Origin of the sequence: Streptomyces sp. KPB2 (assembly GCF_003950055.1) — a bacterium.
Lineage (GTDB): Bacteria > Actinomycetota > Actinomycetes > Streptomycetales > Streptomycetaceae > Streptomyces > Streptomyces salinarius.
In genome coordinates this window covers 564,095-1,025,467 of record NZ_CP034353.1, presented here as the reverse complement: position 1 = coordinate 1,025,467, position 461,373 = coordinate 564,095, and the positions used below count along the sequence as shown (strand labels likewise).

The 461,373-nt window shown below is 72.4% G+C and carries 385 protein-coding genes, 3 tRNA genes, 6 pseudogenes and 1 riboswitch (2 of these 395 only partly in view); of the genes and pseudogenes, 230 read left to right on the top strand and 164 right to left on the bottom strand.

The annotated features are described in order from the left end of the window. From D1J63_RS04560 to D1J63_RS04490, 15 genes are all read left to right on the top strand, one after another. On the top strand, window positions 1–127 hold the end of the coding sequence (locus D1J63_RS04560) for an ABC transporter permease (protein ID WP_125627832.1). It extends 803 nt beyond the left edge of the window; the window shows 127 of its 930 coding nt (coding positions 804–930); its start codon lies beyond the left edge, outside the window; it ends in the stop codon at window positions 125–127. Beyond that, window positions 120–899 carry an ABC transporter ATP-binding protein gene (locus D1J63_RS04555; protein WP_164712717.1) on the top strand — a complete coding sequence of 260 codons (780 nt, stop codon included), beginning with the start codon at window positions 120–122 and terminating at the stop codon, window positions 897–899. The genes D1J63_RS04560 and D1J63_RS04555 overlap by 8 nt, the downstream gene beginning before the upstream one ends. Before the next feature lie 359 nt (window positions 900–1,258). After that, window positions 1,259–2,161 (top strand): squalene synthase HpnC, encoded by a 903-nt coding sequence (hpnC, locus tag D1J63_RS04550; protein WP_102931726.1) that lies wholly within the window; start codon window positions 1,259–1,261, stop codon window positions 2,159–2,161. A gap of 26 nt (window positions 2,162–2,187) precedes the next feature. Beyond that, the gene (hpnD, locus tag D1J63_RS04545; protein ID WP_164713149.1) at window positions 2,188–3,108 is read left to right on the top strand and encodes a presqualene diphosphate synthase HpnD; all 921 of its coding nucleotides are present in this window, start codon (window positions 2,188–2,190) and stop codon (window positions 3,106–3,108) included. Next, on the top strand, window positions 3,108–3,266 hold the full coding sequence (locus tag D1J63_RS37045; RefSeq protein WP_102931725.1) for a DUF6380 family protein: 159 nt from the start codon (window positions 3,108–3,110) through the stop codon (window positions 3,264–3,266). Before hpnD ends, D1J63_RS37045 begins: the two co-directional genes overlap by 1 nt. After that, a complete protein-coding gene (gene hpnE, locus D1J63_RS04535) occupies window positions 3,263–4,699 on the top strand; it encodes a hydroxysqualene dehydroxylase HpnE (RefSeq protein WP_125627830.1) in 1,437 nt (478 codons plus the stop codon). The genes D1J63_RS37045 and hpnE overlap by 4 nt, the downstream gene beginning before the upstream one ends. 68 nt (window positions 4,700–4,767) lie before the next feature. Beyond that, on the top strand, window positions 4,768–5,832 hold the full coding sequence (locus D1J63_RS04530) for a polyprenyl synthetase family protein (protein ID WP_164418156.1): 1,065 nt from the start codon (window positions 4,768–4,770) through the stop codon (window positions 5,830–5,832). Window positions 5,833–5,948: 116 nt separating this feature from the next. Beyond that, window positions 5,949–7,991 (top strand): squalene--hopene cyclase, encoded by a 2,043-nt coding sequence (shc, locus tag D1J63_RS04525; RefSeq protein WP_125627829.1) that lies wholly within the window; start codon window positions 5,949–5,951, stop codon window positions 7,989–7,991. Beyond that, window positions 7,991–8,632 carry a 1-hydroxy-2-methyl-2-butenyl 4-diphosphate reductase gene (locus tag D1J63_RS04520; RefSeq protein ID WP_125627828.1) on the top strand — a complete coding sequence of 214 codons (642 nt, stop codon included), beginning with the start codon at window positions 7,991–7,993 and terminating at the stop codon, window positions 8,630–8,632. The genes shc and D1J63_RS04520 overlap by 1 nt, the downstream gene beginning before the upstream one ends. A 6-nt stretch (window positions 8,633–8,638) precedes the next feature. Then, the gene (hpnH, locus tag D1J63_RS04515; protein ID WP_007389113.1) at window positions 8,639–9,661 is read left to right on the top strand and encodes an adenosyl-hopene transferase HpnH; all 1,023 of its coding nucleotides are present in this window, start codon (window positions 8,639–8,641) and stop codon (window positions 9,659–9,661) included. A 4-nt stretch (window positions 9,662–9,665) separates the two neighbouring features. Then, complete coding sequence (gene ispG, locus D1J63_RS04510) at window positions 9,666–10,820, top strand: flavodoxin-dependent (E)-4-hydroxy-3-methylbut-2-enyl-diphosphate synthase (protein WP_125627827.1); 1,155 nt, start codon at window positions 9,666–9,668, stop codon at window positions 10,818–10,820. A gap of 25 nt (window positions 10,821–10,845) precedes the next feature. Further along, complete coding sequence (dxs, locus tag D1J63_RS04505) at window positions 10,846–12,816, top strand: 1-deoxy-D-xylulose-5-phosphate synthase (RefSeq protein ID WP_125627826.1); 1,971 nt, start codon at window positions 10,846–10,848, stop codon at window positions 12,814–12,816. After that, window positions 12,817–14,202, top strand: a complete 1,386-nt coding sequence (locus D1J63_RS04500; protein ID WP_125627825.1) for an aspartate aminotransferase family protein — start codon at window positions 12,817–12,819, stop codon at window positions 14,200–14,202. A 64-nt stretch (window positions 14,203–14,266) separates the two neighbouring features. Continuing rightward, window positions 14,267–14,881 (top strand): XRE family transcriptional regulator, encoded by a 615-nt coding sequence (locus tag D1J63_RS04495; protein WP_125627824.1) that lies wholly within the window; start codon window positions 14,267–14,269, stop codon window positions 14,879–14,881. Beyond that, a complete protein-coding gene (locus tag D1J63_RS04490) occupies window positions 14,878–14,997 on the top strand; it encodes a DUF6126 family protein (RefSeq protein WP_007389118.1) in 120 nt (39 codons plus the stop codon). Before D1J63_RS04495 ends, D1J63_RS04490 begins: the two co-directional genes overlap by 4 nt. 20 nt (window positions 14,998–15,017) lie before the next feature. Here the strand turns inward: D1J63_RS04490 and D1J63_RS04485 are convergent, their stop codons facing one another. Then, a complete protein-coding gene (locus tag D1J63_RS04485; RefSeq protein ID WP_125627823.1) occupies window positions 15,018–15,815 on the bottom strand; it encodes a tyrosine-protein phosphatase in 798 nt (265 codons plus the stop codon). 425 nt (window positions 15,816–16,240) lie between these two features. Further along, a riboswitch (cyclic di-AMP (ydaO/yuaA leader) is annotated at window positions 16,241–16,398 on the top strand. Between the two features lie 4 nt (window positions 16,399–16,402). On the opposite strand from D1J63_RS04485, the gene D1J63_RS04480 reads away from it, so the two are divergent. Both D1J63_RS04480 and D1J63_RS04475 read left to right on the top strand, forming a co-directional pair. Continuing rightward, window positions 16,403–17,320 (top strand): M23 family metallopeptidase, encoded by a 918-nt coding sequence (locus D1J63_RS04480; RefSeq protein ID WP_125627822.1) that lies wholly within the window; start codon window positions 16,403–16,405, stop codon window positions 17,318–17,320. A gap of 251 nt (window positions 17,321–17,571) precedes the next feature. Beyond that, window positions 17,572–18,357, top strand: coding sequence for an SGNH/GDSL hydrolase family protein (locus tag D1J63_RS04475; RefSeq protein WP_125635191.1), 786 nt, complete (start codon window positions 17,572–17,574; stop codon window positions 18,355–18,357). 36 nt (window positions 18,358–18,393) lie between these two features. On the opposite strand, the gene D1J63_RS04470 is transcribed toward D1J63_RS04475, so the two are convergent. Continuing rightward, window positions 18,394–19,008 carry a TetR/AcrR family transcriptional regulator gene (locus D1J63_RS04470; RefSeq protein ID WP_125627821.1) on the bottom strand — a complete coding sequence of 205 codons (615 nt, stop codon included), beginning with the start codon at window positions 19,006–19,008 and terminating at the stop codon, window positions 18,394–18,396. Window positions 19,009–19,157: 149 nt separating this feature from the next. On the opposite strand from D1J63_RS04470, the gene D1J63_RS04465 reads away from it, so the two are divergent. Continuing rightward, on the top strand, window positions 19,158–20,348 hold the full coding sequence (locus tag D1J63_RS04465; RefSeq protein WP_164712716.1) for an MBL fold metallo-hydrolase: 1,191 nt from the start codon (window positions 19,158–19,160) through the stop codon (window positions 20,346–20,348). A gap of 165 nt (window positions 20,349–20,513) precedes the next feature. On the opposite strand, the gene D1J63_RS04460 is transcribed toward D1J63_RS04465, so the two are convergent. Next, window positions 20,514–20,885 (bottom strand): cupin domain-containing protein, encoded by a 372-nt coding sequence (locus D1J63_RS04460; RefSeq protein WP_125627820.1) that lies wholly within the window; start codon window positions 20,883–20,885, stop codon window positions 20,514–20,516. 109 nt (window positions 20,886–20,994) lie between these two features. Here D1J63_RS04460 and D1J63_RS04455 point away from each other — a divergent pair, with 109 nt between their 5' ends. Continuing rightward, window positions 20,995–21,693, top strand: coding sequence for an AraC family ligand binding domain-containing protein (locus tag D1J63_RS04455; RefSeq protein WP_125627819.1), 699 nt, complete (start codon window positions 20,995–20,997; stop codon window positions 21,691–21,693). On the opposite strand, the gene D1J63_RS04450 is transcribed toward D1J63_RS04455, so the two are convergent. Genes D1J63_RS04450 through D1J63_RS04420 form a run of 7 tightly spaced genes read right to left on the bottom strand, consistent with a single transcriptional unit; the run spans window position 21,653 to window position 28,440 of the window. Further along, on the bottom strand, window positions 21,653–22,405 hold the full coding sequence (locus D1J63_RS04450; protein WP_125627818.1) for an SDR family oxidoreductase: 753 nt from the start codon (window positions 22,403–22,405) through the stop codon (window positions 21,653–21,655). The genes D1J63_RS04455 and D1J63_RS04450 overlap by 41 nt on opposite strands. Further along, window positions 22,402–23,373 carry a fumarylacetoacetate hydrolase family protein gene (locus tag D1J63_RS04445; protein ID WP_125627817.1) on the bottom strand — a complete coding sequence of 324 codons (972 nt, stop codon included), beginning with the start codon at window positions 23,371–23,373 and terminating at the stop codon, window positions 22,402–22,404. Before D1J63_RS04445 ends, D1J63_RS04450 begins: the two co-directional genes overlap by 4 nt. A gap of 11 nt (window positions 23,374–23,384) precedes the next feature. After that, the gene (locus D1J63_RS04440) at window positions 23,385–24,317 is read right to left on the bottom strand and encodes a VOC family protein (RefSeq protein ID WP_125627816.1); all 933 of its coding nucleotides are present in this window, start codon (window positions 24,315–24,317) and stop codon (window positions 23,385–23,387) included. A gap of 4 nt (window positions 24,318–24,321) precedes the next feature. Continuing rightward, window positions 24,322–25,320 carry an amidohydrolase family protein gene (locus tag D1J63_RS04435; protein WP_164713148.1) on the bottom strand — a complete coding sequence of 333 codons (999 nt, stop codon included), beginning with the start codon at window positions 25,318–25,320 and terminating at the stop codon, window positions 24,322–24,324. Window positions 25,321–25,325: 5 nt separating this feature from the next. Next, window positions 25,326–26,456, bottom strand: a complete 1,131-nt coding sequence (locus D1J63_RS04430; protein WP_125627814.1) for an FAD-dependent oxidoreductase — start codon at window positions 26,454–26,456, stop codon at window positions 25,326–25,328. A 23-nt stretch (window positions 26,457–26,479) separates the two neighbouring features. After that, entirely contained in the window at window positions 26,480–27,442 is a 963-nt protein-coding gene (locus D1J63_RS04425; RefSeq protein ID WP_125627813.1) for a cyclase family protein, read from the bottom strand. Then, a complete protein-coding gene (locus D1J63_RS04420; protein WP_125627812.1) occupies window positions 27,439–28,440 on the bottom strand; it encodes a fumarylacetoacetate hydrolase family protein in 1,002 nt (333 codons plus the stop codon). The genes D1J63_RS04425 and D1J63_RS04420 overlap by 4 nt, the downstream gene beginning before the upstream one ends. Before the next feature lie 126 nt (window positions 28,441–28,566). Here D1J63_RS04420 and D1J63_RS04415 point away from each other — a divergent pair, with 126 nt between their 5' ends. The 20 genes from D1J63_RS04415 (at window position 28,567) to mnhG (ending at window position 47,165) form a co-directional block, all read left to right on the top strand. Next, window positions 28,567–29,544, top strand: a complete 978-nt coding sequence (locus D1J63_RS04415) for a LysR family transcriptional regulator (protein ID WP_241235507.1) — start codon at window positions 28,567–28,569, stop codon at window positions 29,542–29,544. Between the two features lie 215 nt (window positions 29,545–29,759). Further along, window positions 29,760–31,646, top strand: a complete 1,887-nt coding sequence (locus D1J63_RS04410) for an ATP-binding protein (protein WP_125627811.1) — start codon at window positions 29,760–29,762, stop codon at window positions 31,644–31,646. Between the two features lie 122 nt (window positions 31,647–31,768). Further along, window positions 31,769–32,206: a roadblock/LC7 domain-containing protein gene (locus tag D1J63_RS04405; RefSeq protein ID WP_102931661.1), complete on the top strand. Its 438-nt coding sequence runs from the start codon at window positions 31,769–31,771 to the stop codon at window positions 32,204–32,206. A gap of 2 nt (window positions 32,207–32,208) precedes the next feature. Beyond that, entirely contained in the window at window positions 32,209–32,583 is a 375-nt protein-coding gene (locus D1J63_RS04400) for a DUF742 domain-containing protein (protein ID WP_125627810.1), read from the top strand. Further along, on the top strand, window positions 32,561–33,190 hold the full coding sequence (locus tag D1J63_RS04395) for an ATP/GTP-binding protein (RefSeq protein ID WP_164712715.1): 630 nt from the start codon (window positions 32,561–32,563) through the stop codon (window positions 33,188–33,190). The genes D1J63_RS04400 and D1J63_RS04395 overlap by 23 nt, the downstream gene beginning before the upstream one ends. Next, on the top strand, window positions 33,187–33,762 hold the full coding sequence (locus D1J63_RS04390) for a GAF domain-containing protein (protein ID WP_125627809.1): 576 nt from the start codon (window positions 33,187–33,189) through the stop codon (window positions 33,760–33,762). Before D1J63_RS04395 ends, D1J63_RS04390 begins: the two co-directional genes overlap by 4 nt. 188 nt (window positions 33,763–33,950) lie before the next feature. Beyond that, window positions 33,951–34,979, top strand: coding sequence for an L-threonine 3-dehydrogenase (gene tdh / locus D1J63_RS04385; protein WP_125627808.1), 1,029 nt, complete (start codon window positions 33,951–33,953; stop codon window positions 34,977–34,979). Between the two features lie 40 nt (window positions 34,980–35,019). After that, window positions 35,020–36,213 (top strand): glycine C-acetyltransferase, encoded by a 1,194-nt coding sequence (locus D1J63_RS04380; protein ID WP_125627807.1) that lies wholly within the window; start codon window positions 35,020–35,022, stop codon window positions 36,211–36,213. Window positions 36,214–36,243: 30 nt separating this feature from the next. Continuing rightward, the gene (locus D1J63_RS04375) at window positions 36,244–37,146 is read left to right on the top strand and encodes a LysR family transcriptional regulator (RefSeq protein ID WP_125627806.1); all 903 of its coding nucleotides are present in this window, start codon (window positions 36,244–36,246) and stop codon (window positions 37,144–37,146) included. A 60-nt stretch (window positions 37,147–37,206) separates the two neighbouring features. Next, a complete protein-coding gene (locus D1J63_RS04370) occupies window positions 37,207–37,785 on the top strand; it encodes an XRE family transcriptional regulator (RefSeq protein ID WP_125627805.1) in 579 nt (192 codons plus the stop codon). After that, window positions 37,782–38,351 (top strand): GNAT family N-acetyltransferase, encoded by a 570-nt coding sequence (locus D1J63_RS04365; protein WP_125627804.1) that lies wholly within the window; start codon window positions 37,782–37,784, stop codon window positions 38,349–38,351. The genes D1J63_RS04370 and D1J63_RS04365 overlap by 4 nt, the downstream gene beginning before the upstream one ends. A 30-nt stretch (window positions 38,352–38,381) precedes the next feature. Then, window positions 38,382–38,741, top strand: coding sequence for an MmcQ/YjbR family DNA-binding protein (locus D1J63_RS04360; RefSeq protein WP_007389074.1), 360 nt, complete (start codon window positions 38,382–38,384; stop codon window positions 38,739–38,741). 160 nt (window positions 38,742–38,901) lie between these two features. Then, window positions 38,902–40,236 (top strand): MFS transporter, encoded by a 1,335-nt coding sequence (locus D1J63_RS04355; protein ID WP_125627803.1) that lies wholly within the window; start codon window positions 38,902–38,904, stop codon window positions 40,234–40,236. 105 nt (window positions 40,237–40,341) lie between these two features. After that, window positions 40,342–40,415: transfer RNA gene (locus D1J63_RS04350), tRNA-Pro, on the top strand. Window positions 40,416–40,531: 116 nt separating this feature from the next. After that, entirely contained in the window at window positions 40,532–43,435 is a 2,904-nt protein-coding gene (locus D1J63_RS04345; RefSeq protein WP_125627802.1) for a Na+/H+ antiporter subunit A, read from the top strand. Then, the gene (locus D1J63_RS04340; protein WP_102931263.1) at window positions 43,432–44,196 is read left to right on the top strand and encodes a Na(+)/H(+) antiporter subunit C; all 765 of its coding nucleotides are present in this window, start codon (window positions 43,432–43,434) and stop codon (window positions 44,194–44,196) included. Before D1J63_RS04345 ends, D1J63_RS04340 begins: the two co-directional genes overlap by 4 nt. Continuing rightward, complete coding sequence (locus D1J63_RS04335) at window positions 44,193–45,893, top strand: Na+/H+ antiporter subunit D (RefSeq protein WP_125627801.1); 1,701 nt, start codon at window positions 44,193–44,195, stop codon at window positions 45,891–45,893. Before D1J63_RS04340 ends, D1J63_RS04335 begins: the two co-directional genes overlap by 4 nt. After that, complete coding sequence (locus D1J63_RS04330; protein ID WP_125627800.1) at window positions 45,890–46,489, top strand: Na+/H+ antiporter subunit E; 600 nt, start codon at window positions 45,890–45,892, stop codon at window positions 46,487–46,489. The genes D1J63_RS04335 and D1J63_RS04330 overlap by 4 nt, the downstream gene beginning before the upstream one ends. Beyond that, on the top strand, window positions 46,486–46,803 hold the full coding sequence (locus D1J63_RS04325; RefSeq protein WP_125627799.1) for a monovalent cation/H+ antiporter complex subunit F: 318 nt from the start codon (window positions 46,486–46,488) through the stop codon (window positions 46,801–46,803). Before D1J63_RS04330 ends, D1J63_RS04325 begins: the two co-directional genes overlap by 4 nt. Further along, window positions 46,800–47,165: a monovalent cation/H(+) antiporter subunit G gene (mnhG, locus tag D1J63_RS04320; RefSeq protein WP_102931267.1), complete on the top strand. Its 366-nt coding sequence runs from the start codon at window positions 46,800–46,802 to the stop codon at window positions 47,163–47,165. Before D1J63_RS04325 ends, mnhG begins: the two co-directional genes overlap by 4 nt. Window positions 47,166–47,175: 10 nt before the next feature. Here mnhG and D1J63_RS04315 read toward each other — a convergent pair whose 3' ends face one another. From D1J63_RS04315 to D1J63_RS04280, 8 genes are all read right to left on the bottom strand, one after another. After that, the gene (locus D1J63_RS04315; protein WP_164713147.1) at window positions 47,176–47,703 is read right to left on the bottom strand and encodes an NUDIX hydrolase family protein; all 528 of its coding nucleotides are present in this window, start codon (window positions 47,701–47,703) and stop codon (window positions 47,176–47,178) included. Between the two features lie 80 nt (window positions 47,704–47,783). Then, complete coding sequence (locus tag D1J63_RS04310) at window positions 47,784–48,932, bottom strand: amidohydrolase family protein (protein WP_125627797.1); 1,149 nt, start codon at window positions 48,930–48,932, stop codon at window positions 47,784–47,786. A 1-nt stretch (window position 48,933) separates the two neighbouring features. After that, a complete protein-coding gene (locus tag D1J63_RS04305; protein WP_125627796.1) occupies window positions 48,934–50,334 on the bottom strand; it encodes a glutamine synthetase family protein in 1,401 nt (466 codons plus the stop codon). 126 nt (window positions 50,335–50,460) lie between these two features. Next, entirely contained in the window at window positions 50,461–51,333 is an 873-nt protein-coding gene (locus D1J63_RS04300; protein ID WP_125627795.1) for a hypothetical protein, read from the bottom strand. A gap of 104 nt (window positions 51,334–51,437) precedes the next feature. Then, window positions 51,438–52,088, bottom strand: a complete 651-nt coding sequence (locus tag D1J63_RS04295) for an endonuclease (protein ID WP_125627794.1) — start codon at window positions 52,086–52,088, stop codon at window positions 51,438–51,440. 2 nt (window positions 52,089–52,090) lie between these two features. Then, complete coding sequence (locus tag D1J63_RS04290; RefSeq protein WP_125627793.1) at window positions 52,091–52,423, bottom strand: DUF3140 domain-containing protein; 333 nt, start codon at window positions 52,421–52,423, stop codon at window positions 52,091–52,093. Beyond that, window positions 52,369–52,689 carry a WhiB family transcriptional regulator gene (locus D1J63_RS04285; RefSeq protein ID WP_232249250.1) on the bottom strand — a complete coding sequence of 107 codons (321 nt, stop codon included), beginning with the start codon at window positions 52,687–52,689 and terminating at the stop codon, window positions 52,369–52,371. Before D1J63_RS04285 ends, D1J63_RS04290 begins: the two co-directional genes overlap by 55 nt. Window positions 52,690–52,757: 68 nt before the next feature. Then, a complete protein-coding gene (locus tag D1J63_RS04280) occupies window positions 52,758–53,567 on the bottom strand; it encodes an alpha/beta hydrolase (RefSeq protein WP_125627792.1) in 810 nt (269 codons plus the stop codon). Between the two features lie 213 nt (window positions 53,568–53,780). Here D1J63_RS04280 and D1J63_RS04275 point away from each other — a divergent pair, with 213 nt between their 5' ends. The 3 genes from D1J63_RS04275 (at window position 53,781) to D1J63_RS04265 (ending at window position 57,386) form a co-directional block, all read left to right on the top strand. Next, a complete protein-coding gene (locus D1J63_RS04275) occupies window positions 53,781–54,968 on the top strand; it encodes a thiolase family protein (RefSeq protein ID WP_125627791.1) in 1,188 nt (395 codons plus the stop codon). 59 nt (window positions 54,969–55,027) lie between these two features. After that, entirely contained in the window at window positions 55,028–56,551 is a 1,524-nt protein-coding gene (locus D1J63_RS04270) for a long-chain fatty acid--CoA ligase (protein ID WP_125627790.1), read from the top strand. A 61-nt stretch (window positions 56,552–56,612) separates the two neighbouring features. Then, a complete protein-coding gene (locus D1J63_RS04265; RefSeq protein ID WP_125627789.1) occupies window positions 56,613–57,386 on the top strand; it encodes a sulfite exporter TauE/SafE family protein in 774 nt (257 codons plus the stop codon). On the opposite strand, the gene D1J63_RS04260 is transcribed toward D1J63_RS04265, so the two are convergent. From D1J63_RS04260 to D1J63_RS04250, 3 genes are all read right to left on the bottom strand, one after another. Continuing rightward, window positions 57,313–59,433, bottom strand: coding sequence for an MDR family MFS transporter (locus D1J63_RS04260; protein WP_164712714.1), 2,121 nt, complete (start codon window positions 59,431–59,433; stop codon window positions 57,313–57,315). The two genes, D1J63_RS04265 and D1J63_RS04260, sit on opposite strands and share 74 nt — an antisense overlap. A gap of 69 nt (window positions 59,434–59,502) precedes the next feature. Further along, entirely contained in the window at window positions 59,503–60,276 is a 774-nt protein-coding gene (gene cobF / locus D1J63_RS04255) for a precorrin-6A synthase (deacetylating) (protein WP_125627787.1), read from the bottom strand. A 66-nt stretch (window positions 60,277–60,342) separates the two neighbouring features. Further along, window positions 60,343–60,882 carry a DUF309 domain-containing protein gene (locus D1J63_RS04250; protein WP_125627786.1) on the bottom strand — a complete coding sequence of 180 codons (540 nt, stop codon included), beginning with the start codon at window positions 60,880–60,882 and terminating at the stop codon, window positions 60,343–60,345. A 100-nt stretch (window positions 60,883–60,982) separates the two neighbouring features. On the opposite strand from D1J63_RS04250, the gene D1J63_RS04245 reads away from it, so the two are divergent. The 3 genes from D1J63_RS04245 (at window position 60,983) to D1J63_RS04235 (ending at window position 63,579) form a co-directional block, all read left to right on the top strand. Beyond that, a tRNA-Pro gene (locus tag D1J63_RS04245) sits at window positions 60,983–61,056 on the top strand. Between the two features lie 214 nt (window positions 61,057–61,270). After that, window positions 61,271–63,007, top strand: coding sequence for a SpoIIE family protein phosphatase (locus D1J63_RS04240; RefSeq protein WP_125627785.1), 1,737 nt, complete (start codon window positions 61,271–61,273; stop codon window positions 63,005–63,007). Between the two features lie 122 nt (window positions 63,008–63,129). After that, a complete protein-coding gene (locus D1J63_RS04235; RefSeq protein ID WP_102931977.1) occupies window positions 63,130–63,579 on the top strand; it encodes a spore-associated protein in 450 nt (149 codons plus the stop codon). 81 nt (window positions 63,580–63,660) lie between these two features. On the opposite strand, the gene D1J63_RS04230 is transcribed toward D1J63_RS04235, so the two are convergent. Continuing rightward, window positions 63,661–64,083 (bottom strand): ankyrin repeat domain-containing protein, encoded by a 423-nt coding sequence (locus D1J63_RS04230; protein ID WP_125627784.1) that lies wholly within the window; start codon window positions 64,081–64,083, stop codon window positions 63,661–63,663. Between the two features lie 97 nt (window positions 64,084–64,180). On the opposite strand from D1J63_RS04230, the gene D1J63_RS04225 reads away from it, so the two are divergent. Next, the gene (locus D1J63_RS04225) at window positions 64,181–65,167 is read left to right on the top strand and encodes an aldo/keto reductase (protein WP_125627783.1); all 987 of its coding nucleotides are present in this window, start codon (window positions 64,181–64,183) and stop codon (window positions 65,165–65,167) included. Window positions 65,168–65,185: 18 nt separating this feature from the next. Here D1J63_RS04225 and D1J63_RS04220 read toward each other — a convergent pair whose 3' ends face one another. Genes D1J63_RS04220 through iolC form a run of 5 tightly spaced genes read right to left on the bottom strand, consistent with a single transcriptional unit; the run spans window position 65,186 to window position 70,702 of the window. Beyond that, window positions 65,186–65,971, bottom strand: a complete 786-nt coding sequence (locus D1J63_RS04220; RefSeq protein WP_125627782.1) for a GntR family transcriptional regulator — start codon at window positions 65,969–65,971, stop codon at window positions 65,186–65,188. A gap of 56 nt (window positions 65,972–66,027) precedes the next feature. Further along, the gene (gene iolD, locus D1J63_RS04215; protein ID WP_125627781.1) at window positions 66,028–67,902 is read right to left on the bottom strand and encodes a 3D-(3,5/4)-trihydroxycyclohexane-1,2-dione acylhydrolase (decyclizing); all 1,875 of its coding nucleotides are present in this window, start codon (window positions 67,900–67,902) and stop codon (window positions 66,028–66,030) included. Continuing rightward, window positions 67,899–68,795, bottom strand: coding sequence for a 5-deoxy-glucuronate isomerase (gene iolB, locus D1J63_RS04210; RefSeq protein ID WP_125627780.1), 897 nt, complete (start codon window positions 68,793–68,795; stop codon window positions 67,899–67,901). The genes iolD and iolB overlap by 4 nt, the downstream gene beginning before the upstream one ends. 34 nt (window positions 68,796–68,829) lie before the next feature. Then, on the bottom strand, window positions 68,830–69,726 hold the full coding sequence (locus D1J63_RS04205; RefSeq protein WP_125627779.1) for a deoxyribose-phosphate aldolase: 897 nt from the start codon (window positions 69,724–69,726) through the stop codon (window positions 68,830–68,832). A 13-nt stretch (window positions 69,727–69,739) separates the two neighbouring features. After that, window positions 69,740–70,702 carry a 5-dehydro-2-deoxygluconokinase gene (iolC, locus tag D1J63_RS04200; RefSeq protein WP_125627778.1) on the bottom strand — a complete coding sequence of 321 codons (963 nt, stop codon included), beginning with the start codon at window positions 70,700–70,702 and terminating at the stop codon, window positions 69,740–69,742. Window positions 70,703–70,954: 252 nt separating this feature from the next. Here iolC and D1J63_RS04195 point away from each other — a divergent pair, with 252 nt between their 5' ends. From D1J63_RS04195 to D1J63_RS04175, 5 genes are all read left to right on the top strand, one after another. Beyond that, a complete protein-coding gene (locus D1J63_RS04195) occupies window positions 70,955–71,977 on the top strand; it encodes a sugar ABC transporter substrate-binding protein (protein ID WP_125627777.1) in 1,023 nt (340 codons plus the stop codon). Continuing rightward, a complete protein-coding gene (locus tag D1J63_RS04190) occupies window positions 71,977–73,053 on the top strand; it encodes an ABC transporter permease (protein ID WP_164712713.1) in 1,077 nt (358 codons plus the stop codon). The genes D1J63_RS04195 and D1J63_RS04190 overlap by 1 nt, the downstream gene beginning before the upstream one ends. Window positions 73,054–73,058: 5 nt before the next feature. After that, window positions 73,059–74,051 (top strand): ATP-binding cassette domain-containing protein, encoded by a 993-nt coding sequence (locus tag D1J63_RS04185; protein WP_125627775.1) that lies wholly within the window; start codon window positions 73,059–73,061, stop codon window positions 74,049–74,051. 2 nt (window positions 74,052–74,053) lie between these two features. Next, window positions 74,054–74,956 carry a sugar phosphate isomerase/epimerase gene (locus tag D1J63_RS04180; RefSeq protein WP_125627774.1) on the top strand — a complete coding sequence of 301 codons (903 nt, stop codon included), beginning with the start codon at window positions 74,054–74,056 and terminating at the stop codon, window positions 74,954–74,956. A 118-nt stretch (window positions 74,957–75,074) separates the two neighbouring features. After that, the gene (locus D1J63_RS04175) at window positions 75,075–75,488 is read left to right on the top strand and encodes a VOC family protein (RefSeq protein ID WP_061441149.1); all 414 of its coding nucleotides are present in this window, start codon (window positions 75,075–75,077) and stop codon (window positions 75,486–75,488) included. Between the two features lie 37 nt (window positions 75,489–75,525). Here D1J63_RS04175 and D1J63_RS04170 read toward each other — a convergent pair whose 3' ends face one another. Both D1J63_RS04170 and D1J63_RS04165 read right to left on the bottom strand, forming a co-directional pair. Further along, window positions 75,526–76,530, bottom strand: coding sequence for a Gfo/Idh/MocA family oxidoreductase (locus D1J63_RS04170; RefSeq protein ID WP_164712712.1), 1,005 nt, complete (start codon window positions 76,528–76,530; stop codon window positions 75,526–75,528). A gap of 71 nt (window positions 76,531–76,601) precedes the next feature. Then, window positions 76,602–77,765, bottom strand: a complete 1,164-nt coding sequence (locus D1J63_RS04165; protein WP_125627772.1) for a phytanoyl-CoA dioxygenase family protein — start codon at window positions 77,763–77,765, stop codon at window positions 76,602–76,604. A 130-nt stretch (window positions 77,766–77,895) separates the two neighbouring features. Here D1J63_RS04165 and D1J63_RS04160 point away from each other — a divergent pair, with 130 nt between their 5' ends. Continuing rightward, window positions 77,896–78,942: a LacI family DNA-binding transcriptional regulator gene (locus D1J63_RS04160; RefSeq protein WP_125627771.1), complete on the top strand. Its 1,047-nt coding sequence runs from the start codon at window positions 77,896–77,898 to the stop codon at window positions 78,940–78,942. A 39-nt stretch (window positions 78,943–78,981) separates the two neighbouring features. Here D1J63_RS04160 and D1J63_RS04155 read toward each other — a convergent pair whose 3' ends face one another. Then, window positions 78,982–79,590 (bottom strand): TetR family transcriptional regulator, encoded by a 609-nt coding sequence (locus D1J63_RS04155; protein WP_125627770.1) that lies wholly within the window; start codon window positions 79,588–79,590, stop codon window positions 78,982–78,984. Window positions 79,591–79,674: 84 nt separating this feature from the next. On the opposite strand from D1J63_RS04155, the gene D1J63_RS04150 reads away from it, so the two are divergent. Then, window positions 79,675–80,100 (top strand): nuclear transport factor 2 family protein, encoded by a 426-nt coding sequence (locus D1J63_RS04150; protein WP_125627769.1) that lies wholly within the window; start codon window positions 79,675–79,677, stop codon window positions 80,098–80,100. Then, entirely contained in the window at window positions 80,097–80,942 is an 846-nt protein-coding gene (locus D1J63_RS04145; RefSeq protein ID WP_125627768.1) for an NmrA family NAD(P)-binding protein, read from the top strand. Before D1J63_RS04150 ends, D1J63_RS04145 begins: the two co-directional genes overlap by 4 nt. A 59-nt stretch (window positions 80,943–81,001) precedes the next feature. Here the strand turns inward: D1J63_RS04145 and D1J63_RS04140 are convergent, their stop codons facing one another. Both D1J63_RS04140 and D1J63_RS04135 read right to left on the bottom strand, forming a co-directional pair. Then, window positions 81,002–82,165, bottom strand: a complete 1,164-nt coding sequence (locus tag D1J63_RS04140) for a Gfo/Idh/MocA family oxidoreductase (RefSeq protein WP_125627767.1) — start codon at window positions 82,163–82,165, stop codon at window positions 81,002–81,004. A 366-nt stretch (window positions 82,166–82,531) separates the two neighbouring features. After that, on the bottom strand, window positions 82,532–83,509 hold the full coding sequence (locus tag D1J63_RS04135; protein ID WP_125627766.1) for a bile acid:sodium symporter family protein: 978 nt from the start codon (window positions 83,507–83,509) through the stop codon (window positions 82,532–82,534). 109 nt (window positions 83,510–83,618) lie between these two features. Between D1J63_RS04135 and D1J63_RS04130 the strand changes: the two genes are divergently transcribed. Continuing rightward, window positions 83,619–83,692, top strand: a tRNA-Pro gene (locus tag D1J63_RS04130). 228 nt (window positions 83,693–83,920) lie between these two features. On the opposite strand, the gene D1J63_RS04125 is transcribed toward D1J63_RS04130, so the two are convergent. Further along, window positions 83,921–85,000, bottom strand: coding sequence for a hypothetical protein (locus D1J63_RS04125; protein WP_125627765.1), 1,080 nt, complete (start codon window positions 84,998–85,000; stop codon window positions 83,921–83,923). 72 nt (window positions 85,001–85,072) lie between these two features. Here D1J63_RS04125 and D1J63_RS04120 point away from each other — a divergent pair, with 72 nt between their 5' ends. After that, window positions 85,073–86,920 (top strand): LuxR family transcriptional regulator, encoded by a 1,848-nt coding sequence (locus D1J63_RS04120; protein WP_125627764.1) that lies wholly within the window; start codon window positions 85,073–85,075, stop codon window positions 86,918–86,920. Between the two features lie 17 nt (window positions 86,921–86,937). On the opposite strand, the gene D1J63_RS04115 is transcribed toward D1J63_RS04120, so the two are convergent. Next, entirely contained in the window at window positions 86,938–90,135 is a 3,198-nt protein-coding gene (locus tag D1J63_RS04115; RefSeq protein WP_232249256.1) for a CHAT domain-containing protein, read from the bottom strand. Between the two features lie 205 nt (window positions 90,136–90,340). Between D1J63_RS04115 and D1J63_RS04110 the strand changes: the two genes are divergently transcribed. From D1J63_RS04110 to D1J63_RS04100, 3 genes are all read left to right on the top strand, one after another. Beyond that, window positions 90,341–91,774, top strand: a complete 1,434-nt coding sequence (locus D1J63_RS04110; protein ID WP_125627763.1) for a S8/S53 family peptidase — start codon at window positions 90,341–90,343, stop codon at window positions 91,772–91,774. A gap of 71 nt (window positions 91,775–91,845) precedes the next feature. Beyond that, window positions 91,846–92,421, top strand: a complete 576-nt coding sequence (locus D1J63_RS04105; protein ID WP_102931992.1) for a sigma-70 family RNA polymerase sigma factor — start codon at window positions 91,846–91,848, stop codon at window positions 92,419–92,421. Then, window positions 92,418–92,909, top strand: coding sequence for a hypothetical protein (locus D1J63_RS04100; protein WP_125627762.1), 492 nt, complete (start codon window positions 92,418–92,420; stop codon window positions 92,907–92,909). The genes D1J63_RS04105 and D1J63_RS04100 overlap by 4 nt, the downstream gene beginning before the upstream one ends. 16 nt (window positions 92,910–92,925) lie before the next feature. On the opposite strand, the gene D1J63_RS04095 is transcribed toward D1J63_RS04100, so the two are convergent. Both D1J63_RS04095 and D1J63_RS04090 read right to left on the bottom strand, forming a co-directional pair. Continuing rightward, on the bottom strand, window positions 92,926–94,149 hold the full coding sequence (locus tag D1J63_RS04095; RefSeq protein WP_125627761.1) for a cytochrome P450: 1,224 nt from the start codon (window positions 94,147–94,149) through the stop codon (window positions 92,926–92,928). An 83-nt stretch (window positions 94,150–94,232) separates the two neighbouring features. After that, complete coding sequence (locus D1J63_RS04090) at window positions 94,233–95,030, bottom strand: N-formylglutamate amidohydrolase (RefSeq protein ID WP_125627760.1); 798 nt, start codon at window positions 95,028–95,030, stop codon at window positions 94,233–94,235. Window positions 95,031–95,109: 79 nt separating this feature from the next. Between D1J63_RS04090 and D1J63_RS04085 the strand changes: the two genes are divergently transcribed. Further along, entirely contained in the window at window positions 95,110–95,451 is a 342-nt protein-coding gene (locus D1J63_RS04085) for a DUF5713 family protein (RefSeq protein WP_125627759.1), read from the top strand. A gap of 85 nt (window positions 95,452–95,536) precedes the next feature. Here D1J63_RS04085 and D1J63_RS04080 read toward each other — a convergent pair whose 3' ends face one another. The 4 genes from D1J63_RS04080 to D1J63_RS04065 form a co-directional block, all read right to left on the bottom strand. Then, window positions 95,537–97,756, bottom strand: a complete 2,220-nt coding sequence (locus tag D1J63_RS04080) for an NADP-dependent isocitrate dehydrogenase (RefSeq protein WP_125627758.1) — start codon at window positions 97,754–97,756, stop codon at window positions 95,537–95,539. 102 nt (window positions 97,757–97,858) lie between these two features. Further along, the gene (locus D1J63_RS04075) at window positions 97,859–98,938 is read right to left on the bottom strand and encodes a mechanosensitive ion channel family protein (protein ID WP_164712711.1); all 1,080 of its coding nucleotides are present in this window, start codon (window positions 98,936–98,938) and stop codon (window positions 97,859–97,861) included. 154 nt (window positions 98,939–99,092) lie between these two features. After that, the gene (locus D1J63_RS04070) at window positions 99,093–100,607 is read right to left on the bottom strand and encodes an amino acid permease (protein WP_125627757.1); all 1,515 of its coding nucleotides are present in this window, start codon (window positions 100,605–100,607) and stop codon (window positions 99,093–99,095) included. 29 nt (window positions 100,608–100,636) lie between these two features. Further along, on the bottom strand, window positions 100,637–101,683 hold the full coding sequence (locus D1J63_RS04065) for a hypothetical protein (RefSeq protein ID WP_125635185.1): 1,047 nt from the start codon (window positions 101,681–101,683) through the stop codon (window positions 100,637–100,639). A gap of 273 nt (window positions 101,684–101,956) precedes the next feature. Between D1J63_RS04065 and D1J63_RS04060 the strand changes: the two genes are divergently transcribed. The 3 genes from D1J63_RS04060 to D1J63_RS04050 are packed head-to-tail and all read left to right on the top strand — an operon-like array spanning window position 101,957 to window position 106,034. Continuing rightward, the gene (locus tag D1J63_RS04060; RefSeq protein ID WP_125635183.1) at window positions 101,957–103,396 is read left to right on the top strand and encodes an FGGY family carbohydrate kinase; all 1,440 of its coding nucleotides are present in this window, start codon (window positions 101,957–101,959) and stop codon (window positions 103,394–103,396) included. Continuing rightward, window positions 103,393–104,796 carry an NAD(P)/FAD-dependent oxidoreductase gene (locus D1J63_RS04055; protein ID WP_125627756.1) on the top strand — a complete coding sequence of 468 codons (1,404 nt, stop codon included), beginning with the start codon at window positions 103,393–103,395 and terminating at the stop codon, window positions 104,794–104,796. Before D1J63_RS04060 ends, D1J63_RS04055 begins: the two co-directional genes overlap by 4 nt. Continuing rightward, a complete protein-coding gene (locus D1J63_RS04050; protein ID WP_125627755.1) occupies window positions 104,793–106,034 on the top strand; it encodes an NAD(P)/FAD-dependent oxidoreductase in 1,242 nt (413 codons plus the stop codon). Before D1J63_RS04055 ends, D1J63_RS04050 begins: the two co-directional genes overlap by 4 nt. Before the next feature lie 39 nt (window positions 106,035–106,073). Here the strand turns inward: D1J63_RS04050 and D1J63_RS04045 are convergent, their stop codons facing one another. Further along, window positions 106,074–106,973 (bottom strand): lysylphosphatidylglycerol synthase domain-containing protein, encoded by a 900-nt coding sequence (locus D1J63_RS04045; protein WP_125635181.1) that lies wholly within the window; start codon window positions 106,971–106,973, stop codon window positions 106,074–106,076. A gap of 195 nt (window positions 106,974–107,168) precedes the next feature. Between D1J63_RS04045 and D1J63_RS04040 the strand changes: the two genes are divergently transcribed. Continuing rightward, entirely contained in the window at window positions 107,169–109,043 is a 1,875-nt protein-coding gene (locus D1J63_RS04040) for an ABC transporter ATP-binding protein (protein WP_125635179.1), read from the top strand. Window positions 109,044–109,059: 16 nt separating this feature from the next. Here the strand turns inward: D1J63_RS04040 and D1J63_RS04035 are convergent, their stop codons facing one another. From D1J63_RS04035 to D1J63_RS03990, 10 genes are all read right to left on the bottom strand, one after another. Further along, complete coding sequence (locus D1J63_RS04035) at window positions 109,060–110,841, bottom strand: SpoIIE family protein phosphatase (protein ID WP_125627754.1); 1,782 nt, start codon at window positions 110,839–110,841, stop codon at window positions 109,060–109,062. Window positions 110,842–110,958: 117 nt separating this feature from the next. Then, a complete protein-coding gene (locus tag D1J63_RS04030; RefSeq protein WP_125627753.1) occupies window positions 110,959–112,563 on the bottom strand; it encodes a glycoside hydrolase family 13 protein in 1,605 nt (534 codons plus the stop codon). A 149-nt stretch (window positions 112,564–112,712) separates the two neighbouring features. After that, window positions 112,713–113,588 carry a carbohydrate ABC transporter permease gene (locus D1J63_RS04025; protein ID WP_102932459.1) on the bottom strand — a complete coding sequence of 292 codons (876 nt, stop codon included), beginning with the start codon at window positions 113,586–113,588 and terminating at the stop codon, window positions 112,713–112,715. An 18-nt stretch (window positions 113,589–113,606) separates the two neighbouring features. Beyond that, window positions 113,607–114,569 (bottom strand): sugar ABC transporter permease, encoded by a 963-nt coding sequence (locus D1J63_RS04020; RefSeq protein ID WP_125627752.1) that lies wholly within the window; start codon window positions 114,567–114,569, stop codon window positions 113,607–113,609. A gap of 67 nt (window positions 114,570–114,636) precedes the next feature. Continuing rightward, window positions 114,637–116,052, bottom strand: a complete 1,416-nt coding sequence (locus D1J63_RS04015) for an extracellular solute-binding protein (RefSeq protein ID WP_125627751.1) — start codon at window positions 116,050–116,052, stop codon at window positions 114,637–114,639. 151 nt (window positions 116,053–116,203) lie between these two features. Further along, the gene (locus D1J63_RS04010; RefSeq protein ID WP_125627750.1) at window positions 116,204–117,217 is read right to left on the bottom strand and encodes a LacI family DNA-binding transcriptional regulator; all 1,014 of its coding nucleotides are present in this window, start codon (window positions 117,215–117,217) and stop codon (window positions 116,204–116,206) included. A 59-nt stretch (window positions 117,218–117,276) separates the two neighbouring features. Continuing rightward, window positions 117,277–121,569 (bottom strand): discoidin domain-containing protein, encoded by a 4,293-nt coding sequence (locus D1J63_RS04005; RefSeq protein ID WP_164712709.1) that lies wholly within the window; start codon window positions 121,567–121,569, stop codon window positions 117,277–117,279. Window positions 121,570–121,834: 265 nt separating this feature from the next. After that, window positions 121,835–122,845: a LacI family DNA-binding transcriptional regulator gene (locus D1J63_RS04000; RefSeq protein WP_125627748.1), complete on the bottom strand. Its 1,011-nt coding sequence runs from the start codon at window positions 122,843–122,845 to the stop codon at window positions 121,835–121,837. Between the two features lie 38 nt (window positions 122,846–122,883). Further along, complete coding sequence (locus tag D1J63_RS03995; RefSeq protein WP_164712708.1) at window positions 122,884–123,828, bottom strand: endonuclease/exonuclease/phosphatase family protein; 945 nt, start codon at window positions 123,826–123,828, stop codon at window positions 122,884–122,886. A gap of 85 nt (window positions 123,829–123,913) precedes the next feature. Next, window positions 123,914–126,916, bottom strand: a complete 3,003-nt coding sequence (locus D1J63_RS03990) for a carbohydrate binding domain-containing protein (RefSeq protein WP_241235506.1) — start codon at window positions 126,914–126,916, stop codon at window positions 123,914–123,916. Window positions 126,917–127,235: 319 nt separating this feature from the next. On the opposite strand from D1J63_RS03990, the gene D1J63_RS03985 reads away from it, so the two are divergent. The 4 genes from D1J63_RS03985 to D1J63_RS03970 all read left to right on the top strand — a co-directional run bounded on the left by D1J63_RS03985 (window position 127,236) and on the right by D1J63_RS03970 (window position 131,889). Next, entirely contained in the window at window positions 127,236–128,960 is a 1,725-nt protein-coding gene (locus D1J63_RS03985; protein WP_125627747.1) for a carbohydrate-binding module family 20 domain-containing protein, read from the top strand. A 177-nt stretch (window positions 128,961–129,137) separates the two neighbouring features. Next, entirely contained in the window at window positions 129,138–130,259 is a 1,122-nt protein-coding gene (locus D1J63_RS03980) for a C40 family peptidase (protein ID WP_125627746.1), read from the top strand. Between the two features lie 4 nt (window positions 130,260–130,263). Next, window positions 130,264–131,199 carry a hypothetical protein gene (locus D1J63_RS03975; RefSeq protein WP_125627745.1) on the top strand — a complete coding sequence of 312 codons (936 nt, stop codon included), beginning with the start codon at window positions 130,264–130,266 and terminating at the stop codon, window positions 131,197–131,199. Between the two features lie 96 nt (window positions 131,200–131,295). Continuing rightward, window positions 131,296–131,889: a GNAT family N-acetyltransferase gene (locus tag D1J63_RS03970; RefSeq protein ID WP_125627744.1), complete on the top strand. Its 594-nt coding sequence runs from the start codon at window positions 131,296–131,298 to the stop codon at window positions 131,887–131,889. 175 nt (window positions 131,890–132,064) lie between these two features. On the opposite strand, the gene D1J63_RS03965 is transcribed toward D1J63_RS03970, so the two are convergent. Both D1J63_RS03965 and D1J63_RS03960 read right to left on the bottom strand, forming a co-directional pair. Then, a complete protein-coding gene (locus tag D1J63_RS03965; protein WP_125627743.1) occupies window positions 132,065–133,579 on the bottom strand; it encodes an SAV_2336 N-terminal domain-related protein in 1,515 nt (504 codons plus the stop codon). Further along, the gene (locus tag D1J63_RS03960) at window positions 133,576–135,066 is read right to left on the bottom strand and encodes a hypothetical protein (protein WP_125627742.1); all 1,491 of its coding nucleotides are present in this window, start codon (window positions 135,064–135,066) and stop codon (window positions 133,576–133,578) included. The genes D1J63_RS03965 and D1J63_RS03960 overlap by 4 nt, the downstream gene beginning before the upstream one ends. Before the next feature lie 185 nt (window positions 135,067–135,251). On the opposite strand from D1J63_RS03960, the gene D1J63_RS03955 reads away from it, so the two are divergent. Beyond that, window positions 135,252–135,671: a hypothetical protein gene (locus D1J63_RS03955; RefSeq protein WP_125627741.1), complete on the top strand. Its 420-nt coding sequence runs from the start codon at window positions 135,252–135,254 to the stop codon at window positions 135,669–135,671. Between the two features lie 22 nt (window positions 135,672–135,693). On the opposite strand, the gene D1J63_RS03950 is transcribed toward D1J63_RS03955, so the two are convergent. Beyond that, the gene (locus tag D1J63_RS03950; protein ID WP_125627740.1) at window positions 135,694–140,541 is read right to left on the bottom strand and encodes a hypothetical protein; all 4,848 of its coding nucleotides are present in this window, start codon (window positions 140,539–140,541) and stop codon (window positions 135,694–135,696) included. 585 nt (window positions 140,542–141,126) lie between these two features. Here D1J63_RS03950 and D1J63_RS03945 point away from each other — a divergent pair. Genes D1J63_RS03945 through D1J63_RS03935 form a run of 3 tightly spaced genes read left to right on the top strand, consistent with a single transcriptional unit; the run spans window position 141,127 to window position 144,838 of the window. Then, on the top strand, window positions 141,127–142,644 hold the full coding sequence (locus tag D1J63_RS03945) for a uracil-xanthine permease family protein (protein WP_240798776.1): 1,518 nt from the start codon (window positions 141,127–141,129) through the stop codon (window positions 142,642–142,644). After that, the gene (locus tag D1J63_RS03940; protein WP_240798777.1) at window positions 142,641–144,131 is read left to right on the top strand and encodes an amidohydrolase family protein; all 1,491 of its coding nucleotides are present in this window, start codon (window positions 142,641–142,643) and stop codon (window positions 144,129–144,131) included. Before D1J63_RS03945 ends, D1J63_RS03940 begins: the two co-directional genes overlap by 4 nt. After that, complete coding sequence (locus D1J63_RS03935; RefSeq protein WP_125627739.1) at window positions 144,128–144,838, top strand: sulfite exporter TauE/SafE family protein; 711 nt, start codon at window positions 144,128–144,130, stop codon at window positions 144,836–144,838. Before D1J63_RS03940 ends, D1J63_RS03935 begins: the two co-directional genes overlap by 4 nt. A 41-nt stretch (window positions 144,839–144,879) precedes the next feature. Here the strand turns inward: D1J63_RS03935 and D1J63_RS03930 are convergent, their stop codons facing one another. Then, window positions 144,880–145,920 (bottom strand): LacI family DNA-binding transcriptional regulator, encoded by a 1,041-nt coding sequence (locus tag D1J63_RS03930; protein ID WP_125627738.1) that lies wholly within the window; start codon window positions 145,918–145,920, stop codon window positions 144,880–144,882. Between the two features lie 290 nt (window positions 145,921–146,210). On the opposite strand from D1J63_RS03930, the gene D1J63_RS03925 reads away from it, so the two are divergent. Beyond that, the gene (locus tag D1J63_RS03925) at window positions 146,211–147,650 is read left to right on the top strand and encodes an MFS transporter (RefSeq protein ID WP_125627737.1); all 1,440 of its coding nucleotides are present in this window, start codon (window positions 146,211–146,213) and stop codon (window positions 147,648–147,650) included. A gap of 130 nt (window positions 147,651–147,780) precedes the next feature. Next, a complete protein-coding gene (locus tag D1J63_RS37530; protein WP_269671209.1) occupies window positions 147,781–147,912 on the top strand; it encodes a hypothetical protein in 132 nt (43 codons plus the stop codon). A 36-nt stretch (window positions 147,913–147,948) separates the two neighbouring features. Here the strand turns inward: D1J63_RS37530 and aztA are convergent, their stop codons facing one another. After that, a complete protein-coding gene (gene aztA, locus D1J63_RS03920; protein WP_164712707.1) occupies window positions 147,949–148,692 on the bottom strand; it encodes a zinc ABC transporter ATP-binding protein AztA in 744 nt (247 codons plus the stop codon). Between the two features lie 14 nt (window positions 148,693–148,706). Between aztA and aztB the strand changes: the two genes are divergently transcribed. The 8 genes from aztB to D1J63_RS37525 all read left to right on the top strand — a co-directional run bounded on the left by aztB (window position 148,707) and on the right by D1J63_RS37525 (window position 158,347). After that, window positions 148,707–149,591, top strand: a complete 885-nt coding sequence (gene aztB / locus D1J63_RS03915; RefSeq protein ID WP_125627735.1) for a zinc ABC transporter permease AztB — start codon at window positions 148,707–148,709, stop codon at window positions 149,589–149,591. Window positions 149,592–149,600: 9 nt separating this feature from the next. Then, on the top strand, window positions 149,601–150,842 hold the full coding sequence (locus tag D1J63_RS03910; protein WP_125627734.1) for a hypothetical protein: 1,242 nt from the start codon (window positions 149,601–149,603) through the stop codon (window positions 150,840–150,842). After that, on the top strand, window positions 150,839–151,804 hold the full coding sequence (gene aztC / locus D1J63_RS03905; protein ID WP_125627733.1) for a zinc ABC transporter substrate-binding protein AztC: 966 nt from the start codon (window positions 150,839–150,841) through the stop codon (window positions 151,802–151,804). Before D1J63_RS03910 ends, aztC begins: the two co-directional genes overlap by 4 nt. An 87-nt stretch (window positions 151,805–151,891) precedes the next feature. Beyond that, the gene (aztD, locus tag D1J63_RS03900; RefSeq protein WP_125627732.1) at window positions 151,892–153,094 is read left to right on the top strand and encodes a zinc metallochaperone AztD; all 1,203 of its coding nucleotides are present in this window, start codon (window positions 151,892–151,894) and stop codon (window positions 153,092–153,094) included. Between the two features lie 282 nt (window positions 153,095–153,376). Further along, window positions 153,377–154,963: an ABC transporter substrate-binding protein gene (locus D1J63_RS03895; protein WP_125627731.1), complete on the top strand. Its 1,587-nt coding sequence runs from the start codon at window positions 153,377–153,379 to the stop codon at window positions 154,961–154,963. Beyond that, entirely contained in the window at window positions 154,960–155,910 is a 951-nt protein-coding gene (locus tag D1J63_RS03890; RefSeq protein ID WP_125627730.1) for an ABC transporter permease, read from the top strand. Before D1J63_RS03895 ends, D1J63_RS03890 begins: the two co-directional genes overlap by 4 nt. Next, the gene (locus D1J63_RS03885; protein ID WP_125627729.1) at window positions 155,907–156,767 is read left to right on the top strand and encodes an ABC transporter permease subunit; all 861 of its coding nucleotides are present in this window, start codon (window positions 155,907–155,909) and stop codon (window positions 156,765–156,767) included. The genes D1J63_RS03890 and D1J63_RS03885 overlap by 4 nt, the downstream gene beginning before the upstream one ends. Next, a complete protein-coding gene (locus D1J63_RS37525; RefSeq protein ID WP_125627728.1) occupies window positions 156,764–158,347 on the top strand; it encodes an ATP-binding cassette domain-containing protein in 1,584 nt (527 codons plus the stop codon). Before D1J63_RS03885 ends, D1J63_RS37525 begins: the two co-directional genes overlap by 4 nt. Before the next feature lie 84 nt (window positions 158,348–158,431). Here the strand turns inward: D1J63_RS37525 and D1J63_RS03875 are convergent, their stop codons facing one another. Then, entirely contained in the window at window positions 158,432–160,084 is a 1,653-nt protein-coding gene (locus D1J63_RS03875) for a (2,3-dihydroxybenzoyl)adenylate synthase (protein ID WP_125627727.1), read from the bottom strand. Window positions 160,085–160,286: 202 nt separating this feature from the next. On the opposite strand from D1J63_RS03875, the gene D1J63_RS03870 reads away from it, so the two are divergent. The 10 genes from D1J63_RS03870 to D1J63_RS03825 all read left to right on the top strand — a co-directional run bounded on the left by D1J63_RS03870 (window position 160,287) and on the right by D1J63_RS03825 (window position 183,838). Beyond that, entirely contained in the window at window positions 160,287–166,910 is a 6,624-nt protein-coding gene (locus D1J63_RS03870; protein ID WP_241235679.1) for a non-ribosomal peptide synthetase, read from the top strand. Beyond that, complete coding sequence (locus D1J63_RS03865) at window positions 166,907–172,477, top strand: non-ribosomal peptide synthetase (RefSeq protein ID WP_125627725.1); 5,571 nt, start codon at window positions 166,907–166,909, stop codon at window positions 172,475–172,477. The genes D1J63_RS03870 and D1J63_RS03865 overlap by 4 nt, the downstream gene beginning before the upstream one ends. Further along, window positions 172,474–173,625 carry a saccharopine dehydrogenase NADP-binding domain-containing protein gene (locus tag D1J63_RS03860; RefSeq protein ID WP_125627724.1) on the top strand — a complete coding sequence of 384 codons (1,152 nt, stop codon included), beginning with the start codon at window positions 172,474–172,476 and terminating at the stop codon, window positions 173,623–173,625. Before D1J63_RS03865 ends, D1J63_RS03860 begins: the two co-directional genes overlap by 4 nt. Then, a complete protein-coding gene (locus tag D1J63_RS03855; protein ID WP_125627723.1) occupies window positions 173,622–175,694 on the top strand; it encodes a Gfo/Idh/MocA family oxidoreductase in 2,073 nt (690 codons plus the stop codon). Before D1J63_RS03860 ends, D1J63_RS03855 begins: the two co-directional genes overlap by 4 nt. Before the next feature lie 8 nt (window positions 175,695–175,702). Beyond that, window positions 175,703–176,971, top strand: coding sequence for a cytochrome P450 (locus D1J63_RS03850; RefSeq protein WP_125627722.1), 1,269 nt, complete (start codon window positions 175,703–175,705; stop codon window positions 176,969–176,971). Next, a complete protein-coding gene (locus D1J63_RS03845) occupies window positions 176,968–177,828 on the top strand; it encodes an alpha/beta fold hydrolase (protein WP_125627721.1) in 861 nt (286 codons plus the stop codon). The genes D1J63_RS03850 and D1J63_RS03845 overlap by 4 nt, the downstream gene beginning before the upstream one ends. 80 nt (window positions 177,829–177,908) lie before the next feature. Further along, the gene (locus tag D1J63_RS03840) at window positions 177,909–178,637 is read left to right on the top strand and encodes a class I SAM-dependent methyltransferase (RefSeq protein ID WP_125627720.1); all 729 of its coding nucleotides are present in this window, start codon (window positions 177,909–177,911) and stop codon (window positions 178,635–178,637) included. Then, complete coding sequence (locus D1J63_RS03835; protein WP_125627719.1) at window positions 178,634–180,550, top strand: ABC transporter ATP-binding protein; 1,917 nt, start codon at window positions 178,634–178,636, stop codon at window positions 180,548–180,550. Before D1J63_RS03840 ends, D1J63_RS03835 begins: the two co-directional genes overlap by 4 nt. Further along, window positions 180,547–182,304 carry an ABC transporter ATP-binding protein gene (locus D1J63_RS03830; RefSeq protein WP_125627718.1) on the top strand — a complete coding sequence of 586 codons (1,758 nt, stop codon included), beginning with the start codon at window positions 180,547–180,549 and terminating at the stop codon, window positions 182,302–182,304. The genes D1J63_RS03835 and D1J63_RS03830 overlap by 4 nt, the downstream gene beginning before the upstream one ends. A gap of 82 nt (window positions 182,305–182,386) precedes the next feature. Then, on the top strand, window positions 182,387–183,838 hold the full coding sequence (locus D1J63_RS03825) for a salicylate synthase (RefSeq protein WP_125627717.1): 1,452 nt from the start codon (window positions 182,387–182,389) through the stop codon (window positions 183,836–183,838). Window positions 183,839–183,897: 59 nt separating this feature from the next. Here the strand turns inward: D1J63_RS03825 and D1J63_RS03820 are convergent, their stop codons facing one another. Together D1J63_RS03820 and D1J63_RS03815 are read right to left on the bottom strand one after the other, a co-directional pair. Then, entirely contained in the window at window positions 183,898–186,201 is a 2,304-nt protein-coding gene (locus D1J63_RS03820) for an FdhF/YdeP family oxidoreductase (protein ID WP_125627716.1), read from the bottom strand. A gap of 32 nt (window positions 186,202–186,233) precedes the next feature. Continuing rightward, window positions 186,234–186,746 carry an SRPBCC family protein gene (locus D1J63_RS03815; RefSeq protein WP_125627715.1) on the bottom strand — a complete coding sequence of 171 codons (513 nt, stop codon included), beginning with the start codon at window positions 186,744–186,746 and terminating at the stop codon, window positions 186,234–186,236. Between the two features lie 374 nt (window positions 186,747–187,120). Here D1J63_RS03815 and D1J63_RS03810 point away from each other — a divergent pair, with 374 nt between their 5' ends. Further along, the gene (locus D1J63_RS03810) at window positions 187,121–187,522 is read left to right on the top strand and encodes a TM2 domain-containing protein (protein ID WP_206436752.1); all 402 of its coding nucleotides are present in this window, start codon (window positions 187,121–187,123) and stop codon (window positions 187,520–187,522) included. 13 nt (window positions 187,523–187,535) lie between these two features. On the opposite strand, the gene D1J63_RS03805 is transcribed toward D1J63_RS03810, so the two are convergent. Beyond that, on the bottom strand, window positions 187,536–188,078 hold the full coding sequence (locus D1J63_RS03805) for a DUF1707 domain-containing protein (RefSeq protein ID WP_125627713.1): 543 nt from the start codon (window positions 188,076–188,078) through the stop codon (window positions 187,536–187,538). A 491-nt stretch (window positions 188,079–188,569) separates the two neighbouring features. Between D1J63_RS03805 and D1J63_RS03800 the strand changes: the two genes are divergently transcribed. From D1J63_RS03800 to D1J63_RS03780, 5 genes are all read left to right on the top strand, one after another. Next, window positions 188,570–190,336 carry a fatty acyl-AMP ligase gene (locus tag D1J63_RS03800; RefSeq protein WP_125627712.1) on the top strand — a complete coding sequence of 589 codons (1,767 nt, stop codon included), beginning with the start codon at window positions 188,570–188,572 and terminating at the stop codon, window positions 190,334–190,336. Further along, window positions 190,333–192,018 carry an acyl-CoA dehydrogenase gene (locus tag D1J63_RS03795; RefSeq protein ID WP_125627711.1) on the top strand — a complete coding sequence of 562 codons (1,686 nt, stop codon included), beginning with the start codon at window positions 190,333–190,335 and terminating at the stop codon, window positions 192,016–192,018. Before D1J63_RS03800 ends, D1J63_RS03795 begins: the two co-directional genes overlap by 4 nt. Continuing rightward, window positions 192,015–193,700, top strand: coding sequence for an acyl-CoA dehydrogenase (locus D1J63_RS03790; protein ID WP_125627710.1), 1,686 nt, complete (start codon window positions 192,015–192,017; stop codon window positions 193,698–193,700). The genes D1J63_RS03795 and D1J63_RS03790 overlap by 4 nt, the downstream gene beginning before the upstream one ends. Window positions 193,701–193,764: 64 nt before the next feature. After that, the gene (locus tag D1J63_RS03785; protein WP_125627709.1) at window positions 193,765–194,043 is read left to right on the top strand and encodes an acyl carrier protein; all 279 of its coding nucleotides are present in this window, start codon (window positions 193,765–193,767) and stop codon (window positions 194,041–194,043) included. Between the two features lie 69 nt (window positions 194,044–194,112). Beyond that, window positions 194,113–195,642: an aldehyde dehydrogenase family protein gene (locus D1J63_RS03780; RefSeq protein WP_206436751.1), complete on the top strand. Its 1,530-nt coding sequence runs from the start codon at window positions 194,113–194,115 to the stop codon at window positions 195,640–195,642. 72 nt (window positions 195,643–195,714) lie between these two features. Here the strand turns inward: D1J63_RS03780 and D1J63_RS03775 are convergent, their stop codons facing one another. From D1J63_RS03775 to D1J63_RS03765, 3 genes are all read right to left on the bottom strand, one after another. Further along, a complete protein-coding gene (locus D1J63_RS03775) occupies window positions 195,715–196,473 on the bottom strand; it encodes a DUF4097 family beta strand repeat-containing protein (RefSeq protein ID WP_164712706.1) in 759 nt (252 codons plus the stop codon). Window positions 196,474–196,561: 88 nt separating this feature from the next. Then, window positions 196,562–197,239: a response regulator transcription factor gene (locus tag D1J63_RS03770; protein WP_197924934.1), complete on the bottom strand. Its 678-nt coding sequence runs from the start codon at window positions 197,237–197,239 to the stop codon at window positions 196,562–196,564. Between the two features lie 5 nt (window positions 197,240–197,244). After that, window positions 197,245–198,519 (bottom strand): histidine kinase, encoded by a 1,275-nt coding sequence (locus tag D1J63_RS03765; RefSeq protein WP_125627707.1) that lies wholly within the window; start codon window positions 198,517–198,519, stop codon window positions 197,245–197,247. 180 nt (window positions 198,520–198,699) lie between these two features. On the opposite strand from D1J63_RS03765, the gene D1J63_RS03760 reads away from it, so the two are divergent. Together D1J63_RS03760 and D1J63_RS03755 are read left to right on the top strand one after the other, a co-directional pair. Next, complete coding sequence (locus tag D1J63_RS03760) at window positions 198,700–200,925, top strand: MMPL family transporter (protein WP_197924932.1); 2,226 nt, start codon at window positions 198,700–198,702, stop codon at window positions 200,923–200,925. Between the two features lie 87 nt (window positions 200,926–201,012). Then, window positions 201,013–201,753, top strand: coding sequence for a 4'-phosphopantetheinyl transferase superfamily protein (locus D1J63_RS03755; protein WP_125627706.1), 741 nt, complete (start codon window positions 201,013–201,015; stop codon window positions 201,751–201,753). Window positions 201,754–201,862: 109 nt separating this feature from the next. Here D1J63_RS03755 and D1J63_RS03750 read toward each other — a convergent pair whose 3' ends face one another. Beyond that, window positions 201,863–203,128, bottom strand: coding sequence for a helix-turn-helix transcriptional regulator (locus tag D1J63_RS03750; RefSeq protein WP_164712705.1), 1,266 nt, complete (start codon window positions 203,126–203,128; stop codon window positions 201,863–201,865). A gap of 333 nt (window positions 203,129–203,461) precedes the next feature. On the opposite strand from D1J63_RS03750, the gene D1J63_RS03745 reads away from it, so the two are divergent. The 12 genes from D1J63_RS03745 (at window position 203,462) to D1J63_RS03690 (ending at window position 231,099) form a co-directional block, all read left to right on the top strand. After that, window positions 203,462–212,740: a non-ribosomal peptide synthetase gene (locus tag D1J63_RS03745; protein WP_125627704.1), complete on the top strand. Its 9,279-nt coding sequence runs from the start codon at window positions 203,462–203,464 to the stop codon at window positions 212,738–212,740. 156 nt (window positions 212,741–212,896) lie between these two features. Beyond that, the gene (locus tag D1J63_RS03740; RefSeq protein ID WP_125627703.1) at window positions 212,897–213,976 is read left to right on the top strand and encodes a TauD/TfdA family dioxygenase; all 1,080 of its coding nucleotides are present in this window, start codon (window positions 212,897–212,899) and stop codon (window positions 213,974–213,976) included. Window positions 213,977–214,107: 131 nt separating this feature from the next. Then, window positions 214,108–217,119, top strand: a complete 3,012-nt coding sequence (locus tag D1J63_RS03735; protein ID WP_125627702.1) for an amino acid adenylation domain-containing protein — start codon at window positions 214,108–214,110, stop codon at window positions 217,117–217,119. Continuing rightward, window positions 217,116–223,637 carry a non-ribosomal peptide synthetase gene (locus D1J63_RS03730; RefSeq protein ID WP_125627701.1) on the top strand — a complete coding sequence of 2,174 codons (6,522 nt, stop codon included), beginning with the start codon at window positions 217,116–217,118 and terminating at the stop codon, window positions 223,635–223,637. The genes D1J63_RS03735 and D1J63_RS03730 overlap by 4 nt, the downstream gene beginning before the upstream one ends. Next, entirely contained in the window at window positions 223,634–225,262 is a 1,629-nt protein-coding gene (locus D1J63_RS03725) for a cyclic peptide export ABC transporter (protein WP_125627700.1), read from the top strand. The genes D1J63_RS03730 and D1J63_RS03725 overlap by 4 nt, the downstream gene beginning before the upstream one ends. A gap of 69 nt (window positions 225,263–225,331) precedes the next feature. Then, window positions 225,332–225,532, top strand: coding sequence for an MbtH family NRPS accessory protein (locus D1J63_RS03720; RefSeq protein WP_125627699.1), 201 nt, complete (start codon window positions 225,332–225,334; stop codon window positions 225,530–225,532). 35 nt (window positions 225,533–225,567) lie between these two features. Next, a complete protein-coding gene (gene lat, locus D1J63_RS03715) occupies window positions 225,568–226,896 on the top strand; it encodes an L-lysine 6-transaminase (protein ID WP_206210394.1) in 1,329 nt (442 codons plus the stop codon). Next, window positions 226,893–227,639, top strand: a complete 747-nt coding sequence (locus tag D1J63_RS03710) for an alpha/beta fold hydrolase (RefSeq protein ID WP_164712703.1) — start codon at window positions 226,893–226,895, stop codon at window positions 227,637–227,639. The genes lat and D1J63_RS03710 overlap by 4 nt, the downstream gene beginning before the upstream one ends. Continuing rightward, window positions 227,639–228,808, top strand: coding sequence for an FAD-binding oxidoreductase (locus tag D1J63_RS03705; RefSeq protein WP_125627696.1), 1,170 nt, complete (start codon window positions 227,639–227,641; stop codon window positions 228,806–228,808). The genes D1J63_RS03710 and D1J63_RS03705 overlap by 1 nt, the downstream gene beginning before the upstream one ends. 49 nt (window positions 228,809–228,857) lie before the next feature. Continuing rightward, window positions 228,858–229,811, top strand: coding sequence for a trypsin-like peptidase domain-containing protein (locus D1J63_RS03700; RefSeq protein ID WP_125627695.1), 954 nt, complete (start codon window positions 228,858–228,860; stop codon window positions 229,809–229,811). A gap of 27 nt (window positions 229,812–229,838) precedes the next feature. Then, window positions 229,839–230,450, top strand: coding sequence for a hypothetical protein (locus D1J63_RS03695; protein WP_125627694.1), 612 nt, complete (start codon window positions 229,839–229,841; stop codon window positions 230,448–230,450). 163 nt (window positions 230,451–230,613) lie between these two features. Further along, window positions 230,614–231,099: a phospholipase gene (locus D1J63_RS03690; protein ID WP_125627693.1), complete on the top strand. Its 486-nt coding sequence runs from the start codon at window positions 230,614–230,616 to the stop codon at window positions 231,097–231,099. Between the two features lie 149 nt (window positions 231,100–231,248). Here the strand turns inward: D1J63_RS03690 and D1J63_RS03685 are convergent, their stop codons facing one another. Further along, on the bottom strand, window positions 231,249–231,848 hold the full coding sequence (locus D1J63_RS03685; protein WP_241235505.1) for a DUF4097 family beta strand repeat-containing protein: 600 nt from the start codon (window positions 231,846–231,848) through the stop codon (window positions 231,249–231,251). 418 nt (window positions 231,849–232,266) lie between these two features. Here D1J63_RS03685 and D1J63_RS03680 point away from each other — a divergent pair, with 418 nt between their 5' ends. Both D1J63_RS03680 and D1J63_RS03675 read left to right on the top strand, forming a co-directional pair. After that, window positions 232,267–232,896: a hypothetical protein gene (locus D1J63_RS03680; protein ID WP_125627692.1), complete on the top strand. Its 630-nt coding sequence runs from the start codon at window positions 232,267–232,269 to the stop codon at window positions 232,894–232,896. A 118-nt stretch (window positions 232,897–233,014) separates the two neighbouring features. Further along, window positions 233,015–233,287 carry a DUF4190 domain-containing protein gene (locus D1J63_RS03675; RefSeq protein WP_102931645.1) on the top strand — a complete coding sequence of 91 codons (273 nt, stop codon included), beginning with the start codon at window positions 233,015–233,017 and terminating at the stop codon, window positions 233,285–233,287. Window positions 233,288–233,356: 69 nt separating this feature from the next. On the opposite strand, the gene D1J63_RS03670 is transcribed toward D1J63_RS03675, so the two are convergent. Continuing rightward, complete coding sequence (locus D1J63_RS03670; protein ID WP_125627691.1) at window positions 233,357–233,785, bottom strand: VOC family protein; 429 nt, start codon at window positions 233,783–233,785, stop codon at window positions 233,357–233,359. Between the two features lie 82 nt (window positions 233,786–233,867). Between D1J63_RS03670 and D1J63_RS03665 the strand changes: the two genes are divergently transcribed. After that, window positions 233,868–234,739, top strand: a protein-coding gene (locus D1J63_RS03665; protein WP_241235487.1) for an IS5 family transposase whose coding sequence is annotated in 2 segments (ribosomal slippage) — window positions 233,868–234,228 and window positions 234,228–234,739 — 873 coding nt in all. Because the reading frame shifts where the segments join, the coding sequence is not laid out codon by codon here. A gap of 15 nt (window positions 234,740–234,754) precedes the next feature. Here the strand turns inward: D1J63_RS03665 and D1J63_RS03660 are convergent. Next, window positions 234,755–235,138, bottom strand: coding sequence for an ATP-binding protein (locus D1J63_RS03660; protein ID WP_176152950.1), 384 nt, complete (start codon window positions 235,136–235,138; stop codon window positions 234,755–234,757). Window positions 235,139–235,375: 237 nt separating this feature from the next. Here D1J63_RS03660 and D1J63_RS03655 point away from each other — a divergent pair, with 237 nt between their 5' ends. Then, entirely contained in the window at window positions 235,376–236,665 is a 1,290-nt protein-coding gene (locus tag D1J63_RS03655; RefSeq protein WP_241235504.1) for a phospholipase D-like domain-containing protein, read from the top strand. Between the two features lie 54 nt (window positions 236,666–236,719). On the opposite strand, the gene D1J63_RS03650 is transcribed toward D1J63_RS03655, so the two are convergent. Next, window positions 236,720–237,028, bottom strand: a complete 309-nt coding sequence (locus D1J63_RS03650; protein WP_164712702.1) for a helix-turn-helix domain-containing protein — start codon at window positions 237,026–237,028, stop codon at window positions 236,720–236,722. 143 nt (window positions 237,029–237,171) lie between these two features. Here D1J63_RS03650 and D1J63_RS03645 point away from each other — a divergent pair, with 143 nt between their 5' ends. Beyond that, on the top strand, window positions 237,172–237,510 hold the full coding sequence (locus D1J63_RS03645) for an STAS domain-containing protein (RefSeq protein WP_125627688.1): 339 nt from the start codon (window positions 237,172–237,174) through the stop codon (window positions 237,508–237,510). Between the two features lie 59 nt (window positions 237,511–237,569). Here D1J63_RS03645 and D1J63_RS03640 read toward each other — a convergent pair whose 3' ends face one another. From D1J63_RS03640 to D1J63_RS03625, 4 genes are all read right to left on the bottom strand, one after another. Beyond that, window positions 237,570–237,911, bottom strand: a complete 342-nt coding sequence (locus D1J63_RS03640) for an STAS domain-containing protein (RefSeq protein ID WP_240467412.1) — start codon at window positions 237,909–237,911, stop codon at window positions 237,570–237,572. Window positions 237,912–237,933: 22 nt separating this feature from the next. Further along, window positions 237,934–239,040 carry a cobalamin B12-binding domain-containing protein gene (locus D1J63_RS03635; protein ID WP_125627686.1) on the bottom strand — a complete coding sequence of 369 codons (1,107 nt, stop codon included), beginning with the start codon at window positions 239,038–239,040 and terminating at the stop codon, window positions 237,934–237,936. After that, on the bottom strand, window positions 239,037–240,650 hold the full coding sequence (locus D1J63_RS03630; protein ID WP_125627685.1) for a PP2C family protein-serine/threonine phosphatase: 1,614 nt from the start codon (window positions 240,648–240,650) through the stop codon (window positions 239,037–239,039). The genes D1J63_RS03635 and D1J63_RS03630 overlap by 4 nt, the downstream gene beginning before the upstream one ends. Before the next feature lie 241 nt (window positions 240,651–240,891). Then, on the bottom strand, window positions 240,892–242,070 hold the full coding sequence (locus tag D1J63_RS03625; protein ID WP_176152945.1) for a PP2C family protein-serine/threonine phosphatase: 1,179 nt from the start codon (window positions 242,068–242,070) through the stop codon (window positions 240,892–240,894). A gap of 128 nt (window positions 242,071–242,198) precedes the next feature. On the opposite strand from D1J63_RS03625, the gene D1J63_RS03620 reads away from it, so the two are divergent. Beyond that, window positions 242,199–242,675 (top strand): MarR family transcriptional regulator, encoded by a 477-nt coding sequence (locus D1J63_RS03620; protein ID WP_176152944.1) that lies wholly within the window; start codon window positions 242,199–242,201, stop codon window positions 242,673–242,675. Between the two features lie 277 nt (window positions 242,676–242,952). Here D1J63_RS03620 and D1J63_RS03615 read toward each other — a convergent pair. From D1J63_RS03615 to D1J63_RS03605, 3 genes and pseudogenes are all read right to left on the bottom strand, one after another. Further along, window positions 242,953–243,134: pseudogene (locus tag D1J63_RS03615) on the bottom strand (transposase); the annotation flags it as partial. Window positions 243,135–243,606: 472 nt separating this feature from the next. Continuing rightward, complete coding sequence (locus tag D1J63_RS03610; protein ID WP_164712701.1) at window positions 243,607–244,140, bottom strand: TerD family protein; 534 nt, start codon at window positions 244,138–244,140, stop codon at window positions 243,607–243,609. A 148-nt stretch (window positions 244,141–244,288) separates the two neighbouring features. Continuing rightward, window positions 244,289–244,678, bottom strand: a complete 390-nt coding sequence (locus D1J63_RS03605) for a CBS domain-containing protein (RefSeq protein ID WP_347141232.1) — start codon at window positions 244,676–244,678, stop codon at window positions 244,289–244,291. Window positions 244,679–244,759: 81 nt separating this feature from the next. On the opposite strand from D1J63_RS03605, the gene D1J63_RS03600 reads away from it, so the two are divergent. After that, entirely contained in the window at window positions 244,760–245,104 is a 345-nt protein-coding gene (locus D1J63_RS03600) for a hypothetical protein (RefSeq protein ID WP_125627682.1), read from the top strand. Between the two features lie 389 nt (window positions 245,105–245,493). On the opposite strand, the gene D1J63_RS03590 is transcribed toward D1J63_RS03600, so the two are convergent. Then, the gene (locus D1J63_RS03590) at window positions 245,494–246,012 is read right to left on the bottom strand and encodes a nitroreductase family deazaflavin-dependent oxidoreductase (protein WP_164712700.1); all 519 of its coding nucleotides are present in this window, start codon (window positions 246,010–246,012) and stop codon (window positions 245,494–245,496) included. A gap of 121 nt (window positions 246,013–246,133) precedes the next feature. Here D1J63_RS03590 and D1J63_RS03585 point away from each other — a divergent pair, with 121 nt between their 5' ends. Beyond that, on the top strand, window positions 246,134–246,640 hold the full coding sequence (locus D1J63_RS03585) for a MarR family transcriptional regulator (protein ID WP_164416792.1): 507 nt from the start codon (window positions 246,134–246,136) through the stop codon (window positions 246,638–246,640). A 253-nt stretch (window positions 246,641–246,893) separates the two neighbouring features. After that, entirely contained in the window at window positions 246,894–247,073 is a 180-nt protein-coding gene (locus D1J63_RS03580) for a hypothetical protein (protein WP_125627680.1), read from the top strand. Between the two features lie 98 nt (window positions 247,074–247,171). Here the strand turns inward: D1J63_RS03580 and D1J63_RS03575 are convergent, their stop codons facing one another. From D1J63_RS03575 to D1J63_RS03560, 4 genes and pseudogenes are all read right to left on the bottom strand, one after another. After that, the gene (locus D1J63_RS03575; RefSeq protein ID WP_125627679.1) at window positions 247,172–247,885 is read right to left on the bottom strand and encodes a TrkA family potassium uptake protein; all 714 of its coding nucleotides are present in this window, start codon (window positions 247,883–247,885) and stop codon (window positions 247,172–247,174) included. Next, window positions 247,878–249,251: a potassium transporter TrkG gene (locus D1J63_RS03570; protein WP_241235678.1), complete on the bottom strand. Its 1,374-nt coding sequence runs from the start codon at window positions 249,249–249,251 to the stop codon at window positions 247,878–247,880. Before D1J63_RS03570 ends, D1J63_RS03575 begins: the two co-directional genes overlap by 8 nt. Before the next feature lie 207 nt (window positions 249,252–249,458). Continuing rightward, window positions 249,459–249,647 (bottom strand): annotated as a pseudogene (locus D1J63_RS37025) (two pore domain potassium channel family protein); the annotation flags it as partial. A gap of 300 nt (window positions 249,648–249,947) precedes the next feature. Further along, complete coding sequence (locus D1J63_RS03560) at window positions 249,948–250,607, bottom strand: ScbR family autoregulator-binding transcription factor (RefSeq protein ID WP_125627678.1); 660 nt, start codon at window positions 250,605–250,607, stop codon at window positions 249,948–249,950. Between the two features lie 381 nt (window positions 250,608–250,988). Here D1J63_RS03560 and D1J63_RS03555 point away from each other — a divergent pair, with 381 nt between their 5' ends. Next, complete coding sequence (locus D1J63_RS03555) at window positions 250,989–251,699, top strand: HAD family phosphatase (RefSeq protein WP_125627677.1); 711 nt, start codon at window positions 250,989–250,991, stop codon at window positions 251,697–251,699. Window positions 251,700–252,380: 681 nt separating this feature from the next. Here D1J63_RS03555 and D1J63_RS36645 read toward each other — a convergent pair. After that, window positions 252,381–252,533, bottom strand: a complete 153-nt coding sequence (locus D1J63_RS36645; protein WP_164712655.1) for a hypothetical protein — start codon at window positions 252,531–252,533, stop codon at window positions 252,381–252,383. A 106-nt stretch (window positions 252,534–252,639) separates the two neighbouring features. Next, window positions 252,640–253,248: a sigma-70 family RNA polymerase sigma factor gene (locus D1J63_RS03545; protein ID WP_125627676.1), complete on the bottom strand. Its 609-nt coding sequence runs from the start codon at window positions 253,246–253,248 to the stop codon at window positions 252,640–252,642. 161 nt (window positions 253,249–253,409) lie between these two features. Between D1J63_RS03545 and D1J63_RS03540 the strand changes: the two genes are divergently transcribed. The 5 genes from D1J63_RS03540 (at window position 253,410) to D1J63_RS03520 (ending at window position 259,673) form a co-directional block, all read left to right on the top strand. Continuing rightward, on the top strand, window positions 253,410–254,417 hold the full coding sequence (locus D1J63_RS03540; RefSeq protein ID WP_125627675.1) for a MerR family transcriptional regulator: 1,008 nt from the start codon (window positions 253,410–253,412) through the stop codon (window positions 254,415–254,417). Between the two features lie 237 nt (window positions 254,418–254,654). After that, a complete protein-coding gene (locus D1J63_RS03535) occupies window positions 254,655–255,914 on the top strand; it encodes an NAD(P)/FAD-dependent oxidoreductase (RefSeq protein ID WP_125627674.1) in 1,260 nt (419 codons plus the stop codon). 239 nt (window positions 255,915–256,153) lie between these two features. After that, entirely contained in the window at window positions 256,154–257,371 is a 1,218-nt protein-coding gene (locus D1J63_RS03530) for a lycopene cyclase family protein (protein WP_125635155.1), read from the top strand. Beyond that, entirely contained in the window at window positions 257,368–258,108 is a 741-nt protein-coding gene (locus D1J63_RS03525) for a methyltransferase domain-containing protein (RefSeq protein ID WP_125627673.1), read from the top strand. Before D1J63_RS03530 ends, D1J63_RS03525 begins: the two co-directional genes overlap by 4 nt. Next, complete coding sequence (locus D1J63_RS03520) at window positions 258,105–259,673, top strand: FAD-dependent oxidoreductase (RefSeq protein WP_125627672.1); 1,569 nt, start codon at window positions 258,105–258,107, stop codon at window positions 259,671–259,673. The genes D1J63_RS03525 and D1J63_RS03520 overlap by 4 nt, the downstream gene beginning before the upstream one ends. Before the next feature lie 13 nt (window positions 259,674–259,686). On the opposite strand, the gene D1J63_RS03515 is transcribed toward D1J63_RS03520, so the two are convergent. The 8 genes and pseudogenes from D1J63_RS03515 to D1J63_RS03480 all read right to left on the bottom strand — a co-directional run bounded on the left by D1J63_RS03515 (window position 259,687) and on the right by D1J63_RS03480 (window position 268,726). Beyond that, window positions 259,687–260,697 (bottom strand): DUF5914 domain-containing protein, encoded by a 1,011-nt coding sequence (locus tag D1J63_RS03515; RefSeq protein ID WP_125627671.1) that lies wholly within the window; start codon window positions 260,695–260,697, stop codon window positions 259,687–259,689. Beyond that, window positions 260,694–261,689 carry a phytoene/squalene synthase family protein gene (locus D1J63_RS03510; RefSeq protein WP_125627670.1) on the bottom strand — a complete coding sequence of 332 codons (996 nt, stop codon included), beginning with the start codon at window positions 261,687–261,689 and terminating at the stop codon, window positions 260,694–260,696. The genes D1J63_RS03515 and D1J63_RS03510 overlap by 4 nt, the downstream gene beginning before the upstream one ends. Next, a complete protein-coding gene (gene crtI / locus D1J63_RS03505; RefSeq protein ID WP_125627669.1) occupies window positions 261,676–263,247 on the bottom strand; it encodes a phytoene desaturase family protein in 1,572 nt (523 codons plus the stop codon). Before crtI ends, D1J63_RS03510 begins: the two co-directional genes overlap by 14 nt. Next, entirely contained in the window at window positions 263,244–264,386 is a 1,143-nt protein-coding gene (locus tag D1J63_RS03500; RefSeq protein ID WP_164712698.1) for a polyprenyl synthetase family protein, read from the bottom strand. Before D1J63_RS03500 ends, crtI begins: the two co-directional genes overlap by 4 nt. Window positions 264,387–264,718: 332 nt before the next feature. Then, window positions 264,719–264,910: pseudogene (locus tag D1J63_RS03495) on the bottom strand (cryptochrome/photolyase family protein); the annotation flags it as partial. A gap of 11 nt (window positions 264,911–264,921) precedes the next feature. Next, window positions 264,922–266,295, bottom strand: a complete 1,374-nt coding sequence (locus D1J63_RS03490) for a deoxyribodipyrimidine photo-lyase (protein ID WP_125627667.1) — start codon at window positions 266,293–266,295, stop codon at window positions 264,922–264,924. 48 nt (window positions 266,296–266,343) lie between these two features. Continuing rightward, window positions 266,344–267,915: an SDR family oxidoreductase gene (locus D1J63_RS03485; RefSeq protein ID WP_125627666.1), complete on the bottom strand. Its 1,572-nt coding sequence runs from the start codon at window positions 267,913–267,915 to the stop codon at window positions 266,344–266,346. Window positions 267,916–267,979: 64 nt separating this feature from the next. Beyond that, window positions 267,980–268,726: a hypothetical protein gene (locus D1J63_RS03480; protein WP_241235503.1), complete on the bottom strand. Its 747-nt coding sequence runs from the start codon at window positions 268,724–268,726 to the stop codon at window positions 267,980–267,982. 165 nt (window positions 268,727–268,891) lie between these two features. Between D1J63_RS03480 and D1J63_RS03475 the strand changes: the two genes are divergently transcribed. Next, the gene (locus D1J63_RS03475) at window positions 268,892–269,494 is read left to right on the top strand and encodes a DUF4383 domain-containing protein (protein ID WP_125627665.1); all 603 of its coding nucleotides are present in this window, start codon (window positions 268,892–268,894) and stop codon (window positions 269,492–269,494) included. A 39-nt stretch (window positions 269,495–269,533) separates the two neighbouring features. Here D1J63_RS03475 and D1J63_RS03470 read toward each other — a convergent pair whose 3' ends face one another. The 3 genes from D1J63_RS03470 to D1J63_RS03460 all read right to left on the bottom strand — a co-directional run bounded on the left by D1J63_RS03470 (window position 269,534) and on the right by D1J63_RS03460 (window position 272,031). Further along, the gene (locus D1J63_RS03470; RefSeq protein WP_241235502.1) at window positions 269,534–269,758 is read right to left on the bottom strand and encodes a hypothetical protein; all 225 of its coding nucleotides are present in this window, start codon (window positions 269,756–269,758) and stop codon (window positions 269,534–269,536) included. A 78-nt stretch (window positions 269,759–269,836) separates the two neighbouring features. Continuing rightward, complete coding sequence (locus D1J63_RS03465; protein WP_125627664.1) at window positions 269,837–271,303, bottom strand: HAMP domain-containing sensor histidine kinase; 1,467 nt, start codon at window positions 271,301–271,303, stop codon at window positions 269,837–269,839. Next, complete coding sequence (locus D1J63_RS03460) at window positions 271,300–272,031, bottom strand: response regulator transcription factor (protein ID WP_061441025.1); 732 nt, start codon at window positions 272,029–272,031, stop codon at window positions 271,300–271,302. Before D1J63_RS03460 ends, D1J63_RS03465 begins: the two co-directional genes overlap by 4 nt. A 145-nt stretch (window positions 272,032–272,176) precedes the next feature. Between D1J63_RS03460 and D1J63_RS03455 the strand changes: the two genes are divergently transcribed. From D1J63_RS03455 to D1J63_RS03415, 9 genes and pseudogenes are all read left to right on the top strand, one after another. Continuing rightward, window positions 272,177–273,547, top strand: a complete 1,371-nt coding sequence (locus D1J63_RS03455; protein ID WP_125627663.1) for a ferredoxin reductase family protein — start codon at window positions 272,177–272,179, stop codon at window positions 273,545–273,547. A gap of 8 nt (window positions 273,548–273,555) precedes the next feature. After that, entirely contained in the window at window positions 273,556–273,999 is a 444-nt protein-coding gene (locus D1J63_RS03450) for an FMN-binding protein (RefSeq protein WP_125627662.1), read from the top strand. 28 nt (window positions 274,000–274,027) lie between these two features. Beyond that, a complete protein-coding gene (locus D1J63_RS03445) occupies window positions 274,028–274,729 on the top strand; it encodes an FAD:protein FMN transferase (protein ID WP_125635153.1) in 702 nt (233 codons plus the stop codon). Window positions 274,730–274,872: 143 nt separating this feature from the next. Further along, window positions 274,873–275,562, top strand: coding sequence for a response regulator transcription factor (locus D1J63_RS03440; RefSeq protein ID WP_125627661.1), 690 nt, complete (start codon window positions 274,873–274,875; stop codon window positions 275,560–275,562). A gap of 160 nt (window positions 275,563–275,722) precedes the next feature. Next, window positions 275,723–276,628 (top strand): universal stress protein, encoded by a 906-nt coding sequence (locus D1J63_RS03435; RefSeq protein WP_125627660.1) that lies wholly within the window; start codon window positions 275,723–275,725, stop codon window positions 276,626–276,628. 27 nt (window positions 276,629–276,655) lie between these two features. Further along, the gene (locus D1J63_RS03430) at window positions 276,656–277,513 is read left to right on the top strand and encodes a universal stress protein (protein ID WP_125627659.1); all 858 of its coding nucleotides are present in this window, start codon (window positions 276,656–276,658) and stop codon (window positions 277,511–277,513) included. 92 nt (window positions 277,514–277,605) lie between these two features. After that, a pseudogene (locus D1J63_RS37020) lies at window positions 277,606–277,969 on the top strand (GNAT family N-acetyltransferase); the annotation flags it as partial. A gap of 404 nt (window positions 277,970–278,373) precedes the next feature. Next, the gene (locus D1J63_RS03420) at window positions 278,374–279,444 is read left to right on the top strand and encodes a zinc-dependent alcohol dehydrogenase family protein (protein ID WP_125627658.1); all 1,071 of its coding nucleotides are present in this window, start codon (window positions 278,374–278,376) and stop codon (window positions 279,442–279,444) included. A 181-nt stretch (window positions 279,445–279,625) separates the two neighbouring features. After that, on the top strand, window positions 279,626–280,066 hold the full coding sequence (locus D1J63_RS03415; RefSeq protein ID WP_125627657.1) for a pyridoxamine 5'-phosphate oxidase family protein: 441 nt from the start codon (window positions 279,626–279,628) through the stop codon (window positions 280,064–280,066). 175 nt (window positions 280,067–280,241) lie between these two features. Here the strand turns inward: D1J63_RS03415 and ppdK are convergent, their stop codons facing one another. Together ppdK and D1J63_RS03405 are read right to left on the bottom strand one after the other, a co-directional pair. Next, window positions 280,242–282,947, bottom strand: coding sequence for a pyruvate, phosphate dikinase (gene ppdK, locus D1J63_RS03410; protein ID WP_125627656.1), 2,706 nt, complete (start codon window positions 282,945–282,947; stop codon window positions 280,242–280,244). 96 nt (window positions 282,948–283,043) lie between these two features. Beyond that, window positions 283,044–283,508, bottom strand: coding sequence for an SHOCT domain-containing protein (locus tag D1J63_RS03405; RefSeq protein ID WP_125627655.1), 465 nt, complete (start codon window positions 283,506–283,508; stop codon window positions 283,044–283,046). Window positions 283,509–283,771: 263 nt separating this feature from the next. Between D1J63_RS03405 and D1J63_RS03400 the strand changes: the two genes are divergently transcribed. Further along, window positions 283,772–285,529 (top strand): GAF domain-containing sensor histidine kinase, encoded by a 1,758-nt coding sequence (locus tag D1J63_RS03400; protein ID WP_125635151.1) that lies wholly within the window; start codon window positions 283,772–283,774, stop codon window positions 285,527–285,529. 216 nt (window positions 285,530–285,745) lie between these two features. On the opposite strand, the gene D1J63_RS03395 is transcribed toward D1J63_RS03400, so the two are convergent. From D1J63_RS03395 to D1J63_RS03370, 4 genes are all read right to left on the bottom strand, one after another. Continuing rightward, a complete protein-coding gene (locus D1J63_RS03395) occupies window positions 285,746–286,327 on the bottom strand; it encodes a hypothetical protein (protein WP_125627654.1) in 582 nt (193 codons plus the stop codon). 30 nt (window positions 286,328–286,357) lie between these two features. Continuing rightward, complete coding sequence (locus D1J63_RS36875; RefSeq protein ID WP_206436750.1) at window positions 286,358–287,161, bottom strand: CBS domain-containing protein; 804 nt, start codon at window positions 287,159–287,161, stop codon at window positions 286,358–286,360. A gap of 327 nt (window positions 287,162–287,488) precedes the next feature. Next, complete coding sequence (locus D1J63_RS03375) at window positions 287,489–287,962, bottom strand: universal stress protein (RefSeq protein ID WP_241235501.1); 474 nt, start codon at window positions 287,960–287,962, stop codon at window positions 287,489–287,491. 99 nt (window positions 287,963–288,061) lie between these two features. Further along, entirely contained in the window at window positions 288,062–289,381 is a 1,320-nt protein-coding gene (locus D1J63_RS03370) for a nicotinate phosphoribosyltransferase (protein WP_125627653.1), read from the bottom strand. Window positions 289,382–289,558: 177 nt separating this feature from the next. Between D1J63_RS03370 and D1J63_RS03365 the strand changes: the two genes are divergently transcribed. Together D1J63_RS03365 and D1J63_RS03360 are read left to right on the top strand one after the other, a co-directional pair. Beyond that, the gene (locus D1J63_RS03365; protein WP_206436749.1) at window positions 289,559–290,299 is read left to right on the top strand and encodes a CBS domain-containing protein; all 741 of its coding nucleotides are present in this window, start codon (window positions 289,559–289,561) and stop codon (window positions 290,297–290,299) included. 316 nt (window positions 290,300–290,615) lie between these two features. Then, on the top strand, window positions 290,616–291,266 hold the full coding sequence (locus D1J63_RS03360; protein ID WP_125627652.1) for a hypothetical protein: 651 nt from the start codon (window positions 290,616–290,618) through the stop codon (window positions 291,264–291,266). A gap of 17 nt (window positions 291,267–291,283) precedes the next feature. On the opposite strand, the gene D1J63_RS03355 is transcribed toward D1J63_RS03360, so the two are convergent. Beyond that, window positions 291,284–292,333 carry a hypothetical protein gene (locus D1J63_RS03355; protein ID WP_164712697.1) on the bottom strand — a complete coding sequence of 350 codons (1,050 nt, stop codon included), beginning with the start codon at window positions 292,331–292,333 and terminating at the stop codon, window positions 291,284–291,286. A gap of 156 nt (window positions 292,334–292,489) precedes the next feature. Between D1J63_RS03355 and D1J63_RS03350 the strand changes: the two genes are divergently transcribed. Continuing rightward, the gene (locus D1J63_RS03350) at window positions 292,490–296,125 is read left to right on the top strand and encodes a hydantoinase B/oxoprolinase family protein (RefSeq protein ID WP_125627650.1); all 3,636 of its coding nucleotides are present in this window, start codon (window positions 292,490–292,492) and stop codon (window positions 296,123–296,125) included. A 20-nt stretch (window positions 296,126–296,145) separates the two neighbouring features. On the opposite strand, the gene D1J63_RS03345 is transcribed toward D1J63_RS03350, so the two are convergent. Next, window positions 296,146–296,808 (bottom strand): CBS domain-containing protein, encoded by a 663-nt coding sequence (locus D1J63_RS03345; RefSeq protein ID WP_164712696.1) that lies wholly within the window; start codon window positions 296,806–296,808, stop codon window positions 296,146–296,148. Beyond that, complete coding sequence (locus D1J63_RS03340) at window positions 296,780–297,163, bottom strand: cyclic nucleotide-binding domain-containing protein (RefSeq protein ID WP_125627648.1); 384 nt, start codon at window positions 297,161–297,163, stop codon at window positions 296,780–296,782. Before D1J63_RS03340 ends, D1J63_RS03345 begins: the two co-directional genes overlap by 29 nt. Window positions 297,164–297,720: 557 nt before the next feature. Between D1J63_RS03340 and D1J63_RS03335 the strand changes: the two genes are divergently transcribed. Further along, window positions 297,721–298,599 (top strand): universal stress protein, encoded by an 879-nt coding sequence (locus D1J63_RS03335; RefSeq protein ID WP_241235500.1) that lies wholly within the window; start codon window positions 297,721–297,723, stop codon window positions 298,597–298,599. A 48-nt stretch (window positions 298,600–298,647) separates the two neighbouring features. Here the strand turns inward: D1J63_RS03335 and D1J63_RS03330 are convergent. Continuing rightward, window positions 298,648–299,219, bottom strand: a pseudogene (locus D1J63_RS03330) (polyphosphate kinase 2); the annotation flags it as partial. Between the two features lie 334 nt (window positions 299,220–299,553). On the opposite strand from D1J63_RS03330, the gene D1J63_RS03325 reads away from it, so the two are divergent. Continuing rightward, window positions 299,554–299,952 (top strand): DUF302 domain-containing protein, encoded by a 399-nt coding sequence (locus D1J63_RS03325; protein WP_125627647.1) that lies wholly within the window; start codon window positions 299,554–299,556, stop codon window positions 299,950–299,952. 487 nt (window positions 299,953–300,439) lie between these two features. Here the strand turns inward: D1J63_RS03325 and D1J63_RS03320 are convergent, their stop codons facing one another. The 3 genes from D1J63_RS03320 to D1J63_RS03310 all read right to left on the bottom strand — a co-directional run bounded on the left by D1J63_RS03320 (window position 300,440) and on the right by D1J63_RS03310 (window position 305,592). After that, on the bottom strand, window positions 300,440–302,770 hold the full coding sequence (locus tag D1J63_RS03320) for a heavy metal translocating P-type ATPase (RefSeq protein ID WP_125627646.1): 2,331 nt from the start codon (window positions 302,768–302,770) through the stop codon (window positions 300,440–300,442). Window positions 302,771–302,888: 118 nt separating this feature from the next. After that, window positions 302,889–304,415, bottom strand: a complete 1,527-nt coding sequence (locus tag D1J63_RS03315) for a bifunctional aminoglycoside phosphotransferase/ATP-binding protein (RefSeq protein ID WP_125627645.1) — start codon at window positions 304,413–304,415, stop codon at window positions 302,889–302,891. A 184-nt stretch (window positions 304,416–304,599) separates the two neighbouring features. Next, entirely contained in the window at window positions 304,600–305,592 is a 993-nt protein-coding gene (locus D1J63_RS03310; protein ID WP_125627644.1) for a nitroreductase, read from the bottom strand. Window positions 305,593–306,023: 431 nt separating this feature from the next. Between D1J63_RS03310 and D1J63_RS03300 the strand changes: the two genes are divergently transcribed. The 4 genes from D1J63_RS03300 to D1J63_RS03285 all read left to right on the top strand — a co-directional run bounded on the left by D1J63_RS03300 (window position 306,024) and on the right by D1J63_RS03285 (window position 308,350). After that, window positions 306,024–306,665: a pyridoxamine 5'-phosphate oxidase family protein gene (locus tag D1J63_RS03300; protein ID WP_232249377.1), complete on the top strand. Its 642-nt coding sequence runs from the start codon at window positions 306,024–306,026 to the stop codon at window positions 306,663–306,665. 168 nt (window positions 306,666–306,833) lie between these two features. Next, window positions 306,834–307,253 carry an aspartate 1-decarboxylase gene (gene panD / locus D1J63_RS03295; protein ID WP_125627642.1) on the top strand — a complete coding sequence of 140 codons (420 nt, stop codon included), beginning with the start codon at window positions 306,834–306,836 and terminating at the stop codon, window positions 307,251–307,253. Between the two features lie 33 nt (window positions 307,254–307,286). Beyond that, window positions 307,287–307,631 carry a GNAT family N-acetyltransferase gene (locus D1J63_RS03290; protein ID WP_164416901.1) on the top strand — a complete coding sequence of 115 codons (345 nt, stop codon included), beginning with the start codon at window positions 307,287–307,289 and terminating at the stop codon, window positions 307,629–307,631. A 32-nt stretch (window positions 307,632–307,663) separates the two neighbouring features. Next, on the top strand, window positions 307,664–308,350 hold the full coding sequence (locus D1J63_RS03285) for an aspartate/glutamate racemase family protein (protein ID WP_125627641.1): 687 nt from the start codon (window positions 307,664–307,666) through the stop codon (window positions 308,348–308,350). A gap of 785 nt (window positions 308,351–309,135) precedes the next feature. On the opposite strand, the gene gndA is transcribed toward D1J63_RS03285, so the two are convergent. After that, window positions 309,136–310,578 carry an NADP-dependent phosphogluconate dehydrogenase gene (gndA, locus tag D1J63_RS03270; RefSeq protein ID WP_125627640.1) on the bottom strand — a complete coding sequence of 481 codons (1,443 nt, stop codon included), beginning with the start codon at window positions 310,576–310,578 and terminating at the stop codon, window positions 309,136–309,138. A 288-nt stretch (window positions 310,579–310,866) separates the two neighbouring features. Between gndA and D1J63_RS03265 the strand changes: the two genes are divergently transcribed. After that, window positions 310,867–312,144 carry a transglycosylase family protein gene (locus D1J63_RS03265; RefSeq protein ID WP_125627639.1) on the top strand — a complete coding sequence of 426 codons (1,278 nt, stop codon included), beginning with the start codon at window positions 310,867–310,869 and terminating at the stop codon, window positions 312,142–312,144. Here D1J63_RS03265 and D1J63_RS03260 read toward each other — a convergent pair. Further along, window positions 312,134–313,354: a DMT family transporter gene (locus D1J63_RS03260; protein WP_125627638.1), complete on the bottom strand. Its 1,221-nt coding sequence runs from the start codon at window positions 313,352–313,354 to the stop codon at window positions 312,134–312,136. The two genes, D1J63_RS03265 and D1J63_RS03260, sit on opposite strands and share 11 nt — an antisense overlap. Window positions 313,355–313,582: 228 nt before the next feature. Here D1J63_RS03260 and D1J63_RS03255 point away from each other — a divergent pair, with 228 nt between their 5' ends. The 7 genes from D1J63_RS03255 to D1J63_RS03225 all read left to right on the top strand — a co-directional run bounded on the left by D1J63_RS03255 (window position 313,583) and on the right by D1J63_RS03225 (window position 325,198). Next, window positions 313,583–314,443 carry a (2Fe-2S)-binding protein gene (locus D1J63_RS03255; protein WP_241235499.1) on the top strand — a complete coding sequence of 287 codons (861 nt, stop codon included), beginning with the start codon at window positions 313,583–313,585 and terminating at the stop codon, window positions 314,441–314,443. 37 nt (window positions 314,444–314,480) lie between these two features. Further along, window positions 314,481–315,644, top strand: a complete 1,164-nt coding sequence (gene glgA, locus D1J63_RS03250) for a glycogen synthase (RefSeq protein WP_125627637.1) — start codon at window positions 314,481–314,483, stop codon at window positions 315,642–315,644. Window positions 315,645–315,694: 50 nt separating this feature from the next. Beyond that, window positions 315,695–316,915, top strand: coding sequence for a glucose-1-phosphate adenylyltransferase (gene glgC / locus D1J63_RS03245; protein WP_102927469.1), 1,221 nt, complete (start codon window positions 315,695–315,697; stop codon window positions 316,913–316,915). Between the two features lie 154 nt (window positions 316,916–317,069). Continuing rightward, a complete protein-coding gene (locus tag D1J63_RS03240) occupies window positions 317,070–319,682 on the top strand; it encodes a PA14 domain-containing protein (RefSeq protein WP_125627636.1) in 2,613 nt (870 codons plus the stop codon). A 63-nt stretch (window positions 319,683–319,745) separates the two neighbouring features. Further along, window positions 319,746–322,064, top strand: a complete 2,319-nt coding sequence (locus D1J63_RS03235; protein ID WP_125627635.1) for a GH92 family glycosyl hydrolase — start codon at window positions 319,746–319,748, stop codon at window positions 322,062–322,064. A 187-nt stretch (window positions 322,065–322,251) separates the two neighbouring features. Further along, window positions 322,252–323,592, top strand: a complete 1,341-nt coding sequence (locus tag D1J63_RS03230) for a wax ester/triacylglycerol synthase family O-acyltransferase (RefSeq protein WP_125627634.1) — start codon at window positions 322,252–322,254, stop codon at window positions 323,590–323,592. A gap of 103 nt (window positions 323,593–323,695) precedes the next feature. Continuing rightward, window positions 323,696–325,198, top strand: a complete 1,503-nt coding sequence (locus D1J63_RS03225) for an SDR family NAD(P)-dependent oxidoreductase (RefSeq protein ID WP_125627633.1) — start codon at window positions 323,696–323,698, stop codon at window positions 325,196–325,198. A 7-nt stretch (window positions 325,199–325,205) separates the two neighbouring features. On the opposite strand, the gene D1J63_RS03220 is transcribed toward D1J63_RS03225, so the two are convergent. Continuing rightward, window positions 325,206–325,649, bottom strand: a complete 444-nt coding sequence (locus tag D1J63_RS03220; RefSeq protein ID WP_125627632.1) for a hypothetical protein — start codon at window positions 325,647–325,649, stop codon at window positions 325,206–325,208. A 474-nt stretch (window positions 325,650–326,123) separates the two neighbouring features. Between D1J63_RS03220 and D1J63_RS03215 the strand changes: the two genes are divergently transcribed. Further along, the gene (locus tag D1J63_RS03215; protein WP_102930085.1) at window positions 326,124–326,297 is read left to right on the top strand and encodes a hypothetical protein; all 174 of its coding nucleotides are present in this window, start codon (window positions 326,124–326,126) and stop codon (window positions 326,295–326,297) included. 55 nt (window positions 326,298–326,352) lie between these two features. Beyond that, on the top strand, window positions 326,353–326,835 hold the full coding sequence (locus D1J63_RS03210) for a GNAT family N-acetyltransferase (RefSeq protein WP_125627631.1): 483 nt from the start codon (window positions 326,353–326,355) through the stop codon (window positions 326,833–326,835). A 6-nt stretch (window positions 326,836–326,841) separates the two neighbouring features. Here D1J63_RS03210 and D1J63_RS03205 read toward each other — a convergent pair whose 3' ends face one another. Both D1J63_RS03205 and D1J63_RS03200 read right to left on the bottom strand, forming a co-directional pair. Beyond that, a complete protein-coding gene (locus tag D1J63_RS03205; protein ID WP_125627630.1) occupies window positions 326,842–328,185 on the bottom strand; it encodes an amidase family protein in 1,344 nt (447 codons plus the stop codon). Between the two features lie 147 nt (window positions 328,186–328,332). Continuing rightward, on the bottom strand, window positions 328,333–329,379 hold the full coding sequence (locus tag D1J63_RS03200) for a LacI family DNA-binding transcriptional regulator (protein WP_125627629.1): 1,047 nt from the start codon (window positions 329,377–329,379) through the stop codon (window positions 328,333–328,335). Window positions 329,380–329,604: 225 nt separating this feature from the next. Between D1J63_RS03200 and D1J63_RS03195 the strand changes: the two genes are divergently transcribed. From D1J63_RS03195 to D1J63_RS03175, 5 genes are all read left to right on the top strand, one after another. After that, a complete protein-coding gene (locus tag D1J63_RS03195) occupies window positions 329,605–330,897 on the top strand; it encodes a sugar ABC transporter substrate-binding protein (protein ID WP_125627628.1) in 1,293 nt (430 codons plus the stop codon). Window positions 330,898–330,900: 3 nt separating this feature from the next. Beyond that, window positions 330,901–331,833 carry a sugar ABC transporter permease gene (locus D1J63_RS03190; protein WP_125627627.1) on the top strand — a complete coding sequence of 311 codons (933 nt, stop codon included), beginning with the start codon at window positions 330,901–330,903 and terminating at the stop codon, window positions 331,831–331,833. Further along, on the top strand, window positions 331,830–332,750 hold the full coding sequence (locus tag D1J63_RS03185; protein WP_125627626.1) for a carbohydrate ABC transporter permease: 921 nt from the start codon (window positions 331,830–331,832) through the stop codon (window positions 332,748–332,750). Before D1J63_RS03190 ends, D1J63_RS03185 begins: the two co-directional genes overlap by 4 nt. A 49-nt stretch (window positions 332,751–332,799) precedes the next feature. Continuing rightward, window positions 332,800–334,092, top strand: a complete 1,293-nt coding sequence (locus D1J63_RS03180) for a cellulase family glycosylhydrolase (protein ID WP_125627625.1) — start codon at window positions 332,800–332,802, stop codon at window positions 334,090–334,092. Window positions 334,093–334,154: 62 nt separating this feature from the next. Continuing rightward, complete coding sequence (locus D1J63_RS03175) at window positions 334,155–337,178, top strand: glycoside hydrolase family 38 C-terminal domain-containing protein (protein ID WP_125627624.1); 3,024 nt, start codon at window positions 334,155–334,157, stop codon at window positions 337,176–337,178. Between the two features lie 57 nt (window positions 337,179–337,235). On the opposite strand, the gene D1J63_RS03170 is transcribed toward D1J63_RS03175, so the two are convergent. Further along, window positions 337,236–338,657 carry a lipase maturation factor family protein gene (locus D1J63_RS03170; protein WP_125627623.1) on the bottom strand — a complete coding sequence of 474 codons (1,422 nt, stop codon included), beginning with the start codon at window positions 338,655–338,657 and terminating at the stop codon, window positions 337,236–337,238. A 118-nt stretch (window positions 338,658–338,775) separates the two neighbouring features. Here D1J63_RS03170 and D1J63_RS03165 point away from each other — a divergent pair, with 118 nt between their 5' ends. Then, the gene (locus tag D1J63_RS03165) at window positions 338,776–340,866 is read left to right on the top strand and encodes a SpoIIE family protein phosphatase (RefSeq protein ID WP_125627622.1); all 2,091 of its coding nucleotides are present in this window, start codon (window positions 338,776–338,778) and stop codon (window positions 340,864–340,866) included. Window positions 340,867–340,906: 40 nt separating this feature from the next. Next, window positions 340,907–341,770, top strand: a complete 864-nt coding sequence (locus tag D1J63_RS03160; RefSeq protein WP_125627621.1) for a DNA-formamidopyrimidine glycosylase family protein — start codon at window positions 340,907–340,909, stop codon at window positions 341,768–341,770. A 40-nt stretch (window positions 341,771–341,810) separates the two neighbouring features. On the opposite strand, the gene D1J63_RS03155 is transcribed toward D1J63_RS03160, so the two are convergent. The 3 genes from D1J63_RS03155 to D1J63_RS03145 form a co-directional block, all read right to left on the bottom strand. Next, the gene (locus D1J63_RS03155) at window positions 341,811–342,461 is read right to left on the bottom strand and encodes a zf-HC2 domain-containing protein (RefSeq protein WP_125627620.1); all 651 of its coding nucleotides are present in this window, start codon (window positions 342,459–342,461) and stop codon (window positions 341,811–341,813) included. A gap of 183 nt (window positions 342,462–342,644) precedes the next feature. Beyond that, window positions 342,645–343,160 (bottom strand): hypothetical protein, encoded by a 516-nt coding sequence (locus D1J63_RS03150; RefSeq protein ID WP_102930431.1) that lies wholly within the window; start codon window positions 343,158–343,160, stop codon window positions 342,645–342,647. Between the two features lie 140 nt (window positions 343,161–343,300). Further along, window positions 343,301–343,855 (bottom strand): sigma-70 family RNA polymerase sigma factor, encoded by a 555-nt coding sequence (locus tag D1J63_RS03145; protein ID WP_125627619.1) that lies wholly within the window; start codon window positions 343,853–343,855, stop codon window positions 343,301–343,303. 252 nt (window positions 343,856–344,107) lie between these two features. On the opposite strand from D1J63_RS03145, the gene D1J63_RS03140 reads away from it, so the two are divergent. After that, entirely contained in the window at window positions 344,108–345,262 is a 1,155-nt protein-coding gene (locus D1J63_RS03140) for a CapA family protein (RefSeq protein ID WP_125627618.1), read from the top strand. Between the two features lie 10 nt (window positions 345,263–345,272). Here the strand turns inward: D1J63_RS03140 and D1J63_RS03135 are convergent, their stop codons facing one another. After that, entirely contained in the window at window positions 345,273–345,761 is a 489-nt protein-coding gene (locus D1J63_RS03135; RefSeq protein WP_176152910.1) for a MarR family transcriptional regulator, read from the bottom strand. Between the two features lie 58 nt (window positions 345,762–345,819). Between D1J63_RS03135 and D1J63_RS03130 the strand changes: the two genes are divergently transcribed. Beyond that, on the top strand, window positions 345,820–346,635 hold the full coding sequence (locus tag D1J63_RS03130; protein ID WP_125627617.1) for an alpha/beta fold hydrolase: 816 nt from the start codon (window positions 345,820–345,822) through the stop codon (window positions 346,633–346,635). Here D1J63_RS03130 and D1J63_RS03125 read toward each other — a convergent pair. Then, window positions 346,632–348,038 carry an amino acid permease gene (locus tag D1J63_RS03125; RefSeq protein WP_125627616.1) on the bottom strand — a complete coding sequence of 469 codons (1,407 nt, stop codon included), beginning with the start codon at window positions 348,036–348,038 and terminating at the stop codon, window positions 346,632–346,634. The genes D1J63_RS03130 and D1J63_RS03125 overlap by 4 nt on opposite strands. A gap of 122 nt (window positions 348,039–348,160) precedes the next feature. Then, window positions 348,161–348,622: a universal stress protein gene (locus D1J63_RS03120; RefSeq protein WP_007389268.1), complete on the bottom strand. Its 462-nt coding sequence runs from the start codon at window positions 348,620–348,622 to the stop codon at window positions 348,161–348,163. Between the two features lie 110 nt (window positions 348,623–348,732). Between D1J63_RS03120 and D1J63_RS03115 the strand changes: the two genes are divergently transcribed. Beyond that, window positions 348,733–349,572, top strand: coding sequence for a polysaccharide deacetylase family protein (locus D1J63_RS03115; protein WP_125627615.1), 840 nt, complete (start codon window positions 348,733–348,735; stop codon window positions 349,570–349,572). Between the two features lie 33 nt (window positions 349,573–349,605). Here the strand turns inward: D1J63_RS03115 and D1J63_RS03110 are convergent, their stop codons facing one another. Next, a complete protein-coding gene (locus D1J63_RS03110; protein ID WP_102930426.1) occupies window positions 349,606–350,271 on the bottom strand; it encodes a class F sortase in 666 nt (221 codons plus the stop codon). Window positions 350,272–350,601: 330 nt separating this feature from the next. Between D1J63_RS03110 and D1J63_RS03105 the strand changes: the two genes are divergently transcribed. Further along, complete coding sequence (locus D1J63_RS03105) at window positions 350,602–351,096, top strand: hypothetical protein (protein ID WP_061440977.1); 495 nt, start codon at window positions 350,602–350,604, stop codon at window positions 351,094–351,096. A gap of 83 nt (window positions 351,097–351,179) precedes the next feature. On the opposite strand, the gene D1J63_RS03100 is transcribed toward D1J63_RS03105, so the two are convergent. From D1J63_RS03100 to D1J63_RS03090, 3 genes are all read right to left on the bottom strand, one after another. After that, the gene (locus D1J63_RS03100; RefSeq protein WP_125627614.1) at window positions 351,180–351,698 is read right to left on the bottom strand and encodes a hypothetical protein; all 519 of its coding nucleotides are present in this window, start codon (window positions 351,696–351,698) and stop codon (window positions 351,180–351,182) included. A gap of 200 nt (window positions 351,699–351,898) precedes the next feature. Beyond that, the gene (locus D1J63_RS03095) at window positions 351,899–352,663 is read right to left on the bottom strand and encodes a DUF4239 domain-containing protein (RefSeq protein WP_102930424.1); all 765 of its coding nucleotides are present in this window, start codon (window positions 352,661–352,663) and stop codon (window positions 351,899–351,901) included. A gap of 16 nt (window positions 352,664–352,679) precedes the next feature. Next, the gene (locus D1J63_RS03090) at window positions 352,680–353,285 is read right to left on the bottom strand and encodes a hypothetical protein (RefSeq protein ID WP_125627613.1); all 606 of its coding nucleotides are present in this window, start codon (window positions 353,283–353,285) and stop codon (window positions 352,680–352,682) included. A 266-nt stretch (window positions 353,286–353,551) separates the two neighbouring features. Between D1J63_RS03090 and D1J63_RS03085 the strand changes: the two genes are divergently transcribed. From D1J63_RS03085 to rmdA, 3 genes are all read left to right on the top strand, one after another. After that, the gene (locus D1J63_RS03085; protein WP_125635139.1) at window positions 353,552–354,499 is read left to right on the top strand and encodes an SCO0930 family lipoprotein; all 948 of its coding nucleotides are present in this window, start codon (window positions 353,552–353,554) and stop codon (window positions 354,497–354,499) included. A 227-nt stretch (window positions 354,500–354,726) separates the two neighbouring features. Beyond that, on the top strand, window positions 354,727–355,539 hold the full coding sequence (locus D1J63_RS03080; RefSeq protein WP_102928200.1) for an SAM-dependent methyltransferase: 813 nt from the start codon (window positions 354,727–354,729) through the stop codon (window positions 355,537–355,539). Continuing rightward, window positions 355,536–357,680 carry a cyclic Di-GMP phosphodiesterase RmdA gene (gene rmdA, locus D1J63_RS03075; protein WP_102928199.1) on the top strand — a complete coding sequence of 715 codons (2,145 nt, stop codon included), beginning with the start codon at window positions 355,536–355,538 and terminating at the stop codon, window positions 357,678–357,680. The genes D1J63_RS03080 and rmdA overlap by 4 nt, the downstream gene beginning before the upstream one ends. Before the next feature lie 377 nt (window positions 357,681–358,057). Here the strand turns inward: rmdA and D1J63_RS03070 are convergent, their stop codons facing one another. Beyond that, entirely contained in the window at window positions 358,058–358,894 is an 837-nt protein-coding gene (locus tag D1J63_RS03070; protein WP_125627612.1) for a LysR family transcriptional regulator, read from the bottom strand. A 183-nt stretch (window positions 358,895–359,077) separates the two neighbouring features. On the opposite strand from D1J63_RS03070, the gene D1J63_RS03065 reads away from it, so the two are divergent. Next, window positions 359,078–359,977, top strand: coding sequence for an NAD(P)H-binding protein (locus D1J63_RS03065; protein WP_125627611.1), 900 nt, complete (start codon window positions 359,078–359,080; stop codon window positions 359,975–359,977). A 22-nt stretch (window positions 359,978–359,999) separates the two neighbouring features. On the opposite strand, the gene D1J63_RS03060 is transcribed toward D1J63_RS03065, so the two are convergent. After that, a complete protein-coding gene (locus tag D1J63_RS03060) occupies window positions 360,000–360,884 on the bottom strand; it encodes a LysR substrate-binding domain-containing protein (RefSeq protein ID WP_102928197.1) in 885 nt (294 codons plus the stop codon). Between the two features lie 131 nt (window positions 360,885–361,015). Here D1J63_RS03060 and D1J63_RS03055 point away from each other — a divergent pair, with 131 nt between their 5' ends. The 6 genes from D1J63_RS03055 to D1J63_RS03030 all read left to right on the top strand — a co-directional run bounded on the left by D1J63_RS03055 (window position 361,016) and on the right by D1J63_RS03030 (window position 367,169). Next, entirely contained in the window at window positions 361,016–361,687 is a 672-nt protein-coding gene (locus D1J63_RS03055) for a succinate dehydrogenase (RefSeq protein ID WP_125635137.1), read from the top strand. 1 nt (window position 361,688) lies between these two features. Further along, entirely contained in the window at window positions 361,689–363,638 is a 1,950-nt protein-coding gene (locus D1J63_RS03050) for a fumarate reductase/succinate dehydrogenase flavoprotein subunit (RefSeq protein WP_125627610.1), read from the top strand. Then, a complete protein-coding gene (locus D1J63_RS03045; protein ID WP_125627609.1) occupies window positions 363,635–364,384 on the top strand; it encodes a succinate dehydrogenase/fumarate reductase iron-sulfur subunit in 750 nt (249 codons plus the stop codon). The genes D1J63_RS03050 and D1J63_RS03045 overlap by 4 nt, the downstream gene beginning before the upstream one ends. A gap of 203 nt (window positions 364,385–364,587) precedes the next feature. Next, the gene (locus tag D1J63_RS03040) at window positions 364,588–365,361 is read left to right on the top strand and encodes a GNAT family N-acyltransferase (protein ID WP_125627608.1); all 774 of its coding nucleotides are present in this window, start codon (window positions 364,588–364,590) and stop codon (window positions 365,359–365,361) included. After that, window positions 365,358–366,185 (top strand): lysophospholipid acyltransferase family protein, encoded by an 828-nt coding sequence (locus tag D1J63_RS03035; protein WP_125627607.1) that lies wholly within the window; start codon window positions 365,358–365,360, stop codon window positions 366,183–366,185. Before D1J63_RS03040 ends, D1J63_RS03035 begins: the two co-directional genes overlap by 4 nt. A gap of 72 nt (window positions 366,186–366,257) precedes the next feature. Beyond that, window positions 366,258–367,169, top strand: a complete 912-nt coding sequence (locus tag D1J63_RS03030; protein ID WP_125627606.1) for a PRC and DUF2382 domain-containing protein — start codon at window positions 366,258–366,260, stop codon at window positions 367,167–367,169. 45 nt (window positions 367,170–367,214) lie between these two features. Here the strand turns inward: D1J63_RS03030 and D1J63_RS03025 are convergent, their stop codons facing one another. Together D1J63_RS03025 and D1J63_RS03020 are read right to left on the bottom strand one after the other, a co-directional pair. Then, window positions 367,215–369,560 (bottom strand): excinuclease ABC subunit UvrA, encoded by a 2,346-nt coding sequence (locus tag D1J63_RS03025; RefSeq protein ID WP_125627605.1) that lies wholly within the window; start codon window positions 369,558–369,560, stop codon window positions 367,215–367,217. Between the two features lie 41 nt (window positions 369,561–369,601). Next, the gene (locus D1J63_RS03020; protein ID WP_125627604.1) at window positions 369,602–370,621 is read right to left on the bottom strand and encodes an LLM class flavin-dependent oxidoreductase; all 1,020 of its coding nucleotides are present in this window, start codon (window positions 370,619–370,621) and stop codon (window positions 369,602–369,604) included. 99 nt (window positions 370,622–370,720) lie between these two features. Here D1J63_RS03020 and D1J63_RS03015 point away from each other — a divergent pair, with 99 nt between their 5' ends. Then, entirely contained in the window at window positions 370,721–371,212 is a 492-nt protein-coding gene (locus tag D1J63_RS03015) for a hypothetical protein (protein ID WP_102930372.1), read from the top strand. A gap of 1 nt (window position 371,213) precedes the next feature. On the opposite strand, the gene D1J63_RS03010 is transcribed toward D1J63_RS03015, so the two are convergent. Further along, window positions 371,214–371,429, bottom strand: coding sequence for a dodecin (locus D1J63_RS03010; RefSeq protein WP_030399431.1), 216 nt, complete (start codon window positions 371,427–371,429; stop codon window positions 371,214–371,216). A gap of 250 nt (window positions 371,430–371,679) precedes the next feature. On the opposite strand from D1J63_RS03010, the gene D1J63_RS03005 reads away from it, so the two are divergent. Continuing rightward, window positions 371,680–372,948 carry an extracellular solute-binding protein gene (locus D1J63_RS03005; RefSeq protein ID WP_125627603.1) on the top strand — a complete coding sequence of 423 codons (1,269 nt, stop codon included), beginning with the start codon at window positions 371,680–371,682 and terminating at the stop codon, window positions 372,946–372,948. Between the two features lie 45 nt (window positions 372,949–372,993). On the opposite strand, the gene egtD is transcribed toward D1J63_RS03005, so the two are convergent. The 5 genes from egtD to D1J63_RS02975 form a co-directional block, all read right to left on the bottom strand. Further along, window positions 372,994–373,965, bottom strand: a complete 972-nt coding sequence (gene egtD, locus D1J63_RS03000) for an L-histidine N(alpha)-methyltransferase (protein WP_125627602.1) — start codon at window positions 373,963–373,965, stop codon at window positions 372,994–372,996. Next, window positions 373,962–374,762: an ergothioneine biosynthesis protein EgtC gene (egtC, locus tag D1J63_RS02995; protein ID WP_125627601.1), complete on the bottom strand. Its 801-nt coding sequence runs from the start codon at window positions 374,760–374,762 to the stop codon at window positions 373,962–373,964. Before egtC ends, egtD begins: the two co-directional genes overlap by 4 nt. Further along, window positions 374,762–376,096: an ergothioneine biosynthesis protein EgtB gene (gene egtB / locus D1J63_RS02990; RefSeq protein ID WP_125627600.1), complete on the bottom strand. Its 1,335-nt coding sequence runs from the start codon at window positions 376,094–376,096 to the stop codon at window positions 374,762–374,764. Before egtB ends, egtC begins: the two co-directional genes overlap by 1 nt. Then, complete coding sequence (gene egtA / locus D1J63_RS02985) at window positions 376,093–377,394, bottom strand: ergothioneine biosynthesis glutamate--cysteine ligase EgtA (RefSeq protein WP_125627599.1); 1,302 nt, start codon at window positions 377,392–377,394, stop codon at window positions 376,093–376,095. Before egtA ends, egtB begins: the two co-directional genes overlap by 4 nt. A gap of 520 nt (window positions 377,395–377,914) precedes the next feature. Beyond that, window positions 377,915–378,379, bottom strand: coding sequence for a type II toxin-antitoxin system PemK/MazF family toxin (locus D1J63_RS02975; protein ID WP_125627598.1), 465 nt, complete (start codon window positions 378,377–378,379; stop codon window positions 377,915–377,917). A 100-nt stretch (window positions 378,380–378,479) separates the two neighbouring features. Between D1J63_RS02975 and D1J63_RS02970 the strand changes: the two genes are divergently transcribed. The 3 genes from D1J63_RS02970 (at window position 378,480) to D1J63_RS02960 (ending at window position 380,459) form a co-directional block, all read left to right on the top strand. After that, entirely contained in the window at window positions 378,480–379,379 is a 900-nt protein-coding gene (locus D1J63_RS02970) for an NAD(P)-dependent oxidoreductase (RefSeq protein ID WP_125627597.1), read from the top strand. 86 nt (window positions 379,380–379,465) lie between these two features. Next, entirely contained in the window at window positions 379,466–379,888 is a 423-nt protein-coding gene (locus D1J63_RS02965) for a PPOX class F420-dependent oxidoreductase (protein WP_125627596.1), read from the top strand. Between the two features lie 142 nt (window positions 379,889–380,030). After that, window positions 380,031–380,459, top strand: a complete 429-nt coding sequence (locus D1J63_RS02960; protein WP_125627595.1) for a VOC family protein — start codon at window positions 380,031–380,033, stop codon at window positions 380,457–380,459. Between the two features lie 36 nt (window positions 380,460–380,495). Here D1J63_RS02960 and D1J63_RS02955 read toward each other — a convergent pair whose 3' ends face one another. After that, window positions 380,496–381,779 carry an MFS transporter gene (locus D1J63_RS02955; protein WP_125627594.1) on the bottom strand — a complete coding sequence of 428 codons (1,284 nt, stop codon included), beginning with the start codon at window positions 381,777–381,779 and terminating at the stop codon, window positions 380,496–380,498. A gap of 84 nt (window positions 381,780–381,863) precedes the next feature. Beyond that, window positions 381,864–382,742 (bottom strand): alpha/beta hydrolase, encoded by an 879-nt coding sequence (locus D1J63_RS02950; RefSeq protein WP_125627593.1) that lies wholly within the window; start codon window positions 382,740–382,742, stop codon window positions 381,864–381,866. Window positions 382,743–382,996: 254 nt separating this feature from the next. Between D1J63_RS02950 and D1J63_RS02945 the strand changes: the two genes are divergently transcribed. From D1J63_RS02945 to D1J63_RS02925, 5 genes are all read left to right on the top strand, one after another. After that, window positions 382,997–385,009, top strand: a complete 2,013-nt coding sequence (locus D1J63_RS02945; protein ID WP_125627592.1) for a BTAD domain-containing putative transcriptional regulator — start codon at window positions 382,997–382,999, stop codon at window positions 385,007–385,009. Between the two features lie 83 nt (window positions 385,010–385,092). After that, window positions 385,093–385,527, top strand: coding sequence for a PPC domain-containing DNA-binding protein (locus D1J63_RS02940; protein WP_125627591.1), 435 nt, complete (start codon window positions 385,093–385,095; stop codon window positions 385,525–385,527). Between the two features lie 87 nt (window positions 385,528–385,614). After that, window positions 385,615–386,040 carry a CBS domain-containing protein gene (locus D1J63_RS02935; RefSeq protein WP_102927675.1) on the top strand — a complete coding sequence of 142 codons (426 nt, stop codon included), beginning with the start codon at window positions 385,615–385,617 and terminating at the stop codon, window positions 386,038–386,040. A gap of 69 nt (window positions 386,041–386,109) precedes the next feature. Beyond that, complete coding sequence (locus D1J63_RS02930) at window positions 386,110–386,454, top strand: DUF6343 family protein (RefSeq protein ID WP_197923669.1); 345 nt, start codon at window positions 386,110–386,112, stop codon at window positions 386,452–386,454. Window positions 386,455–386,495: 41 nt separating this feature from the next. Then, window positions 386,496–387,515 carry a sigma-70 family RNA polymerase sigma factor gene (locus tag D1J63_RS02925; RefSeq protein WP_125627590.1) on the top strand — a complete coding sequence of 340 codons (1,020 nt, stop codon included), beginning with the start codon at window positions 386,496–386,498 and terminating at the stop codon, window positions 387,513–387,515. Between the two features lie 29 nt (window positions 387,516–387,544). Here D1J63_RS02925 and D1J63_RS02920 read toward each other — a convergent pair whose 3' ends face one another. Next, entirely contained in the window at window positions 387,545–388,981 is a 1,437-nt protein-coding gene (locus tag D1J63_RS02920) for an FAD-dependent oxidoreductase (RefSeq protein WP_125627589.1), read from the bottom strand. A gap of 536 nt (window positions 388,982–389,517) precedes the next feature. After that, window positions 389,518–390,666, bottom strand: a pseudogene (locus D1J63_RS02915) (polysaccharide pyruvyl transferase family protein); the annotation flags it as partial. Between the two features lie 153 nt (window positions 390,667–390,819). Here D1J63_RS02915 and D1J63_RS02910 point away from each other — a divergent pair. After that, window positions 390,820–391,773, top strand: a complete 954-nt coding sequence (locus tag D1J63_RS02910; RefSeq protein WP_125627588.1) for a TerC family protein — start codon at window positions 390,820–390,822, stop codon at window positions 391,771–391,773. Window positions 391,774–391,842: 69 nt separating this feature from the next. Here D1J63_RS02910 and D1J63_RS02905 read toward each other — a convergent pair whose 3' ends face one another. Continuing rightward, entirely contained in the window at window positions 391,843–392,046 is a 204-nt protein-coding gene (locus D1J63_RS02905) for a hypothetical protein (RefSeq protein WP_102928489.1), read from the bottom strand. A 140-nt stretch (window positions 392,047–392,186) separates the two neighbouring features. Between D1J63_RS02905 and D1J63_RS02900 the strand changes: the two genes are divergently transcribed. Beyond that, window positions 392,187–393,092: a LysR family transcriptional regulator gene (locus tag D1J63_RS02900; RefSeq protein ID WP_102928490.1), complete on the top strand. Its 906-nt coding sequence runs from the start codon at window positions 392,187–392,189 to the stop codon at window positions 393,090–393,092. A 60-nt stretch (window positions 393,093–393,152) separates the two neighbouring features. Here D1J63_RS02900 and D1J63_RS02895 read toward each other — a convergent pair whose 3' ends face one another. Further along, window positions 393,153–393,716, bottom strand: a complete 564-nt coding sequence (locus D1J63_RS02895) for an NAD(P)H-dependent oxidoreductase (RefSeq protein WP_125627587.1) — start codon at window positions 393,714–393,716, stop codon at window positions 393,153–393,155. A 141-nt stretch (window positions 393,717–393,857) separates the two neighbouring features. Here D1J63_RS02895 and D1J63_RS02890 point away from each other — a divergent pair, with 141 nt between their 5' ends. Both D1J63_RS02890 and D1J63_RS02885 read left to right on the top strand, forming a co-directional pair. After that, on the top strand, window positions 393,858–394,562 hold the full coding sequence (locus D1J63_RS02890; protein WP_125627586.1) for a TetR/AcrR family transcriptional regulator: 705 nt from the start codon (window positions 393,858–393,860) through the stop codon (window positions 394,560–394,562). A gap of 72 nt (window positions 394,563–394,634) precedes the next feature. Further along, on the top strand, window positions 394,635–395,669 hold the full coding sequence (locus tag D1J63_RS02885; RefSeq protein WP_125627585.1) for a LacI family DNA-binding transcriptional regulator: 1,035 nt from the start codon (window positions 394,635–394,637) through the stop codon (window positions 395,667–395,669). A 19-nt stretch (window positions 395,670–395,688) separates the two neighbouring features. Here the strand turns inward: D1J63_RS02885 and trxA are convergent, their stop codons facing one another. Beyond that, entirely contained in the window at window positions 395,689–396,084 is a 396-nt protein-coding gene (trxA, locus tag D1J63_RS02880) for a thioredoxin (protein WP_102931195.1), read from the bottom strand. A gap of 120 nt (window positions 396,085–396,204) precedes the next feature. On the opposite strand from trxA, the gene D1J63_RS02875 reads away from it, so the two are divergent. Then, window positions 396,205–397,638, top strand: a complete 1,434-nt coding sequence (locus tag D1J63_RS02875) for an NAD(P)/FAD-dependent oxidoreductase (RefSeq protein WP_125627584.1) — start codon at window positions 396,205–396,207, stop codon at window positions 397,636–397,638. Window positions 397,639–397,683: 45 nt separating this feature from the next. On the opposite strand, the gene D1J63_RS02870 is transcribed toward D1J63_RS02875, so the two are convergent. Beyond that, window positions 397,684–398,340, bottom strand: coding sequence for a peptide deformylase (locus tag D1J63_RS02870; protein ID WP_125635135.1), 657 nt, complete (start codon window positions 398,338–398,340; stop codon window positions 397,684–397,686). Window positions 398,341–398,428: 88 nt separating this feature from the next. Then, complete coding sequence (locus D1J63_RS02865; RefSeq protein WP_102931192.1) at window positions 398,429–398,776, bottom strand: tetratricopeptide repeat protein; 348 nt, start codon at window positions 398,774–398,776, stop codon at window positions 398,429–398,431. Between the two features lie 176 nt (window positions 398,777–398,952). Here D1J63_RS02865 and D1J63_RS02860 point away from each other — a divergent pair, with 176 nt between their 5' ends. The 3 genes from D1J63_RS02860 to D1J63_RS02850 all read left to right on the top strand — a co-directional run bounded on the left by D1J63_RS02860 (window position 398,953) and on the right by D1J63_RS02850 (window position 404,172). Continuing rightward, window positions 398,953–399,918: a pirin family protein gene (locus tag D1J63_RS02860; RefSeq protein ID WP_125627583.1), complete on the top strand. Its 966-nt coding sequence runs from the start codon at window positions 398,953–398,955 to the stop codon at window positions 399,916–399,918. A 118-nt stretch (window positions 399,919–400,036) separates the two neighbouring features. Next, window positions 400,037–401,065 carry an alpha/beta hydrolase gene (locus D1J63_RS02855; RefSeq protein WP_125627582.1) on the top strand — a complete coding sequence of 343 codons (1,029 nt, stop codon included), beginning with the start codon at window positions 400,037–400,039 and terminating at the stop codon, window positions 401,063–401,065. A 143-nt stretch (window positions 401,066–401,208) separates the two neighbouring features. Beyond that, complete coding sequence (locus tag D1J63_RS02850) at window positions 401,209–404,172, top strand: GH59 galactosidase (protein ID WP_125627581.1); 2,964 nt, start codon at window positions 401,209–401,211, stop codon at window positions 404,170–404,172. 161 nt (window positions 404,173–404,333) lie between these two features. Here D1J63_RS02850 and D1J63_RS02845 read toward each other — a convergent pair whose 3' ends face one another. After that, window positions 404,334–405,239: a helix-turn-helix transcriptional regulator gene (locus D1J63_RS02845; RefSeq protein ID WP_125627580.1), complete on the bottom strand. Its 906-nt coding sequence runs from the start codon at window positions 405,237–405,239 to the stop codon at window positions 404,334–404,336. Window positions 405,240–405,443: 204 nt separating this feature from the next. On the opposite strand from D1J63_RS02845, the gene D1J63_RS02840 reads away from it, so the two are divergent. Continuing rightward, the gene (locus tag D1J63_RS02840; RefSeq protein WP_125627579.1) at window positions 405,444–406,004 is read left to right on the top strand and encodes a quercetin 2,3-dioxygenase; all 561 of its coding nucleotides are present in this window, start codon (window positions 405,444–405,446) and stop codon (window positions 406,002–406,004) included. 81 nt (window positions 406,005–406,085) lie between these two features. Continuing rightward, entirely contained in the window at window positions 406,086–407,006 is a 921-nt protein-coding gene (locus D1J63_RS02835; RefSeq protein ID WP_125627578.1) for an alpha/beta hydrolase, read from the top strand. Between the two features lie 43 nt (window positions 407,007–407,049). On the opposite strand, the gene D1J63_RS02830 is transcribed toward D1J63_RS02835, so the two are convergent. Both D1J63_RS02830 and D1J63_RS02825 read right to left on the bottom strand, forming a co-directional pair. Then, entirely contained in the window at window positions 407,050–407,544 is a 495-nt protein-coding gene (locus D1J63_RS02830) for a GNAT family N-acetyltransferase (protein ID WP_125627577.1), read from the bottom strand. Window positions 407,545–407,666: 122 nt separating this feature from the next. Then, window positions 407,667–408,068 carry a hypothetical protein gene (locus D1J63_RS02825; protein WP_102932359.1) on the bottom strand — a complete coding sequence of 134 codons (402 nt, stop codon included), beginning with the start codon at window positions 408,066–408,068 and terminating at the stop codon, window positions 407,667–407,669. A 392-nt stretch (window positions 408,069–408,460) separates the two neighbouring features. Here D1J63_RS02825 and D1J63_RS02820 point away from each other — a divergent pair, with 392 nt between their 5' ends. Continuing rightward, window positions 408,461–409,093, top strand: coding sequence for a bifunctional 4-hydroxy-2-oxoglutarate aldolase/2-dehydro-3-deoxy-phosphogluconate aldolase (locus D1J63_RS02820; RefSeq protein WP_125627576.1), 633 nt, complete (start codon window positions 408,461–408,463; stop codon window positions 409,091–409,093). Continuing rightward, a complete protein-coding gene (locus D1J63_RS02815; RefSeq protein ID WP_125627575.1) occupies window positions 409,090–410,160 on the top strand; it encodes a sugar kinase in 1,071 nt (356 codons plus the stop codon). Before D1J63_RS02820 ends, D1J63_RS02815 begins: the two co-directional genes overlap by 4 nt. Window positions 410,161–410,173: 13 nt before the next feature. Here the strand turns inward: D1J63_RS02815 and D1J63_RS02810 are convergent, their stop codons facing one another. Further along, window positions 410,174–410,599 (bottom strand): hypothetical protein, encoded by a 426-nt coding sequence (locus D1J63_RS02810; RefSeq protein WP_125627574.1) that lies wholly within the window; start codon window positions 410,597–410,599, stop codon window positions 410,174–410,176. A gap of 191 nt (window positions 410,600–410,790) precedes the next feature. On the opposite strand from D1J63_RS02810, the gene D1J63_RS02805 reads away from it, so the two are divergent. Both D1J63_RS02805 and D1J63_RS02800 read left to right on the top strand, forming a co-directional pair. Then, the gene (locus tag D1J63_RS02805) at window positions 410,791–411,327 is read left to right on the top strand and encodes a DUF2269 domain-containing protein (RefSeq protein ID WP_125627573.1); all 537 of its coding nucleotides are present in this window, start codon (window positions 410,791–410,793) and stop codon (window positions 411,325–411,327) included. Window positions 411,328–411,358: 31 nt separating this feature from the next. Then, window positions 411,359–412,402, top strand: a complete 1,044-nt coding sequence (locus D1J63_RS02800; protein WP_233644900.1) for a LacI family DNA-binding transcriptional regulator — start codon at window positions 411,359–411,361, stop codon at window positions 412,400–412,402. A 73-nt stretch (window positions 412,403–412,475) separates the two neighbouring features. Here D1J63_RS02800 and D1J63_RS02795 read toward each other — a convergent pair whose 3' ends face one another. The 4 genes from D1J63_RS02795 to D1J63_RS02780 form a co-directional block, all read right to left on the bottom strand. Next, window positions 412,476–413,372 carry a carbohydrate ABC transporter permease gene (locus D1J63_RS02795; protein WP_232249361.1) on the bottom strand — a complete coding sequence of 299 codons (897 nt, stop codon included), beginning with the start codon at window positions 413,370–413,372 and terminating at the stop codon, window positions 412,476–412,478. Next, the gene (locus D1J63_RS02790) at window positions 413,362–414,324 is read right to left on the bottom strand and encodes a sugar ABC transporter permease (protein ID WP_125627572.1); all 963 of its coding nucleotides are present in this window, start codon (window positions 414,322–414,324) and stop codon (window positions 413,362–413,364) included. The genes D1J63_RS02795 and D1J63_RS02790 overlap by 11 nt, the downstream gene beginning before the upstream one ends. Further along, window positions 414,321–415,706, bottom strand: coding sequence for a sugar ABC transporter substrate-binding protein (locus D1J63_RS02785; RefSeq protein ID WP_125627571.1), 1,386 nt, complete (start codon window positions 415,704–415,706; stop codon window positions 414,321–414,323). Before D1J63_RS02785 ends, D1J63_RS02790 begins: the two co-directional genes overlap by 4 nt. A 68-nt stretch (window positions 415,707–415,774) precedes the next feature. Continuing rightward, window positions 415,775–416,866 carry a glycoside hydrolase family 172 protein gene (locus D1J63_RS02780; RefSeq protein ID WP_061440913.1) on the bottom strand — a complete coding sequence of 364 codons (1,092 nt, stop codon included), beginning with the start codon at window positions 416,864–416,866 and terminating at the stop codon, window positions 415,775–415,777. A gap of 283 nt (window positions 416,867–417,149) precedes the next feature. Between D1J63_RS02780 and D1J63_RS02775 the strand changes: the two genes are divergently transcribed. The 5 genes from D1J63_RS02775 (at window position 417,150) to D1J63_RS02755 (ending at window position 423,917) form a co-directional block, all read left to right on the top strand. After that, window positions 417,150–418,628 carry an FGGY-family carbohydrate kinase gene (locus tag D1J63_RS02775; RefSeq protein ID WP_125627570.1) on the top strand — a complete coding sequence of 493 codons (1,479 nt, stop codon included), beginning with the start codon at window positions 417,150–417,152 and terminating at the stop codon, window positions 418,626–418,628. Between the two features lie 105 nt (window positions 418,629–418,733). Next, window positions 418,734–420,368 (top strand): fucose isomerase, encoded by a 1,635-nt coding sequence (locus D1J63_RS02770; protein ID WP_125627569.1) that lies wholly within the window; start codon window positions 418,734–418,736, stop codon window positions 420,366–420,368. Window positions 420,369–420,629: 261 nt separating this feature from the next. Next, a complete protein-coding gene (locus tag D1J63_RS02765; protein WP_125627568.1) occupies window positions 420,630–422,324 on the top strand; it encodes a hypothetical protein in 1,695 nt (564 codons plus the stop codon). 53 nt (window positions 422,325–422,377) lie between these two features. Then, the gene (locus D1J63_RS02760; protein WP_125627567.1) at window positions 422,378–423,379 is read left to right on the top strand and encodes an NADPH:quinone reductase; all 1,002 of its coding nucleotides are present in this window, start codon (window positions 422,378–422,380) and stop codon (window positions 423,377–423,379) included. 79 nt (window positions 423,380–423,458) lie between these two features. Further along, window positions 423,459–423,917, top strand: coding sequence for a VOC family protein (locus D1J63_RS02755; RefSeq protein ID WP_125627566.1), 459 nt, complete (start codon window positions 423,459–423,461; stop codon window positions 423,915–423,917). A 25-nt stretch (window positions 423,918–423,942) separates the two neighbouring features. Here D1J63_RS02755 and D1J63_RS02750 read toward each other — a convergent pair whose 3' ends face one another. Then, window positions 423,943–424,746, bottom strand: coding sequence for a thioesterase family protein (locus tag D1J63_RS02750; protein WP_125627565.1), 804 nt, complete (start codon window positions 424,744–424,746; stop codon window positions 423,943–423,945). A gap of 178 nt (window positions 424,747–424,924) precedes the next feature. Between D1J63_RS02750 and D1J63_RS02745 the strand changes: the two genes are divergently transcribed. The 3 genes from D1J63_RS02745 to D1J63_RS02735 are packed head-to-tail and all read left to right on the top strand — an operon-like array spanning window position 424,925 to window position 425,943. Next, the gene (locus D1J63_RS02745) at window positions 424,925–425,152 is read left to right on the top strand and encodes a DUF2945 domain-containing protein (RefSeq protein ID WP_125627564.1); all 228 of its coding nucleotides are present in this window, start codon (window positions 424,925–424,927) and stop codon (window positions 425,150–425,152) included. A gap of 16 nt (window positions 425,153–425,168) precedes the next feature. Beyond that, window positions 425,169–425,510 (top strand): DUF3140 domain-containing protein, encoded by a 342-nt coding sequence (locus D1J63_RS02740; protein ID WP_102927973.1) that lies wholly within the window; start codon window positions 425,169–425,171, stop codon window positions 425,508–425,510. Then, a complete protein-coding gene (locus D1J63_RS02735; RefSeq protein WP_125627563.1) occupies window positions 425,503–425,943 on the top strand; it encodes a hypothetical protein in 441 nt (146 codons plus the stop codon). The genes D1J63_RS02740 and D1J63_RS02735 overlap by 8 nt, the downstream gene beginning before the upstream one ends. A gap of 76 nt (window positions 425,944–426,019) precedes the next feature. Here the strand turns inward: D1J63_RS02735 and D1J63_RS02730 are convergent, their stop codons facing one another. Beyond that, window positions 426,020–427,582, bottom strand: coding sequence for an SDR family oxidoreductase (locus D1J63_RS02730; RefSeq protein ID WP_125627562.1), 1,563 nt, complete (start codon window positions 427,580–427,582; stop codon window positions 426,020–426,022). A gap of 104 nt (window positions 427,583–427,686) precedes the next feature. On the opposite strand from D1J63_RS02730, the gene D1J63_RS02725 reads away from it, so the two are divergent. Beyond that, window positions 427,687–428,193: a MarR family winged helix-turn-helix transcriptional regulator gene (locus tag D1J63_RS02725; RefSeq protein WP_125627561.1), complete on the top strand. Its 507-nt coding sequence runs from the start codon at window positions 427,687–427,689 to the stop codon at window positions 428,191–428,193. Window positions 428,194–428,335: 142 nt separating this feature from the next. After that, window positions 428,336–430,453: an MMPL family transporter gene (locus D1J63_RS02720; RefSeq protein ID WP_125627560.1), complete on the top strand. Its 2,118-nt coding sequence runs from the start codon at window positions 428,336–428,338 to the stop codon at window positions 430,451–430,453. 24 nt (window positions 430,454–430,477) lie between these two features. Here the strand turns inward: D1J63_RS02720 and D1J63_RS02715 are convergent, their stop codons facing one another. Further along, complete coding sequence (locus tag D1J63_RS02715; RefSeq protein ID WP_125627559.1) at window positions 430,478–430,903, bottom strand: TIGR03618 family F420-dependent PPOX class oxidoreductase; 426 nt, start codon at window positions 430,901–430,903, stop codon at window positions 430,478–430,480. 101 nt (window positions 430,904–431,004) lie between these two features. Beyond that, window positions 431,005–431,217, bottom strand: a complete 213-nt coding sequence (locus tag D1J63_RS02710; protein WP_125627558.1) for a hypothetical protein — start codon at window positions 431,215–431,217, stop codon at window positions 431,005–431,007. Window positions 431,218–431,358: 141 nt separating this feature from the next. Between D1J63_RS02710 and D1J63_RS02705 the strand changes: the two genes are divergently transcribed. The 7 genes from D1J63_RS02705 (at window position 431,359) to D1J63_RS02675 (ending at window position 437,177) form a co-directional block, all read left to right on the top strand. Beyond that, window positions 431,359–432,360: a mechanosensitive ion channel family protein gene (locus D1J63_RS02705; protein ID WP_125627557.1), complete on the top strand. Its 1,002-nt coding sequence runs from the start codon at window positions 431,359–431,361 to the stop codon at window positions 432,358–432,360. Window positions 432,361–432,502: 142 nt separating this feature from the next. Then, entirely contained in the window at window positions 432,503–433,150 is a 648-nt protein-coding gene (locus D1J63_RS02700; RefSeq protein ID WP_125627556.1) for a class I SAM-dependent methyltransferase, read from the top strand. Between the two features lie 98 nt (window positions 433,151–433,248). Next, window positions 433,249–433,437 carry a hypothetical protein gene (locus D1J63_RS02695; RefSeq protein ID WP_030399561.1) on the top strand — a complete coding sequence of 63 codons (189 nt, stop codon included), beginning with the start codon at window positions 433,249–433,251 and terminating at the stop codon, window positions 433,435–433,437. A 20-nt stretch (window positions 433,438–433,457) separates the two neighbouring features. Continuing rightward, window positions 433,458–434,165, top strand: a complete 708-nt coding sequence (locus D1J63_RS02690; protein ID WP_125627555.1) for a hypothetical protein — start codon at window positions 433,458–433,460, stop codon at window positions 434,163–434,165. A 26-nt stretch (window positions 434,166–434,191) separates the two neighbouring features. Next, a complete protein-coding gene (locus tag D1J63_RS02685; RefSeq protein ID WP_125635132.1) occupies window positions 434,192–435,169 on the top strand; it encodes a hypothetical protein in 978 nt (325 codons plus the stop codon). After that, window positions 435,166–436,086, top strand: a complete 921-nt coding sequence (locus tag D1J63_RS02680) for a hypothetical protein (RefSeq protein WP_125627554.1) — start codon at window positions 435,166–435,168, stop codon at window positions 436,084–436,086. The genes D1J63_RS02685 and D1J63_RS02680 overlap by 4 nt, the downstream gene beginning before the upstream one ends. Continuing rightward, a complete protein-coding gene (locus D1J63_RS02675) occupies window positions 436,083–437,177 on the top strand; it encodes a serine hydrolase domain-containing protein (protein WP_125627553.1) in 1,095 nt (364 codons plus the stop codon). Before D1J63_RS02680 ends, D1J63_RS02675 begins: the two co-directional genes overlap by 4 nt. A gap of 87 nt (window positions 437,178–437,264) precedes the next feature. Here D1J63_RS02675 and D1J63_RS02670 read toward each other — a convergent pair whose 3' ends face one another. Together D1J63_RS02670 and D1J63_RS02665 are read right to left on the bottom strand one after the other, a co-directional pair. Further along, window positions 437,265–438,641 (bottom strand): alpha-lytic protease prodomain-containing protein, encoded by a 1,377-nt coding sequence (locus D1J63_RS02670; RefSeq protein WP_125627552.1) that lies wholly within the window; start codon window positions 438,639–438,641, stop codon window positions 437,265–437,267. Window positions 438,642–438,844: 203 nt separating this feature from the next. Then, window positions 438,845–440,506, bottom strand: a complete 1,662-nt coding sequence (locus D1J63_RS02665; protein WP_125627551.1) for an alkaline phosphatase D family protein — start codon at window positions 440,504–440,506, stop codon at window positions 438,845–438,847. 149 nt (window positions 440,507–440,655) lie between these two features. On the opposite strand from D1J63_RS02665, the gene D1J63_RS02660 reads away from it, so the two are divergent. Next, a complete protein-coding gene (locus D1J63_RS02660; RefSeq protein WP_164712694.1) occupies window positions 440,656–440,961 on the top strand; it encodes a hypothetical protein in 306 nt (101 codons plus the stop codon). A gap of 49 nt (window positions 440,962–441,010) precedes the next feature. Here the strand turns inward: D1J63_RS02660 and D1J63_RS02655 are convergent, their stop codons facing one another. Continuing rightward, on the bottom strand, window positions 441,011–441,811 hold the full coding sequence (locus D1J63_RS02655; RefSeq protein ID WP_125627549.1) for a class I SAM-dependent methyltransferase: 801 nt from the start codon (window positions 441,809–441,811) through the stop codon (window positions 441,011–441,013). Between the two features lie 211 nt (window positions 441,812–442,022). Here D1J63_RS02655 and D1J63_RS02650 point away from each other — a divergent pair, with 211 nt between their 5' ends. From D1J63_RS02650 to D1J63_RS02640, 3 genes are all read left to right on the top strand, one after another. Further along, window positions 442,023–442,703: a PAS domain-containing protein gene (locus D1J63_RS02650; RefSeq protein WP_102932406.1), complete on the top strand. Its 681-nt coding sequence runs from the start codon at window positions 442,023–442,025 to the stop codon at window positions 442,701–442,703. 8 nt (window positions 442,704–442,711) lie between these two features. Further along, entirely contained in the window at window positions 442,712–443,689 is a 978-nt protein-coding gene (locus D1J63_RS02645; RefSeq protein ID WP_125627548.1) for a pyridoxal-phosphate dependent enzyme, read from the top strand. Between the two features lie 79 nt (window positions 443,690–443,768). After that, window positions 443,769–444,128, top strand: a complete 360-nt coding sequence (locus tag D1J63_RS02640) for a cupin domain-containing protein (protein WP_102932390.1) — start codon at window positions 443,769–443,771, stop codon at window positions 444,126–444,128. 77 nt (window positions 444,129–444,205) lie between these two features. Here the strand turns inward: D1J63_RS02640 and D1J63_RS02635 are convergent, their stop codons facing one another. The 8 genes from D1J63_RS02635 to rhaI form a co-directional block, all read right to left on the bottom strand. Beyond that, the gene (locus D1J63_RS02635; protein WP_125627547.1) at window positions 444,206–445,516 is read right to left on the bottom strand and encodes an FtsX-like permease family protein; all 1,311 of its coding nucleotides are present in this window, start codon (window positions 445,514–445,516) and stop codon (window positions 444,206–444,208) included. 3 nt (window positions 445,517–445,519) lie between these two features. Beyond that, window positions 445,520–446,305, bottom strand: a complete 786-nt coding sequence (locus D1J63_RS02630) for an ABC transporter ATP-binding protein (RefSeq protein ID WP_176152869.1) — start codon at window positions 446,303–446,305, stop codon at window positions 445,520–445,522. Window positions 446,306–446,431: 126 nt separating this feature from the next. After that, the gene (locus tag D1J63_RS02625; protein ID WP_125627546.1) at window positions 446,432–447,079 is read right to left on the bottom strand and encodes an LUD domain-containing protein; all 648 of its coding nucleotides are present in this window, start codon (window positions 447,077–447,079) and stop codon (window positions 446,432–446,434) included. Beyond that, window positions 447,076–448,569 (bottom strand): LutB/LldF family L-lactate oxidation iron-sulfur protein, encoded by a 1,494-nt coding sequence (locus D1J63_RS02620; protein WP_125627545.1) that lies wholly within the window; start codon window positions 448,567–448,569, stop codon window positions 447,076–447,078. Before D1J63_RS02620 ends, D1J63_RS02625 begins: the two co-directional genes overlap by 4 nt. Continuing rightward, window positions 448,566–449,321: a (Fe-S)-binding protein gene (locus tag D1J63_RS02615; RefSeq protein ID WP_125627544.1), complete on the bottom strand. Its 756-nt coding sequence runs from the start codon at window positions 449,319–449,321 to the stop codon at window positions 448,566–448,568. The genes D1J63_RS02620 and D1J63_RS02615 overlap by 4 nt, the downstream gene beginning before the upstream one ends. Window positions 449,322–449,400: 79 nt before the next feature. Then, window positions 449,401–450,855, bottom strand: a complete 1,455-nt coding sequence (locus tag D1J63_RS02610) for a rhamnulokinase family protein (protein ID WP_125627543.1) — start codon at window positions 450,853–450,855, stop codon at window positions 449,401–449,403. Beyond that, entirely contained in the window at window positions 450,852–452,891 is a 2,040-nt protein-coding gene (locus tag D1J63_RS02605) for a bifunctional aldolase/short-chain dehydrogenase (protein ID WP_125627542.1), read from the bottom strand. The genes D1J63_RS02610 and D1J63_RS02605 overlap by 4 nt, the downstream gene beginning before the upstream one ends. Before the next feature lie 119 nt (window positions 452,892–453,010). Next, complete coding sequence (gene rhaI, locus D1J63_RS02600; protein ID WP_125627541.1) at window positions 453,011–454,171, bottom strand: L-rhamnose isomerase; 1,161 nt, start codon at window positions 454,169–454,171, stop codon at window positions 453,011–453,013. A gap of 277 nt (window positions 454,172–454,448) precedes the next feature. Between rhaI and D1J63_RS02595 the strand changes: the two genes are divergently transcribed. The 7 genes from D1J63_RS02595 to D1J63_RS02565 all read left to right on the top strand — a co-directional run. Further along, window positions 454,449–455,966 carry a sugar ABC transporter ATP-binding protein gene (locus D1J63_RS02595; protein ID WP_125627540.1) on the top strand — a complete coding sequence of 506 codons (1,518 nt, stop codon included), beginning with the start codon at window positions 454,449–454,451 and terminating at the stop codon, window positions 455,964–455,966. Further along, window positions 455,963–457,003: an ABC transporter permease gene (locus D1J63_RS02590; protein ID WP_125627539.1), complete on the top strand. Its 1,041-nt coding sequence runs from the start codon at window positions 455,963–455,965 to the stop codon at window positions 457,001–457,003. Before D1J63_RS02595 ends, D1J63_RS02590 begins: the two co-directional genes overlap by 4 nt. Further along, on the top strand, window positions 456,996–458,009 hold the full coding sequence (locus D1J63_RS02585; RefSeq protein ID WP_125627538.1) for an ABC transporter permease: 1,014 nt from the start codon (window positions 456,996–456,998) through the stop codon (window positions 458,007–458,009). The genes D1J63_RS02590 and D1J63_RS02585 overlap by 8 nt, the downstream gene beginning before the upstream one ends. 40 nt (window positions 458,010–458,049) lie before the next feature. Continuing rightward, a complete protein-coding gene (rhaS, locus tag D1J63_RS02580; protein ID WP_125627537.1) occupies window positions 458,050–459,132 on the top strand; it encodes a rhamnose ABC transporter substrate-binding protein in 1,083 nt (360 codons plus the stop codon). A 38-nt stretch (window positions 459,133–459,170) separates the two neighbouring features. Then, window positions 459,171–459,491 (top strand): L-rhamnose mutarotase, encoded by a 321-nt coding sequence (locus D1J63_RS02575; RefSeq protein WP_102932403.1) that lies wholly within the window; start codon window positions 459,171–459,173, stop codon window positions 459,489–459,491. Window positions 459,492–459,578: 87 nt separating this feature from the next. After that, window positions 459,579–460,604 (top strand): LacI family DNA-binding transcriptional regulator, encoded by a 1,026-nt coding sequence (locus D1J63_RS02570; protein ID WP_125627536.1) that lies wholly within the window; start codon window positions 459,579–459,581, stop codon window positions 460,602–460,604. Window positions 460,605–460,731: 127 nt separating this feature from the next. After that, window positions 460,732–461,373, top strand: partial view of an alpha/beta fold hydrolase gene (locus tag D1J63_RS02565; protein ID WP_125627535.1) — the 5' end (the start) only. The gene runs 660 nt beyond the window's last position; 642 of the gene's 1,302 nt are visible here — the first part of the coding sequence; its start codon is at window positions 460,732–460,734; its stop codon lies beyond the right edge, outside the window.

Below are 461,373 nucleotides of genomic sequence, written 5' to 3'. Positions count from 1 at the left end.
CGACGGGTACGGCTCCGAGAACCTGCCGCCGCACGTGTGGGCGGTCGGGCTCGGCTGGGCCGTGGTCCTCGCCGCGGGCGGCTTCGTGTACTTCTGGAAGGCGGAGGAGAGGTACGGCCGTGGCTGAGCAGCAGCAGGACCAGCGGGTGCCGACGGTCATCGCGGACGAACTGCACATCGTCTACCGCGTCAACGGCGCCAGGACCGGCAAGGGCAGCGCCACCGCCGCCCTGAGCCGCATCCTGAAGCGCGGCGAGGAACGGGGTGTGCGCAAGGTGCACGCCGTGCGCGGCGTCTCCTTCACCGCCTACCGGGGTGAGGCCATCGGCCTGATCGGCTCCAACGGCTCCGGCAAGTCGACGCTGCTGCGGGCCATCGCGGGCCTGCTGCCGGCCGAGCGCGGCAAGGTCTACACCGACGGCCAGCCCTCCCTGCTCGGCGTGAACGCCGCCCTGATGAACGACCTGACCGGCGAGCGGAACGTCATCCTCGGCGGCCTGGCCATGGGCATGTCCCGCGAGCAGATCAAGGAGCGGTACCAGGAGATCGTCGACTTCTCCGGCATCAACGAGAAGGGCGACTTCATCACCCTGCCGATGCGCACCTACTCCTCCGGCATGGCGGCCCGGCTGCGGTTCTCCATCGCCGCCGCCAAGGACCACGACGTCCTGATGATCGACGAGGCGCTGGCCACCGGCGACCGCAAGTTCCAGACCCGCTCCGAGGAGCGCATCCGGGAACTGAAGAAGAAGGCCGGCACCATCTTCCTGGTCAGCCACAACAACAAGTCCATCCGCGACACCTGCAACCGGGTCCTGTGGCTGGAGCGCGGCGAGCTGCGCATGGACGGCCCGACCGACGAGGTGCTCAAGGAGTACGAGAAGTTCACGGGCAAGTAGCCCGACACGCCGGGGCCCCGCCGCAACTGTTCCGGCGGGGCCCCGCGTCTGCAAAGGAAACGTCAACTCCTCGCGTTCTCAGGAATCTTGAAGCCAATCGGTGTGTTGTTGTGATGCGCTGTGCACCCCGACGGACGCCCGTGAGTTGTACAACGTAAGCTGTACCGGTCCCGAAACGCGGCACATGGGGCGATAATGCCCGACACCCTCACGCGGGCCTGCCGCGCGGGTGGCAGGGCGGCGTGTCCGAAATAGTGTGTATTGGGTCGGCAGTGTAGAACGGGAGATGTGACGGCAATGGCTACGGAAACTCCCAGGCTCCCCGAGGCGTGCGCCGTCCCCGCCCAGGGCAGCCCGCGATGACGGCCACCGGGACGGGGCACGCCGTCGACCCTGCGCACGGCACCCTCGCCAAGGCCGCCGACGAGAACTTCCCCGTCGCCCCCTTCTTCCTGCCGCGTGCCTGGCGCACCGACCTCATGGCCGTGTACGGTTTCGCCCGCCTCGTCGACGACATCGGCGACGGCGACCTAGCCCCCGGCGGCGCCGACGCCCGCCTCCTCGGCGTCCCCGAGGACCGTGCCGACGACCGGCTGCTGATGCTGGACGCCTTCGAGGAGGACCTGCACCGGGTCTTCGACGGCAGCCCGCGCCACCCGCTGCTGCGCCGCCTGGTCCCCACCGTGCGCCGCCGCGCGCTGACCCCCGAGCCCTTCCTCGGCCTGATCGCCGCCAACCGCCAGGACCAGCTGGTCGCACGGTACGAGACCTACGACGACCTGCTCGCCTACTGCGAGCTGTCCGCCAACCCGGTCGGCCGGCTCGTCCTCGCCGTCACCGGCACCTCGACCCCCGAACGGATCCGCCGCTCCGACGAGATCTGCACCGCCCTGCAGATCGTCGAGCACCTCCAGGACGTCGCCGAGGACCTCGGCCGGGACCGGATCTACCTGCCCGCCGAGGACATGAAACGTTTCCACGTCCAGGAGAGCGACCTCGCCGCCCCCACCGCCAACGCGTCCGTGCGGGCACTGATCGCCTACGAGGCCGCCCGCGCCCGCGACCTGCTGAATGAAGGAGCCCCCCTCGTGGGTAGCGTCCACGGCAGGCTGCGGCTGCTCCTCGCGGGGTTCGTGGCGGGCGGAAGGGCGGCGCTGCGCGCGATCGCCGCGGCGGACCACGACGTACTTCCCGGCCCGCCCAAGTCAGGCAAGGTCCCCTTGCTGCGCGAGGCGGGCGTGGTTCTGCGAGGAGAGGGGTGATCGGGTCCGTGGAGTCGTCAGCGAACATGCCGGCGCCGGTGCTCGCCGCCTACAGCTACTGCGAGGCCGTCACCGGTCAGCAGGCGCGCAACTTCGCCTACGGCATCCGGCTGCTGCCCACGCCCAAGCGGCGGGCGATGTCCGCGCTGTACGCGTTCTCGCGCCGCGTCGACGACATCGGCGACGGAGTGCTGGCGGACGACGTCAAGGCCGCCCGGCTGGACGAGACCCGGGCCGTGCTCGCCCGGATCCAGGACGGCGCGGTCGACGAGGACGACACCGACCCGGTCGCGGTCGCCCTGGCCGACGCGGCCAGGCGTTTCCCGATCCCGCTCGGCGGCCTCGACGAGCTGATCGACGGCGTCCAGATGGACCTGCGCGGCGAGACCTACGAGACCTGGGACGACCTGAAGGTCTACTGCCGCTGCGTGGCGGGCGCCATCGGACGGCTCTCGCTCGGCGTCTTCGGCACCGAACCGGGGGCGCGCGGCACCGAGCGCGCGCCCGAGTACGCCGACACGCTCGGGCTCGCCCTGCAGCTCACCAACATCCTGCGCGACGTCCGGGAGGACGCCGAGGGCGGGCGCGTCTACCTGCCCGCCGACGACCTCGCCAAGTTCGGCTGCTCGGCCGGGTTCGACGGGCCGACACCGCCCGAGGGCTCCGACTTCGCGGGGCTCGTGCACTTCGAGGTGCGCCGGGCCCGTGCCCTCTTCGCCGAGGGCTACCGGCTGCTGCCCATGCTCGACCGGCGCAGCGGCGCCTGCGTGGCCGCCATGGCCGGCATCTACCGCCGTCTCCTCGACCGCATCGAGCGCGACCCGGAGGCCGTGCTGCGCGGCCGGGTCTCCCTGCCCGGACGCGAGAAGGCGTACGTCGCCGTGCGCGGCCTGTCCGGCCTCGACGCCCGGAACGTCACCCGGCGGGCCGTCAGGAGGCGCGCCTGATGGACACACCGGGCACACTCGACACCCGGGACCCGCACAAAGCGGGCGGCGGGCAGCAGCGGGCAACCCTCCGGTGGCGGTCGGCGTCCCTGACTGAGACGGTCGGCCGTACGCCGTTCAAACACCACGGCGGCCGGACAGGGAAGGGCGCACCATGACGCAGGGCAACGGCACGCGCGACGGCGGAGTGCTCGCGGACGTCCCGGCCTCCGGGCCCGGCCGGCATGCCGTCGTGGTCGGCGGCGGACTGGCGGGGGTCACCACCGCGCTCGCGCTCGCCGACGCCGGCGTGCGCGTCACCCTGCTCGAAGGGCGCCCCCGGCTCGGCGGGCTCGCCTTCTCCTTCCAGCGCGGCGACCTCACCGTCGACAACGGCCAGCACGTGTACCTGCGCTGCTGCACCGCCTACCGGTGGTTCCTCGACCGGATCGGCGGAGCGGCGCTCGCACCGGTGCAGGAACGTCTCGACGTGCCCGTGGTCGACCTGGCCAGGGCCGAGGGCAACCGGCTCGGCAGACTGCGGCGCGACGCGCTGCCCGTGCCCCTGCACCTGGGACGCAGCCTGGCGACCTACCCGCACCTCTCCCTCGCCGAACGCGCCTCGGTGGGGCGTGCCGCGCTCGCGCTCAAGGGGCTCGACCCCGCCGACCCCGCCCTGGACACCCAGGACTTCGGCAGCTGGCTGACCGCGCACGGTCAGTCGGCGCGTGCCGTCGAGGCCCTGTGGGACCTGGTCGGGGTCGCCACCCTCAACGCGGTCGCGGGCGACGCCTCCCTGGGGCTCGCCGCGATGGTGTTCAAGACCGGTCTGCTGTCCGACCCGGGAGCGGCCGACATCGGGTGGGCCCGCGTCCCGCTGGGCGAACTGCACGACCGGCTGGCCCGCAAGGCGCTCGACTCCGCGGGCGTCCGTACCGAGGTCCGTACACGCGTCACCTCCGTCTCTGTAAACGGGAACGGCGGCTGGAGCGTTCAGGTTCCCGGCGAGACGCTCGAAGCGGACGCCGTCGTCCTCGCCGTACCCCAGCGCGAGGCCCACGACCTGCTGCCGGACGGCGCGCTCGACGCCCCGGAAAATCTTCTGCGGATCGGCACCGCCCCGATCCTCAACGTCCACGTGATCTACGACCGCAAGGTGCTCGCCACACCGTTCCTCACGGCGCTCGGCACCCCCGTGCAGTGGGTGTTCGACCGCACCGGGGCCTCCGGACTGAAGGAGGGTCAGTACCTGGCGCTGTCCCAGTCGACGGCGCAGAACGAGATCGACGAGCCCGTGGCCGCGCTGCGCGAGCGGTACCTGCCCGAACTGGAGCGGCTGCTGCCGCGCACCCGGGGCGCCGAGGTGAAGGACTTCTTCGTGACCAGGGAGCGCACCGCGACGTTCGCCCCCGCCCCCGGCGTCGGCCGCCTCAGGCCCGGCGCCCGCACCAAGGCACCCGGCCTCTACCTGGCCGGAGCGTGGACCGCCACCGGGTGGCCCGCGACCATGGAGAGTGCGGTTCGCAGCGGTGTCGGGGCGGCGGCCGCCGCGCTCGGCGCCCTGGGCCGGTCCCGCGGCCTCCTTCCCGATTTCTTCGAGGAGGCGGCGTGAAAGCCGATCCGCGCGGGACCGACTCCCGCACTCCCGGCACCGCAACTGGAGGAAAGACTGTGCCCACTGTGCCCCCGGCCCCGACGGCCGATCGACGGACCACGGTGGACGTGACCGCGCTTCTGGAGCGCGGCCGGACCCTGGCCACGCCGGTCCTGCGGGCGGCGGTCGACCGCCTGGCCCCTCCCATGGACACCGTCGCCGCCTACCACTTCGGCTGGATCGACGCCCAGGGCAACCCCGCGGACGGCGACGGCGGCAAGGCCGTGCGGCCGGCGCTCGCCGTGCTCTCCGCCGAGGTCACCGGCGCCGCGCCCGAGGTGGGCGTGCCCGGTGCGGTGGCCGTGGAACTGGTGCACAACTTCTCCCTCCTGCACGACGACCTGATGGACGGCGACGAACAGCGCCGCCACCGCGACACCGTCTGGAAGGTGCACGGCCCCGCCCAGGCCATCCTGGTCGGCGACGCCCTGTTCGCGCTGGCCAACGAGGTGCTCCTGGAGCTGGGCACCGTCGAGGCCGGCCGCGCCACCCGCCGCCTGACCAAGGCCAGCCGCTCCCTGATCGACGGGCAGGCCCAGGACATCTCCTACGAGCACCGCGACCGCGTCAGCGTCGAGGAGTGCCTGGAGATGGAGGGCAACAAGACCGGCGCCCTGCTTGCCTGCGCCAGCTCCGTCGGCGCGGTGCTCGGCGGAGCCGACGAGCGCACCGCCGACACCCTCGAGAAGTACGGTTACCACCTGGGCCTCGCCTTCCAGGCCGTCGACGACCTGCTCGGCATCTGGGGCGACCCGGACGCCACCGGCAAGCAGACCTGGAGCGATCTGCGCCAGCGCAAGAAGTCGCTGCCGGTCGTGGCCGCCCTCGCGGCCGGCGGGCCCGCCTCCGAGCGGCTCGGCGAGATCCTCGCCGCCGACGCCAAGGCCAGTGACTTCGCGAACTTCTCCGAGGAGGAGTTCGCGGCCCGCGCCGCCCTCATCGAGGAAGCGGGCGGGCGGGAGTGGACCGCCGACGAGGCGCGTCGCCAGCACACCATCGCCATCGAAGCCCTCGACGCCGTCGACATGCCCGACCGGGTGCGGGAGATGTTCACGGCCCTCGCGGACTTCGTCGTCGTACGAAAGAGATGATCATTATCGGTCGAATAGCCCTCGCGTAGTCGCCGGCCGGTGTCGTGGAGACACGAACACCGGCCGACGGCGGACCCAGCAGACGCACCACATGCACACTGCACGAAGGGGAAGCCATGACAGCGACGACCGACGGAAGCACCGGGGCCGCCCTGCGGCCCCTGGCAGCCTCGGCCAGCGACACCGACAGCACGATCCCCGCCTCGGCGGCCGGGGTACCCGAAGCCGCCGCCCGCGCCACCCGGCGCGCCACCGACTTCCTGCTCTCCAAGCAGGACGCCCAGGGCTGGTGGAAGGGCGACCTCGAGACGAACGTCACGATGGACGCCGAGGACCTGCTCCTGCGTCAGTTCCTCGGCATCCAGGACGAGGAGACCACCCGCGCCGCCGCGCTGTTCATCCGCGGCGAGCAGCGGGAGGACGGCACCTGGGCCACCTTCTACGGCGGCCCCGGCGAACTGTCCACCACGATCGAGGCCTACGTCGCCCTCCGCCTGGCCGGCGACTCGCCCGACGCGCCCCACATGGCGCGGGCCTCGGAGTGGATCCGTTCCCGCGGCGGCATCGCCGCGTCGCGCGTCTTCACCCGCATCTGGCTGGCGCTGTTCGGCTGGTGGAAGTGGGACGACCTGCCCGAACTCCCGCCGGAGCTCATCTACTTCCCGACCTGGGTCCCGCTCAACATCTACGACTTCGGCTGCTGGGCCCGGCAGACCATCGTGCCGCTCACCATCGTCTCCGCGAAGCGGCCGGTGCGTCCCGCGCCGTTCTCGCTGGACGAACTGCACACCGACCCGGCCCGCCCCAACCCGCCGCGCCCCCTGGCACCGGCGGCGAGCTGGGACGGCGCCTTCCAGCGCATCGACAAGGCCCTGCACGCCTACCGCAAGGTCGCCCCGCGCCGGCTGCGCAGGGCCGCGATGAACAGCGCCGCCCGCTGGATCATCGAGCGGCAGGAGAACGACGGCTGCTGGGGCGGCATCCAGCCCCCGGCCGTCTACTCGGTCATCGCCCTCTACCTGCTCGGCTACGACCTCGAACACCCCGTGATGCGCGCGGGCCTGGAGTCGCTGGACCGGTTCGCCGTGTGGCGCGAGGACGGCGCCCGGATGATCGAGGCCTGCCAGTCCCCGGTGTGGGACACCTGCCTCGCCACCATCGCGCTCGCCGACGCGGGCGTCCCCGAGGACCACCCCCAGCTGGTGAAGGCCTCGGACTGGATGCTCGGCGAACAGATCGTGCGCCCCGGCGACTGGTCGGTGAAGCGCCCCGGACTGCCGCCCGGCGGCTGGGCGTTCGAGTTCCACAACGACAACTACCCCGACATCGACGACACCGCCGAGGTGGTCCTCGCCCTGCGCCGGGTCAGGCACCACGACCCGGAGCGGGTGGAGAAGGCCATCGGCCGCGGGGTGCGCTGGAACCTCGGCATGCAGTCGAAGAACGGCGCCTGGGGTGCCTTCGACGTCGACAACACCAGCGCCTTCCCCAACCGGCTGCCGTTCTGCGACTTCGGCGAGGTCATCGATCCGCCGTCCGCCGACGTCACCGCGCACGTCGTCGAGATGCTGGCCGTCGAGGGCCTCGCCCACGACCCGCGCACCCGCCGCGGCATCCAGTGGCTCCTGGACGCGCAGGAGGCGGACGGCTCCTGGTTCGGCCGTTGGGGCGTCAACTACGTCTACGGCACCGGGTCCGTGATCCCCGCGCTGACCGCCGCCGGGCTGCCCACCTCGCACCCGGCCATCCGGCGCGCGGTGCGCTGGCTGGAGTCCGTCCAGAACGAGGACGGCGGCTGGGGCGAGGACCTGCGCTCCTACCGCTACGTCCGGGAGTGGAGCGGCCGGGGCGCCTCGACCGCCTCGCAGACCGGCTGGGCGCTGATGGCCCTGCTGGCGGCGGGGGAGCGGGAGTCCAAGGCCGTGGAGCGCGGCGTCGCGTGGCTCGCGGCCACCCAGCGCGAGGACGGCTCCTGGGACGAGCCGTACTTCACGGGTACCGGTTTCCCGTGGGACTTCTCCATCAACTACCACCTCTACCGCCAGGTCTTCCCGCTCACCGCACTCGGCCGGTACGTCCACGGGGAGCCCTTCGCCAAGAAGTCCCCCGCGGCCGAGGCACCCACCGCGTCCGTCGTGGCCGAGGTGAAGGGCAGCTGATGACCCCGCAGACCGGCCCGTCCCCGCTGCTGATCGCCTGCGCGCTCGGCATCGAGCACCTCGCCCTGCGCACCGGCGACCGCGCCGGCGCCGGCGGGCCGGTCACCGTCCTGCGCACCGGTATGGGCCCGAGGGCGGCCGAGCGCTCGGTCGCCCGGGTCCTCGCCGACCCGGCGCTCGACGCCGCCGCCGTCCTCGCCACCGGCTTCTGCGCGGGACTCGCCCCCGGCATGCACCCCGGCGACCTGGTCGTCGCCGAGGAGACCCGGGACCCCCGCTCCACCGTCCCCTGCGTCGCGACCGACCGGCTCGTCAAGGAACTCGCGCGAGCCGTCCCCGGGCGCACCGTCCACACCGGGCCGTTGACCGGCTCGGACCACGTCGTCCGCGGCCCCGAACGCGCCGACCTGCTCGCCACCGGCGCGATCGCCGTGGACATGGAGTCCGCGGCCACGCTCCTGAGCGCCGTCCGCACGGGCCCGCGCCCGGTTGCGGCCGTCCGGGTGGTCGTGGACGCTCCAGAGCACGAACTCGTCCGGATCGGCACCGTGCGCGGTGGAATATCGGCTTTCCGCGTTCTTCGATCCGTTCTTCCCGCATTTTTCGAATGGCACCGTTCTTTGTTGCTCCCCCGGAGGTGAGCCCAGATGGCCATGCCGCTGCGCCAGTCCATCAAGGTCGCTACATACCTGGCCGAACAGAAGATTCGCCGACGGGACAAGTTCCCGCTCATCGTGGAGCTGGAGCCGCTCTTCGCCTGCAACCTGGCGTGCGAGGGGTGCGGCAAGATCCAGCACCCCGCCGGCGTGCTCAAGCAGCGCATGCCGGTCGCGCAGGCCGTGGGAGCGGTGCTCGAATCGGGCGCGCCGATGGTCTCCATCGCCGGCGGCGAGCCCCTGATGCACCCGCAGATCGACGAGATCGTGCGCCAGTTGGTGGCCAAGCGGAAGTACGTCTTCCTGTGCACCAACGCCATGCTCATGCGCAAGAAGATGGACAAGTTCAAGCCCTCGCCGTACTTCGCCTTCGCCGTGCACATCGACGGGCTGCGCGAGCGGCACGACGAATCCGTGGCCAAGGAGGGCGTGTTCGACGAGGCCGTGGAGGCCATCAAGGAGGCCAAGCGCCGCGGCTTCCGGGTGACCACCAACTCGACCTTCTTCAACACCGACACCCCGCAGACCATCGTCGAGGTGCTCAACTTCCTCAACGACGACCTCAAGGTCGACGAGATGATGATCTCGCCCGCCTACGCCTACGAGAAGGCGCCCGACCAGGAGCACTTCCTGGGCGTGGAGCAGACCCGGGAGCTGTTCAAGAAGGCCTTCGCGGGCGGCAACCGGGCCCGCTGGCGGCTCAACCACTCCCCGCTGTTCCTCGACTTCCTCGAGGGCAAGGTCGACTTCCCCTGCACCGCCTGGGCGATCCCCAACTACTCCCTCTTCGGCTGGCAGCGCCCCTGCTACCTGATGAGCGACGGATACGTCCCGACCTACCGGGAGCTGATCGAGGAAACCGACTGGGACAAGTACGGCCGAGGCAAGGACCCGCGCTGCGACAACTGCATGGCGCACTGCGGCTACGAGCCCACCGCCGTCCTGGCCACCATGGGCTCGCTCAAGGAGTCCCTGCGCGCCATGCGCGAGACCGTCTCCTCGAACCGGGAGTGACGTCATGACCGCCATTCCCTTGGGGCTCCCCGAGGTACCGGTCCGGCCGATCGCCGAGCGACGCGTGTCGCGGCGGATCCAGGTCGGGCCGGTGGCGGTCGGGGGCGGGGCCCCGGTGTCGGTGCAGTCGATGACGACCACCCGCACCTCCGACATCGGTGCCACGCTCCAGCAGATCGCCGAACTGACGGCCGCCGGCTGCGAGATCGTGCGCGTGGCCTGCCCCACCCAGGACGACGCCGACGCGCTGCCCGTCATCGCCAGGAAGTCGCAGATCCCGGTGATCGCGGACATCCACTTCCAGCCCAAGTACGTCTTCGCCGCGATCGAGGCCGGCTGCGCGGCGGTGCGCGTGAACCCGGGCAACATCAAGAAGTTCGACGACCAGGTCAAGGAGATCGCGAAGGCGGCCCGCGACCACGGAACCCCGATCCGCATCGGGGTCAACGCGGGCTCGCTGGACCGCAGGCTGCTGCAGAAGTACGGCAGGGCGACCCCGGAGGCGCTGGCGGAGTCCGCGCTGTGGGAGGCGTCGCTCTTCGAGGAGCACGACTTCCGGGACATCAAGATCTCGGTCAAGCACAACGACCCGGTCGTGATGGTCGAGGCCTACCGGCAGCTCGCCGCCCGGTGCGACTACCCGCTGCACCTGGGGGTGACGGAGGCCGGCCCGGCGTTCCAGGGCACCATCAAGTCCGCCGTCGCCTTCGGCGCGCTGCTCTCCCAGGGCATCGGCGACACCATCCGCGTGTCGCTCAGCGCTCCGCCGGTCGAGGAGATCAAGGTCGGCATCCAGATCCTCCAGTCGCTGGGGCTCAGGGAACGCCGGCTGGAGATCGTCTCCTGCCCGTCCTGCGGCCGGGCCCAGGTCGACGTCTACAAGCTGGCCGAGGAGGTCACCGCCGGCTTGGAGGGCATGGAGATCCCGCTGCGCGTCGCCGTCATGGGCTGCGTGGTGAACGGCCCCGGCGAGGCCAGGGAGGCCGACCTCGGTGTCGCCTCCGGCAACGGCAAGGGGCAGATCTTCGTCAGGGGCGAGGTCGTCAGGACCGTCCCCGAGTCGAAGATCGTGGAGACCCTCATCGAGGAGGCGATGAGGATCGCGGAGCAGATGGAGAAGGACGGCGCCTCGGGGGCGCCGGCCGTCACCGTGAGCTGAAACGCGGACCGAAGGGGGCCCGAGCGTGACGATTCTGGAGAACATCCGGGGACCACGCGACCTGAAGGCGCTGTCCGAGGCGGAACTCGGTGAACTGTCCGACGAGATACGTGACTTCCTGGTGCACGCGGTCGCCCGCACCGGCGGTCACCTCGGACCCAACCTCGGCGTGGTGGAGCTCACCGTCGCCCTGCACCGGGTCTTCGAGTCGCCGGACGACCGCATCCTGTGGGACACCGGCCATCAGAGCTACGTGCACAAACTCCTGACCGGCCGTCAGGACTTCTCCAAGCTGCGCAGCAAGGGCGGCCTGTCCGGCTACCCCTCGCGCGAGGAGTCCGAGCACGACGTCATCGAGAACAGCCACGCCTCCACCGTCCTCGGCTGGGCCGACGGCCTCGCCAAGGCCCGCCAGGTGCAGGGGGAACGCGACCACGTCGTCGCCGTCATCGGTGACGGCGCGCTCACCGGCGGCATGGCCTGGGAGGCGCTGAACAACATCGCGGCGGCCAGGGACCGGCCGCTGATCATCGTCGTCAACGACAACGAACGCTCGTACGCCCCCACCATCGGCGGCCTCGCCAACCACCTGGCGACCCTGCGCACCACCGACGGCTACGAGCGGGCCCTGGCCTGGGGCAAGGACGTGCTCCAGCGCACGCCCGTGGTCGGCCACACCGTGTACGAGGCGCTGCACGGCGCCAAGAAGGGCTTCAAGGACGCCTTCGCCCCACAGGGGCTCTTCGAGGACCTGGGGCTCAAGTACCTCGGCCCGATCGACGGCCACGACATCCGCGCCGTCGAGTCGGCGCTGCGCCGCGCCAAGCGCTTCCACGGCCCGGTGCTGGTCCACTGCCTCACCGAGAAGGGCCGAGGTTACGAACCCGCCCTGCGCGACGAGGAGGACCACTTCCACACCGTCGGTGTGATGGACCCGCTCACCTGCGAACCGCTCGGCCCGGCCGGGGGACCGTCCTGGACCTCGGTGTTCGGCGAGGAGATCGTCCGGATCGGCGAGGAGCGCGAGGACGTGGTCGCGATCACCGCGGCCATGCTGCACCCGGTCGGTCTGGCACCCTTCGCCGCGCGCTTCCCCGACCGGGTCTGGGACGTCGGCATCGCCGAGCAGCACGCCGCCGTGTCCGCCGCCGGCCTCGCCACCGGCGGACTGCACCCGGTCGTCGCCGTGTACGCCACCTTCCTCAACCGCGCCTTCGACCAGCTCCTGATGGACGTGGCGCTGCACCGCTGCGGCGTCACCTTCGTCCTGGACCGGGCCGGTGTCACCGGCGTCGACGGGGCCTCGCACAACGGAATGTGGGACATGTCCGTCCTCCAGGTCGTCCCCGGGCTGCGCATCGCCGCACCGCGCGACGCCGACCAGCTGCGCGCCCAGCTGCGCGAGGCGGTCGCGGTGGACGACGCGCCGACGCTGCTGCGCTTTCCCAAGGAGTCCGTCGGTCCCGCCGTACCCGCCGTGGACCGCATCGGCGGCCTGGACGTACTGCACGCCGCCGACCGGCCCGAGGTGCTGCTCGTGGCCGTCGGCGTGATGGCGCCCGTCTGCCTCGGCGCCGCCGAACTCCTGGAGGCCCGCGGCATCGGCTGCACCGTCGTCGACCCCCGCTGGGTCAAGCCCGTCGACCCGGCGCTCGCGCCCCTCGCCGCCGAGCACCGACTGGTGGCCGTCGTCGAGGACAACAGCCGCGCCGCCGGGGTCGGCTCCGCGGTGGCCCTGGCGCTCGGCGACGCCGAGGTCGACGTCCCCGTACGCCGCTTCGGCATCCCCGAGCAGTTCCTCGCGCACGCCAAGCGCGCCGAGGTGCTCGCGGACATCGGCCTCACCCCGGTCGACGTCGCCGGCCGGATCGCCGCGAGCCTGGCCCTCGCCGAACCGGCCGGAGAACGGGCCGGGGAACCGGCGGTGGAACAGCCCGGCGACGGGCGGATGTCCGGCGACGGACGGATCGTCATGCCAGCCCAAGGAGAGAACTGAATGACCAAGGAGTTCGACCTCGCCGCGCTCTTGGCCGAGCGCGGGGCCGAGCGGTACGAGCTGCACGCCAAGTACCTCAACCACCAGCAGCCGCGCATGCTGCGCACCATCGGCTTCGACAAGGTCTACGAGCGGGCCGAGGGCGCGCACTTCTGGGACGCGGACGGCAACGACTACCTGGACATGCTCGCCGGGTTCGCCGTCATGGGCCTGGGCCGCCACCACCCCGTCGTCCGCAAGGCGCTGCACGACGTCCTCGACGCCTCGCTCGCCGACCTGACCCGCTTCGACTGCCCGCCGCTGCCCGGCCTGCTGGCGGAGAAGCTGCTCTCCTACAGCCCCCACCTGGACCGCGTCTTCTTCGGCAACAGCGGCACCGAGGCCGTCGAGACCGCGTTGAAGTTCGCCCGGTACGCGACCGGCAGGCAGCGGATCCTGTACTGCTCCCACGCCTTCCACGGACTGACCACCGGCTCCCTCTCCGTCAATGGAGAGGACTCGTTCCGCAAGGGCTTCGCGCCGCTGCTGCCCGACACCGCCGTCCCGCTCGGCGACCTGGACGCCCTGGCCCGGGAGCTGAAGAAGGGCGACGTGGCCGCGCTGATCGTGGAGCCGGTCCAGGGCAAGGGCGTGCACGAGGCACCGCCCGGCTACCTGCGCGCCGCACAGGATCTGCTGCACCGGCACAAGGCGCTGCTGATCGCCGACGAGGTGCAGACCGGCCTCGGCCGTACCGGCAAGTTCTACGCCTACCAGCACGACGACGGCGTCGAACCCGACCTGGTCTGCGTCGCCAAGGCGCTGTCCGGCGGATACGTGCCGGTGGGAGCCACCCTGGGCAAGGACTGGATCTTCCAGAAGGTCTACTCCTCGATGGACCGCGTGCAGGTCCACTCGGCCAGCTTCGGGTCCAACGCGCAGGCCATGGCCGCCGGCCTCGCCGTGCTGTCGGTGATGGAGAACGAGGAGATCGTCGCGAACGCCGCCGCGGTGGGGGACCGGCTGAAGACCCGGCTGGCCGCGCTGGTGGACCGCTACGAACTGCTCGCCGACGTCCGGGGCCGCGGACTGATGATCGGCATCGAGTTCGGCCGGCCCAGCTCCCTGAAACTGCGCAGCCGCTGGACGATGCTGCAGGCCGCGCGGAAGGGACTGTTCGCGCAGATGGTGGTCGTGCCGCTGCTGCAGCGGCACCGCATCCTGACCCAGGTGTCCGGCGACCACCTGGAGGTGATCAAGCTGATCCCGCCGCTGATCATCGACACCGACGACGCCGACCGGTTCGTCGACGCCTTCACGGAGGTGATGGAGGACGCGCACAATGGCGGTGGACTGATGTGGGACTTCGGGAAGACCCTGGTCAAGCAGGCGGTGGCCAACCGCTGACCGTCTCTTTTGCCTGTGAGGCAAGAAATTTGCCTGTGGGGCAAGAGTCGGGCTGAATGGAGGCATGAGCTCCTCCGAGACCGGCCCCGCCGAGGGTACGGTCGCCGCCGTCGCACCGCAGCTGCGCGAGCTGCGGCGGCGGGCCGCCCTCACCCTGGAGGCCGCGGCCCGCGCCGCGGGGCTGTCGCCCGCCCACCTCTCCCGCCTGGAGACCGGGCAGCGCCAGCCCTCACTGCCGATGCTGCTCGCCCTCGCCCGCATCTACGGGACGACCGTCGCCGAGCTGTTGGGCGAGACCGCGGCCGACCGGGACGCCGTCGTGCGCGCCGCCGACATGGAGGCCACGAGCGCGGGCGGCTGGACGTACTACCAGGCCGGAGCGCCGGGCCGGGGCATGCAGGCCCTGCGCGTCGAGGTGCCGTACGGCTCGCAGGGCGACGTCGTGCGGGTGCACCCCGGGGAGGAGTGGCTCCACGTCCTCAGGGGCCGGCTGCGGCTGCGCCTCGGGGACACCGAGCACCGGCTCACCGCCGGGGACAGTGCCCACTTCGACTCCATGACCCCGCACCGGATCGCGGCGCGGGACCCCGACGGGGTCGAGCTGCTCTTCGTCCACACCCTGCTGCAGAGCCCGACGGCCGCGCTGTGCCTCGGCCCGACCCCTGGAGAGACGCCATGAGTGCCATCGAGGACAAGTTCCCGCGCGCCCTGTGGGTGCGCCTGGTCATCTACATCGCCCTGGGGCACGTCTTCGGCGGCTTCCTCTACCTGCTGTTCGAGGTGGGCGCCAAGTAGCCCGTCCGCGAGCGGGTGGCTCAGTCCACCATCCGCTCGCGCAGCCGCTCCCGGGTCCCGGCGCCGAGCCCCAGCCCCTTCTCCAGATAGGCGTCGACTCCGCCCCACGTCTCCTCGATCGTCTCGAAGGCCGCCGCCAGGTACTCGGCGCGCGCGTCGAACAGCGGGCTGAGCAGCTCCATGACCTCGGGGGAGTAGGCGGAGGCGGCGGTGCTGCTGCGGCGCACCTTGTAGCGGCGGTGCGCGGCGTTCGACTTCAGGTAGTCCTCGACGACGGCCTCGCGCTCGACGCCCAGGGCGAGCAGGGTGATCGCGATCGACAGACCGGCGCGGTCCTTGCCGGCCGCGCAGTGCATCAGCGCCGGGACGCTGTCCTCGGCGAGCGCGTGCAGGATCCGGGAGTGCTCCGAGGTGCGCTCCGTGACCATCGCGCGGTAGGAGGAGATCATGCGCCGGGCGCCCTTGCCGTCGCCGAGGATCCCGTGCAGCTGGTCGAGGTCTCCGTCCCGGACCATCTTCCAGAACTCGGCGCCGTCGGCCGGATCGCTCAGCGGCAGGTTCACATTGCGCACGCCCGGCAGCTCGACGTCCGCGCCGTCGAGCTTCTGGTCGGCCGCGTTGCGGAAGTCGAAGATCGTGTGCAGGCCCAGCGAGGCGAGGAACGCGGCGTCCTCCCCGGTGGCATGAGCCAGGTGGCCGCTGCGGAACAGCACCCCCTGCCGCACCCGCCGGCCGTCCACGGTCGGCAGTCCGCCCACGTCCCGGAAGTTGCGCACACCGGTCAGCTCGGGTTCGGTCGACGGGACCTGCTGCGTCACGGGGGCTCCTCCCACTCCGCCCCGCCGCCGCTGCTCGCCGGCGGGCGCCATTCGACGATACGGCATGGCCGGTGCGCGAAAGCCGTTCCGGCAGGGGTATTGCGGACCGGAAAGGGCCTTCTGTCCGAATTGGAGGATTGGTGATAACTGGCCCTGAAATGGCGGAAGGTGGGTAAGGGGCGCGTGAGCAGCGTCATATCCGTGACCGAGCGTTGCCCGTCATGTTCACGTAATCCGGCCCGTTCTCAAGGGAATTCAGGAAAAGCGGTGCGAGGGAAATCGACGCAGGGTTACCGGGTTTTCCCGTAATGGATCAATAGAAACAGCTGTCGCCGGAACCTCTCGCTTGTCCCTGTGCGTCTTGGTCCCTTACGTTCACCACCGATCCGGACGGACGCCTAATCCTGCCGCCGACCGGAGCCCGCACTCATCCACCACCCGTACACGGCAGGAGCGGGGGACCCACAGGTAGAACTGCCTGTTCCGGTTCCCGGAACGGCTTGGGGTAAAGCCGCGTTTCGGCGCGGCCGGGCATCTCCAGCCCGCACCCGACAGCTCACCTCGCAGGCGCCGGAGAGGAATTCGCCATGCCCGCGAAGGGTAAGCACCGCCGTACCAGGGCCATGCGCCTGACCCGCACCATCGCCGTCGCCGGAACCGGTGGCGCCGCGCTCGCGCTCCCGCTGATGGGTGCCGCCTCCGCCAATGCCGCCCCGGCGCACTCCGTTTCCGGGCAGGCCGTGCAGTCCGTTCCGGCGTCGGCCAAGAAGGCCGCCGCGAACGGCTCCGACAAGAACGCGGAATCCCGCACGTACACCGTGAAGAGCGGTGACTACCTTTCGAAGATCGCCGACGAGCAGCACGTCGACGGCGGCTGGAAGAAGCTCTACGCGGACAACCGCGAGGCCGTCGGCTCCGACCCGTCGCTGATCCACCCGGGCCTCGAGCTCTCGATCGCCGGCCAGGCCGCCAAGTCCTCGGCGCCGTCCTCCGCGCAGTCGCAGAAGCCGGCCCAGAAGTCGGCGGACACCGCGAAGACCGCTGCCACGGAGTCCACGGAGTCCTCGGACACCGGGACCCAGTCCGCGGGCACCACCAGCGGTTACACCTCCCCCGTCGCGGGCGGCACCGTCGGCACCCCCTACCACCAGTCCGGCAGCATGTGGTCCAGCGGCTACCACACCGGTACCGACTTCGTCGTTCCGACCGGCACCTCGCTGAAGGCCGTCGGCGCGGGCACCGTCGTCTCCGCCGGCTGGGGCGGCGCGTACGGCAACCAGGTCGTCATCAAGCTCGACGAGGGCCACTACGCCCAGTACGCCCACCTCTCCTCGCTCTCCGTCTCCGCCGGTCAGACGGTGACGACGGGTCAGCAGGTCGGCCTCTCCGGCGCCACCGGCAACGTGACCGGCCCGCACCTGCACTTCGAGATCCGCACCACGCCGGACTACGGCTCGGACATCGACCCGCTCGCGTTCCTGCGCTCGCACGGCGTCTCCGTCTGACGACCGGTTCCGCGCGGCCTCCGCACCCCGAAGGCCGGACCCCGATCCCCGGGTCCGGCCTTCGGCGTGTCCGGACTTCGGGGTGTCCGGACCTCGATGTGTCCGGACCTCGGCGTATTCCGGAATTGACGAACACTTTAGGCGTGGCCTTTCTCACCGCCCGTCAACCCCTTCCTACGGTCGCGTAGGTCACATTCCAAGGTGAATCATGGGCCGACGTGGCAGACGATTCGAAGAGTGACAGCAGAGCAGTGATCGGGTCGTACGTGGCGGTGGGGGACAGCTTCACCGAGGGCGTCGGCGATCCCGGCCCCGACGGGGCGTTCGTCGGCTGGGCCGACCGACTGGCCGTACTGCTCGCGGACCGGCGCCCCGAGGGCGACTTCACGTACACGAACCTCGCCGTGCGCGGCAGGCTCCTCGACCAGATCGTGGCGGAACAGGTCCCCAGGGTCGTCGCCCTCGCGCCGGACCTGGTCTCCTTCGCGGCGGGCGGCAACGACATCATCCGGCCCGGCACCGACCCCGACGAGGTCGCCGAGCGGTTCGAACTGGCGGTGGCCGCGCTGACCGCCGCGGCCGGCACCGTCCTGGTGACCACCGGGTTCGACACCCGCGGGGTGCCCGTCCTCAAGCACCTGCGGGGCAAGATCGCCACGTACAACGGGCACGTGCGCGCCATCGCCGACCGCTACGGCTGCCCGGTGCTCGACCTGTGGTCGCTCCGCAGCGTCCAGGACCGCAGGGCGTGGGACGCCGACCGGCTGCACCTGTCGCCGGAGGGCCACACCCGCGTGGCGCTGCGCGCCGGACAGGCCCTCGGCCTGCGCGTCCCGGCCGACCCCGACCAGCCCTGGCCGCCCCTGCCGCCCCGCGGCACGCTCGACGTGCGGCGCGACGACGTGCACTGGGCGCGCGAGTACCTGGTCCCGTGGATCGGACGCCGGCTGCGCGGCGAGTCGTCGGGCGACCACGTGACGGCCAAGGGAACGCTGTCGCCGGACGACATCAAGACGCGGATCGCCTCGGTGGCCTGAGGCGGGACCGGGCGCCCGGTGCCCGTACGACAGCCCCTAACGTCGTGCGGGCATCAGGGCCGCCCGCTCCAGGCCCAGCTCCCGGGCCAGCGCCTCGTCCACCCACTCCTGTGCCCGGGCCCGCGACACCGTGCCCGTGTACGACGTGAGCTGCACCGCCAGCCCGTCCAGCAACGCCGTCAGCCGCAGCGCGGCGGCATCCGGCTCGGGGCAGGAGAACTCGCCGGCGGCCACGCCCTCGGCGATGACCTCGGCGAGCGCCGCCTTCCACTGCCGGTCCAGCTCGCGCGTGACCTCCCGCAGCGCGGGCTCGCGCGGCGCCGCCGCCCAGCCCTCGATCCACAGCCGCCAGCCTTTGGCCTGACCGGTCGGCGCGTACCACCGCACGGCCGTCCGCAGGCGGCGCAGCGCCGTCGTGCGACGGGCGAGCAGCTTGTGCAGATGGGCGAGATCGGCCTCGGCGGCATGCGTGAACGCGGCGGCGACCAGCCGTTCCTTGGTGGAGAAGTGATAGAGCACCAGGGCGTTGCTGACACCGAGCGCGGCGGCCACGTCGGCGATCCGCAGCGCCGCCACGCCCCGGGCCGATATCTGCTCGACGGCAGCGCGCAGCAGCTCCTCGCGGCGCTCAACCGGACTCTCCCCACGCACGTCACCCTATACAGGCCCCCGACGTGCCGTGACGCCCTGCCGGTTCGCAGGGGACCGGGAACACGGATGTGGCGTCCGTCGTTCGAGGTGACGTAGGACGAGACGAAGACGAACAAGACGAGAGCCTGACCGCTCCACCTGGAGGTACCGTGGCCGCTTTCCGTTCCCCGAGTCCCGGGTTCAGCGTGCCGCGGCCCGCGGCCTTCGGCGCGGACCCGGGTGGCGAGCGGATGGCGCGCATCCGCAGGTCCCCGCACTTCCGCGACGGCGTCTTCCAGAACCCCGGCGGCCCCGCCCGGACCCGGCCGTCCGGCTCGGCCACCGAATTCGCCAAGATCTACTTCGACAAGCAGGCGCGGCTGGGCCGGTCCCCGCGGGGCTCCGTCCCGGTGCACGCCACCACCCTGGCCGACATCGCCAAGCCGCCCGCCACCGGACTCCGGCTGACCTGGATGGGCCACTCCAGTGTGCTCGCCGAGATCGACGGGCAGCGCGTGCTCTTCGACCCCGTGTGGGGAGAGCGCTGCTCCCCGGTCCCCTTCGCCGGCCCCAAGCGCCTGCACCCGGTCCCGCTGCCGCTGGCCGCCCTCGGCCCCGTCGACGTCGTCGTCATCTCCCACGACCACTACGACCACCTGGACATGCCGACCATCAAGGCGCTGGCCCGCACGGACACCGTGTTCGCCGTGCCGCTCGGCGTCGGCGCCCACCTCGAACACTGGGGTGTCTCCCCCGGTCGGCTGCGTGAGCTGGACTGGCACGAGTCGACGCGCGTCGGCGGCCTCACCCTCACCGCCACCCCGGCCCGGCACTTCTGCGGGCGCGGGCTGCGCAACACCCAGCACACCCTCTGGGCGTCCTGGGTCGTCGCCGGGGAGGAGCACCGCGTCTACCACAGCGGCGACACCGGCTACTTCGACGGATTCCACGACGTCGGTGCCGCGCACGGCCCGTTCGACGCCACGATGATCCAGCTCGGGGCGTACGCCGAGTTCTGGCCGGACATCCACATGACCCCCGAGGAAGGCGTCCGCGCCCACCTCGACCTCCAGGGCGGCCGCCCGCACGGCACCCTGCTGCCGATCCACTGGGGCACCTTCAACCTGGCGCCGCACGCGTGGGCGGAGCCGGGGGAGTGGACGAGGGACGCGGCCGGGGAGGCGGGCCAGGCGGTGGCGTTCCCCAGGCCGGGGGAACCGTTCGAGCCCGCCGGGACGCTGCCGCTGGAGCCCTGGTGGCGGACGGTGTCCCAGCCGATCGCGCATCCGTGGCGACGTCCCCGGATCGCCGAGGGAGTGGCCGGGACCAGCAGGGGGGATCTGGACCTCGCGGGCGGGTGAGCGGTGATGTCGGTCGGGGACGAGCCGGGGGAGACGCTGCGGATGCTGGAGCGTCTCCCTGGTGACGAACGGGATCCGGATACCACCGTCGCCGCGTGACGTTCGCTGCTGCTGCGCCACCGGAACGCCCGCCGCCCCGACATGCCCGGCCCCATGCGCCACGCGTCAGTCGAGGATCTCGGCCGGCTTGGTCATCGGTCCGCCTGTGTCACCGGTGTTGAGTGTTCCTGTCGGTTCGAACAGCAGGATGGCGGTCTCCTCGTCCGCCACGGGGCAGTGCTCGACCCCGCGGGGAACCACGAACAACTCGCCGGGTTCCAGGACCACTTCGGCGTCCCTGAGCTGGATCCTGAGCCGTCCGCTGATGACCAGGAACAGTTCGTCGGTGTCCTCGTGTGTGTGCCAGACGAACTCCCCCTTCAGTTTGGCCACCTTGACCTCGTAGTCGTTGAGTACAGCCACCCGCTTCTGCGACCACAGCTCGCTGAACCGCGCCAGCTTGTCGGCGAGGTTGACGGGGACGACGGACCTGGGCATGGGGAATCCCTCCTCGAGGCCGGTCAACCGGGGCGACTCCTCGGGCGCCCTTCGGCCGGCTTCACGAGCCTGCCGCGCTCGGACGGTGCCGGTCTTGTACGTTCCTGGCATGACCGGCGACCGATCCCGCGCGTCCATCAGCGCCTGGAAGCCCCGGGTCCCAGGCATTTCCGAGGTCTTCCACGCGCACTTCACCGACCACGCGTACCCGGCCCACACCCACGACACGTGGGACCTGATGATCCTCGACGACGGGTCTGTCGACTTCGCACTCGACCGCCGCCGTCATGGGGCGACCGGCGACTCCTGCGTCCTCCTGTTGCCGCCCGGCGTCCCCCACGACGGCCGGACCGTCACCGCATCCGGTTTCCGCAAGCGCAACCTCTACCTCGACGTCTCCGTACTCCCTCAACGGCTGGCCGGCCGCGCTGTGGACACCCCGGTTCTCAAAGACCGGCTGCTTCGTCACCGGATACACCAGTTGCACGCCGCTCTTGCATATGGGGGAGGCGAGTTGGAGGCCGAGTCCCGCCTGTCGTTCATACAGGAACGGCTCCACTTCCATCTCGCCGCGCTCCGCCCCGGCGGACCGGGGCGTGCGGCACACCGGCCCGCCACCGAGTCGCGGGACGTACTGGACTCCCGGACACGCGTCGGCATGTCCCTGCGCGAAGCCGCCGCCGTCCTGCACGCCCACCCCGCCCACCCCACCCACCTCACCGGCAAGCGCATCGACCAGGCACGAAAGCTTCTCCCCTCCGGCCACCTCAAGGCGTTCCCTCGCGCAGGGCGTCCGAGACGGACTTGACGCCGCCGTGTGCGGTCATGCCGCCGTCGACCGGGATCTCCGCGCCGGTGATGAAGGACGCGTCGTCGGACAGCAGGAACACGACCAGGGGCGCCACCTCCCCGACGGTCCCCGTACGGCCGAGCGGCGTTTCCCGGATGTTGGCCTCGCGGAAGGCGGGCGCGGCGGAGGCGGTCATCCCGGTCTCGATGTAGCCCGGGTGGATCGTGTTGACGCGGATGCCGCGCGGGCCCAGCTCCAGGGCCGCCGCCTTCGACAGGCCGCGCAGCGCCCACTTGCTGGCCGTGTAGGCGACCGGGTAGTGCGCCGTGAGGGCCGCCGAGGAGCCGACGTTGACGACGGAGGAGCCCGGCGGCATGAGCGGGGCGAGGTGCTGGATGCCGAGCAGCGGGCCGGTGACGTTGACCGCGTGGACGCGGGCCATGTCCTCGGGGCGCACCTCGCCGACGCGGGCCCGCCAGGTGATGCCCGCGTTGTTGACCAGGCCGTGCACCTGTCCGTACGACTCCCGCAGCTCGGCGGCCAGTTCCGTCCAGTCCGCCTCGTCGGTGACGTCCAGGCGTCGGCAGCCGGGCGCCTCGGTGGCGTCCGTGGCGACGACGCGCGCCCCCTCCCGGGCGAGGGCCTCGGCCTCGGCGGCGCCCTGCCCGCGGGCCGCGCCGGTGACGACGACGACTTTGCCGAGCAGCCTCTTGCCGTGCGGGTCGCTCACGGCCGCTCCCGGGACCGGCGTCGGCCCGTGGGCAGGGGGACGGGCTCGGCGCCGGGGACCACGGTGTTGGTCAGCGTGCCGATGCCCTCGACCGTGAGGGTGACGGTGTCGCCGGGCTTCAGCGGCGGCGGGTTCCGCTCGCCGCGCCGGCCCCACAGTTCGGCGAGGCAGCCGCCGTTGCCACAGGTGCCGGAGCCGAGGACGTCGCCGGGGACGACGCGGGTGCCGCGGGAGGCGTAGGCGGTCATCTCCTCGAAGGTCCAGCTCATGTTGGACAGCAGGTCCTCGCCGACCCGCTCGCCGTTGACCTCGGCGGTCAGGGCCAGGCGCAGGAAGCCGTCGGCGTCCCGGTGCGGTTCCAGCGCGTCGGCGGTGACGAGGTACGGGCCGAGGGTGGTGGCGGTGTCCTTGCCCTTGCAGGGGCCGAGGCCGACCTTCATCTCCGCGCCCTGCAGATCGCGCGCGGACCAGTCGTTGAAGACGGTGTAGCCCACGATGTGGTCCCGCGCCCGCTCCGGGGTGAGGTCGCGGCCTTCCCGGCCGATCACGGCGCCCACCTCCAGCTCGAAGTCCAGGACGGCCGACCCGGGCGGGACCGGTATCTCGTCGCGGTGCCCGTAGATCGCGTGGGGGTTGGCGAAGTAGAACGTCGGAGCCGCGTACCACTGCTCGGGGACGCCGCCGGTGCCCTCCACCGACCGGCGCACCCCCTCCACGTGCTCCTCGAAGGTCACGAAGTCCCGCACCGACACCGGCTGGAGCGGCGGCAGCAGCCGGACCTGGGAGACGTGCGGACCGGCGGGCCCGGCGAGGGCCGTCGAGCCGGCGGCGAGCAGTCCGGGGAGTCCCGAGGTCTGCCGGATCAGTGCGGTGAGCGAGGTGACGCCGGGCAGGGGGAAGAGGGTGCCGTCCTCTTCCACCACCGCTGCCCGGCGGCGCTCTTGGTGTTCGTAGGCGGCGAAACGCATTTCCGGCCCCCCTACACCGGCGGGGCGACGAAGACGCCGCGATCGGGGTCGTTGAAGGACTCCTGGGCGACGAGTTCGTTCATGGGGTTGGCGGTGCCCCACTGGTCGGTGACCTCGGGCCTGGAGAAGTCGTAGACGTGGGGGTGCCAGGTGTCCTCGTCGAGGCACTCCAACTCGGTGGTGTATTCGACGGTGTTGCCGTGCGGGTCGAGGAAGTAGGTGAAGGTGTTGTCGCCCGCCATGTGCCGGCCCGGCCCCCAGATCTTCTTGAAGCCCGCCCGCATGACCCGGCCCGAGCCCCGCATGTACTCGTCGAGGCCGCGCATCTCGAAGGAGACGTGGTGCAGGGCGGTGTGCGGGCCCTTGGCGATGGCCATCGAGTGGTGCTGGTTGCTGATCCGCATGAAGTGCATGACGTCGCCCATGTGCGGCGAGCCGAGCGTGTCGGAGAGTGCGAAGCCCAGGTGGCGCTCGTACCACTCCCGCGTGCGGTTCAGGTCGGGGGAGTTGAGGACGACGTGGGAGAGCTTGACCGGGATCGACTCCTTCTCCTCGATCCTGCGGTGCTGCCTGACCTCGACGTCGGCGGAGACCTCGATGGTGCGGCCGTCGACGTCGAAGAACCGGAAGCCGTAGCCGCCGCCGGGGGTGTCGACCCTGCCCGGGCGGGAGATCAGCCGCACGCCGCCCGCGAGGAGTCGCTCGGCGAGGGTGTCGACGTCGGCCGCGGACGCGGCGCCGTAGGAGACGAGGTCGAGGCGCTTCTCGTCGGCCTTGCGCAGCCGTACGACGTACTGCTCGGGGGAGCCCTCGGCGGCCAGGAAGGAGATGCCGGAGTCCTCGGCGACCTTGGTCAGGCCCCAGACACCGGAGTAGAAGTCGAGCTGTTTGTCGTAGTCGGGCACGGCGAGGTCGACGTGCCGCAGGTGGGTGAGCAGACGCATGGTGTCAGTCCTTCCGGAGGAGGGCGGCGGCGTTGCCGCCCCGGACGGCGTGGAAGTCGGCCTCGGGCAGTCGCGCGGCGCGCAGGGCGCCGACCGGGTCCTCGGTGCCCATGTCGAAGGGGAAGTCGGAGCCGAGCAGCACCCGGTCGGCACCGGCGACGCGGACCAGTTCGCGCAGCACGCCCGGGTCGTGGACGAGGGAGTCGAAGTACAGGCGCTTCAGATAGCTGCTGGGCGGGTGGGCGCAGCCGGCGCCCGCGTCGGAGCGGGCCGACCAGGCGTGGTCGGAGCGGCCGATGTGGGTAGGCAGGTAGCCGCCGCCGTGTGCGGCGATCAGCCGCAGACCGGGGTGCCGGTCGAGCACGCCGGAGAAGATCAGGTGGGAGAGGGCTACGGCGTTCTCGGTGGGCTGGCCGACGGTGTTGGACAGGTACCACCGGTCCAGGCGCTCGCCGAGGGTGCAGCCGAAGGGGTGCAGGAAGAGCAGCGCGCCCGTCTCCTCGGCCCGGGACCAGAAGGGTTCGTATGCCGCGTCGGAGAATTCGCGTCCGGGGGCGTGGCTGGAGACCTCCACGCCGAGCAGCCCCTGGGCGAGGGCGTGGTCCAGGGCGCGGACCGCCTGCTGCGGGTGCTGGAGCGGGACCAGCCCGAGTCCGCGCAGCCGCTGGGGGGCGGCCGAACAGTGCGCGGCGGTGGCCTCGTTGGCGAGCCGGTACACCTTCTCGGCGGTCTCCTCGTCGGCCCAGTAGTGGTAGTGCGAGGGGGAGGGGCTGACCAGTTGTACGTCCACGCCCTGGGCGTCCATCGCTGCCAGGCGCACGGTCACGTCCGTCAGGCGGGGGAAGCGCTCGCGCACCATGGGGCCGCTGACGGCGAGGGCGGCGGGACCGTTGCGCCGGGCGTCCAGCGCCTTGGCCTCGGCGTGTCCGGGCAGACCGGCGACGAGGGCGTCGACCTCGGGCAGCAGGACATGGGCGTGCACGTCCACGGTGGGCGGGGACACGGGGGTCACGGCAGCTCCCGGAGCATGGTCATGGTGCGGCCCATCAGGCCCGGTACATCGGCGTCGCGCACCCCGTCGAGCTGCCACTGCCCGATCTGCACGGACGCCTCCACCACGGGCCGGACACGGGCGATGCGCCGCTCGTAGTACGCCTGGAGCAGGGCGTCGTCCCATCTGTCGGACCCGGTCAGCATCTGCGCGAGCACCCAGGCGTCTTCGAGCGACAGGGCGGCCCCCTGGGCGAGGGTGGGCGGGCAGCAGTGCGCGGCGTCACCGACCAGCACGACCCGGCCGCGGTGCCAGGCACCCTCCACCAGCATCCGGTCGAACCACGTGTAGTTGACCTCGGCCGGGTCGGTGATGTGTGCGGTGATCTCCGGCCAGAAGCCGCCGTAGGCGGAGGCGAGGTGCCGCATCTCGTCGGCGTACGACTCGGGCGGTATGGAGGCGCGGTCGCGGTTGGCCTCGACGACGTACGCGTAGAGCGTCGTCTCGCTGGTGGGGCAGTAGCCGGCGATGTACGCCGGCCCGCCGTAGGCGAGGTCGGTGCGGGTCAGGGCGGCCGGTCGCGGGGCGGCGATGCGCCAGATGGCCATGCCGGTGGGCTCCGGCCTGTCGGCGATGCCGATCGCGGCGCGGGTGGCGGAACCGACGCCGTCGGCGGCGATCACCAGGTCGTAGCGGGCCTCGGTGCCGTCGCCGAGGCGTACGGTGACACCGTCGGCGTCGTTGTCCAGGATGTCGGCGGTGGTGCCGAGGCGGACGGTGGCGCCGCTGGCGCGCACGGCGTCGATGAGGATCCGCTGGAGCCGCGGGCGTTGCATGCCGACGGTCGCGGGCAGGTCGTCGCCGCCGGTGCGCAGGTCGTCCTGGGCGTGCAGGACGGTGCCGTCGGGGGCGGTGATGCCGACCGAGCCGAAGCCGAATCCGGACGCCTCCACCTGCTCCCACACGCCGAGTTCGCGCAGCACCCGCAGGGCGTTGCCCTGGAGGGTGATGCCCGAGCCGGCGGTGGCGTTCCAGTCGTCCTTGGCCTCGACCAGGTCCACGCCGAGACCGGCACGGCGCAGCAGGACGGTCACGGCGTTGCCGGCCGCGCCGCCGCCGACGACGAGGACCGTGCGGGGCTGGGTCATGAAGAACTCCTTCGTTCCCCGGTCTACTTGACCGCGATCGGATTGACGGGCGAGCCGACCGCCCCGGTGATGGGCAGCGGCGCCGCGGTGAGCCAGAAGTCGTACCGTCCGTCGGCCGCGCAGTCCTCGGCAAGGGCGTCCAGGTCCCACATCTCGCCGATCAGCAGGCCGATGTGGGGGATGGCGACCTGGTGCAGCGGCTGGAAGGCGTGCTCGAACTCGTTCGGGCGGACCTCGAAGCCCCAGGTGTCGGTGGCGATCGCCGCGATCTCGCTGCCGTGCAGCCAGCCCGCCGTGGTGAACGACAGCCCGGGCGCGGGGCCGCCCGCGTAGTCGCCCCAGCCCTCCCGGCGGGCGCGGGCCAGCTGCCCGGTGCGCACCAGCACGATGTCCCCGCGCCCCACGGTCGCGCCCTGGGCCTCGGCGGTCGCCGTCAGGTGCTCCTCGGTGATCGGGAAGCCGTCGGGCAGTTCCCCGTCCCGGCCGGCGGCGCGGCCGACGTCGAGCAGGACACCGCGCCCGGCGACGTGCGGGGCCATGTGCTCGATGCCGGTGACCAGGTCGCCGTCGGAGGTGACGACCTTCTCGGCCGGACGCCCGTTCCACGCCCTGCCGTGGTCGAAGACGTGCCCGAGCCCGTCCCACTGGGTGGAGCACTGCAACGGCATCGCGACGACGTCGTCGGCGCCGCCGATGCCGTGCGGGAAGCCCTGGTTGCCGAGGGCGGCGTCGGTGCCGGTGTCGAGCATGGTGTGCACCGGGTTGGTGCGCCGCCGCCAGCCCTTCTGCGGGCCGTTCATGTCGAAGCGCTGGGACAGCGAGAAGCTGACCCCGCGCCGGATCAGCGCCGCGCCCTCCCGGCGCTTCGCCGCGTCGAGGAAGTTGAGGGTGCCCAGGACGTCGTCCTCGCCCCAGCGGCCCCAGTTGGAGTACGCCTTCGTGGCGCGCGCTATCGAGCCCTCGGGGTCGGTGCGGTCCGGCGTCACCGGGTCGCCTCCGCCACGCAGCGGGTGCGCTGGGCCCCGAGCCCGGTGATGGCGGCGTCCATGACGTCGCCGTCGCGCAGCAGCCGGCCCCAGTGCATGCCGTTGCCGGCCGGGGAGCCGGTGAGCACCAGGTCGCCGGGCAGCAACCGGGCGGTCTGCGAGGCGTAGGACACCATCCGTGCCACGTCGAAGATCATGTCCCGGGTCGACTCGTCCTGCATGGTCTCGCCGTTCAGTTTCAGCGTCAGACGCAGGTCGCCCGGGTCCCCGACCGATCCCGCCGGCACGATCCAGGGGCCGAGCGGCGTGAACCCGGGCGCGTTCTTGCTGCGCAGCCAGTCGGTCCCGATCTGCGGCATGTCCCGGCGGAAGACGGTCGCGCGGTCGGTGAGGTCGTTGGCGATCGTGTATCCGGCGACGTGGTCGAGGGCCTCCTCGACGGACACGCGGTGGGCGGGGCGGCCGACGACCGCCGCCAGCTCCAGTTCCCAGTCGGGCTTCCCGGCCCAGGCGGGCAGCACGACGTCGTCGTAGGGGCCGGTGATCGCGCTCGGCAGGCCGAGGAACACGTACGGCAGATCCTCGGCGGCCCGCCGGTCCATGATCTCCGCGGCCTCCGCGCGCCGCTCCTCCTCCGGCCGGTCGTCGCCCGGGACCCGGTGGGCGACGTGCAGGTCGATCACGTGTTGCCGGTAGTTGGCCCCCGACTGGAAGACCTGCCGCGGCTCCACCGGCGCGTGCACCCGGAAGGCCGCGAGCGGCCGACGCGCCGGACCGGCGTCGTCGGCCAGCGCCCGCAGCCGCGGCAGTGCCGTCTCCCAGCTCTCCAGCAGAGTCCGGACGGTCGGGTGTTCGTCGCCGAACGCGGCACGCAGATCGAGCACTTGGGCGTCTGCGGTGACGAGGGCGGGGAAGGCGGGGCCCTCGGGAGCGGAAAGGGTGGCCAGGGCGAAGGGTCCGGCGAAGGGGGCGGACGCGGCTTCAGGTTTCACGGACAGGTCCTCCTGATTGCGATGGCACTAATCTGGACCCGCCCCTCACGATCACGGAAATCGATTCTGTGGATGGCCGTCATCCACGGGCCGAATTCCCGCAGGTCGGCGCCGGACAGCTAGGGAACCGCCGTGAATCTCAGTCGCCTGGACCTCAACCTCGTGGTCGCCCTGCGCGCCCTCCTCGAGGAACGCAACGTCACCCGCGCCGGACAGCGCGTCGGCCTCAGCCAGCCCGCCATGAGCGCCGCCCTGGCCCGGCTGCGCCGCCACTTCGACGACGACCTCCTCGCCCGCGTCGGTGGCCACTACGAGCTCACCGCCCTCGGCCAGGTCCTCCTGGACCGCACCGCCACGGCGTACGACGTGCTGGAACGCCTCTTCGCCAGCCAGGCGGACTTCGACCCCGCCGAGGAGCACCGGGAGTTCAAACTGATCGCCTCCGACTACGCGGTCGCGGTCTTCGGCACCGAGCTCGCCCGGGTCGTGCACGAGGAGGCGCCCGGCATCCGGCTGCGCTTCGCGCAGACCCCGCCCACGGTGGTGGACGCCACGGACGCACTGCTCAGCACGTCCGACGGCCTGCTGATGCCGCACGGGGTCATCAGCGACTTCCCCGCCACCGACCTGTACGGGGACCGCTGGGTCTTCCTGGTCGCCGACGACCATCCCGGTGTCGACGACCGCCTCACCCGCGAGGACCTGGCCCGGCTGCCCTGGGTCACCTACCAGCGCACCTACGACGCCCCGGCCGTGCGCCAGCTCGGCATGCTGGGCATCGAGCCCCGGGTCGAGGTCTCCGTGGACGGCTTCCAGCTCATCCCGCTGCTGGTGGCCGGCACCCGGCGCATCGCTCTCGTGCAGGCCCGCCTCGCCCGGCTCCTGGCGCCGCTCGCCGCCGTGCGCGTGGTGGAGCCGCCGTACGAGGCCGTACCGCTGCGGGAGGCGATGTGGTGGCATCCCGTGCACACCCACGACGCCGCCCACATCTGGCTGCGCGAGACCGCCGCCCGCGTCGGCAGACGCATGGCCCACGAGCCCGAAGGGGAACAGGCCGGTCCTGGTGAGCGCGAGTTCGGGGAAGGCCCTCGCCCCGATCACGGACAGTGAACGTTTTTGATCGGGAGGGACCGTTCTCGACCCCTCCGGAACGACTGCTTCACCGGCTTATCGGTCTGTCGTACGAGGCCTCATACCAGAGCGGGACGTTGTCCGGGGGACTTTGGCAACTGCCCACCGCACATGAGGGTGGGGCGACTACTGTCAGTGTCCGTCGGGCGACGTAGGGCCGACCAACCAGTACACGGACCAGTACGAGGACACCGATGTCTCACCTCCGCGCACCGGCCGCGCGCGCAGACCGCCGCGAGGGCGGGCGGCACGGCCGGCCGGCCCCGCGTACCACCGCCGCACCGACCGAGACCCACATACGGCCCCAACTCCTGCGGCTCGCCGTCCTGCCGCCGGTGGCGGTCGCCCTCAGCGCCTGCGCGGTCGTCCTGTTCACCGTCCGGTCCACCGGCGCGCGGCCCGGACCCGTCCTGTGGGGCGTACTCGCGGGGGCGGTCTCGGTGACCGTCGCGGCCGTCGTCATCGCCGCGGTCGCCGCCGACCGCGCCGCGCGGTCCGTGCACGACCGGGTCGGCGCCCTGCGCCGCAGCACCGCGCGCCGGGAGGGCGATCTGCGCGCCGTCGTGGAGGCGTTGCGCCGCGGCGAGGCGCCGTCCCCGCGCACACCGCGCGGCGCACCGCAGGCCGGCGCCGACGACTTCGATCTGCTCGCCGCCGATCTCACCCGCGCCCACGACGGCGCCGTCACCGCCGTCGTCCGCGCCGCCCAGCTCTCCAGCCAGGCGGGCAGCGAACAGAAGCTGGAGGTCTTCGTCAACCTCGCCCGGCGCCTGCAGTCCCTGGTGCACCGGGAGATCTCCATCCTGGACGAGCTGGAGAACGAGATCGAGGACCCCGACCTCCTCAAGGGCCTCTTCCACGTCGACCACCTCGCCACCCGCATCCGCCGCCACGCCGAGAACCTCGCCGTGCTCGGCGGCGCCGTCTCCCGCCGTCAGTGGAGCAACCCGGTCGACATGACCGAGGTGCTGCGCTCGGCCATCGCCGAGGTCGAGCAGTACTCCCGGGTCCGGCTGGTCCCGCCGGTCGACGGCACCCTGCGCGGTCACGCCGTCGCCGACGTCATCCACCTGCTGGCCGAACTCGTCGAGAACGCCACCCTGTTCTCCGCGCCGCAGACCCAGGTGCTGATGCGCGCCAGCCTCGTCACCTCGGGTCTCGCCGTCGAGGTCGAGGACCGCGGACTCGGCATGCCCGTCGGTGAACAGGACCGGATGAACGCCCTGCTCGCCGACCCCGACCAGGTCAACGTCGCCCGGCTGCTCGCGGACGGCCGCATCGGGCTGTTCGTCGTCTCCCAGCTCGCCAAGCGGCACGGGATCACCGTCCGGCTGCAGACCAACATCTACGGCGGTGTCCAGGCCGTACTCGTCGTGCCCCAGGCGCTGTTGGGCACGGAGCCCGGTGCGCTGCCCGGCGGCGCGGCCCGGCCGGCGCAGGCCATCGGTGCCGAGCCGGTGCCCGTGACGCCGCCCCGGCAGCAGTTGCGGGCCGTGCCTCCCGCAGTGCCGCAGGCCCCGGGCCCGTCCACCCTGCCGCAGGTACCGGCGCCGCCGGGCCAGCCGCCCCACGACGCACCCGCTCCGACCGCGCCGACGCCGCCGCCGGGACCGCCTTCCGCCGTACCCGCGCCCGCGCCCGTTGCCGCCCCTGCTCCCGAGGCGCCGGAGGCGTCCGGTCCGGTCGTGGTGCACCGGGCCGACGGCGCACCCGTGCCGCTGCCCGTGCGCGGCACGCACCGGAACCGGCCCACCCCGGCCGCCGCCGTGCCCGGTGTGCGGCCGGACGACCGGGGCGTCCTCGCCGAACACGCGGCCACCCCGCCCGTCCCGCGGCACAGCGCCGTGCGCGGCACCATGGGCAAGCCCCAACTGCCGCGCCGTCGCGCCCAGGAACACATCGCACCGCAACTGCGCGGCGGTCCCGCGCCCCGCCAGGAGCCCGAGCAGTACACCGGGCACGACCCGGGCCTGATGGCGGCCTTCCAGCGCGGCATCGGCCTCGCCGAGGCCCAGCAGCACGCCGAACCGGCGGCGCCCCTGACACCGACCCACGGCGACCCTGGTGCGTCGGCCGAATGACCGACCGTACGACCCGGCCCCCCTTCCCCTCCGCCCCCACGACCACCCCCACCTCCACGCCCTTGATCACCCTCACGACCAGCGCTCCCGCAGACCTTCGTACCCCAAGGAGTCGATCCACCATGGCGAGCGATGCGCCGACGACCGGCCAAGTGTCCGACCTCGACTGGCTGATGAGCGGCCTCGTCCAGCGCGTGCCGCACACGAGCAGCGCGGTGCTCCTGTCCGCCGACGGACTGGTGAAGTCCGTCCACGGCCTCGACCACGACAGCGCCGACCACATGGCGGCCCTGGCCTCCGGCCTGTACTCCCTCGGCCGCAGCGCCGGTGTCCGCTTCGGCGACGGCGGGGACGTGCGGCAGGTCGTCGTCGAACTCGACTCGACGTTGCTCTTCGTCACCACCGCCGGCTCCGGCACCTGCCTCGCCGTGCTGGCCGGCCGCGAGGCCGACGCGGCCGTGCTCGGCTACGAGATGGCGATGCTGGTCAAGAGCGTCCGCCCCTACCTGGTCACCGCGCCCCGGCAGCAGGCCGTCGAACCCCCGGCGATGAGGCCTTGACGGTGGCCGCGGCCGGCGACGGGCCCTGGCTCGACGACGCGGCCGGACGGCTGGTGCGCCCCTTCACCGTCAGCAACGGCCGTACCCGGCCCACCGTCGCGCTCGACCTGATGTCCCAGGTCATGGCCACCGGGGCGACCCCCCTCGGCTACCTCGGACCCGAGCACACGCAGGCACTCGACCTGTGCCGGGCGCCCCTCCCGGTCGCCGAACTCGCCGGCCGCCTGCGGCTTCCGGTGGCGGTCACCAAGGTGCTGCTCTCGGACCTCGTCGACTGCGGCGCGCTGACCACCAAACCCCCCGCCGCGTTCCACCACCATCCCACGGACCGGGCCCTTCTGGAGGCAGTGCTCGATGGACTACGACGACAGCTCTGACCACGCACACGGCGAAGGCGCCGACCCGTTCCCCACCGCCCTGAAGATCCTCGTGGCGGGCGGATTCGGCGTCGGCAAGACGACCTTCGTCGGCGCGGTCAGCGAGATCGCGCCGCTGAGCACGGAGGAACTGCTCACCACGGTCAGCGCCGCGACCGACAACCTCGACGGAATCGAGAACAAACTCGAAACGACCGTGGCCATGGACTTCGGCCGCCTCACCCTGGACGCCGAACACGTCCTGTACCTCTTCGGCACACCCGGCCAGGAACGCTTCTGGTTCATGTGGGACGAACTGTGCGAAGGCGCGCTCGGGGCGGTGATCCTCGCCGACACCCGCCGCCTGGAGGAGTCCTTCGCGGCGGTCGACTTCTTCGAGGAGCGCGGCCTCGGCTTCGTCGTCGCGATCAACGAGTTCGACGGCTCCTACCGCTACGACCCCGAGGAGGTGCGCGCGGCCATGGACCTCCACCCCGAGATCCCGATCGTGCGCTGCGACGCCCGGATCTCCAGCTCCGGCGTCCAGACACTGCTCACCCTGGTACGCCACCTCATCGCCCACACCCCGGCCACCGCCTCCGGGTTCGGCGCCGGGGTCCGCCCATGAGCTACGACCCGCCGCGCCCGGCCGGACGTCTGCTGCTCACCCCGGAGGACCGGGAGGCCCCCGAGCGGGTACGACGCCTGCGCCGGCTCGGTCTCGCGGAACGCGCCGACCCGGCCCTCGACGCCTTCGCCGCGCATCTCGCCGGTCTCGCCGAGGCGCCGTACGCGATGGTCAACTTCCTGGTGGAGGGCGGGCAGTTCTTCGCCGGGCTGTGGGTGCCGGAGGTCCCGCCGGTGACGCGCGGCGACGGGACCAGCCCCGAGTTCGGCCGGGTCCAGCCCCGCGACCACGGCTTCTGCCCCCACGTGGTGGTCCGGCGCAAGGCGCTGGTCCTGGAGGACGTGCGCGACTACCCGCGCTTCGCGGGCAACCCAGTAGTCGACGCCTTCGGTATCCGCTCCTACCTCGGCGCCCCGCTCATCGACGGCACGGGGACGGTGCTCGGCACCGTGTCCGCCGCCGACGTGCGCCCCCGCACCTGGGGCACCGCGGGCCTGGCGACGATCAAGTCGGCCGCGGCCGACCTCGTACGGCGCATCGAGCGCAGCGCGGAGGACGGGCTCCCGCTGTGAGTCCCGGGGCGATCGGCCGCCCGGGGCGTGCGGCGTGAAGGAAAGCTGCGGCCGGGCTTAAGAAAGGCTCGATGGACCGGGGGCGGTGTCGTACGGCAGATTGCTGTGCGATTCCCCTCCCCCTTCCCGGACGCGGGCCGCCTCGGCATGCCCACCGCCGGGACCTCACCCCGTCAGGAGCCGTAGCGTTGAAGGCGCTGGTCAAGGAGAAGGCGGAGCCCGGGCTGTGGCTCGCGGACGTGCCCGAGCCCGTCGTCGGACCCGGTGACGTGCTCATCAAGGTGCTGCGCACCGGCATCTGCGGCACCGACCTGCACATCCGGGCCTGGGACGGCTGGGCGCAGCAGGCCATCCGCACCCCGCTCGTCGTCGGCCACGAGTTCGTCGGCGAGGTCGTCGACACCGGCCGCGACGTCACCGACATCAAGGCCGGCGACCGGGTCAGCGGCGAGGGCCACCTGGTCTGCGGCAAGTGCCGCAACTGCCTGGCCGGCCGGCGCCACCTGTGCCGCGCCACCGTCGGCCTCGGCGTCGGCCGCGACGGGGCGTTCGCCGAGTACGTCGCCCTGCCCGCGTCCAACGTCTGGGTGCACCGCGTCCCCGTCGACCTCGACGTCGCGGCGATCTTCGACCCGTTCGGCAACGCCGTGCACACCGCCCTGTCCTTCCCGCTGGTCGGCGAGGACGTCCTCATCACCGGCGCCGGACCGATCGGCCTGATGGCCGCCGCCGTGGCCCGGCACGCGGGCGCCCGCAACGTCGTGATCACCGACGTGAGCGAGGAGCGGCTGGACCTGGCCCGCAAGGTCGGCGTCAGCCTCGGCCTGAACGTCTCGAACGCGACCATCGCCGACGGACAGCGCGAGCTGGGCCTGCGCGAGGGCTTCGACATCGGCCTGGAGATGTCCGGCCGCCCCGAGGCCATGCGCGACATGATCGCCAACATGACGCACGGCGGCCGGATCGCCATGCTCGGCCTGCCCGCCGAGGAGTTCCCGGTCGACTGGGCCCGCATCGTCACCTCCATGATCACCGTCAAGGGCATCTACGGCCGCGAGATGTTCGAGACCTGGTACGCCATGTCCGTGCTGCTCGAAGGCGGCCTCGACCTGGCCCCGGTGATCACCGGCCGGTACTCCCACCGCGACTTCGAGGCCGCGTTCGCCGACGCCGCGAGCGGCCGCGGCGGCAAGGTCATCCTCGACTGGACCGCGTAAGACACCGCGTCAGACGTACGTACTCCTAGGAGCTTCCAAGATGTTCGACTCCGTGCGCGACGACCTGCGCGCCACCCTCGACGAGATCCGCGCCGCCGGCCTGCACAAGCCCGAGCGCGTCATCGGCACCCCGCAGTCCGCGACCGTGAACGTCACCGCCGGTGGCCGCCCCGGCGAGGTCCTCAACTTCTGCGCCAACAACTACCTCGGTCTCGCCGACCACCCCGACGTCGTGGCCGCCGCCCACGAGGCGCTGGACCGCTGGGGCTACGGCATGGCCTCCGTGCGCTTCATCTGCGGCACCCAGGAGGTGCACAAGGAACTGGAGGCCCGGCTCTCCGCGTTCCTCGGCCAGGAGGACACGATCCTCTACTCCTCCTGCTTCGACGCCAACGGCGGCGTCTTCGAGACCCTCCTGGGCCCCGAGGACGCGGTGATCTCCGACGCCCTCAACCACGCCTCGATCATCGACGGCATCCGGCTGTCCAAGGCCAAGCGGCTGCGCTACGCCAACCGCGACATGGCCGACCTGGAGGCGCAGCTCAAGGCCGCCGGCGAGGCCCGCCGCAAGCTCATCGTCACCGACGGCGTCTTCTCCATGGACGGCTACGTCGCCCCGCTCGACGAGATCTGCGACCTCGCCGAGCGCTACGACGCCATGGTCATGGTCGACGACTCGCACGCCGTCGGCTTCGTCGGCCCCGGCGGCCGTGGCACCCCCGAGCTGCACGGCGTCATGGACCGCGTCGACATCATCACCGGCACTCTCGGCAAGGCGCTCGGCGGAGCCTCCGGCGGCTACGTCGCGGCCCGCGCCGAGATCGTCGCCCTGCTGCGCCAGCGGTCCAGGCCGTACCTCTTCTCCAACACCCTCGCCCCGGTGATCGCCGCCGCCTCCCTCAAGGTGCTCGACCTGCTCGAGGCCGCCGACGACCTGCGCGTACGGCTCGCCGAGAACACCGCGCTGTTCCGCCGCCGGATGACCGAGGAGGGCTTCGACATCCTCCCCGGCGACCACCCCATCGCGCCCGTCATGATCGGCGATGCGACGAAGGCGGGCCGTATGGCCGAGCTGCTCCTGGAGCGCGGGGTGTACGTGATCGGGTTCTCCTACCCGGTCGTCCCGCAGGACAAGGCCCGCATCCGCGTGCAACTGTCCGCCGCCCACTCCACGGACGACGTGAACCGCGCGGTGGACGCCTTCGTCGCGGCCCGGGAGCAGCTCGCGGCCTGAAAGCCCCGGTGACCTGAGAGAATCGATCCCATGATCGAGGCGCGGCGGCTGCACATCCTGCGAGCGGTGGCGGACCACCGCACCGTGACGGCGGCGGCCGCCGCGCTCTACCTCACCCCGTCGGCGGTCTCCCAGCAGCTCGCCGCCCTGGAGCAGGAGACCGGGCACCGCCTGGTCGAGCGCGGCGCCAAGGGCGTACGGCTGACCCCGGCCGGGGAGATCCTGCTCAGCCACACCAACGCCGTCCTCGCCCAGCTGGAGCGGGCCGAGGCGGAGCTGGCCGCCTACGGCTCGGGCGAGGCCGGCACGGTCACGGTCGCCTCCTTCGCGACCGGCATCGCCCTCGTCGTCGCGCCCGCCCTGGCCCGCCTCGCCGCCTCCGCGCCCGGGATCCGCGTCCGCGTCCAGGACGCCGAGGGCGACGCCAGCCTGCCGATGGTCCTCGACCGGCAACTCGACGTCGCCGTGGCGGTCGAGTACCGGGGTGCGCCGGCCGCCGACGACCCGCGCCTGACCCACGTCCCGCTGTACGCCGAGCCCTTCGACGCGGTCGTCCCGGTCGCCCACCGCCTCGCCGACGCCGCGGAGGTCCCGCTCGCCGAGCTGGCCAAGGACACCTGGATCGGCCCCTACCCGGGCAACCCGTGCCACGACGTGGTCGTGCTGGCCTGCGAGAACGCGGGCTTCCAGCCGCGCCTCGAACACTCCTCGGACGACTTCCGCGCCGTGGTCTCCCTCGCCGCCGCCGACGCCGGGGTGGCCCTCGTCCCGCGCTCGGCGCTGCACGGCACCGACCTCACCGGCGTGGTCGTCCGCCCGGTCGACGGGGTCGCGCCCACCCGCCGCGTCTTCGCTGCCGTACGCCGGGGGGCGGAGGAACACCCGCTGATCCGCCCGGTGCTGGACGCACTCGGCGAGGTGGCGCGGGCGTGAGGCTTCCGGCGTGAGGCTTCCGTAACCCGGCCGTCTCATTTCCGGGATAGCTTCCCGAATATGAAACGAGACGACGAGTGCGCGGATCCGGTCGACGCCCGCCTCGCCGCGCGGCTGGCCGAACTGAGGGCCGAACGCGGTTGGTCGCTGGGCGAGCTGGCGGAGCGCAGCGGGGTCAGCCGCTCCACCCTGTCCAGGGCCGAGCGGGCCGAGACCAGTCCCACCGCCGCCGTGCTGAATCGCCTGTGCGCGGTCTACGGGCGGACCATGTCCCGGCTGCTCGGCGAGGTCGAGGGCGAACCCGCGCCGCTGGTGCGGGCGGCCGAGCAGTCAGTGTGGGAGGACCGCACGGGCGGATTCGTGCGCCGCTCGGTGTCCCCGCCGCACGCCGGACTGCGCGGCGAACTCGTCGAGGGGCGGCTCGCCGCGGGCGCCGACATCGCCTACGACCGGCCACCCGTGCCCGGTCTGGAACAGCACGTCTGGCTCCTGGAAGGGGCCCTGGAGATCACGACGGGGGACGTGCGGCACGCCCTCGCCGCCGGGGACTGCCTGCGGATGCGGGTGTGGGGGCCGACACGGTTCCGGTGCGCCGGATCCGGGACCGCGCGCTACGTGCTGGCGGTGGTCCTGCCGTGATCGTGGACCGTGTCGACGAGCACGGGGTGACGGCGCTGCTGGACGGCCTGGCCGGGCTGCTGACCGACACCGTCGCGGGCGGTGCCTCCGTCGGCTTCCTCGCCCCGCTCGGTCACGCGGAGGCCGCGGACTGGTGGCGGGGACGGACCGCCGCGGTGGCCGCCGGCCGGCTCGCCCTCTGGGTGGCGCGGGAGGAGGGCCGGGTGGCCGGGACCGTGAGCCTCGCCCTGCCGGACAGACCGAACAGCCGCCACCGCGCGGAACTGGTCAAGCTCATGGTGTCCCGCGAGGCCCGCGGCCGGGGACTGGGCCGCCGGCTGCTGACCACCGCCGAGGAGGCCGCTGCGGCGGCCGGCATCACCCTGCTCCACCTGGACACCGAGACCGGGAGCCCCGCCGAGCACCTCTACCGGTCCGCCGGATGGACGCGGGCCGGCACGATCCCCGACTACGCGACGGACCCGCGCGGGGAACTGCGGCCGACGACGCTGTACTTCAAGCAGGTCGGCGGGCGGGACGGCGGGCGGGACAGCCGCCGGACGGGCACAGCGGCCGTCGCCGGGTGATTGTCGGTGCCGGCGGATACCGTGCCTGTCATGCCGGACGCAGAAGACGTACGCCGTATCGCCCTGTCCCTGCCGGACACGACGGAGAAGATCGCCTGGAGCATGCCCACCTTCCGGGTCGCGGGAAAGATGTTCGCGACGCTCCCCGAGGAGGAGACCTCCCTCGCGGTGCGCTGCCCGAAGGAGGAGCGCGACGAACTGGTGCTGGCGGAGCCGGAGAAGTTCTGGATCGCCGGCCACGAGGCCCAGTTCGCCTGGGTACGGGCCCGGCTCGCCGCCCTGGAGGGCGAGGACGAGCTGCGCGACATCCTCGCCGACTCCTGGCGTCAGGCGGCCCCGACCCGGCTGCTGGAGGCCCACCCCCGGCTGGGGCTGCCCGCAGGCGGCTGAAAACCCCTCGGGCGTTGTCAGTGCCCCGTGGCATGATCCGAAGACGTGCGTGACGGCCGGGACCGGAGGGGGGTCCCGGCCGTCGGACGCACGGTGCGCGGGACCGGGGGTGCAGGGGCGATTCGCCGGCGGGGACCGGCAGGGGAGGGGAGAGAGCGGGATGGCCGGTACGTCGTCACGGGCCGGGCGCGAGGGCGCGCCCGCGGGCGTGCAGCGGGTCGCGGCGCGAGCCGTCTGGTCGCGGGACTTCGCCCTGTTCTTCGCCGCCCGGGCCGTGGCCCGCCTCGGCGACACCATGCTGCCCGTCGCCCTCGCCGCCGGCCTGCTCCAGCACGGGTACGGGGCGGGCGCGGTCGGACTCGCCATGGCCGCCACCGCCGCCGCCTTCGCCGGTCTGGTCGTCTTCGGCGGAGTCCTCGCCGACCGCTTCAGCACCCGCAAACTGATGATCGGCGCCGACCTGGTGCGGCTCGGCACCCAGGCCCTGGCCGCCGCCCTGTTCTTCTCCGGACACGTCGTGCTCTGGCAGATCTGCGCCATCGGGTTCGCCAACGGCGTCGCGGGCGCCGTCTTCCAGCCCGGCGTCGCCAGCACCGTGCCCCGGCTCGCCTCCGACGTCCAGGGCGCCAACGGCGCGATACGCGTGGCCGAGTCCGCCGCCCAGCTCGCCGGCCCCGCCGTGGCGGGTCTCCTGGTCGGCTTCGCCTCGCCCGGCGGGGTCTTCGCCGCCCACGCCACCACGTACGCGATCAGCGCCCTGTGCCTGCTGCTGCTCCGGCTGCCGCCGCTCCCGCCGGGCAGCCGGGCGGTGTCCGGCCGCGGGGGCAGGGCCTTCCGCGCCGACCTGGTCCAGGGGTGGCGGGAGTTCCTCGCCCGCCGGTGGCTGTGGAGCGTCATAGCCGTCTGGTGCGTCTACATGATCGCCGTGTGGGGTCCGACCGTGCCCCTGGTCGCCACCGAGGTGGTGCGGGAGCACGGCCCGCGCGCCTACGGACTGGTCAACTCCGCCCTGGGCGCGGGGACCGTAGTGGGCGGTCTGCTCGCCCTGCGGCTCAGGCCGCTGCGCATGCTCCGGGCCGGCGCGATCGCCCTCGTCGGCTTCGCCGCCTTCCCCGCGAGCGTCGGTGCCGGGCTCGGCGTACCCGCCATGGCGGCCGGAGCAGCCGTCGCCGGGGCCGGCATGTCCTTCTGGGGCGTGATGTGGGCGACCAGCGTGCAGACCCAGGTCCCGCCGGACGTCCTCAACCGCATCCACGCCTACGACGTCGCGGGCTCGCTGGCGATGATGCCGGTGGGCCAGGCACTCGCGGGCCCGGCCGCAGCCGCCCTCGGCGCCGACCACGTCCTGCTCGTCGCGGGTGCGACCAGCTTCGCCGTGTGCGCCGCCCTGCTGCTGATACCGGCGGTGCGCGGGCTGGTCCGGGTCGAGGCGACCGCGGCGGGCTCGGCCGGCACCCCGGCCGTGACCGAGCCGTCCCGCACGCAGAAGTGCTGACGCCGCCGGAGACCGCGACGGAAAAGCCGTGCGCGACCACCGGCCCGAGTGCGGTATGGTTTTCCTGCACGTTCGGCCGGGGGAAACCCCAGGTCAGGCGGGTAACGGGACGTGGCGCAGCTTGGTAGCGCACTTGACTGGGGGTCAAGGGGTCGCAGGTTCAAATCCTGTCGTCCCGACTGGAGACAGTCGTTGATCGAGGGGCGGTTCCGGAGAGATCCGGAACCGCCCCTCGATTGTTCTCCCTGCGGCGTGCCTGGGCGCTCAGGTGAGATGCCCGATATATCACTGTCGGGTGTCCGCGCTCATCCTCTGCCACTTCGCGCTCGCGCTGTTCGCCGCGCCGCTGGTGAGACGGTGCGGAACCCGTGCCTTTCTCGTACTGGCCCTGCCGCCCGCCGCGGCGACCGTCTGGGCCGCCACCCGGTGGAGCACGACGGCCGCGGGCGGCGCCGACACCGTCGTATGGCGCTGGCTGCCGGCCTACCAGGTGGACTGGGCGCTGAGACTGGACGCCCTCGCGGAACTGATGGTGTTGCTCGCCGCGGGAGTGGGCACCCTCGTCCTGGTCTACTGCGCCTCGTACTTCGACGACCGCTCGCGGCAGCTCGGCAGGTTCGCCGGCAACCTGCTCGCCTTCGCCGGGGCGATGCTCGGGCTCGTCCTCGCCGACGACCTGGTGCTGCTCTACATCTTCTGGGAACTGACGACCGTCTTCTCCTACCTGCTGATCGGCCAGACCAGCGACCACAAGCGCAACCGGCGCAGCGCCCTGCAGGCCCTGACGGTCACCGCACTCGGCGGACTGACCATGCTCGTCGGCCTGCTGTTCCTCGGCCACGAGGCGGGCACCTACCGCGTCTCGGCGATCCTGGCCGATCCGCCGCCCCCGTCGGCGGCACTGTCCACGGCGATCGTGCTGATCCTCGTCGGCGCCCTCTCCAAGTCCGCGATCTGGCCCTTCAGCCTCTGGCTGCCCAACGCCATGGCCGCCCCCACCCCGGTCAGCGCCTATCTGCACGCCGCCGCGATGGTCAAGGCCGGCGTCTACCTCATCGCCCGGCTGGCCCCCGCCTTCGCCGACGTCACGCCCTGGCGCCCGCTCCTGCTGGTGGCCGGCTCGGTGACGATGCTGCTGGCCGGGTGGCGGGCACTGCGGATGAACGACCTGAAACTCGTCCTCGCGTACGGCACCGTCAGCCAGCTCGGCTTCCTCACCGTCCTCACCGGAGCCGGCCGCCACGACACCGGCCTCGCCGCCACCGCCATGATCCTCGGGCACGCCCTGTTCAAGGCGCCGCTCTTCCTGGTCACCGGCATCGTCGACCACGCCACCGGCACCCGGGACCTGCGCAAGCTCTCGGGGCTCGGACGCCGGCTGCCCGCCGTGTGCGCCGTCGCCGTGACCGCCGGGGCGTCCATGGCCGCCGTACCGCCCCTGCTCGGCTTCACCGCCAAGGAGGCCGCCTTCCAGACGCTCCTGGACGGGAGCACCGGCGACCGCTGGGCGCTCGCCGCGACCGTCCTCGGCTCGGCCCTCACCACCGCCTACACCCTGCGCTACCTGTGGGGCGCCTTCGCCCGCAAGCCCGGCCTGCCCGACACCGACGCGCACCGCGTGCCGCCGGCCTTCCTCGCACCGCCCGCCGTGCTCGCCCTGGCCTGCCTCGTCCTCGGACCCGGGGTGACCTGGCTCCAGGGCCTGCTGGGCACCTACGCCGGGCAGTTCCCCGCGCCCGCCCACCCCTACCACCTCGCGCTGTGGCACGGAGCGGGCCCGGCCCTCGGCCTGTCCGGCGCGGCGTGGGCGGGCGGCGTCCTGCTGTTCCTCGCCGCGAGCCCCGTCGCGCGGGTCGGCCGGAAGCTCGCCTGGCGCTCCGCCGACCTCGTCTTCGGACGGATGCTGCTCGCCCTGGAACGCACCGCCCTGCAGTGCACCGGACTCGTGCAGCGCGGCTCACTGTCGGTGTACCTGGTGACGACCATGAGCGTGGTCCTCGCGGGGCAGCTCGCCGTGCTCGTCGTCGACGAACCCTGGACCGGGGTGCCCGCCCCGAGGCTCTGGGACCACCCGGCCCAGGCCGGTGTCGCCCTGCTGACCTGTGCCGCGGCCCTGCTGTGCCTGCGCGTGCGGCGCCGGATGAAGGCCGTCGTCTTCGCCGGCCTCACCGGCTACGGCACCGCGCTGCTCTTCGTCGCCCAGGGCGCGCCCGACCTCGCGCTCACCCAGTTCTGCGTGGAGACCGTCTCCATGATCGTCTTCGTGCTGGTGCTGCGCCGCATGCCGGTGCGGTTCGAGGAGACGTTCAGCCGGTGGCGGCGCCTGCTGCGGATGCCGGTGGCGCTCGCGGGCGGCGCCGCCGTCGCCGTGGTCGTGTGGATCGCGGCGGGACACCGCCGGGCCGACAGCGCGGGCGCCGCGATGGTCGAGGAGACCGCGCACCACGGCCTGAAGGACGTGGTCGCCACCATCCTCGTCGACCTGCGGGCCTGGGACACGATGGGGGAGTCCGCGGTGCTCGCCGCCGCCGCGATCGGCGTCACCAGCCTCATCTACCTGCACCGCCGCGCCGACGGGGCCGAGCAGCCCGTACTGCCGCTACCCGGCGACCACCCGCACGCCGGACTGCGCACCGCCTGGCGGGCGAGCGGGTACGAGTCGGCGGGGCTGCCCAGCGGCGACGAAGGGGCACCGGAGCGGACCTGGCTCGCCGCCAGCGCCACCCTCGCCCCCGAGCGCCGCTCGCTCGTCCTGGAAGTGGTCGCCCGCCTCATCTTCCACCCTGTCCTCGTCCTCTCCGTCTACCTGCTGCTGTGCGCGGAGAACCTGCCGGGCGGCGGCTTCGTCGCGGGCCTGACCGCCGGCGTCGCCTTCATCGCCCGCTATCTCGCCGGCGGACGGCACGAACTCGCCGACGCCGTGCCCTTCAAACCGGGCCTGTTCACCGGCCTCGGTCTCTTCCTGTCCACCGGCATCGCACTGGGCGGCCTCGGCGAGGGGACGGTGCTGCACGGCTGGACCTGGCACGGCCACCTGCCCGTGTGGGGCGACGCCCACCTGTCCACCGCCGTCCTCTTCGACTGCGGCGTCTACCTCCTCGTCCTCGGCGTGGTCCAGGACATCGTGCGGGCCCTCGGCGCCCGGATCGACCGCCAGATCGAACGGGCCGCCCCCCGCCCCGAGGCGGGCCGCGCATGACCGTCAGCCTCTCCCTGCTGGTGGCCGCCGCCGTCCTCAACGCCGTAGGCGCCACCCTGCTGCTGACCCGGTCGCTCACCCGGATCCTGCTCGGCGCCGTCGTCCTCGGCAACGGCGTCAACCTGCTGGTCCTCGCCTCCACCGGCAGCGCGGGCGAGGCACCGCTGCTCTACCCGCACATCATCCGCAACCGCGTCACCGACCCCCTGCCCCAGGCCATCGCCCTCACCGCGATCGTCATCACCCTCGCCACCACCGCGTTCCTGCTCTCCATGGCCTACCGCAGCCACCAGGTGACCGGCTCCGACGAGATCAGCGACGACACCGAGGACCGGCTGGTCGCCCTGCGCGCCGAGTTCCTCGACCGGCGCGGCGAACTCCGCGACCGCTACCGCGAGGCCCGCGCCGGGGACGGCGGCGCCGACGCCGAGCAGCGCGCCCGCTACCGCGCCGCCCGCAAACGGCTCCGCCGCCGGGTCCGCGAGGAACGCGCCTACCAGGCCCGCGCCAACGACGTCTCCGGCAACCTCTGGAACGACATCCTCGGCGCCGACCCCGAGGACTACCGGGAAGGCCGCGAGCTGGGCTCCACCGACGCCGCGGGCCGCCCCGGACCGGCGCCCGCCCGCATCGCCGGACCCTCCAACGACCCCGAGGAGACCGGCCGCGAGCCCGACTCCCGCCCCGGCGAGGACTCCGGCCACCCGCAGCCCGACCAGCCCGACGACCCGGGCGGCGCCGGCACGGAAGGAACCAGGTGAACGCGCTCGTCCCGCTCCCCGTCCTGCTGCCCCTGTGCGTCACCGGCCTCAAGCTGGCCATCGGGCCCCGGCTGCACCGGCTCCAGCGCTTCATCAGCATCGCGGTGCTCGGCGCGGTCCTGGTGCTCTCCGTGGTGCTCATGGTGGCCGCCGACCGCCACGGCCCGCTCAGCGTTCACCTCGGCGACTTCGCGCCACCGGTCGGCATCACCCTCGTCGCGGACCGGCTGGCGGGGCTGATGCTCACCGTCTCCAGCGCCGTCACCCTGCTCGTCCTCGTGTACTCCCTCGGCCAGGGCATGGCCGACCGCGACGACCAGGCGCCGGTCGGGGTCTTCCACCCCGCCTACCTCATCCTCGTGGCGGGCGTCTCCTGCACGTTCCTCGCCGGTGACCTCGTCAACCTCTACGTCGGCTTCGAGATCATGCTCGTCGCCAGCTTCGTCCTGCTCACCATCGGCGGCACCGCGACCCGGATCCGCGCCGGATCGACGTACGTGATCATCTCGCTGTTCTCCTCCGTGCTCTTCCTGATCGCCATCGCCATGACCTACGCGGTCGCCGGGACCGTGAACCTCGCCCAGCTCTCCCTGCGGCTCCAGGAGGTGCCGCTCGGGGTGCGCACCCTGCTGGAGGCCATGCTGCTGACGGTCTTCGCCATCAAGGCGGCCGTGTTCCCGCTCGCGGCCTGGCTGCCCGACTCCTACCCGACCGCGCCCGCACCGGTCACCGCGGTCTTCGCCGGGCTGCTGACCAAGGTCGGCGTGTACTCGATGCTGCGCACCCAGACCCTGCTCTTCCCCGGCCACCGCCTGGGCGACCTGCTGATGCTCGCCGCCCTCGCCTCCATGGTCGTGGGCATCCTCGGCGCCGTGGCCCAGACCGACCTGAAGCGGGTGCTGTCCTTCACCCTCATCAGCCACATCGGCTACATGGTCTTCGGCATCGCGCTCGCCGGGCACGGCTCGATCAGCGGCGCGATCGTGTACGTAGCCCACCACATCACCGTGCAGACCACCCTGTTCCTCGTCGCCGGGCTCATCGAGCGGCGCGACGGCACCACGGAACTCACCCGCCTCGGCGGCCTGGCGAAGGCGGCTCCGCTGCTCGCCGTGCTGTTCTTCGTGCCCGCCATGAACCTCGCGGGCATCCCGCCGCTGTCCGGGTTCATCGGCAAGCTCGGTCTGATGCGGGCCGGTATCGACGCGGGCGGCGGCTGGGCCTGGGCGCTCGTCGCCGGGTCCGCGGCGACCAGCCTGCTCACCCTCTACGTCATGGCGAAGGTCTGGAACCTCGCGTTCTGGCGCGACGCGCCACCGGGAGCCGAGGAGGAGGGCGTGGTGCTGGAGTCCGCCGAGGACGACGAACCCGGCGACGACGAGGACGACGAGGACGACAGGGAGGAGGAGCGGGCGAGCGGCCCGGGCAGAGGCACCGGCCGGGGAGGGGACGCCGGTGCCGGGACCGGGGGCGGACTGCCGGTGCCGGCGGGCGCCGTGGTCTCCGAGGGCTTCCTGGGGCAGTCCATCACCACCACCAAACGGCTGCCCTGGCCCATGACGGCGGCGACCGGCGCCGCCGTCGCCCTCGGCCTGTCGTACACGGTGCTCGGCGGCCCCCTCACCACCTTCACCCAGGCCGCCGCCACCGAACTCCTCGCCCGTACCCCCTACATCGAGGCGGTGCTCGGCCGGTGAGCAACCTCTTCCGCGACCGTTCCCCCTACAGCTGGTCCTTCCGCGTGGGCCGCGGCCGGCGCGTGCTCGACCTGCCGCTCGTCGGCTGGCTCACCGTCATCTGGATCCTGCTGTGGGGCACCCCGTCCTGGGCCAACCTCGTCAACGGCGTCCTCGTCGCCGTCTGCCTGTGCCTGGCCTTCCCGCTGCCCGCCGTGGACATCGGCCTCAGGCTGCGCCCGCTGGGCATCCTGCGCCTCGCCGTCTACCTGCTGTACGACATGTTCTCCTCCAGCGTCGAGGTCACCCGGCAGATCTTCGCCAAGGGCCCCTACCACGCCGCGGTCGTGGCCGTCCCGCTGCGGGTGCGCAGCGACCTCATGCTCACGGCCACCGCGGTCGCCGTCTCCAACGTCCCCGGCGGCTCCGTGATCGAGGTGCGCCGGTCCACGGCCACCCTGTTCCTGCACGTCCTCGACGCGGGCAACCCCGGCGAGATCGAGGGCGCCCAGCGGCAGGTGTGGCGCATGGAGGAACTCGTCGCCCGAGCCTTCGGCACCGCCGAGGACATCGCCGACGCCGCCCGCCCCGTACCGGAAGGTGACCCCTCGTCGTGACCACCCTGCACGCCGTCGAAGACGCCCTGCTCGTCGCCTCGCTCGCGATGATCCTCGTCGCCGGCGCCCTGCTGCTGTACCGGATCTGGTACGGCCCCTCGATGCTGGACCGCGCCGTCGCCCTCGACGTGATCGCGGCGCTCATCATCGCCGGCATCGGCGTCAAGGCCGCCCACGACCGCGACTCCTTCTACTTCCCCGTGATGCTGGTGCTCGCCTTCCTCGGCTTCAGCGGTTCGGTGGGCATCGCCCGCTTCATCGCCGTACGCGACCGGCCCTCGGTGCGGCCGGACGGCAGGCAGGACCACCGGTGAACGCCTGGGCCGAGGCCGCCGACCTGGCCGGGACCGTGCTGCTGCTCCTCGGCTGCCTGCAGTGCCTGCTCGGGGTGATCGGGATGCTCCGCTTTCCCGACGTGCTCTCCCGCAGCCACGCGGCGACCAAGCCGCAGACGCTCGGCATGCTCCTCGTCCTCGCCGGAGTGGGACTGCGGCTGCGCCACGGCACCGACGTGGGCACGCTCGCGCTCATCGTCTTCTTCCAGTTCCTCACCAGCCCGGTCGCCTCCCACCTGGTGGCCCGCTCCGCCTACCGCACCGGGCAGACGGGCTCCCGGGGACTGCTCCGGGACGACCTGGACCCGCAGTTGAGCGACGAGGGCCGGCACGAGGAGTAGCCCGGCGCGGTCAGCCCACGCAGCCCACGTGCGCCAGTGCCTGCTTCAGCAGCACCCCGTGCCCGCCCGGCATCTCGCTCCGCACCGCCTCGGACAGGGCCTCGCGCGGATCGAACCAGACCAGGTCGAGGGCGTCCTGGCGCGGCCGGCAGTCGCCGGTCACCGGCACCACGTAGGCGAGCGAGACCGCGTGCTGCCGGGGGTCGTGGTACGGGGTGACACCGTGCGTCGGGAAGTACTCGGCCACCGTGAACGGCTGGAGCGAGGACGGCACCCGGGGCAGCGCCACCGGGCCGAGGTCCTTCTCCAGGTGGCGCAGCAGGGCGTCCCGCACCCGTTCGTGGTGCAGCACCCGGCCGGAGACCAGCGTCCGGCTGACCGTTCCGTCCGGCCCGATGCGCAGGAGCAGGCCGACGCTGGTGACTTCGCCGCTGTCGTCCACGCGTACGGGCACGGCCTCGACGTACAGGATCGGCATGCGGGCGCGTGCCATCTCCAGCTCGTCCGTCGTCAGCCAGCCCGGCGTGGTCTCGGTCATGTCAGACATCGCTTGATCATACTTTCAGCCGTTCGAGAGTCCCGGGCGGCGCTCCGGGACTGTGACCCGTCCCACGCCGCTCAGCCGTCGTCCGCCGGACCTCCGGGAAGCCCGTAGACCCGGCGGGCGTTGTCGCGCCCGGCCCAGCGGGCGAGGCGCAGCGCGTCCGGCAGGGACAGCTCGTCGGCGTCCACCCGCTCCTGCAGCAGCCCGGCCAGCCCCTGGCGGAAGGCGAGCGCCCCCAGGTGGTGGAACTCGGCCGCCCCGTAGGCGTCGGAGCTGTACAGCAGCTTGCGGAACGGGGTGATCTCCAGCGCCTCCGCGAGGATCGCGCCCGCCCGGGCGGGGCCGACGTGGTGCAGGGTGAGCCCCACGTCGAGGTGCACCCGCTCGAAGACCGCCGACAGATAGGCCGCCTGGCGCTGATAGGGCCAGCAGTGCAGCAGCAGGACCGGGATCGTGCCGGCGGTCAGGTGCAGCCAGTCGGTCAGCAGGGTGGGGTCGACCCGGTGCATGCGGATGTCGGCGTCCCCGAACCCCGTGTGCAGTTGCAGCGGCCGCCCCACGTCCACGGCGGTCCACAGCAACTCCCGCACCAGCACCGGGTCGTCGAGCCGGCCGCCGCCGCGCGCCAGCCAGCGCCCGGCGGCCCGGGTGACCTCGGCGGGCGAGGGACGGGCCGGGTCCAGGTCGAAGCCGGTGCGGTAGGCCGCGACCGACTTGACGCCCACCACGCCCGGCCGCCCGACCGCCGCCCACACGGCCGTACGGAACGCCTCCGCATACGCGTCCGGCTCGACGCCGCCCGCCGCGACGGCCTCCGCGACGCCCTCCAGCCGGACCACCTCGTACGCCGTCGCACCGGCCGCAGCGGCCAGCTCGGCCGGACCCGTCACCGGGTGCGGGGCGAACCCCGTGTCCACGCAGAACACGCCGGCGCCCGCGGCCCGCAGGAACCGCCGGTTGACCTCGGCCGCACCCAGTTCCGCGCGCCGGGCCACGTACACGTCGGCGGGGGCGTGGCGCGGCAGGTCCAGCAGGGGTGCGCAGTGCCGGCGTACGGCGATGCCGACGGGACTGTCGAAGGGGGAGACGCCGGGCCACGCCTCGCCCTCGGTGAGCAGAGCCTCCAACCCGGCGCGGTCCGCGTCGTCGGTCACCGCGCCGTGGCAGTGGTGGTCCACCAGGTCCAGCGCGGCGAGCCGCTCGTGCACGGGCCCGGCTGCCATCTCAGTACTTCCAGCGGTAGGCCGCCGCCACACCGTCGTCGTCCAGTCCCTCGGCCGCCGCGGCCTCGCCCAGCCGTACGGCGATCACCGCGTCGGCCAGCACCGGCCCCAGCGCGGTCCTGAGCACGTCGTCCGCACGGAAGGCCGCCACCGACTCCGCGAGCGTCACCGGCAGCCGCCGCACGCCCCGGGCGGCCGCCTCGGCGGGGTCGAGCCGGGCCGGGTCGCCGGTGGTCTCCTCCGGCAGCGGCGCGGACGAGGCGAGCCCGTCGAGGCCGGCGGCGATCACCGAGGCGAGGGCGAGGTAGGGGTTGGCGGCGAGGTCGACCGGCTTGACCTCCAGATTGGCCGCGCGGTCGTGGATCCCGGCGGTGCCGGTGACGATCCGCAGCGCGGCCTCGCGGGTCTCCCGGCCCCAGGCGGTGAACACGCCCGCCCACTGCGAGGGGCGTAACCGCAGCCGGCTGGCGGGGCTGGGCGCGGTCATCGCCGTGAGCGCCGGGAGCCGGCCGAGGATGCCGGCCACGAAGGACTCGGCCTCGGCGGTCATGCCGTAGCGGCCCGTGCCGCCCGCGTGCAGGTTCGCCCCGTCGCGCCAGGCGGAGAGGTGGAGGTGCCCGCCGTTGCCGACGCCCTGCCCGAGGACCGCCGGAGCGAAGGAGACGCGCAGCCCGTGCCGCCGGGACACCGCGCGGATCGTCTGCCGCACCAGCACGCTGTGGTCGGCCGCCGCCACCGGGTCGAGCGCGCCCACCGACAGCTCGAACTGTCCCGCCGCGTACTCGGGGTGGAACTGCTCCACGTCCACGCCCTGCGCCGCGAGCGCCGCCAGCAGGTCGGCGGCGCAGTCGCTCAGCTCGATCTGCCGGATGGCGCCGTACGCGGGTCCGCGGACCGCGGGGACGAACGCGTCGCCCTCCGCGTCGCCCCGGCCCACGGCCCACTCGACCTCCACGGCGGCCTTGAAGGTGACGCCGTGCCGCTCGGCCGCCTCGGCCACCGTGCGGCGCAGCACGGTGCGCCCGCACGCCGGATGCGGTGCGCCCTCCTGCGTGATCCGGTCGACCGGGGCCCACGCCCAGCCGGGCTGCGCCGCCAGCACGGTCAGCCGGTCGAGGTCGGGGTAGAGGCGCAGGTCGCCGTCGGGGGAGCCGAGGACGTCCGTGGTGACGATCGAGTCGTCGGCGAGGAAGGTGTCGAACACCGGGGACATGCCAACGCCCCAGGCCGCGGCGGGAGCGAGCTTCGCGGTGGGCACGGTCTTCACCCGGGCGATCCCGGCCGTGTCGACGTACGCCAGGACCACGCCGTGCACGCCCTGCCCGGTCAGCTCGCCGCTCAGCGCGGTGGCCCGCTCCACTTCACCGGGGCGCCCGCCGGGCACGGGGTCGCTCTCGCTCACGTCTCGGCTCCTTCGCGCGTGCGCCGTCCGTCGCGGACCATTGTGCCGTCCGGTGATCACGCTGTCCGGGTTTCGCCGGATGTGCGCACGACGCGGTGAGGGCCGTCCGGGATGCCCCGGTGGAGGTCAGTCCAGGTTGGTGGGCTGCGGCGAGGGCGTCCCGCCGTCCAGGACGGTCTGCAGGCGCTCGGTGCCCTGGCGTACGCCGCGCTCGACGGAGGACGCCTGCCCGCCGTCCAGACCGCCGGCGGTGACGGTGAGGGCGGAGGTGCCGACGCGTACGGCGGCGATGTCCAGAGTGAGCGTGACCGGGGTGGCGTCGGCGCTTCCCTGCACGGTCACGTGCACGCCCTCGCGGGCGTCGCCGACGTCGGGCACCGAGGCCTCGGTCACCTGGACCGTGCGCTTGTTGCCGTCGGAGTCGGTCGCGGTGAACTCGTCGCAGGTCTGCGGCAGGGAGTCCAGCCACTTCATGCGGTCGTCGAGACCGGCGCGGTCGTACCCGGCGACCTGCTCCAGGAGGCGGGAGTCGCCCTGCTCGAAGCCGGTGAGCGCGGACGGGCCCGAGGGCTCGCCCAGAAGGTTGTCGCGGTAGAGCCCGTCGAGCAGCTGCTGACAGTCCGCGTCGGCGTCGGTCTTGGCGGTGAGGAAGGCGGCCACGTCGACCTCGCCGACGAGCAGCCGGTCGCGCCACTTGTCCGCGTCCTGGACCTGGTTCCAGTCGTCCTCCAGGTCGGCCTCGGTGAGCAGCGCGGCCTTGGCGCCGGCCTCGGTGAGGGTGCCCGGGGAGGCGCTGGGCGACCCGGTCGGGGAGCTCGTGGGGGAGCCGCTCGGGGTCTGCTTCGCCGCGTTCCGCTCGGCGACGCCGGCCTGTTCGGCGGCGGTGTCCGAGGCGCTCTGCGAGCCGGTGCCGTCCGAGCAGGCCGCGGTGGTCAGCAGCGCGCCCGCCGCCAGGGCGGAGGCCAGGAGACGGACGGGGTGGGACGGACGACGGCTCATCGCGGGATGCCCTCCTGGGACGGGAAACGGTGTCCTCAGGGCATCACCGGGGCCGGGGGCGCACCAGCGCACGGTGCTGTTCGGGTGAGGGGCCGCCCGGCCGCTCAGGCCGCGTGGTGGAGGGCGTCCTCGGCCACGTCCTTGTCCACCGCCGCCCGCACCAGCGCCGCCGCGAGGACGGCCGGTTCCGTCTTCCCGGCCAGGGAGAGGAGCCGGTCCGCGTCGTCGGGCAGACCGAGGCGCCTGGCGCCCTGGAGGGCCTTGCGGTCCAGGTAGGGGGCGGCCTCCGGCCAGACCAGCTGGGCCTCCCGCAGGAAGATGTCCGCGCCGGTCGGTCCCACTCCGGGGAACTCCTGGAGCAGCCGCCGCTCCTGCGACACGTCGCCGTCCGCCTCGTCGCGCAGCTTGCGCAGGTCTCCGCCCCACCGCTCGGTCAGCAGTTCGGCGCCCTCGCCGAGCTGGGTGGCGGTGCGCTCGTCGTAGCGCCGGTAGCCGCCCCGGCCGAGAGCGTCCACCCGTTCCTGCCACTCGGCGCCGGCCATGCGGCGCGGGTCGCGCAGCCCCGCCTCGCTCAGGGCGCGGGCGGCGGCGACCGCGACGGACGCGCTGATGCGGGCGCTGAGCAGGTGCGCGAGGACCAGCAGCCGGTACAGCGGCTGCGGCGTGTCCTTCAGCCGGATGCCCGCCTCGTCGGCGTACGTCTGCCCGTGCGCGCCGACGAGGTCGCCGACGATCCGTCGTTCGTCGCGGCCCACGGCTACGGCTTGAGCGGGTCGTGACCGACCGTCATGAGCCGGTGCCGCAGGCGGGTGTCCTCGGCCTCGGGCTCGTTCTCCAGGTCGGTCTGGGAGGTGACGGTGTCCACGACCTTGCGCATCGCCCGCAGGTCGTCCTCCGTCAGGTCGGTGCGCCGCTTCTGCAGGATCGCCAGGACGTGCTGCCCGAGCGGCGGCCCGGCGTCGTCCGGCAGCGGCTCGGTCAGCTCGCCCGAGTCGCGCACCCGGAGCCAGTCCGCGAGTTCCGCGGAGGTCATGTTCACCACGCGGTGGAAGTCCTCCCACAGCGCGTCGAGTTCGACGGCGTCGGCCATGAGGTGTCCCTCATTTCGTCGTGCGTACGTGCGTGCGGCGTGGTCAGCCGGAGCAGCGCGGCGCGCTCCGCCTCGTCGGTGCCGCCCCACACGCCCGACGTCTGCCCCGACTCCAGCGCGAACGTCAGGCACTCGGGGGTCACCGGGCATCTGGCGCAGACCCGCTTGGCGGCCTCCGTGTCCCGCAGGGCGGGCCCGGCGGTGCCCACCGGGAAGAACAGATCGGGGTCCTCATCCACGCAGGCGGCGCGGCGCAACCACTCCATGCCGGCGCGGGTGCCCAAGGGGCGCACGGGCAAACGCCGGGCGCGCTCCGGGCGGGCGCCGCGCCGGATCAGCGGGCGAGCGCGTCGTCCAGGAAGCGCGTGAGGTCCGTGAACACCTCGTCCCGGTTGGTCTCGTTGAAGAGCTCGTGCCGCGCGCCCGGGTAGATCCGCTCGGTGAGGTCGCCGCCGCTCAGCGGCTCGACGCCGACGCGGCTGCCGGGCAGCGGCACCAGCCGGTCGTCGTCCCCGTGCACCCACAGCAGCGGCAGCCCGCCGACGTCGCCGCCCTTGGCCACCGCCTCAAGCGTCCGCACGAACGCCTCCAGGGTCGGTCGCTTCATCGGCCCGTGCCAGACCAGCGGATCCGCCGTGTACGCCGCCCCCACCGCCGGGTCGCGGGAGAGCGAGGCCGGGCTGATCGGGGTGTCGGGGATCTCGTCCAGGGCGAGCAGCCGGCCCGGCAGCTCCCAGTCGCCGATGACCGGCCCCGAGAGCACCAGTGCCGTCAGCTCCCCGGGGTGGCGCTGGGCGTACCGGGAGGCGATGAGGCCGCCCATGGAGTGTCCGACCATGACGACCGGCAGGTCCGGGTGGGCGGCCCGGGCGAGCTCGGCCACGGCGTGCACGTCGGTGACCACGTCCTCGAAGTCCTCCACCACCACCCGCTCGCCCTCCGAGCGCCCGTGCCCCACGTGGTCCGGGGCGTAGACGGCGGCGCCGTGGCCGGTGAGGACGCCGGCCACCTCTTCGTAGCGGCCGGAGTGCTCGCCGTACCCGTGGACCAGCAGGGCGGCATAGCGCGGCCGGCCGGCGGACCACTCGCGGACGGTGATCCGTCCCCGCGTTCCGGTCAGGATGTGCTCGCGGGTCTCGGCCATGTCTCCTCCGGCTGCGTCGGTGACGGTCGTCCGTTGTCCGTCGTCCGTTGTCCGTCGTCCGTTGTCAGGGGGATCTTCCCAGGAGGCCGTCCGGCGGTCTATAGTCCAAAACTAGCAGTGCTAATTAAGGGTAGTGCTCATCAAGGTTCGCGGTGGTCGACGCGGCGGCGGTGCGCCGTCCGGAGGCCGCGCGACGACGGTCAGGAGTCCCACGTGCGTCCCGTCCACTTCGCGGCCGCCCGCCGCACCCCGATCGGCAAGCTGCGGGGTTCCCTGTCGGCCGTACGGCCCGACGACCTCGCCGCCGCGGTGATCCGGGGCCTGGTCGCCGACGTGCCCGCGCTCGACCCCGCCCGGATCGACGACGTGTACTGGGGCGCCGCCAACCAGGCCGGCGAGGACAACCGCAACGTCGCCCGGATGGCCGCCCTGCTCGCGGGCCTGCCCGAGACCGTGCCCGGCGCCACCGTCAACCGGCTCTGCGCCTCGGGCCTCGAAGCCGTCACCGCCGCCGCCCGCACCATCGCCGCCGGCGAGGCCGACATCGTGCTCGCGGGCGGCTCCGAGTCCATGAGCCGCGCCCCCTTCGTGCTGCCCCGTCCCGACGAGGCGCTGCCCCACCGCATCGAGACCGCCGACACCCGGCTCGGCTGGCGCCTGGTCAACCCGGCGATGAAGGACCTGCACGGACTGCTCGCCATGGGCGAGACGGCCGAGGAGGTCGCCGAGCGGTACGGCGTCCCGCGCGAGCGCCAGGACGCGTTCGCCCTGCGCAGCCACCGCCTCGCCGCCGAGGCCCGCAAGAACGGTCACTTCGACGACGAGATCCTCCCCGTCGAGCGCCCGGACGGCGTGGTCGTCGACACCGACGAGTGCGTCCGCGAGGACACCTCCCTGGAGAAGCTGAGGCGCCTGAAGCCGGTCTTCCGCCCCGGCGGCACGGTCACCGCGGGCAACGCCTCCCCGATGAACGACGGCGCCGCCGGCCTCCTCCTGGTCAGCGAGGAGGCCCTGAACGACCTCGGCCTGGAGTCGCTGGGCCGCTACGTCGCCGGCGGCTCGGCCGGTGTCCACCCCGACGTCATGGGCATCGGACCGGTCCCCGCCACCCGCAAGGTCCTCGCCCGGGCCGGCTGGAGCGTCGGCGACCTCGCGGAGGCCGAGTTCAACGAGGCGTTCGCCGCCCAGGCCCTCGCCTGCGTGGACCGGCTCGGCATCGACCCCGACCTGGTCAACCCGACCGGCGGCGCCATCGCGCTGGGCCACCCGCTCGGCTGCTCCGGCGCCCGCATCCTCACCACCCTGCTCCACCGCATGCGTCGCACGGGGGCCGGCCGCGGGCTGGCCACGATGTGCGTGGGCGTGGGGCAGGGCAGCGCGGTCCTCGTCGAACGCCACTAGGTCCTGTCGTAGAGCCACCCCCTCTGCGGAGCCGCAGCAAGGAAACGGAGCAACACCCCATGGCAACCCTCTCCGTCGCCGCCGTCCTCGCCGAGAACGCCCGGCGCCGTCCCGACAAGCAGGCGCTGGTCGAGGGCGACCTGCGCCTGACCTTCGCCGAGGTGTGGCGGCGGGCCCGCGCCCAGGCCGGCGCCCTCGTCGGCCTGGACGTCCGGCCGGGGGACCGGGTGGCGCTGATGGCGCCCAACACCGCCGACTTCCCGCAGGCGTACTACGCCGTCGCCGCGGCCGGCGCCGTCGTCGTCCCCGTGCACCTGCTGCTGTCGGCCGCCGAGGTCGAGCACGTCCTGCGCGACAGCGGCGCCACCCTGCTGCTCTGCCACCCGGCGCAGGCGGAGACCGGGGCCGCCGCCGCACGGGCGACCGGCGTACGGATGATCACGCTCGGCGAGGAGTTCGGCAAGCTCGCCGCGGACGCCGAGCCCCTGCCCTCGTACGTCACCCGCAACGCCGACGACCCGGCCGTCGTCTTCTACACCAGCGGCACCACCGGCGTCCCCAAGGGCGCCGTGCTCAGCCACTTCAACCTGGTGATGAACGCGACGGTCAACGCCTTCGACGCCAACGACATCCGCCCCGACGACGTCGCGCTCGGCGCACTGCCCCTCTTCCACGCCTTCGGCCAGACCGTCTCCCTGAACTCCACCTGGCGGGCCGGCGCGACCCTCGTCCTGCTGCCGCGCTTCGACGCGGCCCGCGCGATCGAGCTGATGGTGAAGGAGAAGGTCAACACCTTCCACGGGGTGCCGACCATGTTCGTCGCCCTCGCCGCCGCGGCGGCCGGCGCCGAGGCCCTGCCCGAGCTGCGGGTGTGCGTCTCCGGCGGCGCCTCGCTCCCGGTGGCCGTCCTGGAGCGGTTCGAGGCGGCGTTCGGGGCGAAGATCTACGAGGGGTACGGGCTCTCGGAGACCTCGCCGGCGGCGGCCGTGAACCAGCCGGTGTTCGGCGCCCGGCCCGGCACCATCGGCCACCCGCTGTGGGGCGTGGACGTGGAGATCGCCCGCGCGGAGGTCGAGGACGCCGTCGAGCTGCTGCCGGCCGGCGAACTGGGCGAGGTCGTCGTGCGCGGCCACAACGTCTTCTCCGGCTACCTCGGCCGCCCCGAGGCCACCGCCGAGGCGCTCGTCGACGGCTGGTTCCGCACCGGGGACCTCGGCACCAAGGACGAGGACGGGTTCCTGAGAATCGTCGACCGGAAGAAGGACGTGATCATCCGGGGCGGCTACAACGTCTATCCGCGGGAGGTCGAGGAGGTGCTGATGCGCCACCCCGGCATCGCCCAGGTCGCCGTCATCGGGCTCCCCGACGAGCTGCACGGCGAGGAGGTCTGCGCCGTCGTCGTGCGCGCCCCGGGCACCTGGGCCGGGGCGGCGCCCGACGCCGGCGGGATCACCGACTGGTCCAAGGAACACCTCGGCCGCCACAAGTACCCGCGCCGGGTGGAGTTCGCGGACGAACTGCCGCTCGGGCCGAGCATGAAGGTGCTCAAGCGGGAGCTGAGGGCGCGGTACACCGGCCGCTGAGGATCAAGGGGCGAGACGGTGCTTACGGCGCCGGTGGGGTGCGCATAGCATCGGTGCCCGCATGGACACCATCACGCTGTGGCACCTCACCGGCTGGGAGTTCGCCGCCCTCGCCTTCGCGGCACTGCTCGTCGGCTTCTCCAAGACAGCGGTGAGCGGGGCCAACACGGTCAGCCTCGCCATCTTCGCGGCGGTCCTGCCGGCCCGCGCCTCCACCGGCATCCTGCTGCCGGTGCTGATCGCCGGGGACGTCCTCGCCGTCCTCACCTACCGGCGCCACGCGCACTGGCCCACCCTGTGGCGGCTGTTCCCGGCGGTCGGCGTCGGCGTGGTCGTCGGCACCCTGTTCCTGGTGTGGGCGGACGACGCGGTCGTGCGTACGTCGATCGGTGTGATCCTGCTGTTCATGGCCGGGGTGACCGTGTGGCGCCGGCGGCAGGCCGACGCCGCCGGGCGGCCGGACGAGGTCGCCTCGCGCACCGGCCGCGCGAAGGCCCGTTCGTACGGCGTCCTGGGCGGGTTCACCACCATGGTCGCCAACGCGGGCGGCCCGGTGATGTCGATGTACCTGCTCTCCGCGGGGTTCAGGAAACTCGGTTTCCTGGGCACCTCGGCGTTCTTCTTCCTGATCGTCAACGTCTCCAAGCTGCCGTTCAGCGCGGGCCTCGGCCTGATCGACGGCCACTCGCTGCTGCTCGACGCCGTGCTGGTCGTCTTCGTGGTGCCCGGCGCGCTTCTCGGCAAATGGGCCGTGAACCGGATCAACCAACGCCTGTTCGAGCGTCTGGTGATCGCGGCGACGGTTGTGGGCGGTCTGCAGCTCCTGCTTGCCTGACCCGCTGCGGCAGACCGTTGCTGAGGTCCTCCACCAGCAGGCGCTTGGCGATGGCGTCGACGGCGGCGCGCAGTTCCGTGTCCGTCGGCCGCCCGATGTCCCGCTCCACCCGGTCCTCCAGCCAGGCCGCCCAGGCCCGGCCGATCACGAGGGCCTCGCGGGCGCCCGCGTCGGTGTGCGAGAGCAGGGAGCCGTGCCGGGTGAGGAACCCCTCCTCCACCATCCGGTCGAAGACCGGCAGCAGCACCTCCGGCGGCAGCCGGCGGCGGGCCGCGATCAGACCGAGGCTCGCGTGCCCGACCAGCCGCGTGAACAGCTCGACCTGCATCACGGCCCAGGCCCCCGCGACGTCCAGCCGCGTGTCGCTGTCCGCGATGATCCGGCGCGCGGTGTCCAGCTCCGTACCGCCGATGACCTTCCCGACGGACGCCTCCAGGGCCCGCCTGCTGCTCGCGTCGTGCGGGGAGGCGAAGCCCTCGCCCATGTCCGTGGACCCCGCCCGGGCACTGTCGCGCAACTGCACCTGTTTGAGGAACAGGGCGACGACGAAGCCCAGGACCGCGACCGGCACCGTCCACAGGAACACGGTCTGGATCGTGTCCGCGTACGCGGCGACGATCGGAGCCGACGCCGGGGGCGGCAGCCGGTGCACGCCCTCCGGACTGGTCGCCGCACCGGCGATCACCGACGGGTCGGCGGCCCCGGTGCGGGCCGCCGCGCCGACGCCGTCCCGCAGGTTGGGCCCCAGCGCGTTGGCGTAGATCGTGCCGAACACGGCGGTGCCGAAGGAACTGCCCAGCGTGCGGAAGAAGGTGACGCCGGAGGTCGCGGTGCCGAGGTCGGAGTACTCGACCGTGTTCTGCACGGCGATGGTCAGCACCTGCATGGACAGCCCGATGCCCGTGCCCAGCACGAACATGTACAGCGACTCCAGCCCCGCGCCGGTGTCCGGACCCATCAGCGACATCAGATACAGGCCGACGCCCATCACCAGCGTGCCCGCGATCGGGAACAGCCGGTAGCGCCCCGTCTTGCTGACCACGTTGCCGCTGAACACCGAGGCGATCAGCAGCCCCGCCACCATCGGCAGCGTCCGCACCCCGGAGACGGTGGCCGAGTCGCCGTCCACGTACTGCAGATAGGTCGGCAGATACGTCAGCGCCCCCAGCATCGCGAACCCGACGATGAAGCTGAGGATCGAGCAGACCGTGAACACCGGGTTGGAGAACAGCCGCATCGGCAGCATCGGTTCGGCCGCCCGGGTCTCGGCCCAGCAGAACAGTCCCAGCGCGATCAACCCGCCCGCGAACAGGCCGATGATCACCGCCGAGCCCCACGCGTACTCGTTGCCGCCCCAGCTCGTCGCCAGGATCAGCGCGCTCGCCCCGACCGCGACCAGCGCGATGCCCAGGTAGTCGATGACCGGACGGGCCGCCGACTTCACCACCGGGATGGTGCGGGCGGCGGCGACCACGACGACGACCGCGATGGGCACGTTGACGTAGAACGCCCAGCGCCAGGACAGATGGTCGGTGAACAGCCCGCCGAGCAGCGGCCCGATGACCGTCGCGACGCCGAACACCGCGCCGATCGCGCCCTGGTACTTGCCCCGCTCCCGCAGCGGGATGACGTCCGCGATCAACGCCATCGACGTCACCATCAGGCCGCCCGCGCCGACGCCCTGCACCGCCCGCCAGAGGATCAGCAGCGGCATGTCGGTCGCCAGCCCGCACAGGAACGAGCCGGTGATGAACACGACCGCGGACACCTGGAAGACCACCTTGCGGCCGAACAGGTCGCCGAACTTGCCGACCAGCACCGTCGCCACGGTCTCCGCGAGCAGGTACGAGGTGACCACCCACGACATGTGTTCGGCGCCGCCCAGGTCCGACACGATGGTGGGCAGCGCGGTGCCGACGATCGTCTGGTCCAGGGCCGCGAGCAGCATGCCGAGCATGATCGTGACGAAGACGACGTTGCGGCGCCGCCGGTCCAGCACGGGCGGCTGGGCGGCGGCCGTCCGCGGCGATTCCTCGGCGACTGTCACGCGGCCACGATCACACCGGTGCACCGGCCACGCATGCGGGGCGGGGCCGCCCGGGTACGCCGGGTGCGGTCAGCGGTCGCCGGGGTTGCGCCGCAGCAGGTAGGTGTCCATGATCCAGCCCTTGCGCTCGCGCGCCTCCGCCCGCAGCCGCTCGATGCGGGGCGCGGCCTCGGCGATCGGACCGGAGGCCAGGATCTCGTCCGGGGTGCCCAGGTAGGCGCCCCAGTAGATGTCGATGTCCTGGTCCGCGTACTGCCGGAAGGCCTGGTGGGCGTCCAGCATCACGACGACGTCGTCCGTGTCCTCGGGGAAGCCCTCGGCCAGCCGCCGTCCCGTGGTGATCTGCACCGGCCGCGCCACCCGGTTCAGCCCGGTCCGGTGCCGGGCGACCAGTGAGGAGACGCTGCTGATGCCGGGCACCACGTCGTACTCGAACGCCACCGACCCGCGCTCCAGGATCTCCTCCAGGATGCCCAGCGTGCTGTCGTACAGCGCGGGGTCGCCCCACACCAGGAACGCGCCGCTCTGGTCCTCGTCCAGCTCCTCGGCGATCAGCCGCTCGTAGATGCCGGCGCGGGCACTGCGCCAGTCCCCGACGGCCGGGGAGTACGCCGCGCCGCCCGCGCTCCGGTCCCGCTCGGGATCGCGCGCCTCGACGATCCGGTACGTCCCCTCCGGTACGTGCGTCTCCAGCATCTCCCGGCGCAGCCGCACCAGGTCGGCCTTGGCCTCGCCCTTGTCCAGGACGAAGAACACGTCCGTGCTCCGCAGCGCCCCGACCGCCTGGAGGGTGAGCTGTTCGGGGTCGCCCGCGCCGATTCCGATCACATGAATTGTCCGCACGCCACGAGTCTGCCGTACGGCCCCGGCAACGCCCCGGCCGGGCTGCCCCGGCGGGCCGCGGACCGGTCAGCCGCGCAGCCGGGGTGCCCGCGCCGCCGCGTCCACGGACGCGCCGCCCTCCACCTCACCGGCCAGCTCCCGGGCCCACGCCGCCACCGAGCCGAGGTCCATCCCGTACGGCCGCTCCCGCCCGGCCTCCGACGCCACCCACTCCGTGACGGCACCGGCCCCGCGCCGCAGCAGCCTGGCCCCGCCGGTGGCGTTGCCGCGCGCCGCGTGCGTGAGCCCGACGGCGAGCTGGGCCATCCCGCGCCACAGCTCCCGCTCCTGCGCGGGCCCCGACTTCCAGGCGTCCTCGAAGACCTCGTGGGCGTGGAACGGCTTCCCGTCGTCCAGCAGCCGCTGCGCCTCGGCGACGGTCTCGCCCGGGGCCCGTACGACCCCCTCGGGCTGGCGCGCCACGCCGTCGGCGCCGTACGGCAACGGCCGCCCGAGCCCGTCCCGCGGCCGTGCGTTGCGGGCCCGCCCCTCCTCGTCACGGTCCCGGCCGCCCACCGGGCGGTCGGAGGCGGCGTCGTCCACGGGGCTGTCGGCACGGCTGTCCATGGGACCGATTGTGCCTCGCCGACGCCCGCTTAGGCGTCGCCCGGTGTGTGGGGTAAAGTGCTGTCCGCGTGATCGCGCGGTGCACCGTGCGTGAGCACACCGGGACGTGGCGCAGCTTGGTAGCGCACTTGACTGGGGGTCAAGGGGTCGCAGGTTCAAATCCTGTCGTCCCGACTGGAGACAGTCGCAGGTCAGGGCCGGTTTCAGAGGTATCTGAAACCGGCCCTTGATCATTTTCGGGGGCCGTTCGGGGACCACGCCGTCCCCGGCCCGTCCGCCGCCGAGGTGAGACTTGTGTGCCGCCGCGGGAACATCGAAGTGCAGACGCCACGGGACGACCTGAGCAAGAGTGGGACCGAGGCGGCACACGGTCAGGAGGAGCCCCGACATGGCAGGCGCGGCGGACACGGAGAGCGGTGGGCAGCGGCGCCGGGACGACGCGCCCGGCCCGCGGCTGACCGAAGCCCTTGAGGCCATCGGGGCCGGGGCGTACGTGGTCGACGAGCAGGGGCGCATCCTCGCCGTCAACAGCCGGGCCGAGGAACTGCTGGGCCGCCGGGGCGAGGACATGGCCGGCCAGGACGCCCACGATCTCCTGCACCGGGGGCCCGAGGGGCAGCAACTGCCCGCCACCCAGTGCGGGATGCGGCAGGCGTTCCACGCCGGACGCCCGGGACAGGCCGCGCTCGACCACTTCGCCCGCGCCGACGGCTCCCTGCTGTCCGTCTCCTGGCTCATCACCCCCTACTCCGGGCACGATCGGGACGCCCACACCCTCGTCATCTTTCATCCGCGCGAGCAGGCGCGCTCCGCCGAACCGTCCCCGGAGCGGTCCGTGCGGCCCCTGAGCGAACTCGAACGACTGGCCCTGCTGGCCGAGACCACGACCCGGCTGACCTCCACGCTCAACGTCGACGAGACGCTGCGCAGACTGGTGGCCCTGGTCCTGCCGCGGCTGGCCGACTGGGCCGTCATCGATCTGATCACCGAGCACGATGAGGTGTGGCGCACCGCCGTGGTCCATGCCGAGGGGGACCGCCTGGTCCACCGGGAGGATCTCGAGGGGCCGATGCCGCCGGTGCCCGAGGAGTCGCTCATGCCGCTCTCCCGAGCCCTGCGCGGCGTCGCCTCCGCGCTGGCCGAGCCCGACACCTATCAGCGCACCCCCGACTCCGGCATCGCCGTCGAGCAGCGCCGGATGTTCGACGCCACCGGCATCCGCTCCGCCGCCATCGTCCCCATCCGGGGAACCCGGGAGGTCCTGGGAGCCCTCACGCTGGGACGGGCCGACGCACCGGGGGACTTCTCCACCCCCGACCTGCCCCTGTTCGAGGACATCGCCCGGCGTGCCGGCCTCGCCCTGGACAACGCCCGCCTCTACCAGCGCCAGCGTGCCGTCGCCGAGACCATGCAGAAGCACCTGCTGCCCCAGATGCCGCGCGTCCCCGGGCTGCAGATGGCCGTCCGCTACCTGCCCGCCCCCGACGCCTCCCAGGTCGGCGGGGACTGGTACGACGCCTTCTCCCTGTCCGACGGAGCGACCGCGCTGGCCGTCGGGGACGTCGTGGGCCACGACCTGGAGGCCGCGGCCGGTATGGCCCAGTTGCGCAACATGCTCCGTGCCTACGCCTGGTCGCAGCAGGAGCCGCCCAGCCGCGTCGTGGAACGGCTGGACGAGGCGATCATGCCCATCACCGACGTCTCCATGGCCACGCTCGTCTTCGGCCGCGTCAGCAGGACGGACGACGGACTCTGGCGGCTCTCCTGGACCAACGCCGGTCATCCGCCGCCCCTGCTCGTCACCCGCGAGGGCCTGACCGACTACCTCACCGACGGACACAGCCTCCTGCTCGGCACGGGCCTCGGCACCTCCCGTCCCGACGCCACCGTCCTGCTGCCACCGGGCTGCACGCTCCTGCTGTACACCGACGGCCTCATCGAAGTGCCCGGCCACACCCTCGACGAGGGCCTGGACCTGCTGCGCCAGCACGCCGCCGCGCTCGCCCACCGGCCCCTGCCGGCCTTCGCCGACCAGCTCCTGCACCGGGTCCGGCCACCCGGCCTCGACGACGTCGCCCTCCTCGCGCTGCGCACACCCGGAAGCGCCCCGCACGGGCACGGGTGACGGAGAGCCGGGGGACCGCCGGCCCACGGACGGAAAAGGCGCATCCGGAGCACAACCAATCCCCGCCGCCCGTAGTCACACCAGACAGGAGTAAACGACTCCTACGACCGCAAGGGGGAAATATGCGCATTGCACGCTCCGCCCTGTCCGTCACCGCTGTGGCGGCCCTGTCCCTGGGCACCGCGACGGCGCTCGCCGCACCCGCCTCCGCCGCTCCCAACACCACGCCCGGCAAGGTCTGCGGCAGCGGCTACAAGACCGTCAACTCGGCCGCCGTCGGCTCGCGCGGCACCGTCTACCTCACCTACAACGCCACCAACGGCAAGAACTGCGTCGCGACCATCCGCAACACCCCGGGCACCGCGACGGACATGTCCGCCTGGATCTACGTGCCCGACACCCAGGCGTACGACGAGGACTACGGGACGTACACCTCGTACGCCGGCCCCACCTACGTCTACGGCAAGGCCCACTGCGTGGACTGGGGCGGCAGCATCGGCAACGTCAGCGTCCAGATCACCGGCTCCAACTGCGCCGCCCTCGCCGAACACCGGGTCACCACCGTCCGGTGACCGGCCTGTGGTGACGGCCGCCGCCGCGGGTGGCGTGCCGTCACCGTCCGCGGCCGCGGGTGGCGTTGTCCGGCCCCGTCGTCACTCCCGGGGCCGGGCCCCCGCGGCCACGAGCAGGTCCATCGTCTCCCGGTGCGGGCCGTTCGACGCCCAGTCCAATGGCGTCCGGCCGGTGCCGTGGTCCTCGCGCAGATTCGGGTCCGCTCCATGATCGAGGAGGGTGCGGATGGTCTCCGTGTGGCCCCAGCAGGCCGCCCCGCACAGGGGCGTGCCCTCCGAGCCGGTCCCGCTCTCCGTGTCGGGCCGGGCTCCCGCCGCGAGCAGCACGCGGACGATGCCGACGTCCCCGTTCACGGACGCGAGGTACAGCGGAGTGCTCCCCGCCGTGTCCGCCGTCTCGGCCGGCGCTCCGGCCCGCAGTGCCGCCCGTACCCGCGACACGTCGCCGACCAGCGCGGCGTCGACGAGACGCCGGGACAGTTTCTTGTGCTTTCGCCTGTTCACGCGAGCCGAGACTACTGAGTGCTTGACTTGAAGCGCACTTCAAATTGAAGACTCCCTGCCGTGCCCGGACGACCGGACACGCATGGGGAGGAACATCATGAAGTACCGCACCATCGGCACCGACCCCGCCCACCGCCGGGAGGTGAGTGTGCTGGCGCTCGGCGCCATGCTCTTCGGGTCACTGACCGACGAGAAGACCTCGTTCGCCGTCCTCGACCGCTATGTGGAGGCCGGCGGGAACTTCGTCGACACGTCCGACAACTACGCCTTCTGGACCGACGGCGGCCAGGGCGGCCAGAGCGAGGAGCTCCTCGGCCGCTGGCGGCGCAGCCGCGGGATCGGCGACGAGGTCGTCATCGCCACCAAGCTCGGCGCGCGTCCACTGGCGCCCGGCACCGGCTACACCGACAACCCGGAGGGCCTGTCGGCCGAGGTGATCCGCGAGGCCGCCGAGCGCAGCCGGGACCGGCTCGGGGTGGACAGGCTCGACCTGTTGTACGCGCACATCGACGATTACACGGTGGAGCAGCGCGAGACCGTCGAAGGGTTCGGCGCACTGGTCGCGGAGGGCACCGTGGGGCTGCTCGGCGTCAGCAACCAGGCGATGTGGCGCGTCGAGCGGGCCCGCGCCCTGGCCGCCGCGGCCGGGCTGCCCGGCTACGAGGTGCTGCAGTACCAGCACAGCCACCTGCGGCCCCGCTTCGACGTGCCCAGCGAGTTCTCCCCGTACGGCAGCCTCGGTCACGCCGGCGCCGAACTCCTCGGCTATCTGCGGGCCGAGCCGGACCTGACCCTGGTCGCCTACTCGCCGCTGCTGGCCGGCGCCTACGTCCGCGAGGACAAGCCGCTGCCCCCGGACTACGACCACCCGGGCACCCCGGCCCGGCTCGCCGTGCTCCGCGAGGTCGCCCGGGAGACCGGGGCCACGGTCAACCAGGTCGTCCTCGCCTGGCAGATCGGCGCGGACCTGCCGATCGTGCCGCTGGCCGGGGCCTCGTCGCTCGCCCAGCTCGAGGAGAACCTCGCCGCCGTGGACCTGGAACTGACGGCGGACCAGCGGGCCCGCCTGGACGGCGTCCACTGAGGCCGGCCGGTCGTCCGGTCAGTTCCTGACCAGCAGCTGGAAGTCGAACGCGTACCGGGACGCGCGGTAGACGTGCGTCCCGTACTCGACCGCCCGCCCCGTGTCGTCGTAGGCGGTGCGCTGCATGGTGAGCAGCGCGGCGCCCTCCCGCTCGCCGAGGCGCTCGGCCTCCTCGCGGGAGGCGATGCGGGCGCCGACGGTCTGCCGGGCGCTGTGCAGGGTGATGCCGGACGCGCGCATCATCCGGTACAGGCCGGTCGACTCCAGCCGGACGTCGTCGAGTTCCAGCAGGTCCGCCGGAAGGTGGTTGCACAGCATCGCCACCGGCTGGCCGTGGGTGAGGCGCAGCCGCTCCAGGACGGTGACCTCGGTGCCCTCCGCGACACCGAGGGCCGCCGCGACCTCGGCGGCGGCCGGAACGCGCTCGTTGCGCACCACCCGGGTGCCGGGACCCTGCCCGGCCGCCTCCAGGTCGTCGTAGAGACTGCTCAGTTCCAGCGGGCGCTTGACCTGGCTGTGCACCACCTGGGTGCCGACCCCGCGCCGCCGCACCAGCAGCCCCTTGTCGACCAGGGACTGGATGGCCTGGCGGACGGTCGGCCGGGACAGGCCGAGACGGACGGAGAGATCGACCTCGTTGCCCAGCAGGTTCCCCGGCGCGAGCACGCCGTGCTCGATCGCCGCCTCCAGCTGCTGGGCCAGCTGGTAGTAGAGCGGCACCGGACTGCTCCGGTCCAGGGCGAAGTCCAGGGTGCCGGTCGCGGGGACGGTCACGGCACGTGCGGGGTCGCCGGAATTCGCCATGGACGTACCTCCCTCGGGTGGGTGACTGGCTGTCGGGGGGCGGGATGCGGAGGCAGTCAGAGGTGGTGGCGGCGGTCGGCGAGCGCACGCTCGTAGGCCTTGCGCGCGTCGGTGGCCGCCTCGCGGGCGGACACCTCGGCCACCGGCACGTCCCACCAGGCCTCCGCCGGGAGGGCGGCCGACGGGGGCGCCGTCTCGACGTACACGCACGTCGGGCGGGTCGCCGCCCGGGCCGTGGCCAGCGCCTCGCGCAGCTCCCGCACCGTCTTGGCGCGCAGGACGTCCATGCCGAGGCTGGCCGCGTTGGCGGCGAGGTCGACGGGGAGCGGGGCGCCGGTGAAGGAGCCGTCGGCGACGCGGTGGCGGTAGTCGGTGCCGAAGCGTTCGGCGCCCACCGACTCGGACAGGCCGCCGATGGAGGCGTAGCCGTGGTTCTGGACCAGGACCAGCTTCACCGGCAGGTTCTCCTGCACGGCCGTCACGATCTCCGTCGGGTTCATCAGGTACGTGCCGTCGCCCACCAGAGCCCACACGGGGGTGCCGGGCGCGGCCTGCTGGACGCCGAGCGCGGCCGGGATCTCGTAGCCCATGCAGGAGTAGCCGTACTCCAGGTGGTACTGGCGCGGGGAGCGGGCCCGCCACAGCTTGTGCAGGTCGCCGGGGAGCGAGCCGGCCGCGTTGATCACCACGTCCTCGTCGCCGACCACCGCGTCGAGCGCGCCCAGCACCTGCGTCTGGGTCGGCACCGCGCCGTCGTCGTCGGCCCGGAAGGCGGCCTCGACGCTCTCCTCCCAACGGACCTTGCCCGCCCGGTACTCCGACTCGTACGCCGCGTCCACGCGGTGGCCGGACAGCGCCTGTGCGAGCGCCGTGAGCCCGGCCCGCGCGTCGCACACCAGGGTGCCGGCGGCGAGCTTGTGGGCGTCGAAGGCGGTGATGTTGAGGTTCAGGAAACGGACGTCCGGGTGCTGGAAGAGGGTGCCGGAGGCGGTGGTGAAGTCCGAGTGGCGGGTGCCGACGCCGATCACCAGGTCGGCGGTGCGGGCGAGTTCGTCGCTCACCGCGGTGCCGGTGTGGCCGATGCCGCCGAGGTCGGCCGGGTGGTCGTGGCGCAGGGCGCCCTTGCCGGCCTGGGTGGAGGCGACCGGGATGCCGGTGGCGTCCACCAGCGCCCGCAGCGCGTCCTCGGCCTCGCTGTGGTGGACGCCGCCGCCCGCGACGATCAGCGGGCGCGCGGCGGCGCGGACCACCCGTACGGCATCGGCCAGTTCCGCCGGGTCGGGCGCGGGGCGGCGCACCCGCCAGACGCGGTCGGCGAAGAACTCCTCCGGCCAGTCGTACGCCTCCGCCTGCACGTCCTGCGGCAGCGCCAGGGTGACCGCGCCGGTCTCCGCCGGGTCGGCCAGCACGCGCACGGCCTTCAGCGCGGAGGCCAGGAGCGCCTCGGGACGGGTGATCCGGTCGAAGTAGCGGGACACCGGCCGCAGGGCGTCGTTGACGGACGCGTCGGCCTCGACGGGGTGCTCCAGCTGCTGGAGCAGCGGGTCGGCGGCGTGCGAGGCGAAGTAGTCGCCGGGGAGGAGCAGGACCGGCAGGCGGTTGATCGTGGCGAGGGCGGCGCCGGTGACCAGGTTGGTGGCGCCGGGGCCGATGGAGGTCGTCACCGCCTGCGCGGACAGGCGGTTGGTCTGCCGGGCGTGTCCGACGGCCGCGTGCACCATGGCCTGTTCGTTGCGGCCCTGGTGGTACGGCATCGCCTCGCGGTACTCGACGAGCGCCTGGCCGAGGCCGGCCACGTTGCCGTGGCCGAAGATGCCCCAGGTGCCCGTGATCAGCCGGCGCCGCACCCCGTCGCGTTCGGTGTACTGCGCGGCCAGGAAGCGCACCAGGGCCTGGGCGGTGGTCAGTCGGCGGGTGGCGGCGGCGCTCATGCGGACCTCTCCGGTGCGGTGTAGAGGGGAAGCCGGGGGTCGACCGGCTGCTCGGGCCAGGTGTCGCGGATCCAGGCGTGGTCGGGGTGGTCGCGGATCAGCCAGGCGCGCTCGGCCTCCGGCCCCGCCATGACGTTGAGGTAGTACATGTGGTGGCCGGGGACCGCCATCGACGGTCCGTGCCAGCCGTCGGGGATCAGCACGACGTCCCCGTCGCGCACCTCGGCGAGCACGTCCGTGCCCCGCCCCTGCCCGGAGGGGGAGACCCGCTGGTAGCCGAGGCCCGGGGTGCCGTCGTGGTCCGCGAACTCGAAGTAGTAGATCTCCTCCAGCACCGACTCCTCGCCGGGGCGGTGCTCGTCGTGCTTGTGGGGCGGGAAGGAGGACCAGTTGCCGCCCGGGGTGACGACCTCGACCGCGATCAGCCTGTCGCACTCGAACGTCCCCGCCGCGGCGAAGTTGTTGACCTGCCGCGAGCAGTTCCCGGTGCCCCGCAGCTCCACCGGCACCGACGACGCCGGGCCGTAGCGGGCGGGCAGGCGTCGGGTGCAGCGGGCGCCGGTCAGCGCGAACCGGCCGCCGCCGGAGGACGTGAGGGTGGTGCGGGCGTCGCGCGGCACGTACGCGAAGTCGGTGACGCCGGTGAACACGCCGTCCCGGCCGGTCAGTTCGAAGCTGTCCCGGCCGAAGTCGTCGGCGGTCGCGACCGTGCAGCCGCCGCTCAGCGGCAGGACGGTCCACTCGCTGTCGCCGCTGTCGAAGGTGTGGCTGCCGCCGGGGGGCAGGTGCACGACGCGCAGGCTGCTGTAGCCCCAGCCGGCGCTCCCGGGCGTCACGTCCACGGCGTACGGGCCGTCCCCCGCGGCCTTGCCCGCGGGCAGGTGATACGTCATCGTCCGCTCCTCCGCCTCTTCCGACCCTCCCGGGTCACAGCAGTCCGACGGCCGTGTCCACCGCCTGTTCCACGCTGCCCCCGGCCGGGTAGAGCAGCGAGCGGCCGACCACCATGCCCTGCACGGTGGGCAGCCTCAGGGCCTTGCGCCAGCGTTCGTAGGCCGCGGTCTGGTCCGCGGGGGAGCCGCCTATGTCGCCGCCGAGCAGGACGGCGGGCAGCGTGGACGTCTCCAGGACCTCGGCCATGTCGCCGGGGTCCCGGGTGACGGGCAGTTTCAGCCAGGTGTAGGCGGAGGTGCCGCCGAGGCCGGAGGCGATGGCGATGGAGCGGGTGACGGCCTCGGCGGACAGGTCGTTGCGGACCCGCCCGTCGATCCGGCGGGAGACGAACGGCTCTATGAACAGCGGCAGTTCGTGTGCGGCCATGGCGTCCACCGCGCGGGCGCTCGCCTCCATCGTGGTCAGCGAGCCGGGGTCGTCGTAGTCGATGCGCAGCAGCAGCTTGCCCGCGTCGAAGCGCAGGCGGGCGATGTCCTCGGCGCGGTGGCCGGTGAAACGGTCGTCCATCTCGAAGGCGGCGCCCGCGAGGCCGCCGCGGTTCATCGAACCCATGACGACCTTGTTCTCCAGCACGCCGAGCAGCAGCAGGTCCTCCAGCACGTCGGCGGTGGCGAGCACGCCGTCGACGCCGGGCCGGGACAGTGCCGTGCACAGGCGTTCCAGCAGGTCGGCCCGGTTCGCCATGGCGAGCCGGCGGTCGCCGACGCCGAGCGCGCCGCGCGCCGGATGGTCGGCGGCCACGATCATCAGGCGGCCGGAGTCGCCGATCAGCGGCCGGCGCACCCGGCGCGCGGCGGCCTCGGCGATCGCCTCCGGGTGCCGGGCGCGGACCGCGGTGAGGTCCGGGATGCTGGAGATGCTGGGGGACAAGACGTAGCTCCGTTCAGGGAGTGGCTCGCGCGAGGAGGTCGTCGACCTCCGCCTCGGTGGGCATCGCGGAGGAGCAGGCGAGACGGGAGGCGACGAGGGCGCCGGCCGCGTTGGCGTACTGCATGATCCGTTCCAGCTCCCAGCCGGAGAGCAGACCGTGGCACAGGGAGCCGCCGAACGCGTCGCCCGCGCCGAGTCCGTTGACGACCTCGACCGGGACCGGCGGCACCTCGGCGGACCGGCCGTCGCGGTGCACGGCGAGGACGCCCTTCGGGCCCTGCTTGACGACCGCCAGTTCCACTCCGGCCGCCAGCAACGCCTCGGCGCAGGCGCGGGGTTCGCGCACGCCGGTGGCGATCTCGCACTCGTCCAGGTTGCCGACCGCGACGGTCGCGTGCGCGAGCGCCTCGGCGTAGTACGGGCGGGCTTGGTCCGGATCGGTCCAGAACATGGGGCGCCAGTCCAGGTCGAAGACCGTGGTGCCGGACTTCGCGCGGTGGGCGAGGGCGGCCAGCGTCGCCGTGCGGCTCGGTTCCTCGCTCAGTCCGGTGCCGGTCATCCAGAAGATCGAGGCCGCGCGGATCGCGTCCAGGTCCAGCTCCTCCGGATGGATCTCCAGGTCCGGTGCCTTGGGGCGGCGGTAGAAGTACAGCGGGAAGTCGTCCGGCGGGAAGATCTCGCAGAAGGTCACCGGGGTCGGGTACGCGGCGACCGGGGTGACCCAGCGGTCGTCGACGCCGAACTCCTTCAACGCGCCGTGCAGATAGCCGCCGAAGGGGTCGTCGCCCGTGCGGGTGATGACGGCCGTGGTACGGCCGAGCCGGGCGGCCGCGACCGCGACGTTGGAGGCCGAACCGCCGAGAAACTTACCGAAGGTCTCAACCTCCGCCAGGGGTACGCCCGTCTGCAGAGGATAGAGATCGACCCCGATGCGGCCCATCGTGATCAGATCGAAACGCGGGACTGACTCGGCCATGTGCGACGCTCCTCGGGCTGGGCGGGGGCCTGCCGCCTCCCAGGTGTATGACTCCTGGACGACGCTGTCAAGACTTTGTACTTACATTCGGACCTGTGAGTGAAATGATGTCTTGACAAAGTATTGACAGTGGGCGTCTCAAGGACTTGTATCCGGTCCCAGCGCAGCAACAGCCATTCTTCTCGGGTCTGGCACTCGGGTCAGGCACACGGCTCTCCCGTCGCACAGTCGCACAGTGAGGTGCAGGAAAAGATGGACCGCTCTTCGCACGCCCGCTCCCGCAGATTCGCCCCCGCCGTGGCCCTCGCCGCCGCCGCGGCCCTGACCCTCGCCGGCTGCTCCAGCAGCTCGGGCGGGAAGAAGGCCGACGAGGAGAGCGACTCGGGCGCCTCCGCGGGCAAGGCGAACACCCCCCGCATGACCGTCGCCCTGGTCACCCACCAGGCGCCCGGCGACACCTTCTGGGACATCGTCCGCAAGGGCGCCCAGGCCGCCGCCGACAAGGACAACGTCAAGCTCGTCTACTCCGCCGACCCGAACGCGGGCAACCAGGCCAACCTGGTGCAGAACGCGATCGACCAGAAGGTCGACGGCATCGCCGTCACGCTCGCCAAGCCCGACGCCCTGCGCGGCGTCCTCGCCAAGGCGGAGAAGGCCGGCATACCCGTGGTCGGGCTCAACTCCGGTCTGGCGGACTGGAAGAAGCTCGGCCTGATGGAGTTCTTCGGCCAGGACGAGAGCGTGGCCGGCGAGGCGCTCGGCAAGCGGCTCAACGAGGACGGAGCCAAGAAGGCCGTCTGCGTGATCCACGAGCAGGGCAACGTCGGTCTCACCCAGCGCTGCGACGGCGTGAAGAAGACCTTCGAGGGGTCCATCGAGAACCTCTACGTCAACGGCACCGACATGCCCTCGGTGAAGTCGACCATCACCGCCAAGCTCAAGCAGAGCAGCGACATCGACCACCTCGTCACGCTCGGCGCCCCCTTCGCCATGACCGCCGTGCAGTCGGTGGACGAGTCCGGCAGCAAGGCCAAGGTCGCCACCTTCGACCTCAACAAGGAACTGACCGGCGCCATCGAGAAGGGCGACATCGAGTTCGCCGTCGACCAGCAGCCCTACCTCCAGGGCTACCTGGCGGTCGACGGACTGTGGCTCTACAAGAACAACGGCAACTACAGCGGCGGCGGTGAGCAGCCGGTGCTGACCGGCCCGGCCTTCGTCGACAAGTCCAACGTCAAGGCCGTCGCCGAGTTCGCCTCGAAGGGCACCCGGTGATGAGCATGGCCGGCCAGGCCGAGCCGGCGGTGACCACACCGCCGGCCCCCGGCCCCAAGGAGACCGACGGGCGGACCCGTGAGCGCCACGTGGCGCTGCGGCTGCTCGCCCGGCCCGAGGTCGGGGTCTTCCTCGGCGCCGTCGCCGTGTTCGTGTTCTTCCTGATCGCCGCGCCCACGCTGCGCGACGGCGGCTCCATGGCGACGGTGCTGTACCAGTCGTCCACCATCGGCATCATGGCGCTGCCCGTCGCCCTGCTGATGATCGGCGGCGAGTTCGACCTGTCGGCCGGTGTCGCCGTGGTCACCTCGGCGCTCACCGCCGGCATGCTCAGCTACCAGCTGACCGTGAACGTCTGGATGGGCGTGATCGTCGCGCTGGTGGCCTCGCTGGCCGTCGGCGCCTTCAACGGCTGGGTGCTGGTGAAGACCGGCCTGCCGAGCTTCCTGGTGACGCTGGCCACCTTCCTGATCCTTCAGGGCGTCAACCTCGCCGTCACCAAGCTCGTCACCGGCAACGTCGCCACCGACGACATCAGCGACATGGACGGCTTCGACCAGGCCAAGGCCCTGTTCGCCTCGTCCTTCGACCTCGGCGGCGTCGAGGTGAAGATCACGGTCGTGTGGTGGCTGGTCTTCGCCGCCCTGGCCACCTGGGTGCTGCTGCGCACCAAGTACGGCAACTGGATCTTCGCCGTGGGCGGCAGCCAGGAGTCCGCCCGCGCGGTCGGCGTGCCGGTCACCTTCACCAAGATCACGCTGTTCATGCTGGTCGGCTTCGGCGCCTGGTTCGTCGGCATGCACCAGCTGTTCTCCTTCAACACCGTGCAGTCCGGCGAGGGCGTCGGCCAGGAGCTGATCTACATCGCGGCGGCCGTCATCGGCGGCTGTCTGCTCACCGGCGGCTACGGCTCCGCCATCGGCCCGGTCTTCGGCGCCTTCATGTTCGGCATGGTGAACCAGGGCATCGTCTTCGCGGGCTGGAACCCCGACTGGTTCAAGGCCTTCCTCGGCGCGATGCTCCTCGGCGCCGTCCTCATCAACCTGTACGTCCGCCGCGCCGCGACCAGGAGGTGACCGCAATGACCGGCAAGACCCCCGGGACCGCCCGGACCCCCGGTACCCACGGCGCCGTTCTCGCCGACCCCGCACCCGAGCACGGCCGTCCGCTCGTCGAGCTGCGCGGCGCCGGCAAGTCCTACGGCAACATCCGCGCCCTGCACGGTGTCGACCTCGCCGTCCACCCCGGCAGGGTGACCTGCGTGCTCGGTGACAACGGGGCCGGCAAGTCCACCCTCATCAAGATCATCTCCGGGCTGCACCAGCACACCGAGGGCGAGTTCCTCGTCGACGGCGAGGCGGTGCGCTTCGCCAGCCCGCGCGACGCCCTCGACCGGGGCATCGCCACGGTCTACCAGGACCTCGCGACCGTCCCGCTGATGCCGGTGTGGCGCAACTTCTTCCTCGGCTCCGAGATCACCAAGGGCCCCTGGCCCGTGCGCCGCCTCGACATCGCCCGCATGAAGCGGACCGCCGACGAGGAACTGCGCAACATGGGCATCGTCCTGGACGACCTCGAACAGCCCATCGGTACCCTCTCCGGCGGCCAGCGCCAGTCCGTCGCCATCGCCCGCGCCGTCTATTTCGGAGCCCGCGTCCTCATCCTCGACGAGCCCACCGCCGCCCTCGGCGTCAAGCAGTCCGGCGTGGTCCTCAAGTACATCGCGGCCGCCCGCGAGCGCGGCCTGGGCGTCGTCTTCATCACCCACAACCCCCACCACGCCTACATGGTCGGCGACCACTTCAGCGTGCTGCGCCTGGGCACCCTCGAACTGAGCGCCGCCCGCGCCGACATCACGCTGGAGGAACTCACCAACCACATGGCGGGCGGGGCGGAACTCGCCGCCCTCAAGCACGAACTGGCCCAGGTCGGCGGCGTCGACGTGGACGCCCTCCCGGACGACGCTCCGGATGCGGCGGAGGCATCCGCGCCGGACAGTGCCGACAGGACCGACAAGACCGTGAGCGCCGCATCCGACAGCACCGCATCCGGCACCGCCGAAGGGAAGGCCTGAGCATGCCCTCTGCCCTCGACCGCATCCGCGTCGGCTCGGCCCCCGACTCCTGGGGCGTCTGGTTCCCCGACGACCCCCGGCAGGTGCCCTGGGAACGGTTCCTGGACGAGGTCACCGAGGCCGGCTACGACTGGATCGAGCTGGGCCCCTACGGCTACCTCCCCACCGACCCGGCCCGGCTCACCGACGAGGTGACCCGGCGCGGCCTCAAGGTCTCCGCGGGCACCATCTTCTGCGGGCTGCACCGCGGCCCCTCCGAATGGGACGCCACCTGGGAGCAGGTCGGCCGCGTCGCCGCCCTGACCCGGGCCATGGACGCCAAGCACCTCGTCGTCATCCCGTCCTTCTGGCGCGACGACAAGACCGCCGAGATCCTGGAGCCGCCGGAGCTGACCGGCGAGCAGTGGACCCACCTCACCCGGGGCATGGAACGCCTGGGCCGCGAGGTGCGGGACACCTACGGCCTGGACATCGTCGTCCACCCGCACGCCGACACCCACATCGACACCGAGGAGCACGTGGAGCGCTTCCTCGACGCCACCGACTCCGACCTCGTCAACCTCTGCCTGGACACCGGCCACTACGCCTACTGCGGCGGGGACAGCGTCAAGCTGATCGAGACGTACGGCGAGCGCATCGGCTACCTCCACCTCAAGCAGGTCGACCCGGAGATCCTCGCCGGCGTGCGGGAGGGCGGGGTGCCGTTCGGACCGGCCGTACAGCGCGGCGTGATGTGCGAGCCGCCGGGCGGCGTGCCGGAGCTGGGCCCGGTGCTCACGGCGGCCCAGGAACTCGGCGTGGACCTGTTCGCCATCGTCGAGCAGGACATGTACCCCTGCGAGCCGGACAAGCCGCTGCCCATCGCGGTGCGCACCCGGAAGTTCCTGCGGTCCTGCGGCGCCTGAAGCGGCCCCACCGGCGGGCAGGGTACCGCCGGTGCACCGCTCGGCGGGCCGTTGTCAGTGCCGCGCGCTAGCGTGCGAGCACCGACAACCGCACCTCGTCCCGTTCCGGGAGGCAGTCATGACCTCGCGTCTCAACCCGTACCTCAGCTTCGACGGCGACGCCCGACAGGCGATGGAGTTCTACGAGCAGGTGTTCGGCGGCAGCCTGGCGCTGAACACCTTCGGCGAGTCCGGCATGCCGGACCCCGCGTACGCCGACAAGGTCATGCACGCCATGCTGGAGACCCCGGGCGGCTTCACCCTGATGGCCTCCGACACCCCGCCCGGGATGGAGTACAGGCCGGGCAGCAACTTCTCGGTGAGCCTCAGCGGCGACGACGCGGCCGAGCTGCGCGGCTACTGGGAGAAGCTGTCCGCCGGCGGTTCCGTCGCCGTGCCCCTGGAGAAGCAGATGTGGGGCGACGTCTTCGGCATGTGCACGGACCGGTTCGGCGTCCCCTGGATGGTGAACATCAGCGAGCCGGCGAGCTGACCGGGCAGCCCGCCGGCCCGCAGGGGCCCGCGCCCCCTCAGCCCCGCCGCACCTCCGCGATCGTCACCGGACGGTGCTCGTGCAGCGACAGGGTGCACGCCTCGGCGATCCAGCCCGCCTCCAGCGCGTCCTCGATCGTGCAGGGGGAGGTGCGCGCACCGGCGACGACCTCGGTGAACGCGGTCAGCTCGGCCCGGTAGGCGGTGGCGAAGCGGTCCATGAAGAAGTCGTGCGGCGGGCCGGCCGGGAAGGTCGTGCCCGGCTCCACCGAGCGCAGCGGCAGCTTGTCCTCCAGGCCGACGGCGATCGAGTCGTCGAAGCCGTGGATCTCCATGCGGACGTCGTAACCGCGGGCGTTGTGGCGGCTGTTGGAGACCACGGCGATGGTGCCGTCGTCCAGGGTGAGGATGGCGCCCGTGGTGTCCGCGTCGCCCGCCGCCCGGATGAAGTCGGCGCCACGGTTGCCGCCGACGGCGTACACCTCGCTCACCTCACGCCCGGTCACCCAGCGGATGATGTCGAAGTCGTGCACCGAGCAGTCCCGGAAGATGCCCCCGGAGGCGGCGACGTACGCGGCGGGCGGCGGCGCCGGGTCCAGCGTGGTCGACCGTACGGTGTGCAGCGTGCCCAGCTCACCGCCGAGCACGGCCGCCCGCGCGGCGGCGAACCCGGCGTCGAAGCGGCGGTTGTAGCCGATCTGGACCGGCACGTCCCGGCCCGCGAGCGCCTTGAGCACCTCGACGCCCTCCGTCATGGTGCGGGCGACGGGCTTCTCGCAGAAGACCGGCACGCCGGCCTCCGCGGCGGCGAGGATCAGACCCGGATGGGCGTCGGTCGCCGCCGCGATCACCACACCGTCCACCCCCGCGGCCAGCACCGCCTCGGGGGAGTCCGCGACCTCGGCGCCGAACCGCTCGGCGGCGGCCCGCGCGGCGTCCGCGAACGGGTCGGCGACGACCAGCGAGTCGACGGCGTCGAGTCCGGCGAGGGTCTCGGCGTGGAAGGCACCGATGCGGCCGAGGCCGAGGATTCCGATACGCATGTGCTCCGTTGCTCCTTGCGTGGGGTGGTGGTGGGTGTCCGCGCCGGGGTCCGTGCCCCCCGCGGTCCCGTTCACCGGCTCTCTCGTCGTTCGCGGCCCGCCCGCAACTGCGCGCGCAGCGCCTCGGGTGTCCACTCCTCGCGCAGCGCCCGCCGTACGAGGTCCGCCTGGGAGGGCGGGGCCAGTCCGTCGACCGGCGGGTCCCGGTCGAGGTTCGTGGGGAAGGGGTATCCCTCCGCGCTCGCGGCGACCACCTGCTCCAGCCACCGCTCGCCCGCGCCCTCGGCCTTCCGCCTCAGCAGCACCGGGTAGACGGCGTTCACCACCGCCTCCCGGTCCACGGTCTCCATGGCGCGGCCGAACGCCGAGGAGATCTGCAGCAGGTTGGCCATGCGACGGATGCCCGACGACCGGTTGGCGCCCGCCGCGTGGAACAGGGCCGGGTTGAAGAAGACCGCGTCGCCCTTGGCGAGGGGCAGCTGCACGTGGTGCGCCTCGAAGTACGCCCGGAACTCCGGCAGCCGCCAGGCCAGGTAGCCCGGCTCGTACTTCTGCGAGTGCGGCAGGTACAACGTGGGCCCCGACTCCACGGGCATGTCGCAGTGCGCGACCGCGCCCTGGAGCGTGAGCACGGGGGAGAGGCGGTGCACGTGCGCCGGGTAGGCCGCCGCGGCCCCGGCGGACAGGAAACCGAGGTGGTAGTCCCGGTGCACGGTCTGGGCGGCGCCGCCCGGGTTGACCACGTTGATCTGGGAGGTGACCTGGTGGCCGGGGCCGAGCCAGGCCCGGGCGACCAGGGACAGGGCGTCGTTGGCGTAGTACTCGGCGAACGCCTCGGGGTCGTGCAGGGCCGCCTTCTCCAGGGCGTTCCACACCCGGTCGTTGACCCCCGGCGCGGCGAAGTGGTCCCCGGCGGCGGCACCCGAGGCGCGCTGCTCGTCGATCAGCGTGTCGAACACCGCGGTGGCCCGGTCGACCACCGCCGGGTCCGGAAAGGCGCCCTTGAGGACCACGATGCCGGGACCGTCGGCGAGGGCGTGGACGAGTTCGGCCGCCGTCCCCGCGTCGTCGCGCAGCCCTCCGGCGTCGTACAGGAGGACGTTCCGCTCCACGGCGGCGGCCCTCGGGTACACGGCCGGGTCGGTCGGCTGCTCGACGAGGGCGCGGAAGGCACCGAGATCGCAGTCGCGTTCGGACAGAGGGGCACGGTGGGCGGCGACGGGCGCTGCGGACATCGTCGTCCTTTCGCTGACAGGGGCGACCCGGTGCTGTCATTCTTGTCCTGACAAACGTGTCGAACAACCAGCAGGCGGCCATCAAAAACCCCTCAGGACGTGCCGCGCCGACGCAGCCGAGGAGCCGGTCATGGGGCACCCCTTCCCGATCCGGGAGATCGCACGTCAGGCGGGCCTGAGCGAGGCCACCGTCGACCGGGTGCTCAACGGCCGCGGCGGAGTGCGCGAGAGCACCGCGTACGAGGTGCGCCGGGCCATCGCCGACCTGGACCGCCAGCGCACCCAGGTCCGGCTGGTCGGCCGCACGTTCATGTGCGACATCGTGATGCAGGCGCCGGAACGCTTCTCCACCGCCGTACGGACCGCGCTGGAGGCCGAACTGCCCGCCCTGCACCCCGCCGTGGTGCGCTGCCGCTTCCATTTTCGCGAGACGGGCCCGGCCGGTGAGCTGACCGACACCCTGGACCGGATCGCCCGGCGCGGCTCCCAGGGGGTGATCCTCAAGGCCCCGGACGTCCCCGAGGTGGTGGCCGCCGTGAGCCGGCTGACCGACGCGGGCGTCCCCGTCGTCACCCTGGCCACCGACCTGCCCGCCAGCACCCGGGTGGCCTACGTCGGCATCGACGACCGGGCGGCGGGCGCGACCGCCGCCTACCTCATGGGTCAGTGGCTCGGCGACCGTCCCGGCAACGTCCTCACCAGCCTCAGCAGCGGCTTCTTCCGCAACGAGGAGGAGCGCGAGATGGGCTTCCGCGGCGTCATGCGGGCCCGCCACCCGGCGCGGGCCCTCGTGGAGATCGCCGAGGGGCAGGGCCTGGACGCCACCCAGTACGACCTGGTCCGCGCCGCGCTGGAACGCGATCCCGGCATCCGGGCGGTCTACTCGATGGGCGGCGGCAACATCGCCACCCTGCGCGCCTTCGCGGATCTCGGCCGCCCCTGCGACGTGTTCGTCGCCCACGACCTCGACCAGGACAACACCCGGCTGCTGCGCGAGCGGCGGCTGTCCGTCGTCCTCCACCACGACCTGCGCCAGGATCTGCGCGAGGCCTGCCGCCACGTGATGCGGGCCCACGGCGCCCTGCCGCCCGCCGGTCCGGCGCGGCCGTCGGCGATCCAGGTCGTCACCCCGCACAACATGCCGCTCGGAGCGTGCCCGGACGGAAGTCACCGGTAGCGGCGCGGCCTTCCGCCCGGACGGGAGGCTCCCGGTCGGTCACTCCCCGGCGGTGCGCCCTCGCGGTGGGCCGGAGGCCAGGACGCCGGTGACGAAGTTCGCCAACTGCGACCGCAGCCTTTCCCGCGGCACGCCCTCCGCTCCGGCCAGGTGCTCGACGAGATCGGCCCGTGTGGCGGCGAGCAGGGCGTGGGCGGTGAAGTCGCTGTCGGTCAGGCCGGGGATCTGCTCCAGCACGGCTCGGAGCAGGCCGTGCCACCGTTCGTAGTGCTCCGCCCGGTACGGGCTGCTGCTCCCGTCCTCCTCCAGGGCCAGCGCGAGGCGCCGGTTGTCGAGTTTGAAGCACAGGACGGCATCGAGCAGGGCGGGTACGCGCTCCCGCGGCGGGGTCGCCGGGCCCAGGGGCGGGGGGCCGGTCTCGGCGGCCTGCCTGACCGGTTCGAGCCGTGCCTCGTACAGCGCGCGGAGCAGCCCGGCGCGATCGCCGAAGCCCCGGAAGAGCGTGCCCTTGCCGACGCCGGCCGCCGCGGCGATACCGGCCATGGTGACGTCCTCGGGGCTCTCGCAGCGCGCGAAGAGCGCGTCGGCGGCCGCGAGCACGGCCTCCCGGTTGCGGGCGGCGTCCTTGCGAGGCGTGCGCTCGGGCATGCCACCTCCGTTTGCAAAGCGGACCCACGGTCCGTATCGTCAAAGCGGACCAGAGGTCCGGATTTTCCGAGAGACAGGATACCCATGTCCGCACCGACTTCCCCGGCGGACCTGTACCGCCACAGCCTGAGACTGCTGCTCGACAAGGACATCCCCGCGTGGGTCGCCCTGTGGGCCGAGGACGGACTCATGGAGTTCCCCTTCGCCCCCGAAGGCCGGCCGAGGCGCCTGGAGGGCCGGGAGGCCGTCGCCGCCTACATGCGCCACTATCCCGACCACATCGACCTGCACGACTTCCCCGATCTGCGAATCCACGAGACCACCGATCCACAGACCATCGTGGTCGAGATGCGCGGCGTCGGCCGACTGGTGGAGAGCGGCGCTCCCTTCGACATGACCTACATCGCCGTCGTGACCGTCCGGGACGGGCGCATCACCTCCTACCGCGACTACTGGAACCCCCTCGCCGCCCAGCAGCCCGGCGCCGACTTCACCGGGAGCGGCCGATGACCGCCGGCGGCACCACACTGGTCATCGGTGCCACCGGCACCACGGGCAGCCGCAGCGCCGCACAACTGACGGCCGCGGGCCACCGCGTCAGGGCCGCAAGCCGCCGGGCCGTCCCGGTCGCCGGCGCCGAGCCGGTCCGCTTCGACTGGTACGACCCCGCCACCCACGCGGCCGCCCTCGACGGCGTCGACCGCGTCTACCTCGTACCGCCCGTGGGCGACTCCGACCCCGCGGCGACCATGCTGCCGTTCCTCCGCCGGGCCCGCACCGCCGGCGTGCGGCGTGCGGTCCTGCTGAGTTCCTCGGCCATCCCGGAGGGCGGCCCGGCGGTCGGAACGGTGCACCGGGCCCTGCCCGGACTCTTCGGGCAGTGGGCGGTCCTGCGGCCCTCGTGGTTCATGCAGAACTTCACCGGCACGCACGCGCACGCGCGCGGCATCCGCGACGACGGCGTCATCCGGACCGCCACCGCGAGCGGTCGGGTCGGCTTCGTCGACGCCGAGGACATCGCGGCCGTCGCCGTCCGCGCCCTGACCGACGAGCAGGCCCCCAACACCGATCTCGTCCTCACCGGCCCCGAGGCGCTCAGCCACGACGACATCGCCGCGGTCGTCACCGAGGTCACCGGTCGGTCGGTGACCCACTGCCGTCTGTCCTACGAGCAGATGCGCGATCGCCTCGCGGCAGAGGTGCCGAGGGAGTTCGCCGCGATGCTGGCCGGCCTTGACCGGGCCATCGCCGACGGCGCGGAGGACCGTGTCACCGACACGGTCCAGCGCGTCACCGGCCGGCCCCCGGGCACCTTCCGAGCCCTCCTCGAGAGGGAGACGCGGAGGGGGTGACGGCGGGACACTCGTGAAATTCCGGCCCGGCGCGGCGCGGGCCGGCCCGCGCCGCGCCGTCACCCGGCCAGCTCGGGACCGACCCAGGTGCCGCGCTCCGCCGAGCGCGCCATCGCGTCCAGGACGGCCGCGCTGCGCACGGCGTCCGTCAGGGTGGCGCCGTACGGGGTGCCCTCCGCGATCGAGCGCAGGAAGCGGTGGGCCTCCACCACCTTCAGGTCGTCGTACCCCATGGCGTTGGCCGCGCCCGGCTGGAAGGCAGCGAACTCGCCGTGCCCGGGGCCGACGTAGACCGTGCTGACCGGCTGGTCCTGGTACGCCGTGCCGCGGCTGACGCCCAGTTCGTTCATGCGCCGGAAGTCCCAGTACACGGCGCCCGTGGTGCCGTGCACCTCGAAGCCGTAGTTGTTCTGCTCGCCGACCGAGACCCGGCAGGCCTCCAGGACCCCGCGGGCGCCGGAGGCGAAGCGCAGCAGGCAGCCGACGTAATCCTCGTTCTCGACCGGTCCCGGCTCGCCGCCCGCCGCCCGGGAGTGACCGGCCGTGGCCGCGGTCGGGCGGGCCCGCTCGGGCAGGAAGACGGCCGTGTCCGCGGCCAGGGACGAGATCTCGCCGAGCAGGAACCGGGCCAGGTCGGCACCGTGCGAGGCCAGGTCCCCGAGCACCCCGGAGCCGCCGCGCTCCCGCTCGAACCGCCAGGTCAGAGCGCCCTCGGGGTGGGCGGCATAGTCGCTGAAGAGCCGGATGCGGACGTGGGTGACGGTGCCGATCTCCCCGGCGGCGATCAGGTCGCGGGCCGCTTCGACGGCGGGCGCGTTGCGGTAGTTGAAGCCGACCGCGCCCTGCACCCCCGCCCTGGCCACCGCGTCCGCCACCGCGCGGGCGTCCCCGGCGGTCAGCCCCACCGGCTTCTCGATCCAGATGTGCTTGCCCGCCTCGGCCATCGCCACGGCGATCTCGCGGTGCAGGAAGTTCGGCGCCGTGATGCTGACCGCCCGGACGCGCGGGTCCGCGGCCACCTCGCGCCAGTCGCGGGTGGTCGAGGCGAATCCGAACTGCGCGGCGGCCTCCTCGGCCCGTCCCGGCACCTCCTCGGCGACCGTCACCAGCTCGGGGCGCAGCGCGAGGTGCGGGTAGTGGTGCCGCACGCGGGCGTACGCCTGGGTGTGCACCCGTCCCATCCAGCCGAAACCGACGACCGCGACACCGAGCGCGTCCACCATGCGAGCACCTCTTCGGATCCGTCCGTGATCTGTCCAGCGTGGTCTGTCCATGTGCTGTCCACGTGATCTGTCCCGGCAACCCTGGGCGGGCGCCCGCATCATGTCAACCGTTTGACAGGACAAACATCACCGTCCTTACGGCCGTCCGTCGTCGTCGTCCTCCTCGTCGCCGGCTTCTCGTCCATGGTCTTCATCGGCGCAGCGACCCTGCGCACGAGGGCCACCGGCCCCACTGAAGCGCCCTGGAAGAGGCGCCGGGCTGTGACAACCTGCGGCTCCGCCGCGCGAGCGCGACCAGCCACAACGCACCCGCGCCCGGCCACCGCCCCCGGCGAAACGGCGCTCCCCCGCTCAGCCGACCGCAGGTCACCGCCCCCGCCGCGACAGCCACGCGGCGACCACCGCGCCGGAGACGTTGTGCCAGACGGAGAAGACCGCGGCCGGCAGGGCGGCGAGGGGACTGAAGTGCGCGGTGGCCAGCGACGCGGCGAGGCCGGAGTTCTGCATGCCGACCTCGAAGGCCATCGCGCGGCTGCCGGGCTCGCCCAGCCGGCCCAGGCGCCCCGCGCCGTAACCGAGGGCGAGTCCGAGGCCGTTGTGCAGCACGACCGCGACGAAGACCAGCCCGGCCGCCGACTTGATGGCGTCCGCGCTGCCCGCCACGACCACCGCCACGATCACGGCGATGGTCAGCGCGGACAGCCAGGGCAGCGCCGGCAGCGCCCGCTGCACGTACCGTCCCGCGAGGAGCCGTACGACGACGCCCGCGAGCACCGGCAGCAGCACTGTCTTGAGGATGTCCGTGACCATGGACCCCGCGTCCACCGGGAGGTACTCGCCGGCCAGCAGCAGCGTCAGCGGCGGGGTGACCAGCGGGGCGACCAGCGTGGAGACGGTGGCCACCGAGACTGACAGGGCGACGTCGCCGCGGGCGAGGTAGGTCACCACGTTGGACGCCGTACCGCTGGGCGCGCAGCCCACCAGGATCACGCCGGCGGCGAGCTGCGGGGGCAGGTCGAGCAGGTGGGCCACGGCCCAGCCGAGCCCCGGCATGATGACGTAGTGCGCGACCAGCCCCAGCGCCACCGCCCAGGGACGCCGCACGACCCCGCGGAAGTCCTCCGGGGTCATGGTGATGCCCATGCAGAACATCACGACACCCAGCAGGTACGGCACTGCCTCCCCCCACCCGGTGAAACTCCCGGGCAGCAGCAGGCCGAGGGCGCCGGCCAGGAGGACCAGGACCGGGAAGACGGTGACGGCACGCCGCGCGGAGCGGTCGCCGCTCACGTCGTCGCCGAGGGGTTCGTTTCGATCTGTTCGCTGAGTTCTTTCGGTACGCACCGTGCGAGGTAACGCCCGGTGGGCGAGGCGGCGCAAAGCCGTCTCGTCATGTGATCACCGGATGGGGTAGGCTTGACCAGCGCGATCACGGAGAACACGGATCGCGCACCGGGACGTGGCGCAGCTTGGTAGCGCACTTGACTGGGGGTCAAGGGGTCGCAGGTTCAAATCCTGTCGTCCCGACGGTGTGCGAAGGGTCTTCGCGGGCGGAAGCTCGCGGAGGCCCTTTTCACTTGGGGCAGCGGTTCCGTCCGGCGAGTCCCCGCTAACGCATGGCCGTGTCCGCCGCCCCCCAGCGGCGGACACGGCGTGGGCCGCGGAACGTCCGCCCTCCCCCGAAGGAGACGTTCCGCGGCCGGCCCCCGGCGCCGGTTCACGGCCACGGCGCCCGGGCGTCTGCGAGCCGTGCGGTCACCAGTACATGACCGCCGTCTCGCCCGCACCCCACGAGGAGTACAGGCGCACCCGGACGACATAGCGGCGGCCCTTGACGAGACGGGCCCTGATCGTGGCGTTGCGGGGGCTTCCCCCGTCGTCCTGTCCGGCGAAGTAGCGGGGCACGCCGTCCCGCTCCTCGAAGACGACGACGACGGCGTCGCTGTCGCCGAAGGTGCCCACGGTGTACTCGCGGGTCTCCGGCGGATCCACCCGGAAGTCGGCCTGCTCACCGGGACCGAGACCCAGCGGCACCGAGCGGAAGGGCACCAGCGGACCGGGCCGGCCGGTGGGCGGGTACCAGCGCAGGGCGAACTCCTTGTCGGCGGCGGAGAGGACACCGGGCGGGTGCAGGCCGGAACGGTAGTGCTCGGGCTCCAGTATCAGACCCGACGAGAAGGGGTACTCCATGATCGACTGCGGGTCCCAGACCGGGCCGTTGGCCTCGTCGCCGTCGAGCTTGCGCAGAATGTTGTGGAAGGTCCGCTCCCGGCTCCAGTGGTTGGGCGGGCCCGCCAGCTCGGCGTAGACGGCCTCGTCGTCCCAGAGGATGCCGGCGAACGGGCTCTGGTGCTCGTGCAGCATCCCGAGCGCGTGCCCGATCTGGTGCAGGGCCGTCGCACGCTCGCCCGGGGCGGTCAGGTCCCAGCCGAAATTCATCGTACGGTCGTTGAGACCGACCCGGAGCGCGTCCTTGCCCACCGCCGACCAGGACCCGTCGCCCGGCTCGAAGCCGATGCGCAGCTCCGCCTCCGACCGGTCGCGGACCTCGGTGAGGTCGAGCCCGATGCCGAGGTCCCGCCACTCCCGGAAGCAGTCGCGCACCACGTTCCGCTGCTCCTCGGTCCCGATCCACGAACCCCGCCGGGGCCGGCCGGCGCCCGGCATCGGCACCACCGAGGTGTCGACGTCGCCCCCGAGGAAGCAGTAGTGCAGCACGGTTCCGTTGACCCACATCCGCTGCCCGCCGACGAGCGCGGCGACGCGCTCGGCCGCCAGCCCCGGTGCGAGCACGGGGGCGGGCTGCCGCGGCAGCGAGCAGTAGCGTGCGGTCATGGCCGTCATGGTGCCGTCCGGCCCGCCACCGGCGCCTGAGTCGAGGGGTACTCAAGTCACCCTGTATCAGGGATGAGTAGGCCGACTCATGTTCCCGTGACGACTGTGACGACTTCTCCGCCGGACGCGACGGCACCCGACGCCCCCTGGCCGTTCACCGGGCGGGCGGACGAACTGGAGCTGGTACGCAGGTCCGTGGCGGCCGGACGGGGCGGCCTCGTGGTGACCGGACCGGCCGGATCGGGCAAGACCAGGCTCGTGACGGAGGCCGTGCGCGGCACGGACCACGCCCGGGCCGCCGGGACACCCGAGACCCGGGACATCCCCTTCGCCGCCTTCGCCCACCTGCTCCCGGAGACCGTCACCCTGCACCGCGCGGTCCACCTCCTGTCCGGCGTACGGCTGCTGCTGGTCGACGACGCACACCTGCTCGACGACTCCTCCGCCGCCCTCCTGCACCAGCTCGCCGTGCACGGGCGCACCCGCCTCCTGGTCGTCGCGACCGACGGCGCCCCCGTACCGGACGCGGTGGCCCGGCTGTGGTCCGGGGAACTGCTGCCGCGCCTCGCCCTGGAACCGCTGCCCCGCGAGGAGACCGCGGAACTCCTCACGGCCGGCGCCGGCATCGGCCTGGAACCGCTCACCGTCGACCGCCTGCACCGGCTGAGCCGGGGGGACCTGCGACTGCTGCGCGAACTCCTGACCGCCGTGCGCGAGGAGGGACTGCTGGTGCCGGTGCCGGGCACGGACCGGCGCGCCTGGCGGGGGCCCGTGCCGGTCACCCGGGCGGTCCGCGAGCGCACCGCCCGGGTCCTCGACCGCGTCCGCGACCGTGCGGAGGAGCGGGAGACCCTCGACCGCCTCGCCTTCGCCGAACCGCTGCCCCTGGACCTGGGCCGGGACGACATCGACCTGCGGGCCCTGGAGAACCTGGAGGCCGAGGGCCTGGTCACCGTCGACGACCACGGCGCCGCCCGTCTCGCGCACCCGCTGCACGGCCCGGTCCTGCGCGCCGCCGCGGGCCGGCTGCGGGCCCGGCGCCTGGCCCGCACCCCCGACCGGACCGGGCCCGCCCTGGAGGCGGAGCGGGCCGTCCTCGCCCTGCGCATCGAGCAGGCGGACGTACGGCCCGTCGAGACACCGGTGGGGGACTGGCTGGCCGCCGAGGGAGCGCCGCTGCCGGCCCCGTACGCGGCGCTGCGGGCCCGGTACGCACGGCTGCGCGGTCGGTTGCGCGACGCGGCGGCCTGGGCCCGCGAGGGGCTGCGGGCCGGGGACGACGACGCGGCCTGCCGCAGCGAACTCGCCCTGGCCGTCGCACAGTCGGGCGCCGAGCCGGCGGTCGGCAGTGGTACGGCGGGTGCCTGCGCGGCCTGGGCCGCCGCCGCACGCGGCGACCTCGACGAGGCGGTCCGGGCGGCCGCCGCGGAAGACCCGTACGACGCCGTCCGGTTCGGCGCGCCCGAGTGGGCGACCGGCCGGCTGACCGGTGTCTTCGCCGCCCACGCCGACGCCCTCGCGCGCCGGGACGGGCCGGCGCTCGACCGGGCCGCCGGGGAACTGGAGAGGCGCGGCTTCCTGCTCTTCGCGGCCGAGGCCAACGCCCAGGCGGTACGCGCCCACCGCGACCCCCGGGCCGCCCGCACCGCCCGGACCCGTGCCGCCGCTCTCGCCCGGCGCTGCCAGGGCGCCCGCACCCCCGCGCTGTCCGGCCTGGTGCTCGGCGAACTCACCGCCCGTCAGCGGCAGATCGTCACCCTCGCCGCCGCGGGACTGAGCAACCGCCAGATCGCGGAGCGGCTCACCCTGTCCGTCCGTACCGTCGGCAACCACCTCTACGGCGCCTACACGCGTCTGGGCGCGGGCGACCGCGGCGCCCTGCCCTGGCTGATGGAACTGCCCGAGCCGCTGACCGCCTGACCGGGCGGTTGTCGGTCTCAGGCCGCCCCGAACGCGGTGAAGGCCCACCCCGTCGCCTGGTGCACCGCGTCGCCCGGCAGCGAGGCGCGCGCGTCGCGCAACGCCTCCGCCAAGGACAGCCCGGCGTCCAGGCCCTTGTGCAGCGCGAGCATCAGGGGCACCGCGGCGGCGTCGTTGACCGGAGCGGTGCACGCCACCACACCGGCCGTGCCCAGCGGCAGCAGCGCGGTGACGAGGCCGAGCAGTTCGTCGGCGCCGACCGACGCGAAGCGCGCGGTGTCGCAGCAGGGCAGGATGATCCGGTACGGGCTGCGGTCCAGGCGCTCGAAGTCGTGCACGATGAGCGGCCCGTCCGCCATCCGCAGCGAGGAGAACAAGGGGCTGTCCGCCCGGAAGGTCCCGTGCGCCGCGATGTGCGCCAGCGCGGCCCCGTCCAGCTCCCGCAGCACCCTCGGCACCCGCGCCTCGTCCCCCTCCAGCACGGTGGGCCCACCGCGCGGCGCCGGGCCGCCGGGGGACTGCGCCGCACGGGCCGGCGGGAGACGACCGTCCGCCCCCTCCGCTGCCACCCGTGCTCCAGGCCCCCGGACCTCGTCGCCACCCACTGCGCCCGCGCTCCCCGGGCCGCCCGTCGCAAGCGGGGCCCCATCACCTGCCGCCGGGGTGGCGATTCCGCCGCCCGGCGCCGGGGGCCGGGCCTCGCGGTCGGTCTTCCCGGGTTGGGTCTCGGGCTCGGACGCCCCCGGCCGGGTGTGGTCGTCGGGGAGTCGGGGCGGGGTCGCTCGGGTGGGAGCCGTGGTTCGGCTTCCGGGGCCGGTCGTCCCGGGCCGGGGGCCGTCGTCAGCCGTCTCCGTCCGGGAACCGGTGTCGGGCAGCCCGGACCGGTCCCCCCGGTCGGTCGCCCCGGCGTGGATGCCGGTGTCGGACGCCCGGGTCTCCGGGACGCCGGCGGCTGCCCCGGGAGGGAGACCGTGCCCGCGCCCGGGCGGGTCGCTGTACCCGCGTCCGGGCGGAAGCCCGTGCCCGGGCGGGGCGCCGGCGACCGACCCGGGCGGGATGCCGTACCCGCGTCCGGGCGGCCGGTGCCGCCCCGCGCCGTCATGCGCTGTCCGCGCCGCCCCGTACCGTTCCGCGAGTTCCGGGATCTCGGCGCCGCCGCTCGCCAGGCCGGGGCCGCGGACCAGGACCTGGCGGCCGCCGGGCGGGGCGGCGGTGTCCCGCGCGCGCAGCCAACTGCTCGCCGACGGCGACACGCTCAGGACCCGTTCGCGCAGGACGGGCAGCAGGGACCACGGCACGCGATGCAGACGGCCCGGCGGGACCACGACGACCGGACCCGACCCGAGGTGCGCCGCGGCCGGCCCCAGCAGCAGGTGCTGCAGCCGGGCGCCGGCCGCCTCCACCAGCGGCAGCCGCGCCTCGGCGCCGGGATGGGCCAGCCGTCGCAGCCCCGCCTGCACGTGCTCCGCCTCCGCCTCCGCCTCGGCCAGCAGCCCGGCCTCGAACCGCCGCACCCGCCCCTGCCCGCACAGCAGCACGTGCACGCGCCCGTCGAGCACCGCCAGCTCCACCAGCCGCACCTCGTCGCCCAGCCGGCGCAGCAGCCGTCCCACGTCGAACCGGTCACCGTCGCCGGGCGCCTCGCCCCGCATGTGCAGGGTGCGGGAGCGGATCTCCCGCTCCAGGCGCCGCTGTTCGCGCTCCAGCGCGGGCGCCGGACGGCCGCCGTCCGAGCGGGTCTCCTCCGCGCGGGCGGCCAGCTCCCGGAACGCCGTCATGGCGGTCAGCAGCACCGGATCGGCCGGCGGCCGGGTCGGCGGCGCCGACAGCACCGTCGCCCGCCAGCGCTCGCTCCAGCCCAGCAGCCGCCGCGGCCCGCCCGAGACCAGCGACGCCCGCTGCGCCAGCGCCGCCAGTTCCGCGCCCTGCGCCGTGGCCCGGGCCCGCAGCTCCGAGGCGCCCAGCGTCATCCGGTGGTCGTCGAGGACGTCGAGACCCCGCCGGCAGGCCTCCAGCACACCCCGCGCCGACCCCGCCGCCCGCGCCCGCAGCGCCTGTGCCGCCCAGCCCGTCATCCGCGCCAGCGGCGGCCCGCTGTGCCGGCTGCGCGCGGCCACCGCGAGATGCCGTTCCGCGTCGGCCGTCCAGCCGAGGTCCAGCGCGATCCGGCCCGCGAGGAGCGAGGCCTCCGGCGCGGCGGGCGCACCGAACGCCGCCAGCCGCTCCGCCACCGTCGCCGCGTCCGCGACCAGCCGGCCCGACACCCGCCCCGTGGCGACCCGCGCCTCGATCAGCACCAGCCGGGCGTGCGTCTCGTACCAGGTGCGCCGCTGCCCGGCGAACAGCCGCACGGCGACCGCCGCGCGCGCGAGCGACGTCTGCGGCTCGCCCGCCAGCCGGGCCGCCCGCGCGGCCACCAGCAGCAGCTCGGCCCTGCGGGTGGACTGCCCGCCGATCCCCTCCAGCACCGCGATCGCCCCGTCCGCCTCCGCCAGCGCCTCCGTCGCGAGCCCCGCAGCCATCAGCACCTCGCAACGCCGGATGGTCAGCATGAACGTCGGCGTGCCCAGCTTCGCGTACCGCTCCTCCGCCTCGTCGAGGAGACGCAGCGCCGCCGGCACGTCGCCCGACCGGAACGCCGCGAGGCCCCGGCTCTCCACCGCGTCGGCCTTGTCGTGCTCCTGGCCCGTGGTGTCCCACAGCGCCTCCGCCGCGGTGAAGTCGGCGTCCGCCCGCTCCACCGAGCCCAGCGCCAGGTGCACGGTCGCCCGCAGCGTCAGCGCCCGCGCCGTCCAGATCACGTCGTCGGCCTGCCGCAGCACCGGGATCGCCCGCCGCACATCCTCCAGCGCCTCGCCGTGCCGGCCCAGCACCCACCACACGTACGCCCGCCGGTACAGCACTCGCGCGCGCGTATGACCGCTCCCGCGCGCGACCCCCTGCTCGAACGCGGCCAGCCCCGCCCGCGTACGCCCGGCGTGCACCAGCGCGACCCCGAGCGTGGCCAGGACGTCCGCCTCCCGCTCGGCCGAGTCCGCACGGGCGGCCAGGTCGCGGGCGCGCCGCAGATGCGCCAGGGCCCGCCGGGTGTCGCCGAAGTCCCGCTGCCAGATGCCGATCACCTGATGAGCGACCGAGGCGTGCAGCGGCGAGGGATCGGCGCCCAGCAACTCCTCCGCCCGCGCCAGCGCTTCGCCCGGGGCGGCGAACACCATCGGCAGCAGTTCGAGAACCGAGTCGTTTCGCGCTGTCACCCCACGGATGGTAGTGCTCCGGAACCACGCCACACAGGTTCGAGTCTGTATCAATCGGCCGCCCCGGGACTCTGATTGACGACCGCTGCCACCACCGTGGTCACGTTCGCGGTCACGACCGCGGCTTCGAACGTCGTCACCGCCACCGACCCAGTGGAGGACAAGCATGGCACCACAGCGATTCCGCGAGCAGTTCGACCAGATCCAGCGCTCGATGCCCGACGTCCCGCTGGCGATGGGGCCCGACGACTCCGCCGAGTTCTTCTACGAGAAGGGCGTCGTCCTCGCCCGCGACGGCGAGGAGGCCCGCCTCGTCGAGGACACCGTGCGCGACCACTTCACCGCCATGTCCGGCCTGACGCCCGACCACGTGCGCCGGGCGAGCCCCGAGACCAACCGCACCGGCATCACCCGCATCCAGGTCGCCGACCCCGGCCAGGGCGCGGGTGAGGGCGACCCCACCGTCGCCCACGCCCTGCGCTCCCTCAGGACCACGGAGGGCCGTGCGGGCCGCCGGCTGATCAGCCGCAACCACGTCGTCTCCATCGCCGTCAACGCCTGCCCCGGCGACGAACCGGTGCCCGTCCCGCTGAGCGAGCCGCCCAACCCGGCCCCCGACGGAACGCCGTACGACGCCGGGACCGCCGTCGGCGTCCTCGTCATCGACACCGGCCTCATGCACGACTACCGGTCCTACCCGCTGCTGGCCCACACCGACGGCGACGCCCAGATCAGGGAGTGCGACGACGACGGCGTCCTGTGCCAGTACGTCGGACACGGCACCTTCATCGCCGGGCTCGTCGCCGCCGTCGCGCCCAACACCGACGTGACCGTCCGCAACACCCTCAACGACGCGGGCGCGATCCTGGAGTCCGAACTCGGCGAGAAGCTCTTCGAGGCCGTCGACCGTGACGGCTGGCCCGAAGTCCTCAGCCTCTCCGCCGGCACCTCAAACGGCCGCACCGACGGACTGCTCGGCGTGCACGGCTTCATGGAGGAACTCCGCGATCAGCGCACCCTGCTGGTCGCCGCCGCGGGCAACAACGCCAGCGCGACGCCCTTCTGGCCCGCCGCCTACGCCACCCTGCCCGGCTGGGAGGACTCGGTGCTGTCGATCGGGGCACTGCGCTCCGACGGCGAGTTCGGCGCCTGCTTCAGCAACCACGGCGGCTGGGTGCGGGCCTACGCCCCCGGCGAGCGCCTCACCGGCCCCCTGACCGGCTTCGCCTCACCCGTGCCGTACGTCTACCAGCACTCCACCTACGACGCCTGCCGGTTCGGTTTCCGCTACGCCTGCACCTGCCAGTCCCCCCGGCACAACGGGGTGCTGAGCGAGCCGGGGGAGGCGCCCGCCAAGCCGGACCAGGTGATGTTCGAGGGGCACGCGCAGTGGAGCGGCACCTCCTTCGCCACCCCCGTGGTCGCGGGCCTGGTCGCCTCCCACATGACGGCGCACAAGGAGACCGACCCCCGCGCGGCGGGCCGGCAACTCCTCGCGGCCACCACCGAGTACGCGGAAGTGCGCGGGGCGCACGTGCCGGCGCTGCTGCCGCCCACGTGGCACCCGGTTCCCGTCGACCCGTCGGCCGGCGGGTCGTGAACGGCCTGCTGCCGGTCGGAACCACCTGCTCCACGGCGTACGATGGCACGTCGTACACGAGGGGTGGGACCGTGGACCGTGCAGATGTCGGGGCGCTCGTCCAGTCGGCGGCCGACGGGGACGCGGCGGCCTGGAAGTCACTGGTGGACGGGCTCGGCCCGCTCGTCTGGTCCGTCGCGCGCTCGCACGGACTGTCCGACGCCGACGCCCACGAGGTGTACCAGACCGCCTGGTTCCGCTTCGCCCAGCACCTGGGGCGGATCCGGGAACCGGAGAAGACCGGCTCCTGGCTGGCGAGCACGGCACGCAACGAGTGCCTGAAGCTGCTGAAGGCGTCGAAGCGATGGACGCCGACCGACGATCCGCAGCTGCTCGACCGGCCGAGCGAGGACCGTACGCCGGAGGAGTCGCTGCTCGACTCCGAGGAGGCCGCCGCGCAGACCGAGCGCGTACGGCTGCTGTGGCAGGAGTTCGAGGAACTGGGCGAGCGGTGCCGTCAGTTGCTGCGGGTACTGATCTCCTCGCCACCGCCCAGTTATCAGGAGGTGTCCGCCGCGCTGGGGATCGCGGTGGGCAGCATCGGGCCGATGCGCCAGCGCTGTCTGCGCCGGCTGCGGACCCGGCTGGAGGCACGGGGGACGAAATGAGCGATCTGAACGACGAGTACGACGAGCGCGAGGGATACGACGAGCGCGACGCGGAGCCGCACGACGCTCTGCTGGAGGAGGAACTGCGGCAGGCCGCCGCGATCCTGGACCCGGTCCCGGCCGAGCTGCGGCGCGTAGCCGTCGACGCCTTCGCCCTGCACGACCTGGACGCCCGCGTCGCCGAGCTGACCTTCGACTCGCTGCTGGACGGCATCCCCGTCAGGGGGGTGGCGGACCCGCCGCGGATGCTGACCTTCAGCACGGACGGGCTGACCGTCGACGTCGAGGTGACCGCGGACGGCCTGATCGGCCAGCTGCTGCCGCCGGGTCCGGCCGGCATCGAGGTGCTGAGCGGCCCCCGGGCCCATGCGCGGCTGACGGCCGACGACATGGGCCGGTTCACCGGCGACGCCCCGCCCGCCGGACCGTTCGCGCTGCGGTTGCGGACCGGCCGGGAGGTGGTCGTCACGGAGTGGCTGCGGGCCTGAGCGCGCGACGGCGGCGCTACCAGGTGCAGGGCAGCGTGCGCGGTCCCCTGATCATGGTCTTGCGGCGCCAGGCCACCTGGTCGGCGGGGACCGCGAGCCGCAGCCCCGGCAGCCGCTCCAGGAGCGTGTCGACCAGCAGCTCGGTCTGCATCCGGGCGAGCACGGCCCCCGTGCAGAAGTGGTGCCCGTTGCCGTACGCCAGGTGCGGGTTGGGATCGCGGTCCAGGTCGATGCGGTCCGGGTCGGGGAAGACGTCCGGGTCGCGGTTGGCGGCCAGGTAGGAGACGTACACCGGGTCACCGGCGGCGATGCGCACCCCGTGCACCTCGACGTCCTCCAGGGCGATGCGGGCCAGGCCCACCGAGGTGCGGTGCGAGATCCAGCGCAGCAGCTCGTCCAGTGCCGTGCCCCGCGCCTCGGGCCGCTCGCGCATCCGCGTCATCAGCTCGGGACGGGTCAGCAGCAGGTACAGCATCTGGCCGACGTTGTGGGTGACGGCCTCGCCGCCGATCTGCAGCGGCCCGGCCAGCCCCACGGCCTCCGTCTCGCCGACCTCGCCGCGGCCCACGGCGGCGCCGAGCAGGGAGTACACGTCGTCGCCGTCGCTCTCCGCCCGGGCGCGGACGGTCTCGGTGATCCACCCGTACAGGCCCTGCTTCGCGCGCTCGGCGGCCTCGGCGCCGCCGGAGGTGGAGATGATCTGCCGGGTCCAGGAGTGCACGCGCTCCCGGTCGGCGGCCGGCACGCCCATCACCTCGCTGACGACCGTGATCGGGAAGGGTTCGAGGACCCGCTCGACCAGGTCCGCGGGCGGCCCCTCGGCGAGGACGCCGTCGACCAGACCGTCGAGGATCTCCTGCGCCCGGGGCCGCAGCCGCTTCGCCGTGCCCACGGTGAACGCTCCGGCGACCGCCCGCCGCAGCCGGTTGTGGTCGGGCTGGTCGGCGAAGGCGAGCGAGCCGGGGCGCGGCTTGAAGTGCGGGGCGAGGCGGGTGACCTGTCGTTTGGTCACCTCGGCCCGCCCGAAGCGCGGATCGTTCGTGATCGCCTTCACGTCGTCGTACCGCGTGGCCAGCCAGGCCCAGCCCTCGCCGTGCGGGAGCCGGACGCGGGTCAGCGGCCCCTCGCGCATCAGGTCGGCGAGGACCGGGTCGAACTCCGGGCCGTCCAGGTCGAGGGCGGGCCAGTCCCGTACCGGGGGCGGCGACTGGCCGGTGAGGGTGGTGGTCTCCTGCGTCATCCCCCCACCCTCGCCGCGCCCCGCCCGGCTGTCGCGCGGGAGTGCTCCAGCCGGTGGTGGCCGGACCGGCGGTCCGGCCCTCCTCAGCCCGACACGGCGTCGACGAGCGCCGCGAGCGACTCGGCGAGCCGGGACAACCCGGGCCCGGCGGGACCGCCCGGCTCCGTCATGTAGGTGTCCCGGCGGATCTCCACCATCAGCGCGTTGACCTCGGCCCGCTCGCCGTAGAAGTCCAGGGGCACGTACGTCCCGCTGAACGGGCTGTCCAGCCCCGTCTCCCCGCACGCGGCGAACGCGTCCCGGGCGGCGGCGAGCAGCCCGGACGGCGTGTGGAAGTCGTCGGTGCCCAGGCAGACCGGCGGGCGGGGGCCCTCGCCGTGCAGTTCGTAGGGGAGCGGCTCGGCCGGGTAGGAGTGCACGTCGACGATCACGGCCCGGCCGGTGACCGCGAGCCGGTCGGCCACCGCCTCGGTCATGGCCCGCGCGTACGGCCGGAAGTACCGCTCGATCAGCGGCTCGGGGTCGGTGCCGTCCGGGCGCAGCACCGCACGGTGCGAGGTCCGCGTGTACACGGCGCCCATCCCGACGGCCGTCATCTCCTCCCGCTCGTCCGGGAACCGCTCCGGGTCCACCACCAGCCGCGAGGCCCGGTTCACGAACCGCCACGGCGTGAGACCGGCCAGTGCGGCGGCCCGCCCGGCGATCTCGGCCGTGTGCGAGTCGGTCATGTGGTCCAGCTCCCGCTCCAGCTCCGCGTCGGACAGGACGATGCCGGGCCGGACGTCGGCGGGGACCGCGCGGGAGGAGTGCGGCACGTGGAGGATCACGGGGGAGTGCGGGGCACCCGGCAGCAGTTCGAAGGCGGGCGGGGCGTCGGTCACGGGGCGGCTCCGAGGGCGTTGTCAGTGGGGCGCGGCAGGATCACGGGGACGGTACCGGGCAGCGAGGACAGGGGACTTCATGCCGATCACCAATCAGCGGGTGGCCGCACACCGGTTTCTGGCCGGACTGTACGGGGACGACTACTTCCCTGACCGGGTGGTGGACCGGGGCCGCGACATCCTGCTCCGGCTGTGCGCCCGCGTGGAGGCGGACCGGCCGGGCGACCTGGCGGCGCTCTATGCGCTGACCCACGCGGCCACCGAGGAGTTCAACGAACTGGAGGCGGCCTTCGAGGAGGCGGGCAGCGAGATCGAGACCACGGCCCGGGAGGAGATCGGCGAGGCCTTCCGGTTCGTCGCCGAGGCCTACGGTTTCGCGGACGCGGACCCGGAGGAGCTGATCGCGCCACGGGAGTGGTGAAGCGGCGGCACCCCGCCTGAGCGGCGGCACCCCGCCTCCGAGGGACGGAGACGGGGTGCCGGGGTCCGTGCGGGCCCGGGGAGGATCAGGCGAGGGACGCCAGTGCCTCGTTCCAGGTGGCCGACGGGCGCATGACCTTGGCGGCCTTGGCCGGGTCGGGCTGGTAGTAGCCGCCGATCTCGGCCGGCTTGCCCTGGACGGCGTTCAGCTCCTCGACGATCTTCTGCTCGCTCGCGGCGAGCGTCTCGGCGAGCGGGGCGAAGGCCTTGGCCAGGTCCGCGTCGTCGGTCTGCCTGGCCAGCTCCTGCGCCCAGTACAGGGACAGGTAGAAGTGGCTGCCGCGGTTGTCGATGCCGCCGACGCGACGGGTCGGGGACTTGTCCTCGTTGAGGAAGGTCGCCGTGGCGCGGTCGAGGGTGTCGGCGAGGACCTTGGCCTTGGTGTTGCCGGTGGTCTCGGCGTACTGCTCCAGGGACGGCACCAGGGCGAAGAACTCACCGAGGGAGTCCCAGCGCAGGTAGTCCTCCTTGACCAGCTGCTGCACGTGCTTGGGGGCCGAGCCGCCGGCACCGGTCTCGAACAGGCCGCCGCCCGCCATCAGCGGGACGACCGACAGCATCTTGGCGCTGGTGCCCAGCTCCAGGATCGGGAACAGGTCGGTCAGGTAGTCGCGCAGCACGTTGCCGGTGACCGAGATGGTGTTCTCGCCGCGGCGGATGCGCTCCACCGACAGCTTGGTCGCCTCGACCGGGTCGAGGATCCGGATGTCCAGGCCCTCGGTGTCGTGCTCCGGCAGGTAGGCCTTCACCTTGGCGATCAGGTTGGCGTCGTGCGCGCGGCCCTCGTCCAGCCAGAACACGGCCGGGTCGCCGGTGGCGCGGGCGCGGGTGACGGCCAGCTTCACCCAGTCGCGGATCGGCGCGTCCTTGGTCTGGCAGGCGCGGAAGATGTCACCGGCGGAGACCGTCTGCTCCAGCACCGCGTTGCCCGCGGCGTCCACCAGGCGGACCGTGCCCGTGGTGGGGATCTCGAAGGTCTTGTCGTGGCTGCCGTACTCCTCGGCCTTCTGCGCCATCAGGCCGACGTTCGGGACCGAACCCATGGTGGAGGGGTCGTAGGCGCCGTTGGCGCGGCAGTCCTCGATGACGGCCTGGTACACGCCGGCGTAGGAGGAGTCCGGGAGGACGGCGAGCGTGTCGTGCTCCTGGCCGTCCGCGCCCCACATGTGGCCGGAAGTGCGGATCATGGCCGGCATCGAGGCGTCGACGATGACGTCCGAGGGCACGTGCAGGTTGGTGATGCCCTTGTCGGAGTCGACCATGGCCAGCTCCGGGCCCTCGGCCAGCTCCGCGTCGAAGGACGCCTTGATCTCGGCGCCCTCGGGCAGGGACTCCAGGCCCTTGTAGATGCCGCCCAGACCGTCGTTCGGGGTGAGGCCGGCCTTGGCGAGGACGTCGCCGTACTGGGCGAAGGTCTTCGGGAAGAAGGCGCGGACCACGTGGCCGAAGATGATCGGGTCGGAGACCTTCATCATCGTGGCCTTCAGGTGCACCGAGAACAGGACGCCCTCGGCCTTGGCGCGGGCGACCTGCGCGGTGAGGAACTCGCGCAGCGCGGCGACGCGCAGCACGGAGGCGTCGACGACCTCGTCCTTCTTCACCGGTACCGACTCGCGCAGCACCGTCGTGGTGCCGTCGTCGCCGACCAGCTCGATCCGCAGGGCGCCGTCCTCGGCGATCACCACGGACTTCTCGGTGGAACGGAAGTCGTTCTCACCCATGGTCGCGACGTTGGTCTTCGACTCGCCGGTCCAGGCGCCCATGCGGTGCGGGTGGGTCTTGGCGTAGTTCTTCACGGACGCCGGGGCGCGGCGGTCGGAGTTGCCCTCGCGCAGGACCGGGTTGACCGCGGAGCCCTTGACCTTGTCGTAGCGGGCGCGGACGTCGCGCTCCTCGTCGGTCTTCGGGTCGTCCGGGTAGGCCGGCAGCGCGTAGCCCTGGCCCTGCAGCTCGGCGATGGCGGCCTTGAGCTGCGGAATGGACGCCGAGATGTTCGGCAGCTTGATGATGTTGGCGGCGGGCGTCTTGGCCAGCTCGCCGAGCTCCGCGAGGGCGTCCGGGATGCGCTGGTCCTCGGTGAGGTACTCCGGGAACAGGGCGATGATGCGGCCGGCCAGCGAGATGTCGCGGGTCTCGACCGCGACACCCGCCTGCGAGGCGTACGCCCGGACCACCGGCAGGAACGAATACGTCGCCAGGGCCGGGGCCTCGTCAGTGTGTGTATAGATGATGGTCGAGTCAGTCACCGGGTGCTCCGCTCCACGTCTGCAACATTGCTCGACATCAAGATATCTCGTGATCGACCCCGGCTCGACAGGGGTGGCCGGGAGATTCCGGCCACCTCCGGTTCAGCCGAGCGGTACGGAGTCCTCCCCCGTCCGCTGCTGCGGCAGGACCACGGCACCCTGCTGGAGCGCCACCGTCCGCGCGGGCGACGGGATCCGGATGCCCTCCGCGCGGTAGCGCTTGTGCAGGCGCTTGATGAACTCGTGCTTGATCCGGTACTGGTCGCTGAACTCGCCCACGCCCAGGATCACGGTGAAGCCGATCCGCGAGTCGCCGAAGGTGTGGAACCGGATCGCCGGCTCGTGGTCCGGCACCGCGCCGCCGACCTCGGTCATCACCTCGGCGATCACCTCGGTCGTCACGCGCTCCACGTGCTCCAGGTCACTGTCGTAGGACACCCCGACCTGGACCAGGACCGTGAGCCGCTGCTCGGGACGCATGAAGTTGGTCATGTTCGACTTCGCGAGCTGGCCGTTCGGGATCACGACCAGGTTGTTGGACAGCTCGCGGACGGTGGTCTGGCGCCAGTTGATGTCCTCGACGTAGCCCTCCTCCCCGCTGCTGAGCTGGATGTAGTCGCCCGGCTGCACGGTCTTCGAGGCGAGGATGTGGATGCCGGCGAAGAGGTTGGCCAGCGTGTCCTGGAGGGCCAGCGCGACCGCCAGACCGCCCACGCCGAGGGCGGTGAGCATCGGCGCGATGGAGACGCCCAGCGTCTGCAGCATCACCAGGAAGCCGATGGCCAGCACCAGGATCCGGGTGATGTTGACGAAGATCGTGGCCGACCCTGCGACCCCGGAGCGCGACGTCGTCACCGTGCGTACCAGACCGGCGACGACCCGGGCCGCCGTCACCGTCGCCACGAAGATCAGCAGCACCTGCAGCACCTGGTTGACGCTGTGCTGCACCGTCCGGGTCAGCGGCAGCGCCGCCGCGGCACCGGCCACCCCGCCCGCGACCGCCGCCCACGGTGCCACCGTGCGCAGCGCGGCCACGATCACGTCGTCGCCGCTCCAGCGGGTGCGGTCGGCGTGACCCGCCAGCCAGCGCAGCAGCAGGCGCAGCAGGAACGCGCCCAGCAGGCCCGCGCCCAGCGCGATGCCGGCGGGCAGCAGATGGTCCACGGTCAGGTCCTCGGTCACCGGCCGCCTCCAACGGAATGTCTACGGAATGCCCACGGGATGTCGGGGATGCGCGATCCGGTGGAACCGCAAGGCAGTTCGACCGGCGCGAGGGCTCATCCTGCCGTATCCCGGGGGGTGCTCCGTACCGCGCCGGGGAGCGGACCGGGGCGTTTCAGACGATGCCCTCGGCCAGTTCCTCCTGCTCACGGTCGTCGCCGTAGGCCGCAGTCGTCGGGGTGCCGTACGACCGGCGGGCGACGAACCACCACACCGTGGCCAATACCAGTACGACGACCAGGGCCACGACGGCGTAGTTCATCGTGTCGACCGTCACCGGGGACGACTGGGGGAGACAGAACAGCACGGTGACCAACGCCACCCACACCACCGCGACCCATCCGACCGGCCTGCTCCACCGGCCCAGGTTCCACGGACCCGGCGTGAACCGGTCGCCGGCCCGCAGCCGCAGCAGCACCGGGATCGCGTACGCCGGGGTGATGCCGATGACGTTGATGGCGGTCACCGCGCCGTACGCCGTCGCCGAGTACAGGGACGGCAGCGCCAGCAGGCAGGCCACCGCCACCGACAGCCACACCGCGGCCACCGGGGTCTGGGTGCGGGCGGAGACCTTGCGCCACAGCGACGAGCCGGGCAGGGCGCCGTCCCGGCTGAACGCGAACACCATCCGGCTGGCGGCCGCCACCTCGGCGTTGCCGCAGAACAACTGCGCCACGATCACGACCAGGAGCAGCGCGCTCGCGCCGTCCGTGCCCAGCCCGTCGAGGAGGATCTGCGCGGGCGGCACCCCGGTCGCAGTGTCGCGGGTCGCGTCGTAGTCCTGGATGGCGAAGGTCAGCCCGGCCAGCAGCACGAAACCCGCCAGCCACGACACCCAGATGGCCCGCACGATGCCGCGCGCCGCCGACACCGAGGCGTTCGAGGTCTCCTCGGAGAGATGGGCGGAGGCGTCGTAGCCGGAGAAGGTGTACTGCGCGAGCAGCAGGCCGATCGCGGCCACGTACAGCGGGTTCTCCCAGCCGGTGTCGTTGACGAACTCGGTGAAGACGAAGGACGGCGACTGGTGGTGGTCGGGGACGATCACCAGCGCGCCGACGATCAGTGCCACACCGGCCAGGTGCCACCACACGCTGATCGAGTTGAGCACGCTGACCAGCCGTACGCCGAAGAGGTTGAGGGTGGCGTGCAGGAGCAGGATCACGACGAAGATCAGCATCGTCTTCTCCGGCGTCGGCTCGAAGCCCCACTGGAGGTTCAGGAACGCGCCGGTGAACAGCGCCGCCCCGTAGTCGATCCCGGCGATCGCGCCGAGCAGCCCCAGCAGGTTCAGCCAGCCGGTGTACCAGCCCCAGCGCCGCCCGCCGAGCCGGTCGGCCATGTAGTACAGCGCGCCCGACGTCGGATACGCGCTGGTGACCTCCGCCAGCGCCATCCCGACGCACAGCACGAACAGGCCGACGCCCGCCCAGCCCCACAGCATCACGGCGGGCCCGCCGGTGCCCAGGCCGAAGCCGTACAGGGTCATGCAGCCGGACAGGATCGAGATCACCGAGAAGCTGATCGCGAAGTTGCCGAAGCCGCCCATGCGGCGGGCCAGCACCGGCCGGTACCCGAGTTCGCGCAGGCGGTGTTCCTCGTCGGTGGCGGACGGTTCGGAAGAGCGGGACATGACGGCCTCCGGGGACGGAAGGGTGGGGGTCAGGGTTGCCGGCGGTCACGGTCACGGGCGTGGCCGCGTCTCTGGCCGCGGCCACGCCCCCGGCCGCCGGCGGCCGAGCGGCTGCGGGTGCGGGCCTGGAGGAAGACCTCCACCGCCCGCCTGGCCGAACCGTCGCCCGGGGTCCGGCAGGCCCAGGGCAGCGGCGTCCAATACGGGCCGAGCGCGTCGAACACCTGGTTCGCCTCCCGGAACCGGAGGGCGCCCCACAGGGCGTGGGCCAGGTGGTTCAGGTCCGGCAGGGAACGCTCGTCCCGTGGGCAGAGCGTGAACCAGGAGTCGAACGCCTGCCCCGCCTCACGGGTGGCGTCCTCCGCCACCCAGTGCAGATCCAGCGCCGCCTCCCGCGCGCTCGAGCGGCGGTAGCGCTCCACCCGTACGTACAACGGCAGCATGTGCAGCGCCGAGCCGGGCGGCGCCGAGCCCGCCGCCCAGTGCGCGAAGCCGGCCGCCTGGGCCAGGCGTTCGGAGTCGCCGCGCGGATACAGGAACTGCAGCATGCGGTGGTACGCCTCGCGGTTGTACGGGTCCCGCTTGCCGGCCTCGGCGAGCAGGCCCCACGGCCCCGGCGGCAGCATCGGCTCGGGCGGCGCCAGCCGGTGCTCCTCCCAGCGCTGCCCCTCGTCCAGCCGGGCCAGCGCCAGCAGGCACACCCACGGCACCGGGTCGTGGGGCGCGGCCCGCGTCGCCGCGTCGCAGGCGTGCCAGGCCTGCAGCCACAGTTCGCGCGTGCGCCGATGGTCCTCGCGGTGGGCCCGCAGCGCGCGCTCCACGACCACCCGGGCGTGCATCACCGCGGCGGCCACACTGCGCGGCTCCTCCGCGAGCCAGGCCCGCACCACGTCCGTACCGGCCGCCGAGGCGGCCAGCACCTGGGTGCGCCGCGTCCACTGCGACCACGAACCGGTCTGCTCCAGCAGGATGCGCATCGACATCCAGCGCCCGGCCCGCACCTCCTGCAGGGCGGAACGCAGCGCCGTGTCGTGGCCGGCGGGGTCGTAGGCGGGCTGTGCTCCGTCTCTGGCCATCACCAGCCCGCTGTCGGAAGCGGAACGGGCCGGACGGCAGCATGGCGTAACAAACAGCCCTCCCCGGGGGCGGTGGTGCGATGGTCGAGCGGTCGGCGCACACTATAGAGGCGGAGGTTCCGCCTCTGTTCAGTTTTGACCGGCCGACGCAAATCCGTTGCCACCAGGGAGAGCTGACTGCCAGTCAGTCACACTTGACGCAGTGTGCTCACGGGGGCAGGCTGGCGCGCAGTGATCGCCGAGACCGTCGGCGGCGGAGCCGGGAGGTGCGCGATGCCGGACCCGGTGCTCGCCGTCGACCAGGGCACGTCCGGCACCAAGGCCCTGGTGATCTGCCCCGAACGCGGCGTGATCGGCACCGGATTCGCCGAGGTCCGCCCCCGGTACCTGACCGGCGGTCTGGTGGAGGTGGACCCGGAGGAGCTGTACGGCTCGGTGGTCGACGCCGGGCGTCGGGCGCTCGCCGACGCGGACGAGCCGGTCGGCGCGCTCGGTCTGGCCAACCAGGGCGAGACGGTCCTCGCCTGGGACCCGGGCACCGGCCGCCCGCTCACCGACGCGCTGGTGTGGCAGGACCGCCGGGCGGAACCACTCTGCGCCGAACTGGACGACCACTCGGCCGAGTTGCGGCACCTGACCGGTCTGCCGCTGGACCCGTACTTCGCCGCACCGAAAATGGCCTGGATCCGACGGCACCTCACCCGCGCCGGTCATGTCACCACCTCCGACACCTGGCTGGTCCACCGCCTCACCGGCGCCCATGTCACCGACGCCGCGACCGCCTCCCGCACCCAGCTCCTCGACCTCGACCGCGCGGTGTGGTCGCAGCGCGCCCTGGAGCTGTACGGGCTGACCGGCGAACGGCTCCCGCGCATCGTGGACAACGCCGCCCACGTCGGCACGACGAGGGCCTTCGGACCCGAACTCCCGCTCACCGGCCTCGCCGTCGACCAGCAGGCGGCGCTGCTCGCCCAGCGCGTCACCGAACCCGGCACCGCCAAGTGCACCTACGGCACCGGCGCGTTCCTCCTCGCCCACACCGGCGGCACACCACGCCGGGGCGCCTCGGGCCTCGCCGCCTGCGTCGCCTGGCGGCTCGGCGGGCACACCGACCACTGCCTGGACGGCCAGGTGTACACGGCCGCCTCCGCCGTGCGCTGGCTCACCGACCTCGGCGTCATCACCGGCGCCGCCGACCTCGACCCCGTGGGCGCCGCCGTCCCCGACACCGGCGGCGTCACCTTCGTCCCGGCGCTGGCCGGGCTCGCCGCCCCCTGGTGGCGCGGGGACCTGCGCGGCTCGCTCACCGGTCTCGGCCTGGACACCACCCCCGGGCACCTGGTGCGCGCCCTGTGCGAGGGCCTCGCCGCCCAGGTCGCCGAACTCGCCGACGCCGCGGCGGCCGACCTCGGGGGCCCGCTGACCGCACTGCGCGTCGACGGCGGCCTGACCCGCTCCGCCCTCCTCATGCAGACCCAGGCCGACCTGCTGCAACGCCCGGTCGAGGTGTCCGCTCTGCCGGACGCCACCGCGCTCGGCGTCGGCGCGCTCGCCCGGCTCGGCGCGGACCCGTCCCTCACCCTCGCCGAGGCACTCCCCGACACCGGACCGACCACCGTGTACGAGCCCCGCATCACCTCCGACGAGGCCGGCGAGCGCCGCGGCCACTTCCGCACGGCGGTCGCCGCGCTGCTTGCCGGGGGCCCGGCATGACCGTCACCGAGTCGGGCACCCTGCCCGTCGAGCCCTACGACGTGGCGGTCGTCGGCGCCGGAGTCGTCGGGTGCGCGGTCGCCCGGCGGCTCGCGCACCACCCGGGGCTGCGGATCGCCCTCGTCGAGGCGCAGGACGACGTCGGGCAGGGCACCTCCAAGGCCAACACCGCCATCCTGCACACCGGCTTCGACGCCGTGCCCGGCTCGCTGGAGGCCCGGCTCGTGCGCGAGGGCGCCCGCGAACTCGCCGCGTACGCCGCCGAGTCGGGCATCCCCGTCGAACGCGTCGGCGCCCTGCTCGTCGCCTGGGACGAGGAGCAGCTCGCCGCCCTGCCCCGCCTCGCCGAGAAGGCCGTGCGCAACGAGTGCCACGACACCCGCCTCCTCGGCCCCGCCGACCTCTACGCCCGCGAACCCCACCTCGGCCCCGGCGCGCTCGGCGCCCTGCACGTGCCCGGCGAGAGCATCATCTGCCCGTGGACGACGACCCTGGCGTACGCCGTCCAGGCGGTCCGCGCCGGAGCCGACCTGCACCTCAACGCGCCCGTCGCGCACGCCGGTCACCCGGACGGCGTCCACCGGCTCGACACCCCGCGCGGACCGCTGCACGCCCGCCGGCTCGTCAACGCCGCCGGGCTGCACGCCGACACCCTCGACCGGAGCCTCGGCCACGACGACTTCACCGTCACCCCGCGCCGGGGTCAGCTCGTCGTCCACGACAAGTTCGCCCGCACCCTCGTCCGGCACATCCTCCTGCCCGTCCCCACCGCCCTCGGCAAGGGCGTCCTGGTCGCCCCCACCGTCTACGGCAACGTCCTGCTCGGCCCCACCGCCGAGGACCTCGACGACAAGCACGCCACCGGCTCCACCGCCGAAGGACTGCGCAGGCTGCGGGAACAGGGCCGCCGCATCCTCCCCGCCCTGCTGGAGGAGGAGGTCACCGCCGTCTACGCGGGCCTGCGCGCGGCCACCGAGCACGACGACTACCGGATCGCCGCCCACCCCGCTCAGGGCTATGTCACCGTCGGCGGCATCCGCTCCACCGGCCTCACCGCCTCCCTCGCCATCGCCGAGCACGTCACCGGTCTCCTCGCGGACACCGGCCTCGCCCTCGGCCCCCGGCGCCCGCTCGAACCGGTCCGCATGCCCAACCTCGGCGAGGCCTTCCCCCGTCCCCACCAGCAGCCGGACCGCGTCGCCGCCGACCCCGAGTACGGCACCCTGGTCTGTCACTGCGAACGGGTCTCCCGCGGCGAGATCCGCGACGCCCTCGCCGGCCCGATCCCGCCCCGCTCGCTCGACGGACTGCGCCGCCGCACCCGGGCCCGCGCGGGCCGCTGCCAGGGCTTCTACTGCGGCGCGGCGGTACGGGCGTTGTTCGAGGAGGCACAGCGGTGACAAGCCGACAGGTCGACGTCCTGGTGGTGGGAGCAGGTCCCGCCGGACTCGCGACCGCGTCCCTGCTCGCGACGGCCGGCGCCCGCGTCGAGGTCCTGGAGCGGGAGCAGGCGCCCGGCGGAGTGCCCCGGCACTGCGCGCACCGAGGCTTCGGCGCCTGGCCGCACGCGCTGACCGGCCCGGCCCACGCCCGTCTCCTCGCCGTCTCGGCCGAGCGCGCCGGAGCCGACGTGCGCACCGGCGTCACCGCCCTCGACTGGGCGGGCCCGCGCACCCTCACCACCGTCGGCCCCCGGGGCGCCGAGACCCTCGCCGCCCGCGCCGTCGTCCTGGCCACCGGCGCCCGCGAACGCCCCCGCGCCGCCCGCCTCGTCCCCGGCACCCGGCCCGCCGGCGTCTACACCACCGGCGAACTCCAGCAGGCGGTCCACCTGTACGGGCAGCACATCGGCGCGCGTGCGGTGATCGTCGGCGCCGAGGCCGTCTCCCACGCCGCCGCCGGCACCGTACGGGCCGCCGGAGCGGAGGTCGTCGCGCTGGTCACGGAGGCACCCCGGGCCCCCGCCATCCGCGCGCGGACCCTCGACGCCCGACTGCGGCACCGCACCCCCGTCCTCACCGGCACCACCGTCACCGAACTCCTCGGCCGCGGCCGCCTGTCGGGCGTACGCGTACGCCATCGCGACGGCCGTACGGCCACGCTGTCCTGCGACACCGTCGTGTTCACCGGCGACTTCGTACCCGACCACGAACTCGCCCGGCGCGGCGGGCTGGCCCTGGACCCCGGCACCCGCGGGCCCGCCGTGGACGGCGCCCTGCGCACCTCGCGGCCCGGCGTCTTCGCGGTCGGCAGCGTGCTGCACGCCGTCGAGAGCGCGGCCACGGCGGCCCGCGAGGGCGCGCACGCCGCGACCGCGGTACTCGACTGGCTCACGGACGGCACCGGGCCCGGCCCGCAGGGCCGCCACTGGCCCACCGGCGTGCCCCTCGTCACCGATCCGCCCCTGCGCCGCATCGCCCCGAACCGCGTCACCCCGGGCGACCGCTTCCCGTACCTCCTGCGCACGCGGCTCCCACTGCCCCGCCCCGTCCTGCACGTCACCCAGGACGGCCGCCCCCTGCACCGCGAGCGGTTCCCCCTCACCGCGGCCGTCCCGCACCGCCCGCTGACGCTGACGGCACGCTGGACGCACCGGGTCGATCCCGGCGGCGGCCCGGTGCACGTCACCGTCGCCTGACCCGTCCGGCCTCCCGGCGTCCAGGCCGTCTCGGGACCCTCAGATCACCCGCATCCGCACCAGCGCCGCCAGCGTCAGCGCCCCCGGCAGCAGCGGCAGCCACACCGTCAGCAGCCGGAACGCCAGCACCACCGCCGTGGCCACGGCCGCCGGGCCGCCCGCCGCCACCAGCGCCACGACCAGCGCCGCCTCGACCGAGCCGATGCCGCCCGGCGTGGGCACCAGTGCCACCGCCACCGTCGCCGCCAGATACGCCACCGCCATGTGTCCGGCCGGCACGTCGAGACCCAGCGCCCGCCCCACCAGCACCAGCACCGACGCCTGCAACGCGGGGAAGGCCAGCGCGCCGCCCCACAGCGCCAGCGCCCGTGCCGGGCGGGCGTGAACCGACCGGGCCTCGCCCAGCGCCGTCCGCAGGAAGGAGGCCAGTGCCCCGCGCAGCCGGGGCAGCAGCGCCAGCGCCACCGCCGCCACGACCGGGACCGCGCCCGCGACGGCCAGCAGCGGCCCCACGGCCGCGTCGGGCAGCAGCGCCCCGAGCCGCAGCGCACCGGGGAACGCGATCAGCAGGGCGCCCAGCAGGGCGAGGCGGCCGACGCTCTCCGCCAGCAGATACAGCGCGAGCGCGGCCGAGGAACGGGCCAGCGGCAGCCCGCACACCGTCATGAACCGCAGGTTCACCGCGCTCGCGCCCAGCCCGGTCGGCAGCAGGTGGTTGGCCGCGCCCGCCGCGAACTGCGTGGCCAGCAGCCGCCGCCGGGGCAGCCGCTCCACCACCGCGCCCTGCCGGGTGCAGGCGGCGGCCACCCAGGTCAGACAGGTCGCCCCGGCCGCCGCCAGCAGCCAGGGCCAGCGGGCCGTGGCGAGATGGCCGAACCCCTCGGCCAGCACGGACCGGTGCCGCACGGCCACCACGCCCACCAGGAGCAGCGGAAGCACACACAGCACCCGGCGGACCGGGACGCGGTGCAGCAGTGGCTTCTCGGAGACTCGAACCGCTGTCGTCACACCACAAGACATTCCCCCAGCCGCGCCAACTACGGATGGCCGACGCGCGGACAAGGATTTACGGACCGGGGGAGGTGTCTCCTTGACCTCAAGGTTGGTCGAGGTTCTACGGTCACCCGCATGAGTATGGAGACCACGGCGTGGACGCAGCTGTACAGCGTCATGCACGCCAAAGACGAGCGCCGCCCCTTCGCCCGCGCCACGCTGCGCCGCATCGGCGCGTTCGCCCGCCCGCACCGCCGCCGCATCGTCCGGTTCCTGCTGCTCGGGGTGGCGACCGCACTGCTCGCCGTCGCCACCCCCGTCCTCGCCGGAAAGGTCGTCGACGCGATCGTGTCGGACGGCGACGAGAGCACGGTCGTGCGCCTCGCCCTGCTCATCGCGGTCATCGCCGTCGCCGAGGCGGTGCTCGGCATCCTCTCCCGCAGGCTCTCGGCGACGCTCGGGGAGGGACTCATCCTCGATCTGCGCACGGCCGTGTTCGATCATGTGCAGCGCATGCCGGTCGCGTTCTTCACACGCACTCGTACGGGAGCGCTCGTCTCCCGTCTCAACAACGACGTCATCGGCGCCCAACGCGCCTTCAGCAACACCCTGTCCGGCGTCGTCAGCAACGTGGTCACCCTGCTGCTCACCCTCGCGGTCATGCTGACCCTGTCCTGGCAGATCACCCTGCTCGCGCTGGTGCTGCTCCCGGTGTTCGTGCTCCCCGCCCGGCGGATGGGCCGCCGCATGGCCCGGATGCAGCGCGAGGCCGCCGCCCTCAACGCCGCCATGGGCACCCGCATGACCGAGCGCTTCTCGGCGCCCGGAGCCACCCTGATCAAGCTGTTCGGGCGCCCGGAGGAGGAGTCCGCCGAGTTCGCCGACCGCGCCCGCCGCGTCGCCGACATCGGCGTGCGCACCGCCACCGCCCAGGCCGCCTTCATCACCGCGCTCACCCTGGTCTCCGCCCTCGCCCTCGCCCTCGTCTACGGCCTCGGCGGCTTCTTCGCCCTGCGCGGCACCCTGGACCCCGGCGCCGTCGTGGCCCTGGCCCTGCTGCTGACCCGGCTGTACGCGCCGCTGACCGCGCTCGCCGGGGCCCGCGTGGAGGTCATGAGCGCCCTCGTCAGCTTCGAGCGGGTCTTCGAGGTCCTCGACCTGGCCCCGCTCATCGACGAGAAGCCCGACGCCCGCCCGGTCCCCGACGGGCCCGTGGCCGTCGAGTTCGACGACGTCCGCTTCGGCTACCCGTCCGCCGACAAGGTCTCCCTCGCCTCCCTCGAAGAGGTCGCCACCCTGGACACCCGCGGCGGCGAAGAGGTCCTGCACGGCCTCTCCTTCCGCGCCGAACCCGGCCAGACGATCGCCCTCGTCGGCTCGTCCGGCGCCGGCAAGTCCACCATCGCCCAGCTCCTGCCGCGCCTGTACGACACCGACGCCGGCACCGTCCGCGTCGGCGGCGTCGACGTGCGTGAACTGAGCGCCCGGTCGCTGCGCGACACCGTCGGCATGGTCACCCAGGACGGCCACCTCTTCCACGACACGGTCCGGGCCAACCTGCTCCTCGCCCGGCCGGGCGCCGGCGAGGACGAGCTGTGGGAGGCGCTGCGCCGCGCCCGCCTGGCCGACCTCGTACGGTCCCTGCCGGACGGGCTGGACACCGTCGTCGGCGAGCGCGGCTACCGGCTCTCCGGCGGCGAACGCCAGCGCATGACCATCGCCCGGCTGCTGCTGGCCCGCCAGCGCGTCGTCATCCTCGACGAGGCCACCGCCCACCTCGACAACACCTCCGAGGCGGCCGTCCAGGAGGCTCTCACCGAGGCCCTGCAGGGCAGGACGGCCGTCGTCATCGCGCACCGGCTGTCCACCGTCAGGGCGGCCGACCGGATCCTGGTGGTCGAGGCCGGCCGCATCGTGGAGAGAGGCACCCACGAGGAACTCCTCACGGCCGACGGCCGCTACGCACAGCTGCACCGCACCCAGTTCGAACGCCCGCCCCTGGAGAAGGCCGCATAGGCGGCCCCCGGGGGCGCTACTGCGGGCCGGGCGTCCCGGCCCGCACCGGCAGGTCCTGCTCCGCCCACACGACCTTCCCGCCGGGCGTGCGGCACGAGCCCCAGCGCCGGCACATCATGTTGATCAACTGCAGACCGCGCCCGCTCTCGTCGCTCACGTCCGCGTGCTGGATCTGCGGCAGGTCGGGCCCCGAGTCCGAGACCTCCACGGACAGCCGCTCGTGCCGCAGCAGCCGCAGCTCCCCGGGGGCGTTGCCGTACCGCAGGGCGTTGCCGACCAGCTCGCTCACCACCAGCTCCGTGGTGTCGACGAGTTCTTCCAGGCCCCAGCGTTCCAACTGCTCGCGCACCGCCGTACGGGCCTGCCCGGCGGCCTTGCCGTCCGGCGGCAGCGCCCGTACGTACACGTCGCAGTCCGGGCCGAGCGGCCGGGCGAGGGCGGCCAGCACGATCGCGTCGTCCGACCGGTCGCCGCCGACCCGCTCGGCCACCGCGCGGCACTCGGTGCCGTCCTCGGGCACCCCGTCGCGGACCGTCTCGCGCAGCCGCTCCAACTGCGTGCCCAGGTCGGCCGTGCGCGACCTGACCAGCCCGTCCGTGTACAGCGTCAGCCGGCTCCGCTCGGGCACCTGCCGCTCGACCGGGTCGTACGGGATCACCCCCGTCCCCAGCGGCGCCCCCGCGGGCACCTCCAGGAACGAGACGGCACCGTCGGGCCCGGTCAGCAGCGGCGGCGGATGCCCGGCGCTGGCGATGCGGAAGGTGCTGCCGTACGGGTCGTAGACCGCGCACAGACACGTGGCGACCTGGTCCTCCTCCAGATCGCGGGCGGCCAGGTCGAGCCGGGCCAGCAGCCGCTCGGGCGCGATGTCCAGCGCCATCAGGGTCCGGGCCACCGTGCGCAGCCGCCCCATGGTCGCGGCGGCCGCCAGGCCGCGCCCCATCACGTCGCCCACCATCAGCGCCGTACGGCCGCTGGGCAGCGCGACCACGTCGAACCAGTCACCGCCCACGGCGGCCGGATCGGCGGCCGGGTCGTAGCACGAGGACACGTCCAGGCCCGGGGTGCTCGGGCTGGAGCGGGGGAGCAGCGCGCGCTGGAGGGTGACCACGTGGTCGCGCTCGCGCCCGTAGAGCCGGGCGTTGTCGATGTACACGGCGGCCTTGGAGGCCAGCTCCATGGCCAGCGCCACGTCGGTCCGGTTGAACGGCGCCCGGTGCCCGGCCCGGACGAAGTCGGCGAGCCCCAGCAGCACCCCGCGCGCGATCAGCGGCACCGCCAGGTAGGAATGGACACCCGCCCGGCGCATGATGTCCGAGGACTCGCGCGAGGGCGCGATCACCGCGAAGTCCGCCCGCGTCATCCGGGACACCAGCACCGGCCGGCGGGTGGTGAGGCACCGCTGCCCCAGGCGGTCGGCGGTGTGCACCGACAGCTCGCCCACGGGATCGGGCGCCAGGTTCAGACCCTCGACCTCCGACACCGCCATGGCCCTGAGCCGGGGCGCGTCCCCGCCGCCGGCCCGGTCGCCCTCCTGGAACCGCAGCACCGAGTCGAGGAGGTCCACCGCGGCGCCGTCGGCCAGCTCCGGCACGGTGAAGTCGGCCAGCTCCTCCGCCGTCCGCCGTACGTCGAGCGTGGTGCCGATGCTCAGGTCCGCCGCGTTCAGCCAGGCCAGCCGCCGTCGTGCGCCCAGTGCCTCCGACACCGACCGCAGTGCGCCCCGCGCCGCCCGCTGCCCGCTCACGAGGGGATTCGGAGGGCGGCGCAGCCCGCCCAGCCACGGTCGTTCCCGCACGCGTCCGCCTCCTCCCACGGCCTCCTGTCCTGATTCTGCCCTGCCGCGGGACGACCGGCGACGGCGGCACCCCCCGTCGGAGCCCGCTCCGCGCGGAAGGTGCCGTTCCGGTGTGGCTCAGGCGCCGAGCCACACCGCCGTGTCGGACGGCAGCCGGCCGGCCCCGTCCAGGGGCCCGCTGGCGAGCAGGACGGCGCCGTGCGCGGGCAGCTCGACCGGCGCGGCGGACAGGTTGACCACGCACACGGTGCCGCCCGCGCGCCGGAAGGCGAGAACGCCGTCCGGCGCGGGCAGCCAGTCCAGCGGACCGTCGCCGAACCCCTCGGTGGAGCGCCGCAGGCGCAGGGCCTCGCGGTACAGCGAGAGCATCGATCCCGGGTCCGCGCTCTGGCGGTTTGCCGCGTACGCCGACCAGCCCTCCGGCTGCGGCAGCCAGGGCTCGGTCTCCGAGCCGAACCCGCAGTACGGCGCGTCGGCGTCCCAGGGGAGGGGAACGCGGCACCCGTCCCGCCCCGGGTCGACGCCCCCGGAACGGAAGTACATCGGATCCTGGATCCGCTCGCGGGGGATGTCGGCCTCGGGCAGGCCCAGCTCCTCGCCCTGGTACAGGTAGACGGACCCGGGCAGGGCCAGCGTCAGCAGCGCGGCGGCCCGCGCGCGCCGGGTGCCCAGGGCCAGGTCGGTCGGGGTGCCGAAGGCCTTCTTCGCGAAGTCGAAGCCGGTGTCCTCGCGGCCGTACCGGGTCACCGTGCGGGTCACGTCGTGGTTGCAGAGCACCCAGGTGGCCGGGGCGCCGACGGGGGCGTGCTCGGCCAGGGTGTCGTCGATGGTGCGGCGCAGCCGGTCCGCCTCCCAGGGACAGGACAGGAAGTTGAAGTTGAACGCCGTGTGCAGCTCGTCGGGGCGCAGATAGCGGGCGAAGCGCTCGGCGTCGGGCAGCCACACCTCGCCGACGAAGACGCCCCCGTACGCGTCGGCCACCCTGCGCCAGGAACGGTAGATGTCGTGCAGCTCGTCCTGGTCGATGTACGGGTGCGGATCGACGCCCTCCACGAAGTCCGCGAGCGCCGGGTCCTTCGCGAGCAGGGCCGCGGAGTCGATGCGTACGCCCGCCACCCCGCGCTCGAACCAGAAGCGCAGCACGTCCTCGTGCTCCCGGCGCACCTCGGGGTGGGCCCAGTTCAGGTCGGGCTGCTCCGGGGTGAACAGGTGCAGGTACCACTCGCCGTCCGGGACCCGGGTCCAGGTGCGGCCGGAGAACTGCGAGGGCCAGTCGTTGGGCGGCAGCTCGCCGTGCTCGCCGCGGCCGGGACGGAAGTGGAACCGCTCCCGCTCCGCGCTGCCCGGCCCGGCCTCCAGCGCCGCCCGGAACCAGGCGTGCTGGTCGGAGACGTGGTTGGGGACGATGTCCACGATGGTGCGGATGCCCAGCTCCCGCGCCTCGGCGATCAGCTTCTCGGCCTCGCCCAGGGTGCCGAAGGCCGGGTCGATGGTGCGGTAGTCGGCGACGTCGTAGCCGCCGTCGACGAGCGGGGAGACGTACCAGGGGGTGAACCAGACGGCGTCCACGCCGAGTTCGGCGAGGTGGGGCAGTCTCGCCCGCACGCCCGCGAGGTCACCGGTGCCGTCGCCGTCGCCGTCGGCGAAACTGCGGGGGTACACCTGGTAGATGACGGCGTCGCGCCACCAGTCGTCGGTGCGGTGCGAGTTGGGGGCTGCCACGTGACGGTCCTTTCGGGCAGGGTGGATCTTCGCCGCCGGCCCGGACGGAGCGGGGCGTCGGACGGGCCGGCGGCGAAGGTTGACGGGACGTGCTGCCGGGAGGCGGGGAGAGAGCGGGAGGAGGCGACGAGCGCCTCGGCCCTTGGTCCTCAGCCCTTGAGTCCTCCGGCGGTGAGTCCGCTCATGATGTTGCGCTGGAAGATCAGGAAGATGACGAGCGTCGGCAGGGAGGCCATGGTGAGCGCGGCGATCAGCACGTTCATGGGCACCCCGTTGGACAGGGAGTAGATCCCGACGTTCAGGGTCTGCTTGGCGGGGTCCGGCAGGGTCAGCATGGGCCAGAGGAAGTCCTTCCAGACGCCCACGATCGCGAAGATGGACACCACGCCGAGGATCGGCCGGGAGATCGGCAGCACGATCGACCACAGCGTGCGCATCGGAGAGGCGCCGTCCATGGAGGCGGCGTCGAGCAGCTCCCGGGGGATCGAGTCGAAGAACCGCTTCAGCAGGAAGATGTTGAAGGCGTTGGTCACCGACGGCAGCCAGATCGCCCACGGCGTGTTCAGCAGGTTGCGCTCGAAGATCGGGACGTCGAGCACCGTCAGGTACTGCGGCACGACCAGCACGGTCGCCGGGATCATCAGCGTGGCCAGCATCAGGCCGAGGATGGCCTTGCCGAGAACCGGCCGGAGCTTGGACAACGAGTAGGCCGCCGCCACGTCGAACACCAGTTGGAAGGCGAGCGCTCCGAACGCGTAGAACAGGGTGTTCCCCAACAGGCTCGCCAGGTCCATCACGGTCCAGGCCTGCGAGTAGTTGTCGGGCTGGAAGGACTCGGGGAAGAGCGTCGGCGGGGTCTGCACGGCCTCCTGGGTGTTCTTGAATCCGCTGGAGACCATCCAGTACATCGGGCCGAGGAAGACCACGGTGAACAGGGCGACGACGAGGCCGAACACCACCCAGTACAGCGCCTTGCCGCGCGGGCGGGCGAGCTGGGCCGGTGAGACGAGTGTGCGTGTGGACATCTGTGGTTTCCCCCGGCTCTACTCGTCCTCGGCGCGGCTGAGCTTCACGTACGCCGCCGAGAACCCGGCCAGCAGTACGAGGAGCAGCAGGCCGAGGGCCGCCGCGGCACCGTAGTTGTTGAAGTTGAAGGCGTACTGGTAGATGAGGTAGACGACCGTGGTCGTCGAGCCCTCGGGGCCGGCGCCGCCGGTGAGCAGGAAGGGCTCCACGAAGACCTGCATGGTGGCGATGATCTGCATCAGCAGCATCAGCGACAGGATGAGCCGCGTCTGCGGGATCGTCACGTGCCAGATCTTGCGCAGCAGCCCGGCTCCGTCCAGCTCCGCCGCCTCGTACAGCTCGCCGGGGATGCCCTGGAGCGCGGCCAGGTAGATGAGGGCCGCGCCGCCCATGTTCATCCACGTCGACGCGATGACCACCGAGAGCATGGAGAGGCCGGGGTCCTGCAGCCACTGCTGCTCGGGCAGCCCGAAGAAGCCGAACACCTCGTTGAGCAGCCCGTAACCGGGGTCGTACAGGTACTTGAACAGCAGCACCGAGGCGACCGGGGGCAGCATCACCGGCAGGTAGACGAGCAGCCGCAAGTACCCCTTGCCGTGCCTGAGTTCGTTGATGACGATGGCGACGACGAACGGCACGGCGAAGCCGAGGACCAGGGCCAGCACGGTGAACAGCGCGGTGTTGCGCCAGGCCTGCCAGAAGGCCGGGTCGTTGAAGACCGTCTCCAGGTTGTCCAGGCCGACCCAGGAGACCTCGCCGTGGTCCGTCTTCTGGAAGGCGAGGAAGAACTCCCGGACCATCGGGTACCAGGAGAAGAACGCGAAGCAGAGGACCGCTCCGATCAGGAAGCCGTGCGCGGTGAGGTTGCGCTTCAGGCTCCTGGCGAACGCCCCGCCGCGCTGGGGCGGGCCGCCGTCCACCGGCGGCTGGGCGTGGCGTGCGCTCGGCGCCTTGCTCGGGGTCAGGCTGGGGGCCGACATCGTCGCTCCTTGGGGCTGGTCTCATGGGCCCCGGGGGGCGGTGCGGCCCGCCCCCCGAGGGAGCCGGTCACTGCGTGGCCAGAACCTGGTCGACCTGCTGCTCCGCGGTGGAGAGCAGCTTGTCGACGTCGGCGTCCTCGTTGGTGAGGAGGCCGGACATCACGTTGTCCAGGACCTTGTAGACCTCCTGCGCCTTCGGCGGCTCGGCCAGGCCCGGGACCGGGTTGTCCATGAACGACTTGAAGTTCTCGACCGGCATGGTGGCGTGCTCGAGGCGGGCCGCGTCGTCCTTCTTCTTCGACTCGTTCAGCCAGAAGTTGGGCTGCGGGAGCCCCACCGGCAGGTCGTCCTTCTTCTTGCGGGCCCAGTCGAACTGCCCCTTGCCGACGGTCAGGTTCTCGAAGTTCAGCCAGGCGACGGCCGCCTTGATCTTGTCGGAGGAGATCCCCTTCTTGATCATGTAGCTGTTGCCGCCGGCGAGGGTGTTCTTCGCACCCGGTATCGGGCCCATGCCAAAGTTCTCGTAGTCGGCGCCGAGTTGCTGGACCATGTACGTGATGTCGTCCGGCGCCGCGAGGAACATGCCGAGCTTGTCGGTGGCGATCTGCTTCTGGAGGTCGCCCCACTTGAGCAGCTGGGTCTTGCCCATGCTCTCGTCCTCCCAGCGCATGGCGTGGAGGTTCTCGGCGACCTCCTTGCCCACCTCGTTGTTGAAGGCCGCCTTCTTGCCGCTCTCGTCCACGACTTCGGCGCCGCGGCTGTACATCTGGGCGGTGAAGTGCCAGCCGCCGGTGTTGCCCGCGCTGTACTCGCCGAAGCCGGCGATGCCGTCGCCCAGGCCGGCGATCTTCTTGGCGGCGGTGCGGACCTCGTCCCAGGTGCGCGGCGGGGTGTCCGGGTCGAGGCCGGCCTTCTCGAAGAGCTTGCGGTTGATCAGCAGACCCATCGTGTAGTTGCTGGTGGGCAGGCCGTAGAGCTTGTTCTCGTGCTTCAGCGAGCCGAGGACGTTCGGGTCGATGTCCTTCAGGGCCGGGACGGTCCTGTCGTTGACGTAGGCCGTGATGTCCTCGGCGCCGTCGTTGTCCAGCACCTGGGGCAGGTCGGTGAAGTAGGTGTAGAAGACGTCGGGCTGCGACTTGGCCTTCAGCATGGCCGTGAAGCGCGGCGGCTCCAGACACTGGCCCGGGGTGGACCGCCCCTCGATGGTGACGTTGGGGTAGGTCTTGTTGAACTCCTTGACGTCCTCCTGCCACTCCTTGTGTTCGGCCTCCTTCACCTTCGGCGGCATGCAGTCGATGGTGATCGTCACCTTGGTCTTCGGGTCCAGCGGGGCAGCCGGGTCGGACGACCCGCTGCCGCCTTCGGAACCGCCGCCGTCGTCGCTGCTGCTCGTGCCGCAGGCGGCGAGAGCGGTCAGGGTGAGAGCGGAGACGAGCGTGATGGCGCCGGCACGGCGAGTACGGCGGAACCGAGCACTTCTCATGGGTGGTCCCCTTCGGGCATGAACGTGGAAGGCGCCCCACCGCCGATGCGTTGTGGGGCGCCGCTCACTCAACCACCGTGAACAAGTGAACGCAATATCTCGCGCTGATTTCGTAATTGTTTGACAGACGGTCGTAGAAGTTGAGGTTCCGCTACCGGGTGGAAACCTGTGCCGTGGAGCCGCGGACGACGAGTTCGGGTTCGAAGAGCAGCTCGCTGTGCGGGACTTCGGTGCCTTGGATTTGTGCGCAGAGGAGGTCGACGGCGGCGCGTCCCATGGCTTCGATGGGTTGGCGGACGGTGGTGAGGGGTGGTTCGGTGCAGGTCATGAAGGCGCTGTCGTCGTAGCCGACGACGGAGACGTCGTGGGGGACGTGGTGGCCGCGGCGGCGTGCGGCGCGGACGGCGCCGAGGGCGAGGGGGTCGCTGGCGCAGATGATGCCGGTGACGCCGCGGTTCAGGAGGCGGGTGGCGGCTGCCTGGCCGCCTTCCAGGGAGAACATGGCCCGCTCCACGTACCCGTCGGGCAGGGTGCCGCCGGCCGCCGCCGCGGCCTCCTGGGCTGCGGCCAGCTTGCGGCGGGAGGGGATGTGGTCGGACGGGCCGAGCACGAGCCCGATGCGCTCGTGCCCCAACGACGCCAGATGCCGCCAGGACTGTCCCACGGCCACCGCGTCGTCGCAGGCGATGCAGGGGAAACCGAGGTCCGCTATGGAGGCGTTGACCAGCACCACGGGGATGTTGCGCTCGGCCAGCAGCCGGTAGTGGTCGTGCGGGGCGTCGGCCTGCGCGAACAGGCCGCCGCCGGCGAAGACGACGCCGGAGACCTGCTGCTGGAGGAGCAGCTCGACGTAGTCGGCCTCGGAGACGCCGCCCTTGGTCTGGGTGCACAGCACCGGGGTCAGCCCCTGCTGGGCCAGCGCGCCGCCGATGACCTCGGCGAACGCGGGGAAGATGGGGTTCTGCAGCTCGGGCAGGACCAGCCCGACCAGTCGGGCGCGCTCGCCCCGCAGCTGGGTGGGCCGCTCGTAACCGAGCACGTCCAGCGCGCTGAGTACGGACTGCCGGGTCGCCGCCGAGACCCCCGGTTTGCCGTTGAGCACCCGGCTGACCGTGGCCTCGCTGACCCCAACCTTCTTCGCCACCTGAGCAAGTCGTCGCGTCACGAACGCAAGACTAGCGCAAGTCTCCGCAAGAGACTTGCGCCAGTCAGTGTCCTGCGAGACTACGGATTGCGAATGATCTTGAAGGTGGACGTCGTGTCCCGGATGTCCACGGCGTTGTCACTGAGCTTCAGCCCGTTGAAGGTGACCTCGCCGACCGCCGGTCCCTGCCCGCTCTCGGGCATCTCGTTGGCCCACAGGCCGAAGCCGGACTTGGCGTCGAACGCGTCACCGCTCTTGTGCGCGCCCGTGACGGAGACATCGGTGAAGACCGTGTCCTTGATCGGGTACTGCGGCTGACCTCCCACGTAGTTCGTCTGGAACATGATGCCGCTGTAGGTCGGGTCGACGATGTCGACGTTGTTCACCCTGATCCCCTGGAACACCTTGGACGCCGAGAAGACCCAGATGCCGGGGAAGGTTTGCCCGCCCCAGAAGTGCCCGCCGGCCCGGACGATCGACACGTTCTCGAAGGTCGTCGGATCGGTGCCGAAGCCGTTCATCGGGTAACCGAAGTCCAGCGAGCTGATCGTGATGCCCGAGTAGACCAGGGTGTCCGCGATGTGGATGTTCCGGAAGGTGTTGTTGTAACCGCCGTAGACGGCCAGACCCGCGGCACGCCAGGTCAGCGTCGTCGTGAGGTTCTCGTACAGGTTGTTCTTCATGTCCGCGCCGCCCGCGTCGATTGCCGAGAAGAGCGCGAAGCTGTCGTCACCGGTCGCCCGGGCGTCGTTGTTGGACACCAGGTTGTCCGTCGAGCCGTTGGTCATGTTGATGCCGTCGGCGAACATGTTGCGGATCCGGGAGTTCCTGATCGTCGTCCGGTCGGTGTTGGCGCCCCAGTACAGGCACACCATGTGCTCGTTCCAGATGTTGTCGATCACGATGTCCGAGGTGTTGGAGAAGTCGAACACCTTGCCCGGCCCGTCGATGCGGGACGTGTAGTTGCCGAAGTAGGCGAAGTTCGCGAACGTCGAGCCCTTCGCGCTCGCCTCGGCACGGAACCCGATGTCGGTGTTGTCCTGCGTCGTCGGCGCGTGGAACTGGGTGAACCACGGACCGGCGCCGACCACCTTCACCGCCTTGCCGTACACCTGGAACTTGCTCGACGTCTGGTAGTCGCCGGGCGGCAGGTACACACCGACCAGCTTGCCCGAGGTGTCCATGCGGACCTTGTCGAGCGCGTTCTGCACGTCCTGGTGCGAGAACCCGGCCGGCACCGCGTACGCCGCCGGGTCGGGGTTCGGCACCGCGGAGACCTGCTCCAGGTTGACGAAGTCGATCGCGTAGTCGGAGGTGTTCGCCGCGTCCTTCTGGAGCCGGATCCTGCTGCCCGCCGGGACGGTCTCGCCCAGCATGAGGTGCGCCTCGTCGTAGATGTGCCGCGGGGCGCCCGCGCCCGGGGAGTTGCCCGGCGAGGCCTCGGCGCCGTACAGCCAGGCGTACTTCGACGTCAGCGGCAGCGCCTTCTTCATGACGCCGTCGACGTACACGTTCAGCGTGGCGTCGATGCCGCCGCCGCCCGGCGCGTCCGGGATCGAGAAGCGGGTCACCAGGGTGTTGGTGTCCGCTTTCGTGGTGAACTCGACGTACTCGCCGGTCCTGTCCAGGTGGACGGCCCTGCGGCCGGACGCCTCGCCCGCGATGTCGCCGATGGTGCGGTTGGGCCCGACCACGGTGGCGCCGCCGCCGACCGTGCCGTCCTCCGCCTCGTACATGTCGTACGGCATGTTCGCGCCGCGCCCCACGAACAGCGGCTGCGTGGAGGTGTTGTTCTCCCGCTTGACCGGCAGCTCGTTCGCGTCGTCGGCGACCGTGACCTTGAGGGAGTACGAGCCGTTGGCCGCCTTCCAGGTGCCGAGGTTCACGGCGGGGGCGGTCCTGCCCGCGGCGATGACGCCGGAGTACGCGCCGGTGAGGGTCTTGACCGTGTCGCCCTTGGCGTCGAGCAGGGCGAGCGTCACCGCGTGGCTGCCGTCCGCCGAGTCCTGGGTTCCCTGGTTCTTCAGCGCGACCTCGAAGGTCACGTCGTCACCGGCGGCCGGACTGGACGGCGAGGTGGTGACGGCGGCGGCGACCAGGTCAGAGCTCTGCACCGGCTTGACGACCAGCGGGTCGGGCCGGGTGTAGGTGTTGTTGGTCTCGTTCTGCTCGATGATCTCGTTCGCCTCGTCGGCGACCGCGCTCAGTTCGTACGAACCGGCGTCGCGGGCTCCGACGGACGCGCTGACGGTGGTCTGCGCACCCGCCGCGAGGGCGGGGACGTCGGCGGTGGCGACCTTGGTGTCGCCCAGCCGGACGGCGACCCGGCCGGCGGGGGCGTCGGCCGCGCCACTGTTGCGGACCGTCGCGGCCACCGTGATCTCGTCCGACTCGACGGGGGAGTCCGGGGACGTGGTCAGCTTCGTCACCTCGAGGTCCGGGTTGGGCGCCGGGGTGCCGACGACCTGGAACTCGGCGACCTGCCCGGCCGTCGCCCCGCTGTTGGCGGTGAACCTCAGCTGGACGTCGGCGGCCCGCTCACCGACGGGTATGGACACGCTGTTGCCGCCGCTCGCCGGGTCGAAGACGTAGTCCTTCGCGTCCACCAGGGAGGTGAAGCCGGACGCGTCCTGGTCCCGGCCGAGCACCTGGATGTTCTGGGTGCGCTTCGACCAGCTGTTGTCCGGGTTGAGCTTGAGGACGACACGGTCGACGTCCGCGTTCGCGCCCAGCTTCAGGGTCAGCGTGTTCGGGTAGCTGCCCGCCGCGCCCTCCCAGTAGGTCGACGTGCTGTTGTCGTTGGCGTTCTCGGCGACATAGGTGTGGATGTGGGACGAGGCGCTGATCGGTTTGCCGACGGCCAGGTTCGAACCGCCGCCGCCGGTGCCGGTGCGGGTCACGGAGTTGCTGTCGCCCGACTGGTTGCCGGCCGCGTCCTCGGCCCGCACGAAGTAGGTGACGTTCGCCGACGCCGGCTGGGTGTCGGTGTAGGTGGTGACGTCGCCGCCGACGCTCTTGCGGAGCTGGTTGTTGGCGTAGACGTCGTACCCGGTGACGCCCTTGTCGTCGGTCGAGGGGGTCCAGGTCAGCTTGATCTGCCCGGCGGTCGGCTCGGTCAGGGCCAGGTTCGCGGGCGCGGTGGGTGCCTGTGTGTCGCCGGTGTCGGCCCGGCGGGTGACCGTGTTGCTGTTGCCGGACTGGTTGCCGGCCGCGTCCCGGGCGCGCACGTAGTAGGTGACCGTCGTGCCGGCCGGCCTGGTGTCCGTGTAGGTGGTGACGTCACCCGCGACCGAGGTCAGCAGCTCGCCATTGGCGTAGACGTCGTACCCCGTGACGGCCGTGTCGTCCGAGGACTCGTTCCAGGTGAGTCTGATCTGCCCGGTGGCCGGCTCGGTGAACGCCAGGCCGGCGGGGGTGGTGGGGGCCTGTGTGTCGCCGGTCTCGGGACCGTAGACCTCCAGCTCGGAGACCTGCGCGGCGGGCTGACCGGTGTTGGCCGTCACCAGGACCCGGACGTAGCGCGCGGTGGCCGCGTCGAAGGTGATCGTGGCCGACTGACCGCCCGCCGCGTCGAAGGCGTAGGCCCTGGCCGCGGTCAGGTCGGTGAAGTCCGAGCCGTTCTCACTGGCCTGGATCTTCAGCGTCTGGCTGCGGTTCGGCCACCCGTCCGGCAGCCGCAGGACGACACGGTCGACCCGGCGCGAAGAGCCGAGGTCGGCCTGGAGCCACTGCGGCAGGGCGTTGTTGGCGCTCTCCCAGTAGGTCGCCTTGTTGCCGTCGTTGCCGTTGCCCGGGGTGTACTCGCCCGTGGAACTGCTCGCCGTCAGTCGCCGGCCGGCGGCGAGGTTGATCGACGACTCCCCGGCCGCGTGCACCTCCAGCTCGGAGAGCTGGGCCGCCTGCCAGCCGGTGTTGGCGGTGATGTTCACCCGCACGAACCGGGTCTGCGTGGCGGGGAAGGACACGGTGACCGTGTTGCCCGCGCCCGGGTCGAAGGCGTAGGTGGCGGACGTCTTGAGGGTGCTGAACCCCGTGCCGTCGGCACTGCCCTGCACGGAGAGGGTCTGCCTGCGGCTCTCCCAGCCGGCGGGCAGTCTCAGCACCACCTCGTCGATGCGCTCGGTGGCGCCGAGGTCGGTCTGGACCCACTGGGGCAGGCTGCTGCCGGCGCTCTGCCAGTACGAACTCTGGTTGCCGTCGGTGATGTTGGCGGCGCCGTACTCGGCGTGCGAACTGCTCGCCGCCGTGGCGTCTCCCACGGCGATGTCGGGACCGCCGACTGCCGTGGCCGACAGCAGTGGTCCTCCCAGCGCCAGGAGACTGGTCGCGACCACCGTGCACAGGGCACGTGATCTCCAGTTCCGGTTTCTCATCTGTCCCCACATCAGGTAGACACGCGAATGTTCTCTGCCATTTACGTTGAGCGATCGCAGAGTTGCAGAGAAATGTTGAGTCGTCTACAGGACGGACAGCGTGAAGTCGCCGTACGGCAGGGCACGGTGGGGTTGCTGAGGGCCGGGCAGGCGTCTGGGCATGCCTCGGATCAGCGGCTTTCACGGGACGTGTCGAGTAGCCGCAAGCCGCTGTCATTTCCCGCAAGGAACTTGCGGTGAAAGGGGTGGTGCGAGGAGGACTCTGCTAGCCGGCGGCCGGCTGTGCCGTGGAGCCGCGGACGACGAGTTCGGGTTCGAAGAGCAGCTCGCCGTGGGGGACTTCGGTGCCCTGGATTTGTGCGCAGAGGAGGTCGACGGCGGCGCGTCCCATGGCTTCGATGGGTTGGCGGACGGTGGTGAGGGGTGGTTCGGTGCAGGTCATGAAGGCGCTGTCGTCGTAGCCGACGACGGAGACGTCGTGGGGGACGTGGTGTCCGCGGCGGCGTGCGGCGCGGACGGCGCCGAGGGCGAGGGGGTCGCTGGCGCAGATGATGCCGGTGACGCCGCGGTCCAGGAGGCGGGTGGCGGCTGCCTGGCCGCCTTCCAGGGAGAACATGGCCCGCTCCACGAACTCGTCGGGCAGTTCCGCGTTCGCGGCCCGGGCGGCCTCCTGGGCGGCGGCCAGCTTGCGGCGGGAGGGGATGTGGTCGGAAGGCCCGAGCACGAGCCCGATGCGCTCGTGTCCGAGGGATGTCAGGTGCCGCCAGGACTGCTCGACGGCCACCGCGTCGTCACAGGCGATGCACGGGAAGTCGAGGTTCTCGATCGACGCGTTGATCAGCACCACGGGGATGTTGCGCTCGGCCAGCAGCCGGTAGTGGTCGTGCGGGGCGTCCGCCTGCGCGAACAGCCCGCCCGCGAAGACCACCCCGGAGACCTGCTGTTGCAGCAGCAGCTCGACGTAGTCGGCCTCGGAGACGCCGCCCTTGGTCTGGGTGCACAGCACCGGCGTGAGTCCCTGCTGGGCCAGCGCGCCGCCGATGACCTCGGCGAACGCGGGGAAGATGGGGTTCTGCAACTCGGGCAGGACCAGCCCGACCAGGCGGGCGCGCTCGCCCCGCAGCTGAGTGGGCCGCTCGTAGCCCAGCACGTCCAGCGCGCTCAGCACGGACTGCCGGGTCGCCTCGGAAACCCCCGGCTTGCCATTGAGCACCCGGCTGACCGTGGCCTCGCTGACCCCAACCTTCTTCGCCACCTGAGCAAGTCGTCGCGTCACAGACGAAAGGCTAACGCAAACACCGCAAGCGGCTTGCTTCAGTGCCAGATGACGCGGGCCAGCACCGGAAGGTGATCGCTGCCGGTGGCGGGCAGGGTGCGGAGGGCGCCGACGGTCCCGGCGCGGGCCATCACCTGATCGATCCGGGCCAGCGGAAGGCCGGCCGGAAAGCTGAGGGCGAGGCCCCGCTCGGCCACGTTCAGTTGGGTGGTCAGGGGATCCAGCGCCCGGTCGTCCACCGTGCCGTTGAGGTCGCCCAGCAGCACCACCCTGCCCTGCTCCTCCGCGGCCAGGGCGTCGCCCAGCAGACCGGCGCTCTCGTCCCGCCACGACGACGCGAGCCCGCTCGCCCCCACCCGCACCGACGGCAGGTGCGCGACATGGACGGCCACGTCGCCGCGCGGGGTGTGCGCCACGGTCCGCAGCCCGCGCTGCCACTCCTCCTCGATGCCGCGCGGCTTGATGTCGAGGGGACGGGAGCCGGAGAGCGGATACTTCGACCAGAGCCCCACGGTGCCCCGGACCACCCGGTACGGATAGTCGGCGGCGAGGGTCTCCGCGTACACCTCCCGTGCCGGCGGCACCAGCTCCTCCAGCGCGACGAGGTCGGGCTCGGCGCGGGCCAGGGCGCGGGCCGTGCCGGCGGGGTCGGTGTTCTCGTCGCTGACGTTGTGCTGGACCACGACCAGGTCGTGGGCGCCGGGGTCCGGCGCGGGCAGGAACAGCCCGCCGAAGTGGTACGTCCAGGCGGCCGCCGGCAGCAACAGGGCCACCAGGGCGAACGCCGAGCGGCGCACCACCGCCAGGACGAACAGCACCGCGACGACCGCGCCGAGCCACGGCAGGAAGGACTCCAGCAGACTCCCCAGCCCGCCCACACGGTTGGGCACCGCCCCGTGGAACGACAGCAGGAGGGCGGTGACCACCGCAGCCCCGGCGAGCACCCGCCCCCGCCCGCCCGTCCAGGCCGCCCAGTCGGTCATCCCACCCCGTACCCTCGTCCTCGCCGGCAGTCTCACCAGTCAGGACGAGGGAACGGCACGGGGAGTTCCGGAGGCTTCCGACGGCCTACTTCAGGTACGGACCGTCCGCTCCGATCTTCCCGGTGCCGTTCAGGACGTACACCCGCAGATTGCCCTTGCCGGGGGCGGCGACGGTGAGGCGGCCGTCGGTGACGGTCCGGGTGTCGCCGGTGACCGCGTCCCGGTAGGTGCCGTTGGGGATGCCGGTGTAGGTGGCGCCCCCCGAGACGGTGACGAGGGCGAAGCTGTCCGTGCCGCCGTCGGTGTAGCGCCGTTTGAACGCCATGTCGCCGGTGATGCCCTCCGTGGAGTACTGGCCCATCTGCAGGGCGGGTACGGCCCGGCGGATCCGGTTGAGCCGCTGTACGTGCTTGACCAGGGGTTGCGCCAGCGTCGTGGCGACGGCGCCGGTGGCCGAGTCCACCTCGGAGAAGTCGGAGGCCGTGACGTCGCCGGCCAGGTGGTCGCCGTAATAGGCACGGCCGGTCGTCGCGAGGGGGCAGGTGGGACCGCAGTCGATCTTCTTGCCCTTCTGGAACTCGATCTCCGACCCGTAGTACAGCGTGGGGATGCCGCGGAAGGTCCACATCAGGGACATGTTCTCGGCCCAGGCGTCGGTACCGCCCGTGTAGCGCTCGCTGCTCTTGTTGGGGCCGTAGTCGTGGCTGTCGACGTACACGACGTTGTACGTGGCGTCGTTGTAACTGTCGTCGGAGTCCTTGCCGTTGTGGAAGGCGTTGCTCGCGTCACCGAAGTTCATGTGCATGCGCATGTCGATGACGTTCATGCCGGAGAAGCGGCTGTGGTCCGGGACGTGGTAGCTGTTGCCCGCCAGGAAGGCGTTGGTGGAAGTGGGCTGGTTGGCCGGCCCCTGCTGCTGCTCGTACTCGTACATCTCGAGTGCGGCCTTCTCGTCGTCGGCGCTGTACTCCTTGCGCTCCTTCCACGTGTAGAACTGCGCCGAGTGGTTGACCGAGCCGCGGTTCCACTTGTCGTTGACGAAGGCGGCGACCTCGCCGAAGACGAAGAAGTTCTTCGCGGCCTCGGCGCCGTGCTGCCGGGCGACGCGCTCCTGGATCGCGGGCAGGAAGCGGCGGTTCCAGGTGGTGCGCGGGATGTGCACGGCGGTGTCGACGCGGAAGCCGTCGACGCCCATGTCGATGTACTTGTCGTAGGCGCCGATCAGGTAGTTCTGCACCTGGGCGTTCTCGGTGTTGAAGTCGGCGAGGTCCTCGTGCAGCCAGCAGGAACGGGAGTCCTCGCCCTCCCAGTTGCCGATCCAGCAGTTGTGGTAGAGGGCCTTGGGGAACATGCCGGACGTCGGGCTCGGCCACTGGCAGTTGTAGATGGTGTAGCCCTCCGGGCTCCTGGCGCCGGTGGGTTCGCCCCAGTTCACGCAGGTGTTGCCGCTCGGCTCGGCGGTGGACCACAGGTCGCCGTTGTAGTACGACTTGCCGCTCTTGGGTTCGACGGTCAGGCCGTCGTACTCGAAGCCGGGCTGCTTCTCGTCGTAGTACCAGCTCCACTGGGAGTCGCGCACCCCGTAGACGGTCGGGGTGAACAGGCCCTTGGCGCCCCAGCGGGAGGAGTGGTTGTAGACGACGTCCTGGTAGATCTTCATGCCCTTGGCGTGGGCGGCGTTGATGAGGTCCTGGTAGGAGGCTCCGGAGGACTCCAGACGCGGGTCGACCCGGTAGAAGTCGTAGCCGTGGTAGCCGTGGTAGTCGTAGTCCGAGCGGTTGAGGACCACCGGAGTGATCCACACGGCGGAGAAGCCGAGGCCCTTGATGTAGTCGAGCTTGTCGATCAGGCCCTTGAAGTCGCCCCGGAACATGGGGTCGTCGTTCGCCGCGTTGCCCGACTTCCCATGCTGGCTGCCGCCGCGGTTGTTGGAGCCGTCGCCGTCGTTGAAGCGGGCGGTGAGGACGAAGTAGATCGGGTCCTTGCGGGGATCGGTGGCCAGGGGCCTGCCCGCCGCGGGGGCCGGCGGTTTCGTGCCGGTGGTGGCGATCGCGGCGGCCGAGGCCGCGGAGACGTTGCCCGCGGCGTCCGTCGCCCTGACGGTGTAGGTGTAGGTGGTCCGCTCCTCCAGGCCGGTGTCGGAGAAGACGGTGGAGCCGACGTCGCTCACCACCTCGCCCCCGGTGCCGCCGCTGCGGGTCACCTGGTACTTGGTGACTCCCGTGTCGTCGGTGGACGGCTCCCAGGTCAGTACGACGGACACCTCGTCGGCCTGCGCGCTCACCCCGGCGGGCACGGTCGGCGCCTGCGTGTCGGGCGCCTCCTCGGCGCACGGGTCGTCGGCGTCGGCGGTGACCTTGCTGTCGGCGACGGTGGTGACGCCGGCGGGCAGGGTGTAGTCGGCGCCCTTGTTGTTGTCCCACACTCCGTTGCCGTTGTTGAACGCGGCCCTCATCGAGGTGGCCGTGCCCAGGTCGACGTCCTTCTTCCACCAGCCGGCGCACGCGGCCCGCATGCCGACGCCGGGCACGGTGGTCCAGGAGCCGCCCGAGGGCTGGTAGTGGAGGTTGGCGGTGGTCCAGCCGAGGGTTCGGGTGGAGTAGTAGACGGTGGCCCGGTTGCCCTCACCCGGCGTGGGACCGGGGTCCGTGTCCTCGCCGCAGGGGTCGGAGTGCGCGATCACGCCGTCCTTGACCGTGATGGCTCCGGTGCCGAGGGCGTAGTCCTCGCCCCCGTTGTTGTCCCACGTGCCCGAGCCGTCGTTGAAGGTGGCCCGCAACCCCTCCGCGTCGCCCAGCGAGACCGTCTTCCGCACCCAGTCGGTGCACGCGGTCTCCATCGCCACGCCGGGGACCTCGGTCCAGGAGCCGCCGTCGGGCGCGTAGTGCAGGTTGTACCGGTCCCAGCCCTTCGTCTTCGTGTAGTAGAAGACGGTCGCCGTGTTGTCGGCCGTGGCGGCCGCGGGGGCGGTCGTCGGGAAGGGCGCGGACGGTGATGCGGGCAGCACCGCGAGGACGGCGCCGGCGGCGAGGGCCGCGGCCGACGGCCGTACGGGCAACCGCATGCGGCTGCGTCTCGTGCGTCTCATGCGTGTCTCCAGGCGGGCGGGGCGGCGGGGCGACGGGCGGTCGAACGCCCGGACCCTGGAAGAGTGAACGGAAAGTTGCAGAAAGCTCTTACGGCAGCCGGAAGTTACCCGTACGCGGTGGCTTCGTAAAGAGGTCACGCTTCAACTTCTCGGAGTGCGGGAAGGGTTGACCGCTGTTGAACGGCGCCCTTACGGTCACGACCGCAACCTCTTGCAGACCTCTTCTGCAACGCATTGCAAGACGGATGTCGACTCCCCGGACACCCGTCGGCACCCTGCCCCCCCCCGAGACACCCGCATCCTCACACGGGAGACTCCCATGCACGGGAACACCAGCACAGCGCGAAGAGTGACCGCCACCGCGCTGGCCCTCACCGCCGGCGTGGCCGGCAGCCTTCTCGCCACCGCGGCGCCGGCCCAGGCGGCCCCGCCCGGGGACAAGGACGTCACCGCGGTGATGTTCGAGTGGAAGTTCACGTCCGTCGCCCAGGCGTGCACCGACACCCTCGGCCCGGCCGGCTACGGCTTCGTCCAGGTCTCACCGCCCCAGGAGCACATCCAGGGCGCACAGTGGTGGACCTCGTACCAGCCGGTGAGCTACCGGATCGCGGGCCGCCTCGGTGACCGCGCCCAGTTCAAGAGCATGGTCGACACCTGCCACGCCGCCGGCGTGAAGGTCGTCGCCGACTCGGTCATCAACCACATGTCGGCCGGCAACGGCACGGGCACCGGAGGCTCGTCGTACACCAAGTACGACTATCCGGGCCTCTACTCGTCGAACGACCTCGACAACTGCACCTCGCAGATCAGCAACTACGGCGACCGCTTCAACGTCCAGGAGTGCGAGCTGGTCGGTCTCGCGGACCTGGACACCGGCGAGGACTACGTACGGGGGAAGATCGCCGGTTACCTGAACGACCTGCTCTCCCTCGGCGTCGACGGTTTCCGCATCGACGCGGCCAAGCACATGGCCGCCGCCGACCTGGCGAACATCAAGTCCCGGCTCAGCAATCCCGACGTGTACTGGAAGCACGAGGCGATCTACGGCGCCGGCGAGGCCGTGTCCCCGGCCGAGTACCTCGGCAGCGGCGACGTGCAGGAGTTCCGGTACGCGCGCGACCTCAAGCGCGTCTTCACCAACGAGAACCTCGCCTACCTGAAGAACTTCGGCGAGGCCTGGGGCTACCTGCCCTCGGACCGGGCCGCCGTCTTCGTCACCAACCACGACACGGAGCGCAACGGCGAGACCCTCACCTACAAGGACGGCGCCGCCTACACCCTGGCGCACGTGTTCATGCTGGCCTGGCCGTACGGCAGCCCCGACGTCCACTCCGGCTACGAGTTCACCGACCACGACGCGGGCCCGCCGAACGGAGGCCAAGTCGACGCCTGTTACAGCGACGGCTGGAAGTGCCAGCACGCCTGGCGCGAGATCTCCTCCATGGTCGGCTTCCGCAACGCCGCCCGCGGCCAGGCCGTGACCGACTGGTGGGACAACGGCGGCGACCAGATTGCCTTCGGGCGCGGTTCGAAGGCGTACGTCGCCATCAACCACGAGGGCACCGCGCTCACCCGAACGTTCCAGACGTCGCTGCCCGCAGGGGACTACTGCGACGTCCAGTCGGGCAAGGGTGTCACGGTCGACGGGGCAGGACGGTTCACCGCCACCCTGGGCGCCAACACCGCCGTGGCCCTGCACGTGGGCGCCCGTACCTGTGCCGGTGGGACCGATCCCGGCGACCCCGACCCGGTCGCCTCCGGCGTGTCCTTCGCGGTCGACGCCACCACCAGCTGGGGCCAGAACATCTACGTCACCGGCAACCGGCCCGAGCTGGGCAACTGGAACCCGGCCGGCGCACTCCCCCTCGACCCGGCCGCCTACCCGGTGTGGAAGCGGGACGTGGAACTCCCCGAGGGCACGTCCTTCGAGTACAAGTACCTCCGCAAGGACGAGGCGGGCAACGTCACCTGGGAGGGCGGCGCCAACCGCACCGCGACGGTGAACTCCACGAAGATCACTCTCAACGACACCTGGCACAACTGAGTACCGCGCGATGAACAGTTGCGTGTGAGCAAGCTGACACGCCCGGGGAGACCGGGGTGGGCCGTTCGGGGGAAGGTAGTGTGTTCAAGGCTCGAACGGCCCACCGCGTGACCTGCGGTGGCGAGCGCGACGGCAGCCGTCCGGGCCGCCCGCACGCGACCTCTGAGAGTGGAGCTCATGAACGTGTCGACCGGCGGCAGACGGTTACGGAGCCGGGGCGCCACGGCAGCCCTCGTCTGCGCGATCGTCCTGTCGCCCGGCCCCGGTTACGCGGCCCCGGGCGACCCCGACCCGAACACCGGCCAGTCGATCGAGGACATCCGCGACCAACTGGACGGCCTCTACCGTGAGGCGGAGGTGGCCACCGAGGCGTACAACGCCGCCAACGAGAAGGCCACCGAGCAGGAGAAGCGGCTGACCACCCTCCGCAAGGACCTGACCCGTGCCGAGAAGCGGGTGAAGGACCTGCACGCCCTCGCCGGCGCGGCCGCGCGCACCCAGTACCGCGGGGGCGATCTCGCCGCCACCGGGATCCAGTTGCTGCTCGGCGACCACCCGGAGTCGGCCCTCGACGAGGCGTCCCAGGCCCGCCAGGCCATGCGCGGACTGGTCAACGTCTCCGAGACCCAGAAGACCGCCCGTCAGGAGCTGGGCGAGCAGACCGAGGCCGCCACGAAGGAGCTGCGCAAGCTGAGGAGCAGCCGCGCGGACAAGGCGGCGGCGAAGCAGAAGATCGAGAAGAAGATCGCCACGGCCGAGCGGATCGAGGCGGGACTCGAAGAGGAACAGACCCGCAGACTGGCCCAGTTGGAGAAGGAGCGGGCCAAGGAGGCCGAGGCCAGGTGGACGGAATCGGGCGGCTCCTCCGGCGGCTCGGCGGGCAAGGGCAAGGGCAAGGGCAAGGGCAGGGGCAAGGCCCAAGGGCCCGGCGGCGGGACCCGGGTCAACGGGGCGGCCGGCAAGGCCGTTGACTTCGCGATGGCGCAGATCGGCAAACCGTACGTGTGGGGCGCCGTGGGCCCGTCCTCGTACGACTGCTCCGGACTCACCTCGGCGGCATGGGCGGCGGCCGGGCACCCCATTCCCCGCACCTCGCAGGCACAGTGGGGCGGTCTGACCCGCGTCAGCCTGTCCTCGGCCCGTCCCGGGGACCTGATCATCTACTACAACGACGCCACCCACGTGGGCATGTACATCGGAGGCGGACAGATCGTCCACGCACCGCGGCCAGGCCGCGACATCACCACGGCGCCGGCCGCTTCCATGCCCGTCCTCGGCGTCGTACGACCCGGAGTCTGAGCGGATGACCCACTCGCTGACCCCCCGTGACGAGGGGAACCTGCCCGCGCTCGGCGCCGCGCCGCTGATCCGCCTCGACGCCTACGTGGCCGAGGACGGGTCGACGGTGGTCAACGGTCACCTGCTGGAGATGGGCGGCATGCGGCCGCCCAACGAGGCGATCCTCGACGCCGTCGCCATGTTCGCCCGCACCCTGGGGGCACCGGTCGCGGCCACCGTGATCGACCGCACCGTGCAACAGGTGGCGCGGCTGCGGGTGCACCCCGACGGGTCGAGCCGGACCATCGCCGACGAGGACGACCTGCCGCCCGGGCACGAGCGCACCGCCGCGGAGGAGGCCGCCTTCCCTCCGCTCGCCCGCGTCGAGCGCATCATCCAGCACGCGCAGCGCGAGGAGCTGCACGCCGCCTTCGTCCTCGCCAGCGCGCTGCGCGAGCACCTCACGCTGCGCCGGGGTGCCGAGGACGAACTGTCCCTGGAGGCCCGGGCGATCGAGGCCTATCTCGCGTACAAGCGCGGCGACCACATGCTCTCCACCGTCCTCGCGCTGACCGTCGCCCGCATCCGCTGCCGCACCGACCTGGACCGGGCCGCACCCGACGTGGCCCGGGCCACCGCGGCATGGCAACGGCTGTGGGACGAGGGGCAGGTGGCCACCCGGGGGCAGGAACTGCTGCACATGTGGGAGCGGTTGTCCGCGGCCGGCCTGCTGCGGGAACCGGCCCACCGGGCCATGGCCCAGGCCGTACGGAGCCGGCTCGCCCAAGGCGGCCGCTCCGTACCGCCGCCGGCGTCCGCGCCCGCGGCCCTGCCCGCGGGTGCCGGCGCGGCGCGGTCCCCGGCCCCGGTCGCCCCCGAGGACAAGCCCCTCAAGCCCACCCGCCGCGGCCTGCGACGCTTCACCCGGCGGGCCGGCCGGACACCGGGGGCGCCGGCCTGAGACCTGGGCGCCCCCCGGCGGGGCACCGCGGGTCGGACGGGGCGGACCTGTGCGGGCCCCCTTCAAGTGGCCGGTCGGGTAGGCCAAGATGCTGGCATGACAGAGGGAACTCTTTCCAGGCTTCCGCGAGAGAACATCGAACTGCCGGACGGTTCCGTACTGCGACGGCGTTCCCTGGTGTCCGACGACGCGTTCATCGACGCGGTCGCCGCCGACGTCGAGCACCTGGGGGAGTGGCTTCGCTGGGCTCAGCACCCGCCCACCCGCGAGGAGACGGAGGGGTTCCGCGCCGAGCAGGACGCGGACTGGGACGCGGGCCGGGCCTTCGTCTACGTGCTGACCCCGCCGGACCGTCGCGACCGGGTGATCGGCGGGGGCGCGATGTTCCCGAACGGCGAGGCCGGCGTCCTGGAGATCGGCTACTGGGTGTGTTCCCCGGCCACCGGTCGCGGCCTCGCCACCCGGGTCGCGGCCGCGCTGACCGAGGAGGGACTCGGGCTCCCCGGCGTCAGAGCCATGGAGATCCACTGCGACCAGGCCAATGTCCGCAGCGCCGGCATCCCGCCCCGGATCGGCTACCGGCTGCTTCGGGTCGAACCGGACGAGCCGCAGACCGCGGCCGAGGCCGGGCAGAGCATGGTCTGGCGCCGGGACGGCGCCGGACCACGCCCCCTGGTTCAGGCGCCCTGACTGTTGCTGTCGCCGGTGGTTTCCTTCTTGTCCAGCGGGCGGATCTCGATCTTCTGCGCCATGGAGCGTCCTTCCGTTGAAGGCGGTGTGACCGCGCTGCGTGGTGGTGCTCTGGTGCTCGTGATGCGTGGTGCTGGACGTGCTCATGCCAGAATTCGGGCCGCGGGCGCACTTGTCAACGACCGGTGGGCGGCTGGTCCCGGGTCTCGCCCCGTTTGAAGCGATCGATCGTCTCTCCCAGGCGATGAACGGTGTCGGCCCGGGCGTGCGGGATGCGCGCGTGGAAGATGTCCCGCTCCACCTCCAGGAAGTGGAGGTTCTCGTAGGTCACGTCGACGGAGTCCGGTGGCGTGAGCTGCCGAATGCGTACCGCGAGACCCTCGACCTCCGGGACGGCCGGCGACAGGTATCTGTCGATCAGCTGCGCCACCTCGTAGCAGTCCCGCCTGCCGTCCCGCTGCCGGGACAGCAGTTGCATCCGCACTCCCGGCAGGAAGTCGAAGACGATGCGGTGGTACGGGGTGCGGCGGGGGTCGTTGGTGTTCACGACCTGGAGCAGGCCGCTGCTGAGGATCTCGGCCAGATGCTCCGGGCCGGTCCGGGGCATCAGGTGGTAGGCGATGAGCTGCATGATGTGCCGGTTGAGGGGAGCGGCCGCCAGCAGCACGGTCAGCTCACAGGTGTCGCCGAGCGCCTTGCCGAGGAACTCGACGACACGCTGTTCCGCCGTCGGCTCGGCGCACGCCTCCTGCCGGGGCGCCGGCACCCGGGGCTGGGGCACCCTGGCGGCGTCCGCCGGCTCCACCCCGTCCGGGACTTCCGCCGCGTCGCCGTCCGGGGTGACCACTATCGCCTGCTGGCTCACCCACTTGCTGGAGTTGAGCAGTCGGCACCACTGTTCGATCCAGCGCTTGCTGAGCTCCAGGACGGGGATCACGACGCTGTTCGCGGGCACGGGCTCGGCCGGCACCAGCGTGTCGAGGGCGGCGTCGTCCGGGGTCTGCACCTCGAACGTGGTGTTGGGCCCGCCGAGTTCGGGGGACCTGAGGTTCAGGGGCCGGGTGGCCAGGGCGGAGCGGCTCCAGTGCGGGTGCGGCGCGACGTGGAGGACGGCCAGGGGATGGACCGCCGCCCAGTCGGCGAGCCGGCTCTTCAGCGGTTCCCCTTCCCAGGCCGGCCCCACCGCGTCGGTGATGACGAGGATGATCTTCTTCCGTGTCTCGTCCCCGATGCCGGCCCGCCCGACCTCCGTCGCGTCGAAGACCGGGCGCGTCGGATCGAAACCCTGACTGTGGAGGCTGATGACCGGGATGTGCGCGAAGTGGGCGAGTTTGTAGGCACTTTCGACGAAGGCCTTGATGCTGTCGTACCACGCCGCCATGGAGGCGCCGGTGTCGATGATGAGCACCAGGTCCCACGCCGGTGGCCTCGCGCGGGGATAGGGGCTCGCGCCGGGCAGATTGGGAAGCGTGGGCGTGTTCGCCTGTGCCGTCGGATCGAGCGTCTCCAGGGCCCGCAGCGCACTGGCCGCCGCCGGCACGGCCGGCACCGGAGCCGGGCGTGGCCAGTCGTCCGGGGGCTCGGAGAAGAGATCGGGCGCCGGAAAGGGACGCGGCCGCAGGGAGAACTGGCGTCGGTTGTCCTGGGGTGTGCTGGTGATGAGCCAGTTGCCGTCCGGATGAGTGTTCACAGCACCCTGGCCTCGCTGGGGGCGACCAGACTGTGCAGGGTGGGCAGCGTGTGCGTCGGATCGTCCCAGAGCAGCGTGATGTCCGCGACGGCGTCGTCGGCGGAGGTCGAACGCCGGTGGTCCGCGCGCAGCGCGCTGATGCGGTCCGGCAACTCCTGGAGCGGGCCCGCGCCGATCAGCCGGAGGGCGGCGCTCTGGAAGGCGGCCGAACAGTCCAGCCGGTGCCACAGGATGGCCGGGGCCCCGCTGCGCAGGGCGTCGAGGAACTGCAGGCGTCCCTCCTTGTCACTGGGCGGGCTCTTGAGGATGACGGGGTCCTGTGCCTTCCGGGGCCGGGCGGGCTCCCGGTGCGACTCGGCGTCCTGCGGGGCGGAGACGGCCGTGCCCCCGTCCGGGGACTCCGCCTCCTCCGAAGCGTGCATGAGACTGTCCCACCTGGCGCGCCACGCCGACTGGATCGTGGGGATCTGCAGCCGGTCCAGGCTCCGGACGAGCACCGTGCGGGCGGGGTGGGCCGGCTGGGTGGCATCCGCGCACCAGTCCCAGACGGGCTCGTTGATCAGCGGCAGCGGAAGCCAGAACTCGACGCACATGTCGTCCAGGACGGCCTCGCTGGTCTCCTGCACCCACTGCCGCAGGCGCTGCGCGACGGTGGGCCTCAGCTCGGTGTGGCTGACGGCCTGGGTGTCCTCGTCCCGCAGCGCCGGCTTGGCGCGCGCCCCCTCGCGGTGCCACATGCGCAGGGTGTAGGTGTCCTTCTGCAGCCCGTCGGGCAACAGCACGAACATGACCCGGGCCGGTGACCGCTCGGGCAGGACGAAGTCGGCGGCCGCGGTGCGGCATGCCTGAAGTTCCTCGGTCAGTCCCCAGTCCTCGGCCTTCCTCCCCGCCCAGGCGTGTAAGGCGCTCTCCTGAGCCGGTCTGGCCGCCGCCAGGTGCTCCAGGTAGGCCAGGAGGGGAGGCAGACCGGTGGGCAGCATGTTGCGGCGCAGCAGGTGCAGGGTGGTGGGCCAGGTGCCGGTGCAGTGCGCCGGCAGGTCGGCCGCGAGGAAGGGCAGGCACGCCTGGGCGGCCGCGGTGGCCTGGTGGGCCGGTACCGGGTCGAGAAGCCCCCTCAGCTCGTCCAGTTCGGCCTCCGACAGCAGTGTCCTGGCCGTGAGCCAGTCCGCGACGGTACGCAGGGGGAGGGCCAGGCCGGGATCGCGGGTGACGTGATCGAGGGCGTCGGCCAGGGCTTCGGCGTCGTCCGCCTGGTCGCCGCAGGCCGCGACCAGCTCTCCGATGCGGTCCGCCGGTGGTGCGCCGTCACCGGGGGCCGGCGGGAAGGGGCCGCCCTGCCGGGCCAGGCGCGCGGTCAGGGAGCGCCATCCGGATTCGCTGTTCAACAGCGGATTGGAAGCGAGACCCTGGGCCAGGGCGCGCTGAAGGTCGGCGACCGTCCGGCTCGACGAGCCGGTCGTGGGCGCTGTTGCTGCGGAATCCGTCATGGCTGGTCACTCCTGCGATGCCGGTTTGGCGAGGTGTTGGCGTGTGGGTCGACCGGTGCGGGGGTGCCGTGCCCGCCCATGGTCCGGCATGGCGACGGGGCTCGGCTAGAGCGCGAAGGGGTGAGTTTGGCGTTCTGGGACGAACTGCCGTGCGCGGGCTGCCGTATTGCGACAATCAGTGCCCTATGGATGCGAGTGGATGGGCGGCCTGGGCCGCGGCGGTGACGAGTCTGGCGACGCTGGTCGTCACGACGGTCGTCGGCGGACGACGTGAACGGCACCGGTGGGCGCGCGACGCGCTGACGGACGCCTTCGTGGCCTTCCTGGAGGCGAGCTGGCGGCATTCCGACACGGCCGGAGGGGCGGCGGGTACGGACGCCTACGCCGAACCGTTGCTGGCCGAGTACAGGGAGATGCGCAGTCAGCTCACGCGGCTGCGGCTGCTGGCCGCCGACGGCGTGGTGGACGCGGGGGAGTCGCTGTTGCGCCGGCAGCGTCAGGTGCACGACGTGCCCGCGGGGCCGGAGCGCGACGAGGCGCTGGCGGCCGCGTCCCGGGCCCGGCGGGCGGTGATCGACGCCGCCAAGAAGGAGATGGGCCTGTGAGACGGACGACACCGCACGGAACCTACCGGACATAGCGCCCCATTCGCGTCTCCGCGCTGTCGCGGATGTGGACGAGCGCCGCTCGGGTGGGGGACGGGATCCCGCTCTGCCGCAAACGCTCGCTGATCGAGCGCGCGACGCTGACGAGCGGGTCCTTCTCCTCCGAAGGGGGCGTCCACGGTCCCGGCACCCAGTGCATGACGATGTTCCAGGCGGCGTGGTGCATCACCGGATCGTCGGCCTCCAGCCCTTCGAGGATCTCCGTCCAGTCGCCGAGGAAGCCCATGCCGACCAGACGCGCCCGCCGCAGACTCGGATGCGCCTCGTCCGGTGCGAGGATCATGCTGTTGAGCTCCTTGTACGCGGTGGAGACGAGCCGTCCGGCCGTGGGGTGCTCCTCGGCCGCCAGGAGGCTCAGGTAACCGATCGCGGCGACCGCGTGGGCGGCCGGGACGACGGTCTGGACGCCGTGCAGCGGGTGCGAGTGCACGACGGTGGTGGTCCGGTTGCCGGGATGGTCCGCCGCCGCGCGGACGAAGCTCAGTGCCTGGTGGAGTCCCGTGCTGGCGGCCAGCATCACGAACCGGTGCGCGTCCAGACTGCCGGGGTCGTCCGGTTGCAGCCGTTCGAGGCGCGAGCGCCGTTCCTCGCTCAGGGGCACCGGGTCGAAGGGCGGCGCGTCGAGCAGGACGTCGGTGGTGCCCAGCAACTTGAGCATTTCGCTGTCGTCGAGACGGGGAGCCTGGGCGAAGAGGTCGATCTCGGAGCGGTCGGGGACGCTCTCGCGCCACGCCGGGGCCCACGGCCAGTACATGCTCGGTGCGCGGCCCGGGCGACGGGTGGCCTCGTCGAGGAGCAGGGCCGCTCGGGGCCGGGCCTCCAGATCGTGGCTGCTGACCGCGCGGACGAGCGCCGACAGGGGTTCGAGATACCCCTCGTCGAGCCGGTCCGTGTAGGCGTGCACGATGTCATCTACGGCAGGCATCTCGTGACCGTTCAGCGTGTGCACGAAGGCGGCGAGTGCCAGCAGCCGGGTGGGCGAGGCGTCGGCGGCGAGTCGCTGCACGCGGGTGACGGGCAGGGTCCGGCCGCGATGGAGGAGCATGTGGCAGGCCAGCACCATCGTGGTGTCGTCGTCCCGGTCGAGCAACGCGTCCCAGTCGACGTCCCCGCCGTCGCGCAGCAGCCGTGCCGGACCGGTGTCCTCGCAGTGCTCCGCCGCGGTGGTCAGCAGCGGGTGCCAGGTGATGTCGTCGGCCAGGCCGGTCCGGAAGCGGTACTCCAGCAGGGTGGACAGATCACCGTTGCCGGCCAGGACGGTCAGGATGTCCCGCTGTTCGAGATGGAGCTGATGGACGGTCGTGGCATCGGCGGTCCGCGACAGCTCCGTGAGCGTTTCGGGGAGCCTGCGCCGGCACGCCTCGGTGTAGGTCCGGCGCACGGCACCGCTGGGCCGGACGTTCAACTGGGCCAGCGCCTGCCAGGCCTGCCGGATGACCGGCCACGGGGCGTCTGCCCGGACGCGGTCCCACAGGTAGCCGACGAGTTCGTGCAGCCGGGTCGTGGCGATCGACCGTACGGCCCGTACGGTCAGGTCCTGGTCGACGTCGTCCGGCTGTGCGTCCAGCAGGTGGCCCACGACCTCCGTGAGCGCCTTCCGGGCGCCGGGCACGAACCACTGGTGCATCATCACGAGGCCGTCCAGTGCCTCGGCCGCCGCCGGCGCCGTCGCGTCCATGGCGGTCGTCCGCAGGGCCCGGAGCGCCTCCGGGGTGCCGTACTTCGCGAAGCCGTACGCCGCCTGCCGCCAGGCCGGCTGACCGCTGTCCCCGGCCTCCAGCTGCGCGGTGAGCGTGCGCAGGAGCCGGTCCCGCAGTTTTCCGAACCGGCCGGGAGGGGCGGCCTGCAGCAACCACGCCCCGTACACGAGGTTGGCGTCCAGCGCGGTCCGCAGGATGTGCTCGACCATGTCCTGCGGCGTCTGCGGATTGGCCACCAGCAGCTGGGCGGCCTCCCGCCAGTGGAACTGCAGGATGCGGTCGGCGACCTTGTCGGAGTCCTCCTCCTGGGCGAAGGTGGCCGCGAAGTAGGCGTGGATGACCGGGTTGTCGAAGGCCACCCATCTGCCCGACGGGTCGGTGACGACGGCCGTACTGCGCAGCAGCGCCTCGAGGGAATCCCTGGCGTTGAAGGGCCGTAACCGCTCCAGGGACTTCACCGCGTCCTCGTACCGGATGGCCGCGCCGAACGCGTCCATGTCGCCGGCCAGGTGGGCCAGGAGCTTCATGCGACGTTCGACTTCCCTGTCGTCGACGCCGGCGATCAGACCCCTGGTGTACTCCTCCACCAGCTTGCCCGGGTTGGTGGTGCTGACGGCCTCTTCCTCGAGGTAGCGGTCGACCAGGATGCGCAGGAACAGCGGCTTGGCGGCGAGGTCACGCAGACTGCCCGCCTCCGGGTCGTCGAACACCGCCTGCTGGAGACTGCTGACGCGGGTCCGCCACGTCACCTGGTCCCGTCGGCGGATCCGGTCCTCGATGTACTCGCGCGCCTGTGGGGCCCTGACCCTGTGCAGCACCACCGCCGGCCAGCCCAGAGCGCTGGGCAGGTAGTCACCGCCGCGCTGACAGACCGTCATGCGCAGGGCGGGGAAGGCGGCGACGAGGTCGCGGATCCAGCCCAGTACGAAGGGCTTCTCCTTGGCGTCGACCTTGTGCAGCTCGTCGACGACCGCGTACACGCCGCCCAGCCGCAGCACCGTCGTGATCACGGACTCGTCGACGTCGCCCAGCTCGGCACATTCGCACAGGAGTTGCTCGACGGCGGGCTTCGCGGCCGCGGGCACCGCCTCGGCGGCGTCCGCGGCGGCGGTCCGCCACGTGCGCAGATACTCGCTGATGCGCAGCGCGTTCAGCTCGACGGGCCAGCACAGCGGCGGGTGGGAGTCCAGATGGTACTGGGGTTCGATCCCGCCCCTGATGAGTCGCGCCTGCAACTCCCTGACGGTCGCGCTCTTTCCCGCCCCGCAGTCGCCGACGAGCACGGAGCGCTCGTGGGCCCACAGGAGTTCCGTGGCGGGCCGGGGATCCATGGCGAGCGCCCCGTCGCCCTGCTGGACGAAAGGTTCGCCCGGTCGCAGGGCCCGACCGGTCAACGCGATGAACGGGACCGGGTTCCCGCAGTGTTCACGCTGCTTGTCGAGGATCTCCGACAGCGGGCCCCGGAACAGGGCGCGCAACAGGGCGCCGTCGAGATCCAGTTCCTCCAGCCCGGCCGTCCACGCCGCCTCCCGGGCGCCGATGAGCAGCTCGACGGCGCCGGGACGGTGCGCCTGACCGGAATCGAGCAGTGCGCGCATGAGGGTGGCCGCCTGGTCGGACTCCCACGACGAGAACAGGCCGGCTCCCTTGAGGGCCTCCGCCGCCACGCCGGCCGTCGCCGCGCACACCGCCACCCGGAAAGGGCTCTGTTCTTCCTCCGGGAACTTCAACGGCCGTAACGCCGCCAGGGTCAGGTACTCGAAGAGGTGCCGCTGTGCCTCCTCGGGCGAGCAATGCCGCCGCTCCAGGCGCAGAGCCGCGCGTCTGATCTCCCACAGCAGGGTCAGACACCGTCCGAGAGGCCCCGGAGCGGCGTCGACCAGCGCGGCGAGGATCTTGTCCGGGCACTCGTCGTCGACGAAGACGAACAGCTTGCTCATCACGGCCAGTTGCCGCTGCAGGACGAGCAGCTCGCGCCAGGCGAGGCCGGAGTCCTCCAGCTCCCGCAGCAGGCACACCTCGAGCCATGCGTAGTCGGTCAGCGTCAGACCGTCCTGCTCGGCGTCGGCGAAGTCGATCAGATAGGTGCGGTCGTCCCGGATCAGGACGTTGCGCGGATTCAGGTCGCCGTGCACGGTGCCGGTGACGCGAGTGTCTCTCCTGCGGTACAGGATCCCGTGCAGCTCGCGCAGCGGATGGGCGACGCGGACGCCGTCGCAGGCCAGCTCCTCGGCGGTCTCCTCGACGTGCCCGAACGACGAGAGCTTGGTCTTGAGCAGCTGTGAGCGGAGCTCGGCACGCGTGTGCAGGACGTTCGCACTCACGCGGAGCGGGGAGCTGCCCTCCAGCTCCACACGGAGGTCCCTGTCCCGAGCGCTGCCCTGGGCCACGGCTTCGACGCGGGCCCGGTCGATGCGGCCGGAGAGCTTCTCCCGCCCCAGGACCGGCTCCTCCAGAAGGAGCGTCACCCGGCGACCGGAGCAGATCGTGCGCTTCTCGCCGGGAGGCGAGGAGGAGCTGAGGAGCACGTCCTCCTCGCCACAGCGTTCGGCCTCGACTTCCTCGCGGCTGGGAGCGGTGATTCCCAGGTCGAGATCGACCCCTTGGCCGTCCTGGGGCTTGATCCGCTCGAAATACAGGTGCAGGTCCGTTCCCAGCGTGCCGTTCAGGTGCCCCAGGGAAAGACTGCTTTTCTGTGCGACGCGGTGGAACTGGTCGGCCAGGTCGGTGAGCGTATGACGCAACGACTCGCACGCCGATTCCGTGAAAGCCTCGTCGGCGACGCCCTGCGCCACCACCTCCTCCAGCGACCGGGTGTCGCCGCGCGTGCCGTGCCGGTCCTCCACGTGCTGGTAGACGACTACCTGAAGACCGGAGGCGTACGGGTTCGCGGGGCCGGCGTCCAGGACGCCCCTGCTGGCGGCGACGATGTCCAGATGCATGGGGAAGCGGCGAGGCTGCGCCACCGGTGCCGCGGCCCGGTACTCCTTGACGGCATGGTCGCGGTCGGAGAGTTTGGCGACCTGGAGGAGGGTGTCCCCGTCCTCCAGCAGCAGGCGGATCTCGAGGACCGCGGAGCCGCTGCGTCCGCCGGCGAGCCGGCGCAGCACCCGCACTTCCCTGAGGCCGTCCGGCCAGTGTCCGTCCTCTGACGCATCGGTGCTGAGGGGGATGTTCCGCAGGGCGCTGCGAATCTCCCGCTGGGCCGACGTTTCGAAATCGGAAGGCCGCTCGAATTCGACGGTCCAACTCTCTTTGCGCACACTTTCCCCCTGACCGACCGATGGGACGGACCACTTGTCGGCTGCATCACGTGCGGGGAGTGTAGCGGTTCGGTGCATATGCTCACCCGATCCGTCGGAAACTCCGCCCTTCGAGTTCAACGCTTTGCCGGTGTAAAGGGAAAGAGCGCCCTCGATGGGGGAGAGGGTGGGCGCGGGGGAGTCGGGGACGGGAGTCCGCGAGCGCCGCGTCCCGACCTTGACGTGACGCGGGGGGCTCCGCATACTGGCGGCCAAATCGATTTGGCCAAATCGATTTGGCTCTCCGTCCAGGGCCGGATCGCGGCTGAGAATCCGAACGTGCCCGTATGCCCGAACGGAGCCCGAAACGTGTCCAGTCCCCGTCAGAACCGTCCCCCAACAGGCCCGGTGCCGACCTCCGGCCCTGCCCCTCGGAGCCCCGAGCCGCACGCCGTGCGGACCGCCCGTCCGGACGGGCGCCCCCGAGCCGACGCCGACAGCCCGAACGACCCCCGGCCTCCCTCCGACCCGTCCCCGTCCGACGCCGGCCCCCTGACCCCGTCCGACGCCGGCCCCCTGACCCCGTCCGACGTCGGCGCCCCGTCCCCGGCCGGGGAGGCCGGCAGCCGGGGCGGGGTGCACCCCGTGGACGAGGCACGTCCGCTTGGCCGGATCCTGCTCTTCGGCATCCAGCACGTCCTCGTGATGGCCGCGACCCCCATCTCGGCGATCTTCCTCATGAGCGCCACCCTCGGGCTCGGCACCGGTCTCACCGTGGACCTGCTCTCGGCGGCCTTCGTGCTCTCCGGCGTCGGCTCCCTCGTCCAGTCGCTCGGCGTCTGGAAGTTCGGTCCCCGGCTGCCGTTCGTGATGCTGCCGGGCGGAGCACCGCTCATCCTCTTCCTCGCCATCGCCGAACAGCACGGCCTGCGCACCGCCACCGGGGCGGTGATCCTCACGGCGGTGTTCACCTTCGTCGTCCTGCCCCTCTTCTCCCGCCTCCTCGCGTACTTCCCCGCCCTCGTCATCGGCACGATGATCGTCATCGTCGGCGTCAACCTGGTGAAGGTCGGTGCCGTGCTGGTCACCGGCCGACCGGGCTCGCCCGGCTTCGCCGACCCTGGCAACCTCGGCCTCGGCCTGGCCACGATCGGGTTCACCGTCGCCTTCTACCTGTTCTTCACCGGCGTCCTGCGTCAACTCGCCGTCATGCTGGGCCTGCTGGCCGGCGCCGTCCTCGCGGCCGCGACCGGCGCGATCGACGGGGCGGGCGCCGACGCGGTGGGCGGCGGCCTGGTGAACCTGCCGCACCTGATGCCCTTCGGCCCACCCGAGTTCAACCTCGTCGCCGCGCTGCCCCTGATGCTCTACACCCTGGCCTCCATGGCCGAGGCCACGGGCCAGACCGTCATCAACGCCGAGGCCGTCGGCAAGCGGATCGACACCCGCACCGACGTCCCCAGAACCGTCCGCGGCGACGCGCTCACCTCGCTCTTCGGCGGCTTCTTCGGCCTGCCGCTCATGGTCACCAGCGGCGAGAACATCGGCATCGTCCGCGTCACCGGCGTACGCAGCCGCTTCGTCACCGCCGCGGCCGGCGTCGTGCTCATCGCCATCGGTGTCCTCGCCCCCGTCACCCGCGCGATCAGCGTGATCCCCACCCCGGTCGTCGGCGGCACCGCCATGGTCGTCTTCGGCGTCATCACCGTCCTCGGCGTCCAGATGCTCGGCCGGTCCGACCTCGACAGGCACACCAGTACGTTCGTCTGCGCCGTCGCCCTCGCCCTCGGGCTGCTGCCCATCCTCGTGCCCGGCGTGTACGGAGGCTTCCCGCCGAACGTCCGCATCCTGCTCGAAAGCGGCGTGGCCGTCGGCACGTTCACGGCCGTCGTCCTCAACATCCTGTTCCACCACGTCAGGCCCGGCGTCGTCGCCCGCCTGACCACACCGCGCACAGAAAGCGACCGATGAACCGACCCGACCGAGACGCCCTCGCCCACCCCGGCCCGCTCCTGCTCGTACCGGGTTCGGTGCTGCTGCCCGAAGGCCCCGTCGACGGCTGGGCGGTCGTGGTCGACGACGGCCGCTTCACCGCCGTGGGACCGGCGGACGAACTGACCCGCACCCACCCGCACCTGAACGCCGTCCGAGCCCCCGGCCACCTGCTGATGCCCGGCTTCGTCGACACCCACCACCACCTCACCCAGAGCTTCGGCGCCGCGCTCGCCTTCGGGGAGCCGTCCGAGATCTTCCGCCGTGTCTGGGTCCCGCTGGAGGGCGCGCTGGACGACGAGTCGGCCTACACCGCGGCCAAGCTGGCGGCGCTGGAGGCACTGCGCGGCGGCTTCACCACCGTCGCCGACGCGGGCACCCGCGCCGACGTCGACGTGGACGTGGTCGCCTCGGCCGCGCGGGACGCCGGCATACGCTGCGTGCTCGGCCTGATCTGCAACGACGCGGACGGCACGGGCGACGCGGACGGCACCGGCGGCGTCTCGGACCCGGCCGTCCTGGAGAACGCGGAGAAGCACCTCGCCCGTTACACCGGCGACCCCCTCGTGCACCCCTCGCTGGCCGTGTCGATCCCCGAGGCGGCCACCGAAGCCACCTTGCGTGCGACGGCCCGGCTGGCCGCGGAAGCCGGCGCCGTCGTCCAGATCCACGTCAACGAACACCTCGCCGCGGTGGAACGCTCCCTGGTACGGCACGGACTGCGCCCCCTCGAACACCTGCACAGTGTCGGCGCGCTCGGCCCCCAGCTGCTCGCCGCGCACGCCACGCTCCTCACCCCGCGCGAGCTGACCCTGCTCGCCGACACGGGGACCGCCGTCAGCTACAACCCCGTCGCGAGTGCCTGGAAGGGCAACGCGGTCGCACCCGCCACCGCCCTGGCCGAGCGCGGCGTGCGCTTCGGCATCGGAACCGACGGCACCCGCGGCGACGGCTTCCGGCTCGCGGACGCCGCCGAGTTCGCCCAGCGGCTCGCGTACGGCCTGGCGACCGGCGACTCGTCGTGCGGCGCCGGCTGGACCTGGCTGGAGCGTGCCACCCACGGGGGAGCGGACGCCCTCGGCCTCGGAGCCCTCACCGGCACCGTGGAACGGGGCAAGGCGGCGGACTTCCTCCTCGTCGACGTCGACACCCCGGAACTCGCCCTGACCTGGGACCTTCCGTGGGAACTCGTCCGGCGCGGCAACCGGGACCAGATCACCGCCGTCTTCGTGGGCGGACGCCTGCGGATGTGGCAGGGCCGGCCGGCCGGCTGGGACGGGGCCGCGCTGGTGAGCCGGGCGGCCGAACTGGCCCGCGCCGCCGTCGCCGGGGCCGGCGTCACCCGGGTCCACCCCACGTCGACGGCGGCCCGGGCGCTCGACGGAGTCCAGCGGGCCGAGAGGGCTCGCAGCGCCGAGAGGCTTCAGCGGGCCGAGAAGGTTCGGAAGGGAAGTGCACGGCGTTGAGTGCGCAGATGCTGGCGGTTCTCGCCGTGGCGGTGGTCGTCGCCGCGTTCGTGCAGGGCAGCAGCGGACTCGGCTTCGCCCTGATCGTCGCGCCCGTCGCCGGGTTCATCGACCCCGGTCTGGTACCGGTGTTCGTCCTGGCGTCGATGATCCCGCTCAACCTGTACGTCGCCTGGCGTGAACGGACCTCGCTCGACCTGCGCGGTGCCGGCTGGATCACCGGGGCGAGACTCGCCGCCACGCCGGCCGGGCTGGCGCTGCTCTGGCTGATCCCGGAACACAGCCTCGGCCTCTTCGTGGGCGTCGCCACGGTACTCGCGGCCGTCGTCAGCCTGGCGGCGCCCACGTTCGCGCCGGGGCGGGCGGCGTACGTCGGCGCGGGCGCGGTCACCGGACTGACGGAAACCGCGACCGGGGTGGGCGGTCCGCCGCTCGCGCTGGTCTACCAGCACCGGCCGCCCGCCGAACTGCGCTCGACGGTCGCCGCCTGCTTCCTCGTCGGCGAGGTCGCCTCCCTGCTCCTGCTCTTCGCGACGGGGAAGGCCGCGCCCACCGAACTGGGCCGGGCGGCCCTGCTCCTCCCCGCGATCGCCCTCGGCGCCTGGCTCAGCCGCCTGGTGCACCACCGCCTGGACGCCCGCAGGATGCGGCTGTTCGTCCTCGTCTTCGCGCTGGTGTCGGGGGTGGTGCTCATGCTGGGGGGCTGAGGCCGCAGGGGCCCGTCCCGGTGTCGCAACCCCACCCCGCCTCAGGCGCCGGCCGCCCGGGTCGACGATGCGCGGGCGATCACCCGTGGCGGTGGGGGTGCCGTCGTCGTCGCGGGGGCCGGGTCCCCGCGGAGTCGGGCCAGGAGCAGTTCCACCGCGTCGGAGGCGGCACGGTCCAGGTGCAGGTCGACGGCCGTCAGCGGAGGCTCGCAGGTGCGGGCGCGCAGGCCGTCGTAGCGGGTCACGACCATGACGTCGTCCGGCACGGCCCGCCCGCTGTCCCGGATCGCCCGCACCGCGCCCACCGCGAACGCGTCGACGAGCGCGCAGACGGCGTCGGTCTCCGGGTGCTCGGCGAGCAGGGCGGCACAGGCGTCGTAGCCGGCCTGCTCGCCGCCCGACTCCACGACGCGCGCCACGACCGGCTCCCAGCCGTAGCGACCGGTGGCCCGCCGGTAGGCGGCGAGCGCGTCGACGGACGAGTGCCGGGAACCGGAGCCCACGATCAACGCGGGCCGCCGCGCCCCCTGTGCGCGCAGATGATCGAGGAGCAGCTCCGCCACCAGGCCGCCGCGCAGATCGACGTAGGGGGCGTCCTCGTCCGGCGAGACGGGCCGGCCGAGCGCGACGTACGGCAGTCCCCGTTCACGCAGCTGCGCGGCCGCCGCGTCGTCCACCTCCGGCTCGACCACGATGGCTCCGTCGATGTCCACGGAGTACAGCGCGGAACCCGACTGCACAGGTGGTACGAGCACCAGGGCGTAGTCGTGCAGCAGCGCGCTCTCGGCGGCGGCCGCCGCGACCTCCATGTAGAACCCGAGCCGGGAGGGCCCGCCCGCCACCGCGAACGGCATGGACGAGGCCAGCGCGATGGCCTTCGCCTGCCCCCGCCGCAGGCGCTGGGCGCGCAGGTTGGGACGGTAGCCCAGCTCCGCCGCGGCCTGCCGGACCCGCTCCCGGGTCCGGGGATCGACCTTGCCCAGTCCGTTCAGGGCGTGCGACACGGTCGTGCGCGAGACACCGGCGAGGCGCGCGACATCGGCGATCGTCGGCGGCCTCGGACCGGGTGCGGAAGTGGCCATCTGCGCGAAGACTCCTCGCTGACGTGGACGGTGGACGTGACCATCTTCGCCGACGCCCCGCCGGACGGGGACCGGGGCTGCGGCGACCGCCGCCGGCACGGACGCGCTCTTCCTTTTGCGGCCGGCGGTGCGGGCGGGCAGGCTCTTGACCACTCGGCACGGACCGACCAGGGCCCATCCATCCGGTGGTGGCCGTCCCGTGGGGTGCCGCACTTTCACGAGGAGGTCCGAGGAGGTTTGTCCATCCTGCCGGCGGCCACCGCCGCCGCGACCGTCGCGGCCACCGCGCAATGAGGCCGCCCCGGCGCGTCCGGACCCTGGCCGAGCGGGGAGTGCGGGCCCTCGGCGGGCCCGCCCGGGCCCGGGTCGTGCTGACCCTGGCCGGCGCCCTGGCCGTGGACGGCGCGGACAAGGGCGCCGTGTCGGCCATGGCACCCCAGCTCGCGCGCGCGTTCGATCTCGGGTACGTCGAGATCGGGCTGCTGGCCTCCGTCACCGCCCTGTCCGGCGCGGCGCTCACCGTTCCCGTCGGTCTGCTCGCCGACCGCACCCGCCGTACGCGGATGCTCGCCATCAGCGTGGCGCTGTGGTCGGTGGCGATGCTCATGGCCGGGGCGAGTACGTCCTACCTGTGGCTGCTGGCCTCCCGCGCGGCCCTCGGGGCCGTCTCGGCCACCGCCGGCCCGACCGTCGCCTCCTTGGTGGGGGACTACTTCCCCGCCGGGGACCGGGCCCGCATGTACGGGCTCGTCCTCGCCGGAGAACTCGCCGGCACGGGCATCGGCTTCGCCCTGTCCGGTCTGATCGGTTCCGTCCTCACCTGGCGTTTCGCCTTCTGGTGGCTGGTCGTACCCGGCACCGCCCTGGTCTGGTTCATCCACCGCCTCGCGGAGCCCGCGCGGGGCGGGCGGTTCCGGCCGGTGGACGCCCACCGGCCGGACGGCGGTCCGACCGCGCGGGCGGCACGGCGCGCACACCTCGAACCGCACGAAGACCTCGTCCTCGACTCCGACCCGCGCCAGCGGTCCAAATGGTGGTCGATCCGCTACATCCTGCGGGTACGCACCAACCTGGTGCTGATCCTGGCGTCCGCGCTCGGCTACTTCTACTTCACGGGACTGCGCTCCTTCGCCACCCTCTACACCACCCGCCACTTCGGTGTGACCACCACCGTGGCGACCTCCCTGGTGCTCGTCGCGGGCATCGGCGCCCTGGCCGGTGTCCTGTCCGGCGGGCGGATCGCCGACCGGCTGCTGCGCGACGGCCGGGTCAATGCCCGCACCCTGGTTCCCACGGTGTGCATGCTGACGGTGCCCGTCTTGTTCGCTCCCGCCGTCCACGCCACTTCCCTCGCCGTGGCGGTGCCCCTGCTGGTCACCGGCGCGCTGCTGCTGGGCGCGGTCAATCCGCCCCTGGACGCCGCCCGGCTCGACATCCTCCCGCCGTACCTGTGGGGCACCGGTGAAGGGGTGCGCGCCATGCTGCGCACCCTGTGCGAGGCCGCCGCGCCCACCCTGTTCGGCTACTTCTCGGCCCACGTGTTCGACACCCGGGGCGGCGACGGCGGCGGGACCGGTCTGCAGTACACGCTGCTCTTCTTCCTCCTCGCCCTGGTGGCCGCGGGTCTGCTCGGCCTGGTGGCGATGCGCACCTACCCGCGCGACGTGGCCACGGCGCAGGCGTCCACCCAGCGGATCGCCACGTCCCTGCGCGAGCGGCGCGGACGTTGAGGACCGCCGACGACATGCCGTCCCGGCGTGAGGGAACGCCGGTGGAGGGCACCCGCAGCCATGGAATCCGACGTTTCCGCCGTCGGAGCCGGGGGCCCCGCGGCGGCTGTCCCGGAAGGAGACGGTCCTGATGAACGTCGCATACGAAAAGATCCAGTACGTGGCGGCCGGTGCGGAGGAACTCTTCCCGTGGTTCGCCATCATGTTCGGGATTCTGCTGGTGGTCCTCGTGGTCGGGCTGCTGAAGACCAGGCATCGCTGACCGCGACGGCCCCACCTCCGGTCCGGTGCGGCCGGTTCAGGCGGGCTGCCAGATCCTGGACAGGGTCGTAGGGGTGAGGACCTGCTCGGGCGGCCCCTGCCCGACCAGCCGTCCGTCGCCGAGAAGCAGACAGGCGTCGGCCGCGCGGGCGGCCTCCAGGTCGTGCGTGGCCTGGACGACGGTCGTGCCGCCCGCGACCAGGTCCGTCAGCAGGACGGTGATCCGCTCCCGGGACTCGGGATCGAGCCCGGTGGTCGGCTCGTCCAGGAGCAGCAGGTCGGACTGCTGGGCGAGGCCCTGGGCGATCAGAACACGCTGGCGCTGCCCGCCGGACAGCTCGCCGAGCTGGCGGGCGGCGAGGTGGGCGACGCCCAGACGCGCCATCGCCGAGTCGACCACCTCCCGGTCGTGGCGGCTCGGCCGCCGCCACAGCCCGCGCTCGCCCCAGCGGCCCATCTCCACCGTCTGCCGCGCGGTGAGGGGAAGCGCGTCACCGACTGCGCCGCGCTGCGGAACGAAAGCCGGTGGGCGACCCTGCGCGTACCGGAACCGGCCGGATGTGGGGGTGATCACGCCGGCGAGCACGCCGAGCAGCGTGGACTTGCCGCTGCCGTTCGGCCCGACGAGCGTCGTCATGGCCAACGTCGGTATGTCGACGGTGAGTTGACGGATGACGGGCCTGCCCGGATAGCCCGCGTCCAGGTCGGTGATGCGTATGTGCCGATGGGGCGTCTCGGCGTCGGGAGGCCCCGGGCGGTGTTTATTGAACATGATTGTCATTGTAGTGTCGGGGCATGGAGTGGTTGACGGCCCCGTTCGAGGTGGCCTTCGTGCAGCGTGCCCTGTGGGCCGCGATTCTGGTGTCGGCGATCTGCGCCCTCGCGGGGACGTGGGTGGTGCTGAGGGGGATGGCCTTCCTCGGTGACGCCATGTCCCACGGCCTGCTGCCCGGCGTCGCGGTCGCCGCCCTGCTCGGAGGCAATCTGCTGGTGGGGGCGGTGGTGAGCGCGGCCGTCATGACGGCCGGCGTCACGGCGCTCAACCGCACCCCGAGACTCTCCCAGGACACCGGTATCGGCCTGCTGTTCGTCGGCATGCTGTCGCTCGGCGTCATCATCGTCTCGCGCTCGCGGTCCTTCGCCGTGGACCTCACCGGGTTCCTCTTCGGCGACGTACTGGCGGTGCGCGAAGCAGACTTGGCGCTCCTCGGGGTGGCGCTGCTGTCGGCGCTGGTCGTTTCGGTGCTCGGTCACCGCGCCTTCCTGGCGCTGGCGTTCGACGAGCGCAAGGCCAGGACGCTCGGCCTGCGCCCCCGTCTCGCGCACGCCGTGCTGCTCGGTCTGCTGGCCCTGGCCATCGTCGCCTCCTTCCACATCGTGGGAACGCTGCTCGTCCTCGGACTGCTCATCGCTCCGCCGGCGGCCGCCCTGCCCTGGGCCCGCAGCGTGCGAGGCGTCATGGTCCTGGCCGCGGCCCTGGGCACGACCGCCGCCTTCGGCGGCCTGCTCCTGTCCTGGCATCTGAGCACCGCGGCCGGCGCGAGCGTCTCGGCCCTCGCCGTCGGCCTCTTCTTCCTGTCCCACCTGGCGTCCGCGATCCGGCACCGACGCCGCACCCGCGTCCCGCGACCCGCCACCGTCCCCGCGAACGCCCCCACGACCCGACCGAACGAAATCTGAGGCGGTCCCATGTTCGTCCGAAGAAACGTCACGCTCCTGGCGCCGGCACTCCTGTCCGCGGTCCTGCTGACCGCGGGGTGCACCGGCCGGGACGACGACCCCGAGTCCCCGTCGGCGACCGCGTCCGGCCCTGCCACCCCGCACGGGTACGTCGAAGGTGCCGCGGAGGCGGCCGAGCAGCAGTCCCGGCTCCTGCTGGGCGACACCGCCACCGGCGAGACCCGGGTACTGGACCTGATCACCGGCAAGGTGCACGAGACGGCACGCAGAGCGAGCGTCACCGGACTCACCACGGACGGCCGCTTCGGCTACTTCCACGGCAGCGCCGGCACCCACGTCCTGGACAGCGGCGCGTGGATGGTCGACCACGGGGACCATGTGCACTACTACCGCGCGAAGACCCGGGAAGTGGGCGAACTCCCCGGCGGGGGCGGCACGAGCGTCCGCAGCGACACCGGCGTGACCGTGGTGACGGGCGGGGACGGAACGGCGGGGGCGTACCCCCGTGGCGACTTGGAGCAGGGGAAGGTCGGCACACCGGTCGCCCTTCCCGGCACCTACGCCGGGCCCGTGATCCCGTACGCGGAGCACCTCGTCGCCCTCACCGAGGACGGCGAGGGTCCCGCGCAGGTGGTCGTGCTCGACCGGTCGGGCCGGCGCGTCGCTTCCCCGGAGTCCGCGTGCCGGGACCCGCAGGGCGACGCCGTCACCCGGCGGGGAATCGTCCTCACCTGCGCCGACGGCGCCCTGCTCGTCCACGAGGACGACGGCGCCTTCGGCGTCGAGAAGATCCCGTACGGCCGGGACGTGCCGAAGACGGAGCGGGCCACGCGGTTCCGGCACCGTCCGGGCAGCAGCACGCTCACCGCACCCGCCGGGAAGGAGGCCGTCTGGGTCCTCGACGTCACCGAGCGGGCCTGGACCCGGGTGGAGACCGGTCCCGTGGTCGCCGCGAACACCGCAGGCGAGGGCGCGCCGTTGGTCGTCCTGGAGTCCGACGGAGCCCTCCACGGCTACGACACGGCCGGCGGCAAGGAGATCGCCGTCACGAAACCCCTCATCGAGGACGCCTCCGACGCCGACCCCGGCACGTCCGCGGCACCGGTGATCGAGATCGACCGCAGCCGGGCCTATCTCAACGACCCCACGGGCAGGCGCGTGTACGAGATCGACTACAACGACAACCTGCGCATCGCCCGCACGTTCGAGCTGGACGTCCGGCCGTCCCTGATGGTGGAGACGGGCCGATGAAGGTGCGCGTGGCGGTGGCGCGAGTGCGCGCCCTGGTGCTGACCCTGGTCTGCTTCTGCGTACTCGCCGGCACGACGACCGGCTGCGCGAGCGGCGGCGGCGACGACCGGCCGCGGATCGTGGTGACGACCAACATCCTCGGTGACATCACCCGGGAGACAGCCGGGGACCAGGCCGCCGTCAGCGTGCTGATGAAACCCAACGCCGACCCGCACTCCTTCGGTCTGTCGGCCGTGCAGGCGGCCGAACTGGAGCACGCGGACCTCGTCGTCCACAACGGGCTCGGGCTGGAGGAGAACGTACTGCGGCACGTGGAGGCGGCCCGCGCATCGGGCGTGGCCACCTTCGCGGCCGGCGAGGCGGCCGACCCGCTCACCTTCCACGGCGGGGACGAGGGTGGCCCCGCGGAGGAGGCCGGAGAGCCCGACCCGCACTTCTGGACCGACCCCGACCGGGTGCGCAAGGTGGCCGGCCTGATCGCCGACGAGATCGTCGAGCACGTCGACGGCGTGAACGAGAAGGCCGTCCGGGACAACGCCGAACACTACGAGGGCCAACTCGCCGACCTCACCGCCTGGATGGAGAAGTCCTTCTCCACCGTCCCCGAGGACCGGCGCGCCCTGGTGACCAATCACCACGTCTTCGGCTACCTCGCCGACCGTTTCGGCTTCCGCGTGATCGGCGCGGTCGTCCCCAGTGGCACCACCCTCGCCTCGCCCAGCTCCTCCGACCTGCGCTCCCTCACCCGGGCCATGGAGAAGGCGGGAGTGCGCACCGTCTTCGCCGACTCCTCCCGGCCCACCCGGCTGGCCGAGGTCCTGCGCCAGGAGATGGGCGGCGACGTGGACGTCGTCGAGCTGTACTCCGAGTCGCTGACGGACAAGGGCGAGGGCGCCGGCACCTACCTGGAGATGATGCGCGCCAACACCGCGGCGATGACCGAGGGCCTCGGCGGCAACTGAACGCACCCCCGCGGCGCGGCACACCGGGTGCCGGCCGCTCCACCCCCGAAACCCGCCCCGCACGGGGCCGGAGAGGAAACACACGCGATGAACAAGCCGACGCGCGCCCGAACGCTCACGGCGACGGCCCTCGTCCTCGCCGCAGTGACGGCGCTGACCGCCTGCGGCGGCGGCAACGACGACGCCTCGTCCGACGTCGAGCCGAAGCAGACGACGGGCAGCCGGGCCGTCGCGGTCGACGACCCGCTGGTCGCCACCTACGACGGAGGCCTGTACGTCCTCGACGGCAAGACCCTGAAACTGGCGAGGACGATCGAGCTGCCCGGATTCAACCGGGTCAACCCGGCGGGCGACGAGGACCATGTCGTCGTCTCCACCGACAGCGGCTTCCGGGTCTTCGACGCCGCCCGCCAGACCTTCACGAACGCCGAGTTCAAGGGTGCCAAGCCCGGTCACGTCGTGCGTCACGCCGGCCGGACCGCCCTGTTCACCGACGGCACCGGCGAGGTGAACGTCTTCGACCCGGCCGACCTGGGCGACGGCGCCGAGCCGCAGACCCGCACCTACACCTCCGCCGAGCCCCACCACGGCGTCGCCATCGAACTGGCCGACGGCGAACTCGTCACCACCCTGGGCACGGAGGAGAAGCGCACCGGCGCCCTCGTCCTGGACAAGAACGACAAGGAGATCGCCCGCGCCGAGAACTGCCCGGGCGTGCACGGCGAGGCCGCGGCCGAGGGAGAGGTGGTCGGCCTCGGCTGCGAGGACGGCGTACTCCTCTACAAGGACGGCGGATTCACCAAGGTCGACGCCCCCGACGAATACGCCCGCACCGGCAACCAGGCCGGCAGCGACGCCTCCCCGATCCTCCTCGGCGACTACAAGACCGACCCCGAGGCCGAACTGGAACGACCCACCCGCATAGCGCTGATCGACACCCGTACCGCCAGGATGAAGCTGGTCGACCTCGGCACCAGCTACTCCTTCCGTTCCCTCGCCCGCGGTCCGCACGGCGAGGCCCTCGTCCTCGGCACCAACGGCGTCCTCCACGTCGTCGACCCGGAGAGCGGCAAGGTGGAGAAGAAGATCGACGCGGTGGGCGACTGGACGGAGCCCCTGGACTGGCAGCAGCCCAGGCCCACCCTGTTCGTCCGTGACCACACCGCGTACGTCTCCGAGCCCGGCAAGCGCCAACTGCACGCCTTCGACCTGGACTCGGGCGAGAAGGTGACGTCGGTGACGCTGCCGAAGAGCACCAACGAACTGTCCGGCACGATCGCCGGCCACTGACCCACCCGTTCCGTACGACTTATTGAATATGGAAGTCATTACGGACTAGTCTCTGACCGGCGCACAGGCGAGCGCGTGTGCGCCGGCAGCGGCGGGGGCTCATGACCTCGGCGAGACCGTGCGGGCCTGCCCCGTCCGGCGCTCTCGCCCCGGCGCCGGTGCACCTGCCCCAGGGCGTCGCACACCACCGCCCCGCCGCCACTCTCCCCCCTCGGCTCCACCTCACCCGCCGTGCACCGCCCACGGCGTTCCGATCGGCTCAGCAGAACGTCAAGGAGAAGCATGTCCAGACAGATCGATCGCCGTGCCTTCCTCCGCCGTGGAGCGGCGGGAGTCGCGGCTCTGGCAGTGGGCTCCGGCCTGCTGGCGGCGTGCTCGACCGACGGGCCCGGCCCGGACCGGAAACCGGGCGCGGGTTCCTCCTCCCGCTCGGGAGGCACCCTCCGGGCCGCCTTCGTCGGCGGCGGCGCCTCCGAGACGCTCGACTTCTTCAACGGCCCGTCCACCCTGGACCTGGTGCGGGCCCGGGCCTGGCACGGCACGCTGGGCAACCTGGACCCCGGCGCGCCCGACGGGGTGCGCTACGGCGTGCTCGACGGCATCGACGTCTCCGACGACCTGTCGGCCTACACCCTGCACGTGCGACCCGGCGTCCGCTTCACCGACGGCTCCGAACTGACCGCCGCCGACGTCCTGCACTCGCTCGGCGTCCTGGCGGCCGGGAGCAAGCTGCCCGTGTACCGGCTCGCCGCCGCCAACTTCGACCTGGCGCACGCCAAGGCCGACGGCGACCTGAAGGTCGTACTGCCCACGCTCCGGCCCATCGCCGACGGCCGCATGATCCTCTGCCAGGGCAACTTCCTCGTCGTCAAGGACGGCACCGCCGACTTCCGCACGGGCATGCCCAGTTGCGGCCCCTTCCGGCTGACCGGGTTCACGCCCGGCCAGGGCTCGGCGTTCGAGCGCTACGACGACCACTACGGCCACGTGCCCCACCTGGACGGCCTGGAACTGCGGTCGATCGCGGACTCGACGGCTCGTGCGGGGGCCCTCACCAGCGGTGAGATCGACTTCGCCCACGACCTCTCCCCGGTCACCGCGCGCACGCTGGACGGCAACGACGCGGTCGAACTCGTCCCCACGAGGAGCCCCTACCTGGTCGGCCTGTCCTTCCAGCTGAACATGGGCGTCAAGCCCTTCGACGACCCGCGGGTGCGAGAGGCGTTCAAGCTCGCGGTCGACCGCGAGACCATGGTGAAGACGGTGTTCTACGGCAACGCACAGGTCGGCAACGACCTGCCCGCCATCGGCTTCCCCGACTACGCGGAGGGCCTGCCCCAGCGCGCCCACGACCCGGAGCGGGCCCGCGCGCTGCTCAAGCAGGCCGGGGCCGACGGGATGAAGGTGACGCTGACGACCGGTCCCGAGACGCCCGGCATGGTGGAGACGGCCACCCTCTTCGTCGAGGACCTGAAGAAGGCCGGCGTCCGCGCCTCGCTGCGGGAACTGCCCGCGGGACAGCTCTACGCGGACTTCCCCGCCTACGCGGCGCTGCCACTGGCCGGCGCGTACCAGATGCCCGTCCCCGCGCTGTCGACCTACCAGATGAGCACCGCGGGCGGCTCGCCGTCCGCGTTCGGCTGGAAGGAGTCCGCCACCGACACCCTGGTCGCCGAGGCCCGGGCCGAGAGCGACCCGGCCGAGGCGAAGAAGCTGGGCACGGAGGCACAGCGCACCCGCTGGGAGAAGGGCAACCAGGTGCTGCCAGTCTTCAAACCCAACCTGAACGCCAGGGCCAAGGGGGTCCGGGGGATACGCGACGATCTCTTCGAGCAGTTCCCCGGCTTCTCGCAGGCGTCACTGGCGTGAACCTCGCCGCCTTCGCCGGTCGTCGCCTGGCGTCGGCGGCCGTCCTGCTCGCCGTGCTGTCGGCCCTGATCTTCGCCGCCACGGCCGTCCTCCCGGGGGACGCGGTCAGCGCGGTCGCCGGGGTGGACGCCTCCGAGGCGCAGCGCGCCGAGGTCCGGGCCGAACTCGGGCTGGACCGGCCGGCCGCCGAACGGTACGCGGACTGGGCGGCGGGCGTGGTCCGGGGGGATCTGGGCCGGGGCTTCGTGGGGGACCGGCCGGTCACGGAGGTCCTCGCCACCCGCCTGCCCAACAGCCTGCTCCTGGCCGGACTCACGCTCGCGGTCACCGCGCCGCTCGCCCTGCTGCTGGGCCTGTGGACCGGGATGCGAGGGGGCGCCGCCGACCGCCTCGTCTCGACGACCGCTCAGGTCCTGGCCGCCGTACCCGAGTTCGTCATGGCCGCGTTGCTCGTCGCGGTGCTGGCGGTGTGGCTGGAGCTCCTGCCGCGCGTCTCCGTCGTCCCCCTGGGCGGTACGCCACTCGACGTGCCGCACGCGCTGGTTCTGCCGGTACTGACGCTGAGCGCGGTCGGTCTCGCGGTGGCCACCCGGCTGCTGCGGGTCTCCGTCGCGGACGCGGTGGCCACCCCCTACGCCGAAGCCGCACGGCTCAACGGGGTGCGCGGGGTGCGGCTCGCGGTCCGCCACGTCCTGCCCAACGCCGCGGGCCCCGCCGTGCAGGCCCTCACCCTCACGACGGGGGCGCTGGTCGGCTCGGCGGTGGTGGTGGAGAACGTCTTCGACTACCCGGGCATCGGCCGGGAACTGCAACTGGCCGTCGCAGCACGGGACATACCGATGGTGCAGGGCATCGCCACCGCACTCGCCGCCGTGATGCTCCTCGTACTGCTGGCGGGCGACATCTGCGCGCGACTGCTGAACGCACGGGAAGGACACCGGCGATGACAACGGTCCTCACACCGCCCGGCAGGCGGGCCCGCACCGCCGGGACCGGCCCGGCCCGGCGCCCCCGCCCACCGCTGCTCACCGGGCTGGGCACCCTGCTGATCCTCCTGCTCGCCCTGCTGGGCCCCCTGGCCGCGCCGCACAGTCCCACCGCGCAGCTCGCCGCACCCTTCCAGCAGCCCGGCGGTCAGTTCCTCCTCGGCACCGACGTGCTGGGCCGGGACGTGACGAGCCGCGTGCTGAGCGGTGGCCGCACCCTCGTGCTCACCGCCCTGGCGGGGACGGTGGCGGCCGGCGCCGTCGGGGTCACGGCCGGCGTCCTGGCGGCCATGGTCTCCCGACGGCTCGGCGATCTGCTGCTGCGCTGCGTGGACGCGCTGGCCGTGCTCCCCGGCCTGCTCGTCGTCCTCGTCCTGGCCGCGGGCTTCCCCGGCAGCGAAGCGGCCCTGGTGGCGGCGGTCGCCCTGGCCACCGCTCCCTTCTCCACCCGCGTGCTGCGTGCCGCGGCGGACACGGTGCTCCGCAGCGGGTACGTCGAAGCCGCCCTGGCGCGGGGCGACACCCGGCGCGCCGTGCTGCGCCACGACGTACTGCCCAACATCGCCGGTCCGGCGCTGATGGACACCGCGCTGCGCCTGGTCGCCTCGCTGCACCTCACGGCCACCGCCGGCTTCCTCGGCCTCGGACCGGGCGGAGCGGCGCCGGACTGGGGACGCATGGTGAGCGAGAACGCCCCCGGAGCGACGCTGGCCGCGACGCCGTTCCTCGCGCCGGCGCTGCTGCTCGTGCTGTTGTCGGTCTGTGTCGGCCTGCTGGCCGGGCGGTTGGCGGACCTGGTGGGGCGGGGTGCCGCATGACCGGCCGTACGACACCCCGGCCGCCGGACGCCGGCCCGCTCGCCGAGATCGGCGGGCTGACGGTCGGGCCGGTGGCCGGCGGACCGCCCGTCCTGGAGGACGCCCGCCTGTCGGTGCCGGCCGGGCAGGTGGTGGCCGTCGTGGGGCGGTCGGGGTCGGGCAAGAGCACCCTGGCGCACGGGCTGCTCGGGCACGTCCGCCCCGGTCTGGAGGTGCGTGGCGGAACCGTCCGGGTGGCCGGTCTCGATCCGTTCGACCGTGTGGGCGCCCGCAGGCTGCGCGGCCGGGTGGTGTCCTTCCTGGGGCAGGACCCGGCCTCCTCGCTCAACCCCGCGTTGCGGATCGGCACCCAGATCGCCGAGGCGGTGCGGCTGCGCTCGTCCGTCGGCGGCACGGAAGACGTCCGGACGCGGGTCGCGGAGCTGCTGCTGTCCGTGCGGCTGCCCGCCGACCGGGCGTTCCAACGACGCCTGCCCCGGCAGCTGTCGGGGGGACAGGCCCAACGGGCGGCCCTCGCCCTGGCGTTGGCGGGCCGTCCGGTCCTGCTGGTCCTCGACGAGCCCACCAGCGGCCTCGACCCCGTCCTGGCGGACGGCATGCGCGCGCTGCTGGCCGACGTCCTGTCGGCGGGGGACCGCGCCGCGCTGCTGGTCAGCCACGCCCCGGCGTGGACCGCGTCCGTGGCGGACCGCGTCGTACGCCTGGAGCGCGGACGGATCGTCGAGGACGGGCCGCCGGTGGCGCCGCCGCCCGTCCGGTCGGCCGAGGCGCCCCCGGCCGACGCCCGCCGCCCCGAGGGGGCACGGGGCGCCGCCGATGCTTCCGTCACCGGCGGAGGACTTCACGTGCGGGGCCTGCACGCCGTGCACGGCCGGGTCCCGGTGCTCCACGACGTCTCGCTCACCCTCCCGGCAGGCTCCTGCACCGCCGTCGTGGGTGCCTCGGGGTCGGGGAAGACCACCCTCGCGCGCTGTCTGGCGGGGCTCCACCCGCCCGTCCGCGGGAGCGTCGACTGGCGGGACGACGGCGCGCCGCGAGGGCGCGGGGCTCCGGTGCAGCTCGTCGCCCAGGACACCCGAGGTGCGCTCAACCCGCGCGAGACCGTGGGCGCCGCGCTGACGCGCCCCCTCCGGGGCGTGCGGGGCCGGCCGGCCCGGGAGGCGGCCGCCGAGGCCGTACGGCTGCTCGGACTGGTCGGGCTGGACGCCGGCGTACTGACGCGCCGGCCGGGGGAGCTGTCGGGCGGCCAGCGTCAACGCGTCGCTCTGGCACGGACCCTGGCAGCCGGACCCCGGGCTCTCGTCTGCGACGAGATCACCTCGGCGCTCGACCCGGAGACGGCGCAGGGCGTCCTGGACCTGCTGGACTCGCTGCGGCGGACGCTGGGCCTGACGGTCGTCATGGTGACCCACGACCTGACGGCCGCGGCCCCTCGCGCCCAGCGGATCGTCGTCCTGGAGGCGGGACGGGTGGTCGAAGCGGGCCGCGCCGGACGCGTACTGGCGCACCCGGAGCACCCCGTCACCCGGGCACTCCTCGCCTCCGGGGACGGCCCCACCGCCCTCGCGGTACCGGAGTAGGCGAGGGTGGCGGGCGCCCCGCGCGGGTCCTCGCAGCGGCGGGGCGGAGCGTCCCGTCGAGCGGCCGCTCCGCCGCGCCGGGTCCTACGACCGGAGCAACTGCCGCGTCAGCGCCGCCTTGTCGACCTTTCCGACCGCGGTGAGCGGGAGGCCGGCCACCCGGACGACCTCGTCCGGCGCCTTGTAGCCGGCCAGCCCGCGTTCCCCGAGATGGGCCGCCACCTCCCGCACGCCCGGAGCCTCGCCGTCGCAGACCACGAAGGCGACCGTGCGCTCTCCCCGTTGCTCGTCCGGGACCCCGACCAGTGCCGCGGCCGTGATCGCCGGGTGGGTGAGCAGCTGCTCCTCCACCTCCACCGCGGCGATCTTCTCGCCGCCGCGGTTGATCTGGTCCTTGATCCGGCCCACCACCACGAGGTGGCCGGTCGGCAGCCGCCGCACCACGTCGCCGGTCCGGTAGTGGCCGTCCGGGGTGAAGGCGGTGCGGTCGTGCTCCCCGGCGCGGTAGTACCCGCGCAGCGTGTACGGCCCCCGGGTGAGCAGCTCGCCCGGCGCACCGTCGGGCACGGGCCTGCCGTCGGCGTCCACCACCAGGATCTCGTCGTCCGGGGAGACGGGCCGGCCCTGGGTGGTGCGGACGAGGTCGTCGGGGTCGTCGAGACGCGTGAGGTTGATCAGCCCCTCGGCCATGCCGAAGACCTGCTGCACGGTCGCCCCGAGCGCAGGACCGAGCACCCGGGCGTGTTCCTCCGGCAGCCGCGCCCCGCCGACCTGCACCACCTTGAGGCTGTCCAGGTCCCAGGAGCCGGTGGCGGCCTCGTCCACCCAGTGGGTGACGAGCGGCGGGGTGAGGGAGGTCAGGGTCACGCCCTCCCGCTCGACGAGCGCGAACGCCGTCTGAGGGCTGGGGTCCGGGGCCACCACCACGGTTCCGCCGGCCATCAGGGTGCCCAGCACGCCGGGGCAGGCGAAGGTGAAGTTGAACCCGATCGGCAGCACCGCCAGGTAGACGGTCCCCGCGTCGAGCGCGCAGACCTCGGCGCAGGCGCGGGCGTTGTAGGCGTAGTCGTCGTGCGTCCGCGGGATGAGCTTGGGAAGGCCGGTCGTGCCGCCGGACAGCAACAGGAGCGCGATGTCGGCGGGGTCCGCGCCGCCGTCGTCGCCGGTGCCGGACTCCGGCGCGTCGTCGGGGGCGGAGGGCGGGGCCGCCCGCAGGGCGTCGAACGGGACGAAGCCGCCGTCCGGGCCCGGATCGCCGACCACGACGACGGTCCGCGGCGAGCCCTCCGGCCCGAGTTCCGCACGCACCTCGCGCATCAGCTCCCGGTGGTCGAACCCGGCGTGCCGGTCGGGCACCACACAGGCCACCGCACCGGACACGCGCACCAGGTGACCGATCTCCCGGCGCCGGTGGCCGGGCATGGCGTGGACCGGCACCGCCCCGAGGCGCTGGAGCCCGAACCAGACGAGTACGAACTCGGCGCGGTTGGGCAGCTGGACCACGACGCGGTCGCCCCGCACGACGCCGAGTCCGCGCAGTCCGTGCGCGACGCGGTCGGCCTCGGCGTCCAGATCCGCGTAGGTCCACCGCCGGTCGCCGTCGACCAGGGCGACGCGGGCTCCGTGGTCGGCGCCCGCCTGCCGGAGGCGCGCGCCGAAGGTCACACCCTGCCAGTGCCCGGCAGCCCGGTATCGCGCCGACTCCGCCCGGGACCAGGTCCTTTGAGTCTCCGTCACGTGATTCTTCCTCCCCGGTGGGCCTGGGGCTCTGGTGCCGCGGCCCGTTGTGTGATTACGATGTGAAGCATTGAAATGATAATCATTTCAAAGTAGCGGCGACTCCCCATCCGATCGGAAGGCCCCATCAGTGAGCGACGAAGCAGTCGTCCCGGCACGGACAGCGGAAGAGGGTGGTCGTGCCCTTCGCGTGCCGGCCACGGTGCGCGAAGCGGTGGCACGTGCGCTGCGGATGGCGCCGCACGAGCTGGAGGACGACCGCGACCTCTTCGAACTCGGCCTCGACTCGCTGACGTTGATGTCCCTGGTCGGCACCTGGCGCCGGGAAGGCGGCACCGTCACCTTCCAGGACCTCACCCGCACCCCGACCCTCGCCGCCTGGACGGCCCTGCTCGGCCGGGACCGCCCGGCCGGGACCCCCACCGCCGCGTCACCCGTCCCGCACGACGCGGCGGCGGCCGACGAGCCGCCGGAGTCCTTCCCGCTCGCCACGATGCAGCACGCCTACTGGATCGGACGCCAGGACGGACAGCCCCTCGGCGGCGTCGCCGCGCACTTCTACGTCGAACTCGACGGCCACGAGGTCGACCCGGACCGCCTCGACACCGCCCTGCGCGCACTCGTGCTGCGGCACGGGATGCTGAGGGCCGTCTTCGACGAGGACGGCCGGCAGCGCTACGGCGCCCCGCGCGCCCGCCTCACCGTCCACGATCTGCGCGACCACGCCCCCGACGACGCGGAGACGGAACTGGAACGGCTTCGGGAGCGCAACACCCACGCCCGCCCCGACGTCACCACCGGTGACGTCTTCCGGGCGGCGCTGTGCCTGCTCCCCGAGGGCCGGACCCGACTGCAGATCGACCTGGACATGATGGCCGGCGACGCGCTGAGCCTGCGGGTGCTCCTGTCCGACCTGCGCCGCCTCTACGAACACCCCGACGACCCGCCGCGCGAACTCGCCCTCGACTACCGCCGCTACCTCGCCGAGCACGACGCCCGGCGGCGGGCGGACCACGAGGAGCACGCCGCCTGGTGGCGAGAGCGGCTGCCGGAACTGCCCCGCGCACCGCGCCTGCCCACGACCGTCGACCCGCTGACCCCCGTCAGCGGGGACGACACCGTCCTGACCCACTCCCGCCGCCTGCACCACTGGCTGGAGCCCGCCGACAGGGCGGCCCTGATCGGTGCCGCCCGCCGGCACGGCATCACCCCGGCGGCAGCCCTCGCCACCGCCTTCGCCGAGGTCGTCGCCGCCTGGAGCGACGGGCCGCGCTTCCTTCTCAACCTTCCGCTGTTCGACCGGGAGACGACCGACCCCGACGCCGCCCGCCTGGTGGGGGACTTCAGCAGCTCGGTCCTGCTCGACGCCGATCTGAGCGCGCCCCTGCCGTTCTCACAGCAGGCCCGCCTGCTGCAGGAACGCCTCCAGGAAGGCATCTCCCACGGCACCTACGGCGGCGTCGAGGTGCTGCGCGACCTGGCCCGCTTCGAAGGGGCCCCGGTGCTGGCCCCGGTCGTCTACACCAGCGCCATCGGACTGGGGGAGATCTTCGAGCAGGACGTGCAGAAGTCCTTCGGCCGGCCGTCCTGGATCATCTCCCAGGGTCCGCAGGTCCATCTGGACGCGCAGGTCACCGAACTCGACGGCGGCCTCCTGCTCAACTGGGACGTGCGGGACGGCCTGTTCGAGGACGGACTCCCGGACGCCGCGTTCGACGCCTACCGCCGCCTCGTCACCCGCCTGATCACGGAGCCCGAGGCCTGGGCCCGCCCGGTGGACGGCCTGCTCGCCCCCGACGTCCTGCCCCGGCGCGCGGTGGCCGCGCTGCCGCCCGCGCCCGTCCCGCACCGCGCGCTGCACACCCGGTTCTTCGGGCTCGCCGAGTCCGAGCCCGAACGCACCGCCGTCGTCCGCACCACCGGCGGCACGCTCACCTACGGCGAACTCGCCCACGCGGCCCGGCGGATCGCCGCCCTGCTGCTCAAGCACGGCGTGCGGGAGGGCGACACGGTCGCGGTGACCCTGCCCAAGGGCGAGGACCAGATCACCGCGGTGCTCGGCATCCTGGCGGCGGGCGCGGCCTACGCCCCCGTCGGAGTGGAGCAGCCCGCCGTACGCCGGGAACGCATCCACTCCGTGGCCGGCGCCTCCGCCGTGCTCACCGACCGCGACCACGCCCACCTGTGCGCGGACCTCCCCTCGGTGCCGGTGCTGTGCCTGGAGGACGCGACGGCGACGGAGCCCGCGGCGGTCGGCCGGCCGGACCCGGCACTGCCCGCCTACGTCCTCTTCACCTCCGGCTCCACGGGCCTGCCCAAGGCCGTGGAGGTGTCGCACCGGGCGGTCGTCAACACCGTCGAGGCGATGGCGGAGCAGCTCGGTCTCGGCTCCGCCGACCGCACCCTCGCGATCTCCGCGCTCGACTTCGACCTCGCCGCCTGGGACGTCTTCACCCCGCTGTCCCTCGGCGGACAGGTCGTCACCGTCGGCCAGGAGCACCGCCGCGACGCCCACCACTGGGCGCGCCTGGTGCGCGAGCACGGGGTGACGCTGGTGCAGTGCGTACCCGCGCTGCTCGACCTGCTGATCGCCGCGGGTGAGGACGACGGCCTCGGCGACCGCCTGCGCATGGTGCTCCTCGGCGGCGACTGGGTCGGCCTCGACCAGCCCCGCAGGCTGCGCGCCCTGGTGCCCGGCTGCCGTTTCGTCGCGCTCGGCGGCATGACGGAGGCGGCGATCCACTCCACGGTGTTCGAGGTCGCGGAGACCGACCCCGCCTGGAAGTCCGTCCCCTACGGCGTTCCGCTGCGCAACATGCGGGCCCGCGTCGTGGACGGACGGGGACGGGACTGCCCCGACCTCGTCCCCGGGGAACTGTGGATCGGCGGCCCGGGCGTGGCGAACGGCTACCGCGCGGACCCCGGGCGCACGGCCGAACGCTTCGTCGAGTACGACGGTGAACGCTGGTACCGCAGCGGCGACCTGGCCCGCTACCGGCCCGACGGCGTCATCGAGTTCCTCGGCCGCGCCGACCACCAGGTGAAGATCGGCGGCCACCGCATCGAACTCGGCGAGATCGAATCGGCCCTGGAGGACGACCCCGCCGTCCTGCACGCGGTCGCCGCCGTCCTGGACGCACCGGTGCGTCACCTCGCCGCGGCCGTGTCCCCCGCCGGCGAGCAGCCCGAACCGGACCGGGTCCGCCTCCGGGCGGCGGAACGCCTCCCCGCCCACATGGTCCCCGAGCGCGTCCTGGTCCTGCCCGACCTGCCGCTGACCGCCAACGGCAAGCTCGACCGGGCGGCCGTCCACCGGGCGCTGACCGAGGCCGCCGGCCGGGACCGGCCCCGTACGACGGAGCCGCGGGGCCCGGTGGAGACGGCCGTCGCGGCCGAGTGGGCCGACCTGCTCGACGTGCCCGACGTGGGGCGGGAGAGCAGCTTCTTCCTGCTGGGCGGCGACTCGCTCGTCGCGACCCGCATGATCGGCCGCCTGCGCGCCGCCGGATTCCCCGGCGCCCGCGTGGCCGACCTCTTCGCCCGCCCCGTGCTCCGGCACTTCTGCGCGTCGCTGCGCCCCGCCACGGAAGCGGCCGCGGTGCCGGTCGCCGCTCCGGCGCTGGTGCCCGACCCCGACCGCGCGCACGAACCCTTCCCGCTGACGGACGTCCAGGCCGCGTACCACACCGGCCGCGACCCCCGGTTCACCCTCGGCGGCGTCGGCACCTGGCACTACACCGAGTTCGACGGGACGGACGTCGACCTGGACCGGCTCGAACGTGCCTTCAACGGCCTCGTCCGCCGGCACGGCATGCTCCGCGCGGTCGTGGAGGACGGACACCAGCGCGTCCTGCCCGACGTACCGCCCCTGCGCGTACCGGTGGAGGACGCTGCGCCCGGCGGCGCGGACGCGGCCCTCGCCGGCCTGCGCGCCCGCCTGTCCCAGCAGGTCCGCGATCCCGCCCGGTGGCCGCTGTTCGCGGTGGAGGCGGTGCGCTACCGCGCGGACGACGGCGAGCACCGGACCCGCGTCGGCATCGGCCTGGACTACCTCGTACTCGACGCGCTCTCCATCACCACGCTCTACGCCGAACTGAACACCCTCTACACCGACCCGGACCACGAACTGCCGCCCGTCGACGTGACGTTCCGCGACTACCTGACCGGGCTCCCCGCCGACCCGGAGGCGGCCGCGCGGGCCCGCGCCCACTGGCAGGCGCGACTGGCCGAACTGCCGCCCCCTCCCGCCCTGCCGCTCGACCGGGACCCGGCGACGCTCGACGCACCCGTCTTCACCCGCCGCCGTACGAGCCTGGCCGCCGACGACTGGCAGGCGGTCAAACGGGCCGCCGCCCGGCACGGACTGACACCCTCGACCGTCCTGCTGGCCCTGTACGCGGAAGTCCTCGCGGCCTGGAGCGGCACGGACGCGCTGACGGTGACGCTGACCCTCTTCAACCGGCGCGACGTCCACCCGCACATCCACCGGGTCCTCGGCGACTTCACCTCCCTGTCCCTCGCGGGCCACCGGCGCGAGGGCGCCTCCTGGCTCGCGGCGGCCGTCGCGCTGCAACGGCGTCAGGCGGAGGACCTGGACCACGCCGACGTGCCGGTCGACTGGCTGCTGCGGGAGTTCGGCCGCCGCACGGGCACGGTCGACGCCGCCGCGCCCGTGGTGTTCACCAGCGCCGTCGGTGTCGGTGACGCGACGCTCGCCGGGCCGGGCGCCGGCCTCCCCGCGAAGGTCTGGGGCATCTCCCAGTCCCCGCAGGTGTGCCTGGACAACCAGGTCACCGAGGAGTCCGGGAACCTGGTCGTCACCTGGGACGCCGTCGAGGAACTGTTCCCCGGGGGCGTGCTGGACGCCATGTTCGGCGCCTACGAGCGGCTGCTGCGGTACGCCGCGGCCGGTGACTGGGAGGCGCCGCTGCCCGACCTGCCGCCCGCCTCCCAGCACGAGCGCCGGGCCGCCGCCGCACGGGAAGCCGCCCTGGAACCGGTGGCCCCGCGCCCGCTGCACGAGAGGTTCTTCTCCCGCGCGACGGCAGGCCCCGACCGGACCGCCCTCGTCACGACCGAGGGCGCGGAGGTGACGTACGCGACCCTGGCCGGTCAGGCGCTGCGCACCGCTGCCGCGCTCGGCGCGGCGGGCGTACGGCCGGGCGACCTCGTCGCGGTCACCCTGCCCAAGGGACCGGAGCAGATCGCCGCCGTACTGGGCGTCCTCGCGGCCGGCGCCGCCTATGTGCCGCTGAGCGCCGACCAGCCCGCCGCACGGCTGGAGCGGGTGCGCGCCACCGCCGCCTTCCGCGTCGTCGTGGGCGACTGGCCCGCCGCGCAACCGACGGCTCCGCGCTGCCTGTCCTTCCCCGACACACAGGGCCACGAGCCGCTGCCCGCCCCACGGGAGACGTCTGCCGGAGCACTCGCCTACGTGATCTTCACCTCCGGTTCCACGGGCGAACCCAAGGGCGTGGAGATGACCCACGCGGCGGCCTGGAACACGATCGCGGACATCAACGCCCGGCACGGCATCACCCACGACGACCGCGTCTTCGCCCTGTCGGCGCTCGACTTCGACCTGTCCGTGTACGACGTCTTCGGACTGCTCGCCGCGGGAGGCTCCCTCCTGCTGCCCACCGAGGACCAGCGCCGCGAACCCGCCCGCTGGCCCGGCCTGGTCGACCGGTACGGGGTGACCGTCTGGAACACCGTCCCCGCCCTGCTCGACCTGCTCCTCGACGCCGACGAGCACCGGGCGCCGGGCCGCGGCGGCATCGCGGGGCTGCGGACCGCGCTGGTCTCCGGTGACTGGATCGGCCTCGACCTGCCCGCCCGGCTGCGGGCCCGGACCGCCCGGCCCTGCGCCTTCGTGGCCATGGGCGGGGCGACCGAGGCCGCCATCTGGTCCAACACCCTCACCGTCACCGAACCCGACCCCCGCTGGGTCTCCATCCCCTACGGCCGCCCCCTGACCGGGCAGCACTACCGGGTGGTCGGCCGGGACGGACGGGACTGCCCCGACTGGACGCCCGGCGAACTGTGGATCGGCGGCGCGGGACTGGCCCGCGGATACCTGGCCGACCCGGCCCGCACCGCCGAGAAGTTCGTCGAACAGCACGGGCGACGCTGGTACCGGACGGGTGACCTGGGCCGGTTCCGGGGCGACGGCCTGCTGGAGTTCCTCGGCAGGCTCGACAACCAGCTCAAGATCGCCGGCCACCGGATCGAGGCCGGCGAGATCGAGACCGCCCTGGAGGCCCACCCGGCGATCGCCCGGGCCGCCGTCGTGGCCGTGGGGGAGCGCACCGCGAAGCGCCTGGCCGCGTTCGCCGTACCCCGCGAACTGCCCGCGGGCGAGCGGGCGCCCACGGACCCGGTCGAGGACCCCGGACTCGTCGAGAGCCTCTTCGCCCTGCTGGCCGACCGGCTGCCGGCCCACGCCGTCCCTTCCCGCGTCCGACTGCTGCCCGCCCTGCCCCTCACGGCCAACGGCAAGGTCGACCGGCCGGCCCTGGCCGCCCTGGCCGAACCGGAGACGGAGTCCACGGCGGCCCAACCACCCCGGGGAGAGGTCGAGAAGGCACTCGCCGCGCTCTGGCAGGAGCACCTCCCCGGCCGGGTGCCGGACCGCCACGCCAACTTCTTCACCGCCGGCGGCGACAGCCTCACCGCGCTGCGTCTGCTGACCGCGATCGAGCGCCGCCTCGGGGCCGCCGTGCCCGCCCGCCGCTTCTTCGCCGCCCCGACCGTCGCCGCGCTCGCCGCGGACATCACCCGAACGCTCGCGGTCCACGAGACCGCCTACGAGACCGGAGAGCTGTGAACATCCCTGAACTGCTGGCCCGTTACGCCGCCGAGGGCGTGGTGCTGTGGTCCCAGGACGGACAACTTCGTTTCCGCGCCCCGCAGGGCCGGCTCACCGACACGCACCGGGCCGAACTGCGGACCCACAAGGAAGCCGTGCTGCGCCACCTGGAAGCGGGGGAGCCGGAGCTGCGGGGCGACCCGGCGGGCCGCCACGACCCCTTCCCGCTCACGGACATCCAGGCCGCCTACCTCGTCGGCCGCACCGACGCCTACGCCTACGGCGGCGTCGGCTGCCACGCCTACGTCGAACTGGAATACCCCGACCTCGACGTCGACCGCGTGACCGCCGTCTGGCGGCAGCTGACCGAGCGCCACGACATGCTGCGCGCCGTCGTCCACCGCGACGGCCACCAGCAGGTCCTGGCGGACGTGCCCGCCCTCGACGTCGGAGCCGACGACCTCACCGCCCTCCCGGCCCCCGCCGCCGCGGCCGAGGTGGAACGCACCCGCGCCCGGCTGTCCGCACGCGAGACGCCGACCGACCAGTGGCCCCTCTTCGACGTGCACGTGAGCCGGACCGCCGAACGGGCGGTACTCCACCTCTCCTTCGACATGCTCGTCGTCGACCACGCCAGCCTGCGCCTCCTCCTCGCCGAGTTCCGGCGCGGTTACGGCGGTGAACCCCTCTCCGACGCACCCCGAATCACCTTCCGCGACTACGTCCTGGCCCGCCGCGCCCTCGCCGACACCGACGCCCACGCCCGCGACCGCGCCTACTGGACCGAGCGGCTCGACACCCTGCCGCCCGCCCCCGAACTGCCCCTCGCCGAACCGTGGGAGGCCGGCGTGAGCGGACCGGGACAGTCCGCAGGCAGGCCGGCGCCCGGCGACGCGGTGACGTTCCGGCGACGGGAGGTGCTGCTGCCCGCGGCCGACCGGGACCGGCTCGCCGAACGCGCCGCGCGGCGCGGACTGACCCTGTCGGCGGCCCTGCTCGCGGCGTACGCCGAGACGGTCGGCACGTGGTCGCGGACCAGCCGCTTCACGCTCAACGTGCCCACGGTCGACCGGCCCGCCCTGCACGCGGACATCGGCCGTCTCGTCGGCGACTTCACCTCGCTCGAACTGCTCGCCGTCGACCTCGACGCCCGGGCCACTTTCACCGAGCGGACCAGGGCCGTGGGACAACAGCTCCTGGAGGACCTGGAACATCCCCTGTTCACCGGCTCGGAGGTCCTCGCCGAGCTGTCCCGCAGGGCCGGCGCCCCGGTGCTGATGCCGGTCGTCTTCACCAGCGCCCTGGGCGCCGGCACCACCTCCGAGGGCGTGCCCCCCGAGGTGACGTACGCGGTGACCCGGACGCCCCAGGTGTGGCTCGACTGCCAGGTCATGCACCGCGGTGACGCGCTCGGCCTCTCCTGGGACATCCGCGACGGCGCCCTCGCCCAGGGCGTCGCCGACGCCATGTTCGAGGCGTACACCGCACTGGTGCGGTCGCTGGCGGTGCAGGGCGAGGCCGGTGAGGCGGCCTGGGACGCGCCGGTCGGCGTCCCCCTGCCCGCGGCACAGGCGGCACGCCGTGCCGAGGCCAACGCGACCGGCGGCCCGCTGCCGGACGCCCTGCTCCACGAACCCGTCCTGGCGCGGGCCCGGACCACCCCGGACGCGATCGCGATCCGCACCCCCGAGCGGACCCTCACCTACCGGCAGCTCGTGGCCCGCGCGAGCGCCCTGGCCCAGGAGCTGACGGCGTCCGGGCTGCGGCCCGGGGAGCCCGTGGCGATCTGGGCGGACAAGGGCTGGGAACAGGTCGTCGCCGTCTTCGGCACCCTCATGGCGGGCGGCGCCTACCTGCCCGTGGACACGGCCCAGCCACCGGCCCGCCGCGACACCATCGTCGCGGACGCGGGCGTGCGCACCGTCCTCACCCAGTCCTGGCTCGCCGAGATCGACGACCTCCCCGCGAACGTCACGGCCCTCGCCGTCGACCTCCTCCCCGAGGACACCGGGACCACGCCCGGCGCCGGCGCACCCCGCCGCCGCCCGGACGAACTCGCCTACATCATCTACACCTCCGGCTCCACCGGCACGCCCAAGGGCGTGATGATCAGTCACCGGGCCGCCCTCAACACCGTCGAGGACATCAACCGCCGCCACTCGGTCACCGACCGGGACCGCGTCCTCGGCATCGCGGGACTGGGCTTCGACCTGTCCGTCTACGACCTGTTCGGCCCCCTCGCCGTGGGCGCCACCCTCGTCCTGCCGCGGGCCGACCGGCGCGGCGACCCCTCCCACTGGGCCGAACTCGTCCGCGACTTCGGGGTGACCGTGTGGAACTCGGTGCCGGGCCAGCTCCACATGCTGTGCGACTGGCTGCGCTCCGAGCCGCCCACCGGCGACCCCTCGCTGCGGCTCGCGCTGATATCCGGCGACTGGATACCGGTCACCCTGCCCGACCAGGCCCGCGAACTCCTCCCCGGCCTGGAGGTCGTCTCCCTCGGCGGCGCCACCGAGGGCTCCATCTGGTCCATCGCCCACCCCGTCGGCGAGGTGGACACCACCCGCCCGAGCATCCCGTACGGCAAGCCCCTGACCAACCAGACCTTCGCCGTGCTCGACCGGCACCTGAGGCCACGGCCCGAATGGGTGCCGGGGGAGCTGTACATCGGCGGAGCCGGCGTCGCGCTGGGCTACTTCGGGGACGAGAGGCGCACGGCGGAGCGGTTCCCCACCGACCCCGCCTCCGGGGAGCGGCTGTACCGCACCGGTGACCTCGGCCGGTACCTCCCCGACGGGACCATCGAGTTCCTGGGCCGCGAGGACGCCCAGATCAAGATCCGCGGCTACCGGGTGGAACTCGCCGAGGTGGAGGCCGCCGTCCAGGCCCACCCCGAGGTCGCGGCGGGCGCGGTGGTCGTCGACGACTCCGCGTCCGGCGGCCGCCGCCTGGCCGCCTTCGTGGAGACGGCCCGCAAGGACGGCGCGGCGACCGGGAGCACCGGCACGGCACGCGACGACGGAGCCGAGCGCGTCGCACGGGCACGGGCACGGGCGCGTGCGGCGGCGGCCGACGCCGTACGGGAGGCCTCTGCGGCCGTCGACGCCGCGCGCCTCACGGAGTTCCTGGCCGCCCTCGACGACGTGGCGCTCGCCGAGATGACCCGCGTCCTCGCCGCTTGTGGAACGTTCGCCGACGGAGCGTCGCGCACCGCCGTCGAGGTGGCCACGGCGCTGCGCTCCACACCCCGCCACCGGCACATCGTGCGGCGCTGGCTGCGCGCCCTGGCCGCCCGCGACCTGCTCACCCACCGGGATCCGGACGACACCTACACGGGTCTGGTCCCCGTCACCGCCGCCGAGGCGGAGCGCCGATGGCGGCGGGCCGCGGAGCTGGAGCACGAGATCGGCTGGAGCACGGAGCTGCTCACCGTCATGCGCACCTGCGCCGCGCGACTGCCCGAGCTCCTCTCCGGCGGGACGGGCATCCGGGAACTGCTCTTCCCCGGCGCGGCGACCGAGGCCGCCGACGCCGCCTACCGCGACAACCTCGCCATCCGTCACCTCAACCGCGCCGTGGTCGCCGCGCTGCGCGAGATCGCCGCGAGCCACACCGGCGAGGAACGCCTGCGCGTCCTGGAAGTGGGCGGCGGCGTCGGCGGCACCACCGGCGAACTGGTGCCCGTCCTCGCCGAGTACGGCGTCGACTACCTGTTCACCGACGCCTCCGCGTTCTTCCTCAACGAGGCCCGCGAGCGCTTCGCCGACCACGCCTGGGTCCGTTACCGGCGCTTCGACATCGACGAGGACGCCCGCGCCCAGCACCTGCTGCCCAACACCTTCGACGTGGTGATCTGCGCCAACACCCTGCACGCCGCCGCCGACGCCGACACGGCCGTGGGCCGGCTGCGGGAGCTGCTCGTGCCGGGCGGACAGCTCGTGTTCGTGGAGAACACCCGCGACGAGAACCTCCCGCTGCTGGTCTCCATGGAGTTCCTGGAGGTCGCCGGCCGGACGTGGACCGACGTGCGCGAGCACACCGGCCAGTCCTTCCTCACCCACGCCCAGTGGCGTGAACTCCTCGACCGGCACGCCGCGACCGAGGTCACCTCGCTGCCCGAGCCGCGGGACACGCTGGCACTCACCGGCCAGGAGGTCTTCCTCGCCACCCTGAAGGACGACCGGCACCACGTCCCCGTCGGCGAGCTGGCCCGCACGGCGGCGAACCGGCTCCCGGAGTACATGCTCCCCTCCGTGTGGCAGGTCGTCGACACCCTGCCCCGCACGGCCAACGGCAAGACCGACCGCACCCGCCTGCGCGGCTGGCTGCCCCGCGAGAGCGCTCCGGTCGTCGTGGACGAGACGCCGAAGGACGACCTGGAGCACGGCCTCGCCGAGCTGTGGTCGGAACTCCTCTCCGTCGAACGCGTCACCCGCAACGACGACTTCTTCGACCTGGGCGGCGACTCGCTCCTCGTCGCCCGCATGGTGGGCCGGCTGCGTGAACGCGTACCGCGGGCCGCCGACCTGGAGTGGGAGGTCGTCCTGCGCCACATGCTGCGCCGCCCCACCGTCGCAGGGCTCGCCGCGTTCCTGCGCGGCCAGGCGGGCCCCGAGGACGCGCCGGCCACCGCCGTACGCACGGACCCGGTGGTCCCGCTGCACGGAACCCGCTCCGAGGACGAGCCGACCACCGTCCTGGTGCACGCCGGAACCGCGACGATCATGCCGTACCGGGCGCTGATCACCGAGATCCGCCGCCGCTCACCCGGCCTCGCCGAGGTCGTCGGCCTGGAGGTCCCTAACCTGGACGGGTTCCTCGCCGCCCCGCCGCAGGGACTCATCGAGCAGATGGCGGCCGACTACGCACGCGCCCTGACGGCGGACGGCCGCGGCCGCTTCCACGTCGTCGGCTACTGCCTGGGCGGTCTGATCGCCACCGAAGTGGCCCGCAACCTGGCCGAGTCCGGAGCGGAGGTGGAGAGCCTCACCGTCATCAGCAGCCACAGCCCCCGCTTCCGGCTCGACGACGAACTCCTCGCCGAGTACTCCTTCGCCGTCATGATGGGCATCGACCCCGCCGACCTCGGCTTCCCGGACGACCAGTACCGGGTGGCCGCGGCCGCCGACGCGGTCCTGGCCGCGAGCCCGGGCGTGCTGCCGGACGGCGGACTCGCCGCCCTGCCCGAAGAGTTCGCGGACGTCGCGGCACCCTTCCGGGAGCTGGCCCGTACGCCGCGCGCCGCACGCATCGCCCGGATGTGCGAGGCGGTGCCCGCCTCCGCCGGCACCTACACACCCGACCACATGACGCGGCTGTTCCTCGCCTTCCGGCAGAGCGTCTTCGCCATCACCCGCTACGACGCCGAGCCCTACGCCGGCGACATCACCTTCCTGCGGCACGACGGCGCCTACCCCTTCCCGGGCAGCAAGGACGCCGTTACCACCTACTGGGAGGAACTCACCCTGGGCGACCTGGACATCGTCGACATCGGCGGCGACCACTACAGCTGCCTGTCCGTCGAGCACGCGCCCGGCATCCTCAAGACCCTCGGCGAGCTGACCCGGGGGGCGATCACCCGATGACCGGGGCCGTGATCGGAGTCCTGGGCGCCTCCGGCGCGGTCGGCCGGGCCGCCGTGCGGGAACTGCGCGCGCTCGGCCACACCGGGCTGCGCCTGGGCGGCCGGACCGAATCCGCCCTGGCCGCGGTCGCCGAGGAGGACGCCGCCGGCCACGACGAGACCGTCCTGGCCGACGCCACCGCGGCGGACGGCCTGCGGGCCTTCACCGAAGGCTGCGACATCGTCCTCAACTGCGTCGGCCCCACCTACCGGCTCCGCGCCACGGTGGCCTCGGCGGCCCTCGCCGCCGGCGCCCACTGCGTCGACGTCGCCGGCGACGACCCGGCGGCCGAAGACCTCGTCGAGGGCGGCGACCCGGCCCGCGACGGCCGGACCGTCGTCCTGTCGGCGGGAGCCCTGCCCGGCCTGTCCAGCCTGCTGCCCCGCTGGCTCGCCGGGCAGGGCCTGGACAACGCGGCGACGCTGACCGCGCACTGCGGAGGCCTGGAGACCTGCTCGCCGACGGTGGCGCACGACCTCATGCTCTCCCTCGGCTCCGGAGGCGCCGACGGCGCCGCCTACGGCGAGGCTCTCGCGGCCGTCCGCGGTGGCCGGCGCGTCCCGCGCGTCCTGCGCACGGACGAGGACACCAGGCACGGGGCGTTCCCCGGCCGGGTCGCCGTACAGCCCTACCTCAGCGCCGAGAGCGAACGCCTCGCCACCGCCCTGGGCCTCGACCGGCTCGACTGGTACAACGTCCACCCCGGCCCCGCCGTACGCGCCCTGCTCACCCTCCTGCCGGGACGCCTCGCCGCCGGGGACGACCCGGACCGGCTCGCGGAGCGGCTGATCCTCGCCGCCGGCCTCGACCTGGCCGGGCGCAAGCCGTACTACGTCATGGACTTCGCCCTGTCCGGGACCGCGTCCGGGACGCCGGCGACGGCGGGCCTGACCCTGCGGGCGGCCAGCAGCTACCGGCTGACCGCCGCCGTGGGGGCCCTGGCGGTGGACGCGGTACTGCGGGGGGAGGTGCCGGCCGGCGTGCACTTCGCCTGCGACGTGCTGGAGCCGGACCGCGTGGTGCGGCACCTGCTCGAACACGCCGTGGCCGACCTGCGGTTCACCGGCGCGGCGGCCGGCGCCGGGCAGACGGAAGAAGGCGTGCTGTGAGCGAACCGACGCCGCTGCGCGTCCTGGTCTGCGGTACCAACTTCGGGCGCTTCTACGCCGAGGCGGTACGCCGGCGCCCCGGATACACCCTGGCCGGCATCCTGAGCCGAGGCTCGGCCGCCTCCCGGGCCTACGCCGAGAGCCTGGGCGTTCCCTTCCACACCGACGTCGGCGACCTGCCGGACGGCATCGACGCGGCCTGCGTGGCGGTGGGTTCCTCCATCTCGGGCGGCCGGGGCACCGAGCTGGCCAGGGCGCTCATGGACCGGGGCATCCACGTCCTCCAGGAACACCCCGTGCACCTGACCGAGCTGACCGGCAACCTCACCCACGCCCGCCGCCGGGGGGTGCAGTACCGCCTCAACACCCACTACCCGCACGTCGCCCCGGTCCGGGCCTTCGTCGACGCGGCCCGCCGGCTCGTCGCACGACAGCGACCGCTCTTCGTGGACGCCGCGACCCCGGTCCATCTGATGCACCCGCTGGTGGACATCCTCGGCCGGGCGACGGGCACGCTGCGGCCCTGGCGGTTCGCGGACCCGGCACCGCTGCCCGCCGGGATCGGACCGCAGCCGTTCCGTTCCCTGCACGGCGTGTTCGCCGGTGTGCCCCTCACCCTGCGGGTGCACCACCAACTCGACCCGTCCGACCGTGACAACCACGCCCTGCACTGGCACCGGATCTCCCTCGGCACCGAGGGCGGAGTGCTCACCCTGGCCGACACCCACGGCCCCGTGCTGTGGAGCCCCCGCCTGCACATCGGGCGGGACGCCGACCGGCGCTTCGTCCTGGACGGTGCGGGCACCGGCCGCCTGGGACTCGGGACCACGGCGGTGATCGGGAACACCGGAACCTTCCGCACGGTCTTCTCCGACCTGTGGCCCGAAGCGATCGGCACCGCCCTGGACGGGCTCCGCGAGGCCGTCGCCCAGGGTGGCGACGCTCTGCGCGCCGGCCAGTACGAGCTGGCCGTGTGCCGTATCTGGACCGACCTCGCGGCCCGGCTGGGACCACCGGAGATCGTCCGGCCGGCCACCCCCCGGCCCCTGGCGGTCAGTGACGTGTTCCCCGCGCCGGAGAGGTCACCGCGCGACACCGCTCCCCGGTCCGGCCCGGACGCGCCGACGGGCGGGCGCGCGGCCGCGGACCCCGGTCCCGCCGCGGGACCGGGGCACCCTCCAGCGGAAGCGCCCTCGCCCCGGCCCGCGGACACCGCCCCGTACTCGCCGTCGGCGGAGTTCTTCGACCTCGTCGCCGCCGAGCACACCGCGACCGCGAGCGCCCCGGCGGTCGCCGCCCTCCTCGCCGACGCCGACCTGAGCGCCGGCCCGGTCGTGGACATCGGCGCCGGCACCGGGCTGGTGACCGAGGCCGTGGCCCGGGCCCGACCGGACGCGGAGATCATCGCCTGCGAACCGTCGGTCGGCATGCGTGCCGTCCTGACCAGCCGGGTCTTCAGCGACGCGGACCTGCGCACCCGGGTGACCGTCACCGCCGACGCCGCTCCCGACCTCGACCTGCCCGACCGGATCAGCGTCGTCCTGCTCTGCGGCGTCCTCGGCCACCTCGACGCCGACGCACGGGCCCGGCTGTGGCGGCGGCTGAACCGGCGACTGGCCCCCGGCGGGCTCGTCGTCGTCGAACTCATGCAGTTCGAACGGCCCTCGACCCTCCCCGAGACCCGGCTCGCCACCGCCACCGCCGGACGCCACCGCTACGAGTGGTCGTTCGCCGGGGCACCGGACGAGACGGAGGACGGCGTGATGCGCCTGCGCTCCACCTGGCGGGTCTACCGGGACGGCGCCGGGCAGCCGGAACGCGAGGTGCACGACTCCTACCGCTGGACGCCCTTCGCGCCGGCGGACGTGGTGGCCGAGTCCGGCATGACCGCACGCACCCTGCCCACCCGCCCCGGAGCACCCCCGCTGGCCGTGCTCACCCGGACACCGGACGCCTCCGAACCGGCCACCGGACCGCACCTGCCGCCTGCCCGGACGGCGCCCGAAGCCCGGGACACCCCGCGTCCCACCACCGCGCAGATCTCGTCCTCCTCCACCACCGACGGCTAGGAACCTCAATGAGAACCCCCGAGACGACCCCCGCGGCATCGGCCGCTCCCGGCCGATCCGCCGAGGACGCCGCACCGGACCCCGCCACCCCGCCCCGGGACTTCCCCGTCCAGCGGGGCTGCCCCTTCGCCGCGCCCGCGGAGTACGACGCGCTGCGCACCCACGACCCGGTCGCCCGCGTGACCCTGCCGACCCGCCGGGAAGCGTGGGTGGTCACCCGCTACGACGACGTACGCGAACTGCTCTCCGACCCCCGGGTCAGCGCCGACATCAGCCGCCCCAACTTCCCCGCCCTCGGCGAGGGCGAACAGGAGGCCGGAGCGAGGTTCCGCCCCTTCATCCGCACCGACGCCCCCGAACACACCAAGTACCGGCGGATGCTCCTGCCGGTGTTCACGGTGCGCCGGGTCCGGGCGATGCGGCCCGCCGTGCAGGCCCGCGTGGACGAGATCCTGGACGGCATGCTGGCGGCCGGCGGCCCGGTGGACCTCGTCTCCGCGTACGCCAACGCCGTCTCCACCTCGGTGATCTGCGAACTGCTCGGCGTCCCCCGGAAGAACCTGGAGTACTTCCGGGACGTCACCCGGATCTCCGGCTCCCGGCACAGCACCGCCGCGCAGGTGTCCGAAGCCCTCGGCGGCCTCTTCGGCCTGCTCGCCGAACTGGTCGCCGAACGGCGCGAGGAGCCCCGGGATGACCTGATCTCCAAACTGGTCACCGACCACCTGGTCCCCGGCCACGTGACGAAGGACCAGCTCCTGTCCACCCTCGGCATCACCATCAACGCGGGCCGCGAGACCACCACCAGCATGATCGCCCTGAGCACCCTGCTCCTGCTGGACCGGCCGGAGCTGATGGAGGAACTGCGCCGCGACACCTCGCTGATGCCCGCCGCGGTCGACGAACTCCTGCGCGTCCTGTCCGTCGCCGACTCCATCCCGCTGCGCGTCGCCGCCGAGGACATCGACCTGTCCGGCCGGACCATCCCCGCCGACGACGGCGTGATCGCCCTCCTCGCCGGGGCCAACCACGACCCCGAGCAGTTCGACGACCCCGAGCGGGTCGACTTCCACCGCACCGACAACCACCACGTCGCGTTCGGCCACGGCGTCCACCAGTGCGTCGGACAGCACCTCGCCCGGCTGGAGCTGGAGGTCGCCCTGGAGACACTCCTGCGCCGCGTCCCCACCCTGCGCCTCGCCGGCGACCGGGACGACGTCACCGTCAAGCACGACTCGGCCACCTTCGGCCTCGAAGAGATGATGGTGACCTGGTGACCGGGCCCGTACCACCGAGCGCGTCCGCCCCGTACGACGCCCGCCCCTCCGCCCGCGCCGCCCGCGCCGACAACCCGTGGATCCGGCGCTGGAGCGACGGCGCCTCGCCCCGGTTCACGCTGGTCTGCCTGCCGCACGCGGGGGGCAGCGCGGGCTTCTACCGGCCCTGGGCGGCCCTGATGCCGGCCGAGGTCGAACTCCTCGCGATCCAGTACCCCGGCCGCGAGGACCGCTTCGAGGACCCCGGGGCGGCCGGCATGGAGGAGCTGGTGGAGGCGGTGGCGGACGCGGTCGGGCCGCTGCTGGACCGGCCGTACGCCCTCTTCGGGCACAGCATGGGCTCCGCCGTGGCCTGGGAACTCGCCCACGAACTGCGGCAGCGCGGACTGCCCGGCCCGCGCCGCCTGTTCGCGTCGGGCCGGGCCGCCCCCGGCACGGCGGTCACCGGGCAACTCCATCGCCAGGACGACGACGTCCTGAGCGCCGAACTGGCCCGGCTGGGCGGCACGAGCCGGGAGGTCCTGGACGATCCGGGGCTGCGCTCCCTGGTCCTCACGGCCGTACGCCACGACTACCGCGTCATCGAGACATACCGGCCGCCGGCGGACCGGCCGCCGCTCTCCTGCCCGCTGCACGTCCTGACCGGCAGCACGGACCCGGAACTCGGCGCGGAGCGGAGCCGCGACCGGGCGGGCGGCTGGGCGGACCTCACCACCGCCCGCACCGAGGTCCGCGTCTTTTTTGGCGACCACTTCTACCTCACCCCGCGCCGCCGCGAGGTGGTCGCCACCGTACTGCGCAGGCTGGACCCCTCCCTGACCACCGGCGGCGCCCACGTCTGGCCGAGCACCCCCTGACCCCCCTCTGCCCCCAACCCTCAACCCCGAGCCCCCAGCCCTGCCCCCGACCCCCGACCCCCGACGCCCGGAGACCCGACGTGATCGACTACTACTCGACCTCGGCCGAGTTCTACGAACTGGTCGCCACCCGGCACACCGCCAGCAGCGGCCCCCCGCTGACCGGTGTGCTCACCGGCCTGGACGTGTCGCACGGCCCCGTCCTCGAGATCGGCGCGGGCACCGGGCGCGTGACCGAGGTCATCGCCGCCGCCCTGCCCGAGGCGGAGATCCTCGCGGCCGAGCCGTCGGCCACCATGCGCGCCATGCTCACCTCCCGGGTCGCCCGCGACCCGGACCTGCGCCGGCGGGTGACCGTCGTGGACGGGTCCGCCCAGGACCTCGTCCTGCCCGAACGCCTCTCCGCCGTGGTCGTCTTCGGCGTGGCCGGTCACCTCACCGTCCCCGAACGCGTGACGCTGTGGAAGCGGCTCGCGGACCGCCTGCCGGACGGCGCACCCCTCGTCGTCGAACTGATGGGTGTCTCCTCCCCGCGCGTCATCCCGCCGGTGATGTCCCTCAGGGAGACCATCGGCCGCCAGACGTACGAGTGGTGGATCGGCGGCGAACCCACCGAGGGCGACGCCATGCGGTTCACCACCACCTGGAAGGTCCTGCGCGAGGGCCGCACCGTGCGCGAGGTCGCCGACAGCTACGTCTGGCACACCTTCGACGTGGCCCGACTGGCCCGCGAGGCAGGCATGACCAGCCGCCGGATCACCGAGGCCGGAGGCAGGCCCGTCCCCGAAATCGGAGTACTCGTCAAGTGAAGTCACCATCGCCCGGCCCCGGCCCGGCCCCGGACGCCGCAACCGGTGGCGCGGGCACCGGCGCCACACCGTCGACCCCGCCGACTCCGCCGACCCCGCCGACCCCGCCGACTCCGCTGCGCACGCTGGCCGAGCCCGTCCGCGGCCGGCTCGCGGCCGCCGTCGGCCTCCAGACCGTCGCCGCCCTCGCCGGAGTCGTTCCCTTCATCGCCGTGTCCCGCATCGCCGAGCGCCTCACCGCGGGGCCCCCGGCCGACGGCGACGCCCTCTGGCCGCTGGTGACACTGGCCTGCGCGGCGGGCCTCGTCGCCCTGGTGTGCGGCACCGCGGCCGGCGCCCTCGCCCACCTCGCCGACAACGACCTCCAGCTCGCCCTGCGTCGCCGGCTCGCCCGGCACATCGGCCGGCTGCCACTCGGCCGGCTCACCGACCGGGGCACCGGCGAGGTCAAGCAGGCCGTGCAGGACGACGTGAGCGCGTTGCACACCCTGTTCGCCCACACCCTCCTCGACGTCGTCTCCGTACTCACCGCGCCCGTGCTCACCCTGGTCTACCTGTGCACCGTGGACTGGCGGCTGGCGCTGGTCGGCGTGGTGCCCCTGCTGCTGGGCGTGTTCCTGTTCGGCCGGGCCATGGCGGGCGCGGCGGCGCAGATGGCCGAGTTCGGCGCCGCGGTGGGCCGGATCTCCTCCGCCGCCGTGGAGTTCGCGTCCGGCATCGCCGTCTTCAAGAGCTTCGGGCGCGGCGGCAGGGCCCACGAGCGTTTCGTCCGCGCGACCGAGGACTTCGCCGACTTCTTCGCCGGCTGGGTCCGGTCGACCCTGGCGAACTCCACCGCCGCGGTCCTGGTGGTCACCCCCGCCGTGGTCCTGCTGCTCCTGTCCGTGCCGGGCGCGCTGTTCGTCACCCGGGGCTGGACGACCGGTGCCGAACTCGTCCCCTTCCTCCTGCTCGGCCCCGCCGTCGCCGCGCCCATGGGCGTCGTGGGCCCCCGCATCCAGCAGATCCGGGCCGGCCAGGCCGCCGCCGTACGCGTCACCGAACTCCTGGCCGCCCCGACCCTCCCCGAACCGACGACCCCGGCCCTCCCGGACGGCCACCACGTCCGGCTGCGCGGGGTGTCCTTCTCCTACGACGGGCACACCGACGTCCTCAGCGACGTGGACCTCGACCTCGCGCCCGGCACCGTCACCGCTCTGGTCGGCCCCTCCGGCTCGGGCAAGTCCACCCTGGCCTCGCTGCTGCCCCGCTTCCACGACGTCACGGCCGGCACGGTGACCCTCGGCGGCGCCGACATCCGGGACATCCCCGCGAGCGAGCTGTACCGCCGGGTCGGCTTCGTCCTCCAGGACGTACGGCTGCTGCGGGCGAGCGTCGCCGACAACATCCGCCTGGGCCGCCCCGACGCCACCGACGCGGAGGTCGAGCGGTGCGCCCGGGCCGCACGCATCCACGACCGGATCACGGCCCTGCCCGACGGCTACGCGACCGAACTCGGCACGGCCGTCGCCCTCTCCGGCGGCGAGGCGCAGCGCCTGTCCATCGCACGGGCACTGCTCGCCGACGCGCCCGTCCTGGTCCTCGACGAGGCGACCGCCTACGCGGACCCGCACTCCGAGGCGCTGATCCAGGACGCGCTGTCCGCGCTCGCGGCCGGCCGCACCCTGCTCGTCATCGCCCACCGGCTGGCCACGATCCGCACCGCCGACCGGATCGTGGTGCTGGAGGACGGACGCGTCACCGAACAGGGCCGCCACGACGATTTGCTGGCCGCCGGCGGGCGCTACGCCGCGCTGTGGCAGGCCCAGCGCACCGCGCCCCCGAGCGAGACCGACGGCCTACCGCAGCACCGGCCCGCACCCGGGGGAGCGGACCCGGCGGCGGACGACGTCCGAGAGGGAAGTGCACGATGATCCGTCACCTCTACCGCGTACTGGGCCCGGAGGGCTCCCGCCCGCTGAACCGGCTGCTGGTGCTCCAGTCCGCCGCGGCCGTCCTTGAGGGCGTCGCCTTCGCCCTCCTGGTGCCCGTCGTCGAGACCCTGCTCGGCACGGAGCCCGACGACGTCCTGCCCTGGCTGACGGCGTTCACCGGCTGCGTCCTCGCCCATGCCGTCCTCCAGGGCGCCGCCATCGGCGGAGGGTTCACCGTCGGCTCCCGGCTCTCCCGCGCGCTGCACCGCCGCATGGCCGACCAGGCGCTGCGCCTGCCGCTGGGCTGGTTCACCGCCGGGCGCACGGCCGAGTTCAGCAGGCTGGCCGGACAGAACGTCATCCAGGTGATGAGCACACCGGCCCACCTGCTCCGCCCGTTCATCAACTCCCTTCTCACCCCCGTGACGCTGGTGGTCGCCACCTTCTTCTTCGACGTCCGCACCGCCCTGGTGCTCCTGGTCTGCGCGCCCGTGCTGTACGCCGTCCAGCAGGCGAGCACGGCGCTGATGCGCCGCCTGGACCTCGGCCGCGACGCCGCGATCGGCGAGTCCGCCGACCGGGTCCTGGAGTACACCCGCAACCAGCCGGTCCTGCGGGCCTTCGGCCGCACCGCGGAGGGCTACGGCGCGCTGGACGACGCCCTGGCGGCCGAGGCGCGCGCCGACCGGCGGCTCATCGCGCGCGGCCTGCCCGGCCTGGTCTCCTTCACCTTCGCCACCCGGCTCGTCTTCGCCCTGCTGCTCGCCCTCGGGGTGTCCTGGCAGCTCGACGGGTCACTCACCGTCCCCACCCTGCTGGCGCTCCTGGTGCTGCTGGTCCGCCTGATCGACAGCGTGTCCTCCGCCGCCGAGGCCGGCGCGGGCATGCGCATCGCCCGCAACACCCTGGAACGGCTCGGCGAGGTCCTCGACGAGCCACCCTTCCCCCGGCCCGCCCGGCCCAGGACCCCCCGCGACGCGAGCGTCGAGTTCGAAGGGGTCGGCTTCCGCTACGACACCGGCGGGGCGGACGGACCCTCCTCCCGCCCGGTCCTGAAGGACGTGACCTTCCGCCTCCCCGAGCGCAGCACGACCGCCCTGGTGGGACCCTCCGGCGCGGGCAAGACCACGGTCGCCGCGCTGCTCGCCCGCTTCCGGGACACCACCGAGGGCACCGTCCGCGTCGGCGGCGTGGACGTCCGCGAGATCGCCGCCGACGACCTGGCCGACCACGTCTCGCTCGTCTTCCAGGACGTCTACCTCTTCGACGGCACCATCGAGGAGAACGTCAGGATCGCCGCCCCGGACGCCGGCCCGGCCGAACTGGCCGAGGCAGCCGCCCTGTCCGGGCTCGACCGGGTGATCGAGGAGTTGCCCGACGGCTGGAACACGAAGGCCGGGGAGGCGGGCGCCCGGCTGTCCGGCGGGCAGCGCCAGCGCGTCTCCATCGCCCGCGCCCTGCTCAAGGACGCCCCGATCCTCGTCCTCGACGAGGCCACCGCCGCGCTCGACCAAGAGAACGAGGCGCTGTTCGCCGAGGCCGTGCGCACCCTCGCCGACCGCAAGACCCTGCTGGTCATCGCGCACCGGCTGAGCACCGTCGTCCACGCGGACCAGATCCTCGTCCTGGAGGACGGCGAGATCACCGAACGCGGCACGCACGACGACCTGGTCACGGCGGGCGGCACCTACGCCTCCTTCTGGCACCGGCGGACCAGGGCCCACGGCTGGCGACTGGAGGCGGCCCGCCCATGACCCCGCACCGGCACCAGCACTCCACCGGAACCCGGCAGCGGCGACAGCTACAGCTACAGCGGCACGAGGAAGGCACGACACGATGAACAACGGCCCCCGGAACACCTGGGACGCGTGGGCGGGTTCCGTACCGCCCCTCAGCTCCACGAGCACCCTGGAACCCGGCCACGACGCCGCAGCCACGGCAACGCGCCTGGCCCGGGCCGCTCTCGCCGACCAGTACGTGGTGTACGAGGGGGAGGGCGGCGTCTGGCACTTCGCGGCGGGCTCGGCCGTCAGCCTCACCGCGCACGCGGACGAGGTCACCGCACGGGCGGCCGGACGCACCTGGACCTCCCGCACCGACGGCAACCCGCTGACGGCGTTCGCGGCAGCGCTGCGCGCCCTGTCCCACCCGGGCGGCGCGTCCGACGGGGACGACGCGCACGGCGGACGCGACGGCGGACGGCACTTCTACGGCTGGGCGGCCTTCGAACTCGCCCACCTCCTGCACGCCGACCCCGCGGCCACCGGCGACGGACCGCTGCTGCACGCGCTGATTCCGTCCGTCGAGGTCACCCTCACCGGCGACCGCACCGTGGTCCGCGCGGTGGACGAGGCATGGGCACGCAAGGTCGCCGACCTGCTCGCGGAGCCACCGGCACGACGGCCCGCACCCGACGGGGCGAGGCCCGAGGGCGCCGAGGGTTCCGAGGACGTCATCGCCGCCGGCACCGACGCCTACGGCAGCGCGGTGGCCCGGACGGTCCAGGACATCCGCGCCGGGCTGCTGGAGAAGGCCGTCCTGTCCCGGAAGGTCCCGCTGCCCGTCGTGCCACCGGTGGACTTCCCCGCGACCTACCTCGCCGGCCGCCGGGCCAACACCCCGGCCCGCTCCTACCTGCTGGACCTCGGCGGCTACCGGGCGGCCGGATTCAGCCCGGAGACCGTCCTCGAAGTCGGCGGGAACGGCCGCGTCAGCACCCAGCCCCTCGCGGGCACCCGCGCCCGCGGCGCGGACCCGGCGGAGAACGACCGACTGCGGGGAGAACTGCTCACCGACCCCAAGGAGATACACGAACACGCCGTGTCCGTACGCCTCGCCTGGGACGAGATGGCCGCCGTGTGCCGACCCGGCTCCGTGGTGGCCGAGGAGTTCATGGCCGTCCGGCCGCGCGGCCCGGTCCAGCACCTGGCCTCGCGGCTGACCGGCCACCTCCGCGAGGACGCCGGACCGTGGGACGCCTTCGCCTCCCTCTTCCCCGCGATCACGGCCACCGGTGTCTCCAAACGCGCCGCCCTTCAGGCCCTGGCCCGCCACGAGCACGGCCCCCGCGGCCTGTACGGCGGCGCGGTCTTCCGGGGCGGCACCGACGGCGCCCTCGACGCCGCCCTCGTCCTGCGCACCCTCATCGGCGAGGGCGAGAGCACATGGCTGCGCGCGGGTGCGGGAGTCACCGCCCACTCCAGCCCCGAACGGGAGATCGAGGAGACCTGCGAGAAGCTCCGCAGCGTCGCCCCGCACCTGCGGTTCGCGTCCCCTCCCTCCGCTTGAAGTCGCCGCGTCGTTCGGTCACCCCGCCGGCGGCTCACGCTGCCGGGTCGGGGGAAGGCTCATTCCGAGGCCCCGGAATCCCCGGGTTCCAGGCGGACCACCAGACCCTTCGACGTCGGCTGGTTGCTGATGTCCGCCACGCTGTCCAGCGGCACGAGGACCTGCGTCTCCGGGTAATAGGCCGCCGCGCAGCCGCGGCTGGTCGGATAGGGAACGACCTGGAAACCCTCCGCCCGGCGCTCCGTCCCGTCGGTCCACACGCTCACCACATCCACGCCCTGCCCCTCGGACAGCCCGAGTTCCGTGAGGTCCTCCGGATTGACCAGCACGACTCTGCGACTGCCGTGGATGCCGCGATAGCGGTCGTTGTTCGTGTAGGGGATCGTGTTCCACTGGTCGTGCGAGCGGAGCGTCTGCAGCAGCAGGTGTCCCTCGGGCGCCTGCGGCATCTCCCAGTCGTTGCACGTGAACAGGGCCCGGCCCGTGGACGTCCCGAAGACGCCCTCGTTGACCGGATTCGGCAGACTGATGCCGCCCGGCCGGGTCACCCGCCGGTTGAAGTCGTGGAAACCGGGGACGACGTTGGCGATCCTGTCACGGACGGCCCCGTAGTCGGCCTCGAACCGCGCCCAGGGAATGCCGGCTCCGCCGTCCAGGGTGCGGCGCGCCAGCCGGCACAGGATGGCGACCTCGCTGAGCAGCAGACGGGACGCCGGTTGCAGACGCCCCCGCGAGGTGTGCACCTCGCTCATGGAGTTCTCGACGGTGACGAACTGCTCGCCGCCCGACTGGACGTCCACCTCGGTACGGCCCAGGGTCGGCAGGATGAGCGCGGTCTCGCCGCAGACCGTGTGCGACCTGTTGAGCTTCGTGGAGATGTGCGCGGTGAGCCGGCACCGTCGCATGGCCTCCTCGGTGAAGGCGGTGTCGGGGGCGGCCATCACGAAGTTTCCCGCCACGCCCAGGAAGACCTTGATCCGCCCCTCGTGCATGGCCCTGATCGCGTTCACGGAGTCGAGCCCGTGGCCCCGGGGCGGATCGAATCCGAACTCGTCACGCAGCGCGTCGAGGAAGGAGTCGGGCATCTGCTCCCAGATGCCCATCGTGCGGTCACCCTGCACGTTGCTGTGCCCGCGCACGGGGCAGGCGCCGGCCCCGGCCCTGCCGAGGTTCCCGCGCAGCAGCAGGAAGTTGACGATCTCCCTGATCGTCGGGACGCCGTGCTTGTGCTGCGTCACCCCCATGGCCCAGCAGACGACGACCCGCTCGCTGCGCAGAACGTCGTCGCGGACTCGCTCGATGTCCGCGCGGGCCACCCCGGTCGCCCGGAGCACGTCCTCCCAGGCGATGGACCGGGCGTGCCGGGCGAACTCCTCGAAACCGCTGGTGTGCGAGCCGATGAAGTCGTGGTCCAGTACGGCACCCGGCCGGGCGTCCTCGGACTCCAGCAACAGCCGGTTGAGCCCCTGGAACAGCGCGAGATCGCCACCGCTGCGAATGTGCAGGAACCGGTCGGCGATCCGCACCCCGCCACCGATCACCCCCCGGGCCTTCTGCGGGTTCTTGAACCGCAGGAGCCCGGCCTCCGGCAGCGTGTTGACCGCGATGACACGAGCCCCGTTGAGCTTCGCCTGCTCCAGGGCGGAGAGCTGGCGCGGGTGATTGGTTCCGGGGTTCTGACCGACGAGGAAGATCAGGTCGGCGTGGTGGAGGTCCTCGAGGCTCACCGTCCCCTTGCCCGTGCCCAGCGTCTCGTGCAGGGCGAATCCGCTGGACTCGTGGCACATGTTGCTGCAGTCGGGCAGGTTGTTGGTGCCGTACGCCCGGGCGAAGAGCTGCAGTACGAAGGCGGCCTCGTTGCTCACCCGGCCCGAGGTGTAGAAGACCGCCTCGTCGGGCGAGTCCAGTGACCTCAGTTCGTCGGAGAGCAGGCCCAGCGCGTCGTGCCAGTTGATGGGCTCGTAGTGGTCCGAGCCCGGACGCTTGACCATCGGCTCGGTGAGCCGGCCCTGCTGGTTCAGCCAGAGGTCGGAGCGCCCGGCCAGCTCGGACACCGAGTGCCTGCGGAAGAAGTCGGCGGTGATCCGCCGCGAGGTCGCCTCGTCGTTGATGTGCTTGGCGCCGTTCTCGCAGTACTCGTTGAGGTGCCGGTGACCGGGGGAGGGGTCGGCCCAGGCGCAGCCCGGACAGTCGATGCCGCCCACCTGGTTCATGTTCAGCAGCGTCACTCCGGTGCGCCGGACGGACGTCTCCTCCAGGGAGTACCCCAGCGCGTGGGTCACCGCCGGTACGCCCGCCGCCCACCTCTTCGGCGGGGTCACCGCGAGTTCGTCCTGGGGCTCTTCGCTCGGTGGCCTGTGCATCAGGGGAATCTCCCGCTTTCTCGCCGCTCGGATCAGCCCACGGGCCATCGGGGTACGTGGCATCGCGGTGGCTCGGACTCCACCGGACGGACGTGTCCGTTGCGGATGGTGCCCCTCCAGCCCTCGTTCCCCTCGCCCAGGCCCTCGACGAATTCCCTGAAGTGCGCCAACTCCGCCCGGAGCACGCGTCGCACGAGACCGAACGTGTCGCACAGCAGGACCGCGGCGCCCGGTCGCACGATCCGGAGGTGCACCGTGACCGCGGTACGGTCGGGCGCCGTCGCGTGGAAGGTCACCTCACCCCGGTGCCGTCCGTCCAGGCTCCGCCATGCCACACAGGTGTCCGGCTGCTGCTCGGCGATCTCCGTCGCGAACTCGTGACGCACCGGCCCGACACCCAGGGTCCAGCGGGTGAGGGACGGTCTGACCTGCTCGACCTTCACCACCGAGGTCATGAATCGCGGGAACGTCTTGAACTGGGTCCACTGGTCGTAGACGGTGCGCACCGGCACCGCGACCCGGACCGTCTCTTCGATCGTGGTCATGGCTCGCCTGTCTGCGATGACTGGTCGTCCCAGTGTCACCGCCCCGTCGACGGCCTGCCACCTGGATCTTGGGTCGGGGAGGGTCCCGCGCACGAGCTGCCGTGCGGCAGTGGATCGGGCCCCGCTGTGACAGAATCATGACGAGAACTGACAAGGGAGTGACTCCACCTCGGTAACATCCTCGCTGCCTTCGATTACCACCTCGCGGGGTATATGTGCCATGCCCGGACGAACGTCTGGAACTGGACTGGACGCCGTTGACAGCGACTGGTCAGTCTGGGAGTGGCGCTGTCTCGCGGCAGGGAGGACATGCACGGTCGTCCCCTTGTGATCGCCCCAGCCCACGCACCACGTCCGTTCGGAGGACCCCGCCCGTGAGCCACCAAATCCCCAACGACCCGCACGGCCGGCCGCCATGGTCACTCGGCAAGGCCGAGCGCGACCACGACGCCTTCGACGAAGACCTGGCCGGTGAGGTCCGGCCCGCCGCGGCGCGGGGCCCCGGTCCAGCCGGTCATACGTCCGACACCCTGGCCCCCTACGGGTACGACCCGTTCGGGCGGCCGTACTCGGACAAGTCCAGGCACGTCGCGGGAGCGCTCTCCATCTTCCTGGGCCCACTCGGCTTCGGCCGCTTCTACACCGGCCACAACGCCATGGCGCTCTGTCAGCTCTTCACGCTGGGCGGCCTGGGCGTCTGGACACTCATCGACGGCATCGTCCTGCTCACCGTCAAGGGCAAGACGGACTCCGAGGGTCGGGTTCTGCGGGGTTGACGTCCCGGCGTGATCAGCTGCGGCGGTGCCTGATCCGCAACCGCCCGTACCCCATGGTCCCGGAGATCCGGATGCGAGGCCTGCCCGAACCGCCGCGCGGTGGGGCTTTGTAGGACGGTTGCTTCCACGCGGCGTTCAGGCCCTCGTAGTCGACCGTGGCCTCACGGGGCACGACGATCCAGGCCCACCCGTACTCCAGGTGCAATTCGATGTCGACCACCGGGTGCTTGATGGTCGCTCGCGACAGGTCCAGGTACACCTTGCCCATCTGGGACGTGACCTTGAAGACCTGGGGCACCCGCCATGCGCCACGCCGCCGGATCAGGCCGCCGACGGAGTCCACGACGACGGTCGGCTCCTCGTCCCCGGCGGGCAGTGAGTCCAGGGCCGACGTCAGCTCGCCGGGTGTCGTGGCGGTGAGCGCGACGTGCAGTCGCGCGTCCATCTCCTCCTGGGCGATGTGCCCGTCGGAGAACGCCTCTTGGAGTCGTTCGACAGCCAGGTCGCGCTCCACTTCGGAGATCCGCGACGGCAGGTTTTCTGGCACGGAGGACATGTCACAACCATAGCGTCGGTTGCCTGACGACAGGCCGGCGTTTGCCGGCCTGAACGCCCCTGCGCGGCGTCGCCTCCAGGCACGGCCGACTGGTGCCCTCTGCCGGTTGAGCGGATATTACGCGTCACCGCAGGTCACATCGCGGCAGCGAGATTTCGTCAATATTGCCTTGAGATTTGACAGGTTGCATGTCTAGTCTTGTGACTCAAGTGACGAAGTGATGACAAGTTCTGTGACCGGCTCAGGGGGGAGTCGAAAATGACTGTCGTGCACGCCGGAGAACGTCGCCGGGCCGAGGAATCGTAGGCCCGGGCCGGCGCCCGAACGTTTCGCGCACTCTTGCGGCGGTGTTGTCTCCTGCCCGGAGTTCGACGAAGCCGTGGCCGACGTCTTCGTCGGCGGGGCCCCGCCGACTCGGTACCGCCGTCTCGCAGGACTCGTGAGCCCGCCGACGAAGTCCTCCACCCTTCGATACCAGGAGTAGACGAAGCATGATGGATCTCCTCGGCGCCGGAAGCGTGTCCGAGATCTTCGAACGGCACGCCCGCGAGCGCGGCCACCAGCCGGCGGTCACCATCGTCGGCGATCCCTCGGACCCGATGTCCGCCCGGACGCTCACCTTCGCTCAACTGGACCAGGCGGCACGCGTCGTCGCACGGCGGCTGCAGCAGGTGTGCCCGCCGGGCTCGCGTGTGCTGTTGCTCCAGCCGACGTCCACCGAGTTCGTGGCGTCGGTTCTCGGCTGCCTCTACGCCGGCCTGGTGGCGGTGCCGTCCTCCATGCCCGGACGCTACAAACAGGACCAGCGGCGGGTGCTCGGCATCGCCCACGACGCCGACGTCGGCTGTGTGCTGACCGCGCCGGACGAACGGGAAGGGGTGCTCGACTGGGCCGAGCAGCAGGGCATCACCGTGCCGGTGCTCTCTTCGCGGACCGACCCGGTCCGCACCGCCGACGACTTCCGGGTGCGCGGCGCCGACCACGAGACGGTGGCGGTGCTGCAGTACACGTCCGGTTCCACGAACGATCCCAAGGGCAGCGTGGTCACCCACGGCAACCTCCTGGCGAACGCGGCGACCACAGCGGCCACGTTCCCGCTGGAAGAGGGAGAGAAGTTCGGCGGCTGGCTGCCGAACTACCACGACATGGGGCTCATGGGCCTGATCCTTTCACCACTCCTCGCCGGACACGGCACGGTTCTGATGACCCCAGCCGCCTTCCTCCGCCGCCCCCGTACCTGGCTCCAGTTGATCGACCGCTTCGGCATCGCGGTCTCGGCCGCGCCGAACTTCGCGTACGAACTGTGCGTCACCCGTGTGTCCGAGGACGACGTCCGATGCCTCGACCTGTCGCGCTGGAAGTACGCCGTCAGTGGCTCGGAACCCGTCAAGGCAAGCGTGCTCGACGACTTCGCCGCGCGGTTCGCGGCCGCCGGGTTCGAACCGGAGAACTTCGCGCCGTGCTTCGGCATGGCGGAGGCGACGCTGCTCGTCTCGAGTTCCCCCCGCCGTCGCCCCGTCGTGCTCGGGTGCGACCCCGAGGCCCTGGAGCAGGGCCGGGTGACGCCCCCGAGCGCAGGCGGCCAGGGCCGTACCCTTGTGAGCTGCGGTGCGCCGCGTGACATGGACGTCCGGATCGTCGATCCGGGGACGCTTGAGGAGCTCCCGCCCGGCCGGGTCGGTGAGATCTGGCTGCGCGGCAGGTCGGTCGTACGCGGATACTGGCGCAACGAGGAGGCCACCGATGCCACGTTCGGCCGCCGGCTTGGCGACGAGGGCGGCTTCCTGTGCACCGGGGACCTCGGCGTGCTCGTCGACGACGAGCTCTACGTGACCGGCCGCATCAAGGAAATGATGATCATCCGGGGCCGGAACATCTACCCGCACGACATCGAGCACGAATTGCGCGTCCATCACGAACCGCTGCGCGACACCGTGGGTTCGGTCGTGTCGGTGCCCACTGAAGACGGCGACGACGGACACCTCGTGGTGATTCACGAGGTGCGCCGCCGATCCCCCGAGCCGGAACTGGCCGAACTGGCCGCGCAGATGCGGAAGACCGTTTCCCGTGAATTCGGCCTGCGGGCGCACTCCGTGCTGATCATGCGCCGCGGCGGGGTGCGGCGCACCACCAGCGGCAAGGTCCAGCGGTCCTCCATGCGTGCGCTGTACGTCAGCGGTGAGCTGCAGCCGTTGTGGGCGGACGGCTACCGACCGCAGGGGGAGCCGGCCGTGACAGGGGCAGGAGAGACGAGTTGAGAACACGCGCGTTCGCCGGTGAAGTCGACGCCTGGTCGGCGCCTGGCGGCCCCTTCGAGCCGACGCTGCTGGCGGCCCACGACGAGGCCGAGAGTTTCCCGGCCGAGGCGTGCGCGGCGCTCGACCACTGGGGGCTGCCCGACTACTACGTACCGAGTCGGTTCGGCGGGCGCCTGGCACGCCTGGACGAGGTGCACACGCTGCTGCGCACGGTTGCGTCACGGGACCTGACGGTCGCGGTCGCGCACGGCAAGACGTTCCTCGGCGCGGCCTCGGTGTGGGCCGCGGGTGACGGAGAAGCGGCCGCCTCCATGTCCCGGCACGTCATGGCGGGCGAGGCCGTGGCCTGGGGGCTCACCGAGCCGGGCGGCGGCAGCGACCTGCTCGCCGGAGGACTCACGGCGACCCGGGAGGGCTCCGGCTGGCGTCTGACCGGCCGGAAGTGGCCGGTGAACAACGCGACGCGCGGGCGTTTCGTCTGTGTACTCGCGCGCACCGATCCCGGCGGCGGGCCACGCGGATTCAGCGTATTCCTGGTCGACAAGCAAGCCACGCGGCCCGGAACCGTTCGGCACCTGCCGAAGATGCCGACACACGGCATCCGAAGCGCCGACATCAGCGGAGTGGAATTCCTGGACGCCGGAGTCGGCGCCGACGCGCTCGTCGGCACGGTCGGCGGAGGCCTGGAGCTGGTGCTCAAGGCGCTGCAACTGACCCGTGTCGCCTGTGTGGCGCTTTCACTCGGCGCGGGCGACCACGCGCTGAGGATCGCCCGCCGATTCCTGGCCGAGCGTCGCCTGCACGGGCGGGCCTTTTCCGAACTGCCGCACGCGCGCGCCGTCGCCGGCAGGTCGGTGGCGCGCCTGCTGCTCGCCGAAGCCGTCGCCCACACGGCCGCGCGGGCCGTCCACGAAGTGCCGCAGGAGCTGAGTGCCGTGTCCGCCATCACCAAGGCGCTCGTACCGACCCTGATCCAGGGACAGCTCCGTCTCGTCGGCGAACTGCTCGGAGCACGCGGGTTCCTGACCGGCGTGGAGGGCTACGGCGGCTTCGCGAAAGTCGAACGGGACCACCAGGTCGTCGGCATCTTCGACGGCAGCACCTGGGTCAACCGCAGCGCACTCGCTTCGAGCCTTCCGGTGCTCAGGCCCGGCCGCGGCAAGGCTACGCGCGTCGGCCCTCCCCCGCACGAGTGGCTGCGGGAAGGGCACGAACCCGCCCCCCTGGACACGCGCCGACTGACAGTGATGACCCGGGACAACACGGTGCTCAGCAGCCTCGAAGACCTCGTGGGCCGCCTGGCGGTGGACGCGCCGGGAGGCGCCGACCGCCTGGCCGCGCTGCTGCTCCAGGAACAGAACGAGCTGGACGGGCGCATCGGGCATCTCCGCCCGACCGCCGGTCCACCGCCCACGGCGGCGATGAGACTGGCGGAACGCTACGAGTGGTGCCACGCCGGCGCCGCGGCCCTCGCCCTGTGGGTCGCCAACCCGCAGCGTCACGACCGTGACTGGTGGCGCAACGGTCTCTGGCTGCGCGGCTGTCTCACCCTGGTTCTGGAAGGCCTCGGCGCGTCGCCCCCACAGGCCGCGGGCACGTTCGACGAGCTCGGCAGTCTTCTGCTCGGTGACGCGGGTGACCACGTCTCGCTGTTCGGCATGCCGGTGGAGGTGTCGGGATGAGTGACATCCATACGCGCATGGAAGCGCTGGAAGAGCGTCTCGGGGACCCCTTCGATCCCGGCAACCCGGCCGGGTTTGCGGCCGTCGTGGCCGCCGACGAGCGCGAGGACGTGCCAGAAGGCGGCGCCGCCGCACTGGACGAGTTCGGGATCCTCGCCGAGTTCGTGCCGGGTTCTCTCGGCGGCCGACTCGAACGCGTGGATCACCTCATCGAGTTGATGCGTTCGGTCTACCGGCGCGACCCGAGCCTCGGTCTCGGACACTGTTCCAGCTCGCTGCTCGGCGCAGTCAACATCTGGACCTCGGGATCGCCCGGGCAGCGCAGGGACGCGGCCGAGTTGCTCCTGGACGGCAGGAAGATCTCCTGCGCCTTCCACGAGCTGGCGCACGGCAACGACATCGGCTCCGTCGAGTTCGCGGCCACGCCCGCGGACGGCCGTCTGTCACTGAACGGCCGAAAGGAATCAATCACCAACCTGGACCGCGCCCACGGCGTGGTGTTCCTCGTCCGCTCCGATCCCGCCGGCGGCCCGCGCGCCTGTTCGCAGCTGTTCGTGCGGGTGGCGGAACTCGATCCCCACCGCTTTCGATTCCTTCCGCGCTTCCAGTCGGTCGGGATGCGTGGTGTGCGCTTGGGCGGTATCGAAATGCGGGACTGCACGGTGGACGCGGAGGCGGTTCTCGGTGCTCCGGGCTCCGGAATCGAGACGGTGGCCCGTGCCTTCCAACTGACCCGGATAGCCATGCCGGCGATGAGTACCGCGATGCTGGACACTTCGTTGCGCGTCGCCTTGCACCACGTGCGCGAACGCCGCCTGTACGGCCGGGAGGTCGCGGCCATTCCGATGGTGCGCACCACGCTGGCCAACGCGTTCACCGACCAGTTGCTGTGTGAGGCGTTCGCGACGGTCGCCGCCCGGGCGCTGCATGTCCTGCCGGAATCCGGCAGCGTGTACGCGCCCGCCGTGAAGTACCTCCTGGCCGGGGTGCTGCTCGACGCGATGGAGCAGCTGTCGGTGGTGATGGGGGCCGAGTTCTACCGCCGTGACGGGGAACACTCGGTGTTCCAGAAGATGGCACGGGACATCAAGCCGGTCGGCTTCGGCCACATCGCCCGCGCGGCGTGCCTGTCCGCCGTCCTTCCGCAGTTGCCGGTGCTCGCACGCCGTTCGTGGACGGACTCCGCACCCGCCCCGGCCGCGCTCTTCGTCCAGGACGCCGAGCTGCCGCCGCTCGACCTGGCCGGGCTGCACGTGGTGGCAGGAGGGCGGGACCGGCTTGCCCAGGCCCTCAACGCCGCGCTCGACGAGGACGTCCCGGAGTCGCTGCGGCCACTCGTCGACACCCATGTGCGACGCCTGGCATCGCTCACCGAGGCCTGCGCCGGTCTACGGCCGCGGGACCTGTCGATCGCCGCCTCGGTCGGGGTGCGTGATCTCGCTGCTCGGTACACCACAGTGCTCGCCGCCGCCGCCTGCGTGGGCGTGTGGCGGCACGCGCCGGCCGGCGACTTCCTGGCCCGGCCTGAGTGGCTCGTCGCCGCGCTGACCCGACTCGTCGGCATCGGCTCCGGACGGCCCGAGGACGTGCCGCCCGAGGTGGAGGGCGCGCTCGTCGAGGAACTGCTGGACCGCGACGACCACACGGTGAGCTTCGGTCTCTCCGCCCGCCGGTACCGGTGACCGTCCGCACGGCTCGGACCGGCTCAGTCACATCTGCACCATCCGACTCCCGAGGAGCAATCTGATGGCCCACCCCCGATCCACCCCGATCACCCTTGAGGAACTGGAGAGCTGGCTCATCGACCGTGTCGGTGAGTATGTGCCCGACCTGGAGGGTGCCGTCGACCCGCACCAGGAACTCGGCGAGTACGGCTTGGACTCCGTCGCCGTCGTGGCGTTCACCGCCGATGTGGAGGACTGGCTCGGCATCGAGGTGGAGCCCACGGCCGTGTGGGACCACCCGACGATCGCGCAGCTTGCCAAGTTCCTGATCGAGGGCCGGGAACAGGCGAGTACGGCTTGACGGCACCGTACCCGTGACCACACCTGCACGAGCATCGACGGCAACACTCGAGGGGGAGGGCTTTCCGACGTGGGCGAGTTGAAGAATGTGGGCGGCGAGCGGCTGACCGTGTCGCGTAATCCGGCCGATCTGAAGGACATCGTCGCCGAACGGACACTGAGCGACGCGGACGGCCTGGTCGAGGCAGCACGTGCCGCCCACGAGGCACAGCGCGCATGGGCTTCGTGGCCGGCGCCGCTCAGGGGGCGGGTGGCCCAGAACGTGGGCCGACTCGTCGCGGAGAACAAGGAGTCGCTTGCCGCACTGATCACCCGGGAGGTCGGCAAGCCGTACGGAGAGTCCCTGGGGGAGGTGCAGGAGGTCATCGATACCTGCGACTTCTTCCTCGGCGAGGGACGGCGGCTGTACGGCCAGACCGTACCCAGCGAGATGCCCGAAAAGCAGCTCTTCACCTACCGCAGGCCGCTGGGAACCGCCGCGGTGATCACTGCGGCGAACTTCCCGGCTGCTGTGCCCGCTTGGTACCTCGTACCGGCGCTGCTCTGTGGCAACACCGTGGTGTGGAAGCCCTCGGAGTCCGCGGTCGCCGTCGCGGAAGCGCTTGCCGCGCTGTTCCGAGCGGGTGGGGTGCCACAGGACGTCCTGCGACTGGTGCACGCCGATGGCGAGACGACGTACGCCGGACTCGAACGGGCACTGGCCGAGGGGTTGGTCCAGAAGATCGGGTTCACCGGTTCCACGGCGGCCGGGCGCCGGGTGAGCGAACTCGCGGGGCGGCACCTGCAGTCCCCGTGTCTGGAACTCGGCGGCAAGAACCCGCTCGTGGTTACGGACGACGCGGACCTCGAACTGGCAGTTCAGGGTGCGGTGTTCAGCGGCTTCGCCACCGCGGGGCAGCGCTGCACCTCGCTCGGCTCCGTCATCGCCCACCGCGACGTGCACGACGAGTTCCTCGCCCGCTTCAGCGCGGCCGTGGAGGATCTGGCCGTCGGGGACCCCCGACGGGACGAGGTCTTCTACGGGCCGCTCATCGGCGAGCGCTACCTGGAGAACTTCATCGGCTCGCTGGAACTCGTACGACCCCACCACCGGCTCTCGGGATCCAGCGCCACCGGCCGCATCACCTCCGACAGCCCTCGCAAGGGCTTTGTGGGCGACCCGGACGCCGGAGTGTTCGCACACCCGACCATCGTGGCCGGGATACGGCCGGACGACGAGTTGTACCGGACCGAGACCTTCGGCCCGCTCGTGTCGGTCATGGCCTACGACACCTTCGACGAGGCCGTGGCCCTCGCCAACGGACACGGGTACGGGCTGTCGGCCGCCATGTACACCGGGTCGGCGCGAACGGCGTTCTCCTTCGGCGAGCGCTGCTCGGCCGGCATGGTCAGCGTGAACAACTCGACGGTGGGCGCGGAGGCGCATCTGCCGTTCGGCGGCAACGGTCTCTCCGGGAACGGAAGCAGGCAGTCGGGCATCTGGGTCATCGACCAGTTCACCTCTTGGCAGTCCATGAACTGGGACTACGCGGGGACCTTGCAGCGCGCGCAGATGGACGTACAGGACATCGACGCGGACCTCGGTTTCCGGCTCTCCTGAACGTTCCACGCGGCAGGCGCCGAGGCACCGTCCGGGGAGGTACCCAGGGCGGCGCCTCGGCGTCGACCGCTGTCAGTCGTTGCGCAGTGACACGTCGCCGATCTTGGTGCGGGCCTCCACCACCGTGGAGGAGGAGCTGTCCACCTCCACGTCGACCTTCCGGTCGCCGATCTTGGTGAGGGCATCCACCGCGAACGGGCCCGCGCCCGGGGGAAGATGCAGTTCCACGTCTCCCACCTTGCTGACGGCCTCGAGCCGCTTGAACGGCTCGATCTCGTCGACCCGGATGTCGCCCGTCTCCGACCGGGCCTCGGCGGTGTCGAAGTCGACGTCCTCGAGTGTGACGGCGCCGGTCTTGCTGGAGGCGACGATCCGGTCGCCCATCACGTGCTCGACGTGGACGTCGCCGATCCGGGTCTGTGCCTCCACCGAGGCCCGCACGCCCGCCACGGACACGTCGCCGAGCCGTGTCGCGATCTTCACCCGGGTGCCGGCCGGGACCGTCAAGGAGTAGTCGGACCCGCACTTGCCCATGCCCTCGCCGCACGTGGTGGTGATGCGCAGGGTGTCTCCGTCCTGTTCGATCTTCTCGTCGGGGGAGCGCAGCGACTTCGTCAGCTTCTTGTGCAGCTCCGTCTTCTCGCCCTGCCCGACCACGTCGACCCGCACGTCGCCGCTGTCGATCGCCACCTCCACGGCCCGCACCGACTCGTCGATCGCCGCGGTGCTCGTGTCGGAACGGGTGACCATGAACAACAGCAGGTACCACGCCGCTCCGCCGACGAGTGTGACGCCGGTGAGGATCGCGAGGAGGCGGAGGACACGCCGCACGCCCGGACGTCGGGAGGGCCCCCGACGCGGTGGTGCCGAACCGGTCGAGCTGATGGTCTCGTGCATGTCTTACTCCCGTGTCCGGTGGTCAGCGCGGTTCGGTGGGGTGATCGTTCGAAGGGGAGCCGAGGTACTGCAGGACGGCACGGACGCGGCGGTTGCCCTGGTCGTCGGGGAGCAGGTCGAGCTTGGTGAAGATGGAGCGGATGTGCTTCTCGACGGAGCGTTCGGTGATGAACAGACGCGCCGCGAGGCCACCGTTGCTGAGCCCTTCGGCCATCAGGGCGAGCACCTCCCGCTCGCGCGCGCTGAGCGGTGCGAGGCGGTCCTGTTTCTGATTGCCCGCGAAGATCTGGCTGATCACCTCGGCGTCGAGGGCGGTGCCGCCGTCGGCGACGCGGTGCAGGGTGGCCACGAACTCGTCCACGTCGGCGACGCGGTCCTTGAGCAGGTAGCCGAGGCCCAGGCTGCCGTGCGCGAGGAGTTTGGAGGCGTAGCGCGCCTCCACGTACTGGGAGAGGACGAGGACGGGCTGGGCCGGGTCGGTGGCGCGGATCGAAAGAGCCGCGCGCAGCCCCTCGTCGGTGTGCGTGGGAGGCATGCGTACGTCCACCAGGCAGAGGTCGGGGGCGAGATCGGCGACCAGCGCGAGCAGTTCGTCGCCGTCTCCGGCCTGCCCCACGACGTCGATGTCCTCGTCCATGAGCAGCTTGGCGAGACCGGTCCGCAACAGGACGGAGTCTTCGGCGATCACGACGCGCAACATGTCTGCTAGGCCCTCCAGGGCAGTGTGACATCGACGACGGTGGGTCCGCCGACGGGGCTGGAGAGCGTGAGGTGTCCGTCGACCGCCCGAACCCGGTCCCGCAGCCCGCTGATGCCCGACCCCCGGGCGGGGTCGGCGCCGCCGATTCCGTCGTCGGTGACGTTGATCCGCAACAGGTTCTCATCACGCAGGACGGTGACGGCGGCACGGTCGGCGGCGGCGTGCTTGGCGATGTTGGTGAGTAGCTCGGAGACGACATAGTAGGCGACGGCCTCGGCCCGCGGGCTGGGGCGCTGCAGAAGCTGGACGGACAGGTCCACGGGGATCGGGCAGCGCGCCGCGATGGTGGTCAGTGCGGGCTCGATGCCCTGCTCGGTGAGGATCGCCGGGTGCAGGCCACGCGTGACGTCCCGAAGCTCCTGCATGGCGGCCTTGGCCTCCTCGTGCGCGGCCATCACGAGCGCGTGGGCCTTTTCCGGATCGCGTGCGAAGCGGGACTTGGCGCGGCCCAGACTCATGGCCACCGAGAGCAGCCGCTGCTGTGCTCCGTCGTGCAGGTCGCGTTCGATGCGTTGCCGCTCCAGCTCCGCGGCGTCCACCATCCGCGAGCGGCTGTCCTCGAGATCCAGCATCCGGCGCACCAGGTGGTCGACGCGGTTGGCACCGAGCATCCGGGCCACCAGGGCGGACTCGGTACGGGCAAGCGGCCCGCTGAGCCACAGTCCGGCGGAGAGCAGCGCGAGGCCGACGACGCCGCCGGCCGCCGCTCCGGGCAGGGACGCCACGTCCAGACCGAGCAGGGAGGAACCGTCCGGCAGCAGCGGACCGATGAAGGGCAGCAGAGCGAGCACCAGGCCGGCCGCGAGCACCATCATGACCAGTCCGCCCGCGCCGAGCCCCCACAACGACATCACAGCGGTGAAGCCCAGCTCGCGCCAGGCGCGCTGGCCGAAGAGCCGCTCCAGGCGGTCCTTCCAGCCCTTGCCCGCAATGACGACCGGCGTGTCGATGGTGAAGTCCCGCAGGACGTACAGCCGTTCGCGGTCGATCCTGGCGATCCAGGACGCCACCTTCATGGCCAGGGGCACCAGCGGCAGCCCCAGCAGGAGCAGCGGGGTCAGGGCGGCACCGAGCGCGAACAGCACGACGGGAACGACGTACAGCGGCGACATCGCGAGCGTGGTCAGCAGCTGCAGCAGGTCGTCGCGCGTGTGCCTCGAGAGGAGGCCCCGTGCGACGCGGTACAGGGCGACTCGAATGCGCGGTGGCCTCAGCCGCATGGCGCCCTCCGATTCAGATCGACTAACAGGATCTTAGGTAGGCGCAGGCGCCGCTCCGAGCGTGCAGACGCGCCCTTTTCCGGTAGTGGCAGCACTACCTGTCCACGGGTGGTTGCACGCCCGACAGCGGCGGCGCCGCTGCGTAGCGTCACCACGAACCCCTTGACGAGGAGCTTTGACATGTCAGTCACCGAAGAGAAGGACACCCCCCACGCAGGCCCCGAGACGTCGGGGGCGCCGCCCCCACGCGGTCTCGTGGAGCGCACGGCGGCCTGGAGCATGACGCACCGCAAGAGCACCATCCTCCTGTGGATCGTGGCGGTGGTCCTGGCGTACGCGGCGAGCATGGTCACAGGTGTCCAGGACCAGGAGGACGCCGACAACCTGACCGGGCAGGCCGCGGTCGCGGAACGCATGCTGGACGGTGCCGACTTCGCCGACGACGGCGTCGAGAACGTGCTGATCCAGGCTCGGAGCGGCGAGCTGGCGGCGGAGACGGCCGAGTCCGTGGTCGCGTCCCTGCGCGAGCGTTACGACGCGGTGGACGAAGTGACCCGGATCGGCGACCCCGTGGCCTCGGAGGATGGTCGCAGCGTGCTGCTGCCGGTCACCCTCGAGCTGGGCAGCGGCGACGAGAAGAGGAAGCCCAAGGCCGTGGTCGGCCCCATGCTGGAGGCGACCGAAGCCGAGCAGGCGGCCCGTCCCGAGCTGCGCGTCGAGCAGCTCGGAAAGGGTTCCGTCACCAAGGAGCTGAGCACCCGGCTGGGAGCCGACTTCCGGCGGGCGGAGTTCATCAGTGTGCCGCTGACGCTGGTGATCCTCCTGGTGGCCTTCGGCGCACTGCTCGCCGCCGGACTGCCGGTACTGCTCGGCATCACCTCGGTGGTCTTCGCCTTCGGCCTGGCCGGCGTGACGTCGCTGCTGGTTCCCGTGAACGAGAACCAGGCCAGTCTGATCCTGCTGATGGGTCTCGCGGTCGGGGTCGACTACTCACTCTTCTACATCCGACGTCGGCGCGAGGAGCGGGCGCTCGGCAGGTCTCCGGACGTGGCGCTGCGCATCGCCGCGGCGACGTCGGGGCGGGCCGTCCTGGTCTCCGGCCTGACCGTGGCCATCGCCATGGCCGGCATGTTCCTCTCCGGCAGCATGCTCTTCTCCTCGCTGGCCCTGGGCACCGTCCTGGTGGTGCTGGTGGCCGTGCTCGGTTCCCTGACGGTACTGCCGGCCGCGCTCGCGGGTCTCGGCGACAAGATCGACCGGCCGAGGATCCCGCTGCTGTGGCGGCGCACCACGGCCGTGGGCAAGGAGAGCAAGCTGTGGGCAGCAGTGCTCCGCCCTGTCCTGAAGGCACCGGGTGCGAGCCTGGTCGTCGGCCTAGTGGCGATGCTGGCCCTCGCAGCGCCCGCGCTCGGCATGAAGCTGAAGATGCCAGGTGACGAGGACCTGCCCCGCTCCTACGAGATCATGAAGACCTACGACCGGGTGGTCGAGGCCTTCCCGAGTGAGGGCACCTCCCACGACGTGGCCGTCGAGACGGACGGGGCCGACTCCGGCGAGGCGGCCCGGGTACTGACCGAGCTGCACGAGAAGGCGATGGCGACCGGCAGGTTCGCCGAGTCCGAGAAGCCGGACCTCGCCGTGTCCGAGGACGGTACGGTGTCCCGGCTCGAACTGCACGTGAACGGGGACGCGGGCGGCTCCGAGGCCAAGGAGACGCTGACGCTGCTGCGCTCGCAGCTGGCACCGGAGGCCTTCGCGGAAGCCGATGTGGACAAGTGGGCCGTCGGTGGTGAAACGGCCTTCTCGACGGACTTCTCCCGAACGCTGGAGGACCGGCTGCCGTTGGTGATCGGCTTCGTCACCCTGCTCTGCCTCGCGATCATGCTGCTCGCGTTCCGCTCGGTGGCGCTCGCGCTCCTGACCGGACTGCTCAACGTCCTGTCCGTTGCGGCCGCTTACGGTGTACTTGTTCTGGTCTTCCAGAACGAGTGGGCCGAGAACCTCCTGGGCTTTGACTCAAATGGAGCGGTAGTCTCCTGGCTTCCGCTTATCCTGTTTGTTGTTCTGTACGGCCTGTCGATGGACTACCACGTTTTCGTTCTGAGCCGGATTCGTGAGGGCGTGAGGCTGGGGGGCTCCACACATGCGGCGGTTAGGCACGGCATCCTCACATCCGCCGGCGTGGTCACCACAGCTGCCGTGATCATGGTCGCGGTGTTCGCGGTGTTCGCGACGCTGTCCACCCTCGAGATGAAGCAGCTGGGTGTGGGCCTGGCCGTCGCCATCCTGCTCGACGCCACCTTGATCCGCGGTGTGTTGCTCCCCGCCGCGTTGACCCTGCTGGGCTCACGGGCATGGAAGGAGCCGCGGTCGATGCGCAAGGTCCCAGCCGTCTCCCACGACTGATCGGATTTCCGAGGAGGGAAGGCCGGAGTCCTTCCGGGGCCTTCCCTCCCCCAGCCCGGCGGCCAGCGAACTAAGGAGATCAGGGATATGGGTGGGTGGGCCGCGGTTCCTTCCGGTCTGGTGGTGAGGTCGGGCGAGCTCCACGTCTTCAAAGCCCCGCCGGGGCCGTCGAGCCAGGACGCCGAGGAAGTGCGGGGCCTGGTCACCGACGAGGAGCGGGACATGGCGGAGGTCCTGGGCCGGGTCGGTGACGGAGCGGCGTTCTTACGTACGCGAGCGTTCACCCGCAGAGTGCTCGGCTGGGTCCTCGGACGCAGTCCGGTCGATATCGAGTTCTGCCGGTCGGAGCACGGACGGCCCGCTCTGGTGGACCGCGAGGTGTGCTTCAGCGCCGCCTACGGAGGCCGGCACCGACTGGTGGCCGTGTCGCTGGACAGCGAGGTCGGGGTCGACGTCCAGGACGGTGATGTGGCGTACGGCGAGAATCTGCACCTGTGCCTGACCGAGTGGGAACAGCGGTTGCTCCGGCGGCTGTCGCCGTCCGCTCGACGGATGTTCTTCCTGAGCCTGTGGACCCGCAAGGAGGCGGTGCTGCGCGCGACGGGGCACGGGCTGCGGGTGCCGCCCGAGGAGGTGGACGTGCTCGTCGACGACGGCGCGGGCGCGGTGGCGGTGCCGCTGCCGGACGGTGCAGGGGTCGCCGAGGTGCAGGTGCGGGACCTGCCGAGCGGGCGTGGTGCGGTGGCCGCCGCCGCGGTCGCGGGCCCTGTGAGCGCCCTGCACACCTGGATCTTCGACTTGTCCCTCCAGCAGGCGCACTGTCACTGAACTCGAGGGACAAGTGCTCTGCCACTGAACCCCGGCTGACCGGGCTCGGCGCGACAATCCCCCGGCGCGCCCACGTCCGGTCAGCCGGTCCGGCTCCGACCGGCCCCGTTCAGGGGCCGGTCGTGAGCAGTTCGCTCAACCGTCTCCAGGCCTCCGAGGCCTGACGGTAGGCGCCGGCCCGGTCCAGGATCTCGGCCGCGTGCCGGTAGCAGTCCTTGGCCGCATCGACGTCACCGGACATCGTGTGCGCCCGCGCCGCGAGCATGTGGCATTGCCCCTGCCCGGCCAGCGGAAGTGCGACACCCCCGTCACGCATCGCGGCCGTCAGCTCCAGAATGCGCTCCGGCTGCTCCAGACGCAGGGCCAGCTGGGCCTCGGCCAGCATCAGGTCGGCCATGTCGTCCTCGCGGCCCACCAGTTCGAGGGCCTGGCGAGCGCGTGCCAGCAGCCGCGCCGCTTGTTGTGCGGCGTCGTCCGAGGGGTCGTACTCCAGCCGGAGCGCCGCGGACGCACGGCACAGCCGGGCCCAGGCCACCAGATTCGCGTCCGGGTGCAGGCAGTCGAACGCCCGCTCGTGCAGGAGTGTCGCGTCTCGGGGTCGTTCGCACAGGAAGCGGGCGCTGCCCACCGCCCAGTACACCTGGCCGCGCAGTTGCCGGGACGGGATGTCCTCAACGATCTCCTGGAGGGTGTCCGCGAGGTTCGAGGCGTTCTCCAGTTCCCCGCTGTCGGCATACGAGTTGATCAGAGCCAGCATCGCGCCCACCCGTTCGTGCGCGGTGGGGGGCAACGCGACGGTGACCGACACCGCGTGCTCGGCGGCGCGGACGGCTTCGCCCAGTCGCCCCTGATGGTGCAGGTTCTTGGAGAGCGCGGTGGCGACGCGCGCGGCCAGCCGGGGCGTCTCCTGGGACAGGGTGGCCTCGGACAGGTCGGCGAGGACGGTGTGCTCCTCGGCGGCATCGCCCAACTCACGCAGGATGTCGGCGAGGTCCCACGCGGCCTCCCACAACACATCCTCCTCGGCGTGGCCACCGGCCTCCGCGCAAATGCCGCGCAGCAACTGTGCGGCATCCGCCAGTTCGCCGTCCTTGCGCAGGGAGCGTGCCTCGAGCAGCCTGCCGGCGATGTCGAGACGGCGACTGCGCAGCTCTCCCTCCTCCTCGGGACCGGGGCTGGCCAGGGACTGCAGGGGAACGTCGAGCCGGCGAGCGAAGAAGGCCGCGATCAGATCGTTGGGCGAGCGCTGCCCGCTTTCCACTCGAGAGACATAGCTGGCCGATACCTCGTCGCCCGCCAGTTCGCTCTGGGAAAGGCCGCGCTGTACCCGCAGTTGCCTCAGTCTGCGTCCGAACGCGGGCTGTTCGATCATCATCGTCCTCCGGGATCGCCTCGGCTTGCCGTGAGGCGGCAAGCGACTGCCACAAGGTCCGGCCGCGTGGCCATCGCTCTTGGTCAAGCGCCGCATGAGTTGTGCGGCACCGTCACCGGTTCTTACGGCGGCAGAGTACGGCTCGTGCGGTTGAGCTGTCGAACTGTGCCCAGCACTCGACACGGTCTGAGTGAAAGTTGAAGATGTCGCAGGTCAAGAGCCCCCGGCAATCTGCGTGCAAAATTTGGCTTGATCTGTGACAGGTAGCTGTCTACAGTCGTGACACATGTGACGGGTTCTGTCACATGTGTGACAGCTTACGGGGAGGGCGTCGCAATGGATGTCGTGCATGCCGGGGGAAGCTCCGCGGCCGAGTGGACACACGAGAGGTTCGAGGTACCACTTTCCGTGGGGCAGGCCTCGCTCTTCTTCCTCCACGAACTGGCACCCGACGCCGCCGCCTACCACGTGGCCGGATGTGTGACGGTCGCCGAGCCTCTCGATGCCGAACGGCTCTGTCGCGCATGGGATTCCGTCTGCGCTCGTCACCCGGTACTCACCAGTGTCGTCGTGCCCGGGGCCGATGGCTACGTGCAGCGTTGGCGGTCGGCCGATGCCCCCTTCGCGGTGCGCCGGACGCCCGGAACCTCCGCCGAGGAGTTGCGGGTGCTGGCCGCCCGAGACTACGAACGCCCCTTCGCCCTGGAATGCGAGGCGCCCGCTCGGCTCTTCGTCTATCAGGGCGGCGAGTCGAGCACCCTGCACCTCGTTCTGCATCACGTCGCCGGCGACATGAGTTCCCTCTTCATCATCCTGGAAGACCTGCTCACCGCCTACCGGTCCGAAGCGGGTGGTGGGCCGGACGCGGCAGTGGAACCCGACACCTCCTACGCGCGTCACGTGGCCGCCGAGCGCGCGTTTCTGGACGGTCCGCGCTCCGAGCGGTCACGCGACTACTGGGCGCGGCAGCTCGAGGACTGCGCCTTCGCCATCGACCTGCCCGGCATGACCGAGCCTCGTCCGGTGGCCGATCCGGACGCGCCTGCCCATGTCCCCTTCCGGCTCGACAGCGAACTCGTCGGCCGGATAAGACAGCTGGCCGAAACGTGTCGCAGCACCACCGCCACGGTGCTCCTCGCCGCCTTCAACGTGCTGCTGCACAAGCTCACCGGCTGTGACGACATCGTCGTCGGTTTCCCGGTGGAGGGCCGGAAGAAGTCCTTCAAGCGAACCGTCGGTCACTTCACCAACTCCCTGCTGCTGCGCACCCCGGTCACCGCCGACGCGACCTTCGACTCGGTGCTGACCGCCACCCGCATCGCACACGTCGGTGCCGTACAGCACCGGGCCCTGCCCGCACCGACGGTGCTGGGGCGGCTGACGCCGGGTTCGGCGCTCTCCGGCCAGTCGCTCTACCAGGTGAGCTTCCAGTTCGAGTCGGACCGCCTCTCCTACGGCACCAGGTCGATGATCGGCGGGCTGGGCACGGTCCGCATCGCCGGATACGACACCGAGCCCGTGCCGGTGCGCCAGCAGGTGGCGCAGTTCCCGCTGCGGATGCAAGCGGGTGAGATCGACGGCGACATACGCGGCGTCCTGCACTACGACCCTGCCCGGCTCGACGCGGACACCGTCGCCGGCTACGCCCGGCTCTTCGAGGACCTGGTGTACGAGGCCGTCTCCGACCCGACCACGACCGTCGCCGACCTCGGGGCCGGCGTCGGTGGGGTGGTGTCGTCGTGGTCGGGTGTGGGGGTGGAGGCCGTGGGTGGGGGGCGGCCGGTGTTCGAGGCGGTGGTGGGGTTCGCGGGTTCGGCGCCTGGTGACGTGGCTGTGGTGGATGGTGGGGGTGCGTGGACTTATGCGGAGTTGGAGCGTGCGTCGGCGGTAGTGGCGGTGTGTTTGCGTGAGGCGGGTGTGGGGCCGGATTCCGTGGTGGGTCTGTGCTTGCCTCGTGGTGCGTTGATGGTGGTGGCGATGTTGGGGGTGCAGCGGGCGGGTGGTGCCTGGCTTGCGCTTGATCCTTCGTATCCGGCGGAGCGGTTGCGGTTGATGGTGGGGGAGGCGGGTTGTGCGGTTGTTGTTCGTGGTGGGGCGCAGGCGGGGTTGCTCGATGGGTTGTTGCCCGGGGGGACGGTGGTGGTGGAGGCCGATGGTCTTGATCTGACGGTGGAGGTGGACCGGGCGGGGCTGGACGCGGCGCACGAGGACGATCTGGCCTATCTGGTCTTCACGTCGGGTTCCACCGGCCGGCCCAAGGGCGTGGCCGTCACCCACCGCACGCTCTCCCGCTCCACCGCGGCGCGTGCCACCTTCTACGGACCGCGGCCGCCACGCTTCCTGCTGCTCTCGCCCTTCGCCTTCGACAGTTCCTACGCGGGCATCTTCTGGACCCTCACGTTCGGCGGCGCCCTGGTCGTGCCCGACGCCGAGCAGGTCAAGGACGCCGACGAACTGGCCGCCCTGGTGGACCGGTACGCACTGACCCACACCCTGACGGTGCCCTCGTTCTACCGCGCCCTGCTCAACCGTCCGGGCGGTCCCGGCGGTTCCCTGCGCACCGTTGTGGTCGCGGGGGAGGCTTGCCCCGCCGACCTGGTCGCCGAACACCGGACCGCGCTCCCGGACTGCGCCCTGGTCAACGAGTACGGGCCGAGCGAGGCCACCGTCTGGGCCACCGGTCACCTCTGTGCCGACGACAACCCCGGCAACGTGCCCATCGGCACGCCGATCGCCGGTACCACCGTGTTCGTGCTGGACGGGTCGTTGCGTCCGGTGGCGGCGGGCAGTGTGGGCGAGTTGTACGTGGGCGGTGCGGGCGTGGCGCGTGGGTACGCGGGGCGGGGCGGTCTGACCGCCGAGCGGTTCGTGCCGGATCCGTTCTCGCGGGTGCCGGGGGCGCGTCTGTACCGCACGGGCGATCTGGTGCGTTTCGACGCGGAGGGGGCCCTGGAGTTCTGCGGTCGTCTGGACGAGCAGGTCAAGGTACGCGGCTTCCGCGTGGAACTGGGCGAGATCGAGGCCGTGCTCCGGTCCGCCGAGGATGTCACCGACGCGGTGGTGGCGGCCGTGGCCGCGTCGGAGGGCGGTGAAGCGCGCCTCGCCGCCTATGTGACGACCCCGCGCGGCGTCCCCGTGGATTCCACCGCTCTGCGGGCGTGGGTCGGGGAGCGGTTGCCCGCACACATGGTGCCCGCGGCGATCACCGGCCTCGACGCACTGCCGCTGTCGCCCAACGGCAAGGTGGATCGGCGCGCGCTGCCCGCACCGCGCTGGGAGGTCGCCGACGAGGAGTTCGTCGCTCCCCGCGACGAGGTGGAGCGGCGGCTGGCCGAGGTGTGGTGCCAGGTGCTGGGCCTGGAACGGGTCGGCGTGCACGACGACTACCTGGCGCTCGGCGGGGACTCCATCCAGTCGATCCAGGTGGTCGCCAAGGCCCGCGGGGCCGGCATCCGCCTTACCCCGCGACAGATCTTCGACCATCCCACGATCGCCGCCCTGGCCCCACGGGCCGAGGTCCTGCCTTCTGCAAACGAGGACAACAGGGGCGACGGCACCGACGGCATGCCCGACACCCTCGCCGCAGGACTGCTGCCCGCCGGACTGCTCGCCTCCTGGGAACGCACACACGGCCCGCTGCACGCCGTGTGGCCCATGACCGGGCTCCAGCAGGGCATGCTGTACCACGCCCTCGCCGAGCCCGGTTCGGACGCCTACACCGAACAACTGGTGTGCACCCTGAGCGGCGCACTCGACCCTCAGGTGTTCCTCGACGCCTGGCGTCGAGCCGTCAACCGGCACTCCGCCCTGCGCGCCCACTGCGTCTGGCAGGAGACCGACACACCTCTGCTCGTGGTACCACGGCGCATCGACGTGCCCGCGCTGTACGAGGACTGGACGGCCGGGGACGACGACGCCGGCGGATCCGCGGCGGAGCGCGTCGCCGAGTTCCTGGCGAGCGATCGGCGCGCAGGGTTCGAGCTGAGCGGCAGTCCTCTGGTGCGCCTCGCGCTCTTCCGCACCGCCGCGGAGGAATGGACCTTCGTGTGGACCAACCACCACATCCTGATGGACGGCTGGTCGCTTCCTGTCCTCGCCGGCGACGCCTTCGCCCTCTACACCTCGCTGCGTACCGGCGCCGAGCGGGAGCTCGCAGCCGCCCCCGACTACGGCGCCTTCGTGCGCTGGAACGCGAGCCGTGACCGCACCGGGGACGAGGCCTTCTGGCGCGAGCAGCTCGCCGGCCTCATGGCCCCGGCACTGCTCGCCCCCGTACGCGCGACGGCCGCCGACCCCCGCACCGGGCCGCACGAGCCCTCCCTCAGTCTGTCCGACGAGCGCTCGCGAACCTTGCGCGACATCGCCCGCGAACGGGGCGTCACCGTCGCCGCACTGGTCCACGCCGCCTGGATCCTCGTGGTCGCCCGGCGCACCGGTGCGCGGGACCTGGCGGTCGGCAGTGTGCTCTCCGGGCGCCCGGCAGAGATCGTCGGCATCGAGCACACGGTCGGCCTCTTCATCAACACCCTGCCGCTGCGGGTGCGGATCTCCGACGGGATGCGCGTCGACGACTGGCTCGCCTCCGTCCACCAGGGTCTCCAGGACCTCACCGACCACCAGCACGCCCCGCTCGCCGAAGTGACCGCCTGGGGTGGGGCACCGGCGGGTGCCCGGCTCTTCGACTCCATCGTCGTCGTCGAGAACTACCCGATCGAGGGCATCGCCACCGACGGGTTCACCGTGGACGGCGGGCGTCTCGTCGAGCGGACCGACTACCCGGTCAGTGTGCAGGTGATGCCCGGCGGCGAGCACCTGGAGCTGCGGCTGTGCGTCGACGCGACGGCCTTCGACGCGGCCGGCGCGCAGCACCTCCTCGACGACCTCGACCGCACTCTCGACGCGCTCACCGGCGACCCGGCCGCCACTCTGGGGAAGCTGGCTGTCGGCGTCGGTGGGGTGGTGTCGTCGTGGTCGGGTGTGGGGGTGGAGGCCGTGGGTGGGGGGCGGCCGGTGTTCGAGGCGGTGGTGGGGTTCGCGGGTTCGGCGCCTGGTGACGTGGCTGTGGTGGATGGTGGGGGTGCGTGGACTTATGCGGAGTTGGAGCGTGCGTCGGCGGTAGTGGCGGTGTGTTTGCGTGAGGCGGGTGTGGGGCCGGATTCCGTGGTGGGTCTGTGCTTGCCTCGTGGTGCGTTGATGGTGGTGGCGATGTTGGGAGTGCAGCGGGCGGGTGGTGCCTGGCTTGCGCTTGATCCTTCGTATCCGGCGGAGCGGTTGCGGTTGATGGTGGGGGAGGCGGGTTGTGCGGTTGTTGTTCGTGGTGGGGCGCAGGCGGGGTTGCTCGATGGGTTGTTGCCTGGGGGGACGGTGGTGGTGGAGGCCGATGGTCTTGATCTGACGGTGGAGGTGGACCGGGCGGGGCTGGACGCGGCGCACGAGGACGATCTGGCCTATCTGGTCTTCACGTCGGGTTCCACCGGCCGGCCCAAGGGCGTGGCCGTCACCCACGGTCAACTGACCGCTCACCTCGGACAGATCGCCGGCGTCTTCGGGCTCACCGCCCGAGATCGGGTCCTGGTCTTCGGTTCCTTCTCCTTCGACGTCAGCACCGAGCAGCTGTTCGCGCCGATGACCCAGGGCGGCGCGGCCGTGATCCGGCCCGACGGTCTCCTGGACACCGAAGAGCTGCTCGCCTTCCTGGCCGCTCATCAGGTCACGGTCTTCAACCCGCCGACCGGCCTGTGGCGGCAGTCGGCCACCGCCCTCGCCGACGGCGCCGCCGTGCCCGCCGCACTGGACGTCCGGCTCACCGTCGTCGGCGGTGACGCCATGCCCGCCTCCGAGACCGGCATCTGGAGGGCCACGGTGGGCGGTCGCGTCATCAACGCCTACGGGCCCACCGAGACCGTCATCACGGCCACCGTCCACGAGGTCACCGCCGACGGCACGGCGGGAGACGGAACCGGGGGAACCGTCCCCCTCGGACGGCCGCTTCCCGGCCGCACCGTGTTCGTGCTGGACGGGTCGTTGCGTCCGGTGGCGGCGGGCAGTGTGGGCGAGTTGTACGTGGGCGGTGCGGGCGTGGCGCGTGGGTACGCGGGGCGGGGTGGTCTGACCGCCGAGCGGTTCGTGCCGGATCCGTTCTCGCGGGTGCCGGGTGCGCGTCTGTACCGCACGGGCGATCTGGTGCGTTTCGACGCGGAGGGGGCCCTGGAGTTCTGCGGTCGTCTGGACGAGCAGGTCAAGGTACGCGGCTTCCGCGTGGAACTGGGCGAGGTGGAAGCGGTGGTGCGTGGCGCGGCCGGGGTGGCCGACGCCGCGGTGGCCGCCGTGCCGCCACCCGGCGGCGGCGAGGCCCGACTGGTGGCGTACGTCGTCGCTCGCGCCGGTGTGGTCTGCGATCCGGAGGCGGTGCGGACGTGGGCGGGGGAGCGGTTGCCCGCGCACATGGTGCCGGTCGCCGTTGTGCCCCTCGACGTGCTGCCGCTGTCGCCCAACGGCAAGGTGGACCGGCGCGCGCTGCCCGTGCCCCGCTGGGAGGTCGCCGACGAGGGATTCGTCGCTCCCCGCGACGAGGTGGAGCGGCGGCTGGCCGAGGTGTGGTGCCAGGTGCTGGGCCTGGAACGGGTCGGCGTGCACGACGACTACCTGGCGCTCGGCGGGGACTCCATCCAGTCGATCCAGGTGGTCGCCAAGGCCCGCCGGCTCGGCATGCACATCACCCCGCGCCAGATGCTGCAGCACCCGACCATCGCGGGACTCGCGCCGCACGTCGCGACCGGCGCGGCGGCGGGCATCCGCGCCGGGACGGACGCCACCGACGCGCTGAGCCCGATCCAGCGGTGGTTCCACGAACTGGAGCTGGTCGCACCCGATCACTGGAACATGGACGTGCTCCTCGACGTCCGCACCCGGGTCCGGCCCGACGAGTTGACCACCGCGCTCAACGCCGTCGTGGGCGTCCACGAGGCGCTGCGCACCCGCTTCGTCGACCCCGACGGCCGTGGAGTACGGGCCGTGGTCGACGCGTCCGTCGACGTCCCGGTGGAGCTGACCGACCTGTCCGCCGTACCCGGGGAGGAGGCCGAGGCGCGACTGCGTGAGCTGGCCGACCGGCTGCACACCCGGATCGACCCCGCGCACGGCCCGCTCCTGCGGGCGCATCTGGCCGACCTCGGACCGCGATCCCCGCAGCGGCTGCTGCTCGCCGCCCACCACCTGGTCATGGACGCGGTCTCCTGGCGGATCGTCCTGGAGGACCTGGAGCTCGCGCTCGATGCCGTGCGCAACGGCCGCGCCCCCGCGCTTCAGCCCGAGGGCACCACGCACCGGCAGTGGACCGCCGAGCTCCGCCGCCGGGCTCTGGACCCGCAGATCGTCGGCCGGGTCCGCGCCGAACTCTCGGAACTCGGTGGGCCGGCGCACCCGGATCCGGTCCGGTCCGCACCCGGGACCGAGGGCGCCGCGCGACGAGCCCGCCGGGAGCTGACCGCCGATCAGACCGATGAACTGCAGCGCGCTCTCGCACACCGGCTCGGCGGCACCCTCGAAGAGGGGCTCATCACCGCGGCGGCCCGCGCCCAGGCCCGCGTCGCCGGGCTCGCCACGGTGGTCGTGGAGCTTGAGAGCCACGGTCGCGAACACCTGCACCCGGACATCGACCTGTCCCGCACCGTCGGCTGGTTCACCACTCTGGTCCCCTTCCCCGTGGCGATCGCGCAGGACGGCCCGCTAGGCACGCTGTGGGACGTCCGCAGCCGGCTGCGGGAACTGGTGCACCGGGGCATCGACCACGGAGTGGTCCGGTACCTGGCTCACGACGCGGAGGCGACACGCGGCTTGGAGACGGTGCCCGAACCCCACCTCAACTTCAACTACCTCGGCCGGGTCAGCACGAGCTCCGACCCGAACGCCCCGCTCGAACTCCGCGCACCGGGGTTCGGCCAGGTCCGCGACCCGCGGGGGACACGTCCGTCCGCGATCGTGGTGGAGAGCCTCGTTTCCGACGGGTGCCTGGCCGTGGAGGTCGAACACACCGGACAGGACGCCGCCGACGCTCTCGCTGACGCCGTCCTGGAGGAGCTGCGCTCGCTGACCGCCGCGCGTGAGGCGCCCCGCCTCGGCTCCGGACTGCGGCACGGCAGCGCGCCGGTCGCCGCGGTGCGCGACTGGGCCGCACGCTGGGGAGACCTGACCGCTGTGTGGCCGCTCACGCCCACACAGGAAGGCATGCTCTTCCGCAGCCTGACCGAGGACGGTTCGGCGGGCAGCGGCGTCTACGTGGAGCAACTCGTCTGTGTCCTCGAAGGCGACCTGGACCGGCACGCTTTCGCGCGGGCCTGGCAGGCGGTCGTCGACCGGCATGCCGTGCTGCGTGGCGTGTGCGTGTGGCAGGACGTGCCGCGTCCACTGCTGGTGGTGCCATCGGCCCGCGAACTGCCCACGGTCTTCCTCGACTTCGCCGAGGACGGCGCCGGCGTGGGAGCGCCGGTGGACATGGGGGAGCGGAGTGGCTCGACAGACCCGGAGACACGGCTGGAAGCCTTCGTGGGCGAGGACCGGCGAGCCGGCTTCGACCTGCGAGAAGGTCCGCTCGCCCGGCTGACGGTGATCCGCCTCGGGGAGGGCCGTTGGGCCTTCGTGTGGACGAACCACCATGTACTGTTCGACGGCTGGTCGCTGCCCATCCTCCTGGGAGAGGTGCTCGACCACTACACCGCGAGCCACCGCGGCGGTACGCTGAAGCCGGCGCCCGCGGCGGACTTCGGGTCCTTCGTCCGGTGGCTGGCCCGTCGGGACACGGACGCCTCACGCGAGTACTGGTCCGGTGCGCTCGCCGGCTTCGATCCCGTACCGATCGCCCCGCAGGCGGACGCTCCCGCTGTCCATCGGGACCACGTGGTGCGGCTGTCGGCCGAGGACACGAAGCGGCTGCGGGAGACGTCGGGGCGCTTCGGCGTCACCCTCGGTGGCGCGGTCCACGCGGCGTGGGCGCTCACGCTCGCCGCCGAGCTCGACACCGACGACGTGGTGCTCGGCAGCGTGGGTTCAGGGCGGCCCACGGACCTGGAAGACGTGGACCGGATGGTGGGGATGTTCATCAACACCGTTCCGTTGCGCACCCGGCTGCCCGTCGCTCTCCCGGTCAGTACCTGGGCACGGGACGTGCAACAGGCCTTGAACCTGGCGCAGGAGCACATCCACACGCCCCTCGCCAAGATCGCCGTATGGAGCGGGAGGGCGACTTCGTCCGAACTCTTCGACACCTCGGTGATCGTGGCCAACTTCCCCTTCGCCGACCTGGGCACCGGGCTCCCCGGCCTGTCCGTGGCGCGTTCCGAGACACTGGAGCAGACCGAACTTCCTGTCACCCTGTCCGTCGCCCCCGACGGGGAGCGGCTCGTCATCGCGCTGAACCACGACACCGTTCGCGTACCCACCCGTCGGGCCGCCGGGCTCGCCAACCGATTTTGTCTCGCCCTGACGGCCCTCGCGGAGGCAACCGCCACCGTCGGCGAGATCCGGGACGGGCTCCGGCAACAGGCCCGGGGCGAGCGCGCGGCCGGCCGGGCCCGCCGCGCCGAGCGCCTGGGCCCGTTTGCCCGCTCGCGCGGCTGAGCCCGCCCGACTCGTATCCCTTTTCGCGCCACCCCGGCCGGCCCGTCCCTCGCCATCGGACCGGTGTCAAAGCATCCGTGCGGCTGGTCCGACCCCACCTGCCCGGATGCCGCGCAAGCCCTCGTGGGCCACCGACGACTTCGGAGAAGAGATCACATGTCCCTTCGCACGTCCCGCATGCCCCAAGTGCCGTCGAGGCGGCGGCCCCTGACCGATCCCTCGGCCGTCGCCTTCGGCTCGCTGGAGCCCGAGGCCCTGCCCGCCCTCGCCACGCCGCAGCGTCCCGGTGTCCCGCTGACCACCTGGGTGCAGGCCAACGGGGACCTCGTGCGCGAGCACCTGCACCGGCATGGCGCCGTGCTCTTCAGGGGCTTCGACGAGGGCGCCGACGCTCTCCGCCCGGTCGTGGAGGCCGTCGGGGGAGACGACGCCTTGGCGTACCAGGACGGCGCCACCCCGCGCAGCGAGCTCGGCGACGGTGTCTACTCCTCCACCGAGTACCCCGCCGACCAAACCATCGAAATGCACAACGAGGCCTGCTACAGCTGGAGTTGGCCACGCGTACTGGGCTTCGCCTGCGCTCGTGCCCCCGAGACCGGAGGGCAAACCCCGCTGGCCGACTCCCGCAAGGTACTGCGGCGGCTGCCCGGCGAACTGGTCGCTCGCCTGGAGCGGCACGGGGTGAGCTACGTGCGCAACTACACACCCGGCGTCGGCATCCCGTGGCAGGGCGCGCTGGGCTGCGACGAGGACGGCCTGGACACGTACGCCGAACGGACCAGAGTGCGGGTGGAGCGCATCGCCGAGGACCACCTGCGCACCGAAGCCGTGCGACCCGCCGTCGCGCGGCACCCGGACACCGGCGAGTGGGTGTGGTTCAACCAGGCCACAAGCTTCCACCTGAGCACCGTCGGGGACGAACTCGCCGCCGAACTGCTCGGCCAGGTCGGCCCGCAGCGGGTGCCCAAGACCAGCAGGGCCGGCGACGGCAGCGAGTTCACCAGGCCGGAACTCGACACGATCCGCGCCGCGTTCGCCGCGGAGACGACGGCCTTCGACTGGCAGCTCGGCGACGTACTGGTCGTCGACAACCTGCTGGCCTCGCACGGTCGGGCTCCCTTCACGGGCGAACGGGAGATCCGGGTGGCCATGGCTGCCGCGGCGAACTGGCAGGACGTGCGGACCCGGCCCGCGCAGGACGGCACCAGCACACAGACGAACGGGGGAAGACGGTGAACACGGCTACTTCGACAGCGGCCGGCACGAGGGCCGCTCCTGCGGCGGAGACCTTCCGCGCAGGACCGCACCAGTACGACGCCACCCGAGACGACACGGTTACGACACTGGTACTGCAAGCTCCGGCCGCGGTGCCGGAAGCGGTGCTCGCCGCCGCGGTCGAAACGGTCACGCGGAGATACGAGGTGCTGCGCACCTCGCTCGTGCCCTCTCCGGTTGCGGGAGCGCCCACCCAGCGTGTCTCGGCCGGCCCGCTGTCCGAGGGCCCCGAAGGCGCGGGCCGGCTCTGGGCCGCGGTCCCCGCGGCCGACGGCCGCATCGAACTGTCCGCGTCGGCCCATGTCCTGGACGCGGAGGGACTGGTGCTGCTCGCGGGTGAGCTGGCACGTGAGCTGGGATCCGGTTCGGCCGCCGCGTCCCCGGACGCCGACCCGGGCGAGGACGAGCCCCTCCAGTACGTCGATGTCGCCGAGTGGCTGCACGAGGTGCTCGCCGACCCGGAGGCGGCCGGGGCCCGCGCGAGCCAGGAGAAGGCGCACAGCGGGTATGACGAGGCGGAGGAGACGGTAGCGCGGCTGCGCTCACTGAGGCCCGCCCGGTCGGCGTCGAACGCCGGTGGCGTCCGGGCGCGGGTGCGAACGGTCACCCTGCCGGAGCTGTACCCGGCGGACGACACCGAGGCGGTGCTCCTCGCCGCCTGGCTGGTGGTCCTGCACCGGTTCGGCGGCGCCCAGGCACTTTCCGTCCGTGTGAGCACCGGACTCCGAGAGGTCCCCCAGCTGAAGCCCGTGATCGGCCCGTTGACCGCCTGGACCGCGGTCAGGCACGAGTTCGACGCGGGGCGGACCCTCGACGACGTGGTGGCGAAGACCCGGGCGGCGCGGGCCGCCCAGCGCGAGGTCGTCGAGCTGACCAGCGACCTCTCCTCGGTGAACGCGCCCCTCGCATTCTCGTATCTGAGCGTGCCGGAACGGGTGGGCGGCTGGTCCGTCGTGTCGCTTGCGGTAAGCGGCACCGGGCCGGGGCTCCGCCTCACCGCCGTGCGCCGCGGCGACCTGGTCGAACTGTGCCTCGACGGTGCCGAGGCACCTGAGCTCGGCACGGATGTGGCCGGCCGGATCCTGGACGCCGTCGCCACGGTCGTCGAGCAGGGCATGCGGAAACCCACGACGTCGATCGGCCGGGTGAGGCTCGGCGCCCCAGCCTTACCCCTGGCCGCGACCGCGACCCCCACGGCCGTGGGCTGGGAGGACGCCACTCTTACCGACCTGGTCTCCCGCAGCGCGGCGCGTGCCCCGGAGGTGGTCGCGGTGCGCTGCGCGGCACGGGAACTGACATACCGGCGACTCTGGTCCTCGGTCGCTTCACTGGCAGCGCGTCTCGACACCGCCCCCGACGACATCGTCGCAGTCGTCGTGCCGGACCCGGTCACCCGCCTGGTGGCCCAGCTGGCCGCACTGCGCGCCGGAGCGGCGTATCTCGTGATCGACCCGGACGATCCGGCCGAGCGGATCGCCGGCCTGCTGGCCGACGCGTCCGTCCGCCACTGCCTGGCCACGGCGGACACCGCATTCCGGCTGGGCGGCGGCAACGGCTACGCCCTGATCCTCGTCGAGGAGGAGGGCGGGGAAGGCGAGCCGGACGTCGAGGACGGTAGCGCCCCCGACGAGGCGGAGCGGCGGCACGAGGGCGCCGGGGTCCGCGGCCCGGACGACCTCGCCTACCTGCTCTTCACCTCGGGTTCCACCGGGCGGCCCAAACCGGTCGCCGTCACCCACCGCAACGTGGTCAACTATCTCGGCTGGGTGGCCGACGCGGGCCTGATCGGGCCGGACACCGTACTGCCCGCGACCGCCGCCCCGGTCTTCGACGCAGCCGTCAAGCAGGTGTGGGGGCCACTGGTCCTCGGTGGCACGGTGGTGCTGCCGCCGGCCGGTGAGCGCCCCGCCGAGACGCTCGCCGCGACACTCACGAGTACGGGCACGGCCGTCACCACCGTCAACACCGTCCCGCGTCTGTGGGACGAGACGCTGCGGGCCCTCGAGTCCGCCGACGGTACCGCCGCCCCGGACCGGCCGAGGCTGGACGTGCTCCTCGGCGGCGAGGCACTCACCGCCGACCTGGTCGAGCGCACCCATCGAGTCCTTCCGGGAACCCGTCTGTGGAACCTGTACGGCCCCTCGGAGACCACCGCCAACGCCAGCGCCGGGATCGTCGCCGACGGCGACCGGGTCACGCTGGGCGGTCCGGTCGGCGCCACCACGCTCCACGTACTGGACGAAGGGATGTCACCCGTGCCGCCCGGTGTGGTCGGCGAGCTGTACATCGGCGGCGCCGGGGTGACTCGCGGGTACGCGGGCCGGGGCGGACTGACCGCTGAACGGTTCGTGCCCGACCCGTTCTCCGGCACGAAGGGCGCCCGCCTCTACCGCACGGGCGACCTCGTTCGCATCGGGGCCGACGGCCTGCCGGAGTTCTGCGGGCGCGCCGACGGCCAGCTGAAGGTGCGCGGTCACCGCATCGAACCCGGCGAGGTCGAGGCGGCCTTGTTGCGCCACCCCGCCGTGTGCGCAGCCGCCGTCGACGCGCGGGACGACCGCCTGGTCGCCTGGCTGGTGCCGGGCCCGGACGGTCCGCCCACCGTGGCACAGCTGCGAGAACACTGCGCGGGCCTCCCCTCCTACATGATCCCGGCGGTCTTCGTCGCCCTGGACCGGATCCCGCTGACGGCACAGGGCAAGACCGACCGACGCATGCTGCCGGACCCGGCGGACGGACACCTGGAGCAGAGCGGTGAGTTCACCGCCCCCCGCACCCCGGTGGAGATGGTCGTCGCCGAAATCTGGCGCACCGTCCTCGGCGCCGACCGCGTAGGGGCGCACGACAGCTTCTTCGCGCTCGGGGGCGACTCCATCCGCGCCATGCACACCGTCGCCCGCGTCCGTGAACTGATGGGAACCGAACTCCCGCTGCGCGAGTTGCTCGGCGCACCAACCGTCGCCGAGCAGGCGAGCCTGCTGCTGGCGCACGACCAGGATGGCTCGGTCCGCGAGTTCGCCGAGGCGTTCGCCGCTTTCGACGAGGCCGCCGAGGCGAGCACCACCGCCGGCTCCACAGACGACGCCACCGAGGACCAGACATGACCGATTCCGAACGCCTCGAACGAGCCCGGCGTGCCCTGGCCGCCCGCCGACCTCGGCAGCAGTCCGACACCTCGCGGGTGCCGCGAAGGCCGGACCCCGCACAGGTCGTCCTGTCGGCGAGCCAGCTCCAGCTGTGGACCGCCCACGCCCTCGACCCCACCGGCAGTGCGTACACGGTGCCGGCCGCGCTCGACATCGAGGGTCCCCTGAACGCCGACGCACTGGCCAAGGCGTACGACTGGATGCTCGCCCGGCACGAAGGGCTGCGTCTGGTCACCGACGACGTGCGTGGCAAGGCACGTGCCCGGCTGCTGCCCGAAGCACCCCCGCTGCGCCGGGCGGACCTGACGGGCATCCACGGCACCGACCGGGCCGCCGCCGAGCGGCGCCGGGACGAGCTGACCGAGTCCGAGCTGCGCGCGCCCTTCGACCTGGCGGGCGGCGGGCCGCTGGCGCGCGGTGTGCTGATCACACTGGCGCCCGACCGTCACCGGCTCGTAGTCGCCTTCCACCACCTGGTCGTCGACGGCCTGTCCGTGAGCACACTCATCCAGGAACTCACCGCCGCCTACGAGGCCTTCCACGCCGGCGGCACCCCGCCGCCGGCCACGGACGGGCCCTCGTACACCGACTACGCCTGGTGGGAGAAGCACAGCCAGGACGCACCCGCACGGGAGTCGTCGTTGGCCCACTGGAAGGCGCAGCTCGAGGGCGCCCCGCGCGGTCTGAGTCTACCCTTCGACCAGCCGCGCCCGGACGCCTCGGGTCGCCATGGGCGCCACCTGGTCCGCAGCACCGGACCCGCCCTCCGTGACGGAGTCGAGAAGTTCGCCGCGGGCTCCGGCGTGTCCGTCTTCGCCGTCCTGTACAGCGCCTGGCTTGCGGTGCTGCACCGGGCCGCGCTCACCGACGACCTCGTGATCGGCGTCCCGGTGGCCAACCGGGTACGGCCCGAACTCCGGTCCACCGTCGGCCCTTTCATCAACACGCTGCCGTTGCGCAGCCGACTGCGCGACGACGCGACGCTGCGCGAGCTGGCCCAGGAGTCGGCGCGCACGATCGCCGCGTCCCTGGACCACCAGCACGTGCTCACCGCCGAGGTGACCGCGGCTGTCGGCGGCGGCACGGGATCCCCGCTGTTCGGGGCGATGTTCGCCTACCTCGGTGAGGACCGTTCCCAGCTGCGCCTGGGTCGGGCCGTCATGACACCGGTGACCACCGAGACCGCCACCTCCAAGACGGACGTCACGCTCAGCGTGGTCAACCGCGGCGACGACTTCGAGCTGATGCTGGAGTACGACACCGAGCTGCTGCGGGAGTCCACCGCCGACGCCCTCCTCGGCGCCTACCTGCGGCTGCTGACCGAAGGGCTCGCGGCCCCCGACCGCGGAGTGCGGCTGCTGCCCCTTGCGGAACCCGGCGCGCGGTCGGGGCCCCTGGCCGAGCCCGTGGTCGAGCACGCCCTCGACCGGGCGTTCCTGCGCTCGGTCGAGCTTCACTCCGAGCGCACCGCCCTGCACTGGCGGGGGGAGGTCATCTCCTACGCGTCACTGGCGGACCGCGCCGACATCCTGGCGCGGCACCTGGTCGCGCGAGGCGTACGACCGGGTGAACGCGTCCCGCTGTACCTGGAGCGCGGGCCTGCCCAGGTGGTGGCGATCCTCGCCGTCCTGCGGGCGGGCGCCGCATACGTCCCGATCGACATGAGCAATCCCACCGACCGCATCCGGCACGTCCTGAACGACAGCGGCGGACGCATCGTGATCTGCGGTGATCAAGGGGCGGGAAGCATCGGCGAGGGCTTGCGGCAGGTGTCCGTCGACACACACGGCCGTCCGCGCACCGACGTGGACACCACCGGGACGGAACTGCCCGAACGGCACCCCGGCGACGTCGCCTACGTGATCTACACCTCGGGCTCCACCGGCCGTCCCAAGGGCGTCGAGGTCGCTGACTCCCAGGTGGTACGGCTGTTCTCGGCGACCGCGCGGCGCTTCGGCTTCGGCGCCGACGACGTGTGGAGCTTCTTCCACTCGTATGCCTTCGACGTGTCCGTCTGGGAGCTGTGGGGCGCGCTGCTGCACGGCGGCAAGCTGGCCCTGGTGCCGGACGGGACAGCCAAGTCGCCGCAGGACCTGCTCGCCTTCGTGGAGCGGCTCGGCGTCACCGTCCTCAGCCAGACTCCGTCCGCGTTCAAGGGAGTGGTGGCCGCCGACACGGCCGAAGGGTCCACCCGTGAACTCGCTCTGCGGCACGTCGTTTTCGGCGGTGAGCGGCTGGACGTGAACACCCTCCGTCCCTGGATCGAGGCACGCGGCGACCGCGCTCCCGTCCTGGTGAACATGTACGGCATCACCGAGACAACCGTGCACTCCACGTTCCGTGTCGTCACCGCCGCCGATCTCGGCGACCGCACCGGCAGCCCCATCGGCGTGCCGATAGACGACTTGACCCTGTACGTCCTGGACGACGCGCTCAACCCGCTGCCTCCCGGCATGGTCGGCGAACTCCACGTCGGCGGGGCGGGCGTCACCCTCGGCTACCACGGCCGCGGGGCGCGCACCGCCGAGCGGTTCGTGCCCGACCCGTTCTCCGGCACCCCGGGCGCCCGTCTGTACCGCAGCGGTGACCTGGCCAGGGTCACCGAGGACGGCGAGTTCGAGTACTGGGGCCGCGCCGACGCCCAGGTGAAGATCCGTGGCTTCCGGATCGAACTGGGCGAGGTGGAAGTCGCTCTCGCCACCCACCCGGTCGTCACGGCCGCGGTCGCCGACGTGCGCGGCGACCAGCTCATGGTGTGGCTGGTGCCCGCAGCGGGCCGAGAGCTGCCCGCGGTGCCCGAACTGCGCGAGCACGCCGCCGGGCTGCTGCCGACGTACATGGTCCCCGCGGTCTTCGCCGCACTGGACAAGGTGCCCCTGACCGTCAACGGCAAGTCGGACCGGCGCGCGCTGCCCGATCCGGCGGGGGCCAGGCTCGACGCCGGCACCGAGTACACGGCGCCGCGCATCCCGTTGGAGGAGACCGTCACCGGTGTCTGGGCCGAGGTCCTGGACGTCCCGCGGGTAGGCGTGCACGACAACTTCTTCATGCTGGGAGGCGACTCGATCCGCGCGGTGGAGATCACCGGCGCCCTGCGTGCCCTCGGCCACGAGACCCGTGTGCACGCCGTGTTCCGGCACCAGACCGTCGCCGAGTTCGCGGCTCACCTCGCAGAGGACCGCGCCGAGCCCTTCGACCGCGCCGAGCCGTTCGAGATGATCGGCGCCCACGACCACGCGGCGCTCCCCGCGGACGCGGAGGACGCCTACCCGCTGACCGCCACCCAGTCGGGGATGCTGTACCACCTGCATCTCCATCCGGAAGCGGGTATCTACCACAACACGGTCAGTGTGCGGATGCGCGGACGTCTCGACGCGCGACTGCTGCACCAGGCCCTTGCCGACACAATGGCCCGCCACCCGGTCCTGCGCACCAGCATCTCCATGGACGGATACTCCGAACCGCTGCAGATCGTGCACCGCGACGTGGAACCCCGCCTCGCCTGCTTCGATCTGTCCGGTCTCGACGCGGAAGAGCAGCGGGCCGAGATCGACGCGTTCGTGGCCCGCGAGCGCGTTGAGCACCTTGAGCTGGAGGCCGCACCTCTGCAACGGCTCGCCGTCCACCAACTCGGTGACGGAGAGTTCCAGCTGACGGTCAGCGAGAACCACGCCATTCTGGACGGCTGGAGCTGGACCTCCACCCTGGCGGAGGTCCTCAGCCGCCAGGCCGCGCTGCTGGACGCAGCGCCCGACTACCACAGTCGCTGGCCCGAACTCCCGCTCACCTACGCGGACTTCGTGAAGACGGAACGAGAGGCGACTGGGGGAGCGGACACGGCCGCGGTGTGGCGGGAGCGGCTGGCCGACGCCGAGCCTCGCGCCATCGAGGACCTGCGCCCGGTAGGCACCCCCCAGGTGCGCCGGATCCAGGTCGACGTGGACGCGGACACCTCCCGGCGTCTGGCCGCGCTCGCCAAGGAGGAGGGCCTGCCTCTCAAGAGCGTCGCCGTGGCCGTGCACTTCAAGGTGCTCGCCGAAGCCCTGGCGGTGACCGACCCGGTCACGGGCATGGTGATGCACGGCCGGCCCGATCTGCCCGGGGCGAAGGATCTGCGCGGTCTGTTCATCAACATGCTGCCGACCTCCGTGTCGGTCCCCGGCGGCAGCTGGCGCGACCTCGCGCGCCGCGCGTTCGACGAGGAGCGGTCCCTCCTGAAGCACCGGCACACCCCGCTGATCAGCGTGCAGCAGGCGCTCGGCAACGACCCGCTGTTCGACGTGGGGGTGAACTTCGTACGCTTCCACGCGCTGGGCGAGGTCCTCGACACCGGCGTCGTGGAACTCCTCGACCACCATCCGGCGTCCGCCGAGGACACCAACTACGCGGTGATGGCGACGTACTCGGTGCACCCGCCCGCGCACGAACTCGGCCTGATCCTGGCCTACGACAGCGACCGGGTCTCCGACGAGCGCGCCGCCGACCTCGCCGAGATGTACGCGCAGGCGCTGCGCCGCTTCGCGGCGGACGCCGACGCCGCGCACGATGCGGCGAGCCTGCTGCCTCACGACGCCGAGACCGCGGCTCGCAGAGCCGACGGCGGAGTGCTCGGCGTGCCCGCCGGAACCCTGGACCAGGCCGTCGCCGCCGTCGCGGCGGCGCGCCCCGGAGCGGTGGCGGTCACCGGCCCCGGCGGGGCCCTCACCTACCGCGAGCTGACCGAGCGGGCCGCGGCCGCCGCCACCGGCCTTGCTGCCGATGGCGTGCGCCGCGGCGACCTGGTCGCGGTGGTCGCCCGGCGCGGTGTCGACCTGGTCACCGGACTCCTCGCCGTGATGGCGGCGGGCGCCGCGTACGTGCCCGTCGACCCCGAGCTGCCCCTCGAGCGGATCGCTCACCTGATCCGCGACTCGGGCTGCCGGACCGCGCTCGCCGCCCACCTCACCGATGACGACGCCCCGGTGCTCGGGCTCCTCGCCGAGGAGGAGGTCACCGTGCGCACCGTCGCCGACGCCGCCGCCGGCACGGGCGCCGCCCCGCAGCGGGCCGACGGCGACGATCTGGCCTATCTGATCTACACGTCCGGGTCCACCGGGACCCCCAAGGGCGTCGGCGTCACCCACCGCAACGTCCTGGCCTACCTGGCGGCCTCCGCCACCGTGGTCGAGCCCACCGGGCAGGACGTGGTCGCGGTCCGCTCCACCTTCACCTTCGACCTGTCGGTCTGGGAACTGTTCGCGGGACTCGTGGCCGGCGCGCGTATCGACATCGTGCCGGGCGACGTGGCGGCGGACGCACAGCAACTCCACGCCCATCTGCGGACCCAGAGCGTCACCATGCTGGCCACCACGCCGACGATCGCACAGGAGCTGGCGGCGGTGGACGGCACCTCCGACACGCGTGACGCCCCGATCGGACTGCGGGCGTTGCTCCTCGCCGGCGAGGAGGTGGTGCCGGCCAGGTTCGGGGACTGGTTCGCGGGACCTTCCGCACAGGACTGCCGGGTTCTGAACTGGTACGGACCGACCGAGGCCACCGTCCTGATGACCGTCGCCGAGCTCACCGTCGAGGTGACCCGCAGGCAGCGCGCGCCCATCGGAGGTCCGGTGCCCGGCTCCACGATCTGGGTCCTGGACGAGCAGATGCGGCCCGTTCCGCCGGGTACCGCCGGCGAGCTGTTCATCGGCGGAGCCCAGGTGGCGCAGGGCTACTGGCGGCGTCCCGGCCTCACCGCCACGAGCTTCGTGCCCGACCCGTTCTCCGACGTGCCGGGCGCGCGTCTCTACCGGACGGGCGACCGCGCCCGCCACCGAGCCGACGGACAGCTGGAGTTCCTCGGCCGCTTCGACAACCAGATCAAACTCCGTGGTCACCGCATCGAACTCGGCGAGGTCGAGTCCGCGCTGCTCGACCACCCGGGCGTGGCCGACTGCGTCGTCGTCGTGCACGGTGCCACAGGGTCCTCGCCCCGTCTGGTCGCCTATGTGGTGCCCGAGGGGCCGGACCTGGACCGTACAGAGCTGCGGACCCGGTCGGCCGGGCGGCTGCCCCGGTACGCGCTGCCCGCGGCGATCCGTCCGATCGAGCACATCCCGCAGACCGCCAGCGGCAAACTGGACCGGCGTCGTCTGCCCGCGCCCACGGCCGACGACTTCCTGGGCACGTCGGGAAGCAGCCAGTCGGCCAGGGACGACACCGAACGGGCGTTGCTCGGCCTGTGGCAGGAACTGCTGGGCCTTGAGGGGCTCGGGATCCGGGACCACTTCTACGACGCCGGTGGCCATTCACTGCTGGCCACCCGGCTGCTACTGCGCATTCGGCGCCGGTTCGGGGTGGCGCTGCGGGTGCAGCAGGCCATGGCGGACTTCACCGTGGCAGGCCTCGCCGACCTGATCAGGGAAGCGTCTGGGGAGACGGACACGGCGCCCACCACTGCGGCCCCCGCCGCCCCGGCCCCGGAAGAAGGGCGGCGATGAAGTTCCTCTCCCTGCTCGTGAGCAGGTCACGGGCGACGGTGATCGCGGCGCTGGTCGCCGGGCTGGTGTCCGGCGCCGCCACGGTGGGTCTCATCGCCGTGCTGCAGCGAGTCCTGGAGCGACTCGACGACCCGGGCGCCCGTCTGATGGCCGCCTTCGCCGCGGCGGCGGTCACGGTGCTGCTCGCCGGCGCGGTCTCCTCCGTCCTGCTGATCCGGCTGGCGCAACGCTCCATCCAGGAACTGCGGATGGAGCTGTGCCGGCGGATCCTGGACAGCGGGATGCGACGCATCGAGAGCATCGGACCCGCCCGGCTCCAGTCCGCTCTCACCGACGACGTACAGGTGATCACAGGGGCGGTCAGCAGCGTGCCCCTGCTGTCCATGAACGGCGCGATCGTGATCGGTGCCTTCGTGTACATCGGGGTGCTCTCGCCGAAGGTGCTGCTCGGCATGCTCGCCGTGCTCGCCGTCGGCCTGATGCTCTACCAACTTCCCGTGCGCCGGGCGGGCGTTCATCTCCGCCGGGCCCGCGAGCACCAGGACGTCATGCACGCCCATCTGGAAAGCGTCACCCGCGGTGCCAAGGAGCTGAAGCTGGACCGCGAACGCCGTGCCGCGGTCCTCGACGGCGGGGTCGGTGCCACCGGCGGGCTCCTTGTGCGGGACACCACCCGCGGTGTCTCCCTGTACACCGTGGCGGGTTCGTGGGGGCAGTTGCTCTTTCTCGCCTCCATCGGCATCATGCTGTTCGCTGGGCCCCGCTTCGACATTCCCGCGGACGACCTGACCGGGTTCACCCTCGCCGTCATCTACATCAACACACCGCTGGTCACCGTGCTCAACCTGATCCCGGTGATCGGGCGGGCGGGAACGGCGTTGCGCTCGCTCAACGCCCTCGACCTGGGTGACGAGAGTGGCCTGCGGGCACCCGAAGCGCAGGGTGGCGGGCGGACCGCGGGTGCGGAGGTGCGGCTGCGCGGTGCTGTCTTCCACTACGACTCCGGTGCCGACGACACCGGCTTCCAGGTCGGCCCCATCGACGCCCACTTCGCACCGGGCACCATCACCTGTCTGGTCGGGGGCAACGGAAGCGGCAAGACCACCCTGGCCAAGATGATCTGTGGGCTCTACCCAACCAGCGACGGTGAGATCGTCCTCGACGGCACGCCGGTGGAAGGCGACCGGATCACGGAGCTGCGGCAAAGCGTCGCCGGGGTCTTCTCCGACGTCCATCTCTTCCGCACGCTGCCGGCCCATCCACGGGCCGACAGCGAGGCCAACCGTCTGCTCGCCCAGCTCGGCATGGACCATAAAGTGACCGTGCGTGACGGGGAGTTCTCCACCATCATGCTGTCCACCGGCCAGCGCAAACGTCTCGCCCTGGTCAGCGCCTTGCTCTCCGAGCGGCCCGTGCTGCTCTTCGACGAGTGGGCCGCGGACCAGGACCCGGAATTCCGGGAGTTCTTCTACACCGAAGTCCTGCCCGCTCTGCGCAAGCAGGGCAAGACCGTGATCGCCATCACCCACGACGACCGCTACTTCGACGTCGCCGACCGGATTCTCAAGCTCGACCGCGGCAAGGTCGTCGACCCCGGGCCCGTCACCGCGCCGGCAACCACCTGAAGCCGACCGCCACTCGGCGCCGTCAGCAGCTGCCCGAACCATCGTCAAGACACCTCGAGGAGCACCTTCATGTCCGAGTCCACCCTCTACGACGTCGTCCACAACGACGAGGAGCAGTACTCCCTGTGGGAGGCCGAGCGTGAACTCCCGGCCGGCTGGCACCGGGAGGGAACCCGTGGCACCCGCGAGGAGTGCGTCGCGCACATCGACCGAATCTGGACCGACATCCGTCCGCGCAGCGTCCGCGAACGCCATGCCCGTTCCGCATGACGCCCGTTCCGCTACCGACACTCCCAGGAGAACCCATGAGCAGCACGACGCTTGACTATCTCCGCACCCACGTCACCGGCGACTTCGCCGACGTCCTGGTGGACGTTCGTGCGAGCAACGGCTGCTGGCTGGTGGACGAGCGAGACGGTTCCCGCTACCTCGACATGTCGATGTTCTACGCGTCGGCACCGTTGGGGCACAATCACCCCGGACTGTTCGGTGATCCGGCGCTCGACGAGTCCCTGCTCGCCGCCTCCCGGATCAAGCCGGCCAACCCCGACTTCGGCACCGGCGAGCAGATCAGGTTCGCCGCCGCCTTCATGAAGGCGCTGGCCCCGGACGACATGCCGTACGTCTTCTTCATCGACGGCGGCGCGCTGGCCGTCGAGAACGCCCTGAAGGTCGCCTTCGACTGGAAGACCCAGCACAACGCGCAGCGCGGTGTCGCGGTGCGCGGCTCGCGCGTCCTGCACCTGGAGTCCGCCTTCCACGGCCGCACCGGCTACACGATGTCGTTGACCAACACCGACCCGTCCAAGACCCGGGACTTCCCGGTCTTCGACTGGCCGCGCATCCCCAGCCCGGCCGTGAACGACATGGACCGCTGGGAGGAGCCGGAGTTGCTGGACGAGGAGCTGCAGGCCCTCGCCGCCGCCCGAGCGGCCTTCCGCCGCTACCCCGACGAGATCGCCTGCTTCATCTTCGAGCCCATACAGGGCGAGGGCGGAGACCGTCACCTGCGCCCGCAGTTCCTGACCGCCATGGCCGAGCTGTGCCGCACCCACGACGCCCTGTTCGTCGCGGACGAGGTGCAGAGCGGCTTCGGCCTGACCGGAGACCGCTGGGCCTGCGACACCCTCGGCCTGCAGCCCGACCTGATCGCCTTCGGCAAGAAGACCCAGGTGTGCGGCGTCCTCGGCGGCCGGCGCGTCCTGGAGGTCCCGGACAACGCCTTCCGGGCGTCGAGCCGCCTCAGCTCCACGTGGGGCGGAAACCTGACCGACATGGTCAGGGCCACCCGGATCCTGGAGGTCGTCGAGCGCGAAGGGCTCTTCACCGCGGCCCGCGCCACGGGCGAGTACCTGCTCCAGGGCCTGCGCGAGCTCGCCGCCGACCTGCCGGAAACCGTGAGCGCACCGCGTGGTCGCGGCCTGATGTGTGCCATCACCCTGCCGACCCCGGAGGTGCGCGACCGGGTCATCGCGCGGGCCTTCGACAAGCACGGGGTGATATTCCTCGGGTCCGGCGAGCGCGAACTGCGTCTGCGGCCCCCGCTGTCCGTGTCGGAGACCGAACTCGCCACCGCCCTCGAGGCGTTGCGCGACGTACTCAAGGAAGAGTCCGCAGTCGAGGAGCGATCGTGAACCGAATATCCCGGCCGCACCCGCGGCCCTGGGCGTCCCGTCGCCTGATCTGCCTCAGTTTCGCGGGTGGCGGCACGGTTGGATTCCGTCCCTGGGCCCAGCAGTTGCCCGTTGACATCGAGCTGCGCGCCCTTTGCTATCCGGGCCGTGAATCCCGCTTCGGAGACCAGGTCCCGGGCGGCTGGCAGGGCCTCGTGGACGACTGCGTGACGGCTCTCCGGAACGAGGTGCGAGGACCGTACGTGCTGTACGGGCACAGCATGGGGGCGCTGGTGGCCTTCGAGGCCGCCCGTGCGCTCCAGGCCCGGGGTGCCGAAGGACCGGACGGTCTCGTCCTGTCCGGGCACATCGCCCCGCAGCACTGGACCGGCACGCGCACCGCGGCCCTGAGCGCCGCCCCGGACGAGGAACTGGCGTGCTGGCTCGAGGCCACGGGCGGCGCCCCGCGCGCCGTCCTCGCCGACCCGGACCTGCGGTCCCTCGCCGTCGATCTGCTGCGCCTGGACATGACCGCGTATTCCGCCTACCGGTTCGAACCCGGGGAGCGGCTGCGGGCGCCCATCCACCTCATGGTGGGTGAGGCCGAGTGGAGCCCGCTGCACGAGGGCTGGGCGGAGCTGACGGACGGGTCCTACTCGCAGGTGGTCCTGCCCGGCGGACACTTCTTCACGCCGCGGGTATGGGGGGCGCTGCCACTCCACATGCCTCTCTCCACCGACACCACCGCCGGACTGGCCGGCTGATGGGGGTGGCCGAAGCGCTCCCCTCCGCCGCGGAGGTGGTGATCGTGGGCGGCGGCGTCATGGGCGTCAGCATCGCCTTCCACCTGGCGGAGGCCGGTGTCCGGGACGTGCTGCTCCTCGAGCGGGACGCGTTCGGGTCGGGATCCACGTGCAAGGCCGCGGGCGGTGTCCGGGCGCAGTTCTCGGACGCCGTCAACATCCGGCTGGGAGCTCGCGGTCTGGAGCTGTTCCGGGACTTCGGCAGCCGGCCGGGCCAGGAGATCGACCTGCACCGGGAGGGGTATCTCTTCCTGCTCACACGAGCGGAGGACGTCGTGGAGTTCGAACGCAACGTCGCCGTGCAGAACGAACTCGGTGTGCCCAGCCGGATGCTGGACGCGGCCGAAGCCCGGGAGCTGTCCCCGTTGATCTCGACGGACGGCGTGCTGGCGGCGGCGTACTCACCCGACGACGGGTACTGCTCACCGGAGTCGGTCGTGCTCGGGTACGCCACGGCCGCACGGCGGCACGGCGCCCGTCTGGTGCAGGGGTGTCGCGTCGTGGGCCTGGAGCGCGGGGTGACCGCCTCCGGCGCCACCCGTGTCGTCACGGACCGCGGTACGGTCACGGCGGACACCGTGATCTGCGCGGCCGGGGCCTGGTCGGCATCCGTCGGCGAGATGGCCGGGTTCGAGCTCCCGGTGGTGCCCTATCGGCGCCAGGTCCTCGTCACCGGGCCGATGCCTGACGCTCCCTCGCGTATTCCCATGACGATCGACTTCTCGACCAGCTTCTACTTCCATGGTGAGGGACCGGGCGTGCTGCTCGGCATGTCCGACCCCGACGAGCCCCCCGGGTTCGACCTGTCCCGTTCGGACAGCTGGCTTCCCCGGCTTTCCGAGGCCATGTCGGTCCGGGCCCCACGACTCCTCGACGCGGACATCGCCACGGGATGGGCCGGGCTCTACGAAGTCACCCCCGACCACAACGCGCTCATCGGCGAGGCTCCCGGGCCGGGCCGGTTCCTGTACGCGACCGGTTTCTCCGGCCACGGCTTCCTGCAGGGACCGGCGGTGGGCGAAGCAGTGCGCGACCTCTACTTGGGGTGTCGTCCGCTGATCGACGTTTCGGCCCTGTCCGCCTCCCGGTTCGACCATGACACGCCACGAAAGGAGCTCAACTGTGTCTAAGGACCGAAGCATTGCCCCGGCCCGGCCGGGCCGGGGCCGAAAGGCCCGCGTGAGGACCCTGCTGGGTGTCCTGGCCATCGCCGCCTCAGGGCTGGTGGCCGGCTCTCCAGCCCAGGCCTCGGCTCCCGGCGAGGCGGACGTCGCAAGCCGTCCCGCCGTGATCGACGTGCCCGGCGCGGAAGGCGGCACCGCCGTACAGAAGCAGCAGGCCCTGCTCGACTACTGGACGCCGGAGCGGGTACGCCGCGCCACCGGTGCCGAGGAGGACGGGCCGAAGGCGGCGTCCACCGGCGCACGCGTCGATCCGCGTATCACCGCCGTCGCGGAGGGGCCGCACTCCACCGCCGTCGGCAAGCTGGTCTTCGAGCATGCCAACGGGACGCCGGACCACTGCACGGCGACCGCCATCGACAGCGAGTCCGAGATCCTCGTGCTCACGGCCGCGCACTGCCTCCACGAGGGCCCGGACGGTACGTGGACGAAGAACGTGGTCTTCATTCCGGCGCGCCACGACGGCGACGAGCCGTACGGCAGGTTCACCGCCTGGAACGTCGCCACGTCGGCCCTGTGGGCCAGCGGTGACAAACCGGACTGGGAGCACGACTACGGCATCGTCGTGACCAACGACAACGCCGTGGGGGAGACGGTGGTCGAAGCCGCGGGCGGGTACCAGATCGTGCCCGACGCCCGTACCGGCGAGAAGGTGTCGGTCATGGGCTACTCGGGTCCGCCCTACGACGGTGAGCACCAGGAGTTCTGTGAAGACCTGATCGAACCCACGGTGCCACCGCTGGACATGTGGCAGGTGGAGTGCGCCAACATGACCCCCGGTTCCAGCGGTTCGCCCTGGATCCTCGACTACGACTACAACACCGGAGCCGGCTACATCGGCGGTCTCAACAGCATTTCCGACACCCAGGGCTTCATGGCCTCCCCGCGCTTCGACGCCAGAGCGGGTGAGTTCGTCGCCCTCCTGGAGCAAATAGCGGGCGCCCGGCCCTAATTCCCGACCACCTGGAGGTGCGACGCCATGGACGAGAGCGGATTCCGTCTGCCGCCCACGAACCCGGACGGTGGATGGGCGCGGTCGTACGCACCACTGTGCCCGTCCCCGCTCGACCTCATGGCTCCGCCACCGGTGGTGGACCGCCCCATCCCCACTGTCGAGTTGCGCACCCAACACCTCACCTCGCACCGAACCGGGCGGCCGAGGGAGAGCCGTGCCGGGCTGTCCCTGCTGCTGTCCGGTGCGCTGGGGGCCGCGGACCCGGACGGCGTCGTGATCGAGGACGGGCCGTGCCCCTACTGCGGCGCCGTGCACGGGTGCACGGCAGCAGTGCGGCAAGGCGGCCTGGTGGCCCCCGTGCACTTCGCGTCCGTTCGGCGGGGCGACCGGGCGGTCCACGCGCTGGCGGAGACACCGGTCGGCCTGGGGCTGGTCGTGACCGACGGGCGTGACGGCGAGGCGCTGCGGGCCGCCCGCAAGCCGGCCCGGCTCGCGGCGGCCGCGGGTGCCGTCCCCCGGGGACCGTGCGTCGAACCGCGAACGGCGGGTGTGCCACGTGCGGTTAGGTACGTCGACGCCCCCTGGCAGCCGGGCTGGGTCGTGTCCGTCGTGCGGCAGGAGCACGGCTGCCCCTGAACGTCGTGATCCGGCCCCCCCCGTGAACGCAGGCGGTCCACCCCCTTACCGCCCGTCCCCGGGCTGCCCCTCGGCTGCCCGCCCGAACATACGGCGCCGTCCAGCCAGTACGGACCGTACGCGCGTAACAACTGTCAGTGTCACACTCACTGGAGGAAACAACATGCGTCGCAGACTTTCCGCCTTCGCCGTCAGTGCGGCCTCTCTCGCTCTCGCCGTCGGGGCCGCTGCCGCACCGGCCTCCGCCGCGCCGGCCGACAAGGCGAAGGTGCTCAGCAGTTGGACTCAGACCGACGCGAGCAGTTACAACGCTTGGATCGCGGCTCGTGCCAACCAGGGCGCGTGGAGCGCCTACGGGTTCAACTGGTCCACCGACTACTGCTCCTCGTCCCCCGACAACCCCTTCGGATTCCCCTTCCAGACCTCCTGCGCCCGGCATGACTTCGGGTACCGCAACTACAAGGAGGCGGGCACCTTCGACGCGAACAAGGCGCGTCTCGACAGCGCTTTCTACGCGGACCTCAAGAGGGTGTGCGCCCGCTACAGCGGCGCGCAGAAGACGGCGTGCGACGCGACGGCCTGGACGTACTACCAGGCTGTGGACAAGTTCGGCCGTTCCCCCGCCAAGGGCAGCGGGATCGCCGCTTGACCCCTCGCGGCCGGACCGGCCCGGCTCGTCCAGCGAGGCGAGCCGGGCCGCGGGAACGGCGACGGGCGGCGTCGCGCGGCCGGCGCGACTTCATGACGGCACACTGGCCCAGGCCATGTTCGACGAGGGCCCGGAGCCGATGGGAGTGGTCAGGCAGGGTTGACGGAGACGTCTCCGTTGCCGGTGGTGAGTTCGATCCGGTGGTCGCCGGACGGGTCGTTGCGGACACCGATGTCCTTGTCCCCGTTGCCGGTCTTGACCGAGATCCGGTAACTGCTGTCGGGGAGGTTGAGCGTCAGCCCGCCGTTCGTCGTCTTGGCGCGGATGTCCAGTGCTTTGCCGGGGGTCAGGTCGATCTCGCCGTTGGAGGTCTCCGCGTCGACCCGGCTGCCCCGCAGGTCCTTCCCGTCGATGTTTCCGTTGGAGGTCCGGGCCTTCACCTCGCCCGCCACTCCCTCCAGAGTGACGTCGCCCGAGCCCGTCCTGAGGTCCACCGGTCCCACCTCGGACAGATTGACGTCGCCCTTCGACGTCTCGCCCTCGACCGTCAACCTGGTGGGTACCTCCACCGTGTAGTCCACCTTGCAGTCGTCGCCGCAGCCTTGGAGAGTCAGCCGCCCCTCATCGACCCGATAGGTCCTTCCATCGGGTTTGTCGCCGTGATAGGTGATCTCGCGGTGCACGGTGATCTCGTCGAGGCCCTCTCGGCCGCGGAGCGTGACGCTGCCGGTACCGGTGTCCAATCGCACCGACGTGACCTCGTCCCGCAGTGACGCGTCGTCTTCGAAGGTCTCCCCGGGGCCGCAACCGCTGAGGCCGGCTGCGGCCAACCCGGCCGCAAAGAGAGTCCAGAGCGATCGAGGGCGCATCGTCATGTCGGTGGCTCCAAGTCCTTGGACGCTGGCGGTCGGCAATGAAACTAGCCGCGCACGATCGGGCGCGGCGACAGTGCTACCCCCACCTTCCGACCACCGGCTACCCCCCCAGTGCGGACTGGTGTCCCACCCCCGTGACAGACACCATCGCGCCGCTCCCGGTGAGGCGACGCCCATGAGGGAACCACTGCCCGCGGTTCATGGCGGCCAACGAAAACCCGGCCGCCTCAGCCCGCTCTATACCACCCCGGGGTATAGTGGTGGGAGCGTTTCCGACCCTTGGAGGGCCCGGATGTTCCTCATCGAGATCGCGTGTCCGCGCGGTGCGTTGACCGCCGGCGACCGAGAAGGACTCGCCGGCGACGTCTGCCGGTTGCTGGTCGGTGCGGAAGAGGGCGTGGCGGAGGAGACCATGCGCCGTGCCCGCGCCATGACGCACGTCGGCTTCCGCGAACTGGACGGCTGGACCACCGGCGACGGTCCGTGGCGGCCCGGGGACGTGCCGCCGCTGTGGGTCACGCTCACCGTGCCGGAGGCGTGGCGCGCCGAGATGTCGCGGACCACTGTCGGCATGGTGCGTCGCGCGGTGCGTCGCCTCGATCGTTCGTACGGATGGCAGCGCCCCGAGGGGCACCTGTGGATCAACGTCGTCGGCATCGCCGACGGGAGTATCGGGATGGACGGCAGGCCCGGCACCGCCGACGAGGTCGTCGGCCGCATGACCGCGGAGTACCGGGCGCGAACCGATGCCGCCGGCGCCGACCTTCCCGAAGGGGTCACGGTCGATCCGATGTGCGGCATGCGTGTGCGACTGGGCCGGGGTGCCGTCACCCTCGAACACGAAGGCCGGACCATGGGGTTCTGCGCGAAGAGCTGCCGTGCGGCATACGCACGCGAGCACGGGTTGTCCGTCCCCGTGTGAGCGAAATGGGCGCGCGGGCAACGGATCTGACGGCCCGTAGGCGTAAATCGAGCCCGGTGGGCAACTCGGAGGTGACCGAAGGAGAAACCAACTGAACCACGACAGATCGGGAGAAAGCATGGCGACCTACAGCAGAACGGGAACCCGGAAGGGCGGCCGGACCAGCGGTCTGGCGATCGCCGGACTGGTCTGCGGCATCGTCGGACTCTTCATCCTGCCGATCGTCCTGGGCCCGCTCGCGATCGTCTTCGGTGCCGTGGCGCTGCGGCAGACCGGATCCACGATGGCCAAGTGGGCGCTCGGCCTCGGAGTGGCCGACATCCTGCTCATGATCGTGATGTTCGCCGTGGCCGCCAACAACGGAGGCAGCTTCTCCTGGCACATCGGCTGACGCCGCGCGCTGTGCCGTTCACCCGGTGCCCGCACCTCTTGTCGTTGGAGGTGCGGGCACCGCTGTGCTTCAGTCGAGGCAGAATTCGTTGCCCTCGATGTCCAGCATCGGAATGCACGCGTCGTTGCCGTCGTACAGCGTCCGCACGTGCACCGCTCCGAGCGGCGTCAGCCGCGCGCACTCGGCCTCGAGAGCGGCCAGCCGCTCCGCGCCCACGAGCCCGGTGGCCACGCGTACATCGAGGTGCACCCGGTTCTTGGCGGCCTTCCCCTCGGGCACGCGCCGGAAATACAGGCGAGGGCCCGCGCCGGTGGGATCCTCGCAGGCGAACCGGGCATCGCGCCGCTCGGGTGGTTGCGCGCTCCTGAAGTCGTCCCAGGTGTCGAAGCCCTCCGGAGGCGGCGGTACGACGTACCCCAGCACCTCGCACCAGAAGCGCGCGAGGCGCTCGGGTTCCGCGCAGTCGAAGGTGACGTGGAACTTTCTGATCGCCGGCATCGGCGCACCCTACCAAGGGGGCCGGCGGGGCTCCGTGGCCATTTCCCGCCGGGCCACGGCAGTGACGACTAGGCAGTTTCGTTTGGATCAGTCGGTCGTTGGTTCGGGTGTGCCGTTGACTGATGCGCAGTGGGCGCGGATTGAGCCGTTGCTCCCGGACCGGACGCCGAGGCGAGGTGGTCGCTGGCGAGACCATCGAGAGGTGATCGACGCGATCGCCTACAAGTTCCAGACCGGCACGCAGTGGGTTCACCTGCCGGAGAAGTACGGCAACTGGCGAGGGGTCTACAACCGGCTGCGGATGTGGGCCGTCGACGGCACCTGGGAGCGAGTCTTCACCGCCCTGGTCGCCCAGGCAGACGCGGACGAGGACCTCAACTGGGCCGTCTCGGTCGACTCCACCATCGTGCGGGCCCACCAGCACGCGGCCGGAGCCCGCAAAAGGGGGCCCCGGCCGGCGAGCCGACCGACCATGCCATCGGCCGGTCCCGCGGCGGACTGACCACGAAGATCCACCTCGCTGCCGACGCCCGCTGCCGGCCCCTGGCGTTCGTTCTCACCGCAGGCCAGGCCGGTGACGCACCCGCGTTCACCGACGTCATGGCCCGCCTGCGCGTTCCCCGCCGACGAGGACGACCCCGCACCAGGCCGGACCTGGTCCTGGCCGACAAGGCGTACTCCTCCCGCGCGATCCGCGAGCACCTGCGCAAGCGCGGCATCCGGGCAGTGATCCCCGTCCCCGCAGACCAGCGCGCACACCGGCTACGTCGGGGCAGCCGGGGCGGCAGGCCACCGGCCTTCGACCGCGAGACCTACAAGCAGCGCAACACCGTCGAGCGGTGCATCAACCGCCTGAAGCAGTGGCGTGGTATCGCCACCCGCTACGAAAAGACCGCCACCATCTACCTGGCCGGACTCCACATCGCGGGCATCTTCCTCTGGTCCGCCCGGTGATCCAAACGAAACTGCCTAGGTCCGACGGCCGCCGGGCCCGGACGCGTCGGGCGGGCGGAAGCAGGCGATGACGGTCTTGCCGTAGGGGCAGGGGCGCGCTTCCCAGCTGTCGGCGAGGGCGTCGACGAGGAGGATGCCACGCCCGCCGAGGCGTTCCGTGCTCGGCGGGCGCGGGCTGGGCAGGTGGCTCGAGGCGTCGTGGACCGCCACGTGCAGGCAACGCGTGTCCCACGTCAGCACCAGCTGGGCGTTGCTGTGGGCGTGGACATGGGCGTTGGTGACCAGTTCCGAAACGGTCAGGAGCACCGCGTCGACCGTCTGCGGAGCGGTTTCCGTCCAGCCGAGCACCCGCAGACGCTCGCGGGACCAGTCCCTCGCCGCCTTCACGTCGCTGCTCATCGGAAGGGACCGCGCCCAACCCACCGCCCTGACCGATGATTCGTCCACCTGCGCGCACCTTTCGTGGTCTCGTGTCGAGCCCTGCTCCCGTCGCGTGTACCCCCTGGCGAGGCGTCGACGCGGGGCGCCGGGGCCGGAGGAGGGCATGGACGCTCTCGGACAGGGCATGCGGAGCTTCGCCTCCCTCGCCCTGCGCGACGGGATGCTCAGCGAGTGCTGAGGCAAGGAGGGAGAGAAATGATGAGTGTCCCGGAGGTGCCCGCGGCCGCCATCGACGGCGCCGGCACGGAACAGCACGCCCCGGCCACGGACGGACGTGCCCCGGTCACGGACGCGCGTGCCCCGGCCACGGACGGACGTGCCCCGGTCAAGGATGAGCGCGCGCTGCGCCTGCGCCGTCGGCTGGAGCGTCTGATCGGCATCGCGGCGACCGAGGGCAACGCCCTGCAGCCCCTGCGCAACGGAGACGAGATCTTCCCGGCCATGCTCGACGCCATCCGGTCCGCTGAGCACACCGTGGACATGATGACGTTCGTGTACTGGAAGGGCGACGTCGCCCGCGACTTCGCGCACGCGCTGGCGGAGCGCGCGCGAGCCGGGGTGCGCGTACGTCTGTTGCTGGACGGCTTCGGCAGCAGACTCATAGACGGCGATCTGCTGGCCGAAATGGACCGGATGGGCGTCCAGGTGGCCTGGTTCCGCAAGCCCGCGCACCTGTCGCCGTTCAAGCAGAACCACCGCTGCCACCGCAAGGTCCTGGTCGTCGACGAACAGGTCGCCTTCACCGGCGGTGTGGGGATCGCCGAGGAGTGGTGCGGCGACGCCCGCAACCCGCGCGAGTGGCGCGACACCCACGTTCGGGTCCGGGGACCGGCCGTGGACGGCATCGCGGCCGCCTTCGCCCAGAACTGGGCCGAGTGCCACGACGAACTCTTCGACGAACGCGACCGGTTCACCGGCCACCGCCCCCAGGGGGACGCGGTGGTCCAGGTCGTGCGCGGCTCCGCAAGTTTCGGCTGGCAGGACATGCAGACCCTCGTCCGGGTCATGATCGAGTCCGCCGAGGAGCGGTTCAGGCTGGCCACGGCCTACTTCTCCCCGGACACCTACTTCGTCGGCCTCCTGTGCGAGGCCGCACGGCGCGGGGTGGAGGTGGAGATCCTGCTGCCCGGACCGCACACCGACAAGCGGGTCTGCCGGCTGGCCGGGGAACACCACTACGAGTCGCTCCTGGCCTGCGGCGTGAAGATCTACCACTACCGGCCGACGATGATGCACGCCAAGGTCATGACCGTCGACCGCACGGCCGCCCTGGTCGGCTCGACCAACTTCAACCGGCGCTCCCTCGACCACGACGAAGAGGTCATGCTCGCCGTGCTCGACGAGGGGTTCACCGCCACCCTCGACCGCCACTTCGAGGCCGACAAGGCGGTCAGCGAGCCGATCCGGCGAGATCGCTGGAGACGCCGATCCGTGCTCCAGCGCGCCCGCGAGGCCGCCGTGCGGCCCATTCGCCGGTTCCTGTGAGGAGCCGTCCGCCCTACCGAATCCACTCCAGGAACCCCACCGCCGGCCCCCGCGTCACGGCGCCTTCTCGTCCTGTACGAGCAGAGAGAGCAGCGAGGCCACGGTCAGGTCCGCTTCGGCGGGGTGGCGCAGCACCTTGTCCGGCTGGATGCGGTAGGTGTTGGTGCGTCCGTCGCGGGTGTGGGAGAGGTAGCCGTCCTGTTCGAGGTCGGCGATGATCCGTTGGACGGCGCGCTCGGTGAGCCGGCAGTGGGCGGCGATGTCGCGGATCCGTACGTTCGGGTTGTCGGCGATGGCCGCCAGCACGCGGGCGTGGTTGGTGACGAACGTCCATCCGGAATGAGGCTCGGGTACTTCTACCATGCACGGCATTCTAGAGAACGGCTTTGCGTGACTCATCATACGTGACATACTTTTCGTGCAACGGATGACGGGATCTGTGCAGGTATGAGGGAGGGAACGTGTCTTTGCACGAGGTGGTCGCGGGGTGCACGGACGCTGCCGACATGAGTGGTCCTCGGGGCCCCGAGCAGCCATCCGTGGTGCGGTACGCGTGTGGCGGGGCTCAGGTAGTGGGTGCCTGCGGCGCCTTCGACCTGTGCTCGGTCTCCCCTCTGGCGGAGGCGCTGGAGAGGGCGGCCGCGGAACACTCGAAGGTGGTCCTGGACGCTTCCGGCATCACCTTCGCAGACTCGTCCCTGCTGAACCTGCTGATCCTCACCCACCGGACGGTCGACCTCCGCGTGGCCGCGCCGACACGGCAGTTGTGCCGCCTCCTGGAGATCACCGGAGTCGACACGCTCCTCACGGTGCGCTCGACCGTGGAGGAAGCCGCCGCCTGCTAGGCCCTCCTTCGCGGGCGCGGACCGGGCCGGAGCCGCCATGACGTGGTCGCAGGGCTGGGTCAGCGGGTGGTGCGCAGGTGCTCGTACGTGCCGGTGAGGTCGAGCAGGCGCTTGAGCACCGGGCCTATGTTGTCTAGGTGGAAGCCGATCCCGTCCCGGCAGGCCGCGCGGTGTATCTGCAGCAGCGTCGACAGTCCCATGGAGTCGACCGCGCCGAGTTCCCCGCAGTCCAGACGCAGTTCTTCCGCGCCCTCGTGTTCCCGCAGAGCCAGTTGGACCTGTTGGAGCAGGTTGCCGCAGGTGTCGTAGTCCAGGTCGCCGGTGAGCACCAGGCGTACGGTGCGGCTCGGGCCGGGGGACGCCGGGGAGGCGTCGGGTTCTGCGTCCGGGGATGTGGTCACGGTGTTCGTCCAGTGTCGCGGGTCAGAGGCGGGTGGTGAGGGCGCCGCGTCCGGCGTCGATGTAGTCACGGGCGCGCGGGAAGTCGCGCAGTTGCTCCTCCAGCAGGTCCAGGCCGGGCATGAGCGCCTGCGCGGGCACCCCGCGGGCGGACAGGACGTCGGCGGTCCAGACGAGGAAACCGGTGAAGATCTCGGGAGCGTCGACGTAGAGGGCCGCGGTGAGGAACTCGACGATGTGGGCGAGGTCCTCGGCGGTGCGCTCGCGCTGCTCGTCGGTGTAGTCCCGTACGAACGCGAACCGCTCCTGAAGGGCGTGGAAGGTGTCGCGCACCAGACGGGCGGAGGAGCCGGCGACCATCGTGTACTCCTGGTCGCCCAGGTGGGGCAGGTCGTCGATGACCTGGTGGGCGGGGGCCGGCCGGGGGAGGGGGCCGGCGGCGAGCCGGTCGGCGGCCGCGCGTGCGTCCGGGGCCCAGGCGTCCGCGCCCAGCAGCCGGGCGTAGCGCCCGTCGGCCCCGAAGGCGAGACCGCCCGTCATGACGGGCGCTCCGGCGGCCTGGACGGCGGTGATCGCCCGGTGGGCGAGCGGCAGCCGCGTGGCCAGGGAACTGGACAGGCACACCGCGTCGGGGCCGGTGCGGTGGATGTGGCCTATCAGGTGGGCCGTGGGCACCTGCGCGCCGAGGTAGTCGACCTGCCAGCCCCGCAGGCGCAGGGTCTCGGCCACCAGCCGGGCCGGTAGCGCGTGCCACTCCTGGTCCACGCAGGCGACGGTGACGCGGCCGCGCGGTGCGCCGGGTCGGTGCACCGGCAGGGCGGCGATCGCGCGGTCGTTGATCGCGGTGGCCGTGTGCTCACCGGCCACGCTCATGCGGTTCGCGGCCCACTCGACGCCGACCCTGCGTTGGACGGCGCCGATGACGTCCAGCAGCACCGCCTCGGTGTCGAGTCCCGCGCCGAGGGCGTCCTCGACGACGTCGACGGCCGCGTGGGTGTCCCCGGCCAGCACCGCGGACCAGAGCCGGTCCGCCCAGTGCGCGGCCCGCTCGTCGGCGTGGGGCGAGGAGGGGCGGGCGCCGGCGTGGTGCCCGCCGGCCCGGTCGTCGACGTCGGCCGTGTGGAGGTTCATGCCGTGTACCTGCCCCGTGTCGTCCCGTCCACCGCGCTGAGGTGCGAGCCCCGCGGAGCCGTGATGGCCATGACGGCGATGTCGTCGTGCCGTCCGTCACCGAGCCACTGCGCGGTGACCATCTGGATCCGCTCGACGACCGCTTCGGCCGGCATGCCGACGCATTCGGCCGCCGCGCGCATGAGCCGCTGCTCGCCGAACAGGGTGTCGCCCAGCGGGCCGCCCCTGGCCTCGGTGACACCGTCGGTGAACAACAGGCAGGTCTCCCCCGGCGCGAGCCGTACGTGCGCGGTGTGCGCGGTGATGGTGGGCAGGACGCCGATCAGGCTGCCGCGGGTGTCCACCTCCTCGACCGTACCGTCGCGACGCAGCACGAGCGGCGGCGGGTGGCCCGCTGCGGTGAGACGCAGCACCACGTCGCTCTCCTCGCGTTGGACGGAGGCCAGCACGAGGGTCGCGAAGCGGGTGTGGTGGCTGGTGCGCATCGCGTTGTTCAGCAGCCGCAGCATCCTGGTGTGGTCGCCGGCCAGCGGAAGCAGCGCCTGAAGCGTGTTGCGGATCTTGCCCGTGAGTACCGCGGCTTCCAGTCCCTTGCCCGCCACGTCCCCCAGCACGGCGAGGGTCTCGGGGAAGTCCTCCCCGGGCGGGTGGACGTCGTAGAAGTCACCGCCGACGCGTTCCGTGTCCTTGCTCGGCCGGTAGCCGCCCGCGAAGTCCACTCCCTCCACGTGCTGCAGCGTCGGCGGCAGCAGTTCCCGCATCAGGGTTTCGGAGATCCTGTTCTGCTCGGCGTACAGACGGGCGGCCGACATGGCCGCGCCCGCCCGGGCGGCGAACAGCCTGGCCAGTATCTCGTCCCCGTCGGTGAAGGCCGCCTCCCGCCCCCGGCGCAGGAGGACCAGGGCTCCCGCCGACACCCCGTGGCCCGGCAGCGGGGTGACCGCCATGGATCCGACCTCGCCGAAGCCCGCGGGCACCAGCCATCCGGGTGCGGCGGCGGGGTCTATCCACTGCGCGGGCACCGGCGGGAACCCGCGCAGGGCCTCGGTGAGCCCCGGCACGCTGCCGGGGGAGTCCGTGACGATGCGCCGGGACACCTGCCCCCGGTGGTCGCAGAGCACGACCGGGAGCCTGCCGTTCGCGGCGGGGGAGACGACCAGCGCGGCGTCCGCCAGGTGCTGGGTGGCCAGGCTGGCGGTGACCTCCGTGCAGCGGTCCAGGTTCAGCGAGGAGAGCAGGGCGGTGGAGGCGTCGTTGAGGAACCGGGTGCGTCCGCGCTCCGCCTCCAGCTCCCTCGAAAGCGACCGGCACTCGGTCTCGTCCACCAGCCACCACGCGGTGCTGTCACCGGCCGCGGCGGACGGATGGGCGGAGAAGAACCGATCGCCGACCGGCCCTGACACGGCACGGGTGTCCCCGCTCGCGGTGGCGAGCCAGTCCGGGAACAGCAGCCGTCGGCCGGAGCGGGCGGCCGGCAGGAGCCCCGCGGCGGCGGCGTTGAGTTCCACGACATGCCCGTCCGCGCCTATGACCACCACCGGGCAGGGGGCGGTCGCGGCGCTCACCGTGCCCGTGGCAGCGGTGTGGGATCGGGCGGGGGAAGAAGTCATGCAACGGGGCCCCTACGCGTGGACCCTCACCTCACTCAGCGAAGAAAAAAGATGCCTAACGACAACAGTCCCGTAGTGCGGTGTCCTCGTGCAACCACCGCTCCCGCCACCGGCCGTCCCTCCGAGCCCGGCGACGGCCGAAAAGCCCGGAGTTCCCGGGGCTGCGGCCCGACCGCGCGGCCACGGGGCCCCGGCAGACCTTCACCATCCGTCCACACTCCGCCGGTCGGACGGCCCCGCGTCAGCGCCCCAGCCAGTCCAAACAGACGACCAGGGCGTCGTCGTCCGAGGACGACTGACCGCGGTGGCCCTTCAGCTCGCGCAGGACGGCGCCCGGGACCTCCGCGGCGGGCAGCAGTCGGGTGGCCTGGATCGCCCGGGCGAGGGCGGCGTCCCCGTACGCCTCGCCCCTGGGTGAAGCCACCCCGTAGACCCCGTCGCTGACGAAGACGAGCCGGTCACCGGGCTCGGCGTACAGCTCCTGGCACACGTAGTCGGTGTCCTCGAACATGCCCAGCGGCAGTTGCGCCTCCAACTCGACGCGCTCGACGACGCCGTCCCGCAGCCGCAGCATCCGCGGCGATCCGGCGTCCACCGCGGACACGAGTCCGGTGGCGAGTTCGAAGTCCAGCATCAGCACCGACAGGTGACGGCCGCCCCGGTAGTGCGCGTAGACGGCCTGGTCCCCGAGCGCCGCCTGGTCGGCCAGGGAGAGACCGGCCCGCCGCGCGTTGCGCAGGGCGCTGATGGCCAGATTCGTCAGCAGCGAGGCTTCGACACCCTCCCCCATGCCGTTGGTGACGTACAGCGTCAGATGGTCCGCGGTGGCGGACCAGTCGAAGTTGTCACCGAAGACGGCGTAGGCCGGTTCGAGTTGGGCGCCGAGCCGGTACTCGGGCCGAGTGCAGGAGCGGCCGGGGAGGAGCTGCCACTGCATCTCGGCGGCCAGCGTCAGCCGGTCCCGGCGGCGGGCCTGCATGTACACGTCGGTCTCCCGCTCGGCGACGACGACCTCGTGCGCCAGCACCTGGGCCACATCGGCCAGTTCGGCCACCGCTTCGTCCGCCCGTTCGCGGTCCGGAAGGGTCACCGACAGCACACCGAGCCGGTCACCGCGCGCCGTGACGGGCAGGTGCAGGCGCACCAGGCCGTCCCGCACCGGCTCGACATGCGGTTGCTGGGCCCCGAAGGCGCGGCCCGCGGGGCTGTCGTGCACCGAGACCGGTTCGGTGGTGTGCGGCAGCACGGACACCGGCTGCAGCAGGGTCAAGCCGTAGTCGGCCATGAACAGTTCGACCGACCGTGCCGCGTACCGCTGGATCAGCACGTGCCGGACGGCGTCGAGCAACTCATGAGGTGCCGCCGTACGCAGAGCGCGTTCAGCGGCCACGAATCTGTCCACGAGGAAAGGAACATCCATTCTCATGCAGGGGCGAGGAGGGGCCTCGCCGGATACCTGTTCGCGGGAGGTGCGCCGGTCGACCGAGTCGTCTGTCCCCGGTCCCACGCACCTAGTAGGCTGGCCCGCGCCCCAGCGTCTGCGAGAGTGTGACCGTGACTGCTCCCCGTCCCCGCCCCGACGAGGTCGCGCGTGTGACCTCCACGGCCGTGGAGCTGCTGGAAGTGCTCTGGGGCCGGGCCTCGACCGCCCCGGCCTCGGTCTCCCAGCTGCGGGTGCTGTTCATCCTCGAACACCACGAGGGGATCAACCTGCGCACGCTCGCCGGCTCACTGGCCTCAACACCCCCGTCGACCAGCCGGCTGTGCGACCGGCTGCAGGCGGTCGGCTTCGTCGAACGTACGGTCAGCGCCACCAGCCGACGTGAAGTACGCCTCCACCTCAGCAAGCGGGGACGTGCCTTCCTCGACGACCTGCGGGAGCGCAGGGAGCGGGAACTGCGAGCGGTGCTGGAGCAGATGCCCGCCGCCGAGCGGACCGCCCTGCTGTCCGGCCTGGAAGCCTTCTGCGAGACCGCGGCGAGCCGGATCCACCACGACACCGACACCGGAACCCGCACCGCGTGACCTCCCCATCTCCTCGCCATGTGCACCGGATACCCCCATTTCCCGCATTGAACGGGACCGTGGCATACGTCTCGCCGGGAGCACGCGAACGCCGGTATGCCGGGTGGATGGTCTGCCGCCCGGCGGCCCGCGCCGGCTCGTTGCCGGGGACGGCGGTCGTGTACCGCGTGTGACGGTGATCACGGACGTCCTTCTGCGGGTGTCGCGCAGGCTTGGGAAGATCCGCCCGAACACGCGACTCCTTGTACGGTGTCGAAACAGCTCGACTCCGCGCGGTGAACCGCCGGTGCGCGGTCGGCCCGGAAGGACCGAAACCCGGCGGCGGCTGCCGCCACGTGCAGCCCGTGGTGGCTACGCGCACGATGGCTGCCAGTACCTGCCGATCGCCGTACCTGCGCCGGCCACCACCTTGGGGTCGCACGGAGCGGCCGGAACCACCCGCTGGAACAGCTCCGGCAGCCTGCGGTGATGGAGCCCGAGATCTCCTCGCTCAGGACCTTGTCGGCCCGCAGTCTCCTCATGGAGTGGCGGTCACGCAAGGTGCGTGGGCCGGTGTTCGGGCCGCGGCCCGCCAGGCGCGGTAGCCGCTCACGGTGTGCGACGGCGGGCTGGGGGCTGCGTGGGGCAGGGCGAGGCGGCCGGTGGCCGTGGTGTGCTGGTGATCGGTTCAGTGGACCAGGAGGGCGAGCAACAGGGCCAAGGGGAAGAGGAGTAGGGGAACCGACATCATCAACCCCATGCGCCTGGACGTTCGCGACCCCACCAGCACGCAGAAGGGCACCACGAGTTCTCTCCCTTCGCTGCGAGGGTCTGCTGTGGCGATCCGGCCGGTGCAAGTTGGGGGCCAGGCCCTGGGGCCCGGCGATCAGTACCCGGCCCTTCCGGCTCCCTCAGGACTTTCGGCGGTGCACGCGTACACGTCGTCGCGCGGTCAGGGCCGTGGTGCGCTGCCCATCTCCGAGGTGAAGAGAACGGGGTCGCTGTCGAAGCCACGGACTGCTTCCCGGAACTCCCAGGCACCGGAGGCATTCCGGGTGAATTCCGCCACCGTGGCGGCGGTGGCCCCGGCGACCCGCTCGAAGTCGTCCGTCAGAAGTTCCCTGTACCCCTCGGCGACGAGCACCCCGGTGTTCGAGACATCGCCGAAGGTCTTGTGTCCGTCGTCCTGATGGATCGCCACCCCCACGACCACGCGTGCGATGGAGGGCGAAAGACGGTCTAGTTCGAACGTCATCTCCTCGACGAAGCCGAAACCCTGGCCGGTCCGGCTGTGCCGGCTCATGTTGATGGTTCCGTCCGGCGATCGCTTGTCGAACTGGACGACGTAGACCGGTCGTTCGTATGGTGCGCCCGCGGCGTGGGTCGTGGCGATGATGTCGAGGTGGTGAGGTGGCCGGTCCCAGGGGCTCGGATCCCACTTGAGCCGCACATTGACCTTCCTCAGCCCCTTGGCGCCGTTGCTCACCGGCTTGCCACCCTCTCGTTCCAGGTCACGGCGGGGTGCTCCCGCACAGTCAAGTATGCGCCGCCGAGCCCTCGGTGGACGTGACCCGTGCGGGCGAATACGGAAAGGGGCAGAGGCGCGGCTCGGCGAGCCTGAGTCCTGTCCTGTGTCACCGAGGAGAGGCGGCCGTCGGGGCGTTGTGGGGCAGGTGCAGTGATCTCAGGGCGCCTTGGTGGCTCAGCCAGCCGACAGGTTCGTCCCTTTCGGCGTCCAGGACCGGGAGTCCGGTGCCGGAGGCGGACAGCAAGGGATGCAGGGCGTGCGCGAGTTGCTGGTCGGCGGTCACGCTGGGTGGCATCTCCACGAGGTCGCCCGTCACCGCCGGTGCGCCATCGGGTTGTTCCGCCAGGGCTTCGGTCACTGCGCGCGCGGTGACGATGCCCAGGTACGCGCCCTCGGGATCGCGGACCGGCAGCGCTCCGTGTGCGGAACGGCTCAGGAGACGAGCGGCCTCCGCCAGCTTCACGGTGTCGGCCACCGGGGCCGGCAGCGGTTCCATGACACTGGCGACCGCCTCGCCGCCGATGGCCGCGCCGGCTGCCGGGCCTTGGGGACACCGTCTACACCCTCAAGCTGCGCCGTGAGGACGGGCGAGGCGGCCCGGCGGCGGGCGGCTGCCCGTCTGGACAGTCTGGCCCGGCTGCTGTCGGTGGTCGGCTGGCCCGCCGGGGCGACCGTGGCGCGGCGGCTGCGCGACGACCTGCTCGACGGGGCCCCCGGTGCGGCGGTCGCATCCCCGCTTGGCTGCTTCACCCGCCGCGTCGGCCGGTCAGGGACTCTGGACTGGCTGACCCGCGGAATCGGCAGCGTGCGCAACGAGGACGCGCGAGCGGCCGGGGTGAGCGGACCGGCGGCGCGGGCCGGCGGGAACGTGACCGCTCGGTACCGGCCCTGGGTGGCGTCCTTCAACTGTCGGAAGGGGTGAGGGGAGTCGAGGACTCGACGATGGCACTGGACGTTTGGAGCGGCGGGGTGTCCAAGGGCTCCCCGGGCAGGCCGGGAGGCTCTTCGGGAAGGCAGGAGAAGAGTCCCAGGAGAACGGCGAGCGCGGCCGCGCCCGCCAGGATGCGCCCTAGGCGGCGTATGCGTCCGCGGGTGTCGAGGCGGCGCCATGCGGGTTCGGTCAGTGCGTCTTCGCGGGACCACGCATCGCCGACGTGGTCGTTCGCGTCCAGGCGTCCAGCCCTCTCCCGAGCTGATGGCTCTCTCGGCGCGGAACGGGCGATGGCTTCTTCGCTGTCGGCGAGGAATCGTGTCCATATCGATTCGGGGGTGGGCTTCGGCACTTCTACTCACTTCCAGGGTGTCGACGAGTCACGGCCGGGGCGGCGCGTCCGGCGGATTGGTGTCCGCCTCGAGCCGGACGAAGGGGATCGCGCGCCCGGCTTCGCGCAGGGCCGGCTCGGTGCCGTCGGCGGGCAGCCCCAGGTACGCGCACAGGCGGCGGGCGGTGCGAGGGCGCTCTCGGCCGTAGTCCGCCATGATGGCGGCGCCTTCGTCGGGGGTGAGGAAGCGGGCGGTGACGGCGTGGTGGCGGTTGCCGAACTGCACGACCGTCTTCGGCTGGGCACGTAGGTTGCGGTACCAGTCTGAGCGCGGGCCGAAGCCGGAGGCGACGGTCCAGCAGCGATGTGGTGCTTCGTATGCCACGACTTCGAGAACCACTCGGCGGTCGCGTCCGCTGACCCGGCCCACGTGGTGCAAGAGCAGGAACCGTCTGCCGAGCAGCGGTCCCAGGCCGGCCCGGAACAGGAGGATGGGTGCGCGAGCGACCAGCCGGCGCCAGCCGGTGGGAACGCGGGGTCTGGCGGGGTCCGTTGCGTCAGGTGTCATGCTCGCCTTCCACGGGGTGGGCGGTGCCCCCCGGACGGATGGGTCGGAGAGCCGCCGACTGTTACTTCGGCAGGCAAAATTTTGCACAGTCTAAATGATGAGTCCAGGGTAGAAAGGACCCATGGTGGAGCGCGAGTCCCGAGAGAGGACCATGGAGGACGTCGACGCGGTCACGCGGGAGGTGCTGACCGCCTCCCGGGTGCTGGTGGCGGTCTCCGCCCGTTCCCTGTCAGCCGTCGAGGACCGGGTCACGCTGCCGCAGTTCCGGATGCTGGTCGTCCTGTCCAGCCGGGGCGCCACCAAACTCGTCGCTCTCGCCGGCCTCCTCCACGTCGCCCCCTCGACGGCCATGCGCATGGTGGACCGGCTCATCGCAGCCGGCCTTGCGGACCGTCAGGTCAACCCGGACAACCGCCGGGAGACCCTGCTGCGCCTCACGGCGGAAGGGCGCCGCACGGTCGAGGAGGTCACCGCCCGGCGGCGAACGGAGATCGCCCTCATCGTCGAACGCCTGAGCGCGCAACAGCGACTGGCGCTTGTCGATGCCCTGGCCGCCTTCAACACGGCGGGCGCGGAGCCCCTCGCTCCGTCCGCCGTCACCGAGTCGTCCCCTCTCGGTTGGGAATGACGGCGCCGTACCGCGTCCTGCATTCACCACCGACCAGCCGTCCCGAGCGACGGCCAGGGCGAGGTGCGACAGCTCACCGCGCCTCGTTCGTTGCCGGACTCCGGCAGCGAACAGCTGCTGAATGTGCACTATTTCATCGCGTGATCTCCGGACTGGAAGCAGCCCTTGGCCGTGCCCGGAGCCACCAGGTGTGGAACGCGGCAGGACTGCCCCCATCGTCGTTCACGCTCCCATCTTCATGGAGGGGCGTGCCATGTCGCTTCAGGGCAGGGTCGTCGGAGTGGCACACGGCGTCCAGGACGTCATCCTGTTGGCACGTCGGCACGGTGTCGAGCTGGAGGCCGAGGAGCTGGACCGCACGCCCCTCGTCGAGTGGCGGGGAGGCGGCGCCGCCCATGAGTCGATGAGATGGGGAGTGGTGTCCCCCGGGTGAGTGTGGGGCCACCGACGGACGGACCTGCCTGTCGGTGCGGCCCGTCCGGAAGAAGCCTCACCCGCAGTTCGTGGCACAGGTGGTCTCCCGTCTTGCGTTCAGCTGAGGTCGGCGAAGGTCTCCACGGCTCGGGTCTTTCCGGTGACCACGATGACGTCACCGGCCTGGACGACGGTGTCGGCGGTGGCGTAGGTGAAGTCCTCGCCGGGGCGTTTGATGCCGACCACGGTGACGCCGTACGTGGTGCGAACCTGACTCCGTCCGAGCGGCACCCCGGTGGCCACCTGCGGGGCGACGGTCTTGACCAGGGCGTAGTCGTCGTCGAACTCGATGAAGTCGAGCATGCGGCCCGTCACCAGATGGGCGACGCGTTCGCCCATGTCGTGCTCGGGGAGTACCACGTGGTGGATGCCGAGGCGTTCGAGGATCTGGCCGTGCTGGCGGCTGACGGCCTTGGCCCAGATGTTGGGTACTCCCGCGTCCAGCAGGTTGGAGCTGACCAGGATGCTGGCCTCCATGTCGGTTCCGATGCCGACGACGGCGCTGGTGAAGTCGTGGACACCGAGTTGGTGCAGGACTTCCGGATCCGTGCAGTCCGCGACTGCCGAGTGGGTCAGGGTGTCACTGTGCTTCTGGACCAGCCGGGCGTCCGTGTCGATACCGAGGACGTCCCAGTCCCTGCGCATCAACTCGCTGGCGAGAGAGCTGCCGAAGCGGCCCAGGCCGATGACGGCGACCCGCTGGTCCCTGGTGCGGTGGAGCCGGGCGGCGGGACGTTTGCGGCGGCGCAGTACGCGGAGTGGGTTAGCCAATGACGGGTCGCTCCTCGGGCAGTTCGTAGCGGCGGGTGCGTTCGCGCAGTGCCAGCGCCGAGACCAGGGTGATGGGTCCGAGCCGGCCGACAAACATCAGCAGGACGAGGATCAGCTGTCCGGCCTGGGGGAAGTCGGCGGTGATGCCGGTCGACAGGCCCACGGTGCCGAAGGCGGAGACGGCCTCGAAGAGCACACCCTCGAAGGGCAGCGATGTCATGCTCAGCAGGGCGAGTGTGGCCGTCATGGCCAGAGCGACCCCCATGAGGGCGACCGTCAATGCCTGACGCAGTACGTGCGGAGCGAGCCGGCGTCCGAGGACGGAGGAGTGCGGCTCGCCGCGCACCTCGGCGGTGATGGCGACGAGGAGCACGGCGAAGGTGGTGACCTTGATGCCACCCGCGGTACCGGCGCTGCCGCCACCGATGAACATCAGGACACAGGTCATCAGTAGCGTCGCCGGCTCCATGGCGCCGATGTCGATGGAATTGAAACCTGCGGTGCGAGACATGGCCGAGTGGAAGAACCCGTTGAGGACCTTGTCCGGCACCGTGTGGGGTCCGAGGGTTCCGGGGTTGGTCCACTCCAGCAGACAGGTCAGCACCGTGCCCGTGACCAGCAGGACCGCCGTCGTGATGAGGGTCAGTCTGGTGTGAAGCGTCCAGTTGCGCCGGCCGGTCGTGCGGTGACGGTTGCGGTGACGCAACAGCTCCAGCAGGACCGGGAAGCCGATACCGCCCAGAATCACGGCCACGGCGATCGGCAGGGTGATCCACGGGTCGTCGGCGTACCGCGTGAGGCTGTCCCCGCGCAGTCCGAAGCCCGCGTTGTTGAACGCGGAAATGGCGTGGAAGTAGCCGTGGTGCATCGCGTCGCGGACGGAGAAGCCGTAACCGTAGCGAAGGCGCAGGGAAAGGGCGGCACCGACAGCGGCCTCGACGGCGAAGGTGGTGCCGGCCACTCCCAGCAGGACCCGTCGCACATCTCCGATGCCCAGGCTCTTCGTCTCCGCCTGGGCGGTGAGCTGCAACTTGAGGCGCAGCTTCCCGGACACCAGCAAGGCGAGCAGGGACGCCATGGTCATGATCCCGAAACCACCGAGCTGGATCAGCGCGAGGATCGCGCCTTCTCCGAAATCGCTCCAGTACGTCCCCGTGTCCACGACCGCCAACCCCGTCACGCAGACGGCGGACGTGGCCGTGAAGAGGGCGGTGACGAAGTCGGCCGACGTGTCCGCCTCCGAGGCGAGCGGGAGGGCGAGCAGCACCGTCCCGATCACGACCACGGCGGCGAAGGCCATGACAACCGTGCGGGCAGGGTGCGCGGTGAACAGAGCGTGCCGTGCCGCCACGAGACGTCCTGTCACCTGCTTCCTTCCTGTACGCGGGCGACTACCAGTCAAGGGCGGATGAGAACGCACCGCCGGGCCGACTGGACCCGGGACGGCGGCCACCCTACCCGGTCCACATCTTCCCCTTCCGACCTGGCGCGGCGGAGACGGTACTGGCCTCGGCCCGGTTTCCTGACGGCCGGGACGACCAACGTGCCCAGCGCAACGCCGTCCTCCCACGAATGCCCCGAACACCAGCAGTCCGAGACACGACCCCGCGACGTACGTCGTCGCCCTGACCTGCGAGGCCATCCACGCCCGCTGCCCCGCGAGCAGCAGCATCGACACCAGCTTGAGCAGCCTCAACGGCCGCGGCAGCGGCAGCAGGACCGCCAGCAGCACCAGCGGTTGGCTCCGCACGAACCGCAGCCGGATGTGGTCTGCGCCTGGCGGCATCTGCTGCGAAGCCGCAGCGTGCGGCTCGGTAACTACTACCGCTCTTTCACGTCCGACAACGAGGCCCTGCGCTTGGAGCTGTTCGAGTCCAACGTGCGCGCGCCTTCGTTCTGCGCGAACCACATACCGCGCTGCGGCACTTCCGACGCGCTACTGCTCGACGACCAGCACTACGCGCAGATCTCTTTCTCTCGGCACGACCTGGACATCTACCCCTTGTGCCTCGATGTGCACACCGGGCTGCGCGCGTTCCTCACGGGCTATGCCGAAGATCGTCTAGTCACAAGGCGTCACCGAGGGCAGGGGCTGGCGTTCGGCTGCGAGTGAGCCGGCCTCCACTCGTGCAAGGACGTCACAGTCCCCGACGAACCCTCTGAGGGTCAGGTACCACCAGTCGGTCAGGCGGTCGTCGAGGGCGGTCGTGCCCTCGAGTGCTTCGGTGAGGGTGCACAGGCCGAAGAAGGCGGGCACCAGGGTGCGGGCCGCGCGGGCGGGGCGGATCCCCTCGTTGACGTGCCCTGCCAGCCGGGCCTGCGCGAGCAGTCGCGTGGTGGCGGCGGTCCAGAGCGCGAAGGGGTCGGGGACGGGGGCTTTGATGACGGTGCGCTCGGTCCACAGACGGGCGCCGGCGCGCGCTACGGGGTCCTGGGTGAGGGCGTGTGCGATGTCGTAGCTGAGGGCGACGAGCCGTTCGAGAGGGGGGACGGTGTCGTCTCCGTAGCGTGCTGCGAGCTGGGGCCAGGTGGCGAACCGGTCCTCGACGACGGCGACGGCGATTCCTTCCTTGCCGGTGTAGTGGAAGTAGACGGCGCCGCTGGTACGGCCCGATCTCGCGCTTATGTCGTTGACGCTGGTGGCCGCATATCCCTGTTCGGCGAACAGTTGGGCTGCCGCTTCCAGCAGTGACCTGCGGGTTGCCTTCGCCCGTGCCTGCAACGTTCTGTCCGCCCTCGTCTGTTCTGATGCCGGGTCACGAATTTAGTGCGCCGGCGTACGCCCGGATCATAAACGGGCACTTTCGGGCGGAGAATACACAGTTCTTTCGAACGCGAACGCGTGCGAGTGGTAAGGGAAGGACGACGCTCCGGACCTTGCACGGTCGAGCGTGCGTGCCAACCGACGGTCGGGCTCGTGGCGTTGACGCTCAACGGCCGCACCGGCCGGGTCGCCCGCCATACGTCTGTTTCCGGCGCCCGTCGAGTCACTGAAAAGGGTTATTGCCCGTTTTGCCTGGACGGAAATAGCGTAGTGGAAACTATCTTTCCGCTTCCCGCAGAGTCGGGAATGACGCATGCGTGCGAAAGCATGGGAGGCCCAGTGACCACCTTGGACCACGCTTTGCTCGACTGGTCGCTCGAAGCCGTCGTCTTCGACTGCGACGGCACCCTCATGGACAGCGAACGCCACTGGCAGGAGGCCCGTGGCCGGGCCTTCCGGGAGCACGGTCTTCAGCCACCGCCCGGGTTCGCGGAGCAGGCCCTCGGTCTGCACTACGAGGACTGCGGCCGGCTGATGGCCCAGTCCGTGCACAAGCCCGAACTGGCCGAGGACCTGACAGCCGCGCTTCTCGACCACTTCCTGGCACTGGTCACCGAAGAACCGGTCACGATGCCGGGTGCGGTCCGGCTCGTACGGCTGCTCTCCGGCCGCCTGCCGCTCGCGGTGGCCAGCAACTGCCCGAGAGTGGTGGTCGAAGGCAGCTTGGAACGGGCCGGGCTGCTCGCGCACTTCCAGCACCTCGTCGTCCCCGACACCGGGGACCGCGTACGCCCCAAACCCCATCCCGACGTGTACGCCGTGGCGGCCCGGCTCTGCGGTGTCCCCCCACGCCGGACGCTCGCGGTGGAGGACTCCCTGACCGGTGTGGAAGCGGCCCGTCGGGCAAGCCTGCGGGTCCTGGGCGTCGGTCCCCGGCCGCAGGGTGACGGCGCCACCCGGGCCGACGCGTGGTTACCGTCACTGGACGCTCCCGAACTGCTGGCCTGGGCCCACGTGCTCGGCAGCCCGCGGGGGCCACGAACGCCTTGACGGCCCGCGCCGCGTTCCGGCGACGCCAAGCGCTCACCCCTCGGCGGGCAAGACAGCGGCAGGCTGGTGGCGGGGAGTCACCCATGACACTTGACCCGACTCTCGGGAGGCGAGGGGACACGGCGCCTGCCGGTGCGGCGAGGAAACGTCCGGACTCCGCATCGTTGCAGCCACGGCCCGTCCACCTCCGCGTCGTGGACTATCGATCAGCCGCCCGACCGGCCCTGATCCGCCTCCGCCGGAGCAGAAGGGCGGCGGTGGCCAGAGCACGTCCGAGGAGGCCCTCGCCCGCGCGGTTCGTCCACCGGCGCCGCACAACGCGAGCCTTCCCGCCGGCGGAGCGGTGAGCGAGGTGTTCCCCGGGCCGGGGCGGTCCGGCGGTCTCCTGGAGTACTTCGAGGGAGATGCGCTGCCACACGCACTCGGGCGGAGCCACTGGCAAGTCCGATGCTTCCGCGCTGCGCGCAGTGGTCACCACGCGGGCCAACCGCAGCAGTTCCTCGCGGCAACGCGGGCATGACTCGGCATGCCGCAGGGCACCGACGTCCGCGTCGCCCCCCGCGTGACCGAGTGCCAGATCCACCAGGTGCGACGGGTGTACGTGACCCAATGCGCCCTCCTGCGTCTCGGACTTCGTCGTCTTTGCCCGTGCACGCCGCTCGCGCATGGGGCGGCGTGTGGTCACTGGCGTGCCGACTCCGCGGGGGCGACGAGGCGGGCGGCGTGGTGCGCCTGTTCGGGAGCAGCAATGGCGGCGGGTGCGGTCAGGTCGAGGGTCAGGGCACAGGCCCCGGCCGAGGCGGCCGAGGCGGCGATGGTCGTCCGGGTAGTCATGTGGATCATTCCTCCGTGGTGTGTCTCCGCCCGCTGGGCGGTCTCGAAGGTGTTTCGCGGGTGACCGGTGCCGTGGATGCGCCCCGGGCCTCTCTGCTCCTTCCGGTCAGGTGTACGTGCCGTGTGCGGTACCCGGGTCGACTGCCGTGCGCAGCCGGTGCAGGCCGCGGCGGGCGTGGCTCTTGACCGTGCCCAGGGGAGCCCCCGTGCGTTCCGCGATCTGGGCCTGTGTCAGGTCCTCGTAGAAGGCCAGGCACAGGACCTCTCGCTGGGCCTGCGGCAGGCGGGACAGGGCCTCCACGAGCAGTACGCGGTCGAGCACCTCGTCCGGTGCCGGCTGGACGAGACGGGCGGGCGTGACGTCCTGTCCGGCCGACTCGACCAGGGACAGGCGCCGTGTCCTGGCCGTCAGCGCGTCGACGATCTTCCGGCGCGTGATGCCGACGAGCCAGGCGCCGAGTGTGCCCCGCTCGGGCCGGAAGCCGCGCCGCCCGCGCCACGCGCCGACGAAGACCTGCTGGGTCACGTCCTCGGCCTCGTGAGTGTCGCCGAGGGACCGGGTGGCCATGGTGTGCACGAGTGATCCCCAGCGCCGGTAGATGGCCGCGAACGCCTCCTCGTCGGCCTTGACGAGGCCCTGAGCCAGTTCCTCCTCGTACTGCGTCTCCTCCATGGGCGGGACCAAGGTGGTGGTCGGTCGTGTGCGCGTGTTCATGGCCGTTCCTCCTGCCGTGCGCCGTACGGGGACGGGAGGGGCCGTCCGTCGAGCGGCACGTCGCCGGTCTGCCCTGCGTGGCTGACGGGTGCGTCGCTCCAGTGTTGGACGCACAAACGACACAGGCAACGTGCGTCGTTTGTGCGTCGTATAGTGGGAGTGTGAGCGCGCGTACGGGAGACAGTGACGCCCCGGTCGGCGAGGGCGGTCCGCGCCGGGGCGGGTTGACGACCGGCGAGGTGGCCCGGCGTCTGGGCGTGGCGCCCACCACGGTCCGCACGTGGGACCGCCGTTACGGGCTGGGACCGGACGGGCACACGGATGGACGCCACCGGCGCTGGACGGCGGATGACGTGGCGAGGCTGGAGCGGATGTGCGCCTTGACCGCGACCGGACTGCCACCGGCCGAGGCGGCACGGCTCGCGCGCAGTGAAGCTGCCCCGACGGCGGCTGCCCGGCCCCGAGGTGCCGACGCGGCTCGTCGTGCTTCCGCCGGGCGCCGGAGCCGGGCGGGGAGCGGGCTGCGGTTGGGCGATGCACGACAGGAGTGCCGGGGGATCGCGAGAGCCGCTCTGCGCCTGGACGCCGCCGTCCTGGACGAACTGCTGCTCGCCGCAATCGCCGAACACGGGCTGGTCGCCGCCTGGACCGACGTGATCGTGCCCACGCTCCAGGCCGTCGGCCGCAAGTGGGAGACGTCCGGCGAGAAGTACGTCGAGGTCGAGCACTTCCTGTCCTGGCACGTGTCGGGGGCGCTCCGACGCGCCACACCCCGCACGGTCGAGGACCGCCCCGGTGCCACCACGGTGCTCGCCTGTGTGCCAGGGGAGAACCACACGCTGCCGTTGGAGGTACTGGCGGCGGCACTCACGGAGCGAGGCGTTCCGGTGCGGATGTTCGGCGGTGCGCTGCCCGTCGAGTCGCTTGTCGCGGCGGTGCGCAGGACCGGGCCGGCCGCGGTGGGACTGTGGGCGCAGTCCCGCACCACCGCCAGCCGACCGCTGGCCCAGCACGTGGCCGCCATGGAGTGGGGCGTGCGCGGGGCCCGGCGGCGGCCCTTCGTCCTCACCCTGGGACCCGGATGGGCGGGCCGGCCGGTGGCCGGTCCGGCGCGTCCGTCGGGGCTTGCCGAAGCGGTCGCCGCTCTGGAGACGTCGGTGTACCCGTGACGTGTTGTCGTCCGGCCGTCCTTCGTCGTGGCGGCTGGGCATCGGCCGGGTGACGTGGTCCGCTGACCTGGTGGTGGTGGCCCGGTCGTCGGCCGGCGGGCGTTTCGCCGCGACTCGCACCGGGTCTCGGTCCCCGGCCCGTGCCGAACGGTCTGGGACGTCGGCCGAGGCGGAGGGGCCGACCGGCCGGCCTGCAGCGCCTGGACGGCACGGACATGACGTCGAGTGAGGAGACAGATGAGCGACGGACATCGCCGGGCAGCGGACGTGGTCGTCGTCGGTGCGGGGCTGGCAGGCCTGGCCTGCGCCCTCGACCTGTGCCGTGCCGGATGGCGGGTGGCACTCCTGGAGGCGTCCGACGGTGTCGGGGGCCGAATGCGCACGGACCGGCGGGACGGCTTCCTGCTGGATCGCGGGTTCCAGGTGTTCAACACCTCCTATCCGCAGGTGAAGCGGCGTGTGGAACTGAAGGGCCTGCGACTGAGGCCCTTCACTGCGGGCGTCGTGGCGCACACGCCGAGCGGGCCCGTCCGCCTCGCCGACCCCACCAGGGAGCCCCGTGCGGCGGGGACGCTGCTGCCGGGGCGGGCCCTGTCGGCCCGCGACCTGACCGCGCTGGCGGCACTCACCGCACGGGACGCCGTACTGCCCGTGTCCGTCACTCGACGACGCCGGGACCGCTCCACCGCGGCAGCCCTGTCCGGAGCGGGACTGTCGGACGCCGCGATCGCCGGCATCCTGCGGCCGTTCCTGTCCGGCGTCTTCCTGGAGGACCGGCTCGAGACCTCCGCCCGGTTCTTCCACCTCGTCTGGCGGAGCATGGCCCGAGGATCCCTGTGCCTGCCGGCCGAGGGCATCGGCGCCGTACCGGCCCAGCTCGCCGACGGCCTGCCCGACGGCGTCCTGCGCCTCGGTACGCCCGTCGCGGAGATCACGGACTCCGGAGTGCTGCTCGGCGACGGTGGCGAGGTGCCGGCCCGGGCGGTCGTGGTGGCGACGGACCCGGCGACCGCCGCCGGCCTGCTCCCGGATCTGACGGTTCCGGCCACGCGCACCGTCACCACCTACTACCACGCCACCGACAGCCCGCCTACAGCCGAACCCATCCTCATGGTGGACAGCACCGGAGCGATCCTGAACACCTGCGTCCTCAGCCAGGTCGCTCCCACGTACGCGCCCCCCGGCACCGCACTGGTCTCCACCTCCGTGCTGGGCACGGACCTCCCCGGCAGGGCACAGGGGGTGCTCCGGCGGCTGGCCGAGCTGTACGGAACCGACACGAGCGGCTGGGAGCAGGTGGCCGCCCGCACCGTCGACGGCGCGCTGCCGGCCATGCTTCCGCCCTGGCCGCTGAGCCGAACCACCCGCCTCCGCCCCGGGAGGTACGTGTGCGGGGACCACCGGGCGACCGGCTCCGTGCAGGGTGCCCTGGCATCGGGTACGCGCGCGGCGCGGGAGGTACGGGCGGACCTGGAAGCGCAGGGGCGACGCCAGTGATGAAGTGGGGTCCGGCCGCATCCATGGACGGCCTCGGTCCCGAAGCCATGGCGACCGGACGGAATCGCTGTCCGTACTGAGGGGTGAAACGTGGATCCGAGGGGTGTGCTTGTCGCGCGTGTCCTGGCGGCAGGAGCGGCAGGAACCTGTCCCGGCACGCCGGCCACCGGCTCCGAGGTGCACGGCGGGCTGCGGCACCCGGGCTCCGACGGAAGCCCGGTCGTCGGACGGCGACCGTGGTGACACCCCGCTGCACCGAGAACTCGGGCGTGCTCGTCCTCGGTGGCGGTGCGGCCGGTCTCAGCCTCGCTCACCGGCTGACGGAGAACGGCCCGGCCACCGCCGTGACCCTGGTGGAGCCGCCGGACGGCCCGCTGCGTCCCGCGGAGCGCACCTGGTGCTACTGGGGCGCCGGCACCGACGGCCTCGAAGGGGCGGTCAGCGCCTCTTGGTCCGTACTGCGTCTGCACGGCGCGGACGGCGGTTCGGTCACCGTCGATCCGGCCCCGTTCACCTACCGCATGGTGCGCTCCGCGGACTTCGAGCGAATGGTCCACGGCCGCCTGGCCCGTACGGAGGGAGCGCGCCTTCTGCGAGGGACGGCGGAAGCGGTGCGCGCCGTACCCGCGGGCGCGGAGGTCCGGTGCGCGCTGCCGGGAGGCCGGCCCCTGACGCTGCACGCCCGCAGGGTCTTCGACTCGCGGCCGCTGCCCGGTCTGCCGCCGGCGCGTACGCGGCTGCTACAGCACTTCCGCGGCTGGTTCGTGCGCACCGACACCGACCGGTTCGATCCCGCGGTCGCGGATCTGATGGACTTCCGGGTTCCGCAGCCGGCCCACGGGCTCGCCTTCGGCTACGTCCTGCCGCTGGCGCCGCAGCGGGCGCTCGTGGAGTACACCGAGTTCTCCCGCGAGGTACTGACCACCGCGGCGTACGAGTCGGCACTCGGGCACTACTGCCGCGACATCCTCGGACTCGGCCGGCTCACCGTGGAACGGACGGAGCAGGGCGTCATCCCCATGACCGACGCCCGCTTTCCACGGCGTGCCGGGCACGCCGTGTTCCGCATCGGGACCGCAGGCGGTGCCACTCGTCCCGCCACCGGCTACACCTTCGCCGCGGTGCAACGCCACAGCAGGGCCATCGCCGCCGCCCTGCGTGACGGACACGACCGCTTCCCGGCACCGCACGGGCCACGGGCACTGGCCATGGACGCGATCCTGCTGCGCGCCCTGGACACCGGTCGCATCGACGGGCCGCGCTTCTTCACCGACCTGTTCCGCCGGGTCCCGGCCGAGCGTCTGCTGAGGTTCCTCGACGGCACGACCTCGCTCCGGGAGGAGTGGGGCATCGGGCTGCGCACCCCCGTCCGGCCGATGCTGCGCACCGCGGCCGAAGTGCCCTTTCTCCCGCGCCGCTCCCGGCCCGCCGACCGAACCGGAGGACACACCCGATGACGCTCCTGCGCGACCACGACCTGGCCCGCGCCTTCGACCACGCCTCCCACACCTACGACCACCTCACGGCCCTCAACCCCGGCTACCGCGCCGGCCTCCTGCGCTCGGCCCGACGCCTCGCGCTCCCGGACGACGGGGCCGGACTGCACCTGCTCGATCTCGGATGCGGCACCGGCGCCTCCACCCGGGCCCTGCTCAGGGCCGCCCCACGAGCCCGGATCACGGCTGTGGACGCCTCCGCCGGCATGCTGCGCCGAGCACTTGCCAAACCGTGGCCCGCACGCGTGCGCTTCCTCCACCTGACCGCCGAGGAAATCGGTGCGGCCCGCGAGGACGAGAGCCCTTTCGACGCGGTCTTCGCCGCCTACCTGTTCCGCAACGTCACCGACCCGGACGCGGTCCTCGGGAGCGTCCGCGGAATCCTGCGGCCGGGCGGACGCTTCGCCGCCCACGAGTACAGCCTCAGCGGCTCGCCGGTGCACCGGGCCCTGTGGTCGGCGGTGTGCCGCGGGCTAGTCGTCCCCGCGGGCACGCTCACCGGCGACCGCCCGCTCTACCGCCATCTCCGGCACAGCGTCGTCGCCTTCGACACCGCGCCCGAGTTCGCCGCCCGGCTGAGGCGGGCGGGCCTGAGCTCGGTGCGCGTCGCCCCCGTCGCCGGATGGCAGACGGGCATCGTGCACACCTTCCTCGCCCGCAACGGCGAGCCCAGGACGACAGAGGAGCGCGTCCGGTGACCGCCCGCCGCACCGCCGCCGCCCGACGGGGCCGCGACCGCAAGGCCGAGATCGTCTTCCCCGCACCCGGTGCGGACCGATTCCGACGTGGTGACGAGCCGTCCGTGGCGGTGATCGGCGGCGGGATCGCCGGTCTGGCCGCGGCCACCCTCATGGCCGAACGCGGCGCCCGCGTGACCCTGTACGAGAAAGGGGACTCACTCGGTGGCCGGCTCTCCGGCCGGCGCACCACGCTGGCGGACGGCAGCGCCGTGACCATGACCCGAGGGTTCCATGCCTTCTTCCGCCAGTACTACAACCTCCGCGGACTGCTCCGCCGAACGGACCCCGGCCTGGAGCGCCTCACCCCGTTGCCCGACTACCCGCTGCGGCACAGCGGCGGTCTGACCGACAGCTTCGCCCGTGTCCCGCGGACCCCGCCGTTCAGCGCGCTCGGTTTCGTCGCGCTCAGCCCCACCTTCGGGTGGCGGGACCTCGCCGCGATGGACGCGCGGGCCGCACTGCCGCTCCTCGACGTGCGCGTGCCCGAGGTCTACGAACGCTTCGACACCGTCACCGCCACCGGCTTCCTGGAAGGCGTGCGCTTCCCCGAAGCGGCGCACCACCTGGCCTTCGAGGTGTTCTCCCGCAGCTTCTTCGCCGATCCGCGGCGGCTGTCCGCCGCGGAACTGCTGCTGATGTTCCACATCTACTTCCTCGGATCGGCCGAGGGCCTGCTCTTCGACGTACCGGACGAACCCTTCCCCCAGGCGCTGTGGGACCCGCTGGGCGACTACCTCCGGCGCCTCGGAGTGAACGTGCGCACCGGAACCCCCGTGCGAGGGGTCCGTCCGCGCGACGGCGGGGGAGCGGACGTGATCACGGACACCGATGCCGACCGCCACCAGGCGGTGGTGCTGGCCCTCGACACCGCGGGGCTGCGGCAGACCGTCGCAGCCTCTCCCGACCTGGGCACCGACGCCTGGCGGGACGGCATCGCGGCCCTGCGCACCGCGCCGCCGTTCCTCGTGTCGCGGCTCTGGCTCGACCGGCCGGTCGACGCCGACCGGCCCGGGTTCCTCGGCACCAGCGGCTACGACGGACTGGACAACGTCAGCGTCCTGGAGCGGTACGAGGGCGAGGCCGCCCGCTGGGCCGCGCGGAACGGGGGATCGGTCGTGGAACTGCACGCCTACGCCGTGGACCCGGCGGCCGAACCGAAGCAGGTGCAGGACGAACTCGTCGACCGGCTGCACCAGGTGTACCCGGAAACCCGTGAGGCGCGCGTCGTCGACGCCCGGCACGAGTGGCGCTCGGACTGCCCGCTGTTCGAAGTCGGCTCCCACCGGCTGCGCCCCACCGTGCGCACCCCCCACGCGTGGCTGACCCTGGCCGGGGACGGAATCCGCTGCGACCTGCCCGTCGCCCTCATGGAACGGGCCGCCACCACCGGCTTCCTGGCCGCGAACGCCCTGCTCGCCGACCGTGGAGTGCGCGGCCAGACCCTGTGGACGGTTCCCCGGACCGGGCGGTCGCCCGTGCTGCGAGCGCTCGGGGCCGCCGCAGGGCGCCACTCGGCGCCCTGACCGGCGGCCGCCCTCAGCCGGGAAACCGACCGGTGCTGCGCAGCGTCCAGCGCCGTTCGGCGTAGGCAAGGTCGTCGCGCCACAGCCGTCCGGCCGTACGGCGCATCAGCGGGCGCAGCACGGGGGCCGCGGCCCGGGCCACGGCGAAGCCGGGCCGGTCCGAGGCGGCGACGACCGCCTCGACCACGGCGGTGCGCGGACGCTCGTGGTCCGGCCCGGTCAGCGGCGTCGCGTGCGTCTCCACCACGGACGTGGCGCCCTCCCCGTCGGTGATGCGCATGACGACCGTGCGCGGCTCCGGCGCGGTGAACTCGGCCCGCACCGGCACCACGAGCCGCCCAGCAACCCGGAAGGAGACGTCGACGACGAAGGCGTCGTCCTCGTCCCCCTGCGGCTCACGCACCACCGAGAGGTCGACGAACGAGTACGGATGGAACCACGAGCCGTGCCACGGATCGAGACGGTTGGCCACCACGTCCTGCGGTTCGCACCGCCCCACCGTCGTGAACACCGCGTCCACCGCACGGCCCGTCACGGGCCGGGCGGGCACGACGGGCCGCTCGCCGGGCTCCTCGCCGCCCACCTCGTCCAGCCGCACCCAGACGAGTACGCCGTCGTCGTGCACGGGGAACGGCCGCCAGCCGGCGGACGCGGAACCGTCCAGGGCGAGCCCGTGCCAGTGGCAGACCAGCGTGCCGCACACCACCCGGCTGTCGCGCAGTGGAGCGCCCAGGTGCGGGCAGATGCCCTCACCGGCATGGGGCTCGCCGTCATCCGAGCGCCACAGCACGACCTCCACACCACCGACCGTCCGGCCGTAGGGCCGGTCGCCCGCGCGCACGTTCCGGGAGGCGCCGACCACGAACCAGTTGCCGGACGGACGGGCCGACGCCCTCTTGAGCGCGTCGGCGATGAGCGCCGGACGTGCCTGTCGCCACGTCGGAGTCTGAGCCGCCCAGTGGGGACCGGAGCCACGTCGGCGCAAGGGTGGCGACCACCGCTTGCCGTTCCCTCGACCACTCACCGCACCGGACCCTTCCGTTCGACTGCCGACGCTCCTGCCCGTGCCACGCGGTCCTCCGTACGAGCACGCAACCGGGCACCGGCTACGCGCAGCACCCCGGCAGCGGCCGTTGCCGCCCGACGCCGGCGCGACACCACCGCACGACGATGCAGCACGCTGTAATCCTGCTCGGCGATCGCGTCGAGAATCCCGCCGTAGAGGGTGAACGCGGCACGGATGCAGGGACGCACCCGCGGATCGAGCATGGCGATGCCCGGCTCCGCCGTCCGGTACACGCGCCGCGTCATGGCCTCCGCCGCCATGAGAGCGGCCCGGATGCGGCGGTCGCGGCGCCCGGTACGCCTGCTCCACTCCAGCAGGGACCGGTCCACGCCGTGCGCGGCCAGCAGATCACCGGGCAGATAGACCCGCCCGCGGTCGAGATCCTCGCCGACGTCGCGCAGGAAGTTGGTGAGCTGGAACGCCACGCCGAGCGCCGCCGCGTGCGGTGCCGCCTCCTCCCGGGCCGTGACCGTGCCGAGGACCGGCAGCATCTGCAGGCCGATGACCGCCGCCGAACCGTGCACGTATCCCTGCAGATCGGCGAAGGTCGGGTAGTGGGTGACGGTGAGGTCGGCCCGCATCGAGGACAGGAAGTCGGCGAAGAGCGCGTGATCGATGCCGTACCGGCCGGCGGTGTCCGCGACGGCCCTGACCACGGGTTCGCGGCCCGCCCGGGTGAGCAGCCCGTCGGCCAGGTCGCCCTCCAGGCGCCGCAGCAACCGGTCGCGTTCCTCGGGCGTGCGGTGCCGGTCCAGGTCGTCCACGATGTCGTCCGCCCAGCGGGCGAAGCCGTACAGGGCGTGCACGGCGGAGCGGCGTTCGAGCGGCAGCAGGCGGGTGGCCAGGAAGTAGGTCTTGCCGTGGCGGGCGTTGAGCCGGCGGCACCGGGTGTAGGCGGCGCGCAGCAGGGGATCGGTGATCCCCGCCGCGTCCAGTTCACGACGGCTCATCGGTACCTGCCGGGGCGGGGGCGGGACACGCGGCGGGAACGGCCGGGGACCGACGCGTTCGGGCGGGCCGGGGACGGGCGCCGCCGGTGATACGCGCGGCGGCGAGTTTGCCGCTGACCAGTACGGTGGGAACGCCGACACCCGGGGTGGTCCCGCAGCCCGCGAGCACCACGTTGTCCAGCCCCCGTACGAGGTTGCGCGGGCGGAAGGGGCCGGTCTGGGCGAAGGTGTGGGAGACCGAGAAGGGGCTGCCCGCCGCATGGCCCTGCGCGTCCCAGTCGAGCGGCGTCACCAGGAGCTCCTCCTGGACACTGTCCGCGAACCCCTCCAGCCCCCGCTTTTCCAATATGCCGACCAGGCTGTCGCGGTAGCGCGGGCCGAGGTCACGCCACGCGGCCGCCTCCGGACCGACGTGGGTGTTGGGACAGGGCGCGAGGACGTAGTGGAGGTGGCGCCCGGGCGGTGCCAGGGCCGGGTCGTGCGTGGTGGGGCGGGTGATCAGCAAGGAGGGGTCGCTCATCAGCTCTCCGGTACGGGTCAGCTCCTCGAAGGTGCGCTCCCAGGCGGCGCCGAACGAGATGGTGTGGTGGGCGAGGTGCGGCCAGGTGCGGTCGGTGCCCGCGTGCAGGATCACGGCGGACGGCGAGTGCCGCAGCCGTGCCGGACGCCGGGGTGCCCGTCCCAGCAGCCCGTAGGCGGCGGGCAGTTCGCACGTCAGGACCACGGCGTCGCAGGCGATGCGCTCGCCGGAGGCCAGGCGGACGGCCCGTACCCGGCCCGCGGACCGCTCCAGCGTGTCCACTTCGGCCGTCCAGCGCAGATCGGCACCGGCGTCCGCCGCCGCGTCGGCCATGGCTCGGGGCAGTGCGTGCATGCCGCCCTTGGGAAACCAGACGCCCGCCACCGTGTCCATGTAGGCGATCACCGCGTAGGCAGCGAGTGCGCGGGCGGGGGCCACCCCGGCGTACAGTGCCTGGAAGGAGAAGACGCGGCGCAGGCGCTCGTCGGACAGGAAGCGGCCGATGCGGCCGTCCAGGCGTCCGAATCCCCCCAGTGCCGCCAACCGGGCCAGGTCCGGGTGCAGCAGCTGGAGGGGGGAGTCGAAGTTGGTGTCGATGAAACGGCGCATCTGCACCCGGTACAGCCGTTCGAGCCATTGCCGCAGGTCGCGGTAACCGGCCGCCTGCGCAGGTCCGGCGAAACGGCGCACCTCGGCCTCCATCGCCTCGCCGTCGGTGCGCACGTCGAGTGAGGACCCGTCCGCGAAACAGGCCCGGTAGGCCGGATCCAGAGCCGTCAGCTCGACGCGGCGGTGGAGGCTGTCGCCGACGGCGGCGAACGCCTCGTCGGCCAGGTGCGGCATGGTCAGCACCGTGGGACCGGTGTCCATCGCGTAGCCGGCCCGCCGCACCCGGCCGGCCCGGCCGCCGGGGCCGGCGTCCCGTTCGACGACGGTGACCCTGCGGCCCGCACCCAGCAGGTGCAGGGCGCACGCCAGCCCGGACAGCCCGGCCCCGACCACGACGACGTGGTCGGTCGGCCCCGGTACCCGCTTCACGCGACCTCCCCGTCACCACGCGGGACCGCGCCCGTCGCCCGCCCGACCAGCGCGGCGAACTCGTGCCGTACGGCCGGGCGCGCGCCGCAGCGGTCGAAGTGCGCGAGGCTCATGTCCGTCAGCTCCCCGATCTTCGCCTCCACCAGGTCCCGGGCACCGGTGCGCACCAGCGCGGACCGCACCTGCCGGACGGCCCTGTCGGACTTCGGGTCCGCGTCCGGAGCCAGCGCCGCGGCCGACAAGTGGTCATCGGCCGCATCGGCGAGCCGGACGGCGACGGCGAGCAGGTAGGTGAGCTTGCGGGAGCGCAGGTCGTCGTCGGCCGGTTTCCCGGTCAGCTCGGGGTCGCCGAAGGCGCCCAGGAGGTCGTCGCGCAGCTGGAAGGCCAGCCCGGCGCACCGGCCGGCCGCCCGCAGCGCGTCCAGTGCGTCCCCGTCGGCTCCGGCCAGCACGGCTCCCAGCGCGAGGGGCCGCGCGACGGTGTACAGGGAACTCTTCAAGGTGGCGATGGTCAGCGCCTCGTCGACGCCGGAGGACCGGGCGGCCTGGGCGTGCAGGTCGAGGTACTGCCCGGCGACCATCTCGGTGCGCATCGCCCGCCACTCGCCGTGCAGCCGCGTGCCGTGCGGCGTACGGAGTGCCGTCTCCGCCAGCAGGTCGTCCGCCCAGGCGAGCGCCAGGTCACCGGTCAGGACGGCGGCCGAGGTGCCGAAGGACTCCGACGAGCCGTGCATGCCCGCTGCCCAGTGCCTGCGGGCCAGGTCGACGTGCAGGGCCGGTGCGCCGCGTCGCTGCACCGAGCCGTCCATCACGTCGTCGTGGACGAGAGCGCACGCCTGGAGCAGTTCGAGTGCGGCTCCCGTTCGCAGGACGGCAGTGGCGTCTCCCGAGCCGCCCGCGGCGCGCCAGCCGCAGTGGGCGAACGCGGTACGCAGCCGCTTGCCGCCCCGCGCGGTCAGCGCCGCGAGACGGTCGGCCAGCTCCCGGGCGAAGACGGGGTCGACGGAACGGGAATGGCGCAGCCGTTCGTCCAGTACCTCCTCGAGGACGGTGCCGACCGCGTTCGCCGCGCCGGTCGCGGTGAGGGGGTCGTCGACCCGTTCGGCCGGTGGGGCCACCATCGGCGGCAGTCCAGGCATGCGCAGCCCCTTCTCACTCTTGGTTGTCCGCACGCCACTGCTTCCACCGGATGCCCTGTTGCGGATGCACTGACTTGTGCCCGCTCCGGCGCCGGGTCCGGTCCGACTTCACCCCGCCGGCGCAACGGTGAGAGGTTCAAGGCGGTGTGTCACCCCGCGCATGCTCCTGTTCGAGTACCTCCGGAAGGTCGCCGAGCCGCTCCAACTGCCGCACCGGCCGGGCCACGCGCTGATTGCCGGCCAATAGTTCCCGGTGCCGGTCGAGGAACGCCCAGTAGCCGGCGGTGTACGGACACGCGTGCTCGCCGGTGCGCTCGCCGGGCCGGTAGACGCACGCGGTCGCCCGGTTCGGCCGCGCGGTGGCGCATCGCGGACAGCACCAAGTGGGCCTTGGCCCGGTGGAATCGGCGCCGCCGGAAGACGGAGCGCGCCTCGATCATGAGCAACGGGGTTTCCGGTCCGGGCCCCCCTTCGCCCGGCGTGAGGAAGTGCGGACCCAGTTGGTCACCGAAGAGCCAGTGCACGACGCGTCCCCTCAGTCCCGGCCGCGGGCGTGCTTGAAGCGCGCGAGCCCGTCGGCGAGGTCGACGAGCGGGTCCGGGTAGTCGAGTTCTCCTCGTTCCGCTGCCGTCAGACGCCAGGGTTCGTGCACCTTCCTGCCGGTCACGTTCCTGAGTTCGGGGACCCAGCGCCGTACGTAGGTGCCGTCCGGGTCGAAGCGCTTGGCCTGGACGAGCGGATTGAGGACGCGGTGGGGGCGGGTGTCGGTGCCGGTGCCGGCGACCCACTGCCAGTTGAGCTGGTTGTTGACGACATCGCCGTCCACGAGGAGGTCCAGGAAGTGCCGGGCGCCGATCCGCCAGTCGACGTACAGCGTCTTGGTCAGGAAACTCGCCACCAGCAACCGTGCCCGGTTGTGCATCCAGCCCTGGTGAAGCAACTGGCGCATGGCCGCGTCGACGACCGGGTAACCCGTCCGTCCGTCCCGCCAGGCGGCGATGTCCTCGGCGGCGTCCTCCTCGTCACGCCAGCGGTCGTGCCGGGTGCGGTAGTCCTTCGCCGACGCCTCGGGCCGGGCCGCCAGCACCTGGTGGTGGAAGTCCCGCCAGCACACCTGTCGGACGAACGCCTCCGCGCCGGGCCCGCCGTGCGCGCGGGCCCGGTGGACGAGTTCCAGCGGGGAGAGCGCACCGAAGTGGAGGTACGGCGACAGCCGGGACGTGGCATCGTCCGCGAGGTCGTCGTGCCGGTCCTCGTAGCGGGACAGTCCGGAGCGCGACCACCGTGCGAACCGGTCGCGCCCGGCCGTCTCCCCTCCGGCCGGAAGGCCGGGCGAGGCATCGGTCACGTCCGCGCGGTCGGGCAGCGGCTCGCCGCGGACCCCGTCCGGTACCCGCACGGTGCGCGGAGCGGCCAGGGGCTTTCTCGACGAGACCTGCGACCAGCGGCGGAAGTAGGGAGTGAACACCGCGAAGTGGTCCGAGCCGGAGGGCGTCACCGCTCCCGGGGCGACGGCGGTGATCACCGTCTCGTGCACGCGCAGTGCGACGCCGTCCTCGCCCAGTTCCTCGCGCAGCCGTTCCTCGCGGCGCTGGGCGTACGCGGTGACACCTGCGGCCACGTGCACCTCGGTGGCCCCGCACCGGCCGGCGACCGCGCGGACCTCCCGGACGACCGGTCCGTCGCGGATCACGAGCCGGCCACCGCGGTGGCGCAGCGAGGAGTCGAGGTCGCTGAGACAGTCGGCTAGGAAGGCCCTGCGGTTGGGGGCGTCGAACCCCGCCGCGTGGATGCCGGGGTCGAGGACGAACAGCGGCACCACCTCGTCCGCCGCTTCGAGCGCGGCGTGCAGAGGCGGGTGATCGTGCAGACGCAGGTCCGAGGTGAACAGGACGACCGCGACGGTCATGACGTCACTCCTGGCGCAGTGGTGTTTGCGTGGTGCTTGGACGAAGGCTCAGTGCTCCACACTTCGCGGGCTGCGACGACGCCGGATGCGCCGCGATCGGTCATCACTCCTGCGGGTGGTCAGGCCCTTGGCGGCGGCCTGACCGATGTTGCGCGCCATGCCGCCGAAGACAACGGCATGGAAGGGGGACACCGACCACCAGTAGGCGTGGCCGAGCAGCCCACGCGGATGGAACAGGGCACGCTGCCGATAACGGGTACGGCCTTCCGCGTCCGTCTCGACGTGCATCTCCAGCCACGCCAGTCCCGGCAGCCGCATCTCCGCACGCAGCCGCAGCAGCCGTCCCGGTTCGATCTCCTCGACCCGCCAGAAGTCCAGCGAGTCACCGACCCGCAGGTGCTGGGCGTCCCGCCGGCCGCGACGCAGCCCGACACCGCCGACGAACCGGTCCAGCCAGCCGCGGACGGCCCAGGCCAGCGGGAAGGAGTACCAGCCGTTGTCCCCGCCGATGCCCTCCACCACCTTCCACAGGGCCTCCGGGGACGCGTCGACCCGCAGTTCCCGCTCGTCCTGGTAGAGACTGCCGCCGGCCCAGTCGGGGTCGGTGGGCAGGGGATCACTGGGGGCTCCGGGGACCGAGGCGGACGACCAGCGCGTGGCCACCTGGGCCTCCCGGACCCGACGCAGGGCCAGCGCCAGGGCCTCGTCGAACGGCAGGGGCCGGCCGGGAGCGTCGGGGACGTACCGGGCGATGTCGTGCTCCTGGCACACCACCTCATGACGCAGGGACTCCGTCAGGGGCCGGGCGAGGGCGGCCGGGACCGGCGTGACGAGGCCGACCCAGTGGCTGGACAGGCCGGGAGTGAGCACCGGAACGGGCACGATGATCCGCCGCCGTAGCCCGCTCACGGTGGCGTAGCGGCGCATCATCTCGCGGTAGGTGAGCACGTCCGGCCCTCCGACGTCGAAGGCGCGGTCGACGTTGTCCGGCATGGTGGCCGACCCGACCAGGTAGTGCAACACGTCGCGGATCGCGATGGGCTGGGTACGGGTGTGCACCCAACTGGGCGTCACCATGACGGGAAGCCGCTCGGTCAGATAGCGCAGCATCTCGAAGGACGCCGACCCCGATCCGATGACCACAGCGGCCCGCAGCACGGTGGCGGGCACGGGGGCGTCGAGGAAGATGCGGCCGACCTCCGCGCGTGACCGCAGATGAGGGGAGAGCGTGCGTTCGGGAACGCCCCGCGGGGTCAAACCACCCAGGTAGACGATCCTGCGCACGCCCGCCTCGTACGCCTGCTGGGCGAAGACGCGCGCCGCGCGACGGTCGGTGTCCTCGAAGCCGGAGCCCGACCCGAGGGCGTGCACCAGGTAGTAGGCGACGTCGACGCCGCGCATGGCCTCGGCGACGGAACGCGGGTCGGTGACGTCTCCCCGCACGCTCTCGACATCGGACGCCCAGGGCTGGTCACGGAGTTTGGCCGGGGTGCGGGCCAGACACCGCACCCGGTGACCGGCCCCCAGCAGCTCCGGTACGAGGCGTCCGCCGACGTACCCGGAGGCGCCGGTCACCAGACAGAGCAGTCGTTCCTGGTCCTGCCGTCCGTTCGCCGCCACGGCTCTTTCCTTCCGGTCCGTTCACCACACCATGCCGGGACTTTCGATCACTTGCTCCACAACGTCACCGCGCCCGTCGCGGCGGGGCGGCCCGCGGCCGCGACCAGGAACCGGGATCCGCCGAGGTCTCGATCAGGGCACCGCGCGACGGCACCGGTGCGCACACGTCGGCCCGCAGTCCGATCACCGCGGCAGCCGTCATCCCACTCTCCAGCAGAACCGCCTGCCGCCCCGCCTCCAGGACCGCCAACAGGGGCATGCGCGCCGGCCGGCCGGCCAGGAGCACCGGGTGTCCGGGGTCGCGCGGGGCGGTCACCAGTCGGCCCCGAGGCGCCCGCGCCAGCAGCACGTCACCGTCGGCCGTGGCACCGACCGCGGCCGCCGGGGGATGCAGCAGACCCGGAAGCGGTGCTTCCTCCGCGTATGGCGCCGAGTCCGCCGGGCGGGCGAACCGCATGGTGCACGACCCGAAGGATTCCCCCGCACGAACCGCGCCCGGAGGACGGCCGTACTCCAGAGCGAGGGCGAGCTGCCGGGTGGACTCCGCCATGATCAGCGGATGGTGCGCCACCGCGCCCAGCGCGCATTCGTTCAGCGGATGCAGGCGGGGCCACTGGCAACGGGCCGTGAAGCAGCGACTGCCGAGGCGGGCGAAGGACTCCACCAGCAGCGACGCCATCGTGTCCAGACCCAGGCCGCGCCAGGTGAGCGGTACCTGCCGTATCACCGGCTCCGGCGCCGGACGGTCACCGACGTCGTCGTGCCGCCGGCCGCGCGCGTCGAACGCCTGGTCCGTCGCCACCTCGTGCATGAGCGTCTCCTGCCGGCAGGCCGGGCGGTGCGGCCGCTGCGCGCACCAGGTCGTCACCGCGCACTTCGCACGCGGGGCCCGCGGCGGATGCACGCCTCGGTACCGGCCCGGGACCCTGTCGCCGGACACGCATCCGAAGCGAGCGCACACGCGGAAACAACGGACATGAGGCTAAAAGACGAAATGCCCGTCGATCACCATCTGGCCACCGTCTACCGCTACGGCGCGGGCTTCTGCGGGCTGGTCCTGCTGGTCTTCGCATGTCTCGGCTTCGCCGACGCGCTGAGCCCGTTCGACACCGCGGGCGACACGATCGCCGGCATGACCACCAACGTCGCGCTCAGCGTGATCTCCGCCGTCGTCGGTCTGACGCTGCTCGCCGGCGCGGCGGTCGGCGGCAACTTCGCCTCGGTCCTCAACATGACGATCGGCGCGCTCTTCGTCCTGAGTGGGTTCTTCCACGTCTTCGTACTGGACCGTCGCGCCAACGTCCTCGACTTCGGGATGACCAACGTGATCTTCAGCTTCGTCATGGGACTGGTCATCGCCACGTTCGGCATGTACGGCCGGGTGTCCAGCAAACTGCCGCACGACAACCCCTACTGGCAGCGTCGTCATCCCGAGCAGGCGGCCCGGGAACGAGAGGCGGCCGCCGCCCTGCCGGACGCGGAACGGGGCGGGCACACTCTGCCCGCAGGACAGGATCCCGAGGGCGCGAGGCCACCACGATCACCCGCCCGGCGTCCTCCCAGGACCGGGATGCGCTGACGGTCGGTACGCGTACGGGCCCGGAGGGCCCGAAGGGGGCTACGGAGCGTGGCTATGTTGACGCGGGTGATGCGCCCGCCGGCGGTCGGTCAGCTGCGTCTTCACGTTGGACGCACCGGTCGTGGCCCGGTCGGTGGCTGAACCGCGAGAGGGCAGGAGGCCGATCTGGCGGCCCAGTTCGGCGCCGTCGAAGATGGTTCGCGAACGCCTGATGCGTCCGGTGTCGACTTCGACGAAGTAGACGCTGCTCGCTGTCGCATTCACGGCCGCCTCCTGAAGTCGGTGGAGGGCACGCGCCCAAAGCCGGCGGAGTGCCCGACGGAACCACTGCCGGCCGGAGGGCTACCCGGGCGGTCGTCGCGGCAGGCGCACGGTGAACGTGGTGGTGCCCGGTTCGCCGGTGACGGTCGCGGTGCCGCCGTGTGCGGCGGCCACCGCGGCGACGATGGACAGCCCGAGCCCCGTGCCGCCCCCGTCGGCGCCGCGGGGGCCGTCTCCGTGGACGAAGCGGTCGAAGAGGTGGTCGCGCAGGGCGGGCGGGACACCCGGCCCGTCGTCGGTCACCGTGAGGCAGGCCGTGCCGTCGTCGTCCCGTCGTACACCCACGGTCACCGCGGTACCGGGAGGTGTGTGCAGCCGGGCGTTGGCCGTGAGGTTCGCGAGAAGCTGGTGAAGGCGGTGCCGGTCGCCCGACACGATGACCGGCTCCTGCGGCAGTTCCAGGGACCATCGGTGATCCGGACCGGCGGCGCGCGCGTCGTCGACCACGTCCAGTACGAGCCGCGTCAGGTCGACGGGTTCGTCCTCCAGGGGGCGGCCGGCGTCCAGGCGGGCGAGCAGGAGGAGGTCGTCGACCATGGCGCCCATCCGGGCCGACTCCGCGGCGATCCGCTCCAGCGCGCGGCCCACCTCGGGTGGCAGTGGGCCGGGGTGGAGCAGGGCCAGCTCGGCGTGACCGCGCACCGAGGCCACGGGGGTGCGCAGTTCGTGACTGGCGTCGGCGGAGAAGCTGCGCAGACGTTCCTCACTGCGCTGGCGCTGGGTCAGGGCATGCTCCACGTGGCCCAGCATCCGGTTGAACGCGGTGGTGACCTGGTCGACCTCCTCGCTGCGTGGCCGGGTGTCCGGGGCACGCGCGGGCAGCGCGACCGTCCCGCTCGCGAGGGGAAGCTCACTGACCCGGGTCGCGGTGTCGGCGATGCGGCTGAGGGAGCGCAGGGACCAGCGCACCCAGAGCGCACCCGCGACGCCGGCACCGACGAGCGCCAGCCCGAAGACGCTTCCCGCGACGAGTTCGAGCCGGTGGACCGCCGCTTCGACCGGCTCCAGCGGCAGGCCGGTGATCAGCGTGTCGCCGTCCCGCCCCTGCCATGCCCTCACCCGGTAGTCGCCGAGGCCGGTCAGCTCGACGCTGTGGCCCCGCCCGTCCGTGGGCACGGCCGCGAGGGCCCGGGCGTCCTCGGCGTCGACCTCGAGGGTGACCACGTCAGCCGGTGCGTCGCCCTGTCGGACCACGGCGGCGTTGGTCACGCGGCCGTCCGCGATCCGGACCCCCAGCGTCTCGGCGGCCTGGCGGCGGGTGTCACCGCGTTCGTCTCCGTCGTGGTCGTCGTGGTCCGTGTCCGGGTGCTCCAGACTCGCCGCGAAAGCGCTGCCCGTGTCGGCCAGCTGCTGGTCGAGGCGGTCGGTGAGGAACCCGTTCAGTTCCAGTACGGCCGCCCCGCCCACCGTGGCGCACGCGACGGCGAGCAGCACGAGCAGCCCGGCGGTCAGGCGGGCGCGCAGCGTACGAAGGCGCGGCCACCTCACTGGGGCGCCGGCTTCAGGACGTAACCGGCGCCCCGCACCGTGTGGATCATCGGGGCGCGGCCCGAGTCGATCTTCTTGCGAAGGTACGAGATGTACAGCTCGACGACGTGGGCACCGCCTCCGAAGTCGTAGGACCAGACCAGATCGAGAAGCTGCGTCTTGCTCAACACCTGACGAGCGTGCCGCATGAGGCAGCGCAGCAGCTGGAACTCGGTCGGCGACAGGTCGATCAGATCGCCGCCCCGGGTGACTTCGTGCGCGTCCTCGTCCAGTTCCAGGTCCCCGACCACGAGCAGGGAGTCGGTCGCCCGCTCGCGAGTCATCCCGGCGCGGCGCAGCAGGCCGCGCAGTCGCGCGACGAGCTCCCCGAGGCTGAACGGCTTGGTCACGTAGTCGTCGCCGCCCGCCGTGATCCCGGTGATGCGGTCCTCGACGGCATCCCGCGCCGTGAGGAACAGCACGCACACGTGCGGCTGCTCGGCGCGCAGGTCGCGCAGGACCGACAGCCCGTCGCGGTCCGGCAGCATGATGTCCAGGACGACGGCGTCGGGCCGGAAGGCGCGGGCTTCGCGGACGGCGGCGTCCGCCGAGGCCGCCGCGCGGACGTCCCAGCCCTCGTAGCGCAGGGCCCCGGTGACGACCTCGGCGAGATCGGGTTCGTCGTCGACGACGAGGACGCGCACGGGGGTGCCGTCGGCACGGGTCAGGACTGCGCTGGGTGTGTTCATGGCCGTCCCAGCATCCCCCGTAACCCTCTGGATTTCCTCTGAACGTCTTCTGCGCCCCCTCGTACCGTCACGGTCGGGGTGCGGCTCAGAGCCGGCTCAGAGGTCGCGGCGCCACAGTGGACAGCCCCTGCCCGAGGAGACGTCCATGACCACCGCGACCGACCGACCGCCCCCGGCGCGGCACCGCGCCCCCGCCACGCCGTGGCGGGCATCACCGGCCACGGCGCTCCAGGCGGCCGCGTGGGCCGGAGGCATCGCCGTACTCGCGCTGTGGTGGAGGGACACGGGCTCGGTCGTCGGCGCGGCCGGCTGGCTCACCGGTGCGGGGCGCATCACGGGGCTCCTGTGCGGATACATGTGCGCCCTGCTGGTCGCCCTGATGGCGCGGGTGCCGTGGCTGGAGAGCCGGGTGGGCAGCGACCGTGCCGCGCGCTGGCACGCCTCGGCGGGTCGCTGGACCATCGGCCTGCTCCTGGCACACATCCTGCTGATCGTCCTCGGCTACGCGGCACAGGCACAGGTGGGGGCGTTGAGAGAACTCGGCACGATCGTGTTCGATCTGCCGGAGATGCTCAAAGCCACGGCAGGCGCCCTGATACTGCTCGCCGTCGGCTACACCTCGGTGCGCGCGGTACGTCGCCGGATGCGCTACGAGACCTGGTACCACCTGCACCTGCTCACGTACGCGGCGGTCTTCCTCGGCTTCTCGCACCAGTTGGCCGTCGGGGCGGACTTCGTGAGCAACGCGCCCGCCCGCGCCGCCTGGTACACGCTGTACGCCTCCGTGGCCTGCCTGGTCCTGTACTTCCGTGTCCTCATCCCGGTGCGGCTCAATCTCCGGCACCGGATCCATGTCGAGGCCGTCGTGCCCGAGGCGCCGGGTGTGTACTCCGTCTGGATGCGGGGTCGCCGGCTCGACCGGCTCGACGCCCGGCCCGGGCAGTTCCTGCGCTGGCGCTTCCTGACCCCCGGCATGCGGAGCGCCAGCCATCCGTACTCGCTCTCGGCCGTGCCGCGCGACGACCTGATGCGCATCACCGTCAAGACGCTCGGCGATCACAGTGCGGCCGTCACCTCTCTCCGCCCCGGCACCCGGGTGTGGGCGGAAGGACCGTACGGAGCCCTCACCGCGGCACGACGCAGCCGCCGCAAGGTGTTGCTGATCGCGGGCGGCACCGGGATCACCCCGCTGCGCACCTTGTTCGAGACGCTGCCCGCCGCGCCCGGCGACCTGACGCTGCTCTACCGGGCACGCACCCCGCAGGAGCTGGCCCTGAGCGGGGAACTGGAAGCCGTCGCCGCCGCACGCGGCGCCCGTCTCGTGTACGTCCTCAACAACCCGGACGGCTCGCGCGTCCGGATCACCGCGCAACGGCTCAGGGCGGTCGTGCCGGACGTCGACCGGCACGACGTGTACCTGTGCGGGCCGAGGGGACTGTCCCTGGCCGTGCACGACGCCCTGCGGGACGCCGGGGTGCCCGCGTCCCGCATCCACCACGAGTCCTTCGAACTGTGAGCCCCGCCATGCGCGCCCACCCCGTCCGCCGCACCGTGCTGACCTGCGCCGCCACCGTCACCGTGACGGTCCTCGCGCTGTCCCTCAAGCCTCACCATCCGCCGGTCGGCGCCCTGCCGCCCGCCACGACGCCCACGCCGAGCAGCGGCACCGGCACGGGGGGAACCTCCTCGGGAACCCGTACGGTCACAGGTCCCACGGTCCAGACCCGCTACGGACCCGTTCAGGTGCAGCTCACGCTCGACGGTTCGCGGATCGTCGCCGCGCGCGCCGTACAGTCTCCCGGCGGCGACCCCCGCAGCCGGCAGATCAACGCCTCGGCGGTGCCCGCTCTCATCAAGGAGACGGTGGACGCCCAGAGCGCCCACCTCGACGCGGTCTCGGGCGCGACCTACACGAGCGAGGGCTACATGAGCTCTCTGCAGAGCGCGCTGGACCGGGCTCGTGCCTGAGCAGGAACTGCACCGCGTGGTGCACACGATGGGCACGGTGTTCTCCTGCACGGTGCGCGCCGAACCCACGCCCAGCCTCCGCCGGGCCCTCGACGCGGCCGAAGGCCTGCTGCACCACGTCGACGAGGTCTTCTCGCCCTTCCGGCCGGACAGCGCCGTCAGTCGCGTCGGGCACGGGCGGCCCGTGCCCGAGGAGTGGCAGCCGGAACTGCGTGAAATCCTCGCCCTGTGTGCGGACGCCCACCGGCGCACCGGCGGCCGGTTCGCGGCGTGGCACTCGGGCGTCTTCGACCCGAGCGGTCTCGTCAAGGGATGGGCGGTGGAGCGTGCCGCGGTTCTGCTCCGCGAGGCGGGGGCGGAGCACGTGTGTCTCAACGGGGGAGGGGACGTGCAACTGTACGGCGGGCCCTGGCGCGTGGGCATCACCCATCCCCTCCGGCCCGGCTCCTGCGCCGCGGTGGTCGAGTCGCCCGGAGGCCCGCTGGGGATCGCCACGTCCGGGCCCGGCGAGCGGGGATGCCACATCGTGGACCCGCGCACCGGCGCGCCACCCTCCGGCGGCCTCGCCTCGCTGACGGTGACCAGCCCTTCGCTCACGGAGGCCGACATGCTCGCGACGGCGGCGTACTGCATGGGCGCCGAAGCCCGCGGCTGGCTGGGCGCCCTGCCCGGCGTCGCCGCGTTCGCGGTGATGCCGGACGGACAGACCTGGACGTCCGGCAACGGCTGAACGAAGAGGCCGCCGGCTGCCGGGCATCGGAGCCGTGAGCCGGGCGGACGGCTGGAAGAGGGCCGACCGGCCCTGGCCATTCGGTCCCCGCTGGAAGAAGACTGGCACTGTGGGCAGGACGCCTCATCGAGGAGCGATCGACGATGGACAGCGAGCAGGCCGACCGCGCGACCGCGATCACAGTCTTTCTTCTGGATGATCACGCAGTGGTGCGGCGAGGGGTGCACGACCTGCTGGACGACGAGCCCGACATCACCGTGGTCGGCGAGGGGGCGACCGTCGAGCAGGCCCTGGTGCGCGTCCCTGCGCTGCGTCCGGACGTCGCGGTGCTGGACGTACGGCTGCCGGACGGTGACGGGGTGACCGTGTGCCGGGAGCTGCGGTCGAGCATGCCGGACCTCGCCTGCCTGATGCTGACCTCGTTCGACGACGAGGAGGCGCTGCTCGACTCGATCATGGCGGGCGCGGCCGGATACGTCCTGAAACAGATCGAGGGCTCGGACCTCGTCTCGGCCGTACGCACCGTGGCCCGTGGCCAGTCACTGCTGGACCCGGCCGCCGCCGCGAAGCTGATGGCACGCCTGCGCGGGGGTCAGGACCGGGAGCAGGAGTCGAACGCGCTGCCCGGTCTGACCGAGCGGGAGCGGGACATCCTGGCACTGATCGGCGAGGGGCTGACCAACCGACAGATCGGCCAGCGGTTGTACCTGGCCGAGAAGACGGTCAAGAACCACATCTCCCGCTTGCTCGCCAAGCTGGGCGTGGAGCGTCGCGTCCAGGCCGCCGTCATCGCCACCCACGCGGAGGACCGTCTGCGGGACGAAAGCGAATGAGCGGCGGCACAACCACCGTTTTGCCGTGTGCCCGGCCCGGTCGGTTCCGGCAGTCCGTCGAAGGGACCCTCGTCCGTGTTCCGGGACGAGCGGCCCCTACCCACCCCACCCGTTGCGCGCAACGCTGAAGTCAGAAGGACCGACACGGGAGGTGGGAGGCATGACCCGCACGATCACCGTAGGGATCGACGGCTCGCCCCAGAGCCACGCCGCCGCCGAGTGGGCGGCCCGCGAGGCTGATCTGCGTGACCTGCCCGTACAACTCCTTCACGTGTGGGAGCCGGCCCCCGCAGCCCTGGCCCAGGACCCGATACTCGGTGCCGAGACGCACCGGTACTGGACCGAGCGTGTCCCGCGGGAGACCGGCGAAGGGCTCCGACTGCGTCATCCCGGTGTCGTGGTGACCAGTGACCAGCGGTCGGGCCCGCCGGCGGACACACTGGCCAGGGCCGCCGACGAGGCGGAACTGCTGGTCCTCGGCTCGCGCGCCCTGAGCGGGCTCGGCGGCTTTCTGGTCGGCTCGGTAGGTCAATCGGTGATCGTCCACACCGAGACTCCCGTCATCTTCGTGCGTGCCGGTGAGCAGGCGGCCGACGAGCACGTCCTGGACCCCGTCGGCATCCCGTCCGCGGCCACTGACTTCCGTCCGGTCGTCGTCGGACTCGACATCGGCAGCTCTGACGACGATGTGCTCGACTTCGCCTTCGCGGAGGCACGGTGCCGCAGGACGGCGCTGTGCGTGGTCAGTGGCTGGCACCTGCCGGCCCACTCCCCCCATGGACTGGCTGCGGACGCCTCACTGAACGAAGGGGTGGCCCGTAGGAAAGCGGCCGACCTCACCCGCGTGCTGTTGCCCTGGCGGCAGAAGTACCCGAGCGTCAAGGTCATCGAGGTGTCCCGCTCCGGCAGCCCCGCCGGCCACCTGGTCGACGTGTCGCACGACGCGTCCCTGGTGGTCGTCGGGCGGCGCATTCGGCGCAGCCCGCTCGGCGTACACGTCGGCGCCGTCACGCACGCGGTGCTGCACCATGCAACCGCACCCGTTGCCGTCGTGGCGCATCCCTGACGCGTCCCGGTCGGAAGGAGAGGTGTCATGTATCTGCCTCTGGTGGTCGGAGTAGACGGATCAGAGTCCAGCCTGCGGGCTGTGGACTGGGCGGCCGACGAGGCCGACCTGCACGAAGTGCCCCTCCTCGTGGTCTTCGGGACCCTGTGGGAGCGGTACGAAGGTGCCGCGCTCGCCCGCGAGCTGGGCAGGCCCTCCACCGAGACGAAGGCCGACGACATCCTCAAGGCCGCCGCCCGGCGTGCCCGGCAGCGACATCCCGACCTCGTGGTCAGCACCGAGACGGTGCCTGACGAGGCCGAGCACGCCCTGGTGTGCGCGGGACGGAACGCGTCCATGATCGTTGTGGGCAGCCGAGGTCGCAGCGGTGTTGCCGACAGGCTGCTGGGTTCCGTCAGCCGGACCGTGGCCGCCTTGAGCGACTGCCCGGTCGTCGTCGTACGCGGCAACCACGACAACCGGGCCCTCGGAGGACGACACGACCGCATTGTCGTCGGCATCGGTGCCGGCGAGACGTCGGCATCCGTCCTGCGGCTCGCCTTCAGCGAAGCGCAGCTGCGCCACGTGCCGCTGGCAGCCGTACGGGCCTGGCGCTGCCCCGCCCACGAAACGGTCGATCACCCATTGCTGACGGGAGAACCCGCCCGGCTGTACGAGGAGCGCGCAGCCAAGGAGCTGGAGACAGCCCTGGAGAACGCACCGTCCGATGTCGCCGTGGGCCGGCACACCGTCGAGGGCCCGGCCCGCGCCGTGCTGCCTGCCGCTTCGGCGGAAGCCGGCCTGCTGGTGATCGGCCGTCGCGTCCACGGGCGGCTCGGCCGGGTCGCCCACGCCGTCCTGCACCGCTCGGCCTGCCCGGTCGTCGTCGTGCCCGAGCGGACGTGAGCGCACTGCGCGGCCATGCAGCCGGCCGGGACCGGTCGGCCGGGTAACGCGGCATCGGTCGGCGCCATCGGTGCTGGTGAGAGGAGAGCCCGATGACAGCGCTCTTGGCAAGGCCGGCCATCCACGCCCTGCTCGCGGACGGCACCACCGTTCGCGTTCGCGCCGTGGAACCCGAGGATCGTGATCAACTGCACAGGCTCTACGAGGAGATGCCGCCCGAGAACCTGCGCATGCGCCTTTTCGCCGTGAGCCCTGGCAGTGATGCGTCTCGTCTCCGATCTGGGGCTGCGAGTCACCCGTCGAGCAGACGGACCCGAGACGCGCTGCACCATCACACTCGACCAGGACGACGCCTACCTCGGGGCGGTGGAGGATCGTGTCCGTACCGCGGACCTGGCGAGTACGGAACCTCTGTTCAGGCCCCGGACGGTCGCCGTGGTCGGGGTCGGCCGACGGCATCACCGCGCCCCGCTCGGTCGGCGAACTCCTGGGTACGAGCCGTCACGCAGCGGCCCGCACCCCACTTCCTCTTCCTGCGGTCCAGGTAGGTAGCCCGCAATCCAGGCTTCTAGAGCCCGCGAGTCCTCGGTCTTGCCGTTTCGCTGGTGCTTGGACCAAGACCGGTTCGCGGAGGACGAGGACGGACGAAGCGTCTCCTCACGAGCGAGCACCACGAACCTGCCCGACCCAGGGCCGACAGGCGACAGGCGAGGGCCGACCGGCCCAAGCGTGGGCGCGTTGCCGTGGACAGGCTGGAGTTGTGGGGCGATCCCCGTCGAACCGGCGGTCGTGGGCCCACTCGGTGCAGACCGGTCACCAGGCCCCGGAGGCCCCCGAGCACAGAGAGGGTGAGCATCGCGATGAAGGGCTACGTATTCCACGGACCGGGCCGGTCCGGGTGGGAGGACACACCCGACCCCGACGTGAAGGAGCCCACCGACGCCGTGGTCCGGGTCGACGCCGTCACGATCTGCGGCACGGACCTGCACATCCTGAAGGGGGACGTCCCCGAGGTGCGCCCCGGAACCGTCCTCGGCCACGAGGCGGTGGGCGAGATCGTAGAGGTCGGCACGGACGTGCACACCGTACGTCCGGGAGACCGCGTCCTGGTCTCCTGCATCACCGCCTGTGGAAGGTGCCGCTACTGCCGTGAGGGCGTGTACGGCCAGTGCCTCGGCGGAGGCGGCTGGATCCTGGGCCACCTGATCAACGGCACCCAGGCGGAGTACGTACGCGTCCCTTACGCGGACCTCTCCGTGCACCCCCTGCCCGGTGCGGTCACCGACCAGGACGCCGTACTGCTGGCCGACATCTTCCCGACGGCCTACGAGGTGGGTGTGCTCAACGGGCGCGTCCGCCCGGGGGACACGGTCGTCGTGGTGGGCGCCGGGCCCATCGGACTGGCCGCCGTCGCCACGGCACGGTTGTTCGCGCCCGAACGGATCGTCGTCGTGGACCTGGCCGCCGCCCGGCTGGAGGCCGCCAGGAAGATCGGGGCCGACGCCGTGGCAGACGCCCGCGAGCAACCGGAGCAACTGGTCGCCGACCTGACCGGGGGACTCGGCGCCGATGTCGTCATCGAAGCCGTGGGCGTACCGGAGACGTTCGAGATGTGCACCCGCATGGTGCGTCCGGGCGGGCACGTCGCCAACGTCGGCGTGCACGGCAAGCCGGCGTCCCTGCACCTGGAAGACCTGTGGATCAAGAACGTCACGATCACCACCGGCTTGGTCGACACCCGGACCACACCCACGCTGCTGCGCATGACCGCCTCCGGACGGCTTCCCACCGCCCAGTTGGTCACCCACACCTTCCCACTGGAACGCATGGAGGAGGCGTACGAGGTCTTCTCCGGCGCCGCGGACACCGGAGCACTGAAGGTGGTCCTCGGCAGTTCCCAGAGCGGAGTCGTCGCCGCAGACGCGGTGTGACGCCGCCCGGCCCGGCGGGCGGGCCGCGCGTCGGACACGTACGCCGCCGGACGCGTCGGACCCGGTCGCCCGCCGGATGATCATCAAGCAGGGGCGGAGCCCGCGGTGTGGATCTCCGTCCCGACCGGAGAGAGACGGCCGTGATCACGAGTACGCACACGCGAGATACGGGTGGCGGCTGATGTACGACAACGACGGATTCCGCGAACTGGACCGGCAGGAATGCCTTGAGCGACTGTCATCGGCGGAAGTGGGCCGGGTCGTCTTCACACGCGACGCCCTGCCCGCAGTCCTCCCGGTCAACTTCTGCCTGGACCAGGACGATGCCGTGCTGCTGCGCACCTCGGCGGCGTCCGAGATGGTCCGCGCGGTCGACGGGGCCGTCGTCGCCTTCGAGGCCGACCAATTCGACGCGGCGACACACGCCGGCTGGAGCGTCGTCGTCACCGGAGTCGCCTCCGTGACAGCGGACACCGCTGAGCGGGACCGTCGCACGGTGATCGGCCCACGCTCGTGGGTGCCGTGGCCGGACGAGGTATTCGTCCGTATCGCCCCCGAGATCGTCACCGGTCGCGAACTCCTCGCGGGACGGACCGTGTACGGCGTGCGCCCGTACTCCTGACGGCCGGACGGGGCTATGCGCCGCTCCTGCCAGGTCCGGTCCGGTCGGAGGAACGACCGCGCCCCGATGCCGGCGGCACACAGGTGACGGGCCCGGAGCCATCGGCTCCGACACTCCGTCGGAGACGTGCGGCAGCGCGGCGGGAGAGCCCGGGCAACAGAAAGGGCGTGAGGTCTCACCTGCTGTCGTCGGGTTCGCCCTGGTCCAGTGCGGCCCGTCCGGCCTCCAGCCGTGCCACCGGCACCCGGAACGGAGAGCAGGAGACGTAGTCGAGCCCGGCGCTGTGGAAGAAGTGCACCGACTCCGGGTCTCCGCCGTGTTCGCCGCACACGCCTGTCTCCAGTGAGTCGCGGGCGGCCCTGCCCTCGGCAACGGCGGTCTCCACCAGCCGTCCGACGCCCTCGCGGTCGATCGTCTCGAAGGGGGAGGCGGAGAAGACGCCCTTGTCGAGGTAGGCGGAGAAGAAGGCCGCCTCGACGTCGTCGCGGGAGAAGCCCCAGGTGGTCTGGGTGAGGTCGTTGGTGCCGAAGGAGAAGAACTCCGCGACCTCGGCGATCGGTCCGGCGGTGAGCGCCGCCCGCGGAAGCTCGATCATGGTGCCGACCGGGCAGGCCACCGGGATGCCGGACGTGGCCGACACCTCCGTCAGTACGCGGTCCACCTCCGCGCGTACCAGCCGGAACTCGGTGACGTCGCCGACGAGCGGGACCATGATCTCCGCCCGGGGGTTGCCACCCGCCCGGACACGCTCCACGACCGCCTCGGCGATCGCCCGGACCTGCATGGTGACCAGCCCGGGAACCACCAGGCCGAGACGCACGCCGCGCAACCCGAGCATCGGATTCTCCTCGTGCATGCGGTTGACGGCGTCCAGCAGCTCGGCGTCGTGCGTGTCCACGACCTCACCGCGGGCCTCGGCTGCGGCGAGGCGGGTGGCGAGTGTCAGGCGGTCGGGCAGGAACTCGTGCAGCGGCGGATCGAGGAGGCGGATGGTGACCGGCAGCCCGTCCATCGCCGTGAGGATGCCCGCGAAGTCCTGGCGCTGCAGCGGCAGCAGGGAGCCGAGCGCCCGGTCGCGGTCCGCGTCGGTTTGCGCCAGGATCATCCGCTCGACCAGCCGGCGCCGCTCGCCCAGGAACATGTGCTCGGTGCGGCACAAGCCGATGCCCTGGGCGCCGAACCGACGGGCGCGCGCGGCGTCCTCGGGAGTGTCGGCGTTGGCCCTGACCTCCAGCCGCCGCACCGCGTCCGCGCGGTCCAGGGCACGCGTGACCGCGCCGGCCACCGCGCCCAAAGCCTCGTCGGCGCCGTCGGTCGTACCGTTCTCCAACCGGCGCATCACGGCGGAGTCGACGAGCGGCACCGCACCGGCGTACACGGTGCCCGCGGAGCCGTCCACGGACAGGACGGTGCCCTCCTCGACGACGGTGCCGTCGCCGGTGGTGAGCCGCCGGCCCTCGGTGTCCACCACGATGTCCTCGGCGCCGCAGACGCAGACCTTGCCCATGCCGCGTGCGACCACGGCCGCGTGCGAGGTCTTGCCGCCACGGCTGGTCAGCACCGCCCGGGCGGCGACCATGCCCGGCAGATCGTCCGGGTTGGTCTCCTGGCGCACCAGGACCACCGGCTCACCGGCGGCGTGGCGCCGTACCGCCTCCGCGGAGTCGAAGACGGCCGCGCCGACCGCGGCACCCGGCGAGGCCGGCAGGCCGCGCGTGAGCGGGGCACCCGTCGCGGAGGCGTCGAAGCGGGGGAACATCAACCGGGCCAGTCCCTCCCCGCTCACTCGCGCGAGGGCTTCGTCCGGGCTGATGAGGCCCTCGTCCGCCAGGGCGGCGGCGATGGCGAAGGCCGCCTCGGCGGTGCGCTTGCCCACCCGGGTCTGCAGCATCCACAGCTTCCCGCGCTCGATGGTGAACTCGATGTCGCACAGGTCGCGGTAGTGCTGTTCGAGCGTCCGCATGTGCTCCCGGAGCTGCCCGTAGGAGTGCGGGTCCAGGTGCTCCAGCTCGGCCAGGGGGACGGTGTTGCGGATGCCGGCGACGACGTCCTCGCCCTGCGCGTCGGGCAGGTAGTCGCCGTACGGTCCGCGCCGTCCGGAGGCCGGGTCGCGGGTGAAGGCGACGCCGCTGCCGGAGTCGGCCCCGAGATTGCCGAAGACCATCCGCTGTACGTTGACGGCGGTGCCGAGGTCGTCCGGGATGTGCTCGCGACGCCGGTACAGGCGCGCTCGTTCGCTGTTCCAGGAGGCGAAGACGGCCAGGACCGCCCGCTGCAGCTGGTGAGCCGGGGACTGAGGGAAGTCCTCGCCGGTCTCGCGGCGGATCAGCTCCTTGTACGCCTCCACGAGCCCGGCCAGGTCGGCTGCGCCGAGGTGCACGTCGTCCGGGACGCCCCGCAGCGCCTTCAGACGCTCCAGCGCGCCCGCGAACAGCGCGGCGTCGACACCCATCACCGTGCTGCCGAACATCTGGACCAGCCGGCGATAGGAGTCCCAGGCGAAGCGCGCGCTGCCCGACGCCTTCGCCAGACCGGCCACCGAGTCGTCGTTCAGGCCCACGTCGAGGATCGTCTCCATCATGCCGGGCATGGAGAACCGGGCACCCGACCGCACGGACACGAGCAGCGGGTCGTCCCGCTGCCCCAGCCGCCGCCCGGCCCCCTCCTCCAGCCCGGTCATGTGCGCGGAGACCTCGTGGGCGAGACCGGCGGGCTCCGCGCCGGTCCGCAGATACGCCCGGCACGCCTCGGTGGTGAGAGTGAAGCCCGGCGGGACCGGAAGGCCGAGCCGGGTCATTTCGGCCAGGTTCGCCCCCTTGCCGCCGAGCAGACCGGCCAGCTCGCGCCCACCGTCGGTGAAGTCGTACACGTATCGGACCATGTCTCCCGCTCCTCGGATCGGAGGACTGTGTGCCGGTACCGACACGGAATGCCGCTTCCAGGCGAGGGACCCGAGCATCTCCGGAGCGGTGCAGTCTCAGCGCGCAGCAGAACCGGTGCCGGCCCTGCCTGCGTGTTCTGCCGGACCGTGACCAGAGAGAACAAGCTCCTTGGCCCTGCGGAACTCTTCGTCCGTGATGGCACCCCGGTCCCGGATCTCGGAAAGCCGGGCCAGTTCGTCGACGCTGCTCGAGCCTCCGGCCGCTGTCTTTCTGACGTAGGCGTCGAACTCCTGCTGCTGCGCACGGGCCCGGGTCGTTTCCCTGCGGCCCATGTCCCTGCCACGGACGATCACGTAAACGAGCACACCCAGGAAAGGCAGGACGATGCAGAACACCAGCCACCCGGCCTTCGTCCAGCCGTTCAGTCCGTCGTCCCTGAGGACGTCGATGACAACGCGGAACAGGAGGACGAACCACATGACCCACAGGAAGATCATCAGCATGGTCCAGAAGGCTCCGAGCAGCGGGTAGTCGTACGCAAGGTAGGTTTGTGCGTCCATTTCCGTCCTCCGTCCGGCCAGGACCCGGTCGTCGGTTCCGTACCGGGTTGTCGAGGTACACCCGCGGACAGCGCTGTTTCACCTCCAGCATCTCAACACTTTCGCCACCACGCGCGGTGCGTCGCGACCGCTACCGCACGGAGCGGTTCACGGCGTCTGCTTCCGGCTCCGTGCTTCGTCGGCGTTGCTCTCCCGACGTGAGCCGTTACTGTGGCGAGAGAGTGTCTGGCCGGTCGAGAGCCCGAGGGCACGGAGGCATGGCGGTGGGAAGCTCCGAAGAAGCCCGGGACGCGTCCGTGCAGCTGCCGCAGCTGAGACTCGACGAGCTGTTGGGCGAACTGCAGGCCCGTCTGGACGCGGCCCGTAAAACGCGGGACCGCGTGCACAGCCTCCTGGAAGCCGTGCTTCTCGTGGGGCGTGACCTGCAATTGGAACAAGCCCTCCGGACGATCGTCGAAGCTGCGGCGACTCTCGTTGACGCGGAATATGCGGCACTTGGCGTGATCGGTCCGGACGGTCGGAGCCTGTCTGCCTTCTACACGGTGGGTGTCGATGACGAGCAGATCGCGCGCATCGGGCATTTGCCGGAAGGACACGGGATCCTTGGTGAGCTGATTCGGAACCCCGCGCCGCTGCGGCTCCCGAAGCTCTCCCAGCATCCGGCTTCGTACGGCTTCCCGGCGCACCATCCCCCGATGAACAGCTTCCTCGGAGTGCCGATCCGTGTACGCGACCATGTCTTCGGCAACCTGTATCTCACCGAGAAGCGTGGTGGGCTGCAGTTCGACGAGGACGACGAGTCGGTGTTGTCGACGCTGGCGGTGGCTGCCGGTGTGACGATCGACAATGCGCGACTTTATGAGGAATCCCGGTTGCGTGAGCGCTGGCTCCAGGCGAACGCGGAGATCACCGAGTCGCTCATGTCGGGTGCCGAGCAGAGCGACGTCCTGGAGCTGATCGCGGAGCGGAGTCAAGAGATCACCGCCGCGGCGCTGGGGGTGGTGGCCATGCCGGTCCGCGGCACCGACTCGTTGGCGGTGGAACTCGCCATCGGGAAGGAGGCCGAGGTGCTGCGCGGGATGGTTCTGCCCGTTCAGGGGACACTCGTCGGAGAGGCTTTCGCACAAGGTGTGCCGGTGAGCAGCCCGGACGTGTCCCGGGACAAGCGGATCTCGGCCGGTCCGCGGCGCTTCGAGGGGCTGGGCCCGGCGGTGACCGTCCCCATCGGGTCGAGCGAAGGCGTGCGCGGTGTGGTGCTCCTGGCGCGCGAGGCCGGCGGTGTTTCATTCAGTGATCGTGAGATCGAGTCCTTGCAGGTCTTCGCCGCCCAAGCGGCCGTGGCGATGGAACTGGCCGACCGTCGCCGTGACGCGGAACAGATCGCTGTACTGGAGGACAGAGACCGGATCGCCCGCGACTTGCACGATCTCGCGATCCAGCGTTTGTTCGCCACCGCCATGACGCTGCAGAGTGCCGGGAAACTGATCGACCACGACAAGGCCCGGCAGCGTGTGCTGCGGGCGGTGAACGATCTCGACGAGACGATCAAGATCATCAGATCGACGATCTTCGGCCTGCGTTCCCGGGAGGACGAAGCGAACCCCGGCCTCCGCAACCGGGCAGTGGGAGCGGTGGGAGATGCGGTGGCCGCTCTCGGCTTCGCTCCCAGCGTTCGCATGGCGGGCCTGCTGGATACGCACGTGGCCGGGGAGATCGCGGACCACATTCTGGCCGTCCTGTCCGAGGCGCTCGCCAACGTCGCTCGGCACGCGCGTGCCGACCATGTCGACGTCCTGCTGGAGACGGACGGCAAGAAGGTGCGGCTCACGGTGAGTGACAACGGTGTGGGTTTCGCGCCTGGGGGGCGCCGCAGCGGTCTGCGGAACATGGAGGAACGGGCACGGAAATGCGGGGGAGGGTTCGAACTGGAGGCTCCGGAAGGCGACGGCACACGCCTGGTCTGGTGGGCACCGGTCGACACCGCGGAGGGAAGGGGGAGAGAGGAAGGAACGCCGGCGTAGCCGCGCCGATCGGCGGGAGGACGGGGCCGGGCGACCATGGGCTCGGCCCGGTGTCCGAGAGACGGTGGAGTGGGGGATGTGAACCCGAGTGTGGGAGGTCGCCATGAGCGACCGAGCGCAACGGACGTTGCAACACCGGCAGGAACATCTGGCGCGCTGTCCGCATGCCATGGCATCCCACTCGGCTGAGGCGGGGACCGCGACGAGGCGCCCGGTTCAGTTGGCCGCGCGCCCCCACTGGCTACCGACGTCCTCCCATTCGTGCGCCCACGCGGCGCGGCGACGTCGGTTGAGGACGACTCGTGCGCCGTAGTAGCCGGCGGCTGCCGCCGCCACGACGGCGAAGGAGGACGCGGCACCCATGAACGCCGCGTCCACCCCTGCCTGGGTGGCGGAGGGCGGCGCCGTCGTCAGCTGGTTTTGGGAGTCCGTCCAGACCGTCACTCGCGAGCCGGCCTTCATCCCTTCGTCGACGGGGATCCTGCCCGAGTGCCGCGTGCCGTCAGGTGCCGTCCACCGCACGGCCGCGTCGACCCGGCCTCCGGTCGTCCCCGTGGACAGGGGATTGCCGGATGCGTCCGACACGAGTGTGGCCGTTGCGGAGTGCCGCTCCACACGCCGTTCTGCGGCACTGTGTGCCGCGGCGTGGGATGCCAACACACCGGCCACGGGACCGGCGACGGCGATGACGAACCAGACGAACAGGAGGATCCAGGCCTCGAGCACGTCCTCGCGGCGGCGCAGCGGATTGCGGCGCCAACGCCACAGGGACCGCCGAATGGTTGTACCTCCGCGCATTGTGACCACCTCCGGCTGTCCCCTTCAGCCTCACGCCGCGGCGATTCGCGGTCCAGGGGCCGTTCGGGCAGCCACCCGGGACCCGAGGGGGTCGAACGGCCCCCCGAACCTCATCGGGCCGGACTGCAAAAGGGCGCGGCGGGTGACGACCTGCCCCGCGTGGACCATCGGTTTGCCGTCCCACGGCGTCTCCTGCGGTCGTGGCTGCGGCTCAACCGCGGGTGCCCCCAGGGGCCTGTGCGGTTTCCTCCTTCGGGTGTTCCTGCGCCGCGACGACTCCCTGCGGGAGGAGATGTCTCGCGACGTCCTGGTTCGAACGCTGGTCTGGCACCGGCCGACATGACGGTGGAAGTGGATGAAGGCCAGGTGACCATCGAGGGTCTCCTGGACGATGCCCAGCTCGTTCCGGTCGTCGAACGGCTGTGCCAGGTCGCCACGGCTGACGATACCGACGAGACGCTCTGCCTCGTCGACCACGGGAAGGCGTTTGACTCCCTCGGCGACCATGATCCGCGCGGCTTCCACAACGGTCCACTCCGGTCGTGCGCACACCGCGGGTGCGGTCATCAGCTCCTCGACCGTGACGTTCTCACCGGGGGAGCGGTCCGTCGGCTCCGGGAGCCGGGTCGGACCGGCGGGATCGGGGCACTGAGCGACCCCGCGGACCAGATCCGCCTCCGACACGACACCGACGGGGCGGCCGATGTCGTCCACCACTGGTACGGCGGTGACATCGTCGTGGGCAAGGGTCGCGGCGACCGCTTTGCACGTCGCGTCCGTTCGGACGTGCACAACCGGCCGGGTCATGAGATCACCTATCGTTCGGTGCTGCATGACAGCCTCCCACGCTGTCGGCAGAGAAGCAGGCCGCCCTGCGCGCGGTTGTGTCCCACTGCACCGTCACGAACACCTTGGCCCAAGCGCCGGAGGTGGTGCTGGCGGTGCGCAGCGCGGTCTCCGGGGGGACGGACCGGGATACGGAGACGACTCAACGATGAGTGCTGCCGGGGGCGCCGCCTCCGGCCCCGGCGTGGGCGCCCTGCCACCTACGCCTCCGTGACTCTCACTCGTCGTACGGGTGCCGATGCTCTTTGTTCCACACAGACGACGGCCCCGCGCGTCGCACAGCAGCCCAGGGCGGTCGGCCGGCGGGGAGACGGGTCAGTGAACCGGGTCGGCTTCCGTTTCCCGGCGAACGACGACGACGGGGCAGGCCGCGTGCTGAGCGCAGCGCTGGCTCACCGAACCAAGCATCGCCCGCCCGAAGGCGCCCCTGCCCCGGCGGCCCACCACGAGGAGTTCGGCCCCTTGGGAAGCGCGGATGAGGGTCTCGGACGGGTCGCCCTCCACGAGGACCTCCCGCAAACCCGGCGGCCGTTCCTCGGGGAAGATGGCGTTCAGCTCCGCCGTGAAACGCTCACGCGCCTGCTCCAGGTCGAAATCGGGGTCGATGGCCGGACCGGCGAAACCGACGGCGGACGGTGTGTCCCAGACATGGACCGCCTCCACGACACCACCGACGGAGCGTGCGTACCGGTCGGCCCAGCGCAGCGCGGCATAGGAGGACGCGGACCCGTCCACTCCCACGACCACCCGTGCTGCCGAATCAGAGGATTGCATGGTCACCTCGCTCATGAGCGCTGTCCGCCACTGTCCACGCTGCCCGGTACCACGCCACCGCGCCAGCGGAGAGAAGTCCGTCGGACTGCGCGCACCGAGCCCGGCGCGGGGAGACTAGGACGAACAGAGGCGCCTGCGGAGGTCCGCGGTCAGTGCGGACAGTCGTTCGGAGCACCCGGCTCGGCCCGGCCGGGGAGCCCGGATACGCAGTGCGTCGGCGGGCAGGGTCGCCAGCTCTGCCGCGAGGCGCGCGCGTCCCTCCGGCAGGGTGTCCGGTGGGCGGAGCCGCCGTCCGTCACGCATGACCGTACGCAGCAGTGGCTCCGCGCCGGCCGGCCCCGGCTCGTCCCACAGGGCGATGACGTCGTCACCCCCCTGACGGCGGAAGACCTGCTTGCGTCCCGGCGACGTCACCTTGGCGGACGACAATTTCATGACCGGGCGCCCGTCGTACTCCACCAGCTTGTAGGCCGAGTCCAGATACGGAGCGTCGGCGGAGGTGCCCACACGGGTGCCGACCGCGTACACATCGATGGGCGCCTCGGAACGGACGAGGCTGTCCACGCCGTACTCGTCCAGGCCACCGCTGGCGACGACACGGACGCCGGGAAGGCCGGCCCGGTCCAGTTCGGCGCGCGCACGGCGGGCCAGATCACCGAGGTCGCCGCTGTCCAGCCGTACGGCGCACCCCGGTCCCCGCCCGAGGTCGCGCAGGACACGAGCCGCGGTACGGACCCCGCGTACCGAGTCGTACGTGTCCACCAGGAACGTCACCGGCCCCGGGTGGGCGCGGGCGAAGGCGCGGAAAGCGGCCTCCTCGTCGGGAAACGCCTCGACGTACGAGTGCGCCATCGTCCCGGACGCGGGCAGCCCCCAGCGGACCGCCGCCGCCACGTTACTGGTCCCTGCGAAACCCGTGAGAGCCGCAGTGCGCGCGGCCTGCATCCCGGCGGAGGTCCCGTGCGTGCGGCGCAGCGAGAAGTCGACCACCGGCCGTCCCGCGGCGGCCAGGACGGACCGCACCGCTTTCGACGCCACGGCCGTCTGATGCGAGACCTGGTTGAGCAGGAAGGTCTCCACGAGCTGAGCCTCCGCGAGCGGCGCGGTGACCTCCAGCAGTGGTTCCCCGGCGAACACCACACGTCCCTCGGGCACGGCGCGCACCTCGCCGGTGAACGTCATGCCACACAGCGGGGAGAGGTCGGCGTACGGCCGGTGCAGCGCGGAGGCGAAGTCCTCCACGTCCGCCGAGGTGACGCGGAAGGCGCTGAGGTAGTCGAGCGCCGGTTCGATGCCCGCACTGACGAGGAATCCACGTTCGGAAGGCAGGTCACGCACGAACAGACTGAACGTCGCGGGCCGGCTCATGTCTTCGAGAAGGTAGGACAGGGCCATCGTGACCTCGTACAGGTCCGTGGTCGTCACATCCGACATGGTGCTCACCTGCCCGTAGCCGCTCGTGCCCGGTCAAGAACATGCTTCACCTGCTCGTGGGGCGTGAGGAAGGGCCGGCCGGCCGATCCTTGTGGCCACTGGGCCCCATGCGTCCGCCGAGACGGTGACGGACCCTTGTAGGTGTCGGGACACTCACCACCCTGGTGGGAGGAAGCCATGGACGGCCACGTCTACAGGGTCGAGGACGTCATGACCCGCAGAGTCATCGCCCTGGCCGGTGGAGCGACGTTCAAGGACATCGTCCGGACCATGGAGACGCAACGGATCAGTGCACTTCCCGTCATCGATCAGGGGAACCACGTGATCGGTGTCGTCTCCGAGGCCGATGTGCTGCGCAAGGAGGAATTCCGCGACACCGACCACGAGCGCGGTCCCCGGAGCCGGATTCCCGAGGGGCTGGTGAAGGCTCGGGCAGTCACCGCGGAGGATCTGATGAGCACTCCGGCCGTGACCGTCCGCGCGGACGCCCCTGTGGCCCGGGCAGCCCGCGCCATGGCACGTCGCAGGGTCAAGCGTCTCCCCGTCGTCGACCACGACGGCGTACTGCAGGGCATCGTCAGCCGCGCGGACCTGCTCAGGGTTTTCCTGCGGTCCGACCTCGACATCGCCGAGGAAGTCCGTCGGGAGATCGTCGGCGGCCGGTTCCCGGAAGGACTCGAATCGGTCCGCGTGGAGGTGCGCGAGGGAGTGGTCACACTCACCGGCCGGGTGCCGGACACCTCGTTCGTTCCGCTGGCCGAACGGCTGGTGCGCTCGGTCGAGGGCGTCGTGGACGTGCGGTGCGCGCTGACGGGCCCCAGGCACCATCCGGCAGGAGAGTCGGAGAACGCAGCTCCTCCAGCGGACCGGCTGGGACGTTCGGCCCTTCCAGGCAGTGCTGCGCGGAGCGATCGCTGAATGGTGGAAAGGAGGGTCATTTGAGCAGCGTGCCGGAGCGGTGAGGAGCAGGTATCGGACGACGCGTATGTCCTGAAGGCCGAGCTTCCGGGCATGCGGCGGGCGTGGCCGCACACCCGTACGTGCCGCCGGTCGCGCAACGGCGCCGGGCTGGTGTGAAGCGAGACGGCGTCTCATGGACGACCGCGACGCACGGTGGCGTGGACGGCGATGGGGCGGGGACGGGTGAATACTGGTGATGTGTGACGCGAGTGTGAACGCCCGGCAGCGCTTCCCGGGTGCGCCGTAAGGGGGCGTTCTCGACGAGGAGACCAGGGTGAAGCACCGTACGACTGACCCGGCGGACGCCGGGGCAGGGCATGAGGCGGACCGAGTACCGGAGCTTCTGCTGAAGGCGCACGACGCCCTGCGTGGGGCGACGCATCTGATCACAGCGCAGGAAACCCCGGAGGCCGAGCGCAAGTTCGCAGCGTTCACGAAGAACCTGGCGGCACTGCTGACAGAGGTGGAGGACATCACCTCCACGATCTCCGCCGATCCGCTCGACGAAGCCGACCGTCGCTCTTCGCTGATGGCGCTGTACGTGCGGGGCGACGCGGGGCGCATCGCCGTTCTGATCGAACAGGTCGGTGACATCGCCTCGGGGCGAGGCACGCAGAGTCTCGCCGGGCCGCTCCCGGGGCCGGTGCGAGAACTGGGCGAAGCATGCGTGAACCTCATGGCGCAAGCCCACGACGTTCTCCGGGTACCAGGCCCCCTGACCATGCTGAACCAAGGCCTCGCCGACGTCACCGCTCGACAGCGTCGTCTCAGCCGCTCGCTTTTGACGGGCAGTCTCGCCTGCTCCACACGAGATGCCGTGGACGCGGCGGTTTTGGGGCGTTGCTACGAGGAGTGCGCCTGGCGGGCGGTGGCGCTGGCCGGCGTCGGCCTGCAGGCGCATGCCCCCGCCGTGGGCGCTCACTGACGCGGTGTGGGTGCGGGTCAAGGCAGCCCAGCCACGGTCATCTGTTCCATGATGGGACGCCAGACGCTGTCCCGGAGGACGAGCCCGCGATGGGTGACCAGCACCGCCGACAGCACAGGATCCGTGGGGTCGATGTCGATGACTCCCCCGGAAGCGATGCGCTGCAGTAGAGCGATGACGTGACTGGCATAGGCGTCGGACGCGACCCGGGGCAGCCGCTCGGCAAGTCGGCCCGCCCCCGCCACGAGCACGCCGGATGCGGTGCGGACCACAGTCCCCGGTTCCGAGCCCTCCACGTTCCCGCCGTCCTGATCAGCGACCATGTCGACGACCACGGAACCAGGACGCATGGTTGCCAGCGACTCGGCGGTCAGCACAATCCGTGGACGGTCGTAGAGCCAGGGGCGAAGCGACGTGACGACGATGTCCCGGTCGCGAAGATCCGACGGGGCGTCGTCTGCGGTGAGCACCTCCGTCCCGCACGCCTCCAGAGTGCGCCCTGCCTGACGCGCGGCCGGTCCGTGGCCGACGATCAGAGCACGGGCTGCTGTTCCGGGGAGCGCGGCACAGCCTCCCGCCGACAGCGGCCGGTCGAGGAGGTCGGCTGCGAGCAGAGCGGCCTTGTAGCCCGCCAACTGCTCCATCGAGGCGGCGGCGTCGAGCGGCGAGCCCGCGGCTTCCGCGTCGCCGACGAGGTCCAGGGCGATGACGGTGAGTCCCTCGTCAGCCCACTTGTGGATGAGGAAAGGGGTGCTCAGCGGGGCTCGGAGAACGGTCAGCAGGGCAACCATCACCTGGCCACGTCGAAGCACACGTCCCGCGGCGCATGCCGGAGGCCGGAGCGCCACGACGATGTCGGAGTCGGCGATGATCTCGTCCCGCGAGCCGATGCCTGCGCCTGCGGCCCGGTACTCGGGGTCGGGCAGCCGTAGACGTTCGCCGGCACCGGTCTCCACAAGTACGTCGAGACCCAATGTGCGGACCCGGGGCACCGACTCCGGCGGAAGAGCCACACGACGGTCACCCGGGGTGATCTCGCGGCACACCCCCACCGTAAGAGAGGCCATGAGCGGACACCTCCCGTACCTCCGTGTGCGCGTTCCCTTTCCAGTATGGAAGGGGCGGGGCCGATGTGCCGCGGTCGTCTCGCGTTTCGGCGTGGATCGCTCATCCTGGGACTCAGGAGGTGGCGACGTCGCCGACAGCACCCAAGGAGGACGGCAATGCCCACCAGCTCCCATGCAGGTTGGCGGTTCTGGATCGACCGGGGTGGAACCTTCACGGACGTCGTGGCACAAGGGCCCGACGGCCGCATAGCCGCGCTCAAACTGCTGTCCGAGGACCCTGCTCGCTATCGTGACGCGGCCGTCGAGGGCATCCGCCGCCTTCTGGGCCTGGACCCGGAGGAACCTGTTCCGGGCGCCGTGGTCCACAGCGTCCGCATGGGCACGACGGTGGCGACCAATGCCTTGCTGGAACGTGCCGGAGAGCGCACCGCGCTGGTGATCACACGCGGTTTCCGTGACGCTCTGCGCATCGGCTACCAGAACCGACCGGACCTCTTCGCTCGAGAGATCGAGCTCCCCGAGGCCCTGTACGAGCGCGTCATCGAGGTCGACGAGCGCGTCACCTCCGAGGGTGAAGTACTACGGGCACCTGATCTGGCAACCCTGGGGGTTCAGCTCCGGGACGCGTACGCCGACGGGATCCGCGCGATCGCGGTCGTCTGTCTGCACAGTGCGCTCCACCCCGGGCACGAGCAGTCGGTAGGGCGACTCGCCGCCTCCCTCGGTTTCCCCCAGATCACTCTCTCCTCCACGGTATCCCCACTCACCAGGCTCGTGCTGCGCGGGGACACGGCCGTCGTCGACGCCTACCTCTCACCGGTGCTGCGCGAGTACGTGCGGGACGTGTCCCGCGAGTTGCCCGGCGTCCCGCTGATGTTCATGCAGTCGAACGGTGGCCTGGCGGCGGCGGACCACTTCAGAGGCAGCAGCGCGGTGCTGTCCGGCCCGGCCGGCGGCATCGTCGGCATGGCCGGTCTGTCGCAGCAGGCCGGACACGACCGCGTCGTCGGCTTCGACATGGGCGGTACCTCGACGGACGTGTCCCACTACGCGGGTGAGTTCGACCGGGTCCCCGTCACCCACATCGGTGGTGTCCGGCTCCAGGTGCCGATGCTGGACATCCAGACGGTCGCCGCGGGTGGCGGTTCGGTGCTGCGCTTCGACCACGGTCGCTACCAGGTGGGTCCGGACTCTGCGGGCGCGCGCCCGGGGCCGGCCTGTTACCGGGCCGGTGGCCCGCTGACGGTGACCGACGCCAACGTGATGCTGGGGCGCATCCCGCCCGCCCGTTTCCCGCACGTCTTCGGCCCGGGCGGCGACCAACCGCTGGACGAGACCGTCGTGCGACGGAAGTTCACCGATCTCGCGGCCCGCATCCGCCGGGCGACCGGCGACCGACGGACCCCCGAAGAGGTGGCCGAGGGATTTCTCCGAGTCGCGGTCGCGAACGTGGCCGCCGCGGTGAAGCGCATCTCCGTACACCGGGGCCGCGACGTCCGCGCATACGCTCTGACCTCGTTCGGCGGGGCCGGTGGGCAGCACGCCTGCGCCGTCGCCGATGCGCTGGGCATCCGCACGGTCCTCGTCCCGCCACTCGCCGGTGTGCTGTCCGCCTTGGGCATCGGGCTGGCCGACCTCACGACCGTGCACGAGCGCTCCCTGGAGCTGGCGCTGGACGACGCCCACATGAGCGACGTCCGTGAGGTCTCGGAGCAGCTCGAGTCGGCCGCCCGACAGGCGCTCGCCGACCAGGGCACAGCGGACGAGCGCGTGCGCGTCACCCGGACGGCGCGCCTGCGCTACGACGGGACCGACACCACGGTGACCGTGCCCCTCGGCGGCCGGGACGTCATGGAACGAGCGTTCACCGAGCGACACCGCGCGCTCTACTCGTTCCTGCTGGACCGCCCCGTCGTGGTCGACGCCCTGTCCGTGGAGGCCCGAGGACTGACGTCCCGGCCCGATCTTGGCAGGCTCGGCAGCCGGCAGGCACCGCACGACCAGGCCGCCGTACGCTCCACGCGCCTCCACATCGGAGGTGAGTGGCGGACCGTGCCGCTGTACGAGCGCGAGCAACTGCATCCAGCGGCGGTGCTGCCGGGACCCGCCGTGATCGCCGAGGACAACGCGACCACCGTCGTCGACCCCGGCTGGCAGGCTTCCGTCACGGAACACGGTCATCTCCGCCTGACCCGATCCGCCGCCGTGCCCCCGGACCGGGCCGGCACCGGCGCGGACCCGGTGCTGCTGGAAATCTTCAACAACCAGTTCGTCTCCGTCGCCGAGCAGATGGGGGCCAGGCTCGCTGCGACTGCCCAGTCCGTCAACATCAAGGAGCGCCTCGACTTCTCCTGCGCGCTCTTCGACCCGGAGGGCAACCTCGTCGCCAACGCGCCGCACATCCCGGTTCACCTCGGGTCCATGGGCACCGCGGTCAGGGAAATCGTCCGCCGCCGAGCCGGACGCATGCGGCCGGGAGAGGCCTACGCGGTGAACGACCCGTATCACGGAGGCACCCACCTGCCCGACATCACCGTGATCACGCCCGTCTTCGGAGAAGCCGGCACGCCGCACGCCGGCCGTGTGCTGTTCCACGTCGCTTCCCGGGGGCACCATGCGGAGATCGGCGGCCTGACGCCTGGTTCGATGCCGGCCGACAGCCGCAGCATCGACGAGGAGGGCGTCCTCTTCGACAACTGGCTCCTGCTCCAGGACGGCCGCTTGCGCGAGGCCGAGACGCTGGACCTGCTCACCAGCGCGCCTTACCCCTCGCGCAACCCCACGACAAACCTGGCCGACCTCCGCGCCCAGATCGCGGCAAACGCCAAAGGCGTCGACGAGGTGAACCGCATGATCCGGCACTTCGGTCTCGACGCTGTCCAGGCTTACATGCGCCACGTTCAGGACAATGCCGAGGAAGCGGTTCGCCAGGCCCTCGACACCCTCACCACCGGGGAGTACCAGTACGAGACGGACTCCGGAGCGGTGATCGCCGTACGCGTCGAAGTGGACCGCCGCCGGCGCGGCGCGACCATCGACTTCACCGGCTCCTCACCGCAACTCGAATCCAACTTCAACGCGCCGACCTCGGTGGTAACGGCTGCCGTGCTGTACGTCTTCCGCACCCTCATCGCGCAGGACATCCCGCTGAACGACGGATGTCTACGGCCCTTGCACCTCGTCGTTCCGGGTGGATCGATGCTGGCGCCCGAGCCACCCGCCGCCATCGTGGCCGGCAACGTCGAGACCTCCCAGGCCGTCACCGGAGCCCTCTATGCCGCGCTGCGTACGCAGGCGGAGGGGAGCGGCACGATGAACAACGTCACGTTCGGCAACGAACACCACCAGTACTACGAAACGGTCGCCTCCGGGGCCGGAGCGGGCCCCGGCTTCCACGGTGCCTCGGCAGTCCAGACGCACATGACCAACTCCTACCTGACCGACCCGGAGGTGCTGGAGATGCGGCTACCGGTCCTCGTCGAGGAGTTCTCCGTACGACGCGGCAGCGGCGGCGCCGGCCGGTGGCACGGGGGAGACGGCGTGGTACGCAGGATCCACTTCCGCGAGGCCATGACGATCAGTGTGTTGTCGGGACACCGCAGAATCCCTCCCTACGGGATGGCAGGCGGTGAGCCGGGTGCCCTCGGACACCACTGCGTGGAACGCGACGGCGTTGCTGTGCCCATGGCGGCCTGTGGCTCCACCGCGGTGCGGGCAGGTGACGTGTTCGTCCTGGTCACCCCGGGCGGTGGCGGCTACGGAGCCGCGGTCGATGCATCCGCGACCGAGTAGGTGGGGAGTCAGTGAGTCCGTCACCCTTCGTCGAGCGTTTCGGCATCCGCCGGATTCCACCGGACGTCGACGACACCTTCCACGGCGCGCGCCAAGCGGGCGGCGACGGGAACCAGCGAGGTGTCCTCGACCCGCCCCCTGAGGGTGACGACACCGTCCGACACCTCCACCCGGACGTTGTCCGCCAGTGAGCGGAAGAGCGGGGAGACGACGTCCTGGCCGACCTCTTCGGCGATGTCGTCGTCCGTGCGAAGGAAGACCTTCAACAGGTCGGCCCGGCTGACGATGCCTTCGAGGAGTCCCTCGGCGTTGACGACGGGCAACCGCTTGACCTTGCGCTGCGCCATGATGCGCGCCGCCTGGGCGAGGGTGGCGTCGGGGTGGACGGTGACGGCCGGGGCCGTCATCACGTCCGCCGCGGTCAGGCCACCTGCCTTGGCCAGATCGGTCAGGCGCCGCATCTGAGTGAACCGATCCGGGTCACTGTCCCGGAATTCCTCCTTGGGCAGCAGGTCGGCCTCGGACACGAGACCGACCACCCGTCCCTCGCCCTCGAGTACGGGCAAGGCGCTGACCTTCCATTGGTCCATGAGCGCGATGACGTCCTTGAACGGGGCCTGTGGACCCACGGCGACAGCTGTGTGCGTCATCACGTCACTTACGGTGTGAGGGCTGTTGAGCATGGCTTCCTCCTCGCCCCGAGGAGCTGTACTCACGGCAGGATTCCGCTGCATCGAATTCCCAGGCCCGTACCGGGCTGAGTGCCTCGGCGCCCAGGTGCCACTGGTACGGCGGGAAGTGCCAGGACCAGCCGAGCAGTTCTCCGTGGCCCAGCGACTCGATGACGGCGTTGCGTCGGCCCGGGAGACGGATGTCGAGAACGACGGTTCCCGTGCGGATGATCCAGAAGCGATCGGCGTGCCGCCCCTCTTCGAACAGCCGCGCACCCGACGGGAACGAGACCTGGCGTGCGAGCCGCAGCAGACGTTCGCGGTGCTCTGCCGGCATGGCTATGGGGAGCGTAGTCGTGGAGGTCATCGTTCTGTCTCCTTCCACATCCAGCCTGCGGCGGGTGAGCCCCCGGGAGCCATGGGTCTCCCGGGCACTCCGAGGGACCGTCGGCCCCGGACGGGAGCGCCGCCGCAGGCGCCGTACGACCGCAGGGCGCCGGACGCGTCGTGCGCTACGGAATCAGGGGAAGCGCACACGGTGTGTGAGCCGCCGACAGTCCGCCAATGCCACAACGACGCACCAGGTCGCCCGGACAGCGCCTAATAGGGCATGCGACGTCCCGACGGTGTGCGCAGGTCCGGAAGATCCGGCCGCCGTGGAGGGCGGGGGCGCCTTGTCACCTGGATCCGTTCCATGACGATCGCCTCGTCTCGCGCTACCCCCTCTGTTCATGTTCGCCCCTTGCCACTGCGCAGGCCATGGGGACACCGGCCCTCGGCACGAGGCCGAGACGGCCTGGGCGGTTGGGGTCGAAGGTCCCTAGCAGGGGCCCAATCGCCCCTGCCGCACCCGCGCGCCCGATGCCACCGTGAAGGTGGCAGCCCTGCTGCATGAACCGGCACCAAGAGAGAAGGGCGGTGGGGATGATGGCACTCCCCCTGGTTGTGGGCGTCGACGGGTCGGACGGCAGCCTGCGTGCCATCGACTGGGCGGTGGACGAGGCACAACGCCGAGGGCTCTCCCTGCGTCTGGTATATGCCTCTCTCTGGGAGCGGTATGAGGGAGCACTGCCGACGGCGGGCCGAGAACGCCCCTCGGAGCAGGTGATGGCCGAAAACATCGTTGGTACCGCTGCGGAGCGTGTCCGGCGATACGATCCCAGCCTCACGGTCGACACCGACACGGTGCCCGCAGAAGCGGTGTCCGCGCTCTTGGCCGAAGGCCGGCACGCCACCGCGGTGGTCACCGGATCACGAGGCCGTGGAGAGCTGAAAGGCGCCCTCCTCGGCTCTGTCAGCCTCGCCGTCGCCTCTCGGGCCGACTGCCCGGTGGTCGTCGTCAGGGGTGAGAAGACGGCGCTGTCCGGCTCCCACGCGCGCGTCCTGCTCGGCGCCGGCAACCCGGACACCAGCGGCGAGGCCGTGCGGTTCGCCTTTCGAGAGGCCGACGTACGGGGCTGCGAGCTGGACGTCGTGCGGGCCTGGCGGTGTCCGGCGTACGAGAACGCCGACGACGGGACGTCACGTGAGGACTCCGAGTACCAGCATCAGCAACGAGCTTCCGCTCTGATCGACACACTGGTGGCCGAAGTCGCGGCAGAGTATCCGAGCGTGAGGCTGCGCAGGCGGACGGTCGAAGGGCCTGCCCGCAAGGTGCTGGTCCATCAGACGGCCGCAGCCGACCTCGTTGTCGTCGGGTCCCGTCACCGGTCGGGCCATTTCGGCCTTCAGCTCGGGCGGGTCACCCACACGCTGCTGCAGCACGCGTCCTGCCCGGTCGTAGTGGTGCCACAGCTCACGTGACGGGTTCGCTGCACGACGTCGGTGCCGGTGGCCTCGCCCAATCACCTGTCACAAGCGAGCCGCGTGGTCCGGGACGTACGTCTGCAGTGCCCTGGGTGACCGTGTGTATCCGGTCGACGGTGGGCGTTCCGGGAGGGTGAGTGAGGGGGGGGCGGCACGTCGTGGTAGGCGATGGAGTCCAAGAAGTGGGCGATCATGTTGAGCCGGGCCCGACGTTTGTCGTCGCTCTCCACCACGTACCACGGGGACTCGGGAGTGTCCGTGGCCGCCATCATCTCGTCCTTGGCGCGAGAGTAGGCTTCCCACCGGGTGATCGACTCCAGATCCACCGACGAGAGTTTCCAGCGCTTCAGCGGGTCTTCGAGGCGACGCCGGAAGCGCTCCTGCTGCTCCACGTCACTCACAGAGAACCAGTACTTCCGCAGCAGGAGCCCGTCCTCGACGAGCATCCTTTCGAAGACGGGGCAGTGTCGCAGAAACCGACGGTGTTCTTCGCCGGTGCAGAACCCCATGACGCGCTCGACCCCGGCCCGGTTGTACCAGCTGCGGTCGAAGAGAACGATCTCGCCGCCCGCAGGAAGGTGCTCCACGCACCGCTGGAAGTACCACTGTGTGCGTTCCCCGCCGCCCTTCCCGGCCGCGTTTCCTTGCCTGCCATGCCACCTCCAGCCCCCGCGTTCCGATGCCCTCCGTGTCAGCACGGTACTGGTCGGTCACGAGCAGTGCATGGCACGGGTGGCGGCACTGCTGCCAGGACGGTAGCGCCGAAAGAGGGAGGCCGTGCTCCGGGGCGGCACCTGCCCGGAATGGGTCCGCCCGTTGCCCGGCACCGACGGCCTCGGCCGAAGGAGAAGAAGTCGAGTGACGCGAAACCTCGCGACCTTCCCTCGCGGAGCGCGTGAAGAGGGCGCTCGTCGGGTACCCCGGTAGCCTCAGAAACCGGGAGGAAGCACCATGCGTTACGGTCGTACCGTCCAGGTGGAAGGTCCGTTCGATCAGGTGCAGCACGACGTCCGTCAGGCCCTGGCCGACCAGGGTTTCGGAGTCCTGACCGAGATCGACGTACAGGCGACTCTCAAGGCCAAGTTGGATGAGGACATGGAGCCCTACCTGATCCTCGGAGCCTGCAATCCGCCTCTGGCGCACCGAGCCCTGGAAGCCGACCGGTCCGTAGGGCTCCTGTTGCCCTGCAACGTCGTGGTCCGTGGCGACGGCGACCGAGTGGTCGTCGAGGCCATCGACCCCGGCACCATGGTCACCCTCACGGGCGTCGACGCCATGACGCCCGTGGCCGAGGAAGCCGGTCGCCGCCTCGACGCGGCACTGAACTCCCTCACACCTGCCGGGTCCTGACCGCACTCAGGTGCCGTGCATGACGCTGGGGCGTGGGCGTTGCCCGAGGCGAGGGACGGACCAAGGTCCATCTTCCTGGCGGTATCGACGTCACGGCGACGCCGAGGAACCGTCCTCACCGCGTGCGGGCTGACGTCGGCGTCGGCGACCCTCTCGGCGGACCACCGGGCGACGGACGGCGCCGTCGGGCCCGCTACCTCGCTGTGGTCGTCCGTCTCTTCCAGACTCCGGAGCACCTGTGAAAATGAACAGAACCGACGCACTCGAGCCGGCCGCAGGACGCGGCTTGCGGAACCTCGCTCAGAAGCTGCTGGACATCGTCGAGCGCGACATCGCGGCCACGCGACCCGTCTCAGGGTGAGTGAGGAGTTGAGCCACGTGACCGACAGCCAATGCGGCGCGGCGTTGCCCTGCGTCGACGAGTCGCTCTGCATCGTCGAGGCCGTCGACGCGTGCGAGCCCGGCATCCACCGGCGTGGGGCCCACGTCACGGGGCCAGGGAGAAGTAACTCTCCTCCTCCTGGGCGAAGTGCAGGCGCAGCACGGTGTTGAGGCCGTACAGGCAGGAGCGGAGGTCGTCCAGCTGTTCGGAGGCCAGGCCGCCGTTCGCGTGGGCGAGCTGCAGGTGGATGGCGATGCGGCGGGACAGACGTCCGATCTCGGTGTGCGCGCGGCTCATCGTCGCGGTGGACTCCGGGCCACCGAGCACCGGTGCCAGAGCCGGGTAGAGCTGATGCTCCTCGGCGTACTCGTGCGGCAGCAGTCGCTCGGTGAGCAGCCGGTGCGCCTCCTCGACGCTCGCGAGTGCCGACGGCTCGGGAACCCCGGAAAGGCGGTCCGCGGCGGCACGCACCGCCTGGAGGACATCCTGCAGGTCGTCGTGCTCGGCGGCGAACCGGTGGACGAGGGCTTCGGTGGCCGGTGCGAGGACCACTTGCTCGGCACGGCCGGCGCGCAGGGCCCGCAAGGCGTCGAGGATGACCGCGACGTCGATGCCCTCTTGCAGCAGGGCGCCGACGGCGGGCTGGATGAGGCCGAGAGCGGCCGCGGCCATCGCGGCCAGCGACAGCAGCATGCCTCCGAGGGCGCTCTGCACAGCGATACGGCGCGATCGCTGAGCGATGACAACGGCGTCGGCCAGGCGGTCGACGCGGTCGGTGGTGAGCACGATGTCGGCGGCTTCGGAGGACGCCGTGGAGCCCCGGGCACCCATGGCGACACCGATGTCCGCAGCGGCCAGGGCGGGTGCGTCGTTGACCCCGTCGCCGACCATCACCGTGACGGCGTGCCTGCGTTCGTCGCGCACGGCGGCCACCTTGTCGGCAGGAGCGAGTTCGGCGCGGACGCCGTCCAGTCCCAGAACGGCCGCCACCTCTTGAGCCGTGGCCGCTCGGTCGCCCGTGAGCATCACCAGTCGTCCGATGCCGGCGTCCCGGAGCCGACGCACGGCGTGCGGAGCGTCGCGGCGCAGGGGGTCACGCAGCAGGACGGCGCCGGTGAGGTGCTCGTCGACAGCGAGCCACGTCACGGTCGCTCCGTCGAGGAGGGCGCGGTTGTCGACCGCCTTCGCCCAGGCCGGCCGCGCCTGGGCGTCGTCGTCCCGACCGATGAAGACCCGGTGACCGTCGACGACGCCCCGGGCCCCGCGACCCGGCTCCTCCGTCACCTCGGTCGGCTCCGACAGCTCCAGCCCTCGCGTCCGAGCGGTGTCGACGATGGCCTGGGCCAACACATGGGGCGAGAACCGGTCCAGCGAGGCGGCCGTTCGCAAAACCTCCGCCGGCACGCGCCCCGGGGCGGCCACCACGTCCAGGACACAAGGACGGCCCACGGTCAGGGTCCCCGTCTTGTCCAGCAGGAGGGTGCGGGCCCGGCCCAGGTTCTCCAGTGCTCCACCGTCCCGGACGACCACACCGCGGCGAGAGGCACGGGAGAGACCGGAGACGACGGCGACCGGGGCGGCCAGCAGCAGGGGGCAGGGAGTGGCGACCACCAGTACGGCGACCGCGCGCACCGGGGAGCCACTGACCAGCCACGCCAGTGCCGCCGTGGCGAGGGCCAACGGAAGGAACCAGGCAGCGTACCGGTCCGCCAGCCGCACCACCGGCGCCGATTCCGCGCCGGCCTGCTGGGCGAGCCGCACGATGCCGGCGTAGGTGCTGTCCTGTTCGGTGGCGGTGGCGCGCAGGTCGAACGCGCCGCCGGCGTTGACCGCGCCGCTGCGCGCCACCTCACCCCGGTGCCGCGTGGCCTGGAGTGGTTCACCGGTGAGCACCGACTCGTCGAGGACCGCTTCGGCGCTTTCGACGCGGCCGTCGACCGGGACGACCTCACCCGGGCCGACGACCAGTGCGTCCCCGGCAGCGACCTCTCCCAGCGGCACCCCGACCACGTCGTCGTCGGTGCGACGTCGTGCCGAGCGGGGCGCGTGCGCGAGCAGGGAGTGCAGGTCGTGGGAGGCGCGACGCTGAGCGGCTTCCTCCAGGGTGCGGCCCGTGGCCAGCATGAGCGCGATCAAGGTCCCGGCCAGGTACTCACCGACGGCCAGGGTGCCCCCGAGCGCGAGTACGGCGATCAGGTCCACGCCCGCGTGCCCGCGCCGGAGTGCGACCAGTACCCAGCCCACCGCGGGGACGAAGGCGGACACGGTGCCCAGCCCCCAGAAGAGGTCCGCCAGGCCGGTGGCGTCGAGGAAATGGGCGACGCCCCCACCCGCCAGAGCCGCAGTCGTGACGACGAGGAGGCCGTGCTCGAGTCGGGGGGATGCGATGGCCGCCGGTGAGCGGCGCAGTCGCGCGACGAGGAGGAAGCGGTTCATGGGCACCTCGGTCCGTGCGGCGCGGCAACGTCGGTCGCTCCCTCCATGGAAGCGCGGCGTGCCCCCCTGGGCCAGTGACGATCGCCCTCCCACGGGGACGGTCGGACGTCGTCGTACGTCAGCCCGGCTCCATGTAGGGACGCCGGAACACCTTGGCCTGGTCCGAGCCCCAGGGCCGGACAGCTGCCAGAGCCTGGGCGACCGCGGAGCCCAGGGAGCCGCTGGTGTCGACGCCGACCGCCTCGGCCCAGGGCTGTTCTTCGGCCGCCATGGCGTCGGCCACGCCGGGATCGGCATCGGACGCGCCGGAGGTACGGGTGGTCAGGCGGGCAGCCGCTACCTCGCCCGGCACGTGGCAGTGCAGGGCCACGAGGTCCGCGCCGGCGATCTCGGCGGTGCGCCGCGCCGCCTCGCGCTGGTCCGAGTCGATCCACGTGGCGTCCAGAACCACGGATTCACCCCGGGCCATGAGAGCTGCTGCCCGGTCCAGCAGTTCGGCGTAGGTCCTGGCCGTCCACTCGGGGGTGTACAGCCCCTCGCCGTAGCCGGCCGCGGCGCTCTGCTGCACGGAGAGCCCCGCCATCTCCTTGCGCACACGGTCACTGCTGAGCAGCACCGCTCCGAGACGGTCGGCCAGCGCGCCGGACAGCGTGGACTTCCCGGTGCCCGGAAGTCCGGCGACGAGTGTCAGGCCGACGGCCGAGGCCCTCAGATGGCGCAGCGCCATCAGGACGAGCCGTCGCGCCGCCGCCTGCGCGCCGGGCGCGCCCTGCCGTGCCTGGATCATGGACACTTTGGCCCGGACGAAGGCACGGTAGGCGACGTAGTGGTGCCACAGGGACGGCGGTGCGGGGTCACCGGAGTATTCGCCGTACTGGGTGAGGAAGAACGCCGCGGATTCGGGTGCACCGAGCAGCTCGAGGTCCATGGCCAGGAACGCGGCGTCGTCGAGGCCGTCGACGTAGCGGAGACGGTCGTCGAACTCCAGGCAGTCAAGGATCCGCGGCCCGTCGTCGAGGCAGAAGATGTCGTCGGCGAGGAGGTCACCGTGCCCGTCGAGCACCCGGTCCTGTTCGATGCGGAGGTCGAACAGGGGCTTGCGTCCCTCGAGATAGCGGCGGACCAGCCGTTCGACCTCCGCCGTCTCACCCGGCGTCGGGCCCTCGGCCGCCATGGCGTCTACCTGAGCGAAGCCGGCCTCCCAGCGCGACGCCAGGGCGTCCCGTGTGCCCTGTTCCGCGATGGCGGGGCCCCGGGGTGCGGCGGCGTGCCAGGCGGCCAGTTGCCTGGCGACGGCCCGTAGGGCGTCGTCGACGGGTGCTCCCGTCCGTACGAGGTGAGACAGGCGGCGATCATCGGGCATGCGCCGCATCACCACGAGTGGCTCGGCCTCTTGTTCACCCGGGGTGCGGAGCTCGCCCAGGCCCATGTACACGTCCGGAGAGAACCGCCGGTTGAGTTCGATCTCCCGCTCGCACACGGCGCGACGCGACGACAAGGTGGTGTAGTCCAAGAAGCCCAGATTCACCGGCTTCTTGCGCTTGTACACGCGATCCCCCACGAAGAGGACCACCGCAGTGTGCGTCTCACAGACGTCCGCGCGCTGTGCCGCGGCCGGAGCCTCGCGGCGCCCCGGCTCAGGCACAACGAGCCTTTCGTGCGACAAGGCCCGCGCTGACGGTTGCTGACCTCACGAGGCAGCCTCCACTCCGTGTGACCATGGTGCTCTCTCCTTCTGAGGGGTACCTCACCGCCCTTCTTGCTGCATCCGGGCGCCGCCGACCCGGTGCATCGCCCGCGTGTCTGCCGTCCAGGGGAGCAAGCTCTCCTCAGCCGATACTCAGTACATCCGGCACGGGCCGGCGAGGCGTGGCCGGCCCTTTCGGCCCGTACCCCAGACGAAGCACCATCTGTACGTGGCCGACGCCCGAACCGGGATCCCGAGCCAGAAGGCGGAGCTCCCGGTCCTCCAGCGGATGCGAGGTCAAGGACGTGGACAGACCCGCCAGGGTGCTCTCCAGTAGAACGCGTTCCAGTGCCTGGCCGGCCATCAGCCAGTCCCTGGGGCCGTCACTGCGGGTACCGAGCAGGGCCAGATGGGGAGTGCGCTCGAAGGCGGCGCTCTCCCGGTCGGGCACCGGCGTGCGTCCGGAGAAGTCGCGCACCGGGGCCTTGCCGTCCCTCCTGCGCGGACCGAAGGCGTACGTGGGGACGCCGTCGACAGCCGTGTCCACCTCACTGCCGAGCCTGGTCCAGCGCACCATGTCCTCGTTCCCCTCCGCCCGCAGCAGGTCGCGACTCTCGGCATCGTGGACCAGTTCGAGCAGAGTCTCGACGTGCCACAGACCCGGGAAGAGCAAGGTCGCCCCTTCTCGTGCCGCGGCCGCCTGCAAGATGGCCCGGACGTCCCCGGGGATGTCTCTCTCGGAGAACGGGTAACGGCTTGTGCGTCGTTGTCGTATCGCCGGGTGCAGCCGCCACAGATCCTTCTCCTGCGGTGCCTCCGACAGATCGGCCAGCTGAACGGATGCGAGAAGAAGCGGGTCCAGCGGGTCGGGAAGCAATCGGGTACGTGGCACCAGAGACGCGTGCACCGCGGCGACGCGAAGGTTGAAGAGAGCCGCCCCGCAGCCGATGTGCAGCGCCCGGTTGCCGGGGTCGGACCGGGGCATGGCCCGATCCGGGTCGGCGCGCAACAGTACGAGACGTTCGGCTGCGAGGAACCGGAAACGCCACGGTTGCGCGTTGTGCATGGACGGGGCTGCCGTGGCTTCGGCCACCAAGGTGGTCACCGTCCGCCGGTCGAGTTGAACCTGAACCATGGAGCCCTCCTCGTGACCCCGCCGACGGCGCGGCCCTCCGGCCGGACATCAGGGTGCTGAGGTTGTCTTCCGTCGGCTTCCGTTCTGTGCTCGCGGCGCCCGCAGGACCGTGTCGCGGGTCGTCTCGGCGGCGACTTCATTCGCCACCTCCATTGTTCATCGAGCGTGCGGTCGGCGGGGAAGGCCGTACGGGCCACCCATCGGTTCCGCCTGGGCCCCCGGCCTGCGGGACCTTCGGCGCGCAGGTGTCCCGTGCGGAAACGGGTCCGGCTGCACGCCGTGCGGTGGACTCCGCCGCGGTTCACTGCGCTGGCGGACGGACGGTGCTTCTGCTCCCCTGGACGAAGGCGGAAAGAATGGAGTGGACAGTCGTGCACGCCGATCAAGAACGGTCAGGTGACGAGGCTCAGCCCTCTTCCGAGGCCGGCCGTATGGCCGACCGTATGGCGGTGCGGCGCCGGCAGTTGGGCATGTCTCGCGACGAGCTGGCCCGGCGAGCGGGCATGTCCACGACGTATTTGGGGGAGATCGAGAGTCGGGCCGGTGACTTCGACCCCGGGGCGCTCGCACGGCTCGCGGTCGTGCTGGAGATGCCCTACGAAGACCTGATGACCGGCCGGACCGACGCACCGCCGGGTCGGGGCGGGCCGGGCGCGCATCCGGTCCTGGTGCGGCTGTCCGAGCAGGAGTGCTGGCAGCGGCTGGGAACACACGGCATCGGCCGCATCTCCTACACGGTGGGCCCGGGCAAGGAAGCTCCGGTGGTGGTGCCGGTCAACTTCCTCGTGGACGGGCGAAGCGTCGTCTACCGCACGGATCCGGCCGGCGTGGCGGGCATCCGCGCCGGAGAGCCGGTTGCCTTCGAGGTCGATCACGTCGACGAGCAGACCGGCTCGGGCTGGAGCGTCCTGCTGTCGGGCACGGCCGAGCACCCGACCGAACACGAGTCGCTGGAGGCCCTGGCCCGAAGGCGCGGGGCCGGCCCCTGGGCGGGGGGTAGACGAGACTTGTGGGTCCGTGTCCTGCCGCACCAGGTCAGTGGCCGCGTCATCCAGTCCCTACGGGAAGCGTAGGCGCCGCCCGTGTCCGCCGGTCCGCGTCCGACGCGGGTTTCGGGCCCTGCGCACCAGGGGTCCGGTTCTGCGGATGCGCGGCAGGTGAGCGCGAGGGGTGTCGGTGTAGAGTGAGCCACGCCCCTGACCTGCAGAAAGCGGCGGGGAGCCGTCACCTAGGAGTCCAAAGTGCTGCGCACTGTTCTCAAGTCCAAGATCCACCGCGCCACCGTCACCCAGGCCGACCTGCACTACGTCGGCTCGGTGACCATCGACGCCGATCTGCTGGACGCCGCCGATCTGTTGCCCGGTGAGCTGGTGCACATCGTGGACATCACCAACGGGGCCCGGCTCGAGACCTACGTCATCGAGGGGGAGCGCGGGTCCGGCGTGATCGGGATCAACGGGGCCGCGGCCCACCTCGTGCACCCCGGTGACCTGGTGATCCTCATCAGCTACGCGCAGGTCGAGGACGCCGAGGCGCGGGCGTTGAAGCCCCGGGTCGTGCATGTGGACGGCGACAACCGTATCGTCGCCCTGGGTGCCGACGCGTCCGAGCCGGTGCCGGGCTCGGACCAGGAACGCAGCCCTCAGGCCGTGTCGGCCTGACGTACCGATCCCGCAGGGACGAGGAGCGTGGCCGTGAGTGACATCGAGATCCGTGACGACCGGGCCGCCGGGCGGCTGAGGGCGATCGCGGCCGACGAGGTGGTCGGCCGCATCGAGTACTTCGTGCTCGACGCCCCCGAGCGCGCCCTCGTCCCCGTCCACACGATCGTCGAACCGGCCCACGAGGGCCAGGGCATCGCCGGTTCGCTGGCGCGTGAGCTGTACGGCATCGCGCGGCGGGAGGGCGTCACGGTCGCTCCGCTGTGCCCGTACGTCGTGAAGTGGGCCGAGCGTCACCCGGACGAGGCGCCCGCCGCCGACCCGGAGCTGCTGCGTGCGGCGAAGGAGTGGCTCGTCGCGCACCCCGGGCTGTTCTGACCCTGCGCCGGAGAGATCTACGGGGGACGCGCGTGCTGGCGCTCCTGCACACCTCGGCCGTTCACGTGCCGGTCTTCGACGCGCTGCGTGACGCGGCGCATCCGGGGCTCGCCCTGCGGCACCACGTCGACGCCGGGCTGCTGGAGCGGGCGCGCGGCGAGGGGCCCGACGCGGTGGCCGACGCCGTCGTGGCCGTGCTGGAGCGGGCGGTGGCGGAAGGGGCGCGCGCCGTGCTGTGCACCTGCTCCACCCTTGGCGGCGTCGCCGAGGCAGCCGCCGCCGAGGTCGGCGTCCCGGTGCTCCGCGTCGACCGGCCGATGGCCGCCGCCGCGGTGGCCATCGGCCCGCGTGTGCTCGTCCTCGCCGCCCTGGAGAGCACCCTCGCTCCCACGGCGGCCCTGATCGAGGAGGAGGCCCGGCGCGCGGGCCGTCCCGTGACGGTGCGGACCCGGCTGGTGGACGGCGCCTGGCCGCGGTTCGAGGCCGGCGACACCGACGGATATGTGCGACGGGTGACCGAGGCGGCCGACTCCGTGACCGACGCGGACGTGATCGTGCTGGCTCAGGCGTCCATGGCACCCGCCGGCGAGTCGACGAGGACCCGCGTCCCGGTGCTGGCCAGCCCCGCGCCGGGACTGGCCGCCGCCGCGGCGGTGGCGGTGGCGGCTCGACCGGGGCGCCCGGGTCAGGTCGTCCCGGACCTTCCGGGTCATGGGTGAGCCCGGGGCAGCCGTAGCGTCGGGGTCGTCCCGCGAGCCCAGGGCATCCCAGGCGTCCGGGGCGTCCGGCAAGCCCGGGACATCCATAGCGTCCGGGGCATCCGGCAAGCCCGGCGCATCGGCAGCGTCCGGGGCGTCGGGCCAGTGCGGCGCGTCCGGGGCGTCCAGGTCATCGGGACCAGCTGTACCCGCTGTATCCGCTGTACGCGCCGTACCCGCTGCCCCGGCTGGGCCGCCCGGGCCCGGGCCCTCGTACAGAAGGGTGAGTGGGGCGGCAGCGCTCGGGTAGGCGGGGGACAAGTCCAGAGAGCCGACGTCGACCGACTGGCCGGAGGACAGCGCCATGACGAACCCGTATCCGGATCCCGTCCCGCCCGGTCCCACCCCGGGGCCCGCTCCCGGCCCGGACCCGGAACCCCCGCATCCGCAGCCCGACCCGGCGACGCCGCCGGTCCCCGGCCCGGAACCGAGCCCGCCGCCTCCGCCCCCCGGCCCCGGTCCGGAACCCACGCCGCAGCCTCCCGGCCCCGGACCGCAGCCCACCCCTCAGCCTCCCGGCCCCGGACCGCAGCCCACCCCTCAGCCTCCCGGCCCCGGACCACAGCCGACGCCTCCGCCCCCGGGCCCCGGACCGCAGCCGCCGCCCGATCCCCCCGGGCCTCCAGGGCCCTCGCCGTCGCCGATTCCGCCGGGGCCCGAGCCCGTGCCCAACCCCGAGCCGGGGCCGCCCCTCACCTGAGCGAAGGGTGGGCCGGGCCCGGGGAGGGGCGGACCCGGGAGAGCGACTACGCGGTGACCTCCGACCGGTCCCCGCCCCACAGCGTGTGGAACGCGCCGTCCCGGTCCGTCCTGCGGTACGTGTGCGCCCCGAAGAAGTCCCGCTGCCCCTGGGTCAGCGCGGCGGGGAGCCGCTCGGCGCGCAGGGCGTCGTAGTAGGCGAGGGCGGCGGCGAAGCCGGGGGTGGGTACGCCCTGCCGGGTCGCGGCGACCAGGACCTCGCGCCAGTCGTCCTGCGCCGCGGCGATCTCCTGGGCGAAGGTCTCGTCCGACAGCAGGCTCGGCAGGTCCGGCCGGGCGTCGTACGCGGCCCGGATCCGGTCCAGGAAGGCCGCGCGGATGATGCAGCCGCCGCGCCAGATCGCGGAGACCGCGCCCAGGTCGATGTCCCAGTCGTACTCCTCGCTGCCCGCCGCGATCTCGTGGAAGCCCTGCGTGTACGACACGATCTTCGACGCGTACAGCGCCTGCTCCACCCGGTCGGCGAAGGCCGCCGCCTCCGACTCGCCGAGCGGTGACGCCTTCGGGCCCGCCAGGCCGCGCGACGCCTCGCGCAGAGCCGCGTGACCGGAGAGGGAGCGGGCGAAGACGGCCTCCGCGATGCCGGACACCGGCACCCCCAGGTCCAGGGCGATCTGCACGGTCCAGCGACCGGTGCCCTTCTGTTCCGCCTGGTCGACCACCACGTCCACGAACGGCTTGCCCGTCGCCGCGTCCACGTGCGACAGCACCTCCGCCGTGATCTCGATCAGATACGAGTCCAGACGGCCGGTGTTCCAGGTGCGGAAGATCTCCGCGATCTGCGCGGGGGAGTATCCGGCGACGTCACGCAGCAGCTGGTACGCCTCGCCGATCAGCTGCATGTCGGCGTACTCGATGCCGTTGTGCACCATCTTCACGAAGTGCCCCGCGCCGTCCGGGCCGACGTGTGTGACGCACGGCGCCCCGTCCGCGGCCTGCGCCGAGATCTTCTCCAGCATCGGGCCCAGCGATTCGTACGACTCCTTCGAGCCGCCCGGCATGATGCTCGGGCCGTGCAGCGCGCCCTCCTCGCCGCCGGAGATGCCGGTGCCCACGAAGTGGATCCCCTGCTCGCGCAGTTCGCGCTCCCGGCGCCGGGTGTCGGCGAAGTGCGCGTTGCCACCGTCGATGATCATGTCGCCGGGCTCCAGGAGCGGGGCGAACTCCCGGATCACCGCGTCGGTCGGGTCACCGGCCTTCACCATGATCACCAGGCGGCGCGGCCGTTCCAGCGCCGCCACGAACTCCTTCGCGGTCTCCGTCGCGACGAAGGCGCCCTCGCTCCCGAACTCCTCCACCAGCGCGTGCGTGCGCGACGCGGTCCGGTTGTGCACCGCGACCGTATAGCCGTTGCGGGCGAAATTGCGCGCGAGGTTGCGGCCCATGACCGCGAGACCCGTGACGCCGATCTGCGCTGTAGTGCTGCTCATTGCGTTGGCTCCTAGTGACCTTGGTGTCTGTGGTGCCCGTGTGCGCCAGTATCGCCAATTCCGCCGCTCGACCATGCTGACGTGCCGGTACGCCGGTCGCACTTCGTGCTTCCAGGACTCCAGTACGGCGGGGAGGGCGCCGGTGCCTCAGCGGACGGACACCTCGTCCGGCCAACGGCCGCCCGATCCCGGCCACTCGGGGCGCCAACCGGCCGGTTGCCGTCTTGTCATGGCCTGTTCGCGGCGCTTACTTTTGCCGCTCCTGACGCAATGTCGAGGGGGACCTCCATGGCCGTACGCGGCCGGCACCGCCGGTATCAGCCGAACAGGATCAACCGCGCTTCACTGACCGTCACCGCGGGGGGCGCGGGGCTGGCCCTCCCCCTGGTCGGTACCGGCACGGCCCACGCGGCCGACGCGGCGACCTGGGACAAGGTCGCCGCCTGCGAGTCCACCGACGACTGGGACGTCAACACCGGCAACGGCTACTACGGCGGGCTGCAGTTCACCCAGTCCACCTGGGAGGCCTTCGGCGGCACCCGGTACGCGCCCCGCGCCGACCTCGCCACCAGGGAACAGCAGATCGCCGTCGCCGAGACGGTGCTGGACGTGCAGGGCCCCGGTGCCTGGCCGGTGTGCTCGCAGCGCGCCGGACTGACCCGCGGCGGCGGCTCGCCCGACCTCCGGCCGGCCGGGGGAGCGGGGGCGGAGAAGTCACGCGGGGAGTCCGCCGGCAAGCCCGCGGCCGGAGCCGGGAAGAAGGCCGACCCGGTCAAGGACGTCCAGCCGCAGACCACACCGCAGTCCCGGGCGGGGAAGGCCCGTATGTACACGGTGGTCACCGGCGACACCCTCTCCGGCATCGCCGACGCCCACGAGGTCCGGGGCGGCTGGCAGCGCCTGTACCAGGCCAACCGCGGCGCGATCGGATCCGACCCCGACCTGATCCTGCCCGGCCAGCGGCTGTCACTGCGCGGCGAGGGGGCCACCAAGACATCCCGCGCCCAGCCCGGAAAGCAGGCCGAGCAGGAGAAGCAGCGGAAGCAGGAGAAGCAGCAGCAGAAAGAGCAGAAGCAGCCGAAGCGGCAGGAGCAGCAGAAGGCGCCGAAGAAGTCGTCCCCCGACAGCGGCAGGACCGAGGCCGGCAAGGCCCCCACCCACCGAGCCGTCGTGGCCCCGGTCGACGCCGCCACCGGCACGCCGTATCACAAGGCGGGTTCTTCCTGGTCCAAGGGCTATCACACCGGCGTCGACTTCCCGGTCCCGACCGGCACCTCCGTCAAGTCGGTCGCGGCGGGCCGGGTCGTCAGCGCGGGGTGGGGCGGTTCGTACGGCTACCAGGTGGTGGTCAGGCACGGCGACGGCCGCTACTCCCAGTACGCGCACCTCTCGGCGATCTCCGTGAAGGCCGGTCAGTCGGTGGGCGTCGGTCAGCGCCTCGGCCGCTCCGGCTCCACGGGCAACGTCACGGGCCCGCATCTGCACTTCGAGGTGCGGACCGGGCCCGGCTTCGGTTCGGACGTCGACCCGGTGGCGTACCTCCGGGCCGGCGGTGTCAGGATCTGATCCGGACCCGCCGGCGGCCGAGTATGGGCGGCGGGACGAACGGACCGCCGTAGAAGGGGCCGTAGGAGAGCGTCGTGTCCGCGCTCTCCACCGGAATCCGGGCGTCGTACGCCTCCGCCGCGGGTGCGGTGTCCGGAACCGGCGATGCCGCCGGGGAGGGCACGAGGACCTTGGCCGGCGCCCGGGCCGCCCGCACCGACGCGGCCGGCGCCGGCCCGGGCGTCACGGCCCCGACCGCTGCCGCTCCGGCCGCCACGAGTCCCGCAGGGACCTCGGCCCCCAAGGAGCCCTCGGTCCCCAAGGAGTCCTCGGTCCCCAGAGAGTCCTCGGTCCCCGAGGGGTCCGCGACCGGGGCCGCGGCCCTGCCGGCGCCGGTGCCCTCGCGCGCGATCCGCTCCGTCGTCAGCATGATCAGCCCGCCGGCGGCCACCACACCGCAGCTCAGGGCGAGCGCCGTGCCGGTCGTGCCGTAGCGGAACGTCTCGCCGAACATCGTGATGCCGACCACGGCGGCCACCACCGGGTTCACGACCGTCAGCGTGGCCAGCGGGGCGGCGAGTCCGGCGCCGCGGTAGGAGGCCTGCGAGAGCACCATGCCGGCGGTGGCGAGTACGCCGATCACGGCCAGCGACGGCAGGTCGGCGGCGGACACCCCGCCGGTCCAGTCGACCGCGACCGTCTTGGTGAAGACCGAGGACATGCCGAAGGCGATGCCGGACGCGGTCGCCAGCAGGATGCTGCGGACCGCCGGATGCCGGTGCGCGGCCCGGCCGGCGATCATCAGCGCCACGACCGCACCGCCGGTGACCAGCGCCGCCCCGACCCGCTGTGCCGTGTCGAGCGACTGCGCGTCGGAGGCCCCGACCAGGGACAGCAGACCGGCGAGACCGACCGTGGCCATCAGCGCGCCCCGCCAGGCGGTCGCACCGGCCCTGCGGCCCACGAAGATCGCCGCCATGGGCAGCGCGAACACGATGGTGAGCGCTCCCAGCGGCTGCACCAGACTCAGCGGACCCAGCGCGAGGGCGACGACGTGCAGCAGACCGCCGAGGCCGTTGAGGCCGACCGCCGCCCACCAGCCGGGGCGGCGCAGCGGAGCGTACTGGGCACCCGGTGACGACGCCGCGACCTGCTCCTGCACGATCGCCCCGCCCGCGTACGCCACGGCGGAGACGAGCGACAGGAGCACGGACAACGCGAGGGCGCTCATCGGCTGCTCCTCTGCGTGAGGCGGGGGCGCTGGGCCCGGCGCGGCGAACTGTCGTCATCCATGAACAACACGATGCCGTCTCAGGGTCTTCCCGTCGTCGTCCCTGAGCATTCTTTGGGTCCTACTGCCGATGGAGTACGAAGGCGTCGCCGTCCTCCCCAGGGTGGGCGACTTCCGACCCCGACCCCTGGCCCAGCCCCCCCAAGGGCCCTGATACTACTGCTCCCCGTGGACCTCGACCTCGGCCTCGATCCCGGCCTCTCGGCCCTCCGCCCGCTCGGCGGCTTCTCCGTCCTGCGCACGTCGCGGCCGCCGTCGCCGCCCCGGCGGCCGGCCGCCGCCGCACCCCTCGCGCACGCCTACGCGCTCGGCCACGGCAACGCACTCGCACCCGCCCACGCACTCGGGGACGGAACCGCGGCCGGACCCGGGGACGGGGTGCCGGAGGCCGGTGTCCCGGTCGAGGCCGACCCGCTGGACTTCCGGGTCCGGAAGGTCGCCGCCGCCCTCGGCACCGCGGAGACCCGCGTCGCCGCCTCCGTGGCCCACCAGGGACTGGCTGCCCGCCTGTGGTCGGTGACGCTGGCCTGCGCCGCCCTCTACGGCGCCGTCCCCGGCCTCGACCCGCGCCTGCTGTGCTGGGATTCCGACGCCACCGCCCCCGACGACCTGTGGCTCACCGAGGTGCACCCGCTGCCGGGGGACGCCGCCACCGTCGCGGACGTCGTGCTCACCGCCCACCTGGCGCCCCTGACCGCCGCCGTGCGCACCCGGTACGGCGTGGCGGCCGGTCTGCTGTGGGGCAACGCGGCCTCCGCCCTGGCCGGCGCCGGACGCGAACTGGACCGCTGGGCCCGCCGCCACGGCCGTACGGACACCGCGACCCGCGCCCGGTCGCTGACCGCCGACCTGTTCGCGCACCCCCTGCTGGCCGCGACCGGGGCCCTCGCCGCTGCCCCGGACATCTCGTTCCGGCGCCGCAGCTGCTGCCTCTACTACCGGGTGCCCGGAGCCGGGGTCTGCGGGGACTGCTGCTTCTCCCGTCCCCCGGGGCTCCCGCGCTCTTCCCCAGGCGCCCGCTCTGGGTGACCATGAGGGAACCAGCCGCCGAGACGGGAGGTTCCGGGTGCGCGTGGGACTGCTGACCCGTGAGTTCCCGCCGGACGTCTACGGCGGCGCCGGAGTCCACGTCGAGTTCCTCGCCCGGGAGCTCGCCCGCCTCGTCGACCTGGACGTGCACAGCTGGGGCGAGGGGCGCACCGACGGCGTCGTGCGGCACCGCCCCTGGTCCGCGCTGGACGGCGGCAACGACGCGCTGCGCACCTTCTCCGTGGATCTCGCGATGGCCGCCGCCCTCGAAGGGCGGGACCTGGTGCACTCCCACACCTGGTACGCCAACCTCGGCGGTCACCTCGCCAAGCTCCTGTACGGCGTCCCGCACGTGATGACCGCCCATTCCCTGGAGCCCCTGCGCCCCTGGAAGGCCGAGCAACTCGGCGGCGGTTACGCGCTGTCCGGCTGGGCCGAGCGCACCGCGTTCGAGGCGGCCGACGCGGTGATCGCCGTCTCCGGCGCCATGCGCGAGGACATCCTCGACTGCTACCCGGCCCTCGACGCCTCCCGCGTCCACGTCGTGCACAACGGCATCGACACCCGGCTCTACCGGCCGGACCCCGACACCGACGCACTGGACCGGATCGGCCTGGACCGCTCCCGCCCGTACGTCCTGTTCGTCGGGCGCATCACCCGCCAGAAGGGCGTGCCCCACCTGCTGCGCGCGGTGCGGGGCATCGACCCGGCCGCGCAGGTCGTGCTGTGCGCGGGCGCCCCGGACACCCCCGGGATCGACCAGGAGTTCCGCGACCTCTTCGCCGAACTGGGCCGTGCCCGTGAGGGCGTGCACTGGATCCCGCGCATGCTGCCGCGCCCGGAGGTGATCCAGCTCCTGACGCACGCCGCCGTCTTCGTCTGTCCCTCCGTGTACGAGCCCCTCGGCATCGTCAACCTGGAGGCGATGGCCTGCGGCACTCCCGTGGTGGCCTCCCGGGTGGGCGGGATCCCCGAGGTCGTGGCCGACGGCGAGACGGGGGTACTCGTACCGCGGGAGGACGGCGCGGACGACGACTTCGAGGCGGGTCTCGCGCGCGCACTGGACTCCGTGCTCGGCGACCCGGCGGCCGCCCGGCGGATGGGCGAGGCGGGCCGGACGCGCGCGGTGGAGGAGTTCGGCTGGGACGCGGTCGCGCGCCGCACGGTCCGGCTCTACGAGGAGATCCTCAAGCGGGCTTGAGCCGTCCCGCCCGGGGCGGCCGAGGGTGAACGACGGTGAGGGGAGCGGCCATGCGTCGTGGAGGTCCTTCGGTGCTCGGCATCGTGCTGGCGGGCGGAGAGGGCAAACGCCTGATGCCCCTGACCGCGGACCGCGCCAAACCCGCGGTCACCTTCGGCGGAACCTACCGGCTCGTCGACTTCGTGCTGTCCAACCTGGTCAACGGGGACATCCTGCGGATCTGCGTGCTCACCCAGTACAAGTCGCACTCCCTGGACCGGCACATCACCACCACCTGGCGGATGTCCAGCCTGCTCGGCAACTACGTCACCCCCGTCCCCGCCCAGCAGCGCCTCGGCCCGCGCTGGTTCCTCGGCAGCGCCGACGCCATCCTGCAGTCCCTGAACCTGGTGCACGACGAACAGCCCGAGTACGTCGCCGTCTTCGGCGCCGACCACGTGTACCGGATGGACCCGCGCCAGATGCTCGCCCAGCACATCGAGTCCGGAGCGGGCGTGACCGTCGCGGGGATACGGGTCCCGCGCGCCGAGTCGCCGTCCTTCGGCGTGATCACGCCCGGCTCCGACGGGCAGACCGTCACCGGCTTCCTGGAGAAGCCGGCCGACCCTCCCGGTCTCGCCGACGACCCCGGGTGCGTCTTCGCCTCGATGGGCAACTACGTCTTCACCACCAAGGCCCTCGTCGAGGCCCTGCACCGGGACGCCGAGGACGAGAACTCCGTGCACGACATGGGCGGTTCGATCCTGCCCCGGCTCACCGACCGGGGCGAGGCAGCGCTGTACGACTTCAGCGCCAACCACGTGCCGGGGGAGACCTCCCGGGACCAGGGCTACTGGCGGGACGTGGGCACGCTGGACGCCTACTACGACGCGCACATGGACCTGATCGCCGAGCGGCCCGCCTTCAACCTCTACAACCGGGACTGGCCGATCTACACCCACTCCACCCAGCTCTCGCCGGCGCGCTTCAACGCCGGCGGCATCGCCAGCGAGTCGATCATCAGCGCGGGCTGCCTGATCCGGGGTCAGGTCACCCGGTCCGTGCTCTCCCCGGGCGTGGTGGTCGACCCGGGCGCGGTCGTGCAGGGCTCGGTACTGCACGACAACGTGCACATCGGCCGGGGTGCGGTGGTGCGCGGGGCGGTGCTGGACAAGAACGTGGAGGTGCCGCCGGGTGCGACGATCGGCGTCAACCCGCAGCGGGACGGGGAGCTGTACACCGTCTCCAAGGGGGGCGTGATCGCACTGGGCAAGGGGCAGCGGGTGCCGTGACGGACGGACCGTCCGGGGCGTTGTCAGCGTTGTCATGTCCCTGGACGCCAAGCGGAATCCGTGTTGTCATGCCACTGCACATCCGCAGTTACATCGATGTATGACATCGATGTCCTGAGCCATCAGCCACCACCCGTTCTCGAGGAGAGGGTCAGTGCGCACCAAACGACTCAGAGACAGACTCGCCCTGTTGCTGGCCGCCGCGCTCGGCGTCGCGGGCCTGGCCGCCGTCCCGGCCGCGGCCGACACCGACGGCACCGCGGAGATCCACGGCCTGAAGGGCGAGTACTACACCCAGTCCGCCCCCGGCGCCTTCGACTTCCACGAGCTCAGGGCCACCGGCTTCGACCCGCGGCTCGACTTCGACACCCTGGAGCCGCGACTCGCCTTCGCCACCGGGCAGTCGGACGACGTGAGCGTCCGCTGGACCGGCAAGCTCGTCCCGGAGAAGACCGGAGCCCACACCTTCTCGATCATCGGCGACAACGGCTTCCGCCTCTGGATCGGCGGACAGCTCGCCATCGACCACTGGGTCGACGACTGGGACCGCGAACAGACCGCCCAGCCCATCGAGCTGACGGCCGGTCAGTCCTACGACATCAAGCTGGAGTACTTCGAGCACTACGGCGGCTCCAACCTCCACCTGCGCTGGACCGAGCCCGGCGGCAGCAAGGAGGCGATCCCGCAGTCGGCGTTCCGCCTGCCCGACGGCTTCGACTACAACGGCGCGACGGCGACCACCGTCCAGTCCACCGGCCGCACCCTCAAGCTCGACTTCGCGAGCCCGCTGGCCGCGCCCCCGGCCGGCCTCACCGACCACCTCGAAGCGGTGATCGGCGGCGCCACGTGGCCGCTCGGCGAGACGAAGCTGGACCCCGCCGACCCGAGCGCCCTGCTCGTCGCCCTGGACCAGCCCGTCGTCGGCAACAAGGACGGCGACGCCCCCGGCACCGCCGACGTCCGCTACGACGGCGAAGGCGGCCTCACCGACACGGAAGGCAACGTTGTCAACGCCTTCTGGAGCAGCGGTGGCAACAAGTCCACCTACGAGCTGAGCACCGACTGGGCCGACGAGGTCGGGCCGGACAACGCCCTGCCGGAGTACCCGCGCCCGCAGCTGGCCCGCGACGACTGGCAGAACCTCAACGGCCGCTGGCAGTTCGCCGCCGCCGAGGCGGGCGAGCAGCCGCCGGTCGGCAAGAACCTCAAGGAGCGCATCCTCGTCCCGTACCCGGTGGAGTCCCAGCTCTCCGGCATCCAGCGGCACGAGGACCGCATGTGGTACCGGCGTACCTTCACCGTGCCCCGCGACTGGCACATCGGCTCCTCCCAGCGGCTCAAGCTGAACTTCGGCGCCGTCGACTGGCAGTCCGAGGTGTACGTCAACGGCGTCAAGGTCGCCGACCACAAGGGCGGTTACGACAAGTTCAGCGCCGACGTCACCGACGCCCTCAAGCCCGGCCGCACCCAGGAGCTGATCGTCGGCGTCTACGACCCGACCGACGCGGCCAACGGCGAGAACCCGCCGCTCGGCAAGCAGCGCCTGGACCCGAGCGGCATCTGGTACACACCCAGCTCCGGCATCTGGCAGACCGTCTGGATGGAACCGGTCGCCCGGGACCATGTGGACTCCCTGAAGCTCACCCCGCACGTCGACGGCGCGGCGAGCACCCTGACCGTCGAGCCGAAGGGCGTGCGCGACGGCGTACGCGTCAAGGCCACGGCGTACGCCGGGCACCGCAAGGTCGCCACGGTGAGCGGCCGCACCGGTGAGCCGCTGACGCTGAAGATCCGCGACCCGCACCTGTGGTCGCCGGACGACCCGTTCCTGTACGACCTGAAGGTCACCGTGGGACACGACCGGGTCGACAGCTACTTCGGCATGCGCTCCATCGCCGTCGAGAAGGTCAACGGCGTCCCGCGCACCATGCTCAACGGGAAACCGACCTTCCTGATGGCCACCCTCGACCAGGGCTTCTGGCCCGACGGACTGCACACCGCGCCCACCGACGAGGCCCTCGCGTACGACCTGAAGCTGCACAAGCAGCTCGGCTTCAACTCGGTGCGCAAGCACATCAAGGTCGAGCCCGACCGCTGGTTCTACTGGGCCGACCGGCTGGGCCTGCTGGTGTGGCAGGACATGCCCGCGATGACCGCCGGGAAGAACCCGTCCACGGCCGCCCGCGCCGAGTACGAGCGGGAGATGAAGGAGATGATCGACGAACACGTCAGCCACCCGTCGATCATCATGTGGGTCACCTTCAACGAGGGCTGGGGCCAGTACGACATCGGCCGCGTCGCCGAGCAGGCCAAGGCCTGGGACCCGACCCGGCTCGTCAACAACCAGTCGGGCCTGAACCTCGGGGCCGACGGCGGCGCCGGCGACATCATGGACGAGCACGGCTACCCGAGCCCCGCCCTGCCGCCAGCCCCGGACGGCGAACGCGCCCTGGTCTCCGGCGAGTACGGCGGCCTCGGCCTCGCGGTGCCCGGACACGCCTGGTCCGTGCAGCAGTCGTACGTGGACGTGGACCCGCAGACGTACACGGACGACTACCTCACCAAGCTCGACGAGGTGCGCGCCCTGGTCTGCCGGGGCGGCAACGGCGCCGTCTACACCCAGATCTCGGACGTCGAAGGCGAGCTGAACGGCCTGACGACGTACGACCGCAAGGTGCTCAAGCCGGACGTCGAGCGGGTGAGGTCCGCCCACGAGGCGCTCATCCACGACGCGTCCCAGCCCGTCCCGGCGGGCTGCACCGCCTGATCACCCGCGCCCACCAGAAGAACAACCGCACGACACCGCAGACCTTCCGGAGGTCACCCGCACATGAGAGCCACCCGGCGTCTGCGGCTGTGCGTGGCCGGGGTGGTGGCAGCGTCCGCGCTGCTCACCGCCCCGGCGGCGCAGGCCGCCCCGACGACCGACCAGAACCTGACCGACCTCGTGAACCCGTTCATCGGAACCGAGAACGAGGGCAACACCTACCCCGGCGCCGCCGTGCCCTTCGGCATGGTGCAGTTCTCGCCGGACACCGGCCACAACACCGGCTACGACCACTCCGACACCCGCATCCGCGGCTTCTCCCTGGTCCACCTCTCCGGCGTCGGCTGCGGGCTCGGCGGCGACCTGCCGGTGCTGCCGACCACCGGCGACGTCACCGAGACCGACTACGCGAAGTACGCCGCCTCCTTCAGCCACGACGACGAGGAGGCGGGCCCCGGCTACTACCGGGTCGGCCTCGACTCCGGCGTCGAGGCGGAACTGACCGCCACCGAGCGCACCGGCGTGCAGCGCTACACCTTCCCGGCCACCGACAAGGCCAACGTCCTGCTCAACGCCGGCCAGTCGCTGCACAAGAACATCTCGACCGAGGTCGAGGTCCTGGACAGCCGCACCGTGCGCACCGCGATCACCGGCAGCGGCTTCTGCCAGGACACGAAGCCGTACACCGTCTACACGATCACCCGCTTCGACCGTCCCTTCGCCTCCTACGGCACCTGGGACGACGGCACCGTGACCGCTGGCGCGAAGACCGGCGGCGACGGCGCCTACGTCCGCTTCGACACCACGAAGGACCGCACCGTCGAGGCCACCACCGCGCTGTCCTACGTGGACGCGCGCGGCGCCGCGCTCAACCTGCGCGCCGAGGGCGGGCGCTCCTTCGACGCCGTGCGCCGGGGTGCCGACCGCACCTGGGAGAAGCGGCTGGAGGACGTCCGGGTCCGGGGCGGCGACGACACCCTGCGCCGCACCTTCTACTCGTCCCTGTACCGGTCCTTCCTCGCGCCGAACATCGGCAGCGACGTCGACGGCCGCTACACCGGCTGGGACCAGCGGATCCACCGCGCCAAGGGCTTCACGTACTACCAGAACTGGTCCCTGTGGGACACCTACCGCACCCAGTCCCAGCTCCTCGCCCTGCTCGCGCCCCGCGAGGCCCGCGACATGGCCATCTCCGTCATCAAGATCGACGAGGAGAGCGGCTGGCTGCCCAAGTGGGGCTACGGCACCGTCGAGACCAACATCATGACGGGCGACCCGGTGACCCCCTTCCTCACCAACGCCTACCAGCAGGGTCTGCTGCACGGCTGGGAGGAGCGGGCCTACCGGGCGCTGAAGAAGAACGCCGACGGCGTCCCGCCCACCGACTCGCCGGCCGTCGGGCGGGAGGCCAACCGCGAGTACCTCGCCGACGGATTCGCGCCGTACGTCAAGGGCCGCCCGCACGCCAAGCCGGGCGACTCCGACTACGACCACGGCGCTTCCGCCACCCTGGAGTACGCCCTGTCCGACGCCATGCTCTCCCGCATGGCCCGCGACCTCGGCCACGAGGCGGACGCGAAGCGGTACGCCGAGCGTGCCCAGAGCTACCGCAACGTCTTCGACCCCTCGACCGGCTTCTTCCGCGCCCGTGACGCCGAGGGCGCCTTCACCGGACCGGCCGACCCGGCGCAGAGCGAGGGCTTCCACGAGGGCACGTCCTGGCAGTACCAGTGGCTCGTGCCGCAGGACCTGCCCGGCATGATCGACCTCATCGGCGGGACCGAGGCGGCGAACGCGCGGCTCGACTCCTTCTTCGCCTACGACCGGCTCCTCGCCGACCCGGCGAAGACCGCCCGCGAGGTGTGGGTGAACGGGCCGTACGACTACTACAACGCCGACAAGTACAACCCGCAGAACGAGCCCGACCTCATCGCCCCCTACACCTACCTGTCGACCGGGCAGCCCTGGAAGACGACCGACGTGGTGCACGCGGCACTCACCCTGTTCACGGACACGCCGACCGGCATGACCGGAAACGACGACCTCGGGACCATGTCCGCCTGGAACGTCCTGTCCTCGATCGGGATCTTCCCGATCCAGCCCGGATACGACACCTGGGGCCTGTCCACCCCGGTCTTCGACCGCGTCGACCTCACCCTCGACCGCCGCTACTACCCGCGCGGCGCCCTGACGATCACCGCGCCCGGCACCTCGGACACCGACCGGTACGTCCAGTCGGCCCGCACCGACGGCGCGCCCTACGCCCGGACGTGGCTGACGACGGACGCCCTGCGGTCCGTGCGGTCGCTCGCGTTCACGGTCGGCCCGCAGCCGTCCGGGTGGGGAACCTCGCCCGAGGCGGTGCCGCCGCCGCTGACGTGAGGTGAGGTGAGCACAGACGCCCCATGAGTCACAGCAGTCCCGCCCCTGTCCCGAGGGGCGGGACTTTAATCTCCTGTTAACTGTGCGTAGCTTGATCGTACTTGACCGTAATCGTCGGAGAGCGATTGACTGCTTGTCCACCCGTTGTCCATTCGCCGCCCACGCGTCGTCCTTGCGAGGCAAGCCCTTGACTCCCGATCCGCTCGCTCCCCTCGACCTGGCGTTCTGGAACATCGAGTCCGCCGAGCACCCCATGCACCTGGGCGCGCTCGGCGTCTTCGAGGCCGACTCGCCCACCGCGGGCGCCCACGCCGCGGACCTGCTCGCGGCCCGCGCCCCCGCGGTCCCCGGACTGCGGATGAGGATCCGGGACACCTGGCAGCCGCCGCTGGCCCTGCGGCGGCCGTTCGCGTTCGGCGGCGCCACCCGCGAGCCCGACCCCCGCTTCGACCCGCTCGACCACGTGCGGCTGCACGCCCCGGCCACGGACTTCCACGCCCGGGCGGGACGCCTCATGGAACGTCCGCTGGAGCGCGGCCGGCCGCCGTGGGAGGCACACGTGCTGCCGGGCGCGGACGGCGGGACCTTCGCCGTGCTCTTCAAGTTCCACCACGCCCTGGCCGACGGCCTGCGCGCCCTGACCCTCGCCGCCGGGGTCCTCGACCCGATGGACCTGCCCGCGCCCCGGCCCCGCCCCGAGCCGCCGCGGCGCGGACTCGTGCCGGACGTGCGCGCGCTGCCCGACCGGTTGCGCGACGCCCTGTCCGACGCGGGGCGCGCGCTCGACATCGGTGCCGCCGCGGCGCTGTCCACCCTCGACGTGCGCTCCTCGCCCGCGCTCACCGCCGAGTCCTCCGGCACCCGCCGGATCGCGGGCGCGGCCGTCGACCTCGACGACGTGCACCACGTCCGCAAGACCACCGGCGGCACCGTCAACGACGTGCTGATCGCGGTCGTCGCCGGCGCCCTGCGCCGCTGGCTGGACGAGCGCGGCGACGGCAGCGAGGGCGTCGCGCCCCGGGCGCTCATCCCCGTCTCCAAGCGCCGCCCGCGCACCGCCCACCCCCAGGGCAACCGGCTCTCCGGATACCTGATGCGGCTACCCGTCGGCGACCCCGACCCGCTCTCCCGCCTCGGTACGGTCCGCGCCGCCATGGACCGCAACAAGGACGCCGGCCCCGGCCGCGGCGCCGGAGCCGTCGCCCTGCTCGCCGACCACGTGCCGGCGCTCGGCCACCGGCTCGGCGGGCCGCTGGTGTCGGGGGCCGCCCGGCTCTGGTTCGACATCCTGGTCACCAGCGTGCCCCTGCCCAGCCTCGGGCTGCGGCTCGGCGGACACCCGCTCACCGAGGTCTATCCGCTGGCGCCGCTGGCCCGCGGCCACTCCCTCGCGGTGGCCGTCTCGACGTACCGCGGGCAGGTGCACTTCGGCCTGGTCGCCGACGGGAAGGCGGTGCCGGACCTCGACCGGTTCGCGCTCGCGGTGACCGAAGAGGTGGAGACCTTGCTCACGGCCTGCCGTCCCTGACCCCGTCGGGTTTGGATCCGCGCCGCGCGCTGAATAAAATCCGCTGTTCGACAGCGGTCGCCTCCCGGAGCGCCGCAACGGTGACCAGGGAACGGCAACGGCGATGACGGTGACACAGGACGGCTCGGCGACCACGGACGAGGTGGCCGCCTCCGCGCACGGCCCCGGCATCGACCCCGAACGGCTCGCCGTCTGCCTCGACGTGCTCAGGGAACTCGACGAGCTGGACGTCGACCACCCCGACGCGATCACGGTCCGCCGGGCCACCTCGCACATCTACCGCATGGTCAAGCAGCGCCGCCGCCAGGAGCGCCGCGCCGCCAAGACCGCCCACGACAAGGCGGTCACCGAGGCCACCGCCACCGGCTCCGCCGAGCGCATCGACGACGAGACCGAAGGCCTGCTGCCCTCCTCCCGCACCGAGGAGGGCACGATCGCCGGGATACTCCAGCGCCCCCGCTCCTGCTACATCTGCAAGCAGCGCTACGTCGAGGTCGACTACTTCTACCACCAGCTCTGCCAGGACTGCGCCGCCGAGAACCGGGCCCGCCGCGACGCCCGCGCCGACCTGACCGGCAAGCGCGCGCTGCTCACCGGCGGCCGCGCCAAGATCGGCATGTACATCGCGCTCAGGCTGCTGCGCGACGGCGCGCACACCACGATCACCACCCGTTTCCCCAAGGACGCCATCCGCCGCTTCAAGGCGATGGACGACTCCGCCGACTGGATGCACCGCCTGGAGGTCGTCGGCATCGACCTGCGCGACCCCGCCCAGGCCGTCGCTCTCGCCGAGCAGGTCGCGGAGCAGGGACCGCTCGACATCCTGATCAACAACGCCACCCAGACCGTGCGGCGTCTCCCGTCCGCGTACGCGGCGCTGGTCGAGGGCGAGAGCGCCCCGCTGCCCGCCGGTGAACTCCCCGCCCACCACGTCATCGGCGCCTTCAACTCCGGCGCGGTGGACGGCCTGGCGGCGCTGCCGCTGGGCGCCTCGGGCCTCGACGCGCAGAAGGTGGCCGACCTCGCCCTGGTCGCCGGCAACGCCAGCGTCGTCCGGCACCGCGAGGGCACCGCCATCGACGCGGGCGGCCTGGTCCCCGACGTCGTCGACTCCAACACCTGGGTCCAGACCATCGAGCAGATCTCGCCGGTGGAACTGCTGGAGACCCAGCTGTGCAACTACACGTCGCCGTTCATCCTCATCAGCGCGCTGCGCGCGTCCATGGCCGAGGCCGCGCGCAAGGCGTCGTCGGGACGCGCCTACGTCGTCAACGTCTCGGCGATGGAGGGCGTGTTCGCGCGCGGCTACAAGGGTGCCGGTCACCCCAACACCAACGCCGCCAAGGCGGCCATGAACATGGTGACCCGGACCAGCGCCCAGGAGATGTTCGACACCGACCGGATCCTGATGACCTCCGTCGACACCGGCTGGATCACCGACGAGCGTCCGCACTACGACAAGCTGCGCCTGGCCGAGGCCGGCTTCCACGCCCCGCTCGACCTGATCGACGGCGCCGCCCGCGTCTACGACCCCGTCGTACGGGGCGAGGCGGGTGAGGACCTGTACGGCGTCTTCCTCAAGGACTACGCGCCCGGCAAGTGGTGACGGGGCCTCAGTCCACGAGGCCCAGCCGCGCGTTCCGTGCCGCCGTCAGCTCCAGTACCGTACGCCAGTCCTCCAGGACCCCGGCGTCGAAGTCGGCGGTGCGGGCCTCGTCGTCCGCCTGACGCAGACTGACCAGGTCGTCGTCGTGGGCCCCGGCGCCGGGGTGGGCCCGGCGGGCCACCAGGCGGGCGACGCGCGCGCCGAGCAGCGGCCGTACCGCGTCGGCGGTCCGGGCCGGCGCGTCGCCCGGCCACAGCAGCCGGCCCACGGGCGACACCAGTCCGGCCACCTGGAGTTCCTTGTCGGCCGGGTGGCGCCGGCGCAGCAGCGCGGCCGTCCGCAGCGCGTGCCCGTGCGGATCGGCGGGCCCGCCGCCGGGGCCGGCGGCGGGCCGCTCGGCCCGGCAGGCGTACAGCAGGTCCATCAGCTCCTCGACGCTGCGCAGTTCCATGCCCCGGTCCTCCCACGAGACAGCCGTTGCCGACGGGCAGCAGACCATGACGAGCTTGCGAAGCAGCCAACGGCAACTTAACTGCCGTCCCGCCGCCCGCCGGCATTCGAAGGTGTGGGCGTCCATGTAGGCCGAACGGGTGAGTTGCGCGCGGTGCGGAGCCGGAGGAATCGGGTCAGACTTGGGTCAACTGCGCACGGGTCGAAGGGCAATGGTTCTCCCATGTTTCGAGCCCCATAGAGCGCACCCCCGCTCATTTGGTTAATCTGGAGCGGACGGGCGGCGGCACAGGGCACTACCCACACCCGGGGTCCGTCATGGGCAGGCCGGTCCACAACGGCCTGCTCCCGCACGAGGTACCGGCGCCACCGCGTCCGAACCGCATTCGACTCACACCCGAGCGGGCGCCGGGTGCCGGACAGGAGACTGGCGCCGACAGGCCCCGAGGGTGACCCGACACATAAGGAGTGCGCGGTGACACCGGAAACGACGACGAAGCCCGAACAACGCACCGAGGAACGCAGCGGCCGCACCCGCAGGCCCGGAGAGCTCGGCAGCCTCGACGTGTGGGCGCGTTCCGCCCCCATCCGCCTCGCGGGCTACGAGGACGACCTCGCAGAGCCGCACATCCTGCCCAGCGTGGACTGACCCGCCCGCCACCCACCGAGGTCGCCGGACGCATGGGCGTGCCAGACTCACGCCCATGCTGATCAGGGAAGCCACCGCCGGCGACTGGCCGCACATCTGGCCCTTCTGGCACCGCATCGTCGCCGCCGGCGAGACCTACGCCTGGGACCCGGCCACCTCCGAGGAGGACGCCCGGGCCCTGTGGATGAACCCCGCCAAACGCGTCTTCGTCGTCGAGGACGACACCGGCGCCGTCGTCGGCTCCGCCTACGTCACCCCCAACTACGGCGGCCCCGCCGCCCGCATCGCCAACGCCGGTTTCATGGTCGACCCCGACCGCGCCGGACGCGGCACCGGCCGGGCCCTCGCCGAGTACGTCCTCGAGGCCGCCAGGGCCGACGGATACCGGGGCATGGTCTTCAACGCCGTCGTCGAGACCAACCCCGCCGTACGGCTGTGGACCTCCCTCGGCTTCACGATCCTCGGCACGGTCCCGGACGCCTTCGACCACCCGCGGCACGGCCGGGTCGGCCTCCACATCATGCACCGCGCCCTGTAGGCGGCCTCAACCGGTCGGCGCAGTCCGCCGCCAGGGCCGCAGCGCCTCGATCCGCTCCGCCAGCTCCAGCAGCGCCGCCTCCGAGCCGGGGCGGCCCACCAGCTGTACGGCGCAGGGCGCGCCCGAGTCCAGCGTGCCGAACGGAACCGACATCGCGGGCCAGCCGGTCAGGTTCCACGGCGGGGTGAAGGGCGAGCACGCGGAGTTCGCCATCACGTTGCGCAGCCAGCCCCGTTGGTGCCAGGGCTCCGCGCGGGGGGAGCGGCGGGCCAGCGCCGGGGTGAGCAGGACGTCGTACTCGGCGAAGAACGGCTCGAGGCGTTCGCGCAGCCGTTCGCGGTCCCCGCCGTCCGCCACCCGGCCGACGAAGTGCCGTCCGAGCGCCGCGTGCACCCGCGTGCGCCTGGTCAGCAGCCGCCGGTCCAGGCCCCGCGCGTCCACCGACGCGACGGCCGTCCAGTGGGTCAGGGCGGTCACGCTCAGCGACGCCGGATAGGGCGGGTCCGCCCGCCGCACCTGGTGCCCCGCCTGCATGAGGGCCCCTGCGGCCTCGCGCACGGCCCGCGCGTAGGGCCGGGAGACGGGGATGCCGGCCAGCGGGCTGCGCAGCGAGGCGGCGACGCGCAGGGCGCCGGAGTCCTCGCGGTCCGGCAGCGCACCGTCCGCGAGGACGGCGAGCATCAGGCGGGCGTCCGCGACCGTCGTGGCCAGCGGCCCGTTCTCGGCCATGCCGAACCAGTCGCCCTCGCCGATGCGGGCCGGCACGACGCCGTGACCCGGCTTGAGGGTGACCAGACCGCAGGTGGCCGCGGGGATGCGCAGCGAGCCCATGCCGTCGTTGCCGAGTGCTAGCGGCACCATCCCGGCGGCCACCGCGGCCGCGCTGCCGCCCGACGAACCGCCCGCCGAGCGGGCCGGGTCCCACGGGTTGCGCGAGGTGCCCAGCACCCCCTCCGTGGTGCCGAACACACACAGTTCCGGCACGTTCGTCAGTCCCACCACCGCCGCCCCCGCCGCCCGCAGCCGGGCCACGGTGACGTGGTCGGCGTCGGCGGGCGTGTGCGGCGTGGCGGCCGAGCCGACGCGCGTGGACTCCCCGCGCACCGCGAGACTGTCCTTGACCGCCACCGGCACGCCGGCCAGCGGCAGTTCGCCCAGATCGCCCCGGGCGCCCACCTCCTCGGCCTCCGCGAGCGCCGCCTCGGCCCGCACGGCGCGGAAGGCGCCGACGCGGCCGTCCAGCCGCTCGATACGGGTCAGGTGCCCGGCCACCACCTCGCGGGGCGTGGCCCGCTTCTCCCGTACGGCGGCGGCGATCTCGACGGCGGTTCGGCCGGCCCAGTCGGTCACGGAGGGTCCCAGGGGTGCGGTGACGGCATGCGGATGCGGGCGTACTCGCGGACTCTGCTGTTACCGGCGAGTACGCAGGACATCACTCTGCCCGTCCGGGGCGCGCGTGTCGAGAGCACGGACCGGCCCTCACGCCCCCGGCCGCATTCACACCGGCCGGGCCGGCCCCGTACTGTCCCGCTCGATCAGCCGCGGCACCGGCACGCGCACCGTCCGGGCCGGGCCGCCGTCGAGCAGGGCGGTCAGCTCCGTGGCCGCCGTGCGGCCGAACGCCACGCTGTCCCGGGACAGGGCGGACAGCCACGGCTTGACCATGCGGCACAGCGCCGAGTCCTCCCAGGCCACCACGGACACGTCCGCGGGTACCGAGAAGCCGAGTTCGGCCGCCGCGGCGACCCCGGCGACGGCCATCACGTCGTTGTCGTAGATGAGGGCGGTCGGGGGAGCGGGCGCCTCCAGCACGCGGCGGGTGACGGCCGCGCCCTCGGCGTCCGAGTAGTCGGTGGTCACCGACTCGACCTCGCCGAGACCGCGCCGTGCGGCCTCCGCGCGCAGGGCGCGGATGCGGCGCTCGGTGTGGGCGAGGTCCGGCAGCCCGGCGATGTGCACGATCCGCCGGTGCCCGAGCGCGTGCAGCCCGTCCACCAGCGCGGCCATCGCGCCCGCGTCGTCCGCCCACACCGTCGACAGCCCCGGATGGCGCTCGTCCGGCGTCCCCCCGATCACCACGCCCGGCAGACCGAGTTCGTCGAGCAGGTCCGGACGCGGATCGTCCGTGCGCGGGTCCACCACGAGGACGCCGTCCACCCGGTGTTCGGCCCACCAGCGCCGGTAGACCGCGCACTCGTCCTCGACGTCCCCCGCCACCTGGAACAGCAGCCCCAGATGCCGCCCGGCCAGCACCTCCTGGATGCCCGAGACCAGTTGCAGGAAGAAGGAGTCGACGCCCAGGGTGTGCGCGGGCCGCGCCAGCACGAAGCCGACCGTCGCCGCGCCCTCCCCGGACAGTGCGCGCGCCGCCGTACTGGGCCGCCAGCCGAGCTGCTCGGCCACCCGGCGCACCCGGTCGCGGGTGATCTCGGAGACCCCCGGCCGGTCGTTCAGCGCGAACGACACCGCGCTCTCGGAGACCCCGGCCCGCCGAGCGATGTCCTTCATCGTCGGCCGGCGCGCGGCGGGCCGCTTGGCCGGCATGCGCGCGCTCCTTTCCTCGGTGCGAGCGGTGAGAGCTAAAGCGCTTGAGTGCAAGATCCTAAAGCGCATTAGTAGTTCCTGGCAAGTGCCCATCCATACCGCTCTGACCTGGACTAATGCTGTGCGCTCTGCTTTAGTTGGCCGGAATCCATTGACTTTCCACGGAAACGCCGTGCATGGTCGCTGGCATCCCACCGCCGACGTCCTTCAGGGAGACGTGTCACCGTGCCCACCTCGCGCAGAACATTCGCCGCCGCAGCCGTCGCCGCCCTCGTCCTGCCGCTCAGCGCCTGCGGCTCCGGGGACGACGGCGGCGGCTCGACCGACGCCTCGGGCAAGGTCGAGGGCGACATCACCTTCCAGACCTGGAACCTGCGGGCCAACTTCAAGGACTACTTCGAGGGCCTGATCGCCGACTTCGAGAAGAAGTACCCCGGCACCCACGTCAAGTGGGTCGACCAGCCCGGCGAGGGCTACGCCGACAAGATCAGCGCCGACGCCGCCGGCGGCACCCTGCCCGACGTCGTCAACGTCTCCCCGGACCTCGTCGCCCCGCTCGCCAAGGCCGGCCTCGCCCTCGACCTGGACAAGGCCGCCGGCCAGTACGAGAAGGAGTACCTGGAAGGGGCCTGGGCCAGTCACCGGATACCGGGCATGGAGGGCACCTACGCCTTCCCCTGGTACCTCAACACCGGCCCGCTCTTCTACAACAAGTCCCTCTTCAAGAAGGCCGGCCTCGACCCCGAGCAGCCGCCGAAGACGTACGACGAGGTCTTCGACGCCGCACTGAAGATCGCCGACAAGACCGACGGCGAGGTCGCCACCCTCGCCAACGTGCCCACCATCGAGGACTTCGGCCGCTACGGCGCGGCGCTCATGAACAAGGAGGGCACCGCCTTCGCGTTCAACGACGCCAAGGGCGTCGAACTCCTCACCCGCTACAAGGAGCTGTACGACGCCAAGGCGCTGGACCCGCAGGCGCTGACGGCCACCCCCGAGTCGACCGGGAAGAAGTTCCTCACCGGCGCCGTCGCCATGAACCCGGGCAGCGCGCTCGACCTCGCCAACTTCAAGAAGCAGGCGCCGAGCCTGTACGAGAACATCGGCATCACCGACCAGATCACCAGCACGGGCCACGTCAACATGTACGTGATGGGCCTGATGGTGAACGCGCAGAGCCAGCGCAAGCCCGCCGCGGTCGCCTTCGCGCACTACGTCACCGACGCGGAGCACCAGATGTCGTTCGCCAAGAAGGTCGCCATCTTCCCGAGCACCGCCGGTTCGCTGGACGACCCGTACTTCACCAAGGAGGACGGCACCGACGAGACCCGGGTCCGGGTCGCCTCCGCCAAGTCGCTGAAGACGGCGGTCAACTACACGCCCGTGCTGTTCAGCGAGCAGATGAAGACCGAGCTGCGCAACGAGGTCGCCAAGGCGCTCCAGGGCAAGCAGAGCCCCGAGGAAGCCCTTGACAACGCTGTCAAGGCGTGCGACCGGCTCCTTCAGCAGCAGGGCTGAGACATGGCGAGTCCCACCGTCACCACCGGCACCCCGGGCGCCCGCAAGAGCGGCGGCGCCCGGCGCGTGCGGCGGCAACTGCCCGCCAGTCCCTGGCTCTTCGCCGCGCCCGGCCTGCTGATCACCGGCGCGTTCATCCTGTACCCGTTCGTCTCCACGCTGGTCAACTCCTTCACCGACCGCCGCACGCTGGTCCCCGGTGAGTTCGTGGGCCTCGCCAACTTCCGCGAGCTGCTCCACGACGACATGTTCTGGATTGGCCTGCGCAACAGCTCCCTGTACGTCCTCGGGGTCGTCCCCGCACTCGTCCTGCTGCCGCTGCTGCTCGCCCTGCTGGTGCAGAAGAACATCCCCGGCATCACGTTCTTCCGCTCGGCCTTCTACACCCCGGTCGTCGCCTCGATCGTCGTCGTCGGGCTGATCTGGGTCTGGCTCCTGGACGAGCGCGGGCTGGTCAACTCCCTGCTGGAGACGCTCGGCGCCAGTCCGGTCGGCTTCCTCAGCGACCAGTGGCTGATCCTGCTCAGCGCGATGGGCGTCACGGTCTGGAAGGGCCTCGGCTACTACATGATCATTTACCTGGCGGCGCTGGCCAACGTGCCGCGCGAGCTGCACGAGGCGGCCGCCGTGGACGGCGCCGGAGCGGTCCGCCGCTTTCTCACCGTCACGGTGCCCGCCGTCCGCTCCACCATGGTCCTGGTCGCCGCCCTGTCCTCGGTCGCCGCCTTCAAGGTCTTCTCCGAGGTCTACCTGATGGCGGGCCCCAACGGCGGCCCGGCCGGCGAGGACACCACCCTCGTGATGCTGGTCCAGCGCACCGGCACCGGTCTGACCGGCCGGGTCGGTTACGCCTCCGCCATCTCCGTCGTCGTCTTCGTCGTCACCGTCGTCCTGATGCTGCTCGTCCTGCGGGCCGACCGGAAGGAGGAGTCGTGAGCCTCGCCGAGAAGACCCGGCCCGCCGAGAAGCCGAGGCAGAGCGACCGGGCGCGGGAACGCGAACCCCGGATCACCGACGAGCACGGCCGCCGCATCCGCGTGTGGGAACTGGCCCTGCGCTACCTGCTGCTGCTCGGCGTACTCGCCCTGACCATCGGCCCGTTCCTGTGGCAGCTGTCGACCTCGCTCAAGGGCCCCACCGAGGACATCTTCAGCTCCCCGCCGAAGTTCCTGCCCTCCGACCCCACCCTGCACAACTACGAGCGGGTCGCCGACACCATCCCGGTGTGGGACTACGCCCTGAACTCGCTGAAGGTCGCCGCGGCCAACGTCGTCACCAACTGCGTCGGCGCAGCCCTCGCCGGTTACGCCCTGGCCCGGCTGCGCTACCGGGGCCGGCGCGTCGCCACCCTGGTGTTCATCCTGGCCATGCTCGTGCCCGTGGAGGGCATCATCATCGCCCAGTTCACCACCATGCGGGAGCTGGGTCTCAACAACACCCTCGTCGGCGTCCTGCTGCCGGGCTGCGTCAGCGCCCTCAACGTGCTCCTCATGCGCAACGCCTTCCTCAACCTCCCCTATGAGATCGAGGAGGCCGCCTTCGTCGACGGCGCCAACGTCTGGCAGCGGTTCCACCGGATCGCGCTGCCCGCGGTGAAGGGGACCCTCGCCGTCGTGGCGATCTTCGCCTTCATGGGCGCCTGGGACGACTTCCTGTGGCCCCTGATCGTGCTGAGCGACCCGTCCAGGTTCACACTGACCATCGGCCTCAACTACCTGCACGGCACCTTCGCCAACGACGAACGCCTCGTCGCCGCGGGCACGATCATCGCCGTGGCGCCGCTCATCGTCCTCTTCGCCTGTCTCCAGCGGTACTTCTTCCGCGGCGTGGGCGAGGGAGCCGTCAAGGGCTGACCGTCATCCGCCGTCAAGGGCCCGTATCACCCCGTACCAAGGACACCGCATGCCTTCTGCCGTGCGCTTCGGCGTCAACTACACCCCGAGCGAGGGATGGTTCCACCACTGGCTCGACTTCGACCTCGACTCCGTCCGCGCCGACCTGGACTCCGTCGCCGCGCTGGACGTCGACCACGTCCGGGTCTTCCCGCTCTGGCCCTACTTCCAGCCCAACCGCACACTGATCCGCGAACGCGCGGTCGAGCACCTCGTCGCCCTGGTCGACGCGGCCGGCGAACGCGGCCTCGACGTCAACGTGGACGGCCTCCAGGGCCACCTGAGCAGCTTCGACTTCGTGCCGGCCTGGACCCGCACCTGGCACCGGCGCAACCTGTTCACCGACCCCGACGTCATCGACGGCCAGGCCACCTACCTGCGCACCCTCGCCGCCGCCCTGGCCGGCCGGCCCAACTTCCTCGGCATGACCCTCGGCAACGAGGTCAACCAGTTCTCCGCCGGCCCCCACCCCGACCCGGACCGCGCCACCGACGAGCAGATCGACGCCTGGCTGGAACGGATGCTGGCCGCCTGCGAGGAGGGCGCCCCGGGCCGGATGCACCTGCACGCCGAGTACGACGCCACCTGGTACCAGGACGACCAGCCCTTCACCCCGGCCCAGGCCGCCCGGCGGGGCGCCGTCACGGCCGTGCACTCCTGGGTCTTCAACGGCACCGCCCAGCGCCACGGCCGCACCTCCGTGCCCAGCGAGCACCACGCGGCCTACCTGATCGAGCTGAGCAAGGCCTGGGCCGACGACCCGCACCGCCCCGTCTGGCTCCAGGAGGTCGGCGCCCCCGCGCCCCTCGTCCCCGCCGAGCACGCCGCCGCCTTCACCGAGGCGACCGTCGAGAACGCCCTGGACTGCCCCGGACTTTGGGGCGTCACCTGGTGGTGCTCCCACGACGTGTCCCGGGCACTGGCCGACTTCCCCGAGCTGGAGTACGGGCTCGGCCTCCTCACCAACGACCGCCGCCCCAAGGACACGGCACGCGTCCTGGCGAGCGCGGCGCGCGCGGCCCGGGACGGAGCCCGTCCGGCGCCCGCCCCGCGCACCACGGCCCTCGCCGTCCCGGCCGACCCCGCCGCCCGCTCCGCCTGCGCCCCCGGCGGCGCCGTCTTCGACGCCTTCTTCCGGCTGGTCGCCGACGGCGCCCGCCCCACCACCGTCCTCGACACCCGCGCCGCCGACACCGGACACCTCGCCGCGCGCGGCATCACCGAGGTCGTCACTCCCGGCGACGTACTCGCCGCTCCCGCCCCGGACGATTCGGACCGCGCCCGGCGGGGGAGCTGTACCTGACGTCGCCCCCGTCGTCGTGACCCACCCAGGCAACCACCCGCCCCCGACCCCGGAGCACCCTCATGCATGACGACCGCAACCTGGTCGAAGCCCGCCTCAAGCGCGTCCTCGACGAGCGCATCCGCCCCGCCCTCTACCCCGAATCCGTACCGCTCGACGTGGCGGTCTGGAACGCGCCCGGCGAACCCGTGCCCGTGGAGGAGGGACTCGCGGCCGAACCCGAGCCCATCGAGGTCGGCGCCCGCTGGGGCGCGCCCTGGGGCACCAGCTGGTTCCGCGTCACCGGCACCGTGCCGAAGGAGTGGGCCGGGAAGACCGTCGAGGCCGTCCTCGACCTCGGCTTCGACGAGAACATGCCCGGCTTCCAGTGCGAGGGACTGGTCTACCGCCCCGACGGCACCCCGGTGAAGGGCCTCAACCCGCGCAACCAGTGGGTGCGCATCGGCGCCCCCGTCGAGGGCGGCGAGGAGGTCCGCCTGCACGTCGAGGCGGCCTCCAACCCCGTCATCCTCGACTACCACCCCTTCGTTCCCACCCAGCTCGGCGACAAGGACACCGCGGGCAGCGAACCGCAGTACACCCTCGCCCGCATGGACCTCGCCGTCCTCGACGAGACGGTGTGGAACCTGGTGCTCGACCTGGAGGTGCTCGGCGAGCTGATGGCCGAGCTGCCGGTGGAGTCGCCGCGCCGCTGGGAGATCCTGCGCGCCGTCGACCGGGCCCTGGACGCCGTCGACCTCCAGGACGTGGGCGGCACGGCCGAGCAGGCCCGTTCCCGCCTCACCGAGGTGCTGTCCGCACCCGCCGTGCCCTCCGCGCACCGCATCAGCGCCGTCGGCCACGCGCACATCGACTCGGCGTGGCTGTGGCCGCTGCGCGAGACCGTGCGCAAGGTGGCCCGGACCACCTCCAACATGACCGCCCTCCTGGAGGACGAGCCGGACTTCGTCTTCGCGATGTCCCAGGCCCAGCAGTGGGCGTGGGTGCGCGACCACCGGCCCGAGGTGTGGGCGCGGGTCAAGAAGGCCGTCGCGGACGGGCGGTTCGTGCCGGCCGGCGGCATGTGGGTGGAGTCGGACACCAACATGCCCGGCTCGGAGGCGATGGCCCGCCAGTTCGTGCACGGCAAGCGGTTCTTCCTCGACGAGTTCGGCGTCGAGAACGACGAGGCGTGGCTGCCGGACACCTTCGGCTTCGCCGCCGGACTACCGCAGATCATCAAGGCGGCCGGCGCCAAGTACCTCCTGACCCAGAAGATCTCCTGGTCCCAGACGAACAAGTTCCCGCACCACACCTTCCGCTGGGAGGGCATCGACGGGACCCGGATCTTCACCCACTTCCCGCCCGTCGACACCTACAACTGCTCGATGAAGGGCAGCGAGATCGCCCACGCGGCGAAGAACTTCAAGGACAAGGGCGTCGCGCGCCACTCCCTGGCCCCCACCGGCTGGGGCGACGGAGGCGGCGGCACCACCCGCGAGATGGTCGCCAAGGCGGCCCGGCTGCGGAACCTCGAAGGCTCGGCGACGGTCGAGTGGGAGACCCCGCACGCCTTCTTCGAGAAGGCCGAGGCCGAGAACCCCGAGCCGCCGGTCTGGGTGGGCGAGCTGTACCTCGAACTGCACCGCGCCACCCTCACCAGCCAGGCCAAGACCAAGCAGGGCAACCGCCGCAGCGAGCACCTGCTGCGCGAGGCCGAGCTGTGGGCGGCCACGGCCGCCGTGCGCGCCGGCTTCCCCTATCCGTACGACGACCTGGACCGCATCTGGAAGACGGTCCTGCTGCACCAGTTCCACGACATCCTGCCCGGCTCCTCCATCGCCTGGGTGCACCGCGAGGCCCGCGCCACCTACGACCGCGTCGCCGAGGAGCTGAACGGCATCATCGACGCCGCCCAGCGCGCCCTGGCCGGCGAGGGCGACACCCCGCTGGTCTTCAACTCCGCCCCGCACGCCCGGGCCGGAGTCCCGGCGGGCGCCGCCGCGTCCCCCGCGGCCGAGGGACACACCGACCTCGCATCCCGCCCCGGCGGCGGCCACGTCCTGGACAACGGCCTGCTGCGCGTCGAGATCGACGGGCGGGGGCTGATCGTCTCCGCGTACGACATCACCGCCGACCGCGAGACCGTCGCGCCCGGCGGCGCGGGCAACCTGCTCCAGCTCCACCCCGACTTCCCGAACATGTGGGACGCCTGGGACGTGGACGAGTTCTACCGCCACACGGTCACCGACCTGACCGACGCCGACGAGGTCGCCCCCGGCGACGACGGCGCCTCGGTGCGGATCGTGCGCTCCTTCGGCTCCTCCCGCGTCACCCAGGTGCTGACGCTGGCGCCGGGGGAGCGGCGTCTCGAGGTGGACACCGAGGTCGACTGGCACGAGACGGAGAAGTTCCTCAAGCTCGCCTTCCCGCTCGACGTGCACGCCGAACGGTACGCGTCCGAGACCCAGTTCGGGCACTTCCACCGGCCCACCCACACCAACACCAGCTGGGAGGCGGCCAAGTTCGAGGCCTGCAACCACCGGTTCGTGCACCTGGAGGAGCCCGGCTGGGGCGTCGCCGTCGTCAACGACTCCACGTACGGCCACGACGTCACCCGCACCGTCCGCACCGGCGGCGACGCCGGTACGACGACCACCGTGCGGGTCTCCCTCCTGCGCGCCCCCCGCTTCCCCGACCCGGAGACCGACCAGGGCGTGCACCGGTTCCGGCACGCGCTGGTGCCCGGCGCGGGCATCGGCGACGCGGTCCGCGAGGGCTGGCGGATCAACCTGCCCGAGCGGCACGTCACCGGCGGCGCCGGGGAGGTCGCGCCGCTGGTCACGGTCGACCGGGACGCGGTCGTCGTCACCGCCGTCAAGCTCGCCGACGACGGCAGCGGCGACGTCGTGGTCCGCTTCCACGAGGCCCACGGCGGCCGGGCCCGCGCCACGCTCACCACCGGGTTCGCGGCCACCGACGTGCAGGTCACCGACCTGCTGGAGCGCCCGCTGGCGGATGCGGAGGCCCCCCGCCTCGACGGCGACCGCATCGACGTACGGCTGCGTCCGTTCCAGCTGATGACCCTGCGGCTGAAGCGCGCGTAGCGCCGTCGCCCTCGGCGGGCCCGGCCCACCCGGACGCGGTGGACCGGGCCCGCGGGGTCACGACCGGTCCGGCACCCCGGTCAGCCGCGTCGGCGGCAGGTACTCCCGCACATACGTCCGCTCCCAGCACGCGCCCGTCTCCCGCAGCTCCCGCCAGGTCGTGTACCGGTACCGGAACAGCCGGGCGCGCACGAAGCGCGGCGGCGCGTCGGGCGGGAAGGGGGAGCTGCGCAGCAGCCGCAGCGTCGCCCGGTCGTTCTCCAGCAGCCGCTCCACGAGGGTGCCGAACCACGATCCGGCGTAGGAGGGCGACAGCGCCGCGAACCACATCAGCCAGTCCAGGCGCAGATGGTACGGAGCGAACTGGCGCGGCCAGCGGCGCGGATCACCGGGTTTGCCCTTGAACTCGTACTCCCGCCAGTCCCCGTCCTTCCTGGCCACCTCGTCGGCGGTGCCCTCGACCACAACCTCGTACCGCACCCGGCTGACGGAGCCGAAGGCGCCGTAGGTGTTGACCAGGTGGAGGGAGTCGAAGGAGCGGTTCATCACCTGGCGGCGGGAGATCATGTTGCGCACCGGCCGGTGGCTCAGGAACACCAGCAGCGCCGCCACCGCCAGGACCACCACCTCGTACCAGAGCGGCGCGGCGGCCGTGGCCGGCGGATCGGCCGGGAAGCGCACCACCGACAGGGCCAGCACGATGGTGATCCAGTTGAGCCAGGAGAAGTTGCCCGAGAGCACCAGCCACAGCTGGGTCGCGACCATCAGCGCCGCGGCGGCCGTCGACACGGGGTGCGGCGCGAACAGCAGGAAGGGCACCACCAGCTGGGTGACGTGGTTCGCGGCGACCTCGACGCGGTGCAGCGGCCGGGGGAGGTGGTGGAAGAACCAGCTCAGCGGGCCCGGCATCGGCTGCGTCTCGTGGTGGTGGTCCAGGCAGGTCAGCTTCCGCCAGCACTCGTCGCCGCGCATCTTGATCAGCCCCGCCCCGAACTCCACCCGGAACAGCAGCCAGCGCAGCAGGAACAGCACCACGACCGGCGGGGCCACCTCCTCGTTGCCCAGGAACACGGCGACGAAGCCGGTCTCCAGCAGCAGCGACTCCCAGCCGAACGCGTACCAGGTCTGTCCGACGTTGACGATCGAGAGGTACAGCGCCCACGGCACCAGCCACAGCACCATCGCCCCCCACAGGGGCAACAGCGAGTCGAGACCCGCCACCAGCGCCGCCGACACCGCACAGCCCGCCCAGGCACAGCCCGCGAAGAACCGGTCCGAGTAGCGCCACTGGAACAGACTCGGCGCCCGCCGGAAGGGCACCCGCTCGACGAAGCGGGGGACGGGTGTCAGACCGCGCTCGCCGAGCAGCGCCCGGAACTGCAGGGCGGCCGTCAGGAACGCGACCAGGTACACGACGGCCAGGGCCCGCTGGAAGACCAGCCGGGCGAGCCAGTAATCGGGTGCGGTGAACCACTCCACGGCCGGGGCTCCTCTCGTACCCGCTCCGTGTACCCGTCCCGGCGACCCGGCCCCCCTTCCGCGCTGCCCGGCGGGCCAAGAGTCGAAGAATCCGGCAAATCCTGGCAAGGTGGGGTCCATGTCTGATCGGGGAGCGAGCGCCCCGTCACTCCCGGACGACTGGCCCGCCCACCCGGACCCGATCCTGGCGCTCAACCGCATGGGCAGCTTCGACTGGGACCTGGACGCCGGACTGTTCCACATGGACGCCCAGGCCCACGAGGTGTTCGACCTGCGCCCGGAGGAGTACGACGGGCGCCCCGAGTCGCTGGCGCTGCGCGTGCCCACGGCGGAGAGCCGCCGGATGGACACCATCGTCGCCCGGGCCATGAAGGACGGCAGCGAGAACTACGGCACCTACTTCCGGCTGCGCCGCCGCGACGGCACGCTGCGCTGGACCCACACCCAGGGCTACATCCGACGGGACGAGACCGGCCGTCCCCGCCGGATCATCGGCATCGTGCGCGACGCCACCCAGGAGATGGCCGACATCGCGGCCAACCGGGAGCAGGCCGCGCTGGACGAGGCCCGTCGGCGGCTCACCAACGTCGTGCAGCTCGCCACGGCCGCACTCGCGCACGCCCGCACCGTGGACGACGTCATCGAGGTGCTGCGCGACACCCACGGCCTCACCCGGCTGGGCGCCACCAGCCTGGTGATGGGCCTGGTCGAGGCCGGCCGCATCCGGCTGGTCGCCGACGGCCCCGAGAACAGCTTCGTTCCCGGCACCCGGGTCACCCGGATCGACGAGCCGTACCCGATGAGCGAGGCCGTACGGACGCTCAGCCCCCGCTTCATCGAGTCGCCGGAGGAGTTCGCCGAGCGCTACCCGGGGCTGTGGAAGAACATCACCCACCTGAACATCACCGCCGCCGCCTACCTCCCGCTGATCGCCCAGGCCCGGCCGATCGGCGCCATCGGGCTGCTCTACAGCGACCGGCAGGGCTTCTCGGCGGAGGACCGCAACGTCCTCGTCGCGCTCGGCAGCGGCATCGCGCAGAGCCTGCAGCGGGCCATGCTCTACGAGCAGGAGATGGACCTCGCCGAAGGCCTCCAGCAGGCCATGCTGCCGCGCACCATCCCCAGCGTGCCCGGCTGCGACGTCGCCGTCCGCTACCGCGCCGCCTCCATCGGCGGCACCCTCGGCCGGGACATCGGCGGCGACTGGTACGACCTGATCCCGCTGCCCGGCGGTCGCGTCGGCGCCGTCATCGGCGACGTCCAGGGCCACGACACGCACGCCGCCGCCGTCATGGGCCAGCTGCGGATCGTGCTGCGCGCCTACGCCGCCGAGGGCCACCCGCCGGCCACCGTCATGGCGCGGGCCTCGGTCTTCCTGCACGAACTGGACACCGACCGCTTCGCGACCTGCCTGTACGCCGAGGCCGACCTGGGCACCGGCGTGGTCCAGGTGGTCCGCGCCGGACACATCGACCCCCTGCTGCGCTTCGGCGACGGCACCTGCCGCCTGGTCCGCGTCGAGGGCGGGCTGCCGCTCGGCCTGTCCGCCGAGTTCGGGCGCCTCGCCTACCCGGTCGCCACCCTGGAGCTGGACCCGGGCAACACCCTGCTGCTGTGCACCGACGGCCTGGTCGAGCAGCCGGGCGCCGACCTCGACGAGGGGATGGAGGTCCTCACGGCGCTGATCAGCTCCGGACCCCAGGACGTGCGGGACCTGGCCGACCGGCTCATCGACGTGGCCGACGAGCGCCGCGGCGACGACGACGTCGCGCTGCTCCTGCTGCGCCGCCACGGCGCGGGCGCCCCCAAGACCTTCGGCCGGGTCCAGCAGCACGTCTCGCCGGGCGACCCGGAGGGCCTCACCGAGGCCCGGCACATGGTCCGCGCCGCGGTCCGCTCCTGGGGCGCCAAGGGCCGCAGCGACGAGATCGAACTGGTCGCCGACGAGCTGATGACCAACGCCCTCATGCACACCGAGGGGTCCGCGATCGTCACGCTGCGGCTGCTGACCGGGACCGACCGGCGACTGCGGGTCGAGGTCGAGGACTCCTCCAGCGCCCTGCCGCGCCGCCGCGAGGCCGGGGACGACGGGGTCTCCGGGCGGGGCCTGCTCCTGGTCGACACGCTCGCCGACGGATGGGGCGTGGAAGCGCGCGGCGGCGGCAAGGTCGTGTGGGCGGAGTTCGTGGTGGCGCACGCCGCGGGCTGATCCCACTGGCACCACCGGCGTCCGGTGGCACTCTTGACGTATGCCAGAACTGCCCGAGGTCGAGGCGCTCCGCGACTTCCTGACCGAGCACCTCACCGGCCGCGAGATCGTCCGGGTGCTGCCCGTGGCGATCAGCGTGCTCAAGACGTACGACCCCCCGCTCACGGCGCTGGAGGGCCACCGGGTGGCGGGCGTGCACCGGTACGGCAAGTTCCTCGACGTCGAGACCGGGGGCGGCCCGCATCTGGTGACCCATCTGGCCCGGGCCGGCTGGCTGCACTGGAGGGACAGCCTCCCCAGTGGCATGCCGAGGCCCGGCAAGGGCCCGCTCGCCCTGCGGGTCGCCCTGGAGACCGGCGCCGGCTTCGACCTGACGGAGGCGGGCACGCAGAAGCGGCTCGCGGTGTACGTCGTGGCCGACCCGCGGGAGGTGCCCGGCGTGGCCCGGCTCGGCCCCGACCCGCTCGCCGACGACTTCGACGAGGCGCGCTTCGCCGCCCTCCTCGACGGTGAGCGGCGGCAGCTCAAGGGCGCCCTGCGCGACCAGAGCCTGATCGCGGGCGTGGGCAACGCGTACAGCGACGAGATCCTGCACGCCGCGAAGATGTCCCCGTTCAAACTGGCCGCCTCCCTCACCGGCGAGGAGACCGCGCGGCTGTACGCGGCCCTGCGCGACACGCTCACCCAGGCGGTGGAACGCTCCCGGGGTGTCGCCGCCGGACGCCTGAAGGCCGAGAAGAGGAGCGGGCTGCGCGTGCACGGGCGTACGGGTGAGCCCTGCCCGGTGTGCGGGGACACCGTCCGCGAGGTCTCCTTCAGCGACTCCTCGCTCCAGTACTGCCCGACCTGTCAGACCGGCGGCAAACCGCTGGCGGACCGCAGGATGTCCCGGCTGCTGAAGTGACCGACCCGAGCGGACCCGGGGGAGCCGGCCACGGCGGCGGTCATCCGGCCGGCAGGGTCACCAGGTGCTCCCCGTCCGCCGTCCGCACCTCGTAGCGGTCGATCTGGTCCGGATGCAGGGCCGCCCCGCCGCGCACGGTGTGCGGCCGGTCCTCGTCCCCGGGGACCATCCAGCTGGTGATCGTCTGCTCGGACCCGTCGCTGCCGACGGCCACGAGCCGGCACGAGCGTGGCCCCGCCCCGTCCTTGACCTCGAGCCGTACACCCGTGCCCCAGACCTCGTCCTCGGCCGTGATCCGCGCCCACACCCCGGTCCGCGCGTCGGTCGCGGTGAGCGGCGCCGCCGACTCGCCCTGCTGGGCGTACAGCACGGCACCGGGCCCGGCCACGGCGCACACGACGGCGGCGGCCACGGCGTACAGCACCCGTCGGCGCCCGGCCCGGCGACGGCCGGCCACCTCGGACAGCAGCCGGTCGAGCAGTCGCGGTCCGGGTCCGGTCAGCGGGTGGACGAATCGGGGCGTCGCCTGCCGGTACAGCATCAACTGGCGGGTGGCGGGGCCGAATTCGGTCACCTGGGCCGCGCACCGGGGGCACTCCATGAGGTGGTCCTCGAAGCGGAACGCTTCCGCCTCGTCCAGCACGCCGAGCGCGTAGGCGCCGACGTCACCATGACTTTCCAGGGACCTCATGCCGAATCCTCGTACCGTTGGGTGCGGGTGGGGTTACTCCTTGCTCCCACCCGTACGCACCCGACCGCCGAATCACTCAAGCCGCGATCGAATCGCAACCAAGGTGTTCGGAGCGGTCCGCGCCGCGGATTGGTCCGTCCCCGGAGAAAGCCGGCGGGCCGGCCGGGGCGCCGGCGTGGACGGCTAGAACAGGTGGATGGCGAGGTGCCCCAGCGGCAGCCCGAGCTGCCAGGCCGGCGTCCACACCTTCGGCCCCTCGTCCTCGCCGGTCACCGCCGCACCGCCGGGGACCGCGTTCAGGTCCGGGGCCAGCAACTCGGTGTCCTGGAGCCAGCGCCAGGCCGCCCGGGCCAGGTCCAGGTCCGGCGAGTGGCGTCCTGCGGCGACCGCGTCGGCCGTGACCTCGGCCAGCCGTCCGTGCACCCACTCGTGCCAGGGCTGGTCGTAGGCGGTCAGGGACAGCCAGGTCTCCAGGTGGGTGACGACCCGGATGCCGCTCAGTTCGCCGTCCGTGTCGGACAGGAAGACGGTGAGCGCCAGCGCGTCGCGTCCGGCGCGGAACTCGAAGGACGTCGGCGGCATCAGGTCGCCGGTCCGCAGCAGCTCGTCGGCGATGTACTCGGCGTACAACCACGCCATGGGAACGCTCAGTTCGCCCCCACCGGTGCCGTCCGTGCTCTCTTGGCCTCTGTGCAGCATCCCTTCCTGCCTTCCTCCGGTGCGTGCGCGTCGCCCGACCGGGTCGTGGACCCCCGTCCGGAACACGGATGAGGACAGCCGACTGCCCAACCGGGGTCCTGGGCAAGGCGCTTTACGGAGGCTTGACCAAAGGGTCGGTTTCACCGCAGGTCGGCGGCGTATCCCGGTAGCACCCTGCGCATGGCGCGCAGCGCGTAGTACGCGCGGGACTTCACGGTACCGGGTGGGATGCCGAGGGTTGTCGCGGCTTCCGCCACACTCGCCCCCTGGAAGTACACCAGCACCAGGACTTCACGGTGCTCCGGAGTGAGTGTCTTCACAGCCTCGCGCACATCGAGGGCCGCGGCGGCCCGTTCGGCGTGGTCCGCGCAGACGCGGGCGTTCTCCAGCACGGCGTCGCCGACCTCCGCGGGGCGCGCCTGGCGGGCGCGGCGCGCGTCGATCGCGAGCCGCCGGGCCACGGTGAGCAGCCACGGCCGTACGGAGTCGAAGTCGTCGGCGCGCAGGGCCTCGGGGTGCTGCCAGGCGCGGACCAGGGTCTCCTGCACGAGGTCCTCGGCGCGTTGCCGGTCGCCGTCGCTGAGCCGCAGCAGCAGCGCGAAGAGCGGCCGGCCGTGCTCGCGCTGCAGTGCGGCGAGCTCGTGCTCGGCGGTCGTCCCGTTCGCTGTGTCCGTGAGGGTGATTCCGGCCGTCATGGCCGTATGGCATCGCAGGGGGCCGGACGGGGACAGGGCGCACGCACGGGTGTGCGGCGGACGGTCGATCGCGTCGACGAACGGTTCGACGAACGGTCGGTACGCGGTCGGCGGGGCGCCGCGCGGCCCGTTCGCGCCCGCCGGACGGGCTAATGGGCGTGTCGAAGCCGCCTGTGACGAGCCGTGACTCTTTACCTATTCGTACGTAAATGTGACTTTTCATCGGTGTGTGCGACCCAGCGGAGTGAACGTATGATCACACGCAGTCGGCAGGTGGCCCTGGCCCTGACCGCCCTCCTCACGGCGGGCGCGGCCTGCCAGGCCCACGACCACGAACCGCCGAAACCGCCGGCCCCTGCCCCGCCCGCCGCCGTCGAAGGCTCCTTCACCCTGGTCGCCTCAGGGGACGTGCTCCCGCACGACTCGATCATCGAACGGGCCCGCTTCGACGCCGGCGGCACCGGCTACGACTTCCGCCCCATGCTCTCCGGTGCCCGGCCCGTCGTCTCGCGCGCCGACCTGGCCCTGTGCCACATGGAGACCATCTACGGCGCGAACGGCGACTACAGCGGCTACCCGCTCTTCAAGTCCCCGCCCGAGGTGGCGAAGGCGCTGGCCGCCACCGGCTACGACGGCTGCTCCACCGCCTCCAACCACAGCGTCGACGACGGCGCGGCCGGCATCCGACGCACCCTGGACGCGCTCGACCGCGCCGGCGTACGGCACGCCGGGACCGCGCGCACCGCGGGCGAGGCCGACACCGTGACGGTCCTGCGCGCGGGCCGGGCCCGGGTGGCCCACCTCGCCTACACCCTGCACACCAACGGCCACCCCCTTCCCGACGGCCAGCCGTGGGCGGTCGATCTGATCGACGAGGCGCGCGTCGTCGAGGACGCCCGGGCCGCGCGGAAGGCCGGCGCCGACGTCGTCGTCGTGTCGCTGCACTGGGGCACCGAGTGGCAGGACGCGCCCGACCGGGACCAGTTGGCCCTGGCCCGGAGCCTGACCGCCGCCCGCACCGGCGACCGCCCCGACATCGACCTGATCCTCGGCACCCACGCCCATGTCCCGCAGGCCTACGAGAAGGTCAACGGCACCTGGGTGGTCTACGGCATGGGGGACCAGATCGCGGGCGAGATGGTCAACGACCGGGGCGTCCGCGACCCGCGCGGCAACCAGTCGACCATCGGCCGCTTCACCTTCGCCCCGCCCGACCGGGCCGGCGAACGCTGGAAGGTCACCAAGGCCGAGTTCGTCCCGCAGCTGTTCGACGTCGACGCCGGCCGGGTGGTGAACCTCAACAGCGCGCTGGACGAGGGAGCCGAACTGCGGGGCGTGCGCGACCGCATCCGCGACGTGGTGCTCAGCCGGGGCGCCGCCGAGGACGGACTGGTGATGGGGGAGTAGGGGGAGCGGGTCAGACGTCCTCCACGTGGTCGAGGGCGCTGAGCATGGCCCCGAGCACGCGCAGGCAGGTGGTGAGGTCGGAGTCCGTGAGGTCGCCGCCGACCTGGCCCAGGAGCACGTTCTCCCGGTCGAGGACGGCGGCGACCACGGTGCGGCCCTCGTCCGTGAGCCGGATCAGCGACGACCGCCGGTGCGCGGGGTTGGGGACGCTCTCCACCAGGCCCCGGGCGGCCGCGTCGTTGACCATCCGCTGCACGAACTGGCGGCTGATCGCCTGTGCCCGGCCCATCTGCGGCACGGTCATCGGGCCGTTGCGGTGCAGCAGGGCCAGGACGGCGCGGACGCCCACGGAGAGCCCCTCGGGCGCCAGGCCCTGCTCCACGAGGCGCTGCGCGCGCCGGTAGACCGGGCCGACCAGGTCGTACACCTGGGTGAGGCGGTGCGCGAGTTCGTCGGGCGGGAGAGGGGGGTCCGGGAGAGGGGGGTCCAAGTCCGTCACTCGCTCATTATGACATCCCGGTTGTCAAAATATGGCGCATGATGACACCCTGGTTGTCATGACTGCTGCCGCGGATCTCCGCCACTTCGCTTCCGCCGACGGCGACCTCGCCTACCGCGACACGGGCTCGGGGCCCGCGCTGGTGCTGCTGCACGGCGGATTCCTCGATCACCGCATGTGGGACGACCAGGTGAGTGCCCTCGCGGCGACCCACCGGGTCGTCGTCCCCGACGCCCGCGGTCACGGCGCCTCCGCCAACGCGACCCGCCCCTACCGGCCGGCCGACGACGTCGCCGCCCTGCTGCGCCACCTCGACATCGACTCCGCGGTGCTGGTCGGCCTCTCGATGGGCGGCGGCGTCGCCGTCGACACGGCCCTGGAGCACCCCGGACTCGTGCGCGCCCTGGTCGTGTCCGGGGCCGGGACCAGCGAGCCCGACTTCCAGGACCCGTGGACCGTCTCGGTGCTCGCCGAATGGGGCCGGGCACTGGCCGCCGGCGACGTGGACGCCTGGGTGGAGGCGTTCCTGCGCTTCGTGCCCGGCCCGCACCGGACGGCGGACGACGTCGACCCCGCCGTCGTGCGCCGCCAGCGCGACATGGCCCTCGGCACCGTACGCAAGCACACGGCCGACGAGCCCGACCACAGGATCCCGGTCCGGGACACCTGGGAGCGGCTCCCGGGCATCGGCGTACCGGTGCTCGCCGTCCGGGGCGGCGTCGACAGCGAGGACCACCTGCGCATGGCCGACCGGCTCGCCCGCACCGTCCCCCGCGGCCGTTCCGTCACCGTCGAGGGCACGGCCCACTACCCGAACATGGAGCGTCCGGACGCGTTCAACGAGCTGGTCGCCCGCTTCCTGGCCGCCCTCTAACGGCCCGCCAGCTCCGACTTCCGGTACGAGTACGCGAAATAGATCACCAGACCGACCACGAACCACACGGCGAACCGCACCCAGGTCTGCCACTGAAGGAACGTGATCAGCCAGATCGAGAAGACGATGCCCAGCGCCGGCACGAACGGCATCCACGGGGTACGGAAGGTGCGCGGCAGGTCCGGCTGCCGGTAGCGCAGCACGATCACCGCCGCGCACACCACCACGAACGCCAGCAGGATGCCGATGTTGGTCAGCTCCGCCGCCTCGCCGATCGGCAGGAACCCGGCGATCACCGCGGACGCGACCCCGACGATCCAGGTGACCCGGGTCGGCACGTGCCGCGTCGGGTGCGTCTTGGCGAACCACTTGGGCAGCAGCCCGTCGCGCGACATGGAGAACCACACCCGGGTCACGCCCAGCATGAAGGTGAACATCACCGTGAGGATGCCGATGATGGCGCCCACCGCGATGATGTCGGCCAGTGAGCTGAGCCCCACCGACTTGAACGCCGTGGAGAAGCCGCTCTCCGGGTCGATGTCCTTGTAGTTCTGCATGCCGGTCAGCACCAGACAGGCCGCCACGTACAGCACCATCGAGATGATCAGCGAGTAGATGATCGCCTTCGGCATGTGCCGCTGGGCGTCCTTCGACTCCTCGGCCGCCGTCGACATGGCGTCGTAGCCGAAGACCGCGAAGAACACCGTCGCCGCGCCGGTGAACGCCCCGCCGACGCCGAACGGGAAGAACGGGTGGTAGTTCGAGCTGTTGATGTGGAAGACGCCCACCCCGATCACCAGCAGCACCACCAGCACCTTCAGCACGACCACGATCATCTCGAAGCGGGCCGCGTTCCTGATGCCCAGCGTCAGCAGATACGCGATCAGCAGGCACAGCACGGCCGCGAACAGGTCGACCTTGTGCCCGTCGCCGGTGCCCGGCGCGCCCAGCATCCAGTTCGGCAGGTCGGCGCCCATCTCGCCGACCAGGAAGCTGAAGTAGCCCGAGATGCCGATCGCGACCACCGCCACGATCGCCGTGTACTCCAGGAGCAGGTCCCAGCCGATGAACCAGCCCACCAGCTCGCCCAGGACCGCGTAACCGTAGGTGTAGGCGGAGCCCGCCTTCGGGATCATCCCGGCGAACTCGGCGTACGACAGGGCGGCCGCCGCACTCGCGACACCGGCGATGAGGAAGGAGATCAGGACCGCCGGACCCGCCGTGCCGTTGGCGACCGTGCCGGCCAGCGTGAAGATGCCTGCGCCGATGATGCCGCCGACGCCGATCGCGGTCAGCTGCCACAGCCCCAGCGAACGGACCAGGCCGCCGCCGCTCTCCGTCTCCTCGATGTGCTCGATGGGTTTGCGGCGGAGAACGCCCTCGCCCATGCGGAACCCGGCCATGCGCCTCACCTCTTTGTGATCGGCAAACGGCTGACGGTGGATCATGATGACTCACACACGTCCGCTACGGAAGGCACGACGCACGACGGGCCGGGGACGGGCGCGCGGGAAACCCGTACCCGCTACGGCACCACCGTCACCGGCCAGCGCCCCGACTTCACCAGCCGCACCGCCACCGAACCGACGAACCGGTGCCCGGCCTGCTCGGAGGCGCCCACCACCACGGCGTCCGCCTTCAGCTCGTCGGCCGTCTGCACCAGGCCGCTGTACGGGTCGCCGCGGAACGTGTGGAACTCCCAGCGGATGTCGAATATCCCCTTCACCCGCTCGGTCGCCTCCCGGATCTGGGCCACCAGTTCCTCGGCGATCTCGTCGGTCGTCTCCGCCACCGACGCCCCGAGCGCCGCACCCCCCGCCAGCACCGGCTGCACGTAGACCACCGCGAGCAGGGCGCCCTGCCGCCTGGCCAGCCCGCCGGCGTAGGCCGCGGCCCGCAGCGAGGAGTCGGAGCCGTCCACACCGACGACGATGACCTTCGGTCCGTCCGTGCCGCGTTCGAACTGATGGGAGTGCTGTTCCGTCACGCGGCGAGGCTATCGGAGACCCTCGTGATCTTGAGCCGGGTGGGTGGTTTCACGCCCCCGCACCGGTGTTGCTCAGGTGCGGCGCACCGTCGCCGGGCGACTGATGAGTCATGGAGAAGGATCAGTTGCTCACCCGCCGCACCCTGCTCACCGGCGTCGCGGCCCTGGGCGCGGCGGGCACCGCCGGCGCACTCGCCGCGGGCCTGGGGGACGGCCCGGCGAAGCCGCCCGCCCCCGTACCCGCGGCCGGGCCCCCGCAGCGCAGCCCGCTCAAGCCCTCCGCCTACCGCCTGAAGCCCCTGACCGGATACGACGCACCGCGTGCCGCGCCCCGGCGGCCCCCGGTGCGCAGCGAGCCGATCCTGCGCATGACCGGCCGGGGCCGCACCATGCTGCTCACCTTCGACGACGGCCCGCACCCCGAATACACCCCCGAGATCCTCGACACCCTCGCCGAGCACAAGGTGCACGCGACGTTCTTCGTGTGCGGGGAGATGGCGGAGTGGAACCGCGACCTGCTCGCGCGGATGTACGACGAGGGGCACGTGGTCGGGAACCACACCTGGTCGCACCCGCTGCTGACCAAGCTGAGCCGGCGCCGCATCCGCTCCGAGATGGAGCGCACCAGCGAGGTCGTCGAGGCGGCCTACGGCGAGGCGCCCCGCTGGTTCCGGGCCCCGTACGGAGCCTGGAACCGCGACACCTTCCAGCTCGGCGCGGAACTCGGCATGGAGCCGCTCGCCTGGACCGTGGACACCCTGGACTGGACGACACCCGGCACCGGGACCATCGTCGACCGCGTCGAGGAGGGCGCGGGCCCCGGCGTCGTGGTGCTCTCGCACGACGCCGGGGGCAACCGCTCGCAGAGCGTGCGCGCCCTGCGCCGCTACCTGCCCGAGCTGCTCGACTCCGGCTACCACCTCACCGTCCCCCGGCGGCGGCTGATCTGACCGCCGACGGCGCACCCGCCCGGCCGGGGCCGCTCAGCGGACCTCGACCAGGCGGGCGAACACGACGACGTTCCCGTCGTAGCCGTTCTCCTTGGTGAAACCGCCGCCACAGGTGATCACCCGCAGTTCCGGGGTGCCCTTCGAGGCGTAGACCCGGTCGCCCGGGAAGTTGTCCGTCTCGAAGACCTCGATGCCGTAGATCTCGAAGACCGCCGTCTTTCCGTCCTGGCGGTGCACCTCCACCTTGTTTCCCTTTTTCAGGGCGCCGAGTCCGTAGAACACGGCGGGGCCCTGCTGGTTGTCGACGTGACCGACCACGACCGCGGTGCCCTTCTCCCCCGGGGAGACCGCGCCGGTGAACCAGCCGGCCAGGTTCGGGTCCTCGGGCGGCGGCGCGTCGACCCAGCCGTCCGGGTCCAGACCGACGCCCATGACCGGCGCGTCGACCTGGATGGCGGGGATGGAGACCTGGTCGGGGACCGAGTACGGCAGCGGTGTGACGCCGGGGGCGGCGGCGTCGCCGGGGGTCGCGCGGGTGTCCGGGGCGGCGGCCGACGCCGGCTGGGGCGGGCCCACGTCGAACTCTCCCGAGCCGTTGCGGATGAGCGCGAGACCGGTCAGCAGAACAAGCGCTATCACGCCCCAGGGAGCGCGCTTCCTCCGCCGCTCCTCCTCTTCGGCCAACTCGGAGTCGTACATTCGCCTTCCCCTCTCGACCCGGCCGTCGCCGGATCATCCGCGCATACGAGCACGCTAAGCGGCGTGCGGGGGACCGGCGACGGGGCGGCGGCGAACGGGTGGTGCGCGCCTCCTCGCGTGCGCCATCCGGGAGGAGGCCGACGGAGATTTTCTGACGGTGCGTGACCTGCGGCGATATCCACTCGCGCGGTTTCGGCCCGGCACCCCTCTCACCAGGACGGACCATTCCCGAAATGCGGCTGCGCGCAGGTCAACTGAGGGTCTTTCTGGGAGGCGCTTCTCGCCGATCGACCGGGGACGGGACCCGGGGCGTCTTCCGCGGAGGATCACATGCGCAACACTCGTGCCCTCGCGGCAGCCGGCGCCGCCGTCGCTGTCCTCGGACTGGCCGCCCCCGCGGCCACCGCGGGCGGCGACCACAACCAGCCGAGCAACATCGTCGCCCTGCCCAGTGTGATCGCCCGCGGCGGCCAGATGACCGTCACGGTCGACGGCTGCCCCCAGGGCGGCACCATGACCTCGGACGCGTTCCGGACCACCCACCTGACGCCGGTCAGGGGAGCCAACGAGACGTCGAAGGGCACCGCCACCATCAAGCAGGACGCCAGGCCGGGCTCGCACGACATCACCGTCAACTGCTCGGGCCGGCGGCTGACCCGGCCGGCCGCCTTCACCGTCATCGGCGGCGTCCGCGGCGGCCTCGGCGGCAGCAGCTCCAGCGGGGCGACCTCGACCGACATCGCGATCGGCGGCGGGCTCGTCGCCGCGGCCGTCGCCGGCGGCGGGCTGTTCTGGCTGCGCCGCAGGTCCGAGCGGCGGATCTGACCGCACGGCGCGGGACGGCGACGGCACTTCGCCCCGGATCCGGTGGGGATCCGGGGCGAAGTGCCGTGCGCGGTGCGGACGGGTCAGGCGCCGTCCTCGCCGGAACGGCGGCGCGAGAGGTGGTACGCCGTGCCCACCGCCGCCGCGATGAGCGCCGCGCCGAGCCCGATCTGCTTCAGGTCGAACCCGGCGACGCTGCCGCCCTCCCCGGCGTGCACGCCCTTGGACCGCCAGGGCTCGTCGGAGGGGTGGTGCGAGCCGCCGCCGGCGATGGTCAGGTCCACGGTGCCGGTCTTGTCCCGACAGGCGAACGTCACTCGGTAGACCGCCCCGCGCCGGGCGTCCCGGTCGACCCGGGCCGTCGCGGAGGACTCGTGCCGGGGGATGGTGACCGTGTCGAACACCGGCGAGGTGACCGTGACCCGCCCGTGGCAGCCCGCGGCGGTGCGGCCCACTCCCAGCGTGACCTCCCCGCCCGGCGCCACGGTGGCGGGGGAGACGGTGAAGCCGAACGTGTTCGAGCCCACGGCCCCGGCCGGCACGCAGGCGGACAGTGCGGCGGCGCCCAGCAGTGCGACCGAGGCGACGGGTATCGCGCGCATGGTGAATCCTCCGGGTCCCCGAGGAGCAGCGGCGGACCTGTTCCGCTCGCGCCAGGAATGCACCTCGATGTCCGAAACGCTAGGAAGCCGTGCGCATCGCCGCGATCTCTGTCGCGCGAATGGGGCAAGAGTGTGGGCCGCTCAGGGGACGGTGACGGCGTGTCGGCCGCCGCCGTCCCCGACGGCGTGTCCGTCCCCGGTCAGTCCCCGGCACCCGGGAACAGGCTGAGGAACGGCTCGGTGGACGCCGAGACGCCCCGGCTGAAGGGTGCGTCGAAGTCCCAGATCAGGAAGAGCAGGAAGGCGATCAGCGCGGAGAACAGCCCCGCGAGGACCAGTTCGCGGGGCGTGCGCCGGATCTGCAGGGCGAAGACCATGCCGATGGTGACGACGGCCCCGGCGATGAGCCCGAACCACACCACCCCCGGCATGGTCGCCCCGGTCGACTGCGCCCGGGAGTTGCGGGCCTGGTCCGCGAGGGCCACCTGGTCGACGAGGGGCTGGTACGCCTGGGCCTCGAAGTCCGACTTCGGCTCGTAGTCCGTGACGTCCGCGCGGACGCGGTCGAGCAGCTCGGTGCCGCGGTCGGTCACCTCGCCGTGGTCGGCCATCGCCTTCCACTCGGTGGTGACGACGTGTCCGACATAGGCGTTGACATCCGCCCGGATGCGGTCACGTACCTCGGGCGGATAGACCCGGGCCCGCTCCGAGATCTCGTGCAGCGCGACGGCCTCCGTCTGCACGTCGGCCTCGGCCGCGCTGCGCGCCTCCCAGACCCCGGCGATGGCCAGGCCCAGGACGATGGCGTACACCACGCCGATCCACATCGTCATGTACTCGATGACGTCCGGCGTCTCGGTGATGTCCTCGTCGTCGGACGCCGTGCGGTGCCGTACGAGGGTGATGACGACCACCACGACACAGGCGGCCAGCATCGCGAGGGTGAGAACAAGCCATTCCGGCAAGAGAGGCCTCCAGGGATCAGCGCGCACGGAGCGCGGCGACCGCGATCACCGCGGGCACCGTGATGAGCAGGACGAAGACGAGCGGCGACGTGGCCCCGCGCGAGGACCGCTGCGGCGGCCGGGCGGTGCGGTGGCGCGGATAGTGCACCGGGCTGAGCGAGGGCCGGGGCGTGGGCGTGACCGACGGGGTGGGCGCGGGCGCCTCGGGCCGGACCGGCGGCGGAGTGGGCCGGGGCTTCGGCGTCGGAGTCGGCGTCGACCGGGGCGGCGCCGGGCGCGGAGCCGGAGCCGGCGGCGGCTCGGGCTTCGGCGTCGGTGGCGCGGGCCGGGGAGGCTTCGGCGAGGGCGGCGGCGGGGGCGGCGGCTCGGGCGGCGGAGGCGTGGGCGTCGGAGTCGGGGTGGGCGTGGGCGTCGGGGTGGGCCGGGGACACGGCGGGAAGGTGGGCCAGGAGAGGCTCCCGGCGACCGCCACGGCGTCCGTGCCGCCCGGCCCGGTCGAGGCGTACGCACAGGCGTCGGCCTGCGCCGGGCCGGCCGGTATGCCGACGAAGGTGAACGTCAGCGTCACCAGGGCCAACACCCGTCCGGCGGCTGCGGATCGGGTCGGTTCGGGTCCATGCACGACGCAGATCATGAAGCCTGGCGCACCGCCCCAGGTCCGAGTGTCCGACGATTGCCCCAAAGGAGGGACATACCCCGACCTGGGGTTTGACGGCGGCGGACCCGCACCCGCCGGAGCCCGCACATGCGTACGAGGGGTCGGGTGCCGGTGCCGGGGCTGAAGAAATCCCGCCTTCCGTTGAACACAACGGGCTTCCCCGCGCGTACCCAGTGTCGTGCGGCGGCCGGCAGGGCCCCCAACACCTTCGTGACGATCGGGGATTGACGATGAAGACCTCCTGGCGGAGCGCCTCACTCGTGGCGAGCGCTGCGGCGGTGCTGGCGCTGACGACGGCGTGCGGCCAGGACGGCGGCGCCGCCGCCGGCAGCCAGAACGTGGGCGCGACGGCCGCGCCCGGCGACGTCGGCGACCTCGGTGCGGGCGCCGGAGACGGAGTCGGCACCGGCGCGGGAGCCGGCCAGGCCTCGGCGAGCGCGCCGGAGCCCGCGGGCAAACTGTCCGTCTCGGCCAACGCCGACTTCGGCGAGCTGGTGACCGACGGAGCGGGCCGCACCCTCTACCGCTTCGACGCCGACACCGCCGAACCGCCCAAGACGACCTGCGAGAACGACTGCGCGAGCACGTGGCCGCCGGTGGCCGCGGACGACGCCATCGCCGGCGAGGGCATCGACAAGGACCTGCTCGGCGAGGTCACCCGCCCCGACGGGACCAAGCAGCTGACGATCGGCGGCTGGCCCGCGTACCGCTACGCCAAGGACGCCTCCCCCGGAGACGTCAAGGGCCAGGGCGTCGGCAAGAAGTGGTACGCGCTGGCCGCCGACGGCAAGAAGGCCAAGGCCGAGCCGGCCGCCGGGCTGTCCACCCGCAACGATCCCAAGCTCGGGGAGATCGTCGTCGACAAGAACGGCATGACCGTCTACCGGTTCATGAAGGACGAGGCCTGGCCGAAACCGGTGTCGGCCTGCACCGGAGCGTGCCTGGAGAAGTGGCCGGTCGTGGCGCCCGTCGAGGCGAACGACACCAAGGGCGTGGAGAAGAAGGGGCTGATGAGCTTCACCCGGCCCGACGGCGCCGCCCAGCAGACGATCGACTGCTGGCCCATCTACACCTTCGCCGGCGACAAGAAGGCCGGCGACACCAACGGTCAGGGCGTCGGCGGCACCTGGTACGCCGTCAAGCCCGACGGAAAGCCGGTCGGCGCACCGAAGAAGTAGCGACCTCCCGCCCGCCGCCCTTCGGCGCACGACCAGCGGGCCGTCCCCTTCGCACCCAGGCGGAGGGGACGGCCCCGTTCGTGCGCTTTGGCATGCCTTCGCCCAACGGCACGTGCCCCGGGCAGTGACCGGGAACGGACGGTCAATTTCCGTTTGGGCTCGCCCGTTTGGCGGGCGATCAGTAGCCTCAGCTCGAACACCGGATCGCCTATGCCTTGGAGAGCTAGATGGAGCGTCCCGCCTGGGCCCCTCGCAGCATCGACATCTCGGTGCCCAGCGTGTCCCGGATCTACGACTTCTACCTGGGCGGTTCGCACAACTTCGAGGTCGACCGGGAAGCGGCCCGCAGGGCCATGGAGTTCATGCCGGGACTACCCAAGATCATGCAGGCCAACCGGGCGTTCATGCGCCGGGCCGTGCGCTTCGCGGCCGACGAGGGCATCGACCAGTTCCTCGACATCGGCTCCGGAATCCCCACCTTCGGCAACGTCCACGAGGTGGCCGCACGCAGCCGCCCCGGCGCCCGCGTGGTGTACGTCGACCACGACCCGGTGGCGGTCGCGCACAGCGAGGCTGTCCTGGCGGGCCACGACGACGCGGACGTCGTGGCCGGCGACCTCCTCAAGCCGGCCGAGATCCTCGCCAGTCCCCAGGTGGAGCGGCTGATCGACCTGAATCGACCGGTCGCCCTGCTGCTGGTTGCCATACTGCACTTCGTGGAGGACGAGGACGACCCGTACGCGGCGGTGGCCGAGCTGAGCGACGCGCTCGCCCCGGGCAGCCTGCTCGTCCTCACGCACGCCTCCTACGAGAACATCCCGCTGCCCGCCGAGCGGGCCGGGGGCGCGGTGGACGTGTACAAGGACATCCGCAATCCGCTGATCATGCGTTCGCGCGAGGAGATCGCGCGGTTCTTCGAGGGGTACGACATGGTGGAGCCCGGACTGGTTCCGATGCCGCGCTGGAGGCCGGAGGGGGAGCCCGAGGACGAGGACCCGTACGCGTTCTCCGGGTTCGCCGGCGTGGGGCGTACGGCGTGAGCGCGGAGCCGGACGGGCCGGAGGACAGACTGCGCCGGTTCGCCACGATCTGGAGCCGGGCGGTGTTCCCGGTGACCTCCACCTCGGCCACCCGGCCCGAGTTCGAGGCGCAACTGCTGCCGCTGGCCCGCCGGCTGAGCGAGGTGCTGCGCGCGCGGAGCTTCGACGCGGCCGAGGCCAAGGACGTCGGCGCCGCCCTCGTCGACGCGCACTGCACCGACCCCGACGCGCTCTCCCGGACGCTGGACTGCGTCGACGCCTACCTGGTGCTGTACTGCGGCGAGGACGGCGACCCGGAGGACCTGCGGGCCCGTTCGGCCCGGCTCCAGCACGCCATGGCGGCCGGGTTCGCCGGGGCACTGCGCGCCCGGACCCTCGCCGAGCAGGAGGCCATCGCACAGGCCGCCCTGAAGGCGCAGGGCGTGGTCGCCGAGGCCCTGCACGCCAGCGAGGCCCGTTTCCGCGCGGTCTTCGAGGGCGCCGCCATAGGCATCGGCATCGCCGACCTGGAGGGCAACATCCTCCAGGTCAACGAGGCCTTGATGCGCATGTTCGGCATCGCGGACGCCTCGTTCGGCGGCCGCCGGGCCACGGAGTGGACGCACCCCGACGACGCGCCGCAGACCTGGCGGCTCTACGAGGAGCTGGTGCGCGGCGAGCGCGAGCACTACCACGTGGAGAAGGCCTTCTACCGGCCCGACGGCACCGTCCTGTGGACCAACCTCACCGTCTCCCTGCTCCGCGACGCCGACGGCACCCCGCAGTACCAGCTCGCGCTGATGGAGGACACCACCGAGCGGCGGCTGCTCAACCTGCGGCTGCGCTACGAGGCCACGCACGACGCGCTCACCGGGCTGCCCAACCGCAGCTTCTTCTTCGAACGCCTGGAGAAGGCCCTGAACGCGGGCCCGGGCCAGCGCTTCGGCCTGTGCTATCTCGACCTCGACGGCTTCAAGACGGTCAACGACAGCCTCGGCCACGCGGCCGGCGACCGGCTGCTCGTGGAGGTCGCCGACCGGCTCCAGGCCTGCGCCACCGCCCCCGGCGAGATGGTCGCGCGGCTCGGCGGCGACGAGTTCGTGGCGCTGACCACCGGCCCCGACACCCGGCACGAGGTCGACGAGCTGGCCGGCCGCATCATGAACGCGCTGCTCGCCCCGGTCAGCGTCGACGGCCGGGAACTGACCGTGCGCGGCAGCATCGGCATCGTCGAGGGCCCGGCGGGGGAGCGCAGCCCGGCGGAGGTGCTGCGCAGCGCCGACATCACCATGTACCGGGCCAAGTCGGCGGGCGGCAACCGCTTCGAGCTGGCCGACCCGGAGGCCGACGCCCGCGTCATCACCCGGCACGGGCTGACCACCGCGCTGCCCGCGGCCCTGGAACGCGGCGAGTTCTTCATCGAGTACCAGCCGCTGGTCCACCTCGGTGACGGCGGTGTGCGCGGCGCCGAGGCGCTGGTGCGCTGGCTGCACCCGCAGCACGGGGTGCTCGGCCCCGACCGCTTCATCCCGCTCGCCGAGCACACGGGGCTGATCGTGCCGCTGGGCCGCTGGGTCCTGGAGCAGTCCGTGCGGCAGGCCCGCCTGTGGCGCGAGCGGTACGGCGAGGGCGGCGCCGCGGGCCCGCTGCGGATCAACGTCAACCTCTCGCCCTGCCAGCTCACCCACCCCGGCCTGGTCCAGGACACCGTCGAGATCCTGGAGCGGGCCGGCGTCACGCCGGACGCGCTGTGCCTGGAGGTGACCGAGTCGGCCCTGATCGGCGCCGACGACGACCTGCTGAAACCGCTGCGCCGGCTGGCCGAGATGGGCGTCGACATCGCCCTGGACGACTTCGGCACCGGCTACTCCAACCTGGCCAACCTGCGACGGCTGCCCGTGAGCGTCCTCAAGCTGGACCGCTCGTTCACGCAGAGCATGCAGCAGTTCCCGGCGGACCCCGTCGACCTGAAGATCGTCGAGGGGATCGTCGCCCTCGCCCACAGCCTGGACCTCGCGGTCACAGTGGAGGGCGTGGAGACCGGCGCCCAGGCCGAGCAGCTGCGCATACTGGGCTGTGACACGGCCCAGGGCTGGTACTACGCCCGCCCGGGCCCGCCGGAGCGGCTGCACGACCTGGCACTGGTGGACGCCACGGGCTGAACGGGGCCGCCGGTCGCCCCGGGGTCCGTTGCGGTCGGCCCGAGCCGGTCGGTCCGGGGTCCGGCACCGACCGCCCGAGCCGGTGGGTGCGGGGTCCGTCACGGTCGGCCCGAGCTGGTCGGCCGGGGGTTCGTTGCGGTTGGCCTGAGCCGGTGGGTCCGGGGTTCGTTGCGGTCGGCCCGAGCGGGTCGGCCCGGGGTCCGTCACGGTCGTCTCAGGCTCCGTACCGAGCGGCCGGGCCGCGACGCACGCCTTGCCGCATGTGCCCGCGCGGCACATCCCAGCCCCGGGACGGCCCGGGTCCAGCGTGAGCCCAGCCGTGGGCGGCTCGGCTCTCCTCCGAGCGTGGGGGCTCTGCTCCTGCCCCGGCGACCCGGTCACGTCCCCGCGCGGGCCGCCTCGGCGATCTCGGTTGCCGTGCGGACGAGGGCCGCGGTGGCCGTGGAGCGGGACTGTTGGGGCCAGGCGAGGGCCAGGACGACCGGTGGGGCGTCCAGGACCGGGCGGTAGGCGAGGCCCGGGCGTGGGTAGCGGGCGGTCACCGACGCGGGCAGCAGGGTGACGACCTTGCCCAGGGAGGCGGCCGTGAGCACCTGGGCCAGGTCGCCGTGACCGCGCGCGGCCTCGTCGATGTGCCGCTCCACGCTGCCGGCGTCCAGGCCGAGGTCGGCCAGCTCCAGCCGGTCGCGGGCGGCGAGCGGATGGTCCGCGGCGAGGACGGCGACGCGTGGTTCGGCGGCCAGCGTCTCCGTGTCCAGGCCGGTACGGTCGAACGGCGCGTGGACCAGGGCCACGTCCGCCTCGCCGCTGCGCAGCAGCCCCGGCTGTTCCCGCCACCCGCACAGCCGGACGGCGACCGGTACGGACCCGGGCTCGGCCGCGTAACGCGCCAGGATCGGCTCCAGCAGCCCCGCGTCCCCGTCGGCCTTCACGGCCAGCACCAGCTTCGGTTCCTCGGCCGCGCGCCTGGCCCGGCGCCCCGCGGCCTCCAGGGCGTCCAGCGCGACGCGGGCCTCCGCGAGCAGGACGTCCCCGGCCGGGGTCCGGGTGACACTGTGCGTGGTCCGCTCGAACAGGGTGACGCCCAGCTCGGCCTCGAGGCGGCGGATCGCCCTGGACAGGGGCGGCGGGGAGATGCCCAGCCGCTCGGCGGCGCGCGCGAAGTTGAGTTCCTCGGCGACCGCCACGAAGTAGCGCAGGGCTCGCGACTCCACGCTCCGCCTCCCGCCGTCCGATGCCGCCCGGTATTGCCCTCAGGGTAACAAGCCGGATCCGGCCGATCCTTCAGTTCCGCCGGGCCGGCGCACAGGATGGGAGAGCGCCGGGAAGCGAGCGGAACGAGATTCCCGCCCCGGCGCGATCCCTCTCTTCTCCTTCCCTGAACCGGAGTTGTGCTCGTGATCGTCCTCACCACCCCGACCGGCGGAATCGGCCGACAGGTCCTCGACAACGTCCTGGACGCCCTCGACGCCCGGGACGACGGGACCGCGGTCCGCGTGATCGCCCGCGACCCCGCACGCCTCACCGCCCGGGCCCGGGAGCGGGCCGAGGTGTTCCGGGGCTCGCACGCCGACCCCGACGTCCTGGGCGCCGCCTGCGAGGGTGCCGGCCAGGTGTTCTGGCTGGTGCCGCCCGCGCCCGGCGCCGACAGCGTCGAGGGACACTTCCGCGACTTCACGCTGCCGCTGTGCGAGGCGATCGAGCGGCAGGGCGTCGCACGGGTGGTCGCCGTCTCCAGCCTGGGCCGCGGCGTGGCCAAGGACGCCGGACCGATCACCGCCTCCCTCGCCATGGACGACCGGATCGCGGCCACCGGCGTGCACTACCGCGCCCTGTGCCCGCCCTTCCTGATGGAGAACCTGCTCGGCCAGGCCGCCGCCCTCCGCGACACCGGCGAGTTCCGTATGGCGTACGCCGCGGACCGCGTCCTGCGGACCTGCGCCACCGCCGACATCGCCGCCACGGCCGCCCGTCTGCTCCTCGACGACACCTGGACCGGCCGTTCCGACGTCCCCGTGGTCGGCCCCGACGCCCTGACCCCCGCGGGCATGGCGGAGGTGCTGTCCGAGGTGCTGAGCCGTCCGGTACGGGTACGGGAGACGACCCCGGAGGCGTACCGGGCGTCCGCCCTGCGGTTCGGGGCGAGCGAGGCGAGCGCCCAGGGCCTGGCCGACATGGCCTCGGCGATGGACGCCCAGGGCTTCTACGGCGCGGCCGAGCCCAGCACCCCGGACACCGCGCCCACGAGCTTCCGCCGCTGGTGCGAGGAGGTCCTCAGGCCGGCCGCGCTCGTCTGACGGGCGGGGCCGGGGCCGCCCGTCACCGCTCCAGCAGCATCCGCTGCAGCTCCCGTGCCGCCCTCGGCGGAGCCACGTCGCTGCGGTGGGCGAGGGCGATGGTCCGGTACAGGCCGGGCCGGGCCAGAGGGGTCACCCGCAGCCCGCGCCCGGAGCGGGCGGCCACCATCCGCGGGACGACCGCCAGGCCGAGCCCGGCCCGCACGAACCCCAGAACCGCGTCCATCTCCCCGCCCTCCACGGCGAAGTCCGGTTCGAACCCGGCCGAGCGGCACGCGGCCACGGTCAGCTCCCGCAGGTCGTAGCCGTGCCGGAACATCACCAGCCGCTCGCCCTCCAGGTCGGTGATGCGCACGGCACGGCGCCCGCCGCCCGGCCGGGGCGCCTCCGGGGACGACACCACCACCAGGTCCTCCCGCAGCAGCTCGACCGTCGTCAGCGCCGGGGACGCGGTGGGCAGCGGCAGCACCACCAGGGCCAGGTCCAGCGCGCCGCGCGCCAACTCCCGCACCAGATCGTGCGAGCCGCTCTCCTCGATCAGCAGCTGGATGCCGGGATAGCGGTCGTGGAAGGCACGCAGCACGTCCGGGAGCAGGCCGGTGCACAGGCTCGGGGTGGCGCCCAGCCGGACCCGGCCGCGGCGCAGTTGCGCCAGCTCCAGCACCTCGTGCCGCGCGGTGTCCGCGTCCGCCAGGATGCGCCGGGCCAGCGGCAGCAGCGCCTCCCCGGCGTCGGTGAGGGTGATGTTGCCGCGCGCCCGCAGGAACAGGTCGGCGCCCAGCTCCCGCTCCAGCGCCTTGATCTGCTGCGACAGCGAGGGCTGCGCCACGTGGACCACCTCGGCGGCCCGGGTGAAGTGCCGGGTCTCGGCGACCGCGACGAAGTACTGGAGCTGTTGCAACTGCATACCGTGAGCATACGCGGTCGATAGGCAGGCCCTATGGAATCCAGGCGTTCCATGTCTTGGACCGATGGGCCCTGGTCCCCGTAACGTCCTGTGACATGGCTCTGGCAACGCGGACGGACCGACGGCCGTCCATGGCGCGCACCGTGTGGGACTCGACCGTCGGCAAGAAGACAGTGATGGCGGTCAGCGGTCTCGTCATGCTGCTCTACCTGGTCGCCCACATGATCGGGAACCTGAAGATCTTCTTCGGGACCGAGGAGTTCAACCACTACGCCCACTGGCTGCGCACGGTCGGCGAACCGTTCATGCACTACGAGTGGACGCTCTGGCTGATCCGCGTCGTGCTGGTGGTCGCCGTCGTCGCCCACGCCGTCTCCGCGTACCAGCTCAGCCGCCGCGACATCAAGGCGCGGCCCAGCAAGTACGTGCACAAGAAGCCCCGTTCCAGCTACGCGACGCGCACCATGCGCTGGGGCGGGATCATCCTCGGCCTCTTCATCGTCTGGCACCTCCTCGACCTGACCACCGGCACCGTGCACTCCGGCGGCTTCGAGACCGGCAAGCCCTACCAGAACGTCGTGGACACCTTCTCCACCTGGTACGGCAACGTCATCTACATCCTCGCGATGCTCGCCCTCGGCCTGCACATCCGGCACGGCTTCTGGAGCGCCGCCCAGACCCTCGGCGCCGGCAGCCGCACCCGCGACCGGGCCCTGAAGACGACCGCGAACGTCCTCGCGCTGCTGCTCACGATCGGTTTCATCGCCGTACCCGTGGGCGTCATGACCGGAGTGGTGAGCTGACATGACAACCTACGCCGACTACACGACCGGGGAGCCGGTCGCCGACACCAAGGCCCCCGCCGGACCCGTCAACGAGCGCTGGGACACGCGCCGTTTCGAGGCGAAGCTGGTCAACCCCGCCAACCGGCGCGGCAAGACCGTCATCGTCGTCGGCACCGGCCTCGCGGGCGGCTCCGCCGGTGCCACCCTCGCCGAACAGGGCTACCACGTCGTCCAGTTCTGCTACCAGGACTCCCCGCGCCGGGCCCACTCCATCGCCGCCCAGGGCGGCATCAACGCGGCGAAGAACTACCGCAACGACGGCGACTCGATCCACCGCCTGTTCTACGACACCGTCAAGGGCGGCGACTTCCGCTCCCGCGAGTCCAACGTGCACCGGCTGGCGCAGATCTCGGTCGAGATCATCGACCAGTGCGTGGCGCAGGGCGTGCCCTTCGCCCGCGAGTACGGCGGACTGCTCGACACCCGCTCCTTCGGCGGTGTGCAGGTCTCCCGCACCTTCTACGCCCGCGGCCAGACGGGCCAGCAGCTGCTGCTCGGCGCCTACCAGGCGCTCAGCAGGCAGATCGCGGCCGGCAACATCGAGATGCACGCGCGCACCGAGATGCTCGACCTGATCGTCGTGGACGGCCGGGCCCGCGGCATCGTCGCCCGCGACCTGATCACCGGGAAGATCGACACCTACTTCGCCGACGCCGTCGTCCTGGCCAGCGGCGGCTACGGCAACGTCTTCTACCTCTCCACCAACGCCATGAACTCCAACGCGACCGCGATCTGGCGGGCGCACCGGCGCGGCGCGTACTTCGCCAACCCCTGCTTCACACAGATCCACCCCACCTGCATCCCGCGCACCGGTGACCACCAGTCCAAGCTGACGCTGATGAGCGAGTCGCTGCGCAACGACGGCCGGATCTGGGTGCCCAAGGCCAAGGGCGACGACCGGCCGCCGAACAAGATCCCCGAGGACGAGCGCGACTACTACCTGGAGCGCATCTACCCGTCCTTCGGCAACCTGGTCCCGCGTGACATCGCCTCCCGCGCCGCGAAGAACGTCTGCGACGAGGGCAGGGGAGTGGGCCCCGGAGGCCAGGGCGTCTACCTGGACTTCGCCGACGCCATCAAGCGCATGGGGCGCAAGGCGGTCGAGGCCAAGTACGGCAACCTCTTCGACATGTACCAGCGGATCACCGACGAGGACCCGTACCGGGTACCGATGCGGATCTACCCCGCCGTGCACTACACGATGGGCGGCCTGTGGGTCGACTACGACCTCCAGACCACGATCCCCGGCCTGTTCGCCGTCGGCGAGGCCAACTTCTCCGACCACGGTGCCAATCGGCTCGGCGCCTCCGCGCTGATGCAGGGCCTGGCCGACGGCTACTTCGTGCTGCCGGCCACCATCAACGACTACCTCGCGCGCACTCCTCACCGGGACGACGTGGACGACGAGCACCCGGTGGTGCAGGAGGTGCTGGCCGAGACCGAGGACCGGCTGAACCTGCTGCTGTCCGTCGACGGCGACCGCACCCCGGACTCCTTCCACCGCGAACTCGGCGAGCTGATGTGGGAGTTCTGCGGCATGGCCCGCACCGACACGGGACTGCGCAAGGCGCTGGAGCGCATCCCGCAGATCCGCGAGGAGTTCTGGCGGCGCATCAAGGTCCCCGGCACCGGCGAGGAGTTCAACCAGTCGCTGGAGAAGGCCAACCGCATCGTCGACTACCTGGAACTCGCCGAGCTGATGTGCCTCGACGCGCTGCACCGCTCCGAGTCCTGCGGCGGCCACTTCCGCGAGGAGTCCCAGACCCCCGACGGCGAGGCGGCCCGCAAGGACGACGAGTTCGGCTACGCCGCCGCCTGGGAGTTCACCGGCACCGGCGCGGCCCCCACCCTGCACAAGGAAGACCTGGTCTTCGAGTACGTCCACCCCACCCAGCGGAGCTACGCATGAAGCTCACCCTGCGCGTCTGGCGGCAGAAGAACGCCGACGCCGACGGCGCCATGTCCACGTACGAGGTGGACGGAATCTCCAGCGACATGTCCTTCCTGGAGATGCTCGACACCCTCAACGAGGAACTCATCCTCAAGGGCGAGGACCCGGTCGCCTTCGACCACGACTGCCGCGAGGGCATCTGCGGCGCCTGCTCGCTGGTCATCAACGGCGACGCCCACGGCCCCGAGCGCACCACCACCTGCCAGCTGCACATGCGGTCCTTCGAGGACGGCGACACCATCGACATCGAGCCCTGGCGGGCCTCCGCGTTCCCGGTCGTCAAGGACCTCGTCGTCGACCGCTCGGCCTTCGACCGGATCATCCAGGCCGGCGGCTACATCACCGCGCCCACCGGTAGCGCGCCGGAGGCGCACGCCACGCCGGTGCCGAAGCCGGACGCCGACCTCGCCTTCGAGCACGCGGAGTGCATCGGCTGCGGCGCGTGCGTCGCCGCGTGCCCGAACGGCGCGGCGATGCTGTTCACCTCCGCGAAGGTGAACCACCTGAACGTGCTGCCGCAGGGCGCGCCCGAGCGGGAGACGCGGGTGCTCGACATGGTCGGGCAGATGGACGCCGAGGGCTTCGGCGGGTGCACGCTCACCGGCGAGTGCGCGACCGCCTGCCCGAAGGGCATTCCGCTGATGTCCATCACCAGCATGAACAAGGAGTGGCTGCGGGCCGCGCGCAAGGTGGCCAAGAAGTAGCCCCCCACGACGTTCGCCGACAGGTGCGGACGGACGGGGCCGGGAGAGGTGCTCCTCCCGGCCCCGTTTCGCTTGCCCGCAACCCCTGTCCGGGAGCCCGGCATTCAGGAAGCGCACATCCGTGCTCCGGGCAGTCGTCATGTGCAGTACAGCCGGTGTCGAAAGAACTGTGGCGGACCCGTCCCCGGCCCAGGAGAGCACCCATGACCGGCGTACTGACCGCTGACCGCCCCAAGCAGCCCGCCACGCCCCGCCGCTACACGATCACCCTCGCCCGTGACGAGGACGACGTACGCGCCGCACAGCGGTTGCGGCACGACGTCTTCGCCGGGGAGATGGGCGCGCTGCTGGCGAGCCCGCAGCCCGGACACGACGTCGACCCCTTCGACGCGTACTGCGACCACCTGCTCGTGCGCGAGGAGACGACCGGGCAGGTCGTCGGAACCTACCGGCTGCTGCCCCCCGAGCGCGCGGCGGTCGCCGGACGGCTGTACGCCGAGAACGAGTTCGACCTCGCGTCGCTGGCCGCGATCCGGCCCGGACTCGTGGAGGTCGGCCGGTCCTGCGTGCACCCCGACCACCGCGACGGTGCCGTCATCGGCCTCATCTGGGCCGGGATAGCCCGCTACATGACCGACCGGGGCCACGAGTGGCTGGCGGGCTGCTGCTCCCTCCCGCTGGCCGACGGCGGAAGCCTCGCCGCCGGCACCTGGGACCGGGTGCGGGCCAAGCACCTGGCGCCCGAGGAGTACCGGGTACGGCCGCTGCTGCCCTGGGTCCCGCGCCCGGCGGCGCCCGCCGCGCGCATCGACCTGCCGGCGCTGCTGCGCGGCTACCTCCGGCTCGGTGCCTGGGTGTGCGGGGAGCCCGCCCACGACGCCGACTTCGGCGTCGCCGACCTGTACGTGCTGCTGCCGATGAGCCGGGTCGACCCGCGCTATCTGCGCCACTTCCTCTCGCTGGTCCCGGCCCGGTGAGCGGCTGGCTGCCCGTCGCGCCCTGCACCCCCGGGGCGTGCGTGGAACCGTCCCGCGGCGCTGCGGCCGTGCCGCGCGCCGCGCTGCGGCTCACCGCGGTCGCCGCGCTCCTCCTCGCCGGGTTCGCCGCCGTACTGGCGCCGTCCGGCCTGCGGCGCAGGCTGCCCGCCGCCCTGGTGCGCAACTGGTGCCGGTGGGTCGTACGGGCCGCGGGCGTCCGGGTCCGCGTCACCGGCGCCGCCGCGCCCGGGGGCGGCCTGCTCCTCGTCGCCAACCACGTCTCCTGGCTCGACGTCCCGCTGCTCGCCGCCGTACGGCCCGCCAGGATGCTGGCCAAGAGCGAGATCCGGCGCTGGCCGGTGGCGGGCGGGCCGGCCGCACGCGCCGGGGTGCTGTTCGTCGAACGGGACCGGATACGGGCCCTGCCGCACACGGTCGACGCGATCGCCCGGGCCCTGGGCGCGGGCGCCGCGGTGGCGGCCTTCCCCGAGGGCAGCACCTGGTGCGGACGCGCCCGGGGACCGTTCAGCCGGGCGGTGTTCCAGGCGGCCCTGGACGCCGGGGTGCCGGTCCAGCCGGTCCGGATCCGCTACCTGGCCGGGGAGCGGGCGGTGAGCACGACGCCCGCGTTCGTCGGCGCGGACACGCTGCTCGCCTCCCTCTGGCGGGTGGCGTCGGCGCGGGGACTGACCGCCGAGGTGGAGGTGTGTTCGGCCCTGCCACCGGGCCGTCACCCCGACCGTCGCTCTCTGGCCCGGGCCGCGGAGCACGAGGTCCACGGTCACCAGGGGAAAGCACATTCGAAAAGTATGTGCAGTTTGTGATGTTTGTGCCGTTTCCTCCCCGCTGGATGCGGACAATCGGAAAGCAGGCACCCGAAAGGAGGGTGATGGCAGATGATCACCCGTGAAGAGATCGCCAACGTCCTGGACCAACCGGTCTACGACGGGGACGGCAACAAGATCGGCGACGCGAAGCATGTCTTCTTCGACGACATGACCGGGCGCCCCGAGTGGGTGAGCGTCAAGACGGGCATGTTCGGCTCCGCCGAGTCCTTCGTGCCCATTCGCGACGCCGCGCTGGTCCAGGACCACCTCGAGGTTCCCTACGGCAAGGACCAGGTCAAGGGCGCGCCCTCTGTCGACGTCGACGCGGGCGGCCATCTGTCGGAGACCGAGGAACACCGGCTCTACGACTACTACGGCATCAACTGGGACAGTGTGCTGTCCGAGGCCGAGCGCACCGACGACGGACGCTACGCCGCGGGCCCGGGCCCGGCGGGCACCGCCGGAGCCGCCGGAGCCGCCGGAGCGGCGGGTGCCGCGGGCGTGGCCGGCACGACGCCGGGCGGTACGACCGGCCGCGAGGACGCCGCGCGGCGCGAGGCCATGCGCGGTGACGAGGCCATGACCCGCTCCGAGGAGCAGATGCGCGTCGGCGTGGAACGCCACGAGTCGGGCCGGGCCAGGCTCCGCAAGTACGTCGTCACGGAAGAGGTGCAGCAGACCGTCCCGGTGACCCACGAGGAAGTGCGCGTGGTGCGCGAGCCGATCACGGACGCCAACCGTGACGAGGCGATGGCCGGGCCCGAGATCAGCGAGGCCGAGCACGAGGTCACGCTGCACGCGGAGCGCCCCGTCGTGGAGACGGAGACGGTGCCGGTGGAGCGCGTCCGGATGACCACGGAGGAACTCACGGAGAACGAGACGGTGCGCGGCCAGGTCCGCAAGGAGCGCATCGAGGCCGAGACCGAAACCTTCACCGAGGACGAGACCCGGCAGGGCGGCAAGCGGCGGGGCCGCGAGTGACCGTCCCCCGACGTCAGCGCGGGACCGTGCGCCGGTGAACCGGCTTCACCGGCGCTTCCCGCCGTCCAGGGCCCGGGCCAGATAGGGAGCGGTGGCACTCCCCTCGGCGGCCGCCACCTCGACGGGCGTCCCCGCGGCCACGATCCGGCCGCCCGCGTCGCCGCCGCCGGGACCCAGGTCGATCACATGGTCGGCGCCGGCCACCACACCCATGTCGTGCTCGACCACGACCACCGTGTGCCCGGCGTCGACGAGACCGTGCAACTGCCGCATCAGCACCTCGACATCGGCCGGGTGCAGACCGGTCGTCGGCTCGTCGAGCAGGTACAGGGTGTGACCGCGCCGCCCGCGCTGCAACTCGCTCGCCAGCTTGATGCGCTGCGCCTCCCCGCCGGACAGCTCCGTCGCCGGCTGGCCGAGCCGCAGATAGCCGAGACCGACGTCCAGCAACGCGGCCAGACTGCGGGCCACCGCCGGGGTGTCCGCGAAGAACTCCGCCGCGCCCTCCACGGTCAGGTCCAGCACCTCGGCGATGTTCCGCCCCCGGTACGTCACTTCGAGCGTCTCGGGGTTGTAGCGGGCCCCGCCGCAGTCGGGGCACGGCGCGTACGTGCTCGGCAGGAACAGCAGCTCGACGCTGACGAAACCCTCGCCCTGGCAGGTCTCGCAGCGCCCGCCCGCCACGTTGAAGGAGAACCGGCCCACGCCGTAACCGCGTTCCCGCGCCTGGTCGGTGGCGGCGAAGACCTTGCGCACGACGTCGAACAGTCCCGTGTAGGTCGCCAGGTTGGAGCGCGGGGTGCGGCCGATCGGCCGCTGGTCGACGGAGACCAGCCGGTCCACCCCCGCCAGGTCCTCCGTGATCTCGCCGACCAGCGTCGACTTCCCGGAGCCCGACACGCCCGTCACGGCGGTGAGCACCCCGAGCGGGAACCGCGCGGTCACCCCGCGCAGATTGTGCCGCGTCACCGGACCGACCGTCACCGTGCCCCGCGGCACACGTACCTCGCGCGCGGGCGCGGGGGAGCGGCCGAAGAGGTGACGGGCGGTGGCGGACTCCGCGACCCCGGCCAGCCCGTCGACCGGGCCGCTGTACAGCACCCGCCCGCCGTGTTCGCCGGCCAGCGGACCGACGTCCACGATCCAGTCGGCGCCGCGCATCACTGCCAGGTGGTGCTCCACCACGAACACCGAGTTCCCGGCCGCCTTCAGCCGCGCCAGCACCGTCAGGAGCGCCTCGGTGTCCGCCGGGTGCAGCCCCGCGGAGGGCTCGTCGAGGACGTACACCACCCCGAACAGCCCGGAGCGCAGCTGGGTCGCCAGCCGCAGCCGCTGCAGCTCGCCCGCCGACAGGGTGGGCGTGGGGCGGTCCAGGCTCAGATAGCCGAGTCCCAGCTCGACGACGGGCGCGATCCGCGAGGTGAGGTCCTCGGTCAGCACCCTGGCCGTCTCGCCCTCGGTCGGCAGCACGGCGGCCAGCTCGGTGAGCGGCAGGGCGGCCAGCTCGGCGACGGTGCGGCCGCCGACGGTCACCGCGAGGGACTCGGCCCGCAGCCGGCCGCCACCGCACACCGGACAGGGCGCGCTGGTCAGGAACCGCTCCGCCTTCGCCCGCAGCGTGGCGCTCTTCGAGTCCGCGAAGGTCTTCATCACATAGCGCCGGGCGCTCATGTACGTGCCCTGGTACGGCCGCTGGATGCGCCCCGCGTCCCGCACCGGGTGCACCGTGACCACCGGCTGGTCGTCGGTGAACAGGATCCACTCCCGCGCCTCGGCGGGCAGCTCGCGCCAGGGCCGGTCCACGTCGTACCCGAGCGCGTCCAGCACGTCGCGCAGGTTCTTGCCCTGCCAGGCGCCCGGCCACGCGGCGATCGCGCCGTCCCGGATCGACAGCGAGGGGTCCGGGACCAGCAGCTCCTCGGTGGTGCGGTGCACCCGGCCGAGCCCGTGGCACTCGGGGCAGGCACCGGCCGCCGTGTTCGGCGAGAAGGCGTCGGAGTCCAGCCGCTCGGCGCCCGGCGGATAGTCGCCAGCGCGGGAGAAGAGCATCCGCAGGGAGTTGGAGAGGTTGGTGACCGTCCCCACCGACGAGCGGGACGTCGGGGCCGCCCGCCGCTGCTGCAACGACACGGCGGGCGGCAGCCCGGTGATCTCGCCCACCTTCGGCGCGCCCACCTGGTGGATGAGCCGACGGGCGTACGGCGCGACCGACTCGAAGTAGCGCCGCTGCGCCTCCGCGTAAACCGTCCCGAAGGCCAGCGACGACTTCCCCGACCCCGAGACGCCGGTGAACACCGCCACCACGTCCCGGGGGACGTCCACGTCGACGCCCTTCAGGTTGTGCTCACGGGCGTCGCGCACGCGGACGTACGGGTCGTGGGGGCTGTGCATCGCGGGGAACTCCGTACGGTGGGGGGACAAACCCCGCGATTCTATGCCGGGGCGGCGAACGGTCCGGTGCCGGTGACACGGGCGAGCCGCCGGTAGGAGTCGAGCAGCGCCTCGCGGTCGTAGGTGCTGGTGGTGACCAGGACCTCCTGCGCGCCCGTCTCCTTCACGAGCGTCTCCAGCTCGTCGGCGACCTGCTCCTCCGTGCCGGCGACGTGACCCGCCAGACCCGCGTCGTACAGGTCGCGTTCCTTGCCGGTCATCGTCCGGGCCTCGATCTCCTCGGCCGGGGCCAGCGGCGGGAAGGAGCCGCGCGTGCGGGCGTGTGCCATGGACCACGCCTCCGGGACGAGCAGCCGCCGGGCCGCCTCGGGCGTCGCGGCCACCGCCACGGTGCCGGAGACGACGACGTACGGCTCCGCGCTCCACTCGGAGGGGCGGAACCCGGCGCGGTAGCGGTCGATGCCGCGGCGCATCCGGTCCCGGTCGCGCAGGTCCCCGATGACCATCGGTAGGCCGGCCCGCGCGGCGACGGCCGCGCCCTCGCCCATCGCCAGCACGAACGGCGGTACGGTCAGCCCCTCCGCGGGGCGCGCGTGCACGCCGGTGGGCGAGGTGCCGCGGAACCAGCCGAGCAGCTCGGCCAGTTGCGCGTCGAAGTCCTCCGCGTCGTCCTTCTCCCGGCCCAGCGCCCGGCGGACGCCGTCGGTGAAGCCCACCGAGCGGCCCAGCCCCATGTCGATCCGGCCGGGGAAGAGCGACTCCAGCACGCCGAACTGCTCGGCGACGACCAGCGGCCGGTGGTTGGGCAGCATCACGCCCCCGGTGCCGACGCGGATGGTCCGCGTCGCCCCGGCCACGGCGGCCGCGAGGACGGTCGGCGCCGACCCGGCCACGCCGGGCACGCCGTGGTGCTCCGCGACCCAGAACCGGTGGTAGCCGAGCCGCTCCGCCTCCCGCGCCAGCTCCACGGTGTCGCGCAGCGCCTCCCCGGCGCTGCGGCCCGCGCGGATGCGGGAGCGGTCGAGGACGGAGAAGCGGGTGGTGGCGATCGAGGAGGTCACATGATGTTCAACGCCCGCGCCCGGCACAGATTCCCGGACCCGGTCTCCGGCGCGGAAGTCCGGTGCCGCTTTCCCGGCGGCGCCCTCTAGGGTGAACGCGTGAACGACAGCGACAAGGCCCCGGTGGCCGTGTTCGACCTGGACAACACCCTCGCCGACACCGCGCACCGGCAGCGGTTCCTGGAGCGCCGGCCGCGCGACTGGGACGCGTTCTTCGCGGCCGCGCCGCACGATCCGCCGCTCGCGGAGGGCATCGCACTGGTGCGGGAGAGCGCGAAGGAGTGCGAGATCGTCTATCTGACCGGCCGGCCCGAGCGCTGCCGGCGCGACACCCTCGACTGGCTGGCGGCGCACGGCCTGCCCGAGGGTGCCGTGCACATGCGCGGCAACGCCGACCGCAGGCCCGCCCGGCGCACCAAGCTGGAGATCCTGCGGCGCCTCGCGCGGACCCGCGAGGTGCGGGTCCTGGTGGACGACGACGAGCTGGTCTGCGACGACGCGGAGCGGGCCGGTTTCACCGTGCTCCGGGCCCGCTGGGCGGCCCGGTCGGCCGAGCTGCGCGTGGCGCAGGAGCGCGAGGGGCGCACCTGAGTCAGTCCGACTCCTCCAGGCGGAAGCCGAGCTTGAGACCGACCTGCCAGTGCGCGACCTGCCCGTCCTCGATCTGGCCGCGCACCTGCGTCACCTCGAACCAGTCGAGCTTGCGCAGGGTCTGCGAGGCGCGGGTGATGGCGTTGCGGACGGCCTGGTCGACGCCGTCGGGCGAGGTGCCGACGACCTCGGTGACCCGGTAGGTGTGGTTCGACATGCGGGTGCTCCCTTCCCAGGACAGCCGTGTGCCCTGCGTCACTCCACCGTGCCCCAAGTCGGGACGGAGCGCGAGGCATCGACCTTCGGGGCGGAATCCTCCCGGTAGCTCCCCTTGACCTTTGTAATGGTCCATACCAAAATCCCTGACACCCGTTCGAGCCTCGGGCTCGTCCCCCACGTCGGGTCTCCCTTCGCGTGTGCAGGACGCACCTGCCTCCGCCTCTGTTCGTCAGTCAGAAGGACCCCTCGTGAGACGTCGCCTCCTCGCCCTTGTCTGTGTGTCCGCCTCCGTGCTCAGCGGCTGCGGCCTGATCTCGCAGGACGGCGGGGGCGATCGGCACACCGTCACCGTCTGGCTGATGAAGGACAGCGCCTCCCAGGACTTCCTGAAGCGGTTCACCGAGGGCTTCGAGGCCGACCACCCCGACCTCGACCTCGACATCCGCATCCAGGAGTGGACCGGGATCGGCGACAAGGTCCAGGCCGCGCTGAAGGCCGACGGCTCGGACGGCCCCGACGTCATCGAGGTCGGCAACACCCAGGTCCCGCAGTACGCGGAGGGCGGACGGCTGCAGGACCTGACCCTGGAGTCGATGCGGGACTGGGGCATCCGCGACTGGCTGCCGGGCCTCGCCGAACCGGGGCAGTGGATGTCCCAGCAGTTCGGCGTGCCCTGGTACGCCGCCAACCGCGTCGTCATCTACCGCAAGGACCTCTTCGAGCGGGCCGGCATCAACGAACCGCCCCGCACCCGCGAGGAGTGGCTCGACGCCACCGAGAAGCTCGACAAGAACGGCGACCAGGGCATCTACCTGGCCGGCCAGGACTGGTACACGCTCTCCGGCTTCATCTGGGACGAGGGCGGCGAACTGGCCACCCAGGCCGGCGAGGGCGGTGTCTGGACGGGCGCCCTCGACTCCGGCGCGGCCCTGCGCGGCATGGACTTCTACCGCGAACTCCAGGCCCTGGGCGACGGACCGGTCGACGCCGACGAGGAACACCCGCCGCAGGCCGGGGTCTTCGCCAAGGGCCAGGTCGCGCAGATCATCGCGGTACCGGGCCAGGCACAGTCCGTGCTGCGCGAGAACCCCGACCTCAAGGGCAAGATCGGGTTCTTCCCGGTGCCCGGCAAGAGCGCCGACAAGCCCGGCGCCGTCTTCACCGGCGGCTCCGACCTCGTCGTCCCGAAGAACACCGACCAGGAGGAGGGCGCCCTCGCCGTGGTCGAGGCGCTCGCGGGCGAGAAGTGGAACACCGACCTGGCCCGCACCATGAACTACGTCCCCAACAAGAAGACGCTCGCTGAGGCCGTCTCCGGCGAGGAAGGGGCCGAGGCCATGGCCGCCGGCGCCGCACAGGGCCGGGCGACCCCCGGTACGCCGCAGTGGGGCGCCGTCGAGGCGGACAACCCGATCAAGGCGTACATGACGAAGGTGCTCAAGGGGGCGGACGCGAAGTCGGAGGCCAGGAAGGCGTCCGACCGCATCACCGAACTGCTGGACCCCAACACGCGCTGACCGCGGCGGGGCGGGACCGATCCGACGGTCCCGCCCCGCCGCACCTCAGCGCGCCACGCTCAGCGAGAGGGCGAAGCGCCCCTCCCGGTCCGTCCACCAGTGGGCCAGACCGAACCCGGCGGCCTCCAGCTCGGCCCGCACGCCCTCCCGCCGGAACTTCGCGGACACCTCGGTGCGCAACTCCTCCCCCTCCGCGAAGTCCACGACCAGGTCGAGCGCCTGGATCTTGACGGTCTGCGCGGTGCGCGAGCGCAGCCGCATCTCGATCCACTCCCGTTCGGCGTTCCAGAGCGCCACGTGCTCGAACGCCGCGGGCGCGAAGTCGGCCTCCAGCTCGCGGTTCACCACCGACAGCACGTTCTTGTCGAACTCGGCCGTCACCCCGGCCGCGTCGTCGTACGCGCGGACCAGCACACCCTCGTCCTTGACCAGGTCGGTGCCCAGCAACAGGGCGTCGCCCGGGGAGAGCAGGGCGCGGACGGAGGCCAGGAACGCGCCGCGCTCCTCGGGCAGCAGGTTGCCGATGGTGCCGCCGAGGAACGCCACCAGCCGGGGGCCCGGGGTGTCGGGCAGCGTGAGCCCTCCGGTGAAGTCGGCGATCAGCGCGTGCACCTGGAGGCCGGGACGCTCGGCGACGAGCGCCTGCCCGGCCTGCGTGAGGGCGCTCTCGCTCACGTCGACCGGTACGTAGCCGCGCAGCCCGTTCCGCTCGGTCAGCGCGTCGAGCAGGACGCGGGTCTTCTCCGAGGAGCCGGAGCCCAGCTCGACCAGGGTGCGGGCCCCGGTCGCGTCCGCGATCTCGCCGGCCCGGTCGACGAGGATCTCCCGCTCGGCCCGCGTCGGGTAGTACTCGGGCAGCGCGGTGATCGCCTCGAACAGCTCGCTGCCCCGTGCGTCGTAGAACCACTTCGGCGGCAGCCACTTGGGCGTGCTCGTCAGGCCCGCCAGGACGTCGGCGCGCAGCGCGGCGTCCGTGGCGTCCTCGGGCAGCGTCCGGGTCAGACGGAACTGGCTCACGTGCGGGGCTCCTTCGAAGAGACGGAAGCGTCTGCGGGGGCGGTCTCGCCCGGTTCCTTGAGCGGGGTGAGCCGCACGTCGGTGCGGCTCGCGGTCAGCAGGGTGCGGTCGGGGACCTCCTGCCAGCCGGGGTCGTCGTCGTAGGGCTCCGAGGCGACGACCGTGCCGCCGCCCGGACGGGCCAGGTACCACAGGGTGTCGCCCCAGGTCGTCGCGGTGACGGTGGAGCCGTTGGTGAGGAGCAGATTGAGCCGGGAGCCGGGGGCCGCCGCGGCGACCTCCAGCACCGTCTCGGCCATCGCCCGGCCCTCGTCGTCCCCGGCGCGCAGCCGGGCCAGCACCAGCGCCCACACGAGCGCCGAGTCGTTGCGCGCCTCCAGCGACAGCAGCTCCCCGGGCGGCAGCGTCGCGGCCACCGGCGCCAGCGACTCCGGCCAGCCCGGCACGGCGCCGTTGTGGCTGAACAGCCAGGTCCCCGCGGCGAACGGCGCGGCGGCCGCCTCCGCGTCGGCGCCGGCCAGCGTCGCGTCCCGTACGGCCGCGAGCAGCGCACCGGCGCGCACGACGCGGGCCAGGTCGGCGAAGGACTGGTCCGCCCAGATGGGCCCCGCCCTGCGGTACCGGGCCGGGACCGGGTCGCCCTCGGCGTACCAGCCGACGCCGAACCCGTCGGCGTTCACCGTGCCGTACCGCTGGTGCCGGGGCGCCCAGGACTGGCGGTACAGACCGTGCGCCGGCGCCACCAGGAGCGCGCCGAGCGGTTCCCCGGGGCCCGTGTAGGCCAGGTGCCGGCACATCAGGCAGCCTCCGCCGAGCGGGCCGTGCGGAACCCGGAGAAGATCTGCCGCCGGATCGGATAGTCCCAGTTGCGGAACGTGCCCCGGCAGGCCACCGCGTCCACGGCGAAGGAACCGCCGCGCAGCACCTTGTAGTCGGGGCCGAAGAACACCTCCGAGTACTCCCGGTACGGGAACGCCCGGAAGCCCGGGTACGGGGCGAAGTCGCTCGACGTCCACTCCCACACGTCGCCGATCAGCTGCCGTACGCCGAGCGGCGACTCGCCGGCCGGGTAGCTGCCCGCGGGTGCCGGGCGCAGGTGCCGCTGCCCGAGGTTGGCGTGTTCCGGGCCGGGGTCGGCGTCGCCCCACGGGTAGCGCATGGCCCGCTCGCCGGCCGGGTCCCACCGCGCGGCCTTCTCCCACTCGGCCTCGGTGGGCAGCCGGCGTCCCGCCCAGCGGGCGTAGGCGTCGGCCTCGTACCAGCACACGTGCAGCACCGGCTCCTCGGCCGGGACCGCCTCGGTGATCCCGAAGCGGCGCCGCAGCCACTGCCCGCCGTCCCGGCGCCAGAACAGCGGGGCGGTGAGGGAGTGCCGGCGGACGTGGTCCCAGCCCCGGGGGGTCCACCAGCGGGGGTCGTCGTAGCCGCCGTCGTCGATGAACGCCTGGTAGGCGCCGTTGGTCACGGGGACGGTGTCGATGAAGTACGGCGCGACCTCGCGCCGGTGCGCGGGGCGTTCGTTGTCCAGCGCCCACGGCTCGGTCGACGTGCCCATCGTGAACGGGCCGCCCGGCACCAGGACCTCGGCCGGTCCGGTGAACAGCTCCGCCGGATCGGGATCGGGCGCGGTCAGGACCTGCGGCCCCCTGCGCAGCTGATGCGTGATCAGCATGGTCTCGTCGTGCTGCTGCTCGTGCTGGGCGATCATCCCGAAGGCGAAGCCCGCCTCCGTCAGCCGCGTCCCCTCGAACGCGGTGCGCTCCAGCACGTCCAGGGCGCGTCCGCGCACGTCCGCCGCGTACCGGCGGGCCTCCTCGGGCGACAGCAGCGGCAGGCTCGGCCGCTCGGAGCGGGGATGCTCGAAGGCGTCGTACAGGCTGTCGATCTCCGGGCGTATCGCCTCCTGCCCGGCGACCGCGCGCAGCAGCCACTGCTCCTCCTGGTTGCCGATGTGCGCCAGGTCCCACACGAGCGGGGACATCAGGGGCGACACCTGGGCGGTCAGGTCGGGGCCGTCGACGGAGCCGGTCAGCAGCGTGGTGCGCTCCCGCGCGGTGACGAGCGTGGTCAGGGCCCGCTCCCGCAGGGCCTCGGCGGTGGGGGTCGTGGTCGCGTCAGCGGGGTCGGTCATGAGCGGGTCTCCCTCCCGTGCGGGCCGGCGCCGACGCCGCCCGGCATGTCCAGCAGATCGTCGGCGGGGCAGCGCCCCCTGAGGACGTAGCGCTCCAGGTACCCGGCGACGGCGTCCGTCACGTCGGCCGTCGCGCCGAGCCGGGGGAGCGCGGCGAGCGCCGCGGTGAAGCAGACGACGGCCGCCTCGCGCAGCTCCGGATCGGTCAGGGCGTCCCGGGCCGCGACCTCGTACAGCGGGTTGTGCGGCGCGGGCAGGCCGAGGGTGCGCTCGGCCAGCGGCTTGACGGCACGGTAGGCGGTCTCGGCGGCCTCCGGGTCGTCGAACAGCGCGGCGGTCACCGCCAGCGGCACGATCCAGCCGTCGTCCCCGGGCTGCGCGTCGATCATGCGCAGCTCCAGGTGGCCGCGCGGCCTGACCGGCGGGAAGAGCGTGGTCAGGTGGTAGTCGAGGTCCTCCCGGGTCGGCGGCCTCGGCACCAGCTCACGGGTCCACTCCCGCAGGGTCAGGCCCTCCGGCACGTCCCAGGGCCCGCCGTCGCGGCGTACGCACATCACCGGGGCGTCCAGCACGTGCCGGGTCCAGGCGCCGCGGGGGTCGGAGTCCAGCGCGGGGCCGCCCGCCCGGCCGCTGCCGATCTGCGTCCACCTCAGCTGCCGGGTGGACCGCCAGCCGGTGGGCCGGCCGCCGGACAGCGGGGAGTTGGCGAACGCGGCCAGCAGCACGGCGCCCAGATGGTGGGCCAGCCACCACCGGCGTACGTGACCCAGCGGCCCCGGCTCCTCGTGCCCCGCGTCCACGCACACCTGCACCGAGGCGGAGGCGCACATCATGAACCGGCCACCGGGACCGGTGCGGTCGAGACAGGCCTCCATGGCGTCGTAGCGCGGCCGGCGCAGATAGCGGCGCGGCGGGTGCCAGGGATCGTGGCCTAGGCCGACCAGGGCCAGGCCGTCCTCGCGCAGTACGGCGCGCACGGCGTCGAGGTCGGCGGAGACGGAGCGGACGCACTCCATCAGGGACGCGGCGGGCAGCGAGCTCAGCTCCAGCTGGCCGCCGGGCTCGACGGTCAGCGCCGACCGCAGGGGCACGCCCCGCAGGGCGGTGTAGAGCGCGCGGAGCCGTTCGGGTGACACGGGGAGCCGCGGCGCGCGCAGCTCGTGGACCAGCCATTCCACCTCGACGCCGAGGAGCCTGGGCGGACCGGTCTTGAAGCAGATGCCGCGGACCAGCGCCTCGACCTCGGCCTCACTGACGGCGGTACGTGGCCGGACACAGCCACCAACCGGATCTGACATGTCGGGATCCTCCTGAGATTCCACCATGCCGCCGGCCCTTCTGCGGTGGGCCGGGCCGGCACACCCGTCCCACCCAAGACCCTCGTGCCGCTCCGCACAAGGATGCATATCGGGACGTTCCCGCTCGGTAATCTCCGCGATCCGCCCGTTTCCGAGGGCGTTCCCCGGCGTTGGCCGGTCGGGAAACTCCGTTGCACCACAGCCCCAGCATCGCCCAGGATTCCCGCACGAGCACGACGGGGGAGACCGCGCGGCACGCGGTCAGGGCGTCCACGGGGGTGGCGCCGTGAGCGCGCGCCCGCGGGGGATCCCCGGCAGACCGAGCAGATCGTCGCCGCCGGCTCCCACCGGACGTCCGACGGCCGCGAGGCGTCCGTCGCGGCGGCGGTCGAGGCGGCCCGGGACGGCACGCGCATGCAGGGGCCGGGCCCCGTCGCCCCGACGCCGCCCACACCGGGTCCGCTCCGGGGCGGACCGTCTTCGAGATCACCGGCGACCAGCGGGGCGCGGCCCGCCCCGGTCAGCTCCAGCCGTAGCGCTCCCGCAGCCGCTGCCGTACGAGGTCGAAGCGCATCCGGTCCAGGGCGCACGCCTCCCGGCGCATACCGGCGTCGTGCAGCCGCAGCACCCGGTCCACGTCGACCCAGGAGTCGCGCCCGGAGCGGTCCCACGGCCCGCTCCCGATCGGCACCCACTCCCGGTCCCCGTCGTGCCGCTTGCTGGACAGCTGTACGGCCAGCACGGTCCCGGCCGCCTCCCTGGCCACGACGAGGACGGGCCGGTCCTTGCCCCGGCCGTCCGCTTCCTCGAAGGGCACCCAGGTCCAGACGATCTCGCCCGGATCGGGGTCGCCGTCGTGCGCGGGGGAGTACTCGGTCCGCACCCGGCCCACCTCCCGGGGATCGGCCTCGGTGGTGGCGGCGGGACCGTAACGTCCGGGGACGGTCCCGCCGTTGCTGTCGATGTCGTCGGTGAAGGCGCTCACGGGCCGTACCGTACGGGACGTCCCGGTGCGGACGCGCGGGGACCCGCACCGGGTGGCAGGCTGGCCCCCGGCAAGCCCGTACGAATCAGAAGGCGACGTCATGACCGACCAGCTCACCGTGAGCGTCCTGGGCACCGGCATCATGGGTGCCGCGATGGCCCGCAACCTCGCCCGCGCCGGACACACCGTCCGCGTCTGGAACCGCAGCCGGGACAAGGCCGAGCCACTGGCCGCCGACGGCGCGCACGTCGCCGAGAGCCCGGCGGAGGCCGTGGACGGCGCCGACGTCGTCCTCACGATGCTCTACGACGGCCCGGCCGCCCTCGACGTCATGCGGCGGGCCGCCCCCGGCCTGCGCCCCGGCACCGTGTGGGCGCAGTCCACCACCGCGGGCGTCGACGCGGTCGCCGACCTGGCCGCCTTCGCCCACGAGCACGGGCTCGTCTTCTTCGACGCCCCCGTCCTCGGCACCCGCCGGCCCGCCGAGGCCGGTCAACTGCTGGTGCTGGCCGCGGGACCCGGCGAGGCGCGGGACAGGGTGGCGCCCGTGTTCGACGCCGTCGGCTCCCGCACCGTGTGGACCGGCGAGGACGGCGCGGCCGGCAGCGCGACCCGGCTGAAGCTGGTCGCCAACAGCTGGGTCCTCGCCGCCACCAACGCGGTCGGCGAGGTCCTGGCCCTGGCCAAGGCGCTGGGCGTGGACCCGGACGCCTTCTTCGACGCGGTCGCCGGCGGGCCGCTCGACATGGGCTATCTGCGTGCCAAGGCCGGCCTGATCCGCGAGGGCGCGCTGACGCCGGCCCAGTTCGCCGTCACCACCGCCGAGAAGGACGCCCGCCTGATCGTCGAGGCGGGCGAGGCGAACGGCGTCCGGCTGGACCTCGCCGCGGCCGGTGCGCAGCGGTTCGCCCGGGCCGCGGCCCAGGGGCACGGCGACGAGGACATGGCGGCGGCGTACTTCGCCAGTTTCGAGGAGAAGGCGGCCGAAGCGACCGAATGAGCCCGCCCGGGGTACCGGGTTGCACGAGACACCCCCACTCCGGCACCGGACCCGGCGCCGGACCACACCGAACGTGAGGAGCCCGCATGTCCAAGCCGCCGCTGCCGCCCGAGGCCGTCGAACTGCTGCGCCGCCCCAACCCGTGCGTCATGGCCACCCTCCGTTCGGACGGCGCGCCCGTCTCCACACCCACCTGGTACCTCTGGGACGACGACGGCCGGGTCCTGATCAACCTCGACGCGGGCCGCGTGCGCCTCGGACACCTGCGCCGCGACCCGCGCGTCACCCTGACCGTCCTCGCGGACGACGACTGGTACACGCACGTCACCCTGATCGGCCGCGTCGCGGAGATGCGCGACGACGAGGACCTCTCCGGCATCGACCGGCTCTCCCGGCACTACACGGGCAACCCGTACCCGAACCGGGAGCGCCCCCGGGTCAGCGCCTTCGTCGAGGTCGAGCGCTGGCACGGCTGGGGCGCGATGAAGGACAGCGACCAGTCCGGCTGAGGGCGGGAGAGGGGGGCAACTCCGGCTGAGGGTGGGCGAGGAGCGGACAGCGACGTATGATCACCGCGCGCGGCATCGCGTGTCGGTCACCGTCCGGGTGAGGCATGGAGGCGTCGCGGAGATGCCCGTGGAGGCATTGACCGTGTCAGTCGAGTTCAACCACACCATCGTTCTCTCCCGCGACCGGGAGAAGTCCGCCCACTTCCTCGCGTCGATCCTCGGTCTCGAGGTCGGCGAGCCGGCCGGAATGTTCCTGCCCGTGACGACCGCCAACGGCGTCACCCTCGATTTCGCCGGCGTCGACATCGAGATTCCCGCGCAGCACTACGCCTTCCTCGTCTCCGAGGACGAGTTCGACGGGATCCTCGCCCGGCTCGTCGAAAGCGGGACGCCCATCCAGGCCGACCCGCCCGGCCGGCACCCCCGCCGGATCAACCGCAACGACGGCGGCCGGGGCGTGTACTTCACCGACCCGTCCGGGCACGGCATGGAGGCCATCACCCGCCCGTACGGCAGCGACCCGGCCTCGCCGCTGAACGGCGTCACCGAGGACGTGCCCGGGGCCCGCTGACGGCGTCCGCCCGCCGCGTCCGGCGCCCGGCCCGGCTCACCCGTCACCGGCGGGCCGAACCGGGACGGGCCCGGGCGCGGGGCCCCGCCGCGGCAGCAGCAGCGGGGTCGCCAGCATCAGCAGACCCGCGAGCGCGACCGCCGTACGCGTTCCGGTCAGGCCCGCCAGCAGCCCCCACACCGCGGTCAGGGCCGCGGTCGTCAGCTTCCCGCTGATCGTCCAGGCGGACAGGGTGCGCGCCACCCTGTCCGCGGGGGTCAGCTCCAGCCGACGGGTCGCGAACACCGGGTTGTACACGCCCACTGACGTGATCAGCCCGAACTCCACCACCATCACCAGGACCAGGCCCCCCGCCCCCGGGCCGACGAAGGCCAGCCCCACGGGCCAGCACACGCGCAGCACCCCGCTGACGACCAGCACCCGGTGCTCCCCGAAGCGCGCCACGAGCGGACGGGCCAGCCGCGAGCCGACCAGCCCGCCCACGCACGGCACCGCGAAGGCGAGACCGTACTGCCAGGGAGCGAAGCCCAACTCGCCCAGCATGAGCACGGCGAGCAGCGGCGCGGTCGCCATGATCAACGCGTTGACCAGGACCGTGTTGAGGAACAGCGGGCGCAGCACCGGCGAGGCGAGCACGTACCGCCAGCCGTCCAGCAGGTCGCCGGCGCGCATCCGGGCCGCCTGCGTGCGCCGCGGGGGCGGCTCCGCGCCGCCGATCGCACGGATCCCCAGCGCGGAGAGCAGGTAGCTCACGGCGTCGACCGCCACCGTCACCACCGGTCCGAAGAGCCCGATCGCGGCCCCGCCGACCGGGGGCCCGAGCATGGTCGCGGTCCAGGTCGTCGCCTCGAACCGGCCGTTCGCGGCCAGCAGGTCCGGCGAGCGCACCAGGGCCTTGAGGCAGGCGGCGGAGGCGGCCCGGAACGTGATGTCGGCCGCGGCGACGACGACCGACACGACCAGCAGCTGGGCGAAGCCGAGCCACCCGAAGGCGTACGCGAGCGGCACGCTCAGCAGCACCGCGCACCGGACCAGGTCCATCGCGACCATGACCGGCCGCTTGCGCCGGAACTCCACCCACGGCCCCAGCGGCACCGCCACGACCGCGCCCACCGCCAGACCCGCCGCCGCGAGCGCCGCCACCTGCCCCGGACCGGCGTCCAGCACCACCACCGCGATCAACGGAAAGGCGTCGAAGGCGAGCCGAGTGCCGAACGTGCTGACGGCGTACGCCGCCCACAGCCACCGGAACCCCCTCCCCAACGACCCGCCGCCCACCACGTCCGACTCGACCACACCAGACTCCGTCACGCCCGACATCAAAGCGAGCCGGGGCCGGGCGGATCAAACAACCGGCCGGGCGGCATGTACAACCGATCGTTGTGCCCGCGGCCCCGGTGCGCTCTAGCGGGTCAGCAGCGCGCGCAGTGCCCCGGCGACCTCGTCCGGCGCCTCCTCCGCCATGAAGTGCCCGCAGCCCACGGTCTCGTGCCGCAGGTCCGGTGCCCACGCCCGCCACAGCGCGGCGGCGTCGTAGCCGAGAGCCGCGCCCCAGTCCTGCTGGAGGACGGTCACCGGCATCCGCAGCCGGTTGCCGTGCTCCCGGTCCGCCCGGTCGTGCTCCACGTCGATGCCGGCCGAGGCCCGGTAGTCGGCCACGATGGAGGGCACCGCCTCGCGGGACGCCTTGAGGTAGGCGGCCCGGACGTCGGCCGGCAGGGCGTCCGGATCCCGGGTCCAGAGGTCGAGGAAGTGGCCGAAGAACGCGTCCGGCGCGGCGCCGATCAGCTGCTCGGGGAGCCCCGGCGGCTGCGCCATCAGGTACAGGTGGAAGCCCACCGCCGCCGTCGTGCCGTGCAGGACGTCCCACATGTCGAGCGTCGGCAGCACGTCCAGCGCGGCCAGGTGCGTCACCGTGCCGGGGTGGTCGAGCCCGGCGCGCACCGCGACCAGCGCGCCCCGGTCGTGACCGGCCAGCGCGAACCGCTCGTGCCCCAGCTCGCGGGCCAGGGCGACCACGTCGGCGGCCATGGCCCGCTTGGCGTACGCGGTGCCGTCCGGGTCGGCGGGCTTGTCGCTGGCGCCGTAACCGCGCAGGTCGGGGCAGATGACGGTGTGGTCCGCGGCCAGGTCGGCGGCGACGTGCCGCCACATCAGATGGGTCTGGGGAAAGCCGTGCAGCAGGACGACGGGGCTGCCGGTGCCGCCGACGGCCACGTGCAGGCCGACGCCGTCGGCGACCGTCACACGGTCGTGGGTGAAGCCGGGGATGGTGGGTTCCATGGTGGTCAGTGCCTCTTTCTCGCTGCTCGCGTCACAGGTCCTCGTGACGCCATCGAGCCTCCCGCGCGCGAATCAGCAACCGATCAGCAAGCCGAGCGGCAAGCCGGTCAGCAAGCCAAGCGGCACGCCGATCAGCAAGCCGAGCGGCACGCCGTGCGGCGCCGACCGAGCGGCGCCCGGCAGGGCACCGGCCCGTACGCGTACCGTGGTGAGCGCACGAACGGTGGTGGATCGGAGCGGACGGAACACGGGACATGGACGCGGTCACGTTCGGTGTGCTCGGCGCCGTCACCGCCGGGCGCGGCCCGCACCCGCTCGCCCTCAAGGGCCCCAGGCACCGCGCCGTGCTCGCCCGGCTGATCCTGGCCCGGCGGCGGGTCGTCCCGGTCGCCCGCCTGGTCGAGGACCTGTGGGAGACACCGCCGCCGCGGGCCGTCGGAGCGGTGCGCACCTTCGTGGGGGACCTGCGCCGCGCCCTGGAACCCGACCGCCCGCCGCGCGCCCCGGCCCGGCTGCTGGTCACCGAGGGCCCGGGATACGCCCTGCGCGCCGCGCCGGACGCCGTGGACGCCTGGCGTTTCGAGGCCGCCGTCGCCGAGGCCGACCGGCTGCCCGCCGCCCAGGCACCCGACCGTCTGCGGGCGGCCCTGGGGGAGTGGCGGGGGCCCGCGTACGCCGAGTTCGGCACGGAGGACTGGGCCAGGGGGGAACGCTCCAGGCTCACCGAACTGCGGCTGCGCGCCGTCGAACGCCGCGCGGAGCTGCTGGTGGAACTGGGCCGCGCCGCCGAGGCCGTCCCCGACCTCGACGCCCACCTCACCGAGCACCCCTGGCGCGAGGAGTCCTGGCGCCTGCTCGCGCTCGCCCTGTACCGGACCGGGCGGCAGGCGGACGCCCTCGCCGTGCTGCGCCGGGCCCGCGCCCTGCTGGCCGGCCGGCTGGGCATCGACCCGGGGCCCCGGCTGCGCCGCCTGGAGGCCGGCATCCTCGCCCAGGACCCGGAGCTGGACCCGCCAGGCGAACCGGCGGACGCGGCGGCCCGCCTGTGGACCCGCGCGACCGAGGCGTACGACCGCACCGTCGCCGCCGGCGCCCGGGCCCGCCTGGAGTCCACCGTCGGTCTGCTGCGGAGCCTCGCGGTCACCGGCGGCGGTGGCCTGGAGGCCGCCCGTGAACACCGGATGGCGGTGGTCCAGGCGGCGGAGGAGACCGGCGACGCGGACCTCGCGGCCCGGGTGATCGGCGCCTACGACGTCCCCGCCAACTGGACCCGCAGCGACGACCCCGAACTGGCCCGGCGGATCGTCGAGGCCGCCGAACGCACCCTCGTCGTCCTGCCCGGGGCCCCCTCCGCCGACGCGGCCCGCTGCCGCCTGCTGGCCACCGTCGCCCTCGAGTCGCGGGGCGTGCGCTCCCCGCGCGGGCCGCGGGCGGCCGCCGAGGCCGAGGACATCGCCCGCCGCCTGGACGACCCCGCGCTGCTCGCGTTCGCCCTCAACGGCGTCTTCATGCAGTCCTGCACCCGCGCCGGACTGGCGCCGCGCCGCGACGCGATCGGCGCCGAACTCGTCACGCTCGGCCTCCGGCACGGCCTGGTCAACCACGAGGTGCTCGGCCATCTGATCCGGCTCCAGGCCCGTGCCGCCCTCGCCGACCTCACCGCCGCCGACGAGCACGCCAGGGCCGCGGACCGTCTCGCCGAGCGGCACGAACGCCCCCTGGTGGCCGTCTTCACCGCCTGGTACCGGGCTCTGCGCGAGGCCGTCTCCGCCGGCTCCTCCCCCGGCCCCTCCGACTCGCCCGGCTCCTCCGGCAGCCCACAGGACAGCGCCGAGGCCGCCTACCGGTCGGCCGCCGCACGGCTCGACGGCGCCGGGATGCCGGGTCTGGAACGCGGGCTGCTGCCCCTCGCGCTGCTCGGCCTGCGCCTGTCCCGCGGCCGACCCGCGCGGGTGGACCCGGGCGCGGACTGGGGACCGTACCGGCCCTGGGCCGAGCCATTCGCCCTCCTGGCCGAAGGCCGCGACACCGAGGCCCGCGGCGCCCTGCGGGCCCTGCCCGAACCGCCTCCCGACCTCCTCTACGAGGCCCTGTGCTGCGCCGAGGCCGCGCTCGCCCTCGCCCTCGGCGACCGTCCGGCGCTGCGGCGGACGTACGACAGGCTGTTGCCCGCGGCCGGCGAACTCGCGGGCGCGGGCAGCGGACTGCTCACGTTCGGACCGGTCGACGGATGGCTCGCCGCGATCCGCCGGGCGCTGGAGGAGTGACAGCGGGAGCGCGGGGCGACGCGACCGCCGCTGTCACGCGCCGACCGGGGTTGTCCGGGCCCGCCCCGGGTACCCGCCCGGCCATGAAGTGGCAGCAGGTGCAGGACGGTCCGTCCGCGGTGTACGTGGTCGTGCTCGACCCCGGCGAGGACCCGGTCGCCGAGCTCACCGCCTTCGCCCGCGACCGGTCGCTCGGGGCCTCCCAGGTGACCGCCGTGGGGGCCTTCTCCGAGGCGGTCGTCGGCTGGTTCGACCGGCAGGCCAAGGACTACCGGCCCATCCCGGTGGACGAACAGTGCGAGGTGCTGTCGCTCATCGGGGACGTAGCCGTCGGCGACGACGGACCGACCCCGCACCTGCACGCCGTACTGGGCCTGTCCGACGGCTCCACGCGCGGCGGCCACCTGCTGTCCGGCCGGGTCTGGCCGACGCTGGAGGTGGTGGTGCGGGACAGTCCGGCCGAGCTGGCCAAGACCCATCGCCCCGACATCGGATTGGCCCTGATCGACCTGGGCTGAACCCGGCGTCGCGGGACGGTTTACCGGCCCGGGTGCGGGCTACGCGGCCCGCAGGCAATCCCGAACCGACACCCCGGGAGGCGCGACATGACACGGCGCATCCGAGACGTGATGTCACCGGCGACGGTGGCCGTCGAGCCGATGACGACGGTGGCTCGGGCGGCCCGGCTGATGCGCGAGGAGGACGTCGGCGACGTCCTCGTGACCTACGACTGCGACCTGTTCGGCGTGCTCACCGACCGCGACATCGTGCTCCGCAGCGTCGCCGACGGCCGCGACCCGGACGCCACGACGGTCGGCGCGGTGTGCACACCCCCGCCCGTGGTCACCCTCGAACCCGACGACACCACCGACCGCGCCGCCGAGCTGATGCGCCGCCACGCCGTGCGCCGGCTCCCGGTCGTCGAGCACGGCGGCGTCCCCGTCGGCGTGGTCACCCTCGGCGACCTCGCCACCACCGACGACCCGCACTCCGCGCTCGCGGACATCAGCCGCGCCGCACCCGGCCACTGAAGCCCCGCCGGCGGCACGCAAAGCAGGGCACGGAAGGCACAGGCACCCCGAGCACCGGGGAGGAACGGCATGAACGACCGACGGAGCCCGCACCGGGCCACGGAACGCGTCCCCCGTTCCCGCTCCGGCGCGGTCGGCCGCCGCTCCCCGCGCACCGGCACCGAACCGGTCCGCGCGCAGAGCGCCCTGCGGCTGAGACTGCTGCTCTCGGCGGTCTTCCTGCCGCTGTTCCTCGCGGGGGCCGCCTACTTCGGCCAATGGGCGGCCGACACCGGCACCGGGGACAGTCCGGGGCGCGGCATGCTCGTGGTCATCGCCGTGGTGTGCGGAGCGCTCGCCCTCCTCGCGGCAGCCGACCTGCTGGTGGTGATCCGCCGGCTGCGCAGCGAACGCGGCATCCCCGCACCGCACTGATTCCCAGGACCCGAGCAGGGGAGGGAGACGGAGGAAGCGACATGGCTCCCACGGCACGCACACCCGCGGCACGCACCCGGGACGACCGCCGTGCCACTGCCCGTACCGCGCGGCTGCGCGGCAGGATCCCCGAACCCGACGAGGAACCCGACCTGCTCGGCCAGTACCTGACCCAGATCGGGGCCACACCCCTGCTGACCGCGGAGGACGAGGTCCGGCTCGCCACCCGTATCGAGGCCGGCGTCCGGGCCAGGGAGGAACTGGAGGCGGCCGACACCGGCGAGCCCGCCCCCACGCCCGGACGGCGCCGCGCGCTGGAGGAGACGGTCCGCGACGGCCAGGAGGCCAAGGACCACATGGTGCGGGCCAACCTCCGGCTCGTCGTGTCGATGGCCAAGCGCCACGCCCACCGCGGGCTGCCCCTCCTCGACGTCATCCAGGAGGGCAACCTCGGACTGATCAGGGCCGTCGAGAAGTTCGACCACACCAAGGGCTTCAAATTCTCGACGTACGCCACCTGGTGGATCCGCCAGGCCATCGAACGGGGCCTGGCCACCCACGCGCGCACGGTGCGGCTGCCCGTCCACGTCGTGGAGCAGCTCCAGAAGCTCGCCAAGGTCGAACGGAAGCTCCGCGCGGGCCTCGACCGCGAGCCGACCACCGAGGAGGTCGCCGCCGAGAGCGGCATCGACGCGGACAAGGTCGTCTGGCTGCGCCGGGTCGGACGGGACGCGGTCAGCCTGGACACCCCCGTGGACGAGACCGGGGACACCGTCGTCGGCGATCTCATCCCCGACACCGAGGTGCTGCGGGCCCCCGAGGTCGCCGAGTTCCAGGCGCTCGCGGCGGAACTGCGGGAGGCCGTCGGCACCCTCGCCCCGCGCGAGTCCCTGATCCTCAGCCTGCGCTACGGCCTGCACGACGGGCGCCCGCGCACCCTGCAACAGGTCGCCCAGCACGTGGGCCTGACCCGCGAACGCGTCCGCCAGCTGGAGAAGGAGTCCCTCGCCCACCTGCGCGCGCCCGAGCAACGGGAACGCCTGCTGGACTGGGCGAGCTGACCCGTGCCGGGCACTCCGCGTCCCCGGCGTTAGTGCGGCTCCGTGCGCAGCCGGGCCCCCTGCCGCAGCAGTTCTCGCTGGACCAGCCGGTAGGGCAGCCCGCGCGGCCCGCGCCCGTGTCGGACGGTCAGCGCCGCGCACACCCCGGCCGCGTGCCCGGTCGCCATCGCGATGGGCATCACCCGGTACGACGAGTGCGCGACGTGCGTCCCGGAGATGCAGCGCCCCGCGACCAGCAGGCGGTCGGTGTCCCGGGGCAGCAGGCAGCGCAGCGGGATGTCGTAGAAGCTGCCCCGCGGCACCCGCTTGAGGATGGTGCCGGAACCGCGCGGGTTGTGGATGTCGACCGGATAGGCGCCGTGCGCGATCACGTCCGGGAAGGTGCGCGCGCCCAGGATGTCGTGGCCGGTCAGCTGGTAGTCGCCGAGCACCCGCCGGCTCTCCCGGACACCGACGTGCGTACCGCTCTGCACCACGTAAGACTCCTCGAAGCCGGGTACGCGGGTGCGCAGGAAGCGGTCGATCTGCGCCAGCTGGCGCCGGGCCGTGTACTCGGCGCGGGTGAGGTCCCAGACGCTGTTGCCGAGGACCCGGTTCACCCGGGTGCTGTTGACGGCGACCTCGCGCGGGTGCGGGGTCGCGAAGAACAGGATGTCCTCGCGCGGCAGCCGCAGTTCGCCGTTGGCCCTGGCCTCCTCGATCAGGTCCCACAGCCCGTGCACGCCCCGCCACTGGTCGGGGTGCTCGCGCACGTAGGCGGCGAACTCCGGCCGGTCGAAGTCGGCGACGCGGAACATCAGTGTCATGGGCTGCACCAGCCCGTCCTCGGGCCGGCCGATCTCGTACGGCGCCCCGCAGGCCGTCGCCACGTCGCCGTCGCCCGTGCCGTCCACGACCACCCCCGCGTCGATCACCACCGGTCCCGACTTGGTCTCGAACACCACCCGCCAGCCCGAGCCGTCCTCCAGCGGCAGCGCGCCGGAGGCGAACGAGTGGAACAGCATCCGCACCCCCGACTCGTCCATCATCTCCAGCAGGGAGTACTTGAACAGCTCCGGGTCGAAGGGGACCGTGTACCCGGTCTTCGGGGAGGGGGGCAGACAGCCGCCGCGGCCCATCAGCCGGTCGAGCAGCTGCCACAGGACGCCGGCCACCACCGGCTCGCCCTCGCCGTGGTCGGTGGGCAGCAGCCGCGAGGTGTCCCCGGCCTCGGTGAACGCGGCCTGCTTGTGCTCGTTGTGGAACGACATCAGCGGCATCACCAGCGCCACGGTGGCGTTGCCGCCGAGGAACCCGTACCGCTCCACCAGTACGGTGTCGGCGCCGGCGTCGGCCGCGCCGACCGCGGCCGCGAACCCGGCGGGGCCGCCGCCCACCACGAGGACGTCGCAGCGGCCCCCGTGTGTGGCCGACCGGGGCGGCAGCGTGACGGTGCGGGCCTCGCGGGGCTCTTCCAGGATCGGCATCGCACACCTCCGGGTCAGGCACTCAACGGCCGCGGCTCGCCCCGGCACGACCTGCCGTCCACCGGGTCGCAGTCCGTGGGTCCATCACCCGCGAGGCCGTCGCCCGCCGGGTCGCCGTCGGTGGGGCTGTCGGCCGGGGGGCGGTGGCCCGTGGGGCTGCTGTCCGCATGGTTGTTGTCCGCGAGGTCGTCGCCCGCCGGGTCGCCGTCGGTGGGGCTGTCGGCCGGGGGGCGGTGGCCCGTGGGGCTGCTGTCCGCATGGTTGTTGTCCGCGAGGCCGTCATCCGCCGGGTCGCCGTCGGTGGGGCTGTCGCCCGAGTGGTCGCTGTCCGAGGGGTTGTTGTCGGTGGGGCCGCCGGCCGTGGGCCGGTCGCCCGTCAGGTCGTCGTCCGGTGGGCTGCCGTCCGCCGGACCGTCGCGGGAGGGGCGGCCACCCGATCGCGGACCACCTGCCGGGCCGCCGCTCGTCGTGCCCTCGGGAGCCGACGCGGCAGCCGCTCCCGCGGTCGGCGCCGGGGCGCCGCCCGTGTCGCGCGCGGCGCCGATCCGGTCGAGCAGCGCTCCGCATCGCTCGCAGGTCTCCCGGGCCGACGCGGACAGCTCCGCCACCCGGGCCCCGAGGTCGGCACGGCGCTGCGGATACTCGTCCCAGAGCCGGTCCACCTCCGCGAGCAGCAGCCCGGCCTGCTCCCGCGCCACCCCCACCAGGGCCGGGGCGCCCAGCCGGCGCGCGAAGTCGAAGACCTTGCCGGAGTACGGCAGCGGCAGCACCGGCACGCCGGTGAGCGCGGCGAAGATCACGAAGTGCAGCCGCATGCCCACGGCCACGTCGAGGTGGCGCATGAAGCCGAGCACCTGCCCCGGGCTGTAGTCGCCGTGCAGGATGCGGCCCTGGTCCGGGGCCGTCATGTGGGACAGCACGGCGTGCGCGTGCCGTACGTCGTGCCGCTCCATCGGCAGGAACACCACGCGCGCGTCCAGCCGGCGGACCAGGAAGTCCGCGACGTCGGCGAGCAGGGCGTGGTAGTCGCCCTCGTCCAGCTTCTCGGCCGCCCGCCCCGGCTCGCGCACCGACATCCCCACCAGCCGGGCACCGGACGGTATGCCCTCCTCGCGCATCATCGCCCCGGTGAACGGCTCCGGCGCCAGCAGCAGCGCCGGGTCCGCGGTGACCGTGACCTCCCGCTCCAGGCCGACCTCCTCGAGCACCAGCCGCGACTCCTCGTCCCGCACCACCACGTCGTCCATCTCCGCCAGCACCGTGCGCACCGCGTCCCGGTCCTCGGCGTCCGTGAGGGGCCCGGCGCCGACGGCGTAGGCGAAGGTGGGCACGCGTCGGATCTGCGCGGCGCGCACCAACCGCAGATAGCGCCGCGCCTCGCCGTCGTAGAGGATGCCGCCGCCGCCGAGTACCAGCAGCTCCAGGCCGGGCAGTACGTCCAGGACGTGGTTGCGGCTCACCCCCTCCCAGGCCACCACCTCGTCCGCGTCGGGGTGATGGGCGAGGGTGTGCTCGGCGTTCCGGCTCAGGACGACCAGGTGCGCGTCCGGGCGCCGGGCGCGCAGGCAGCTCAGCACGCAGGTCAGGATGGCCTCGTCGCCGGTGTTGAAGCCGCCGTAGGAACCCAGCACGCCGATGCGCGGACCGCGGCGGTCGGGGTGCGGATGCGAGGGCCGAAGAGTCATCCGTAACTCCCGTCACGTCGGAGTCGGCCGGCGCGCGCCGGTCCGGCCGCGCGGTGTGCCGCGCACGGTGCCGGGTTGCCTGCCCGGCATGCCGGAAACACCCTGATCAGGAACCACCCCGCACCCGACCCCCGTCCCGCACGAGGAGCACCGGTGAACGTCTCCCTCAGCGTCTGGCTGCTGACCGTCGGGGCTCTGTGCGTCCTCGTCGCCGCCGACTTCTTCATCGGCCGCAAGCCGCACGACGTGTCCCTGCGGGAGGCCGGGATCTGGACGGCCGTCTGGGTGGTGCTGGCCTGTCTGTTCGGGGTCGGACTGCTCGTGTTCCGCGGCGGCGGGCCGGGCGGCGAGTTCTTCGCCGGCTACCTCACCGAGAAGTCGCTCAGCGTGGACAACCTGTTCGTCTTCGTCCTGATCATGGCGAAGTTCGCGGTGCCCTCGCAGTACCAGCAGCGGGTGCTGATGGTCGGCGTCCTGGTGGCCCTCGTCCTGCGCGCCGCGTTCATCGCGGCCGGCGCGGCGATGATCTCCGCCTTCTCCTGGGTCTTCTACCTCTTCGGCGCCTTCCTGATCTGGACCGCCTGGAAGCTCATCCAGGACGCCCGCAAGGGCGGGCACGAGCAGGAGGAGTACGAGGAGAACAAGCTGCTGAAGGCGATCGAGCGACGTTTCGGTGTCGCCGACCGGTACCACGGCACCAGACTGTGGGTGGAGGAGAACGGCAAGCGGGTCATGACCCCGATGCTGGTCGTGATGCTCGCCATCGGGTTCACCGACATCCTGTTCGCCCTGGACTCCATCCCCGCCATCTACGGTCTGACGCAGGACCCGTACATCGTGTTCACGGCCAACGCGTTCGCGCTGATGGGCCTGCGCCAGCTCTACTTCCTGATCGGCGGACTGCTGAAGAAGCTGGTGCACCTGTCCTACGGCCTGTCGGTGATCCTGGGCTTCATCGGCGTCAAGCTGGTGCTGCACGCCCTGCACGAGTCCGGCGTGCACGTGCCCGAGATCGGCATCCCCTTCTCGCTCGGGTTCATCGTGCTGGTCCTCGCGGTCACCACGGCGACGAGCCTGTGGGCGACGCGGCGGCGGGAGCCGGCGTGACGCCTGTCCGCGGAACCGGTCCCACCCGCGGACGGCCGACCGTCTTGCGCGCCGCCTCCCGGTGGCGGGTCAGCAGCCCGCCGGGGTGGGCCTGCCGCGCGAGACCACCCGGCTGCCGTGCTCGTCGACCAGGCGGGCCTGGAGGGAACCGCAGGCGCAGCGGGTCCACAGGGTGCCACCCGCGCCGGTGGGGTGGGCGGACAGCACCTGGAAGGGCTCGGCACCGTCGGGCCACCCGCAGTGCGGGCAGGCGACACCGGTCGTGCTGGGCATGGCGACTCCTCGTGGTCAGTGTTGCGTCGGAAGGCTGCTGTGGGCGTCGATCCCACCGTGGCGCCACTGACAAGGGTGCGGCCACGCATCCGTTCATGTCCACGTTGACTTTACGGACTCCACCGTGAAGCGTGTACTTCATGATTGATCTGCGCAGGTTGCACGTGCTGCGGGCCGTCGCCCACTACGGCACCGTCACCGCGGCGGCCCGTGCCCTCCACTTCACCACCTCCGCCGCGTCGCAGCAGATCCGGCAGCTGTCCCGGGACCTGGGCGTCGACCTGCTGGAGCCGCAGGGGCGCGGGGTGCGGCTCACCGCGGCCGCGGAGAGCCTGCTCGGACACGCCGACGCGATCGAGGCCCGCTGGGACGAGGCCGAGCTGGAGCTGCGGGCGGGGGAGGGGGCCCCTGCCGGGCCGCTGCGGGTGACGGGGTTCCCGGTGGCCGTCTGCGTCCTGCTGGCGCCGATGGCGGCGCGGCTGCGCGAGCGGTGTCCGCGGCTGTCGGTGCGGATCCGGGAGGTCGAGGTGGTGGAGAGCTTCGACCTGCTCTTCGAGGGGGAGAGCGACCTGGCGGTGGTGGAGGCGACCCCTTCCAGCCCGCCGTCCGCCGACGCGCGCTTCGACCAGCGGCCGCTCCTGGACGAGCCCTTCGACCTGGTCGTCCCCGCGGACCATCCGCTGGCCGGGCGGGACGTGGCCGACCTCGCCGACGCCGCGCACGAGCCCTGGATCGCGCCGATGCCGCAGACGCCCTGCCGGACGCACATCATGTCGGCGTGCGGTGCCGCCGGGTTCACCCCCGACGTGGTCCATCACACGGTGGACTGGAACGTCACCGCCCACCTGGTCGCCAACGGACTCGGCGTCGCCCTGGTGCCCCGGCTCGCCCGGCTGACCCCCGAGCTGCCGATCGTCCGCGTGCCCTGCGCCAACCGGCCGCACCGCAAGCTGATGACCTGCACGCGCGCCGGTGGCCACCGGCGGGCCGCGGTCGCGGTCGCCCTCGAGGAGCTGCGCACCCTGGCCGCCGCGGCGGTGGCCTGACGTGCCGAGGGACCGCAGCTCGCGCGAGCTGCGGTCCCTCGGCACGTCAGGCCGTGCGGGTCAGGCGGCGAGGGCCTCGTCCGCGTGACCGTGCAGCCGGGCGACGACCTCGGTCAGCTCCGCGGCGACCTCGGCGTCGTCCGCCGGGTGGGTCTCGGCGAAGCGGGTCACCGAACCCGGGATGGACAGCTTGAGGTCCTCGATCACCTTGCCGCCGGCGATGCCCACGGCCTTGCGGGCCTCGTCCTGCGCCCACACGCCGCCGTACTGGCCGAAGGCGGTACCGACCACGGCGACGGGCTTGCCGGTGAAGGCGCCGGCGCCGAAGGGGCGGGACAGCCAGTCGATGGCGTTCTTCAGGACGGCCGGGATGGTGCCGTTGTACTCCGGGGTGAAGAGCAGGAAGGCCTGCGCGCCCTGGGCGGCCTCGCGCAGCTTCGCGGCGGCGGCCGGGACGCTGCCCTCGACGTCGATGTCCTCGTTGTAGAAGGGGATCTCGGCGAGGCCCTCGAAGAGCTGGACCTCGGCGCCCTCCGGCGCGTACTTGGCGGCCGCCTCGGCGAGCTGGCGGTTGTGCGAACCGGCGCGAAGGCTGCCGACGAGCGCGAGGATGCGGACAGACATGAGTACTCCCACTGCTGGAAAAGATGGTGACGGGCGGGCCGAGACCCTGCGGTCGCAGGATCCGGACCGGGGTCCGTTTAATTTCTAACATCCCAAACGGACCGCGGTCCAGTTTCCTTCCCGATGCTTTACGCTGGCTTCATGTCCGCCGCCCTGCCGCCCTTCCCCCGACCCCAGGAGAACGTCGGTCCGCCCGAGCTGCTTCAGCTCGGCGCCGGGACCGACGAGGACGAGCCCTGCCTGCGTGCCGACGCCGCGCGCAATCGCGCCCGCCTCCTGGAGGCCGCCGAGCGCCTGGTCGCCGAGCACGGCGCGGCGGCGCTCACCATGGAGGCGGTGGCCACCGCGGCCTGCGTGGGCAAGGGCACGGTCTTCCGCCGCTTCGGCGACCGCACCGGGCTGCTCGCGGCGCTCCTCGACCACTCCGAGCGCAAGTTCCAGGCCGCGCTCCTGAGCGGTCCGCCGCCGCTGGGGCCCGGCGCACCGCCGGTGGAGCGGCTGCGGGCGTTCGGCTGCGCGCTGTTGAGCCGCTCCGTCGACAAACTCGACCTGCTCCTGGCCGGGGAGCCCAGCGCCGAGCGACGCCACGCCTTCCCCCCGCGTCGCTTCCTGCACCAGCACGTGGCACTGCTGCTGCGGGAGGCCGTGCCGGACGCCGACTGCGAGCTCCTGGCCCACACCCTGATGGCCTACCTCGACGCCCCCCTGATCCACCACCTCACCGAGCAGCGCGGGCTGCCCACGGAACGCGTGCGGGCCGGCTGGCTCGACCTGGTCGCACGCGTCACCCGCACCGAACCCCCGGCCCGGGGGACCGAGTCCCCGGCCACCGCGCCGACGGACTGAACTCCGTCCGGGGCGGCCGGCGTTGCCCCGCCCGCCGCCCCGCGTCCGGCTTCTGCCAGGATGCCGTACGTCATGGTGCAGATACCGAATCAACCGGCCCCCGAGACGCCCGCACCGCGCTCCGCCCCCACGAGCGCCGACGTGGCCCGCCTGGCCGGCGTCTCGCGCGCGACCGTCTCCTACGTACTCAACAACGCCGACGCCGTACGGATCAGCGAACCCACCCGCCGCCGCGTCCGCGAGGCCGCCCGGGAACTCGGATACGTCCCCCACGCCGCCGCCCGCTCACTGCGCGCCGGACACAGCCGCATGGTCCTGATGCCGGCGCCGTCCTTCCCGGCCGGCCCGCTCTACAACCGCTTCCTCACCGAACTCCAGTGGGCCCTGGGCCGCCTCGACTACACCGTCGTACAGCACGGCACCGTCGGCGTGCACGGCGACGAGGCCGCCCGCGCCTGGGCCGAGCTGCGCCCGGTCGCCGTCCTCGCCCCCGGCTCCGACCTCGGCCCGCGCGGGGTGGAGATCCTCAAACGCTCCGGCGCCCGGGCGGTCCTCACGCTCGGTCCCGAGGCCGTCGACGGAGCGCACGCCCTGCTCACCGACCAGGAGGGCGTCGGCCGCGGCGCCACCCGCCACCTGTACGACCGCGGACGCCGCCGCATCGGCGTCGTCGTGCCGGCGGAACACGGCCTCGACGTCTTCTCGGCACCGCGCCTCGCGGGCGCCCGGGAGGCCGTGTCCGGCACCGACGCCACCGTAACCGAGCTGCCCCTCGCCTACGACGAAGGGGACGCCGCCCGCCTCGCGGCGCGCTGGCGTCCCCTCGGGCTGGACGCGGTGTTCGCGTACAACGACGAGTACGCGATGCTGCTGATGCGGGCCCTTCAGGACGAGGGCCTCCACGTCCCCGGCGACGCCGCCGTGATCGGCGCCGACGACCTGATGCTCGGCAGGCTGCTGCGGCCCCGGCTGAGCACCGTCCACCTGGAGCTGCCCGCCGGCCGCGACCTGGCCGCACTCGTCGACCGGGCCGTGCACGACCCCGGCGCCCCGCCCGAGCGCCACAAGGTGCTGGGCGCGACGGTGGTGCACCGGGAGTCGAGCTGACCGACGGCCGAGCCGGCCGCTACTGGCCCTCCCCGCCGTTCTGCCCGGCCTGCGCCTGCTGCTCCGCGACCGCCTTGCGGACCTCGTCCATGTCCAGCTTCCGGGCCTGGCCGATGACGTCCGTGAGGGCCGCCTCCGGCAGCGCGCCCGGCTGCGCGAACACGGCCACCTGGTCCCGCACGATCATCAGCGTCGGAATCGACTGGATGCCGAAGGCCTGCGCGAGCTCCGGCTGCGCCTCGGTGTCCACCTTGCCGAACACCAGGTCCGGGTTGGCCTCCGCCGCCTTCTCGTAGACCGGCCCGAACTGCTTGCACGGACCGCACCACTCCGCCCAGAAGTCGATCAGCACGAACTCGTTGTCCGTGACCGTCTGGTCGAAGTTCTCCTTGGTGAGTTCCACGGTGCTGGTCATGAGGTAATCCCTCTTCCTGGTTTCGGGGGAGTAGCCGTCGGCACAACACTGCCGATGCGGTGGGTATTCCGCGCACGTACCCATGTGGCCACGTCGCACACCACCCACCAGACTGACCCCATGACGCAATCGGATTCCCTCGTGTACGACGTCGTCGTGATCGGCGCGGGCCCCGTCGGGGAGAACGTCGCCGACCGCACCCGCGCGGCCGGCCTGTCCACGGCGATCGTGGAGAGCGAACTGGTCGGCGGCGAATGCTCCTACTGGGCCTGCATGCCCAGCAAGGCCCTGCTGCGCCCGGTCCTCGCCCGCGCCGACGCCCGCCGCCTGCCCGGTCTGGCCGAGGCCGTCCGGGAGCCCCTCGACGCGCGGGCCGTCCTCGCCCGCCGCGACGAGTTCACCTCGCACTGGAAGGACGACGGCCAGGTCCAGTGGGTCGAGGGCATCGGCGCCGACCTGTACCGCGGCCGGGGCCGGCTCGCCGGACCGCGCACGGTCGAGGTGGCCGGTCCCGACGGCACCCGCCGGACCCTGACCGCCCGCCACGCCGTCGCCGTCTGCACCGGCAGCGCCGCCGCCCTGCCCCCGCTGCCCGGACTCGCCGAGGTACGCCCCTGGACCAGCCGCGAGGCCACCAGCGCCAAGAGCGCGCCCGGCCGCCTCCTCGTCGTCGGCGGCGGGGTGGTCGCCGTCGAGATGGCCACCGCCTGGCAGGCCCTCGGCTCCCGGGTGACGATGCTGGTGCGCGGCGACGGCGGCCTGCTCGCCCGCATGGAGCCGTTCGCGGGGGAACTGGTCGCCGAGGCGCTCACCGAGGCCGGCGTGGACATCCGCACCGGCGTCTCCGTCGAGTCCGTCACCCGTGAGAGCGGCACCGTCGTCGCCGTCACGGACACCGGCGACCGCCTGGAGGCCGACGAGATCCTCTTCGCCACCGGCCGGACGCCCCGCACCGACGACATCGGCCTGGAGACCGTCGGCCTCGAACCGGGCTCCTGGCTGCCGGTCGACGACAGCCTCCGTGTGACGGGCCACGACTGGCTCTACGCCGTCGGCGACGTCAACCACCGCGCCCTCCTCACCCACCAGGGCAAGTACCAGGCGCGCATCGCGGGCGCCGCCATCGCCGCCCGCGCCTCCGGCGTGCCGATCCTGGAGTCCGACCCGTGGGGCGCGCACGCAGCGACCGCCGACCACGACGCCGTGCCCCAGGTGGTGTTCACCGACCCCGAGGCCGCGTCCGTCGGTCTGACCCTCGCCGAGGCCGAGCAGGCCGGACACCGGGTCCGCGCCGTCGACATCCCCATCGCCGTGGCGGGCTCCAGCCTGTACGGCGACGGCTACCGGGGGCGCGCCCGCATGGTGGTCGACCTGGAGGACGAGATCGTGCGCGGTGTCACCTTCGTGGGCCCGGGCGTCGGGGAGCTGATCCACTCCGCGACGATCGCCGTCGCCGGCCGGGTCCCGATCAGCCGCCTGTGGCACGCCGTCCCGTCGTATCCGACGATCAGCGAGGTGTGGCTCAGGCTCCTGGAGACGTACCGGGACAACTGACGGACGCGAGGCGAGCTGTCGCGTGAGCGCGAGCCCGGCGGCCGCTCAGGCCGCCGGGCCGGGCAGCTCGAACCCCAGCGCCGACGCCGCCCGCTCCGGCGTCGGCTGGGCCCACAGGTCCGCCATCGCCGCGTTCGAGGCCAGCGAGCGCAACTCGGCCCGGTCGAGATACAAGGTGCCGTCGAGATGATCCGTCTCGTGCTGCACGATCCGGGCCGGCCAGCCCGCGAACACCTCGTCCACGGCCCGCCCGTGCTCGTCGCGCGCCCGCAGCCGCACCTCGGCGTGGCGCGCCACCACCGCCTGCCAGCCCGGCACGCTCAGACAGCCCTCGAAGAACGCGGCCCGCCCGGCGCCGACGGGCTCGTACGACGGATTGACCAGCACCCGGAACGGCTGCGGCACCCGCCCCCGTGCCACCCGCACCTCGTCCGGCACCGGCGCCGGATCCTCGATCACCGCGATCCTGAGCCCCACCCCGACCTGCGGCGCGGCGAGGCCGACACCCGGCGCCGCGTGCATGGTCAGCCGCAGCGCCTCGACGAACCGCGCCAGGAGCGCGGGCGCCAACTGCCCGTCGTACGGCTCGGCCGCGCGCCGCAGCACCGGATCCCCGGCCGCGACGATCGGCAACGGGCCGCCGACGGCGAGCAGTTCCTCGACCCGCTCGGCAAGCGGGGCACGATCACTCGGAGTTCCCATCGCGGTTCCCATCGCGCCAGCATGCCATGGCGCCACGGGCCCGCCGCCGGGGAGCGCCCGGCGACGGGCCCGTGGGCGTCGTCCCCGCTCAGAGTTCGGCGAAGTCACCCGCGAGGGCGGAGGCGATCCGCAGCTGTGCGTCGGCCTCCTCCTGCCGCCCCTGCCGTTCGAGGGTACGGCCCAGCATCAGCCGGGCGTAGTGCTCGACCGGATCGCGCTCGACGACGATCCGCAGCTCGGCCTCCGCCCGCCGCAGCTGGGCCGAGTGGTAGTAGGAACGGGCCAGCAGCAGCCGCGGACCGGTCTGCTCGGGCACCTCGGCGACCAGCCCGTCCAGGACGCGCGCCGCGGCGGCGTAGTCCTTGGCGTCGAAGAACATCCGCGCGCGCTCCCAGCGCTCCGCCGGCGTTCCGTGGTCGTAGTACGTCGTGTCCACCAGAGACCTCCTTCGGCCACTCCAACCACGCCACACGGTTGAACATTCCACTACCTGATCCCGCCGCCCGATTCCGCCACCTGCCTCCGCCGCCGACGGGTCCCGCGTCGCCCGCCACGGTGACGCCTCGGGGACCGCGTCACACGGAGGGCCGCGCGGGGGCTACGTTGTGCGGCATGAGCAATCTTGACCGGGATGCGGTTCCCAGCCTGTGCGGCGGCCGCGGCTTCGTGGTGGCGGAGCCCGTGCGCGAACTCCTCAGCCCTCGCAACGTCAAGCTCGGCGAGTCCACCGAGGTCCGCCGTCTGCTGCCCAACCTGGGCAGGCGCATGGTCGGTGCCTGGTGCTTCGTCGACCACTACGGCCCCGACGACATCGCCGACGAGCCCGGCATGCAGGTGCCGCCCCACCCGCACATGGGCCTGCAGACGGTGAGCTGGCTGCACGAGGGCGAGGTGCTGCACCGCGACTCCACGGGCAGCCTGCAGACCATCCGCCCGCGTCAGTTGGGCCTGATGACCTCCGGCCGCGCGATCAGCCACTCGGAGGAGAGCCCGCGTGCGCACGCCCGCCTCCTGCACGGCGCGCAGCTGTGGGTGGCCCTCCCGGACGCCCACCGCCACACCGACCCGCACTTCGAGTTCCACGCCGAGCTGCCCCTGGTCACGGCACCGGGCCTGACGGCCACCGTCCTCATGGGCACCCTCGACACGGCCACCTCGCCGGGCACGACCTACACGCCCCTCGTCGGCGCCGACCTGACCCTCGCCGCCGGCACGGACGTACGCCTGCCGCTGGAGCGGGACTTCGAGTACGCCGTACTGGCCATGAGCGGGGAGGCCCACGTCGACGGGGTGCCCCTGGTGCCGGGCTCGATGCTCTACCTCGGCTGCGGCCGCGACGAACTGCCCCTGCGGGCCGACTCGGACGCGGGCCTGATGCTCCTGGGCGGCGAGCCGTTCGAGGAGGAGCTGATCATGTTCTGGAACTGGATCGGACGGTCGCAGGAGGAGATCGTCGAGGCCCGCCGGGACTGGATGGAAGGGTCCCGGTTCGGCGAGGTGAAGGGCTACGACGGCGCTCCGCTGCCCGCGCCCGCACTGCCGCCGGGGCCGCTGAAGCCGCGAGGACGGGTGCGCTGACCCGAGGCAATGGCCGACCGGCCGGTGGTGGCCCGGCGGGCCGCCCGTGGTGGTGCCGGGTCCACCCCCGGTAGGGGTGCTGGGCCGCTGGTGGGCCGAACGGGCCGTTCATAGCGTGGTGTTCATGATGGATGACACGAACGAAGAACAAGGGGGCGCCACCCGGCGGACGGCGCTGCGTGGGCTGGGGCTCGCGGTGGGCGGCATGGCGTCGGCCACCGTGCTCGGAACCTCGCCGGCCGCGGCGGCCCCGCGTCACGGGACCACCACGTACGTGCTCGTGCACGGTACGCACAGCGCCGGAGCGTTCTGGACGCCGATCGCGCGGGAACTGGTGCTGCGCGGCCACCGCGTCGTCATGGTGGACCAGCCGCGGCACGGTGCGGAGGCCTTCGTGGCGGAGTCGTACCAGCGGCAGGATCTCGCGGCGATGGCGGTCGAGCCGTCCCCGCTGAAGGGGCTCGGACTGGACGACTACGAGGCGCGCGTCACGGGCGTCGTGCGGCGGGCGGCACGGAACGGCCCGGTGGTGCTGGTCGGGCACAGCCTGGGTGGCGTGTCGGTCAGCCGGGTCGGCGACGCCGTCCCGCACCTGCTGCACCACATCTGCTACATGGCGGCCTTCTGCCCGAGCCGTGTCCTGCCCACGGCGGACGCCTGCACGGCGGCACCCGAGAACGCGGACGCCGTCAGCCCGGTGGAGCTGACGGTGGGCGACCCGGACCGGCTCGGGGTGCTGCGGCTGAACTTCCGTACGGGTGTCAGCGGTGAGTTGGCCCTCCTGAAGGAGATGATCTGCGCGGACTACCCCGACGCCGACTTCCGCCGGACACTGGCCGGCATGCAGACCGACGAGCCCGTCGCCGCCTATGCGGGCCGAGCCGTCGGCCGGGCCGGGCGCTGGGGACGCGTTCCCCGCACCTACCTGCGTTTCGGCAGGGACCGTACGATCGCGACCGCGCTCCAGGACCGAATGATCGCGGAAGCCGACGCGGCCACGCCCGGCAACCGCTTCCGCGTGCACGACTTCCCCGGGGCGTCACACGTCGGCCCGCTGGATCCCACCCCGGTCGCGGACGTCCTGGACACGCTGGCGGCGCGGGGTTTGCCATCCGATCCGACGACCGGCCGACCGGCGTCGAGGTGACCGGGGTTCCGGCGCGAATGCCTCCCTAGGTGTGTGCGATGTTGATCGATTTTCTTCGTTCTTGGTTTGGGGGCTGGTGACGGCTGCGTGGGACCTCTATCTGTTTCGGGGTCCCTCCCCGCAACCGGAAGGAAACACGCGTGATGCGCGTGCGCAGAACAAGCAGATGGCTGCCGTTGGCCGCCTCCACCGTCCTGGCGCTGGCGGCCGGCCTGATCGCCGCCCCCGCCGCCCATCCCGTGGACGGTCCCGTGGAGATCGTGGTCGACGGGAACGACGTCCGCGCCGACAACGTCAACGGCCTGACCTACAAGGGCCTCGGGCTGCTCAGCTGCAACAGTACGAGCAACCTGCTGATGGACTACAAGGCCGAGCATCCCGAGCGGTACTGGGAGCTGATCCGAGTCCTGTTCGGCGGGAAGAACCCGCTGATCAACCACGTCAAGATCGAGATGGGTTCGGACACGAACACCTCGACCGGCGCCGACCCGGCGACCATGCGCACCCCCGACGAATCCGCCGACGCCTCCCGTACCCCCGGCTTCCAGCTGGCCGCCGACGCCAAGACGGTCAACCGGGACCTCAAGGTGTCGATCCTGCGCTGGACCATGCCCGAATGGGTCCAGAAGGAATGGGACAAGGGCACGGGGCAGGACGAGATGTACACCTGGTACAAGGAGACGATCCTCGACGCCTACCAGAAGTACGGGTACATGGTCGACTACGTGAACCCGGACACGAACGAGACGCGGAACCCCGACGAATCCTTCATCAAGTGGTACAAGAACGCGATCGTGACCGACACCGACTTCTCGGACCCGCGCTACGGCATTCCGGTCGAGAAGCGGAAGAAGGCCGCGAAGGCCTATCACGGCATCAAGATCGTCGCCTCGGACGAGAACCAGACGCACAACATAGGCCCGTCGCTGCTCAGTGACGAGCAGCTCTTCGGCATCGTCGACGCGGTCGGCTACCACTACAACACCGACGACCGCCGCGAGGGCAGCCCCGGCAGCGACACGTATCTGCCCTACACCCGCCTGGCGACCGGCGAGAACAAGTACCACGAGGACAAGGAGGTCTGGTACAGCGAAGGCACCGCCTCCTTCGGCTACACCGACTACCGGGTCGCCAACACCGACGGCCCGGGCGGCGCGAGCACCGGAATCGGCGGCGTTCAGAGCGCGCTCGACCTCGCCAACCGTCTCGTCAAGAGTTACGCCAACTCCAAGCGGACGCACTACATCTTCCAGCCGGCGATCGGGTCCTTCTACGAAGGCGCCCAGTACAGCCACAAGGAACTGGTCAGCGCCCGTGACCCCTGGTCGGGCCACCTCCACTACGACGCCGCCCTGTACGTGATGCAGCACTTCACCCAGTTCGCCAGGACCGGGTGGGAGAACGACACCAACACGGCCGGCATCTGGCGCACGGTGCCGGAAGCCAGTTACAGCGGCGTGAGCGGCACCGAGAACGTCGACGGCTCCAACGGGGCCCCGAGCTACATGACCCTCGCCGACCCCCGAAGGAAGGACTTCTCCACGGTCGTCGTGAACGACAGCGACCGGCGGAAGACGTACCGGATCAAGGCCCGGAACATGCGGCTCGGCGATCCCACCATGGAGATCTGGGAGACCCGGGGACCCGACGCGGGCCAGGCCTACGACGCGAACCTCAAGCACCTCGTCGACGAGATCCGGCCCGACGACGGGTACTACACGTACACGGTCGAGCCCCGGTCGATCGTCACCCTCACCACCCTCGACAAGAGCCGCGACAAGGAGACGAGGCGGCGGCTGCCCGGGCCCGGGGAGCGCACGGTGCTGGACACCGACGCGACCGGCAAGAGGCACGACGTCCGCGACTCCGTCCTGTACGCCGACGACTTCGGCTACGAGGAGGAGGGCGACGTCGAGGTCGGAACGGCCGGCGGCACCCGCACGACCTCCCAGCCCTACCTGGCCTCGCGCGGCAACCAGCCCCGCTACATGGTCGACCAGACCGGCGCCTGGGAGGTCGGCAAGGACGCCGACGGCGACAACGTGCTGTACCAGTACATGGACCAGTCCATGAAGGACACCCACGCCTGGAACTGGCACACGCCCAACACCACCGTCGGTGACTTCCGCTGGGAGAACTACCGGGCGACGGTCGACGTCTCCTTCCCCGACCCGCAGGGCGGCCTCGCGACCCTGGGCGTCCGCCAGCAGAAGGGCATGGCGGCCAGCGACGCCGCCTACAACATCCGCGTCGGCCCGGACGGCACCTGGACGTTCTACGAGTACGGCACGGTGATCGCGAACGGGACGGTCGCGGCCGCCGACCGATACCGCCTCGCCATCGAGGCCAAGGGCGCGTCGATCACGGCCTACATCGACGGGAAGGCCGTCCACACGTACCAGGACCCGACCCCGCAGGCCGAGGGCCGCGTCAAGCTCGGCAGCGACTTCCACACCACGGCGTTCGACAACCTGAAGGTCGAGAAGATCGACGGATACGCGCCCTACGCCACCGCGCTGACCGACAGCATGGACGCCTCGGTCGCCTACAGCGGCGCCTGGAGCAGGAAGGCCGCCTTCGGCGACGCGATGGACTGGTACCGCTCGACGTCGACGAGTCGGACCGCCGGCGCGTCGTTCAGCGTCCCGTTCACCGGCACCGGCATCGACATCATCGGCGGCAACACCGGCAGCGCGGTGTTCGACGTCCACGTCGACGGCAAGCCGATCGCGAAGGACGCCGGTACGGTCGCCTCCGACCGGCGCAGGGCCACGTACGCACTGCGGGGTCTGCCCGACCGCGCCCACACGGCGACGTTCGTCCTGAAGTCCGGGACCATCGTGTTCGACGCGTTCACCGCCATCTCCGGCGACGTGGACGGCCGGGTGGACACGGCCGCGATCCGGGACAGCCTCGCCGAGGCGGGAGATCCGGTGCCGGGCGACTACACCCCCGACTCGTGGGCTCTGTTCGACTCCGCCCGCTCGGCCGCCCGGGCCGCCCTGCGCGGCCAGAAGGGACTGGACACCCTGGGGGCCGCTCAGATCGCGCACCGGCTCGACGACGCCTTCGCACGACTGACACGCAAGGACGCCACCACCTCGTGACCGCGCCGGCCCGCCCGGCGGTCACGGCCGCCGGGCGGAACCGAACGGGCCCGGCGCTGAGCGCGTCGAGGTAGAGGGCGGCGTCGTCCACGGTGCGCGCCAGCGGGCCGGCGATGTTCAGACCCGTCCGGTCGCGGGGCCCCTCCTGCCGGGCGTGCTCCTCACGACTGGGTCACGGACCGGAACTGGGTCGGTGTCATACCGGTGTGCTGACGGAAGAAGGCGCTGAAGACGGTCGGGTGGGCGAACCCGACGCGTTCGCCGATGGCGGCCTGTGGCAGGTCGGTGTGGACGAGCAGGCGTTTCGCCTCCAGCAGCACCCGGTCGTCGATGAAGCGCTTGGCGCCGCAGCCGAGGGCCGCCCGGGTGGCGCGGGTGAGCGTACGGGGGCTGTAGCCGAGCCGGGCGGCGTAGTCCTCGACGCGGTGGGTTCGGCCGAAGCCCTCCTCGACGGCCTGCCGGAACAGGTGGAACGCCTCGCCGCCGCCCGGCCGCGTCGGGTGTCGCGGATCCATCAGGTGGACGAGCCGGACGAGGATCACCGATAACAGGTGGCGCAGCGTCTCGACGTACGCCTCCGGCCCCAGGCCGGACAGGTCGGCGTGCTCCTCGACCAGGGCGTCCAGGATGCGGAGCAGGGCCGTCCGGCGCGTCGTGTCCGGGGTGACGAGGCGGTACGGGGTGTGCTCGCCGCCCCGGATCAGGGTGTCGGTCGCCGCGCTGGGGAAGCCCGACGGGAAGACCAGTACGGTCGCGTCGGCGGCCCCCGGGCCGCCGGGAAACCGCAGCACCTGCCCGGGCCACACCCACAGCCAGTCGCCCGCTTCGAGGACGTACGAGGTGAAGTCCACCGAGCACCTCAGCCGCCCGCTCCGCAGCGCGACGAGCAGATGGAAGGCCGGGCGCACGGGCACGGTGAGCGGTCGTTCGCTCGCGTCGGCACGGGCGGCGAGCCCGGGCAGGTCGAGGACGTCCAGACCCGGCGGCCTTCCCGGCGTCGGGCGGTACGGCGCCGTCGGAATGCCCGTCGCCCGGCGGCCGCCCGCGAACTGTCCGTTTTTCTTCATCGCGTGCCCGAGTGTATGGCGCCCACCCCCACCCACCGGTCCTAGCTTGGTCGAAGCGACCGCGCCGGGGGACGAACCGCGAACGTCCCGCGGGCGCACCGCCCGGCGCCCGCGCGCGGTGCCGGCCTCCCGCAGCCCACCACGGCCGCACTCCCGCACGCGCCCGGCCCGGCCGAGTGCCGCCCAGAACCAGGAAGGCCCACGATGACCATCGAGTTCGCCACCCGCTACCGCCGGCGTTCGCACATCCCGCCCGAGCCGGGCAGGCCGTACTTCATCGAGAAGGACATGGGCGACCGTGCCCACCTCTTCACGGACATGTTCACGATCTACGCGGGCGGCGAGCAGACCGAGAACACCTTCAACTTCTTCACCTGCGAGGGCCCGAAGGGCGACATCATCCCGGCGCACTCCCACCCGGACACCTACGAGGTCTTCTACATCACCGACGGGGCGGTGCGCCTGTTCGTCGAGGACCTGGAGGGGGAGCAGTACGAGAAGCTGCTCACGGCGGGCGACTTCGGCTTCGTCCCGAAGAACTGCCCCCACGCCTACCGCATCGAGCGGCACCACAGCCGGATCGTCGGCGTGGCGGCCGGGCCGGGCGGCACCTTCGAGCGGTTCTTCGAGAACCTCGGCACACCCACCGACGAGCACGGCCTGCCCCGCACGCCGTACATCCCCGACCCGCGGAAGTTCGGGACCGTGCCCCAGGAGTACGACGTGACCTTCCTGCCCGACCACCAGTGGCGAACGGGGAGCTGATTCCGCCCCGGCGGCTTCCCGCCCCGCCGAACGTCGTCGGCACCGACCGGCGCCCGCACCGACCGACGAAGGACACCCGTTGTGACCGACAACGCCTCCGAGCCCTTCCCCCTGCCTCTGCTCGCCTCGCCCGACCCGGCCGAGCTGCCCCTGCCGCCCCCGGCCCGCCCCGCCGCCGGAGTCCGGCTGCTGCGCGGCGCCGTCTACAGCATCCCGGACGGCAGCCGCCCCCTGGCCGTCGACCTGTGGCTGCCCGAGGACGCGACCGGAGCGGTGCCGGTCGTCGTCTTCGTGCACGGCGGTGGCTGGCGCAAGGGCATGCGCGACGACGCCGGCCCCCGCTTCCGCGACTGGCGGCCGGGCCCCTTCGCCCGGCTGGCACAGGCCGGGTTCGCCGTGGCCTGCCCCGACTACCGGCTCAGCGGCGAGGCACCCCACCCGGCGCAGGCCGACGACCTGGCCGCCGTACTGGCCTGGCTCCACACCCGCGCCGCCGACCTGAGCCTCGACACCGGGCGGACCGTGCTGTGGGGCGAGTCCGCCGGCGGGCACCTCGCCGCCCTGACCGCGCTGACCCGGCACACCCGTGCCGGGAGTGCCACCGTCACCGGTTGCGTCACCTGGTACGCCCCCTCCGACCTGACCGGACTCGCCGAGGACCACCCCGAGGGCGCGTACGACCCGAAGGACCCGGCCTCCCGTGAGTCCCTGCTGCTCGGCGGCGCCCCGGCGGACCGGACCGAGGCGGCGCGCGAGGCCAGCCCGGTCACCCACGTGACCCCCGACGCACCACCGTTCCTCATCCTGCACGGCACCGACGACACCCTGGTGCCCGCCCGGCAGTCCGTGCGCCTCGCCGAGGCCCTCCGGGCGGCGGGGCACCAGCCGGACCTGCGCCTCCTCACCGGCGGCGACCACCTCTGGGCGGGCCTGTCCGACGCGGACGTGGAGGACTGCTACCTGCGCACCCTGGAGTTCGCCCGCCGCTGTACGAGCGCCTGACCCCGAGCCGCAGCCGCGTGTGCCGTCTCCTGCGCGTCGGAGCCTACGGCTGGAGGTCGCGCCGGTACCAGGTGCCGGACTTGCCGCCGAGATCCGCCGGGGTGGCGGGACCCACCGGAACGAACCCGGCCTTGGTCAGGACCTTCCGGGACGCGGCGTTGTCGTGCGAGGTGGCCGCCATCAGGGTGCGCAGGCCGTGCACCTCCGCCGCCGTCCGGCACAGCTCCCGCACGGTCGCGGTCGCCACCCCGCGGCCGGCGACGTGCTCCGCGACCCGGTAGCCGAGTCTGGCGGTGCCGTCCTCCAAGTCGTACAGGTTGAACCGGCCGAGCACCGAGCCGTCCTCGGCCACGAGCAGGTAGAAGGCGCAGACGCCGGCCTCCTGCTCGGCCAGCACGGCGCTGTGCCGGTCGGGGAACCGGTCGAAGAACTCGTCGCCGCGGTCGGGGATCGAGGCGGCGAAGTACGCGCGATTCGCCAGCTCGAAGGCCAGGACCGCCGGGGCGTGGTCGGCATGCAGCCGCTTCAGCTCGGGCATCGCCCGACTCTACCGAGACCGGGCCCCGCGACCACCCGAATTTCCGCCGCCGGCCGGGCCCTTCGGTCCGGAGACCGGCCGACCCGGCGGTGCGCCGGGCCGGCCGGCCAGTTCCCGGTCGGTCAGTGGTGCCCGTGCGGCCGCAACCACTGCGGTCGGTGGGACGCCGGGCGGCGCTGTCCGGCCGGCTCCTCCGCGGCGGTCGTGCTGCTGCCCCGGCCCTCCAGCCGGCCGGCCAGTGCGTCGCGCTCGGCGGTGGCCTGCCTGGCGGTCTCGCGTTCCCTGCGGCGCTTCTTGCCGCGGTGGCGCGCCAGCACCGTCCCGGCCAGGAGCATCCACATGCCCAGGCCGAAGATCAGTGTCAGGGCGATACCGCCGAGAAACGCCCCGAGCGTACTGATCGTGAATGGCTCGCTCCCCAACAGGGTCACGGTGTAGTCCGGACCGCCGGACAGGTTGTACGCGATCAGCAGGCCTGCGAAGGCGGCGGCGCCCGCCATGAGCAGGAGACCCAGCACCAGCATGTTTCTCACCTCGTCGCACGTGGATGTCCTCCACCCGGGTCACCATGAGGAATGGTGCAAAACGCGCAACGTGCACATGCCGGACGTGTGTGTGCCGGATGTGTGTGCCGGATGTGTGTGTGCCGGACGTGCGGGTGGCGGATGTGGGAGTGGCGGCTGCCGGCACGTGACGGGATGTCACCCACCCCGCTCAGTGGGACAAGTGACGTCGGGGCAACGGGACGGGGCCACGCCCCGCACGGTCGCGGGTGCCGCACGGCCGTCCCTCCCCGCGGGCGCCTGCGGGCCCCGGCCTCCGGACCGGGCGCGGGGGCCTTCTACCCTGGTCGCCGAGTGCCGCCGCGCGCCGACCGACCCGTACCCCCACGACCCCCCGAGAAGGAGCCTCGCCCGTGGATCTGCGAGCCACCCTCGCCGCCCACCGCCTCGTCGCCATCGTGCGCGGGGACGACGCCGACGCCGCGCTGCGCACGGTACTGACGCTGGCCGAGGAGGGGCTCGAACTCATCGAGGTGTCGCTGACCGGCAAGGACGCCCTCCGGGTCGTCGAACGGGCCAGAGCCGCGCTCGGACCCGACCGGCCCCTCGGCGCCGGCACCGTCCTCACCGCCGACGACGCCGTGGCCGCCCACCGCGCGGGCGCCGACTTCGCGGTCACGCCGGGGCTGGGCGAGGGCGTCGTGGCCGCCCGTGAGCTGGGCATGCCCGTCCTGGCCGGTGTCATGACACCGACCGACGTCATCACCGCACGCACCCTCGGCGCCGCCGCGCTGAAGATCTTCCCGGCGGCCCAGGCCGGCGGGCCCGCGTACGTCAAGGCCCTGCGCGGGCCCTTCCCGCACGAGACCCTCGTGCCCGTCGGCGGCGTCGACGAGGCGGCGGCCCGCGCCTACCTGGCGGCCGGCGCCACCGCCGTCGGGGTCGGTTCCCCGCTGATCGGCGACGCCGCCGACGGAGGCAGCCTCGACGCCCTCCGCACCCGGGCCCGCGCCTTCCGCGCCGCCGTGGGGGAGGCCCGGCCGTGACCGGCGCCCGGCCCGCGTCCGAAGGGGACGCCGACACCTCCGTACGGACGCGCGGCGGCAACGGTCCCGACGCCGAACCGCGGACCGCGAGCCAGTGGCGGCCGGCGCGGGGACCCGTGGTGTGCCTCGGGGAGACCATGGCGGCCATGGCCCCGGCGCCGCCGCACACGCTGGACGGCGCGGAATCCCTGCGCCTGTCGGTGGCGGGCGCCGAGTCGAACGTGGCCATGTACCTCGCGGACCTGGGCCTGCCCGTCTCCTGGCTCTCCGCGGTCGGCGACGACGCCCTCGGCCGGCGGGTGCGGGCGGCCGTCGAAGGGGCCGGCGTGGACGTCTCCGGCGTGCGCACCGACCCGGCCCGGCCGACCGGCCTGCTCCTGAAGGACCCGGGCCCGGCCGGGACCCGCGTGCACTACTACCGCCGGGGTTCGGCGGCCTCGGCCCTCGGCCCCGACGTCCTGGACGACGCACGGGTCGGCGGGGCCGCCCTCCTCCACCTGACCGGCGTGACCCCGGCCCTGTCACCGTCCTGCCGGGCCCTGGTCGAACGCGCACTGGGGACACCGCGGGCTCGGCGTACCCACGCCGTCAGTTTCGACGTCAACCACCGCCCCGCGCTGTGGCCGCCGGACACGGCCGCCGGGGTGCTCCGGGACCTGGCCGATCGTGCCGACATCGTCTTCGTCGGCCTGGACGAGGCACAGGAGCTGTGGGGTGCCGGCCTGACCGAAGCCGACGTCCGAGGGCTGCTGAGCAGCCCGCGCGTCCTCGTCGTCAAGGACGGCGGGCGGGGCGCCACCGCGTTCACCGAACGGGGTGTGTGCACCGTGCCCGCCCTGGCGGCGGAGATCGTGGAGCCCGTCGGCGCGGGGGACGCGTTCGCCGCCGGGTTCCTCGCCGGACTGTGGCGCGGCACCGACCTCACCCGCGCCCTGCGCCTGGGGCACATCACCGCTGCCTCCGCGCTGCGGGTCGTGGGCGACCACGGGCCCCTGCCCGACGCGGACACCGTCGAAGCCATGCTGGCCCTCACCGAGCGGGACTGGTGTCAGGAGCCGACGCGGTAGAGCGAACCGGCCGTCAGCAGCACCTGTTCGTGGCTCCGTCGACGACGAATCCCACGCCGATGCCGAGCATCCACGTGTCCTTCGCCAGGGCCGTCCCCTCCTGCGTCGGACGCAGGCTGCCCTCCTCGCGCATCCCCGGAGTACGCAGGTACAGGCCCACCAGCCCGGCCGAGAAGGCGGTCAGACCGATGCCCGCCAGCGCCGTCGGCACGACCGGCAGGAGCAGCGCCGAACCGAGCGCGATCTCACCGGCGGAGAGCAGCCGCAGAAAGGTCGTGGGCCGGAGCCTGCCGAGGAACGGATAGGTGTTCTTCGCCATGCCGTGCATCATGGCGGCGGTCTGCTCGTCGGCTCCCCGCTTGGCCAGACCGGAATTGAGGATGAAAGCCCCGGTGGCCAGTCGTGGGGCGACATGCCTGAGCTCGATGGGCAGACGCATGGGAACTCCTAGCGGCGTTTCCTCGGAGACACGCCCAGGCTACGAGCCACGCGTCCCCCGCGCAGCGCGGACGCCCGCGCTCTGCTCCGACCGGGGCACGGCGCAGCCCCGTCGCGTACGCCCGGGCCGGTACGGCGGGTTACTCCCGTCGTGGGACGCCGTGGCGGCCGCGGACCGGCAGCGTGGGTGGGGTGAAACTCAACCGCCCCGCACGCCGGGCCTGCCTCGTCGTCCACGTCGTCGCCTCCGCCGCCTGGCTCGGGCTCACCCTCGGGCTGCTGGCGCTCGGCGTGACGGCGGCGACCAACGCCTCCCCGGAGACGGTGGAGGCCGCCGTCCGCTGCATGAAGCTGTTCGCCGACTGGCTGCTGCTCCCCCTGGCCCTGCTCACCCTGGCGAGCGGCCTGGTGCTGTCCCTCGGCACGCCGTGGGGGCTCGCCCGGCACCGGTGGGTGTACACGAAGTTCTGGCTGACCCTGGGCACGACCGTCGCCACGTTCTTCGCCCTGCGCCCCGGCGTGAACTCCGCGGTCGCCGCCGTGGCCGCCGGCGGGCCGCTGCCCGACGCGGGGAACGTGCTCTTCGGGCCGGTGGTCTCCCTGTCCGCCTACGTGTTCATGACCGTGATCTCGCTTCTCAAGCCCTGGGGACTCACCCGGCGCGGCCGCCGTCTCCGCGCGCGTGCTGCGAGTGCCCGTCAGCCGCTCGCCCGCTCAGGCACAGGGTGAAATCCTTTTCAGACGCAGGTAGGGTGAGCAGGTGGACCTTACGCACAGTGAGAGGGCGCGGACCCAGGTGGTGACCATCCAGGACGTGGCGCGAGCCGCCGGAGTATCCCCGGCGACCGTCTCACGGGTCTTCAACGGCGGAAACGTCACCCCGGCACGGGCCCAGTCCGTGCAACAGGCGGCGGCGGCGCTCGGCTTCGCGCCCAACCGCCTGGCCCGGTCCTTGCGCAAACAGCGTTCCAGCGTGATCGCCCTGCTCATCCCGGACATCGAGAACCCGTTCTTCACCTCGCTCGCCCGAGGCGTCGAGGACGCGGCGCAGCGCACCAGTCTCTCCGTGGTGCTGTGCAACTCCGACGAGGACACCGACAAGGAGCGCCGCTATCTGGAGGTCGCGCTCGGCGAGCAGATGGCCGGCGTGATCGTGGCGGCGGCCTCCCAGGACGAGACGGACCTCGGACCGTTGATCGCCCGCGGGGTTCCGGTCGTCGCCGTCGACCGCCGTCCCCGGGACGCGGAGGTGGACGCGGTCCGCCTCGACGACCGCCACGGCGGCGAGGCCGCCACCCGGCACCTGCTGCGGGCCGGGTACCGCAGGATCGCCTGCATCACCGGACCCCAGGGCGCCTCGACCTCCGAGGAACGCCTGGCCGGTCACCGGAGCGCGCTGCGGGCGGCCCGGCCGGAGACCGCGGTGGACGACACCTACGTGCGCCACGCGGACTTCCGGGTCGAAGGGGGCCGCGCCGCGATGCGCGACCTGCTGTCGCTGCCCGAGCCGCCCGATGCCGTGTTCGTCGCCAACAACCTGATGACCATCGGCGTGCTCGACGCCCTGCGCGAGGCCGGGATCACCCCGCCCGGCATCGGCGTCCTCTCCTTCGGCGACGTCCCCTGGGCGTCGTTGGTGCGGCCGTCCCTGTCGGCCGTGGAGCTGCCCTCGTACGAGTTGGGGCGCACGGCGGCCGACCTGCTGCTCCAGCGCATCGAGGGCGGCGACGCACCCCTGCAGACCGTGGTGCTGCGCACGACGCTCCAGGTCCGGGAGAGCACCGGCGGCCCGGCCGGCGCGTGAACGCACCGAGCGGCGCCGCACCGGTCCTCTCAACCGGTGCGGCGCCGCAGGAGCAGGCCCCTCGACGGCCCCGCTACTTGATGCCGGACGTCTTGATCGACTCGACGATCTGGCGCTGGAAGACGAAGAAGAGGATCAGCATGGGCAGCGCGGCCACCGTCGCCGCGGCCAGGATGTAGTTCCAGTTCGACGTGTACTGCGTCTGGAACGAGGCGATGCCCAGCTGGACCACGGTCAGGTCCTGGTCGTTGGTGGCGACCAGCGGCCAGACGAAGGCGTTCCAGTTGGCGAGGAAGAAGAAGATCGCCAGCGCGGAGAGGATCGGCCGGGACATCGGCAGCACGATGTTCCAGTAGACCCGCCAGTGGCCGCAGCCGTCGATGACGGCCGCCTCCTCCAGCTCCTTGGGCAGCCCCAGATAGAACTGGCGCAGCAGGAAGATGCCGAAGGCGTTGAAGATCGCCGGGATGATGAGTCCGGCGTAGCTGTCCAGCAGCCCCAGCTCGCGGGCGACCATGAACAGGGGGATCAGCACCACGGGCGCGGTGACCAGCAGGGTCGCGAAGATCGCGCCGAAGAGCTTCTCGCGGCCGGGGAAGCGCAGCCGGGCCAGGGCGTAGGCGGCCATCGAGTGGAAGAACAGGGCCGCGATCGTGATCACCGCGGAGATGAAGAAGCTGTTCCACAGGTAGCGCGCGAACGGCACCTCCGTGAAGACGTACACGAAGTTGTCGAAGGTGAAGTCCGTCGGGATCAGCCTGCCGTCGGTGACGGTCTCGCGTGTCTTGAAGGACGACGTGAGCATCCACAGGACCGGCAGAACGCTGATCACGGACAGGACGACGGCCAGGGCGGTCAGCCCGGTGCGCCCGGAAAGCGGCCGCCGTCGGCCGGGTCCGGCACCGGACCCGCCGCCGCTGCCGGACCCGCGGCCCCGGCCGGCCGTTGTCGTCAGGGTGTCACTCGCCATCGTCGAACCTCCCGCCCCTCGTGAACTTGAAGATCACCGCGGAGACGGCAACCATGATCAGCACCAGGAACGAGCCCATGGCCGACGCGTAGCCGTACTCACCGAACCCGAAGGCCTGCTGGTAGATGTAGAAAATGGCCAGTGACGTGCCGTTGGCGGGCCCGCCGTTGGTGAGCACGAAGATCAGGTCGAGGCCGCCGGTGATGGCCGCGACCGTGGACATCATCAGGACGAAGAAGCTGGTCGGGCGCAGCAGCGGCCAGGTGATGGAGCGGAACTGCGTCCACGGTCCCGCGCCGTCCAGCTTCGCGGCCTCGTAGTACTCCTTGGGGATCTCCTGGAGGCCCGACAGGAAGATGATCATGTAGTAGCCCATCATCACCCACACCATGACCGCGATGACGCAGCCGAGGGCGAGCGAGGGACTGCCCAGCCAGGACTCGCCGTCCAGACCCGCCGCCCGCATGGCCCGGTTGACCGCCCCGGTCTGCTCGTCCAGCAGGAACTTCCACAGCACGCCGACCACCACGAGGCTGATGACGTACGGCAGGAACAGCGCCGTGCGGTAGACGCCCATGCCGGGCAGCTTCTGCTTGACCAGCAGGCCGAGCCCGAGGCTCACGCAGAACAGCACGGGCACGAGGATCACCACGTACAGGCCCGTGATCTTCATCGAGTCCCAGAAGAGCGGGTCGTTCATCATCCGCTCGTAGTTGCCGAGCCCGATCCACTCGTAGCTGCCGAAGCCGCTGACCTGGAAGAAGCTCAGCGCGATGGACAGCACCATCGGGACGGCGACGAAGACCAGCAGCCCCAGGACGTCGGGGGCGAGGAAGAGGGCGGCGGCCAGCCACTCGCGGTGCCGACGGCTGAGCCCGGGGCCTCTGGTCGGGGCCGGTGGCTCGGCCGTGGCCGCGGCGGCCCGGCGCTCCTTCGCGGCGACGCTGCTCATATCAGGCTCGCCCCCTTGTAGCTCTTGGTGTACGCCTCGATGGACCGGGTGGCCCGCTCGATCTCGCTCCCCACGCCGCGGCCGGCGAGCATGGTGCCCTGGATGGCGTCGGAGATCGCCTTGTAGACGACCGGGGGGTAGCGGGGTTCCGCACGCCCTCCCGGGAAGATCTCGTCCTTGAACTTCCGCATGACCTCGGAGTCGTAGCCGCCCTTGGCCGCGCCGCGCTCCAGTGCCGTGGCGCGGGGCGCCACGTCGGACTTGGCACCGACGCACCAGTCGACCATCCGGTTGATGGACTCGTCCTCCATCGAGCCCAGCGCCCAGACGCAGAACTCGGCCGCGGCCTGCGGGTCGCGCCCCTGGGCGTTGGCGCAGAAGGACCAGCCGCCCAGTGCCGTGACGTAGTCGCCGCCCGGGGGAGTGGGCAGTTTGAAGACGCCGTACGGGTAGTCGGGGGCGAAGGCCTTGAAGCTGGAGACGTTCCAGATGCCCTGCTGCCACATGCCGACGTTGCCGCCCTTGAAACCGCCGATCACGTCGCCCGCGGCCGGCACGGTGCGCGGGGCGATGCCGTGCCGTACGGCGTCCTGCCACAGCGCGAGGGCCTGGCGGGTGGCCTTGGAGTCGAAGGCCACGTCGCCGCGCTCGTCGAGGACGTCGCCGCCGCCCTGCCACATCCACGGATACCAGGTGAAGTTCTGGTAGTAGCCCGGGTTGGTCTCGAAGACGAGGCCCGCCGTGGTGCGGGAGCCCAGCCTGTCGCCGACGTCGAGCATCTGGTCCCAGGTGGTGGGGATGTCGGCCTCGGACAGGCCGGCCTTCTCCCACAGCTTCTGGGAGTAGAACATCGCCAGCGGCTCGACCTCCATGGGGAGGGCGTAGACCTTGTCGCCGACCTTGCGGCTGTCCAGTGCGGAGCCGAAGTCGTCGACGGCCGCCTTCTCCAGGTACGGGGTGAGGTCCTCCAGGACGCCGCCGTTGTAGTACCGCAGGAAGTCGCCGGGGGAGAGCATGAAGATGTCCGGGCCCTCGCCGGTGGCGAAGGCGGACGGCAGCTTGAACCCGTTGAGGTAGGTGGGCTGCGGCAGATACACGAGGTCGATCTGCTGTGTGTGGGTGGCGTTCCACTTCCCGACCATGTCGGTGAACCACTTGGACTGCGCGTTGATCGCCGGGTCGGGTGAGCGCTGGGGTCCGTAGAAGTTCCAGAACTGGAGGTTGCCCCCCTTCGCCCGGGCCGTGCCGCAACCGGTGAGCAGGGCCGGGGCCGCGACGGCCGCGCCGGTGCCCGCCATGGCGGTGAGGAAGCGCCGGCGTGAGGTGCCGGCCGGGGACGGAGCCGGCGCCGGTCGCCCGGCGTCGTTGCCGTGCTGGAGCATGCGTGCGCTCCTGTCGGAGTGGGATGGGACGGGGCTGTGGGGGAGGTGTGGGGAGAGAGCGAGCGGGGTCAGTCGACTTCGAGGGTGAGCAGGTCCGGAGTGGCCGGACGGGACGCGCAGGCCGGCGCGTCCAGGTAGAAGAGCGAGGTGCTGGCGATGTCGTCGCTGGTGTGCCGGTAACGGTGCGGCAGGCCGTTGCCCTGCCCCGGGCCGATGCCGAGGCTCTGCACGGTGACGCGGAGGTCCTCGGCGAAGCGGATGGGGTCCAGGACGTGCCAGCGGTACATCCCGAACCGCTGCTGGCTGCGGTACAGCCCGTCCGGGCGCAGGATCTGGTTCAGGCCGAGATACGGGGTGGTGTACGCGGTGTAGCCCTGCCCGGGGACGTCGAAGTTCCAGGCGCCGCCGAAGTAGTCCTCGGTGCCGGTGCCGCAGATCGTCGGGTACTCCTCGTCGCCGTCGAGGTAGAACTTCAGCTCGCCCTCGCCCCACCAGCCGGGGCTGTTCACGCCCCACGCCAGGTACGTGCCCACGTAGCTGCCCGCGCCGGTGACGCCGTCGAGCAGGGTGTGCACCTCGCCGAACGGGACGGGATGGCTGCGGCGCCACTGGGCGTGGAAGTAGGAGGCGTCCTCGCCGACCTCGTCCAGTTCGTAGTCCACCTGGTAGTACAGCGTGACCTTCTCGGCGGTCAGGTTCTCCAGGGTGATGCGCGCCGCGCGGCGGAAGGGCATCGGCCAGTACGCGTTGAAGCCCCCGTTGGGGTTGGCCGCGACGGGCACGGAGGAGACCTGGCTGAAGACGTTCCAGCCGTTGCAGAAGAAGTCCCCGAGCGGGACCTCGACGGCCGGGGTCTCCTCTCCCTCCCAGTACATCCGCAGCAGGGTGCCGCGCCACGCCCCGTGCGGGTCGGTGGTGCACCACAGGTGACGGATGGTGCCGGGGCCCTCGATGTCCGCGAGCACGGCCGTCTCGCCGGCGGCGATGTCGATGCTGGGGGAGATCTTCCAGCCCGGTCCCAGGCGGCTCGCCGCCACCGCCCCGGTGCCCTCCGTGGCCCGGCCGCCGCCGGCCCTGGCGCCGGTGAAGTTCTCGGCACTGATGGAGCGGCTCACGGCACGCGTCCTGCGGGAGATGCCGTCGAGTCCAAAGGTCGTCATCGTGTCTTGCCCTCAAGGTGGAGTTGCGGAGTGCGCCGTGGCCCGAGGGGGCACGGTGGGCGCGGGGGAGGACGCTACGCCGTCGTCGGGGTGACGCGGCGTTTCTGCGTCCCTGAAATCCATTTCACCGAAACGTAGAGCTGCCTCCAGGGGGTGTCAAGAGCTGAGACGGTCGTGCGTCTCCGTGTTTCACGCGCCCCGCCTGACCCGGCCTTCTAGGGTCAAGTCGCGTCATGTGTGCGCTCCCTTGACGCTGAAATCGATTTCTGCAAACGTGCTCGCCATGCCTCGCAACGCAGTCATCGGTGTGGACATCGGCACCTCGAGCAGCAAGGGCGTACTCGTCGGTCCCGACGGCACCCTGATCCGCTCGGCCGTACGGGAGCACACCCCCGCCAGGCCGGGCCCCGGCCGCTTCGAGATGGACGCCGCCGTCTGGTGGGACGAGTTCACCGGGATCGCCCGCGAACTGACCGCCCCCGGCGACGTCACCGTCACCGCCGTCGGCGTCAGCGGAATGGGACCGTGCGTCCTGCTCACCGACGAGCACGACACACCGCTGCGCCCCGCGATCCTCTACGGGGTGGACACCCGCTCGGTCCGCCAGATCGAGCGCATCGAGGCCCGGCTCGGCGCGAAGGAGATCATCGGCCGGGGCGGTTCCGCCCTCACCACCCAGGCGGCCGGACCCAAGATCGCCTGGATCGCCGACGAGGAACCCGAGCAGTACGCCCGCGCCCGCCGCCTCTACATGCCCAGCTCCTGGCTGGTCCGCCGGCTCACCGGCGCCTACGTCCTGGACCACCACTCGGCCAGCCAGTGCACGCCGCTCTACGACACCCACGCCCGCCAGTGGTACGCCCCCTGGGCCGCCGAGGTCGCCCCCGGCATCGAGCTGCCGCCGCTGCGCTGGTCCGGGGAGGCGGCCGGCACCGTCACGGCGGACGCCGCCCGGGAGACCGGCCTGCCCGCCGGCATCCCGGTGACCACCGGCACGATCGACGCCTGGGCGGAGGCGCTGAGCGTGGGCGCCCAGGGCACCGGTGACCTGATGCTGATGTACGGCACCACCATGTTCCTCGTCCACACCGTCCCCGAGCCCCTCACGAGCGAGTCCCTGTGGGGCACGGTCGGCGCCCTGCCCGGCACCCGCAACCTGGCCGGCGGCATGGCCACCTCCGGGGCGGTCACCAACTGGCTCCGGGATCTGTTCGCCGACGAGGACCACGCCGGCCTGACCCGCCGGGCCGCCGAGTCGGGGCCCGGCGCCAACGGCCTGCTGATGCTGCCGTACTTCTCCGGCGAACGCACCCCGGTCATGGACCCGGACGCCCGCGGCGTGGTCGCCGGCCTGACGCTGTCCCACACCCGCGGCGACCTCTACCGGGCGGCCCTGGAGGCCACCGGCTTCGGCGTCCGGCACAACATCGAGGTGATCGAGGCGGCCGGGGGCGACATCTGCCGGGTGGTCGCCGTCGGCGGCGGCACGCGGGGCGACCTGTGGACGCAGATCGTCTCCGACATCACCGGCCGCGCACAGGAGTTGCGCGCCACCACCATCGGCGCGAGCTACGGCGGCGCGCTGCTGGCCGCCGGGCTCGTCCAGGACGTCTCCGTCGACGCCTGGAACCCGGTGCGCGAAACGGTGACGCCGCGCCCCGAGCACACCGAACGCTACGACGACCTCTACGCCCTCTACCGGCGCCTCTACCCGGCCACCGCGGAGGTCGTCCACACCCTGGCGACGTATCAGGAACGCTGACCGACGGCCCGCCCGGGCCACCGACCGACCGCCCGGGGACCGCCGCGCAGGACCCGCTCGACCCCGCCGGCCCCACCGGCCGGACGCACAACCTACGGAGACCGCATGACCGCGTACACCCTGCCCGTACTCCACCAGCCGCCGGCCGCCGAGCCAGCCACCGTCTACACCGTGGCCAGCGGCGATCTCCGCCCCGCCGCCAACACCACCTGCTGGCCCACCCAGGAGAAGCTGGAGAAGGACCTCGCGGCGGCCGTCACCGCCCTCGGCCGGCAGGTGCGCCGCGGACACCCCGTCGACGAGGCCAAGGGACACGGGTTCATCGACAGCCAGCGCGCCGGCATCGAGGTCTTCAGGAACCTGCCCAAGGACGCCCCGCTGATCGTCGTCGAGGCGGTGTGGCAGTACAGCCACCACGTCCTCGCCGGGCTGCGCGACCACAGGGGCCCGATCCTGCTCGTGGCCAACTGGAGCGGCGAGTTCCCGGGTCTGGTCGGCCTGCTCGGCCTGGCCGGGAGCCTCACCAAGGCGGGCATCGACTACTCGGCCCTGTGGAGCCCCGACTTCACCGACGACTGGGCGCGCGAGGGCCTGCGCACCTGGCTGGAGACGGGCACCCTCGCCCACGACACCGGCCACGTCCGGCCGCTGCCCGAGCTGCCGAAGGACGCCGAGACCGAACTCGGCACGGCCCTCGCCCGGCACCTGCGCGAGGAGAAGGCGATCATCGGCGTCTTCGACGAGGGCTGCATGGGCATGTACAACGCCATCATCGACGACGAGTTCCTCAACCCGCTCGGCATCTACAAGGAGCGCCTGTCGCAGAGCGCCCTGGTCGCGGAGATGAACAAGGTCTCCGACGAGGAGGCCCAGGCCGTCCGCACCTGGCTCGACGACGCCGGCATGACCTTCCACACCGGCACCGACGAGGCCACCGAACTCACCGACGCGCAGCTGCTCAGCCAGTTCAAGATGTACATCGCCGCGCTGCGCATCTCCGACGACTTCGGACTCGACGCGGTCGGCATCCAGTACCAGCAGGGCCTCAAGGACACGGTGCCGGCGAGTGACCTCGCCGAGGGTCTGCTCAACAACGTCCAGCGTCCGCCCGTGTTCAGCCGCGACGGCGCTCGGGAGCTGTACGCCGGTGCCCCGCTGCCGCACTTCAACGAGGTCGACGAGGGCGTCGCCGTCGACTCCCTGGTCACCAACCGCATCTGGACGGCGATGGGCCTCGACCCGGCCACCACGCTGCACGACATCCGCTGGGGCGAGGAGTACGACGGCCGGTTCGTCTGGGTCTTCGAGATCTCCGGCTCCGTCCCGGCCTCCCACCACGGCGGCTACGACAAGTCGTACAGCATGCGGCAGCCGCCGATGTTCTTCCCGCTCGGCGGCGGCACCCTCAGCGGTGTCTCCAAGCCCGGCGAGATCGTCTGGTCGCGCGTCTTCCTCATGGACGGCGGCCTCCACGTCGACCTCGGCCGCGCGACCGCCGTCGAGCTGCCCGAGGAGGAGACGCGGCGCCGGCTGGACGCCACCAACCCGCAGTGGCCGATCATGCACGCGGTCCTGCACGGCGTCACCCGCGACCAGTTCATGGCCCGCCACCGCGCCAACCACCTCAACGTCGCCTACGCACCCGACGCGGCCACCGCCGACCGGGCCCTGCGCGCCAAGGCCGCCCTCTTCGCCGAACTGGGCGTCGAGGTGCACCTGTGCGGGGACGTGGCGCTGTAGTACTCCCGGTGTTCCGCCCGTCGCCACCGCGGGCGGAACACCCCAGAGCACCACCGGTGAACGTGAACGACCGGCAGGCGAACCAGGAAGCCCCCACGATTCCGAGGAGTCTGCATGACAGGTTCACAACACGCCAGTCCGGGAGCGGCCCACGGCGGCCCGGGCCGACGCCTCCTGCTCCGCACAGCCTCGGGTTGCAGTACCGGATCAACGGCCTCGCGGTCTGAGCACCTTCCCCGTCCGACCCACCGAGGAGTACTCGTGCGCCACCGCAAACGCAGACTGCTGATCACCCTGGTGGCCGGGCTGGCCGCCGTCACGGCGTCCACCATCCCCGCCGTCCAGGCCGACACCGGAACCCCGTCGGCCCGCGCCGCCGCCACCTCCACGCTCGCGAACGCCCCGGAGAGCACCTACTTCTCCACGGTCCGGATCGACCCCGGGGCCACCGTCGGCGCCCCCGCCGTCGGCGACAACAAGGAGCACGGCGACCTGTGGCCGTCGTGCTGGTCGGACGACGACCACGTCTACGCCGCGTACGGCGACGGCGTCGGATTCGGCGACACCTGGCAGGACATCGGCGTGGCCCGGATCAGCGGCATGCCCGGCAACCTGACCGGCACCCAGCGCGCGGCCGGCGACCGGGTCGGCCGCATCTGGGGCGACCCCCAGCAGTACTACCGCAAACCCACCGGCATGGCCTGCGTGAACGGCGACCTGTACCTCGCCGTCCAGGACCTCAAACGCGGCACGCTCGACAACGCACCCAGCGCCACCATCGTCAAGTCCACCGACAAGGGCGCGACATGGACGTCGGACAGGACGACGCCGATGTTCTCGGACGAGAAGTTCACCACCGTCATGTTCCTCGACTACGGCAAGGACAACGCGAACAGCCCGGACGGATACGTCTACGCCTACGGCCTCGACCACAACTGGCGCGACACCTTCGACCCCGACCCGGACCCGGCCGACCTCTACCTGGCCCGGGTGCCCGCCGGCTCCGTCCAGGACAGGTCCACCTGGCAGTTCTACGCCGGCGACGGCGGCGGCACCCCGCGGTGGACGCCCGACATCGACCAGCGGGTCGCGGTCCTGCACGACGACCGCCGCGTCTACCAGAACGTGGGCACTCCCGGCCGGGTCAGGGACCTCAGCGTGATCAGCCAGGGCGGAGTCGTCTACAACAAGCCGCTGAACCGCTACATCTACACCTCGTGGACGGAGTACACCTTCGAGTTCTACGAGGCGGCCAGCCCTTGGGGCCCGTGGAAGCGCTTCACCCCCAAGGACTTCGGCGGCTACCCCTGGACGCACACCAAGCACGGCGGCTACGCGACCACCATCCCGTCCAAGTACATCAGCGCCGACGGCCGGTCGATGTGGCTCCAGTCCAACGTCTGCCCCTGCGGCGGCGGTTACCCGGGCGGGGACTTCTGGGCCTACACGTACTCGCTGCGCAGGATGTCCCTCACCCCGTACGAGCCCACCACGCCCGGCAACGCACCCGACGGCGCGCGCAACCTCGCGCGCGAACCCGGCACCGTCCCGGTCGAGCGCGCCACGCACTTCGGCACCGCGGTCTACAACGACGGCGACAAGGCCCAGAACGAGGACGACTGGAACGACGAACGCAAGGCGACGAGCTGGTGGGGCTACACCTGGCCGCGCCAGTACCACGTCAACCAGGTGGCGTACACGACCGGCACGATGTTCGGCGACGGCGGCTGGTTCAGCAGCGCGCCCAGGATCCAGGTCCGCCGCGACGGCGCCTGGCACGACGTCGAGGCCCAGCGCGTCACGCCCGCCTACCCGACCTCGTCGGCCGCCGGCACCCACCGCACGTACGTCTTCGACTTCGCCACCAACAGCGGCGACGGCGTGCGCGTCGTCGGAGGCAGCGGAGGCACCCAGACGTTCACGTCGATCGCCGAACTGGAGGTCTTCCACCGCTAGGGGGCGGTCGGCGCTCCGCTGCGTCACCACCGGGCGGTTCGTAGCATGAGGTCATGAACGGCACGGTTCCGGACAGGATGCGGGCGGCGTACATCGACGCCGTCGGACCCGCCGACGCCATCCGGTACGGGGAACTGCCCGTTCCGCCGGTCGGGCCCACGGACGTACTGGTGCGGGTGTCGGCCGTCGCCGCCGATCCCGTGGACACCTTCGTACGGTCCGGCGCGTATGCCACATCGCTGCCCACGCCGTTCGTCGTCGGCCGCGACCTGGTGGGCGAGGTCGCCGCGACCGGGCCCGGTGCCGCGGGCCTCGCGGTCGGACAGCGGGTGTGGTGCAACAGCCTGGGCCACGGCGGCAGGCAGGGCTCCTTCGCCCAGTACGCGACGGTCGCCGCAGAGCGCCTCTACCCTGCGCCGGCCGGCGTCGACGAGGAGCACCTGGTGGCGGCCGCCCACCCGGCCGCCTCCGCCTGGCTCGCCCTGTTCCGGCACGGGCGGCTGCGGGCCGGGGAGACCGTCTACGTGGGGGGCGGCGCCGGGAACGTCGGCGGCGCCGCCGTCTCCCTCGCCGCCCGGGCCGGGGCCCGCGTGGTCGCCACGGCGCGGGCGCGGGACGCCGAGGCGGTGCGCGAGCTGGGCGCCGCCGAGGTCCTCGACCACCACGCGCCCGACCTCGGCGAGCGTTTGCGCGCGGCCGCCCCGGACGGCTACGACGTGCACCTGGACACGTCCGGGCGCGGGGTGCTCGCCGACGCCGTGGAGTCGCTGGCCCGGGGCGGGCGGCTGGTCGCCATGGTGGGACTGGGCTCCGGGCCCGCCGCACTGCCGGTGAGCCGGCTCTACACCCGCGACGCGAGCATCGTGGGCTTCGCCATCAGCAACGCCACGACCGCCGACCTCGACGAGGCGGCACGGGGTGTCGTGGGCGTCCTCACCCGCACGCCGTGGCGCCCGCGCATCGCCGACCGGCTGCCGCTGTCGCGGACGGCAGAGGCCCACCGCAGGCTGGAGGCCGGTCGGGTGCGGGGCCGGCTGGTGCTCACGCCGTCTTGATCGTCTTTCCGGCGGGCCGGACGCGGTCCATGATGGACGGGACGAAGGAAACCAGTCACCAGCTCCTGGGGGTCCAGGAATGCGCCGTGAAGACCTGCCGGCACCGGAGTCCGGACTGCTGCTCACCCACTTCCTCACCGTGGCCGACGTGCCGCGCTCGCGTGCCTTCTACTCGCAGGTGCTCGGCGGCGAGGTGGTGCTCGCGGAGAACCCGTGCATCGTCAAGCTCGCGAACGGCTGGATCATCATGAACCCGGGCGGCGGACCGACGCCGGACAAACCCGACGTCACCCTGCGCCCGCCCGACGACCCCGGAACGGCGACGAGCTTCCTCAACATCAGGGTCGCCGACATCGAGCGCTGCCACCGCGAATGGAGCGCGCTCGGCGCCGAGTTCCTCACCCCGCCCATCGACCGGAAGGCCGAACTGCGGTGCTACCTGCGCGATCCGGACGGCTACCTGATCGAGGTCGGCCAGGCCACCGGGCTGCTGGAGGGCATCCTCGCCGATCCGCCCGCGGGACCGGGGCAGGGCTGAGGCGCTGGGCCGGGCCCCGGGCCGCTCAGGGCTGCGGACGGACGGTCAGCAGCTGCTGGGCGTGGCCCACGGGGCCGTCCACGTCGTGCAGCACGGTGCTGGTGACGCCCTGACCGGTGGGCCCGAAGACGACGGTGGTGTCCAGTCCGGTCCAGCGGCCCCGCGGCGCGCGGTGCAGGTGCAGGGTCAGATCGATGTTCGGGAACATCCACTCCCGCGGCGACTGCCGCACCGCGATGCCGTTGGCCGTGTCGACCAGTGCGACGTACGAGGCCAGCGGGCTCGCGCTCTCCCCGGCGACCAGGCCGAGGCCGGTGGAGATCCAGGCGGTGGTGCGGCCGGGGGAGGGCGGTGCGAGCGGGCGTACGTCCAGGGAGGCGATGTAGCCGCCGGGCCACCGGGTCTCCATCGGCCAGCGGGGGAGCGTGTCCGGCGCGGTGAGCCGGTCGGCGCCGCCACCGGCGACGGCACTCGTGTCCCCGTCCGCCAGCAGCCACGCCCTGGCCCGCGCCACGGAGCGGTCCGCTATGAGCACCGTCGCCTCGACCAGCTCGATGGTGCGTCCCGGACGCACGGTCTCCACCCGTATCTCGCACTCGTCCAGCGCCGGGCGGCCCAGGATGTCGAAGCTGATCCGGCTCAGCGACATCTCCGCCGCGCCGGGACGGTGCGCGAGATGGCGGTCCACGGCGTGGACGATCAGGCCCCCGAGCGGGCTGAAGTGCTGTTCGTCCGAGCTCCACGCGCCGCCCGCGTGCGGGGTGGGCTTGTAGCGGTGCTCGTCGATCCGCTCGTAGTAGCTGTCCGGGGTCGCTGTGCTGGTGTTCAACGGGCTGCTCCTGGAACGACGGCGGTGCGAGGACGGCGGCGGGCCGGGACGGCGGCGCCGGGGCCGCGACCAGGATAGTTCGGCGCCGAATCGGTCCCGGCCCGAGTGGAGCACCCGCGGCGGGGAACCCAGGCCGTCCGGGAAGAGCGAGGGGGATCGCAGGCGAAGGAGTACCGCGATGGCGAAGAACCGCGACGACGGCGAGCGCCTGAAGAAGGGCGACAAGGTCACCTGGAGCAGTCACGGCTCCCGCACCGGGGGCGAGGTGGAGAAGGAGATCACCGAGCGCACCGAGGCGGCGGGCCGCACCGTGGACGCCTCTCCCGACGACCCGCAGTACCAGGTCCGCAGCGACAAGTCGGGCAGGTCCGCGGTGCACAAGCCGTCCGCGCTGAAGAAGAAGTGACAAGAGGTGAGGTGACATGGACGGCGACGAGCAGGACGGGACCCGGGACGCGTTCCACGAGCTGGTGAACATGACACCGGCCGAACTGGACAAGTGGCTCGACAGCGACGAGTCCCGCGACGCCGGGCACCACCAGGACGGCGGCGAGTCCGTCGGGCACGCCTCCGGCCGCCGGATCGTCGAGATCCTGCGGAAGAAGAAGGGCGACCTCTCCGACGACGACTACGAGCACATGCGCAAGGTCGTCGGCTACATCCGCCGGCACCTGGCCCAGCGCCCGTCGGGCGACGTCCGGGAGACCCGATGGCGGTACTCGCTCATGAACTGGGGCCACGACCCCCTGGAGCACCATGGATGACGACCCGCACCGGCGCCCCGAGGGCGTCAGCGACGCGACGGTGGAGGCCCTCGGGTCCCTGTCCAAGGCGCTGGAGACGACCGAGTGCGCCCGCGGCCACCTGTTCGCCTTCCACCAGTTCACCGGCTCCGCCGACTTCGAGCTGGACCGCGCGGTGGAACTGCTGCGCGCCGCCGGTCACGAGGACTGGGCGGAGCGGGTCCGCACGGAGATCCAGGGCCGCAACGTGATCCCGGGCCACTGGACGTTCCAGATCGTCGAGGCGTACGACCGGACGTACTACCAGGCGTTCCGGGACCTGGAGCGGGAAGCGGTGGCGCGCCTGGCCGGAGGCCGCACCCACCTCTACGAGGCGGAGCTGAAGGAGGCCCGCCGGACCCGCGACCACCCGGACCACACGTCCCGCCCCGACAGCCCCGACAGCCCCGCCTGACCGTGATCCGCGGCTCGGCGGGACGGGCGGGGCCCGGACCGGGGCGGTGGGCCCGGCACGGGCGTGACCGCCGGGCTCACCGCGCGGCGGTGCCGGGGGCCGGGCCGGGGCGCCGGGCGGCGCGGGCGGCGGCGCGGGCGATGTTGCGGGCCATGCCGCCGAAGACCACGGCGTGGAAGGGCCACACGCTCCACCAGTACGCGTGGCCCGCCAGCCCGTGAGGGTGGAACAGTGCCCGCTGGCGGTACCGCGTCCGCCCGTCGTCGTCCGTCTCGGCGTACATCTCCAGCCAGGCCAGTCCCGGCAGCCGCATCTCGGCGCGCAGCCGCAGCAACCGGCCGGGGACGATCTCCTCCACCCGCCAGAAGTCGAGCGAGTCGCCGACCCGCAGCCGCGCGGCGTCCCGGCGTCCCCGGCGCAGGCCCACCCCGCCCACCAGCCGGTCGAGCCGGCCCCGTACCGCCCAGGCCAGGGGGAAGGAGTACCAGCCGTTGTCGCCGCCGATGCCCTCGACGACCCGCCACAGCGCCTCGGGCGGCGCGTCGACGGTCAGCGCGCGGTCGTCGGTGTAGAGGCTGCCGCCGGCCCAGTCCGGGTCGGTGGGCAGCGGATCGCTGGGCGCCCCCGGCACGGACGCGGACGACCAGCGGGTGGTGACCCGGGCCTCCCGCACCCGTCGCAGGGCCAGCCGTAGCGCGTCGTCGAAGCCGAGCGGGTAGCCGGGCGGCGGCGGGACGTAGCGCACGATGTCGTTCTCGCCGCACACCACCTCGTGCCGCAGCGACTCGGTGAGCGGGCGCGCGATGGCCGCCGGGACCGGCGTGACCAGCCCCACCCAGTGGCTGGACAGCCCGGGGGTGAGCATCGGCACCGGCAGGATGAGCCGCCGGGGCAGCTCGGCGACCCGGGCGTAGCGCTCCATCATCTCGCGGTAGGTGAGGATGTCCGGGCCGCCGATGTCGAAGGACCGGGACACCTCCTCCGGCATGGTGGCGCTGCCGACCAGGGCGCGCAGCACGTCCCGGACGGCGACCGGCTGGATGCGGGTGTGGACCCAGATGGGCGTGACCATCACCGGCAGCCGCTCGGTGAGGTAGCGCAGCATCTCGAAGGACGCCGACCCGGAGCCGATGACGACCGCCGCCCGCAGCACGGTCGTGGGCACGCCGGAGGCCAGCAGGATGCGGCCGACCTCGGCCCGCGAGCGCAGGTGCGGGGACAGCTCGCCCTCCGGCACTCCGGCCGGGGTCAGGCCGCCCAGATAGACGATGCGCCGCACACCCGCCGCCTCGGCCCGCTCGGCGAAGGTGCGGGCCGCCCGCCGGTCGGTCGCCTCGAAGTCGTCGCCGGTGCCGAGCGCGTGCACCAGGTAGTAGGCGACGTCGACGCCCTCCATCGCCGCCGCCACCGAGTCGGCGTCCGTGACGTCGCCGCGCACCACCTCGGCCCGGCCGGCCCACGGGTGGTCGCGCAGCTTGTGCGGGGAGCGGGCCAGGCACCGCACCCGGTGCCCGGCTTCGAGCAGTTCAGGCACGAGGCGGCCCCCGACATATCCCGTGGCGCCGGTGACCAGGCAGCGCAGACCCGCCCCGGCACCCTCGCCGCTCGTCCTCCCGGGTCCTTCACCTGCGTGTTTCATGGGGCTCCGTCGCTCGCGGGACAGTCGTCACCGTGACCCCTTCCCCCGGACGGGACGGGGTTGACGCGTCCGGGCCCAGGTCGACCCTTCTATACGCTGATCACGTGGCGACAGCGAATCAGCGCGGACAGCGCGCGCACGAGCGGGGGACCGGTCCCGGCCCCGAGGCGAGCGACCTGCACGTCCTCGCCGTCCAGCTGCGGCGGATGAACGGCGAGATCAACCGCGTCGTGCACGGTTTCGCCGGTGCCCACACGCTGCATGCCACCGACATCCAGGCCCTCGCCGCGATCCTGGACGCGCCCGAACCCATGACGCCGGGACGGCTGCGCCGGCACCTGGGGCTGACCTCGGGCGCGGTGACGGCGTGCGTGGACCGGCTCGAACGCGCGGGACACGTGCGCCGGGTCCGGGAGAGCGCCGACCGCCGGGTCGTCCACCTGCACTACGTGCCCGAGGCCCGCGAGGCCGCCCGACGGTACTTCCGTCCGCTGGCCGAGGCCGCCGTGGCGGCCCGCGCACACTTCGACGCCGACGAACTGGCCGTCGTGGGCCGTTTCCTCGCGGCGTTGAACGAGGAGCTGAGCCACGTGGCGACGGACGACCGCTGAGCCGGCCGCCGCCCAGGGAGACGGCGGCGTGTCGCGACGTCCGGCGCTCCGGTGGCACCCAAGATAACTCGATAATTGAGATTGTTTATGATCGAGCCGCATTTGGTGCCAGCGCCCCCCGAGATTTGGAGACCCGACACCGATGTCCACCCCCTCCCACCCGCCCCGAAGTGCCCGACGCGCCCGATGGCTCGTCCCGGTGCTCCTCCTTCTGGTCTGGCTCGTCGTCGGCGGCGCGCTCGGCCCCTACGCCGGCAAGCTCGGCGAGGTCGCCACCAACGACCAGGCCTCCTTCCTGCCCCGCAGCGCCGAGTCCACCCGGGTCGTCGAGGAGCAGAAGGCCTTCCAGCAGGACGAGACGCTCCCCGTGATCGTCGTCTGGACCTCCGACGGTGACGGCGACGCCGCGGTCACCGCGCACCGGCAGGCGGCCACCCGTTCGGTCGCGGGCCTCGAAGGCGACCCCGGCATCGTCGGATCCGCGAGCCCCGCGGTGCCCTCGGACGACGGCCGGGCGCTCCAGGCCGTCGTCCAGGTCGAGCCGGACCTCGGCGAACGGCTGCCGGACGTGCTGGCCGACATCGGTGACGCCGCCGGGCAGGTCCCCGGCACCCGGGCACAGCTCGCCGGCCCCGCGGCCTCCCAGGCCGACCTCTCCGACGCCTTCGCCGGCATCGACGGACTGCTGCTCGCCGTCGCGCTGGTCACGGTCCTGGTGATCCTGCTGCTCGTCTACCGCAGCGTCCTGCTGCCCCTGGTCATCATCCTGAGCGCGGTCTTCGCGCTGGCCCTGTCGTGCGCCATCGTCTACGCGCTGGCCGACCGCGACGTCGTACGCGTCGACGGCCAGGTCCAGGGCATCCTCTCCATCCTGGTCATCGGCGCCGCCACCGACTACGCGCTGCTGCTCACCGCCCGCTTCCGCGAGGAACTCGCCCGCCACCCGGACCGCTTCGGCGCCGTGCGCGCCGCGCTGCGCGACTCCTGGGGCGCCGTCGTCGCCAGTGCGGCCACCGTCGCGCTCGGCCTGCTGGCGCTGCTGCTCAGCGACCTGACCAACAACCGCGCGCTCGGGCCCGTCGGTGCCATCGGCATCGTCTGCTCGGTGCTGAGCACGCTCACCTTCCTGCCCGCCGTGCTGGTGCTGCTCGGCCGGGTCGCGTACTGGCCGGCCAAGCCGGTGCGGACCGGGGACCCGGAGGCGGCGCACCGGCTGTGGCACCGTGTCGCCGCCCTCGTGGACCGCGCGCCGCGCCGCATCTGGGCGGTCTCGCTGGCCGCGCTGCTCGCCTGCGCCGCCTTCGCGCCGACCCTCAGCTCCAAGGGCGTCCCGCTCGACGAGATCTTCGTGAACGACACGCCCTCGGTCGCCGCCCAGCAGACCCTCGCCGAACACTTCCCCGGCGGTTCCGGCAACCCCGCCGTCGTCATCGCCGAGGCCGACCGCCTCGACCCGGTCCTGCGGGCCGCCCGCGACACCGACGGCGTCGCCTCGGCCGCCGCGGTGACCGACTCCGGCCGCCCCGGCGCCGGTGCGCCCCTGGTGGTCGACGGACGTGTGCGCATCGACGCGACGCTCGAAGCGCCCGCCGACAGCGACGCCGCCAAGAGCACGGTGGTCCGGCTGCGGGCCGCCGTCCACGAGGTCTCCGGGGCGGACGCCCTCGTCGGCGGCTACACCGCCCAGCAGTACGACACCCAGGAGACCGCGGCCGAGGACCGCACCCTCATCGTGCCGGTGGTCCTCGCCATCATCCTGGTCATCCTGGTCCTGCTGCTGCGCTCCCTGCTGATGCCCCTGCTGCTGGTGGCGACGGTGGGGCTGAACTTCCTGGCCACCCTGGGCGTCTCGGCGCTCGTCTTCACCCACGTGTTCGGCTTCAGCGGCACCGACGCCTCCGTCCCGCTGTACGGATTCGTCTTCCTGGTCGCCCTCGGCGTGGACTACAACATCTTCCTCATGTCCCGGGTACGGGAGGAGGCGCTGCGCCACGGTGTGCGCGAGGGCATCCTGCGCGGGCTGACCGCCACCGGCGGCGTGATCACCTCGGCCGGCGTCGTCCTCGCCGCCACCTTCGCCGCGCTCGGGGTGATCCCGCTGGCCTTCCTGCTCCAGATCGCGTTCATCGTGGCCTTCGGCGTCCTGCTGGACACCCTGGTCGTACGCTCGCTGCTGGTCCCGGCGCTCGCCCGCGACATCGGCGCCGTCGCCTGGTGGCCCGGGCGGCTGGGACGCCGTACGGGGACGGGGCGGGGCTGAGCGGTCCCCGCCCGGCCGGGCGTGTCACGCGTCCGGCCGGGCGGACAGGGGCCGCACCGTGCCGAGGAAACGCCGTACGTCGATCTCGATGACGACCCGCTCCGGGTTCGCCCGGGGCTGCCGGTAGCGGGCGGCGTACCGGGCCTCCGCGTCGCGGACCGCCGCGGCGTCGTCCCGCACCGACGCGACGCCCTCCAGCGTGGACCAGTGCCTGCCGTCCACCTGGCCCACGGCGACGACCGTTCCGGCGGCCCGCCGTACGTTGCGGGCCTTCGTGGTGTCCCGGCTGGTGATGACCCGCGCCGTGCGGGTGGCGTGGTCGTACGTCACCCCGACCGGGACCAGATGGGGTGTCCCGTCGGCCCGTGGCGTCGACAGGAAGCAGATCCGGCGTTCCTGCCAGAACCGGACGAATGCGTCGTCCGCGTCGAACCGTTCCCCGGTGTCCATCCGCTCTCCTCACCCGCGCCGCGTGCGTTCCTTCCGGAACAGCATCGCCCGGCCTGCCCCAGAGCCGCCCGGCGGGGTCCGGCCGGCGGCGGGAGCTCGGCTCAGGCGGCGTCCCGTTCGGACGCGTGGGCCCGCGCCGGTTCCGGGCGCGGGCGCGGGGAGCGGAGGCTCCGGCCGCCGGGGATCAGGCGCAGATGCCGGTTCCGCGCGTGCCGGGGCGGCGCCGGATCACCGAACAGCCGGTCCTCCAGGCACGTCATGCCGAACAACAGCAGCCCCAGTCCGGGCAGTAGCAGGACGGCAACGGTAACCACGCCGGGGGCCCCTTCCGTTGTGGGACGACTCCCCGCGGGTGCCCAGGGGCGCGCCGGTCAAGCCGTCATGTTCGCGCGGTTCCCGGGTAGGGGGCCCCGACGGCAGACAAGCAGTCCCCGAGGAACGGAGCAGCCGAGCCGATGTCGCACACCTCCCCGCCCGCCGAACCGGCCACGACCCCGCATCTGGCGGCCTCGTGGTCGGACTGGATCGGCGACCACACCGCCGCACTGATCGGGATACCCCTGCGCATCGCGCTCATCGTCGTGATCCTGCTCGTGCTGCGCGCGGTCGCCAAGCGGGCCATCACCCGGGTCGTCCAGCGGGTCCTGGAACCGTCGGCGGGCGAGGCCGAACAGAGCCGCCCCCGCAGGCCGGCCCGCGGCGCCGCCGTCCTGCACCGCGACCGGTCCCGGGCCCGGCAGCGCCGCGAGCAGCGGGCCCGCACGATCGGCTCGGTGCTCAGCAGCGCCGTGACCATCGTGCTCTTCATGGTCGGTGTCGCCATGGTGCTCGACCAGGTCGGCATCGCCCTCGGCCCGCTGCTGGCCAGCGCCGGAGTGGTCGGCCTGGCCATCGGCTTCGGCGCCCAGAGCCTGGTGGCCGACTATCTGTCCGGGCTGCTCATCATGGTCGAGGACCAGTACGGCGTCGGCGACTCCGTCGACCTCGGCGAGGCCATTGGCGAGGTGGAGCACGTCGGCCTGCGCCTGACCCACGTGCGCGACCTCAACGGCGGCCTGTGGCACATCCGCAACGGCGAGATCCTGCGGGTCCGCAACGACAGCCAGGAGTGGGCCCGTGCCGTCCTCGACGTCGCCGTGGCCCACGAGGCGAACCTCGACACCGTCTACCGCGTCCTGGAGGACACCGGCCGCGCGCTGCGGGAGGACCCCGACTTCGCGGACGTCCTGCTGGAGGACCCGGCGGTGTGGGGCGTGCAGTCCCTGGACGCCGACGGGGTGCTGGTGCGCCTCGCCGTCAAGACCGTGCCGCTCCAGCAGTGGGGCGTCACCCGGGAGCTGCGCCGCCGGGTCAAGGAGGCGCTGGACGACGCGGGCGTCGAGATCCCCTTCCCGCGGCGGACGGTGTGGCTGCGCACCGACGATCCCGAGGTCGAGGCGCAGGCGCTGACGCGCTGACGGGCCGGCCCGCCGACACCGGATTTTGCCGGACCGGCAAACATCTTTGGCACCTCCCGGGCGGCGGGGGCAGCCTGCACACGGGACGCGCGAGCGACGCGCGCCCCGCCGTGCAGACGGCCCCGCCCGCCCAGGAGGCACCATGACCGACACCCCCGCCGCGGCCCCGGCCGCGGAATTCTGGGAGGCCCGCTACCGCGACACCGGCCGCGTCTGGAGCGGGCGCCCCAACGAGCTGCTGGTCCAGGAGGCGTCCGGCCTCGCCCCCGGCACCGCGCTCGACCTCGGCTGCGGCGAAGGCGCGGACGCCGTGTGGCTGGCCTCGCGCGGCTGGCGGGTCACCGGTGCGGACATCTCCGCCACCGCCCTCGAACGCGCGGCCGGGCACGCCGCCGAGGCCGGAGTCGGCGACCGCGTCGCCTGGGAACGCCACGAGCTGGGGCCCTCGTTCCCCGAAGGCTCCTTCGACCTGGTGAGCGCCCACTATCTGCAGTCCCCGGTCGAGCTCGACCAGCAGGCGGTGCTGCGCGCCGCCGCACGGGCCGTGGCGCCCGGCGGCACCCTGCTCGTCGTCATGCACGCCGGCTGGCCCTCCTGGCAGACCGAGCCGCCCTTCGAGGCGGTCTTCCCCACCCTGGACGGCGTTCTCGCCGAACTCGCCCTGCCCGAGGGGGAGTGGAGCGTCGAGACGCGTCGGACCGCTCGCCGGCCGAGCGTCTCGCCCGAGGGTGTCGAGGGCTTCCGCGAGGACCACGTGTGGCGCCTCCTGCGGGCGTCCGTTGTTGAATGAGTGACCTTCTGGGAATTTTGTGAAGAAAGGCATGTTCTGGGACTTACCGGACACCCTGGGGTGTGAAGGCCATTTGGCTACCAGAGGGAGATGGTGAAATGCCTTCCAAGGACAAGGTGCTCGAGGAAGTCACCCGCACCGAGAACATCGACATCGACGCGGTACTCGACCCCGCCGAGCCCGACGGAGTCTTCCGCGACAGCCGCGAGTGCGCCGCGCTCGCCCTGCAGTCCGGAGGTACCAACCTCCTGCTCTCGCCGCCGACCCCGCGCCCGAAGAAGGGCTGACGGACCGACGGGAGAACGAGATGGAGCAGTCGAGCACATCGGCCCTCCTGCAGGGAACGGTGCTTGACCTCGCTTCCGACGTGGTCTCCGCTCTTCGGAGCGGAGACCACGTGCGAGCGGGGAGCATCCTGACGGGAGGCGGCGCCGCAGAAGGCGTCGCACGTGCGGCGGTACGCGTCCTGGGCGCCGACACCCTGTTGCCCAGCGTCCTGCTGCGCGTGCCGCCCGAACCCGCACAACTCGCCGTGTTCAAGGACGCCGTGGCGGCCCACCCGCCGCGCGACGACGCGGCACCCACCGTCGTGTGGAGCCACTGGGCCATGACCCGCGCCCTGCGCCGGACCGAACCACCCCTGGACGGCCCGCTCGCCGACGAGCCGGGCACCGAACCCGACGCCCGCTGGCTCGACGACGCGTCCTGGCAGTTCCTGACCCACCAGCTCGCCGTCCTCGCCCCGCTCGCGCTGCCCGGCGAGGAGTGCGCCGTGACCCGCGTGGCGCGCGCCCGGCCCGTGGACGTCGCCCGCGGCTTCGTACGGGCGGTGCGCCGCCGAGACTGGCAGCAGGCGGCCGGCGCCGGGCGCTGGCTCACGCTGCTGGACGGGGTCCCCGACACCCTCGGTCTCGAAGCCGGCCTGGACTTCGTCCGCCTCATGGGCGGCTCCGACCCGCGGGTGGCCCTGCAACTGGAAGCGGCGCGTCTGATGCCGGCCGGAGTCCTCCTGTGAACGTCCGGGACGCGAACGCGCACGACGTGCGCGTCCGCGAGGTCGAGGCGGCCGCGCTGGACTGGGTGTGGGCCCACCGCGACCGCTTCGCGCTCGGCGACGACGCCCTGGCGGCCGACGGCCAGGTCAACCGGACGTGGAAGCCCCTCGGCGAGCTGACCCAGGTCTGCGCCTCCGTGTGCCGGTGCACCCTGCCCGGCGACCCGCTGCACGCCCGCGCGTCCGAACTGCTGGACTTCGCCTGGCAGCAGACCCACCGGGGCGAACTCTTCCCGCTCATGCAGTCGCTGGAACCCTTCGCCACCTACCCGCTGGAGGTGTACGCCGCCTTCGCCTCGGCCGGACTGCGCCACCCCGGCTACGAGGCGTCCGCCGCCGTGGTGGCCCGCACCCGCGGCTGGCGGCTGACCGAGCAGTACCCCACCCGCCGCCTCGGCGTGCTGGAGGCCGAGCGGCGCAGCGGCATCGCCCCGCACGGCGACGTGCCGCAGGCGCTGGACCGCACCTGGCTGGGCGGCCTGCCGGAACCCTGGACATTCGAACGCCAGGCCGGTTACGCGCTCACCCACGTCGTCTTCCACCTCACCGACTGGGGACGAACGGCCCGGGGCGTGCCGGCGGACTTGGCGGACTACCTCCTGCACTGGTTGCCGCCCTGGCTCGACACCTGCCTGGACGCCCGTATGTACGACCTGAGCTGCGAGCTGCTCGCGGTCGCGGCGAGCCTGCCGCGCCCCCCGGAGTCGGCCGTCCTGGAGGACGCCTGGCAGCGGGTCGCGGCCGCCCGGGCCCCGTCCGGTGCGATCCCAGAGGAGGGCGACGCCCGGGACGCCGCCGGGCCCGACCCGGGGCCGGACCCCTACGACTTCACCGACTGCTACCACTCCACCCTCATGGCCGCCTTCGCGGCGGCCCTCACCACGGCGGCGACGGCAGCCCCGCCGGACGTGCGGCACGCCGCACCCCGAACAGGACAGCACGCCGGACAAGGAGCGCCGGGATGACGGACACCCGCCTGATCCACCGCGTCGGAGCCGGTGCCCTGGAGTGGCTGTGGGCCCACCGCGACGGATTCCGCCTGGAGCCGGACGTGGACCCGGAGATCGGCTTCCTGGAACGCTTCAAGCCGATCGGCGAACTCGCCCTCATCTGCAAGGTCCTCTTCCGCGAGGGCGTCGCCGGCTCCCGGCAGGCCCAGCTCGCGCGCCAACTCCTCGACCACACCTGGCGCGAGACCCTGGACGGCGGCCGCATGCTGGTGCGCGGCCAGCGCATCGAGCCCTTCTCGCCCGCCCCCTTCGAGGTCTACCTGCCGTTCAGGGAACTGGGCTACAGCCAGCCCGAGATCGAGAGCGCCACCGTCCTCAACCACCGGCTGGACAGCTGGGCACGCATCCCGGTGACCCCCACCCGGCGCCTCGGCCTGTCCGCCTTCCAGCGCCGCTTCGGCCTGGCCGCCCGTCCGCCCGAGGCCGACCTGGTCGCCACCACCTGGCTGGCCGGCACCCCCGAGCCGTGGACGGTCGAGGGCCACACCGCGTACGACATCACGCACACCGTCTTCCACCTCACCGACTGGGGCGAGAACCCGGGCGGGCTGCCGCCCGACGTCGCCGACTACCTCGCCACCTGGCTCCCGGTCTGGATCGACGACTGGCTGGACCTCGAACGCTGGGACCTGCTCGGCGAACTCCTCGTCGTGGACGCCTGTCTGCCCCGCCCCACCCTCGACGAGGCCGCCTGGCGGGGCTTCGCCGCCGCGCAGCAGCCCGACGGCGCCATGCCCGCCGTACGCGCCATGCCCGACGGCGAGCCCGACGCGGTGTTCGACGTGGTCTACCACCCGACCCTGGTCGCCGCCTTCGCCTCCCTGCTGGCCACCTCACGCGCCCTCACCGAGCTGGCGCACTCCGCGTCGTGACCGGCCGCCGCACACCCTGGCCCGGCGTCCCCGCCACCGACGAACGCGCCCCGGACACCGTAACCCCGAGGGAGTCCGCACCGGCCGACGAGACGGCACTGCGCGAGCGGCTGGCCGAGGCCGTGCACGCCTGCGACGCCCCGGACGTCGTCCTCGCCGTCTCCCGGCGCGGCCGGCGCACCCTGCACAGCGGCGGCACCGCCCCACCCCCCGACGTCCCCCGCGAGGACCTGCGCTACGAGATTGGGTCGGCGTCCAAGACCTTCACCGCGCTGCTGCTCACCCGCCTGATCCGGCGCGGCGTGCTCACCGGCGGCGAGGCGGCAGCCACCTGCCTGGACCCCGGCGCGCGGCCCGGCCCGCACCCCGTCACGCTCGCCCACCTCATCACCCACACGTCAGGACTGCCCGCGCTGCCCGCCGGCTTCCTGCACCGGGGCCTGCCCGCCTGGCGCACCAACCCCTACGCCCGGTACTCCGCCGAGCGGCTGGTCGACACCTTCCTGCGGCACCCTCCCAGGCACCGTCCCGGAACCCGCTGGCACTACTCCAACTACGGCGTCTCCGTGCTCGGCCACGCCGTCGCCGCGGCCACCGGCACCCCCTGGGACCACCTGATCACCGGTCAGGTGCTGCGCGCCCTCGGCCTGAGCGGAACGGCCCTGCGCGCGGAGGGGCCCGAGACCGACGCGGTCGGCCACCGCACGGACGGCCGTACCCCCGTGCCGGCCTTCGACGCGGGCGGCTTCCAGGCGGCCGGAGCCGTCCGGTCCACCCCGAACGACCTGCTCACCTTCCTCGAGGCCCACCTCGACCCGGCCCGCTCACCCGCCGCCGGCGCGCTGCGGGCGGTACGGGTGCCGGTGCTGCGGCGGGGACTCGGGCACCGGCACGTGCACACCGTGGGCTGGTTCCGGCACCCCACCGACGGCGGACCGATGTACTTCCACAGCGGCGCCACCCTGGGCCAGCAGGCGTTCCTGGGCTTCCGGCCCGACACCGACACCGCGCTGGCCGCGGTGTGCACCCGGCGCTTCCGCGCCCGTGACCCGTTCATCGCCACCGCCTACGCGCTCCTGGCGGAGGGCTAGCGGCACGCGTCGGCGCGGGGCCGCAGAGCGACCCCGCGTCGTGTGTCGGGTGTCGGGTGTCGGGTGTCGGAGGGAGTCTTCCGTCCGTCAGACCCGCTGCCACAGGGCCGGAGCGTCCGCCGGTGATCCGGCGCCCTGTGCCTGGTGGCTCTGCAGACACCGGTAGCGCACACCGTCGAAGGACACGGTGGTGCCGACCTCGTAGACCCGGCCCGCGGTCCACGCGTCCGCCGCCGCGTTGTCCTGCGGCGCCGGCGTCTGCGACGTCGCGGAGGTGGTCTTCAGGGTGAGGCCGAAGTCGCTGAGCAACGGGTTGATCGGCTGGTAGAAGGTCGTCCCGCCGTTCGTGCAGTCGCCCGAGCCGCCGGACGTGGTGCCCTGCGCCTGGGTGCCCGACACGAAGGGGCCGCCGGAGTCGCCGGGTTCGGCGCACACCGTCGTCTCGGTCAGCCCGTCGACGGTGCCCTCCGGGTAGGTGACGCTCGTGTCGTGCTGCTGAACGGTCCCGCAGTGCCAGCCCGTGGTCGAGCCGGAACGGCACACCGAGGCTCCCACGAGGGCCTCCACCGAACCGGCGAGCTGGATCTTCTCGCCGTCCTGCCCCTTCACGTCCGGCGTCGCGGTCCAGTCGGAGTTGACGCCCACCCAGGCCATGTCCTTGCCGGGGAAGGTCGAGGCCTGGAAGGTGCCCTGGGGGGCCTCGTTGAAGCCGGTGGTGGTGGCGCCCGGGTCGCCGCAGTGCCCGGCCGTGGCGAAGCCCTGCTGGTCGTCCTTGGTGACGGAGAACCCGATGGAGCAGCGGGCCTGGTCGTTGATGTAGAAGGCGTCGCCGCCGACGAGGTCCTCCAGGACCCGGGGCTGGTCCGGCGAGACCCGGACGCCGACGTCCCGCCCCGCCACCCCGGCGGCCGCGAGGAAGGTGTTCGCCGCCGACTCGCTGGTGGCCTGGACGGTGACCCGGTTGGTCCTCACGTCGACGTACCAGACCGGCGTCTGCCGGGTGCGGGTCCGGACGGCGGCGGTGTCGAGCTTCTCCTTGACCGCGCGCAGCTCGGCCAGGTTCCGGTCGACGACGGCCGCCTTGGCGCCCTGGGCCTCGATGGCCGCGGTGTCCGCGGCGTCGGTGGTGGCGACGGTCAGGTCGGCCGAGGTGGCGCCGCTCACCCACGCCCCGGCGAAGCGGTCGCCCAGCGTGTTGCGCAGCATGCCCGCGCGGGTGCCCGCCTCCGCCTCGTTGACCAGCCGGGCCGCCGCCTGTCCCGGCGCCAGCCCCAGGTCGCGTTCCATCGCTCTCAGCATGCGCGCCGGGGCCGCGGCGGCGTCGGGGGTGCGGGCCACGGCGGGCCGCGGTCCCGGGACGGGCGGCGGTGCGGCCGACGCGGCCGAGGGGAGTGCGGTCAGGACCAGGGCGCCGAGCGCGGTGAGGGCTGCGCGGCGGCTGCGCGCGGCATGTCTGCCGACCATGCGATGTGCCTCCTTCGAGTGCTGTGCGAGACAGCGGTGTTCGGTGGGCGACCGTGGGTCACGGTGCGCCCGCGGCGAAGTCACAGGCCTTGCCGCAAAGATCCGCGGGGATGCCCGACCCCGGTCTGTTTCGCGCGATGGGGGACGCCGCGGGTGCCATGTGCAGTACGCGGCGCGCTCCCTCGGCGCGGCGGGGCCGGGGATCAGGCGGGCTTCAGTCCCGGCTCGCCCGCCTCGGTGACGAAAGACCCGGCGGTGGTGACGGCGGCGCCGGGCGTGCTGATGGCGGAGACCGTCCTGAAGTCGAGGTGGGTGGCCTGGCGGCCCAGTTCGGCCCGGACATAGCCGCGCCTGCCGTTGTAGAACTTCATGTGCGGGTTGGCCCGCATGTACAGGTCCCAGTTGGGGGGCTTCTCCACACCGTCCCGGCCGCTGGCCACCGAGGTGCAGGTGACCTCGGTGCCTACGGTGGCGGACGCCGGGTCGTCGAAGTCCTCCTTGACGTCGAGGGCGTAGCCCACGTGCACGTCGCCGGTGAGGATCAGCCAGTTGTCGACCCCGGCGGCCTTCGCCCCGGCGACCACCCGGTCGCGCGAGGCCCGGTAGCCGTCCCAGGCGTCCATGGAGAGCGCGGCGTCGGCCGTCACGTCGAACTTGCGCTGGGAGAAGCACACCTGCTGGGGCATCACGTTCCACAGCGCGGTGGAGGCCTTCCAGCCGTCGAGCAGCCACTGCTCCTGCGCGGTGCCGGTGATGGTGCGCGCCGGGTCGTCCGACTCGGCCCCGGGGGCGTGCGGCCGGTCGTCGTAGGCCTGGTCGGAGCGGTACTGGCGGGTGTCCAGGATGTCGAACTGGGCGAGCGTGCCCCACTGCAGCCGGCGGTACAGCCGGGCGTCCGGACCCTGCGGCAGCTGGGCGGCGCGCAGCGGCTGGTTCTCCCAGTACGCGCGGTACGCGGCGGCCCGGCGCAGCAGGAACTCCGACGGCGGGATGTCGTTCTCGGGGATACTGCCCGCGTAGTTGTTCTCGGTCTCGTGGTCGTCCCAGGCGACGACGAACGGATGCCGGGCGTGCGCGGCCCGCAGGTCCTCGTCGGTCTTGTAGAGCGAGTAGCGCAGCCGGTAGTCCGCGAGGGTCATCGTCTCGCGGTTGAACACGTCGGGCAGCGTGACGTCGGTGTAGTGGCGCTCCCCGCCCGCGGAGTTCACCGCGTACTCGTACAGGTAGTCGCCGAGGTGGAACACCACGTCGACGTCGTCCTCGGCGACATGACGCAGCACGGTGTAGTAGCCGTCCATGTAGGCCTGGCAGGCGACCGCCGCGAGCTTCAGCGACGCGGTGGCGCTCCCCGCCGCGGGGGCGGTGCGGGTGCGGCCGGCGGGGCTGAGCCAGGCCCCGGCGCGGAAGCGGTAGTAGTAGACCGTCCCGGGCGTCAGGCCCTTCACGTCGACGTGGACGCTGTGGTTGTACTCGGCGTGCGCGTCGGCGGTGCCCCGGAAGAGGACACCCGCGAAGTACTCGTCCAGGGCCACCTCCCACTCGACCGTCACCCGTTCCGTGCCCATCCCGCCGTCCTCCAGGAACGGCTCGGGCGCCAGCCTGGTCCACAGCAGCACCGAGTCCGGCAGCGGATCGCCGGAGGCGACACCGAGGGTGAAGGGATCCTTGGTGATCCGGGCGGCGCGTTCGGGGGCGGCGACCGCGCCGCGGGCCGGCAGGTTGGTGGTGAAGGCGAGTGCGGCGGCGGCCGCGGTCACGGTGAGGAAGCGCCGGCGGCCGAGGTGCCGGACGGCGGCGCCCATCACGGCGTCGTGCGGGGAGAAGGCGTGCTCGGCCAGTGCGCTGGGACGGCCCGTGGGCGCCATCTGGTGTCCTCTCGTACAACGGGGCGATGCGCGGACCCCGCATGCTAAGCAGACAAAACGCCTTGAACCGGAAGGGCTTGCTGAGTGATCACACAGGCGGAGGTACGTGCGTGCGTGTGGGCGCGGTCCCTCCGGGGCACCCGGGAGCCATGGCCAGAACACGGCGCTACGACGTGGCGGCCTCCGGCCGCTGGTGGGACGAGGACGACGGCCGCTGGCTGCCGGCCGGTGAGGTGCACGCCTGGGAGCAGGGCCGGAACGAGACCGTGTGCGGGCTGTCCCTCCACCGCTCGGGGCTCTCCCGGTTCCCGGCGGTCACCTGGACCGACGCGCTCCCCGAGTCCGGTGGCGCCGCCGACGCCGTCCGCCGGGTCTGCCCCCGCTGCGCCGCCGCGGCCGGCCGCCGGGGCGCGGACTCCCGGCCCGCCTGGCGGCGCGTCAACCCGCGCCCGTAGGGGGCCGGACGCGCGGTCCGGCCCCTGATCGCGTCGTGCGGTGCGCGGTCTACTCGGTCAGCGGTGAGCGGCTCACCCGGATCTTGGACTGGCCGTGCGGCCGCTTCTCCCAGTCCTCCATGAACCGGGCGTGCAGGTTGTGCTGGGCGGCGAGGGTGAGCAGGGTGTCGGTGCGGTAGTAGAAGTCCTCGCGGAGGACCTGGTGCTCGGTGCCCTCCGTCCGGTCGAAGGTGAAGTCGAAGAACCCGGTCTCCGTCAGGACACGCCCGACGTGCGCCAGGCATTCGTCGATGACGCTCAGCGGCGAGTGCGAGAAGACGCTGTGCGCGTGGACGACGTCGAAGTGCCCGTCGGGCAGGAACTCCAGCCGCAGGTCCCCGGTGAGGGTCAGGTGGGGCAGCTTGGCCTGGAGTCCGCGTTCCGTCAGGGTCTTCTTGGCGGCGATCAGGATGTCCGGCGAGATGTCGATGCCGTAGTAGTGACCGGTGTCGAGGTGGTCGATGAAGCGCCAGCCGCCGCGCAGGTTGCCGCAGCCGATGTCGAGCATGCGGTGTCCGGGACGCAGTCCGTGCTCGATCAGGTAGTCGAACTGCATCTGACCGAGTGCCAGCCAGCGCTCGTGGGTCCGGCTGCCGACCGCGGCCTCCGGGTCGCGCCGGGTGTCGGACGCCATCACCGCCCGGTAGTAGCCGATGTGGTCGGGGTGCTTGATCCGCAGCCACGCGTCCCGGCCCGCCCGGCGGACGAAGGGGCCGACGCGTTCGGGGTGGCGCAGCGCGTACCCGGCCTTGTGGGTGAGCGCGGCACGGTTGCTGCGCAGCTTCTTCGGGGACTTGGCGTCCTCGGGCATGGGGGACGACCTCCGTACGAGTGACTCGGACAAGGAGAGTGCCGGGCGGGGTCAGTGGTCGCCGGTCGTGCCGGCGTCGTGGTAGCGGGACACATACCCGCGCCGGGCCGTGCGCTCCCGCGGTTCCCCTGCCCGAGGTGTCTGGACTTACAGTCCAGGTGCTGGACATGTAGTCTGAGTGTCCTCCGAGCCGGGCAAGGAGGCCCAGAAGATGACCGAACCCGCACTGGACGCCGAACGCGACGCCGTCCTCGCCGCGCTGCGGCCCGTGGTCGACGGCATCGCCGCGACGTTCGGGCCGGTCTGCGAGGCGGTGCTCCACGACTACCGCCACCCCGAGCACTCGGTCGTCGCCGTCGCGGGGTCGGTGACCGGGCGGACGGTGGGCGGGGCGATGAGCGAGATCGGCATGCGCGTGCTCGCCCGCGGCGACGAGGCGCGCGACGAGCTGAACTACGTCACGCGCACGCGCGAGGGCACGCTGCTCAAGTCCTCCACCATGGTGCTGCGCGACTCCACGGGCGCCGTCTTCGGCGCCCTGTGCGTCAACCTGGACGTCACCGCCGTCGACCGCGCCCACGCCCTCCTCGGCGCCCTCGCCGGGACCGCACGCACCCCCGCCGAAGTACCGGCCACCACCTTCGGCGACGACATCGACGCCGTGGTCGACGCCATCGTGGACGACCACCCGCTGCGCCGTGACACCAGCTGGGCGGCGCTGGACCGGGAGCGGCGACTGGAGCTGTTCCGCGACCTCGACGGGCGCGGGGTCTTCGCCGTACGCCGCTCGGTCGAGCACGTCGCCGCCCGGCTCGGCATCTCCCGCGCCTCCGCCTACCACTACCTCTCCCAGGCCCGCGCCGTCCCCGGCCCGGCCGCCGACACCCCCTGAGGATCCCCGTGACGTCCACCACCCCGCCGGTCACCCTCGACGACGTCCGCTCCGCCGCCGCCCGCATCGAGGGCGTCGCACACCGCACCCCCGTCCTGCGCTCACGCACCCTGGACGCCCTCGTCGGCGCCGAGGTCCACCTCAAGTGCGAGAACCTCCAGCGGGTCGGCGCCTTCAAGTTCCGCGGCGCCTACAACGCCGCCTCCCGCCTCACGCCGGAGCAGCTGGCCCGGGGCGTCGCCGCCTACTCCTCGGGCAACCACGCCCAGGCCGTCGCCCTGGCCGCACGCGAGCTGGGCACCACCGCCGTGATCGTCATGCCCGAGGACGCACCGCCCTCGAAACGGGACGCCACCGCCGGCTACGGCGCCGAGATCGTCACCTACGACCGCTACACCGGCGACCGCGCGGCCATCGCCGAGGCCCTGGCCGCCGACCGGGGCCTGACCGTGATCCCGCCCTACGAGCACCCGCACGTCATCGCCGGCCAGGGCACCGCCGCCCTCGAACTGGTCGAGGAGACGGGAGGGCTCGACGCGCTGATCGCACCGGTCGGCGGCGGCGGACTGATCGCCGGCAGCGCCACCGCCGTCAAGGCACTGCACCCCGGCACCCGGGTGATCGGCGTCGAACCGGAGGCCGGGGACGACACCAGGCGCTCCCTGGAAGCCGGCCGGCGCGTCACCGTGCCCGTCCCGCGCACCATCGCCGACGGCCAGGCGCTGCCCACCCCCGGCGAACTGACGTTCTCCCTCAACCGGCGGCTCCTCGACGCCGTCGTGCTGGTCTCGGACGACGAGATCCGGCACGCGATGCGGTTCGCCTTCGAACGGCTGAAGACCGTGCTCGAACCCAGCGGCGCCACCCCGCTGGCCGCTCTCCTCGGCGGCCGGATCGACGCCCTGCCCCGCCGCGTCGGCGTGATCCTCTCCGGCGGCAACGTGGACGCCGCCCGCTTCGCCGAACTCTGCGGCGGGCCGCGCTGACGCCACGGGTCCCCCGGATGGCGCCCCCGAGTTGACAGGCGGACGATGGAGTGGTGGGGCCAGGGAAAGGAGGAGCGTCATGCTGGAGGCAAAGACGCTCGACAAGCCGGACGAGCGGCGCGACTTCCCGCGCGGGCACATCGAGGCCGTCCACATGCAAGGGCTCGACTTCGCCGTCGCCACCTTCGAACCGGGCTGGCGCTGGTCGGAGTCCGTGGCGCCGATCGCCGGCACCGACAGCTGCATGATCCACCACAACTGCTACGTCGTCGAGGGACGCATGCACGTCCGCATGGACGACGGCACCGAGAGCGAGGTGGGCCCGGGCGACGTCTTCGTCTGCTCGCCGGGCCACGACGCCTGGGTCGTGGGCGACGGACAGTGCGTGGTGTACGACTTCGCCGGCAGCATGGCGAAGGAGTACGCCAAGGCCGACTGACCGACCGGAGGACCGGAGGACAGAAAAGGGGAGAGGGGGCGACCGCAGTGGTGGTCGCCCCCTCACCCTCCCGCCGTTCACGCGGCCGCCGTCACCGCCCCCACCGCCGGCGTTCGCAGCACCCGTCGGGCCGTGCCCAGGCTCGTCCCCAGCGTCGCCGCCGCCGACACCGCCACCATCGCGAGCCACACCCCGAGGAACTGGTCCGGCAGCACCGCGTCGGTGCGGACCACCGTGAACGGCACCACACCGGCCAGCGCGGCCACCGTGCCGAAGAACACCCCGGTCACCGTGAGGACCACGCCCTCGGCGGCCACCACGCCCAGCACCTGCCCCGGCGTCGCCCCCGCCAGCCGCTGTTGACCGAATTCACGCGCCCGGTACGTCGTCGCCGCGTACAGCGAGTTGACCAGCATCACGCACACGAACACCGCGATGATGCCGACCACCGTGAGGTTGAGCGTCTCCAGGTTCTTGGCGTCGACCGACTTCACCAGACCCGAGGCCTCGACCGCGTCGCTCTCCACGGCCTGCATCGTGACCGTCGCCGTCGACACGGCGGTGAACATGATCAGCGACACCAGGATCCCGGCCAGCCCGTCCGCCCGCCTCCGCAGGTTCCGCACGGCCAGCCAGCCGCTCGCGCCGCTCAGCGGCAGCCGGTCGAGCACGCCCGTCAGCAGCCGCGGCGACAGCAGCGCGAAACCGACCGACAGCAGGATCGCCCCGTAGGCCGGCGCCGCCATCAGCGCCTCGTCCGTCGCGGAGAACAGGAAGGTGGAGCAGGCCCCGAGGGCACCGGTGACCAGTGCCGCGTACGCCAGGAACCGCTTCGCCCCGGTCCGCTCCCGACGGCCCCGGGTCAGCCGCCGCACCGCCAGGAACGCGGCCCCCGCGGACGCCAGCAGCGTGATGTCCACGCCGCTCAGCAGCGCGACCGGCCCGAAGGAGTAGTCCACGGACCGCGCCACCTGACCGCTGTCCTGGAACAGGTCGAGCAGGGCCCGGCCGCCGAGCATCGCCGGGCCGATCGCCAGCGCCGCGCCCACCAGGGCCACGGCCACCGCCTCACCCACGACCATCCGCTTGATCTGCGCCGGGGTCGCCCCCGAGCAGCGCAGCAGCTCCAGCTCGGCGGTGCGCTGACGCACGTTGACCGTCAGCGTCGAGGCCACCGCGAAGAACACCAGCAGGGTCCCGTACCCGCCGACCACCCCCGCCGCCGTGCCCAGCGTCTGCGAACTGACCGGGTCGACACCGGCCTGCCCGGCCGTGTCGTGCATCGAGTTGAACGTCATGATGATCCCCGCCCCCAGGAAGGCGGACAGCAGCGTCGCGAGGAACCGTCCGGGGCGGCGCCGGATCGACCGGAGAGCCAGTACGAACATCGCTCACACCCCCGCCGGCACGTCGTCGCCCAGGTGCGCGAGGCGCTCCGCGACCGCGTCCGGGGTCGGGGCGTCCATCCGCCCCGCCGGCCGGCCGTCGGCGAGGAAGACCACCGAGTCGGCGTACGAGGCGGCGACCGGGTCGTGCGTCACCATCACCACGGTCCGTCCGTGCACCCGCACCGCCTCCTGAAGGAGCAGCAGCACCTGCCGGGCGCTGCGCGTGTCCAGGGCGCCCGTCGGCTCGTCCGCGAAGATCACCCGGGGTTCGGTGACGAGGGCCCGGGCGATCGCCACCCGCTGCCGCTGACCGCCGGAGAGCTGGTCGGGGCGGTGGCCGAGCCGGTCCCCGAGCCCGACCGACGTGAGGATCTCCCGCGCCCGCCTCCGGTCGACGCGCCGTCCGGCCAGCTTCAGCGGCAGCACCGTGTTCTGCGCGACGGTCAGCGTCTCCAGCAGGTTGTACTGCTGGAACACGAACCCGACCCGGCCGCGCCGGAACTTCGTCAGCTCCGCCTCGCCGCCACCCGTCAGCTCCTTGCCGTCCACGCACACGATGCCGCTGTCCGGCCGGTCGAGGCCGGCCGCGCACTGCAACAGCGTGGACTTGCCCGAACCAGACGGCCCCATCACCGCGGTGAACGTCCCGCGCCCCAGGCTCAGCGTCACACCGTCCAGGGCCCGCACGGCGTTCTCCGCCGAGCCGTACGTCCGGGTCACCTTGACGAGCCGGAGGGCCTCGGGGGCGGGGCCCGGGTCGTGGGTGCCTCGTGCTCCGGAGCGAAACATGGTCATCACCTTCCGTGCGGCCCGCCCTGTGCGGTGCCTCGTGGAAGACGCTACGGAGAGCGGGGCCGGGCCACACTGGGCGCAGAACCCGTATCGCGGGGTGTACCCAGCGACACCCCGGCCGCGCTACGAGCCGCCCAGCAGCACCACCTCCAGGGTGCGCGGACCGTGCACCCCCTCGACCCGGTCCAGCTCGATGTCGCTGGTCGCGGAGGGTCCCGAGATCCACGTCAACGGCCGCTTCGGATCAAGGCGTTCGAGGGCCCGCGGGACCGACGACACCACCTGGTCCGGCACGCGCACCACGCAGACGTGGTGGTCCGGGACCAGGGTGATGCGCCGCCGCCCCTGGTCGGGGGAGCCGTCCAGGACGATCGTGCCGGTCTCGGCGACGGCGACGGCGCAGCCGGTCACCACGCTGTCGACCTCGTCGAGTTCCGCCGCCGTACTCGCCGCCACGTCCTGGACGAGCGGCACGTCGACGGCCCCCAGCCACTGGCTCGGCAGCCCCGGCGGGACCACCACGCTCCGCGAGCCGCGCGCGGACAGGAGACGGGCCAGCAGCTCGGGCAACCGCCCGTCCGCGCACCGGTGCACAATCGCCCGGTAGTCCGCCAGGTTCTCGGCGAGGAGGTCCACCGTCCGGGCGACGGACCGCTGCCCGTGCTCGCGCAGATAGCCCCGGACGACGATCTCCTCGTAGGGCCTCGGGTCGTCCGGCACGTCCGCCAGTGCCCGCCGGACCCGGCCCAGGATGCGTTCCCTGCTGCTCACTTCGCCCCGTCCCTTCCACCGTGCGTGCGCTGCCACCAGTCCCGGAACGGCTCCGCGGGCACCGCCGGCAGGTCCCGGCTGCCGCTCCACGCCCGGCCGGGACCGGGCAGGGTGCGCGGATGCAGACGGCGGGTGCGGGAGGCCAGGCGCTGCCCGGTCCGCAGTGCGCCCGGGTGCGTGAACGCCCACTGCGCCGCCCGCATCGCCGCCCGCTCCGCCGCGTGTCCCCCGGCCGGCTTCAGCACCACCCGGTTGCCGTTCCGTACGGCCGGTCCGCCCTGCACCACCCGCTCCCGCAGGTGCACCAGCACCTCGGGGATGTCGATGGCGACCGGACACACCTCATAACATGCCCCGCACAGTGAGGACGCGTACGGCAGGGAGGCGTCGATCTCGCTGCCGGTGCCCCGCAGTTGAGGGCTGAGGATGGCGCCGATCGGGCCCGGGTAGACCGAGCCGTAGGCGTGGCCGCCGGCCCGTTCGTACACCGGGCACACGTTCAGGCAGGCCGAGCAGCGGATGCAGCGCAGGGCCTGGCGGCCGACCTCGTCGGCGAGGGTGTCGGTGCGGCCGTTGTCCAGCAGTACCAGGTGGAACGTGCGCGGACCGTCCCCCTCCCCGGCCCGGCCGTCCGCGGTACCGGTCCACATGGACGTGTACGGGTTCATCCGCTCGGCCGTCGAGGAGCGGGGGAGGGTCTGCAGGAACACCTCCAGGTCCTGCCACCTCGGCACGATCTTCTCGATGCCGACGACCGAGATCAGCGTCTCGGGCAGGGTGAGGCACATCCGCCCGTTGCCCTCGGACTCCACGACCACCAGCGTGCCGGTCTCGGCCACCACGAAGTTGGCGCCGGAGATGCCGACCTTGGCCCGCAGGAACTTCTCCCGCAGGTGCAGCCGGGCCGCCTCCGCGAGTTCGGCGGGCGTGTCCGTCAGATCCTCGGGCGCCGGGCGGCCCCACTCGCTCATCTCGGAGCGGAAGATGTCCCGGATCTCGCCCCGGTTGCGGTGGATGGCCGGCACCAGGATGTGCGAGGGCCGGTCCTTGCCCAACTGCACGATCAGCTCGGCGAGATCGGTCTCGTAGGCGTGGATGCCCTGCGCCTCCAGCGCCTCGTTGAGGGCGATCTCCTGCGTGGCCATCGACTTGACCTTGACGACCTCGCGCTCGCCGGTCTCCTTGACCAGCCGGGCGACGATCTCGTTGGCCTCGTCCGCGTCGGCGGCCCAGTGCACGGTGCCGCCGGCGGCCGTCACCGCCTCCTCCACCTGCACCAGGTACCGGTCGAGATGGCGCAGCGTGTGGTCCTTGATCTGCTTGCCCGCCTCGCGCAGCGCCGCCCAGTCGTCCAGCTCGGCGACCGCGCGGGCCCGCTTGTCCCGGATGGTGTGGGTGGCGTGCCGCAGGTTGCCGCGCAGCGTCTCGTCGCCCACGGCCTCCCGCGCCGCCTCGGGGAAGGCCGGCATCCCCACGAACGTCCCGCTCACGCGGTCATCGCCTCCTCCGTGTTCGCCAGGATCTCCGCGATGTGCACCGGCCGCATGCCCGTGCGCAGCCGCGCCATGGTCCCGCCGATGTGCATCAGACAGGAGTTGTCGGCCGCGCACAGCACGTCCGCGCCCGTGGACTCGGCGTTGCGCACCTTGTCCGCGCCCATCGCCGCCGACACGTCGGAGTTCTTCACGGCGAAGGTCCCGCCGAAGCCGCAGCACTCCTCGGCGCCCGGCAGCTCCACCAGTTCGAGCCCCTTCACCGCCTCCAGCAGCCGCCGCGGCCGGTCGCCCAGACCGAGACTGCGCAGACCGTGGCAGGTCGGGTGGTACGTCACCGTGTGCGGGTAGTACGCGCCCACGTCGGTCACCCCCAACACGTCCACCAGGAACTCCGTCAGCTCGTACGTCTTCGGGACCACCGGCGCCAGCGTGACCGCGAGCGCGTCCCCGCGCCCCTCCGCCCGCGCCCGCTCGCCCATCCGCGGATACAGCTCCCGCACCATCGCCCCGCACGAGCCCGACGGCGTCACGATCGCGTCGTAGCCCGCGAACACGTCGGCGAAGCGCCGGGCCAGCGGCTCGGCCTCGTGCCGGTAACCGGTGTTGTAGTGCGCCTGACCGCAACAGGTCTGGGCCATGGGGAAGTCGACGTCGACGCCCAGCCGCGTGAGCAGCTTCACCACTGCCCGGCCCGTGCCCGGATAGAGCGTGTCGTTGACGCAGGTCAGGAACAGGGCGACACGCATCGCGGCTCCTCGTGATCGATGGTCGGGCGCATGCCCAGAGCAGGGTAGTCGTCGGGACGGAGGGCGGGGGAGACCCGGTTCACCGGTGGGCGAGTCGGGCCTCGGCGGCCCGCCAGCGCGCCGTGTCGCCGGTCGGTTCGTAGCGGGTCAGCGACTGGGTGCGCGCCACCAGTCGGCGCATGCCGCCGAGGTCGCCGACCCGTCCGTGGGCGCGGGCCTGCACGAGGACGTTGCCGAGCGCGGCGGCCTCCGTCGGCCCCGCCACCACCGGCAGCCCGCAGGCGTCGGCGGTCAGTTGGCACAGCAGCGCGTTGCGGGTGCCGCCGCCGACCACGTGCACCACGTCGACGGGGTGCCCGGCGAGCCGCTGGGCGTCCGTCACGGCCCTGCGGTGGGCCAGCGCCAGCGAGTCGAGGATGCACCGGGTCACCTCGGCCGGCGACTCGGGCACCGGCTGCCCGGACACGCGGCACGCCTCGGCGATCCGCTCCGGCATCCGCCCCGGCGCCAGGAACGTCGCGTCACCCGCGTCGACCACCGACCGCAGCCCCGGCACCCGGGCCGCCTCGGTCAGCAGCCCGCCCAGATCGGGGTCGCCCCAGTCCCGCACGCACTCCTGGAGCAGCCACAGCCCCATGATGTTGCGCAGATAGCGGACCGTGCCGTCCAGCCCCAGCTCGTTGGTGAAGTTCGCGGCCCGGCTCTCCTCCGACAGCACCGGCGCGGTCAGTTCCAGCCCGGCCAGCGACCAGGTGCCGGTGCAGATGTAGGCGAAGCGCTCGTCCGGGGCCGGTACGGCGGCCACCGCGGAGGCGGTGTCGTGCGAGCCGACGGCCGTCACCGGCACCGGACCCGCCAGGCAGGTCTCCTCCAACACCTCGGGCCGCAGCAGCCCGGCCGGGTCGCCGGGCCGGCGCAGCGGTGCGAACAGGCCGAGGTCGATCCCCAGCCGGTCCGCGACCTGACGGGACCAGTCCCGGGTACGGGGGTCGATGAGCTGGGTCGTGGAGGCGTTGGTCAGCTCCGTGCCCTGCTCGCCGGTCAGCCAGTACGTCAGCAGGTCCGGGATCAGCAGCAGCCGGCGGGCCGCCGCGAACTGGGCCGTGCCCCGGGCGGCGACGAGCTGGTACAGGGTGTTGAAGGGCGCGTACTGCAATCCGGTCGCCGCGTACAGCTCCCCGGCCGGCAGCGTGGCCCACACCTTCTCCGCAACGCCCTCGGTGCGGGCGTCCCGGTAGTGCACCGGGTTGCCGAGCAGGGCCCCGTCCGCGTCCAGGAGGCCGTGGTCGACGGCCCAGCTGTCCACGCCCACCGAGGCCACCGGCCCGGCCGCCCGCAGCCCGTCCAGCACACCGGCGTACAGCGCGAGGACGTCCCAGCGCAGCCCGTCGGGCGTGCGGACGGGCCGGTTGCGGAAGCGGTGCGCCTCGGTCAGCTCCAGCCGGCCGGGGCCGACGCGGCCGACCATGACGCGCCCGCTGGACGCGCCGAGGTCGACCGCGGCGTACGCCCCGGTGTCGATGGCGGCGCTCATCGCAGGAACGCGGCGGCGACGCCGGCGTCGACCGGGACGTGCAGGCCGGTGGTGTGGGTCAGGTCGCCGCCGGTCAGCGCGAACACGGCGTTGGCGACGTGCTCCGGCAGCACCTCGCGCTTGAGCAGCGTGCGCTGGGCGTAGAACTCGCCCAGCTTCTCCTCCGGCACCCCGTACACGGCGGCGCGCCTGGCGCCCCAGCCGCCCGCGAAGATCCCGGAACCGCGCACCACTCCGTCGGGGTTGACGCCGTTGACCCGGATGCCGTGCTCGCCCAGTTCGGCGGCGAGGAGGCGCACCTGGTGGGCCTGGTCGGCCTTGGTGGCGGAGTAGGCGATGTTGTTCGGGCCGGCGAACACGGCGTTCTTCGACGCGATGTACACGATGTCGCCGCCCAGCTCCTGCGCGGTCATCACCCGGGCCGCCTCGCGCGAGACGAGGAAGGAACCCCGGGCCATGATGTCGTGCTGGAGGTCCCAGTCCTTCGCGGTGGTCTCCAGCAGCGGCTTGGAGATCGAGATCCCCGCGTTGTTGACCACCAGGTCGACGCCGCCGAAGGCGAGCACGGCCGCCTCGAACGCCTCGGCGATCTGCTCCTCGGAGGTGACGTCGACGCGCACGGCGACGGCCTTGTCGTCCCCGCCCAGCTCCTCGGCGACCGAGGCCGCGCTCTCGGCGTTCAGGTCGGCGACGACCACACAGGCGCCCTCGTCGACCAGCCGCCGCGCGATCGCCTTCCCGATCCCGCTGCCCGCGCCGGTCACCAGGGCGACCCGGGTGGCCAGCGGCTTCGGCCTCGGCATCCGCCGGAGCTTGGCCTCCTCCAGCGCCCAGTACTCGATGCGGAACTTCTCCGACTCCTCGATCGGCGCGTACGACGACACCGCCTCGGCGCCGCGCATCACGTTGATCGCGTTGACGTAGAACTCGCCCGCCACCCGGGCGGTCTGCTTGTCCTTGCCGAAGCTGAACATGCCCACGCCCGGCACCAGCACGATCGCCGGGTCCGCTCCGCGCATGGCGGGGGAGTCGGGCTCGGCGTGCCGCTCGTAGTAGGCGGCGTACTCCTCGCGGTAGGCCGCGTGCAGCTCCTTGAGCCGGGCGACGGCCTCGTCCAGCGGCGCGGACGGGGGCAGGTCCAGGACCAGCGGGCGCACCTTCGTGCGCAGGAAGTGGTCCGGGCAGGAGGTGCCGAGCGCGGCGAGCCGCGGGTGCTCGGCCCGCGCGAGGAAGTCCAGCACCACGTCGGCGTCGGTGAAGTGCCCGACCTGCGCCCGGTCCCGGGACGCCAGACCACGGACGTACGGCGCCAGCGCCGCCGCCCGCTTCCGCCGCTCGGCCTCGGGCAGCGCCTCGTAGCCCTCGATCACCGCGCCGAACGGCTCGGCCTTCCCCCGTTCGGCCAGGAAGGCCTCGGCGGTGCGGATGATGTGCAGCGAGTTGCGCTCGCACTCCTCGGACGTGTCGCCCCACGCGGTGATGCCGTGCCCGCCGAGCACACAGCCGATCGCCCGCGGGTTGGCCTCCTTGACGGCGGCGATGTCCAGCCCGAGCTGGAACCCGGGCCGCCGCCACGGCACCCACACCACGGTGTCCCCGAAGCACTCGGCGGTCAGCTTCTCGCCGTCCGCCGCGCAGGCCAGCGCGATCCCGGAGTCCGGGTGCAGGTGGTCGACGTGCGCGGCCCCGACCAGCCCGTGCATCGCCGTGTCGATCGAGGGCGCGGCGCCACCCTTGCCGTGCAGGCAGTAGTCGAAGGCGGCGACCATCTCGTCCTCGCGCTCGACGCCGGGGTAGACGTCCTTGAGCGCCCGCATCCGGTCCAGCCGCAGCACGGCGAGCCCCGCCCCGGTCAGGGTCCCGAGATCCCCGCCGGACCCCTTGACCCACATCAGCTCCACATCACCCCCGGTGACGGGGTCGGTCGCGGTGCCCTTGGCGGACGCGTTGCCGCCGGCGTAGTTGGTGTTGCGCGGATCGGCGCCCAGCCGATGGGAACGGGCGAGGAGGGCGGCGGCTTCAGGGTGAGATGCCATGACGGTGCCTTTTCGATCGAGGGGAGGAGACGCGCCCTTCAGGGGCGCGGGGAACTGCGCGACCAGCCACATACGGCCCGCAGCCCGCGAACAACACAAACCCGGCAGACGCTTACGGACTAGGCTCCCCACCCCGCCTGCTGCCCACCAACCCGCTCGGTGACAACCTTCTCCGCCCACCCGCAGGAGCGATACGCCTTCAGGGGCTCGGGGTCCAGCCCCGACTCCTCCCGCACCTCCCGAAGCAGCGGACGCACATCCGTGTTGTACGCGTCCATCAGCACCGCGTTGGCCTCCAGCACATCTCCCGAGGCCTGCGCGGCGGCCAGCGCCGAACCGTCGACCAGCAGCGCCTTGGCCGTGGCCTCCTGCACGTTCATCACCGACCGGATGATCGCCGGGATCTTCGCCTCGATGTTGTGGCACTGGTCGAGCATGAACGCGACGTCGGAGGTGAACCCGCCCCCGCGCACCACCTCGTACATGATCCGGAACAGCTGGAACGGGTCGGCCGCGCCCACCATCAGGTCGTCGTCCGCGTAGAAGCGCGAGTTGAAGTCGAATCCGCCGAGCTTCCCCTCCCGCAGCAGCGTCGCCACGATGAACTCGATGTTCGTGCCCGGCGCGTGGTGCCCCGTGTCGACCACGACCTGTGCCTTCTCGCCCAGCTTCAGGCAGTGCGCGTACGCCGTGCCCCAGTCCGGGACGTCCGTCGTGTAGAACGCCGGCTCGAAGAGCTTGTACTCCAGGAGCATCCGCTGCCCCTCGCCGAGCCGCTCGTAAACCTCGGCCAGGCCCTCGGCCAGCCGGTCCTGGCGGGAGCGTATGTCGTCCTGGCCGGGGTAGTTCGTGCCGTCGGCGAACCACAGCTTCAGGTCGCGCGACCCGGTGGCGTCCATGATGTCGACGCACTCCAGCAGGTGGTCGACGGCCTTCCTGCGCACCGCCGCGTCGGGGTGGCAGATGCTGCCCAGCTTGTAGTCGTCGTCCTGGAAGGTGTTGGAGTTGATCGCGCCGATCCGCACGCCCCGCTTCTCGGCGTGCGCGGCCAGCGCCGCGTAGTCCTCGACCCGGTCCCAGGGGATGTGCAGGGCCACGGTCGGGGCCACGCCGGTGAACTCGTGCACCTTCGCCGCGTCGTCCAGCTTCTCGAAGGGGTCGCGCGGCACACCGGCCTGGGCGAACACCTTGAAGCGGGTGCCCGAGTTGCCGTACGCCCACGACGGCGTCTCGACGGCCTGGGTCCTGAGCGCGGCTTTCACCGCGGCGAGCTCGGTCACTTCGGCGCTCCTGTGGCATCGGGTCGTGTTCCGCTGTGAGCACGACCATGGATGAAACGATTCAGAACGCGAAGTTATGAGCCCCTCGAAGGGGTGTCAACCCTTCTCGCTGCCCCAGCTGTCCGTGACTCCGTCGTGACCTTCGGAGATCGAAACTTTTTCGACCCGGAACCATTGACGTGACATACCCTCGCTGCCTAACGTCCCCGGCAACCGAGTTGAAACCTTTCACGACGCCGTGAGGGCCGTCCCGCCCGGCGTCGTCGAGGAGCCCCCAATGACCCACCCGTCCGACACGGGTTCGGCCCCGGTTCTGGCGCTCAGGGACGTCTCCAAGTCCTTCGGCGCGGTCCGTGCGCTGCGGGACGTCTCCCTGGAGCTGTTCCCCGGCGAGGTGCACGCCCTCGCCGGCGAGAACGGCGCCGGCAAGTCGACCCTCATCAAGACGCTGGCCGGTGTGCACCGGCCGGACGCCGGCCACGTGCTGCTCGACGGCGCACCGGTCGTGTTCCACGGTCCCGGCGACGCCCGCGACGCCGGCATCGCCGTGATCTACCAGGAGCCCACCCTCTTTCCCGACCTGTCGATCGCCGAGAACATCTTCATGGGCCGCCAGCCGCGCCGCGCCCTCGGCCGCATCGACCACAAGGCCACCCACGCCGCCACCGCCGAACTGATGCTGCGCCTCGGCGTCGAGCTCGACCCCGACCGGCCCGCGCGCGGCCTGTCCATCGCGGACCAGCAGATCGTCGAGATCGCCAAGGCGCTCTCCTTCGACGCCCGCGTCCTGATCATGGACGAGCCGACCGCCGCCCTCACCGGCAGCGAGGTGGCCCGCCTCTTCGGTGTGGTGCGCACCCTGCGCGAACAGGGCGCCGCGGTGCTGTTCATCTCCCACCGCCTGGAGGAGATCTTCCGCATCTGCGAGCGGGTCACCACCCTGCGCGACGGCGCCTGGATCGCCAGCGAGCCGCTGGAAGGCATGACCGAGGACGACCTGGTGCGCCGCATGGTCGGCCGCGACCTCGACGAGCTGTACCCCAAGCAGGAGGTCACCCCCGGCGAGACCGCGCTCAGCGTGCGCCGGCTGACCCGAGAGGGCGTCTTCACCGACGTCTCCTTCGAGGTGCGGCGCGGCGAGATCGTCGCGCTGGCCGGACTGGTCGGCGCCGGACGCACCGAGGTCGCCCGCGCCGTCTTCGGCGTCGACCGCTGGGACGCGGGGGAGGTCGAGGTCGACGGCAGGCCGCTCGTCAACGGCGCCCCCTCCACCGCGATGGCCGCCGGCCTCGCCCTCGTCCCGGAGGACCGCCGCGCCCAGGGCCTGGTGATGGACATGTCCATCGAGCGCAACATCGGCCTCACCGGCCTGCGCACGACCGTGCGGGCCGGCCTCGTGGACCGCGGCGCCGAACGCAGCCGCTCCCTCGACTGGGCGGTCAAGCTCCAGGTCAAGTACGCCCGCATCGCCGACACCGTCGCCACCCTGTCCGGCGGCAACCAGCAGAAGGTCGTCCTAGCCAAGTGGCTGGCCACCGGCCCCAAGGTGCTGATCGTCGACGAGCCCACCCGCGGCATCGACGTCGGCACCAAGGCCGAGGTGCACCGGCTTCTCTCGCAGCTCGCCGCCGACGGCGTGGCCGTCCTGATGATCTCCTCCGACCTGCCCGAGGTGCTCGGGATGGCCGACCGCGTCCTGGTGATGCACGAGGGGCGTCTGACCGCCGAGATTTCCCGCACCGACGCCACCGAGGAGACCGTGATGGCCGCAGCCACGGGGAGGGCCGCCGCATGACGGTCACCGCACCCGAGAAGGCCCCCGCGGCCGACGTGCCGAGGGCCGGCGCCACACGGCTCGTGGACCGCATCTTCAAGATGCGCGAACTGGCCATCCTGCTGGTCTTCCTGGTGATGATCGCCATCACCCAGGCCGGCAACAGCGAGTTCCTGTCCGAGCAGGGCATCAAGGACCTGCTGCTGAACGCGACCATCCTGGTCCTGGTCGCCACCGGACAGTCCCTGGTCGTCATCACCCGCAACGTCGACCTGTCCGTCGGCTCCACGCTCGGCATCAGCGCCTTCGCCGCCGGCGTCTACCTCCAGGACGGCGGCAACCCCGTCGTCGCCGTGCTGCTCGCGGTGCTGCTGGGTATCGGCTTCGGCCTCCTCAACGGCCTGCTGGTCAGCCTGGGCCAGGTGCCCGCCCTGGTCGTCACCCTCGGTACCCTCTACATCATCCGCGGCATCGACTCCATCTGGGTCGGCTCCCGGCAGATCACCGCGGCCGACCTGCCCGGCGGCTTCGTCGACTTCGGCTCCGGCGGCATCTCCGCCGTGCCCTGGCTGGCACTGATCGCCCTCGCGGTGCTCGTCGCCACCGCGTACTACCTCAAGCACTTCGGCAGCGGACGCGAGCTGTACGCGCTCGGCTCCAACCCCGAGGCCGCCCGGCTGGCCGGCATCCCGGTCCGCAAGCGGATCCTGGCCGCCTACACCTTCTGCGGCGCCCTCGCCGGACTCGCCGGCGCCCTGTACCTGGCCCGCTTCGGCAACGTCGACTCCGGCACCGGCAACGGCTACGAACTGACCGTCGTCAGCGCCGTGGTGGTCGGCGGCGTCGTCTTCACGGGCGGCTCCGGCAGCGTCTACGGCGCGGCCCTCGGCGCGCTCCTGCTCACCTCGATCAACAGCGTGCTGCCCGCCCTCGGCGTCAGCTCCGTGTGGGTGCTGGCCATCAACGGCATCCTGCTCATCCTCGCCATCGCCGTCGACCGGATCGTCGCCCTGCGCGTGGCCAACGCCCTGAAGAAGAGGAACGCCCGCCATGGCTGACACCTCCCTGACGCGTGCCGTCCGCTGGGACACCGTGGTGGGCGCCCTCCTCGTGGTCGTCCTGCTGCTCTCCTTCGGCTTCGTCGACGGCTTCGGCAACGCCCTCAATCTGTCCTTCCTGATCGGCAACACCCTGCCGATCGCGCTCATCGCGCTGCCGATGACGCTGCTGGTCGTCTCCGGCGAGATCGACCTGTCGGTCGCTTCCACGGCGGGCCTGTCCGGCGCGGTCATGGGCGCGCTGTGGAACCAGGGCATGACCATCGAGACGATCATCCCGATCTGCCTGCTGCTCGGCGTGGTCTGCGGTCTGATCAACGGCCTGCTGGTCACCCGCCTCGGACTCCCCTCCCTCGCCGTCACCATCGGCACCATGGCCGCCTACCGCGGCATCGCGCAGATCGTGCTCGGCTCCGACGCGGTGACCGACTTCCCCTCGCAGTACCTGGACTTCGCGGCCGGGCGCATCGACGGCACCTTCGTCCCGTACGCCTTCCTGCCGTTCCTCGTGCTGCTGGCCGTCGCCGTCGTCGCCCTGCACGCCATGCCGTTCGGCCGCTCGCTGTTCGCCATCGGCGCCAGCGAGGAGGCGGCCAGGTTCGCCGGCATCCGGGTCAAGCGGCAGAAGCTGATCCTGTTCACGCTGACCGGCCTGATGTCCGCCCTCACCGGCGTCTTCTGGGCCCTGCACTACGCCAGCGCCCGCTACGACAACGCCACCGGCCTCGAACTCTCCGTCGTCGCCGCCGTCCTCCTGGGCGGCATCGACTTCGACGGCGGCAAAGGCACGCTCGGCGGGGCGATCGCGGGCGTGTTCCTGCTCGGCGCGCTCCAGAACGTCATGAGCCTCCAGGACGTCTCCGCCCAGTCGCAGATCGTCGTCACCGGCGTCCTGCTCGTCCTCTCCGTGCTCGGCCCCCGGGTCGCACGGCAGGTCTCCCTCGCGAGAGCCGGACGCAGGGCGGCAACGGCGCCCCCGTCCAAGGCGCCCGCGCCCACCCCGTAACCCCGTCCCCGGCTCCGTCCACCCTCGTAAGGAACCCACCATGCGCAAGTCGTCCATCCGCCGTACCTGCGCGGCACTCGCCGCCGTCACCTCCCTCGCCCTGGCGGCCACCGCCTGCGGCGGCACCACGAAGGAGGACGTCAAGGACGAGGGCGGCAAGGCCGCCGCCGCGGGCAAGGCCGACCCGAACGCCGCGACGAAGAAGGGGCTGACCGTCGGCTTCCTGCCCAAGCAGGTCAACAACCCCTACTTCACCGTCGCCGACAAGGGAGGCGAGAAGGCCCTCAAGGAGCTGGGCTCCAGCTACAAGGAGGTCGGCACCTCCAGCGGCACCGACACCGCCGGCCAGGTCTCCTACGTCAACACGCTCACCCAGCAGCAGGTCGACGCCATCGCCGTCTCCGCACAGGACCCGGGCGCGCTGTGCACCGCGCTCAAGCAGGCGATGAAGAACGACATCAAGATCGTCACCTACGACTCGGACACCAACCCCGAGTGCCGCAACGCCTTCATCTCCCAGGCCTCCGCCGACGACATCGGCCGCACCCAGGTGCAGCAGATGGCCGAGCAGATCGGCAACAAGGGCGAGATCGCGATCCTGTCCGCCGCGCAGACCGCGACGAACCAGAACGCCTGGATCGAGATCATGAAGGACGAGCTGAAGGACCCGAAGTACAAGGACATCAAGCTGGTCAAGGTCGCCTACGGGGACGACGACGCCCAGAAGTCCTTCCAGCAGACCCAGGGCCTGCTCCAGGAGCACCCGAACCTGAAGGGGATCATCTCCCCGACCACCGTCGGCATCAAGGCCGCCGCCCAGTACCTGTCCGGCTCCAAGTACAAGGGCAAGGTCAAGCTGACCGGCCTCGGCACCCCCAACGACATGCGCAAGTACGTCAAGAACGGCACCGTCGAGGCGTTCGAGCTGTGGGACCCGGCCAAGCTCGGCGAACTGGCCGCGCGCACCGCCGTCGCCCTGGCCTCCGGGCAGATCACCGGCAAGGAGGGCGAGACCTTCGAGGCCGGCGCCCTGGGCGAGTACACCATCGGCAAGGACGGCGTGATCAACCTCGGCAAGCCGACCGTGTTCACCGCCGACAACGTCGACCAGTACAACTTCTAGGCCCGGTACAACACCCTTCGTTTCGGGAGCGGTACTTCATGCAGCGCGTCTGTTTCCTCCTCAAGGTCCGCCGGGACCGCATCGCGGAGTACCGCGAACGCCACGCCGCCGTGTGGCCGGAGATGTGCGAGGCACTCTCCGCCACCGGCTGGCACAACTACTCGCTCTTCCTGCGCGACGACGGCCTGCTCGTCGGCTACCTGGAGACCGAGGACTTCGCCGCCGCCCGGGCGGGCATGGAGGCCACCGAGGTCAACGCCCGCTGGCAGGCGGAGATGGGCCCGCTCTTCGAGTCCCTCGACGGGGCCCGCCCCGACGAGGCGATGAAACCGCTCACCGAGGTGTTCCACCTCGCCTGACGGGGGCCCTGCCGGGGCGGCCCGGGTACTGTGTGAAGGTCCCACGGCCGCCCCCCACCCCCACCCGACCTCGGAGGTCCCTGCCCGATGGCCCATTCCGTGGGTATCAAGGACGTCGCCCGCGCCGCCGGAGTTTCCGTGGGCACGGTCTCCAACGTCATCAACCGCCCCGACACCGTGGCGACCGAGACCCGGGCGCGGGTGCTGTCCGCGATCGACCGGCTCGGCTACGTCCGCAGCGAGTCCGCGCGCCAACTGCGCGCCGGCCGCAGCCGCATCATGGGGCTCCTCGTCCTGGACATGGGCAACCCGTTCTTCGTCGACGTCGCACGCGGTGCCGAACGGGCCGCCCGCGAGGCCGGGCTCGGCGTGATGGTCTGCAACAGCGCCCAGAACCCGGCCGAGGAGGCCGAGTACCTCTCGCTCTTCGCCGAGCAGCGGGTTCGCGGCGTCCTGCTCACCCCCGCCGACGCCACCGGCCGCAACATCGAGGGCTTCCGGCGGCACAACATCCCGTTCGTGCTCGTCGACCGGGTCGCCGAGGGCACCACCGAGTGCTCGGTCTCCGTCGACGACGTCGCGGGCGGCGCGCTGGCCGTGCGCCACCTGGTGGACGCCGGACACCGCTCCATCGCCTACGTCAGCGGCCCGCCCGGCCTCAACCAGGTCCGCGACCGCCGCACCGGCGCCCTCACCGCGCTCGCCGAGGCCGGGCTCGGCCCCGACGCGCTGCGCGAACTGCCCACCGAGCGGCTCGACGTCGCCGCGGGCCGCGACGCCGGCGCCCGGCTGCTGGGTCTCGCCGACCGGCCGACCGCCGTCTTCTGCGCCAACGACCTGCTCGCCCTCGGCGTCCTGCAGGCGATGTACGCCGCCGGGGTGGGCGTCCCCGACGACCTCGCGATCGTGGGCTACGACGACATCGAGTTCGCCGCCGCCGCGGCCGTCCCGCTCACCTCCGTGCGCCAGCCCGCCGTCACCATGGGCGCCATGGCCGCCGAACTGCTCCTGGAGGAGACCGAGCTGGAGGGCACGGACCGGGCCCACCCGCACCGCCGGGTCGTCCTCCAGCCGGAACTGGTGGTGCGCCACTCCAGCCTCGGCGCCCGCTGACCGGGCGTTCAGTACAGCGTGCGAAACGATTTCATGATCCCGGGGGTCGGACGCCGCAGGACGATGTGCTGAACTGGGACACGGCCGAAAGAATCGGCCGTCGCGTCCGTCCGCCCCGGGAGCCCCGTTGAGCGTCAGCTACCGCCAGCCAGGCGTCGTCCTCACCGACCGCCGTTTCACCGTGCCCCTCGACCACGCCGACCCGAACGGCGAGACGATCGAGCTGTACGCCCGCGAGGCCGTCGCGAGCGACAAGGCCGACAAGGACCTGCCGTGGCTGCTGTACCTCCAGGGCGGCCCCGGAGGCAAGGCGAACCGTTTCGTCGGCCGCCCCGCCTGGTTCGGCCGCGCCCTCGAGGAGTACCGCGTACTGCTCCTGGACCAGCGCGGCACCGGTGCCTCCACCCCCGCGAACCGCCAGACCCTCCCGCTGCGCGGCGGCCCCGCCGAGCAGGCCGACTACCTCGCCCACTTCCGCGCCGACGCCATCGTCCGCGACTGCGAGGCCATCCGCCCCCGGGTCACCGGCGGCGCCCCCTGGACCGTCCTGGGCCAGAGCTTCGGCGGCTTCTGCACCGTCAGCTACCTGTCGCTCGCCCCCGAGGGCGTGCGCACGGCGCTGATCACCGGCGGTCTGCCCTCCCTCGACGCCCACGCCGACGACGTCTACCGGGCCGCCTACCCCCGCATCGAGCGCAAGGTCGTCGCGCACTACGCCCGCTACCCGCAGGACGTCGAACGCGCCCGCCGCATCGCCGACCACCTCCTC

Bases quoted from the DNA above. Each gene is read 5' to 3' on its own strand.
- hpnC (WP_102931726.1), top strand. From the start codon at position 1,259: ATGACGGCCACCGGGACGGGGCACGCCGTCGACCCTGCGCACGGCACC.
- hpnD (WP_164713149.1), top strand. From the start codon at position 2,188: ATGCCGGCGCCGGTGCTCGCCGCCTACAGCTACTGCGAGGCCGTCACC.
- D1J63_RS37045 (WP_102931725.1), top strand. From the start codon at position 3,108: ATGGACACACCGGGCACACTCGACACCCGGGACCCGCACAAAGCGGGC.
- hpnE (WP_125627830.1), top strand. From the start codon at position 3,263: ATGACGCAGGGCAACGGCACGCGCGACGGCGGAGTGCTCGCGGACGTC.
- shc (WP_125627829.1), top strand. From the start codon at position 5,949: ATGACAGCGACGACCGACGGAAGCACCGGGGCCGCCCTGCGGCCCCTG.
- D1J63_RS04520 (WP_125627828.1), top strand. From the start codon at position 7,991: ATGACCCCGCAGACCGGCCCGTCCCCGCTGCTGATCGCCTGCGCGCTC.
- hpnH (WP_007389113.1), top strand. From the start codon at position 8,639: ATGGCCATGCCGCTGCGCCAGTCCATCAAGGTCGCTACATACCTGGCC.
- ispG (WP_125627827.1), top strand. From the start codon at position 9,666: ATGACCGCCATTCCCTTGGGGCTCCCCGAGGTACCGGTCCGGCCGATC.
- D1J63_RS04500 (WP_125627825.1), top strand. From the start codon at position 12,817: ATGACCAAGGAGTTCGACCTCGCCGCGCTCTTGGCCGAGCGCGGGGCC.
- D1J63_RS04495 (WP_125627824.1), top strand. From the start codon at position 14,267: ATGAGCTCCTCCGAGACCGGCCCCGCCGAGGGTACGGTCGCCGCCGTC.
- D1J63_RS04490 (WP_007389118.1), top strand. From the start codon at position 14,878: ATGAGTGCCATCGAGGACAAGTTCCCGCGCGCCCTGTGGGTGCGCCTG.
- D1J63_RS04480 (WP_125627822.1), top strand. From the start codon at position 16,403: ATGCCCGCGAAGGGTAAGCACCGCCGTACCAGGGCCATGCGCCTGACC.
- D1J63_RS04460 (WP_125627820.1), bottom strand. From the start codon at position 20,885: ATGCCCAGGTCCGTCGTCCCCGTCAACCTCGCCGACAAGCTGGCGCGG.
- D1J63_RS04455 (WP_125627819.1), top strand. From the start codon at position 20,995: ATGACCGGCGACCGATCCCGCGCGTCCATCAGCGCCTGGAAGCCCCGG.
- D1J63_RS04445 (WP_125627817.1), bottom strand. From the start codon at position 23,373: ATGCGTTTCGCCGCCTACGAACACCAAGAGCGCCGCCGGGCAGCGGTG.
- D1J63_RS04440 (WP_125627816.1), bottom strand. From the start codon at position 24,317: ATGCGTCTGCTCACCCACCTGCGGCACGTCGACCTCGCCGTGCCCGAC.
- D1J63_RS04430 (WP_125627814.1), bottom strand. From the start codon at position 26,456: ATGACCCAGCCCCGCACGGTCCTCGTCGTCGGCGGCGGCGCGGCCGGC.
- D1J63_RS04410 (WP_125627811.1), top strand. From the start codon at position 29,760: ATGTCTCACCTCCGCGCACCGGCCGCGCGCGCAGACCGCCGCGAGGGC.
- D1J63_RS04405 (WP_102931661.1), top strand. From the start codon at position 31,769: ATGGCGAGCGATGCGCCGACGACCGGCCAAGTGTCCGACCTCGACTGG.
- D1J63_RS04395 (WP_164712715.1), top strand. From the start codon at position 32,561: ATGGACTACGACGACAGCTCTGACCACGCACACGGCGAAGGCGCCGAC.
- D1J63_RS04390 (WP_125627809.1), top strand. From the start codon at position 33,187: ATGAGCTACGACCCGCCGCGCCCGGCCGGACGTCTGCTGCTCACCCCG.
- D1J63_RS04380 (WP_125627807.1), top strand. From the start codon at position 35,020: ATGTTCGACTCCGTGCGCGACGACCTGCGCGCCACCCTCGACGAGATC.
- D1J63_RS04375 (WP_125627806.1), top strand. From the start codon at position 36,244: ATGATCGAGGCGCGGCGGCTGCACATCCTGCGAGCGGTGGCGGACCAC.
- D1J63_RS04370 (WP_125627805.1), top strand. From the start codon at position 37,207: ATGAAACGAGACGACGAGTGCGCGGATCCGGTCGACGCCCGCCTCGCC.
- D1J63_RS04360 (WP_007389074.1), top strand. From the start codon at position 38,382: ATGCCGGACGCAGAAGACGTACGCCGTATCGCCCTGTCCCTGCCGGAC.
- D1J63_RS04355 (WP_125627803.1), top strand. From the start codon at position 38,902: ATGGCCGGTACGTCGTCACGGGCCGGGCGCGAGGGCGCGCCCGCGGGC.
- D1J63_RS04340 (WP_102931263.1), top strand. From the start codon at position 43,432: ATGACCGTCAGCCTCTCCCTGCTGGTGGCCGCCGCCGTCCTCAACGCC.
- D1J63_RS04315 (WP_164713147.1), bottom strand. From the start codon at position 47,703: ATGACCGAGACCACGCCGGGCTGGCTGACGACGGACGAGCTGGAGATG.
- D1J63_RS04310 (WP_125627797.1), bottom strand. From the start codon at position 48,932: ATGGCAGCCGGGCCCGTGCACGAGCGGCTCGCCGCGCTGGACCTGGTG.
- D1J63_RS04300 (WP_125627795.1), bottom strand. From the start codon at position 51,333: ATGAGCCGTCGTCCGTCCCACCCCGTCCGTCTCCTGGCCTCCGCCCTG.
- D1J63_RS04290 (WP_125627793.1), bottom strand. From the start codon at position 52,423: ATGGCCGACGCCGTCGAACTCGACGCGCTGTGGGAGGACTTCCACCGC.
- D1J63_RS04285 (WP_232249250.1), bottom strand. From the start codon at position 52,689: ATGGAGTGGTTGCGCCGCGCCGCCTGCGTGGATGAGGACCCCGATCTG.
- D1J63_RS04280 (WP_125627792.1), bottom strand. From the start codon at position 53,567: ATGGCCGAGACCCGCGAGCACATCCTGACCGGAACGCGGGGACGGATC.
- D1J63_RS04270 (WP_125627790.1), top strand. From the start codon at position 55,028: ATGGCAACCCTCTCCGTCGCCGCCGTCCTCGCCGAGAACGCCCGGCGC.
- D1J63_RS04265 (WP_125627789.1), top strand. From the start codon at position 56,613: ATGGACACCATCACGCTGTGGCACCTCACCGGCTGGGAGTTCGCCGCC.
- D1J63_RS04250 (WP_125627786.1), bottom strand. From the start codon at position 60,882: ATGGACAGCCGTGCCGACAGCCCCGTGGACGACGCCGCCTCCGACCGC.
- D1J63_RS04240 (WP_125627785.1), top strand. From the start codon at position 61,271: ATGGCAGGCGCGGCGGACACGGAGAGCGGTGGGCAGCGGCGCCGGGAC.
- D1J63_RS04235 (WP_102931977.1), top strand. From the start codon at position 63,130: ATGCGCATTGCACGCTCCGCCCTGTCCGTCACCGCTGTGGCGGCCCTG.
- D1J63_RS04225 (WP_125627783.1), top strand. From the start codon at position 64,181: ATGAAGTACCGCACCATCGGCACCGACCCCGCCCACCGCCGGGAGGTG.
- D1J63_RS04220 (WP_125627782.1), bottom strand. From the start codon at position 65,971: ATGGCGAATTCCGGCGACCCCGCACGTGCCGTGACCGTCCCCGCGACC.
- iolD (WP_125627781.1), bottom strand. From the start codon at position 67,902: ATGAGCGCCGCCGCCACCCGCCGACTGACCACCGCCCAGGCCCTGGTG.
- iolB (WP_125627780.1), bottom strand. From the start codon at position 68,795: ATGACGTATCACCTGCCCGCGGGCAAGGCCGCGGGGGACGGCCCGTAC.
- iolC (WP_125627778.1), bottom strand. From the start codon at position 70,702: ATGGCCGAGTCAGTCCCGCGTTTCGATCTGATCACGATGGGCCGCATC.
- D1J63_RS04195 (WP_125627777.1), top strand. From the start codon at position 70,955: ATGGACCGCTCTTCGCACGCCCGCTCCCGCAGATTCGCCCCCGCCGTG.
- D1J63_RS04190 (WP_164712713.1), top strand. From the start codon at position 71,977: ATGAGCATGGCCGGCCAGGCCGAGCCGGCGGTGACCACACCGCCGGCC.
- D1J63_RS04185 (WP_125627775.1), top strand. From the start codon at position 73,059: ATGACCGGCAAGACCCCCGGGACCGCCCGGACCCCCGGTACCCACGGC.
- D1J63_RS04180 (WP_125627774.1), top strand. From the start codon at position 74,054: ATGCCCTCTGCCCTCGACCGCATCCGCGTCGGCTCGGCCCCCGACTCC.
- D1J63_RS04175 (WP_061441149.1), top strand. From the start codon at position 75,075: ATGACCTCGCGTCTCAACCCGTACCTCAGCTTCGACGGCGACGCCCGA.
- D1J63_RS04170 (WP_164712712.1), bottom strand. From the start codon at position 76,530: ATGCGTATCGGAATCCTCGGCCTCGGCCGCATCGGTGCCTTCCACGCC.
- D1J63_RS04165 (WP_125627772.1), bottom strand. From the start codon at position 77,765: ATGTCCGCAGCGCCCGTCGCCGCCCACCGTGCCCCTCTGTCCGAACGC.
- D1J63_RS04160 (WP_125627771.1), top strand. From the start codon at position 77,896: ATGGGGCACCCCTTCCCGATCCGGGAGATCGCACGTCAGGCGGGCCTG.
- D1J63_RS04155 (WP_125627770.1), bottom strand. From the start codon at position 79,590: ATGCCCGAGCGCACGCCTCGCAAGGACGCCGCCCGCAACCGGGAGGCC.
- D1J63_RS04150 (WP_125627769.1), top strand. From the start codon at position 79,675: ATGTCCGCACCGACTTCCCCGGCGGACCTGTACCGCCACAGCCTGAGA.
- D1J63_RS04145 (WP_125627768.1), top strand. From the start codon at position 80,097: ATGACCGCCGGCGGCACCACACTGGTCATCGGTGCCACCGGCACCACG.
- D1J63_RS04140 (WP_125627767.1), bottom strand. From the start codon at position 82,165: ATGGTGGACGCGCTCGGTGTCGCGGTCGTCGGTTTCGGCTGGATGGGA.
- D1J63_RS04125 (WP_125627765.1), bottom strand. From the start codon at position 85,000: ATGACCGCACGCTACTGCTCGCTGCCGCGGCAGCCCGCCCCCGTGCTC.
- D1J63_RS04120 (WP_125627764.1), top strand. From the start codon at position 85,073: ATGAGTAGGCCGACTCATGTTCCCGTGACGACTGTGACGACTTCTCCG.
- D1J63_RS04115 (WP_232249256.1), bottom strand. From the start codon at position 90,135: ATGGTGTTCGCCGCCCCGGGCGAAGCGCTGGCGCGGGCGGAGGAGTTG.
- D1J63_RS04110 (WP_125627763.1), top strand. From the start codon at position 90,341: ATGGCACCACAGCGATTCCGCGAGCAGTTCGACCAGATCCAGCGCTCG.
- D1J63_RS04100 (WP_125627762.1), top strand. From the start codon at position 92,418: ATGAGCGATCTGAACGACGAGTACGACGAGCGCGAGGGATACGACGAG.
- D1J63_RS04095 (WP_125627761.1), bottom strand. From the start codon at position 94,149: ATGACGCAGGAGACCACCACCCTCACCGGCCAGTCGCCGCCCCCGGTA.
- D1J63_RS04085 (WP_125627759.1), top strand. From the start codon at position 95,110: ATGCCGATCACCAATCAGCGGGTGGCCGCACACCGGTTTCTGGCCGGA.
- D1J63_RS04070 (WP_125627757.1), bottom strand. From the start codon at position 100,607: ATGTCCCGCTCTTCCGAACCGTCCGCCACCGACGAGGAACACCGCCTG.
- D1J63_RS04065 (WP_125635185.1), bottom strand. From the start codon at position 101,683: ATGGCCAGAGACGGAGCACAGCCCGCCTACGACCCCGCCGGCCACGAC.
- D1J63_RS04060 (WP_125635183.1), top strand. From the start codon at position 101,957: ATGCCGGACCCGGTGCTCGCCGTCGACCAGGGCACGTCCGGCACCAAG.
- D1J63_RS04055 (WP_125627756.1), top strand. From the start codon at position 103,393: ATGACCGTCACCGAGTCGGGCACCCTGCCCGTCGAGCCCTACGACGTG.
- D1J63_RS04040 (WP_125635179.1), top strand. From the start codon at position 107,169: ATGGAGACCACGGCGTGGACGCAGCTGTACAGCGTCATGCACGCCAAA.
- D1J63_RS04025 (WP_102932459.1), bottom strand. From the start codon at position 113,588: ATGTCCACACGCACACTCGTCTCACCGGCCCAGCTCGCCCGCCCGCGC.
- D1J63_RS04020 (WP_125627752.1), bottom strand. From the start codon at position 114,569: ATGTCGGCCCCCAGCCTGACCCCGAGCAAGGCGCCGAGCGCACGCCAC.
- D1J63_RS04015 (WP_125627751.1), bottom strand. From the start codon at position 116,052: ATGAGAAGTGCTCGGTTCCGCCGTACTCGCCGTGCCGGCGCCATCACG.
- D1J63_RS04005 (WP_164712709.1), bottom strand. From the start codon at position 121,569: ATGAGAAACCGGAACTGGAGATCACGTGCCCTGTGCACGGTGGTCGCG.
- D1J63_RS03995 (WP_164712708.1), bottom strand. From the start codon at position 123,828: ATGACCGACTGGGCGGCCTGGACGGGCGGGCGGGGGCGGGTGCTCGCC.
- D1J63_RS03990 (WP_241235506.1), bottom strand. From the start codon at position 126,916: ATGAGACGCACGAGACGCAGCCGCATGCGGTTGCCCGTACGGCCGTCG.
- D1J63_RS03985 (WP_125627747.1), top strand. From the start codon at position 127,236: ATGCACGGGAACACCAGCACAGCGCGAAGAGTGACCGCCACCGCGCTG.
- D1J63_RS03980 (WP_125627746.1), top strand. From the start codon at position 129,138: ATGAACGTGTCGACCGGCGGCAGACGGTTACGGAGCCGGGGCGCCACG.
- D1J63_RS03975 (WP_125627745.1), top strand. From the start codon at position 130,264: ATGACCCACTCGCTGACCCCCCGTGACGAGGGGAACCTGCCCGCGCTC.
- D1J63_RS03970 (WP_125627744.1), top strand. From the start codon at position 131,296: ATGACAGAGGGAACTCTTTCCAGGCTTCCGCGAGAGAACATCGAACTG.
- D1J63_RS03960 (WP_125627742.1), bottom strand. From the start codon at position 135,066: ATGACGGATTCCGCAGCAACAGCGCCCACGACCGGCTCGTCGAGCCGG.
- D1J63_RS03955 (WP_125627741.1), top strand. From the start codon at position 135,252: ATGGATGCGAGTGGATGGGCGGCCTGGGCCGCGGCGGTGACGAGTCTG.
- D1J63_RS03940 (WP_240798777.1), top strand. From the start codon at position 142,641: ATGAACCGACCCGACCGAGACGCCCTCGCCCACCCCGGCCCGCTCCTG.
- D1J63_RS03930 (WP_125627738.1), bottom strand. From the start codon at position 145,920: ATGGCCACTTCCGCACCCGGTCCGAGGCCGCCGACGATCGCCGATGTC.
- D1J63_RS03925 (WP_125627737.1), top strand. From the start codon at position 146,211: ATGAGGCCGCCCCGGCGCGTCCGGACCCTGGCCGAGCGGGGAGTGCGG.
- D1J63_RS37530 (WP_269671209.1), top strand. From the start codon at position 147,781: ATGAACGTCGCATACGAAAAGATCCAGTACGTGGCGGCCGGTGCGGAG.
- aztA (WP_164712707.1), bottom strand. From the start codon at position 148,692: ATGACAATCATGTTCAATAAACACCGCCCGGGGCCTCCCGACGCCGAG.
- aztB (WP_125627735.1), top strand. From the start codon at position 148,707: ATGGAGTGGTTGACGGCCCCGTTCGAGGTGGCCTTCGTGCAGCGTGCC.
- D1J63_RS03910 (WP_125627734.1), top strand. From the start codon at position 149,601: ATGTTCGTCCGAAGAAACGTCACGCTCCTGGCGCCGGCACTCCTGTCC.
- aztC (WP_125627733.1), top strand. From the start codon at position 150,839: ATGAAGGTGCGCGTGGCGGTGGCGCGAGTGCGCGCCCTGGTGCTGACC.
- aztD (WP_125627732.1), top strand. From the start codon at position 151,892: ATGAACAAGCCGACGCGCGCCCGAACGCTCACGGCGACGGCCCTCGTC.
- D1J63_RS03895 (WP_125627731.1), top strand. From the start codon at position 153,377: ATGTCCAGACAGATCGATCGCCGTGCCTTCCTCCGCCGTGGAGCGGCG.
- D1J63_RS03885 (WP_125627729.1), top strand. From the start codon at position 155,907: ATGACAACGGTCCTCACACCGCCCGGCAGGCGGGCCCGCACCGCCGGG.
- D1J63_RS37525 (WP_125627728.1), top strand. From the start codon at position 156,764: ATGACCGGCCGTACGACACCCCGGCCGCCGGACGCCGGCCCGCTCGCC.
- D1J63_RS03860 (WP_125627724.1), top strand. From the start codon at position 172,474: ATGACCGGGGCCGTGATCGGAGTCCTGGGCGCCTCCGGCGCGGTCGGC.
- D1J63_RS03850 (WP_125627722.1), top strand. From the start codon at position 175,703: ATGAGAACCCCCGAGACGACCCCCGCGGCATCGGCCGCTCCCGGCCGA.
- D1J63_RS03830 (WP_125627718.1), top strand. From the start codon at position 180,547: ATGATCCGTCACCTCTACCGCGTACTGGGCCCGGAGGGCTCCCGCCCG.
- D1J63_RS03825 (WP_125627717.1), top strand. From the start codon at position 182,387: ATGAACAACGGCCCCCGGAACACCTGGGACGCGTGGGCGGGTTCCGTA.
- D1J63_RS03820 (WP_125627716.1), bottom strand. From the start codon at position 186,201: ATGCACAGGCCACCGAGCGAAGAGCCCCAGGACGAACTCGCGGTGACC.
- D1J63_RS03815 (WP_125627715.1), bottom strand. From the start codon at position 186,746: ATGACCACGATCGAAGAGACGGTCCGGGTCGCGGTGCCGGTGCGCACC.
- D1J63_RS03805 (WP_125627713.1), bottom strand. From the start codon at position 188,078: ATGTCCTCCGTGCCAGAAAACCTGCCGTCGCGGATCTCCGAAGTGGAG.
- D1J63_RS03800 (WP_125627712.1), top strand. From the start codon at position 188,570: ATGATGGATCTCCTCGGCGCCGGAAGCGTGTCCGAGATCTTCGAACGG.
- D1J63_RS03790 (WP_125627710.1), top strand. From the start codon at position 192,015: ATGAGTGACATCCATACGCGCATGGAAGCGCTGGAAGAGCGTCTCGGG.
- D1J63_RS03785 (WP_125627709.1), top strand. From the start codon at position 193,765: ATGGCCCACCCCCGATCCACCCCGATCACCCTTGAGGAACTGGAGAGC.
- D1J63_RS03770 (WP_197924934.1), bottom strand. From the start codon at position 197,239: ATGTTGCGCGTCGTGATCGCCGAAGACTCCGTCCTGTTGCGGACCGGT.
- D1J63_RS03765 (WP_125627707.1), bottom strand. From the start codon at position 198,519: ATGCGGCTGAGGCCACCGCGCATTCGAGTCGCCCTGTACCGCGTCGCA.
- D1J63_RS03760 (WP_197924932.1), top strand. From the start codon at position 198,700: ATGTCAGTCACCGAAGAGAAGGACACCCCCCACGCAGGCCCCGAGACG.
- D1J63_RS03755 (WP_125627706.1), top strand. From the start codon at position 201,013: ATGGGTGGGTGGGCCGCGGTTCCTTCCGGTCTGGTGGTGAGGTCGGGC.
- D1J63_RS03750 (WP_164712705.1), bottom strand. From the start codon at position 203,128: ATGATGATCGAACAGCCCGCGTTCGGACGCAGACTGAGGCAACTGCGG.
- D1J63_RS03745 (WP_125627704.1), top strand. From the start codon at position 203,462: ATGGATGTCGTGCATGCCGGGGGAAGCTCCGCGGCCGAGTGGACACAC.
- D1J63_RS03740 (WP_125627703.1), top strand. From the start codon at position 212,897: ATGTCCCTTCGCACGTCCCGCATGCCCCAAGTGCCGTCGAGGCGGCGG.
- D1J63_RS03730 (WP_125627701.1), top strand. From the start codon at position 217,116: ATGACCGATTCCGAACGCCTCGAACGAGCCCGGCGTGCCCTGGCCGCC.
- D1J63_RS03725 (WP_125627700.1), top strand. From the start codon at position 223,634: ATGAAGTTCCTCTCCCTGCTCGTGAGCAGGTCACGGGCGACGGTGATC.
- D1J63_RS03720 (WP_125627699.1), top strand. From the start codon at position 225,332: ATGTCCGAGTCCACCCTCTACGACGTCGTCCACAACGACGAGGAGCAG.
- lat (WP_206210394.1), top strand. From the start codon at position 225,568: ATGAGCAGCACGACGCTTGACTATCTCCGCACCCACGTCACCGGCGAC.
- D1J63_RS03705 (WP_125627696.1), top strand. From the start codon at position 227,639: ATGGGGGTGGCCGAAGCGCTCCCCTCCGCCGCGGAGGTGGTGATCGTG.
- D1J63_RS03695 (WP_125627694.1), top strand. From the start codon at position 229,839: ATGGACGAGAGCGGATTCCGTCTGCCGCCCACGAACCCGGACGGTGGA.
- D1J63_RS03690 (WP_125627693.1), top strand. From the start codon at position 230,614: ATGCGTCGCAGACTTTCCGCCTTCGCCGTCAGTGCGGCCTCTCTCGCT.
- D1J63_RS03680 (WP_125627692.1), top strand. From the start codon at position 232,267: ATGTTCCTCATCGAGATCGCGTGTCCGCGCGGTGCGTTGACCGCCGGC.
- D1J63_RS03675 (WP_102931645.1), top strand. From the start codon at position 233,015: ATGGCGACCTACAGCAGAACGGGAACCCGGAAGGGCGGCCGGACCAGC.
- D1J63_RS03670 (WP_125627691.1), bottom strand. From the start codon at position 233,785: ATGCCGGCGATCAGAAAGTTCCACGTCACCTTCGACTGCGCGGAACCC.
- D1J63_RS03660 (WP_176152950.1), bottom strand. From the start codon at position 235,138: ATGAGCAGCGACGTGAAGGCGGCGAGGGACTGGTCCCGCGAGCGTCTG.
- D1J63_RS03655 (WP_241235504.1), top strand. From the start codon at position 235,376: ATGATGAGTGTCCCGGAGGTGCCCGCGGCCGCCATCGACGGCGCCGGC.
- D1J63_RS03650 (WP_164712702.1), bottom strand. From the start codon at position 237,028: ATGGTAGAAGTACCCGAGCCTCATTCCGGATGGACGTTCGTCACCAAC.
- D1J63_RS03645 (WP_125627688.1), top strand. From the start codon at position 237,172: ATGAGTGGTCCTCGGGGCCCCGAGCAGCCATCCGTGGTGCGGTACGCG.
- D1J63_RS03635 (WP_125627686.1), bottom strand. From the start codon at position 239,040: ATGAACCTCCACACGGCCGACGTCGACGACCGGGCCGGCGGGCACCAC.
- D1J63_RS03630 (WP_125627685.1), bottom strand. From the start codon at position 240,650: ATGACTTCTTCCCCCGCCCGATCCCACACCGCTGCCACGGGCACGGTG.
- D1J63_RS03625 (WP_176152945.1), bottom strand. From the start codon at position 242,070: ATGGATGTTCCTTTCCTCGTGGACAGATTCGTGGCCGCTGAACGCGCT.
- D1J63_RS03605 (WP_347141232.1), bottom strand. From the start codon at position 244,678: ATGGAACCGCTGCCGGCCCCGGTGGCCGACACCGTGAAGCTGGCGGAG.
- D1J63_RS03590 (WP_164712700.1), bottom strand. From the start codon at position 246,012: ATGACACCTGACGCAACGGACCCCGCCAGACCCCGCGTTCCCACCGGC.
- D1J63_RS03585 (WP_164416792.1), top strand. From the start codon at position 246,134: ATGGTGGAGCGCGAGTCCCGAGAGAGGACCATGGAGGACGTCGACGCG.
- D1J63_RS03580 (WP_125627680.1), top strand. From the start codon at position 246,894: ATGTCGCTTCAGGGCAGGGTCGTCGGAGTGGCACACGGCGTCCAGGAC.
- D1J63_RS36645 (WP_164712655.1), bottom strand. From the start codon at position 252,533: ATGACTACCCGGACGACCATCGCCGCCTCGGCCGCCTCGGCCGGGGCC.
- D1J63_RS03545 (WP_125627676.1), bottom strand. From the start codon at position 253,248: ATGAACACGCGCACACGACCGACCACCACCTTGGTCCCGCCCATGGAG.
- D1J63_RS03535 (WP_125627674.1), top strand. From the start codon at position 254,655: ATGAGCGACGGACATCGCCGGGCAGCGGACGTGGTCGTCGTCGGTGCG.
- D1J63_RS03525 (WP_125627673.1), top strand. From the start codon at position 257,368: ATGACGCTCCTGCGCGACCACGACCTGGCCCGCGCCTTCGACCACGCC.
- D1J63_RS03510 (WP_125627670.1), bottom strand. From the start codon at position 261,689: ATGAGCCGTCGTGAACTGGACGCGGCGGGGATCACCGATCCCCTGCTG.
- D1J63_RS03500 (WP_164712698.1), bottom strand. From the start codon at position 264,386: ATGCCTGGACTGCCGCCGATGGTGGCCCCACCGGCCGAACGGGTCGAC.
- D1J63_RS03490 (WP_125627667.1), bottom strand. From the start codon at position 266,295: ATGACCGTCGCGGTCGTCCTGTTCACCTCGGACCTGCGTCTGCACGAT.
- D1J63_RS03480 (WP_241235503.1), bottom strand. From the start codon at position 268,726: ATGCACGAGGTGGCGACGGACCAGGCGTTCGACGCGCGCGGCCGGCGG.
- D1J63_RS03475 (WP_125627665.1), top strand. From the start codon at position 268,892: ATGAGGCTAAAAGACGAAATGCCCGTCGATCACCATCTGGCCACCGTC.
- D1J63_RS03460 (WP_061441025.1), bottom strand. From the start codon at position 272,031: ATGAACACACCCAGCGCAGTCCTGACCCGTGCCGACGGCACCCCCGTG.
- D1J63_RS03455 (WP_125627663.1), top strand. From the start codon at position 272,177: ATGACCACCGCGACCGACCGACCGCCCCCGGCGCGGCACCGCGCCCCC.
- D1J63_RS03450 (WP_125627662.1), top strand. From the start codon at position 273,556: ATGCGCGCCCACCCCGTCCGCCGCACCGTGCTGACCTGCGCCGCCACC.
- D1J63_RS03445 (WP_125635153.1), top strand. From the start codon at position 274,028: ATGGGCACGGTGTTCTCCTGCACGGTGCGCGCCGAACCCACGCCCAGC.
- D1J63_RS03440 (WP_125627661.1), top strand. From the start codon at position 274,873: ATGGACAGCGAGCAGGCCGACCGCGCGACCGCGATCACAGTCTTTCTT.
- D1J63_RS03435 (WP_125627660.1), top strand. From the start codon at position 275,723: ATGACCCGCACGATCACCGTAGGGATCGACGGCTCGCCCCAGAGCCAC.
- D1J63_RS03430 (WP_125627659.1), top strand. From the start codon at position 276,656: ATGTATCTGCCTCTGGTGGTCGGAGTAGACGGATCAGAGTCCAGCCTG.
- D1J63_RS03420 (WP_125627658.1), top strand. From the start codon at position 278,374: ATGAAGGGCTACGTATTCCACGGACCGGGCCGGTCCGGGTGGGAGGAC.
- D1J63_RS03415 (WP_125627657.1), top strand. From the start codon at position 279,626: ATGTACGACAACGACGGATTCCGCGAACTGGACCGGCAGGAATGCCTT.
- ppdK (WP_125627656.1), bottom strand. From the start codon at position 282,947: ATGGTCCGATACGTGTACGACTTCACCGACGGTGGGCGCGAGCTGGCC.
- D1J63_RS03405 (WP_125627655.1), bottom strand. From the start codon at position 283,508: ATGGACGCACAAACCTACCTTGCGTACGACTACCCGCTGCTCGGAGCC.
- D1J63_RS03395 (WP_125627654.1), bottom strand. From the start codon at position 286,327: ATGCGCGGAGGTACAACCATTCGGCGGTCCCTGTGGCGTTGGCGCCGC.
- D1J63_RS36875 (WP_206436750.1), bottom strand. From the start codon at position 287,161: ATGCAGCACCGAACGATAGGTGATCTCATGACCCGGCCGGTTGTGCAC.
- D1J63_RS03375 (WP_241235501.1), bottom strand. From the start codon at position 287,962: ATGAGCGAGGTGACCATGCAATCCTCTGATTCGGCAGCACGGGTGGTC.
- D1J63_RS03370 (WP_125627653.1), bottom strand. From the start codon at position 289,381: ATGTCGGATGTGACGACCACGGACCTGTACGAGGTCACGATGGCCCTG.
- D1J63_RS03365 (WP_206436749.1), top strand. From the start codon at position 289,559: ATGGACGGCCACGTCTACAGGGTCGAGGACGTCATGACCCGCAGAGTC.
- D1J63_RS03355 (WP_164712697.1), bottom strand. From the start codon at position 292,333: ATGGCCTCTCTTACGGTGGGGGTGTGCCGCGAGATCACCCCGGGTGAC.
- D1J63_RS03350 (WP_125627650.1), top strand. From the start codon at position 292,490: ATGCCCACCAGCTCCCATGCAGGTTGGCGGTTCTGGATCGACCGGGGT.
- D1J63_RS03345 (WP_164712696.1), bottom strand. From the start codon at position 296,808: ATGCTCAACAGCCCTCACACCGTAAGTGACGTGATGACGCACACAGCT.
- D1J63_RS03340 (WP_125627648.1), bottom strand. From the start codon at position 297,163: ATGACCTCCACGACTACGCTCCCCATAGCCATGCCGGCAGAGCACCGC.
- D1J63_RS03335 (WP_241235500.1), top strand. From the start codon at position 297,721: ATGATGGCACTCCCCCTGGTTGTGGGCGTCGACGGGTCGGACGGCAGC.
- D1J63_RS03325 (WP_125627647.1), top strand. From the start codon at position 299,554: ATGCGTTACGGTCGTACCGTCCAGGTGGAAGGTCCGTTCGATCAGGTG.
- D1J63_RS03320 (WP_125627646.1), bottom strand. From the start codon at position 302,770: ATGAACCGCTTCCTCCTCGTCGCGCGACTGCGCCGCTCACCGGCGGCC.
- D1J63_RS03310 (WP_125627644.1), bottom strand. From the start codon at position 305,592: ATGGTTCAGGTTCAACTCGACCGGCGGACGGTGACCACCTTGGTGGCC.
- D1J63_RS03300 (WP_232249377.1), top strand. From the start codon at position 306,024: ATGGCCGACCGTATGGCGGTGCGGCGCCGGCAGTTGGGCATGTCTCGC.
- gndA (WP_125627640.1), bottom strand. From the start codon at position 310,578: ATGAGCAGCACTACAGCGCAGATCGGCGTCACGGGTCTCGCGGTCATG.
- D1J63_RS03265 (WP_125627639.1), top strand. From the start codon at position 310,867: ATGGCCGTACGCGGCCGGCACCGCCGGTATCAGCCGAACAGGATCAAC.
- D1J63_RS03260 (WP_125627638.1), bottom strand. From the start codon at position 313,354: ATGAGCGCCCTCGCGTTGTCCGTGCTCCTGTCGCTCGTCTCCGCCGTG.
- glgC (WP_102927469.1), top strand. From the start codon at position 315,695: ATGCGTCGTGGAGGTCCTTCGGTGCTCGGCATCGTGCTGGCGGGCGGA.
- D1J63_RS03235 (WP_125627635.1), top strand. From the start codon at position 319,746: ATGAGAGCCACCCGGCGTCTGCGGCTGTGCGTGGCCGGGGTGGTGGCA.
- D1J63_RS03225 (WP_125627633.1), top strand. From the start codon at position 323,696: ATGACGGTGACACAGGACGGCTCGGCGACCACGGACGAGGTGGCCGCC.
- D1J63_RS03220 (WP_125627632.1), bottom strand. From the start codon at position 325,649: ATGGAACTGCGCAGCGTCGAGGAGCTGATGGACCTGCTGTACGCCTGC.
- D1J63_RS03210 (WP_125627631.1), top strand. From the start codon at position 326,353: ATGCTGATCAGGGAAGCCACCGCCGGCGACTGGCCGCACATCTGGCCC.
- D1J63_RS03200 (WP_125627629.1), bottom strand. From the start codon at position 329,379: ATGCCGGCCAAGCGGCCCGCCGCGCGCCGGCCGACGATGAAGGACATC.
- D1J63_RS03190 (WP_125627627.1), top strand. From the start codon at position 330,901: ATGGCGAGTCCCACCGTCACCACCGGCACCCCGGGCGCCCGCAAGAGC.
- D1J63_RS03180 (WP_125627625.1), top strand. From the start codon at position 332,800: ATGCCTTCTGCCGTGCGCTTCGGCGTCAACTACACCCCGAGCGAGGGA.
- D1J63_RS03175 (WP_125627624.1), top strand. From the start codon at position 334,155: ATGCATGACGACCGCAACCTGGTCGAAGCCCGCCTCAAGCGCGTCCTC.
- D1J63_RS03165 (WP_125627622.1), top strand. From the start codon at position 338,776: ATGTCTGATCGGGGAGCGAGCGCCCCGTCACTCCCGGACGACTGGCCC.
- D1J63_RS03160 (WP_125627621.1), top strand. From the start codon at position 340,907: ATGCCAGAACTGCCCGAGGTCGAGGCGCTCCGCGACTTCCTGACCGAG.
- D1J63_RS03155 (WP_125627620.1), bottom strand. From the start codon at position 342,461: ATGAGGTCCCTGGAAAGTCATGGTGACGTCGGCGCCTACGCGCTCGGC.
- D1J63_RS03150 (WP_102930431.1), bottom strand. From the start codon at position 343,160: ATGCTGCACAGAGGCCAAGAGAGCACGGACGGCACCGGTGGGGGCGAA.
- D1J63_RS03145 (WP_125627619.1), bottom strand. From the start codon at position 343,855: ATGACGGCCGGAATCACCCTCACGGACACAGCGAACGGGACGACCGCC.
- D1J63_RS03140 (WP_125627618.1), top strand. From the start codon at position 344,108: ATGATCACACGCAGTCGGCAGGTGGCCCTGGCCCTGACCGCCCTCCTC.
- D1J63_RS03130 (WP_125627617.1), top strand. From the start codon at position 345,820: ATGACTGCTGCCGCGGATCTCCGCCACTTCGCTTCCGCCGACGGCGAC.
- D1J63_RS03125 (WP_125627616.1), bottom strand. From the start codon at position 348,038: ATGGCCGGGTTCCGCATGGGCGAGGGCGTTCTCCGCCGCAAACCCATC.
- D1J63_RS03115 (WP_125627615.1), top strand. From the start codon at position 348,733: ATGGAGAAGGATCAGTTGCTCACCCGCCGCACCCTGCTCACCGGCGTC.
- D1J63_RS03110 (WP_102930426.1), bottom strand. From the start codon at position 350,271: ATGTACGACTCCGAGTTGGCCGAAGAGGAGGAGCGGCGGAGGAAGCGC.
- D1J63_RS03105 (WP_061440977.1), top strand. From the start codon at position 350,602: ATGCGCAACACTCGTGCCCTCGCGGCAGCCGGCGCCGCCGTCGCTGTC.
- D1J63_RS03100 (WP_125627614.1), bottom strand. From the start codon at position 351,698: ATGCGCGCGATACCCGTCGCCTCGGTCGCACTGCTGGGCGCCGCCGCA.
- D1J63_RS03085 (WP_125635139.1), top strand. From the start codon at position 353,552: ATGAAGACCTCCTGGCGGAGCGCCTCACTCGTGGCGAGCGCTGCGGCG.
- D1J63_RS03080 (WP_102928200.1), top strand. From the start codon at position 354,727: ATGGAGCGTCCCGCCTGGGCCCCTCGCAGCATCGACATCTCGGTGCCC.
- D1J63_RS03060 (WP_102928197.1), bottom strand. From the start codon at position 360,884: ATGCAGTTGCAACAGCTCCAGTACTTCGTCGCGGTCGCCGAGACCCGG.
- D1J63_RS03055 (WP_125635137.1), top strand. From the start codon at position 361,016: ATGGCGCGCACCGTGTGGGACTCGACCGTCGGCAAGAAGACAGTGATG.
- D1J63_RS03050 (WP_125627610.1), top strand. From the start codon at position 361,689: ATGACAACCTACGCCGACTACACGACCGGGGAGCCGGTCGCCGACACC.
- D1J63_RS03045 (WP_125627609.1), top strand. From the start codon at position 363,635: ATGAAGCTCACCCTGCGCGTCTGGCGGCAGAAGAACGCCGACGCCGAC.
- D1J63_RS03040 (WP_125627608.1), top strand. From the start codon at position 364,588: ATGACCGGCGTACTGACCGCTGACCGCCCCAAGCAGCCCGCCACGCCC.
- D1J63_RS03030 (WP_125627606.1), top strand. From the start codon at position 366,258: ATGATCACCCGTGAAGAGATCGCCAACGTCCTGGACCAACCGGTCTAC.
- D1J63_RS03025 (WP_125627605.1), bottom strand. From the start codon at position 369,560: ATGCACAGCCCCCACGACCCGTACGTCCGCGTGCGCGACGCCCGTGAG.
- D1J63_RS03010 (WP_030399431.1), bottom strand. From the start codon at position 371,429: ATGTCGAACCACACCTACCGGGTCACCGAGGTCGTCGGCACCTCGCCC.
- egtC (WP_125627601.1), bottom strand. From the start codon at position 374,762: ATGTGCCGGCACCTGGCCTACACGGGCCCCGGGGAACCGCTCGGCGCG.
- egtB (WP_125627600.1), bottom strand. From the start codon at position 376,096: ATGACCGACCCCGCTGACGCGACCACGACCCCCACCGCCGAGGCCCTG.
- egtA (WP_125627599.1), bottom strand. From the start codon at position 377,394: ATGTCAGATCCGGTTGGTGGCTGTGTCCGGCCACGTACCGCCGTCAGT.
- D1J63_RS02970 (WP_125627597.1), top strand. From the start codon at position 378,480: ATGACCGACCAGCTCACCGTGAGCGTCCTGGGCACCGGCATCATGGGT.
- D1J63_RS02965 (WP_125627596.1), top strand. From the start codon at position 379,466: ATGTCCAAGCCGCCGCTGCCGCCCGAGGCCGTCGAACTGCTGCGCCGC.
- D1J63_RS02955 (WP_125627594.1), bottom strand. From the start codon at position 381,779: ATGTCGGGCGTGACGGAGTCTGGTGTGGTCGAGTCGGACGTGGTGGGC.
- D1J63_RS02950 (WP_125627593.1), bottom strand. From the start codon at position 382,742: ATGGAACCCACCATCCCCGGCTTCACCCACGACCGTGTGACGGTCGCC.
- D1J63_RS02945 (WP_125627592.1), top strand. From the start codon at position 382,997: ATGGACGCGGTCACGTTCGGTGTGCTCGGCGCCGTCACCGCCGGGCGC.
- D1J63_RS02940 (WP_125627591.1), top strand. From the start codon at position 385,093: ATGAAGTGGCAGCAGGTGCAGGACGGTCCGTCCGCGGTGTACGTGGTC.
- D1J63_RS02935 (WP_102927675.1), top strand. From the start codon at position 385,615: ATGACACGGCGCATCCGAGACGTGATGTCACCGGCGACGGTGGCCGTC.
- D1J63_RS02930 (WP_197923669.1), top strand. From the start codon at position 386,110: ATGAACGACCGACGGAGCCCGCACCGGGCCACGGAACGCGTCCCCCGT.
- D1J63_RS02925 (WP_125627590.1), top strand. From the start codon at position 386,496: ATGGCTCCCACGGCACGCACACCCGCGGCACGCACCCGGGACGACCGC.
- D1J63_RS02920 (WP_125627589.1), bottom strand. From the start codon at position 388,981: ATGCCGATCCTGGAAGAGCCCCGCGAGGCCCGCACCGTCACGCTGCCG.
- D1J63_RS02905 (WP_102928489.1), bottom strand. From the start codon at position 392,046: ATGCCCAGCACGACCGGTGTCGCCTGCCCGCACTGCGGGTGGCCCGAC.
- D1J63_RS02900 (WP_102928490.1), top strand. From the start codon at position 392,187: ATGATTGATCTGCGCAGGTTGCACGTGCTGCGGGCCGTCGCCCACTAC.
- D1J63_RS02895 (WP_125627587.1), bottom strand. From the start codon at position 393,716: ATGTCTGTCCGCATCCTCGCGCTCGTCGGCAGCCTTCGCGCCGGTTCG.
- D1J63_RS02890 (WP_125627586.1), top strand. From the start codon at position 393,858: ATGTCCGCCGCCCTGCCGCCCTTCCCCCGACCCCAGGAGAACGTCGGT.
- D1J63_RS02885 (WP_125627585.1), top strand. From the start codon at position 394,635: ATGGTGCAGATACCGAATCAACCGGCCCCCGAGACGCCCGCACCGCGC.
- trxA (WP_102931195.1), bottom strand. From the start codon at position 396,084: ATGACCAGCACCGTGGAACTCACCAAGGAGAACTTCGACCAGACGGTC.
- D1J63_RS02875 (WP_125627584.1), top strand. From the start codon at position 396,205: ATGACGCAATCGGATTCCCTCGTGTACGACGTCGTCGTGATCGGCGCG.
- D1J63_RS02870 (WP_125635135.1), bottom strand. From the start codon at position 398,340: ATGGGAACTCCGAGTGATCGTGCCCCGCTTGCCGAGCGGGTCGAGGAA.
- D1J63_RS02860 (WP_125627583.1), top strand. From the start codon at position 398,953: ATGAGCAATCTTGACCGGGATGCGGTTCCCAGCCTGTGCGGCGGCCGC.
- D1J63_RS02850 (WP_125627581.1), top strand. From the start codon at position 401,209: ATGCGCGTGCGCAGAACAAGCAGATGGCTGCCGTTGGCCGCCTCCACC.
- D1J63_RS02845 (WP_125627580.1), bottom strand. From the start codon at position 405,239: ATGAAGAAAAACGGACAGTTCGCGGGCGGCCGCCGGGCGACGGGCATT.
- D1J63_RS02840 (WP_125627579.1), top strand. From the start codon at position 405,444: ATGACCATCGAGTTCGCCACCCGCTACCGCCGGCGTTCGCACATCCCG.
- D1J63_RS02830 (WP_125627577.1), bottom strand. From the start codon at position 407,544: ATGCCCGAGCTGAAGCGGCTGCATGCCGACCACGCCCCGGCGGTCCTG.
- D1J63_RS02825 (WP_102932359.1), bottom strand. From the start codon at position 408,068: ATGCTGGTGCTGGGTCTCCTGCTCATGGCGGGCGCCGCCGCCTTCGCA.
- D1J63_RS02810 (WP_125627574.1), bottom strand. From the start codon at position 410,599: ATGCGTCTGCCCATCGAGCTCAGGCATGTCGCCCCACGACTGGCCACC.
- D1J63_RS02795 (WP_232249361.1), bottom strand. From the start codon at position 413,372: ATGGCGAGTGACACCCTGACGACAACGGCCGGCCGGGGCCGCGGGTCC.
- D1J63_RS02790 (WP_125627572.1), bottom strand. From the start codon at position 414,324: ATGAGCAGCGTCGCCGCGAAGGAGCGCCGGGCCGCCGCGGCCACGGCC.
- D1J63_RS02785 (WP_125627571.1), bottom strand. From the start codon at position 415,706: ATGCTCCAGCACGGCAACGACGCCGGGCGACCGGCGCCGGCTCCGTCC.
- D1J63_RS02780 (WP_061440913.1), bottom strand. From the start codon at position 416,866: ATGACGACCTTTGGACTCGACGGCATCTCCCGCAGGACGCGTGCCGTG.
- D1J63_RS02775 (WP_125627570.1), top strand. From the start codon at position 417,150: ATGCCTCGCAACGCAGTCATCGGTGTGGACATCGGCACCTCGAGCAGC.
- D1J63_RS02770 (WP_125627569.1), top strand. From the start codon at position 418,734: ATGACCGCGTACACCCTGCCCGTACTCCACCAGCCGCCGGCCGCCGAG.
- D1J63_RS02760 (WP_125627567.1), top strand. From the start codon at position 422,378: ATGAACGGCACGGTTCCGGACAGGATGCGGGCGGCGTACATCGACGCC.
- D1J63_RS02755 (WP_125627566.1), top strand. From the start codon at position 423,459: ATGCGCCGTGAAGACCTGCCGGCACCGGAGTCCGGACTGCTGCTCACC.
- D1J63_RS02745 (WP_125627564.1), top strand. From the start codon at position 424,925: ATGGCGAAGAACCGCGACGACGGCGAGCGCCTGAAGAAGGGCGACAAG.
- D1J63_RS02740 (WP_102927973.1), top strand. From the start codon at position 425,169: ATGGACGGCGACGAGCAGGACGGGACCCGGGACGCGTTCCACGAGCTG.
- D1J63_RS02735 (WP_125627563.1), top strand. From the start codon at position 425,503: ATGGATGACGACCCGCACCGGCGCCCCGAGGGCGTCAGCGACGCGACG.
- D1J63_RS02730 (WP_125627562.1), bottom strand. From the start codon at position 427,582: ATGAAACACGCAGGTGAAGGACCCGGGAGGACGAGCGGCGAGGGTGCC.
- D1J63_RS02720 (WP_125627560.1), top strand. From the start codon at position 428,336: ATGTCCACCCCCTCCCACCCGCCCCGAAGTGCCCGACGCGCCCGATGG.
- D1J63_RS02715 (WP_125627559.1), bottom strand. From the start codon at position 430,903: ATGGACACCGGGGAACGGTTCGACGCGGACGACGCATTCGTCCGGTTC.
- D1J63_RS02705 (WP_125627557.1), top strand. From the start codon at position 431,359: ATGTCGCACACCTCCCCGCCCGCCGAACCGGCCACGACCCCGCATCTG.
- D1J63_RS02700 (WP_125627556.1), top strand. From the start codon at position 432,503: ATGACCGACACCCCCGCCGCGGCCCCGGCCGCGGAATTCTGGGAGGCC.
- D1J63_RS02695 (WP_030399561.1), top strand. From the start codon at position 433,249: ATGCCTTCCAAGGACAAGGTGCTCGAGGAAGTCACCCGCACCGAGAAC.
- D1J63_RS02690 (WP_125627555.1), top strand. From the start codon at position 433,458: ATGGAGCAGTCGAGCACATCGGCCCTCCTGCAGGGAACGGTGCTTGAC.
- D1J63_RS02680 (WP_125627554.1), top strand. From the start codon at position 435,166: ATGACGGACACCCGCCTGATCCACCGCGTCGGAGCCGGTGCCCTGGAG.
- D1J63_RS02670 (WP_125627552.1), bottom strand. From the start codon at position 438,641: ATGGTCGGCAGACATGCCGCGCGCAGCCGCCGCGCAGCCCTCACCGCG.
- D1J63_RS02665 (WP_125627551.1), bottom strand. From the start codon at position 440,506: ATGGCGCCCACGGGCCGTCCCAGCGCACTGGCCGAGCACGCCTTCTCC.
- D1J63_RS02660 (WP_164712694.1), top strand. From the start codon at position 440,656: ATGGCCAGAACACGGCGCTACGACGTGGCGGCCTCCGGCCGCTGGTGG.
- D1J63_RS02655 (WP_125627549.1), bottom strand. From the start codon at position 441,811: ATGCCCGAGGACGCCAAGTCCCCGAAGAAGCTGCGCAGCAACCGTGCC.
- D1J63_RS02650 (WP_102932406.1), top strand. From the start codon at position 442,023: ATGACCGAACCCGCACTGGACGCCGAACGCGACGCCGTCCTCGCCGCG.
- D1J63_RS02640 (WP_102932390.1), top strand. From the start codon at position 443,769: ATGCTGGAGGCAAAGACGCTCGACAAGCCGGACGAGCGGCGCGACTTC.
- D1J63_RS02635 (WP_125627547.1), bottom strand. From the start codon at position 445,516: ATGTTCGTACTGGCTCTCCGGTCGATCCGGCGCCGCCCCGGACGGTTC.
- D1J63_RS02630 (WP_176152869.1), bottom strand. From the start codon at position 446,305: ATGTTTCGCTCCGGAGCACGAGGCACCCACGACCCGGGCCCCGCCCCC.
- D1J63_RS02615 (WP_125627544.1), bottom strand. From the start codon at position 449,321: ATGCGTGTCGCCCTGTTCCTGACCTGCGTCAACGACACGCTCTATCCG.
- D1J63_RS02610 (WP_125627543.1), bottom strand. From the start codon at position 450,855: ATGAGCGCCGCCATCGACACCGGGGCGTACGCCGCGGTCGACCTCGGC.
- D1J63_RS02605 (WP_125627542.1), bottom strand. From the start codon at position 452,891: ATGGCATCTCACCCTGAAGCCGCCGCCCTCCTCGCCCGTTCCCATCGG.
- D1J63_RS02595 (WP_125627540.1), top strand. From the start codon at position 454,449: ATGACCCACCCGTCCGACACGGGTTCGGCCCCGGTTCTGGCGCTCAGG.
- D1J63_RS02590 (WP_125627539.1), top strand. From the start codon at position 455,963: ATGACGGTCACCGCACCCGAGAAGGCCCCCGCGGCCGACGTGCCGAGG.
- D1J63_RS02585 (WP_125627538.1), top strand. From the start codon at position 456,996: ATGGCTGACACCTCCCTGACGCGTGCCGTCCGCTGGGACACCGTGGTG.
- rhaS (WP_125627537.1), top strand. From the start codon at position 458,050: ATGCGCAAGTCGTCCATCCGCCGTACCTGCGCGGCACTCGCCGCCGTC.
- D1J63_RS02575 (WP_102932403.1), top strand. From the start codon at position 459,171: ATGCAGCGCGTCTGTTTCCTCCTCAAGGTCCGCCGGGACCGCATCGCG.
- D1J63_RS02570 (WP_125627536.1), top strand. From the start codon at position 459,579: ATGGCCCATTCCGTGGGTATCAAGGACGTCGCCCGCGCCGCCGGAGTT.